Source organism: Pseudomonas sp. MAFF 730105 (assembly GCF_055380705.1).
On the sequence record NZ_AP018438.1, the window covers coordinates 2,086,461 to 2,543,966 of the forward strand.

Sequence of the window (457,506 nt, forward strand, 5' to 3'; positions counted from 1 at the left end):
TCGGCGCCGGTGATCTGTTCAGCCTGCTGGGCCGTTGGCTGCCCGCGCTGATGATCGCCTTGAACAACGGGTCGGCCCATGTCTCGCCGGTTTCCCGTCGTAAACCTGTCACCCGCACCGCTGATAAGGCTGATTGAATATGGAACTGAATCTCTGGACCCAGAGCCTCGTCGCGGCAATGACTGCGTTGTGGACCAAAGTGGCCAATTTCATCCCGAACCTCTTCGGTGCCCTGGTGGTGGTGCTGTTGGGGTTCGTCGTGGCCAAGCTGCTGGACACGCTGCTTTCCAAGCTGCTCGCCAAACTGGGTCTGGATCGCCTGATGGGCGGCACGGGCTTGACCAAGTTGCTGTCCCGTGGCGGCATCCAGGTACCGATCTCGACCCTGGTGGGCAAGATTGTCTATTGGTTCGTGCTGCTGATTTTTCTCGTCTCCGCGGCTGAGTCCCTGGGACTGCAGCGGGTTTCGGCAACCCTCGACATGCTTGCGCTGTACCTGCCCAAGGTGTTCGGGGCGGCCCTGGTGTTGCTGGTCGGCGTACTGCTGGCTCAATTGGCCAACGGGCTGGTGCGCGGCGCAGCCGAAGGCGTAGGTCTGGATTACGCCTCGGGCCTGGGGCGAATCGCCCAGGGCCTGGTGATCATCATCAGTATTTCTGTCGCGATCAGCCAGTTGGAGGTCAAGACCGACCTGCTCAACCATGTGATCGTGATCGTATTGATTACCGTTGGTCTGGCGATTGCGCTGGCAATGGGATTGGGAAGCCGGGAAATCGCCGGGCAGATTCTCGCGGGAATCTATGTGCGTGAGCTGTATGAAGTTGGGCAACAAGTGCGGATTGGCGAGGTTGAAGGGCAGATCGAGGAGATCGGCACGGTGAAGACCACATTGCTGACCGAGGAGGGCGAACTGGTGTCGCTCTCCAATCGGATCCTGCTGGAGCAGCATGTGAGTAGCCGCTAACCCGGCAAACTCTGCTAATGTATGCCGCCGCAAAACGCCTGCTACCGCAGGCTGCGGCGCACATTGACCTAGACCGTCGGCCCGACTTGTTTTGAACAAACCCCAATCGCTGTCCACGCGCTATGACCCCCGTGATCTCTCTGATGAGGAGTTGGTCGCGCGCGCACATACGGAGCTGTTCCACGTAACACGTGCTTACGAAGAGTTGATGCGCCGTTACCAGCGAACATTATTTAACGTTTGTGCACGTTATCTGGGGAACGATCGCGACGCTGACGATGTCTGTCAGGAGGTGATGTTGAAGGTGCTGTATGGCCTGAAGAACTTCGAGGGGAAATCGAAGTTCAAGACATGGCTATATAGCATCACCTACAACGAATGCATCACACAGTATCGCAAGGAACGGCGAAAGCGTCGCTTGATGGACGCTTTGAGCCTTGACCCTCTCGAGGAAGCGTCTGAAGAAAAGGCGCCCAAGCCCGAGGAAAAGGGTGGACTCGATCGCTGGCTGGTTTATGTGAACCCGATTGACCGTGAAATTCTGGTGCTACGATTTGTCGCAGAACTGGAATTCCAAGAGATCGCAGACATAATGCACATGGGTTTGAGCGCGACAAAAATGCGTTACAAGCGCGCTCTCGATAAGCTGCGTGAGAAATTTGCAGGCATTGCCGAAACTTAGTTCGGCGCAAATATCTCTTACGTGTAGGCAAGTTCTGATAGACTTGCCGCCGAGTTGTCCCCCGGTTTGCGGGACTGCTTCACAATCACCAGATGGGGATTTAACGGATGAAACTGAAAAACACCTTGGGCTTTGCCATTGGTTCTCTTATTGCCGCCACTTCGTTCGGCGCTCTGGCACAAGGCCAAGGCGCAGTTGAAATCGAAGGCTTCGCCAAGAAAGAGCAATTCGACAGCGCTCGTAACTTCAAGAACAACGGCAACCTGTTCGGCGGTTCGGTTGGTTACTTCCTGACCGACGACGTTGAACTGCGTCTGGGCTACGATGAAGTTCACAACGTTCGTTCCGACGACGGTCGTAACATCAAGGGCGCCAACACTGCACTGGACGCTCTGTACCACTTCAACAACCCAGGCGACATGCTGCGTCCGTACGTCTCGGCCGGTTTCTCCGACCAGAGCATCGGTCAGAACGGCTCGAGCGGTCGTAACCGTTCGACCTTCGCCAACGTTGGCGGCGGCGCCAAGCTGTACTTCACCGAGAACTTCTACGCTCGTGCCGGCGTTGAAGCTCAATACAACATCGACCAAGGCGACACCGAGTGGGCTCCAAGCGTCGGTATCGGTGTGAACTTCGGTGGCGGCTCCAAGCCTGCTGCTGCTCCAGTTCCAGCTCCAGCTGAAGTCTGCTCCGACAGCGACAACGATGGCGTGTGCGACAACGTCGACAAGTGCCCTGACACCCCAGCCAACGTAACCGTTGACGCTGATGGCTGCCCAGCGGCTGCTGAAACCGTACGTGTTGAGCTGGACGTGAAATTCGACTTCGACAAGTCGGTCGTCAAGCCAAACAGCTACGGCGACATCAAGAACCTGGCTGACTTCATGAAGCAGTACCCAGAAACCACCACCACTGTTGAAGGTCACACTGACTCCGTCGGTCCTGACGCTTACAACCAGAAACTGTCCGAGCGTCGTGCAAACGCCGTTAAGCAAGTTCTGACCAACCAGTACGGTGTTGAAGCGTCCCGCGTTCAGTCCGTTGGCTACGGCGAAACCCGCCCAGTTGCTGACAACGCCACTGAAGCTGGTCGTGCTGTTAACCGTCGCGTAGAAGCGCAGACTGAAACTAAAGCCAAGTAATTAGCTGATAGTTTGGGAAAAGCCCGGCTTATGCCGGGCTTTTCTTTGCCTGCGATTTACCCAATGCGAAGTACAGAACCTGTGGGAGCGAGCCAGCTTGCGATAGCGGTGGGTCAGCTTGCGGCAATGTCGAATGTACCGCCGCATCGCGAGCAGGCTCGCTCCCACAAAGGGGGCTGCGCCGCGCGATAGCTGTGTGGCGGACACAAGACCTGTGGGTGCGAGCCAGCTTGCGATAGCGGTGGGTCAGCTTGCGGCAATGTCGAATGTAACGCCGCATCGCGAGCAGGCTCGCTTCCACAAAGGGGGCTGCGCCGCGCGATAGCTGTGTGGCGGACACAAGACCTGTGGGAGCGAGCCAGCTTGCGATAGCGGTGGGTCGGCTTGCGACAATATTGAATGTACCGCCGCCTTCGCGAGCAAAGGGGTTACAGGGCTGAGGCCTGGCGCCATTCGGATGGAGATGTTGCCAGTTCCGCAGCACCGGCCACTGCACCGATAACCAGGATCGCCGGGCTCTTGAGTTGAAACGCACCTGCATCGGCCTCCATCGAGGCCAAGTCGCTGCGGCAGTCTCGCTGATGAGGCAGGGAGGCATTCTCGATCATGGCCACCGGGGTGTCCGCTGCCAGTCCACCGGCCAGCAGTTGCTCGCGGATCTCGCTCAGTTTCGCCACCCCCATGTACACCACCAAAGTCGTCCCGCTTTGTGCCAGGGCTTGCCAGTTCAGGCTGCTGCCGTCCTGGGTGTGGGCAGTGACCAGCGTCACGCCCCGGGCGATGCCGCGCAAGGTCAAGGGAATGTCGCACTGGGTCGCGCCTGCCAGCCCGGCCGTGATGCCATTGACCAGTTCCACTTCTATGCCATGCTCGCGCAGCCATTGCGCCTCTTCACCGCCCCGACCGAAGATGCACGGGTCGCCGCCCTTGAGGCGGACCACGCATTTGCCCTGGTGCGCATAGCGCAGCATCAGCCGATGGATGAAGGCCTGGGGCGTGGAGCGGCAGCCGCCGCGCTTGCCCACGGCGATGATGCGTGCACCGCAGCAATGTTCCAGCACTGCCTCATTGACCAGATCGTCGATCAGCACCACGTCGGCTTCGCGCAGGGCGCGTACGGCCTTGAGGGTCAGCAATTCAGGGTCGCCAGGACCCGCACCCACCAGCCAGACTTTTGCGTTCATAGTGTTTTCCTCACGAGAGAGCGGCCATCGGTCGTGCGGTGGCAACCAGCAGGCGCTTGATTTCCGGTACGCAGGAACCGCATTGCGTGCCACAGCCCAGTTCCTGTTTCAGCCCTTGCAAGTCCAACCCTCGTTCAATGCCGGCGCAGATCGCACGCTGGCTGACGTTCAAGCAGTTGCACAATGTTTTACCGCCAGCGGTCGCCGCGCCGACGTTGCCTGGTGGTGCGCTCAACGGTGCCAGCAGCCAGCGACGCAGTTGCTCATCGGCACGACCTTCCAGCCACAGGTTCTGCAGCCAATGACGGGCGAGGGTTTCGCCAGCCAGGCGGATGGCGGTGATGCGTCCGTTTTCGATCCGCACCCGTTTCCCGATGGCGCGGCGGGGATCGTCGTAAGCCAGTACCGGTCCGTCGATCAGCCCCAGTTGTTCGTCGATTGCTTGCAGCAGTGCGGGGTCAGGCGCTTCGGCGCTGGCGGCGCGAATCAGCAACGCGGGACGTTCACGGCCGGTCAAGCTCAGGCTGACGTAGGCAAACACCTCACACAGCGGACGCAATGTCTCCAGATGCTGTTGGACATCGCCTTCGATCAGGGCGAAAAGCTGCCAAGGCAGGCTCACCGGTTCCAGACGCACGCCGCTGTGTTTGAGTTCCGGTTGTTTCGACAAGGGGTCGAAAGCCGGTTGGGTCAGGGTATTGACTCCACCCTTGAGGAACCGATCGCCCCAGTGCATTGGCAGGAACGCCTGGCCGGGCCGCACGCTTTCGTCGCTGTCCACGGCCACGATCACCGCGCCACGACGACTCTTGAGGCTGACCAGATCGCCCGGTTGCAGGCGCTGGCGCTGCAGTTCGTCGGGGTGCAGGCTGAGTACGGCTTCATTCACATGACCGAACAACTGCGCGGCGGTGCCGGTGCGGCTCATGCCGTGCCACTGGTCCCGCAGTCGGCCGGTGTTGAGGGTCAACGGGTAGCGCGCGTCCCGTAGTTCCCTGGCGGCGCGATACGGTTCGGCGACAAACCGCGCCCGGCCGCTGTCGGTGGGGAAAATGCCATCCATGTACAGACGCGCCGTCCCGACCGTGGCGCCCTCAGGGAAGGGCCACTGCTGGGGGCCAAGTCGATCGATCAGCCCATGGCTGATACCGGACAGGTCGAGGTCGCGGCCTCGGGTCAATTGTTTGTATTCGTCGAACAGCTGGGCGGGTGTGTCAAAGGCGAACAGGCTGGGTTGGCCCGGCCGCAGACGTTTCTCCAGGCGTTGGGCAAAATCCACGGTAATGGCCCAGTCTGGTCGTGCTTCGCCCGGTGCGTCGATGGCCCGGCGAACGTGGGAAATTCGCCGTTCAGAGTTGGTCACCGAACCTTCCTTTTCGCCCCAACTGGCCGCTGGCAACAGCAGGTCGGCAAACCCGGCGGTTTCGGTGGTGCGGAAAGCCTCTTGCAGCACCACGAACGGGCAGGCCTGCAGGGCCTCCCGAACCGCCGTCTGGTCCGGCATCGATTGAGCCGGGTTGGTGCAGGCGATCCACAAGGCCTTGATCTTGCCGTTGCGCACCTGCTCGAACAACTCGATGGCGCTCAAGCCGGGATTGGCGGGCAGTTGCTCGACGCCCCAGTATTCGGCGACTTCGGCGCGATGCTCCGGGTTGGCGGCTTCGCGGTGGCCCGGTAACAGGTTCGACAAACTGCCGGTTTCCCGACCGCCCATAGCGTTGGGCTGGCCGGTCAACGAGAAAGGGCCTGCACCCGGACGGCCGATCTGCCCGGTGGCGAGGTGCAGGTTGATCAGGGCACTGTTCTTGGCGCTGCCGGCGGTGGACTGATTCAGGCCCATGCACCACAACGACAGGAAGCTGGGGGCCGTGCCGATGGCTTCGGCACACTGATGCAGTTGCTCGACGCTGATGCCGCATAGCTGGGCAACCATGGCGGGGGTGTAATCGCGCACCAGGCTCTTCAGGTCCGCCAGGCCTTCGGTATGGGCCTTGATGAAATCGCGATCGATCCAGTCTTCCCACAACAGCAGATGCAAAATCCCATGGAACAAGGCGACATCGGTCCCCGGCAGGATGGCCAGGTGCAGGTCCGCCAGATCGCAGGTGTCGGTGCGCCGCGGGTCGATGACAATGATCTTCATCTGCGGCCGGCGGGACTTGGCTTCTTCGAGGCGGCGAAACAGGATCGGGTGGGCGTAGGCCATGTTGCTGCCGACGATCATGACGCAGTCGCTCAGCTCCAGGTCTTCATAGTTGCAGGGCGGCGCGTCGGCGCCGAGGCTGCGCTTATAGCCCACCACCGCCGAGGACATGCACAGCCGGGAATTGCTGTCGATGTTGTTGGTGCCGACCAGGGCCCGGGCCAGCTTGTTGAAGGCGTAGTAATCCTCGGTCAGCAACTGGCCGGAGATGTAGAACGCGACACTGTCGGGGCCGTGCTCAGCGATGGTCTTGGCGAACACGCTGGCGGCGTGCTCCAGGGCACTATCCCAGTCGGTTCGGGCACGGGACAGGCCTTTGCCCAGGCGCAGCTCGGGGTACAGGGCTCGCGCGGCGAGATCACCGGTCAGGTGCAGGGTCGAGCCTTTGCTGCACAGTTTGCCGAAGTTGGCCGGATGGGCGGGATCGCCACTGACGCCGAGGATGCGCTCGTCGTTGTGTTCGATCAGTACGCCGCAACCGACCCCGCAATAACAGCAGGTCGAGGCAGTGGTCTGGCGGTTCATCAGCTTGCGTCCCTTAGCGCCAACAGCACCCGGCCATTCTCGACCCGTGCCGAATGATGATGGGCACAGCCCACGTCCGGCGCCTGGGCCTGGCCGGTCTCCAGGTCGATCTGCCAGTTGTGCAGCGGGCAGGCCACGCGCTTGCCATAGATCAAGCCCTGGGACAACGGCCCTCCCTTGTGCGGGCAGCGGTCATCGAGTGCGAACACTTCATCGTCGCTTGTACGAAAAATCGCAATGTCGCCCTTCGGGCCGTTGATGATGCGCGAGCCCAGGGCATTGATGTCTTCCAGCGCGCAGATATCCAGCCAGTTCATGCCGGCACCTCCAGATGCTTCACGGGGATGACTTCAAACTCTTTCTTCAGCTGGGGTTGTTCCAGGCGCTGTTTCCATGGGTCCTGTTCCAGCGACAGGGAAAACTTCAGGCGCTCATGAAGGGCCTTGCGCCGCGCCGGGTCTTCGAGCACGGCTTTCTTGATGTGCTCCATGCCGACCCGCTGCATGTAATGCACGGTACGTTCGAGGTAGAAGGCTTCTTCGCGGTACAACTGCAAGAAGGCACCGTTGTATTCGCGCACTTCCTCGGCGGTCTTGAGTTTGACGAAGAACTCGGCGACCTCGGTCTTGATCCCGCCATTGCCGCCGATGTACATCTCCCAGCCGGAATCGACACCGATGATGCCCACGTCCTTGATGCCAGCTTCCGAGCAGTTGCGAGGGCAACCGGAGACGGCCAGCTTCACCTTGTGCGGCGACCACATGTTGAACAGGTCATGTTCCAGTTCGATGCCCAGTTGGGTGGAGTTCTGCGTGCCAAAGCGACAGAACTCACTGCCCACGCAGGTCTTCACGGTGCGGATGGATTTGCCGTAGGCATGGCCGGATGGCATGTCGAGGTCTGCCCATACGCCGGGCAGATCCTGCTTCTTGATGCCCAGCAAGTCGATGCGCTGGCCACCGGTGACCTTGACCATGGGCACGCTGTATTTGTCGGCCACGTCGGCGATGCGTCGCAGCTCCGCGGGCGTGGTCACGCCGCCCCACATCCGTGGGACGACCGAGTAGGTGCCATCCTTCTGGATGTTGGCGTGGGCACGTTCGTTGATCAGTCGGGATTGCGGATCGTCGTGGGCTTCGCCTGGCCAGGTGGAAATCAGGTAGTAGTTCAATGCTGGACGGCAGGTGGCGCAGCCGTTCGGGGTGCGCCAGTTCAGGTAGTTCATGGTGCCGGCGATGGTCAGCAGGTGCTCGTCGCGAATCGCCTGGCGGATCTGGCCGTGGTTGAGGTCGCTGCATCCGCAGATGGCTTTTTCGCTTTTCGGTTTGACGTCGGCCGCGCCGCCAACCGTGTTGATGAGGATCTGCTCGACCAGACCGGCGCAGGAGCCACAGGAACTGGCGGCCTTGGTGTGTTTTTTCACGTCATCGACGCTGAACAGGCCATGCTCCTGGATCGCCTTGACGATGGTGCCCTTGCACACGCCGTTGCAGCCGCAGACTTCAGCGGAATCGGCCATGCTCATGGCTTTGTCCTGGCCCTGGTGGCCGACATCGCCCAGCGCGTTCTCACCAAACATCAAGTGATCGCGGATCTCGCCGATGGCGGCGTTCTCACGGATCTGGCGGAAATACCAGCCGCCATCTGCCGTATCGCCGTACAGGCAGGCGCCGACCAGCACGTCATCCTTGATCACCAGTTTCTTGTAGACGCCGCCGATGGGGTCGGAGAGGGTGATGGTCTCGGTGCCTTCGCCGCCCATGAAGTCGCCGGCGGAAAACAGGTCGATGCCGGTGACCTTGAGCTTGGTCGAGGTCACCGAGCCTTTATAGGTGGCAAAACCCAGTTGCGCGAGGTGATTGGCGCAGACCTTGGCCTGTTCGAACAACGGGGCCACCAGGCCGTAGGCGGTGCCGCGATGGTTGGCGCATTCACCGATGGCGTAGATGCGCGGGTCATAGGTCTGCATCGTGTCGTTGACCAGGATTCCGCGACTGCACGGGATACCGGCTTTTTCCGCCAATTCGACGTTGGGGCGGATGCCCGCCGCCATCACCACCAGGTCGGCGGGGATGATGTCACCGTTCTTGAACTGCACCGAGCCGACCCGGCCATTGCCGGCGTCGTGGAGGGCCTGGGTCTGCTCGTTGAGGCGGAATTTCAGGCCACGGTCTTCCAGGGCGGTTTGCAGCAGTTGGCCGCTGGTCTTGTCCAGCTGCCGCTCCAACAGCCACTCACCCAGGTGCACCACGGTCACGTCCATGCCCCGCAGTTTCAGGCCGTTGGCGGCCTCCAGGCCCAACAGGCCGCCGCCGATCACCACGGCGTGCTTGTGGGTCTTGGCGGTTTCGATCATTGCCTGGGTGTCGGCGATGTCGCGATAGCCGATGACGCCGTCGAGCGTGTGGCCGGGAATCGGCAGAATGAACGGCGTGGAGCCGGTGGCGATCAGCAGGCGATCGTACTCGGCCTCGGTGCCGTCTTCAGCGATGACCCGACGCTTGACCCGGTCGATCTCCACGACCTTGCGGTTGAGCAGCAGGTTGATGTGGTTGTCCTGATACCAGCTCAGGTCGTTGAGGACGATTTCCTCAAAGGTTTGCTCGCCGGCGAGCACGGGGGAGAGCAGGATGCGGTTGTAGTTGGTGTGAGGCTCGGCGCCGAACACCGTGATGTCGTACAGCTCGTTGCTCAGCTTGAGCAGTTCTTCAAGGGTTCGAACCCCGGCCATGCCATTGCCGATCATCACCAGTTTGAGTTTTTTCATCAGGGTTCTCCGCAAGCCCAGACCCGGTTTCGTCACGTCTCATCACGGCGATCGGACTGGCTCGGCAATTTTCACGAAAACAAAAAAAGGCGTCCCGCTAGTGTGCTAGCGAGGACGCCTTTGTCCTGGTCCCGTTCTCTCGGGAAGCACCGCCTTCATCGTTGGAGGCGTTGCTTTATGTCTGTTGAGAGGGGATATGCAGTGGTTGTGCCAAGTGGCTCCAAGGCCGGATTTATTGCGGGAAGCGTGGGGCGGGGGGGGTGGAAGGGGATTTATTGCACCGAATCAAAGCGTGTCGCCCGGTAATGGAGCGTGGCAGACGATAGCTTTGTAGTGGCAGGCAGGCCGCTATCGCGAGCAAGCTTTGCTCCCACAGCAGATCCTCTGTGGCAGCAGATCCCCAGTGGCAGCAGGTCCTCTGTGGGAGCAAAGCTTGCTCGCGATGGGCGCGACCGGATCTCAGCTATGAAACACCAGGAACAGCAACACAATATTCACCACCAACGACACCAGCGCCAACGTCCGCCAGACCTTCAGCGGTTCCCTTTCCAGCAGTGGCCGGGGCCTGACGCTCAAGCTGCGGCGCTCGCCCTGTTCCAGCAATAACAACCATTCCTCGGCGGTCTCAAAGCGCTCGTTCGGATCCGCTGCAACAGCGCGTTCCAGGCTTTGTCCCAGCCATTCAGGCAGGTCCGGCCGATAGCGGCTGGCGCTGACCGGCACGCCAAAGCGCGGTCGCTGGAAGGCCTCGACTTCGCCGTGGGGATAGTGTCCGGTCAGCAGGAAATACAGGGTCACACCGACGGCATACAAGTCCTGCTGCGCCGTCGGTGCGACACCGCCGAAGGCTTCCGGTGCGATATAGCTGGGGGTGCCCGGTAGCACGTTGGCCTGGTCTTCGGACAGGCCGGGGCAGTACGCCAGCCCGAAATCCAACAGCCGCAGTTCGCCGTCGTCCCCCAGATGCAGGTTTTCCGGCTTGATGTCACGGTGGTAGATCTGCCGTCGATGCAGCAGGCCCACCGCCCGCACCAACCGCTGCGCCAGGTCCAGCCATTGAGCCAATGGCAAGGCGCCGGCCTGGTGGAACAGCTCGGCCAGGGTCATGCCCGGATATTCGCGCATCACGTAATACAGATGCTGGCGCTGGGGAACGCCATGAACTTCCGGAAACTGCCTTCCGGCGACCCGCTTGAGAAACCATTCTTCCGACAGCAATGCCTGCCCGGCCCGGGTGTCGTCCCGTAGCTGCCCCGGCAAGGTTTTCAGTAGCCACGGTTGGCCTTGGCCGTCGTGTACCCGGTAGAGCAGCGATTGCTGGCTCTGGCCGAGCAGCCCTTCGACCTGCCAACCCTCGAACGCCTGGCCCGGTTTCAGCGCCGGGGGAAGGGGCCATTGCTGCAGTTGGATCAGCGCATCGCCGATGCTCGCTTCGCCCAGTGCATCGACCCGTATCAGCAAGGCGCTGGCGTTGTCCTGGCTGCCGGCCAGGTGCGCGGCGTTCACCAGTGTCTGGGCGGCGAGGTTCAGGTCCGGCTGGTCCCGAAGGATGCCGGCAATGGCCGTATCCCCCAAGACCGCCCAGACGCCATCGCTGAGCAACACGAAGGTCTCTTCAGTGCGCAGTTCGCCGTCGAGAAAATCCAGAATCAAATGTTGATCCAGCCCCAGGGCGCGCTTGAGCACATGTTGCATGCCCTGCTGCTCCCAGACGTGATCCTCGCTGACCCGTTGCAGATGATCTGCGTGCCAGCGGTAGACCCGGCAATCGCCCACGTGGGCGAGGGTGAAGCGCCGGCCCCGCAGTACCAGGGCACTGACGGTGGTGAGCAACGGCTGCCCGCCACCGTTGGCCTGCAACCAACGATTCTGTGCCAGCAACAACCGGTCCAGCGCCTGGGCCACGCCCCAGGTTTGCGGCGTGGAGTAATAGTCCAGGGCCAGTGCCTGCAAGGTCGAGCGGGCGGCCAGTCCGCCGTCGGCGCATTGACTCACGCCGTCGGCAATAGCGAACAGGTAGCCTTTGCTGGCGGCCAGGGCCGGGGCCGGGGTGACCAGGCGCAGGGCGTCCTGGTTTTCCTCCCGTGGGCCGATGGCAGTGGCTTCGGCAAAACTCAGTTGCAGGCTCATGGTCGCTGTTTATACCCGAGCCGCGGTGACGGCTGCGGAGCCCCAGGTGGTTCTCCAGCGACGCTTGACGCCGTGCAGGCCGAACCAGGCCAGGACGCCCAGGCTGGCGAACAACCACAACGCCAGTTGGTAGCTGCCGGTGCTCTGCTTGATCGCGCCCATGCCCGCCGCCAGGGCGAAGCCACCGATGCCGCCGGCCATGCCGATCAGTCCGGTCATCACGCCGATTTCGCGACGGAAACGTTGCGGTACCAGTTGGAACACGGCGCCGTTGCCTGCGCCGAGGCCGAGCATGGTGCAGACGAACAGCGCCAGTGCCGCGTAGGAGTTCGGCAGGTTGAAGCCCACCGCCGCGATGCAGATGGCCGCCACGGTGTACATGCCCAGCAAGGTGCGGATGCCGCCGAAGCGATCCGCCAGGGCACCGCCCAGCGGCCGCATCAGGCTACCGCCGAAGACGCAGGCCGCGGTGTAGTAGCCGGCGGTTACCGGGCTCAGGCCATATTGGTCGTTGAAATAGCCGGGCAGGGCGCTGGCCAGGCCGATGAAGCCGCCAAAGGTCACGCTGTAGAAGAACATGAACCACCAGCTGTCACGGTCACCCAGGGCCTTGAGGTAGTCAGCCATGGATTTGGCTTTCGGCCGCTCGGGAGCGTTCTTGGCCAGCCAGGCGAAGATGACCAGAGTCAGGACCAGCGGGATCAGTGCGAAACCGAACACGTTGCCCCAGCCGAAGGCGGCGGCCATCACCGGCGCGATGATCGCGGCCAGCACGGTGCCCGAGTTGCCGGCACCGGCGATGCCCATGGCCTTGCCCTGGTGTTGTGGTGGATACCACTGAGACGCCAATGGCAGGGCGACGGCAAACGAAGCGCCGGCCATGCCCAGGAACAGGCCCAGCAGCAGTGCCTGTTCGTAGCTGTGGATGCCCAGTTTCCAGGCGCAGAACAGCGCGCTGATCACGATCACCTGACCGACCATGCCGGCGGTCTTTGGCGAAATCCGGTCGGCCAGCAGGCCCATGAACAGCCGCAGCACGGCCCCGGCCAGAATCGGTGTCGCGACCATCAGGCCACGTTGCTGGGTAGTCAGATGCAAGTCGGTGGCAATTTGCACCGCCAGGGGGCCGAGCAGGTACCAGACCATGAAACTCAGGTCGAAATAAAGGAAGGCCGCGAACAGGGTCGGGGTGTGGCCGGATTTCCAGAAGCTTGAATTCATCGCGCACCTCAGCTGTAAAAGTCTCGAGAAATGAGTCAGTGCTTAGAGCAGTGCGCCGTCTGTGGTCGCACCACCGGCTCCGAAGAGCCAAAACAAAAAAACGCCGCAACCCGGATTGCCAGTGAGGCAAGAAGGGTGTGCGACGTCTTTGTCGTAGGTGGGGCAACCGCCGTTGGTTACCTGTGGGGATGCTTAAGCGAGATCTGTGCCAACAGCAGGTATCGAGGGGAGGTCATCGCGAGCAGGCTCGCTCCCACAGGTGGATTGGGCGGTACTCGGAATCCTTGTGGGAGCGAGCCTGCTCGCGATAGCGCCGGGCCAGGCGCCGCTGGGCCTCAGCCCAGCAACTCATTCATCGCAATGATCTGCTCGGCCACTTGAATCAGCTTCTGCTGGCGACTCATGGCCTGGCGGCGCATCAGGGTATAGGCCTGTTCTTCGTTGCATTCCTTCATCTTCATCAACATGCCCTTGGCCAGTTCGATGCGCTTGCGTTCGGCCAGTTGCTGGTCCCGGGCCTGGAGCTGGGCGCGCAGGGCCTGGTCGCTTTCAAAACGGGCCATGGCCACGTCGAGGATCGGTTGCAGGCGCGCGGCGTGGATGCCTTCGACGATGTAGGCGCTCACCCCCGACTTGATTGCCTGGCGCATCACACCCGGGTCGTGCTCATCGGTGAACATGACGATCGGTCGTGGCTGGTCGCGACTGACCAGCACCACTTGTTCCATGACATCCCGGCCGGGTGACTCGGTATCGATCAGGATTACATCCGGACGCACTGTTTCGACGCGTTCCGGCAGGTCGATGGTCAGCCCGGATTCGTCAATGACGTCGAACCCGGCCTCCACCAGGGCGGCCTTGAGACGGCCGACTTTCTTCGCGGTGTCGTTGATCAGCAGGATACGCAGCATGGTCGGGCTCCTGTCAGCGGCTGGCGAAAAGGGGAGCCGCATCGCTCAAGGCGTGCAGTTTGAAGCGGCGGGCATACCCGGCCGGATCCGAGCCGTCCCAGGTGGTGCCGTCGATCAACTGGCTGCTGCGCATGGCCTGGAAGGTGGATGAAATGCCCAGCGCCGTGCACGCCTGGCGATACAGCTCGAGTTGCTGGACCTCCTTGGCCACGGCCAGGTAGTCCGGGTCTTCCCGCAGCAGGCCCCAGCGACGGAACTGGGTCATGAACCACATGCCGTCGGACAGGTAGGGCACGTTCACCTCGCCGTTGCCATGAAAACGCATGGCGTGGGGATCCTGCCAGCTGTTGCCCAGGCCATCGGCGTAGATCCCCAGCAGACGGGGTTCGATGCAGTCCAGCGGGGCGTCGAGGTATTCGGGGCACTCAACAGTTGGGCGGTACTGCGACGGTTCTCGGTGCTCTGTTCGATGAAACGGCTGGCTTCGAGGATCGCCATCACCAGCGCGCGCGCCGTGTTGGGGTATTGCTCGACGAACGCGCGGGTACAGCCCAGGACTTTTTCCGGGTGATCGGGCCAGATGGTCTGGGTCGTCGCCAGGGTGAAGCCGAGGTTCTGTTTCACTGCGCTGGCGCACCAGGGCTCGCCGACACAGAGCCCGTCGATGCGCCCAGCCTGCAAGTGCGCAATCATTTGCGGCGGCGGAACCACCACGCTGTCGACATCCGACAAGGGATGGATGCCCTGGGCGGCGAGCCAGTAGTAGAGCCACATCGCGTGGGTGCCGGTGGGGAATGTCTGGGCGAAGGTCAGTTTCGAGCGAGTTTGGTGCACATGGCGCTCCAGTGCCTCAGGACTGGTCACGCCCATCGCCTGCAGGCCGTGGGAGAGGTTGATGCTCTGACCGTTCTGGTTCAGTCCCATCAGCACCGCCATGTCGGTCGGCGCGACACCGCCGATGCCCAGGTGCACGGCGTAGATCAGGCCGTACAGGCTATGGGCCGCGTCGATTTCACCGCTGACCAGCTTGTCCCGCAGATTGGCCCAGGAGCTCTGGCGCTTGAGGTTCAAGGTCAGGCCGTAGGGTTGGGCGAAGCCCTGAGTGGCGGCCACCACGACCGGGGCGCAGTCACTCAAGGCCATGAAGCCGAGATCGATCACGCTTTTTTCCGGAGCGTCGCTGCCATTGACCCAGGCCAGGGGAGTGGCTGGAACTTCATTCATCGGGCATCACCTTCCACGTAAAAAAGCGCCGTACCCGGACGAATGCCAGAGCATGGCCGGATGACGACGCCGTTGTCCTCTAAAAACAGTGTGGCACTCATCCCGTCGTTGGCATGAGCGCCGATGAGCGAAAAGGGTGCAAGGCATATGCCATCGACGCTGTTTTGCGCAGGCGCCTCGCTTGAGCCGCTGTTGCGCGGCTATAATCGCCGCCTCATTTCGTCGCCCGAGTCAAAGCCGCCCATGTACACCCTGGCCCGTGAACTGCTGTTCAAACTTTCCCCGGAAACCTCCCACGATCTGTCCCTGGACCTGATCGGCGCGGGCGGACGTTTGGGCCTCAATGGTCTGCTGTGCAAGGCGCCGGCGTCATTGCCGGTGAGTGTGATGGGCCTGCAGTTCCCCAACCCGGTCGGGCTGGCGGCGGGTCTGGACAAGAACGGCGCGGCCATCGACGGCTTCGCGCAATTGGGGTTCGGTTTCGTGGAAATCGGCACCGTCACGCCACGGCCACAACCGGGCAACCCCAAGCCACGGCTGTTTCGCCTGCCGCAGGCCGAGGCGATCATCAATCGCATGGGTTTCAACAACCTCGGCGTCGACCATCTGCTGGCCCGCGTGGCTGCCGCCAAGTACAAGGGCGTACTGGGCATCAACATCGGCAAGAACTTCGACACGCCGGTGGAGCGTGCCGTCGATGATTACCTGATCTGCCTGGACAAGGTCTATGCCCACGCCAGCTATGTGACCGTCAACGTCAGCTCCCCGAACACCCCGGGGCTGCGCAGCCTGCAGTTCGGTGATTCCCTCAAGCAACTGCTGGCCGACCTGGCCCAGCGTCGTGCCGAGCTGGCGGTGACCCATGGCCGGCATGTGCCGTTGGCGATCAAGATCGCGCCGGACATGACCGATGAAGAAACCGCCCAAGTGGCCCAGGCGCTGGTCGAGACCGGCATGGACGCGGTGATCGCCACCAACACGACGCTGGGCCGCGAAGGGGTCGAAGGGCTGGAATACGGTGACGAAGCGGGCGGGTTATCCGGTGCGCCGGTGCGTGACAAGAGCACGCACACCGTGAAAGTGCTGGCCGGGGAGTTGGCGGGACGCTTGCCGATCATCGCCGCGGGCGGGATCACCGAGGGACGGCATGCCGCCGAGAAGATCATCGCGGGTGCGAGCCTGGTGCAGATTTACTCCGGCTTCATCTACAAGGGGCCGGCGCTGATTCGCGAGTCGGTGGATGCGATTGCGGCGTTGGGCTGATTTCGCGGCTGTCAGATACTTCTGTGGCGAGGGGATTTATCTGTGGCGAGGGGATTTATCCCCGCTGGGCTGCGAAGCAGCCCCAAAATCGCACGACCGAAACACCTTCATCAATTCATACATCGAAGAGGGATGCTGCGCATCCCAGCGGGGATAAATCCCCTCGCCACAACAGTGTTCGCAACTAGTTTCCGATGGGCATTAAAAAGGGCTCCTCGAAGGAGCCCCTGGGCCGTAGCCCGCCGTCCGGATGGGACGCGCGTGGTTAAATCGGTGTGTGGATCGAAGTTGTCGAGTTCCTGAGTATTGAGCCCTGTGTCAGCCGACGGCGTGAAGTTCGTTGAGTCTGTGGATACCCGCAGTGCCGGTCATACCGTCCCAGTTGTCGCCGCGTCCTTCTCGCCAGCCATTGATCCAGGCTTGACGTACCGACGGTAGAGTAAAGGGGCAAAGCTCACGGGATTTACCACCAACACCATATTGGTAACCGCGTAAAAATGCTCTTTCCAACGGATCACGCTTAAGTCTTCTCATAGGGTATTGCCCTCACTTGTTGACTGTTACTTCGCGTCGGCCTCTGTTGAGGCCGGGGCAGAATCATTCTGCCGTTGGTGGCTCGTTGCCGGCGTGACGAGCCAAGGTGTTGGCGCCGTTGTGGCGTCAACCTGTGTTGAGTTCTAACCAAAGCGTCACATGGATGGAATGATCGTTTTGTCATAAGCACGTAACAATAAAGACGTTAGGGCGATAAGTAACAGGGTGTTCAGCGTCCGCTTTTGAGCAAGACCCCTGTATGATCGGCCCTGCGTTGAACGGCGCTGTCTTTTCTCGGATGAGAATGTCCCCCTGTTGCACTCGGGTACTATTCGACGAAAGGGGTGACTTTTCATCAATTTGTTACACCGAATTTTTTATCTGCCCCCGCATCTAAGCTCTTTTAACCTGAGCGGCGAGGGTGGGACGGCACACTTTCGTGCCACCGGGTGCTCTTGAGAAAAGCACCTGATTGAACCTGACCCGGCAACGCGTTGCCCCGGTCCACTTAGCCAAAGGCTCTGGAACTCCCCATGTCCGATCGTTTCGAACTCTTCCTCACCTGCCCCAAGGGCCTCGAAGGCCTGCTTCTCGAGGAAGCCATCGGGCTTGGCCTTGAAGAGGCGCGCGAGCACACCTCGGCCGTTCGCGGCGTGGCCGACATGGAGACGGCGTATCGCCTGTGCCTATGGTCACGGCTGGCCAACCGCGTGTTGCTGGTCCTCAAGCGTTTTTCGATGAAAGACGCCGAGGACCTGTACCACGGCGTGCTGGACGTCGACTGGCAGGACCACATGCTGGCCGATGGCACCCTGGCGGTCGAGTTCAGCGGTCACGGCTCGGGCATCGACAATACCCACTTCGGCGCCTTGAAGGTCAAGGACGCTATCGTCGACAAGCTGCGTACCCCCTCGGGTGAGCGGCCTTCCATCGACAAGCTCAACCCGGACCTGCGTATTCACCTGCGCCTGGACCGCGGTGAAGCGATCCTCTCCCTGGACCTGTCCGGTCACAGCCTGCACCAGCGTGGTTACCGCCTGCAGCAAGGTGCCGCGCCGCTGAAGGAGAACCTCGCCGCCGCCATCCTGATCCGTGCCGGCTGGCCGCGCATCGCCGCTGAAGGCGGCGCCCTGGCCGACCCGATGTGCGGCGTCGGTACCTTCCTGGTGGAGGCGGGCATGATTGCCACCGACATGGCGCCGAACCTGCGTCGTCAGCAGTGGGGGTTCACCGCGTGGCTGGGCCATGTGCCGGCGCTGTGGAAGAAACTCCACGAAGAAGCCACTGCCCGCGCCGCCGCCGGGCTGGCCAAGCCTGCGCTGTGGATTCGCGGTTATGAAGCCGATCCACGGCTGATCCAGCCAGGTCGCAACAACGTCGAGCGTGCCGGCCTGAGCGAGTGGATCAAGATCTATCAAGGCGAGGTCGCTACGTTCGAGCCGCGTCCGGACCAGAACCAGAAAGGCCTGGTCATCTGCAACCCGCCGTACGGCGAGCGCCTGGGCGATGAGGCCAGCCTGCTTTACCTCTACCAGAACCTCGGCGAGCGGCTGCGCCAGGCGTGCCTGAACTGGGAGGCGGCGGTGTTCACCGGCGCCCCGGACCTGGGCAAGCGCATGGGCATCCGCAGCCACAAGCAGTATTCCTTCTGGAACGGTGCCTTGCCGTGCAAGTTGCTGCTGATCAAGGTGCTGCCGGACCAGTTTGTCACCGGCGAGCGTCGCACTCCGGAACAGCGTCAGGCCGAGCGTGAGCAAGCCCGCCTTGACCAGGAAGAGCAGGGACAGGCGCTTGAGGTACCGCAAGAGCGCCAATACAACAAGAATGGCAACCCGATCAAGCCGACCCCCGCTCCCGCGCCTGTGGTCGAGCAGGCGCGCTTGAGCGAAGGCGGGCAGATGTTCGCCAATCGCCTGCAAAAGAACCTCAAGCAGTTGGGCAAATGGGTCAAGCGCGAAGGCGTGGACTGCTATCGGGTCTATGACGCCGACATGCCGGAATACTCCATGGCGATCGACCTTTATCACGACTGGGTGCACGTGCAGGAATATGCCGCGCCAAAATCCATCGATCCGGAAAAGGCTTCGGCACGGCTGTTCGATGCCTTGGCGGCCATTCCCCAGGCGCTGAATGTCGACAAGAGCCGCGTGGTGATCAAGCGTCGCGAGCGCCAGAGCGGCACCAAGCAGTACGAGCGCCAGAGTGCCCAGGGCAAGTTCACCGAGGTCAATGAAGGTGGCGTGAAGCTGCTGGTCAACCTGACCGACTACCTGGACACCGGGCTGTTCCTCGATCACCGGCCGATGCGCCTGCGGATCCAGAAGGAGGCGGCCGGCAAGCGCTTCCTCAACCTGTTCTGCTACACCGCGACCGCCAGCGTCCATGCTGCCAAGGGAGGAGCCCGGAGCACCACCAGCGTCGACCTGTCGAAAACTTATCTGGACTGGGCACGACGTAACCTGTCGCTCAATGGTTTTTCCGACAAGAACCGCCTGGAGCAGGGCGATGTGATGGCCTGGCTTGAAGCTAGCCGTGACGAATACGACCTGATCTTCATCGACCCGCCGACCTTCTCCAACTCCAAGCGCATGGAGGGCGTGTTCGATGTGCAGCGCGATCACGTCCAGTTGCTGGACTTGGCCATGGCTCGCCTGGCGCCGGGAGGCGTGCTGTATTTCTCCAACAATTTCCGCAAGTTCCAGCTCGAGGACAACCTCGGCGAGCGCTACGCAGTGGAGGAAATCACCGCAGCAACCATCGATCCGGACTTTGCCCGCAACAGCAAGATCCACCGTGCCTGGAAAATCATGGCTCGTTGAGATTTTTCGATTGGATCCACGAAGCCTTGTAAATCAAGGCTTCCAGCCGATTTTAGGGCTGGTCAAAGTGATGGCTAATAGCTATAACTAGGCTGTGGCCAGGGCTGTACCGACGCCTGCCCCTTTTTCGAGTTGTGTCCTATGGCATTGCATCCGGTGCGTCCCAGGATCCTGGGTTTTATCAGCGAAGATGTATCGGCCTGGCTGGTGGCTTCACTGGTCTTCCTGGCTGGCACGTTCCTGACCGGTTTGGTGAGCTGGGCGATGATGAGCCTGTTCAACCAGCAACTTCGCCAGCGCTTCGAGCTGCAAGCGGAGGAGCGCTTCAGCCGTATCGAGGAAAGACTCCAGGAGCAGGAGCAGCGCCTCGACAGCCTGAGGCGTTTCTTTGCCAATTCGGCGGCGGTTTCCGAGAAAGAATTCCACGGCTATGCCGAACCGTTGTTGCGGCGTACCCAGGCCTTCGCCTGGGCGCCACGAGTGTTTCGCGACGAGCGGCAGGCTTTCGAACAACGGGAACGGAATAAACGAATCAACCCTTTCATCATCCGTGAAGTGGACGATTCAGGCGGCTTGCGGCAGGCCGCAGAACGGGACGAGTACGCACCGATCCTCTATGTGCAATGCCAGGGGTCCCAGGAGTCAACGCTGGGTTTCGACCTGCTTTCCCATCCATTGCGCCGCGCCGTGCTCGAGCGGGCTCGTCAACAGAACAGCCTGGCGGTATCGCAGCCGCTGGACCTGGTAGGGACCGATCCGGCCTTTGTCCGTGGCGTGTTGCTGGTGGCGCCGGTCACCCGGGCCTCTTCTACGGAGCCTTTCGGTTACGTGGTGGCGGCCATCAGCATGCGCCAACTGGTGGGCGACGGCCTGCCGACGGCCGGTCATGACAATCTTTCGATGCGGGTCCTGGACTTGTCCGATGCCGACCAGGAGGAGGTGCTGTTCGATTCTCCCGGGCCGCCGGGGGACAGTGACCTGGCGGCGATCCGTGTGTTGCGCCTGGCGGATCACGACTACCGGGTAGAGTTGCGGCCCAGCCGCATCTTCCTGTCGACCAATCATTCCACGATGTCGAGCCTGGTGGTATTGGGCGGTTTACTCAGTTTCCTGCTCAGTGCCTTACTCTACGTCCTGGTCAGCCAGCGCCAACGGGCCCTGACACTGGTGGAACAACGTACCCAGGAGCTGCGCGCCCGGGAACAAGAGCTACGGGGTACCCACGGCCAGTTGCGCGGCGTGCTGGATGCCGCGACCCAGGTTGCGATCATCGCCACGGACCTGCGTGGCGTCATCACCACATTCAATGCTGGCGCCGAACAGATGCTGGGCTACCAAAGCTGCGAAGTCCTGCAGAGCATGACCCTCGAGAGTCTCCACGTGCCCCGGGAACTCCAGGCCCGGGCCGCAGAGCTTGGCGCCCGATTCGGCAAGCCGATTCCTACCTGCCACGCGATGCTGCTGGAGGGCGGCGAGGCGGGCGGCCAGCAGGCCCGGGAGTGGACCCTGGTAAGGCGTGACGGCAGTCACTTGACTGTGAACATGCTGGCCACGCCGGTGCTCGACGATCAGGGGCTCTGGGTCGGACACCTGGCGATCTGCATCGACATCACCGAGCGCAAGCGCGTCCACGAGGCCCTGGCGGCCCGGGACTTGCTGTTGAAGAAGCTCAGTGCCCACGTGCCGGGCGGCATCTATCAGTTCAAAATGGATTTCAACGGCCGCTTCAGTGTGATCTATGCCAGCGATGGCATTCGTGACATCTACGAACTGGAGCCGAATGTGCTGGTCCAGAACGCGGAGGTCGTCTTCTCCCGTATCCATCCGCTGGACAACGCGCGGGTCCGGGCGTCCATCCGTGCCTCGGCCGACACCCTGAGCCCATGGCGCGAAGAGTATCGGGTGCAACTGCCACAGCGTGGCCTGCGCTGGGTGCGGGGCGAGGCGACGCCCGAGCAACTGCCAGGCGGTGGCGTGTTATGGCACGGCTATATCTCCGATATTTCCGATCTCAAGCGGGTGGAAGAAGAGTTGCGAGCATTGTCCGTGACCGATGCCTTGACCGGTATTCGCAATCGGCGTTATTTCCAGGAGCGCCTGAACTCGGAAATGATCCGGGTCGAACGCGGCTCCGGGGATCTGTCGGTCATCATGCTCGACATCGATCACTTCAAGCGTATCAATGACCAGCATGGCCATGCGGTGGGTGACCGGGTGTTGCAAGCGGTTTGCCAGCGCGTTACCCAGCGTTTGCGGCGTACCGACGTCTTCTGTCGGCTGGGCGGTGAAGAGTTCGTGGTGCTGTGCCCTGACACCGATGGTGAAAGTGCCTATGCCTTGGCCATTGGGTTGTGGCAGGGGCTGCGGGGTACGGAGATCGAAGATGTGGGGATTGTCACCGCCAGCTTCGGCATCGCCAGCTGGCGCGCCGGGGAGGGCGCGGATGCCCTGCTGTTGCGGGCCGACTCGGGCGTGTACGCGGCCAAGCAGGCCGGTCGGGATCGGGTCGAGATGCAGGTGGGGTAAACGACCGGTGAACGAGTGGGAGCGAGCTTGCTCGCGATAGCGGGCGTGTCAGTTGACGGCTGTTTGGACTGATCCACCGTCATCGCGAGCAGGCTCGCTCCCACCCTGACCCCGGCGGACACAGACCCATGCACCCCATCAGGCCCCTGTGGGAGCGAGCCTGCTCGCGATAGCGTCAGCTCAGCCCCACGCATGCCAGTTGAATGGCGGCTATCGCGAGCAAGCTTGGATCAGAGCACCGACGCCGTCTGCGGCAGTTTCGGCTGGCGGTACAGGTCCAGCAGCACCTGGTCCAGCACCGATGAAGCGCCCCATGGCTTTGGATCGTTGAGGATCGCCACCACCGCCCAGGTGTTGCCGTTGATGTCACGGCTGAATCCGGCAATGGCGCGCACGGTGTTCAAGGTGCCGGTCTTGATGTGGGCTTCGCCGGCCATGGCCGTGGTCTTGAGGCGTTTGCGCATGGTGCCGTCGGTGCCGGCGATCGGCATCGAACTGATGTACTCGGCCGCATAGGGGCTGCGCCAGGCGGCTTGCAGCATCGCCGCCATTTCCCGGGCGCTGACCCGTTCGGCGCGGGACAGGCCGGAGCCGTTCTCCATCACCAGGTGCGGTGCGGTGATGCCTTTCTTGGCCAGCCATTGGCGCACGACCCGTTGCGCGGCCTTGGCGTCGTCACCGTCGGCTTCGTTGCGGAACTGCGCGCCGAGGCTCAGGAACAACTGCTGGGCCATGGTGTTGTTACTGTATTTGTTGATGTCGCGGATGATCTCCGCCAGGTCCGGGGAGAACGCCCGGGCCAGCACTTTGGCGTTGCTCGGGGTAGCGGCCAGACGGTCCTTGCCCTGGATGCTGCCGCCCAGTTCCTTCCAGATCGCCCGCACCGCGCCAGCGGTGTAGGTGGCATGGTCCAGCAGCGACAGGTAGGTCTGGGAGCTGCACCCATCGCCCAACTGCCCGCCGACGGTCACGGTCACGCTGCCGTCCGCCTGTGGCACCGGGTTGTAGCGCACACCGCCGGCGCATTGCTTGGAATTGACCGCCTTGACCTGGTTGTCGATATGGATGCTGGCAATCGGTGGCTCCACCGACACCAACACCCGGCCGCCATCATTGCGGGCAACGAAGCGCAGCGCCTTGAGGTTGACCAGCAGGGAGTCGGGCTTGACCAGGAAAGGCTTGTTCTCGTCGTTGCCGTCGTCGTTGAACTCCGGCAATTGCGGCTGGATGAAGAAACCGCGGTCCAGCACCAGGTCGCCGGTGATCTGCTGGACGCCGTTGGCCCGCAAGTCGCGCATCAGCAGCCAGAGTTTTTCCATGTTCAGCTTGGGGTCGCCGCCGCCCTTGAGGTACAGGTTGCCGTTGAGGATCCCGCCGCTAAGGGTGCCGTCGGTGTAGAACTCGGTCTTCCACTGGTGATTGGGGCCGAGCATTTCCAGGGCGGCGTAGGTGGTCACCAGTTTCATGGTGGAGGCCGGGTTGACCGAGACGTCAGCGTTGTAGATGGTCGGGGTGCCGGGGCCATTGAGTGGCACCATCACCAGGGACAACGCGTCGTCTTGCAACTTGCTGGTCTTGAGGGCCTTCTGCACATTGGGCGACAGGGCGGTGTTGATCGTAGCGGCGCTGGTGGAAACAGGGAGGGCCAGGGGAAGAAGAAGGCTGGCCAGAAGCAGTGGACGCAAAGATTTGATCATGTGTAATAAAACCCTACGGGCGAGGGGGAAAAAACGAGGACATGAAAATGAACGTCCTCAACGGTCAAGAAAGTGTCGGCATTATGCCCCAAGGCGCACCGGCATGGGCCGTGCCTGAGCCTCTGATGAGGCAATTTTTTACCGACGGTAGGTCGATACGCCCGATCAACCGGGCAATCGTTGCACCAAACTGGTAAAGTGCCGGCCGTTATTACTTATGAGGATTGTTCCAATGGCGACTAACCGTTCCCGGCGTCTGCGCAAAAAGCTGTGTGTGGATGAATTTCAGGAGCTGGGTTTCGAACTGAACCTGGATCTCAAAGAAGATCTGGACGATGAGGCGATTGACGCTTTCCTCGACGCTTTCCTGAAAGAAGCCATGGAAGCCAATGGCCTGGGCTATGTCGGCGGCGACGACTACGGTCTGGTTTGCCTGCAGAAACGCGGCTCGGTTTCCGAAGAACAACGTGCTGCCGTTGAAGCCTGGCTCAAGGGCCGCAGCGAACTGACCAACATGACGGTCAGCCCGCTGATCGACGTGTGGCACCCGGACATGCCGATCAACGCCAAGGCGTGATGTCCTGAACCGGCGGCCCGATAGGGCGCCGGTTTTTTTGTGCCTGGCGATTGGGTTTTTGGTTGATCTTCAGGCCGCTATCGCGAGCAGGCTCGCTCCCACAATTGGATCGCGTTTCCCTGTGGGAGCGAGCCTGCTCGCGAAGCCTTAGGCTTTACGCCAATTAAGAATCAGCAAGGTCAGCACCCCCGCCACAATCCCCCAGAACGCCGAACCGACGGAAAACAGTGTCAACCCCGACGCCGTGACCATGAAGGTGATCAGCGCCGCTTCCCGTTCCCTGGCTTCGCTCATGGCGATGCTCAAGCCATTGATGATCGATCCGAACAGCGCCAGTGCCGCGATGGACAGCACAAGTTCCTTGGGCAGCGCCGCGAACAACGCCGCCAGTGTGGCGCCGAACACCCCGGCGATCCCGTAGAAGATCCCGCACCAGACCGCTGCGGTGTAGCGCTTGTTATGGTCTTCGTGGGCATGGGGCCCGGTGCAGATGGCGGCGCTGATGGCCGCCAGGTTGATGCCATGGGAGCCGAACGGCGCCAGTAGCAGCGAGGCGATGCCGGTGCTGGTGATCAGGGGGGAGGCCGGTACGTGATAGCCGTCGGCCCGGAGCACGGCGATGCCGGGCATATTCTGGGAGGTCATCGCCACCACGAACAGCGGAATGCCGATGCTGATGGTGGCCGCCAGGGAAAAGTGCGGCGTGGTCCAGACCGGTGTCGCGACCTCAAGGGCAAAACCGCTGAAGTCCAGCAGACCCATCAGGCCTGACAGCGTGGTGCCGATCAACAGCGCCGCCAGCACCGCGTAGCGAGGCGACAGGCGCTTGACGATCAGGTAGGTGAAGAACATGCCCAGCACCAGGCCGGTGCGATGCTGGGCGGCGACGAAAATCTCGCTGCCGATCTTGAACAGGATGCCTGCCAGCAACGCTGCCGCCAGCGACGCCGGAATACGCTTGACCAGGCGTTCGAAGCTGCCGGTCAGGCCGCAGATCGTCACCAGTACCGCGCAGGTGATGTAGGCACCTATGGCTTCGCCATAGCTCACGCCACCCAGGCTGGTGATCAGCAACGCCGCGCCTGGCGTCGACCAGGCGATGGTGACCGGTGTTCGGTAACGCAACGACAGGCCGATGGAACATACCGCCATGCCAATGGAGATCGCCCAGATCCACGACGAAATCTGCCCGCTGGTCAGCCCCGCCGCCTGGCCGGCCTGGAACATCAGTACCAGGGAGCTGGTGTAGCCGGTCATCATGGCGATGAACCCGGCGACGATGGCTGAGGGCGAGGTGTCGGCGATTGGGCGAAGTGGCGCAGTCGTGACTTCGGTCATGGTGGGCGGGGTCCTTGGATAGATTATGTACCTGTGGGAGCAAGGCTTGCCCGCGATGACGGTGCCTGGGTTTCAAGGCTCGGCGCGTCAGCTTCATCGCGGGCAAGCCATGCTCCCACAGTTGTCATAGGTGTCACAGATTGAGGGTTTAAGCCTAAACTCAACCCAGTGGTCAATTGCAATACAGCCAAGCCCACAAACAGCCATACAGTCGTGTTGCCATCAGAGGTTGTGTACAATCGCCGTGTTTTTTACGCGATACTTGCCAGCGACCCGCTGCGCCGTATTACAGTCACGGTCAATTCGCCGCAGTTTTTCCGACCCGAGTGCCCATGAACGAACAGTTGCAGCCCCTCAAGAAACAACCGCGAGCAGGTAAAGCCGGCCGCAGCGGAACCCAGGACGATATCGTCTATGCGCATATCTTCGAGGCCATCCTCGAACAACGCCTGGCGCCCGGCACAAAGCTGAGTGAAGAGGCACTGGGGGAGATTTTCGGGGTCAGCCGCACCATCATCCGTCGTGCGCTGTCGCGCCTGGCCCATGAAGGCGTGGTGTTGCTGCGGCCTAACCGCGGCGCGGTCGTTGCCAGCCCGAGTGTCGAAGAGGCTCGCCAGGTGTTCATGGCCCGGCGCCTGGTGGAACGGGCGATCACCGAGCTGGCGGTGCAGCACGCTACCGCCGAGCAACTTGCCGAATTGCGGCAGATGGTCAGCGACGAACGGGACAGTTTTTCCCGTGGCGACCGTGGTGCCGGCATCCGCTTGTCAGGTGAGTTCCATCTCAAACTGGCCGAAGCGGCGAAAAATGCCCCGCTGATCAGCTTCCAGCGCAGCCTGGTGTCCCAGACTTCATTGATCATCGCCCAGTACGAAAGTGGCAACCGGTCCCACTGTTCCTACGATGAACACACCCAACTGATCGATGCCATCGAAGCCCGCGATGCCACCCTGGCGGTGGACCTGATGATGCATCACATGGATCACATCGACAGCAAGCTCAACCTCGACGAAGAGGGGGCTTCGGACGATCTGCACGCGGTGTTTTCGCACCTGTTGCAGAGCAAGAAGCCTGGACGGTCGACGGCCAAGCTCTGACCTCATCTCGTTCCCACGCTCTGCGTGGGAACGCAGCCTGGGACGCTCTGCGTCCCAAAAGCCGAACGCGGAGCGTCCGTTGAGGCATTCCCACGCAGAGCGTGGGAACGATCCCTACCGTTGATGCACCAACCGCCCCGCTGCATAGGTCTGCGCCACCGTTCGGTCATCCCCCAGCGTCATCAACACGAACAATGTCTCGGCAATGTCGCGGGCCTGCTTCAGGCGATAGCTCAACAGCGGCGTAGCGTTGTAGTCCAGCACCAGGAAGTCCGCATCGCTGCCCGGCTGCAAGGTGCCGATGCGGTCTTCCAGGCGCAAGGCCCGGGCGCCGCCGAGGGTGGCCAGGTACAGCGATTTGAACGGGCTCAGCCGCGCGCCCTGCAATTGCATCACCTTGTAGGCTTCGTTCAGGGTCTGCAGCAGCGAGAAACTGGTGCCGCCGCCGACATCCGTGCCCAACCCCACGTTGACCTTGTGCTTCTCGGCCATTGGCAGGTTGAACAGGCCGCTGCCCAGGAACAGGTTGGAGGTCGGACAGAATGCGATGGCCGAGCCGGTTTCGGCCAGGCGCGCACATTCGTCGTCGCACAGATGCACGCCGTGGGCGAACACCGAACGCTCGCCGAGCAACCGGTAGTGATCGTAGACATCCAGATAGCCCTTGCGCTCGGGAAACAGCGCCTTGACCCATTGCACTTCCTGCAGGTTTTCACTGATGTGGGTCTGCATGTACAGGTCCGGGTATTCCTCCAGCAACTGACCGGCCAGCGCCAACTGCTCTGGCGTGCTGGTGGGGGCGAAGCGCGGGGTCACGGCGTAGTGCAGGCGGCCCTTGCCGTGCCAGCGCTCGATCAGCGCCTTGCTCTCGGTGTAGCTGGATTCGGCGGTGTCGGTCAGGTAGTCCGGGGCGTTGCGGTCCATCATCACTTTACCGGCGATCATCCGCAGGTCGAGCTTCTCGGCCGCTTCAAAAAAGGCATTCACCGATTGTGGGTGCACACTGCCGAACACCAGGGCTGTGGTGGTGCCGTTGCGCAGCAGCTCCTTGATGAAGATGTCGGCCACGGCTTCGGCGTGGGCCGGGTCGGCGAACTGGCGTTCACAGGGGAAGGTGTAGGTGTTGAGCCAGTCCAGCAGTTGTTCGCCGTAGGCGCCCACCATGCCGGTCTGCGGCAGATGGATGTGGGTGTCGACGAAGCCGGGGGTGATCAACGCGTCCGGGTAATGGGCGATTTCGATGTCCGCCGCCAGGCTCGGCAGCAGGTCATGGGCGTGGCCAAGGGCGCTGATCTGGCCGTTTTCCACCACCAGCAGGCCATCCTCGAAATATTCATAAGAGGCTTCGAGGCCGACTTCGGCCGGGTCGGCGAGGCTGTGGAGCAGGGCGGCGCGGTAGGCTTTGCGTGTTGTAGGCATGAGGAATCTCAGGATTTGGCTTGGCTGCGACGCGAGGCCGGCAGCAGCTTGGCAATGGGTTCGGCGCGGGCAGTGTGCTGGCCGAAATTCGCGTTATAGGTGGCGATGATTTCACCGGCGATGGAGATGGCGATTTCCACAGGCAGCTTGCCTTTGACTTCGCCAATGCCCATCGGGCAACGCATGCGTTGCAAGGTGCCGCTGTCGAAACCGCGATCGCGCAGGCGGTGTTCGAACTTGACCCGCTTGGTCTTCGAGCCGATCAGGCCGAAGTAGGCGAAGTCGTTGCGCTTGAGGATCGCCGCGCTAAGCTCCAGATCGAGCTGATGGTTGTGGGTCATGACGATGCAGTAGCTGCCGGCGGGCAATTCATCGACCTCGTCCAGCGGCTCTTCGCTGACGATTTTCTGTACGCCATGGGGCAATTGTTCAGGGAACTCGGCTTCCCGCGAGTCGATCCAGCGCACCCGACAAGGCAGGCTCGCCAACAGCGGCACCAGGGCCCGGCCGACATGTCCGGCGCCGAACACGGCGATCTGCGCCTGCACCTGACCCATGGGTTCGAACAGCAGCACGGTGACGCCGCCGCAGCACTGGCCCAGGCTGGCGCCAAGGCTGAAACGCTCCAGATGCGTGCCCTGCTGGCCGTTGGCGAGCATTTGCCGGGCGATCTCCATGGCCTTGTATTCCAGGTGCCCGCCACCAATGGTGTCGAACGTCTGGCTGGCGCTGATGACCATCTTCGAACCGGCGTTGCGCGGGGTCGAGCCGAGTTCCTCGATGATCGTCACCAGCACGCAGGGTTCACCGCGGGTTTGCAGGTCGGCGAGGGCGCTGATCCAGTTGTACATGTTCACCTCGATTGATCGTTCCCACGCTCTGCGTGGGAAAGCATCTCTGGACGCTCTGCGTCCGCTTTCAAAGTTCTTTGTTGTCTGTTGCGGCCTCATCGCGAGCAGGCTCGCTCCCACAGGGATTTATGAACACTGACCCACTGTGGGAGCGAGCCTGCTCGCGATAGCCGCGCTGCGGTCTAGAGCGAAGCCATCTCGGTTTCAGGCGCTACCGCCTTCACCTTCAACCCGCGCATCTGCTCACAGCCCCACAGCACCCGCTCCGGTGTCGCCGGCGCGTCGATTTTCGGCTGGTGCCGGTAATCTCCCAGGCTCGCCACGGCGTCCTTGATCGCACACCACGCGGCGATGCCGAGCATGAACGGCGGCTCGCCCACGGCCTTGGAATGGAACACCGTGTCTTCGGGGTTCTTGCGGTTCTCTACCAGCCTGACCCGCAGGTCCAGCGGCATATCGGCTACGGCCGGGATCTTGTAGCTGGCCGGGCCGTTGGTCATCAGCTTGCCCTTGTCGTTCCACACCAGTTCTTCCATGGTCAGCCAGCCCATGCCCTGGATGAAGCCGCCCTCGACCTGGCCGGTGTCGATGGCCGGGTTCAACGAGGCGCCGACGTCGTGGAGGATGTCGGTGCGCAGCATCTTGTATTCACCGGTGAGGGTATCGACGATCACCTCGGCGCACGCTGCACCATAGGCGTAGTAGTAGAACGGCCGGCCACGGGCCTGGCTGCGGTCGTAGTAGATTTTCGGGGTCTTGTAGAACCCGGTGCTCGACAGCGAGACCTGGGCGAAATACGCCTGTTGCACCAGTGCCTCGAAGGTCAGGATGTGATCGCGGACCCGCACATGGCCGTTGTGGAATTCCACGTCTTCTTCACTGACCTTGTACTGTCGCGCGGCAAACTCCACCAGGCGCCGCTTGATGATTTCGGCGGCATTCTGCGCGGCTTTGCCGTTCAGGTCGGCGCCGCTGGAGGCCGCGGTGGGGGAGGTGTTCGGCACTTTGTCGGTGTTGGTCGCGGTGATCTGTACCCGGTCCATTTCCACCTGGAAAACTTCGGCCACGACCTGCGCGACCTTGGTGTTCAGGCCTTGGCCCATTTCGGTGCCGCCATGGTTCAGGTGGATGCTGCCGTCGGTGTAGATGTGGATCAAGGCACCCGCCTGGTTGAGGAAACTGGCGGTGAACGAGATGCCGAACTTGACCGGCGTCAGTGCCAGGCCCTTTTTCAGGATCGGGCTGCCTGCGTTGTAGCGACGGATCGCTTCGCGCCGCTCGGCGTACTGGCTGCTTTCTTCCAGCTCGGCGGTCATCTCCTCGAGCATGTTGTGCTCGACGGTCTGGTAGTAGTGAGTGACGTTGCGCTCGGTCTTGCCGTAATAGTTGGCCTTGCGCACCGCCAGCGGATCGAGCCCCAGGTGCCGGGCGATGGCGTCCATGACTTCTTCGATGGCCACCATCCCTTGCGGGCCGCCGAAGCCACGGTAAGCGGTGTTCGATGCGGTATTGGTCTTGCAGCGGTGGCCGTTGATGGTCGCATCGCCCAGGTAGTAGGCGTTGTCGGCATGGAACATCGCCCGGTCGACAATCGACGCCGACAGGTCCGGTGAGCAGCCGCAGTTGCCGGCCAGTTCCAGGGCGATCCCGTGCAGGCGCCCGCGGCTGTCGAAGCCCACGTCGTATTCGATGTAGAAAGGGTGACGCTTGCCGGTCATCAGCATGTCTTCGACCCGGGGCAGGCGCATCTTGGTCGGCTGGCCCGTGAGGTGCGCGATCACCGCGCACAGGCAGGCCGGACTGGCGGCCTGGGTTTCCTTGCCGCCAAAGCCACCGCCCATGCGGCGCATGTCCACCACGACCTTGTTCATCGACACGCCCAGCACTTCGGCCACCAGTTTCTGCACCTCGGTGGGGTTCTGGGTGGAACAGTAAACGAGCATGCCGCCGTCTTCGGTGGGCATCACCGATGAAATCTGGGTCTCCAGGTAAAAGTGCTCCTGGCCGCCGATGTGCAGCGAGCCCTGTATGCGATGTTCGGCACTCGCCAGTGCGGTGGCTGAATCGCCGCGTTGGTGGGTGTGGCTGTCGAGCACGAAATGCCGTTTGCGCAGGGCTTCGACCACGTCGAGCACCGGTTCCAGGTCTTCATATTCGATGATCGCGGCCATCGCCGCCTTGCGCGCGGTTTCCAGGTCCTTGGCGGCGACGGCCAGCACCGGTTGGCCAACGAACTGCACATCGTCAATCGCCAGCAGCGGGTCGCCGGGTAGCAACGGGCCGATGTCCTTGAGGCCGGGGATGTCGGCGTGGGTAATGGCGATGCGCACACCTTCAAAGGCGTAGCACGGCGTGGTGTCGACGCGCAGGATCCGGGCGTGGGCGCGGTCCGACAGGCGCGCGTAAACGTGCAGTTGGTTCGGGAATTCGAGACGGTCATCGATGTACTGCGCGTCACCGGTCACATGCTTGGCGGCGCTGTCGTGCTTGACGCTGCGACCGACGCCGGTACTCAGGTCGCGGGCAAACAGCTCGGCCAGTTCGGCTTGGGTCTTCTCTACGACGTGATGGTTAGACATAAGCGGTCACCCGAGTCTCGATGTGCGGCGTTTGCAGTTCGATGAAGTATTTGCGCAGCAGGTTGCGAGCGCTGAGCAGGCGGTATTCCTTGCTGGCGCGAAAGTCCGACAAAGGCGTGAAGTCTTCGGCCAGGGCGGCGCAGGCGCGTTCGAGGGTACTGTCGTTCCACGGCGCATCGATCAGCGCGGCTTCACAATGCTTGGCACGCTTGGGGATGGCGGCCATGCCACCGAAGGCCACGCGGGCATCGCGGACCACGCCGTTGTCGATGCGCAGATTGAACGCCGCGCAGACCGCGGAGATGTCATCGTCCAGGCGCTTGGACACCTTGTAGGCGCGGAACGCCTGCTCGGCGCTGGCCCGGGGCACGATGATCTTCTCGATGAATTCGCTTTCCTGGCGGGCGGTGACCCGGTATTCGATGAAGTAATCCTCCAACGCCAGGGTGCGACGGACCTGACCCTTGCACAACACAATCTGCGCGCCAAGGGCGATCAGCAACGGCGGCGAATCACCGATGGGCGAGGCGTTGCCGATGTTGCCGCCCAAGGTGCCCTGGTTGCGGATCTGCAGCGAGGCGAAGCGTTGCAGCAGCTCACCGAAGTCCGGGTATTCGGCTTTCAGGGCTTCGTAGCAATCGGACAGCGCGGCAGCGGCGCCGATTTCCAGGCGGTCGTCGAAACGCTCGATGCGTTTGAGCTCTGCGACGTTACCCACGTAGATCATTACCGGCAGGGTGCGGTGGAACTGGGTGACTTCCAGGGCCAGGTCGGTGCCGCCGGCCAGCAGGCGCGCCTGGGGATAGGCGTCGTAGAGATCGGCCAGGTCGGCCACCGTCAACGGCACCAGGCAGCGTTTGTCGCCACAGTTGAGCTCGCCGGTTTCCTTGGGCGCGATCGCTTCGAGACGGGCAATGGTCTCGGCCTCGCGGGCGTCGAACTGATCGGGTTGCTTGCCGCAGCAGGCCTGGTCGGCGGCAGCCAGGATCGGCCGGTAGCCGGTGCAGCGACACAGATTGCCGGCCAGCGCTTCATGGGCCTTATGGGGATCAGGTTGATCGCTGTTTTTTTGCAGGGCGAACAGCGACATGACGAAGCCCGGTGTGCAGAAGCCGCATTGCGAGCCGTGGCAATCGACCATCGCCTGTTGGACGCTGTGCAACTGGCCCTGGTGCTTGAGGTCTTCGACGCTGATCAGTTGCTTGCCGTGCAGGGACGAGACGAAGGTCAGGCATGCGTTGAGGCTGCGATAACGAATGCGCGAGCGGCCGCTTTCGTCTGTGTCCAATTCGCCCACCACGACGGTGCAGGCACCGCAGTCGCCGCTGGCACAACCTTCTTTGGTGCCGGATTTACCGACATGCTCGCGCAGATAGTTGAGCACGGTCAGGTTCGGGTCCAGGGTGTGCTCGCTACGGAGTTCCTGGTTGAGTAAAAACTGGATCACGGAAGGCCTCGCAGATTCATTATTGTTGTATCGACGTAGGCCGAATTTAGCAGGTCTGACTTTTCGGTCAACGTTTTTCTGACTTAAAGGTCAGGAAAATTCGGTTTGTCGATGAGCAACGTTCTATAGACACTGTAGAACCTTGTGGGAGCCGAGCTTGCTCGCGATGGCGGTGGCACATTCAACAGGGATGGAGGCTGGCATGCCGCCATCGCGAGCAAGCTCGGCTCCCACAGAACCTTTTTGCTTGAATCGTGCCAAAAACCCGGTACAGGCCCTGCGCCATGACGTATCGAGTGCGCTACACTGCGCCGCTTGTGCAGATCGAAGAGTTTGAAGGACAACCATGACGTTCAAGGCCCCGGACAGCCTCGCCGAGCAAATCGCCCATCATCTCGCCGAACGCATCATCCGCGGTGAAATGAAGCCAGGAGAGCGCATCCAGGAGCAAAAGGTCACGCTGGCGCTCAACGTCAGCCGCGGCTCGGTCCGCGAGGCCCTGCTGATCCTGGAGCGACGCCATCTGATTGCGATCCTGCCGCGCCGTGGTGCTCACGTTACCGAACTTACCGAACATAAGGTGCGTAGCCTCTGTACGCTGATGAGCGAGCTGTACATCCTGCTGGGCAACGCCGTTGCCCATGGTTGGCGGGATTCGGCCGACATGGCGCCGTTCCTGCAGATCCAGCAGCGCCTCAAGGAGGCCTTCGAGCGCCAGGACATCCGCATGTTCGTCGACGAGAGCTTCAGCGTGATGCGCGCGGCCTATCCATTTGCCAATAACCCGTACTTGCAGGAAACCGTCGAGAACCTGCAACCGGCCATGAGCCGCGCCTATTTCCTGGCCCTGGAACAGCGCAAGGCCGAAATGAGCGAATTCCTCGATCTGTTCCAGCGCCTGCTCGTCGCGGTGCTGGCCCGTGATCTGCCGCAGATTCGCATTGTGCTGATGGCTTACTGTCAGCGTAGTTGCGATCTGGTGGTTGCCGCCCTGACGAAGGCCTGAACGTGCGCCTCAAGTGCATCAAGCTGGCGGGGTTCAAGTCCTTCGTCGACCCGACCACGGTGAACTTCCCCAGCAACATGGCGGCGGTGGTGGGACCCAACGGTTGCGGCAAGTCGAACATCATCGACGCCGTGCGCTGGGTGATGGGCGAGAGTTCGGCCAAGAACCTGCGCGGCGAGTCGATGACCGACGTCATCTTCAACGGCTCCACCAGCCGCAAGCCGGTCAGCCAGGCGAGCATCGAGCTGGTGTTCGATAACTCCGACGGCACCTTGATCGGCGAATACGCGGCCTATGCGGAAATCTCCATCCGCCGCAAGGTGACCCGCGACAGCCAGAACAGCTACTTCCTCAACGGTGCCAAGTGCCGGCGTCGCGACATCACCGACATCTTTCTCGGCACCGGCCTGGGGCCGCGCAGCTACTCGATCATCGAGCAGGGCATGATCTCCAAGCTGATCGAGGCCAAGCCCGAAGATCTGCGCAACTTCATCGAAGAGGCTGCCGGTATCTCCAAGTACAAGGAGCGCCGGCGCGAGACGGAGAACCGAATCCGTCGCACCCACGAAAACCTGGCTCGCCTGACCGACCTGCGCGAAGAACTCGATCGTCAGCTCGAACGCCTGCACCGCCAGTCCGAGGCCGCGCGCAAATACCAGGAATACAAGGGCGAGGAGCGCCAGCTCAAGGCCCAGCTCTCGGCCCTGCGCTGGCAGGCGTTGAATGAACAGGTCGGCCAGCGCGAAGCGATCATTGGCAACCAGGAGGTCAGTTTCGAAGCGCTGGTGGCCGAACAGCGCAATGCCGATGCGGCCATCGAGCGCCTGCGTGATGGGCACCACGAACTGTCCGAGCGCTTCAACCTGGTGCAAGGGCGCTTCTATTCGGTCGGTGGCGACATCGCCAGGGTCGAGCAGAGCATCCAGCATGGCCAGCAACGGTTGCGCCAGTTACAGGACGACTTGAAAGAGGCCGAGCGCGCGCGCCTGGAGACCGAGTCTCACCTGGGGCACGACCGTACCTTGCTGCTGACCCTCGGTGAAGAACTGGACCGGCTCACGCCAGAGCAGGAGATCACCAGCGCCGCTGCCGAAGAAGCCGCCGCGGCTCTGGAAGAAGCCGAGTTGACCATGCATGGCTGGCAAGAGCAGTGGGACCGATTCAACCTGACTTCTGCCGAACCGCGGCGTCAGGCCGAGGTCCAGCAGTCGCGCATCCAGCAGTTGGAAACCAGCATGGAACGCCTGGCCGAGCGCCAGCGCCGCCTGGCCGAGGAGCGCGCCTTGCTCGCGGCGGACCCGGAAGACGCGGCGATCCTCGACCTGAGCGAGCAACTGGCTGCCAGCGAAGCCACCCTGGAAGATTTGCAGGCCAGCGAAGACGCCCAGGTCGAACGGCTCGAACAACTGCGCCAGGCCTTGCAACTGGCCCTTCAGAATCAGCAGCAGACCCAGGGCGAGCTGCAACGACTCAACGGTCGTCTGGCGTCGCTGGAAGCCTTGCAGCAAGCGGCGCTGGACCCGGGCACCGGCACCGCCGAATGGCTGCGCGACCAGCATCTGGCCGAGCGCCCGCGGCTGGCCGAAGGACTGAAGGTCGACGCCGGTTGGGAACTGGCGGTGGAAACCGTGCTGGGCGCCGATCTGCAAGCGGTGCTGGTGGACGATTTCGTGGGCTTCGACCTCTCGGGTTTCACCCAGGGCGACCTGCGCCTGCTCAGCCCGGCCGGTGACGGCGTGCGGATGCCGGGCAGCCTGCTGGACAAAGTCGAGGCCAAGGTCGATCTGTCGCCCTGGCTCGGGCAGGTCAGGCCGGTGGAAAACCTCGAACAGGCCCTGGCGCTGCGCGGGCAACTGGCGGCGGGCGAGAGCCTGATCAGTCGCGACGGCTATTGGGTCGGCCGGCATTTCCTGCGGGTGCGCCGGGCCAGCGAAGCCGAGAGCGGCATGCTCGCCCGGGGCCAGGAGATCCAGCGTCTGGGCGCCGAGCGCGATGAGCGCGAAGCCAGTGTCGAAGCCCTGGAAACCGAATTGCAGAATCTGCGGGCGCAGCAGCGTCAACAGGAAAACGGCCGCGAACACCTGCGCCGGCTGCTGCAGGATGAGGCGCGCCAGCAGGGCGAACTCAAAGCACAGCTGTCGGCCGGCAAGGCCAAGGCCGAGCAGTTGGCCTTGCGTCGTACTCGTCTGGAAGAAGAAATTGCCGAGCTGGGCGAGCAACGGGCGCTGGAGCACGAGCAGGTCGGCGAGGCGCGTCTGCAACTGCAGGAGGCCCTTGATGCCATGGCGCTGGACACCGAGCAGCGTGAGCTGTTGCTGGCCCAGCGCGACAGCTTGCGCGAACGCCTCGACCGGGTGCGCCAGGAAGCGCGTCAGCACAAGGATCATGCCCATCAGTTGGCGGTGCGCCTGGGCTCGCTCAAGGCGCAGTACGATTCCACGCGCCAGGCTCTCGAGCGTTTGGAAATGCAGTCCGAACGCCTGACCGAAAAACGCGAACAGTTGAGCCTGAACCTGGAAGAGGGCGAGGCGCCGCTGGAAGAGTTGCGCCTCAAACTCGAGGAGCTGCTCGACAAGCGGATGAGTGTCGATGAAGAGCTCAAGACCGCTCAGATCGCCCTGGAGGACGCCGACCGTGAGCTGCGCGATGCCGAGAAGCGCCGTAGCCAGGCCGAGCAGCAATCCCAGCTGATTCGCGGCCAGATGGAACAGCAACGCCTGGAATGGCAGGCCCTGACCGTACGCCGCAAGGCCTTGCAGGATCAACTGCTGGAGGACGGCTACGACCTCAACGGCGTGCTCGCGACCCTGGTGGCCGGGGCTAACGAGAAAGACGCCGAGGAGGAGCTGGAGCGCATTGCTGCGCGGATCCAGCGCCTGGGCGCGATCAACCTGGCGGCCATCGACGAATACGAACAGCAGTCCGAGCGCAAGCGCTACCTGGATGCCCAGGATGCTGACCTGGTGGAAGCGCTGGAAACCCTGGAAAACGTCATTCGCAAGATCGACAAGGAAACCCGCAACCGTTTCAAGGATACCTTTGATCAGATCAATGGCGGTTTGCAGGCGCTTTTCCCAAAAGTTTTCGGTGGTGGCAGCGCTTACTTGGAACTGACGGGCGAAGATCTACTCGATACAGGGGTGACGATCATGGCGCGTCCTCCCGGGAAGAAGAACAGCACCATTCATTTGCTCTCCGGTGGTGAAAAGGCGCTGACCGCGTTGGCCCTGGTATTTGCCATCTTCAAGTTGAATCCGGCGCCGTTCTGCATGCTCGACGAAGTCGATGCACCGCTGGACGACGCTAACGTGGGCCGTTATGCGCGCCTGGTAAAGGAAATGTCTGAAACGGTGCAGTTCATCTACATCACCCACAACAAGATCGCCATGGAAATGGCCGATCAACTGATGGGCGTGACGATGCACGAACCGGGCTGTTCGCGGCTGGTGGCGGTGGATGTCGAGGAGGCCATGGCGATGGTGGATGCCTAGCGGCGAGCGGCGAGCTTAAAGTGGCGAGCTGCAAGCGATGCAGCTCAGCTGTAGCTTGTAGCTGCTGTTATGTAGCTTCAAGCTGTTGGTCATGCTAGTTTAATGTCAATTTTTCGTGTGCGTGGGCAAAACGCCATTCAGAACATAGAGTTGGCGCCACGTTTTAAAGCGGTTTGCAAATAGCTAAGCCCCTTATTTTTCAGCATTTTTATAGAGGCACGGGATTACATGGAAATCGGTCTGCGCGAGTGGCTGATCGTCATCGGCATCATTGTCATTGCCGGTATTCTTTTCGACGGCTGGCGCCGCATGCGCGGTGGCAAGGGGAAACTCAAGTTCCGCCTTGATCGCAGCCTGTCGAACCTGCCGGACGAGGATGACAATGCCGAGCTGCTGGGCCCGCCCCGGGTGCTGGACACCCACAAGGAGCCGCAACTGGACGAGCATGACCTGCCGTCGATGAGCGCGCCGGTGCGCGAGCCCCGTGAATCGGGTTCCAAACGTGGCAAGCGCAACAACGAACCGTCCCAGGGTGACCTGAACCTCAACCTGGACCTGGATGGCGGCCCGAGCTTCAGCAGTCGCGACGACTTCCCGGAAGAGAGCAAGGCGTCGAGCAGCGACAAGGATCAGGCCCAGGCTGAAGAAGTCCTGGTGATCAGCGTGATCTGCCGCGATCCGGCCGGCTTCAAGGGCCCGGCGTTGTTGCAGAACATCCTGGAAAGCGGCCTGCGTTTCGGCGAGATGGACATTTTCCATCGTCACGAAAGCATGGCTGGCAACGGTGAGGTGCTGTTCTCCATGGCCAACGCCGTCAAGCCAGGGGTGTTCGATCTGGACGACATCGATCATTTCAGCACGCCGGCGGTGAGTTTCTTCCTCGGTCTGCCGGGCCCGCGTCATCCCAAACAGGCCTTTGACGTGATGGTGGCGGCGGCTCGCAAGTTGTCCCAGGAACTCAATGGCGAATTGAAGGATGACCAGCGCAGCGTGCTGACCGCCCAGACCATCGAGCACTACCGCCAGCGTATCGTCGAGTTTGAACGTCGGGCATTGACCCAGAAGCGCTGATCAGAGCGCCTCTGGTAGCCGCTTGTGGCAAACCGCTTTTGTGGCGAGGGGATTTATCCCCGCTGGGCTGCCAAGCAGCCCTCAAAATGTTGTGTTGCCACAGAGTTTGCGAGTGCTGTGCACTCGAGCGGGGATAAATCCCCTCGCCACAGGTTCTCTGCCGAGCGTTACTTGACTGATTGAAATGAGCAGCCTCGGCTGCTCTTTTGCTTTATGAGAGAACACCCATGAATGCCGTCGAAACCCGCATCCTAGAGCTGCGAACCGAACTGGATCAGCACAACTATCGCTATCACGTCCTCGATGAACCGACCATCCCGGACGCTGAGTACGACCGCCTGTTCCACGAGCTCAAGGCCCTGGAGGCGCAGCACCCGGAGCTGGTGACCAGCGACTCACCGACCCAACGGGTCGGCAGCGTGGCGTTGTCGGCGTTCAGCCAGGTCCGTCACGAAATCCCGATGCTCAGCCTGGGCAACGCCTTCGATGAAACCACCATGCGTGAGTTCGACCGCCGGGTGACTGAAGGCCTCGATCTGCCGATGGGTGATCTGCTGGGCGGCGGTGCGGCGGTGGAATACAGCTGCGAGCCGAAACTCGATGGCCTGGCGGTCAGTCTGTTGTACCAGGACGGCCTGTTGGTACGCGGTGCCACTCGCGGCGACGGCACCACAGGCGAAGACATCAGCGTCAACGTGCGCACCGTGCGCAACATCCCCCTCAAGCTGCACGGCAGCGGCTGGCCTCCCGTGCTGGAAGTGCGCGGCGAGGTGTACATGTCCAAGACCGGCTTCGAGCGTCTCAACGCCACGCAGTTGGAAACGGGTGGCAAGACCTTCGCCAACCCGCGCAACGCGGCGGCCGGCAGCCTGCGGCAACTGGACTCGAAGATCACCGCCAACCGTCCGCTGGAGTTCTGCTGCTACGGCATCGGCCAGGTGACGGCGGATATCGCCGATACCCACATCGGCAATCTCAAGCAGCTCAAAGCCTGGGGCATGCCTGTCAGCCGCGAGCTGAAACTGGCCCATGGCATCGACGAATGCCTGGATTACTACCGTGACATCGGCGAGCGGCGTAGCGCGTTGCCCTATGAGATCGATGGCGTGGTGTTCAAGGTCAACAGCATTGCTTCCCAACGTGAGCTCGGCTTCCGCGCTCGCGAGCCGCGCTGGGCCATCGCCCATAAATTCCCGGCCAGCGAAGAACTCACCGAGTTGCTCGACGTCGAGTTCCAGGTGGGCCGCACCGGGGCGGTGACGCCTGTTGCGCGGCTCAAGCCGGTCAAGGTGGCCGGCGTGACCGTGGCCAACGCCACGCTGCACAACATGGACGAAGTGGCGCGCCTGGGGTTGATGATCGGCGACACGGTGATCATCCGCCGCGCCGGGGACGTGATTCCGCAGGTGGTGCAAGTCGTCACCGAGCGTCGCCCGGAAAATGCCCGCCCGGTGGAAGTGCCCCAGCAGTGTCCGGTGTGCGGCTCCCACGTGGAGCGCACGCAACTGATCAAGCGCAGCAAGGGTCGCGAAACCATCAGCGAAGGCGCGGTGTATCGCTGCGTCGGGCGCCTGACCTGCGGAGCGCAGCTCAAGCAGGCGATCATTCATTTCGTCTCGCGCCGGGCCATGGACATCGAAGGGCTGGGGGAAAAGAGCATCGAACAACTGGTGGACGAGGGCCTGGTGGGATCGCCGGCCGATCTGTATGCCCTGACCTTCGAACAAGTGGTCGACCTGGAAGGCTTTGCCGAATTGTCGAGCCGGAAGTTGTTGGCGGCCATCGTCGACAGTAAGAAGCCCAGTCTGGCGCGCTTCATTTACGCCCTCGGCATCCCGGACGTCGGCGAGGAAACCGCCAAGGTCCTGGCACGTTCCCTGGGCTCGCTGGAACGCGTGCAAGCAGCGTTGCCCCAGGTGCTCACGTACCTGCCGGACGTGGGCCTGGAAGTGGCGCATGAGATCCACAGCTTCTTCGAGGACCCGCACAACCGTCAGGTGATCGCGGACCTGCTGCGTCATGGTCTCGATATCCAGGACCAGGGCGAGCTGAGCGCCGAATTCTCCGCCAGCACCACTCTGGGTGGCTTCCTCGACAAGCTTTACATCCCGTCGGTCGGACCGGGTGGTGCGCAGAAACTGGCAGACAAGTTCGGCTCCCTCGAGGCAGTGATGAACGCAGATTGGCTGGACATGCGCCAGGCCCTGCCGGAAAAGCAGGCCAACGCTGTGCGGGAGTTCTTTGCCATCACCGAAAACCGCCAGCAGGCCGAGGCCGCGGAACAGCAGTTGCGGGACTTCGGCATGCACTGGCGAAGCGAGAAGAAGGTGGTCGAAGGCTTGCCGGAGGCGGGTCACACCTGGGTACTGACCGGTTCGCTGGAATTGATGAGCCGAGACGTCGCCAAGGACAAGCTGGAGAGCCTTGGGGCCAAGGTCGCCGGTTCCGTGTCGGCGAAAACCCATTGCGTCGTGGCCGGCCCGGGCGCGGGCTCGAAACTGACCAAGGCCAATGAACTCGGGCTCAAGGTGCTGGATGAAGAGGCGTTCGTAGCGTTCCTTGGCAAGCACGGCATCACGGTCTAGCCCTTGTGGCGAGGGGATAAATCCCCTCGCCACAAGGGTGTGACACCAGGCTGAACGTCTGTGCCAGAAGACGATCTAGTGTTGCAGGCCCCAGGGAGAGATCGCCATGTACCGCTTCTTCGAACAACTGAGCTCACGCATCGCCGCGCCGTTCCTGGGCGACCGTTCGCGCAACAGCAAGGTCTGGCCGTGTCGCTGCGGCCAGTCGCTGTTTTTCCGCAACAGTCAGTGCCTGGCCTGCCTGGCAGCGTTGGGCTACCAGCCGGAGCAGAGTCGTCTTTCGTCACTGCAACCCGGTGATCTGCCCGACACCTGGACCCTGGATGCCGACCCACAGGCCGGTCTGTTCCGTCGCTGTGCCAACCTCGATACCGCGGCAGCGTGCAACTGGCTGCTGCCGGCCGGGGGGCGCGACACCTTGTGCATCGCCTGCCGGCTGAACCGCACCATCCCCGACCTGTCGATCCCGGAGAACCCTGAACGCTGGCGCAAGGTCGAGACGGCCAAGCGCAGGCTGGTGGCGCAACTGATCACCCTCGGTCTGCCGGTCGCGCCGAAAAGCGTCGATGAATCCACGGGCCTGGCCTTCGACTTCATCGGCGTCGACCCTGACGGCACGCCACCGACCACCGGCCATGCCAGCGGCTTGATCACGCTCGACATCAAGGAAGCGGACGACGCCCACCGTGAGGCCGTGCGCCAGCAGATGTGCGAACCGTATCGCACCTTGCTCGGGCACTTTCGTCACGAAGTGGGGCATTACTACTGGGATCTTCTGATTGCCAACAGCCACTGGCTCGAAGCATTCCGCGGATTGTTCGGCGATGAGCGGGCCAGTTATGCCGACGCGCTGGAGCGGCATTACCAGCAAGGAGCACCGTTGGACTGGCAAACCCGTTACGTCAGTGCCTACGCCACCATGCACCCCTGGGAGGATTGGGCCGAAACCTGGGCTCACTACCTGCACATGATGGACGCCGTGGACACGGCGCTGGGCTTTGGCATGAGCGCCCAGGACATGGACTTCGACTACCAACCGTTCCCACCCGACACCCTGTTCGATCCGGAGCACGCCGGAGGCACGGCGTTCCTGTCGTTCGTCAACGCCTGGATCGAACTGGCAGGCATGCTCAACGAACTGTCCCGCAGCATGGGCCAACCGGATTTCTACCCGTTCGTCGTGCCGGCAGCCGTCATCACCAAACTGCATTTCATCCATCTGGTGATCCAGGAGGAGGGCGGCCGGGCGGATGAGGTGCTGCTGTAGCGACGGGGTTTGCCAGGATGGCTGCGCACCCTCGATCTACTGTGGGAGCGAGCCTGCTCGCGATGGCGGCAGCTCATTCAGCCCTGATGCAAGCCGACCCACCGCTTTCGCGAGCAGGCTCGCTCCCACAGGGTTCCTCGGGATGGCTGCAAACGCATATCCACCCCCATGGCAAGTGCTTGAACATCTTCGCTTTTTTAATCCGGCGCGAACGGTTGTAACTTCCCGTCAGATAGGTACAATGGCGCGGCTCGCCGTCAGGCGGGCGTCGTTATGGTGACCCCATCGGTCCCCCCGCAACGATTACCCGTGAACCTGGTCAGATCCGGAAGGAAGCAGCCACAGCGGGAACATTGTGTGCCGGGGTGTGGCTGGTGGGGTTGCCTCCATAACGCCCCAGGCCTTCATTCGCAAGGTTTGTAAGATTTCCCCCTGCCTTTCTTGTTCTGATCGAATTCGGTTGATGCCTTCTGCTGTCTGCTCTATTACCGTTGATCGGCACTGTCATTTCTGACAGTAGAATTTCACGTTGTGCCTTTCTAGGGTTCGTGTAGACGGCCAGAGGGCAACGTGATGAACAACGACATGGTGTTGACGCAAAGCAGGGGGGCAATCGCCGTGAAGGTCGCGGCGGCGCTGGGATGGTTTGCATTGCTTCTCCAGCTTTACCTGATCCTGGCCTCACGTTGGCAGGCCGAGAAGAGCCTGTCAGGTGGCGTGGAGATCTTTTTCAGCTACTTCACGGTGCTGACCAATATCCTGGTGGCGATCGTGCTGACCTGCGCGGCGACGACAGGTGACTCGGCGCTGCGACGTTTCTTTCTCCGGCCCTCGACCCAAACGGGGGTGGCGGCTGCCATCGTGCTGGTCGGGCTGGCGTACAACCTGTTGTTACGCCAGACATGGAACCCTCAAGGCTGGCAGTGGGTGGCTGATGAGCTGCTGCACGACGTGATGCCTGTGCTGTTCATGATCTATTGGTGGTTCTGTGTGCCAAAGGGAACCCTGCACTGGAGCAATGTATGGGCGTGGCTGATCTATCCACTGGTCTATTTCATTTACGCCCTGATACGTGGCGAGATGATCGGCTCCTACCCCTATCCGTTCATCGAGGTGAACAACTTGGGTTATTCACAGGTGCTGGTTAATGCGATGTTGGTGTTGGTGGGGTTCGTGGTGATTTCACTGGTGCTGGTCGCGGTGGATCGGGCGAAGGGTGGGCGCTGATTGGCAGGTCATTTTTCTGGATGCCCATAAACCCAGTGTTCGTCACCGATCCCCTGTGGGAGCTGAGCTTGCTCGCGATGGCGGTGGGGCAGCTTGCATTGATGTTGCCTGAGATTCCGCTATCGCGAGCAAGCTTTGCTCCCACAGGTTGTGTGCATCAGGTCCGGGGAGCCGGGGAGCCATCACACCCGACTCAAGGTTTGGACAGCGCTTGATCCACCGCCGCGATCAGCTTGCCCAGGTCCTTCGGAGTGGCCTTGTGTATGACACCGAACAGATAGGCGCGCTGTTCGTCTTCATCGTTCATGTCGGCGAAAAAGGCTTTCAGTTGCACGTCCAACACGTTGGCGAGCAGGAACAGGGCTTCGATGCTGGGCATGTAGGTGCCGGTTTCGAAACGGCTGATGGTTTTGGGGTCAAAACCGGTTCTTTCGCCCAGTTCAGCCTGAGTCAGCCCCGCTACTTTGCGGTAGCGTCTGATGGCTGCACCCAAACTTGAAATTTGCATCGCTCAATTCCCATTTAGAATCAAGAACTTAACGATAGATTTTCGCATTAGGCAACCGCGTGATCCATCACCTTGCTTTGCAAAATGTGATGTGTTTCGTAGAATCAGCGTTTGGGACGGGCATTTGGTGACCTGCTTCAGATACCAAAAGATGCAAAAAGAAATGGGTCGCGGGTTCATGGTCGTGGCACAGGGCAGGCGTTCTGGGCTTTCGAGCGGCACCGACAAAGCCGTGCTCCCACTTCTCTCACGGTATTTGAGCCTAGTTGATTTTCGCCTGTCCGAAGGCGGTGCAACCGCGCGCGCCAAATGAGCCTGACTCATGGATGACTGCTTCGATGGATAAGAAGTACCGCAGAGCCGTTGACGCCGCCGCGATTTTTTCCGAGACCGATGCGAGCGGGCGTATCACCTACGTCAACGACCAGTTCTGTAACCTCTTTGGCTACCGGCGCGATGAACTGCTGGGGGCGAACCATCGCCTGCTCAATTCCGGTCACCACCCCGGGGAATTCTTCAGTGCCATGTGGCACACCATCTCGTTGGGGCAGGTCTGGAAGGGGGATATCTGTAATCGCGCCAAGGACGGTACCTTGCATTGGGTCGATACCACCCTGGTGCCGTTGACAGATGACGCGACAGGACAGGTCGAGCGCTACCTGGCGATTCGTTTCGACGTCAGCGACAAGCGCCGGCAACTGCACTCCCTGCAATGGCGAGTCGGGCACGATGTGCTGACCGGGCTGCCCAATCGCACCTATTTGTCTGACCTGCTGGACCAGGCCCTGGCGTTTTCCCAGGCGGAAAGCTTCCCCCTCGCGGTCTGTATGCTTGATCTCGATGGCTTCAAGGCGGTCAATGACGGTCACGGCCATGCCAGTGGCGACCAGCTGCTGGTCGAGGTCGCAAGGCGGCTGCGCAGCATCGTTCGAGGCGAAGATGTGGTTGCGCGGCTGGCGGGGGACGAGTTCGTGCTGGTGTTGCGTCATGTGCCTGGGATGGATGAGTTGCATGGGGCTTTGAACCGGGTGCTGGTTGCTGTTTCCACGCCCTATGCCATTGACGGTAAAAGCATCAAGGTCTTCGCAAGTATCGGCGTCACGCTGTTCCCCTGGGACAACGAAAACGCCGAGACGTTGCTGCGCCATGCCGACCAGGCGATGTACATGGCCAAGCAGAGCGGCCGCAATCGCTTCCATCTGTTCGATGTATCCCGGGACAAGGAAGTGCGGGCCACCTACCAGACCGTTGAGCGGGTTCGGCAGGCATTGGCCGCCCGTGAGCTGCGGCTGCATTTCCAGCCCAAGGTCAATATGCGCAGCGGCACCGTGGTCGGCCTTGAGGCGTTATTGCGTTGGAAACACCCGCAACGTGGCCTGGTGCCGCCTCGTGAGTTCCTGCCGCTGGCGGAGGAGACCGACCTGATTGTCGAGATCGGCGAGTGGGTCATGGAACAGGTCATGATTCAGTTGCAGGTGTGGCAGCAAGCGGGGCAGGGGTGGCCGGTCAGCATCAATGTCTCGGCACGGCATTTCCAGCGCGAAGACTTTGTCGAGCGGCTGCGGCAGATGCTGGAGCGACACCCGGACGTGGCGCCGCGCATGCTCGACCTGCAAATCGTCGAATCCGTCGCGGTGGAAAATCTCCAACATGTCAGCGCCTGCCTCCAGGCTTGCCAGGCCCTGGGGGTGGGTTTCTCCCTGGGCGGGTTCGGGACGGGCTACTGCTCCCTCAATGACCTCAAGCATTTGCGCATCCAGACCATCAAGATCGACAAGACCTTTATCCGCGACATTCTTGTGAATCGGGATGACCTGGCCTTGACCAAGGCCGTGATCGGTCTGGCCCAGGCGTTCGATCGCCAGGTCGTCGCCGAAGGGCTGGACAGTCTCGAGCATGGGCAATTGCTGCTGCGCCTGGGGTGTGAAGTCGCCCAGGGCTACTTCATCGCCCGACCCATGCCAGCCGAGCAGATACCGGGCTGGGTGGCGAGGTTTGTTCCGCCGTCGCAATGGCAGCAGCGTCCGGGCATTCAGGGAGAGCCGGCTTCAGGCTCGGATTGCGCATTGCGGCCGGTGTAAAGCTGGATGATCGCGTCGATCTCTCCGGAGGCTTTCATGTTCTGCAAGGTGCGCAGGATGCGTTGTGCCGGGATTTTCGGATCATTGCGCAGGTAGCAGCCCAACTGCTGTTCCTGCAAAACGGCCACCTCATGCAGTTGGTAGTCAGCGGTGTGCCGTTGGTTGAACCAGTCCAGCGCCCATTGGTTGCTCACGCCGTAGCGATAGCGCCCGGCAAGCAATTTTGTCAGCACTTGTTCCTGGCTCCGCGCGTCATCGCGCCTTAGATGACCGCTGTCGAACAGCGGCTGCAAGGTCGGATAGGTATAGCCGAGCACGGTACCAATCGGCTGCTGCCCCAGCGTCGCCGGCACCACTTGTCTGGGGGCGCTGGCTGTGCCGACGAGCAGGTCACGCTGGAAGAACAGCGGGACACTCCAGAGGAAACCTGCTCCTTCGTCCTTTACCCAGTTGGGGCTGACGTAGCAGCGCATGTCGACTTCGTCGTGTCGCATGGCCCCGTCGAGCCGGGCCCGGGACAGGACATGGAACTCGGCCGGCATGCCCACCTGGGTCGCCAGGCTGGTCATGACGTCTGGGAGTATTCCCTGGGTCGGGCGACCCTGTTCGATCTGCACCATGGGCATGGCCCAGCCGTCAGTCACGGCAAAGCGCAAGGGTAATTCGGCGGCGGAACATTCTGTCCCTAATAACAGCAAAGCCCCCATGGCCAAGCGCATAAGCTCTCCTGACGGTATGAAAACGTGTCGACAACCGAGTCCTTGATCCAAGCTTAGTCAGATTAGAACGGTGCACCGGATGCAATTTCGCCCCTGCTCCGCTAGCATTAGCCGCTTATGTTCCTTCGTTGCGATGGTTTTCGATGAGTTATCAGGTTCTTGCACGTAAATGGCGTCCGCGCTCGTTCCGCGAAATGGTCGGCCAGACCCATGTGCTCAAGGCTCTGATCAACGCCTTGGACAGCCAGCGGCTGCACCATGCCTACCTGTTCACCGGGACCCGCGGCGTGGGCAAGACGACGATCGCGCGAATCATCGCCAAGTGCTTGAATTGTGAAACCGGTATCACTTCGACACCTTGCGGTGAGTGTTCGGTCTGCCGGGAAATCGATGAAGGCCGTTTCGTCGACCTGATCGAGATCGACGCCGCCAGCCGTACCAAGGTCGAAGATACCCGCGAGCTGCTCGACAATGTGCAGTACGCCCCCAGCCGTGGGCGCTTCAAGGTCTACCTGATCGACGAAGTGCACATGCTCTCCAGCCATTCCTTCAATGCGCTGCTCAAAACGCTTGAAGAGCCGCCGCCCTACGTCAAGTTCATCCTGGCAACCACCGATCCGCAGAAGCTGCCGGCCACGATTTTGTCCCGCTGCCTGCAGTTCTCCCTGAAGAACATGACACCGGAGCGGGTCGTCGAGCACCTGACCCACGTGCTGGGTGTCGAGAATGTGCCGTTCGAAGACGATGCGCTGTGGCTGCTGGGTCGCGCCGCTGACGGTTCGATGCGTGACGCCATGAGCCTGACCGACCAGGCCATCGCCTTCGGGGAAGGCAAGGTCATGGCTGCCGATGTGCGGGCCATGCTCGGTACGCTCGATCACGGCCAGGTCTATGACGTGTTGCATGCCCTGATCGACGGCGACGCGAAGGCGTTGCTCGAAGCGGTGCGCCACCTGGCCGAACAGGGGCCGGACTGGAATGGCGTGCTGTCGGAAATCCTCAATGTATTGCACCGTGTCGCCATCGCCCAGGCCTTGCCTGACGGCGTCGACAACGGCCATGGCGACCGTGATCGCGTGCTGGCCCTGGCCCAGGCGTTGCCCGCCGAAGACGTGCAGTTCTATTACCAGATGGGCCTGATCGGTCGTCGCGACCTGCCCCTGGCGCCGGATCCGCGCGGTGGCTTCGAAATGGTGCTGCTGCGAATGCTGGCGTTCCGGCCTGCGGACACGGCGGATGCGCCGAGGCAGGCGCTAAAGCCAGTGGGGATCAGCCAGGCCACAGCTGATTCCGCCAAGCCAGTGGCTGCCGCGCCCGTTGTTGCGCCGGCAGCGGTTTCTGCCCCGGCGGCGGTAGCGCCCGTCGTGGAACCGGCTCCGGCGCCTGTCATCGAGCCTGAGCCGATTCCCGAGCCTGTCGCCGAAACCGTCATCGATCTGCCCTGGAATGATCCGGTCGAACCCGAGATCGTCCAGCAGCCTGTGGTGGAGCCTGTACTGGAAACCGTCGCCGAGCAGCCCGAGCTGCCGCCGATGCCCCTGCCGACGCCCGACAGCGTGGTGCCTGAAGCGCCTGAGTGGGTCGCCGCTCCGATGCCCGAGCCGACCGCCGCCGATGTCGATATGGCCACGCCGGGCATGGACCTGGACGACGAACCTCCGTTGGATGAGGATTACATCGAGCCGGACATGGACTCGGCCTACAGCTACCTGGACGACCTGGCCAGCGAGCACGCCGCCGAGCCGGCACCCGAGCCTGAGCCGGAACCCGCAGCGATGCCGGCCACCGGGTTGGCCCTGCAATGGCTGGAGCTGTTCCCGAAATTGCCGATCACCGGCATGACCGGTAGCATCGCCGCCAACTGCACGCTGATCGCGGTAGAGGGCGATCACTGGCTGCTGCACCTGGACCCGGCCCACAGCGCCCTGTTCAACGCGACCCAGCAGCGGCGTCTCAACGATGCACTGAACCAGTATCATCAGCGCACGCTGACGCTGAGCATCGAACTGATCAAGCCGGAGCAGGAAACCCCGGCCCAGGCCGCGTCCCGGCGCCGTGCCGACCGCCAGCGCGAGGCCGAGGAGTCGATCCACAGCGATCCGTTCATCCAGCAGATGATGCAACAGTTCGGCGCAGTAGTCCGTCACGATACTATCGAACCTGTCGAGGCCCCGGTCACCCAGGGCTCATAATTGAAGGCGCCGGGCCGAAAGGGCCGGGCGCGGTGTTTATCCAAGTACTTTCGAGGTGATTCCCATGATGAAAGGTGGCATGGCCGGCCTGATGAAGCAGGCGCAGCAGATGCAGGAAAAAATGGCCAAGATGCAGGAAGAGCTGGCCAACGCCGAAGTCACCGGCAAGTCCGGCGGCGACATGGTGACCGTGGTCATGACCGGTCGCCACGACATCAAGCGCGTCAGCATTGACCCGAGCGTGGTCGAAGGCCTGAGCGAAGATGACAAGGAAATGCTCGAAGCCCTGTTCGCCGCCGCCGTCAACGACGCCGTGCGCAAGATCGAAGCCAACAGCCAGGACAAGATGTCTGGCATGACCGCCGGCATGCAACTGCCGCCGGGCATGAAACTGCCGTTCTGATTCGCCATCCCGTTCGGGATGGGCTACACCCAATGCCAGGCATCGCGCCTGGCATTTTTGTTTCGGGTGCATGGCGGTGATGGCCGGAACCCTTGTGGGAGCAAAGCTTGCTCGCGATAAGCGCCGGGGCCCCCTGAAAGACCGCGTTGAATCCATCGCGGGCAAGCCTTGCTCCTACAGCGATAAACATCGAACGCCACCCCCCAGGCAATGGTCTGCTCCCTATACGTGCCCATTCAACGATCAAGGAGACGTTTCCATGTCACAAGCATCGACCTCCAACCAGCGCATCGTCCTCGCTTCCCGTCCCAAGGGCGCGCCCACCGCGGAGAATTTCCGGGTTGAGCAGGTAACCCTGCCAGAGCTGGCGGACGGGCAGATCCTGCTCGAGACACTGTTCCTGTCCCTGGATCCCTACATGCGCGGGCGCATGAGCGACGCGCCGTCCTACGCTGCGCCGGTGGAAATCGACGAAGTGATGACCGGCGGAGCTGTCAGCCGCGTAGTGCACTCGAAGCACCCGAAATTTCACGAGGGCGATCTGGTAGTGGGGGCAACGGGGTGGCAGAGCCACAGCATCAGCGATGGTCGCAACGTCATACCCATTCCATCCGGGTTGCCCAGTCCGTCGATGGCCTTGGGAGTGTTGGGCATGCCGGGCATGACCGCCTACATGGGACTGATGGACATCGGTCAACCCAAGGCCGGGGAAACCCTGGTGGTGGCCGCCGCCTCGGGCGCCGTGGGTTCTGTAGTCGGCCAAGTGGCGAAAATAAAGGGGCTTCGGGTCGTCGGGGTGGCTGGCGGCAGCGAGAAATGCCAGTACGTGGTCGACGAGTTGGGATTCGACGCTTGCATCGACCATAAGAGCGAGCACTTTGCCGAAGAGCTGGCCCGGGCGTGCGACAAAGGCATCGACATCTATTACGAAAACGTCGGCGGCAAAGTCTTCGACGCGGTGCTGCCGCTGCTCAACGCCAAGGCCCGCGTCCCGCTCTGTGGCCTGATCGCGTCCTACAACGATCAGCACGCCCCGAGCGGACCGGATCGGTTGCCGCAGTTGCAACGCACCTTGCTGACCAAACGGGTGCGCATGCAGGGATTTATCGTGTTTGACGACTACGGTGACCGTCAGCCGGAATTCATCAGCGCCATGGCGCCATGGGTGCGGGATGGCCGGGTCAAGTTCCGCGAAGACGTGGTCGATGGCCTGGAGAATGCGCCACAGGCGTTTATCGGGCTGCTGGAGGGACGCAACTTCGGCAAGCTGGTGGTGCGGGTGGCGCAGGATTGAGTATTTGACGCTGGTCAGAGGCGCGGGTATAAACCGCGTCTCGTTGTTATGTCGGACATTTCCTCGATGAGCTTCAGCCCTTTGATTCGCCAACTGATCGATGCCCTGCGAACCTTGCCGGGTGTGGGTCAGAAAACTGCCCAGCGCATGGCGTTGCAATTGCTTGAGCGTGATCGCAGCGGCGGTTCGCGCCTGGCCCAGGCCTTGAGCCAGGCCATGGAAGGGGTCGGGCATTGCCGTTTATGCCGGACCCTGACTGAAGACGACCTGTGCCCCCAATGCGCCGACTCGCGTCGGGACGACACGCTGCTGTGCGTCGTGGAAGGGCCCATGGACGTGTATGCGGTGGAGCAGACCGGTTTCCGTGGGCGGTACTTCGTGCTCAAGGGACATCTCTCGCCCCTCGATGGCCTGGGGCCGGAGGCCATCGGCATTCCCGAGTTGATGGCGCGGATCGAGGAGGCGGGGACTTTCACCGAAGTCATCCTCGCCACCAACCCGACGGTGGAAGGCGAAGCCACCGCCCACTACATCGCCCAGTTGCTGAGCAACAAAGGCCTGGTCGCCTCCCGCATCGCCCACGGCGTGCCGTTGGGGGGCGAGCTGGAGTTGGTCGATGGCGGGACGCTGGCGCACTCGTTTGCCGGGCGCAAACCGATTACGCTGTAACCACGATACAAATACCTGCGGGAAACCTGTGGGAGCGAGCCTGCTCGCGATAGCGGAGTATCAGTCAGTCAAGAGGCGACTGGCACTCTGCAATCGCGAGCAGGCTCGCTCCCACATTGGTCGGGGGTAGCTTTAGTATTCTGCGGTCGAACACAAACCCTGTGGGAGCGAGCCTGCTCGCGATGGCGGTAAGTCAGTTGGCGATAATGTGACTGATACACCGCTTTCGCGAGCAGGCTCGCTCCCACCGAACCGATGATGGTCGGGCGGTTATCGTTCGCTCAGGGAGAACTGCGTCAGGCAGAACGTTGGAATCCCCATGTCGATCAATCGCTGGGAGCCCAGCAATTCCGGCAGGTCGATGATCGCTGCCGCCTCGTGGACCTTGGCGCCCATACGGCGGATCAGGTTGGCGGCAGCGATCAGCGTGCCGCCGGTGGCGATCAGGTCATCGAACATCACCACCGAATCGCCTTCGCACAGGCTGTCGGCATGTACTTCCAGGAACGCTTCGCCGTATTCGGTCTGGTAACCCTCGGCCAGCACATCGGCCGGCAGCTTGCCTTGCTTGCGGAACAGCACCAATGGTTTGTTCAACTGGTAGGCGAGGATCGAACCGATCAGGAAGCCCCGGGCATCCATCGCGCCGATGTGGGTGAACTCGGCCTCGACGTAGCGGTGGGCAAAGCTGTCCATCACCAGCCGCAGGGCCGTGGGGGACTGGAACAGCGGGGTAATGTCGCGGAAGATCACGCCGGGTTTGGGGAAGTCGATTACGGGGCGGATCAGGGATTTGATGTCGAAGGAGTCGAAGACCATCGTCGAAATGTCCTGGCAGGGCTGCAAACGCGGCAGTATAGCGCGGCCAAGGGAATCCCTCAGCCGCGCGTGTTCATCAGCCTTCGATCGAGCCGCCGGCCAGGGCGCAGAGCTGGATCGGGTCGAGGATGTGAATTTCCTTGCCTTCGGCGGCGATCAACTCATTCTGCTGGAAACGGGTGAACACCCGGGAGACGGTCTCCACGGCCAGGCCCAGGTAATTGCCGATTTCATTGCGCGACATGCTCAGGCGGAACTGGTTGGCCGAGAAGCCACGGGCACGGAAGCGGGCGGAGAGGTTGACCAGGAAGGTCGCGATGCGCTCGTCGGCGGTCTTTTTCGAGAGCAGCAGCATCATCTGCTGATCGTCGCGGATCTCCCGGCTCATCACTCGCATCAACTGGCGGCGTAGCTGCGGCAGTTGCAGCGCGAGTTCGTCGAGGCGTTCGAAGGGAATCTCGCACACCGAGGTGGTTTCCAGCGCCTGGGCCGAGACCGGATGGCTCTCGGTGTCCATGCCGGACAGTCCCACCAGCTCGCTGGGCAGATGGAAACCGGTGAGCTGCTCTTCGCCGCTGTCGCTCAGGTTGAAGGTTTTCAACGCGCCCGAGCGCACGGCATAGACGGAATCGAAGGTGTCACCCTGGCGAAACAGGAATTCACCTTTTTTCAACGGTCGGCCCCGTTTGACGATTTCATCCAGCGCGTCCATGTCCTCCAGATTCAGCGACAATGGCAGGCAGAGAGGAGCCAGGCTGCAATCCTTGCAATGGGCCTGGCTGTGGGCGCGCAGTTTGACTGGCTCGGACATTTCTTCAATCCTTGTGGGAAAACACACATAGGCCGTAAGGGTAACCCAGCTCCGGGTCCTGGGCCAGTGTGGTTCCTCGTCAAATTGTCGCGCTCAGATGACGCGGGAGAAGCGCTGCCGGTTTTGCTGCTCCAGATAGCTGTCGAATACCATGCACACCGAGCGCACCAGCAGGCGCCCGGCAGGCAATACCTTGATGTGGGTATTATCCAGCTCGATCAACCCGTCCTCGGCCATGGCCTGCAACTGCGGCCACAACGCTGCGAAATAACCCTGGAAATCGATATTGAAGGTTTGCTCGATCTCGGCGAAGGCCAGGTCGAAATGACAGATCAATTGCTGGATCACCGCCCGCCGCAGCCGGTCGTCGGCATTGCACACCAGCCCGCGACTGGTTGCCAGTTGTCCGTCGGCGAGGATGCCCTGGTACTGGTTCAGGTCGCTGCTGTTCTGGCAGTACAGGTCGCCGATCTGGCTGATGGCTGACACGCCGAGGCCGATCAGGTCGCAGTGGCCATGGGTGGTATAGCCTTGGAAGTTGCGTTGCAGGGTGGCCTCTTCCTGGGCGATGGCCAGGTCGTCGTCGGGCAGGGCGAAGTGATCCATGCCAATGTAGCGGTAACCGGCGGCGGTCAGTTGTTCGATGGTGCCTTGCAACATCGCCAGTTTCTGTTCCGGATTCGGCAGGTCCTGGCTGTTGATGCGCCGCTGAGGCATGAAGCGTTCCGGCAGGTGAGCGTAGTTGAACACCGAAAGGCGATCTGGTTGCAGGTCGATGACTTCTGCAACGGTGCGGGCAAAGTTGTCCGGGGTCTGCTTGGGCAGGCCGTAGATCAGGTCGATGTTGATCGAGCGGAACTGCAAGGTCCGGGCGGCTTCGATCACCGCACGGGTTTCCTCCAGGCTTTGCAGGCGGTTGACGGCGCGTTGCACGGCCGGATCGAAGTCTTGCACGCCGATGCTGACCCGGTTGAAACCCAGTTCCCGCAACAGGCCCATGGTCGACCAGTCGGCTTCCCGGGGATCGATTTCGATGCCGTAGTCACCGGAGTCGTCATCCAGCAGGTTGAAATGCTTGCGCAGCTTGGCCATCAACTGGCGCAGCTCGTCGTGGCTGAGGAAGGTCGGAGTGCCGCCGCCCAGGTGCAACTGTTCCACGCGCTGTGCGGGATCCAGATGGCAGCCGATCAGCTGGATTTCCTGTTCCAGGCGTTGCAGGTAGGCGTGGGCGCGACCACGGTCCTTGGTGATGACCTTATTGCAGGCGCAGTAGTAGCAAATGTTTGCGCAGAACGGCACGTGTACGTACAGCGACAGTGGCCGCATGGCCTTGCGACTGTCGCGCAGGGCGTGGAGCAGGTCGAAGGTCCCCACCTGGCCGGCGAACTGCGCCGCAGTCGGGTACGAGGTGTAGCGAGGCCCCGCTACGTCGTAGCGGCGGATCAGATCAGAGTCCCAACGAATGGCGTCGAGCATGCGGGCGTTCCCCGGATAGGCTGGCATGAGCGCGAGTCTAGGAGGGTGGACGCTGGGGCGTGTTGATTTGCATCAACGGGGCAAAGGACAGGCAAGGCCCGCTGCAGTCCTCTGTGGGAGCGGGCTTGCTCGCGAAAGCGGTCTACCTATGTCGATAATGTTGGATGTACCGCCGCCTTCGCGAGCAAGCCCGCTCCCACAAAGGGGGGCAGGGAATCCCTGTCAGTGCCCCATGAGCCAATGCTGGTGCGGCCCCGGTAAGGTCCAGATGCCGAAAATGATCACCAGCAGGCCGCCGGCCGTGCGCACGCTGCGCTTGCGCAGCAGGGCGGTGACGCGTTCGGCGGCCAGGCCGGTGGCAAGCAGTACCGGCCAGGTGCCGAGGCCGAAAGCCAGCATCAGCAACGCGCTGTCCAGTGCGTTGCCCTGGCTGGCGGACCACAGCAGGGTGCTGTAGACCAGGCCGCAGGGCAACCAGCCCCACAGTGCGCCAAGCAGCAGCGCCCGGGGCAGGCTCGACACGGGTAGCAAGCGGTTGGCGACCGGCTGGATATGTCGCCACAAGCCCCGGCCAACGCCTTCGATGCGGGTCAGGCCGCTCCACCAGCCCGCCAGGTACAGGCCCATGGCGATCAGCAGCAACCCGGCCAGTATCCGCATGATCATCGCCGCCGGGCTGTTGGCGACCGCCCAGCCAGCCAGGCCGATCAACAGCCCGGCGGTGGCATAGCTCAGGATTCGCCCCAGGTTGTACGCCAGCAACAGCCGGAAGCGCCGGCTGCGTTGTTCCTTGGGGATCGCCAGGGTGAGGGCGCCCATCAGGCCGCCGCACATGCCCAGGCAATGGCCGCCGCCCAGCAGGCCGAGGATTACCGCTGAAACCAGTAATGGCGCCAGATCAAGCATGGGGCGGGGCCTTGTCGTCCGGCCGCTGGGCTTGGCCGTCGGCTTCGTCCACGGCGGCCTTGTGATTGGGGTCCTGATCATCGAACAGGATGCTGTGGGCCGGACCGTCGAGGTCGTCGTACTGGCCGCTGTCCACGGCCCAGAAGAAAATGTACACGGCGATGGCCACGATCAGCAGCGCGGCCGGGATCATCACGTAGAGAGCTGGCATTCTCGGAACTCCAGGCCCGCGCGGCTCAGGCCGGCAGCGGGCGGGTATCGGGCGCGGCGTCGAAAACCTGCAGCTTGGGCTGGCGAGTCAGCCTCAGCGCATTCAACACCACGGTCAACGAACTGATGGACATGCCGACCGCGGCCCACACCGGGGTAATCCAGCCGAGGGCGGCGAACGGCAACATGAGGCCATTGTACAGCGCCGCCCACACCAGATTCTCGATGATCACCCGACGGGTGCGCCGGGCCAGGTTGAAGGCGTGGATCAGGGCATCGAGACGGTTGGACAGCAACACCGCGTCGGCGCTGGTCTTGGCCAGGTCGGTGGCCGAGCCCATGGCCACACTGATGTCCGCTGCCGCCAGCACCGGCACATCGTTGACCCCATCGCCGAGCATCAGCACCTTGCGGCCTTGCTGGTGCAACTGCTGCAGCACCGCCAGTTTGTCGTCCGGGCGCAGTCCGCCCCGGGCCTCGTCGATGCCCAGTTCGGCGGCGACACTGGCAACCATTGGCGAACTGTCGCCCGACAGCAGGAGTGTTCGCCAGCCGCGCGCCTTGCAAGCCGCCAGCAAGGCCGGGGCGTCGGCGCGCAGGCGGTCGTCGAGGACGAACCAGGCCAAGGGCCCGCCGGTATCGCCCAACAGCAGCCATTGGCCGGGCTCGTCCGGCATCGGCGGTATTGCCGCGCAGCTCAATTCGCAGACAAAGCCGGGTTGGCCGATGCGCAGGCGCTGTTCGCCGACTTGGCCCTCCAGCCCCAGCCCGGGTGTGCTCTGTACCTGCTCGGCGGCCAGCGGCGCGCGGCCAAAAGCCCGTGCGATGGGGTGTTCGGAGCGGTTTTCCAAGGCGGCGGCCAGCGCCAGGCACTGGTCGCCGTCGAGGCCTGCCAAGGGGCGAATGGCGCGCAAGGCCAGGCGACCTTCGGTGAGGGTGCCGGTCTTGTCGAAAATCACCGTATCGATCTGGTTCAGGCCTTCCAGCACATGACCCCGGGTCAGCAGCAGACCGAGCTTGTGCAGGGTGCCGGTGGCGGCAGTGAGGGCGGTTGGCGTAGCAAGGGACAGCGCGCAAGGACAGGTGGCGACCAGCATCGACAGGACAATCCAGAAGGCGCGGGATGCATCCAACTGCCACCACAACAGGCCGATGGCGGCAACGGCGACCAGGGAGAGCAGCAGGAACCATTGGGCTGCCCGGTCGGCGACTTCCGCCAGTCGCGGCTTTTCGGCCTGGGCTCGCTCCAGCAGCCGCACGATGGCGGACAATCGGGTGTCTTGCCCCAATGCCTGCACCTCGACGGTCAAGGCGCCTTCGACGTTCAACGTGCCCGCGGTAACCGCATCGCCCACTTGGCGGGGTTGCGGCAGGTATTCACCGGTCAGCAGGGACTCGTCGATGCTGGATTGGCCGTCGAGGATCCTGCCGTCGGCCGGCAGGACCGACCCTGGATGCACCAGGACCCGGTCGCCGGTACGCAACTCGCTGAGCAGGATGCGTTCGCTCTGGCCGTCGCTTGCCAGGCGCAGGCATGAGGCCGGCAACAGATTGACCAGTTGCGCGGTGGCCGCAGCGGTGCGCTCCCTGGCCCGTCGCTCCAGGTAGCGGCCGGCCAGCAGGAACAGCGCGAACATGCCCACGGCATCGAAATACAGCTCGCCCACGCCGGTGACAGAGGTCCAGATTCCGGCGATGTAAGCACTGCCGATCGCCAGGGACACGGAAACGTCCATGGTCAGGTGGCGGGTGCGCAGGTCACGCATCGCGCCTTTGAAGAAGGGCGCGCAGCTATAGAACACGATAGGGGTGGTGAGAAACAGCGCGACCCAGCGCAGGATGGTGTGCATCTCCGGGCTCAGATCGATATTGAATTCCGGCCATGTCGCCATGGTTGCCATCATGGCCTGGAACCACAGCAGCCCGGCCACGCCGAGCTGGCGCAGGGCCAGGCGGTTTTGCGCGGCCAGTTGCTCGCTGGCCTGGTCGGCCTGGTACGGGTGGGCGACGTAGCCGATCTGGCGCAATTCGGCGAGCAGGGTGCTCAACGGCAGTTCAGCGTCGGCCCAACGTACCTGCAAGCGATGATTGGACAGGTTCAATCGCGCTTCCGCCACGCCCGGCAGGCCACGCAATTGTTTTTCGATCAACCAGCCACAGGCGGCGCAACTGATGCCTTCCATCAACAGGGTGGTTTCGGCCAGCTCGCCTTCGTGGCGCACGAACGATTGCTGCACGTCGGGGCGGTCGTACAACGCCAGTTCATCGGTCAATTGGACAGGCAGGGTTTCGGGGTTGGCCGATGCTTCGCTGCGATGCTGGTAATAACTCTCCAGGCCGCCAGCGACAATCGCCTCGGCCACCGCCTGGCAACCCGGGCAGCAGAACTCACGGGTTTCACCCAGGACAACGGCGATGAAGCGGCTGCCGGGAGGGGCGGGCAGGGCGCAGTGGTAGCAGGGCAGGGGCGTAGTCATTGCGTTTTCACAGACGTTGTCCAATGATCGTTCCCATGCTCTGCGTGGGAACGCATCCTGTGACGCTCCGCGTCACGCTTGCGGGGGGACGCGGAGCGTCCCGGGCTGTGTTCCCACGCGGAGCGTGGGAACAATCAGAACGACAGAAAAACGGCCTACTTCTTCAGGTCTTCAGCACCTTGCAGCGGCTCATCGCCCAGCAGGATGGCCTGGTCGTGGTTGACCTGTTCCTCTTCGAACAGTCGCCAGGTCTTGTCGTTCTCTATGCCCAGCAATTCGACAAAGCGCCGGCCTTCGATCTTGTCCGTTAACTGGCCGATGTACCGCCCCGGCTCGCTGTCGTTGCGGGTCAGGACGATCTTGCGGTCCTTCTCCGGCTGGGTCGGAGAAATCAGGCTCAGTTCCAGGGTCTGCGGCCGGCTGTTGCCGCTCAGGCGCAGGTTCACCTCGCCAGTGACATCATCCATCTGCACGTTGGCATGCAACTGCAGGGTCTGGGCCAGCAGTTCGCGCTCCAGCGAGCGGTTGATGCCCTTGCCGGCTTCGTAATAGTTGTCGTTGACCAGGTTGTCCGGATTCTTCACTGCAATGGTCACCATCGTCAGGCTCAAGGTCACCGAGCAGGTCAGGATCCCGATAATGATCCACGGCCAGAGGTGCTTGTACCAAGGGCTGGTGGCGGTTGCTGCAGGCATGTTCAGTTCTCTCAACGAATTTGTGGGCCGATGAACCGGCTCTTGGCTTCGACATGAACGCTGTCGTCATCGGCATCCTTGAGGATGAAGGTCACCTCGTTGGTGCTCGACGGCAGCTGGTCCGGTGCACTGGACAACTCCACTGGCTGGCTGAAGATATCGCCGGCCGCGACCTTGATTTCCCGTCGGCCTTGCAGCTTCAAGTCAGGCAGGCCGGTGGCTTCCAGCACATAGGTGTGATCGCGCTGGTCCTTGTTCATGATCTTCAGGCTGTAGACGTTCTCGATCCGGCCTTCGGCGTTTTCGCGGAACAGCACGCGGTCCTTGCTGACGTCGAAACCCACCAGCGAGCGCATGAAGAACGCCGTCACCAACAAGCTGATCATCGCCAGCAGCACCAGGGCATAGCCGATCAGGCGCGGGCGCAGTTTATGGGTTTTCTGCCCGGACAGGTTGTGTTCGGTGGTGTAGCTGATCAGGCCGCGCGGGTAATCCATCTTGTCCATGATGTTGTCGCAGGCATCGATGCAGGCGGCGCAGCCGATGCACTCGATCTGCAGGCCGTCGCGGATATCGATGCCGGTGGGGCAGACCTGGACGCACATGGTGCAATCGATGCAGTCCCCCAGGCCCAAGGCCTTGTAGTCGATGCCTTTCTTGCGAGGGCCACGGCCTTCGCCGCGACGTGGGTCATAGGACACGATCAGCGTGTCCTTGTCGAACATCACGCTCTGGAAGCGGGCGTAAGGGCACATGTAGATGCACACCTGCTCGCGCAGCCAGCCGGCGTTGCCATAGGTGGCGAGGGTGAAGAAACCGACCCAGAAATACGACCAGCCATCGGCCTCACCGGTAAAGAACTCGAACACCAGCTCGCGGATCGGCGTGAAGTAGCCGACGAAGGTCATGCCGGTGACGAAACCGATCAGCAGCCAGAGGCTGTGCTTGGCGAATTTGCGCAGGAATTTGTTGGCCCCCATGGGCGCCTTGTCCAGCTTGATGCGCTGGTTGCGGTCGCCTTCGGTGACTTTTTCGCACCACATGAAGATCCAGGTCCACACGCTCTGCGGGCAGGTATAGCCGCACCACACCCGACCGGCGTACACCGTAATGAAGAACAGGCCGAAGGCGGCGATGATCAGCAGTCCGGACAACAGGATGAAATCCTGGGGCCAGAAGGTCGCGCCAAAAATAAAGAATTTGCGTTCCGGCAGGTTCCACCAGACGGCCTGATGACCGCCCCAGTTCAACCAGACGGTACCGAAGTACAGGAGGAACAAAAAGGCTCCGCCGACCATCCGCAGGTTGCGGAACAGACCGGTGAAGGCTCGGGTGTAGATTTTTTCCCGAGAGGCATACAAGTCGACGCTCTTGTTGGCATCCTTGGCAGGCGGGGTAACGTCATGTACCGGAATCTGATTGCTCATCAAATGCATCCCACGGCAGTGGAAAAGTGCCGAGGCCAGTGCGTGCCGACCACGGTCAGAAAGGGTGCTGCAATGGCCCAATGATACGCCTGTCGCTCTAGCCCAAGGGTGCGACCTTTGGTCGCGTTGGGCGCAAGGGGCGAATGGTGTAGCGGATGTAACAAGTCATGACCCAGATCAATTGACTATAGACAGTCCATGGGCGTTGCTGGTCCCTTTGGTTTTGCCGCCAGCGGTGAATGCAGGCAACGCCTGAAGGCTGCACTAGGTGGCGGGGGAGCTAGTGGCTATACAGGATGTTGTAGAACGACGCTGAATCGTTATTGATCGAGGTCAGATCATGACCCGTAGGAATCTTTTCGAACAGCGCTTTGGTGACGGTCATACGACGCAGGATGATGGCCTCCAGCAATTTGCCGAACAGCACCTCATCATTGACGTATTTCTTCAGTTTCAGGATTTCACGAGGCCGGTTTTTCAGTATGTGGAAGGAGTAGTTCATCAGAATCATGTTCGAGACGAACAGGTTTTCCGTTGATTGGAGTGGATTGAGCGTATCGATCACAGCGTTGAGTACCCACCGCCTGTTCTGGGCATAGGTATTCAGAAAAAGGTCGGGGTACATGAGTTCGCTGTGGCGATCATTGAGCTTGAAGCGGTAAGTGTCTCCGTCAGCTTCGGTCAGTAATCGGATAACGGCTGTCTGATAGCTTTTCAAATGGCTCAGCAGCTCATGCTCTTTCCTGGCGTCCGCCTTGATTGCCTTGTAAACCAGATCGATGATCTCCAGAAAAGGCACAGGCCCCAAGGCATCGGTCGCCATCATCAACTGATAACCCTCGATGCTGAACCGACGATACACCTCGTCGTCGATGCTCAACTCGAAAAGCAGGAACCTGAACATGTGGTTTCTGAGTTGTGCATTGGAATCGATCGGGCTGTTCTTCAAGCTGATCAACTGGATCAAGTAGAAGAAAACAAAATAGTCTTTGTTGGTTCGTTGGCGGTTGTCGATCTCGAGCAGGTAGCCAAGGCGTGACAGGACCAGGAGCAGGGCATAGCAATCCGATTCCGTGAATCCGATTTTCGCCATGGATTTTTCGAAAGCGCTTGCTGAAAACAAGTCGTGCCAACGGCTCACGCTGAAGGCTGAGCCGTTGCTTCTCCTGGCCACGACTCGGAGTAATAAGGGCTCGTCTTCTTCATAGAAAATGGCGCCCAGCGCCTTGGGGTAAGGGCGGGCGTTCAGGAAGTTTTCAAGCTTATAGGAGAGGAGATTGAAGATGTCCATTTAGCCTTACCCGCATGTCTTCCACTTTCCATTCGGGCCTTTTTTCTCGACACGAAATGACGTGATGGTTTTATTGAATTTATCCAACAACCGGAAACCGATGCCTCTGGCTTTGGGTTCATTCGTTTTGGAAAGCACGCCATCTTTCAGACCCGTCTCCTTATAGTCAACGGTGGAGATATCTTTGTGGTTATTGAGCATGCTGACCCCTTCATTGTTGACGGTAGCGACGACTCGATACTTTTCATTGCCTGGGTTGAACCCTGGATTGCTGTCCTGGTTGACCCAAACCGCTTTCTCTCCCCGGATATTCGGGACCAAGCCCCCTTTACCGCCATTAGCTGCCTTCGAGGAAACTGTTTCGCTTTCGCCCATGTAGCGAATAATCTCGTTTTCTTTCAGCCCTAATGGGTCGATCCAGGTGAATGGATTCGGTGCGTAGCGATAGAGATTAAGGCTGCCGCTCAGGCCCAGAGGGTCGGGCGTGGTAAAGCGTCCGATATCGGGGTCGTAAAAGCGAAAGGTGTTGTAGTGCAGGCCAATTTCCCGATCCAGATATTGCCCTTGGAATCGAAGGTTCTGTTCTTCGACGTAATACGGCTCACGCACCTCCTCGAACGTATTGCCCCATACTTGATAGCGGGCATGCCACAGCGGATGGCCGTCACTTTCCGTCAAGGCGTGTGGCAGACCATTGGGGTCGTTGTGATAGTGGCGAATGCGTTGACTCTCTTCGATGCCGTCGACCCTGGCCAAGGGCTCATGACCGTTATCAGCGTAGAGGTACAGGCTGGTCAGGCCATTTTTTTGCTCTTTTAGTAATTGCAGGCCATCCCAGTCGAAGCGCGTGGAGGCGATGAGTTGACCTTTGCTGTCATGTTCAGTTTTCTCGATCCTTCGGCCCAAGGGGTCATAGCGCATCCTGACGACGCTTTCTCCCTCGACTTTCCGTGTTCGAACTTCAATCAGACGATGATCGGAGTCATAACTGAATCGCTGCAACCCGTGTCGTCGGCTGCGTTTTTCGATTGTTCGTCCGAAGCCGTCGTATCGATAACGCTTATCCTGATAAGTCAGCAATTGGTTGTGCACAACCCGTCCGGTTGCGCCGGAGGGGGCGTCGAGGAGATTGGCAGCCGCATCGAAGGCGAATGTTTCATTCTGTCCCTGGCGACTTCCCTGGCTCGCAATGATTCGCCCCGTCACGTCGTAGTGCAGCAGTTGACGTTGCTGGCCTTGTGGCAGTCGTTCGAGGCGGCCAACAAGATGATCGCTGGGATCGAACTCAAAATGCATCTGTTCGGCAGCCGTCATCGGCGAAGGAGGGCTGCCGAGACGGCGTTGGCGACTGCGTAGGCGCCCGCTACGGTCGTAGTCGCTACGCGTGTGGATCTGGCCTTGCGTGCGCATCACCTCACGATGCAGCCGGTCACGTTCAAAGTCGCTGATGACCTGGCCGTCAAGATTGATCTGATGCAGGTGGCCACTGCCGTAGTAAAGACGGTTGATCCAGCGACCGTCAGGGAGTCGGGTCTGGATGAGATTGCCGAGTTCGTCGTAATGATGCTTCAGAAGCCCTGCCGAACTCTGCTCTTCAATCAAATATCCCAACGCGTCATAAGCGAAGCCCAATCGCTGTTCATCGCCATCATTATTGACAGTGACGGCTTCGATCAATTGGTTCAGTGGGCTATAGCTGTACCGAGACTGTCCGTCAGGCGTGAGTCGGGTGATCAGTCGACCTACCGCATCGCGTTCCAGATGCTGGACGATGGGTTCTTCGAGGGGGTGATGATCATTTCGCGGCGCTGCAGCGGTCTCGACTCTTGTTACATTGTCGAGAGCGTCGTAGGTGTAACGCTTGACGCTGCCGTCGAGATTACGCTGTTCAACCAGCCGGTTCCCGGCATCCCAGGCAAACCGATAGCGTTCACCATTCTCATTGACCAGCGCCTGCAGTCGCCCATAGCTGTCGTAAGCAAACTGCACCTGCCGGCCCTGGGCGTCGGTGCGCTGGCGGACCTGGCCGCGGCGGTTGTGTTGGTAAAGAGTTGTGTGCCCGGCCGGGTCCGTATAGCCGGTCAACTGGCCGGCGACGTCACGCTGGTAAAGCTCGCTGCGGCCGTCCGGCAATTGGCTGCCGAGCAAGCGACCTTGGGCGTCGTAGCTGAACTGGGTGCGCTCGCCGAGGGCATCGGTGATGGTCTGCAGATAGCCGCGATGGTCGTAGCTGAACCGCGTCGGGTAACCCGAGCAGTCGACATGCTCCACCAGTTGTCCGAACGGGTTCCAGCGCAGCTTCTTGCTCTTGCCGGTGGCGTCGATGATTTCGATGACCTGGCCGTGGGCGTCGTAGCGGTAGCGGGTGACATGGCCCAGCGGATCGGTTTCGGCGATGCAGTTGCCGCGCTGATCGTAGCGGTACGTCCAGCTGTGGCCGGCGGCGTCGGTGTCCACCTGCGGCAGGGCCCAGTGTTCGAGCCAGAGGGTGGATTCGCTGCGACCCAGCGGGTCGGTTTCGCTGATCAGGTTGCCGGCTTCGTCGTAGCTGTAGGTGTAGTGCCCGCCCTGTGGGTCGGTGGCGGCCAGCATCTGGCGCTCGTCGTTCCACTCGAACGACCAGGTCTGGCCGAGCGTGTCGGTGAATTGGGTGATCTGGTGCTGGCTGTTCCAGTGGCGGGTGCTGACCCGCTGCAAGCTATCGCTGATGCGGGTGATGCCGGCCATGAGGTCATAGTCGAACTGGTAGGCATCGCCCTCGTCGGTCCAGTGTCGGACCACGCGCCATTCCTGGTCCTCGATCAAGGCCCAGTCGTAGAAGCACTGCAGGCCCGTGGGCAACTGGTGCTCCACCATGCGCCGGCCCGCGTCGTAGGCGAAGCGTCGTTGCACCTGGCCGGTGGCGTCGCGTACTTCGGTCAGGTTGCCCGTCGCGTCATAGCCGTAGCTGACCAGCACTTCACGTTGCTGGTCGGGGTACAGGCGTTCGATCTGGCTGACACGTTCACGTTCGTAAGCCAGCTCGACCTGTACCAGGTCGAAAGCGTCGCGCAGTCGTACCAGGCGCCCGGTTTCGTCGTAGTCGAGGTGGATGCGGTTGTCGTTGCGGTCGCCCAACTGGTTCAGGCGCAGCAAAGCCGCATTTCCTGGCGCCGGTTCGAACAGGCGATACAGGCCGTCCGCGCTTTCGATCAGCAATTGCCCGTTGGCATGGCGCCGCACGGCGAGGCCTTCGCCGGCGCTGAACACCGCACCGCCCAAGGGGATTGAGCCCATGTCGATGGGGCGGCCCTGTTCGTCGGTGTAGACCAGGGTCTCGCCGCCCTCGGGGTGAGGCCGGATCTCGACGCACACCTCGTAGGGCACGCTCCAGCCGACGCCGAACAGCCCTTCGCCGCGCTCGTCACGGCTGTTATAGAAGCGCTGCCAATCGATCGGCTGAATCCCCGGCAGTACGAAATCCAGCTCTTCATCGCCGCCCAGGACCTTGGCCCCGGTCGCCGCATGCACCGGGTTCGACGAGCCCATGGCCGCGTTGGCCGCCGCGCCCATGGCACTGCTGACCGCCATCGACGCCGCTGCGCCGGCCAGCATGCATGGCAGCTTGCTGAAGAACTTGCCCTTGCTGCCCTTGAGCATCAAGAGGGCCGTTACTGCCAGGCCCACGCCCGGCGTCTTGCCGCTGCGGATCTCGCGCACCACCACGGTGCCGCCGCCGATGGTCACGTCGGGGGAAATCAGCCCGGACGACACCACCTTGGCTTCGCAGGTACTGCGGTCGCCGCTGCGCACGGCGGGCTGGCCGTTGATGGTGACCTTGTCCGAGCCTTCGGCCAGGAACTGCGGCGGCATCGGCGGATGCTTCAGGCAGGTGATCATGTCCAGCGGCTTGGGCACGGCACCGGGGGCGGGTGTGGCGACGGTGGGCCGCCACATCTGCGAGAAGAAACTCTCGGCCATGTCCAGGTAGCTGGGCTCGGGCGCTTCCAGCTCGGTGCCGGCCGGTGCGACATGGGATTCGATGGCCCCGGCGGCGCGGGCGGCGGGAATGTTGTTGGTCAGGGTGTCGGTGGAACCGGTGAGGATGTTGGCCTGCACCGTGGGCGGAAAGAGGGCGTTGCCGATGCCCTCGCAAATATTGCTCAGGCCCTTGTCGGCGCCGGTCTTGCTCATGGCGAGGCCGACGACCGCGCCGACCACGGCGCCGAGCAGGAAGCAACCGAGGCCGCCGGTCGCGACCGTGATGCCGGTGGCCGCAACCACGGCAGCGGTGGCGACGGCCGTGATCGCGATGTTGGCCGCCACTTCCAGCACACCGCCGAGGATGTCGGCCATCATCGAGGTGTGATCCAGCGCATCGCCCAGGCGAGCGGCCCAGAGCGCGTCAGACATGCACGTTGCCCGTGCAGTGGGAGCCGCCGGCTTCTATCGGTTCAAGCGTTGTGATGCCTTCCATTGCATCTTCTCCTTGTCAGTCATGGCCCGCGTCTCCGTGCGCACCGGGCATTTGATCAGCTTCGGACGCATCAGGCAATCGGCCGGTTTTTCATCCCGGCCAGCCGCACCGCGTAGTCAGGCCATCCACGGGTTGAGCAACGTAACCCCGCTGGCCTCGAAGTCCGCTACGTTGCGGGTGACCACGGTCAGGCCATGGATCAGCGCCGTGGCAGCGATCAGCGCGTCGCATTCGTTGCTGCGATCAGGTACGTGCAGCCGGGCGCAGCGCAGCGCCACGGCGCGGTCCACCGCCAGGATCCTGCCGGCAAAGGCGGGCAGGACGTGGTTGTCCAGCCAGGCCCGCAGGCGGCTTCCCTGGCTCGGGTCCTTGCGTTCGAAGCGCAACACGCCGGTTTCCAGTTCCAATACGGTAATCGCCGAAACATACAGGCTGGGCGCGGCTACGCTGCGGGCCCAGGCCTGCACGTTTCTGTCGGCCTGGGGTTTGCGCAATTCCGAAATGACATTGGTATCGAGTAAATACATCAGGACAGGTCTACCGCTCGAGGAGTGATGACGGCGCGCTCGGTGTCGAAATCGATATCTGGCGCATCGGGCATGACCAGCAGCTCGACAATGCTGGCGCCGATGCCGGTCAGTTTCTGGTACTCCTCAATGCTTAGCAGCACATGAGCCGGCTTGCCACGGTCGGTGATGATGACGGGCCCTTCGCGGGTCGCTTTTTTGGCACCACTTGTGTCGTGGTTGAATTCGCGGCTGGACATGGTAGTGATGGACATGGGCATGCCCTCATTGAAGTTGATGTAGGCACGTTACTACCTTGACTGATTGGCGGCAAGAGAAACGGCTGCGCCCTATCGGACCGGCCATGAAAAAGGCCCCGTCAATGTGCATTGACGGGGCCTTTCGTGTATCAGGCGCAAGCCTTACTGGGCGTCAGCGGCCGGAGCCTTTTCGCCGTGGGACAGGCTGTAGACATAGGCGGCCAGCAGGTGGACCTTGTCGTTGCCTTGCAGGTCGGCCTGGGCAGGCATCTGGCCCTGGCGACCGTAGCGGATGGTCTGCTGCAGTTGAGCGAAGCTCGAACCGTAGATGAACGCGGCCGGGTGCGTCAGGTTGGGTGCGCCCATGGCGGGAGTACCCTGGCCTGCCGGACCGTGGCAGGCCACGCAGTTGGCAGCGAAGATTTTCTGGCCGTTGGCCGGATCGGCCTTGGCGCCTTCCGGCAGTTTGCGACCGTGCAGGCTGGTCACCAGGTACGACGCCACGTCGGCGACACCTTGCTCGCCGACCACGGCAGCCCAGCCCGGCATCACGGCATGACGACCGCCCATGATGGTGGTCTTGATGGTTTCCGGCTCACCGCCCCAGCGCCAGTCGGCGTCGGTCAGGTTAGGGAAGCCGTAGGCACCCTTGGCGTCGGAACCGTGGCAGACCGAGCAGTTGGAGGCGAACAGACGGCCACCCATCTTCAGGGCTTGCGGGTCCTTGGCAACTTCTTCGATCGGCATGGAGGCGAACTTGGCGAAGATCGGACCGAACTTGGCATCCGAGCGCGCCATTTCCTTTTCCCACTCATGCACGCCGGTCCAGCCGGTCTGGCCGTTGGCGAAGGCGGTCTGCTTTTCGGTATCCAGGTAGTTATAGCCTGGCAGCAGGCCTTTCCAGTTGCCCAGACCCGGGTAGAGCACCAGGTAGCCGAGGGCGAACACGATGGTGCCCACGAACAGCATGAACCACCATTTCGGCAGCGGGTTGTCGTATTCCTCGATCCCGTCGAAGGAATGGCCAACCGTCTCTTCGGTGGCCTCGCTGCGCTGGCCCTTGCGGGTCGACAGCAGCAGCCAGGTCAGGGAGAAGATCGTTCCCAGGCTGAGGACTGTGACGTACAGACTCCAGAACGTTGTCATTCTTTGTTACTCCTAGAAGCTTGCTCGACGTGCTTGATGGCTTCGGGATCATCCGCGAACGGCAGCAAGGTCGCGTCGTCAAACTCCGACTTGCGCTTGGGGCTGAACACCCACAGGGCCAGACCGATAAAAGCCACCATCACGACGACGGTGCCCAGGCCGCGAATCATCCCGATATCCATTAAGAATCACCGTTTGCTTTTGATGATGGTGCCCAGGCCTTGCAGATAGGCCACCAGCGCGTCCATTTCGGTCTTGCCCTTCACGGCATCCTTGGCGCCGGCGATGTCTTCGTCGGTGTAAGGCACGCCCAGGGTGCGCAGGACTTCCATTTTTTTCGCGGTGTCCTTGCCGTCGAGCTTGTTTTCCACGAGGAACGGGTAGGCCGGCATTTTCGACTCGGGTACCACGTTGCGCGGGTTGTACAAGTGCGCACGGTGCCAGTCATCGGAGTAACGACCGCCAACGCGGGCCAGGTCCGGACCGGTACGCTTGGAACCCCACAGGAATGGGTGGTCCCAGACGCTTTCGCCAGCGACCGAGTAGTGGCCGTAGCGTTCGGTCTCGGCGCGGAACGGACGGATCATCTGCGAGTGGCAGCCGACACAGCCGTTGGCGATGTAGATGTCGCGGCCTTCCAGTTCAAGGGCGGTACGCGGCTTCATGCCTTCGACCGGCTTGTTGGTCACGTCCTGGAAGAACAGCGGAACGATCTGGGTCAGGCCGCCGATACTCACGGCGATGACCATGAAGAAGGCCAGCAGGCCGATATTCTTCTCTACTGCTTCGTGCTTCATCAGTGAGCTCCAACTACGGCGATCTTGGCGGCGGCTTCAGCTTCAGCCGGGTCAGAAGCACGAACGGTGCGATACACGTTGTAGGCCATGAACAGCATGCCGCTGGCGAAGAACGCGCCGCCCAGGGCACGGACGATGTAGCCAGGGTGGCTGGCTTGCAGCGCTTCGACGAACGAGTAGGTCAGAGTGCCGTCGTCGTTGATCGCACGCCACATCAGGCCCTGGGTGATGCCGTTGACCCACATGGAAGCGATGTAGAGCACGGTACCGATGGTCGCGAGCCAGAAGTGCGCGTTGATCAGGGGAGTGCTGTGCATCTGCGCACGACCGAACAGTTTCGGGATCATGTGGTAGATGGCGCCGATGGAAATCATCGCTACCCAGCCGAGCGCGCCGGCGTGGACGTGGCCGATGGTCCAGTCGGTGTAGTGGCTCAGGGAGTTGACGGTCTTGATGGCCATCATCGGGCCTTCGAAGGTCGACATGCCGTAGAACGCCAGGGATACCACCAGGAAGCGCAGGATCGGGTCAGTGCGCAGTTTATGCCAGGCGCCCGAGAGGGTCATCATGCCGTTGATCATGCCGCCCCAGCTTGGCGCCAGCAGGATGATCGACATGGCCATGCCCAGGGACTGCGCCCAGTCCGGCAGCGCGGTGTAGTGCAGGTGGTGCGGACCGGCCCAGATGTACAGGGTGATCAGCGCCCAGAAGTGGACGATGGACAGGCGATAGGAGTAGATCGGACGCTCGGCCTGTTTCGGCACGAAGTAGTACATCATCCCCAGGAAGCCGGTGGTCAGGAAGAAGCCCACGGCGTTGTGGCCGTACCACCACTGGATCATCGCGTCGGTCGCGCCCGAGTAGGCCGAGTACGACTTGAACAGGCTGACCGGCAGCGACATGTGGTTGACGATGTGCAGCATCGCCGTCACGACGATGAAGGCACCGTAGAACCAGTTACCGACGTAGATGTGCTTGGTCTTGCGCTTGACGATGGTGCCGAAGAACACCAGGCCGTAGGTCACCCAGACGATGGCCAGCAGAATAGCCAGGGGCCATTCCAGTTCCGCGTATTCCTTGGTGGTGGTCAAACCCATGGGCAAGGTCACGATCGCGCCGACGATGACCGCTTGCCAACCCCAGAAGGTGAAGGCCGCGAGGCTGTCGGAGATCAGTCGCGTCTGGCAGGTTCGCTGCACGACGTAGTAGGAAGTGGCAAACAATGCACAACCACCGAAGGCGAAGATCACCAGGTTGGTGTGCAGCGGGCGCAGGCGTCCAAAGGTCGTCCATGGCAGATCGAAGTTCAACTCCGGCCAGACCAGTTGCGAGGCGATGAAGACACCGAGCCCCATGCCAAGGATCCCCCAGACCACCGTCATGATGGCGAACTGGCGGACTACCTTATAGTTATAAGCAGTCGGACTGATTGCTGTGCTCATTCTAAGGTTCCACGGTTTGGGTGTTTTATTAGGATAAAAATCGGCCGCAAGTATGGAGAAAGCGGGGGGTCATTGCAACGCGCCATGACCTGGGTCAATGCTTTCAAAAGCTGATTCTGCGGCCTTTCCATGTGCCGCGTAAGGACAAAATGGGCCCTCGACAAAGTGTCGCGCCGAAGGAAAGAGGCGAGGGGGTCAGGTCGGTTGTAACGGGGTGTGTTCAAAGCCGGCGTTCGGGTGACACCGGGCCATTGTCGTCACAGCCGGTATCTGCCTGTCTTTACGGCGTTTTTGTCGAACGATTGTCGAACACATCGGGTCGGGTCGACCTGAAACCGGCAGTCGCCAGTACACGCAGAGGCAAGCTTAGACCCGATTCCGAGGAACCGAAAGAAAGAGCTTGGGAGGGTGCGACAATGCGTCGCGCGCAGGCATGGAGTCGCCGCATCCGATGGATGCGGCTGTTCATGGGGGCAGGATTTATTCGCTTTTGCGTTCGGCTTGCAGGCGCTCGGCGCCGGCAGGGTGGGACAGGCTGTAGACGTAAGCCGCGAGCAGTTGCACCTTGTCATTGCCGAGCAGTTCGTTTTGCGCCGGCATCTGGCCCTGGCGGCCATGGCGAATGGTCTGTTGCAACTGCGCCAGGCTGGTGCCGTAGATGAAGCCCGCCGGTTGCGTCAGGTTCGGCGCGCCCATGGCTTCGGTGCCTTGGCCGTTGGCGCCGTGACAGGCGGTGCAGGTGGTGCTGAACGTCTGTTTGCCGGCTTCCAGGTCGGCGCCGCTGTCAGCTGGCAGCGACAGGCCGGCCAGGTCATGACGTACATACGCTGCTACGTTCTTGACCCCGGCATCCCCCAGTATTTCGCCCCAGGCCGGCATCGCCGCCATGCGCCCCCCATGATGGTGGTCTTGATGGTGTCGGCCGCGCCGCCCCAGCGCCAATTGTTGTCGGTCAGGTTGGGGAAGCCGAAGGCGCCCTTGGCGTCCGAGCCGTGGCAGACCGAGCAGTTGGAGGCGAACAGGCGGCCGCCCATTTTCAAGGCCTGCGGGTCCTTGGCGACTTCTTCCACGGGCATCGCGGCGAACTTGGCGAAGATCGGCCCGAACCTGGCGTCGGCCTTGGCCATTTCCTTTTCCCATTCATGGGCGCCGGTCCAGCCGTTTTCATAGCCAGGCAGGATGCCTTTCCAATTGCCCAGGCCCGGGTAAAGGATCAGGTAACCGACGGAAAACACCAGGGTGCCGGCGAACAACAGGAACCACCACTGCGGCAGCGGGTTGTCGTACTCCTCGATGCCATCGAAGCTGTGGCCCATGGTCTGGTCGACGCTGCCCTTGGTCTCGCCCTTGCGGGTACCGATCAACAGCCAGGTCAGGCCGATCAGGCTGCCGAGGGTCAGTACGCAGATCCACGTACTCCAGAAGGTGGTCATGGCCGGGTACTCCTTGTTGCAGGGTCTTGGGGATTGGCGATGTCGGCGGGTGGTTCGTCAGCGAACGGCAGCAGGCGCGCCTCGGCGAACTCCGGGCCGCGCTTGCTGCTGAAAGCCCACAGGAGCAGGCCGATGAAGGCCACGAACACCACGACCGTGCCCAGGCCGCGGATCATTCCAGTGCTCATTTCAAGAAACATGGGGCTCACCTCTTGCTCTTGATGGCAGTGCCGAGCACTTGCAGGTAGGCCACCAGTGCGTCCATTTCGGTCTTGCCCTTGAGCGAGGCCACACTGCCGGCGATGTCGTCATCGGTGTAGGGCACGCCGAGGGTGCGCATGGCGCGCAGCTTGGTTTCGGTGTGGCTGCTGTCCACCGCCTGGGTTACCAGCCACGGATAGGCCGGCATCTTCGACTCGGGCACGACGTTGCGCGGGTTGTACAAGTGCGCGCGGTGCCAGTCGTCGGAGTAGCGCGCGCCGACCCGGGCCAGGTCCGGCCCGGTGCGCTTGGAGCCCCACAGGAACGGATGGTCCCAGACGCTTTCGCCGGCTACCGAGTAGTGGCCGTAGCGCTCGGTCTCGGCGCGGAACGGGCGGATCATCTGGGAATGGCAGCCGACGCAACCTTCGCGGATGTAGATGTCGCGGCCTTCCAGTTGCAGGGCGGTGTAGGGCTTCATGCCATCCACCGGTTTGTTGGTTACGTCCTGGAAGAACAGCGGCACGATCTGGGTCAGGCCGCCGATGCTCACGGCCAGCACCATCAGCAGCATCAGCAGGCCGACGTTTTTCTCGATTGTTTCGTGTTTCATGGCGGACTCCTTCCTCAAGCCATCTGCGCGGCAGCGGCGGCTTCGGCAGGCTGGTAGGCCCGCACGGTGCGCCAGGTGTTGTAGGCCATCAGCAGCATGCCGCTGAGGAAGATCGCTCCGCCCACCAGCCGCACGATGAAGCCGGGGTGGCTGGCCGCCAGGGTTTCGACGAAGGAGTAGGTCAAGGTGCCGTCCTCGTTCACCGCGCGCCACATCAGGCCCTGGGCGATACCGTTGACCCACATCGAAGCGATGTAGAGCACGGTGCCGATGGTCGCGAGCCAGAAGTGCGCGTTGATCAGGCCGATGCTATGCATCTGTGGCCGGCCGAAGACTTTCGGGATCATGTGATACAGCGCGCCGATGGAAATCATCGCCACCCAGCCGAGTGCGCCGGCGTGGACGTGGCCGATGGTCCAGTCGGTGTAGTGGGAGAGGGCGTTGACGGTCTTGATCGCCATCATCGGGCCTTCGAAGGTCGACATGCCGTAGAACGCCAGGGACACCACCAGGAAGCGCAGGATCGGGTCGCTGCGCAACTTATGCCAGGCGCCCGAGAGGGTCATCATGCCGTTGATCATGCCGCCCCAGCTGGGTGCCAGCAGGATCAGCGACATCACCATGCCCAGGGACTGCGCCCAGTCCGGCAGCGCGGTGTAGTGCAGGTGGTGGGGGCCGGCCCAGATATACAAGGTGATCAGCGCCCAGAAATGCACGATGGACAAGCGATAGGAATACACCGGACGCTCGGCCTGTTTCGGCACGAAGTAGTACATCATCCCCAAAAAGCCTGCGGTGAGGAAAAAGCCTACGGCGTTGTGCCCGTACCACCATTGCACCATCGCGTCCGTGGCCCCGGCGTACACCGAGTAGGATTTGGTGAAGCTCACCGGCAGTTCCAGGTTGTTGACGATGTGCAGGATCGCCACGGTCAGGATGAAGCCGCCGAAGAACCAGTTGCCCACGTAGATGTGCTTGGTGGTGCGCTTGGCGACAGTGCCGAAGAACACAATGGCGTAGGCGACCCAGACGATGGTGATCAGGATGTCGATCGGCCATTCCAGCTCGGCGTACTCCTTGGAACTGGTGTAGCCCAGAGGCAGGCTGATGGCCGCCAGCAGGATCACCAGTTGCCAGCCCCAGAAGCAGAACGCAGCGATTTTCGGCGCAAACAGCTGGGTCTGGCAGGTGCGTTGTACCGAATAGAACGAGCTGGCGAACAGGGCGCAGCCACCGAACGCGAAGATCACCGCGTTGGTGTGCAACGGGCGCAGGCGACCGAAGCTGGTCCAGGGCAAATCGAAGTTGAGCTGCGGCCAGACCAATTGGGCGGCGAGAAAAACCCCGAGCCCCATGCCGACGATGCCCCACACCACCGTCATAATGGCGAATTGGCGGACCACCTTGTAGTTGTAGGCGGTACTGATAGAAGTGTTCATGGTTCCCCATCCACGGTTCAGCCGAAGAGCCCGCCTGCGCAAGGCAGCGCGGCATCTTCGCCTGGAGTTATAGGCAGACTGAAAGCGAGGCAAGCATGGACAAACAGCACAAGGCCAGTATTGACGGGGATCAATGGGCGCGGTGCGTGGCGCAACATGGCTGGCTGTGGACGGCCGCGCAATCGGGCGCCGGTGCCGGGGCGCCCACCTTGATTCTTGCCCACGGTGCCGGTGCGCCGATGGACAGCGGCTTCATGAACGAAATGGCCGCGCGCCTTGCTGCGCATGGGGTCAACGTGCTGCGTTTCGAATTTCCCTACATGGCCCAACGGCGCCTGGACGGTGGCAAGCGACCACCCAACCCGGCCCCCAGGTTGCTGGAATGCTGGCGTGAGGTGTACGCCACGGTGCGGCCTTATGTCGCTGGTCGGCTGGCCATCGGCGGCAAGTCCATGGGCGGGCGGATGGCCAGCCTGCTCGCCGACGAGCTGGGGGGTGACGCGTTGGTGTGCCTGGGCTATCCGTTTTATGCGGCGGGCAAGCCGGAGAAACCACGGGTCGAGCATTTGGCCGGGTTGAAGACCCGGACCTTGATCGTCCAGGGCGAGCGCGATGCATTGGGCAATCGTGAGACCGTGCGAGGGTATGTCTTATCACCTGTCATCGAGGTGATGTGGTTGGCGGCGGGGGATCATGATTTGAAGCCGCTGAAAGCTTCAGGGTTTAGTCATGAGCAGCATCTGGAGGCAGCGGCGCTGGGCGTGTCGGGATTTCTTTTTCAGGTGTGAGGTGATTGGGCGGGCCTCATCGCGAGCAGGCTCGCTCCCACAGGGAATTGCATTCCAAATGTGGGAGCGAGCCTGCTCGCGATGGGGCCAGGACAGGCAATAAAAAACCCGGAAGCTGTCGCTGTCCGGGTTTTTTATCGAGCAGGCATCGGTCAGCGGTTGAACCGCTCCACCAAGGAGTACTGGGTGTTGGCCGTACGGGTCAGTTCTTCGCTCAGTAACGCCGAGCTGTGAGCCTGTCCCGAGGTCTGGTCGGCCAGTTCCGATATGTTGCTGATGTTGCGGCTGATCTCCTCGGCCACCGAGCTCTGTTCCTCTGTGGCGGCAGCGATCTGGGTGGTCATGTCGGTGATGTTGGCCACCGCTTCGCTGATGCCCACCAGCGCTGCGTCCGCTTCCATCACCCGCGCCACGCCTTCTTCGGCCTGGCGATGGCCGGCGTCCATGGTCTGCACGGCATTGGTGGCGGTTTGCTGGAGCTTGGCGATCAGGGCGTGGATCTGCCCGGTGGATTCGCTGGTGCGTTGCGCCAGTTGCCGGACTTCATCGGCCACCACGGCAAAGCCGCGGCCCATCTCGCCGGCACGGGCCGCTTCGATGGCGGCGTTGAGCGCCAGCAGGTTGGTCTGGTCGGCGATGCCTTTGATCACGTCCACCACGCCGCCGATCTCGTCGCTGTCCTTGGCCAGTTGGGTCACGGTCTGGCCGGTTTCGCCCACCACCACGGACAGGCGTTCGATGGCCTCGCGGGTTTCCCCGGCGATGTCGCGTCCGCGACCGGTCAGGCGGTTGGCTTCCTGGGTGGCGTCGGCCGTGCGTTGCACGTGGCTGGCGACTTCCTGGGTGGTGGCGGCCATCTGGTTGACCGCCGTGGCCACCTGTTCGGTTTCCACGCGCTGGCGTTCCAGGCCGCTGGAGCTGTTGTGGGCCAGGGTGTTGGACTGTCGCGCCTGCTCGTTGAGGTGCTCGGCGGTGTCCTGCAGACGGGTCAGGCAGGTTTTCAGGCGAGCCTCCTGGCTGAGGATCGACATCTCCAGGCGTGCCTGGACGCCACGGCTGTCGGTGTACATCCGGGCGATCAGCGGGTCGGACGTAGTCTGCTCGGCCAGGCGCAGCAGGCGTTTGATCCCGCGTTGCTGCCATTGCAGGCCCATCAACCCCAGGGGTACCGACAGCAGGGCGGCCAGGGCAAAACCCCAGGAGGAATCTAGGAAGGCGCCCACGATGAAGCTCAACTGGCTGACCAGGATGAACGGCAGCCAGTCCTGGAGCAGGGGCACCCACTTATCGCTACGGGGGATTGCCGACTTGCCTTGGTTGATGCGCTGGTAGAGGGCTTCGGCTCGGGCGATCTGCTCGGCGCTGGGCTTGACCCGAACCGACTCGTAGCCGACCACCTGGTTGCCTTCGAACACCGGAGTGACGTAGGCGTTGACCCAGTAGTGATCGCCGCTCTTGCAGCGATTCTTGACGATGCCCATCCATGGCAAGCCTTGTTTCAGGGTATTCCACATATGGGCGAACACGGCCGACGGGACGTCGGGGTGGCGCACCAGGTTGTGAGGCGAACCAATCAGTTCTTCCTTGGAAAACCCGCTGATTTCAACGAACGCGTCGTTGCAGTAGGTGATCACGCCCTTGGCATTGGTGGTGGAGATCAATCGTTGCTGGGCCGGGAAGGTCCTTTCGCGTTGTGTGACGGGTTGGTTGTTACGCATCGTGTGCTAATCCGCAAGGCTTTGAAAGGTTGTCGGCAACGTCGGGTTTTTATTGAAGTTATTTTCCCCGTCGGTATCACGCCAGCATCGGGTAGGTAAACAAGGCGAAATGAAGCAGGTTGAGGCCGAAGTGGGTGGCAATTGCCGCGCCCAGGCCGCCGAAGCGATAGGCAAGGCCGTAGCCGATCCCCGCCAGGCCGGACAGCAGCACCCATTGCCAACCCGCGCCGGCGTGTACCAGGCCGAACAGCAGCGAGGCCAGGAGCAACGCCAGGTTGTCACCATGGGCCAGATGACTGAAGCGCCGGCTCAGGCTGCCTTGAATGTAGCCACGAAACAGCGCTTCCTCCACTACTGTCACCAGTAAAAGGTTGTTGGCGATCCAGAGCCATGCATGGTCCGGCCACTTCGGTGCCCAGTGGATCATCCCCAGCACGATCGCCCCACCCAGGGCCAATATCGCGCTCAGCGTCAGACCCAGGGCCGTGGCCAGGATCGATAGGCCAAACGGGCGCCGGCCGACGATCCATGGACACGCCAGCAACAGCCAGAAACCGATCAGCGGCTTGTCCTGATTCAAATACATGGCAAACGGTGCTGCGTCATCGGTCAGGCGATGGGCCGGGATCGCCCGTCCGTTGAAAAAGCCCGGCATCCAGTGCAGGGCCAGTGCCAGGGCCAGGACGAGGAAAAGAGCGTGACCGAGAAACCGGCCGACCGGTATCTGCCGCTGGCGGACTGCATAACCGGCCAGTAGCAACAGTGCGATTGAGATGGCGGCGGTCCAGGCCAGCTTTCCGTAGGCCAGGGCCAGGCAATAGCCAACGGACAGGAAGGCCAGGTAGGGCCAGGGCAGAGCAGGCATATAACATCCTTTTAAGGCTGTGAAGCTTTGGCGAAAATGGCCGGCGCGTCTACGACGTTGCCATGTCGCGCAAAGAGCACATATTTGTATCCATGCAGATTCATGCGTAGGCGTGGAAAATCAGCCAGCTGACTCAGATCCTTGAGTGCCGGCGGGGGAGAGTATAAGCGGAGCGATACAAAAAGCGGTGATTGATCTTGTGATTGATACTCTTCAGTCATGAACAGGGCTGTGGGAGCGGGCCTGCTCGCGAAAGCGCTGGTCCAGTCAATGCAGCAACAACAGACCGACTGCCTTCGCGAGCAAGCCCGCTCCCACAGGGATTACGCGTTAACCGGCAATCAATTGCCGCAGGACATAGTGCAGGATCCCGCCCGCCTTGAAATATTCCACTTCATTCAAGGTATCGATCCGACACAACACCTCGATCCGCTCCTGGCTACCGTCCTCGCGGGTGATGACCAGTGGCAGGTTCATCCGCGGCGTCAGTTCGACGTCGTTCAGGCCGAGGATATCCAGGGTTTCCTTGCCGGACAGGTTCAGGCTCTTGCGGTTCTGATCGAGCTTGAATTGCAACGGCAATACGCCCATGCCCACGAGGTTGGAGCGGTGGATGCGCTCGAAGCTTTCGGCGATCACCGCCTTGACCCCCAACAGGTTGGTACCCTTGGCCGCCCAGTCCCGACTGGAGCCGGTGCCGTATTCCTGTCCCGCGATCACCACCAGCGGCGTGCCCTTGGCCTGATACAACATGGCGGCGTCGTAGATCGGCATTCTTTCGCCGCTGGGAATGTAGATCGTGTTGCCGCCTTCCTCGCCGCCGAGCATTTCGTTGCGGATCCGGATATTGGCGAACGTGCCACGCATCATCACCTGATGATTACCGCGCCTTGAGCCATAGGAGTTGAAATCCCGGGGCTCCACGCCCTGTTCGCACAGGTATCGCCCGGCCGGACTGTCGGCCTTGATATTGCCGGCCGGGGAGATGTGGTCGGTGGTGACCGAATCACCGAGCAGGGCCAGTACCCGGGCGCCTTCGATGTTACGAATGGCCGGTGGAGGTCCGTCGATGCCGTCGAAGAAGGGCGGGTGCTGGATATAGGTCGAGTCCGCCTGCCAGACGTAAGTCGCCGCTTGCGGCACCTCGATGGCTTGCCATTGCTCGTCACCGGCGAACACGGCAGCGTATTCCTTGTGGAACATGCCAGTGTCTACCTGGGCCACGGCGTCGGCGACTTCCTTGCTGCTGGGCCAGATGTCCCGCAGGTACACCGGATGGCCGTCGCGGTCATTGCCCAGCGGTTCGCTGCTGATGTCGATACGCACCGTGCCGGCCAGGGCATAGGCCACCACCAGGGGCGGCGAGGCCAGCCAGTTGGTCTTGACCAGCGGATGCACGCGGCCCTCGAAGTTGCGGTTGCCCGACAGCACCGAGGCCACGGTCAGGTCGGCTTTCTGGATGGCTTTTTCGATCGGGTCCGGCAAGGGGCCGGAGTTACCGATACAGGTAGTGCAGCCGTAGCCCACCAGGGCAAAGCCCAGTTGATCCAGGTACTCGGTCAGGCCGGCGGCCTGGTAGTAATCGGTCACCACCTTGGAGCCCGGGGCCAGGGAGCTCTTGACCCAGGGCTTGCGGGTCAGGCCTTTTTCCACGGCTTTTTTCGCCAGCAGCCCGGCGGCCATCATCACACTGGGGTTGGAGGTGTTGGTGCAGGAGGTAATGGCCGCGATCACCACCGCACCGTTTTTCAGGCGATGCGTATGGCCTTCGAACTCGTACTCGGCCTCACCCACCTGATCGGCATTGCCCACCGCCACGCCACCGCCGCCTTCGCTTTCCAGGCGACCTTCTTCCTTGCTGGTGGGCTTGACCTGCAGCCCCAGGAAGTCGCTGAACGCCTGGCCGACATTGGGCAGTGAAACCCGGTCCTGTGGGCGTTTCGGCCCGGCCAGGCTGGCTTCGACGCTGCCCATGTCCAGCTCCAGGGTGTCGGTGAACACCGGTTCCTTGCCAGGCAAGCGCCACAAGCCCTGGGCTTTGCAATAGGCCTCTACCAGTTTCACCGTTTCCGCCGGGCGTCCAGACAGGCGCAGGTAATCCAGGGTGACGTCGTCCACCGGAAAGAAGCCGCACGTGGCGCCGTATTCCGGGGCCATGTTGGCAATGGTGGCGCGGTCGGCCAGGGGCAGGTCGGCGAGGCCATCGCCATAGAACTCGACGAATTTGCCCACTACGCCTTTCTTGCGCAGCATCTGTGTGACGGTGAGGACCAGATCGGTGGCAGTAATGCCCTCGCGCAGCTTGCCGGTGAGCTTGAAGCCGATGACCTCGGGAATCAGCATCGACACCGGCTGGCCCAGCATGGCCGCTTCCGCCTCGATCCCTCCGACGCCCCAGCCCAGCACACCCAGGCCATTGATCATGGTGGTGTGGGAGTCGGTGCCCACCAGCGTATCGGGGAAAGCATAAGTGCGGCCATCTTCCTCCTTGGTCCACACGGTGCGCCCCAGGTATTCGAGGTTGACCTGGTGGCAGATCCCGGTGCCCGGCGGCACCACGCTGAAATTGGCGAAGGCGCTCTGGCCCCAGCGCAGGAAGGCGTAGCGTTCGCCGTTGCGCTGCATCTCGATGTCGACGTTCTGCTCGAACGCCTGGCGGCTGGCGAACTTGTCCACCATCACCGAGTGGTCGATCACCAGGTCCACCGGCGACAGCGGGTTGATCCGCTGGGGATCGCCGCCGGCCTTTTCCACGGCGGCGCGCATGGCGGCCAGGTCGACCACGGCCGGGACACCGGTGAAGTCTTGCATCAGCACTCGTGCCGGGCGGTATTGGATCTCGCGGTCGGAACGACGTTCTTTCAGCCACCCGGCCAGCGCCTTGAGGTCGGTGCCGGTGACGGTTTTTTCATCTTCCCAGCGCAGCAGGTTTTCCAGCAGCACTTTCAGGGACATGGGCAGCTTGTCCAGATCACCGAGGCTGCGGGCGGCATCCGGCAGGCTGAAATAGTGGTAGACCTTGGCGTCGACCTGCAATGTTTTAAGGGTTTTCAGGCTATCGAGGGATGGCATTGAAATCACTCCTTTGAGTCCGCACGGTTACGGACTGACGGGACGGACAGAGCCTTTAACCTAGCCCTGTTTCGAGCGTATGACTAATCACTGGACTCTATGGGCAGGTTCGGGGTTCCGAAGTCCGCTATCATGCGCCGATTTTCGTGACAGGCTTTGCTACGGAGTTTCAATGAACACGCTTTTCATGCACTGCCGCCCGGGCTTCGAAGGCGAGGTCTGTTCCGAGATCGCCGAACACGCCGCCAGACTCAATGTGGCCGGTTATGCCAAGGCCAAGCCGGCCAGTGCCTGCGCTGAATTCGTTTGCACCGAAGAGGACGGTGCCGAGCGGTTGATGCGTGGCCAGCGTTTCGCCGGCCTGATTTTTCCGCGCCAATGGGCCCGTGGCACCTTCATTGACTTGCCGGAAACCGACCGTATCAGCGTCATCCTGTCCCACATGGCGCAGTTTCCGGTCTGCGGCAGTTTGTGGCTGGAGGTGGTCGACACCAACGATGGCAAGGAACTGTCGAATTTCTGCAAGAAATTCGAAGGCCCGCTGCGCAAGGCGCTGACCGGCGCCGGCAAATTGGTGGATGATCCGCACCAGCCGCGCCTGCTGCTGACGTTCAAAAGTGGCCGTGAAGTGTTCCTGGGGCTGGCGGAAGCGGACAACTCGGCGATGTGGCCAATGGGGATACCCCGCCTGAAGTTCCCTCGGGAAGCACCGAGCCGCTCGACCCTCAAGCTCGAAGAGGCCTGGCATCACTTCATTCCACGGGAAGAGTGGGACGAGCGCCTGCACAGTGACATGACCGGCGTCGACCTGGGGGCCGCGCCGGGTGGTTGGACCTGGCAACTGGTGAATCGGGGCATGCTGGTGACCGCCATCGACAACGGCCCGATGGCCGAAAGCCTGATGGACACCGGTCTGGTGCAACACCTGATGGCGGATGGTTTTACCTTCAAGCCCAGGCAGCCGGTGGATTGGATGGTCTGTGACATCGTCGAGAAGCCGGCGCGCAATGCGGCGATGCTGGAGGAGTGGATCGGCGAGGGCCATTGTCGCGAGGCAGTGGTCAACCTCAAGCTGCCGATGAAGCAGCGTTATGCCGAAGTGAAACGCCTGCTCGAACGCATTGCCGATGGCTTCAAGGCCCGGGGGATCAAGGTGGAGATCGGGTGCAAGCAGCTGTACCACGACCGTGAAGAGGTGACGTGCCATTTGCGCCGGCTGGACAGCAAGAAGCCTGTGGGAACCAAGCCTGGTGGGAGCAAAGCTTTCTCGCGATGAGTCAACGCGGTCTTTCAGAATCGCGGCGCCCGCATCGCGGGCAAGCCTTGCTCCCACAACCTTGCTCCCACAGAACCGAAATATGCGGGCTTTGTTCCAACCCGACATTGCGCGACAATGCCGGCCAGTTTCAGGAGTAGAACATGAGTGAAATGAACGATACGCCGGTCGACGGCACGCTGGATGCCACGGGCCTCAACTGCCCTGAGCCGGTGATGATGCTGCACCAGCACATCCGCGACCTGATGCCGGGCGGGCTGTTGAAGGTGATTGCCACCGACCCCTCGACCCGCCGCGACATCCCCAAGTTCTGTGTGTTTCTCGACCACGAACTGGTGGCCCAGGACGAAGTGGACGGTACGTACCGCTACTGGATCCGCAAGAAGCTCGCTTAGCCCATCGAACGGCTGATGCGGATCTGTTTGCGCGCGCTGCGGGCCAGACGGATCGACAGCATCAGCGCCGCGCAGCTCAGGCCCACGATCAGGCCTTGCCACAACCCGCTCGGGCCGTTGGCCGCGCCGAACCAGTTGGTCAGCCCCAAGGTGTAACCCACCGGTAAACCGATACCCCAATAGGCGAACAGGGTCAGGATCATCGTCACTCGTGTGTCCTGGTAGCCGCGCAACGCGCCCGCCGCGGTGACCTGGATCGCATCGGAAAACTGGAACAGCGCTGCGTATACGATCAACATCGAGGCGACGTCGATCACCACCGGGTCGGCGGTGTAGATCGCGGCGATGGGCCCGCGCAGGGCGAACATCAGGCTCGCCGACAGGCAGGCATACGCCAGGGCCGCGCCCATGCCCACGCCGGCGGCGAAACGCGCCTCGCGAGGCTGGCCCCGTCCCAGTGTCTGGCCGACCCGCACCGTTACGGCCATGGCCAGGGAGTAGGGAATCATGAACACCAGGGAACTGAAGTTCAGCGCGATCTGATGCCCGGCCACCACCGTGGCGCCGAGGCTGCCGATCAGCAGCGCGATCACTGCAAAAATGCTCGACTCGGCAAACACCGCGATGCCAATCGGCAGGCCGATGCCCAGCAGGCGTTGGATGACTGCCCAGCGCGGCCAATCGAAACGGCTGAATAAATGGCTCGACCGATAGGCCGGCGCCCAGCGTGTCCAGCCGGCCATGCCCAGGGCCATCACCCACATGACAATAGCGGTGGCCCAGCCGCACCCGACGCCGCCCATGGCCGGTACGCCCAGGTGCCCGTAGATGAAGATGTAGTTGAGCGGAATGTTCAGTGCCAACCCGCACAACCCCAACACCATCGCCGGCCGCGTGCGGCCCAGGCCGTCGCTGAAGCAGCGCAGTACATGGTACAGCGCCACGGCCGGCAGGCCGGTACCGATCCCTCGCAGGTATTCCATGCAAGGGCCGATCAGCTCCGGGTCCACCTTCATGATGTGCAGGATCGGCTCGGCACTGAACAGCGCCAGCGTTGCCATCAACCCGACCACCAGCGCCAGCCACAGGGCCTGGCGCACCAGTGGACCGATTTCGTCGAAGGTTCCGGCGCCGAAGCGTTGGGCGACTTTCGGCGTAGTCGCCAGCAGCGTGCCAGTCATCAATAGAAACACCGGCACCCAGATCGAGTTGCCCAATGCTACCGCCGCCAGGTCCCGTGGGCCGACACGACCGGCCATCACCGCATCGACGAAGCCCATGGCGGTGGTTGCCAGTTGCGCCACCATGATCGGCAGTGCCAGGGCCAGCAATGTCCTGACCTCCAGGCGAACCCGGGCCGGGCGGGAGAGAAGGGTGGGGGTGTCGATCACGGGATTCACAGGCGAAGCGTCCGAAAGATTAAGCGCAAGGCGGCGGATTCTACGCGTTGACGCCATGGTCAGGAAAAAAGCTGTGTTGGGGATTTGTAAGCGGTCCCTTGGGGGCGCAACCTGTGGGAGCAAGGCTTATCCCAATGTCGGCAAAAACCGTGGGAGCAAAGCTTGCTCGCGATAGCGGTAAGTCAGCCAGCAATAATGTCGGCCGGCCTGCCGCTATCGCGAGCAAGCTTTGCTCCCACGGCTTAACTGACCGACATTGGGATAGGCCTTGCTCCCCAGAGAGCTGCGACTGCCCGCTCACCGTCATTCACTTCCGGTAATGCGCAGACACACCGGAACGCCTACACTGCCCACCCCGCCAAAGGAGCTTTGCCATGCTGATCGTCGCCGACGAAAACATTCCCCTGCTCGATGCCTTTTTCAAGGGTTTCGGTGAGATCCGCCGGGTGCCGGGGCGCGGCATCGACCGGGAAATGGTCGCGCAGGCCGACGTGTTGCTGGTGCGCTCCGTCAGCCGGGTCAATCGTGACTTGTTGGAAGGCAGCAACGTGCGTTTCGTTGGCACTTGCACCATAGGCACCGATCACCTGGATCTGGATTACTTTGCCGAGGCCGGTATCCGCTGGGCCAGTGCGCCGGGCTGCAATGCCCGGGGCGTGGTGGACTACGTGCTGGGCAGCCTGATGACCCTGGCTGAAATCGAAGGCGCGGATCTGCGCCAGCGCACCTACGGCGTGGTCGGTGCAGGGCAGGTGGGCGGTCGCTTGATCGATGTGCTCAAGGGCCTGGGCTGGGACGTGAAGGTGTGCGATCCGCCGCGTCAGGCGGCCGAGGGCGGCGACTATGTGAGCCTGGAACAGATCATTGAGCAGTGCGATGCGATCAGTCTGCACACCCCCTGACGCGCGACGGCGAGCAACCGACCTGGCATCTGTTCGACGAGCGGCGCCTGAACAACCTCAAGCCTGGCACCTGGTTGATCAATGCGGCTCGCGGGCCGGTGATCGATAACACCGCGTTGCGCAATGTGCTGTTGGAACGCGAAGACCTGCAAGCGGTGCTGGATGTCTGGGAACAGGAGCCCACGGTGGATATGGACCTGGCCGACCTGTGCGTGATCGCTACGCCGCACATTGCCGGCTACAGCCTCGATGGCCGCCAGCGCGGCACGGCGCAGATCTATGAAGCGCTATGCGCGTTCCTGGAGACACCGGTTACAGTCAGTCTCGGTGATCTGCTGCCTCGGCCCTGGCTGGGCGGCATCACCCTGGACGCCGCCACCGACCCGGCCTGGGCGTTGGCCGCGCTTTGCCGTGGCGTATACGACCCGCGTCGTGACGATGCGGACTTCCGCCGTAGCCTGGTGGGAACCGTCAGCGAGCAGCGCAGTGCCTTCGACGCCCTGCGCAAACATTACCCGCCGCGCCGGGAGATCGACAGCTTGAAGGTGCGCATTGAAGGGCAATCAGCGGCGTTGCAGCAGATCGTGACCGCGCTGGGGGCCACTCCCCTCTAACCCTCGCCCCAGGGTGGTAGAGTCCATAGGCACAAAAAACCCGACATCAAGGTCGGGTTCAATCGAAGACGGGCTGTATCACTTTTGTTCGGCAGGCTTGACCAGTCGTTGTTCCAGTTCACTGCAGGCTTTCTGGATCATCTCTTCGGTGATCGGTACTTCGCGCCCTTGGGCGTCGATGAACGAGCAGCCCAGGGACTGGTCCGGTTGCGTGCGGATCACTTGAATCTTGTCGTCGCTGCTGTGTTGCAAGGACATGGCCTGTCTCCTCATCAGGTTTTAATGTCTACTGTACTGTCGTCAGGTGACTGAGAAATGACACTCCTTGTCGGTCATGACGACAGCTCTACTCAAACAGAAATACTTGTACGTTTCCAGTCAGACTTTAGACCGATACCATCTAGCGGGTAGTCGTCGCGTTCATATTTAACCTGACTCATTCTGATTCAATAAGGTTCCGCCGCGCTTCGGTGCCGTTGACCGGCCCTTTCCCTGTTGCATTATCGGACGTTACTGATGCTTTCCTCCCAACATCGCCGTGCCATCGGCCTGGCCAGTGGTTTTATCGCTCCTTACCGCAAGCAGGTCGTCGGCGCGTTGCTGGCGCTCATCGTCACGGCGGGCATTACCTTGTCCATGGGCCAGGGCATCCGGCTGCTGGTGGACCAGGGGTTCATGACCCGTTCTCCTCAGCTGCTGAACCAGTCCATCGGCTTGTTCATGGTGCTGGTGATAGGTCTGGCGATCGGAACCTTCTCCCGGTTCTACCTGGTGTCGTGGATTGGCGAGCGCGTGGTGGCCGACATCCGGCGACAGGTTTTCAATCATCTGGTGTACCTGCACCCGGGGTTCTATGAGAACAACCGCAGCTCGGAGATCCAGTCACGCCTGACCGCCGATACCACGTTGCTGCAATCGGTGATCGGTTCGTCCTTGTCACTGTTCCTGCGCAACGCCCTGATGGTGATCGGCGGCATCGTGCTGTTGTTCATCACCAACCCCAAGCTCACCAGCATCGTGGTGATTGCCCTGCCGCTGGTGTTGGCACCGATCCTGGTGTTCGGGCGTCGGGTGCGCAGCCTGTCCCGCCAGAGCCAGGACCGCATCGCCGATGTCGGCAGTTACGTTTCCGAAACCCTGGGTCAGATCAAGACCGTGCAGGCCTACAACCATCAGGTCCAGGATGAGCGACGTTTTGCTGTCACGGTGGAGCAGGCGTTCGACACCGCCCGCAAACGCATCGCCCAGCGGGCCTGGCTGATCACCCTGGTGATCGTGCTGGTGCTGGGGGCGGTGGGTGTGATGCTCTGGGTGGGTGGCATGGATGTGATCGCCGGGCGGATTTCCGGCGGTGAGCTGGCGGCGTTCGTGTTCTACAGTCTGATCGTCGGCGGCGCCTTCGGTACGCTGAGCGAGGTGATCGGCGAATTGCAACGGGCCGCCGGCGCGGCCGAGCGTATCGCCGAGCTGTTGCGTTCGCAGAACATTATCCAGCCACCGATCTCGGACCTGATGACGTTACCGGAGCGGGTCCGGGGCGATCTGCGCCTTGAAGGCGTGCGGTTCTCCTATCCGTCCCGACCGGAAAGCTATGCGGTCGACGGCCTGGACCTGACGGTCAATGCTGGCGAAACCCTTGCCCTCGTCGGGCCGTCGGGCGCGGGTAAATCGACGGTGTATGACTTGTTGTTACGTTTCTACGATCCGGCACAAGGCCGGATTTTCATCGATGGGGTACCGCTGACCCAACTCGATCCGCTGGACCTGCGCCGTCATTTCGCCCTGGTTTCGCAGAATCCGGCGCTGTTCTTCGGCACCGTGGAAGAAAACATCCGCTATGGCAATCCCGACGCGACTGCCGAGCAGGTGCGCGAGGCGGCCCGGATTGCCCATGCCCACGACTTCATCGACAAAATGCCCGATGGTTACCAGACCCACCTGGGCGACGGTGGCCTGGGGCTATCCGGCGGCCAGCGCCAACGCCTGGCCATCGCCCGGGCGCTGTTGGTGGACGCGCCGATCCTGTTGCTGGACGAAGCCACCAGCGCCCTCGATGCGCAAAGCGAACACCTGATCCAGCAAGCCCTGCCCAACCTGATGAAAAACCGCACCACCCTGGTCATCGCCCATCGCCTGGCCACGGTGAAGAACGCCGACCGGATCGCGGTGATGGACCAGGGCAGGGTGGTGGCGGTGGGCACGCATCAGGAGCTGGTGGCCAGCAATGAGCTGTACGCGCGGTTGGCGGCGTTGCAGTTCAATGTGGGGCATGCGGCGGTGGTCGACTGATCGCCCCCCCCTGTGGGAGCGAGCCTGCTCGCGATGACGGCGGCATATTCAACATTGATGCAAGCTGACCCGCCGCTATCGCGAGCAGGCTCGCTCCCACAGGGGATTGTGGGGATAAAGCTGACCAAAAAAATGCCCGTATCGTTTGATACGGGCATTTTTCTTTTCAGGCATGGCTTGCCGCTTGAGGCTCACTGATCGTCGAAATACCGCTCGTGCCAGTCCACCAGCGGTTGCGGCGAGTTGAGTTTCTGGCCGTAGATCACCGAGTACGACAAGACGTTCTGCACGTATTGGCGGGTTTCGTCGAAGGGGATGCTTTCGACCCAGACGTCGAAGCTCAGGTGGTCGGCACCGCGCAGCCACTGGCGTACGCGGCCGGGGCCGGCGTTGTAGGCGGCCGAGGCCAGGACGCGGTTGCCGTTGAACTGGCTGTGGACCTGGCTCAGGTACGCTGCGCCGAGCTCGATGTTCTTGTTCGGATCCAGCACCTGTTGGGGCGAAGCCAGGGGGATGCTGAATTTGCGCGCGGTTTCCTTGGCGGTGCCGGGCATCAATTGCATCAGGCCGGCGGCACCCACGCCGGAGCGCGCGTCATCCATGAAGGCGCTTTCCTGGCGGGTGATCGCGAACACCCAGCTCGAATGCAGGCCACGAGCCTTGGCTTCGCGCACCAGGGTATCGCGGTGCGCCATCGGGAAACGGATGTCCAGGTCGTCCCAGTACTTGGCCTGGCTGATGGTGCGGATGGCCGGGAAATACCATTTCAGGTCGTAGGCCAGCTTCGCCTGGGCGACCATTTCGTCCCGGCTGAAATGCCGGCTGACGTGATACCACTCGCGACGCCCATCTACGATCTGCCCGCGGGCGTGGAATTCCAGGGCCCGGCGAACGCCCGGTGTATTGCGCACTTTGTTGATCAATGCCTGGCTCAGCACCAGGGGCTTGTTGGCGAGCGAGTAGGGCGATTGGGAGCGGTCAGCGGCCAGGAAGCCATAGAAATCCCGCTCGCGAGCCAGATGTTTGTAGAGCGTCAAGGCTTCGGGGTTCTGCGGTTGAGCCAGTTCCAGGCTGCGGGCCTGCCAGTAGCGCCAGCGGTTGGTGCTGGCCAGCGACTCGGGCAGGCGACGGGTCAACTGATAGGCGTCGTCCCAGCGGCCCAGGCGCAGCAGCAGGCGCAGCCGCCATTCCGAAACGGTGTCGTCCCGCAGCTCGGGGTCATATTGGGTCATCATCTCAAGGGCGCGACTGTCGAAGCGCTTGGCCAGGGTCAGGCCGATCTCCCGGGCGATGGCGACTTTTTCGTCGCGGGAAAAATGCATGGTGCTGGCATAGCCGTCCAGCAATGCCATGGCTTTATCCGGATCCTGGCGGGCGAGACGGCGCAGGCCGAGGCTGACGATATCGGACATCGGTTCATCGGCCGGGACGAAGCGCGAGGGTTGATTGAGCAGTTCAGGTTTCTGCGCCACGTCTACCAGCAATTTGCCGCGAGGGGCGAGGGTGACCAGGCCGCTGACCAGGCTGTTGGCCAGTGGATAATTTCGGGCCTGGGCCGCCAGTTTTGCGCGCTCCCAGCGCTTCTGCTCGGTCAACTGGCCTTGGGAGGCCCACAGGCCGAACAGCGCGTCGCAGGCCTGTGGTTGGGATTTACCGGTGAGCCAGAGCTTTTCAGTGTTGGCGTAGCCCTCGGCCTTGAGACCGTGGCTGAGCTGGTACTGGGCATTGAGGCAGTCCAGTTCGGTGAAGTTGAGCTTGGGGTCGTAATATTTGACGAAGGTCGCCCAGTCGCCGCGTTCGGCCAGCCAGCGCAGCCAACGCAGTTTCATCCAGTTGGCCTGGGGCAGGTCGCCGTGTTCGGCGAGGAATTTCTCGATTTCGGCGTTGCTCGCGCTCTTGAGGCGAGCGGTCAGTTCGTCGTAGGCCAGGTACGGCTCCAGCGGATAATCGCGCAGGGCCTCGCTATAGCGGAAATAGGGGCCGGTATCACCCTTGGCCAAGGCTCGCTTGGCTTCATCGTAATACTGGCGCTGGGTGGAAATATCCACCGCTTGAGCGGTTTGAACGGCAGTGGCACACACGAAAAAACAAGACAGAACAGTAATAAGGCGACTGCGCATGAGACATCCGGGCAGAAAAAAACATGAAAAGCCCAAGGGGTAACCCAGGGTAACTGTCTGTAGCTTAGCCTTTTGCCAGCAGCCGGCGAAAGCTTTGCGGGGCCGTCGGCGCAAGTTCGCAACATTTGTTATGCAGAGTGCTTCAACGACGAAAATGGCGGACCCCTGAAGTCTCATCTCAGGTAGAATGCGCGCCCGGTTTTTGGAGAAGCTCATGACCCTGCTCAAATTCAGCGATGTGTCCCTTGCTTTCGGCGCGATGCCGTTGTTGGACAAGGTGTCCTGGCAGATCGCCCGTGGAGAGCGGGTGTGCATCATCGGCCGCAACGGTACCGGCAAGTCCAGCATGATGAAGCTGGTCAAGGGCGACCAGAAGCCCGATGACGGCTCGGTCTGGCGTGCCCCCGGTCTGAAGATCGGTGAGTTGCCCCAGGAACTGCCGCTGGCCGACGAGCGGACGGTATTCGATGTGGTTGCCGAAGGCCTGGACGGTGTCGGCGCGCTGTTGGCCGAATATCACCATCTGAGCCAGAACATCGTCACCGATGCCGACCTGGAAAAGCTGATGCATGTGCAGCACGACCTTGAAGCCCGCGATGGCTGGCGTCTGCAGCAACTGGTCGACAGCACCCTGAGCCGCCTGCAACTGCCGGCCGACAAGACCCTCGCCGAGTTGTCCGGCGGCTGGCGTCGCCGTGTCCTGCTGGCCCAGGCCCTGGTTTCCGAGCCGGACCTGCTGCTGCTCGACGAACCGACCAACCACCTGGACATCGGCGCCATTGCCTGGCTTGAAGAAGCCTTGAAGGATTTCCAGGGGGCGGTGCTGTTCATCACCCACGACCGTTCTTTCCTGCAGAACCTGGCGACCCGCATCCTTGAGCTGGACCGTGGCGGCCTGATCGACTGGAACGGCGACTACGCCAGTTTCCTGGTGCACAAGGAAGCGGTACTGGCGGCGGAAGAAACCGCCAACGCACTGTTCGACAAGCGCCTGGCCCAGGAAGAAGTCTGGATCCGCCAGGGCATCAAGGCCCGTCGTACCCGTAACGAAGGTCGTGTACGCGCCCTCAAGGCTCTGCGCGTCGAGCGCAGCGAGCGCCGCGAGCGTACCGGCAAGGCCAATATCCAGCTGGAAACGGCTGAGAAATCCGGCAAGCAGGTAATGGTGCTGGAAAACGTCAGCTTCGCCCATCCCGGCGGCCCATTCCTGGTCAAGGACTTCTCCATGGTCCTGCAGCGCGGCGACCGCATCGGCCTGCTGGGTGCCAATGGCACCGGCAAGACCACCTTGCTCAAGCTGATGCTCGGCGGCCTGGTTCCGAGCAGCGGCAAGGTGGAAGAGGGGACGAAGATCGACGTCGCCTACTTCGACCAGTTGCGTCACCAGCTGGACCTGGAAAAGACCGTGATCGACAACGTGGCCGAAGGCCGCGACTTCATCGAGATCGATGGCCAGAGCCGCCACGTACTGAGCTACCTCGGTGATTTCCTGTTCAGCCCCCAGCGTGCCCGGACCCCGGTCAAGGCGTTGTCCGGCGGCGAGCGCGCTCGTCTGCTGCTGGCGAAACTGTTCAGCAAGCCGGCCAACCTGCTGGTCCTCGACGAACCGACCAACGACCTGGACGTGGAAACCCTCGAATTGCTGGAAGAGGTGTTGCTGACCTTCAACGGCACCGTGCTGATGGTCAGCCACGACCGGGCATTCCTCGACAACGTGGTTACCAGCACCCTGGTATTCGAAGGCGAAGGTCGGGTTCGCGAATACGTCGGCGGGTATCAGGACTGGCTGCGCCAGGGCGGCTCGCCGCGCCTGCTGGGCGTGACCGAGAGCAAGTCCGGCAAGGCCGACTTGAATTCGGCGGTGGTCAAGGCCGAGCCTGCGCCGGTTGCCGCTGCGGCGGCCCCGGCTCCGGCCAAGAAAAAACTCAGCTACAAGCTGCAGCGCGAGCTGGAAGCGCTGCCGGGCGATATCGATGCCAAGGAAGCACAGATCGCCGCGGTACAGGCCGAGATGGCCGACGCCGGCTTCTACCAGCGGCCGGCCGCGGAAACCGCCAAGGTGATTGCGCATCTGGAGCAGTTGCAGGCTGAGTTGGATGCGTTGGTGGAGCGTTGGGCAGAGCTGGACGCCTGATTTGAAAGGCAGCCCTTTGTGGGAGCGAGCTTGTTCGCGATCGCGGTGTGTCAGCTAACAGGGATGTCGACTGTGCTGACGTCATCGCGAGCAGGCTCACCCCCTCAGGGCTTCATAGCTGTTATGCGCGCTTGACCAGGTGCACCGCCAGCACATCGCAAGGTGCGCCATGCAATACGTCGTTGGCGGTGGAGCCCAGCAGCAGCGCCAGCCCATGGCGACCGTGGCTGCCGACGACGATCAGGTCGCAACCCTGTTCCTTGGCCAGGTGATGGATCTCCTGGCGCGGCTGGCCGTAGGTCAGGTGGCTGTTTTCCCGTTTCAGGTCCGGATACTTCACGATCAGGCGGTCAAGGCGTTCCTTGGCCTGATCGAACTGCTGTTGTTGCAGTTGGGAAAGGTCCATGGGGACATCGCCGCCAAAGGCCATGGCCATCGGTTCGACGATATGCACCAGTGACAGCTTGGTTTCTCGGCCATCGCACAGGGCGCGAGCGCGTTTGATGACGGGATCGCATTCTTCAGTGAGGTCGACGGCGACCAGGATGTGTTCGTAGTACATGAAAAGCACTCCAGAGAATGGCGATACGGTTAAGTATGGCTGGTTTCAAGCGCATTGACGGCGATATGGGTCAATGGCTCATCAGAATTCGGGAGTACTGATATGACGGTCTGGATAGTGGTGTCAATCCTGTTGGTGGTATTGAGCCCCCTGGCATGGTTGCGGCCGTCCCGTGTACAGAGTGGTCGCATGGCCCTGCGCATGGAGGCCCGTCGCCTCGGCCTGGCCATGCAATTGGCGCCCCAGGAATGGCCGCACTGGCTCGATTCCCAGCCGCCAAACCCTTGCGCGCAGTACCATCGGCCCCGGCGCGGCAAGCAGCCCGCCTGTTGGAGTTACTGGCAAAGCGCGCCTGGCGTTTGGGTCAATCAGTGGCGGGAAATTTGCCAGGACGAGTCGTTGCTCGAGCATTTCAGGACATTGCCAGCCAACGTCTACAAGATCGAAGCCGACCCGCAAATGATCACCCTGTATTGGGGCGAGAAGGGCGAGGCTGCTGTTTTGCAGGATATTGCCGCAGTGCTCAAGGCCCTGGCTTGACCATAAAAAAGCCCGACAGTCTCGTCGGGCGGGTTGGCCAGGCAGGCCGTAAACCAATTCAATCCGGGTGTTCGTTCGTAACGTCCTCGCGCCAAGCGCTTTCATAACGTACCCGCCAGCATAGCCCTTTGTATTCGTTGCGTCTGGAATTAGGGCGACTTTTCTAATTATTGATCTTATGAATGTCCGCACATGCAGCGTCGTGTTGCGGATCTGCAGGGTAATGGAAATGACCGTCAAGTCGCGTCCGAGCCCTTGTTTAGGGCGATTGACAATTGTCGGAAATTCCGTGAAGGTGACGTACCCAAATCAAACGGGCGTATGAATTGAGCGTTTGTATTTTCCGAACGTTCCTACAGAACCCCGACTATCGCGTTGACGGGTGTGCCTGGCGGATTGGCGTAGCATCGACGGTAACGTCAATGCCGAACCAGTGGTCAGCGTTCAACGTGTACTGTTCAGCTTCCATATCGTGGAGATCAGTTGATGATTTACGAAGGTAAAGCCATCACGGTTAAGGCTCTTGAAAGTGGCATCGTCGAACTGAAGTTCGATCTCAAGGGTGAGTCCGTCAACAAGTTCAACCGTCTAACCCTGAACGAATTGCGTCAGGCCGTGGACGCTATCAAGGCAGACGCTTCGATCAAGGGTGTGATCGTCAGCAGTGGCAAGGACGTTTTCATCGTCGGTGCCGACATCACCGAATTCGTCGACAACTTCAAGCTGCCCGATGCCGAACTGATCGCTGGCAACCTCGAAGCCAACCGTATCTTCAGCGACTTCGAAGATCTCAACGTACCGACCGTCGCGGCCATCAATGGCATCGCCCTGGGTGGCGGCCTGGAAATGTGCCTGGCAGCGGACTATCGCGTCATGTCTTCCGGCGCCAAGATCGGCCTGCCGGAAGTCAAGCTGGGCATCTACCCGGGCTTCGGCGGTACCGTGCGTCTGCCGCGCCTGATCGGGGCCGACAACGCCATCGAATGGATTGCCGCTGGCAAGGAAAACCGTGCCGAAGACGCGCTGAAAGTCGGCGCCGTGGATGCGGTGGTCGAACCGGGCAAGCTCCAGCAAGCGGCCCTTGAATTGATCAAGCGCGCCGTCAGTGGCGAGTTCGACTACAAGGCCAAGCGTCAGCCGAAGCTTGAGAAACTCAAGCTCAACGCCATCGAACAGATGATGGCCTTCGAAACCGCCAAGGGTTTCGTGGCCGGCCAGGCAGGCCCGAACTACCCGGCGCCGGTCGAAGCGATCAAGACCATCCAGAAAGCCGCGAACTTCGGTCGCGACAAGGCCCTGGAAGTCGAAGCCGCCGGTTTCGTCAAACTGGCCAAGACTTCGGCGGCACAAAGCCTGATCGGTCTGTTCCTCAATGACCAGGAACTGAAGAAAAAGGCCAAGGCCTACGACGAAATCGCCCGTGACGTGAAGCAGGCCGCCGTGTTGGGCGCCGGCATCATGGGCGGCGGTATCGCCTATCAGTCGGCGTCCAAGGGCACGCCGATCCTGATGAAGGACATCAACGAACACGGCATCGAACAGGGCCTGGCCGAAGCCGCCAAGCTGCTGGTGGGGCGCGTCGATAAAGGCCGCATGACCGCAGCGAAGATGGCCGAAGTGCTCAACGGCATTCGTCCGACCCTGTCCTATGGCGATTTTGGCCATGTCGACCTGGTGGTCGAAGCGGTTGTCGAAAACCCGAAGGTCAAGCAAGCGGTATTGGCTGAAGTCGAAGACAAGGTCAAGGAGGACACGATCCTCGCGTCGAACACCTCGACCATTTCCATTTCGCTGTTGGCCAAGGCCCTCAAGCGTCCGGAAAACTTCGTCGGCATGCACTTCTTCAACCCGGTGCACATGATGCCGCTGGTGGAAGTGATCCGTGGCGAGAAGTCCAGTGAGCTGGCCATTGCCACCACCGTTGCCTACGCGAAGAAAATGGGCAAGAACCCTATCGTCGTCAACGACTGCCCGGGCTTCCTGGTCAACCGCGTGCTGTTCCCGTATTTCGGCGGTTTCGCCAAATTGGTCAGCGCTGGCGTGGACTTTGTGCGCATTGACAAGATCATGGAAAAATTCGGCTGGCCGATGGGCCCGGCGTACCTGATGGACGTGGTCGGTATCGACACTGGCCACCACGGTCGCGACGTCATGGCTGAAGGCTTCCCGGACCGCATGAAGGACGACCGTCGTTCGGCTGTCGACGTGCTCTACGAAGCCAAGCGCCTGGGTCAGAAGAACGGCAAGGGTTTCTACGCCTACGAGACCGACAAGCGCGGCAAGCAGAAGAAAGTGGCCGATCCGTCGGTGCTGGAAGTGCTCAAGCCGATCGTTTACGAGCAGCGCGAAGTCACCGACGAGGACATCATCAACTGGATGATGATCCCGCTGTGCCTCGAAACCGTGCGTTGCCTGGAAGACGGCATTGTCGAAACCGCCGCCGAAGCCGACATGGGTCTGGTCTACGGTATCGGTTTCCCTCCATTCCGTGGCGGTGCGCTGCGCTACATCGATTCGATCGGTGTGGCCGAGTTCGTTGCCCTGGCTGACCAGTACGCTGATCTGGGCGCGCTGTACCACCCCACCGCGAAGCTGCGTGAAATGGCCAAGAACGGCCAGAGCTTCTTCGGTTAAGCGCCCAACGACTAGAGCGAGAGAACATTTATGAGCTTGAATCCTAGAGACGTCGTGATTGTCGACTTCGGTCGTACGCCGATGGGCCGCTCCAAGGGCGGCATGCACCGTAACACTCGCGCCGAGGACATGTCGGCGCACCTGATCAGCAAACTGCTGGAACGCAACGTCAAGGTCGACCCGAACGAAGTCGAGGACGTGATCTGGGGCTGTGTTAACCAGACCCTGGAGCAGGGCTGGAACATCGCCCGCATGGCCTCGCTGATGACCCAGATCCCTCACACCGCGGCCGGTCAGACCGTCAGCCGCCTGTGCGGTTCGTCCATGAGCGCGCTGCACACCGCCGCCCAGGCGATCATGACCGGTAACGGCGATGTGTTCGTCGTCGGCGGTGTCGAGCACATGGGCCACGTGAGCATGATGCACGGTGTCGATCCGAACCCGCACATGTCGCTATACGCGGCAAAAGCCTCGGGCATGATGGGCCTGACCGCGGAAATGCTTGGCAAAATGCACGGCATCACCCGCGAACAGCAGGACGCCTTTGGCGTGCGCTCCCACCAGCTCGCCCACAAGGCGACCGTGGAAGGCAAGTTCAAGGATGAAATCATCCCGATGCAGGGTTACGACGAGAACGGTTTCCTGAAACTGTTCGACTACGACGAAACCATTCGTCCGGAAACCACCCTTGAAAGCCTGGCGGCCCTCAAGCCTGCCTTCAACCCTAAGGGCGGCACCGTGACAGCCGGTACCTCGTCGCAGATCACTGACGGCGCTTCGTGCATGATCGTGATGTCGGCTCAGCGTGCCCAGGACCTGGGCATCCAGCCGATGGCGGTGATCCGTTCGATGGCCGTGGCGGGTGTGGACCCGGCGATCATGGGCTATGGTCCAGTACCGGCCACGCAGAAAGCTTTGAAGCGTGCCGGCCTGAGCATGGCCGATATCGACTTCTTCGAGCTCAACGAAGCGTTCGCCGCACAGGCCCTGCCGGTGCTGAAAGATCTGAAAGTGCTCGACAAGATGAACGAGAAGGTTAACCTGCACGGCGGCGCGATCGCCCTGGGTCACCCGTTCGGTTGCTCCGGTGCACGTATCTCCGGCACGTTGCTGAACGTCATGAAACAGAACGGCGGCACTTTTGGCGTGTCCACCATGTGCATTGGCCTCGGCCAGGGCATCGCCACTGTCTTCGAACGCGTCTAAGCGTTGCGTTGATGGAAGCCGGGGCCAAGTGCCCCGGTTTTTGTTTTTCCGGGTTTAATAAAAAAATTTGTTTTTATTTTGAAAAGATTTCAGTGAGGGCCGAAGCATGCCGATACAACCTGGGCTCTACCAGCATTACAAAGGTCCGCAGTACCGCGTATTCAGCATCGCGCGGCATTCCGAGACCGAGGAAGAAGTGGTCTTCTATCAAGCCCTGTATGGCGATTACGGCTTTTGGGTGCGTCCCTTGAGCATGTTCGAAGAGTCCGTCGAGGTTGACGGCGAACAAGTGCCGCGCTTTGCTTTGGTGCAGGCCGAAGAGAGCATTTTTTCCAAGCCTTGAGGCCAATCCGCGGGCAACCCTGCGCTTGACCTCACCTTGCAGCCACTATATATAGCGGTGCCGCGTCAGGCGCCAACCGCCTTTCACTTTTTAGAATTCAGGAATTTTCTGATCCATGGGCAAATCGCTGGTCATTGTGGAATCCCCGGCTAAGGCCAAGACCATCAACAAGTATCTGGGCAACCAATACGTGGTGAAGTCGAGTATCGGCCATATCCGAGACCTGCCCACCAGCGGTTCGGCTAGCGCCAGCAAGGAGCCAGCCGCCAAGCGCGGCAAGGCGGCCGCTGGTGAGGCGCCGGCGCTGTCGCCAAAGGAAAAGGCGCGCAAGCAGCTGGTCTCACGCATGGGGGTCGATCCGGAACACGGCTGGAAAGCCAAGTACGAGATCCTCCCAGGCAAGGAAAAGGTCATCGAGGAGCTGCGCCGGCTCGCCAAGGATGCCGACACCATCTATCTCGCGACGGACTTGGACCGCGAAGGGGAAGCCATTGCCTGGCACCTGCGCGAAGCCATCGGTGGTGATGACAGCCGCTACAAGCGCGTGGTGTTCAACGAAATCACCAAGAAGGCCATCCAGGAAGCTTTCTCCGAACCGGGTGAGCTGGACATCGACCGGGTCAATGCTCAACAGGCGCGCCGTTTCCTCGACCGCGTGGTGGGCTACATGGTTTCGCCCTTGCTGTGGGCCAAGATCGCCCGTGGCCTGTCGGCCGGGCGGGTGCAGTCGGTGGCGGTGAAACTGGTGGTGGAGCGCGAGCGGGAGATCCGTGCGTTCATCCCTGAAGAATACTGGGAAGTCCACGCGGACCTTGGCACGGCCAAAGGCGCCAACGTGCGCTTCGAAGTGGCCCGGGAAAAGGGCGAAGCCTTCAAGCCGCTTAACGAAGCCCAGGCCATGGCCGCCCTGGAGAAGCTCAAGGCTTCCACCTACAGCATCGTCAAGCGTGAAGACAAGCCGACCAGCAGCAAGCCATCGGCACCGTTCATCACGTCCACGCTGCAGCAGGCCGCGAGCAACCGCCTGGGCTTCGGCGTGAAGAAAACCATGATGATGGCCCAGCGTCTGTATGAAGCCGGCTACATCACCTATATGCGTACCGACTCGACCAACCTCTCGGCCGATGCCGTGGCGATGGCGCGTACTTATATAGAAAGCGAGTTCGGCAAGAAGTACCTGCCGGACACGCCGAACGTCTACAGCAGCAAGGAAGGCGCACAAGAGGCTCACGAAGCGATTCGTCCTTCCGATGCCAACACCGAGCCAAGCAAGTTGTCGGGCATGGAGCGCGATGCCGAGCGTCTCTACGAGCTGATCTGGCGCCAGTTCCTGGCTTGCCAGATGCTGCCGGCGCAGTACCTGTCCACTACCGTCAGCGTCGGTGCTGGAGATTTCGAGCTGCGCGCCAAGGGCCGCATCCTGAAGTTCGACGGTTATACCCGTGTCATGCCGCAGATCACCAAGCCTGGGGACGACGACGTCTTGCCGGACATGGCCCAGGGTGACGTGATGAAGCTGATCAAGCTCGATCCGACCCAGCATTTCACCAAGCCGCCGGCCCGTTACTCGGAAGCCAGCCTGGTCAAGGAAATGGAAAAACGCGGTATCGGTCGTCCTTCGACCTATGCGGCGATCATTTCGACCATCCAGGATCGCGGCTACGTGGCGCTGCACAACCGTCGGTTCTATTCGGAAAAGATGGGCGACATCGTTACCGAGCGGTTGTCCGAAAGCTTCTCGAACCTGATGGACTACGGCTTCACCGCTGGCATGGAAGAGCATCTCGACGATGTGGCCCAGGGTGAGCGGGACTGGAAGAACGTCCTCGACGAGTTCTACGGCGACTTCAAGAAAAAACTCGAAGTGGCTGAAAGCCCTGACAGCGGCATGCGGGCCAACCAGCCGGTGATGACCGACATTCCGTGCCAGACCTGCGGTCGCCCGATGCAGATCCGTACGGCGTCCACCGGCGTCTTCCTGGGTTGCTCGGGCTACAGCCTGCCGCCCAAAGAGCGCTGCAAGGCGACGGTCAACCTGGTGCCGGGCGACGAAATCGCCGCGGACGACGAGGGCGAGTCCGAATCCCTGGTGTTGCGTGGCAAGCATCGCTGCCCGATCTGCAGCACGGCGATGGATGCCTACCTGCTGGACGAAAAGCGCAAGCTGCACATCTGCGGTAACAACCCGGATTGCGCGGGCTACGAGATCGAAGAGGGCACCTATCGCATCAAGGGCTACGAAGGACCAAGCCTGGAATGCGACAAGTGTGGTAGCGAGATGCAGCTCAAGACCGGCCGTTTCGGCAAGTTCTTCGGCTGCACCAACCCGACCTGCAAGAACACTCGCAAGCTGCTCAGGAGCGGTGACGCCGCGCCGCCGAAGATGGACCCGGTGAAGATGCCGGAGCTCAAGTGCGAGAAGGTCAATGACACCTACATCCTGCGTGATGGTGCGTCCGGTCTGTTCCTGGCGGCCAGTCAGTTCCCGAAAAACCGCGAGACCCGTGCACCCTTGGTGATGGAAATCGTGCCGCACAAGGACGAGATCGATCCGAAGTACCATTTCCTCTGCGAAGCACCGCAGAAGGATCCGGATGGCCGCCCGGCGGTGATTCGCTACAGCCGCAAGACCAAGGAGCAGTATGTGCAGACCGAAGTCGACGGCAAGCCTACGGGCTGGAAGGCCTACTACGACGGCGGTAAGTGGACGGTGGAAGACAAGCGCTGATTGATGGAGGCAAGGAGCCTCCCCAAATCATTCAGACAAAGAACTGTGGGAGCGAGCCTGCTCGCGATAGCGGTTGGTCAGTCATCAATGCTGATCGTGACACCGTTATCGCGAGCAGGCTCGCTCCCACAGGGCACCGCTTGATCCTTTGGCTCTATTTGGCTTGCAGTGGTCTTGGTTGATCCACGACACTGTCGCTCTTGCGTAAAGCTTTCATGTCGCTGGGAGAATGCCGTCATGGCCCACGAGCTCTATACCCGCACCAACCAGAAAATCTACTTCGCCGGCCTGTCGCTCGAAGCGCTCGCCAGGACCGAGGATGGACGTGCGATGAACTCCCCGGCGCTGCTCCAGGCCGGACGCGAGTCGGCCCTGTTTCACCTGTACGGTGCGTTACTGGGCTTGTGCCATGAAATAGCCGGTTTCTATCGACTGCCCCTGGCGAGCGCCCCGCGGGCCGAACTGCTGCTGACCCGGGAAGTGCTGCAGGATATTGCCATTCCGGAAATGGCTGAAATGATTGAACTGGCTCAAAACCCGGAAACCTGGCTGGCCAAGCTGCTGGCAGCCCATGCGGCGCTGTTCCAGCCGCCACGGGCTCCTCGCAAGCCCAAGGGTGACGTGACCCAGCCGTTGATCGTAGCGGTCAATCTGGATGAAGAAGAGCCGGAGCAAGAACTCAGCCGGGAAGAGCTGGAGAGCTGGCGTCAGAACCTCAAGAGCCTGGCGTTGCGCTTCCGTGAAGGGTTGAACGAGTGTTGAGTTTTATTTCAGCTCAAGACCCCCATTGATAACGCTTGGTCAAGATCCCGAGCGAAGCCTGGCCGATGACTATATAATCCTCGCCTTTCGTGGAGAACAGACTTTTATGCCAACGTCCTTTCTAGAAATTGTCGAACTTCCTGATGGCCGTATCGAGCTGCGCAGGGCTGAGGACGAGGGTTCCCTGGTGACTCTGAGTTTCTCCGAAGATGCCAAGGCATTCCTGCAAGGCCAACACGTCGAAGTCGCCAAGGCGATGCTGAGCGTGGGTGTCCAGATGGCAGGGCGCCTGGTTGAAGGCGAATTCAACAACAAGGAAGACGAGGGGCCGCGGGTTCTACACTGATCCCGTCTGTCGGTTTCTTGGAAGTAGTGTTGCCGCCCGGCTTCTCTGTCCTGGAGAAGCCCCTGTGTTTGTCTTAGCCCAGTCGAATGTTCAGACTCTGTGCGTCCCCGGTGCGAGCGGCGCTGATCAACTGTTGTCGAGCTGTTGAGCTCAACGGGTTGAGCCAGCTGACCACCGTATGGCTGCGACCCAGGCGCAAGGCTTCGCAAGTCAACTGTTGAGCGCTTTGGGTACCCCGCGGTTGCAGCAGCAGGATTCGCTCGCGATTAAGACCTGCGTCCCGCAACCAGGCCTGTGTGACACTGGCCGGAGGTGCGATCAGCGTCAACCAGCGGGCTTCCTGGTCCTGGCTTAATTCCCGCAGAATCGGTGCCAGCAGATTCAGGCAGTTCCCGGCTGCACCACGCAGTGACAGTTCACTGAAGGCCTCGGGCTCGACGCTCCACGGCGCCTCGATCACATCTTTCAGGACTGGAGCCAGCGGCTGGGCCATGAAGGCCTCGAACAACGGAAGTTGCGTGTGCTGTGGTGTGTGAGGGAACTGCATAAAGCCTCCTTTAGCGGCGGATGACGCCGACACTCAAGCCTTCGATGACCAGATCCTGTTCTTGCAGGTCCACCTCGATGGGTGCGAATTCAGGGTTCTCGGCAATCAGCCAGACCTTGCTGCCATCGCGTTTGAAGCGCTTGACGGTGACTTCGTCGCCGATACGCGCCACCACGATCTGGCCGTTGCGGGCTTCGCGAGTGGTGTGTACCGCCAGCAGATCGCCGTCGAAGATGCCGATGTCCTTCATGCTCATGCCATGTACGCGAAGAAGATAATCGGCCCGTGGATGGAAGAAGGCGGGGTTGATGTTGCAGGACTCCTCGACATGCTGCTGGGCGAGGATCGGAGCACCCGCCGCCACACGACCGATGATCGGCAAGGTGGTTTCGTCGGCCTTGGCTTCGAAGCCGGGAATACGAATGCCACGGGATGCGCCCGGTGTCATTTCAATCGCGCCCTTGCGGGCCAGTGCCTTGAGGTGTTCCTCAGCCGCGTTCGGCGACTTGAAACCCAGTTCCTGAGCGATTTCCGCGCGGGTCGGCGGATAGCCGTTGTCCTCGAGGCAGCGCTTGATGAAGGCCAGAATCTCTGCTTGGCGTGGCGTCAGCTTTAGCATATTGATCGCTCTGTCTTTTTATACAGTGACTGGGATTATATACAGTGAGCGCCGCTTGGCAATCCTCCTTTTTTCGCGGGCCGCTGGACGGTCGGTCGGGCGGTTGAGGCCACTTGGGCAACAGCCTGTAAAGGTGTGGTTAAATAGCTGACCGGGCGTTCGCAAAACGTCCCGTCAGGCTTGACAACCCCAAGGTCGAAACGTATGTTTCAAACAAGTGTTTGTCAGGCGGAGTAACCATGGCCCAGTCGGAAACCGTTGAACGCATTCTCGATGCTGCGGAACAGTTGTTCGCGGAGAAAGGTTTCGCTGAAACCTCGTTGCGCCTGATCACCAGCAAGGCCGGAGTCAACCTGGCGGCAGTGAACTACCACTTCGGTTCGAAGAAGGCGCTGATCCAGGCGGTGTTCTCGCGATTCCTCGGGCCTTTCTGCCTCAGCCTCGACCGTGAACTGGAGCGTCGCCAGGCCAAGCCCGACGTCAAGCCCACCCTGGAAGAGCTGCTGGAAATGCTGGTGGAGCAAGCGCTCGCCGTGCAGCCGCGCAGCGGTAACGATCTGTCCATCTTCATGCGCCTGTTGGGCCTGGCATTCAGCCAGAGCCAGGGCCATCTGCGGCGTTATCTGGAAGACATGTACGGCAAGGTATTCCGCCGCTATATGCTCCTGGTCAACGAGGCTGCGCCCCGGATCCCACCGATCGAGTTGTTCTGGCGCGTGCACTTCATGCTCGGCGCCGCCGCGTTCAGCATGTCTGGCATCAAGGCCCTGAGGGCGATCGCCGAAACCGACTTTGGCGTGAATACTTCCATCGAGCAGGTGATGCGCCTGATGGTGCCTTTCCTGGCGGCCGGCATGCGCGCCGAAAGTGGCGTCACCGACGACGCCATGGCAGCCGCCCAGTTGCGTCCGCGCAACAAATCCACGCCGGCCCTCGCCAAGGCGTGAACGGGTGGGCGCGGCTGCCCACATCCGCTAAGCTAGCCGCCCATGCCGACTCTCGTTTCGAATCCGTTTCAAATGTCATTGCACGACCGCGACCTGCCGGGCCTGGCGCCTGGCAACGCGGTCGTGCCTGTATTGCCATGCGGGTTCATCGTTACTAAGGAAATGCTATGACTGCTGGCCTGCAAGGCTCGTTGATGGTGGACGTCGCCGGTACCTGGCTGACGGCCGAAGATCGCCACTTGTTGCGTCAGCCGGAAGTGGGTGGGCTGATCATCTTTGCTCGCAATATCGAGCATCCACGTCAGGTTCGCGAACTGAGCGCGTCGATCCGCGCCGTTCGTCCTGACCTGCTGCTGGCGGTCGATCAGGAGGGCGGGCGCGTTCAGCGTCTGCGCCAGGGGTTTGTGCGGTTGCCGGCGATGCGGGCGATTGCCGACAATCCGAATGCCGAATACCTGGCCGAGCAGTGCGGCTGGATCATGGCGACCGAAGTGCTGGCGGTGGGTCTCGATCTGAGCTTTGCCCCGGTGCTGGACCTCGACTATCAGCGCAGCGCGGTGGTTGGCAGCCGTGCCTTTGAAGGCGATCCGGAGCGCGTCGCGCTGTTGGCGGGCGCATTCATTCGCGGCATGCGAGCGGCCGGCATGGCCGCCACGGGCAAGCATTTCCCTGGTCATGGCTGGGCCGAGGCCGACTCCCACGTGGCGATTCCCAACGATGAGCGCAGCCTCGAACAGATCCGCGCCAATGACCTGGTGCCCTTTGCCCGATTGAGCAAGCAACTGGCCGCAGTGATGCCGGCCCACGTGATTTATCCCCAGGTCGATGCCAACCCGGCAGGTTTTTCCCGGCGCTGGCTGCAGGACATCCTGCGTGGCGAACTGCAATTCGATGGCGTCATTTTCAGCGATGACCTGTCGATGGCTGGCGCCCATGTGGTCGGCGATGCCGCCAGTCGTATCGAGGCCGCGTTGTCGGCTGGTTGCGACATGGGCCTGGTGTGCAACGACCGCGCCGCCGCGGAGCTGGCCTTGAGCGCTGCCCAGCGCCTGAAGGTCAAGCCGTCGGCGCGGATCGCACGCATGCGTGGCCAGGCCTTCGCCACCACCGAATACCGCCAGGATCCACGCTGGCTGACGGCAATCGGCGCGCTGAAAGCCGCCCAATTGATTGATTAAGGACGTTTTGTCATGACCGTTTACGCAATTATCGGCGGCACTGGCCTGACCCAGCTCGAAGGCCTGACCATTCGCCGGTCCCTGGCGGTGGATACGCCTTATGGCGCACCGTCGGCCGATATCCAGATCGGCGACTACGCCGGACGTGAAGTGTTGTTCCTGGCTCGCCATGGCCATCCCCATCGGTTGCCGCCCCATCAGGTGAACTATCGCGCCAATCTCTGGGCGCTGAAGCAGGCTGGCGCCGAGGCGATCCTGGCGGTCAATGCCGTGGGCGGGATCCATGCAGCGATGGGCACCGGGCATTTTTGTGTGCCTCATCAGTTGATCGACTACACCAGCGGTCGCCAGCACACCTATTTCGCTGATGATCTGGAAGCGGTCACCCACATTGATTTCAGCTACCCCTACAGCGAGTCTCTGCGTCAGAAGTTGATCGCTGCCCTGGCCGCCGAAGGCTGTGGCTACAGCAGCCATGGTGTATACGCCTGCACCCAGGGGCCACGGCTGGAAACCGTGGCCGAAATCGCCCGCCTGGAACGTGACGGTTGCGACATCGTCGGCATGACCGGCATGCCGGAGGCAGCGCTGGCTCGCGAACTGGAGCTGGACTACGCCTGCCTGGCCCTGGTGGTGAATCCGGCAGCGGGCAAGTCCACGGCGGTGATCACCATGGCGGAGATCGAGCAGGCGCTGCATGACGGGATGGGGAAAGTGAAATCGACCCTGGCGCGTGTATTGATGTAACGCTATCGCGAGCAAGCCCGCTCCCACACTGGAATGCAGGTGTACTCGCTATGACTGCACGACACGAAACCTGTGGGAGCGAGCCTGCTCGCGATGGCGTCGCAACATCCAACATCGCAGGTAACTGAAACACCGCTATCGCGAGCAGGCTCGCTCCCACACTGGAATGCAGGTGTACTCGCTATGACTGCACGACACGAAACCTGTGGGAGCGAGCCTGCTCGCGATGGCGTCGCAACATCCAACATCGCAGGTAACTGAAACACCGCTATCGCGAGCAAGCTCGGCTCCCACAGGGATCAGGCCGCCATATACGGGCCTCAGCGCTTCTCCAGCTTATCCGGCAGGGGCGCGAACAACGCCTCGATATCGTCGCTCTGCAGCTTCCAGTCTCCGGCCACGCGTCCGTCGAGGACGCCGGCGGCGAGGTCGGATTTTTCTTTTTGCAGCAGCTGGATTTTTTCTTCCACGGTGCCCCGGGCAATCAGCTTGTAGACGAACACTGGCTTCTCCTGGCCGATGCGATAAGCCCGGTCGGTCGCCTGGTTTTCCGTTGCGGGGTTCCACCACGGATCGTAGTGGATCACCGTGTCGGCTTCGGTCAGGTTCAGGCCAACGCCACCCGCCTTGAGGCTGATCAGGAAAATCTGGCGCTTGCCGCTCTGGAATTCCTTGACGGGCGTGCGCCGGTCCCGGGTCTGGCCGGTCAGGATGGCGTAGTCCACGCCGCGTTTTTTCAGCTCATCTTCGATGAGCGCCAACATCGACGTGAACTGGGAAAACAGCAGCACCCGACGTCCCTCTTCAAACAGCTCGTCCAGCATTTCCATCAGGCTGTCGAGCTTGCCCGAGGTGCTGCCTCGGGCAGGTGGGGCATCGCTGATCAGTCGCAGGTCGCAACACACCTGGCGCAGCTTGAGCAGCGCTTCGAGAATGATGATCTGGCTGCGGGCAACGCCCTTGCGGGTGATTTCGTCGCGCACTTTCTTGTCCATGGCCAGGCGCATGGTTTCGTAGACGTCCCGCTGGGCATCGCTGAGTTCGACCCAGTGGACGATTTCGGTCTTGGGTGGCAATTCCGTCGCGACCTGTTCCTTGGTTCTGCGCAACAGGAAAGGTTTTACCCGGCCATTGAGGTGTTGCAGCCTGATGTCGCTGCCGCGCTTTTCGATGGGCACGCGGTAATCGCGGTTGAAACTCTTCACGTCCCCGAGCCACCCGGGCAGCAGGAAGTGAAACAGTGACCACAGCTCGCCCAGGTGATTTTCCAGGGGCGTACCGGACAGGCACAGTCGCTGCCGGGCATCGAGCTCCCGGGCGGCCTGGGCGGCTTTACTGGTGGGGTTCTTGATGTATTGGGCTTCATCGAGGATCAGCACATGCAGTGGCTGCGTCTTCAGGCGTTCGACATCCTTGGGCAGCAAGGCGTAGGTGGTGAGCACCAGGTCGTAATCGGCCAGCCGTTCGAAGTGCTTCTTGCGCCCGGCGCCATACAGGGCCAGCACCTTCAGTTGCGGCGTGAAGTGGGCGGCCTCGTCGAGCCAGTTGGGAATCAGGCTGGTGGGCATCACCACCATGCAGGGACGGTCGAGGCGGCCGGCGTTTTTTTCGCTGAGAATGTGCGCCAGGGTCTGTAAGGTCTTGCCCAGGCCCATGTCGTCCGCGAGGATGCCGCCGACTTCCAGTTGCCGCAGCGACTGCATCCAGCTCAAGCCTTCGAGTTGATAAGGCCGCAGCGTTGCGTTCAGGCCCTCCGGCACGGTGGCGGTGTAGTCCTTGATGTCCCGCAGGCGTTGGGCCAGGCCACGAATGTGCTCGCCGCCTTCCCAGCGCAGTGGCATGTCTTGCAGGGGATTGAGGCGCAAGGCATCCGCGCTGTTCAGGCGCAGCTTGGTGGTGCCGGGCTCGTGCAGGTAGAACTCGCCCAGAGTCGCCAGCACCGGTTTCAGCCGGCCGTAGGGCAGGGCCACTTGTTGCGGGCCGAACTCCGAGTTCGGACGGTTCGGCAAGTTGACCAGGATGAGTTCGTCGTCGCGGCGCCTCGCCAGACGTTCCGGGTTGAACAGTTCGATGTGCGAGCGCATCAGGTTCAACAGGATCGGCAGCAGGCTCAATCGCTCGCCATTGACGATGATCCCCAGTTCCAGATCGAACCAGTCCCGCTCCGGCGTTTCCTCGACGGTGGCGTACCAGTCGTCCACGGCGGTCAGGTCGAAGCCGAAATCTTCATCGATCTGCAGCTCCCAGCCCTGGCTGCGCAGTTTCGGCAGATCATTGAGCGTGAACGTCAGCCAGGCGCTGTCGTTGACCATCTCGTACAGTTCGCCGGCACTTTCCGGTAGGGCCTTGCTTTGCCGGGTCGCGATCTTGAAGCCGAGGATCCGTAGCTGCTCGCGGTAGGACTGCTCCACATCGGTGTGGCGTTTTATTCGCAGCGTTTGTGTTTCCTGGCGAATCAGCACGTCAGTATTGCGTTGGCCGCTGACGTACTCGTCCAGATAGCTGAACGACAGGGCCGCGCGGTGTTGGATGTAGCGCTGCATCTTGCCGTTACGCGGCTCGAAGGCGCTGAACTCTATGCTCGCCAGCCACAGGCGCGGCATGGGTTGGACGTTGTCCACCAGCACCTGCGGCGGGGCCTTGGGGCTGCGGTTGTCCAGTACTGCCTGGAGTTTCTCCAGCAGTTGGGCGTCTTTCTCGGCAGCCGGATAGGCCAGGGTTTCCTGGACTTGCAGCAACACCGCCGCGCAATGCTTGCAGTTGATGCGCACCGGGCAGGAACACGCGGCTTCGAGCAGAATCAATGTGCCTTTGGCTGACTCTTTAAGGCGAATGGTCTGACGATAAACATTGCCACCAGAGCCTTCGCAACTGGCGGTGATGGTGCTTTCTCCGGTCTCGACGATCCTGACGCGGTTTTCCAGTGCGTAACGGCGCCCACGCTCCAGGCTCTGTTCCTTGAATCGATTGACCCAGGAAGGTGCCAGGGGTTTGCTCAGGGGCGAGGGCATAGGCGCGCCGTTCAGTCCGGAATGACGTCAGGTGCCTGCCGTGGAGCGGGCGCGGTCAACGAGGTGATCTTGATCAGCAGGGCCAGGTGACCGTTGTCCAGGTAGTTGAGCTGGCCGTTCTTGGTATGGCTGTTCTGCTTCATGCGTTCGCTCGCGGTGACGAGGCCATTGGCATCGATTCGGTTGATCCAGAAGTCGGCATCCACGTCGGTGAAGCGTCCCAGTTTCAGCCCCAGGGTGCCTTCGATGGGGAACTGGCCGAACTGTTCGGTGCCGTCGCTGATGGCGATTTTGCTGCCCTGTTCGCCGATGTTCTGCTGCCAGGCCTTGTGCATCAATACGGTGTATTGGCCGCTGGCGTTGAGTTTCTCCACGATGCCCCTGAGCGCTGGGGTGCGCTGGCTGTCGGCGGGCAGGCGTTGCGCGCCGGCGTCCCAGTCTTCCGGGGCTGCACGGCTGATAATCACCGGTTCGGCATTCTGGCGCAGCAGAATCATTTCGACCTGATACAGGTCGTCGGCAAACGCCAGGGGAGCGACCAGGGTCAGCAGCAAGGTCAGTGAGCGAAACAGGCGCATGGGGCGTCCTTCAAGCAGTGGTCGGGGTGAGGCGCTCGAACAGCGCTTCTACGGTATTGAAACGTTCTTCCGGGCGCTCCATGGGCACCATGAACTTGAACATCGTGGCGCCTTCGAATTTGTAGCGCTTGGGCTGGCCCTGGATCAGCTTGATCAGTACCAGTGGATCGACCGGGGTCTGGGCTTCGAACTCGATCCGACCGCCATTGGGGCCGCCGTCGACTTTCTTGATGCCCAGTTGTTCGGCCTGGAGCTTGAGCAGCGTCGTTCGCACCAGGTTCTTGGTCGGTTCCGGCAGCAGGCCGAAGCGGTCGATCATCTCCACTTGCAGGTCCTTGAGTTCTTCCTCGTTGGTGGCCGAGGCAATGCGCTTGTAGAGAATCAGTCGCGCATGGACATCCGGCAGGTAATCCTCCGGGATCAGCGCCGGCACCCGCAGGTTGATTTCCGGCCCGCCACCCAGGGGCTGGTCGAGGTTCGGCTGTTCGCCCTTGCGGATCGACTTGACCGCCCGTTCCAGCATTTCCATGTACAGGGTGAAGCCGACGGCCTGGATCTGGCCGCTCTGGCCGTCCCCCAGCAGTTCGCCGGCACCGCGGATTTCCAGGTCGTTGGTGGCGAGCACGAAACCGGCTCCCAGGTCCTGGGTATTGGCGATGGCCTCCAGGCGTTTTTCCGCGTCGGGGGTGATCTGCTGGCGTGGCGGCGTCAGCAGGTAGGCATAGGCCTGGTGGTGACTGCGCCCGACCCGGCCGCGTAACTGGTGCAACTGGGCCAGGCCGAACTTGTCGGCCCGCTCGATGATGATGGTGTTGGCGCTCGGCACGTCGATACCGGTCTCGATGATGGTCGAGGCGATCAGCACGTTGAATCGCTTGTGGTAGAAGTCGCTCATCACCTGTTCGAGTTCGCGTTCGCGCATCTGCCCGTGACCGATGCCGATCCGTGCTTCCGGCACCAGCTCGGCCAGGTCGGCGGCGCACTTCTCGATGGTCTTCACGTCGTTGTGCAGGTAATAGACCTGGCCGCCGCGCAGCAGCTCACGCAGCAGCGCTTCCTTGACCGTGCTCTTGTTCTGCTCCATGACGAAGGTGCGCACCGACAGGCGGCGGGCCGGCGGCGTGGCGATGATCGACAGGTCGCGCATGCCCGACACTGCCATGTTCAGCGTGCGTGGAATCGGCGTAGCGGTCAGGGTCAGGATGTCGACCTCGCTGCGCAGGGCCTTGAGCTGCTCTTTCTGGCGTACACCGAAGCGGTGTTCTTCGTCGATGATCACCAGCCCGAGGTTCTTGATCTTCACGTCGTCCTGCAGCAGCTTGTGCGTGCCGATGACGATGTCGATCTTGCCCTCGGCCAGGTCGGCCACGGCGGCGTTCACTTCCTTGGCGGACTTGAAGCGGCTCATCACTTCCACAGTGACCGGCCAATCGGCGAAGCGGTCGCGGAAGCTGTTGTAGTGTTGTTGGGCGAGCAGGGTGGTCGGCACCAGGATGGCGACCTGCTTGCCGCTGTGCACGGCAATGAACGCGGCACGCATCGCCACTTCGGTCTTGCCGAAACCGACATCGCCGCACACCAGCCGGTCCATCGGCTTGGGCACGAGCATGTCGGCGCGCACGGCTTCGATGGTGGTTTGCTGGTCGACGGTTTCCTCGAACGGGAAACCGGCGCTGAAGGTTTCGTAGTCGGCTTTCGGGTCGGCGAAGGCATAACCCTCGCGCGCGGCGCGGCGGGCGTAGATGTCCAGCAGTTCGGCGGCCACGTCGCGCACCTGTTCGGCGGCCTTGCGCTTGGCCTTCTGCCAGGTTTCCGAGCCCAGGCGATGCAGCGGGGCCAGGGCGTCGTCGCTGCCGGTGTAGCGTGCGATCAGGTGCAGGTTCGCCACCGGCACGTAGAGCTTGGCGCCTTCGGCGTATTCCAGGGTGAGGAACTCGGCCGCCTGGTTGTCGATTTCCAGTGTCGCCAGGCCCAGGTAGCGACCCACGCCGTGGTCGATATGCACCACCGGCGCGCCTTCGCGCAGCTCGGTCAGGTTCTTGATGACCGCGTCGTTGGCGGCATCGGCACGCTTCTCACGGCGACGGCGTTGCATGACGCGCTGGCCGAACAGCGGGCTTTCGGCCACCAGCGCCACCGCCGGATCATCGAGTACCAGGCCTTCGTCCAGCGGCGCGATGGTGATTGCCAGTCGATCCTTGCTCGCGACGAAGTCCGGCCAGCTGTCGATCGTTTTCGGCCGCAATTTCAGGCGCTCGAGCAACTCCAACAGCACTTCGCGCCGCCCGGCGGATTCGGCGGTAAACAGCACGCGGCCAGGAAACTCGTCGAGAAAGCCGGCCAGCGCCGCCAATGGCTGCGTGGCCTTGGCTTCGATCGCCAGGTCTGGCAGGGCTTTGGCGGGGAAGCGTTCACGGCCGACGCCGGGCTCCACGTCCTGCTGGCTTGCCACCACGCGTGGCCAGGTCTTGAGACGAGCAAAGCAGTCTTCCACCGGCAGGAACAACTCCGCAGGCGGCAATAAAGGACGGGACGGGTCGACGCGACGTTCTTCGTAGCGATTGCGCACGTCGTTCCAGAAGTTTTCCGCTGCCTGTTCGATCCCTGGTAACGAGAACACCTGGGTGTCCTGGGGCAGGTAGTCAAACAGGGTGGAAGTCTCTTCGAAAAACAGCGGCAGGTAATACTCGATGCCGGCGGGGGTGATCCCGCTGCTCAGGTCCTGGAAGATCGGGCAGCGACGGAAATCCACGTCGAAGCGCTCGCGAAACCGCGCCTTGAAGCGGGTCACGGCGTCTTTCTGTAGCGGGAATTCCTTGGCGGGCAGCAGGCGGACCGACTGGACCTTGTCGATGGAACGCTGGTTTTCCGGATCGAAGGTACGCAGGGTCTCGATTTCGTCATCGAACAGGTCGATGCGATAAGGCAGCTTGCTGCCCATCGGAAACAGGTCGATCAAGGCGCCACGTACCGCGAACTCGCCGTGTTCGTACACGGTGTCGACGCAACGGTAGCCGCTGGCCTCCAGTCGGGTGCGCATCTGCTCCACATCCAGTTTCTGGCCGATATCCAGCACCAGGCTGCTGCCGAGCAGGAACCGGGTCGGGGCCAGGCGATGTAGGGCCGTGGTGATGGGCACTACCAAAACGCCATGACTGAGCTCCGGCAACCGATAAAGGCTGGCGATTCGCTGGGAAATGATGTCCTGGTGCGGCGAGAACAGGTCGTAGGGCAGGGTTTCCCAGTCCGGAAAATGCAGAACTGGCAGATCCGGGGCGAAGAAACCCAGCTCCTGCTCCAGCCGCTCGGCGCTCTGGCTGTCGGCGGTCAGCAGCAGGGTAAAGCGCTTTGCAGCGCTGGCGGCCTCGGCAATGGCCAGGCTCAGGGCGGCACCGGGCAGGTTGCCCCAGTGCTGTTTACCTGCCGTGGCAGGGAGAAGCGGAAGACGCAGAACGGGCACGGAAGGTTGAGCTCCAAGCGTTGCGACAAAGTCGACAATTGTAGCGGGGTAAAGGGGCGGCTGTCAGTCGCAGACTACCCGGGCAGAGGGGAAAACCACGGCGCGACAGGCGCGCATTGCTCCGGCGTGGACTCGGCGGCATAATGTAGCCCCTTTTTTCAGCCCCTACATGTGGAAGGTTCCCGTGACTCAGAAGCCCGACCAGTGTCTTGGTGAATGGATTGATCGTGAAGCACTCGCCGAAGCGATGATCCCTCTCATCGGTCAGCTCTACCGCAATAACAACGTGGTGAGCTCGATCTATGGCCGCAGCCTGATCAACCAGTCTGTCATCGCGATTCTCAAGGCGCACCGCTTTGCTCGCCACCGTTCCTCCGACGACAGCGAACTCTCCGTCCACGAAACATTCCCTCTGCTCAAGGCCATGAGCGAGCTCAAGCTCGGCGCGGCTTCGGTGGACCTGGGCAAGTTGGCGTTCAAATTCCGCAACGAAGGCAATGGCCGTAGCGCCGAGCAGTTCGTGCGTGAAGAGATGGCTGATGTGGTTGGCCAGCAGAACGTTTCGGCTCGCAAAGGCACTGACGTGGTCCTGTACGGCTTCGGTCGTATCGGCCGTCTGCTGGCGCGCATCCTGATCGAGAAAACCGGTGGTGGCGACGGCCTGCGCCTGCGGGCCATCGTGGTGCGCAAGGGCGCCGAGAACGACCTGACCAAGCGTGCCAGCCTGCTGCGCCGTGACTCGGTCCATGGTTCGTTCAACGGCACCATCACCATCGACGAAGAAAACAACACCATCACCGCCAACGGCAACCTGATCCAGGTGATCTACGCGAAGAACCCGACCGAGGTGGACTACACCCAGTACGGGATCAAGGATGCGCTGCTGGTGGACAACACCGGTGTATGGCGTGACGCCGACGGCCTGGGCCAGCACCTGGCCTGCCCGGGTGTCGACCGCGTTGTCCTGACCGCGCCTGGCAAGGGCAAGCTGAAGAACATCGTTCACGGCATCAACCACGGCGACATCACCGCGGACGACAAGATCGTTTCCGCCGCCTCTTGCACCACCAACGCCATCGTGCCGGTGCTCAAGGCAGTGAACGACAAGTTCGGCATCGTCAACGGTCACGTCGAGACAGTTCACTCGTACACCAACGACCAGAACCTGATCGACAACTTCCACAAAGGCGATCGTCGTGGCCGCAGTGCCGCGCTGAACATGGTCATCACCGAGACCGGCGCCGCCACCGCTGCCGCCAAGGCCCTGCCTGAGCTGGCCGGCAAACTGACCGGTAACGCGATCCGTGTGCCGACGCCTAACGTGTCGATGGCCATTCTCAACCTGAACCTTGAGAAAGCCGCCACCCGTGAAGAGATGAACGAGTACCTGCGCTACATGGCGCTGCACTCCGATCTGCATAAGCAGATCGACTTCGTCAATTCCCAGGAAGTGGTGTCCACCGACTTCGTGGGCTCGCGCCATGCCGGTGTCGTGGATGCTGAAGCAACCATCAGCCAAGACAACCGCGTTGTTCTGTACGTCTGGTACGACAACGAGTTTGGTTACAGCTGCCAGGTGGTTCGCGTGATGGAAGACATGGCCGGTGTGAACCCGCCAGCGTTCCCACGCTAAGCGCTAGCCGCCCATAAAAAACGCCCCGACTTGTCGGGGCGTTTTTTTGTCTGGGGGTTTTGTGTTGGCCTCACGGGCCTCATCGTCGGATCGCCGCCCGGAGCAAGCCCGCTCCCACAATTTGACCGCGTACACTCTGTGGGAGCGAGCCTGCTCGCGATAGCGGTTGATCAGGCGCCGCTAACGGCTGAAGCCTGCGCAGTCCGCAGTTGATGACGATTGCCCTTGAACAGCACCAGGGTAGCAATCAGTCCCAGCACCGCCGCACCGCTGAGCCATATCCCCGGCGCAGCCTTGTTGCCCAACACATGAATCAAATAAGTGCAGGCCGCCGGTGTGAATCCACCGAAGGTTGCGGTCGCCAGGCTGTAGGCCAGGGAGAACCCGGTGGTGCGCACTTCCACCGGCATGATTTCCGTCAAGGCCACCACCATGGCGCCGTTGTAGGATCCATACAGGAACGACAACCACAGCTCGACGATCAGCAAATGGCTGAAGCTGGGGTTCGCCACCAGCCAGGACAGCGCCGGATAGGCCGTCAGGATTGCCAGGATGGTCGCGGCGAGCAGCAGGGGTTTGCGTCCGACCTTGTCGGAAAATGCCCCCATCACCGGCAACCAGAAGAAATTCGACAGGCCGATGCACACGGTGACCAACAACGCGTCCAGGTCCGACAGGTTCAACTCGGATTTGCCGAAGGTCGGCGTATAGGCGGTGATCAGGTAGAACGACACCGTGGTCATCACCACCAGCGCCATGCCGGCCAAGACGATGCCAAAGTTCTGGCCGATGGAACGGATGATTTCCGACAGGGTGGGGCGGTGCTTTCTCGCCTGGAATTCAGGCGTTTCTTCCAGGGAGCGACGGATCACGAAAATCGCCGGTACGATCATGCAACCTACCAGGAAGGGTACACGCCAGCCCCATTCGCCCATTTCCTGCGGGCTCAGCCAATGATTGAGGCCAACCCCCAGGAGCCCGGCGAATACCACGGCAGCCTGTTGGCTGGCGGATTGCCAACTGACAAAGAAGCCCTTGCGCCCGGGTGTGGAGATTTCCGCCAGGTACACCGACACTCCACCGAGCTCGACCCCTGCGGAGAAACCTTGCAACAACCGACCCAGCAGCACCAGCAACGGTGCCACCACGCCCAGGGTGGCGTAGCCCGGTACGCAGGCGATCAGCAAGGTGCCGGCGGCCATCATCGCCAGGGTGATGATCAGGCCTTTGCGGCGACCATGGCGGTCGATGTAGGCACCGAGAAAGATCGCCCCCAGCGGGCGCATCAGGAACCCGGCGCCGAAGGTGGCCAGGGACAGCATCAGCGAGGCGAAAGCACTGTCGGTGGGGAAGAACGTCTTGGCAATGGCCGTGGCGTAGAAGCCATAGACCATGAAGTCGAACATCTCCAGGAAGTTGCCGCTGACAACGCGAAAAATCGCCTTGCCGTTGCTCGTGTTGGAAGGCATGTGTAGGTACTCACTCTGGTAAATCTTGTTGGAAACGCAGTACCTGTAGGAGCGAGCCTGTGGGAGCAAAGCTTGCTCGCGATGAACGAAGGCGCGGTCTTGCAGGTGGACCGAGTCGTTTGCGTCGCGAGCAAGCTTTGCTCCCACAGGTCTGCTCCCAGAGGTCTGGTCCCACAGGTTGTTGCATCTGGACTGGCGGACACTGAAGTCCATAATGGCCGTCGTGGTTTTGAGGGGGGATGAAGATTTGTTAACTGGACGATGGGCAACGCTTGTGATGCTGGTCGGCGTACTGTCCGGCTGCGGCAACGGCGATACCCTGGAGCGTTTCGACGGCCCGACCATGGGCAGTCATTATTCCATCCAGTACGTCAGGCATGCGGCCACACCAGGCCCGGCAGTGGTGCAGGCCGAGGTCGAGCAGATCCTTGCCGACGTGGATCGGCAGTTATCCACTTATCGCAGCGACTCGGACATCGAACGTTTCAATGCGCTGCCGGCCAACAGTTGCCAGGTCATGTCCGCCCCGGTGCTGGAATTGATTGGCTTGGGGGAGCAGTTATCCGCGCAAAGTGGCGGTGCTTTTGACCTGACGGTCGAACCGCTGCTGAACCTGTGGGGCTTCGGTCCCCAGTCCCGGGAAGAGAAGGTGCCGAGTGCCGAGGTCCAGGCCCAGGTGCGCCAGCGCGTCGGCCATGGTCACTTGCGTATCGAGGGCGACCGGCTGTGCAAGGATGCCCCGGTGGAAGTCGATTTCAACAGCATTGCCGCCGGCTATGCCGTCGACCGGATCGCCGCGAGGCTCCAGGCCCTGGGCATCGACAGCTACCTGGCCGAAGCCACCGGTGAACTCAAGGCGCTCGGGCGCAAACCTGACGGTTCGGCGTGGCGCGTCGCCTTGGAGGCGCCTCGGGATGACCAGCAAGTGGCCGAGCGTGTCATCGAGGTCAATGGCTACGGTGTTTCAACTTCCGGCGACTACCGCCGATACTTCGAGCAGGACGGCACGCGCTATTCCCACACCTTCGATGCGCGCACCGGTGCACCGGTCCTGCACGACCTGGCGTCAGTCACGGTGATTCATCCTTCGGCGTTGATGGCCGATGGACTGTCGACGCTGTTGCTGATTCTCGGGCCTGAGCAGGGTTGGGACTATGCCGAGAAACATGACATTGGGGTATTTTTCGTGCTGCGGGACAAAGATCGTTTTGTCACCCGTACCAACGATGCGTTTGAACGGATCAGCAGCGGAAAAACCCAATGATGACAGGCTGGTGAAAGCGTAGGTGTGGCGAAATAACGCAGCAAAACTAGCCTCTGACGCGACCAAGGGGTAATGTGCGCGGCGTTGACGCTTCGATAGACTGCGGCCGGGCGCGTGAACCGGCCCAAAATTGTTCCTTCATGCCGCAACCCGGCGTGATTTAGCCGTCGGCGCCATATCGGGTGCCACGGCCTGTTCTGAGGAGTACGCATGGCTGTCTACAACTACGACGTGGTGGTACTGGGTTCCGGCCCGGCGGAGAAGGTGCGGCAATGAACGCCGCCAAGGCAGGACGCAAGGTGGCGATGGTCGACAGTCGTCGCCAGGTCGGCGGCAACTGCACCCACTTGGGTACCATCCCGTCCAAGGCCTTGCGTCACTCGGTCCGGCAGATCATGCAGTTCAACACCAACCCGATGTTCCGGGCCATCGGCGAGCCGCGCTGGTTCTCCTTCCCCGACGTGCTCAAGAGTGCCGAGAAGGTGATCTCCAAGCAGGTGGCCTCGCGTACCGGCTACTACGCCCGCAACCGTGTCGACGTATTCTTCGGCACCGGCAGCTTTGCCGACGAGCAGACCGTGGAAGTGGTGTGCGGCAATGGCGTGGTGGAAAAGCTGGTGGCCAAGCACATCATCATCGCCACCGGCTCGCGTCCTTATCGTCCTGCCGACATCGATTTCAACCACGCGCGTATCTACGATAGCGACACCATCCTCAGCCTGGGACATACCCCGCGCAAGCTCATCGTCTACGGCGCCGGGGTGATCGGTTGCGAATACGCGTCAATCTTCAGCGGCCTGGGTGTGCTGGTGGAGCTGGTGGACAACCGTGGCCAGTTGCTGAGCTTCCTGGACTCGGAAATCTCCCAGGCCCTGAGCTATCACTTCAGCAACAACAACATTACGGTGCGCCATAACGAAGATTACGATCGCGTCGAAGGCGTGGATAACGGCGTGATCCTGCACCTCAAGTCCGGCAAGAAGATCAAGGCCGACGCCTTGCTCTGGTGCAACGGTCGCACCGGCAATACCGATGCCCTGGGCCTGGAGAACATCGGCGTGAAGGTCAACAGCCGTGGCCAGATCGAAGTCGACGAGAACTACCGCACCTGTGTGCCGAACATCTACGGTGCCGGTGACGTGATCGGCTGGCCGAGCCTGGCCAGTGCCGCCCACGACCAGGGTCGTTCGGCCGCCGGCAGCATCGTCGACAACGGCAGCTGGCGTTTCGTCAACGACGTGCCGACCGGTATCTACACCATTCCGGAAATCAGCTCGATCGGCAAGAACGAGCAGGAACTGACCCAGGCCAAGGTGCCTTATGAAGTGGGCAAGGCCTTCTTCAAGAGCATGGCGCGGGCGCAGATCGCCGGTGAGCCGCAAGGCATGTTGAAGATCCTGTTCCACCGCGAGACGTTGGAAGTGCTCGGCGTGCACTGCTTCGGTTACCAGGCTTCGGAGATCGTCCACATCGGCCAGGCGATCATGAACCAGCCAGGCGAGCTGAACACGCTGAAGTACTTCGTCAACACCACGTTCAACTACCCGACCATGGCCGAAGCCTATCGGGTAGCGGCCTATGACGGGCTCAACCGGCTTTTTTGAGCGGCTCCGGCCGGTGGCCTGAGCCGGCCGGGGAGACCGATTTCAGCCATTCTCGAGCGTGGCAGTGGCCAAACCGGGAAAGTCTGTAATCAGGCTGTCAGCGCCAAAGTCGGCGAGTCTGCGCATCAGCGCAGGCTCGTTGACGGTCCACACCGACACATGCAGCCCCTGGCGCTGCGCCTTGATCAGGCGCTCGGGCGTGCACAAGGTCCAGTTCAACGCCAGAATCTCACAACCGTAACTCTGGGCGACCTTCAGCGGGTCGAGCCAAGCGTACTCGGCCACCAGCCCGCGGGAGATGTCCGGCGTCAACTCCAGCGCGGCCTTGAGCACTTCCCGGGAACTGGAGGTGATGGTGACTTTGTCCAGCAGGCCGAAGCGCTGGGCCATCTCGCGGATCCCCAGCACCGTGGCTGCCGCCCGGGTGCGTGAAGCGCTCTTGACCTCCAGTTGCCAATGCTCGAAATCACACTTCTCGAACAGCTCTTCCAGGCGTGGGATCGGGCACGGTGTGATCCAGCCCGGGCCACCCTTGCGCGCATCGTAGGTCACCAGTTCGGCGGCGGAGTGCTCCACCACCTTGCCCCGGCGGTCGGTCGTGCGCTTGAGGGTCGGGTCGTGGATCACCATCAACTCGCCGTCCATGGACAGGTGCAGGTCGAGTTCGCAACGGCGTACACCGTGCTTGAGACATTCCTGAAAACCGGTCAGGGTGTTTTCCGGTGCTTCGCCCTTGGCGCCGCGGTGGCCATAAATGAGGGTCACGGTTCTTCCTTATTGATACCTGATTCGTTCTGTTCCCGCGCCAGGCGGCGTTCTTGCGCCTGTTTCTGCAGGATGTAGCGGGCCAGCAGCTGGCGCTGGGCGTCGGTCGGGCGTTCGAACTCGGTGCCTACGTCGTAGCCGTCGCCCTTGGGGTCGCAATGGGTGACCCGCGCCCGCAGCAACAGTCCCAGGGCCTGGGGCATGAGCACCAGTTTGATCGACAGGTGCGCGCCGATGGCAATGGCGGTGGGGTACTGGAAGTCGATGCCGCCTTCGGAAATGATCACCGGTTGCGGCTCGCCGATCTCGCCGAGCACAGTCAGGGCAATGACCTGACTGAGCAGGTCGATACGTTTGTTCATCACCTTGAGATAGGCGGCGATGCTGCGTTCGCGCTCGCTGATCTGGCGCAGCAGGTGCTGTGACTCGAACTCGCTCAGGTGCAGTTCGCTGAGCAGATTGAACAATGGAGAAGGATCCTGCAACACTTCCTGGCCAGCAGCTTCAGGAATGGAGAGGGGCCGAATTTCCAGTGCGATCGTGTCCTCGATACGGTAGTATTCGCGGCGATCTTCTTCATCTAATGTCGACATGGCGAACCCATGGTAGCGGCGGTGGTCTGAGTGTAAAGCTGGTTTGAGACCCCCGCCACAAGGACGTTCCTTTTCCCCCGAACAAGCCCCGACATGTTCAGACCTCTCTTCGTATTCATCGGCACGCGTTATACCCGTGCAAAACGTCGCAATCATTTCGTATCGTTCATTTCCCTGACATCCATCATCGGGCTGGCCCTTGGCGTGGTCGTGATGATCGTCGTGTTGTCGGTGATGAACGGCTTCGACCATGAAATGCGCACCCGCGTGCTGGGCATGGTGCCCCACGCCACCGTCGAATCCGGCGAAGCCATCAGCGACTGGCCGAGCCTGGCCGCCAAGGTCAGGCAGAACCCGCAGGTGCTGGCCGTTGCGCCGTTCACCCAGATGCAGGGGCTGCTGACCAACGACGGCAAGGTGTCCAAGGTGCTGCTCAACGGCATCGACCCCGGGCTCGAGCGGCAGGTGTCGATCATCGACAACTTCATGCAGCAGGGCCGGCTCGACGACCTGGCGCCGGGCAGTTTTGGCATCGTGATCGGCGACAAGGCCGCGACCAAGCTGGGCGTGGCCATTGGCGACAAGCTGACCTTCGTCGCGCCGGAAGTCACCGTGACCCCGGGCGGCGTGTTCCCGCGCATGAAGCGCTTTACCGTGGTCGGCATTTTCCATGTCGGCGCCGGGGAACTGGACGGTTACCTGGGCGTTACCAACCTCCAGGACCTGGCGCGCCTGCATCGCTGGAAACCGGACCAGGTCCAGGGGCTGCGGCTGAAGTTCGACGATTTGTTCCAGGCGCCGCGTGCCGCGTGGACCATCGCCCAGCAGCTCGGTGAAGATCGTTACTACGCCCGGGACTGGACCCGCACCCACGGCAACCTGTACCAGGCGATCCGCATGGAAAAAGCCATGATCGGCCTGCTGTTGCTGCTGATCGTCGCCGTCGCCGCGTTCAACATCATTTCCACCCTGGTGATGGTGGTGAACGACAAGAAGGGTGATATCGCCATTCTGCGGACCTTGGGCGCCACGCCGGGACAGATCATGCGCATCTTCATGGTCCAGGGCACCGTCATCGGCGTGATCGGTACGCTGGTCGGCGCCCTGGTCGGGATGTTCGCCGCGCTGAACGTCAGCGCCGCGATTGCCGCCCTGGAAGGCCTGATCGGGCACAAGTTTCTCAACGCCGACGTGTATTTCATCGACTACCTGCCATCGCAACTGCAGGCCGACGATGTGTTGATGGTCTGCGGCGCCGCGTTGATCCTGAGTTTCCTCGCCACCCTGTATCCAGCCTGGCGTGCCGCGCGCACCCAGCCTGCGGAGGCGTTACGTTATGAGTGAGTCGGGCATGAGTGAAAAAGCAATCTTGAGCTGCCGCAACCTGGGCAAATCCTACGAGGAAGGCCCGGAGTCGGTGGTGGTGTTGTCGGGCCTGCAACTGGAGCTGCATCCGGGTGAGCGCGTAGCAATTGTCGGTACCTCCGGGTCGGGCAAAAGTACCTTGCTCAACCTGCTGGGCGGTCTCGATACACCGAGCACCGGCAGTGTCTGGCTGGCGGGGGAAGAACTCTCGGCGCTGAACGAGAAGGGCCGTGGCCTGTTGCGTAACCGCTCCCTGGGCTTCGTCTACCAGTTCCACCATTTGCTGCCCGAGTTCACCGCCCTGGAAAATGTCTGCATGCCGCTGTTGATCGGCCGCACGGCGATTCCAGAGGCCCGCCAGCGCGCTACCGCGTTGCTGGAGCGGGTAGGGCTGGGCCATCGCCTGGAGCACAAACCGGCGGAACTGTCCGGTGGCGAGCGCCAGCGGGTGGCGATTGCCCGGGCCCTGGTCAACAAGCCAGGCCTGGTGATGCTCGACGAGCCGACCGGCAACCTCGACTCCCACACCGCCCAGGGCATCCAGGACCTGATGCTGGAACTCAGCACCTCGATGCGCACCGCGTTCCTGGTGGTGACCCACGACATGAACCTGGCCCGGCAGATGGACCGCGTCCTGCATTTGCAGGAAGGTTGCCTGACGCCCATCTGACCGCCCGCAACCCGGCGCTGGTGATACGCGCCGGGTCTTTAATTTTTCTACGGTGCTCCGCGAATGTTCAGACCGTTATCGATCTTCATCGGCACGCGCTATACCCGCGCAAAGCGCCGCAATCGCTTTGTTTCGTTCATCTCCATGACCTCGATGATCGGCCTCGCCCTGGGTGTGCTGGCGATGATCGTGGTGCTGTCGGTGATGAACGGCTTCCAGCGCGAAATGAGCTCGCGCATCCTCGGCATGGTGCCCCATGCCACCATCGTCGGGGTCAATCCGATCGATGACTGGCAGCCAGTGGCCGCCGCCGCGCTGAAAAATCCCGAGGTGACCGCCGCCGTGCCGTTCACCGAGATGGAAGGCATGCTGAGCTATAAGGGCTCGATGCAGCCGATCCAGATCAGCGGCGTCGATCCGGCCCAGGAAGGCAAGGTGTCCATTGTCGCCCAGCATATCGTCCAGGGTCGTCTCGATGCCTTGAAGCCGGGGGAATTTGGCGTGGTGATCGGTGAAATCAGCGCCCGGCGCTTCCGCCTGAACGTCGGCGACAAGCTGACCCTGATCGTGCCGGAAGTCAGCACCGCGCCGGGCGGTATCACGCCGCGGATGCAACGGCTGAACGTGGTCGGTGTGTTCAAGGTCGGCGCCGAGCTGGATGGCTCCATGGCCCTGATCCATCTGGCCGACGCCGCACAGATGCAGCATTGGCAGCCGAACCAGGTGCAGAGCGTGCGGCTGGCGGTGAAGGACCTCTACGCTGCGCCGAAGGTGTCCGGCGATATCGCTACGGGCCTGGGCTCGGACTACAAGGCCGACGACTGGACCCACACCCAGGGCAGCCTGTTCAGTGCCATGAAAATGGAGAAGACCATGATCGGCCTGCTGTTGCTGATGATTGTCGCGGTGGCGGCGTTCAACATCATCGCCACGCTGATCATGGTGGTGAACGACAAGGGCGCGGACATCGCGATCCTGCGCACCATCGGCGCCACGCCGCGGCAGATCATGGCGATCTTCATGGTCCAGGGCACGGTGATCGGTATCGTCGGCACGGTGATCGGCGGTGTGCTGGGGGTGATTGCGGCGCTGAACGTCAGTGAGTTGGTGGGTTGGCTGGAGCGGGTCACCGGCCAGCACATCTTCAGCTCCGACGTGTACTTCGTCAGCAACCTGCCGTCGGAGCTTCAGCGCGGCGACGTGGTGCTGATCTGTGCCGCAGGCTTCATCCTGAGCTTCCTGGCCACCGTCTATCCGGCGTGGCGCGCGGCGAAGATCGAACCGGCGCAGGCGTTGCGGTATTCGTAGGTCAGCGCGGCCCCCTGTGGCGAGGGGATTTATCCCCGCTGGGCTGCGAAGCAGCCCCAAAAGCTCTCATTCAATCTGGCAGATCGGGTTGGCAGGTTTAGGGCCGCTTCGCGCCCCAGCGGGGATAAATCCCCTCGCCACAGGGTTGGCGTTCGGCTCAACCTTATTTTGGCAACTCAATCACGAACCGCGTCCAGCCATCGGCTGATTCACAGTGAATCTCGCCGCCATGGGCGCGGATGATCGAGCGGGTGATCGCCAGGCCCAGGCCTGCATGTTCGCTGCTGCCCTCCCGGCGGGCCGGGTCGGCACGGTAGAAACGGTCGAACAGGCGCGGCAGCAAGTCCGCCGGGATGCCTTCGCCGCTGTTCTCCACGCTCACGCTCAACGCCTGGGCAGTCTCGATCATTCGTACCCGCACTTCACCGCCCATGGGGGTAAAACGCAGGGCATTGTCCAGCAGATTGGACAGGGCCCGGCGCAACATGCCGCGATCCCCCTCGAGGCGACCACTGCCCTCGCGGCTCAAGCGAACCTGGGCGTCTTCGGCCAGTGGCGCAAAAAACTCCAGCAGCACATCCACTTCCTGCGCCAGCTCCAGCGGTTCGCGGTGGGGTGCCAGCAGGCCATGGTCGGCCTTGGCCAGGTAGAGCATGTCGTTGACCAGTTGGGCCATCCATTGCAGCTCTTCGAGATTGCTGTGCAACGTCTCGCGGTAATCCTCCAGTGTGCGCTCGCGGGTGAGGGTGACCTGGGTGTGGGTCAGCAGGTTCGACAGCGGCGTGCGCAGTTCATGGGCGATGTCGGCGGAGAACGCCGAAAGCCGTTGAAAGGCGTCATCGAGGCGTCCGAGCATGGCGTTGATGCTGTGGGCCAATTCCGCCAGTTCGGCCGGCATGCGGTCTTCGGGCAGTCGGGCGTTGAGTGAGCGTGCCGAAACCCCGCCAGCGATGGCTCCCATGCGGCGAAGCGGCTGCAAACCGCGTTGGGCAACCCAGGCGCCGAGAAGGGCAGTTGCCAGGGCCGACAGGCCGACGGTCAGCCAGATCAGGCGCTGCATGCGTTGCAGGAAATGCTGGTGGTGGGTGATGTCCAGCAGCAGCGTCAGTTGCGGCGAGTCCGGACGATCGGGGTACAGCGCTGCGTTCAGGACTCGGTAATCGGTGTCGGCATCGCTGAGGGTGAATAGGCCAGGGGTTTCGGGCAGTTGGGCCGGAATCTGGATCGAACTGTCATACCAGCGCACGCCGTCGCTGCCTTTGATACGCAGGGCCAGGTCGGCCTGTCGGCTCAGTTCGTCTTCCAGGCGGCGCTGGGTCTGCTCGGCATCGAGATCCTGAAGGGCGCGGCGCAGGCCGATCAGCTTGCCCTCCAGCAACTGCTGGTCCAACTCGATGAAGTGCGCCTCGCTGGCGCGGCTGAACAGTATCCCGGCAAACAGGGACACCACGGCGGTGCAGGCGGCGAACAGCAATGCCAGTCGGCTACTCAACGACCACCGGCCCCTCACAGGCTGCGCTCTTCAAGCACGTATCCCATGCCCCGCACGGTGTGGATGAGTTTGCTGGGGAACTCATCATCGATCTTGAGTCGCAGCCGCCGGATCGCGACTTCGATGACATTGGTATCACTGTCGAAATTCATGTCCCAGACCTGGGAGGCGATCAAGGATTTGGGCAGTACCTCGCCCTGGCGGCGCAGGAGCATTTCCAGCAAGGCGAACTCTTTGGCGGTGAGGTCGATGCGTCGGCCGCTGCGTTCGACACGGCGACGGATCAGATCCAGGCGCAGGTCCGCCAGTTGCAGGCTGGTTTCCTGGGGCGTCGAACCGCCCCGGCGCAGCAGGCTGCGGACCCGTGCCAGCAACTCGGAAAAGGCGAAGGGTTTGACCAGGTAGTCGTCGGCCCCCAGTTCCAGGCCGTGTACCCGATCCTGTACCGCGTCCCGCGCGGTCAGGAACAGTACGGGGGTGTCCAGCCCGGCCCCGCGGACCGCTTGCAGAATCTGCCAGCCGTCGCAGCCGGGCAACATCACGTCGAGGATCAGCAGGGCGTAGTCACCGCTCAGGGCCAGCTGCTGGCCGCTGATGCCATCGGTCACCAGGTCGGCGTTGAACCCGGCCTCGCCCAGGCCCTGGCGCAGGTATTGGCCGGTTTTCGTTTGGTCTTCGACGATCAGCAGTTTCATAGGGCGGCTCAGGACAGGTTTCGGCGTGAGGTTATACCGCGGCAGGCACCGCTGCGGCGCAAGCTGACAAAGTTGTAATCAAGCTGTCAGTCGGCTGGCAGCCGCATGGGGATAGAGTTTGCGCACGTTGAATATTATCCGGTTGGAGTATGGACATGTTGATGGGAAAACGTTTGATCCTGGCCGCTTGTGCGCTGGCCTTCAGTGCGTCGTCGTGGGCCTCGCCGGGCCAGCATTTCGATTTCGGCCAGCCTGCGCCGGCGGCCAAGGCCAGCCGCACCATTGATGTGGTGATGGGAGACATGACCTTCGATCAGCGCACGCTCGACGTCAAAGCCGGCGAAACCGTGCGATTCGTGCTGATCAACAAGGGCCGGTTGCTGCACGAGTTCAATCTTGGCGACGCCGCGATGCACGCCGAGCATCAACAGGAAATGCTCAAGATGCAGCAGAGTGGGCAATTGATGCCGACGGGGATGGGGCATGGCTCGATGGACCATGGCTCGATGGGCCATGACATGGCCGGCATGAACCATGACGATCCCAACAGCGTGTTGGTGGAGCCGGGCAAGACCGCCGAGCTGACCTGGACGTTCAGCAAGGCCACGCGCCTGGAGTTCGCCTGCAATATTCCCGGTCATTACCAGGCGGGGATGAAGGGTGACTTGACCGTCAGACAGTAAGCACTCAAAGGCTTGGGCAAAGGCTGATAGAATCCGCTGATTCTTCAGTCAGGTTTCCGTCATGCATCCCGCAGCCGAACATTCGCCGCTGGGCAAATCCAGCGAATACATCGCCACGTACACGCCGTCACTGCTGTTCCCGATTCCGCGTACCGCAAAATGGGCGGAGCTGGGCCTGACGGCCGACACCCTGCCGTACAAGGGCGTGGATTTCTGGAACTGTTTCGAGCTGTCGTGGCTTTTACCGTCCGGCAAGCCGGTGGTGGCGATCGGTGAGTTCGCGATTCCGGCGGACTCACCGAACATCATTGAGTCCAAGTCGTTCAAGCTGTACCTCAACTCGCTGAATCAGACCCCGTTCGCCGATACCGCGAGCCTGGAAGCGACCCTGCGCCAGGACCTCTCGGCGGCGGCGGGGAAACCGGTGCAGGTGCGGGTTCGCAGCCTCAAGGACGTGGAGCGTGAAGGCGTCGTGGCGCTGCCCGGCGTTTGCATCGACGACCTGGATATCAGCGTCGATTCCTACGCGCACCCCCGTCCGGAGCTGCTGCGATGCGATGAGTCGCGCATCGTCGAAGAAAGTCTGCACAGCCACTTGCTCAAATCGAACTGCCCGGTAACCAGTCAGCCGGACTGGGGCAGCGTTGTCGTGGAGTACCGCGGCGCAGCGCTCGATCCTGCCAGCCTGCTGGCCTACATCGTCAGCTTCCGCCAGCATTCGGATTTCCATGAGCAATGTGTGGAGCGGATCTTTCTCGACTTGCAGCGCTTGCTCAAGCCGGAGAAATTGACGGTGTATGCGCGGTATGTCCGGCGTGGTGGGCTGGACATCAACCCCTATCGCAGCACTGAAAGCGTGCAACTGCCGAACCTGCGGCTGGTTCGTCAGTAACCACCTGGCAGAGGGGATCCCCTGTGGGAGCGAGCCTGCTCGCGATAGCGATGGATCAGACAGCATTGAGGTCGGATGTGCTGCCGTCTTCGCGAGCAGGCTCGTTCCCACAAAGATGGCATCTCAGGTTGCAGTATAAAAAAGCCCCGCCATCGATGGAGCGGGGCTTTCTTTGTCCGGTGTTTCAGATCCCCATGTTGCCCAGCGTCAGCATGATGTTGCGCAACGTCCCTGCAACGGCCGGGTGGCTGACTTCGAAGCGTTCCACGGCCAGGTTCACGCCATCCACCAGGTTGGTGTCCTGAAGGGTGTTCTCCAGCTGGATTTCGGCTTCGATCTGAGCCATCAGTTGTTGCAGGTTTTCGCGCTCAGGTTCGGACAGGGGCGGGTTCTGGTCCAATTGCTCGCGCAGGGCATTGAGTTGTTCTTGCAGTTCGAGGCGCGCCATTGGCATTAACTCCCATAATTGATAGGCACAGCCATGGACCGCGGCAGTGCGTCAAAAGTCCATGGCTTGCCCTAAGAGTAATCCACCCTCACGTTCCCTGCATGATCCCGGTCAGGGCTTCTCGCCCTTGAGCCGACGCTGGCCGATGTCTGCCAGGCAGGTATCCAGTTCGCCCAGATGATCGATGACCGAATGCACCCCCAGACTGAACAGCTCTACCGTGGCCTTGGCGCGCCTGATTTCCCGCTGCTGTTGGCTCAGGGCTTGCCATTCGCTGGGTGTCAGGCCACACAGCGAGCCGCAGGAGGCCAACCCGATGGTCCACAAGCCGGCGTTGAGCCCTGACTGCAGCAAACGGGGTTCGCCGCTGACCAATACGCATCCGTCCAATTGCTGGACGTTCAGCGCCATCAGTGCCTGCCAGCAGGCATGAGGGGCCGGCCACGGATTATTTGTTGCAGGAAGTTGCGGCGCTTTGATCCACGCCGGTAACGACGCTGCCAGGCCATGACTGACGGCTGGCGGCAGTTCATCGAGCCAGGCGCAGGGAATTTCTTGCAGTTGCAGGTGCCGCAGGCTTTCGAGGGCGCCGGGTGTCGGTTGCGCATGTTCGGCCGGCGTTGTCCCTGGTTGGCGAGTGCGTGCCCCGAAGTCCACCAGGCATCCGCTGAGGCCAAACAGTACGGCGGTGAGGCTGGGAGCGGGGAGGGGCAGGGCTTCGGCGCGGGGCATTGGGGTCATCCTTGAAATAAGCCGAGCCTAGCGTGCTTCAATGACAGTCCAGTGACAGAGAAATGAAAGGGTCGGGTCGTGGAAATGTCCTACGAGCAGCTTCTTTTCCATGCTGCCTATCGGCGCTTTCCACCTTATACTACCCACCATCTTACCGCCTGGGCTCGGCGCCCTTGCCTGAATGAACCAAGGAGTTTTCCCTATGCGCTGGAGCCATCGCCTAGCTCAGTTGTTTCTTTCCGCCAGTGTGTTGCTGGTGCCGTTCGCCGCTCAGGCCGCTACGGAAGAAGATCCATGGGAAAGCATCAACCGTCCTATCTTCACCTTCAACGACACCGTTGATACCTACGCGCTCAAGCCACTGGCCCAGGGTTATCAGTATGTGACGCCGCAGTTCCTTGAAGACGGCATCCATAACATGTTCCGTAACATCGGCGATGTGGGCAACCTGGCTAACGACCTGTTGCAGGCCAAGCCGGCCTCCGCCGGGGTCGACACGGCGCGGTTGATCTTCAACACCACGTTCGGCTTGCTGGGCTTCTTCGATGTCGGCACCAAGATGGGACTGCAACGTAGCGATGAAGATTTCGGCCAGACCCTCGGCTATTGGGGCGTGGGCAGCGGCCCCTACGTGATGCTGCCGTTGCTGGGGCCAAGCACGCTGCGCGATGCGCCGGCCAAGCTTGTCGATAACTACACCACGCCCTATCCCTACATCGACAATGTGTCGGTGCGTAACTCCATCTTCGGTCTGAACGTCGTCGATACCCGCGCCAGCCTGTTGTCGGCCGAGAAACTGGTGAGCGGCGACAAGTACGTGTTCATCCGTAATGCCTACCTGCAGAACCGCGAGTTCAAGGTCAAGGATGGCCAGGTCGAAGACGATTTCTGATTCGATCCAGAGACAAACGGAAGGCGGCCCTGGAGGCCGCCTTCCGCGCTTTTGCGCGTTGTCCGGCCGATTTGTCCTTCCATTGAGTTACGCTTCGCTCGGTTCTTATAACTCTCTGTACTTTGACAAATAAAGACGGCAAGCGGCTATTCGCATGAGCTTGAAACGCCCCGCGGATGGGAGTACCGTCTGCGCCTTAGAAGGGCACCTCTGATGTAATCGTGTGTAGGGCAAAGGCCTGAAGCCGGTACGACAGAGAGGCTAGAAAGCGAATCCAGTAGTGCGTGCAAGGCCAGATGGCCCAGCCGACTACGCCAACCTAATTCTGGCGCCGTTTGCCCACATGCCAAAAACCAGTGCCACGCTGCTGATAATCGATGATGACGAAGTGGTGCGAGCCAGTCTCGCAGCCTACTTGGAAGACAGTGGTTTCAGCGTCCTGCAGGCCAGCAACGGCCAACAGGGTCTTCAGGTATTCGAGCAAGACAAGCCCGACCTGGTCATCTGCGACCTGCGCATGCCGCAGATGGGCGGACTTGAGCTCATTCGCCAGGTCACCGGAATTTCGTCGCAGACACCGGTCATCGTGGTGTCGGGTGCCGGCGTGATGAATGACGCGGTCGAGGCATTGCGCCTGGGCGCGGCGGATTACCTGATCAAACCTCTCGAAGACCTGGCAGTGCTCGAGCACTCGGTGCGCCGGGCTCTGGACCGTTCGCGGCTGTTGGTAGAAAACCAGCGTTATCGGGAAAAGCTGGAAACCGCCAACCGTGAGCTGGAAGCCAGCCTCAACCTGTTGCAGGAAGACCAGAACGCCGGGCGCCAGGTGCAGATGAACATGTTGCCGGTCAGCCCCTGGGCCGTCGACGATTTCCGGTTTGCCCACCAGATCATCCCGTCGTTGTACCTGTCGGGGGATTTCGTGGACTATTTCCGGGTCGATGAGCGACGGGTGGCGTTCTACCTGGCGGATGTTTCCGGCCATGGTGCTTCGTCGGCTTTCGTCACGGTGCTGCTGAAGTTCATGACCACGCGGCTGCTGTTCGAGTCCAAGCGCAACGGCACGCTGCCAGAGTTCAAGCCGTCTGAGGTCCTGGGGCATATCAACCGGGGCCTGATCAGTTGTAAGCTGGGTAAGCACGTCACGATGGTCGGTGGAGTCATCGACGAGGAGACGGGCTTGCTGACCTATAGCATCGGCGGTCACCTGCCGTTGCCTGTGTTGTATACGCCAGACAGTGTTCGGTATCTGGAAGGGCGTGGTTTGCCGGTGGGCCTGTTCAATGAGGCAACCTACGAAGACCACGTGCTGGAATTGCCGCCGGTATTCAGCTTGACGCTGATGTCTGATGGCATTCTGGATCTTTTGACAGAGCCTACACTCAAAGAGAAAGAAGCGGCCTTGCCTGAACGGGTGAGCGCAGCGGGCGGCAGCCTGGAAGGCTTGCGCCAAGTGTTTGGATTAGCCACGCTAGGGGAGATGCCGGATGATATCGCCCTGTTAGTGTTGAGCAGGAACCTTTGATGAGTACTGGTAGAATCCAGTTCGCCGAGCAGGACGGCACATTTGTCCTGAAGTTTGTCGGTGAAGTGCGCCTGACGCTGTGTTCGGCGCTGGATGCGACTATTGAGCGGATCTTCACCGCGCTGAATTTCAGCGCCATCGTGATCGACCTGACCGAAACCCGCAGTATCGACAGCACCACCCTAGGCCTGCTGGCCAAACTGTCGATCCTGTCGCGGCAGAAGGTCGGTTTGCTGCCCACCGTCGTCACCACCCATAACGACATCACCCGTCTGCTGCAATCGATGGGTTTCGATCAGGTGTTCAACATCGTGAGCGACCCGGTGCCGTGCCCTGAGTGCCTGGATGACCTGCCTGACCAGGACCAGTCCGAGGAAGACGTGCGGATCAAGGTGCTCGAAGCCCACAAGATCCTCATGGGGCTGAACGAATCCAATCGTGAAGCGTTCCATGACCTGGTGAACGCGCTGGAACGTCCCTGATCCAGGGGGGCCATCGCGAGCAGGCTCGCCCCCACAGGGATTGGGCTGTACTCAGTTGATGAGGGTTACGCGAAACTTGTGGGAGCGAGCCTGCTCGCGATGACGTCTGTTCTGTCGTCCAATCCCTCAGTGCGAAGCCAAGCCATTCCAACATGAAAAGGGGGCGAACCCATCAAGGTTCGCCCCCTTTTGCATGCCTGTGAATCAGCTCAGAGCTTGGCTTGCAGCAACGCCTCGAGCTTCTCCTGGTCCCGGGCAAACTGACGGATACCTTCTGCCAGCTTTTCGGTAGCCATGGCGTCCTCGTTGGACAACCAGCGGAACTGCGCTTCATTGAGGCTCAAGCGCGCTTCACCGGCTTGGCCTGGCGCCAGCTTGCGCTCCAGCTTGCCTTCGTCGGCGGCCAGTTTTTCCAGCAGTTCCGGGCTGACGGTCAAGCGGTCGCAACCGGCCAGTTGTTCGATCTGGTTGAGGTTGCGGAAGCTGGCGCCCATGACCACGGTCTTGTAGTCATTGGCCTTGTAGTAGTTGTAGATGCGCGTCACCGACTGGACGCCTGGATCATCGGCACCGGTGTAGTCGTTGCCATTGGCTTTCTTGTACCAGTCGTAGATACGTCCCACGAACGGCGAAATCAGGAACACCCCGGCGTCGGCACAGGCCGCGGCCTGGGCGAAGGAGAACAGCAGGGTCAGGTTGCACTGGATGCCTTCACGCTCCAGTTGCTCGGCGGCGCGGATGCCTTCCCAGGTCGACGCGATCTTGATCAGCACGCGATCACGGCCAATGCCGGCCTTGTCGTACAGTTCGACCAGGCGATGGGCACGTTTCAGCATGGCATCGGTGTCGAACGACAGGCGCGCATCCACTTCGGTGGAAATGCGCCCTGGAATCACCTTCAGGATCTCTCCCCCGACCGCCACACCGAAGCGGTCGCTGGCCAGGCCCACATCACCCTTGCAGTCCGCCACGCAGGCGTTCAACAGCTCTGCATAGCCTTGCATCGCCGAGGCCTTCAGCAGCAGGGAAGGGTTGGTGGTGGCATCTACCGGTTTGACGCGGGCAATGGCTTCGAAGTCGCCAGTGTCGGCCACGACGGTGGTGAATTGCTTGAGTTGTTCCAGCTTGGAAGTCATGAGCGTGCTCTGTCCTATGGGTCTGTTGACATTACCCGAGGGCCGGCGGCCACTCAAGGGCGTGTGCGGGGATCAATGGCCCCGGTGGCAACAACCTGAAAACGGCTGTTTGAAAGGGCGGGGCAGGTACCGGTAGATACGATGCCAAAACCGCGTGCAGGTTCAACACGATCGCCTGATGGTCATGCATGTTGTGTGTTCAAGAACAGGCCCGCAATACTTGTTGGCAGTAGCGTCGTCGAGATCAGGATCAATCGCTGGCCCGCCCTTGTCATTGCCATATAGAGTTTGCGCGAATTCTGTTCCCGCTCCTGGGCAGAAAGCACGCCCTCTTGAGCCGTTTCTCTCATGAGCTTTTCCAGGCCCAGCAGCAACACGATACTGGCTTCAAGCCCTGTAGCGGTGTCCACTGTGGAAACACGCAGATTATCTGCGTCCACATGAACGGACTCCATGCTGTTCAGATCCCAGACTTTGCGCGAACCGAATCGATCGCTCAACGCCTTGAGCAGCAGCTTCTTATTGGTGTCCCGGCCATATAGCACAAGCATGTTCGATAGATTGATCTGCTGGGTTTGCAAGTAGCCGGCTATCTCGTTACAGGCCTGTATAACCGCATCCTGGGGTGTGTCCGATCGGATCAATAGCGGGGCGATGCCTTCGTCCATGCCATTGAAATCAGGCTGCAGATAATCGTCCGGGTCGGTTTGGGTAAATTCGGCCAAAACAAGACCGGCTGCCCGCAGTATGGCCTGAGTGGTTCGGTAGGAGTGATGAAGCTTCTTTGTTTTACCCGCCACATCCAGGCCGACACGTTTCCAACTGAGTCGGCTTTTCAAAAAGCCCTGGTTGGGGTCGGCACATAAAAACAGGCTGCCTTCGGAGTCGGCCAAGGTGCTTTTGACTAGTTGAAACCAGGTCGGCGCGAAGAATTGGGCTTCGTCTACCAGGATGTGTTGATACTTATCGAGCTTGTCGAGCTTCGTCAGACACAGATCCCGGGACAATGAACTCCATAAACGAGAGCCTTGCTTGCGCAGTGCATCAGTGACCTGCCCGTAGAGCGCCCATACCTGGCCCCGTTCTTCCTTGCGCAGGGCAAACCCTTGGCCGGCGCGTTCGGCGTCCAGATAGCCTTGCTCGTCGCTAATCAATGACTCATTGATGAAGTCGAACTCGTCCAGGAGTTGTTCATTCCCGGGCTTCAAGTCCGGAAAGGATTTCCGATAATGGCCAATTTGGCTGGTGACTTCTTTAGGGAATACCATCTCTGGTTGCAACTCAAAATGGTTCACCCATTGCTGTCGTATCCATGCCAGCGCGGTCACGATTGTCAGGTTGCGCGGCAAACCCTCCGGGCTGGCCTTTTTCAAGCGGTGCTTGAGGTCTTTAACCACCGGCACATTGTGGATTAGCATCAATATCTTTTGATCTGGAAATTTTTTCGCCAAGATCAACGCCCGGTTAGCGGCAATCAATGTCTTTCCGCTTCCGGCAACGCCATTGACCAGTCGCACTGAGAAATCATTCAAGGTTTGCGTTTGTTCCTCAGGCAACTCCAAGTCCAACTTACTGGCCCACTCTTGCTGTGTGTCCAGGAAATAACGTGTGGTCTTTGCTGAGTTATCTCGTGAGAAATGCCGGCGGGTCGTGCAGATTGCCGGTATTTCGGCTTCTGGAAAATAGTGCCCCATGAGCGTGTCGCTGGCTTCGCGGCTCAGCGAGCTGAATAACTTGGGCAATTGTTCGTGGCCAAGCTCGATAAAGGTGCTCTTGGACATGAGCCGCGGGCCGTCAGGCGTTGAGTAGTGCTGCCACAGGCGTTTGGTCTGTTCGGGCGTGCAGTTCCACATGATGATCAGTTTGCCGAGTCGCTGCCCGGCCGGCATCTTGTCGGGCTCAGTCGCTTCGAGGTGCGAAACCAGCTCTGTAAAGGTCTGTTGTTCGGTAGCGGTGAACAGTTGATCGGGGTCTAGTGTGTCAAAAGAGGTTTCACACAACACCGTAGCCAGCCATTGATGTTGTGCATGTTGGAGGAAGAAGTCAGGGGCCCAGGCTTCCCGAGCGAGGCACTGGCGTACAACATGGTTATCATCCAGTTTGCGCAACGTACGTTTAACGTGAACATAGGCGCCAGTGCTGCGCTGCCATTCAGGGATAAAGAGTGTCATAGGGGCAGTACCACTTTGCGGCATCGACTGATCAGACTCAAATACTCACCGGCCCATCGCTGCGTAACGTTGTTACTGCACTCAATCCCCTGGGCCAGCTCAGGCCCGATAATGATCAATTTGGTCATCGCCCGGGTGATGGAAACGTTCAGTCGCTCAGGCTGGAAGAAAAACTCTGCGACAGCACCAAGGAATGCCTCATCGCCGCTGGCCAATGACACGATGATAAGTTCGCGTTCCTGCCCCTGCATGCGTTCAACGGTATCTGCGACGATGGTTTGGGCGAGTTCGCGTCCAAAATGACGAGTCAATAACGTTCGAATCGCCCGGCCCTGAGCCCGGTAAGGTGTGACAATGCCGATATCTGCCGGGGCGACACCCATGGCATGGGCGACTTTGCAGAGTTCAAGTACATGCTGAGCGTCCCGAAAGTTTCGGGTTTTTGCCGTTCTGTCAGTCGTGGGAATAAATATGGCGCTTGCCTCTGGATCAAAGACGCGATCCATCGGGGACTCGACCTCAACGTAGTTGAAGCGTCGGTCTTTATTGGGGCCCGCCGCACGTAACTTGCCTTCGTAGTAATTATGGCTCGGCCATTCGGTCAACCATTGATTCATCCGGTAGGTTTCTTCAAGCATGACCGTGTGGTCGGCTGTTTGTGAGGTAAGACGGCCAAAGATCGACATCGATTCGCCAGAAAGGACCGACTGGGACAACAGCACCGGCGGCAGTTGTTTCTGGTCTCCAATGAAGATAAAGCGTCTACCTTTGCGCATGGCCATCAGCGCGAGGGGGAGGGTAATCTGACTGGCTTCGTCAAAGATCACCGTGTCGAATTTGAAATGTTCAAGCTGGCTGCAGGTGGCGAACGGAGTCGCGCCAATGACATAGCCGCTGCCGTCCGCAGGCAGGTTCTCCCAATCGGCGGGTGTTTTTGCCCAGTCAACGGTTTTGCTTACATCCTCAGGACGGCCACCAATCTTCACCGTTGGTATGTTGCGCTCGGCAATCTTTGCAAGGGCATTGTTGATAGCCATGTGCGTGTGAGAGGTGACAAATACCCGTTCCTGACGCTCGACCAGTAGCTGGGCAATAAGCGCGAGTGCACGGGTCTTGCCGGTCCCGGGTGGGCCTTGGATGCAAGCAATTTGCTCAGCGGCAAAGGCCATGGCGACAGCCCGGGCTTGATGTTCGTTACACTTGTTTTGGATGGCGAAACGTTCAGCGTAATCCAGGTCCGCGTCGTTGAACGTGATGGCTGGCGCATCGCCGAGCAGCGGGATAATCAGGTTGTCGGTATTGATTGAATCTGCAATATCTTCCAGGGTCTTTTCATAGCGGGGCGTCAGATCCAGCGCGTCCATATCCGCATAGGCAGGTCCGCCCTGGTAGTTGTCCCATACCGTATTAGCCAGTTTCTCGCTCAGCAGCCATCGCCCTTCTTCTTCGCGTTCAAAGGTCATCCTGGCGCACAACAGCCCGGTAGACGGATCGCCAAGGTGCAAACGCAGCATATCCCCTTCACGAAAGCGTGATTCGCTCTCATCAAGGTGCGCCCAAAGACAAGTAGCTTTGTCGGCTCTTTCTAGATGCGTGAAGCCCTGAGTCAAACCCTTTTCAAGCTTCTCATGCAAGGGGCGCTGCCAGGTTTGCAAAAGTTGCTGAAGGTTCGCATCGCGCTCGGCATAGATAAATTTAAAAAGCTTTTTAATAAGCGGATGCTGCCCTTGCATGGCGATATTCTTCCCTGAACGGTGATGGCACAACAGTGTTACATACTGTTGAAGCGAGGCGCGAGCGATATGGATCCAATATCCTCACGCGAGCCCGATCGCACGATTGAATGCAACTGCAGCTCAGCGAGTTTTCACCTGGGACGATGCTTGCCTCAGATGCGCGGATTAACGCCCCTCCAGCAACTGCCCCGCCTGGTCCAACAGCGCCAACGGATCCTTGGTCTTGTGAATGTCCACCGACAACAACTGCCGAAACCGTCGCGCTCCTGGAAAACCAGTGCCCAGGCCCAACACATGACGGGTGATATGGTGCATCGCCCCACCAGCGGCCAGGTGATTGGCAATATAGGGTCGCAGTTGTGCCAGCGCCTCGGCCCGGGTGATGACCGGCGCGGTATTGCCGAACAGCTGTTGATCGACCTCGGCCAGCAGATAGGGGTTATGGTACGCCTCGCGTCCCAGCATCACGCCGTCGAAGGTCTGCAGATGCTCATGGCACGCCTCAAGTGTCTTGATCCCGCCGTTGAGCACGATTTCCAGCTCCGGAAAATCCGCCTTCAACCGCGCCACCACGTCATACCGCAAGGGTGGGATGTCGCGGTTCTCCTTCGGTGACAGCCCCTCCAGGATCGCGATCCGCGCATGCACGGTAAAACTCGTGCAACCGGCCTCGCGCACCGTGCCAACGAACTCGCACAGCTGCTCATAGCTGTCCCGCCCGTTGATCCCGATCCGATGCTTGACCGTCACCGGGATCGACACCGCATCACGCATCGCCTTCACACAATCGGCCACCAACCCCGGATGCCCCATCAGGCACGCACCGATCATGTTGTTCTGCACCCGATCGCTTGGACAGCCAACATTGAGGTTGACCTCGTCGTAGTCATGCTCCTGGGCCATCTTCGCGCAGGCGGCCAGATCCGCCGGGACACTGCCGCCCAACTGGAGCGCCAGGGGATGTTCGGTTTCGTGATGACGCAGGAAACGCTCATGGTCGCCGTTGAGCAGGGCGCCGGTGGTGACCATTTCGGTGTAGAGGAGCGCGTTTTTGGAGAGGATGCGCAGGAAGTAGCGGCAGTGGGCGTCTGTCCAGTCCATCATCGGCGCCACGCTGAAGCGACGGGACGGCCCTTTCCGGGATGACTCAATGATTACGGGGGCTTCAGGTTTTTCTAAGTTCATTGATACTGATCTTTTATACAGCGGTTTTTACCCATTTTTCCTTGTTTTTGCATGTCGGTTGCTACATTGTAGCAACCGGTCTCAGCAATGTAGCAACTGGATATGGGCACGATCACATCACGCAAGCGCAAGGACAATTCGACGGCCTATACGGCGCAGATACGGATTAATCGGGACGGGAAGACAGTTTATCAGGAAAGCCAAACCTTCGACCGTAAGCAGGTCGCTCAAGCATGGATCAAGCGTCGGGAGACGGAGCTGGCCGCACCAGGCGCCATTGAGCGCGCAAACCGAAAGGGCGTAACGGTCAAAAAGATGATCGATCAGTACCTGGACGAGTACGAGAAGATTCGGCCATTGGGGAGGACGAAGCGTGCCACCCTGACGGCGATCAAGGAGACGTGGCTTGGAGAGGTCGATGATTCGGCATTGAACAGTCAGAAGCTGGTGGAGTTTGCGCAGTGGCGTATGAGCAAGGAAGGAGGTGGAGTCCAGGCGCAGACGGTAGGGAATGATCTATCGCATTTGGGGGCGGTGTTATCAGTGGCACGGCCGGCCTGGGGATACGAGGTCGACCCGCTTGCGATGTCTGACGCGCGTAGGGTGTTGCGTAAGCTCGGTATGGTGACAAAAAGTAAGGAACGAGACCGCAGACCCACCCTGGACGAGCTAAACCAGTTAATGGAGTACTTCTTTGAAAGGGATGCGAGAGGTAATAGTTCTATTCCAATGCCGAAGATCATCGCTTTTGCGCTGTTCTCGACGCGACGGCAGGAGGAGATTACGCGGATCTATTGGGACGATCTAGATGAGTCACGGCAAGCCGTCTTGGTTCGGGATATGAAGAACCCTGGTCAGAAGATTGGCAATGATGTGTGGTGCCATTTACCAGACGAGGCCTGGGCGATCCTGCAGACAATGCCCAAGGGGAAGAAGGAAATTTTCCCCTACAACGGTAGGTCAATCTCGGCTGCGTTCACTCGTGCCTGTCCGATTTTGGGAATTGAGGATCTTCATTTTCATGACCTGCGGCATGAGGGGGTGAGTCGGCTTTTTGAAATGGACTGGGATATTCCTAGGGTATCGAGTGTTTCAGGCCATAGAGATTGGAATTCTTTGCGCCGTTATACACACCTGCGTGGCCGTGGAGACAAATATCAGGGCTGGAAGTGGCTGGTACAGGTTTCCGGTTCTACATCCTGCTGATGTTCATTTCTTTTATCTGCATTAGCTAGACAGAAAACATTAACGATAGTAGCTTTATGATATCGCGGAGCGAATCGCTTCGGTCCGCGTAGAGGGAGTGGCAATCGCGTTTATGTGAGATTTTTTTCATTTAAACATACCCCGATCATAGCGAAGAAAAAAGGATTTCACATGACGCAAAAGGCTAAGGCGAATAGTGATACATCAGGTAAAATTGGCAATGCTGATGAGACTAATGTAGCAAAGGGAAAAACTTGCTTTGTAATCATGCCGATAGCCGATATGGATGGTTATGAGGCTGGACATTTTTTACGGGTTTATGATCATCTAATCAGTCCGGCGTGTCAGAAGGCTGGGTATGAAGTTCATCGTGCTGATATTGTTGCTGCGAGTAATTATATCATAATTGATATTCTTAGAAAAATACTCGAAAGTGATATGGTTATTTGTGACTTGAGTGGTAGAAATCCCAATGTTTTATATGAGCTTGGTGTGCGTCAAGCGTTCAATTTGCCCACTGTATTGATCAAAGATACTAAAACGCCTAAAATTTTCGACATACAAGGTCTAAGATATACTGAATATAATCATAATTTACGTATCGATGAAGTGCAAAAAGAAAGGGATCGTATTCAGAAATCGATTACTGAAACGGCTGATAACCCTCATGATGTTAATTCGATGATTCAACTGTTAGGAGTAAAGCCTGCACCTCTTCCTCATAAAATTGAACTTTCCAATGAGACGAGTGTTATTCTAGAATCTCTAAAGGATATATCTTCTCGTATATCAGGTTTGGAGTCTGTGCGACCGTCCTCGGTCCCCAGTAATAAGCCTCGACGAATCACTCCCACACGGTTGGCTACTTTTCATTTTAATGATGAAGCTTTCACTGAAGGAGAAGTGTTGTTCGTAAAAGGTGAAGACATTGGTACGCTTGTCTCGGTAACGGATAATGAAGTGTTGGTGAGGAATGGTCCAAACTCTATCAAGAAATATTTATTCTCTGATCCAGAAACGTCTTTGATTACGGGCGTCCCATTCTAAAAATTGTGATGGTTAGTGGCCGGATGGTTTAAATTCCGGCCACTAATCATTAAGCAACTCGCCCCATGAGCTGATTCTGTTCCTTTGCCGCTTTTTCCCGTTGACGATCAATGTAATCCGCCAAATCCCTCAGATGTATACCTAAAGCCGCTTTTTGGCTCTCTGCCCCTAGACGAACGATCGGTATATCGATTTCACCTCTTAGTCTTTTTTGCTTAAATTTTTCAACTGTCAAGTTCATGTAGTCTTTGCATACTCGCTCAAGCGAGATTACTGCTTGTCCTTCATATTGAGCCATGAGCAAGAAAAGCGTATTCATGCTGCCTCCAGAAATTCGGATTTCTTCTCGCCCATGTTTGCTTCAATTAAGGCTTTCATCGGCCATGGAGAAACTGAATTACCCACCATCAGTACCTGGTCTTTCTTGCTGAACTTTCGGCCGTCATGGCCAATGTCAATAACGTAGTTGTCCGGGAAACCTTGGGCGCGGTAAAGCTCCCGAGGCGTCAGCATGCGCATGCCAATGTCGACTATGACGTATGGCGTGCTCTTTATCACCACGGTAACCAAGGCCAGTCGATCCCGTGTGGTGATCGTGGCGGCCGGGTCGCGCAGGTCGTAGATGTTGTCGGTGCCGTAGTACCCCATCAGGAAAGCGGCAACGCGCAGAGCGCCTTCCTCCACGTCTGGTGCGAGTGTGTACTCGAGCAGCGCGTGATGTTCAGCTCCGGCACAGATTGTTGAGATCGGCTCATCCATCGCGCTGCCCACGCAGTTTTTACGTAGGGTTAGCAGATTGGCGGTCACCAGTTTTTGCTGGCTGCCTGTTGTGGTTATTGCTGCAAGTGGTTGGTCTGGGTGCCGCCCCAGCGTTTCATTGAAGCCGCCGTTGTGCTGTGCGATGTACGCCACGGCGAGCGCGAAGTGTCCGCCCTTGACCTGTGCGCAGATGGTCCCCAGCGGTGCATCAGCGGCCATGGTTCGCTGGGATGTTGCGTTGGCGTGCTCTGTGAAGAAAGGCGCGACTTGTGGTGTCACCAGGGCGAAGCCATGCGCGCCTGTGATGGTTTTGGTTGGATCTTGCACGGACTGGCGTCGAGCGATGTCATTGCCCGAGTGATTGACGCTTACGATGAACGGGTCGGCATGATCGACCACATAGCGGCGGGCACCTTTGCGAACGCGCTCCATGGTTTTGCTTGCCAATGGACGGCGTACACCAGCGGCACGGCCTTCTTCTTTCGTCAGAAAGATACTTGGGCAGGGGATCGACCAATCGATGATGCTGGCAGCGTTACGCCAAGCTTTTTGACCCTTCGCGGGTTCTTTGAAGTGGGTCGGCTCCGGCCAATACAGTGGCTTGCCATCGCATCGAGCGACCATGTAAAGGCGTTCGCGTGTGGTAGCGGCGCCAAAATCACAGGCTTTGAGTTTTCCATGTAGGAAGTCATAGCCCATGTTCTTGAGGATCTGCAGGAAGCGGCGCCAGGTCTTGCCCTTACGTTTCGGATCAGGCACCAGGTATTGATCCTGCACTGGAACGCGCTCACCTGGAGCGGCCACGCTGCCGTCGCGGCGAATCACCCGGCCGGTGGCTTTGCATCGCTTAGCAATCAGAGGGCCCCATTGAAGAATCTGCCAAACGTTTTCCATTGTGATGAGGTCGGGCTTGACCTGCCCGGCCCATTTGACTGTGACCCACGACAGAGAGCGGCTGGCACTGCTGCGTGGTTGGCCTCCGGCGGCAAGGCTGTGGTGGGTGCATTCGGGACTTGCGTGTAGATGGGCGACGGGGCGCCCTCGTGTCGCCTTTCGAGGGCACACTTCATAGACGTCCGAGATGTAATGCTCCGCGCCTGGGTGGTTGCGCTGGTGCATGCTGATGGCTTTGGGGTTGTGGTTGATCGCGATATCGACGGCTTTACCCGTAGCCATTTCCTGGCCCATGGTTGCTCCGCCACCACCGGCAAACAGGTCGACGCGGATCTTACCCGTAAGGTTGAGGCCGAATTGGGTGATGACGGCAGTGGTGATCGGCGTTTGGGGAAAGGCAGTCATACGCGGCCTCCTTGCTTATATCCCTCGACAGGCTGCGCGAGCGGGCGATTCTGAGCGATCAGCGTTGCTTCAGGGGACGCTGCCCCGCGCAGCTTTTCGTGGGGTATAAGTGCCTCGGCAGTGGCGCGCAGAGGATCAATAATGCCTGCTGCTGCGCAGCAGAGACTGTTTTTAACAGGCGCGTCGACCCTGCTAGCGTTGCGCAGCAAAGCGGCCTGGGATTGAGTGTTGTTCTGTACATGCTTCATGCCGCTTTCCTCCGATGTTCGATGGCGAGTTGGTCCATCAGGCGCTGGTGGTAGGTGAGCCGGGCTTCGGTGGGGGACCATGGCCGGATGCGTTCGGCTGCGGGTTCAACGCCGACAAGGCAATCCCAGGTGACCGGGTCGGGAGGCATAAGGTCGCGGCGTTCGGTGGCTAGGGCGATCAGGTCGGCTTGGCGCACGCTTGCGGGAAGATCGATCTCCATGCCAAAGCGCTCGCAAACGCGCCCCCATATGACGTCCTCGAAGCCACGGTAATAAGGCATCCACTCCTTGAGTGGCTGGGTCATGTCGCCCAGGTACGCCTCAGTGGCGTCGTGGAGGAGGGCGGCGAGCTTGTGCTCGGCCGGCACCAGATCCGCAACCAAGCAACTATGCTGTGCAACGCTGTAGTACTCGCGTGTGTGGCCGTTGAAGCGGCACAGGTGAGCCAGCGAGTGAGCAATATCCCGTGGGTCGATCATGCCGGCGTCCGGCTCGAACAGGTCAAAGCGTTTGCCGGTATGCGTGAGGATCCAGTTCATGCTGCCTCCTTGACCAAATCAGCGAGCAGTAGGGCGTTCTGGGTGTCCTTGTGCAACTTGTGCAGGGCGTCGTAGCCGACCAGCAGCGACAGTTGCCGGTCGAACTCTTTGCAGAATCGAGTCACTTCGCGCAGTTCGGCGGTAGCTTTGGCGTGTCGCTGGTGCAGCACGCCAGCGTCTTGAGGTGAGAGGCGTAGCATCGGGCTATGACGGCTCATGCTGCGTCCTCCACTTTGGCCTGATCCAGCAGAGCGGCCATGGCCAGTGCTTTCTCGCGCAGGTCGAGCGCCTGCTGTGCCTGTGCCTTCGAACTCATGGCGCGGAAGGTGTCAGAGGCCAGCCTCAGTTTTTCGGCGATCTGCATAAGCGTTTGGCGCTCTTGAGGACCGAAGGCTTGGCTTTCCCTCTGCCGCTTCGCATGGGCTGCGAGGTGCTTGTGATCGGCACGGATGAACTGGAGGGATGCCTCGAGTTCGCGGATGGTCTTGGCGTTGGAAGCTCGTTCGTCGCTCGTGCCCTCTTCGATACCTTCAACGCGGCCGTCAATAAGCCCTCCTCGGTAGCCGGTCCAGTAGATGAGGGCCGCGCCGATTATCAGGCCGATCAATGCGCAGATTTGAATTGCAGTCATGTGGTGTGCTCCTGGTGGGTGGCTGGTGGTGGCAGCCGTTACGGTTAGGCTTCTTCGGTTGCGTCGGCCTGGGCCTTCGCGTGGACTTCGTCGGCCTTGTAGGCCTGAATGTCGATCAGTGCCGCGACGTGGCGGATATGCGCGTACTTCGGTGCCTTGCGGCTGCTGTCCAGCGTGGTCACGGGCAGTTGAATGCGGCCGCTGGTGATTTCGGCAGCAAATGACTGCTCATTGAGGTTGCGGAAGTACTGCACGCGCAGCTTTTCGAGGGGGATAAGAACGTCGCCGAAGGTGCGATACAGCAGCTCGACGGTGGCCGTCTCCGGTGCTGGCATCAGGCGCAGCGGGTTTTGAGGCTGGCTAGTCATGAGGCTTTGAGCTCTCCATGCGTTTGTTTCGGGCCGGGTGATTCCAGGCATTCAGGCAATGGCGTTTGGTCAGCTCGCGCAGGTGCTCCGGCACCTCAAGGAGCGCGGCGTTGCGCTCCTTTCGGGTGCGTAGTGCTATGATCTGGCGGGCGTATTCCCTAGGCCACGTCACGGTTGTCTGCCGGAATGGCAGGAAGGTCGAGGCCCAGTTGCTCGGCTAGCCAGCGGATGCCGGCCTGTCGAACCCGCGTCGATTGGCTGTACTGCATGCCCGCCGTTTCGTGGTACCAGTTGCTGTCCTTGACGCGCAGATACTCACGATCCCGAACTGGGAACGCCGGCAGATTGCGGTCGGTGAGCAAGCCTTTCTCGCGCATGAGCTTAATGAGGGCAGGGCGGGTCAGGCCGAAGTACTTGGCGGTCTTTTCGAGATTGCGCTCCATATCCATCCTCCTAAGCGGCATACGCAGCAGGCGTCGCCTGCATAGCCAGGTGATTGATGGACTCGCACATCTGTTCGTAAAGCTCTTCGTCGAGGCCGTATATGGTGAAGCACTTGGTTCGAGGGCTTTTAACGCCGATGCTCATGACTACGGTGATGCCTTGGCGTGTACGGGTCCGGTGCACGGCGACTCGAATCGGTAGTTCAAAGCCCAGGTCCAAGTCGATGAAGCCTCCCTTGCAAACAAGTCTGAAGACTTGTTTTCGCTGCTGGGAGTTGAAGACGCCGTACTCTCGTTCTGCATGCCGGTGCGGGCGCGGTTCGCCATTTGAATCAAAAGGGCCGTTCACGATCTCCTCAATGAAGTCGGCCAACATCAAATGACTTTTCTTCGAATTGGGCAGTGTCAGCGTGTGACGCTCTGATCCAAGCTCAACGGTGAAGGTGCTGTCGGTATTGTTGCGTTCAATCTTCAATCGGAACGCCAGCACATCGCGCCGAGGTGCCGACCGTAAGGTGTGGTTGAAAGTCCCGCTCAGGTTCACCTGGGCACTGAGCAGAGTCAGCGTCCGGTTGTCGATTTTGTATTTGCTCATGCTGCCCGGCCTCCATCGTTTGGGTCGAAGGAGGTCGGTGCGGTACGCGATTGTGGTTTGGGTTTAGACGGGATGAAGGCGCAGCCGTGGCTGCGTGCCAAGCGCCTTATTTCGAAGATGCGGGATGGATCGGCAACGGCCGGATGGACGTGTAGGGATGCAGTGGTGTGCATGGTTTTGCCTCGCTCTGTGGTGGAAGAGTGAGGCAATAATTAACCTTTGAGGTTATCATGTCAACGTGAAAATACCTTCCAGATTGATTTTTGGATGTGGCCTTTTTTCCTTACACCCACGTCCTCCTGGATGTCCTTCCATGCCAGCTCTAGCACCTCATTAGCTTTTTGGTTGAGCTCATGAATGACTTGATTTATCTTTTCTGGACTATCTTTAACGGTGCTTATAGTTTCTTCCATGAGTCTGGTTAGTTCTTTAGAGTACTCTTTTGTAGAGTCCAACATTAACTCTATGGTTGCCTGAGATCGAAGGATTTCGCCGTAAAGTTCGTAATGTGTCTGCTCGCTATCTTGTCTATGTTTTCTTCTGATGTTGGCGTGAAATAAAAATACTTTTGATATGAATTGAGCGAGATTTGAGCGCAGGTCAGCCTGCCAAGTATGTCGAAAATTTGCTAAGCTAGATCTGATTTGATTTTTTTGGCTGTTGTAAGCAAACCATGCAATAGCTACTCCTACCGCGAAAGTTGCCAATACCGAAGGCCAGTCGGTGTCTGATTCGAGTTTTATAGTTAATCTTTGATTTTCAGCCAAACTAATAGTCTGGGCACTTGTGATCTTTTCGGGTTGCGGAAAATTGTTGTTTATTACAATTGATGTTTTCTGATCTTTGTTCGTTGCATCACCACTTTGAATCGGTGATGCGCACTCCTGAGGGGCTGTGCTTATTGGCTTGGGTTTGGCAGCCTTGAGCGGCCGTGCACATCCATCCATGGTTTCACCTTAAAGGAGGGCAATATAAAGAAATAGAAGGTTAAAGGTCCGATATCTTCCAGCGCGCTCTTCCGCAAATAATCCACTCTTCAGTCATTCGTATTATTCTTTCTGGCCAGTCAGGGTTAACTGCGTAGAGATATAATTCCCCGCCTTCTTGTTTTAGCTGCTTCAAAGTAGTCGCTTCGTCACTACTTCTCTTTGCGGCTACATAATGGCCGGGGAGTGCCTCTAGTGATGGATCAATTACTATCTTGTCTCCTTCAATAAACTTAGGCTCCATGCTTATGCCTTCAACTCGAAGGATAAAAGCACGAGGTCCTACTGGCCCTGGAGCATCAATCCACTCCTCGGCGTCTCTTGGATCGAAGCTCACGTATTGCTCGCACCAGACTCCCGCAGCTATCGAACCCATAACCGGTAGCTTACGTCCTGTGTGGCTTAGCACTGTTGCGTTATGAGATTCCCCCATCCCATACGGCATATCAAGATATCCATCATGAAGATGTAATGCTTTCTCTATTTCTCGAGCAATTTGGTCGCCAATACCCTTTGTAGGGTTCTTGCCTCCGAAGGCGCTAACCTGGGCGGGAGCCTTCCCCATAAGCTCAGCGATATCTGTCAACCGGAGCTTTTGCTCTGACATGACCCTGCGGAAATTCTGAAGACGAGTATCGGAAATTTTCATTCGTCGATTCTGGCCGGATTAACCTTGAAGGTGAATGTCCTATCAGGTATTGAAAAAAATAACCTCATGGGTTATTTTTTTGGTTCGGAGGTGACCCTATGACATTACGTGACTACATTGATGGACTCGATTCGAAGGGGCTTGAGGCCTACGCAGCTCGCTGTGGAATAGCCATCAGCTACCTTCGCCTTCACATCAAGTACGCGAGTAAGGATCCTAGCGTTTCGCTGATTAAGGCATTGTCCAAAGAAAGCGAAGGCTGTGTGTCGCTGGCTGAAGTTCTGGAGCATTTCGGTATCGTCGAGAATCCTCTTCGTACCAAAGCAGCGTGACTAGAAAAAAGGCGACCCAAAGGTCGCCCAGTTCCTCCCGGCACGCACCACCACAGCGCTGCCGGGTCGCGACGAAGAGGGGCGAGCACACCACATGCTAAACCGCCTCCCTTTACCGCGCTTTCCAAGGCTCGGAAGCCTTGGTGTTGCTGCCTTTTCCACCACAGATTGGGCAGCTGTTGCGCCAGAGGTGAGCAACGGATTGTTCGCCCCGGCACGGTGCCGGTGTTGATCCCAAAGATCTAGCCGGCGTTTGGGCCCTTTCAAGCCACGCGGCAAATGTATCACCACTGCATGTCGCGCGGCACTGGCAACTTTCAAGGATTAATGCCATGAGCCGAATCGCTCTGAGTTGCGTCGAACGAGCACAGCGGGAAATCCTGCCGCTCGATTTGGCGCTTTACCATGCTGCACGGGATTACCCAGGCGGCGCCGCTGCAATTGCCGCCACTACCGGCCGTAACCCCACCACGCTACAGCACAAGCTTTCACCCACGCACCCCAGCCACTCGGTGAATATCCAAGAGTTTGGCGAGATCCTCGAGCTGACAAAGGACAGGCGCATCTTGGACGCGGTGCATGCCCTGGTTGGCGATACGATCTGGCATGAACTATCGGAGGTGTACACCAGTGACATGCCGGAAACCCTGACCGTCGGGCTCGCTGAGTATTTCCGGCAGGTGGCAGATCTGGCCGACACCTGGGCCAAGAGCATCGGGGACGGGGTGGTCAGCGACCATGAACTGGCCGCGATACGCCTGCAGGTGTTTCGAGGTATCCAGGGGCTACTAGGACTGTTCAACCGCGCCACATACGTCAACCAGACAACGCGGGGTGACAGCCGTGGCTGATATCGCTGATTTTGCCAACGACCTGGTACAGGAACGCATCGATCAGGCACTTGCTGCTCGTAACGCATTCAAGCCGAAGTTGCCCGGACATTCCTTGTTGTTCTGTGACGGCTGCGGCAGCGCTATTCCTGAAGCGCGCCGTCTGGCTTTGCAGGGCTGCACTCATTGTGTGACGTGCCAGTCCTTCAATGAGTTGCGGGAGGCTCGGTATGCTCGATGACGTGCTGAATCAATTTGCTGACTTTGGTATGGAGCCAGCGCGGCCGCTGGTTTACGGCGAGCTGACTCGATGCAAGACCGCCCAGGACAAAGGCAAAGAGAAAAACGGCTGGTACGTTCTACATGAGCACCGCACCAAGAAGGGCGAAACCCTGATCTTCGGTGCGTTCGGCGACTGGCGTACAGGTGAAACGCAAAAGATCAAGGTAAAGCCCGGGCGGATGACGCCTGAAGAGCGTGAAGTCATGCGTGCTCGTCAGGAGGAGGCCAAGCGCAAGGCCGCCGAGAAGGCTGCCAACGCTGCCCGTCGAGCGGCTAACCGTGCTGCTGGTTTATTCAAGCGGATGCCCGAGAAAGGCCGTAGCGCTTACCTGGATCGAAAGCAGATCGTGGGCCTGGGCGTTCGTTATGCTCCGCGCTCCGGCGCGGTTTTGGTGCCCATGCAAAACGCTCGGGACCAGATCGTCGGGCTGCAAGTGATATTCCCCGAGAAGCAAGAGAAAACCGGCCGGGACAAGTCTTATTGGCCCTACGGTATGTCGAAGGAGGGGGCTTTTCTTCTGATCGGTCCGCACCCGGAGCCGGGTGAGTCGGTACTCGAATGTGAGGGGTACGCCACCGGCATTAGTCTGCATATGGCGACCTCTCTCACGGTTGCGGTGGCCTTTGATGCGGGCAATTTGCTGGCTGTCGCCAAGATCATGCGCGAGCGTTTTCCAGGGCGCCCGATCATCATCTGTCGTGACGATGACTGGAAGACCAAGCGCCCGAATGGCGATCCCTGGAACCCAGGTGAAGAGAAGGCCAATAACGCGGCTACGGTTGTGGGTGGTCAGGTTGTCGGCCCGATCTTTTCGAGTGAGCGGGAGGAGAAGTGGACCGACTTCAACGACCTTCATTGTGCCGAAGGTTTGGAGGCGGTGCGTCGGCAGGTGCTGGCGGTGGTCAAGCCTCCTGCAGCGGGTGGCTGGAAAGACCGGTTGGCCCGGACCGAAAACGGCATGTTGATCGCCCACATGCAAAACGTAGAGCTGATCCTGAGCAACGACGAGCGCTGGGCCGGTGTGATCGGCTTCAGTGCTTTCAGCTCCAAGATCGTTAAGTTGCGTGCTGCCCCGTATGGCGGTGGCGTCGGTGATTGGGCTGACATCGATGACATGCTGGTGATGAAGTGGCTCGCCCAGCAGTACAACTTGCGGGTCAAGGCCAGCAGCGTGATCGAGGCGGTCAGTGTGGTTGCACATGACAACGCCTTTCATCCTGTGCGCAACTACCTCAACGGCCTGGAGTGGGATCGGGTCCCACGGCTTGATACCTGGTTGACAGACATCATGGGCGTTGCCCCTTCGGATTACAGCTCCAAGGTCGGTAAGCGCTGGATGGTGTCTGCGGTCGGCCGGGTGATGCAGCCGGGCTGTAAGGCAGACTCGGTGATGATTCTCGAAGGCGCGCAGGGCGCTGGTAAATCCACGGCCATGTCGGTGTTGGGTGGTGACTGGTTTATGGATACCCCCTTCGCCCTGGGTGACAAGGATGGCTTCCAGGCCATACGTGGCAAATGGATCGTCGAGCTGGGAGAGTTGGACAGCTTCAACAAGGCTGAGTCCACCAAGGCGAAGCAGTTCTTCTCCGCCTCAACCGACACCTACCGGGAAAGCTATGGCCGCAGAACGATGGACGTGCCACGCCAGTGTGTTTTCGTGGGTACGACGAACCAGGACGAATACCTAAAGGACGCCACAGGCAACCGGCGTTATTGGCCGGTCGCTTGTACCAAAGTGGACCTGGAGCAACTGCGCGAGATCCGCGACCAACTGTGGGCCGAGGCGATGTTTTGCTATCAGTCCGGCGATATCTGGTGGGTCAATCGGGAGGAGGCGCCGTTGTTCGCCGAGGCCCAGGAAGAGCGCTTTGTGGTGGATGAGTGGGAAGGCCCCATCCTGGCTTGGCTCGAGGATTCCCAGCTTGGCGAGACGGCAACCGGCACCGACATTCTGCTGGGCGCTTTGAAGTTGGACTACGGACATTGGGGCAAACCTGAGCAGATGCGCGTTGGAGCGATCATGCATCGGTTGGGTTGGCGCAAGGTCCGGCTACCCGCGTTGCCTAAGAGCGGCATCCGGCCCTGGGGATACAAGAAGCCACAAGATTGGGGCAGGACATCGAACCTGAAAGTGCAGCCGGTCGAGGAGCCATGCTTCGATGATTAAAGAGATCGATGTACGTCTCCGCAAATGGGCCGAGGAGCTTCACAGCGACCTCCGTGCCGGTGGCCTCGCCGGCGGGAACATGGTTGCCATGATGATGGAGAGCAACGGGCAACTGATTCGAGGCCGACGGGCATTCCGTGCGCCCCTGGAGGGTTCGCTGGATATCGAGCTGATTGTGACCAAACATCTCGAACCTCTGCATGCGCAGATCGTTCGGGAGCATTACTGCAACCTCGACACGGACATGCGCTTGAAGTATGCCCACTGCGGTTGCGGACGTGACACCTATTACCAGCGTCTGCATGACGCGCACCTGTGCATCTATTGGCTGCTGATGGGGATCGCTGCTTGATCCTGTCTGCCTCCGAGGATGTCCTACCGGCTCGCCTTGTCCCACTGCTCTTTGATGCAGTTGGACTAGCGCGGGCCGCGTTGTTGTTGGCCTGTCCTACCGTCCAACCTTTCCGCACATCCCGCCCAAGTGTGAGCGTAGCGGGAGCGTATACGCGCCCATGGCGCGCATGCGTGCTCTTAGCTTTTTCTCTTTACGTGAGAGAAGAGAAAATAAGGTAGGACAGTGGGGCAGGCCCCGATTTTAGGCGCCTGTAGCTGTCCCACTTCGACCAAGGATAGTGGGACAGGCAGGACAGCGCCGCAGGCGCTGGAAGCCGAAATAAAGATATTCGCCGACATTGCCTAGGCGTTCACCAGACATTCACCGGGTGGCATTAAAACGGGGTTGCTGCCACCGGAATCGACCTGTAAAAAGTACTCATCTTCGATAGGTGCGACCGCATAAAGCGGCCGACACCACACACCAAACCCGGCCTCTGAGCCGGGTTTTTGCGTTTAAGGGGCGGGGCAATGACGAACGAGCAGCAAGCGCTGGCAGAGATGCCGATCTGGTTAGTGATTCTTTTGGCTCTGGTCGGCGGCGTGTCGGGGGAGATGTGGCGAGCCGACAAAGATGGGGCGCGGGGATGGGTGTTGTTGAGGCGCTTGGCGCTGCGGTCCGGGGCCTGCGTTGTCTGCGGGGTGTCAGCGATGATGCTGATGATTGCCGCCGGCATGTCACTCTGGACGGCAGGGAGCTTGGGGAGCATCACGGCGATGGCCGGTGCCGATGTAGCCATCGGGCTTTACGAACGCTGGGCCGCCAAGCGGCTCGGTGTAACAGAGGCACCGCCGACTGGCGGTGGGCAGGGGTGATTTTGGCGCCGGGGACCCTGGGAACATTCAGGGGACACGGGGTCGCAAACCCGCGGGAAAGCGTTAGCGGCAGGGTTGCCAGCTTACTGAAATTCAACCCGTTGAAATTGAAAGGTCTGCATTGAAAAGCCGTTGAAGGGAGGGCTCATGACAGAACCACAGTACCTGTCGAAGAGCGCCTTCGCGGCCCGGATCGGCAGGGCACCGAGTTACATCACCTGGTTGAAAAACAACAACCGGCTGGTGCTCAGTGCCGACGGCAAACAAGTCGATATTCAGGCCAGCGAAGCGTTGATTCGCGACACTGCCGACCCGAGCAAAGCCGCCGTCGCCGAGCGTCACCAGCAGGACCGGATCCAGCGTGACGTGTACGGCCAGCTTTCAACCTCGGTTGAGCCGACTTGCACGGCTGCGCCGCCGCCCGCGAACACCCCTGCGGGGCAGCTCCCTGACTTCCAGAAAGCCCGCGCTCTGCGCGAGCACAACTTGGCCCAGCTCGCGGAAATCGAGCTGCACAAAGCCAAGGGATCGCTAGTCGCATTACCCGCTGTGAAATTGGGTGCCTACAACGCTGGCCGCCTCCTGCGCGATCAGCTGTTCGGCATGCCGCCACAGCTGGCGCCGGAGCTGGCGGTGATGACCGACCCCTGGGAAATCGAAAAGCACCTGATATCGGCCTTGCGCCGCACGCTGGAGGACGCGGAGCGCCTGTCCTCGGCGGACCTTGAACACGCCCTGAACACGAGTTGAGCCTATGCCCACGGAAATTCCTGACGGTGCAGAGGTGTACCGCGAGGCGTATTTCCGTGGGCTGCGTCCCGACCCGGATGTCTGGATCGATGTATGGGCCGACGAATACATGCGCATCCCGCGTGATACCGGCGCCGCCGAGCCCGGCCAGTACCGCACGTCGCGCACGCCGTATGCCCGCGAACCCATGCGTTGCTTGTCACCGGCTCACCCCTGCAAGCGCGTGGTGACTATGGTCGCCTCGCAGTTGATGAAAACCCAGATCGCCTTGAACTGGATCGGCGGCCTGATCCACATGGCGCCGTCGAACATCCTGACGTTGCTGCCGAGCCTGGGCTTGGCGAAGCGGGTCTCCTCACGGATAGGCAAGACCATCAAGGCTACGCCTGTCCTGCGCGAACGAGTGGCCTCCAGCCGCTCGCGAGACTCACGCAACACCATGGACACCAAGGAGTTCGAAGGCGGTTCGCTGTACGTCACCACAGCCGGCTCTGCGGCCAACCTTTCGGAGCTGTCGGCGCGCTACGTTTACGGCGATGAAATCGACCGATGGGAAGTGGACATCGGCGAGGAGGGTGACCCCATCGAGCTGGCGGAAACGCGGGGCAGTACGTTCGGTCGCAATGCGAAGTTCTACTTCTCCAGCTCGCCAACCATCAAGGGTGCCTCGCGGATCTCCGACCTTTTCGAGGGCAGCGACCAGCGTCACTACTACGTGCCGTGCCCCACCTGCGGCCACATGCAAACCTTGGAATGGGAACGGTTGCACTACTCGCGGGACTTCAGCGTGGTGCACTACCAGTGCGCCGGCCCTGATTGTGACGTGCTGATCGAGGAGTACCACAAGGCCGAAATGCTCGCCAAAGGCGAATGGCGCGCCCATGCCGAGGGTGACGGCGAGACGGTGGGGTTTACCCTCAACGCCTTGTATTCACCGCTTGGCTGGATGGACTGGAAGTCCCTCGCCAAGCAGTTCGAGAAGGCCAAAAAAGCCCAGGCCAAGGGCGACCTTGAACCTATGCAGGTGTTCTACAACACCCGTTTGGCGAAGGTCTGGGACAGCGCCCAGGAGCAAACCAAGGCCGATACCCTGATGCACCGGGCACGCCTGGAAAATTTCACCCTCGGCTCGATGCCGGCCGGCGTGCTGATGATCACCGGCGCCGTTGACGTCCAGGCCAACCGCCTTGAGTTCATGGCGATGGGCTGGGGCGTCGGCATGGAGCGCTGGGTCATTGACTACCAGATCGTCTCGGGCGACCCGGCAGATGATCGCACCTGGGCAGCGCTGGATGAATTGCTCAAGGCCAAGTACCGACATCCGTGCGGTGTTGGCCTGGGCATTCTGGCAACGGCTGTCGACTCCGGCGGTCATCACACCGACGAGGTCTACCAGTTCTGCCGTGTGCGCCGCTGGCGAAACGTGTTCGCCATCAAGGGCGCGAGCAGGCCCGGCAAGCCGGTCATTGCCCAGCGGCCGTCGATGGTGGATGTGACCTGGAAAGGCCAGACCGAACGCAACGGTGCCGAGCTGTGGTTTGTCGGTACCGACACGGCGAAAGACTGGATCTACAACCGCTACCCATTCGAGTCCGGCCCGGGCGCGCTGCACTTTGCCAGCGACCTGCCGGACGACTTCTTCGCGCAGTGCGTAGCTGAACGTAAGGTCGCCCGTTACGTGCGGGGTCACAAGCGCATTGAATGGGTCAAGGGCAAGGCCGAGCGCAACGAAGCCCTCGACCTAATGGTGTACTGCCTTGCCATGGCGCATTACCTGGGCATCAACCGCTACAAGGAACATGACTGGGAGCGGGTCCGTCAGGCCCTCGCGCAGTCTGGGTTGTTCGATGACGCGCTGGGGATCAAGCCCGTGCAGGGTGAACGAGTCACTCAGCCGGTTCCGGCGGCCATGCCACAACCAGCACCACAACCTGTCGCTCAAGTGGCTCAACCACGACCCGCTGCACCACCCCCTCAACGCCGCAGCTCCACCAGCGGCTATCTGAAGAGACGCTGATATGTCCTTTACACAAAAGCACCTCGACGCGGTTGAGGCGGCCATCGCTCGCGGTGAGAAAGTCGTGCGCTACACCGACCGCACCGTGGAGTACCGCACCGTCGACGAGCTCATCAAGGCTCGCGATGAGATCCGCACCTCTCTGGTCAACTCGGCCGGGCCACGCTCCCGCGTAGTCCGGCTTTATCACGGAGGCAAAGGAGTCTGATGGCCCGACATTATCCGACGCTCAGCCGTAGCGGATTCTTGTTGCCGTCGAACATCAAGGCCAGTTACGAAGGCGCTGGGGAGGGTCGCCGATCCACTGGCTGGGATGCACCCGACAACGGAATCAACAGCATCAACACACCGGCACTGCGCAACTTACGCGGCCGGTCACGGGCGGCGGTGCGCAACGACCCGTATGCCTTCAACGTCATCGACAAACGCGTCAGCAACTTGATCGGCACGGGCATCACGCCCAGGCCGAACACCGAAGACAACTCGCTTCGTAAGCTGCTACAGCTGCTATGGGATGACTGGGTGGACGAGTCGGACGCCGATGAGCACACCGACTTCTACGGGCAGCAGGCGCTGGTCGCTCGCACCGTCGAGACTTCCGGCGAATGCTTTGTCCGCTTACGACCACGCCGTCCGGAGGAGGGGCTGGCGGTGCCACTTCAGGTGCAGATCCTCGCGCCGGAGTTCGTGCCCCACGACAAATTCGAGACCACACGCACCGGCAATGCCATTCGTGCTGGCATCGAGTTCAATGCGGAGGGCAAACGGGTGGCCTACTGGATGTACCTGTCGCACCCCCGCGAAGGCGTATCGCTGAATGCTGGTTACAACCAGTTGGTACGGGTGCCGGCATCGCAGGTACTGCACGTCTTCGAACCGGTAGAACCGGGGCAATTGCGCGGCGTACCGCGTCTGTCTCCTGTACTGAAACGCCTGCGTAGCCTGGATAACTATGACGACGCAGTGCTGTTCCGGCAGGAGGTTGCAAACCTGTTCGCCGGATTCATCAGTCGCCCGGCACCGGACTCTGGCCCGGTGCCTAGGGATCCTGTTACCGGTGAGCCGCTGAGCTTTGACCGTGACGGCTTTACGCCCATGGTCGCGCTGGAGCCCGGCACCATGCAGGAGCTGGGGCCCGGTGAAGAGGTTGAATTCTCCAAGCCGCCGGACGCAGGCAATAACTATCCCGACTTTATGCGCCAACAACTGATGGCTGCAGCGGCCGGTACTGGCACGCCATACGAGATCCTCACCGGTGACATGCGCGAAGTGAATGACCGGGCGTTGCGCGTCGTGTTGAACGAGTTCCGGCGCCGCCTGGAACAACTGCAATTCGGTGTCTATGTGCATCAGCTCTGCCGCCCGATCCGTGCCGCCTGGATGGACATGGCGTTCCTGTCCGGTGCTTTGGTGTTGGACGACTACGCCAAACGGCGCCGCGAATACCTGCGCACACGCTGGGTACCGCAAGGCTGGGCCTACATCCAGCCCGTCCAGGACGTGCAGGCTCGCCGGATGGAAGTACAAGCCGGCTTCGCTTCACGCAGCGAGATGGTCACCCGTACTGGTTATGACGCCGAAACCGTCGATGCGGAAAACGCAGCCGACAACGCCAGAGCCCAGGCGCTGGGCCTCAACTACAACACGCACGAAGCCGTCGAGGTTACTGACGACAAGGAGCAATCATGAGCAAACCAGCGCTTCCGCGCATTTACAATAGAGCCGGCGAGCGGGTGACAGTCCAGGACAAGACCTGGTACGCCATGCAGGAGAGCGGCGAAGCCGAGGAGCGGGTTATCGAAGTGTTCGTCTACGGCGAGATCGGCACTTGGGGCATCACCGCCAATCAGTTCGTGCAAGATCTGCGCGCCATGGATGACGGCGTCTCGCCGGTGATCGCTGCATTCAACAGCATCGGCGGCGATTTGTTCGATGGTCTGGCGATGCACAACGCGTTGTCCCGCCTGGGCGAGCGTTGCACCGGCCGTGTCGATGCCCTGGCAGCCAGCGCGGCCAGTGTCGCGGTCTGCGGTGCGCACCGCGTGGTCATCGCCTCCAACGCCATGCTGATGATTCACAACCCATGGACCTATGCGGCAGGGGACGCCGAAGATTTCCGCAAGGTGGCCGACGTCCTGGACCAAACCATGGAGGCCATCATCGCGGCTTACAAGGCCAAGGCGCCAGACATCGACGAAGCCGAGCTACGGCGTCTGGTGGCGGCTGAAACCTGGTTGACCGCCAACGAAGCGGTGGCCCTGGGGCTGGCCGATGAGGTGGGCGACGGGGTGAAGGTCAAGGCGTGCCTGGGGCAGGGCGCGGTGCTGCAGCGATACCAGCATGCCCCGGCTGAGTTGCTCGCCCAGCTTGATGAATCGCCTGAGTCGGATAACGAGCCTGATCCTTCCGATCCGCCAAATGAACCTCCGGTGGTGGACTCGGCCAAGCTGGCCCTGATCATCACCCAGCGTTGTACGGCGGATGGCATCAGCAACCTGATCGAGCCGCTGCTCAACTCTACCAAGCTTGAAAGCGAGACCATCGTCCTAGCGGGTTTGGCTCGCGCCAAAGCCGTAAACGATCTGTGCGTTGCCGCACGACTGCCTGAGTTCAGCGCCGAGTATGTCGCGGCCGGTTTGGATGCCGCCTCGGTGCGAGCGCGTCTGTTCGACAAACTGGTTGGCAGCGGCAAAGGCTTCGAGATCGACAACAGCCTACCGCTCAACGCAGACCCGGCCCCGAAGGTCCAGGCCAAACAACCCGACCCCACCTCTATCTGGGCAGCCCGTCAGGCGGCGCAGTCAGGTAGCGCTAATACCTCGAAAGGAGCAAGACCATGACCATCAAACTGGAACCGATGCATGCCGGTGAATTCCTTCTGTCCGAGGGGGCCGGGAACATCTCGCGTGAATCGATCAACGTCGCGGCAGGCCCAGCATTGAATCCAGGGCAAGTACTCGGGCTGATCACTGCCACTGGCGAGTTCGCCCCTTACGACCCTGCAGCCGAAGACGGCACGCAAACCGCCGTGGCGATTCTCTTCGGCCCGCTTGGCGAATCCGATGTGGTACGTCGAGCCCGTGCTGTGGTGCGTTTGGCGGAGGTGAGCGAAGTCCATCTGACCGGCCTGGATCCCGACGCGGAAAGGGCCCTCGCCGCGCATTTTTTGATCGTTCGTTAAAGTGGTTGAACTAGCATGAGAGAAACTCCTACTAAGGACGATTTCTATGCCAGACCACAACGAAGCCCTAGCCAGCGCCCTGGAGTTATTGCTGATCAATCAGAATGCAATTGGCGCTGCCGTTGAAGAACTTTCCAACTGGGTCGCTGATAGAGGTTCATTGGACGTTGCGGACAACATCACGACTGCCTTGGAAACACTGGACCTGAATGCCGAGGGAATTGGCAATGCAATTCGAGCCCTGCGTCAGGGATAGATCTACAAACAATCTTTTTTGAACCCGCTCCGGCGGGTTTTTCCATTTCTGGAGTGTACCCATGGCCGATATCGCCATTTTTGACGACGAAGCGTTTGCCGTACCGGCGCTCACCGCAGCAATCAACGAACAACCCTATTTGCCGGGCCGCATCAGCAGTCTCGGCCTGTTTCAAGAAGAGGGTGTTGCTACCCTGACAGTGCAAATCGAGAAGGATGGCGACACGCTGGCCCTGGTGCCTGCGGGTGAGCGCGGTACTTCGGGTCTAGTCGTCGGTGCTAGCAAACGCAAGATGATTCCTTTCAACACCGTGCACCTGCCGGAACGCTTCACCATCAAGGCCGACGAGATCCAGGGCATCCGGGCGTTCGGCACCCGCACCGAGTTGCAAGCAGTACAGGACGTGGTGAACACCCGGCTGGCAAAAGCGCGCCGGCAGCTGGACGCTACACACGAATTCCAGCGCATGGGCGCGCTCAACGGCTTGGTTCTGGATGCCGACGGTTCGACACCTCTGTTGGACCTGTACGCCGCCTTCGGAGTGTCCCGACAAAAACTGTCCATGGGGCTGAATGACCCGAGTACCGAACTGCGAGTCAAATGCGGTGAGGCATTGGACATGCAAGAGGACGCGCTGGGTAGCGTCACCAGTACCGGCTCCCGCGCCTTCTGCGGCAAGAATTTCTGGAACAAGCTGATCGTTCACAAGTCGGTCAAGGAAACCTACATCGCCACTCAGCAAGCGGCGGCATTGCGCGGTGACGCTCGGGAGAGTTTCGAGTTCGGCGGCATCGTCTGGGAGCGCTACCGTGGCAAGGTAGCCGGTGTGGCCTTCGTCCACGACGACAAGGCGCTGCTGGTCCCTGAAGGTGTGCCGGACCTGTACATCTCGGTGTTCGCTCCGGCTGACTACATGGAAACGGTCAATACCCAGGGCATTCCGTACTACAGCAAGCTGGAGCCGTTGCCGTTCAACAAGGGAGTGGCCGGCGAAGCGCAATCCAACCCGCTGCACCTGTGCACACGGCCCCGTGCGCAGATCCTGCTGGAACTCTGATCGTGAGCTTTCGCGAGCTGGTCGGTGACCTGGACAACACGGTATTCGATGTCCTCGGCGACCCGGTGTTGATCGAAGGCCGACCAGTCCTGGGCATGTTCTCCGCTCCCTGGTTGCAACCCAAACTCGGCCGGATCAACACCGGCCTTCGTGAGCCACACCTGGTCATCCGGGTGGCAGACGCCGAGGGGGTCAGTGAGCGGCAACAGGTCGTGGTCGACCTGCCGGTGCATGACGGCGGTGGTAATTACATTATCGTCAGGCCGGAGCCTGGAGGCGATGGTCTGGTTACGTTGGTGTTGAGGAAATCGCCATGAGCGTCGGCAGCTACTTCAAGCAATCAGCAAGTAGCGGGATGATTACGCTGCAGGCGGATCGATCAGATTTGAAGGCGTTCGCCGACTTCGCTGCGTTGGTCCCCAAAGCTGCCGTTGCAGCCCAGCGTCGAGCCATCAATAAAACCCTGCGATGGTTGCGCACCCACATTGCTCGTACAGTCAGCCGACAGGAGCGTATCGCGGTGTCTGCTGTACGGCAGCGCCTGCGAGCGTATCCGCTCTCCGGCAACGGGCAAGGCAAGTTGTGGTTCGGCATCAATGCGATTGAGGCCAGCCGGGCCGGGCGACCAAGGCAATCGCGGTCGGGTGTGTTGGTGGCTGGACGTCGGTATCAGGGGGCGTTTTTCAAAAAGGTCTACGGCGGTCGAGCAGATATCTGGATTCGCACGGCGAGCAAGCACTTTAAGGCCAGTGATTACCCCGACAGCGAATTGTCCAGCGGAACAGGGCCTAGTTCGGGCTGGATTGCTGAGAACGGCAGTCGTTACCCCCTGGCCAAAGCCAAGATTTCACTGGAGGACGTCCGGCCTCACTTCGAATCGTGGACCAATCGCGCTCATCAGCGCCTGCTTGAGATCCTGGAGCAGGAACTGAACTTCGAACTGCAGAAGTATCTGCGAGGATCTGCCCATGTCTGATTTCAGTCTTGAGCTTTTGTATGAGGCCGTTGAGGCTCATATCGCCCAAGCGATCCCAGGATTGGCCTGCGTGCGGACCATGCCCTACATGGCCGATCATATTGATTTGCCCGCTGCGGTGATTGAGCTGGCGGAGTTGGAGCCCGGCCAAGATCCCGGAACAGGGGAGACGGCGCTGGTTGCTCGCTTGGAGGTGCGCTTCATCGTCGGCGGTGAGGATGCCGAATGCCAGCAGAAAGCCGCATTCGCCGCCGCACAAATGGCTGTGCTGTTGCGTATTCAGACATGGGGCCTTGAGGTTGAGGCCGCCGAGTTTGTTCGGGCCGCCCAAGATTGGACTCGTCCCGAGTTGGACGGCTATGCGGTATGGGTCGTTGAATGGACGCAGACGATTCACCTCGGTAATCAGGAATGGCCATGGCCGAATCAGCCGCCGGGCACCTTGCTCTGGGGCTTCGGCACTGACACTGGACCTGGAAACGAGGGCAGCTATCTCCCTCCGGGAGGCATGGAATGACCTACGCGAGCGCACAACATGATCGCATGTTGGCCGGTTTGATCATCCCGTGCCGGGTGGTTGGAGTGGACTTGGTCGCCGGCATGGTTCGAGTGTCCGACGGTGGGGAATGGACCAGCGCCTGGGTGCGTTGGCATAGCCTCGCCGCCGGCAAGGCGCGGCACTGGCGCTCGCCCAGCCTGAATGAACAAGGCGCGCTTATCAGCCCGAGCGGCGATCCGGCTCAGGGCACTTTCGTACCTGGGCTTTATGGTAATGCCGGTGCTCAGCCAGATAACCGCGATCATGTGGAGGTATGGCGCTTCGATGATGGTGGCTCGCTGGTCTATGACTGGCAGGCCCGCTCCTACAGCATCACTGTGCCAAGCGGCACCGTGACCATCAAGGTCGGCGGCACCGAAGTGGCCGTCACGGACGGCGCAATCAACGCCTCGGCGGGTGACATCACGCTCGCCGGGAACGTGCTGATCAATGGTCCGTTACGCGTCACGGGCGACATCAACGGCGGTGGCAAAATCATCGACACCAGCGGCAACACGCCGAACCACAAACACTGATCTTGACGTTTATCCACAACCCGCCGCGTGCGGGTTTTTGCATTTCTGGAGCCTCCCATGAGCAAAGCACGAACGGAAACGGAGCGGCCGACTGCCGTAGCGGCACCTCCTGAACTCGCCCAAATCGAGTCGCCGGTCCGCATCGGGCCGGCGCGAGTGTTCCGCGACACCCGATACACCTCGCGCACGCTGATCATGCCCGACGGCCAGCCCGTGCCGGTGATCGCCGGTCAGGCTACGGCGTGCGGCGATGAGCAACATGCCTTCCTGAAGGCCCATCCGGACCTGCAACCGCTTACAGAGTAAACATCATGATCGGAATGGACCGTCGCACGGGGCAGCCGCTGTCAGGTACGGCGCATCTGCGGCAGTCCGTGGAGGACATTCTCAGTACGCCGGTCGACAGTCGTCGCATGCGGCCGGAGTACGGCAGCCATCTGCGCCGTTATGTCGACCTGCCGGTGAACGAAGGCTGGAAAAGCGCGGTGCAGGCTGAAGTCGCCCGCGCCCTGGGGCGTTGGGAGCCCCGTTTGAAGTTGGAGCGCGTGCGCGTCACTGCGGTGGTGGATGGCCAGATCACTCTGCAGCTGACGGGCTCTTATATTGGCGACGGCGTAGTGCTGGAGGTGAACGTATGAGCACTATCGACCTTTCGGCGCTACCGGCGCCGCAAGTGTTGGAAAGCCTGGATTTCGAGGAGCTGTATCAAGGAGAGCTGGCGACTTTCCGCGAATACATGGGTGACAACTGGACCGCTTTACTTGAGAGCGATCCAGTGACCAAGCTGCTGGAGCTGGGTGCCTATCGACGCATGCAGAACCGGGCCAGGGTCAACGACGCGGCCAAGGCGCTGTTCCTGGCTCATGCCACGGGCGCCGACTTGGAACAGTTGGCTGCCAATGTGAGCCTGCAGCGCTTGGTCATTCAGGCTGAGGATTCGACCGCTGTGCCGCCAGTGCCGACGGTGCTGGAGAGTTATGACGCATTGCGTGAACGTATCCAACTCAGGTACGAGGGGCTCACCACGGCCGGACCGCGAAACAGCTACATCCTCCATGCCCGCAACGCTTCCGGTCTGGTGGCGGATGCGACGGCCGAAAGCCCGGCCCCTGCTGAGGTGGTGGTGACCGTGCTGTCCCTTGCAGGTGATGGCACGGCTAATCCCGAATTGTTGGCCGAAGTTGGCGCTTACCTCAACGATGAGGATCGGCGACCTGTTGCTGATCGCTTGACTGTACAGGGCGCTGAGATCCTGCCGTATCGCATCAATGCAGTGGTGTACATGGCCGGCACGGGCCCGGAAAACGAGGCTGCGCTCGCCGAGTGCAATGCGCGTCTGCAAGCCTGGATTAACCCGCGCCGCCGGCTGGGTGTTGAGGTCGCCCGTTCTGCCGTTGATGCACAGCTCCACGTCAGCGGCGTTGCCCGTGTAGAGCTTACTGACTGGCAGGACATCCGACCCACCAAGGCACAAGCGGCCTGGTGCTCGGGCTTCACTGTCACGCGGGGTGGCTGATGCAAAACCTACTACCGCTCAACAGTACCCAGCTCGAACGGGCCATCGAAGCAGCTATCGACGAAACCACCGAGGTGCCGCTTAAAACCTTGTACAACCCGGACACCTGTCCGGCGCACCTGCTCTACCAACTAGCCTGGGCCTGGTCTGTGGATCGTTGGGACGAGGCATGGCCTGAGGAAGTTAAGCGTTCGGTTATCCGCTCTTCGTTCTATGTCCACGCCCATAAAGGCACCATCGGAGCGTTGCGTCGGGTAGTCGAGCCATTCGGTTATCTGATCGAAGTGGTGGAATGGTTTCAAACCCAGCCCGCTGGAGTTCCCGGAACATTTGCTTTGAAGATCGGTGTTTCTGATGGGGGGATCAGTGAAGAAACCTATCAGGAACTGACGTGGTTGATCGATGACGCTCGGCCGGTCAGTCGCCATATGACAGGGCTGGCGATCAGTCTCGAAACCAAGGGAATTCTGAACATAGGTGTTGCCGTGTACGAGGGCGACGAAATCGACGTCTACCCGCCAGTAATGCAAGACATTGAGGCTACGGGCCGTTTTGGCTTGGTGGGACGTGAACACACCATTGACACCCTGGATGTTTATTATGATTGATGGCAATTCGAAATTTTTTGCAATCCTCACGAATGTGGGTATGGCAAAACAGGCGAACGCCGACGCGCTCGGCATACCCTGGAAAATTACAGAAATGGGTGTTGGAGATGCCAACGGCACGGACCCGATTCCCAACCCATCCCAAACCAAGCTAATCAACGAATGGCGACGCCGCCCGTTGAATCAGCTCAAGATCGATCCAGTCAATCCGGCGGTCATCATCGCCGAGCAAGTCATCCCTGATAACGAGGGCGGTTACTGGATTCGGGAACTCGGGCTTTACGACTCGGATGGGGATCTGGTCGCTGTCGCAAACTGTGCTCCCAGCTTCAAACCACTTTTACCTCAAGGTTCGGGTCGCACGCAGGTTGTGCGGATGAACTTCATCGTCACCAGCAGCGACAGCGTCGTGCTCAAGATTGATCCTTCAGTTGTGTTGGCAACTCGGGCTTACGTTGACGCCGCCATCCTGGAGGTGTTGCCCCTCAACAAGCCTGTAGGTACCTACACCCGAGTCACAATCAATGAGCGGGGGATTGTTCAAAATGGCAGCAACCCAACCACTCTGAATGGTTACGGTATTACCGATGCGTTGAGCAAGTCAGGTGGGAGCATTACCGGCGACCTCCAGATCGGCGGGATACTCTCTGGAAACGGCAGCGGGCTTACTTCGCTGAGATGGACGGCACTGACCGGGGTACCAAACACGCTGAGCGGTTACGGCGTGGCTATGGCCAGTCAAGTCGAAGCGGAGGCCGGCGCTGATACCAACAAGCCAATGAGTCCTCTACGGGTGTTTCAAGCGATTGCTGCGAAGGTTGTCCAGGCAACCGAAAGCGTGCTCGGGCTCGCACGAGTCGCCACCCAAACGCTGGTGAATGCCGGAGTAGATGACGCCACGATTGTGACGCCTAAAAAGCTGCGTTTCGGTTTCTCCATGTTGCTTGATGCAAATGGATATATAGCGTTCCCCGTATGGCTGGGCGGTCTTATCGTGCAGTGGGGAACCCTAACAGGAGTACCGCAAGCGACGACTGGGATCGGCGACGTCGGGCCCGTTCGGGATGTGTCCTTTCCTTTGGCTTTTCCTAACGCAGCTTTTCGCGCCTACGCGAGCATGAATTTCACCACTATGACGACCACTGCGTCATTTGCCCCTGGGGCAGTCATCATTTCTAAGTCGGTGCTCCGATTGCAAAATAACTATACGGCCTCAGCAGGATGGATTTCCTGGTGGGCCATTGGATATTGAGGAGCAGTCATGACTATTTTTTACCATGCGGAAACCCGTAGCTTCTTCAACACTGCCACACATTCTGTGAAGAGCATCCCTTTGGATGTAGTGGAGATATCTTCAGCGATGCACGCATTGCTGCTCGCCGGTGAGGCAGCAGGAAAGGTCATTCAGTTGGACGAATTAGGTCTGCCGATTTTAGTCGAGCCAGCTGTGGACCCGGATGTTCCGGCCAGCGCCGAACGAGCATGGCGTGATGCAGAAATAAATGCCATCAAGTGGTTGCGTGAGCGTCATCGGGATGAGCTGGAGTTGTCCAGTGTAACGACACTCAGCACGGCTCAGTTCAGTGAGTTGCTCGCGTACATGCAGCAGCTTCGGGATTGGCCTGCTGCTGCTGATTTTCCTGATCCTCTTGCTCGTCCGACGCGCCCCGCGTGGATCGCCCAACAAACCCCTTAAACGCCCCGCACCGACGGGGCGTTTTCTTTTCCGCTTCACCACAAACAAGGCCTCGTACTGCGGGGCTTTTTCGTACCTGGAGATTCTATGAGCTTCTTTCATGGCGTGACCGTCACGAACGTCGACACCGGTGCTCGTGTCATTGCGTTGCCGTCGTCCTCGATCATCGGGCTGGTTGACACCTTTGTGCCGGCGCCTGCCTACAGCGCCCAACCGAATGACCTGGTCATGATCACCAACGAGCGCGAAGCGGTGGCCGCCTTCGGGCCTGACTCGGCAATGACCAAGGCTTGCCAGGCCATCTACACCCGAGCCAAGGCGGTGATCGTCGCTTGCGGAGTGGCCAAGCTGGAGGATCCTGCAGAACAGGCCTCGGCCATCATTGGTGGCGTGCTGGCCAACGGTAAGCGTACCGGCCTGCAGGCATTGCTGGATGGCAAGAGTCGTTTCAACGCTCAGCCGCGGCTGTTGGTAACCCCCAAGCACAGCTCGACACTGGCGGTTGGCACGGCCCTGGTAGCGCTGGCGGACAAGCTGCGCGGTCTGGCCATCCTGGATGGTCCGAACACCACCGATGAGGCGGTGATGGCTTACGCCGATAACTTCGGCGCCAAGCGTGCGTTTCTGGTCGATCCAGGTGTTCGGTATTGGGATACCACAGCGGACGCTACGGTCGATGCGCCGGGCTCTGCCTGGGTAGCTGGTTTGTTCGCTTGGACCGACAGTGAGTACGGCTTTTGGGCTTCGCCTTCGAACAAGGAGTTTGTCGGTATCACCGGCACCTCGCGCCCGATTGAGTTTTTGGATGGAGACGAAACCTGCCGGGCCAACCTGCTCAACAACGCCAACATCACTACGATTATCCGTGACGATGGCTTCCGCCTGTGGGGCAACCGCACCCTATCGAGCGATCCGAAATGGGCGTTCGTTACCCGTGTGCGCACTATGGACATCGTCATGGACGCGATTCTGTACGGCCACAAGTGGGCCGTGGATCGCTCCATCACCGCGACGTACATCAAGGACGTTACCGAGGGGCTGCAAGCGTTCATGCGTGACCTGAAAGCCCAAGGCGCGATCATCAACTTCGAGGTGTTTGCTGACCCTGAGCTGAACACAGCCAGTCAACTCGAACAGGGCAAGGTGTACTGGAACATTCGCTTTACCGACGTCCCGCCTGCAGAAAACCCCAACTTCCGCGTAGAGGTCACCAACCAATGGCTGACCGAAGTTCTCGACGCCGCCGCTTAAGGAGCGACCCCAATGGCAATGATTCCCGAAACCTTGGCGAACCTGAACTTGTTCGTCGATGGCGTCAGCTTCCAAGGCGATGTACCGAGCCTGACGCTACCCAAGCTCACGCTCAAGATGGAAGAGCATCGTGGCGGCGGTATGGACGCGCCGGTCGAGTTGGACATGGGCATGGAAAAACAGGAGGCGAACTTCACCACCACCGGCGTGCGGCGTGAGTCGTTGAAGTTCTTCGGCTTGACCGACGGGACCGCGTTCAACGGCACGTTCCGGGGGGCCTATAAAGGGCTCAAAGGCAAAGTCACGCCAGTCATCGTCACCCTCCGTGGCGCGTTGAAAGAGGTCGACATGGGCGACTGGAAAGCGGGCGACAAAGCTGAGATCAAACACGCCGTCAGCCTGACCTATTACAAGCTCGAAGTAGACGGCCGAACCGTCTACGAGATCGACCCCCTCGGCATGCGCCGAGTTATCAACGGTGTTGATCAACTCGCCGCCCAGCGTTCCGCCTTGGGCCTCTAATTCCTTTTGTCCGTCTGCCCAGTGCCTCGTCTGGGCGACGGCCTCCCGCCTATTCTCAAGGACATAACATTATGAGCGACACCAAAATCCCAAGCTGGATGACCCTGGCGGCTGACCGTGTGACTGTGAAGCTGAGCGTACCAAGTGAAGCCAACGGGGTGCTCGTCGATACGTTGAGTTTGCGAGCCCCCACAGTGCGTGACCTTCGCAAGGCCCGAGAGGCGTTCCCTTCCGATGAAGAAAAACAGGACGAGTATCTGTATACGTCGCTGGCTGAGATCGGAGTCAAGGATCTGGACGGTCTACTGGTGAAGGACCTCAATCGCTTGCAGGCCGGTTATTTTCGCCTGGTGCAAGATGATGAGCTTCAACCAGAAAGTGCAAAAACAGCTCGCTAAACGTCTGGCCGTCGAGCTGCATTTCTCCGCCGACGAAATCCTGGCTATGCCGTTCTCCGACATGGTCTGGTGGCTCACTGACTAAAATATGGGGTAGTTGATGGCAGGCAGGCTAGCTTTATCGCTGGTGATTGGCGGTGCCGTCAGTTCGACGGTGGGGTCTGCCTTTCGCACGGTTGAAGGACACATCAAAAAGCTGGAGGACAAAGGCAACAAGACCAAGGTGCTCAAGAGCACCATTGGCGAAACCATCCGCCTGCGTGATGAATGGAAGCGGGCGCACGAAACGGGCGCTGCCTCGGCGGACGGCCTGTTGCGCAAGCTCAACGGCAACCTCGATGCCCTGCGCAAGCAGGGTGTTCAGGTGGGCCGGTTGGGTCAGGAATACCAGCGGCTCGGCCGGGCAGCCAAGGCTGCCGATCTGCAGCTCAAAGGTCATCAGCAACTTGATGCAGGCAAGAAAGGACTCACGTCGAGCGTTGCTCAAGGTGTCGTCGCCGCAGCCTTTGCGACGATTCCCGCCAAGGTTAGCGCGGATTACCAAGCGATCATTCGGGATATCGCCATCAAGGCCGACGTGGCCAACAAGCCGCAAGAAACACAACTTAGTCAGACGGTGATTCAGACCCATCGCGATACTGGCATGGCCCGTAACGATGTGGCGGATCTGATAAACCAGTTGGTCGGTGCCGGCATGGACCTCAAACCAGCGATGGCCTACGCACCAATGGCGGCGAAGTTTTCGGTTGGCCAAGGCGCGTCGGGCGTCGACACGGCCAGCATGATCATGGCGCTGCAGCAGAACGCCAAAATCACCGATCCCAAGGTGATGCAACAGGCGCTGGAGGCTATCGCATTCCAGGGGCAGGCGGGTAGCTTCGAAGCCAGTGACATGGCCCGGTGGTTCCCGCAGCTGCTGGCCAGCATGGAGAAAAACGGCAGCACTGGCATGGAAGCGGTCAGCTCGTTGGGGGCCATGCTTCAAGTCCAGATGAAAACTGCAGGTGGCTCGGACGAGGCGGCCAACAACCTCAAGAACTGGATGGAGAAAATCGGTTCGGGAGATGTGGTCAAGGCTTACAAGGCAGCCGGCATCGATTATCAGGCCTCGCTGAATACCGGTATTCAAAAGGGCATGTCGACGCTGGAGTCCAGCTTTGCCCTGGCCATGAAATACATCCAGGCAACCGACCCGGCGAAAGCCGCGAAGATGGCAGAAGCCCAGGCCAAAATCAGTAAGGAGACGGATCCGGAGAAAGCCAAGGCCGCGCTCGATGCACTGGAGAAATCCCTGCGTACCGGTGATCTGTTCGCGGACATGCAGGTCAAAGCGGCGCTCACGGCCTACTCGCAAAACAGGGAGCTGTACGAGCAGCTGAAAAAGGATTCGCAATCCTCGGGCGAGATCTTGGACAAGAACCTGGCCGAGCGGCGCGAAACATCGAAACAGATGTGGGACGAGCTGGGTCAGGCGGTCAGCGACGGGATGCGTAGCATCGGTGACGCCATTCGCCCGGCGACGGATGCAGTCGCCCAGGGCCTGACTTCGATTGTTCGTGGGTTGACCAAGCTTTCGGATGGCGCGCAACCGGTGGTAATGGGCATTGCTGGCATCACCGCTGGGTTGATTGCACTCAAGAGCGCTGCCAGTGCCGTAAAAATTGGCAAGGGCTTATACAACATCAGTCGAGGCCGGGTGCTGGAGCGTGGTGCCGGTGCCCTCGGTGATGCTGTCGCCAAGGCACCGAGGACTGGTAACAAGACCGTGGACAAGGGCCTGGGTGTCCTCGGCAAGTTTTTAGGCGCCGGCACCGATTCAGCAGCGGCAATCAGCAATGAGCCGCAACGCGTGTTTGTCGTCAACGCCGATGCTATTGGCCGGGCGAGTTCCGGCCCAGGGGCAGATCCCGGCGGCGGCACTCGTAGACGTCAGCGTGGCCGCCGTGGTCGACGTACAGGAATCGGGACAATCTCCCGTCGCCGGCTACCTGTCCGGATGCCGAGTGTCCCAACCGTGTCAGCGCCTGTTGCTTCGGTCATGCCTAAGGTGGGGATGCTGTCGGCCGTGCCACTAGCCGCTGCGGCAGAGGCGGTGCCCAGTGGTTCGCTCGGTATGGCTGTTAAATCGTTGAGGAGTGTGACACGGGCCACCAAGCGTATTCCCGGTGGTTCGGTGCTCGATGCAGGGATCGGTGTCCTGGACACCGCGCTCAACGCCACCACCCAAGACGAAAAAGCCGAGGGCTATGGCGGTGCCGCCGGCGGCTTGGCGGGCGCTCTTGCCGGGGGGGCAGCGGGCGCCGCTATTGGTTCGGTGGTGCCAATCATCGGTACCGCCATCGGAGGCGCAATCGGTGCAGCGTTGGGAGGCCTGGGTGGCGAGAGCATCGGCAGCTTCTTGGGCAAGTCCTGGTTCGGCAGCGAGGAGAATGCGCCAGAGGTCAAACCTCCTGAAATTGCCAAGCCAGCAGAGCCGACTCCGCCCGTGCCACCGAAGGTTGAACAGGCCTTCAGCTTCGCGCCGAATGTCTCCATCACCGTTCAAGGGGATGTGAAAGATCCTGCGCAACTGGCTCGGGAGTTGGAACCGCACTTACGTCAGCTCATGGAGGCATTTTCCCGTGAAACGGTTGCCCGGCAGTCGTCGAGTCAACTGTTCGATGCCCCGCATGTTTAAGGAGGTGCCATGGCCTACATGGAGCAAATGCAATCGGCGCTGAAATCGCTGCTTGAGGCGGGGGAGTCTGGCCGTACCAGTCTCGACGGCATGTTGGGGCCCCTCAACGGTGCTATCGGCGACATGACGGGCGCAGCCTCGGAGCTAGAGGGTGTGCCCTTCATCGGGCCGGCTATCGGCGCAAAGGTTCAGCGGACCATGCGGGCAATCAACGCGGCTCAGTCTGCTGTGGGGCAGGTTGCCGCCAGGTACAACCAGGCTGTCAATGCGGCCAGTCAGATTCAGGAACGGCTGGGGTCGCTCCAGGAACAAGCAGGGAAGGCGGGTGCGGCCATCAATCGCATCGCCGGGCAGGTGAGCCCATCGCTGAACAACATCCTGCCCACAGGGGCTTTCGCGCCTCTGCTGACGCCTGCGGCTGAAGCCGTTAAGCCTTTCCCGCATCTGTTGATCATGCAACCGCTGGAGTCGAACGCCCGCCCGTACTACTTCAACCTGGACACGGCGGCTTTCGAGGAGCTGCGGCGGCAAACGTCGTTTCGCTGGGCTGGCCAGGAACGCCTGACACGCAGCATTGCCCAGCAGGCGGTCGGCCAGGGGGAGGACAAAATCAGCCTCAAGGGTACGATTTTTCCGGGCTTCAAGGGTGGGCTCAAGCAGTTGGATGCTTTGCGTTCTATTGGACGCCGCCTGCAGCCGGTGAATCTGACCACCGGCTACGGTGAAGTGCTGGGTACCTGGTGCCTGCTCAACATCGAGGAGGAACAAAGTCACCTGCTCGCCGGTGGCATTCCCCGCAAGCAATCCTTTTCACTGGAGTTTGTGAGCTATGGCAACGACCTGCAGAACGTCTGATGGGGATGTACTGGACACCGTTTGTTATCACTACTACGGGCATCTGAACGGTACGGTGGAGGCCGTGCTCGCGGCTAATCCAGGGCTGGCTGATGAGCCTCAACCGTTTCGTACTGGTTTGTTAATTGTCCTGCCCGATCTTCAGAGCCAAGCAGAAGCCGTAGTTTGGTTGTGGAGCTGAGAGGGTGGCATTATGATGCCAGCTCAGCCATGGATAAGGGAATCAGGATAATGACCAAAGCATTTGAGCTGTTGCGCAAATACGAGGAAGGTGAAAAAGCGCGTGACCAAGAATGGCAGCGAATTACCTCTAAAGTTAATGAAATAGTTTCTGGGTTCGATAAGTATCTTAACGATGGGCGTGAGTCCATTGCTGAAGTGAAGCTGGGTTTCAAAGATAATATCGGAATGAGAGAGATCGAGATTGAAGGCTTACGCTATGAGGCGGACGATGCGGTCCGTTTCGTGGTAATGGTGTCGCTATTCAAATCGCAAAAAGTAGTCGCTACAGAGTATTTGGGTTTGTCCTGCAAACGTTATAATGCCGGATTCGCTATAACGGTTGACGGATCGGAGGAGCCAATTATTGTTGGTGGTTATTTAGGGGACAATGGGAAGCTTTTCGATGCGATGTATGTTGCTTTAGAGGGAAAGTTTTTTGGGCCTCCATGCTAACGATGTACGAACTCGATAAAAAGTTGAAAGACCCCGCCAAGTGCGGGGTTTGTATTTTTGGAGTCTGAAGTATGAAGCCTGAGTTCCGAATCATTGCAGATGGCAAAAATATTTCTGCATTAATAAACGACCGATTGTTGAGTTTACGAACGTCGGACAAACCAGGGATGGAGTCCGATGAGTTTGAGTTACGTCTTGATGACCGTGATGGGGCTGTGGCTTTGCCTAGTCGAGGGGCTAGCGTAGAAATTTTTATGGGTTACAGCGGCCAAGCGTTATCCCGCATGGGTGGCTACATTGTCGATGAAGTAATCGTATCTGGGCCCCCTGATTCTATCGAGATTCGCGGCAAAGCAAGTGATATTCGTGGCAGTGGTAAGACTGTGCGCAGTGGGTCTTGGGAAGATGTGTCCCTGCAGCAGATCGTGCGGGACGTGGCGGCCCGAAATGGCTGGCAGCCGGTGTGTCCCGTGCAAACCAAAGTGCCCCGCATCGACCAGCTCAACGAGTCGGATTACAACTTCATCACTCGACTCGCGAAGCAATACGACTGCACGGCCAAGCTGGCCGACGGCAAGCTGTTGGTGATGCCCCGCCAGGGCAGTCAAACCGCGAGCGGCAAGAACCTGAGCCCCGTAGTCCTGGGGCGTAGCGATCTGAGCCGTTATCAATTCCGCTTCGGTGACCGTAACACACAGAAGGCGGTACGCACCAAACACCAGGACAAGAAAACGGGCGCCCTACAGGTGGTCGAGCTGGGGAATGACGAATTGCCCGACGGCCTCCCTGCGGTTCACACCGACCGGCATATCTACCCGAACAAATCTGCCGCCGAGCAGGCCGCCAAGGCGCGCTTGGCTGCGTTCAATCGCAGCACTGCAGGGGTGCGCCTGGAAATGGCCGGGCGAACCGATGTCTTCGCCGAACGGCTCATTGTGGTCCAGGGCATCAAGCCCGGCCTCGATGGAGAGTATCTGGCGGACGCAGTGGAGCAGATGTTTACCCCCGCTGGCTGGACCACCACCGTCGAGTGCAACGGCGGCAAGAAAGGAAAAGCCAAGGCCGCCGGGAAGAAAAAGAAGAAAGAAGCCAAACCGCTCAAGGTCGTTGAGCTTTAGCCGCAATCTCCCTGCCTTGATTGAACAACCGCAACCCGCCATCGAGCGGGTTTTTTTTGCCTGGAGAAAAGTTATGACTGTTTCCGAGAAGGACCGAGACATCCTGGCCCGCACCCTGTGGGGTGAGGCTCGCGGTGAAGGCCTGGCCGGCCAGATCGCCGTGGCCTGGACCATCCGCAACCGTGTGGAGGACGGCCGGGACAAGTCCTGGTGGGGCGAGGGATATGCCAGCGTGTGTCAGGCACCTTACCAGTTCAGTTGCTGGAACAAGAACGACCCGAACTATCCCTACTTGAGTGGCGCCAAGCCGATCCCGCCGAAGCAGTTCGCCCAGGCCCAGCGGGCGGCGGACTTGGTGATTTCCGGCACCGAGCCTGACCTGACCAAGGGCGCGACCCACTACTACGCCACGACCATGCCGAAGGCGCCGGCTTGGGCCGCCAAGGCTATCCAGACCCTGCGCCTGGGCAATCACCTTTTCTTCAAGGACGTGCCATGAATTCCGTGGGCGTGAAGGCCTGGGCAGTCGGCGTACTGGTGGCAGTGCTGCTGGCATTCGGTGCAGCGTGGAAGGTCCAGGACTGGCGTTACGGGAAGCAGTTGGCAGAGCAGGCCGGCCTGCACAAGGATGACCTCACCGCCATCAGCAACGCAGCCGCCACCCAGGCCCGAGCCGAGCAGGACAAACGTCTCGCGCTTGAGCAGCGACTGTCAGCCAGCGAACAAACCCACTACAAGGAATTGAGCGATGCTCAAACCAATCAGGCTCGCCTGCGCGATCGCCTTGCCACTTCTGATTTGCGGCTGTCAGTCCTCCTCGAGGATCCAGCCAGTTGCAGCCCAGTGCCTGCCACCGCCGGCGCCGGCGGCGTGGTTCATGGAGGAGCAAGAGCCCGACTTGACCCGGCGCATGCTCAACGAATTATCGGCATCACCGATGCCGGCGACCGGGGACTGGTAGCCCTGGCGGCTTGCCAGGCCTACGCCAAAGAAGTTTCAACACCGAAGTGAAAAGGAGCGACCGGGCCAGATGCGCCAACATCTGATCCGGTCGCCGTCCCTGCAGATGTCCCTGCAAGTCCAGCCAAGGCTCCTGCTCCGTGCACAAAGCGCGGCGAGCCTAGCACCTGTTTATCCATACAGTAAAGGTCTTGCTTTCAATGAGTTCACCCATCATCCCTTGGATGGGCGGCAAACGCCGCCTAGCCGACCGCCTCATTCCGCTTTTTCCGCCTCACGAATGCTATGTCGAAGTCTTTGCCGGCGGTGCCGCGCTTTACTTCATGCGACCTCAGGCCGCTCCGGTTGAAGTCCTGAATGACATCAACGGCGACCTGGTGACGCTCTATCGCGTCGTGCAGAACCACCTGGAAGAATTTGTGCGCCAGTTCAAGTGGGCGCTCAGCTCCCGCCAGGTGTTCGAGTGGCAGAAAATGACCCGCCCTGAAACCCTCACCGACATCCAACGCGCCGCCCGGTTCTTTTATCTGCAGCACCATGCCTTTGCCGGCAAGGTCACCGGACAGACTTTCGGAACCGCGACTACTGGCCCGGCCATCAATCTGCTGCGGATCGAGGAGAACCTCTCGGCCGCATGGCAGCGGCTGTCCGGTACCTATGTTGAAAACCTCCCTTGGCTTGATTGTGCTGAGCGCTACGACCGTGCTCACACGTTCCACTACATGGACCCGCCGTACTGGCAGACCGCTGGTTATGGCGTGGACTTCCCGTTCGAAAATTACGAGCGGATGGCTGACTTTATGCGTCGCTGCAAGGGCAAGGTAATGGTCAGCATCAACGACCACCCGGACATCCGTCGTGTGTTTGAAGGCTTTCACTTCGAGACGTTGGACATACGGTACAGCAACACGAACCAGCGTCAGGCCAAGGCTGAGGTCAGCGGTGAACTGGTGATCATGAACTGGGAGCCGGCAGCGTTGGGAGGGCTGTTCTAATGGTTATCGCGCTCGATCAGATCCGCTTGCTATGTGATTACGCTGGAGCGTTACTGTGGTCACACAAACGAAGGACCAAGACCATGGAAGCCGAAACCGCTGACAAATACTTGAACATCTTCCCCTCCGAGCTGCTGGCGGCGGTGGCACGCGGGGAGGTGGATCTGAATCACTGGGCCGGCGTGGTGTTGGCTGGGCGAGGGTTGGACCAGAACGCACGCTGGGTGGGATTCCCAGAGGCGGCCCGCCTTCTGGATCAACGTAGTCAGGCTTAAGTTTCTTCCGGACTCCAGGGGAGCAACAACTGTGCTCCCTGATTTTTGACGTTCCCCACCTCCTTGCCCACGGCATACCATTCGAAATCGGCTTCCGGCCGGGAACGATCTCTGGCAATTTCCTCTGCCTGCCCTGGGCTAAGATCCGGGTCAAGCCACTCCCGCGCTTGCTCAGGTGATAACACTAACGGCCTGCGATCATGGATATCTACCATGCCCTGGTCGCATGACGCGGTAATGATTACGAAACCGTCACCGTCCTGCTCGTCCAGACCTGGGCGGGCTTGTGCGAGCGCCCCGAAGAACATCGGTTTCTGACCCTTCAGCCGGATGAAATAGGGTTGTTTTTTCTTTGGATCATTTGGATCTTTAACCCACTCATACCAGCCCTCGCTGGGTACCAGTGCGCGCCCGGCCGGCCAAAGCTGTTTGAAAAACTTTCCCGTCGTAACGGTCTCGATCCTTGCATTAATCGGATCCGGACGTTTCCCCTTCGCCCAAAAGGGCGCCCAGCCCCACCTCACTGGCGTGATGTGAATGCGTGCCTCTGTGCTGTGCAGGATCTGTACACGGGTCGTCGGAGCCACGTTGTACCGGCTGATTGGCTGCGCGTCGTACCCGTCGAACAATGGCAGCTGAGGGCCAAGCTCCTCCATAAACACCGCCATCCCCTCGTACTGCACGAATCTCCCGCACATGAGCTGTCCCGCCTGTCAGATTTTTCCTATACAAAATTGACCGCCAACCTTGTACAAAGTTAACTGTATGTTCGTACAGTATTTGGGTGTCGTGCGTCATGAGCTTCTCAATTCTAGGTCCTGTTGTAGAGGGTGGCTTGAAGCTGCCCTTATGTTCGTTTCGAGTGCCTGCCGGGTTTCCGTCTCCGGCGGCTGATCACATCGAAGCGCACATCTCATTGGATGAGGTTCTGAATATTCGCGCCCCGCATGTCTACCTAGTCTCCATTGCTGGGGAGAGCATGCAGGGCGCAGGGATCTTTGAAGGGGACCTGGCCGTCGTGGATCGTGCGATGGAGCCTGCGCATGGTCACATCGTCGTGGCGCTGCTGAACAACGAACCCGTATGCAAACGTCTTTGCATACGTGGGAAGGAGGTGATTCTCCTGTCGGAGAACCCAAAGTACCCACCGAGGTACGTGCTCGAGGGCGACGAGCTGGTCATCTGGGGCGTCATCACCTGCAGTGTGCGCAGCCATGTCTAAGGTTCAGCCGGTTTTCGCCTTGATTGACTGCAACAGCTTCTACGCCAGTTGCGAGCGTGTGTTCCGTCCGGATCTGGCCCGCGTGCCCATCGTGGTGCTGAGCAACAACGACGGCTGTGTGATCGCCCGCAGTTACGACGCCAAGCCCTATGTGAAGATGGGCGAGCCGTATTTCCAGATCAAGCACAAGCTGCAGAAACACGGAATCGTCCCGTTCTCATCGAATTACGCGCTCTATGGGGACATGAGTGAGCGCGTGATGACTCTCATTGAATCGATGGTGCCCGCCGTCGAGGTCTACAGCATTGACGAAGCCTTCGCGGATCTGACCGGGATTAACGGTCGGGATGCCCTCGGCCGCAAGATCCGCAGCCACGTATTGCGCTGCACTGGCATTCCGGTCGGGGTAGGGATCGCTCACACCAAGACCCTGGCGAAGCTCGCGAACCACACGGCCAAGCGCCTGCAGGTGCAAACGGGAGGTGTGGTCGACATCTGCGACCCATTCAAGCGCGATTGGGTGCTGCGCAACACCGACGTGTCCGAGGTCTGGGGCGTCGGCCGCAAGATGAAACTGCACTTGGACGCCATGGGTATCAAGACCGCGATGGATCTGGCGAAGGCCGACCCTTGGACGCTACGCAAGAAATTCAGCGTGGTGATCGAGAAGACTGCCCGCGAGCTGGCTGGCACACCGTGCCTGGAGCTGGATGAGCCAGACCCGCCGAAGCAGGAGATCTGTTGTAGCCGGATGTTTGGTAAGCGGCTCACGGAATTGGCTCCCATCAAGGAGGCGGTAGCCACGTACATCATGCGGGCTTCGGAGAAACTCAGGGCGCAGCAGTCGCTATGCAAGAAGATCCGCGTCAGCATCCGCACGGGCATGTTCAACCCGGAGGAGGCGAAGTATGCCAACGGCGTGTTGGTTGACCTGCCGTACCCTACCGACGATGTGCGACTGCTCACCAAGGCAGCGGTGGACGCGCTCGACCGAGTATTCCGGCCGGGCTTCAAGTACAGCAAGGCCGAGGTGCTGCTGATGAGTCTCTGCCAGTTGGGTGAGTTTACGGATGATTTGTTTGCCACATCTCAGCCTGCTGACGCTACAAAGCTGATGGCAGTGTTGGATCAGGTCAATGGACGATGGGGCAGGGGCACGCTCCGCTCGGCGAGCGTGCCTGTAAATCCTGATTGGGGGATGCGGCGGGAAATGATGAGCCAAAGTTATACGACAAGATTGGACCAATTGTGGACAGTTAGCTGTGGATGATAGAGGAAGTTACCATTCATAAAAATACCCTAACTCGATGGTCCTGTTAAGGTTAACTAATAGGGGTATGGTTTTATTTTTATGTAGGGTTTGGTTTGAACACTACCATTGTCGCTTGAAAGAATCACACCATTTTTATGAGGTGCATAAGGCCAGTTGGGGTCGACGGTAACCCCGGCTCTTAATCGGATGTTGGCCTTTCGATCTAATGGACCGTTAAGAAAGGAGGAGACGTCTAGGACGCCATCTAGTTTGTAAACGGGGTTAAGGATAGGGTCTGAAAAGGAAAAAGCTAATGGGAATGTTTTGTATGCCGATATGCCGAACGGATCATACCCGCTACCGAAAACGGTATGGAAAAGATCTTTTAATAGAGCCTGTTGCTTAAACGGGTATAGCCACATCTGAAAGCGATATTGCTCTGGAAATGCTCGATCAAAGTTCATGACGTAGCGACGCAGTGCCCTGCTTAGCGGATGCCGCCACTGCGCTGTGTCACTCGCGGCCAAAAAGTGTCCTGCCACTGATCTTGAAACTTTGTTTAATTGGACATCTGTGGCCTGAATGTTTGGGGACATCAGAAAACGCACGTTACGAAGCTCGTTCGATATTTTTTTACATATATCTTCTAAGCCTGGATCTAAAAGAGAGCCCAGTAATCTGTTGTTGCAATCGCTGCATAGTGTTTTTTTGAATAATCCATTTTGGAAAAGTCGTGAATGTGGTTTTCCATTTTTGTTTTTAATGTTCCTAAGGATTTCGGTGACTTGTCGTTGTTGAGGGATAGAAATTGACTTGGGAAAAATATGATCCTCCGTCATCTCCTTGCGCTGAAGGCAGATGTTGCATCTTCTGATTGCTGCCAATTTCTTCACCCCGATATTAATGAATTAGTAATTAAGTATCGCGCTATATCCTAGGTCAGCCGCGCATAACTTTGTTCCAGTCGATTTCGTAACCAGCATCCTGAAGCTCCAAACTCAGAGCTTGCTTCCATCCATCATTATCCATGGATGTCCAAACAACTCCTGCAAAGTCGCTCGGAATTTCTAGCGTGCCTTTTTTGAGTGCGCATACCTTCTCGCGACCTAAATAGCCGATAAAATACCCAAGTTCAAGAAGGACATTTTGGCGGGCTCGCGGCTCGGGCTCGCCACCTTTCACACAGCCTTCATCATCTGGCGTAAGTAGGACTACTGCAAAACCCACGTCTCGATTTGCTTCGATCTTTTCAATTATCGTGCGACCACGGTTTGCCTGCTCATGTAGGATGATGGGTTGAAATCCAATCTTTTCTAAAAAGCGAGCCGCTGTTTCTCTTGGACCGTCATCATGCCCATGCACTATAAAAATTCGCTTGGAATTAGGCTTATTAGATGGTGGCTCTGTAGATTCAACGTTGGCTACACTCAATGCGGACGAATGTTGGATGTCCGCGAGATCCTCTTTGAGACTTCGTTGCGCTTGTGCTAGCAAGGCAATTGAGTTTTTTATGTTACGGTCTACCGGTGCGACGTAGTTTGGGTTTGAATCCCTAGCTATCATTAAAGGATAGTAAGTTAGTTTTGAGGCACTTTCGTAAGTAGTATAAGCTGTTGTGTTTTCGCCGAAACATCTAATTAGTGTATCTTTTATCGCTACTTCAAGTGCTTTTATCTCTGGCGTCATACCTGATCTTACAGAGCTTACATCAAACGCCTTTAGCTCGTTAATGCGGTCTTCAATACGAGATAAGGCACGCTCAATGTCTTGCCCGGTCAAAGTCAATTTTGGAGCGATAAGCGTTGGTGGGGGCGTTTTTCTAGCCATGAAACAAATTCCTTTAAGACGGGTAGCCTTGAACCTCGAAAGCCTGCCATAGGAACTTTGAGTCCATATGGAAGCATGAAGGTGTAAGCATAGTGCCTTGTGTGCTCCGTGGGAACAGTAAGCGCTACGCTTTGGCAAATGGGTAATGGGATAAGTACTCTTGACGCAAATAGGTAAAAATAACCTGCATCTGGCGATGTATGGCTTGGCCAGTTACGCCATTAGACGTTACCCAGGCTCGCAAGGAGCACAAGCAGGATTCGGCCGATATCGGACGATCGAATTAACGCTTGCACTGTTTCGGCCATTTTGGTAGTGACAGTGGTCGCGGTTGCTTGGGAAGGGACATCATCGACTCGCTGGAGCTGCCACTTTCTTGCGTATTTTAAGGTTGTTTTTAACTAAGAATCGTTATAATGATGTAACGAGAAGGCCTTAAATACGATGCGGCGATTATATTGCCATATCGACTAGCTGTTATCTGCGCAGTTGAGGAGCACATATTTGTTCGATTGACCTAACTAAGCCTTTGCTCGCAATTGAGTCATCGTACCAGGCCAACCACTCGTTGCTCACAAAACAACCGGTGCTCACTAAGGTAGTAATCTCGCACCATTCATTCTTTGCGGTGCATGGTTCTTCACCATCGAAATCTGCTCTAGTGAGACAGTATGGCACGGTGTCTGGATGCCAGGTTGACTTCTTGCTATCTCCAATTAAAGTCATATTTTCTGCCGTGGTTAGGCATTGCTTAGTGTAAATCCCGCTCTGATCCCAATGGGCTGTCGCACTGATTATTGAACCTTTAATCAGTGGCGTTAGGAACTTGGTAGGTTCAATCGGTTTCTTAATCGGCTTAGCGTCATATTCAGCCATTATGTATGTATAGCCTTGAAGATTATTTCTGAAATTGAAGGACACTTCAGGATAAAGGCTGCCAGTTTTTAAGGTTCTTTCACAGTCAAACGTAATAGTTTCGTCCCGTTCAAAATCAAACCCAACTTGAACCTCTTTCCCTGAATAATGCTTAGCTTTATATGAAGCAACGCAAGAGGCTGCATTATCTGGCGTGACTTTTATGCCTTGGAATCTGACTCTATTGCGGTTGTTGTTTTTCATTCGAACAGAGAAATCATTTTTGGAACCCAGTGTTAAATCCACATCGAGTTGGGAGTTTTTGGATGCAATACAACTGTCGAATGATTTTAACGCCGGTTCAAATACCGTCCTGTATACGCGAAAAGAAAAGCTCTGATCTCTGGCTTTGCTTTTATTCACATTGCACCATTCTTCGGAACTTGAATTAGAGCTTTGCGCACTACCTCCAGCTTTGAGTGGTACTGCCTTCACGATTGCATCAATGAAAAAGTCGGCGCTGTTACTCCTTTCCGACTGATCTTTACCGCAATTTCGCTCATAACGATAACTCTCTTGATCAACTTGATCGAGTTCCTCAAAGCTTTGGGTTGCGGCGTAGATTAAAGGTGCCCGGCAAATTTCATCGTCGGCTGCGAATGCCGAAGCGGGGGCTGTGAAAATTACAGTTAACGCGATAGGTAGAACAGAAAATTCCGCCATTTTTTGCCCCTATGGGTATAGCCCGCCACCCGAGTGGCTTCGCTACAAGGAGCATAGCTGCAACTCTACTTATTTCGAGGCGTCCGCTTTTAGGCGTCATAAGATTACACGTAACTGACCATGCGGCGGTAGCGCATGGCTTTGCGGCGCTTATGGGTTGGCTGGCGAACTTAGCCACCACTCCGAACTACGACGATCCTAAGCGGACGTAGACTCGATGTCCGCTTTTGGCCACTGCTGCCTGTCGCGAAGGGCTGCGACTGGCTGGAAACTCACGCTGAATAAGCATAGGAGACTACGCTCCGCAACAAAAAGCCCACTTGTTGCAGCCGATGCGGGGCTTTGGAATGGGGGGTATCTCGTACCAATTTCGGTACCAGTCATTGGGTTTTGGCGAGAATGTTCAGGTATCCCCACGTTCGAAAGCCCCGATTTCATTACCCCTAACGACCAAGCAGAACCCACCCTACATAGCGGTGTAATTTTCGCCCAGCGCTACACGGCTGAGATTCCTAAAGGTGCGATTGCTAAAAAATTGCTACAGAGAAGGGGAAGAAAACGGTGGCGGCCAAGACGTTCGGTAAGCGCAGCGAATAATCCATCCAATCCATCATCGGCGCAACGCTGAAGCGGCGGGACAAGGGCTGTGGGGGGGCTGGGTATAGAGGCATCGGGGATCTGGGCGGAAAGGCGGAAGGCCGCAGTTTATCAGGAAAGAGGTCGGCGAGGTTTGGATGGGAGCTGAGTGTCTAGGGCTTCCCTTGTTGGTGAGTCCGTGTAGGTATGAGGTCGAAGCTAAATAAAGCTGAGAATCGTCTGCCGGCCTCCCCACCTCACGGAGGTGGAGCAAAATTCAAGGTGCGGCAGGATTCTCGCCACCCAGCCCCCAATGCATTTGTGCGGAGGACTCGGGAAGGAACTGCCAATCGGTGGGTAAAGTTGTTCGCATGTTTTTTTGAAGCCACTCTTCGAGATCTTCTTTTTCTATCTGTTTAAGATCGAGCTTTAATTTTAATTGCTGGTATTCTGAGTAGAGCTCGAGAGGGAGGATGTGGGGCTTGAGATCATGAAGATTTGAAAAAGAGATCATTCCCTTCGGAGCTTTTACCCATAATGTATGGCCGCCATTGGTTTTTGCCTTGTGGTTGATGTCGATCTGCATGTTATCCCAGCTGAGTTTTTTTTCTATTCGCGTAAATGCTTCGGCAAAAAAAATTTCGGCGAAGCTTTTTCCTGTGAGGCGACTTCCGGCGTTACAGGATACGAGGACTATTTTAAGTGGGCGCATCAGGTCCAAACCACGCTTTATAAGGTGGTCAAGTAGCTCGGATGGTGTTTTTCCTGACAGGAGATTGTCACCTGAGGAGCTATGTCCAAGTACATAGAGTTTCTCTTCCGGTCCGAGGTTGGCCAACGGAGTCCCTTCGTCAGCAACCATTATCCCTCGGGAGGCCGTGCCAAGTTTGATGTTGAATTTTTTTCTTTCCAAGAACGAAACTTCTTTTTTTTGCATGGATTTAACTCCGATTTGAAGGGTTTCGTCTGCTGTATAGCTACCACCTCCATTAGGGACAGTGTTATCGGTAATCGGAATGATCATAGGTCCTCCATTTTTCAATTCGTTCCAGGCTGCTGACCAAACAATAGCGAGTGCATTGTATTATCGGGTTATCGAAAAGAGTGCGATGCTGACCGAATGCACTGACGCGATAGCGGTATTGAATCTGAACATAGTTCATGGTTTTAAAGCTGTCGACGCGGATGGGCGCGAATATGTGCTCGGATTACGTAAAAGACACATAGCGGTGTAATTCTTGCCCAGCGCCGCACGGTTGCAACACGCCAAGCTGCGGTTGCTAGATGTTTGCTACGGGAGTGACGAAGAGAGCGGCGCTAAGCAAGCAGAGTAGCGGGTTCGGTGATTAATCCACCCAATCCATCATGGAGCAACACTGAAGCGGCGGGGCAAGGGATGCGGGGGAGCGGGGTATGGAGGCGTCGGGGATCTGGACGGAAAGCCGCAGTTCTCACTCTCACGTCCACACGCACAAACTCTCCCGCCGGAGGAAGAAAGGCCTCCATCGCCGATGTCCTGCCAAAGACCGCGCCAGCCCATTTGTCGGCTGATTTGCAGCGCCAGACATCTCGGTCGATATCTCGGAATAACGGCAGCGCTATGCCGACCCTTTCCAAGAGAGACAAAACATGAATGTCAGGACCATGAACCTCGCCCCGAGGTCTGCCGCCTTCTTCTCGCTTATTGTTATGGTGGTCTTTGCCCTGGGCATCGTCGCCCTGTTGCAGATGGGTAAGCTGCGAGACTCGGAGCAGGATGTCGAAACCAACTGGATGGCGAGTATCCGTCAGACAGCCAAGATGCAGACTGGCATCTTGCGCCTGCGTCTTGAAAGCATCCGTATCACGGTGACCGTCGACGAACAACAGCGCCAAACCCGCATCGCTTCGTTGAGCGGCTACCGCAGCACGTTGCAGGAGGCCCTCAATCGTTACGAACCCTTGATTACCGGACCGACAGAGCGTGAGCTCTACCAGGCGGTGTCCACCGACGTGCAGCAGTATTTCAAGCTGTTGGACGAGCTGGAACCGTTGCTGCGAAGTGGTGACAACGCTGCTGCCATTACCCTGATCAATGCTCGCATCAGCCCGATGACCAATACCCTGCAGGACAAGATGACCAAGCTCTCGGACTTTAACGACGAGGGTGCCAAGCGTGCCGGCCTGGAGGCTGCCTCGACTTATAGCCATGGCGTAACGCTGGTGATTGGCCTACTGGTGATGACCGTGGTCCTTACCGTGGTGCTGGCTGCGGTGCTGACTCGAAGCATCACCACGCCCATCAACGATGCCCTGTCCGTGGCCGAGCGCATCGCCGGCAGCGACCTGTCCCGGGAGGTCTCGGTCAGTGGCCGCGATGAAGCCGGGCGTCTGCTGGCCGCCCTGGCGAAAATGCAGAGCAATCTGCGGGAAACCATTGCCCGCATCGCTGACTCCTCCACCCAACTGGCATCGGCCTCTGAAGAAATGACCGCAGTGACCGAAGACGCCAGCCGCGGATTGGTGCGGCAGAACGATGAGGTCAATCAGGCCGCCACCGCCGTGACCGAAATGAGCGCCGCGGTGGATGAGGTGGCACGCAATGCCGAAGCCGCCGCCCAATCTTCCCGCGAGTCCATGGAATTCACCCGCTCGGGGATCGAGAATGTGGCGCAGACCCTCAAAGCCATAGAAAGCCTGGCCGGCAACGTGGCCAGCACTGGAGATCAGGTCAAGGCCTTGTCCAGCAGGGCCCAGGACATCAGCAAGGTGGTCGAGGTGATTCGTGCGATTGCCGAGCAGACCAATCTGCTGGCGCTGAACGCGGCCATTGAGGCCGCCCGCGCCGGCGAGCAAGGTCGCGGCTTTGCCGTGGTGGCCGATGAAGTCCGGGCTCTGGCACACCGCACCCAGCAGTCGACCCAGGAAATCGAACAGATGATCAGCGCGATTCAGGCCGACTCGACCCAGGCAGTGGGCGCCATGAACGTCAGCGCTCAGATGGCCAGCAGCTCAATTTCGGTGGCGCAGAACGCCGACCAGTCGCTCAAGCAGATCGCCGAGACGATTACCCGTATCAATGAACGCAACCTGCTGATCGCCACCGCCTCCGAAGAGCAGGCGCAGGTGGCTCGCGAGGCCGACCAAAACCTGACCAGCATCCGCGAGCTGTCGATCCAGAGCGCGGCGGGCGCTACTCAGACCGCCGGCGCTTGCGGCGAGATGGCGAACCTGGCGATTGAACTGAATCGCCTGGTGGCGCGTTTCAAGGTCTGACACGTGCAGGCGAAGTGTCGTACCCGTTTCCGTATTCGATTATGGGCGCATTGTTATGCAGGTTGTGGTGTCCGCATTGAGTTCCACAAGACTCAATGCCCCATCGTGAAAGGAACAGCCGGTGTCGATGTAGACGACATTACCCAGGCAGGTGACGCTCGATACGGTTGAGTGCCCGACGTAAAGCCGGCTTATTCCCCTGATGGGGTCATTATTCTGCTGTTCGATTTTCCCCCGGGCATACAGCGCTGTTTTCAGGGCGCGGTGGCGGCTGTCTTCTCCAAAATGTCCGGACAAGGCGTCTTTGGCAGTCTGCCAGTCGCCATCGTCGTGTAGTAACGGAGCTTCGGCGTGCACGATGCCCATTTTTCTTCCGTCTACCAGGTCAACTTCAATGATCAGCGGAAGTCCCTGGAGGACATTGGACAGTTCATGCTGGGTCTTGGCTGCCAGCTCATAGAGCCAGGCCCCGCCGTTTCGGGTATGCCTGGCAATGTCGCCCTGTCCGGACACACAGTCGATGAGCATCTGTTCATGATTGCCTCGGACCGCGTGAAACCAGGGCTCCGTGAGCCAGTTCATCACGTCCAGGGAGTCCGGGCCGCGATCGATCAGGTCGCCAACCGAGAAAACACGATCCCGTTCTGCATTGAAATTGGCGTTAACCAAAAGCGACTTCAGAAGTTTGAAGTGTCCATGGACATCACCTACGACAAAGTCCCGGCCTTTTCCATTGGGGGAGAACGTTCTGATCGTGTTCATCGTCGGCATTTCATGTGGAGAGGGGAGAAGAGGAAGCAGCTTGCTCGCTCTTCTGGCCCGATAACATTATTTTTTCAATTGATAGTCCTGGCCCCACACCCGTACAGAACTGATGGGCTCGTTCTGCCCATCGAAGATGAACTTCTGCCGCACGGCGGCCTTGGGTGGAACAGTGACTTCATCCGGGTTTTCCATTGCCTTGAGGCTGTTGGCATAACCTGCCTGGTCGATAGCCAGCAAGACACCCGTCTGCCTGAGGTTGATCAGGCGCAGTTGCGTGTCGGTACTGTTCTTGAAACCGAGAGTGACTGTAAGGTTGTCATCACTGGGCTCCAGTTTCAGCACCTCGACGCCAATGCGCTCTTTCATTTGCTCGCCGGAGGAAATGATCGCTGCGCCATCGGTGCCCTGGGCCGATTCGCGGCCATCGAGTACACCTTCGCTCACACCACCCAACAGGTTCTTCCCAGCCGTGATGAACGATGAAACGGCGGCTTTGGTCGAGTCCTTGATGAGGCTGCCATCGGCCGGTTCAGCTTCGGCGAAGCACAAAGTGCTGGCCATGAGGCTGGAGACAAAGAAGAGGGAGCGTGACGGCAAGAGAGTCATACTGGAGTCCTTGAGAATGATCTGCAGCGTCGAGGCATGCAATGGCTGTCGAGTTTATCGCTGACCTACCCGCAAGATGAAATAAATCGATGCGGTTTCGAAGGGGGCAGGGGTTGAGCGAGTCGATGATAGTGCGATCAGTTCATGGGGCGGCATCAGCTGCACTGGCTTGAATCGCCTGACCAATGCACTTCTCGAACACCTGCACCATGGGGCCAAGAGTGCAGTTGTAAGCTGCAATGTTTGCAAAGATCCACTCTTCCTTTTCGATGCCCCACCAACTGATTTCAAACCCGGCATTCATGATGAGATGTTCGAAGAGAATGCGTTGGGCACGTCCATTGCCTTCGCGAAAGGGGTGGACGACGTTGATATCGGAATAGGCATCGGCCACGGCAACGATCAGGTCCGCCCGGGACAGTCCTTCGAACCAATGGGTGGCGGCCATGTTGCTGAAAATTTTCCCGGCTTCTTTTTCCATGAACTGCGGCTGGCAGAAGCGTGTGTCTTGCTTGGCCATCCCGACGGTGCGCAGTTCTCCGGCCCACTCGTACAAATCCGAGAAGAGTTGCCGGTGGATGTTCTGGAGGTAGGCCAGGTCGTAAGGGGGAGGGTTGAATTCGACGTGGTCCGCCGCGATGGCCGTGAGTTGTTGTTCGGCTTCGCTCAAGGTGGGTTCGTCGCGGATATCGAGTTTGTTGCGAAGGACAGTGGAGCCCGGGTAGCAATAGGCGTCTTCACCGACCCCATATTTGTCGGGCATCAGGTTCTGGTCTTGGTGAAGGTCTTCAAGACTTCTTCACGGGTCGGCATTTTGCATTCGCCATCGGAAAAGGTCACTTTGAAGCCTTCCAGGCGCAGGCTGGCCGCATAGTTGGACCGACGTGTCCTGGCCGCGTAGGCCTTCTTGGTTTCAAGGCTGATAGTGCCCATGGGGCTGGACCTCAAATCGCGTGGGTGAATGGATTATAACCCACCGATGACCAATGGCGCTTGCATCGCCCTGCTTCTCCAAATACTGTATGCATAACCAGTATCGAGAGCCCTCCCATGCAACTGATCGCCAAGCTCGGCATTCTCGCCGACGCTGCCAAGTATGACGCCTCCTGCGCCAGCAGTGGTGCACCCAAGCGCAGCTCTCGCGGTCGTGACGGGTTGGGAGCCACGGACGGCATGGGCATTTGCCATAGCTACACACCGGATGGGCGCTGCGTCTCGCTGCTCAAGGTGCTGCTGACCAATTTCTGCCTCTATGACTGCCAGTACTGTGTCAACCGCCGCTCCAGCAACGTGCCGAGGGCGCGCTTTACGCCGGAGGAGGTGGTGCGCCTGACGCTGGATTTCTATCGTCGCAATTGCATCAGCGGGCTGTTCCTGAGTTCCGGCATCATTCGGTCGGCCGACTACACCATGGAGCAACTGGTACGCGTGGCGCGTCTGTTGCGGGAGGTGCATCAGTTTCGTGGCTATATCCACCTCAAGACCATTCCCGATGCCGATCCGTTGCTGATCGAGGAGGCCGGGCGGCTGGCCGACCGCCTCAGCGTGAACATCGAATTACCCAGCGAGGCCAGTCTCAAGCGCCTGGCGCCGGAGAAGCAGCTGGTCACGATCCGCCAGGCCATGGGCACCATCCATCAGGGCCAGCAAGCAGTGGCCGGAGAAGTGCGCGCGCCTCGCTTTGCTCCGGCCGGGCAGAGCACCCAGGTGATCGTCGGGGCCGATGCCACGGACGATCATGCGATCCTGCAGAATGCCGAATCGCTCTACCAGGGGTATGGCCTGCGGCGGGTCTACTACTCGGCTTTCAGCCCGATTCCCGACAGCCCTGCCAGCGTGCCATTGGCGGCGCCGCCGTTGTTGCGCGAGCACAGGCTGTACCAGGCTGACTTCCTCATGCGCGGCTACGGCTACAAGGCGGGTGAAATCCTGGGGGGCGCCGGCAACCTGGACCTGGACATCGACCCCAAACTGGCCTGGGCGCTGGCGAACCGTGAAGTGTTCCCCCTCGACGTCAACCGTGCCGAACCCGCGTTGCTGGCGCGTATTCCGGGAATTGGCTTGCGCAGCGTGCAACGCCTGGTGGCGCTGCGTCGGGAACGACGGGTCCGCTACGACGATCTGGTGCAGTTGCGTTGCGTGCTGGAAAAGGCGCGACCGTTCATCGTCACCAGCGACTACCGGCCCGCCGAGGCTCAGATGCGCAGCGGCCTGCTGCGGGCGCGCTTGCGTGAGCCCCAAGGGCCCATGCAAATGGGGTTGTGGGGATGATTGCGCTGGATTGCCAGGATGATTTCCTGATATGGCGCGACCAGGCCCGCAAACTGCTCGGCCACGGCATCGACCCCGCTGAGGTGACCTGGACCCAAGGCCCCATGGCCGATTTGCTGGCCATGCCGACGCCGCTGCCGTCAGGCCCGGGTCCGTTTTCCACACGAGTGCCGGCGGCCTTGTTGACCCAGCTCGAGCAGGCCGGCCGTTACCAGGGCGAACAACGCTGGAGCCTGTTGTACGAAGTGCTCTGGCGTGTCGCCCATGGCGATCGCACGGCGATGCTCGCCGGTGATCGCCTGGGCAGCGAATTGCAGCGACGGATCAAACAAGTCAGCCGCGAGGCCCATCACCTCCATGCGTTTGTGCGCTTCATACCCTTGCCGCAGCCGCTTGCCGAGCAGTTGCAACTGGACCTCGTGGCCTTTCACGAGCCGGCCCATGACATCCTCGAAAGTGCGAGCGGCCATTTTGCCGAGCGGCTGGGCCGACAACGCTGGCTGATAGCGACGCCTCGCGATGGCATCCGGTTCGATGGTGAGGCCCTGGATTATCAGCGCCAATGTCCTGAGCAGTGGCAGCAATGGGCGCGTCACGCTGAAGACCCGGACGCAGAGTTATGGCGTACTTACTATCGACACACCTTCAACCCGGCGCGGGTCAATCCGCAGGCACTCAGACAGCACATGCCCGGGCGCTTCTGGCAGCACTTGCCCGAGGGAGAATTGATTCCCCGGCTGGTTGGGCTGGCGAGGCAGGGAAAGCAACGGGATGGGCAGGCGTTGGAGGTGGGGGAGAAGGTTGGGAAGCGGATCGTTGTGGGTGACTTCGCTCCTCTGCCAACTCAATTTCCCTCATCCTGATTTCCCTCCGTCGCAGCCCATAGTGCTGTGTTTGTGCAAATCCCGAACAGGTCCTGTGCCGTCCCCGCTGTGTTCAAGCACCAAACCTCTTTCTAGCATTCCTTCCCTCAACAACCAGGAAGGGAAATTCCCATGCAACGATTCACCCGCCGTTTCCTCGCCGCCTGTGCATTTTCCGGCATTGTCGCCAGCAGCGGCGCACTCGCGGAAAACCACCCAACCATCCGGGCCATGTCAGGCGCAACGCCGGCCGGCCAGTTGCCTGTTGGTAAAACCGCGTTACTGGTGATCGATTTTCAGAACGAATACTTCACCGGTAAGATGCCGATTCCTGATGGCGCGGCTGCGCTGGCCAATACCCGTAAGCTGATTGCCTTTGCCGATAACCACAAGATGCCGGTTTTCCATGTCCAACACGTCGCCCCCGCAGGTTCGGCGGTGTTCGCGAAGGATGGTGAAAGCGTGAAGTTTCATCCGGACATGCAACCCAGGGCCCAGGATGTGGTGTTGCAGAAAACCACCGTCAGCGTCTTCGGCAGTACCGACCTGGACAAGCGTCTGAAGCGCGCGGGTATCGAAAACCTGATCATTTCCGGCCTCATGACCCATGCGTGCGTGGCGGGTGCCGCTCGGGATGCGGCGCCTTTGGGCTACAACGTACTGGTCGCCTCCGACGCATCGGCGACTCGCGCGATTACCCGGGTCAACGGTGAGGCGATCGACAAGGACGCCTTGCACAAGGCCGCGCTGGCTGAAGTCGAGGATACCTTCGGTGATGTCATGACCACCGAGCAGATCATCAATTTACCGATACGCTGAGTCGATATGAATCAGATGCTCGCCATGGGCGTGTTCCGTTGCATTGTGGAGTCCCAGGGGTTTTCAGCCGCAGCGGAGCGGCTGGACACCACTCATTCCTCGGTGTCGCGACACTTGCAGCAATTGGAAAGCGCCTTGGGCGTGCGTCTGCTCAATCGCAATACCCGACGCATGAGCCTGACCGCGGCCGGCGAAAGGTACTACGCGGCTTGCGTGGATATCCTGGACCGCGTCGAGGCCGCCTCCCGCGCCGCGACCCTGGAGCAGGAGCGTCCCTCCGGACTGCTGCGAATCAGCGTGCCGCTGGTAACCGGTACGTTGGAACTGGCTCATTGGTTGCCGGCCTTCCAGCAACGCTATCCGGACATCCAGGTCGATTTGTCGTGCTCCGATCCCCTTGTCGACCTGGTGGCCGATGGGTTCGATGTGGCGTTGCGGATCTGCGGGCCGTTGGCCGACAGCAGCCTGGTCGCCCGTTTGCTCGGGGTGTCATCGCAAGTCTTGGTGGCGGCGCCGAGCTATGTAGCCAAGTACGGACTTCCTCTCAATGCCGTTGAGCTCAATCAGCACAGGCTGCTGACGTATGCGTCGGCTACCCAATGGTCATTGGTCAGCGAAGGAGGGGAGGCAATGACGTTGGATTGCAACAGCGCCTTTCATACGGACACCATCACCGCCTTGCACGCGTGTGCGTTGTCGGGCGGGGGAATCGCTGCATTTACCCTGGCGACGGTGCGGGACGATCTGCTGACGGGAAGGTTGGTGCGGATTCTGCCGGGGTACACACTTGGCACGCGGCACTACTATGCGCTGTATCCTCATGCCCGGAACTTGCCCCTCAAGGTCCGCGTGTTTGTTGATCACATGGCCCAGTACTACGAAGGAAAGCTCTGAGAGGGGGATGGGGATCCCCCCGAGAAGCGGGTTCAGCTTTTCATGGCCAGCTTGGCGGCTTGTTGTACCTGGGCGGCAGACAGGCTTCCATTCTTGCTCAGTTTTTCCAGGGAGGCGCTCGCTGTCATCAGGCTGGCGGTGAGTGTCGAGAGCGTGGCCTGCAACGCGCCGATTTTCGTCTGCTTGGTTTCCGGGGACATACTCTGGTCGGCCATGAGCGCCTGCATTTCTGACTGCTTTTCCTGGATTTTCTGCTTCAACTCCCGAATCATTTTCAGGATCTTCTGCACCTGGTCAGGCAATCCGCTTTCTTCAATGTCCTTGTTGGCATTGGCAGAGCGTCCGTTTGCGGCTTTTTGGAGGCCAACGCCTGACAGCGTCACTTTTACCCCTTCAACTTGCGTGCCCGTAGACGGTTTGGTTGCCGATGCCTCTGGTATTTCATTCGCTGATTTATCGGGCTCTACGCTGAACACGGAGGGTTGGCTGCTGTTGGAGATCGGTGCGCCGAAGGTAATCATGTTCAGTCCCTGGATGAGTTGGATGCTAGAACGCTATCGGCATGTGGTTTAGCGCCTTTAGATCTTTGGGACAGAGAATTGTTAAAGAGTGTATTCCTGGGAAAACGACGACCAGGCACGTCGATTCCCGCCTGTTGACAGGGGCGTTCTGTCTCTTCAAACAGCGTCTGGCAGCTATCGCAACGAAGCCCCCTCCAACGTCTTCCACAACTTGCGCATCGTCGGGTTCCGATTGGCGATCGCACAGTACGAGCGAATCTCCAACTGCGTGCTCCATTCGTCGCCCCCGGCCCTGACCAACAACCCTCGCTCCAATTCATCGGCCACCGCGCTCTGCGGCAACCAGGCCACGCCATAGCCTTCGACCGCCATGCGCATCAGCAGCATCGCCATGTCGGCCTCGTAGCAGCGCTCCAGTGCCGTCGGTGCGGGGCCGTTCTTGATGACGATGTCGGCGACGCGGCCCAGGAAGGTGGTGGCGGTATAGGCCAGGTAGGGCACCGGTTTGCCGGCGCGGCCTGGCAGGCGGAACAGCGGTTCGCCCTTGGCATTGGGGGCGCACAAGGGGATGAACGCGTCATGGCCCAGGGTCAGGCTGCCGAAGCGCTCGGCGTCCAGCAGGATGGGGGCGAGTGGGTGGTGATAGACCATCATCAAATCGCAGTTGCCTTCCTCGAGGGCAATGACGGCGTCGTGGATGTTGGCGGCGACGACCCGGGCGTTGAACTGTTCGTTGTGTTGCTGGAATTGGGAGAGCCATTTCGGCAGGAAGGTCATCGAGAGGCTGTGGGCCGCGGTGATCTGGATAGAGCGGCCCGGCATCCGCTCCACATCGCGTAACGTTGAGCGCAACCGCAGCAGGCCGGCCAATGCGTCCCGACTTTCCTCGCAAAAGGTGATGCCCGCCGCCGTTAGCTGGACGGGGTAGGTGCCGCGGTCTACCAGCTTGACCCCCACCCACTCCTCGAGCGAGCGGATACGGCGTGACAAGGCTGATTGTGTCACGCAACGGACTTCGGCGGCGCGTGAAAAGTTCTGCCATTCGGCGATCGCCAGAAGGTCATCCAGCCATTTGAGTTGCATACCCGATCTCCCCCTGCAGGTGAGCCAGTTTACGTCGCAATCGCCCGGCCCGGCGCGCCTGTTGCGTAACTATTCCAAAAGCGCATGAAGGTAGCTGGATTACTCATCATCTCGCCAGATCCGCTCCTTAGAATCGACCTTGCCAAGTAAAAAACTCCAAGAACTACTTGAGGACAGCACCGTGAAGAAAAATAAGCTCCCACGTCGAATTGCAATGGGCATTGCCCTGGGCGTGCTGGTGGGTTGGGCGTGTCACCATTTCGCAGGGAGCGAGCAAAGCGCCAAGGAGATCGCCGGTTACTTTTCGATGGTCACCGACATTTTCCTGCGGATGATCAAGATGATCATCGCCCCCTGGTGTTCGCGACGCTGGTCGGCGGTATCGCCAGCATGGGCAACTCCCGTTCCGTCGGGCGCATCGGTGCCCGAGCCATGGCCTGGTTCGTGACGGCGTCAATCGTTTCGCTGCTGATCGGGATGGGGCTGGTGAATCTGTTTCAGCCAGGCGCCGGGCTGAACCTGGACGTCGCGCAGCATGCGACCGCTGCGGTGTCGGTCAATACCGGTGATTTCAGCCTTAAGGCCTTCATCGGCCACGTGTTCCCCCGCAGCATCGCCGAAGCCATGGCGAACAACGAGATTCTGCAGATCGTGGTGTTTTCGCTGTTCTTTGGCTTCGCACTGGCTGGCGTCAAGCGGGCAGGCTACACCCGGATCACAGACGCTATCGAAGAGCTGGCGAAGGTGATGTTCAAGATCACCGACTACGTCATGGCTTTCGCGCCGATTGGCGTGTTTGCCGCCATCGCTTCGGCGATCACCACCCAGGGCCTCGGTTTGCTGGTCGACTATGGCAAGCTGATCGGCGAGTTCTACCTGGGCATCCTGATCCTCTGGACACTGTTGTTCGGTGCCGGCTACCTGTTCCTCGGACGCGCCGTGTTCCGGCTCGGCAAGCTCATCCGCGAGCCGATTCTCCTGGCCTTTTCCACCGCCAGCAGCGAGTCCGCCTACCCGAAAACCATCGAGGCGCTGGAGAAGTTCGGCGCGCCCAAGCGTGTCTCCAGCTTCGTATTGCCCCTGGGGTATTCGTTCAACCTGGACGGCTCGATGATGTACCAGGCCTTCGCCATCCTGTTCATCGCCCAGGCCTACAACATTGACCTCAGTTTCACTCAGCAGATGTTGATTCTCCTGACGCTCATGATCACCAGCAAAGGCATGGCCGGCGTGGCCCGCGCCTCGGTCGTCGTGGTCGCGGCCACACTGCCGATGTTCAATCTTCCCGAGGCGGGGTTGTTGCTGATCATCGGTATCGACCAGTTCCTGGACATGGCACGCACAGCCACCAACGTGGTGGGCAACAGCATCGCAACGGCGGTGGTCGCTCAATCCGAACCTCACGAGGAGGCGGTCGAGGATCGAGACACTGCCCCCGTCCGGTCTCGATCCGAGCCGGTTCCGGTTGTGTAGGGAGCAACCTCATGAAGGTGAAAGCGAAGTCGACCCAGCAAGCGCCTGCGGTTCGGAAGCTGGGCATCGTCGGCGGGCTTGGCTCACTGGCCGGTGGCGATCTGTTCTACAAGCTGGTCAAGTCCAGGGCGGTGCTTGAGGATCAGGGCCGCTACCATTTTCTGGTCGAGCAGCACCCGTTCAAGGACGTGCTGCTGCCCCTGGACACGAGTGCGAGCATGACGTCGCGCAAGTTCTATGTGTTCCAGGTGTGCAAGTCGTTCGAGGCCAATGGTTTCGACGCGGTGATGCTTCCATGCTTCGCCAGCCATACCTTCCGCGCGGAAATCCAGGACGAGCTGGGCATTGCGGTGCTGGACATGATGGCGGCCCTGGCCCGGCACGTCAGGCGCGCCGTCCGGCCGGGGGCAACGCTGGGTGTCATCGGCTCCGACTTCGTGCGTCACTGTGGATTGTTCGAACGGTACTTCTCGCAGGATTACCGGATCGTTTATCCCGATGCCGAGGCTCAGTCGGCTTTGATGGAGGCCATGTACGGTCTTGACGGCATCAAGGACGGTCACCTGGAGGGCGCGCCGCTGGAGGTGCTGCATCAGGCGTGCTTGTCGTTGCAGGCTCAGGGGGCGACGGTGATGCTTCCCGGCATGACCGAGCTTTCATTGGTCTGTGCCGAGTTGCAGCGAAGGGGTATGGCGGTGCTGGACATCAACTCGATCTACGCGGATTTCGCGACGCAGCAGCGGACGTCGCCAAGTCCACCAAGCTTCAAACTGGGCATCATGGGCGGTGTCGGGCCTGCCGCCACGGTGGATTTCATGGCCAAGGTGGTGGCTCATACGCCGGCGGACAGGGACCAGGACCACATCAGGATGGTGGTCGAACAGAACCCGCAGATACCGGATCGGACGGCCAACCTGCTGCGGGGTGAAACCGATCCGACCCTGGCGATGTATGCCACCTGCAAGCGCCTCGAAAGCGCGGGCGTCAACGCCATCGCGATTCCCTGCAACACCGCCCATGCCTTTGTCGAACGCATCCAGGCGAACCTGCGGGTGCCCATCGTGAATATGTTGAGCGAGACCGTGGAGTGGATCCTGCACCGATACGGGGCGGGCAAGATCATCGGGCTCCTGGCGACTTCCGGCACGGTACAGAGCCAGGTCTATCACCAGGCCGCACGCCGCGCCGGGCTGCAGATCCTGACGCCGGGGGTCGATTATCAGGCCATGGTCATGGACGCTATCTACGGGCCGCGGGGAATCAAGGCCGGTTTCACCGACGGGCTGTGCAGGGAACAGTTGCTGCTGGCGGCCGAGCACCTATGCGAACTGGGGGCAGGGGTGTTGATCCTTGGGTGTACGGAGCTGCCCCTGGTGCTCGAACACGGCGAGGCGTTTGAAATCAATGGGCACACGGTGGCGTTGGTGGACCCGACGATGATCCTGGCATTGAAGTGCATTGCCCTGGCGAAATGAGGTTGTCCTCTACAAGACTCAGCCTGTGGGTGTTTCACCTGAGCAAACACACAACATACTGTGGCGAGGGGATTTATCCCCGCTGGGTTGCGAAGCAGCCCTGAACCCTGGCACCTCGATGTACCAGACAGATTATGTTTGGCTGTCTTGGGGTTGCTTCGCAACCCAGCGGGGATAAATCCCCTCGCCACAGATGTTTTGCATCAATCCTTGTTCCGTAGCCCGGCAATATCTCGCTTGGGCGGCGCACCAAACAAGCGGCCATATTCGCGACTGAACTGGGACGGGCTTTCATAGCCCACCTTGAAGGCCGCGCTCGCCACATCCATGTGTTCGTTGAGCATCAGGCGTTTCGCTTCGTTCAGCCGCAGCCATTTCTGGTATTGCAGCGGGCTCATCGCGGTGAGTTGGCGGAAGTGATGGTGGAACGTGGGGCCGCTCATCTGCACACTCGCCGCAAGGTCTTCCACGCGGATCGGGTCGGTGTAGTTCAATTTCAGCCAGTCGATGGCCTTGGCGATCCGGTAGCCCTGGCTGTCCACGGAGGCGATCTGCCGCAGCCGGGCGGCCTGTTCGCTCATCAACAGACGATAATGGATTTCCCTCTGGATCAGTGGCGCGAGGATCGGAATCGCGTCGGGTTCATCCAGCAGACCCAGCAGGCGTATGAATGGCGCGAGCAGCTCGGGCGTCACCGCGCCGATGTTCGCGCCGACGCCGACGGGGCGATCCCGACCGGGTGCCAGGCTGCCCTGGGCGACCAGGTCGGCGACCAGGCGCAAGTCGAGCTTGAAGACCAGTCCCAGACAGGGTTGCTCCGGGCTGGCCTGGGTCACCTCGGAATCGGCGGGCAGGTCCAGCGAGGTGATAAGGAAGCGCGAGGCATCGTAGCCATAGGCCTCGCCGCCGAGCCACAGTTGCTTCGCACCCTGGGCCACGAGGACGATGCTCGGTTCGATCATGCAGATGGCAGGCGGCGCGGGGGTATCACGGCGAAACAGGCTGAGGCCGGCGATCGAGGTTGCATAGTCCCCCGTCCGCAGGGCCCGCGCGCCAATGTTGTCGGCGAGTGTCTCTTGCAACGATGTGCGCCGGGTCGTCATGGTGTGCTCAGGTTTCAGGTTGGGTTGATAGCTTTAGGCAGAACATTACCTCGCCAAGCGAAGCGCTGACTATATGTCGCGTGCAGGTTCACAGAATCGGGCAAGAATTGCAGAGAAATACTCTACCGGTCATCTAGAGATAACCGCTGAAATGGGCGTGTGCTGCGGTGCTGTTCCCGAGGCCCGAGCGGACCCGCTCTTGCGGCGCAGCAAAAGCGTTTACCTCAGCGACAGGATGCATACTCGATGACCGATACCTCTTTGCCGAAATCACACGGCCAACCCGCATGGAGTGCCGTGCTTGCCATGGCGCTCGCCGCGTTCGCGCTCGTAGCGTCGGAATTCATGCCGGTCAGCCTGCTGACGCCGGTAGCAGCGGATCTGCATGTCAGCGAGGGGCAGGCCGGCCAGGGCATTGCCGTGTCCGGCGCCTTCGCGCTGATCACCAGTCTGTTCATTGCCTCGATTGCGGCCAGGATCGACCGTAAATGGCTGCTGTCGGCCCTGACACTGCTGATGATCCTCTCCGGGACGGTGGTCGCGCTGGCGCCTGATTACCTGACGTTCATGGCGGGACGCGCCTTGATCGGGGTTGCAATCGGTGGCTTCTGGTCGCTGTCGGCGGCCACGGCCATGCGACTGGTACCGGACAATCATCTGCCGCGTGCCTTGGCCATCGTCAATGGCGGCAACGCCCTGGCGACGGTGGTGGCGGCGCCGTTGGGCAGTTTCCTGGGCGCGATCATCGGTTGGCGTGGCGCGTTCTTCTGCATCGTGCCCGTGGCTGCGATTGCCCTGGTCTGGCTGCTGTTGCGGATGCCGACAATGCGGGTCCGGCACTCGCAGACGAAACAGGGCAGCAGCAATGTCTTCAGGCTGATGACCCGGGCGCCGGTTGCATGGGGCATGTTGGCGGTCAGCACGTTTTTCATGGGGCAGTTCATGCTGTTCACTTACCTGCGTCCGTTCCTCGAAAGCGTGACCCAAGTGAGTGTCTCCCTGCTTTCGTTCATGTTGCTGGTCATCGGCGTGGCCGGTTTCCTGGGCACTTTCCTGATTGGCGCATTCCTGAAGAAGGGCTTGTATCGGACCCTGATCATAATCCCCTTGTTGATGGCGGCGATTGCCATTGCGCTGGTGGGGTTCGGCGCGTCCGCGGTTGCCACGACCGTCTTGTTGGGATTATGGGGACTGGTGGCGACTGCCGCGCCTGTCGGGTGGTGGACCTGGCTGGCGCGAATACTGCCGGACGATGCAGAGGCCGGAGGCGGGCTGATGGTGGCAATCGTCCAGCTCGCCATCGGGTCGGGCGCGACGGTCGGTGGTCTTCTGTTTGATCTGAACGGCTACCAGGCGACCTTCGAAACCAGTGCGGCGGTGCTGGGCGTTGCCGCCATCCTGACCATGCTGGCTGGCCGCGCTACGGCTCGGGAGTCGTTAGCGATGCCGAGCACCGCGGCATTCAGCGCGGTGGGTAGCTGAGCAAGTCAGCTGACCGTTGAGCGCTTGCGGTTGGTGGCCTATTGATATCTTGGTAAACTCGGCTCTCGCGATCCATCAGGCCGTCAGTTGTGTCTACCGAACGAATTCCCCAGTTGGAGCAAGCCCTTATGGCCGTTATCGCTGCCGCAGGGAAAATGGGTGTCTGCAGCGATGAGCTGTGTGCCCAGGCGGTGGGCGGATTGATGTCCGATCGCTACTGGAGCTGGGCGAATGCCCTCTATGTACAAGGCGCGGCCGATGAGATCGACAACGCCTTGAACAGGCTGGTGGCACGGCCGATGGCGCAAGTGACGTCGCCCGCCGCTGAAGTTGGCAGCGGCGTGACACTCCAGTCGGCCTTCCAGGCCAGCAATTAGACTGCGTGCGTTAACCCCAGACCTTCCTCCACCAGCGCAACCAATGCATCTTCGTCCAGTGCCAAGGGCTCGGACTGCGGTTGTCCGTTCGACTGGACATGCCACCGCGATTCACCATGCTCGCCGACGGTTCGCAGAAGACAGCGTGTCTGCCCCTTCAGGTGGATTTCAATACAGCCCTCTCCATGAGAGGAGAAGCGGGCAATCGGGTCGAGCTCGATGCGGTGATGGTTTCCTTCCATCGACAGTCGATCAATGGCGTAGTTGTACGTCGAACCGCTGGAATGGCTTTCGAACACGTGGGTGGGATTGCGCCGAATCGTCAGCCCGGCCTCGCAGACCGGCGCCAGCCAGGTTTCGATCTGGTGGTACAGCTCATAGACCTGGGCGGGCCAATGTTCAATCGCCAGGTCGGCGTTGTTATCCGTATCGGCACGGCTTTGCCGGGTTTGCCTCAGTTTGGCTGCCAGCTCGTCTGCCTTGCTCATGTTAATGCTCCCTGTCGTAGTGATGAGGTGAGCTTAGCTGATGGGGGCAGGGGTTCAGTTGCGTTGGGTCAGGGGAAGGCTTTCGAGTGTAGGGGCGAGCTTGCTCGCGAAGGCGTCAGGCCAGTCAATTCTGGGTGGGTTTATGCACCGCTATCGCGAGCAGGCTCGCTCCCACAGTTGTTTAGCGACGAGCACAATATCTCGGTTCAACACGACGCCCCTGTGGGAGCGAGCCTGCTCGCGAAGGCGCCGGGTCAGTCAATCCTGGGCTAGCTGATGCACCGCTATCGCGAGCAAGCCCGCTCCCACAGTTGTTTAGCGACGAGCACAATATCTCGGCTCAACACGACTCCTCCGTGGGAGCGAGCCTGCTCGCGAAGGCGCCGGTCAGTCAATCCTGGGCTAGCTGATGCACCGCTTTCGCGAGCAAGCCCGCTCCCACAGTTGTTTAGCGACGAGCACAATATCTCGGCTCAACACGACTCCTCCGTGGGAGCGAGCCTGCTCGCGAAGGCGCCGGTCAGTCAATCCTGGGCTAGCTGATGCACCGCTTTCGCGAGCAAGCCCGCTCCCACAGTTGTTTAGCGACGAGCACAATATCTCGGTTCAACACGACTCCCCTGTGGGAGCAAGCCTGCTCGCGAAGGCGCCGGGTCAGTCAATCCTGGGCTAGCTGATGCACCGCTATCGCGAGCAGGCTCGCTCCCACAGTTGTTTAGCGACGAGCACAATATCTCGGCTCAACACGACTCCTCTGTGGGAGCGAGCCTGCTCGCGATAGTGCCGGGTCAGTCAATCCTGGGCTAGCTGATGCACCGCTTTCGAGAGCAAGCCCGCTCCCACGGGGTTCCGGTTGAACCTGATCTCAGCTTGGTATTAGCGCCGTAGCTGATGTTTCGGCGTCGCCCGCGCCGGGATTTCGTGGTCGCTTTCCCCGGTAGCCTGCGCAGGCATGTGCGGCAGCGAAGCGACGTGGACGGTTCGCGCAGGAATCGCGAAGCGCACGCCGATTTTCGCGAATTCTTCCATCATGCCCAGGTTGATCGCCTGCTGGATGTCCATGTAGATGTTGTAGCTGGGGTCCAGCACGATATACACCGTTTCGAATTCCAGAGCGCTCTGGCCGATGCCGCGAAAGTGCGAGCGGTCGAAGCGGGTCTTTTCCTGTGCCTTGATGATGCGTTCGACAATGACTGGTACCTGCTTGAGCTGTTCCGTGGAGCAGTCGAGCGGCAGGGCGAATTCGAAAACGATGCGCCGCTCCTGGAGCCGTTTGTAGTTCTGGATGGTGGTGCTGATCATCTCCGCGTTGGCCATCACGATCTGTTCGCCACCCAGGCTGCGGATCCGCGTGGTCTTCAGGCCGACGTGTTCGACGGTCCCGGCCAGGGAACCGACGACGATGAAGTCGCCGACCTCGAAGGGTTTATCCACGGCAATGGACAGCGACGCAAACAGGTCGCCAAGGATGTTCTGCACCGCCAGCGCCACGGCGATGCCGCCGACGCCGAGGCTGGCGATAAACGCGGTGATGTTCACGCCAAGGTTGGAGAGCATCGCCAGCAGCACCATGGCCCAGAGAAATACCTTCGCGCCCCACAGGCTCAGGGTCGCCAGGGCACTTTTCTGGTGGATTTCGGTGTGGTTGTGACGGGCGAAATAGTGCAGCAGTACGAGGGCGATGGCTCGGTTGGCCCAGAGCCCCATCTGCAGGGCGGCCACCACGAACCAGAGACTGCTGACTCGGCTGAGCCAACGCTCCGGCAAGTCCAGTACGCCAATGCCGATCAGGATCGAAGCCAGCAACAACAGGGTATTACTGGTGCTGGAGAGCACTTCGACGGCGATGTGGCTGAGGTAGGCGTTGGGTTTTTGCGCCCGGGCCCGCACGTTCTTCAGGAGGAAGCCGATGCTCGCCCTGGCGACGATGAAGCTCACCGTCATCACGCCGAGAGCAAGCAGCCAGTTGGCGATGGAGATGCCCAGCAACTGGGTATCGGTAAAGATTTCAAGGGAGCTTGAGTCCATGGATCGGTCACCTGCGCCGTTGCTTTTCGGGTTCAGGCCCTATCTAGCGTGGGAGTCTGGACAGGACCACGAACTTCGTTAGGTGATGTGAGGTACAAGCCGTTCAATTTTATTAACTGCCTGTTGTTGCGAGCGTCAGTGGGCGCGGCGTAGTGTCCTGTGCGAGACCGATGAAAGAGTGACAGCCATGCGCATGACAGCACTGAGTAGCGGCGACCTGGAACCCCTGCGCGAAGCGCTCCTCCTGGCCGGTTTGCCTGCGGATGACCTCAGCCTGCCCGGCCGGCGGTTTTTCAGGTTCAGGCAGCAAGACAGTGATGTGGCGTTTGGCGGGATCGAGGGAACGGGAGGCGACCGCTTGTTGCGTTCGTTGGTCGTCCTCGAGGGCCGACGAGGGCAGGGCACTGGCGCGGCGGTGCTGGCCGCCCTTGAAGCCTTTGCAAAAAACGAAGGGGTAGAGCGGGTTCACTTGCTGACTGAAAGTGCCACCGATTTTTTTGCTGCCCATGGTTATCAGGTGCAGGAACGTTCGCTGGCGCCTGCGGCAATCAGCTCGACGGTCCAGTTCAAGAGTTTATGCCCGGCTTCGGCGACTTACCTGAGCAAGCGACTCACTTAACGCAGCAGGTGCACCGCCAGCCCGGCCAGCCCGCACGCCACCAGGACCTGGATCACGCCACGCTTGTAGCGAAACAATGCAATGGCCGCCAATAGGGCAATGATTGCCGATGGCCAGTCCAGCGCACCGGCAAAGCCGTTGGGCCAGAGCACGTGGTAGCCGAAGAAGCAGGCCAGGTTGAGGATCACGCCGACCACCGCGGCAGTAATCGCCGTCAGCGGTGCGGTGAACTTCAACGCGTTGTGGGTCGACTCGACCAACGGACCGCCGGCGAGGATGAACAGGAACGAGGGCAGGAAGGTGAACCAGGTCACCAGCGTGGCCGCAACGGCACCGGCGAGAAAGGCCTGTTCGGGGCCGAACACCTGCATCACATAGCCGCCGACGAAACCGACGAAGGCCACCACCATGATCAAGGGGCCTGGGGTGGTTTCGCCCAGGGCCAGGCCGTCGATCATCTGTGTCGGAGTCAGCCAGCCAAAGTGTGCGACAGCTCCCTGATACACGTAAGGCAACACTGCATAGGCGCCACCGAAAGTCAGCAGCGCGGCTTTGGTGAAAAACCAGGCCATCTGCGTGAAGGTGCCTTCCCAGCCGAATGTCAGAGTCAACAGGCCCATTGGCAAGACCCAAAGCAAGGCACCGATGATCGCCAGCCGGATGAGCCTGAAAGTGCTGAACCGGGCATGTTCCGGGGTCGGGGTGTCGTCGTCGATCAAGGCTGGCCCGAAGGACCGATGCCCGGGCGCCTGGCCGCCAAGGTTGAATTTTTCCGGCGCCCAGCGCCCACCGAAATAGCCGATGACGGCGGCCCCGAGCACGATCAGCGGGAAGGGGACGTTGAAGGCGAATATTGCAGCGAACGATGCGATGGCTATCGCCCACAACCCACTGTTGCGCAGTGCACGAGAGCCTATGCGGTGGGCGGCATGGACGACGATTGCTGTCACGGCGGGCTTGATGCCATAGAAAATCCCCGCCACCACCGGCACTTCACCGAAGGCGACGTACAGCCAGGACAAGGCGATGAGGATAAACAACGAAGGTAATACGAACAGCGCGCCGGCGATGACTCCGCCCCGGCCCCGATGCATCAGCCAGCCCAGATAGGTCGCCAACTGCTGGGCCTCGGGTCCAGGCAGCAACATGCAGTAGTTGAGGGCGTGCAGGAAACGCCGTTCGGAAATCCAGCGCCGACGCTCCACCAGCTCCTGATGCATGATCGCGATCTGTCCTGCCGGCCCGCCAAAACTGATGAAACCCAATTTGAGCCAGAACCAGAAAGCTTCGCGCAGGCTGACCGCCGAGGGGGCTTCGAGGGTTCGGGAGGGATTGTCCATGGTCGGCGGCATACTTGGCGGTGGAAGGCGAACTACGTTAGGGGGCGTCACGCAATTTGGATAGCCCCCGCCAGGGTTTCCCTGTAAAAAACACCTCCTTTCACCGCCTTGAAACATAACCCTTGAACAATCACCGACCGAGTCGACCTCACCGTTTACAGGACTGCCCAAGGAGCGGGTCAATGAAACAACGTTTTGCGATAGTCATGCTGCTCGCGCTCACAGTGGGCTTCATGGGGATGGGCGATGCCCGTGAATCACGCAGTGCCCGGGCGGAGTCCGTCGCGGGAGTGTTCGATTACTACGTGCTGTCGCTGTCCTGGTCTCCGACGTTCTGCCTGACGCACTCGAACGACGCTCAATGCTCCGGCAAGGGCTACGGTTTTGTCCTGCACGGTCTCTGGCCGCAATACGTCAAGGGCGGCTGGCCGCAGTCCTGTGAGCCGAGGGTGCCGCTGACGGTGGCCGAGCGGGAAAAGGGCCTGACGCTGTTTCCGACGCGCAAATTGCTGGAGCACGAGTGGTCCAAGCACGGCACGTGCACCGGTCTTGATGCCATGGGTTTCCTGGAGGCGTCCGACAAGGCGTTGGCGGAGGTGAAGGTGCCGTCGCAGTTGCAACCTCCCAGTTCGTCTTACTATTTTGAAGCCAAGGAGATTGCCCGGCTGTTCCGACAAAGCAATCCTGGCATTCCGGCTGATGGTATTGCAGTCATCTGCAGCGGGCCGCAATTGTCGGAAGTCCGGGTGTGCATGGACAAGGACCTGACGTTCGCCAGTTGCGGCAGGGGTGTCAAGACTCAGTGCCGAGACGGGGATGTCCGGGTACCGCCGGTGCGGTGAGGCAGTCTCTGTGCCCCATGGTGAAGGTCTTGTGGCGAGGGGATAAATCCCTCGCCACCGTTCAGCGCTGTGCTGGCTGGCATTAGATTTTTGGATCCATCTTCCCGTCCATCAGCTGCCTTGCACCGGCAAATTGCCGCCCTACAAGCGGTAGGCTAAGCTCTGCCTATTGGGGGCTTTGAGCGATTCGCTCATGTTTTGCCCTCCCGGGAATTCGTTTGCCTATCCTCATCCATGATCCGCTCAATCCCCCGGCGGTGCTCTCAAGCGCCTGCCGTTGCTCAAGGCAGCGGTAGCGTTTATCGCGGCGGTGTGCCTGTGCCTGTGCGGCTTGCTCTACCTGCAACTGGAACAGTCCCGGCGCCACGACCTCGAGGCAGCGAGTGTAGCTTCGGCCAACCTTACCCGGGCCATGGCCCAGCAGGCCCAGGATACGTTCCTGCAAGCTGACCTGGTGCTGGCCAGCCTGACCGATTGGATTCAGAACGATGGTTTCGGTCCGGCGCTGCAGCCACGCCTGCACAAGACCTTTGCCCGGCGCGTGCAGTCACTGGAGCAATTGCATGGCCTGTTTCTGTTCGACAAGAGCGGCCATTGGATCGTCACCTCCTTTGATGACTTGAAAAAAGGCGATGGGGTGGCGGATCGGGACTATTTCGTTTTCCATCAGCAGAATGCCTCGTTGATCGCCCATATCGGGCCGGCCATCCGCAGTCGGCAAAATGGCGATTGGATCATTCCCATTTCCCGGCGCGTGAATGATCAGGACGGCAATTTCCAGGGCGTGCTGCTGGCCGGTATCAAGATGTCGTACTTCGATAAGTTCTTCAAAAGCTTCAGCCTTGACGACAAAGACGAGATGGCCCTGGCCTTGTCCGACGGCACATTGCTGGCCCGCCGACCCTTTGACGAGGCGCAGATCGGCCGGGCCATGTCCCAGGAGAGTCTCTTCCGGCATGACCTGCAGGCCAAGGAGCCTGATACCGCGATGATCCGCTCCGTCGACGGTGTGGTCAGGCTTTATGATCACCAGCATTTGCAGGCCTATCCCCTGATCGTCACCGTTGCGATGTCCAAGCAGGCGATCCTCGCCGGCTGGTATGGCAAAGCCTTTCAGTCCAGCCTCATCGTGGCCCTGGTGGTCACGGGCATCTGTCTGTTCGGTTGGGTGTTTGTGCGCCAGGTGCGTAACAGCGAACGGATCGAGGCCGACCTGCGCAAGGCCCAGGAAGCACTGAGGCTGATTGCCACCCATGACAGCCTGACCGGGCTGGCGAATCGTCGGCTGTTCGGGCGGGCCCTGGACATCGAATTTGGCCGGGGCGCCCGCCAGCGCAGTCCCTTGAGTCTGATCCTGCTCGATATCGACTACTTCAAGCGCTACAACGATACCTACGGGCATGTGGCCGGGGACCATTGCCTGGCAGAAGTGGCGAAAGTGCTCAAGGGCTGCTGCCATCGCAAGGCCGACCTGGTGGTGCGCTATGGCGGTGAAGAGTTCGCGGTGCTGTTGCCCGATACCGACCTGCAGGGCGCCATGACGTTGGCTGAGCAGATCCGCCAGAGCCTTGTCGACAAGCACATCACCCATTCCGGTTCTCCCACCGGCTACCTGACGGTGAGCCTGGGTTGTCACGCCTTCGTGCCCAGCAGCCTGGACAGCATCGAGGTCTTTATCCAGAGGGCCGATGCGGCGCTTTACCAGGCCAAGCACAGCGGCCGCAATCGGGTGGCGGCGTGGTCTAACGAAAGTGGCCTCGATAGGCTGGAGCGTTCGGACCGTTGAGATCCATTGGAATCATCGGTGGTTGACGAGGGTCCATTGCTCAGGATCTCGCCGTTAGCCGATCGGACAGGAGCTGGTAAATGGAGACCGCTGCCGATATTCCTTCCAACGTCACGCGCCACACGCCGATTACCCGACGCCTGGTGGTCGCAGTCGCCGGGTTGTTTGTCCTGGGCGTCCTGGTGGCCGTTGCGGCATTGTTCAACATAGCCCGGGAACTGGATGCAGAAGACGTGCGCAAGACACACTTCTACATCGAGCGTGCCGTGGAAAACCGTATTATCGCCTCGAAGAACTACATCACCAGCTACACCTACTGGACCACTGCCTATGAGCACCTCAACGGTGAGGTGGATGTGCACTGGGCCTATGCGGAACAGAACATGGGCAAGACCCTGTTCACCAACGACGGATACGAGGGGGTGTTCGTCGTCGACCGTGAGCGCACTAAATATGCGGTGGTGCGGGGGCAGAATGTCCAGGCGGAGGCGGCAGCGTACATCGATGTGCCCTTGAAGGAGCTGGTGGATCAGCTCCAGGGGCAATCCGACCTGACCGTTCCTGCGATCCGCTACACCTTGTTCGAAGGCTGGCCGGCCATCGTCACCGCTTCGGTGATCCTGCCCAATGACGAGCGTCCCCGGGTCGATGCCAAGGGTACATCGGTCCTGTTGTTTGTCGACCAGTTGACTCCCGTCAAGCTGCGCGCGCTGGGCAAACGTTATGGCCTCACCAACCTGAACCTCAAGAAGGACGACGAACTTACGTCCGGCCAGCCGGCGGTGCCGCTGGACAGCACCGGCTACAGCCTGGTGTCACACCTCGAACAGCCGGGGCTGCAATTGCTCTGGTCACTGATGCCGCCATTGGGTGGGGCGCTGTTGATCCTGGCGCTGCTCACGGCCTATTTTTTCCGCTATGCGCTGCGTACGGCACGGCAGGTGGATGCCAGCTACGACAGCCTGGAGCGCTCGACCCAGGCCCTGGAGGCCAGCGAAGAACGCTTCCGCGCCGTGGCCGAGGCTGCCTCCGACTGGATCTGGGAAATCGACGCCCAACGGCACCTCACCTACTTGTCGGGACGCTTCAATACAGTCACCGGATTTTCTGCCCAGCAATGGTTGGGTCAGGACATCGAGCAACTGCTGTATTGCGACACCATCCCGATTGGCCTGTGGCTGGGCGACCTGACGGAAGAGCAGGGTGCGAGCAACCTGCGCTGTTCCTACCGCGATCATTCTGGGCAACTGCGCTTCTGCCGAGTTTCGGCGCGGCCTATATACGACAAGTCCGACGTGGTGGGTTACCGTGGCACCGCCAGCGATATCACCGACGAGGTGGCGGCCCACGCCCAGGTCCAGCATCTGTCGATGCACGATGCGCTGACCGGCCTGCCGAACCGCAACAAGCTGGCGCGGCACCTGGAAGAGGCGCTGGCCGCCAAAGAGCATTCCGCCCCGTTGACCTTGCTGATGGTGGACTTGGACAACTTCAAGCCGATCAACGATTCCCTGGGCCACCCGGCCGGCGATGCGGTACTGCTGGAAGTCGCCCAGCGCTTGCGCGACAGTACCCGTGAGCAGGATCTGGTGGCGCGGCTGGGCGGCGACGAGTTCGTCGTGGTGCTCAGCGGGATGGAGAACACCACTGAGATCGACCGATTCTGCGCACGGCTGATCGATAGCCTGCAGCAACCGATCCATTACGAAACCCATGCCCTGCACATCGGCGCCAGCATCGGTATTGCCGTGAGTCGTCGCCAGGGGTATGTGCCCGGCGAGTTGATTCGCTGTGCCGACATTGCCATGTACCAGGCCAAGTCCGAGGGCAAGAAGACCTGGTGTTATTTCGCCTCGCAGATGAACGACCAGATCCAGCATCGACGCCAGCTGGAAAGCGATCTGCGCCAGGCACTGAAGAACAACGAATTCATCTTGCACTTCCAGCCACGCTACAAAGTCGACGGCCGGGAGATCGTGGCCGTCGAGGCTTTGGTGCGTTGGCAGCATCCCACCCAGGGCCTGCTCGGTCCCGATGCTTTTATTCCGCTGGCCGAGCAGACCGATCTCATCGTTCCGCTTTCCCGCTGGGTGCTGCGCGAGGCCTGCGAAACCGCGCTGACGTGGCCGGGGAGCCTGATGGTTTCGGTCAATCTGTCGCCGGCGCAGTTCGAGCGCAGCGATGTGGTGGAGGACGTACGCCAGGTGTTGATCGAAACCCGTTTCCCCGCGAGTCGCCTGGAACTCGAAATCACCGAGAATGTGATGCTCAACGATGTGGACGGCGCCCTTCAGGTCATGAATGCCCTGAAAGAATTGGGCGTGCGTCTGAACATGGATGATTTCGGGACCGGCTACTCCTCACTGGGGTACTTGCGCACCTATCCTTTCGACGGCATCAAGATCGACAAGCGCTTCATCGCTTCCATGAGCAACAGCAGCAACGACCGCGCGGTCGTCCAGGCGATTATCAACCTGGGCAAGGCGATGGGCCTGACCGTCACGGCCGAGGGGGTGGAAACCCTGGCTCAGCTCGGCTCGCTGGGCTCGGACCAGTGCCACGAGGTACAGGGCTATTTCCTCAGTCGTCCGATCGATAAACAGGCCTTTTCGAACTTGCTGGAAAACCCCCGGCCGCTGACGAAAACCGGCTCCTGATACCCTGGCATCTTGGCACTTCGAGGTCCTGGCCCATGAAAAAACTGCGGATCGCGACTTTCAATATCAATGGCATTCGCGCCCGGCTGCCCAACCTGCTGGAATGGCTGGAGCGGGAGAAACCCGACATCGTTTGTCTTCAGGAACTCAAGGCGCTCGACAAGGATTTCCCGGCGGCCGAGCTGGAGTCGGTGGGGTATGGATCGATCTGGCACGGCCAGGCATCCTGGAACGGCGTCGCGATACTGGCCCGAGACGCGCAACCGCTGGAGAGTCGGCGCGGCTTGCCCGGCAATGAGGACGACAGCCACAGTCGCTATCTGGAGGCGGCGGTGCATGGCGTACTGGTCGGCTGCCTTTACCTGCCCAACGGCAACCCGCAGCCAGGGCCCAAGTTCGATTACAAACTGGCGTGGTTCGAACGGCTGATCGATTACGCCCAGGCCTTGCAGGCCAGTGATCACCCTGTGGTGCTGGCTGGCGATTACAACGTGGTGCCCACTGACATGGATATCTACAACCCGCGTTCCTGGCTCAAGGATGCCTTGTTGCAACCCGAAAGCCGCGAGTGCTATCAACGGTTGCTGGACCAGGGCTGGACGGATTCGCTGCGCCATTTGTACCCGGACGAGCGGATCTACACCTTCTGGGATTATTTCCGTCAGCACTGGCAGAAGAACTCCGGGCTGCGCATTGATCACCTGTTGCTCAATCCCGCGGCAAGCCCCTATCTGAGCGAGGCGGGCGTGGACGCCTGGGTCAGGAACCAGCCGCACCCCAGCGATCATGCCCCTACCTGGATCCGGCTGGCTTCACGCAAGCGGCGCTGAGCGCCCGACGCGTCTCGGTCGGTTGTTGTCTATGTAACGGGAATGCCTTATATCTGGCGCCAACCGCAGCGTGCTGCCTGTCAGCCCTGCACCGGACCAGGAGAAGGACACCCTAAAATGAACCAGCCCCGACTGAGCGATTCGCGTCGCTATCTGCAACGCTTGGGCTTCGACACCCCGCCAGCCCCGACGCTCGATACGTTGCGTCAGCTGCAAAACCGCCACACGGCCGAATTCCCCTTTGAAACCCTCTCGACGCTGTTGCACCAGGCGGTGCCTATCGATTTGGAATCGGTGGAGCGGAAAATTTTCGAGCAGGGGCGTGGTGGCTACTGCTACGAACTCAACCAGTTGTTCCTGGTGCTGTTGCAGGCATTGGGTTTCGACGCCCGCGGTATCACTGGCCGGGTGGTGATGAACGCGCCCGAAGGTGCCTGGACCGCCCGGACCCATCGCCTCAGCTTGGTGACAATAGACGGCGTGCGCTACATCACCGATGTCGGCTTCGGCGGCATGGTGCCCACCGGGCCGCTGCTGCTGGACAGTCGCGACATCCAGGCCACCCCACATGAGCCGTATCGCATCGAGGACCAGCCGGACGGCTACCTGCTGCGGGCCAACGTCGCGGGTGAATGGCGGCCGATGTACCTGTTCGACCTGCAACGCCAGGAAGACATCGACTACACACTGGGCAACTGGTACGTCTGCAACCATCCCGACTCGCCCTTCATGGGCCGGTTGATGGTGGCCCGCACCGGTGACGGTTTGCGCAAGACCCTCAACGGCAACAGTTATGCCGTGCACCGGATGGGGCAGGAGAGCGAGCGACGGGTGATCACCGATGCCGATGAACTGATCGATCTGTTGGAAAACGAATTCGGCCTGCGGGTGCCACCACGGGAATTGCTGCGGCCTGCGGTGGCTGAGCTTCTCGAGGGATAGGTGGCGCTCTCCGTTTTTGAGGGCGCAGGCAGAGCAAGCTCATGGATCACGCCGATTAGCTGATGGGAAAAGTGTATACAACTCTATGGACATTTGTCCTGAGTTTTGAATACAGTGTGCCCATAACAAAAACCAGGGAACCCCCGAACCATGAAAACGCCCCATGTTTCACTCCCTCGACCCGAGGACGAAAACCTCGGTGTCGGCGCGAATATGGCCTACGGCCTGCAGCATGTGTTGACCATGTACGGCGGCATCGTCGCCGTACCCTTGATCATCGGCCAGGCGGCCGGGCTGTCTTCGGCGGACATCGGCCTGTTGATTGCGGCGTCATTGTTTGCGGGGGGGCTGGCAACCTTGTTGCAAACCCTCGGCCTGCCGTTCTTCGGTTGCCAATTGCCCTTGGTGCAAGGCGTATCGTTTTCCGGCGTCGCGACCATGGTGGCGATTGTCGGGACCGGCGGGGAGGGCGGCTTCCAGGCCATCCTGGGGGCCGTGGTCGCCGCGTCCCTGATCGGTTTGCTGATCACCCCGGTGTTTTCGCGAATCACCCGTTTCTTTCCGCCGCTGGTCACCGGCATCGTCATCACGACCATTGGCCTGACCTTGATGCCGGTGGCGGCGCGTTGGGCCATGGGGGGCAACAGTCACGCCGCTGATTTCGGCAGCATGGCCAACATCGGCCTGGCCGCCGTCACGTTGGTGCTGGTGCTGCTGCTTAGCAAGATGGGCAGCGCGACGATTTCCCGGTTGTCGATTCTGCTGGCGATGGTGGTTGGTACGGTGATCGCCGTGTTTCTCGGCATGGCGGATTTCTCATCCGTCAGTGAAGGCCCGATGTTCGGCTTTCCCACGCCGTTCCACTTCGGCATGCCGACGTTCCACATCGCTGCGATCCTGTCGATGTGCATCGTGATCATGGTGACCCTGGTGGAAACCTCGGCCGACATCCTGGCAGTAGGCGAGATCATCGACACCAAGGTCGACTCAAGGCGCCTGGGCAACGGTCTGCGGGCTGACATGCTGTCGAGCATGATCGCGCCGATCTTCGGTTCCTTCACCCAGAGTGCCTTTGCCCAGAACGTCGGCCTGGTGGCGGTGACCGGGATCAAGAGCCGTTTCGTGGTGGCCACCGGTGGGGTGTTCCTGGTGGTGCTCGGGCTGTTGCCGTTCATGGGCCGGGTGATCGCTGCAGTGCCTACCTCGGTGCTGGGTGGCGCAGGCATCGTGCTGTTCGGTACCGTGGCCGCCAGCGGCATTCGCACCCTGTCGAAAGTGGATTACCGCAACAACGTCAACCTGATCATCGTCGCCACCTCCATCGGTTTCGGCATGATCCCCATCGCTGCGCCCAACTTCTACGACCATTTCCCGAGCTGGTTCGCGACGATCTTCCATTCGGGTATCAGTTCGTCGGCGATCATGGCGATAGTTCTGAACCTGGCGTTCAACCACTTCACTGCAGGCAACTCCGACCAGCAGTCAGTCTTCGCCGCCGGCACCGAGCGGGTGTTGCGTTACCAGGACCTGGCGGCGCTGCGTGAAGGCGATTACTTCAGCGACGGCAAGCTGCATGACTGCGATGGCAACGAGATTCCGGTGGTGGCAGAGCCTTCCCACTCCACGGCGGAGCATGGGTCGGTACGGCTGAAAAGCGGCGAGCATGTCTGACTTTGCCAACTGAGCATCAGCGGCAAATCCCCTGTGGGAGCGGGCTTGCTCGCGATAGCGGTGGATCAGCGACAACGTTGTCGACTGACATGCCCAATCGCGAGCAGGCTCGCTCCCACAGTTGATCGGGTGAATCCAGTACCAGATTCTGACCGCTACCCCTGTGGGAGCGGGCTTGCTCGCGATAGCGGTGGATCAGCGACAACGTTGTCGACTGACATGCCCAATCGCGAGCAGGCTCGCTCCCACAGTTGATCGGGTGAATCCAGTACCAGATTCTGACCGCTACCCCTGTGGGAGCGAGCCTGCTCGCGATAGCCGTGGATCAGTTCACCTCAATGTTGAGCTGTGCTGCCGACCAATAAAAAACAGCCTGTGATCGAGGATCACAGGCTGTTTTTGGTTCGGTTACCAGCGACCGTAATGGCCATGGGGCGGGCCGTAGTAGTAGCCCCGTGGTGGCCCGTAATACACCGGTGCCGGGCGATAGTAGACAGGCCGCTCGATGTACACCGGCTGTGGCTCGTAATAGACCGGTGGGGGTTGTTGTACATAAACCGGTTGCGGCTGGACGTAGACCGGTTGTTGCACGTACACCGGCCGGTCACGGTTGATGAGCGCCGAACCGACAATAGCCGAGCCGACGATTGCACCAAACACTGCGGGGCCCTCCCAACCACCGCGACCATGGGCGGATGCCTGGCCGGTGACCGCGAGTGCCCCCACGAGCAGGGCGATGACAGGGAGTTTACGATTCATGGTGGTTCCTCGTTTGGCCCCGTTTGTAACAGACCGATAAAAAGGTCACGGGGATACTTGCTCTGACAACGATTTTCTCAGGATTTTCAGCGCCGTTGGGTAAATATTGTGTAAGGTCGGTCCGGCGGTGACCCCGCTTGTCAGAAAGTGAATGCAAGGAACAAACATGCAAATCAATCCCAACAAAGACACCCAATTGTGCATGTCGCTGTCGGGGCGGCCCGGAAATTTCGGCCTGCGGTTTCATAATCACCTGTATGAGCAGTTGGGCCTGAACTTCTACTACAAGGCTTTCAGCAGCCGGGATTTGCCTGGTGCGATCGGTGGTATCCGCGCCTTGGGCATTCGCGGGTGCGGCGTGTCGATGCCGTTCAAGGAGGCTTGCATTGCCTTGGTCGATGAACTGGACGCCTCCGCCGCCGCGATCCAGTCCATCAACACCATCGTCAACACCGATGGTCATCTGAAGGCTTACAACACCGACTACATCGCCGTCGCCCAGTTGCTGCAAACCCATGCCGTGCCCAAGGACTCGTCCTTTGCCCTGCGCGGCAGTGGTGGGATGGCCAAGGCCGTGGCCAGCGCCCTGCGTGATGGCGGCTACCAGCAAGGGCTGATCGTCGCCCGCAACGAAACCGCCGGGCGGGCCCTGGCCGAGTCCCTGGGGTACGAATGGCAAGCCGAGCTGGGTGAGCGGCGGCCTCGGATGCTGATCAATGTCACGCCGATCGGCATGACCGGGGGACCGGAAGCCGATCAACTGGCGTTCGAGCCCGACGCCATCGCGGCGGCAGAGACCGTGTTCGACGTGGTGGCGATTCCATCGGAAACGCCGCTGATCGTGCGCGCCAGGGCCGAGGGCAAGCGGGTCATCACCGGGTTGGAGGTGGTTGCGATCCAGGCCCTGGAGCAGTTCGTGCTGTATACCGGCGTGCGGCCCAGCCTGGAACAGTTCGAGAAAGCCGTGGCGTTTGCCCGGTCCGCATAGGACCTATTCCAGCCGTGCGAGCCGTTCTTCCAGTGCCGCGATTCGCGCTTCGAGTTCTTCGATGCGCTCCTGCGACACACCGCTGCCGGCGCCGCGTTCCACCGGGTGCTGGCGGGCGGTAAGGATCGCTTCGATGTCCGCCGGGTCGCCCATGGCATGGACGTAGCGATCCTCTCGCTGCCCGGCCTGGCGTGGCACCAGCAGCGCCAGCCCACGGGCAATCAGGCGTTCAAGTTGATGCAGCACCTGGTCGGTGTCTTCGAAATCGTGCATGCGGCCACTGCGGGTCAACAGTTCGTTGACCGTTTGTGGGCCGCGCAGGAACAGCAGGCCCATCAGGATGACTTGGGCCGGTACCAGCTCCAGGGCCTTGTCGACCCGATGCTCCCAGCGGTCGGCGCGGCTGCCCATGACCAATTTGGTAAAGCCGCGGCCCTCCAGCGCCCGCAGGCTCTGGCCGACCTGGCCCGGGGTGAGGTTCATCACCGGTTCACGGCTGGTTTTCTGGTTGCAGGCCAGTACCAGGGCGTTGAGGGTCAATGGGTAGGTTTCCGGGTTGGTGGCCTGTTTTTCGACCAGTGCACCGAGGATGCGGATTTCCGTGCTGTTGAGCCGTGGTTCTTCGGCCTGGCCTTGTTCTTCGATGCTCATCGCGCGTCCCCTATGCTGTGAAGCCGCCTAGCCTAATCCTTGCGCAATAAAAGACAAGGTGTGCAACAAGCCGTGGCTATAATCGCATCCGTTTGATGTGCTCCTTCCTTTCACCTGCATGAGATCGCCATGACTATTTCTCTGTACGCCGCTTCCATCCCGGTTTTCAAGCAGATGCTCAACGCCATGAGTGACGTCCTGAACAAGGCCGAAGCCCACGCGACTGCAAAAAACATCGAGCCGAACGCTTTCCTGCAAGCCCGCCTGTACCCGGACATGTTCCCGCTGGTACGTCAGGTGCAGATTGCCGTGGATTTCGCCAAGGGTGTGTCCGCTCGCCTGGCCGAGATTGAAGTGCCAAAGTATGACGACAGCGAAACCACCTTCGCCGAGCTGCAAGCCCTGATCGCCAAGGTATTGGCCTTCATCGACGGCATCAGCCCCGCGCAGATCGATGGCAAGGAAAGCATCGAGATCATCACCCGCCCAGGCACGCCGAAGGAAAAACGCTTCACCGGTCAGAACTACCTGCTGACCTACGGCCTGCCGCAGTTCTTCTTCCACGTCACCACCACCTATGCGCTGCTGCGTCACAACGGTGTAGAAGTGGGCAAGCGCGACTACATGGGCGCGTTCTAAGCCTGCCGGCATGAAAAAGCCCGGGACGGTGTGAGCCGTTCCGGGCTTTTTTGTGGCTGTCTGTCATGTCCTCGGCGTAGATACTTCCGCTATCGCGAGCAGGCTCGCTCCCACATTGCGGTTGCCGCTGGCCCCTGTGGGAGCGAGCCTGCTCGCGATGACGGTGATGCATCCACCGCAACGGTTATGCCGTGCGAGCCAGTTTCTCTTCCTCACCCAGGCATGCCGCCGCAGTGAACAGCACATCGGTGGAAGAGTTCAGCGCTGTCTCCGCCGAGTCCTGCAGGACGCCGATAATGAACCCAACGGCCACCACCTGCATGGCGATTTCGCTCGGGATACCGAACAGGCTGCACGCCAGAGGGATCAGCAGCAGCGAGCCGCCAGCCACGCCGGACGCGCCGCAGGCGCAAATGGCTGCGACGACGCTCAACAGCACCGCTGTCGGAATGTCCACCGCGATCCCCAGGGTATGCACCGCGGCCAGGGTCAGTACGGTGATGGTGATAGCGGCACCGGCCATGTTGATGGTCGCACCCAGCGGGATCGATACCGAGTAAGTGTCCTCATGCAGGCCCAGGCGGTTGCTCAGCTCCAGGTTAACCGGAATGTTGGCCGCCGAGCTGCGGGTGAAGAACGCGGTGATGCCGCTTTCGCGCAGGCAGGTGAACACCAGCGGGTAGGGGTTGCGCCGCAGTTTCCAGAACACGATGAGCGGGTTGACCACCAGTGCGACGAACAGCATGCAGCCGATCAGCACGGTCAACAGGTGCAGGTAGCCGAGCAGGGCGCCGAAGCCGGAGGTGGCCAGGGTCGAGGCGACCAGCCCGAAAATCCCCAGCGGGGCGAAGCTGATCACCAGGCGCACGATCACGGTCACGCCGTTGGACAGGTCATCGAGCACGGTGCGAGTGGTTTCGCCAGCATGACGCAGTGCAATACCCAGGCCGATGGCCCAGGCCAGGATGCCGATGAAATTACCGCTGGTCAGTGCGCGGACCGGGTTGTCCACCACGCTGAGCAGCAGGCTCTGCAGCACTTCGCCAATGCCACCGGGAGCGGTGACGGCGACGTCCTGGGCGGACAGCACCAGGCTGGAGGGAAACAGGGTACTGGCAACGACCGCAACCACCGCCGCAGCGAAGGTGCCCAGCAGGTACAGGAACAGGATTGGCCGGATATGGGTTTCCTGGCCCTGCTTATGGTTGGCGATCGAAGCCATGACCAGCACGAACACCAGGATAGGGGCCACGGCCTTGAGGGCGGACACGAAGACCTTGCCGATGAATGCGGTGGATTTCGCCACGTCCGGCGCCAGCCAGGCCAGGGCGATACCAATGATCAGACCAATGACGATTTGCGTCACCAGGCCGGTGCGTTTGAAGCGTTGCAAAAGAGAAGGGGATAAAGCAGTCATAACGGCTATCCATGTGTTTTTTGTTGTGGGCGACGGTCGGCGTTCAGGGCAACAAGCGGGCAGACCACGTGAGCGGGACCGGGAAAAATGTTCAACGTTTGCGGGGCGCGGACTTTAGCACAGCCCGGTAAAGAATCTGACGGACCTGTGACGATCCGTCACTCAGGTGTTTAAGCACATTTGTCTGTCGCCCACATTCTGTTAGGCTTTGGTCCTCTCACCTCTCTCTTCTTCCAGCGGGCCTCAAGCCAACGCTGGTGTTGTCGTTTTGCCGGAGTTCTGCATGTTGTTACCCATTTTCCTGTTGTCGGCCGCCGGCTTCACCGTGCTGACCACGGAATTCATCATTGTCGGCCTGCTGCCATCCATCGCTCGCGACCTGCACGTCAGCATTCCCCAGGCCGGATTGCTGGTGACACTGTTCGCGTTTACGGTGGCGGCGTTCGGTCCATTCCTGACAGCCTGGTTTGCCCGTTTCGAGCGGCGCAGGCTGTTTATCAGCGTACTGCTGATGTTCGGCCTGGCCAACACATTGGCGGCCGTTGCCCCCGATATCTGGGTCATGGCCATTGCCCGGTTGATCCCGGCCCTCGGCCTGCCGGTGTTCTGGGCACTGGCCAGCGAAACGGCGGTGGACATCGTCGGGCCGCAGTACGCGGGGCGGGCCATTGCCCGGATCGGCTTCGGCATCGTCTGCGCCACGGTATTCGGGATCCCGGTGGGAACGCTGATATCCGATGCGTTCGGCTGGCGCAGTGCGTTCGCAATCCTGGCCGTCATCGCTTTCGCCAAGGCGTTATTGCTGTTCATCTACCTGCCGAAAACCAACCTGCACTTGCATCAGGTCAGCTTCCGCTCGCAGTTCAAGATCCTGCGCAGCCCGTTGATGCAAGGCCATGTACTGTTGTCGATCCTGGTGTTCAGCGGCATGTTCACCGCCTACACCTACCTGGCCGACATCCTCGAACGTCTCGCCGGGTTCGATGGCACGCTGGTGGGCTGGTGCCTGATGGGGTTCGGCGCCGTGGGGCTGGTGGGCAATTCCCTGGGTGGTCGAGCGGTGGACCGGCATCCGCTGATTGCGTCGATGGTGTTCTGCCTGTTCATGATCGGCGGCATGGTGGCGTTGGTGCCGAGCATTCACTCGACCCTGTGGCTGGCCGCGGCGATGGCGATCTGGGGCGTGACCCAGGCCGCTCTGTTCCTCGTCAGTCACGTGCGACTGATGAAGGCCGCCCCGGAGGCGCCAGCCTTCGCCGCGTCGCTGAACATCGCTGGCGCCAACCTGGGCATTGGCCTGGGGGCGATGGTCGGCGGGCGTGTCATCGATACGCTGGGCCTGGGCAGCGTCGGTTTTGCGGCGGCCGGTTTCATCCTGGTATCGATCCTGCTGGCGTTGCTGCTGATGACTTTCAAGCCCCGACCCGTCCACGCTTAGTGGAACAACTCGCGACGTGCGCCTTCGGCAATCGCGACGATGCCCGGGTGGCTGACCTTGCGTTCCACGGAGATGGCATAGAACGACTCGCTCACCGCGTCGGTCTGGCCGATCTCCTGCACGCCGTACTGGCGCTTCACTTCTTCGGCGATCACGCTCGGGCCGATGAAAATGCCGCTGCCTGACTGACCGAAGGCCTGCATCAACGCGCTGTCGTCGAACTCACCGACGATGCGCGGCTGGATCTGCTGCTCGGCGAACCAGCGTTGCAGGCGGCTGCGGACCACGGTTTCCGGGCCGGGAATCAGCAGGGGGGCGTCCTGCAGGCCTCGAGGAAAATCCTGCCCGTAGCGTTCGGCCAGTGCGGCGGTGGCGAAGAAGCTGATGCCGCATTCCCCCAGTTTCTGGCTGTAGCCCTTGATGTCCAGGTGACTGGGCATCGGACTGTCGGAAATCACCAGGTCCAGGCGCTGGATCGCCAGGTCCGCCAGCAGCCGTTCGAGTTTGTCCTCGCGGCAGGTGATGCGCAGCGGTTCGCTCAGCTCCATGGTCGGCGCCAGCAATCGATAGACGATGGACTTGGGCACCACGTCCGCCACCCCGACCCGGAACAGCGTCTGTTGTTCGTTGGGCTGGGCCCGGAGCATCAGCTCCAGTTCGCCTCCCAATTGGAACATGTGCTCGGCGTAGGGCAGCGTCTGGCGCCCGGCTTCCGTCAATTCCAACTGCCGTCCGACGCGGCGAAACAACTTGATGTTATACGTCTGCTCGAACAGGGAGATCTGTCCGCTGATGGTTTGTGGCGTCAGGTTCAGTTGCTCGCACGCCCGCACGATGCTGCCCGTCTTGGCCACCACCCAGAAGTAATGCAGTTGTCGATAGTTGAGCATGGGTTCACATGGTTTCGTAAAAACCGAAGTATAACCGCTGAAAATACGAATTTTCCTGAAGTATCGACGTCTCTAGAATGCCTGGCCATTGGTGAGCCATCTTCGGGCTCCATGTTTCCTCAGAGGCTTCTAACCATGACATACAAATCCCTGGGTCTTGCAGCCGTGCTGGCGATGTCTTCAATGGCGCTCGTGGGCTGCGAACAGGCTGAAAAAAATGCCGAACAATTGGCCCAGCAGCTGAAGGAACAAGCGGTCGATGCGGCCAAGAAAGCCATCGACGATACCCACAAGGCAGCCGAGCAGGCGCTGAACGACGCCACCGGCGGGTTGATCAGCCCCAAGAAGGAATCGGCGCAGGACGCTGACAAAGCCGAATCTTCTACCCAAGCCATTTAACCCCGTCACATCGAGCCAGGACTGACCCATGGACTATCTTTTACAACTCGCTGCCAGCCCCACTGCCTGGATCGCCCTGGCGACCCTGGTCGTCATGGAAATCGTGCTGGGCATCGATAACCTGATCTTCATTTCGATCCTGACCAACAAGCTGCCCGAACAGCATCGCGTCAAGGCGCGGCGAATTGGTATCGGCATGGCGCTGATCCTGCGCCTGGGCTTGTTGAGCACCATCGCGTTCATTGTGCAGTTGACGGAGCCGGTCATCGAAATCCTCGGCCAGGCGTTCTCCTGGAAGGACATGATCCTGATCGCCGGCGGTCTGTTCCTGCTGTGGAAGGCCACGACCGAGATCCACCACAGCATGGACCCCGCGCCAAACGATCCGAAGTCGGCCACGTCTGGCGTGACCCTCGGGTTTGCCGCCGCAATCGGTCAGATCCTGATGCTAGACCTGGTGTTTTCCATCGACAGCATCATCACGGCCGTGGGCATGACCGAACACTTGCCGATCATGATCATCGCGGTGGTGGTGTCGGTACTGGTGATGTTGCTGGCGGCCGAGCCCCTGGCCCGATTCATCAATAACAACCCGACGGTGGTCATGCTGGCGCTGGGCTTCCTGATCATGATCGGCATGACGCTGATCGCCGAAGGCTTCGGCGCCCATGTGCCCAAGGGCTACATCTACGCTGCCATGGCGTTCTCGGCTGCGATTGAGGTGTTGAACATGATGGCCCGTCGCGCCCGGCAAAAGGCATTGGGCAACGAAGCCTGATTGCAGGCATGCAGAAGCCGCCCGGGTCCGACCCGGGCGGTTTTTTTTGGCTTTATGAAAGTAGGCGTTCAGTGCGCGGCGGCGTGGCGTCGAGTGGGTTCCGTGGGTTTTTCCGTTTTCGATGAAGACGGATGATGGCGACGGGTGATCCGCAGCACGCCCCACAGCATGGCCGCCGCTACGCTCAACCAGCCGAATACCAGCATCAGAATTATCGTTGTCAGGCTCATGCGGCCTCCCTCAGCCCCGGTCCAGGGCAACGCACTTGGTTCAATGGACAGTCTAGTCGTTCAAGTGTTGCAGGCAGTCGTTCGCAGTCGTAGGCGACGGACAGGTTCGTTCTATCGCGGCGGCGAGACTGCTGTTTAAGGCTATACCCGAGCCAGTGGGCGCTTTATGATCGACGGCCCAAGCCTGACCCGTTCATCGGGTACCTGAACTAGAGACTCATCATGTTGCCGGTCATTCCCTCTTTTCGATCACTGGTATTCGCGACGGCCTGCCTTGCGGCCCTGGCGGGTTGCGCGGGCAGCGTGTCGCCTCAGATCCAGCGCCTGCCCGAACGGGTGGAGCTCAACAGCGTGCCGTTCTATCGCGGCGATATGTACCAGGGGGCGCCACAATCCCTGGCCGCCGTGTTGACCTCGCAGGGTACGGTGATTACCCCGGGGTTGCTGGAGAAGCCATTGCACCTGCCAGGTGGCGAAGCGGGCTTGCAGCAGAATATGCAAACCCTGGCGCGCGAGTATGGGTTGGTGGTGTATCCCCTCGACAATGAATTGTCCGCATTGTTGGAGCAGGTCGCAGCAGGCAACCCGGTGTTGCTGCGCTACACCGAGGGCACGGCATTCTGGTCCGGGCCTCGATACGGGATTCTCGCCGGCTATAACCGGCAGAAGCGCACGGTCTTGCTGCGTTCGGGCATGAACCGGAGGCTGTTGATGAGCTTCAACGGGTTCGAATCGGCCTTCAAGGACGCCGGCGGCTGGGCAGTACTGCTCCAGCGACCCACGCAGCTTCCGGCCAACGTCAACCCGCAGCGCTGGTTGAAAGCGGCGGACGAGCTGGCCGGAGCAGGGCAGGAGCAGGCCGCGGCGCGCGCCACCAAGGCCCTGGGTGCAGCGCATTGATGGCTTGCCCCGTTCGTCACCTGCCGGGCACGACCCGGCACGCCTGAAACTCTTATCGTCAGGGTCCGGACTGTCCGGGCCATGATTCAAGGAGGCAGGTATGGCACAGTCGAAAACGCCCACGGGGCCCCATTCTTCCAAGCATTCATCCGCGGATGATGAGCTGGGATTCGATCCGGATTCTCCGGATCTCGATGATCCGCAAGTCGATCCCATCGGACCGGCCAAGGCTCCTCGTGACGAGGAAGACAAGCACGGCGAACCTCGGGACAAGGCCTATGATCCGCTTGGTGACCTGAAGCATTGAGCGAAAAAAAGCCCGACGAGTCGGGCAGTGTTGCTCTCCAGGGTTTATGAGCCTGTGGCGAGGGGGATAAATCCCCTCGCCACAGATGACGCCGCGTTCGTCATTACTTGGAGGCTTCCACCACTCCGCTCTGGCGACTCTTGAGGTTCTTCGCCGCCTTGTACTGCATGGCCACCGCCGGCACGTTGGTGCTCTTGCCCGTTTCCACCCAGCTGCGAATCCGGCTGGCGTCGGCGAAATGGGTGTATTTGCCAAAGGCATCGAGGATAACCAGCGCCATCGGGCGATTGCCCATTTTCGTCACCAGTACCAGACAGTGACCGGCCTGGTTGGTGAAGCCGGTCTTGGTCAATTGGATATCCCAGTTGTCCTTGTGGATCAGGTGATCGGTATTGCGGAAGCCCAGGCTGTAGACCGGCTTGCGGAAGGTGACGGTCTTTTCCTTGGTAGTGCTCAATTCGCTCAGCAGGGGGTATTTGCGAGCAGCGATCAGCAGCTTGGTCAGGTCCCTGGCGGTGGAGACGTTATGGATCGACAGGCCTGTCGGCTCGACATAATGGGTGCTGGTCATACCCAGTGCCTTCGCCTTGGCGTTCATGGCGGCGATGAACGCTGCGTAACCGCCTGGGTAATGATGCGCGAGACTGGCGGCGGCGCGGTTTTCCGAGGACATCAGGGCAATCAGCAATACTTCGCGGCGCGACAGTTCGCTGTTGAGCTTGACCCGGGAAAACACCCCTTTCATTTCCGGGGTGTTGGTAATGGTGATGGAGATGTATTCGTTCAGGTCCTGCTTGGCATCCAGCACGATCAGCCCGGTCATCAATTTGGTCACCGACGCGATGGGGACCACCACATCCGGATTGCTGGAGTACACGACTTTATCCGACTGCAGATCCAGCAACATCGCGCTGCCCGAAGCGACTTGCAGTTTTGACGTGTCTCGAGGGGCTGCGATGGTTTCCTGCGCGTTGATGTTCTGCGTGATAAGCGCGCCTGAGAAAGCGATGAACAGGCTGAGGATCGAAAGACGGATTTTCACGCGAATAGACTCGATAGAGTTGAAGAGGCCGTTCAGCAACGGCTTTTGAAAAAAGCGCTGCATTTTATGAGTATGGGCGACAACGGCGCTACATGCCTGTACCGCTGGGCCTCGAGAATAAATAAAGTTTAATGAAGGGGGGCAAACCAATGTGGGAGCGAGCCTGCTCGCGAAGGCGGCGTATCAGCGATTTCATGGCTGACTGGCACACCGCTTTCGCGAGCAGGCTCGCTCCCACAGGGTTTTGCTTTGGCCGGGGAAACTCAGCTATGCAGCGTCTCGGCCGCGTACAGCGTGTTTTCCAGCAGGCAGGCTCGGGTCATCGGGCCCACGCCGCCAGGTACCGGTGTGATCCAGCTGGCGCGGGGCAGGGCGGTCTCGTAGACCACGTCACCCACCAGCTTGCCGTCTTCCTGGCGATTGATGCCGACGTCGATGACGATGGCGCCTTCCTTGATCCACTCGCCCTTGACCAGGCCCGGTTTGCCGGCGGCCACGACCACCAGGTCGGCGCGTCCGACATGGCCGGCCAGGTCCTTGGTGAAGCGGTGGGTCACGGTCACGGTGCAGCCGGCCAGCAGCAGTTCCATGGCCATCGGCCGGCCAACGATGTTGGATGCACCCACGACGACGGCATCGAGGCCATAAAGGTCCACGCCAGTGCTTTCCAGCAGCGTCATGATGCCTTTGGGGGTGCAGGGGCGCAGCAACGGGATGCGCTGTGCCAGGCGACCGACGTTATAAGGGTGGAAGCCGTCGACGTCTTTGTCCGGACGGATGCGCTCCAACAATCTGGAGGCGTCCAGGTGTTCAGGCAGGGGCAGCTGGAGCAGAACGCCGTCAATGTTAGGGTCATCGTTCAGGCGATCGATCAGATCGGCCAGCGCTTGCTGGGTGGTTTCGGAAGGCAGGTCGTAGGCCTGGGAAAGGAAGCCGACCTCTTCACAGTCTTTACGCTTGTGCGAGACATAAACCTGAGAGGCGGGATCGCTGCCGACCAGGATCACCGCAAGACCGGGCGTGCGCAGGCCTTGCTGGCGACGCTCGGTGACGCGTTGGGCGATCTGCTGGCGCAGGCTGGCGGCGATCGATTTGCCGTCGATAAGTTGTGCAGTCATTGCGCGTGGTTAACCATCGAGAGGGGAAAAAAAGAGAGCGCATTCTCGCATGCCGAGGCGTGAGGGCAAAGGCGCTTGGTCTGCAAATTCCCCTAACCCCTTTAATTAAATGAATTTTTTTTAAAAAAGAGTTGACGACCTATCAGGCCGTCTATAACATTCGTCGCACTTGTCGGGCACAGCCTAGCACTGGTTAAGAAGGTGGAGCAGAGTTGGATGTTTCAACTCGGCAAAACTGAAAGCACTTAGTTTGTAATCGTCAAAGAATACAGATTAAAAAGGCGCCCGTAGCTCAGCTGGATAGAGCATCCGCCTTCTAAGCGGATGGTCGCAGGTTCGAGTCCTGCCGGGTGCGCCATTAGGCAGCTTTGGCACAAGTAACGCAACAAGGCAATATGGTGGGCGTAGCTCAGTTGGTAGAGCACGGGATTGTGACTCCCGTTGTCGTGGGTTCGATCCCCATCGTCCACCCCATATTCTAGAAAGGCGCCAGATCTAACAATCTGGCGCCTTTGCTTTAAAAGCTTGATACGCGGATGTGGTGGAATTGGTAGACACACTGGATTTAGGTTCCAGCGCCGCAAGGTGTGAGAGTTCGAGTCTCTCCGTCCGCACCATACAAGTCGCTATTTGAATAGCAGAGAACGGCGCAGTACCTGAAGAGGGCTGCGCCGTTTTTGTTTTCGGCATTCAGATGATTTGTTGCCTGTCTTGTTTTGGGGCAGGTTTGGCGATGGGTTGTTGCGATTGTGTTTCGCGATGATGCGCGGTATGCCCGTCGGTCTCCTGGTGAAGATCGAGTGCCGGGGAGGTGCAGGTCACGCCTCTATATATAGAAGCGTCGGCGCAGAGCCCCCGCAATGGTCGGTTGTATTTGCAATCCGGGCGAGGCATGACCGTTTGCCTCGCTCCTAATGCCGGCGCCTGTTTTTCCGCCGTTTTCAGTAGGGTGACTTCTTGAGTTTGACCTACTAGAATGCATGCCCTTGATTCTGGGGTCGGAAAACGCCCGGCCAACGTCTGTGCAACGAGGAATATCCATGCAAGTTTCTGTTGAAAATACTACTGCTCTTGAGCGCCGCATGAGCATCACCGTGCCGGCTGAGCGCATCGAGACTCAGGTCAACAAGCGTCTGCAGCAGACTGCCCAAAAGGCCAAAATCCCAGGTTTCCGTCCAGGCAAGGTGCCAATGAGCGTGATCCGTCAGCGTTACGAAGCTGATGCGCGCCAGGAAGCCGTGGGCGACGTGATCCAGTCTTCGTTTTACGAAGCCGTGGTCGAGCAGAAGCTGAACCCGGCCGGCGCGCCATCCGTCGAGCCTAAAGTGCTGGAAAAAGGCAAGGACCTGGAATTCGTCGCCACTTTCGAAGTGTTCCCCGAGTTCACCGTTGCCGGTTTCGAGTCCATTGCCGTCGAGCGCCTGAGCGCTGACGTGTCGGATGCCGATCTGGACAAGATGCTGGACATCCTGCGCAAGCAGAACACCCGTTTCGAAGTGGCCGATCGCGCTGCCCAGAACGAAGATCAACTGAACATCGACTTCGTCGGCAAGGTTGACGGTGAAGTGTTCGCTGGCGGTTCCGCCAAGGCCACCCAGCTGGTGCTGGGCTCCGGTCGCATGATCCCAGGCTTCGAAGATGGCCTGGTCGGCGCGAAAGCCGGTGAAGAGCGCGTTCTGAACGTGACCTTCCCAGAGGACTACCAGAACCTGGACCTGGCTGGCAAAGCCGCCGAGTTCACCGTGACCGTAAACAGTGTTTCCGAGCCGAAGCTGCCTGAGCTGAACGAAGAGTTCTTCGCCCAGTTCGGTATCAAGGAAACCGGTCTGGAAGGTTTCCGCGCCGAAGTTCGCAAGAACATGGAGCGTGAGCTGCGTCAGGCCATCAAGTCCAAGGTCAAGAACCAGGTCATGGACGGTCTGCTGGCTTCCAACCCGATCGAAGTGCCGAAGGCGCTGCTGGACAACGAAGTGAACCGTCTGCGCGTGCAGGCTGTTCAGCAGTTCGGCGGCAACATCAAGCCTGATCAACTGCCGGCCGAGCTGTTCGAAGAGCAAGCCAAGCGTCGTGTCGTACTGGGCCTGATCGTTGCTGAAGTGGTCAAGCAATACGAACTCAAGCCTGACGAAGCCCGCGTTCGCGAGCTGATCCAGGAAATGGCTTCGGCTTATCAGGAGCCTGAGCAAGTCGTGTCCTGGTACTACAAGAATGACCAGCAACTGAACGAAGTCCGTTCGGTTGTGCTCGAAGAACAAGTTGTGGATACTGTTCTGCAGAAAGCTAGCGTGACCGATAAAGCGGTCTCTTACGAAGAAGCGGTCAAGCCGGTGGAAGCTCCACAAGCCGATTGATTGTTCTGCGGTAAGAAATACACACCATAAGCCAGCCTTCGCGCTGGCTTATGCGTATTCAAGACATAACTATTTGGGAGTGACTGCGAGACATGTCCCGCAATTCTTTTTATCAGCAGAGCTCTGACATCCAGGCCGCAGGCGGCCTGGTCCCGATGGTTATCGAGCAGTCCGCCCGCGGCGAACGTGCCTATGACATCTACTCGCGCTTGCTCAAGGAACGCGTCATCTTCCTGATCGGGCCCGTTGAAGACTACATGGCCAACCTGGTTGCGGCGCAACTGCTGTTCCTTGAAGCGGAAAACCCGGACAAGGATATCCATCTTTATATCAACTCACCCGGCGGTTCGGTGACTGCAGGCATGTCGATCTACGACACCATGCAATTCATCAAGCCAGACGTTTCCACCATCTGCATCGGCCAGGCCTGCAGCATGGGCGCTTTCCTGCTCGCCGGCGGCGCTGCGGGCAAGCGTCATTGCCTGCCTAACTCGCGCATGATGATTCACCAGCCATTGGGCGGTTTCCAGGGCCAGGCGTCGGACATCGACATCCATGCCAAGGAAATCCTCCACATTCGTTCGCGTTTGAACTCGCTGTTGGCTCATCACACCGGTCAAAGCCTCGAAACCATTGAGCGAGACACCGAGCGTGACAACTTCATGAGCGCCGAGCGTGCAGCCGAATATGGCCTGATCGACTCCGTGATCAACAAGCGTCAAATGCCTGCCTGAGCCACTCAAAATGCAGGTGGTTGGGATGACCGGCCGCCTGCGGGCTTGAAAAAGCCCGCAATTGCCTTCATCTTGTGTTGCAAGCCTATCGGATTTGGATCGATCGAATGACTGACACCCGCAACGGCGAGGACAACGGCAAACTGCTTTATTGCTCTTTCTGTGGCAAAAGCCAACATGAAGTACGCAAATTGATTGCCGGCCCCTCGGTCTTCATTTGCGACGAGTGCGTCGACCTGTGCAATGACATCATCCGCGAGGAGGTGCAGGAAGCCCAGGCCGAAAGCAGCGCGCATAAGTTGCCTTCGCCTAAAGAAATCAGCGGCATCCTTGACCAATATGTAATTGGTCAGGAGCGTGCGAAAAAGGTATTGGCCGTAGCGGTTTACAACCACTACAAGCGCCTCAACCAGCGTGACAAAAAGAATGACGAGGTCGAACTCGGCAAGAGCAACATCCTGCTGATCGGCCCGACAGGCTCGGGTAAGACCCTGCTTGCCGAAACCCTGGCCCGTTTGCTGAACGTTCCGTTCACCATCGCCGACGCAACCACCCTTACCGAGGCGGGTTACGTGGGGGAGGATGTCGAGAACATTATTCAGAAGTTGTTGCAGAAGTGCGACTACGATGTCGAAAAGGCCCAGATGGGCATTGTCTACATCGATGAAATCGACAAGATTTCCCGCAAGTCCGACAACCCGTCCATCACCCGGGACGTATCCGGTGAGGGCGTGCAGCAGGCCTTGCTCAAGTTGATCGAAGGTACGGTCGCTTCCGTTCCGCCCCAGGGTGGTCGCAAGCATCCGCAGCAGGAGTTCCTGCAGGTCGACACCCGTAACATCCTGTTCATCTGCGGTGGTGCGTTTTCCGGCCTGGAAAAGGTCATTCAGAACCGTTCCACTCGTGGCGGCATCGGTTTCAATGCCGAAGTGCGCAGCAAGGAGGAAGGTAAGAAGGTCGGTGAATCCCTGCGTGAAGTCGAGCCTGACGATCTGGTCAAGTTTGGTCTGATCCCGGAATTCGTCGGTCGTCTGCCGGTTCTGGCGACGCTTGACGAGCTGGATGAGGCTGCGTTGATGCAGATCCTGACCGAGCCGAAGAATGCTCTGACCAAGCAGTATGCCAAGCTGTTCGAAATGGAAGGTGTAGACCTGGAGTTCCGTTCCGACGCGCTGAAGTCGGTGGCCAAGCGTGCCCTGGAGCGTAAGACCGGTGCCCGTGGGTTGCGCTCGATTCTCGAAGGCGTATTGCTCGACACGATGTACGAAATCCCCTCGCAGTCCGAGGTGAGTAAAGTCGTGATCGACGAAAGTGTCATAGAAGGCAAGTCCAAGCCACTGTATATCTACGAAAACAGTGAGCCGGCTGCCAAGGCCGCACCGGACGCTTAAGCGTCCTGCTGCTGGAACAAAGGAGGGGCCTTCGGGCCCCTTTGCTTTTATGTGGCGAGGGGATTTATCCCCTCGCCACATAGCGTTGTGTATAACTTTTATTTCTTTTAACCGTCTGGCATTTGCCTTAGCGCTTGTTTTTTTTCAAGGCTGCCCCCATCTTGGTTTCAAGCTTACTTCCATCTGTTTCCGGCCTTGTGGCCGCCGTTGAGGCGAAATCATGAAGACAACCATCGAATTGCCTCTCTTGCCATTGCGCGATGTCGTGGTATATCCGCACATGGTTATCCCGCTGTTCGTGGGGCGCGAGAAGTCCATCGAAGCCCTCGAGGCCGCGATGACGGGTGACAAGCAGATTCTGCTGGTGGCTCAGAGAAATCCTGCTGACGATGACCCCGGTGAAGACGCGCTTTATCGCGTAGGTACCATTGCAACGGTTCTGCAATTGCTCAAGCTGCCCGACGGCACCGTCAAGGTCCTGGTCGAAGGCGAGCAGCGCGGGGCGGTCGAGCGTTTCAGCGAAGTGAACGGCCATTGCCGCGCCGAAGTGTCATTGATCGACGAAGCCGACGTACCCGAGCGTGAGTCGGAGGTGTTCGTCCGCAGCCTGTTGTCCCAGTTCGAACAATACGTGCAGTTGGGCAAGAAAGTGCCCGCTGAGGTGCTGTCGTCGCTGAACAGCATCGATGAGCCCGGCCGGCTGGTCGATACGATGGCTGCTCACATGGCGCTCAAGATCGAGCAGAAACAGGAAATCCTCGAGATCATCGATCTGTCCGCCCGTGTCGAACACGTGCTGGCATTGCTAGATGGCGAGATCGATCTGCTGCAGGTTGAAAAGCGCATTCGTGGTCGCGTCAAGAAACAAATGGAGCGTAGCCAGCGCGAGTACTACCTGAATGAGCAGATGAAGGCCATTCAGAAAGAGCTGGGCGATGGCGACGAAGGCCATAATGAAATCGAAGAGCTTAAAAAACGCATCGATGCCGCTGGTTTGCCCAAGGATGCTCTCGCCAAGGCCCAGGCCGAGCTGAACAAGCTCAAGCAGATGTCGCCGATGTCCGCTGAAGCCACCGTGGTGCGCTCCTACATCGACTGGCTGGTACAGGTGCCGTGGAAAGCCCAGAGCAAGGTGCGTCTGGACCTGGCCCGTGCCGAAGACATCCTCGACGCCGACCATTACGGCCTGGAGGAGGTCAAGGAACGCATCCTCGAATACCTCGCCGTACAAAAGCGCGTGAAGAAAATTCGTGGTCCTGTGCTGTGCCTGGTTGGTCCTCCCGGGGTCGGTAAAACCTCCCTGGCGGAGTCGATTGCCCATGCGACCAATCGCAAGTTCGTGCGAATGGCCCTTGGCGGCGTGCGCGACGAAGCGGAAATCCGTGGTCATCGCCGCACCTACATCGGTTCGATGCCAGGAAGATTGATTCAAAAGATGACAAAGGTCGGCGTGCGCAATCCGCTGTTCCTTCTGGACGAAATCGACAAGATGGGCAGCGATATGCGTGGCGATCCTGCTTCCGCATTGCTCGAAGTGCTCGATCCGGAGCAGAACCACAACTTCAACGACCATTATCTGGAAGTCGACTACGACTTGTCGGATGTGATGTTCCTGTGTACCTCCAACTCCATGAACATCCCGCCAGCGTTGCTGGACCGTATGGAGGTGATTCGTCTGCCGGGCTACACCGAGGACGAGAAGATCAACATCGCCGTCAAATACCTTTCGCCGAAGCAGATCCAGGCCAATGGTCTGAAAAAAGGCGAACTGGAATTCGATGAGGAAGCGATTCGCGACATCATCCGTTACTACACCCGCGAAGCTGGTGTGCGGGGCCTGGAGCGTCAGATTGCCAAGGTCTGCCGCAAGGCGGTCAAGGAACATGCGCTGGAGAAACGCTTTGCGGTCAAGGTCACTTCCGACCTGCTGGAGCACTTCCTGGGCGTACGCAAATTCCGCTACGGCCTGGCCGAGCAGCAGGATCAGATCGGTCAGGTGACCGGCCTGGCGTGGACTCAGGTGGGTGGCGAGTTGTTGACCATCGAAGCCGCCGTGGTACCGGGCAAAGGGCAACTGATCAAGACCGGTTCCCTGGGCGATGTGATGGTCGAGTCGATCACTGCGGCGCAGACGGTCGTTCGCAGCCGTGCCCGGAGCCTGGGCATTCCCCTGGACTTCCATGAGAAGCGCGACACGCATATCCACATGCCTGAGGGGGCGACGCCTAAAGACGGTCCTAGCGCCGGCGTAGGCATGTGCACGGCCCTGGTTTCGGCATTGACCGGCATTCCGGTCCGCGCCGACGTTGCCATGACCGGTGAAATCACCCTGCGTGGGCAGGTACTGGCGATTGGCGGGTTGAAGGAAAAACTGCTGGCGGCACACCGTGGCGGAATCAAGATCGTGATCATTCCAGAGGAGAATGTGCGCGATCTGAAAGAAATTCCTGACAATATCAAGCAGGATCTTCAGATCAAACCGGTTAAATGGATTGACGAAGTCCTGCAAATTGCGCTGCAATACGCGCCGGAGCCCTTGCCGGATGTGGCTCCGGAGATTGTCGCGAAAGATGAGAAGCGAGAGTCTGACTCTAAGGAAAGAATTAGCACGCATTAATACGCATTTGCCTGGGGGGCTTCCTTGACAGTTTTTTAGAGCCCTTGTTATAAAGCGGCTCTTAAGTGTCTGTAGGCCATTCAGCACTCGTTTTTGCTTTCACCAAAAAAACTTAGAATCATCTCAAATAGATATAAGGGGACTTAGAGTGAACAAGTCGGAACTGATTGATGCTGTCGCTGCATCCGCTGATATCCCGAAAGCTGCTGCTGGCCGCGCGCTGGACGCTGTAATCGAATCCATCACTGGTGCTCTCAAGGCTGGCGACTCCGTTGTTCTGGTTGGTTTCGGTACCTTCGCCGTTACCGATCGTCCAGCTCGTACCGGTCGCAACCCACAGACCGGTCAAGCACTGCAGATCGCTGCTGCCAAGAAGCCTGGCTTCAAGGCCGGTAAAGCACTGAAAGACGCCGTTAACTAAGTTTCATTGAGTTTATCCGGGTCGGGGTCATGCCTGGCTTGGCAGCGGAGCGGTAGTGGGATCGGTTTCAACCGATCTGTCGTACCAGGGCTCGCGGGTTCGAGCCCGGTCCGCTCCGCCAGTTACGAGAAGGCGCATCCTCGGATGCGCCTTTCTTCTATCCGGATTCTACCCACGCTCCACGGTTGCCTAATTTGAAGTTCAACCGTTTCTGGGGGACGCATGCTGCAGAATATCAGGGACAATTCACAAGGCTGGATTGCCAAGACCATCATCGGGGTCATCGTCGCATTGATGGCGTTGACCGGTTTCGATGCCATTTTCAAAGCCACCACCCACAGCAATGACGCGGCCAAGGTCAACGGCGAGAACATCAGCCAGAACGAGCTGAGTCAGGCGGTCGACATGCAACGCCGCCAGCTCATGCAACAGTTGGGCAAGGACTTCGACGCCTCCCTGCTGGATGAAAAGATGCTTCGCGATTCAGCGCTCAAGGGCCTGATCGATCGCAAGTTGCTGCTGCAAGGCGCCCACGATGCGAAGTTCGCTTTTTCCGAAGCCGCGCTGGACCAGGTGATCCTGCAGACGCCTGAGTTCCAGGTGGAGGGCAAGTTCAGCCCGGAACGTTTCGACCAGGTGATTCGCCAACTGGGTTACAGCCGCCTGCAATTCCGCCAGATGCTGGCCCAGGAAATGCTGATCGGCCAACTGCGCGCCGGCTTGGCCGGAAGCGGTTTCGTGACCGATGCCCAGGTGCTGGCGTTTGCCCGTCTGGAAAAACAGACCCGCGATTTCGCCACCCTGACCCTCAAGGCTGATCCTTCGGCAGTGAAGCTGACCGATGACGAGGTCAAGGCCTATTACGACAAGCACGCCAAGGAATTCATGACCCCCGATCAGGTGGTGATCGATTACCTGGAGCTGAAGAAAGCCGCTTTCTTCGATCAGGTCAGCGTCAAGGATGAGGACCTGCAAGCGGCGTATCAGAAAGAAATCGCCAACCTGTCCGAACAGCGTCGGGCCGCCCACATCCTGATCGAAGTGAACGACAAGGTCACCGAAGCCCAGGCCAAGGCGAAGATCGAGGAAATCCAGGCTCGCCTGGCCAAGGGCGAGTCGTTTGAAGCCCTGGCGAAGGAGTTCTCCCAGGATCCGGGGTCGGCCAACAATGGCGGTGACCTTGGTTATGCCGGTCCAGGTGTCTACGATCCTGCGTTCGAAAAGGCGCTGTATTCGCTGAGCAAGGATCAGGTTTCGGCACCGGTGCGCACCGATTTCGGTTTGCACCTGATCAAGCTGCTGGGTGTCGAAGCGCCTGAAGTGCCAACCTTCGCCAGCCTCAAGGACAAGTTGACCCGCGAGCTGAAAGCCCAGCAGGTGGAGCAGCGTTTCGTCGAGGCGACCAAGCAGCTGGAAGATGCTTCGTTCGAAGCTTCCGATCTGGCGCAGCCGGCCCAGGACCTGAAACTCACCGTTCACACGTCGGCGCCGTTCGGTCGCGAAGGTGGGGATGGGATCGCGGCGAATCGCGCTGTCGTCGCGGCCGCGTTCAGCCCGGAAGTGCTGGATGAAGGTGCCAACAGCACCGCCATCGAGCTGGATCCGGAAACCGTGGTGGTGCTGCGTGCCAAGGAACATCGCAAGCCCGAGCAACTGCCGCTGGAAAGCGTGGCTGCGGCCATCCGTACCCAGTTGGCCAAGGAGCACGCCATCGAGGCCGCCAAGACCCGGGCCGACGAGCTGATCGCCAGCCTGCGCGAAGGTAAGACGCCGCTGGCCAAGGCTGTCGACGGTCAAAGCTGGAAGGTCGTCGAGGCGGCGACTCGCAACCAGGAAGGTATCGAGCCTACGGTGCTGCAGGCATTGTTCCGCATGCCAAAACCCGAGTCCAAGGACAAGCCGACGTTTACCAGCGTGACCTTGCCCGACGGCAACCTGATGCTGGTGCAACTGCGTGGCGTGAATGAAGCCGCGGCACCGACCGACGCGGAGAAGGCCGAATATCGCCGCTATCTCGCGTCCCGTGTTGGCCAGCAGGACTTTGCGGCTTATCGCAAGCAGCTGGAAAGCGAGGCGGACATCAAGCGTTTCTGATGTCCTGATGGCTTGCCAAAAAAAGACCCCGGCCGAAAAACCGGGGTCTTTTTGTGTCTGCTTGTTGCTAAATGACAGGATGTTCATCGGCCCACTGGATTTACGTCTTTTTCCCGCAAACAACCCCCAGTAGACTTGTAACCCCTTTGAGACACGAATACCCACGCTGCCGGTGGGCGTTCTGTTGCACAATACGCCCCCGGACCGTTTTCCTCAGGATGTTCAATGTTCAGATCATTTCACATGCGCACCGTCGGACTGGCACTGATGCTGGTCGCCGCAGCCGGTTGCTCGTCGAAGAAAGCCGCTATTTATGAGCATGAAAACTTCGATGATTCCGGTACGTTCTCCCGCACTTATCCGGTGAGCGACACGGTGACCTGCGAAGCCGGGCGCCGGGCCTTGCTCAGCCAGGGCTACATCATTACCAGCAGCGACCCGAAACTGGTCAGCGGTCACAAGAGTTTTCAGCAGACCGGCGATACCCACATGGAGATCAGCTTCAACCTGGTCTGTGCCGAAGACGGTGGTGCCGGACATCGTGCGACCATGTTTGCCAACGCGTTGCAGGACCAGTATGCGCTGAAGAAAGTCAACAACTCCGCCAGCTTGGGCGTGGGTGTGTTGGGTTCGGTGTCGATGCCGATCGGCTCGTCGGATGATTCGATGGTCAAGGTGGCCAGCGAAACCGTATCGGCGACCAAGTTCTACGAGCGTTTCTTTACCCTGGTGGAGATGTTCCTGCCTGCCGAAGTGAAGAAGGGCGCACCGGCTGCCGAGAAGCCCAACACTGAGCTGGGCGTTCCGGAACCCAAGGCCGAACCGGCTGCGTTGACACCCGCTCCGACGCCAGCTGCGCCGGTAGCTGCCCCAGCCCCCGCCGAAGCGGCGCCGGCAGCATCGGAGCCCGTCGTACCGCCCGCGGAGCCTGCGCCGATTGCACCCAGCGAGCCCGCGCCATACGTAGGCCCGGAATCGACGCTGGAAGAGATCAAGCCACCGCCGCCCAGTGATTTGCCCCCGCCGACCGAGGCAATCCAGCCGCTGCCTTCATCCTGAGAATCCGTGGCAAGGATGTCATGCCTTGTCACACCTCCATAGGTTGATTTCCCATCGTTGTGCTACGTTTAAAACATGAAGCCTTTGCTTCATGTTTTGTTCATAAAGCAGCTTTATTCTGACACCAAGGCCATCAGGCGTCGGTTCAACGATATGGGAAGGATTCAAAATGGATGATTATCAGGAAGAGCTGCTGGAATATCAGGCCTACGAGCTGGATCCGTTGGAGCCCGCCGAGGATGCGACGGAGTTGTAACACCCGCTGCAGGTTATAGCGTCAAGCCGAGCCCTTTAAGCTCTATTGGCCTTTTGGCTGCGACGAAACTCTCCCGGTGTCTGGCCATTCCAGCGTTTGAAAGCGCGCTGGAATGCCTCGGCTGAAGCGAAGCCCAGCAAGTAGGCGATTTCTCCGAACGCCAGTTCGGTGTCTCGAATATAGGTCATGGCCAGGTCGCGGCGCGTATCATTGAGGATCGCGCGAAATTGCGTGCCTTCCTCTGCCAGTTTCCGGCGCAGTGTCCAGGTCGGCAGCTTCAGGCGCGCCGCCACTTCTTCCAGATCGGGTTCCCGGCCACCGTTGAGCAACGGCCCAAGCAGTTGAGTGATGCGTTCGCGCAGGCTGCGGGTGCGGGTGAGTTGTTCCAGTTCCCGTTCACACAGTTGAACCAAGTGCCGCCAAGTGCTCGGGCAATGCTGCGGGTTGCGTCGGGCAAGGTCATCCAGGCCCAGGCGCAGCTGGTTCTGGTCGGCACCGAACAGGATCGGGCAATCGCCGAGCGTACGGTAGGCTTCCAGGTAAGCCGGTGCCTCGAATTCGATCTCGATGCGCTCGGCCCGTAACGGGGTGCCGCCTACGCTGGACAACTGCTGGAGCCAGCCAGCAACGATCGAATCCACGACGAAACGGTTATAGGCGTTATAGGGGCTGATGGAATAGAACCGCAGCCAGGCGCCCCGGGCGTCCTCGTGAAAACTCGATTGGCCACGATAGTTGGAGCCATACAACGGCTCGAAGCGGATCAAGCAACGTGCCGCTTCGCGTACCGTCGGAGCCTGGGCCGCGGTGACGCCAGCGAGGCCGGCCTGGCTCAAGCGGCTGAGCTGACCCATGCGCAGGCCCAAGGCAGCATCCTGGGTCAGCTGGATCGCAGCGTAACCGAGGCGCATATAGCGTGGAATCGATAATCGGGCCCCGGGCTCGGCCAGGCGTGCGGTGTCGAGACCGTACTGTTCGAGCAGGGGCTGGGGATCCTGGCCATGGCTGGCTACCGCATCGGCCAGGCTATGGACGAAGCCCACGGACAAGTCGCCCAGGCGCATCGGCTTCATGCTCACAACCACAGGTTCAGCAGGCGGGCGCCACGGGCTTCGCCGTCGGGGAAATGCTGGCCGTTGTGGCTGATGAAACTCTGGCCGGCGCTGCCGTTGTCCCAGAACTGGCCGCGTAGAAACACGCTGACACCGCCCTTGGCCTGGCTGATGGGCAGTTGACTGGTCAGCGTCAGGCGGTGCCAGGCCTGGCCTTCGCTCATTTCACCGGGCTTGAGGCTCACCTCGCTCGGTGTGGACAGACCTTTATAGCCGTTCCAGGGTTTGTTCCAGGTGTCGCGCCCGCTGATGAAGGCGGGGACCGCGATCAGTTGTGCGCCCTGATCGTTGAGCTGTCGGTAGTAACGCGGATACCAACTGTCGCTGCCGATCAGCACGCCCAGGCGCCCGGCGGGGGTATCGACGACGCGGAGGGCGTCCTGGCGGTCGGCCTCCAGCACATCCCGTTGTTCGAACACCGGATGCTGTTGACGCTGGGGCTGCCCGAGCGGTCGACCGTCGCTGCCAAACACCAGGCTGCTGTTGTACAGCGCGCCGCGGCCGATCTTCAGTTCACCTTCGCTGACGCTGGGGTCGGGCAATACGATGGAGCCGGCCACCAGGGTTACGCCGAACTCCCGGGCCAGCCCGCCAAACATGGCCTGGTAGTCGCGGGCCATGGTGTCGGCTTTCATCCGCAGGTACGCATCGTCCAGGCGGTTGTCGCCTTGGGCACCGAACAATCCCCGGATGAACGCCAGCGGGTTGCTGATTGCCAGCCAGTTCATGGCTTCCTTCAAGGTGCCAGCCTGATACAGCTCGTCTTTTTCTCCGCTGATCATCAACCAGGTGCCGATGTGTTCGGGCAGGACCACGACGGTTTTGTCGCTGAGCAACCCCAGGTCGCGAGCGGTTTGCAGGTAGGCCGCCAGTTTGCGGCGCAAATGCCCGGGGTTCTGGTAGTCGGTGGGGAACAGCTCGGGCTGGATGCCCAGCAAGTTGCCTCGATCGGCGGGAACACCCTGGTCGACCGCCAGGTCGATGCGCAGGTCCGAGAGGTAGTGCCCTGTCGGGCGATCCGCCGTCCACAGTGCATAGCTCATCAGGGCGGCAATCAGGGCCAGTGAAAACAGCAGGTACAGAAGTTTACGCATGGAGAGCAGTCAGCGGCCGTGTGCAGTTCTTACGGGGCAGGGTACGGTAAAACCTGAAATTAGCAAAAGAGATGTCCCTGTGTGGGAGCGAGCCTGCTCGCGATGGCGGTGTGTCAGCCTGCATTGAGCTCGCTGGTCCGGCGCTATCGCGAGCAGGCTCGCTCCCACATTGGGCAATGGTCAGGCTTTCACATTCAGTGATTCTTGGCCTTTCTGATCCGCAGCATGATCACCAACATGATCAACAGCACCGGTGGTGCCATGCCGAGCAATGCTTCGCGCGCCGACAGATCCGCACCCAGCGTATGCAACCCGCTATAGACCAGTTTGAACAGGTTGATCAGGTAGTAGGTGATGGCAATGATCGACAACCCTTCCACCGCACGCTGGATCTTCACCTGTGCATCGGCCCGTGCATTGAGGCTGCGCAGAATCTCCGCGTTCTGGTCTTCCATTTCCACTTGTACCCGAGCCTGGAGCAGGTCACCCAGGTTGGCAACGCTCATGGCCAGTTGTTCCAGGCGTTGCTCGGTCGCCGCGCAGTAGCGCACCGTCGGCTTGAAACGTCGTTCGATAAACACGCCCAGTCTCTGGCAGTCGCCCAGATGGCTCTCACGCAACTCACCCAGGCGCTCGAACACCAGTTGGGCGTAGGCCCGGGTCGCGCTGAAACGGTGGCGATTTTTCACCGAACTGCCGACGATCTGGCGAGACAGTTGCGCGATGTCCTCCAGCAAGGCTTTGGCATGCACGCCGCTGGCGTTGGCGTTGCGTTCGGAGAGTGTCACCAGGCTGCGGTCGAACTCGTTCAACTGCGGGTCCAGCGTCTTGGCGATGCTGAGGGACAAGGAAGCCATCATGCGATAGGTTTCGATTTCGAGCAGGCGCCGGATCATGCGTCCCTGTCGATAGGCGTTGAGTCGCCGATTGATAAACAGGAAGCGGTTGGTGCCGTCCTCGGTGAGGCGAAAATCGCTCCAGACCACGGCGTCGCCACCCCCCACGCTCGAGCCGCAGGGATCCTTGAAACCGTAGCCGGACAGGTCGAGGCCGTCTTCCGAACGCACCACCACCTGGACCGAATTGATGATCTGTGGAGCGTGACCTTCGATACCTTGCGCCAGGCATTCTGGCAGCGTGGTCCACTGCAATTCGTGACTGGCGGCGGGCACCACCAGGGTCAGGGTGAAGAACTCGGCATGACGTTCCCACTTGAGCGGGTGGCCGTCGATCCGAGTGATGCCCTGGGCGGCTTGATCCACCACGCTGTCGGGACATAGCCGCTCGAGCAGGGCCGTGCATTGGGCGTTATCGCCCAGGAACGCCAGATGGAAGACATGGGCCGGTTCGTCGAAGTACAGCGACGGACGAGCGTGCAGTTCGTTGTGCAGGATCTTTCGCTGGGGATGCATGCTAGCGGCCTGTGTGGTTTGAATTGTTTTTCTGTTCAGCCGCGTGGGCCACTGAGCATAGGACTGGCCCATCCCACCGGGAGTCACCAGGGTTTGCTCCTCCATTGGTACTGGATCGCTGCACATTTAGATCAATAAGTTGTCAGTTTCGGTCATTGAGCGCGGTGGTCCCGGCTTTTAGGCTGTGGGGCATGACTGAGGGAGGCCGCAGAGCTTCCGCATTTTCCGTGATCGCCCGTTGTGGAGTTACCCAATGACCGCCCTTCATTACCCGCATCTGCTGGCCCCGTTGGACCTGGGTTTTACCACGTTGCGCAACCGTGCCCTGATGGGGTCGATGCACACGGGTCTTGAGGAAAAACCCGGTGGTTTCGAGCGCATGGCGGCGTATTTTGCCGAACGTGCCCGTGGTGGCGTGGGCCTGATGGTGACCGGCGGGATCGCGCCGAACGACGAGGGCGGCGTGTACTCCGGCGCCGCCAAGCTGACCACCGAGGAAGAAGCGCTCAAGCACCGGATCGTCACCCAGGCCGTTCACGAGGCCGGTGGCAAGATCTGCATGCAGATTCTCCACGCCGGACGCTACGCCTACAGCCCGAAGCAAGTGGCGCCGAGCGCGATCCAGGCGCCGATCAATCCGTTCAAGCCCAAGGAACTGGACGAGGAAGGGATCGAGAAACAGATCAGCGACTTCGTCACCTGCTCGATGCTGGCCCAACAGGCTGAATACGATGGCGTGGAGATCATGGGCTCGGAAGGTTATTTCATTAACCAGTTCCTGGCGGCCCACACCAACCACCGGACCGACCGCTGGGGCGGCAGCTACGAAAACCGCATGCGCCTGCCGGTGGAAATCGTACGTCGGGTACGCGAGGCGGTAGGGCCGAACTTCATCATCATTTTTCGCCTGTCGATGCTCGACCTGGTGGAAGGCGGCAGCACCTGGGAGGAAATCGTCCAGTTGGCCAAGGCCGTCGAACAGGCTGGCGCGACGATTATCAACACCGGTATCGGCTGGCATGAGGCACGCATTCCCACCATCGCCACCAAGGTTCCCCGGGCGGCATTCAGCAAGGTCACGGCCAAGCTGCGCGGTTCGGTGAGTATTCCGCTGATCACCACCAACCGCATCAATACGCCGGAAGTGGCCGAGCAGATCCTCGCTGAAGGTGATGCCGACATGGTCTCCATGGCACGGCCGTTCCTGGCGGATCCGGATTTCGTCAACAAGGCTGCCGCTGGCCGGGCGGATGAAATCAATACCTGCATCGGCTGCAACCAGGCGTGCCTCGACCACACCTTCGGCGGCAAACTCACCAGTTGCCTGGTGAACCCGCGGGCCTGCCATGAAACCGAGCTCAACTATCTGCCGGTCACCCAGGTGAAGAAAATTGCCGTAGTCGGTGCCGGGCCGGCGGGTTTGTCCGCGGCTACCGTGGCGGCCGAGCGCGGTCATCAGGTGACGCTGTTCGATTCGGCCAGCGAGATCGGCGGGCAGTTCAACGTTGCCAAGCGCGTGCCGGGCAAGGAAGAGTTCTTCGAGACCCTGCGTTACTTCAATCGCAAACTGCAGACCACCCATGTCGAGCTGTGCCTGAACACCCGCGTGGATGTGGAACAATTGGTGGCGGGCGGTTACGACGAGATCATCCTTGCCACGGGGATCGCGCCGCGGCTGCCGGCAATTCCCGGTGTGGAACATGCCAAGGTGCTCAGCTACCTGGACGTGCTGCTGCAGCGCAAGCCGGTGGGCCGCAGCGTGGCGGTGGTCGGGGCCGGGGGAATCGGTTTTGATGTGTCGGAGTTCCTGGTGCACCAGGGCGTCGCCACCAGCCAGGACCGCGAGGCGTTCTGGAAGGAATGGGGAATCGACACCCGGCTCCAGGCACGCGGCGGTGTGGCCGGGATCAAGGCCGAGCCCCATGCGCCGGCGCGGCAGGTGTTCCTGTTGCAGCGCAAGACCTCCAAGGTCGGCGACGGCCTGGGCAAGACCACCGGCTGGATTCACCGCACCGGGCTGAAGAACAAGCAGGTGCAGATGCTCAACGGTGTCGAGTACCTGAAGATCGACGACGAAGGTCTGCACATCCGTATCGGCGACAGCGGCGAGCCGCAGGTGCTGGCCGTGGACAACGTCGTGATCTGCGCCGGCCAGGATCCGCTGCGTGAACTGCAGGAAGGTCTGGAAGCGGCAGGGCAGAGCGTCCACCTCATCGGCGGAGCCGACGTAGCGGCGGAGCTGGACGCCAAGCGGGCCATCAACCAGGGTTCGCGGTTGGCGGCGCAGTTGTAAGGGGGCGCAGATCCCCTGTGGGAGCGAGCCTGCTCGCGATGACGGCGGCACATCGACATTTCTGTCGACTGGACCACCGCTATCGCGAGCAGGCTCGCTCCCACAGGGGGATGTGGTGAGGCTGAATCTGCGGTCATTCGCGACCGCCTGTTAGAATGCGGGCCTCTTCGCGTCGGGCCTGCTCGCAATGCTTCTTCCTGCCCTTGATTGGCACCCCAACCCTAAACTCGAACTCCTGCATCTGGATTGGCTCACCCGCGCCGGTGTCGAAGTGGCGGCGTTGCGCCTGGACCGGATCGATCCGCTGATCAGCGGCAACAAGTGGTTCAAGCTGGTTCACCATGTGCGCGCCGCACACGAGGCCGGCGCCGAGGGGATCATGAGCCTGGGCGGTGCCTATTCCAACCACCTGCACGCGCTGGCTGCCGCTGGCAAACGCTTTGGTTTTCCAACGGTCGGCCTGCTGCGTGGTCAGCCCCGGGAAACGCCGACGGTGCTCGATCTGCAAGCATTCGGCATGGATCTGCACTGGTTGGGGTACGGCGGTTATCGGGAGCGGCATGCCGCGGATTTCTGGGTACCCTGGCAGGCGCGTTACCCCCATCTGCACCCGGTGCCCGAGGGTGGCTCAGGCTTGGCGGGCGCGCAGGGCTGTGCGGCCTGGGTGAGCAGCGCCCGTGAGCAACTGGCGGCATTGGGGTGGACGGGCTATCACGGCTGGTGGCTGGCGTGCGGCACCGGAACATCGCTGGCGGGGCTGGTGTTGGCCGAAGCGGGCGCGCATCCGGTCCATGGTGTGCTCGCGGTGCCCGAGGACCACGGTGTGGCGCAGCAGGTCGAAAGCATCGTGCGCGAGGCGGGCATTGCCAATCCGCGTTATGAATTGCTCGACGGCAGTCGTGGCGGTTTCGCCCGGGTCGACGCGCCACTGAACGCTTTCATCGACGCCACTGGTGCAATCGAACTGGAGCCGCTCTACACCGGCAAGGCGCTGATGATGCTCAAGGTGCACGTCGAGGCTGGCCGGTTTACACAAGGAACGCGCTTGATCTTCGTCCACACCGGCGGCTTGCAAGGCCGCCGGGGGTTTGAGTAAGCGCCTTCAGCCGCGCTTCGGCATCATCCGCAGCAGTGTGTTGTCGCGCACGATGTAGTGGTGATAGAGCCCCGCCAGGGCGTGCAGGCCGATCAACCAGTAGCCGATGGTGCCGCCCAGTACGTGCCAGCCTTCCAGCCGTTTGGCGAAGTCCTTGTCCTGATCGATCAACAGCGGCAGATCGAAACCGTAGAACATCACTTGATGCCCTTCCGCGCTGGTGATCAGCCAGCCCAGCAGCGGCATGGCAATCATGAACAGGTACAGCGCCCAGTGCATCAGGCGCGCAAGGACGGTCTGCCAGACAGGTGAAGCCGGAAAGATGGCCGGTGCCTTGCCCACGCTGCGGGCGAACAGGCGCAGCCAGACCAGCAGGAACACCGTCAGGCCGAGCATGAAATGCGCTTCCTTGATCAAGGTTCGACCGCCGCTGCCCTTGGGGAAGATCCCGCGAAACTCAATGCAGGCATAAACCACAGCCAGCAGCACCAGCATCAACCAGTGCAAGGTCACCGTGACGGTACTGTAGCGGTTTTCGGAATTCTTCCAGGGCATGCGGGGTCTCTCCAGACATCAGGGTAAAGCGCCGTCTCGAGCGGCGTTGTGGTGTTACTTTAAGCCCGTTTCGCTGGGTTTGCATGAGTCAGATCAGGTTTTGTCCGTACGGCCCCGGTTTCCGGCCGCCGGGCCGCCCATCACGGTATTCGGTGCGACGTCAGGGCGTTGTGTCGGGAGGGTTCAGAAGCCAGTCGAACAGCAGCCTGACGTCGGTATTGCCCGGCGCCGGTTTTGACGGCGCCATGACGCGCCCGCCACCGCTATCGATACCGCCCGGGCACAGCACCGGCCGGTCGGGGTCGCCGTCGAGAAAACTGACCAGCACTTCACTGCCGGCCATCAGGCGCGGGCTGTCATGGCGGCTCAACCGCGACATGGGCAAGGGAATGCCTTCGTCATCCGGGCTCCACAAGCTGACACGGACCTGACCGCGCTCATCGGCTACCGCCGGCTGCCCGGCGGGGCCGAGCACGTGCGCCACGTGGTAGCCGGGAATGCTCGGCCTGGGGTGCTTGAGGGCGGGCCTGAACACGGTGGACCAGGGGATGGCCGAGAATTTGTTGCGATAGTCCCTGGCCGACGACACGGACGGCTGACTCGCTTCCAGGATCGAAAACTGGCGCCCGCGATGCTGGACCTCGATGACCAGCCATTGATCGTTGAACGTCGATACCGGGTGCTCGCCGATCTGCACGATATGGCCGCTGCGCAGGGCCGGTTGAGTGCTGTGGCCGTGGATTTCCCGTTGCCGGCAGCGCAGGCGCTCCAGGTTCCGGCGCCCGATCTGATAAGCATGAGCCAACGCGGGGTTGCTCCGCATCGCCTCGTGATCGGTGCCGTTGAACCCATGATTCGCTGCGCTGGTTTCGGCGGGTGTCATTGCCCGCTCGGCGAAGCGGGCGGGCAGGGCAGGCGTCGTCGGGTGGTGACGCTGATACAGCCGCTCGAGTGCCGGTTGTTCATCCGCTTGCGTACGCAGTGTCAGCTCGACCGCCGGTGTCGGGAAGCTCTTGGGATCTTCGGCAAACACCAGGACATGGCCGGATGGGGAGTGTTCGAAGTGGTAGTGAATGCCTTCTTGCTCACATAGCCGTTGCAGCAGCTCCAGGTCGCTTTCCTCGTACTGGATACAGAACGGACGGGATGGGTACTGGCCGTGGGGCAGTTCGAAACGGTAGCTGTGAGCGGGCAGCGCGTTGTCGCCCAGCAGCCGTTGCAGCACTTGTACGACGCTGAGCTGATGGAAAACCCGTCGCCTCGGGCCATGTTCCAGGCGCTGGAGATGGGGAACCAGCGTCAGGCGATAGCCGATACGGTGCGGTGCATGGGCGCTCAGGCTGACGCTGTGGACGATGCCATGTACACCGGATTCGCCGTCCAGGCGCAGGAACGCCGGTTGCCCCAGCAGCGTGTCGGGATTGATGGGCGGCGCGAGGCCGATCAGTTCGAGGTCGAAGCGGTACGGCTGGTTGAGGGCCTCTCTACCGCTGAACCGCAGCACTTGCAGGCGCAAGTCGCTTTGCGTGAGTGTCAGGCTGAAGGGGCTTTCCGTGTCGTTGCGCATCGCGGTGCTTACTTGAAGAGAAGAAGCCGCGAGGGTACGAAACCGCGGGGCGAAAGGGTGCTCCCGAATCGCTATTTCGGAAACGGCCTACAGCACGTTGTGAAAATGTCGATTCGTCGGGGCGCATTTTTTGGTCGATCAGCCGGTTTAGGCCGTATAAACTTGCGCCACAGCGCCGGCCGGCAGATGTCTTGGCGCGTCAGACAAGAGAGTGAGTGATGGGCGCACAGTGGAAGGTTAAACACAAAGAGGCGGCTGCCAACGCCAAGGGCAAGATCTTCGGCAAGCTGGTGAAGGAAATCACCATTGCCGCGCGCAACGGTGCCGATGTGGCGACCAATGCACACCTGCGGCTGGTGGTCGAGCAGGCGAAGAAGGCCTCGATGCCCCGCGAGACCCTGGAGCGTGCGATCAAGAAAGGCTCGGGCCAACTCGGCGAAACGGTGCAGTACCACCGTGTGACCTACGAAGGGTTTGCGCCACACCAGGTGCCGCTGATCGTGGAATGCGTGACCGACAACATCAATCGTACCGTGGCTGAAATCCGCGTCGCGTTCCGCAAGGGCCAGTTGGGCGCTTCGGGTTCGGTGGCCTGGGACTTCAACCATGTCGGCATGATCGAGGCCGCCCCGGACAGCCCTGACGCCGATCCGGAAATGGCCGCCATCGAGGCCGGTGCCCAGGATTTCGAACCGGGCGAAGAGGGTGCCACGCTGTTCATCACCGATGCCGCCGACCTCGATGCCGTGCAGAAAGCGCTGCCGGCCCAGGGCTTTACGGTGTTGTCCGCCAAGCTGGGCTACCAGCCGAAGAACCCGGTCAGCGGCCTGACCGACGAGCAGATGGCCGAGGTCGAAGCGTTCCTTGAAGGTCTCGACAACCACGATGACGTGCAGGATATGTTTGTCGGGTTGGCGGGTTAAAGGGATTCCCTGAAGGGCGAATGTCTTTGTGGCGAGGGGATAAATCCCCTCGCCACAAAGACAAGCTGCGTTCGATCAGCCGGTGGTCAAGCAGCCGGCCAATACCCGCTCGATCTCCTCGAACCCCGGCCGCGCCAGCACGTCTGGCTGGCAGCAACGTGCCTTCAACGCCTGTAGCGTTGCAAGCTGCACGTCATCGTTCCCCGGCTCGATCCGCGCCAGCAATTCACCGAGCAGAATCCCGAAGGCCCGCACTTCGATGCGTTGCAGTGCACGGGTCTGCGGGGTGTCTGCGGTGGCGTGGAAAGACGCCGCGCCAAAATCCCCCAGCAGGCATTCGCCCTGGTCGTTGTAAAGGATGTTGTGCCCGTACAAATCCCCGTGGGTGATGCCCTGGCAGTGCAGGTGTGCCGCCACCGAGGCGATGCCCCGGGCGATACGCAAGGCTGCGGTGGCGCTCAATCGCAACGTGTCGGCATACACATCGCGGGTGCAGGAGGCCAGGCTCGGCAGCCCGGCCAGGTTTCGATAGCTGGGCTCGATCAGCGTCATGACCAGCCCGGCCTGTTCTTCGGGATGTCCGGCGACCTGGCCCAACACTTCAATCAGGTTAGGGTGCCGGCCCGCGGTGATGCAGGCATGCATTTCATGCAGGGGAGAGCCGTCGCTGGTCATCTCGCCCTTGTACATCTTCACCGCGACGTTTCGCGCCGGTTGGCCGGCCGGTTGCCATAGCGCTTGATGGATCACCCCCGAGGCGCCTTCGCCCAACTGTTTTTGCAGGCTCAGTTGCGTCCAGTCGATGGGTGTCGTGCTGTGCAGCGCGGCGTCGTCGGCTTGGGTTTCCAGTGGGTTACCGGCGTAGGCGAGCCAACTGAGGCGGGGCAGTTCCAATAACCATTGCGGCAGATCGACCAATTGATTGGCGGCGATACGCAGCAGCTCAAGTCGGTGACACTGGGCCAGGCTGGCGGGCAATTGCTGCAAACGGTTACCGGCCAGCATCAGTTTTTGCAGGTGTGGGCGCTGTCCCAGTTCATCCGGCAATTGGCTGATGCGATTGTCCGTGAGGATCAGCCAGCGCAGCAGCGGCGGGAGGGCCGCGGCGGGTACACGTTCGATGCGGTTGGCCTTGAAACCGACCATGGTCAACGCAGCACAACGGCCCAGGCATTCGGGCAGCTCAGTGAAGCGATTGTCCGAGCAGAACAGTACCCGCAGTCGGGTCAGCCGATGCAAGTCGTCGGGCAGGCTCTCCAATTGGTTGCCGCTGAGATTGAGGATCTCCAGGGAGTCCGCCAGGTCGAAGATTTCCCGGGGAAACTGCGTCAGGCCGCAGGCCAGGTCCAACCGGGTAATGCCTGACAGTTGGCCGGCGCGGAGTTGGGCGAGGGTGGTCATGGGAGGGGGCACCATTGATCAAGAGAAGTCCGATGCCACCTAGTTTGTTACAAAACCCTTGTGGCGAGGGGATAAATCCCCCTCGCCACAAAAGCCAGTTCGGCTAGCGCTCGATACTGCGGCTCCAACGCGCGTTCCACGCCGGACGCTGTTCATTGACCTGGTCCCAGTCCACTGCAATCGCTGTTTCCAGGTATTGCTTCATGGCTTCCACCTGGCCGCGGGTCTTGTCGGTGGTGGGGGTGTTGGGGTTGGACGGGATCTGGTCGCCTTCTTCCAGGGCAATGGCCTGGGCTTCGGGCGCGAGCAGGAAGGCGGCGAGTTTTTGCGCCAGCTCGGGTTGGGTGTTGTGGGCGATGGCGCATTCGGCGACGTTGAGCACCACCGCGCCTTCCTTCGGCTGCGCGTATTCCACGGGCATGCCTTTGAGTTTCAGCGCAGTCACTTGGGTTGGCGTCAGCGGGAACAGCGCCGCTTCGTCGGTCTGCAGCATTTCGGAGATCTTCGCCGAGCTGGGAATGTATTCCAGCACGTTGCGTCCCACGGTGTTCGGCCAGGTCTTGAAGCCCGGTTCGACGTTGGTCTCGTTACCACCCTGGATCCGGTTGAACATCAGGAAACCGTGCAGACCGAAGGTGGACGAGGCCACGGACTGGAACACCAGTTTGTCCTTGAAGCGCGGGTCGGCCATGTCCATCCAGGAGGTCGGTGCGCTCCAACCTTTTTCCTTGAACAGGCGGGTGTTGTAGGCGAGCCCTGTCACACCCAGGCTGACGGCCACGGCTTGATCCTTGATACGGCCCTTGGCGGGGATTTGCGCCAGGGTCGGGCTGTCTTCGAGTTTGTCGCAGAGCCCCATGGAAATGGCGCGGTACATGATGCCGTCATCCAGGAACATGACGTGCATCTGTGGGTTGTCTTTGCTGGCCTGCACTTTCGCCAGGATGTCCGCCGAGGTCCCGGGCACGATCACCACTTTGACGTTGTTGGCTTTCTCGAAGGCCGGCAAGACCTTGTCGGCATAGAGCCGCTCCATGGTGCCGCCGTTCATGCCCAGGTAAAGCGTTGGCTCGGCGTGTGCCTGGCCGACAGCGAGCAGTGTGCTCAAGCAGGAAAAGCCCAGCAGTGCAGTGCGTTTGACGTTATTCATGGCGCGACCTTCCTCTATCAAGAAACGGAGATGGAGTGAAACCGGGTGATGGAAAACGCATCCAGCGGCGTTTTCGATTCGCCGCAACAGATGATTTCGGTGAGCGCCTGGCCCACCGCCGGGCCGATCTGGAAGCCCGCTCCGGCAAAGCCGAACGCATGCAACAGGCCGGGTTGGGTGCTGCTGTGCCCGATCACCGGCTGGCGATCGGGCAGGTAACCTTCGGTGCCACTCCAGGTGCGAATCGCCTGGGCGCCCTCAAGGAACGGGTAGAGCTCGACCGCCTGGCGCAAGATCTCGATCACGGCATTCTGGCCGGGCCGGGCGCGAGCGTCGTCCAGGGCAAACCCCTGGCCGCCGCCCAGTACGCAGTTGCCGCGCGCAACCTGGCGCGCGTAAATCCCGCCGCCTTCCACGCCAGTACTGGCATCCATCACCAAGGGCAAGGGCTCGGTGACCAGCATCGCCGGGTGTCCGGCATACATGGGCACGGTTTCGCCGAACTGTGTGGCGAAATGGCTGGCCCAGGCGCCGGCGCAGTTCAGCAGCCAGGGCGCGCGGAGCGTCAGGCCGGTTTCGGTTCGCACGGTAAAGCGCTGGCCGTCGTGCTCCACCAGGCTGACTGGACACTGTTCGTGAACCTGGGCGCCATGGCGGCGGGCGGCTTGGGCAAAGGCCGGGGACACCAGTCGTGGATTGGCGTGACCGTCGTCCGGGCAAAGCGAGGCGCCGACAGCCACCGCACCCACCCAGGGAAAGCGCGCGTGCAGCGCCTGGCGATCCAGCAGCTGCAAATCGAGGCCAAAGCCCTGACTGCTGGCGGCGTATTCTTGCAACGCACGCATGTCCTCGGCGCTGCGGGCCAGTTTCAGGTGGCCGCTGCGCTGGTATTCACCATCAATGCCGATCAACTGGGGCAACTGGCTCCAGATTTCGTGGGCCCGTTGCGACAGGGGCAGTTGAGACAAGGGCCGCCCCTGGCGTCGTACACCGCCATAGTTCACTCCGCTTGAGTGCGAGCCGCAGAAGTCCCGTTCCAGCAAAGCCACCCGACGCCCGGCCTTGCTCAGGAACAGCGCGGCCGACGAACCGACGATGCCACCGCCGATAATCACCACGTCGACTTCGATCATGGCTCGACCTCCAGGCCAAACGGTACGGGTTTGACTGGCGCCTGGGCCCGCAAGCGACCGATGCCGCAAATGGGCCGTCCACTTTCGCTGGCAATGATTTCCGCCGCCGCGACGGCGCACATTCTTCCCTGGCAACGCCCCATGCCGACGCGGCAATGGGCCTTGACCCGGTTGATTTCCCAATGGCCTTCGCCGATCACCCGACGGATGTCGCCGGCGCTGACTTCTTCGCAACGGCAAATCATCAGTTCGTCAGCCGCGTCGGCGGCCCAGCTTTGCGGGAAGGCAAAGGCACGTTCCAGGCCTTGGCGGAAATGGCCGATGCGTTCGAGTTCTTTTTCCAGCTGGGTGCAACGCTGCGGATCGACTCGATAACCGCTGTCCTCGAGCAAGGCCAGGGCGGCGCGTTCGCCGGCTTTTTCGGCGGCGTCGGCGCCCATGATTCCCGCGCCGTCCCCCGCGAGGTAGACACCGGCCACGCTGCTGCGGCCGGCGCTGTCGCGCTGGGGTAGCCAGGCGCGGTTGAGGGCATTCCAGGTGAATTCGCAGCCCAACAGGTCGGCCAGTTGGGTTTCGCTACGTAAGCCGTGGGCGAAGGCCACCGCGTCGCAGTCGAGGGTTTGCTCGCCTTTTGCATTGTGCCATTTCAACGACTGCACCCGGCGTTCACCGTCAATGCGCGACAGACTCGCGCCTTGATGAACGGCGATGCCATGGGCGGTCAGCCAGCCCCGGTAGTAGAGGCCCTTGGCGAGCGTGGCCGGTTGCGCCAGCAGGCCGGGCAGGGCGCGGGCCTGGGCGCCCAAGGGGGAGCTGTCGAGCACGGCGACCACATTGGCGCCGGCCTTGGCGTATTGATAGGCCACCAGATAAAGCAACGGGCCGCTGCCGGCGAACACCACGCGCTCACCGATGGCGCAGCCCTGGAATTTCAGGGCGATCTGCGCGGCGCCGAGGCTGTACACCCCCGGCAACGTCCAGCCCGGTACGGGCAGGATCCGGTCGGTGGCGCCGGTGGCGACGATCAGCTTCGAGTATTCCAGCCGGGCGGCGCGCCCCTCATGCAGGGTGTCGAGCAGGCCGGCTTCGGCGTTCCACACCAGGGTGTCGGGACGATAGTCGAGCTGGTCGCGCAACTCATCGATGGTCTGGTGGATCGAGCGGGCCTTGTGCGCTTCGAAGCCATACAGCTTGACAGGCGAGCGCCTGAAATTGGCCGGTTGCCGCCGATAGATCTGCCCGCCACCGCGCAAGGCTTCATCCAGCAGGACAGGGTACACGCCGTGGGCGACCAGGGTCTGGGCAGCACGGATTCCGGCGGGGCCGGCGCCGATGATGGCGATTGTTTTCATGATTGCCTCATCGACAAGATCGGGGGACATGTGGCGCTGTCGAAGGCGCTATCGCGAGCAGGCTCGCTCCCACAGTGGAGCGGTGCGGAACGCTGATTTTGTGACCGTCGCAGAACCCCTGTGGGAGCGAGCCTGCTCGCGATAGCGGTGGTCCACTCAGCAACGATGGTGGCAGGGGGATCGCTTTCGCGAGCAAGCCCGCTCCCACAGTGGAGCGGTGCGGAACGCCGATTTTGTGACCGCCGCAGAACACCTGTGGGAGCGAGCCTGCTCGCGATAGCGGTGGTCCATTCAGCAACGATGGTGGCGGGAAGATCGCTTTCGCGAGCAAGCCCGCTCCCACAGTGGAGCGGTGCGGAACGTCGATTTTGTGACCGTCGCAGAACCCCTGTGGGAGCGAGCTTGCTCGCGATAGCGGTGGTCCATTCAGCAACGATGGCGGCAGGAAGATCGCTTTCGCGAGCAAGCCCGCTCCCACAATGGATCGGTGCGGAACGCCGATTTTGTGACCGTCGCAGAACCCCTGTGGGAGCGAGCCTGCTCGCGATAGCGGTGGTCCATTCAGCAACGATGATGGCAGGGGGATCGCTTTCGCGAGCAAGCCCGCTCCCACAGGGAATAAATGAGCTGTTCATACCTGGCGTCCCGGTTCGCGGGTGATTTGCTGGCCGGCTTCGAGCAGGGTGGCGCAGGCGCGGACGCGGCGGCCGTCGCCGAGGCGGACCCAGCAGTCCTGGCAGGCGCCCATCAGGCAGAATCCCGCCCGGGGTTCGGCGCTGAAATCGCTGCCGCGCAGGTGTTCGCCGCAGGTCAGCACGGCGGTCAGCAGCGTATCGCCCAACAGACCGGTGGCCGGCTGGCCATCGAGGGTAAAGTCCAGGGCCGGGCGGTCGCCTTCGGCCAGTCGTTTCAGCAGCGCCATGGTGCCCTCATTGTTTGCCCACCAGAACCCGATCCAGGCCATAGACCCGGTCGAGCAGAATCATGGTCAGTGCGGTAAGAGCAATGACCAGCGCCGACACCGCCGCCATCATCGGGTCGATGGATTCGGTGGCGTACACATACATGCGCACCGGCAGGGTTTGCGTCGCCGGTGACGTGACAAAGATCGACAGCGTGACTTCATCGAAACTGTTGATGAACGCCAGCAACCAGCCCCCGGCCACCCCCGGCAGGATCATCGGCAAGGTGATCTGCCGGAACAGCGTGAAGCGCCCGGCACCCAGGGATTGCGCGGCCTGTTCGGCACTGCGATCCAGGCCGATGGCCGACGCCAGCACCAGGCGCAATACATAGGGCGTGATGACCAGCACGTGGGCGAAGATCAGCCAGGTGAAATTGCCATTGACCCCCATCAGCGCAAACAACCGCAGCAGCGCCACACCCAGCACCAGGTGCGGGATGATGATCGGCGACAGGAACAGGCCGTTGAAAAAATCCCGGCCGGGAAATTCGAGGCGGGTGATTGCCAGCGCTGCCGGTACCGCGATCAACGTCGCCAGCGAGGCCGCACAGAACGCCAGGGCCAGGCTGTTGTAGAACGCATCGACGAAATCCGCTCGCTCGAACACGGCGCGGAACCAGCGCAGGGAGAATTCCGTGGTCGGCAGGCTCAGGGTGTTTTCCGGGGTGAAGGCGACGAGACAGACCACCACCAGCGGCGCCAGCATGAACACCACGACCAAGGCGTGAAACAACAGGGCGAAAGGACCGTTCCTGGACATGATGAGTTACCCCAATGACTTCTTGTAGCGGCCTTCGATCATGCGGTTCCACGACAGCATGATCAGCAGGTTGAGCAGCAACAGTGCAACGGCGATGGCCGCGCCCATGGGCCAGTTGAGTTCCGACAGGTACTGGTCGTAGATCAGCGTGGCGACCATCTTCAAGCGGCGTCCGCCGAGCAGGCCGGGAATGGCGAAGGAGCTGGCGGCCAGGCCGAACACAATCAGGGTGCCGGACAGCACGCCGGGCATGATCTGCGGCAGCACCACCTTGCGGATCACCGTGAATTGGCTGGCCCCCAGGGACAACGCAGCCTGTTCCGCGGCCGGGTCGAGTTTCTGCAGTGAGGTCCAGACCGGAATGATCATGAACGGCAGCATCACGTGGACCAGGGCAATGACCACGGCGAATGGCGTATAGAGCAACTTCATCGGCGCGCCACCGAACGCTTGCAACGTCTGGTTGACCAACCCGTCGGCGCCCAACAGCAGGCTCCAGCCGAAGGCCCGGACCACCACCGAGATCAGCAACGGAGTGAGGATCAGGATCAGGAAAATCGAGCGCCATGGCGCGCCCATGCGGCTGAGCACATACGCTTCGGGCACGCCGATCAGCACGCACAACAGCGTGGTCAGGGCACTGATCCAGAAGGTGCGCCAAAAGATCTCGTAGAAGTACGAATCGCCCAGCAGGCTGATGTAGTGATCGAGGGTGTACGCGTGGCTGTCGATGCCCGACCCGTAGTCGAAAACGTTGAACGACAGCACCAGCGTCAGCCCCAGGGGAGTCACCAGTAACCCCAGGTACAGGGCCAGGGCCGGTGCGGACATCAGATAGCCTTGCCGGCCCCGGCGCATTGCGTCCAGCAGCTTCATGCCGGCACCTCATCGTCACTCAGCACCCGCAGCAGCGCCGGATCCCAGTCCAGGCCCACTGCCGTGCCTTCGCTCATCGGCGCAGCGCCGTCATTTCGGCGCAGCACGCAAAGCTCACCCAGGCTGGTCGAGACCCCATACAACCATTGGCTGCCGAGGAAGAAACGGCTGGCGATCGTGCCTTGCAGGCGGCCCGCGCCAGCGGCGCACAGGTCGATCTTTTCCGGGCGCAGGCTCAGGGTCAGTTCGCCCTGGCCTGGCTGACAGGCTTGAACGACGCCAGCGCTGTCACGTTCGCCGGGCAGCAGGTTGGCCTTGCCAACGAAGCCGGAGATGAAGGTGGTGCGCGGGTGTTCGTAAAGGGTGTAGGGCGTATCGATCTGGGTGATGCGCCCGGCTTGCATCACCACGACGCGGTCACTGATGGACAGCGCTTCGGACTGGTCGTGAGTGACCATCAATGTGGTGATGCCGACTTCCCGCTGGATGCGGCGGATTTCGAATTGCATCTCTTCGCGCAGGTTGGCGTCGAGGTTGGACAGCGGTTCGTCGAGCAACAGCACTGGCGGTTCGATCACCAGTGCCCGGGCCAGCGCCACGCGCTGACGCTGGCCCCCCGAGAGTTCCCGAGGGTAGCGCTCGGCATGCCGGTCCAGGCGCACCAGCTTCAGCACCCGGTCCACCCGTTGTTGGAGTTCGCTGCCCGGCACCTTGCGCATGCGCAGGCCGAAGGCGACGTTGTCCCGGACGGTCATGTGGGGGAACAGCGCATAACTCTGAAACACAACGCCCAGGCCCCGGCTGGCGGGTTTGGCGTGGGTGATGTCGCGGCCGTCCAGCAGGATGCGTCCGCTACTGACGTCGACGAAGCCTGCGATCATTTGCAAGGTGGTGGTCTTGCCGCAACCGGAAGGGCCGAGCAGCGAGACGAATTCGCCTTTTTCTACCGCGAGGTCGGTGGCAACCACGGCGTCGATGTCGCCGTAGCGTTTACTCAAGTTTTCAAGTTGCACGAAAGCCATGACTGCGCTCCACCTGAGATTGTTATGCGTCGCCGTGAGGCGTGCTTTTTTGTAAGGGCAGATACGAAGGGGTGATGCAGGACACTCGGTGCGTTGGCGCTCGACCTGGATCGGCTGCCGTTGTTGTTCGAATCGCCCCTGTATGGACGCAGAGTAGGACGAAGAATAGGATGGGCTCAATGGCCTATTTCACTGAGGCGATGACTATTTTCAGTTTCATTCGATCAGTGAATTGATGAGTAAAGAAATGAATGAATAATTCCACTGATCGGAATATTGAAAAAAGCGAAGTCGGGGTTGGCGCCGTCTCCAGGTTGTTCGCCGTGTTGCGCAGCCTGGGTGACACCGCCGAAGGCGGGGAGCGGGTAACGCAACTGGCCCAGCGCATCGGCCTGTCCCAGCCGACCACTCATCGCCTGCTGCGCAGCCTGATGGACGAGGGCATGGTCGAGCAGGATGGGCGCAGCAAACGCTACCGCCTGAGCCTGGATTTTTTTGCCCTGGCCGCCCGTGCCGGGAACACCGGCAACCTGCGTGAACTGGCGCGACCGGCCATGCTGCGGCTGTCGGCGTCCCTGGGGGATTCGTTGTTCCTGCTGGCGCGCAGCGGTTTCGATGCGATCTGTCTGGACCGCAGTGAAGGGCCATTCCCGATCCGCACCTTTACCGGTGATATCGGCGGTCGGGTGGCGTTGGGCGTGGGCCAGGGCAGCCTGGCGATTCTGGCGTTCCTGCCGGAGGAGGAGCGCGACACGGTGATTCACTACAACCTGCCGCGGCTCAAGGACTTTCATCTGTACGACGAAGTCTTCCTGCGCTCGGAAGTGGAGAGCGTGCGCAGCCTGGGCTACGCCGGACGCAACACCGGCGTGTTGCAGGGGATGGCGGGGGTGGCGGTGCCGATCCTGGATCGCGGCGGCCGTGCCGTGGCGGCCTTAAGTGTGGCGACCATCAGCGACCGCCTGGGACCGGATCGTCTGCCGACGGTGGTGGAAATGCTCAAGCGCGAGGCGGCGTTGATCGGCCCTCGGATCAACCCATTCGACCCGCTGCTGCGCCGGCCTTCGCAGGTGTTTGGGCAGGGGTGAAGTCCGGAGTCCTTTGTGGGAGCGAGCCTGCTCGCGATAGCGGTGGATCAGTCTGCAACCCTGTTGAATGCGCCGCCGCCATCGCGGGCAAGCCCGGCTCCCACAGGTACGGCGTCGGACCTTGATGCTGCGGCCATCCGCAGCTCCAGTGTGGGAGCGAGCCTGCTCGCGATAGCGGTGGATCAGTCTGCACCCCTGTTGAATGCGCCGCCGCCATCGCGGGCAAGCCCGGCTCCCACAGGTACGGCGTCGGACCTTGATGCTGCGGCCATCCACAGCTCCAGTGTGGGAGCGAGCCTGCTCGCGATAGCGGTGGATCAGTCTGCCCCCCTGTTGAATGCGCCGTCGCCATCGCGGGCAAGCCCGGCTCCCACAGATACGGCGATGCTGCGGCCATCCGCAGCTCCAGTGTGGGAGCGGGCTTGCTCGCGAAGACGACGGCTCAGTCAACATTGATGTCAGATGTCAGTCCGCCATCGCGAGCAGGCTCGCTCCCGCAGGGGATGGCGGCGGGGGCAGAAGTCCAGGGTCTGCTTGAGTTTTTGGGCCGCCGGCGTGTCACTGGGAATCACCACTGCATAGTTGTACCCCGGCCCGGACCAGTATTCGGCCTGCAACTCGCCGTCGCGCCGGCTGCCACGGGGCAGCAGGAAATTCCTCGGCCCTGGTGGGCGCACGTAGAAGCTGATCTTCTGACCGCTTTCGTCCTGGTAGACGATCATCGCCGCCGCGCCTTGCTCGGTGCTGAGCAAGCGGCCGCTGACCGGCTTGAAGCCCGCGCCGGAAAGATCCGGCAGGCGATTGGCGTCGCTGAAGTAACGGTCGAGCCAGTCTTGCATGCTGCTTTCGTCGCCGGTCTGGTAATCGGCCGGGAGGATGCCTTGCTGGGCGAACAGCCGATAGGCCTGCAAGGCGTCAGCCATGGGTTGGGCGGCGCTGAGTAGGGTCATTTGACGAGCCTGCCAGCCACCGAAGCCACCCACGCTGACGGCCAGCAACAGTATCGCGGCGCTGGCCAGGTGTCGGCGTGAGCGATGTCTGAGCCGTTGGCGAATCGACGTCGGGTCGAGAGCCGGATTGGCCGGTTGCTGCAAGGCTCCACTCAAGGCAGTGCGCAAGCGTAGCGCGTCCTGTTGCCAGGCCCGGACCCGAGCGGCGACGTCGGGGTGGCTGCCGAGGTAGGTGTCCATCAGGCGCTGGTCGGCCTCGCTCAATTGGCGATCGACGTAGGCGTGCAGGTCGCTGTCGCTGGGGGGCATGCTGATCATTTGAGTATCCGCAGGGTGGGGCGGGTGATTTCGCCTTCGCTGAGTTGGCGCAAGGCTTGGCGGGCGCGGGACAGGCGCGACATCACGGTGCCGGTCGGCACGCCGAGGATGTCGGCGACTTGCTGGTAGCTCAAGCCTTCCACCGACACCCACAGCAACAGCGCCCGCTGCTCGGTGGTGAGTTGGTCGAAGGCCTGGAGCGACGACTGGGCGATCACGCTGCGCTCGGCCGAGGGATGCGTATCGTCGCGGCCGGTGAAAAACTCCAGCATGCGGGCGTAGCGTCGGGAACGGCGGTGGGCATCGAGAAACTGCCGATACAGGATGGAAAACAGCCAGGCTCGCAGATCGCCGTCTGGACGCTTGTCGTTCCATTTTGACAAAGCCCGCTCCAGGCACGTCTGCACCAGGTCGTCGGCATTGCTGGGGTTGCGCGTCAGCGACACGGCAAACCGCCGTAGTCGGGGGATGAGCATGCGCAACTGGTCATCGATTTCGTTCATGGGCGTTTGGCGTCCGGTGAGCCGTCGCTGGTGAGACTGGAAAGACGATCCCCAAACGAGATTATTCCAGCGTAGGAAAAATAAATACGCGGTATGGGAATAAAACCATCGGGCCTTCGTCTGACGGGTCCTTTCCTCAAATGGCCTTGAGCCTTGGAGCTTCGTCATGGTTGATCCTTCCTCTTCACCTGACCCCGCATCGGATCGGCCGCCGTTGAGTGCCGCCAGCCTGACCCTGCGCCTGGGTGGTATTGCGGTGATTGTTGCCGCATTGGCCGGGGTGTTTGCCTACGTCAATGGCACCCTTGACCCACAGCGCCTGACACCCAAGGCACTGGTCAACGTGCTGGAAAAGAACAATGGGGTTCATCCGGGCTTCCGGCGCAATCACTCGAAGGGTGTCTGTGTCGCCGGTTATTTCGAAAGCAGCGGCGAGGCGCGAGCCTATTCCAGCGCCCAGGTGTTCATGGACGCCCGGACGCCGGTTGTTGGACGTTTCGCCTTGCCCAGCGGCAACCCTTATGCACCGGACGGCAGTGTACCGATCCGCAGCCTGGCGTTGCGTTTCACCCAGGCCAACGGCCAGCAATGGCGTACCGGCATGAACAGCATGCCGGTGTTCCCGGTGGGCACGCCTGAGGCGTTCTATCAGTTTCAACAGGCCCAGTCACCGGATCCCGCCACGGGGAAACCGAACCCGACGGCAGTGCCGGCGTTCTTTGCCGCTCACCCGGAAGCCGTGCCGTTCCTGCAGTGGATCAAGACTGCCAAGCCGTCGGCCAGCTATGCCACCGAAACCTACAACGGCATCAATGCGTTTTACCTGGTCAATCCGGCCGGGCAACGTCAGGCGGTGCGCTGGGGCGTGGTCCCGCTGACCGCCGACGCGGCGGATGCGCCACCCGCTCAGGGCGCTGACTACCTGGAGCAGGACCTGACCAAGCGTCTCGCCGCCGGGCCGTTGCGTTGGCGGTTGGACATCACCCTGGCCAATCCTGGCGATCCGGTGAATGACGCCAGCAAGCCCTGGCCCACGGATCGCAAGGTGCTCAATGCCGGCACGCTGGTGCTGGAGAGTACCCAGGCGCAGGACAACGGCGAGTGCCGTGACATCAACTATGACCCGCTGATCCTGCCCAGCGGTATCGAAGGTTCCGAAGACCCGCTGCTGGCCGCGCGTTCCGCCGCGTATGCCAGTTCCTATCTGCGGCGTACCAGCGAAGTGAGCCAGCTGCCCGCCACCCAGGAGTCCCGCCCATGAGCCCCCGTCACTTCGCACCCTTGGCCCGGTTGCTCCACTGGTTGATGGCGTTGATGATCATCGCCATGTTGTTCATTGGCGCGGGCATGGTGGCCTCGGTGTCCGAGCGTCATGAGTGGCTGCTCCGGTTGCACAAGCCTCTGGGCATCGCAATTCTGCTACTGGTGATCGTGCGCCTGGCGGTGCGCTTTACCACGCGCCCACCGGCATTACCGAGGGATCTGCCGGGCTGGCAGGTGCTGGCGGCGAAGGCCTCCCATGTCCTGTTGTACGCCTTGATGTTGATCTTGCCACTGTTGGGCTGGGGCATGATTTCTGCGGCGGGGGACCCGGTGATGCTCAGTAGCTCGCTGCAACTGCCCTCGATTCTGCCGGCGAATGCCCAGACGTTCGCATGGTTGCGCAAGGCCCACGGGTACTTGGCCTACCTGCTGTTCCTGACCGTGCTGGTGCATCTGGCGGCGGCGCTGTTTCACGGCTGGGTGCGGCGGGATGAGGTGTTGGACAGCATGTTGCGCGGTCGAGATAAAGCTTGAGTCTTGCCGGCCCCTGTAGGAGCTGCCGAGTGCAACGAGGCTGCGATCCTTCCCCTGGCAATTGAGTCCAGAGTGAAGATCAAGATCAAAAGATCGCAGGCTTCGCCAGCTCCTACAGCCCCTCACACAGGTTGATATCAGGTCGCTGGTTCAGCGCAGCTCATCAACCATATCCGCCACTGTGCTCAACACATCCTTGCCCAGTTGCATCGAGCGCTTGCCGGACCAGCCGGTGTGCGGGTTCGGGTGGTCGTCGTGGTCCTTGAACGGCATTTCCAGGGTCAGGGAGAGGCAGTCGTATTTCTGGCCGACCGCGTTGCAGGCCAAGGTCATGTTCGCCTGGCCCGGTTCGTCGCGGGTGTAGCCATGGGTGGTCTGGAAGTCCTTGGTCTGGTGCTTGAGGTGGCTGCGAAAGCGCTCTTCGAGCTTGGCAATGCGGGGCGTGTAGCCGGGGTTGCCTTCGCTGCCGGCGGTGAAGACGTGGGGGATGGTCTCGTCACCGTGGATGTCGAGGAACAGATCGACGCCATACTTTTCCATTTGCTGCTGTACGAAGAATACCTCGGGGCTGATTTCCGGGCTGGCGTCCTGCCAGGCACGGTTGAGGTCCTGGCCCATGGCGTTGGTGCGCAGATGCCCATGGAACGCACCGTCCGGGTTCATGTTCGGCACCAGATAGAGATCGGCCTTGGCCAGCAACCGGTTCAGTTGGGCGTCGTCCTGATCCTGCAGGCGTTCGATCACGCCCTCCATGAACCATTCGGCCATGTGCTCGCCGGGGTGCTGCTGGGCGATGATCCAGACCTTGCGCCGGCCTTCGGCACCGCTGCCTTTACGCAGCAACTGGATATCACGTCCCTCGACACTTTTACCGGTAGCCAGCAGATCGGCTCCGGCCTTGTGCTGTGCCTGCTCGATCAGCCAGTCATGACGGCCACGGCTGTAGGGCTCAAAGTAGGCAAACCAGGCGTGGGGCTGTTCGGCTTCCAGGTAAAAACGCAGGGAGTCGCCTTCGAACTGGGTGGGTACACGGAACCAGTTGACGTGATCGTAGGAAGCAACGGCCTGGTAACCCGGCCATCCTTTGCTGTAGGTCGATTGACTGGCGTTGAGCAGGCGGAAGGAATGTTCCTGGCCAACGTGCAGGCCACTGGCCTTGAAGTGGAACCACTGGAAGTGGGCGCTGCGGGTGTCGGGACGGATTTTCAGCAGAGATTGCAACGGGTTGCTGATGTCCACGACCTGGATATTGCCGCTGTCGAAATTGGCACTGATATCAAAAGACGATTTAGCCACGGTCACGATTCCTTTGAGAGGATTTCCATGACCGTTACTTTACACGCAAGGAAGGGTAGATCGGGACGATTTGCGTCATAAAACAGGGGGCGTCCTCCCTGGACGCAGAAGCAGCTTAGAGAGTCCGCACCTGATTCTCAAGTGCTGCCTGTCGATAGTTTTGGCCGGTCTGGCGGGGCTTTGAAAAATGGAAAATCATCACCGTCGTGGAATCAGTAACCCCGGTCAGGGACTTTATTCGCCTGCAGCCATAAGCCGGAAAATCGGCAAAAAAAGACCCGGCAAAGAGCCGGGTCAAAAACCGTGATTAGCCTGATGAGGAGATACTCCAGAAGTCCGACCTAAGGCCTTCTGGACTATCGACCGATCTCGCGATCAGTTGATGCAATAATAATCATTATCATTTGCAAGTCAAATGTTTTTATTGCGCACATTGGAAAATATTTCCTGACGCCGGTATCCGCGGCTCCGTTCTCGCTGACCCCCGCTGCTTATCGAGCCGGGTAGCCGTCCAGGGACCGGTCCAGCATGACCTTGGCCAGATCAATCATGTGCACCACCGAAAATGCCAGGTCACGGTTCGAACCTTGTAACCGGTTGGCGGACTCGTGGGCGGTGGCTGCCGCACAGCGCAGCAGATCGCACGCATGGACAAGAGCTTCTTCGCCCTTGATATTACGGTTCACGTCGAAGAAGCGGTGTTCCTGTTCATCCGAAACACCCGGTTTCAAGTAATAGTCCAGGGCCCGTTGGGCGGCCGGGCAATCCTGTAGCGAGGGGAACGGGGTGTGGAAAGGGATGTTGGGCTCGTCTTTATTGAAGGTATCCATGGTGTCGAGGTTCTCCGTAGTGGGCTGAAATCCTCAGTCCAGAATAGTACGCATCGTAATTGTGACGACAATTTAAATACTACAATATGTGTTTTGATGGTCGGAGTCATCCACGTATCGTGCCGCTCATGGATAAATGGATAGAGTTGGTCAAGGCCAAAATGAAGGAGCTGCGCGTCACGCAAGTGGTGCTCGCAGAGCGTCTGGGCATGTCACAAGGCGGTGTCGGCCATTGGCTGACCAAGCGCCGGCAACCCAGTGTCGAAGACATGAACCGGGTCCTGCAGGAATTGGGGATGGAGTTCCTCGAAGTGGCGATGGTGATCCGCGAGCCGGATACGTCTACCGAAGAGGGCATGACCCTGGCGCAGAAGTACAACCCGTACTTCCGCTACCCGGTGAGTGATTGGCACGACGTCGGCGAAGTTCGCGAGGTCGATCCTGAGCACTACAGCCAGGCGCGTTATGAGTTGACGGATTACCACGCCCAAGGCGATGCCTTCTGGCTGGTGGTGATGGGCGATGCGATGACCGCACCGACCGGGTTGAGCATTCCCGAGGGCATGTCGATCCTGGTGGACCCGGCCATCGAGGCGGTGCCCGGCAAGCTGGTGGTTGCCCAGTTGCCGGGCAGCAGCGACGCAACCTTCCGTAAATTGATCGAGGAGAGCGGGCAGCAGTACCTGGTCCCGCTCAACCCGACTTACCCGAAAAGCCTGTACACCGAGCAATGCCGCATCATCGGTGTGGTCGTACAGGCCACCATCAGGTTCTAATCGGATCGGCCCTTGGACGGGGCCGATACCTACTCCTCGAATGCCACCAGTGCGCTGCCCTCGCTGACCATTTCCCCTTCCTGGCAATACAGTGCCTTGATCACTCCGGCCTTGGGCGCACGAATGCTGTGTTCCATTTTCATCGCTTCCAGGACCACCAGTTGCGCGCCAGCCTCTACTGCCTGGCCGGGGCTCACCAGCACCCGCACGATGCTGCCATTCATGGGAGCGGTCAGGCCGCCCTCGTGGCTGTGGCTGGCTTCGGCGGCGGCCAGCGGGTCGCACAGCTCGACGCGACGCAGATCGCCTTGCCATTGCAGATACAGGCTGTCGCCCTGGCGGATGGCCCGGTGGCTTCGACGCAGGCCGTTGTGGCCGACCACCAGATGCTCGCCGCGGAGCTCGGCGATTATGCCCTGGACGTCCAGCGTCATCGCCCGATCCTGATCTTCACAGCTCAAATGCAACGTGGTTTCCCCTGGCAGTCCCAAACGCAGGCCGGTGATATCGGACCAGGGGGAAGCGGCGTCGTCGGGGCGTATCCGTGGTGTCAGACCCAAGGCGAAAGCCTGGGCGGCTGTGGACCAGAAGTCGTCATCCAGTTCACCAGGTGCTGGCAGTAACTGCGCCTGGTAGCGTGGGATAAAACCGGTGTCCAGCTCAGCTGCGGCGAAGGCCGGGTGGGCAATGATGCGACGCAGGAAGCCGATGTTGGTTTTCAAACCGCCGATGGCAAACTCGTCGAGCATGCTCAACAGCCGCAACCGCGCCTGTTCACGGTCCTCGCCCCAGGCAATCAGCTTGCCGAGCATCGGGTCGTAGAAGGGCGAGATCTCATCGCCTTCTTCGACGCCGCTGTCGACCCGTCGCCCCGGTCCTTCGGCCGATTCGCGATACAGCGCCAGGCGCCCGGTGGCCGGCAGGAAGTCGTTGGCCGGGTCTTCGGCATACAGCCGTACTTCGATGGCGTGGCCGGACAGTGGGACTTGTTCCTGGGTGATCGGCAGCGGCTCGCCCTGGGCAACGCGAATCTGCCAGGCCACCAGGTCAAGCCCGGTGATCGCTTCGGTGACCGGGTGCTCGACCTGCAACCGGGTGTTCATTTCCATGAAGAAAAACTCGCCCCGCGAATCCAGCAGGAACTCCACCGTGCCGGCGCCGACATAGCCAATCGCCTGGGCTGCGCGCACGGCAGCCTCGCCCATTGCCCGTCGCAGTTCCGGGGTCAGGCCTGGGGCTGGCGCTTCTTCCACGACTTTCTGGTGACGACGCTGAATCGAACAATCGCGCTCGTTGAGGTACAGGCAATGGCCATGCTGGTCGGCGAACACCTGAATCTCAACGTGACGTGGCTTGAGCAGGTATTTTTCCACCAGCATCCGCGAGTCGCCGAACGACGATTGCGCCTCGCGCTGCGCCGAGGCCAGGGCTTCGGCCAGTTGGCTGACGTCCTCGACAACTTTCATGCCCTTGCCGCCACCCCCGGCGGTGGCCTTGAGCAGCACCGGATAACCGATGCGCTCGGCGGCGGCGCGGAACGTCTCCAGATCCTGGGCTTCGCCATGGTAACCGGGCACGAGGGGCACGCCGGCGGTTTCCATCAAGGCCTTGGCCGCGGATTTGCTGCCCATGGCGTCAATGGCCGAGGCGGGCGGGCCGAGGAAAATCAGCCCGGCGTTTTCGATGGCCCGGGCGAACCCGGCATTCTCCGAAAGAAAACCGTAGCCAGGGTGGATAGCCTGGGCGCCACTGGCCTGGGCGGCAGCGATCAACTTGTCGATTTGCAGGTAGCTATCGGCCGCCTTGCTGCCGCCCAGGTCGACCCGGATGTCGGCTTCGCGGCTGTGGCGGGCGTCGCGGTCGGTGGCGCTGTGCACCGCAACCGTGGTCAGGCCCATGGCCTTGGCGGTACGCATTACGCGGCAGGCGATTTCACCGCGATTGGCCACCAGCACGGTGGTGAGGACTGGGGCGCTCATCGACGGGGCTCCTTATGTTTCGATGGGGCAGGTTTCGAAGGGGCAGGGGGCGACTCGGCCTGCCAGTTCGGCGGCCGCTTCTGCAGAAAGGCGCGCAGGCCTTCCTGCCCCTCCGGGCTGACGCGGATGCGGGCGATGGCATTCTCGGTGTAACGTCGCAATGCCGGGGTCAGGGCGCCGTTGCCGACTTCGCGCAGCAGTTCCTTGCTGGCGCGCATGGCCGCCGGGCTGTTGAGCAACAGGTTATCGATCCACTGCGCGACTTGATCATTCAGCGTCTCAGGCGGGTAACTTTCCGACAGCAAACCGATCTCTTTCGCACGTTGTCCGCCGAAACGTTCAGCGGTGAGGGCGTAACGCCGGGCTGCCCGTTCGCCAATGGCCTGCACCACGAACGGGCTGATCACCGCCGGCGCCAGGCCGATGCGCACTTCCGACAGGCAGAACTGTGCGTCATCGGCACCAATGGCCATGTCGCAGGCACTGATCAACCCCAGCGCGCCGCCAAAGGCCGCGCCTTGGACGACTGCCAGCGTCGGAATCTTCAACTTGGCGAGGTTGTACATCAGCTCCGCCAGTTCCCGGGCGTCGTCGAGGTTGGTGTGGTAGTCGAGCTCGGCCGACTGTTGCATCCAGGCCAGGTCGGCGCCGGCGCTGAAGTGCTTGCCACGTCCGCGGATCAGCAGGAAGCGCACGCTTTGATCGCTGCTGACCTGGTCCAGCGCGAGGATCAGCTCGCGGATCATTTCGGCGTTGAACGCATTGTTCTTCGACTCGCGGCTCAACCACAGAGTGGCAACGCCGCGGGGATCGGTCAGCAATTCGAGGGTGTTGAAGTGTTCCATGGGCATTCCCCGGTTACATCCGGAACACGCCGAAGCGGCTCGGTTCAATAGGTGCGTTCAGTGACGCGGACAAGGCCAGGCCCACGATGTCGCGGGTCTGGGCCGGGTCGATGACGCCGTCGTCCCACAGTCTCGCGCTGGAATAGTAGGGGTGACCCTGTTCTTCGTACTGATCGAGAATCGGTTGTTTGATCTCGGCTTCCTGGGCGGCGCTGAACGGATGACCGCTGCGTTCGGCCTGTTCGCGCTTGACTTGCACCAGCACACCGGCGGCCTGTTCGGCGCCCATCACGCCAATCCGCGCATTTGGCCACATCCACAGGAAACGTGGGTCGTAGGCTCGTCCGCACATACCGTAGTTACCTGCGCCGAAGCTGCCGCCAATGATGACCGTGAATTTCGGCACCCGGGCGCAGGCCACCGCGGTGACCAGTTTCGCACCATGCTTGGCGATGCCGCCGGCCTCGTATTTCTGCCCGACCATGAAGCCGGTGATGTTCTGCAGGAACAACAACGGGATGCCTCGCTGGCAGGCCAGTTCGATGAAGTGCGCACCCTTTTGCGCAGCTTCGGCGAACAGGATGCCGTTGTTCGCCAGGATCGCGACGGGGTAGCCGTGCAGATGGGCAAAGCCGCACACCAGTGTGGTGCCGAACAATGCCTTGAACTCATCGAACACCGAACCGTCCACCAGCCGCGCAATCACCTCCCGGACATCGAAAGGCTGCTTGGCATCGGCCGGTACCACACCATACAGCTCGTCGCTCGCATACAGTGGAGCGATCGGGGTGCGTGGCTGCACGTCGCCAAGCTTGCGCCAGTTGAGGTTGGCGACGCTGCGGCGGGCCAGGGCCAGGGCATGTTCGTCGTTGTCGGCGTAGTGGTCGGCCACGCCGGAAATCTTGCAATGCACATCGGCGCCGCCCAGGTCCTCGGCGCTGACCACCTCGCCGGTGGCGGCTTTGACCAACGGTGGGCCGGCCAGGAAGATGGTCGCCTGTTCACGGACCATGATCGCTTCATCGGCCATTGCCGGAACGTACGCCCCGCCGGCCGTGCACGAACCCATGACCACCGCCAGTTGCGGGATGCCTTGGGCGCTCATGTTGGCCTGGTTGAAGAAGATCCGGCCGAAGTGCTCCCGGTCCGGAAACACTTCGTCCTGGCGCGGCAGGTTGGCACCGCCGGAATCCACCAGATAAATGCAAGGCAAGCGATTCTGTTGAGCGATGGTCTGGGCGCGCAGGTGTTTCTTCACAGTCAGCGGATAATAGGAGCCTCCTTTGACCGTCGCGTCGTTGGCGACAATCATGCATTCGACGCCTTCCACGCGACCGATGCCGGCGATCACCCCCGCGGCAGGGACGTCTTCGCCGTAAACCTCGTAGGCCGCCAGCGGGCTGATTTCCAGGAAGGGCGAACCGGGGTCCAGCAACCGGTTGATGCGCTCCCGAGGCAACAACTTGCCCCGCGAGGTGTGCCGCTCCTGGGCCTTGGGTCCGCCGCCCTGCTGGACTTGCGCGAGCAGGGTGCGCAAGGCGCCGACCTGTTCGAGCATGGCGTCACGGTTGGCAATGAACTCCGGCGAACGTGGGTTGAGCTGGGTGTGCAGCGTGGCCATGGTCAGCTCCGTTAGCGGGTTTCGTTGAACAGTTCGCGACCGATCAGCATCCGACGGATTTCACTGGTGCCGGCACCAATTTCGTACAACTTGGCGTCACGTAGCAGACGCCCGGCCGGAAATTCGTTGATGTAACCATTGCCGCCCAGGATCTGGATGGCATCCAAGGCCATTTGCGTGGCGCGCTCGGCGGTGTAGAGGATCACCCCGGCGGCATCCTTGCGGGCGGTTTCGCCGCGCTCGCAGGCCTGGGCCACCGCATACAGATAGGCGCGGCTGGCGTTGAGCTGGGTGTACATGTCGGCCACCTTGCCCTGGATCAGTTGGAATTCGCCGATGCTCTGGCCGAACTGCTTGCGATCGTGGATGTAGGGCACGATCAGGTCCATGCACGCCTGCATGATCCCGGTGGGACCGCCGGACAACACCACCCGTTCGTAGTCCAGGCCACTCATCAGGACCCTGACGCCGCCGTTGAGCACACCGAGGATGTTCTCTTCCGGCACTTCGACGTCGTCGAAGAACAACTCGCAGGTGTTGGAGCCGCGCATGCCGAGCTTGTCGAACTTGTTGCTGCGGCTGAAGCCTTTCCAGTCACGCTCGACGATGAATGCGGTGATGCCGTGGGGGCCTTTTTCCAGGTCGGTCTTGGCGTAGATCACGTAGGTGTTGGCGTCGGGGCCATTGGTGATCCAGGTTTTGCTGCCGTTGAGCACGTAATGATCGCCGCGCTTGTCGGCCCGCAGTTTCATGGAAACCACGTCGGAGCCGGCGTTCGGCTCGCTCATGGCGAGGGCGCCGATGTGTTCGCCGCTGATCAGCTTCGGCAGGTATTTGGATTTCTGCTCGTGGTTGCCGTTGCGGTTGATCTGGTTGACGCAGAGGTTGGAATGGGCGCCGTAGGAGAGGGCGACCGAGGCCGAACCGCGGCTGATTTCCTCCATCGCCACCACGTGGGCCAGGTAGCCCAGGCCGGCGCCGCCGTATTCTTCCGGTACGGTGATACCCAACAGGCCCATGTCGCCGAACTTGCGCCACATGTCGGCGGGGAACAGGTTGTCGACATCGATCTGCGCCGCCCGAGGCGCCAGCTCGGCCTTGACGAAGGCCTGCACCTGGTCGCGCAACATGTCGATGGTTTCACCGAGGGCAAAATTCAGGGATGGGTAGCTCATGGGACACCTTTGGCTTTTTTATCGGGTGTGGAGAGGGACAAGAGTGCTCTCACCTTTACGTTAACGTAAGCCTGCAATAAATGACTGTCAATCACCTTTACGTTAACGTCAACTTGGTCCAGAGTAGATGCGGCTGACGGCGTGACCCTGTGGGAGCCGAGCTTGCTCGCGATGAACGATAACGCCATTTTCCGGCGTTGAACCGAGGCGCCTTCATCGCGAGCAAGCTTGGCTCCCACGGGCTTTGGTTTCACAGGTTCAAGCGTAGCAACCCACTAATAAAGACAAGAGGGGGCGTCATGGATCAACCCGGTTCGCATTCGCAGCTCAGCTACACCCGCGGCTCCCAGGCCAAGGCCTTGTTGACGCAGACCATCGGCCAGGCTTTTGACCAGACCGTGGCCCGTTACCCCGATAACGAGGCGTTGGTGGTTCGCCATCAAGCGCTGCGTTATACCTGGCGGCAACTGGCTGAAGCGGTCGATCTGCACGCCCGGGCCTTGCTGGCGTTGGGCCTGAAAACCGGTGATCGTCTCGGCGTGTGGGCCCCCAATTGCGCCCAGTGGTGCATCAGCCAGTTCGCCAGCGCGAAGATCGGCGTGATCCTGGTCAACATCAACCCGGCCTACCGTAGTTCCGAGCTGGAATACGTGCTCAAGCAGTCCGGGTGCCAGTGGTTGGTGTGCGCCGGGGCGTTCAAGACTTCGGACTATCACGCCATGCTGCAAACCCTCGTGCCGGAGCTGGCGGAACAGTCGATCGGCCAGCTGAACTGCGAACGCTTGCCGGACCTGCGGGGTGTGATCAGTCTCGATCCCCAGCCACCGTCAGGGTTTCTACCCTGGTCGCAACTGGCAGACCTGGGCACGGCGGTTTCGCCTGAAGAGCTGGCCGAGCGCGCGACCAGCCTGCATGTCGAGCAACCGGTGAACATCCAGTACACCTCAGGCACCACCGGATTTCCCAAGGGCGCGACCCTCAGCCACCGCAACATTCTCAACAACGGCTATATGGTGGGCGAAAGCCTGGAGCTCAGCGCCAATGACCGGTTGGTGATCCCGGTGCCGCTCTACCATTGCTTCGGCATGGTCATGGGAAATCTGGGCTGCCTGACCCACGGCAGTACCATGATCTACCCCAACGACGCCTTTGACCCCTTGCTGACCCTGAGCACCGTGGCCGAGGAAAAAGCCACTGCGCTATACGGTGTGCCGACCATGTTCATCGCCATGCTGGATCAACCGCAGCGACGTGGGTTCGACTTGTCCAGCCTGCGCACCGGGATCATGGCCGGCTCGACCTGCCCGATCGAAGTGATGCGGCGGGTGATCAACGACATGCACATGAGCGAGGTGCAGATTGCCTATGGCATGACGGAAACCAGCCCGGTGTCGTTGCAGACCGGTCCTTCAGACGAACTGGAGTTGCGCGTTACCACCGTCGGCCGCACTCAGCCGCAACTGGAAAGCAAAATTATCGACGAGGCCGGCGACATCGTCCCTCGTGGCACCATCGGCGAGCTGTGTACCCGTGGCTACAGCGTGATGCTCGGTTACTGGAACAACCCCAAGGGCACCGCCGAGGCCATCGACGGGGATGGCTGGATGCGCACCGGTGACCTGGCGACCATGGACGAGCAGGGTTACGTCCGCATTGTCGGACGTAACAAGGACATGATCATCCGGGGTGGCGAGAATATTTACCCGCGCGAGTTGGAAGAGTTCTTCTTCACTCATCCTGCGGTGGCCGATGTGCAGGTGATCGGCATCCCTTGTTCGCGCTACGGCGAAGAGATCGTGGCCTGGATCAAGTTCCATCCCGGGCACAGCGTGACCGAACAGGAGTTGCAGGCCTGGTGCAAGACGCGCATCGCCCACTTCAAGACGCCACGTTACTTCAAGTTCGTCGAGGAGTTTCCGATGACGGTGACCGGCAAGATCCAGAAATTCCGCATGCGTGAGATCAGCATCGAAGAACTGCGCGATCGATAAGACTCGCCACAACACCTGTGGGAGCGAGCCTGCTCGCGATAGCTGTCTGTCAGTTGATAGGGATGTCGATTGACACGGCCTCATCGCGAGCAGGCTCGCTCCCACAAAAAAAGTCAATCACCAGACAGCACAAAGGGGAGCCGAAGCTCCCCTTTAATTTTGTCGTCGCGTGCTCTTTTTTATTATTGAGGGGCGGCCTGTTGTTGTTTTTGGTAGCCGTGACCCTTTACCGCTGTTTTGGGCGATCCCCATCCGGGATCAAGAGCAAACGTATTTTTTTGAGCGCTGATCTGCTTTTTTCGCCTTGCGATCCAACCGATTCGGGTCCTACCTGAAGGTAGTCTTATTGTTCTCTGCCCGGTTGCGGGTTGCTCCTGAGAGCACCCTGAAAAGCCTATCTTCTCCAAAAAAATCTGTTAGCTGCGTCTCTGCCGTGTTGTTTTTGTTATGTCAGAGTCGTTTCGTCTTGTTTTTATTGGGTTTGTCGCTTTTTTTTTATTCTTGTTATGCCAGAGAGATAGCAGGTGTCGTGCCAACTTTTAAAATCCTTTATAAATCAATAGCTTGTGTTTTTTGGTCGAATAAAGTGACGGAATGGATCTGACAAATTGTTTCCGTGTTACTCGTTTCACAGCCGGTGCGGTAACACCTCATTGGGCATAGCGTGCCTTGGCGACGCGGGAACCGGTCGGGCGCCCGAGTACGTCACAGATCTGTCGACCCGCGGCGATCAGCGCATCCAGGTCGACGCCGGTTTCAATGCCCAGGCCATTGAGCAGGTACAGCACGTCTTCGGTGGCGACGTTACCGCTGGCTCCCTTGGCATAGGGGCAACCGCCGAGGCCGGCGATGGAGCTGTCGAACACGGCGATGCCTTCGAGCAGGCTGGCATACAGGTTCGCCAAGGCCTGGCCGTAGGTGTCATGGAAATGACCGGCGAGTTTGTCCCGGGGAACGTCCGCCGAAACCACTTCGAACAGCTTGCGCGTGGCGCCAGCGGTGCCTGTGCCGATGGTGTCGCCCAGGGACACCTCGTAACAGCCCATTGCATAGAGCTCGCGGGCGACCCAGGCCACTTGCTCGGGTTTGATGGCGCCTTCGTAAGGGCAGCCCAGCACGCAGGAAACGTAGCCGCGCACACTGACCCCGTTGCGCTTGGCGGCTTCCATGATCGGCGCGAAGCGCTCCAGGCTTTCCTTGATGGAACAGTTGATGTTGCGCTGGGAGAACGCTTCGGACGCGGCGGCGAATACCGCCACTTCCTTCACGCCGGCCGCCAGCGCGTCCTCAAACCCTCGCAGGTTCGGTGCCAGGGCGCCATAAGTGACGCCGGGTTTGCGCTGGATCTGCGCGAACACCTCGGCGGAACCGGCCATCTGTGGGACCCACTTGGGCGAGACAAAGCTGCCGACTTCGATGTAACCCAGGCCGGCGGCACTCAGTGCATCCACCAGGTGCACCTTGTCGGCGACGCTGATGGGTTGTGCTTCATTCTGCAGACCGTCGCGGGGGCCGACTTCGATCAAGCGTACAAAGGAGGGAAGGGACATGGGGATAGACCTTTAATGGGTTGCCAATATACCGGGGGCGACGGCGATCCAATGTGGGAGCGGGCCTGCTCGCGATAGCGGTATGTCAAACAACATTGATGTTGGCGGTTAAACCGCTATCGCGAGCAGGCTCGCTCCCACGATGGGTATGACAGCTATACAGCTTCCTGACCCTTGAGCGTCTGCTCCAGTGCCTGGATGCAGCGTTCTTCGGCGGTGTCGAGCTCAAGCTTCATCTGTTCGATGTCCAGCAGTTGCTGTTCGAGTTGCTCCCGGCGCTCGGTGATTTTCGCCAGCATACTGTGCAGTTGTTTCTGGTTACCGCTGGAGGGGTCGTAGAGTTCGATCAGCTCGCGGCACTCGGCCAGGGAAAAACCGATGCGCTTGCCCCGCAGGATCAATTTCAGGCTGACTTTGTCCCGCGGTGAGTAGATGCGCTCCTGACCCCGTCGCTCCGGGCTCAGCAGGCCTTGCTCTTCATAAAAACGGATGGCCCGGGTGGTGATGTCCAGTTCCCGGGCGAGGTCGGAGATGCTGTAGGTCTGACTGCTCATGGACGCGCTCGAAACGATAGGGGCTGGCGCTAAGCTAATGTCAGGTTGACGTTCACGTCAAGCAATGAAACCGGTGGGAGCGAGCCTGCTCGCGATGGCGGTGGATCGGCCAACCTCGTTGTTGATTGATCTGCCGCCATCGCGAGCAGGCTCGCTCCCACCATGGATCCCCTACGCGTTCTCAAGCTTTTTCTCATGGGCCGTCACCTGCTGGCACAACTCGATCATCTGCTCGCGCATCCAGCGGTTGGCCGGGTCCTGGTCGGTGCTTTCGTGCCAATAGAGATGGGTTTCCACCGGCGGTACATCGTTGACCGGCAGTTGGAAGGCATGCAGGTCATGGCGACGGGCAAACCGTTCGGGAACGGTCATGACCATGTCGGTCTGCTGCAATACCTGGGAGGCCATCAAGTAATGCTGTGAGCGCAGGGCGATCTTGCGCTGGATGCCCATCTTGCCCAGGGCCAGGTCGACATAGCCCAGCCCATTGCGGCGGCTGGAGATATGCACGTGGGTCTGGGCGAGATAGTCATCGAGGCTGATTTTTTCCTTGCCCGCCAAGGGATGGCCCTTGCGCATGGCACATACGTAACGGTCTTCCATCAGTTTGACGTGACGCACCTGCGGGTCGGTATTGAGCGGGGCGTCGACGGCGAAATCGAGCCGGCCGGCAGCCAGTTCCTTGGTGGTTTCGCGGCGCTTGGACAGGAAACTCTCGATGGCCACGGTCGGCGCCAGGCGCCGCAGGCGCTGGAACAGGGGTGGCAGGATCACGCCTTCGGTGAGGTCGGTCATGCTGATGCGGTAGGTCTTGACGGCCTGCAGCGGGTTGAAGATCCGGCTTTCCTGCACCGACACCCGCAGCAGCGACAGCGCATTGCGGACCGGGCCGATGATGTTCTGGGCCATGGGCGTGGGCACCATGCCCTGGGCGGTGCGCACGAACAGCGGGTCGTTGAAGGTTTCCCGCAAGCGCGCCAGGGCGTTGGACACGGCCGGCTGAGTGATACCGACGATCTGCCCGGCGCGGGTCAGGTTGGCTTCGGTGTAGATCGCATCGAAGACGATGAAGAGATTGAGGTCGACCTTGCTCAGATTCATGGCGCTGCACTCTTGTTTTTAGACGGTTTCTCGGGCGTGTCGTGAGGTGTCGGATGGCGATGGAATCAGTGAACCATATATCGGTGATGAATGTTAATACACGCCGAGAATAGGTTAGGTAAATTTTCGTAGCTGAACTAGCATCGATTTCATGATCTGAAATCAACCTCTGCCCAGAAGGTGCTGCCCATGGATTTTGCCTATTCCCCCAAGGTTCAGGAATTGCGTGAACGCGTCACGGCGTTCATGGATGCCTACGTCTACCCGGCCGAAGCGGTGTTCGAACGGCAAGTGGCCGAAGGTGATCGCTGGCAGCCCACTGCCATCATGGAAGAGCTCAAGGCCAAGGCCAAAGCCGAAGGCCTGTGGAATCTTTTCCTGCCCGAGTCCGAACTGGGGGCTGGCCTGACCAACCTTGAGTACGCACCGCTGGCAGAGATCATGGGCCGTTCGTTGTTGGGGCCGGAGCCGTTCAACTGCTCGGCGCCGGACACCGGCAACATGGAAGTACTGGTGCGTTACGCCAATGAAGAACAGAAGCAACGCTGGTTGGAACCGCTGCTGCGAGGCGAGATCCGCTCGGCCTTCGCCATGACCGAACCGGACGTGGCGTCTTCGGATGCCACCAACATGGCCGCCCGCGCCGAGCGCGAGGGTGACCAATGGGTGATCAACGGTAAGAAGTGGTGGACCTCGGGGGCCTGTGACCCGCGTTGCAAGATCCTGATCTTCATGGGGCTGAGCAATCCCGATGCGCCACGCCATGCCCAGCATTCGATGATCCTGGTGCCGGTGGACACTCCCGGGGTCAAGATCGTGCGGCCGCTGCCGGTATTCGGTTACGACGATGCGCCCCACGGTCACGCCGAAGTGTTGTTCGATAACGTGCGGGTGCCGTACGAAAACGTCTTGCTGGGTGAAGGACGCGGCTTTGAAATTGCTCAGGGTCGCCTCGGCCCGGGCCGTATCCATCACTGCATGCGCTCCATCGGCATGGCCGAGCGGGCGCTGGAGTTGATGTGCAAGCGCGCCGTCAGTCGCACCGCGTTCGGTAAACCGCTGGCGCGCCTGGGGGGCAACGTCGACAAGATCGCCGACTCGCGGATGGAAATCGACATGGCTCGTCTGCTGACCTTGAAAGCGGCCTACATGATGGACACTGTCGGCAACAAGGTCGCGAAAAGCGAAATCGCACAGATCAAGGTGGTTGCACCGAATGTGGCCCTGAAGGTCATCGACCGGGCGATCCAGATCCACGGCGGTGCCGGGGTGTCCAACGATTTCCCGCTGGCCTACATGTACGCCATGCAGCGCACCCTGCGCCTGGCCGACGGCCCGGACGAAGTGCACCGCGCCGCCATCGGCAAGTTTGAAATCGGCAAGTATGTGCCCAAGGAGATGTTGCGTAGCGAGCGCTGAGGGCTCGGCATTCACCACAAGCCCCTGTGGGAGCCGAGCTTGCTCGCGATGGCGGAGGGTCAGCCGACTGAAAGAGTGGCTGTGATACCGTCATCGCGAGCAAGCTCGGCTCCCACAGAGGATCTGTGGTGAACACACATTTCGCAGTTATTCCTTGACGCTCATGTACTCCTCGGCCCAACGGATGTATTCCTCGGGCTGGGTGTAGGTGTGGGTCAGCTCGGTGGCGCTGAGGTCAGAGGCCTGGGTGAAGATCTGCCGTTGTTCGCGCAGGCTGTCGTAGGTGGCCTTGATCGCGGCGAAGTAGGCGCCGTGACCGTCGATAGTCACCCGCACGCCCAGCTCGGCCAGGCGTTTGTCGTCGCGCAGCAGCGGATTGCCATAGGTGACGAGCATCAACGGCACCGTCAGATTTTCACTGATCTTCTCCAGGTGCTCGAAGTCCTGCACGCCCACCATGCAAATCCCGTCCGCGCCGGCACGTTCGTATTGCTGGGTACGGCTGATGATTTCCTGGACTGGCAGGATCCCGGCGTTGGTGCGGGCGATGATCGCCATTTCCGGATCGACCCGCGCTTCCAGCGCCGCGCGAATCTTGCCGACGCCTTCGGCCACGCCGATCAGGTCGGTGGATTTGCGGCCGAACTGGGCCGGCAGTAGGGTGTCTTCGATGGTGAGAGCCGCTACGCCGGCGCGTTCGAGTTCGATGATGGTGCGCATCACGTTCAGGGCGTTGCCATAGCCGTGGTCGGCATCGGCGATCACCGGCAGCTGGGCCACACGGCCGATGCGGGTGGCCTGTTCGGCAAACTCGCTGAGGGTGATCAACGCAAAGTCCGGTGCCCCCAATACTTGCAACGACGCAACCGAGCCCCCGAGGATCCCCACTTCAAAACCCAGGTCGGCGGCAATGCGCGCCGACATCGGGTCAAACACCGATGCGGTGTGATAGCAGGTCTGGGAAGCCAGGAGTTGGCGAAAGTTACGACGCAAATCTTGATGGGAAAGCCTGGACATATGAGTTCCACCAATGGAATGGAAGGGCTTGAGCAAAAATGTCAACGCCGAAAGAACCAAAGGCTATCACGTGGCAAGCGTAAAGATGATGACGAATGCGCATGGGCCATGTTTGCCGCGCATCGAAAAAAGGCCGCAGGCCTGGAAGGTCTGCGGCCCGCAGGGATCGATCCTCCGGAGGCTGATCAGTCCTGGGTCGGCACGCTCCAGATCTGCTTGATTTCATGGATGTTTCCAACGTTGAAGCGCGTTGGGAACCCCGGAATGGTGCATTGGATCTCGCTGGTGAGCTGCATGGCGGTATCGACCACATTGCCTGCGGCGCGCAACATGGGGGTTTCTTCCCAATTGTTCATTGGATTATTCACGGTTTCTTCCTTCTTTTGGTTATTGGGCAGCAAACGACTGCCGAGGGGGAGCAATGACAGCACCTGTGTAAACAGTGCTGTCTCTTGCGCAGCGATACCGGGGTAAAGCGGCGTGTAATGCTCATCAAAACACCAGGCTTCGTCAGCGCGGATCGAGTGTTCTGGATGAATAAGCAGACTCAATGATGCGGACATGGATTGGGGAGCGATCTGTTTATGGATTTCCTTCAAGGCCGGCATATATAAAACTTCGCCGGGCGACAGTTTGACACTGCGTTGTTTTCCCAGTCGGGGAATCTTGCCTGCTTGCAATGGCAGGTCGTCCAGTATTTCGCGGATGATTGTCGTGTAGCCATCGCCACTGTAGCCGACGACATACATTTCAAAGTCATGACTGTGGTTCAGGTCATAGATAAAGGTTTCATGTTCATCATGCAGGTTGACCGGCGACCAGAATCCGAGGCGTAGGGTGAATAGATCATTACTGTGCAGTACAAATGCATAGGCATTGTAGAGACTGTTGCGTGTACTGAACCCATCCTGCTGGATCGAAGCATAAAGATGCTCGCTTAATAAAGAACGGTTTGAAGCCAACTGACGCAGGTTGTCAATGATGCAGTCCTTGTCGCGCTGCAAATCATAGGTATTCAAGCGCGCGATAAATGTTTCCAGGTTCATGCCGCCTTCTCCAAGGGAGAAAGCAAATTGTCCAGGCGTGGGTTCTTGAGTTTTTTTAACAGCGGGACATAGTTCAATGCCTTGTGCGGGTCAGCCTGATAAAGCAGCTGGAAGGCTTTCCACGCCACGGCCGGGTGGTAATGATAAAGCAGTTCTTCGGCAACCTTCGCTCCTCCGGGGTCGCGGAGGGTTTCGAGCAATTCCAGGCTCACCAGGAACCGGGCGGCGCTTTCGTCGTGAGGCAACCAGGCTATTTTCTGCAGCGATAGGCGATCGAATACGCTGATGTCGGAACTTCTGTCCAGCAAGTTGATTCGACCTGTTAACTGGGCAGCGTTCCGTTCTGTTGGCGCGTAGTCGAATACTGTGCGACTGCCGTCAATGATGAGCGGGGTTTTCTGGTCAACGATAACGCTGTCTAGTCGTTGCAGTTGATGCTCATGGCGCGCATAAAGTTGCACAACGAACGGCTGCTCCAACGCAAATAGAATGCTTTGGCCGGGCACCGAATAGAGGGGCGAAAGAGCGCTGTTGGGCGTGGGTGTCCTGATGCTGATATTGCCGATGTCAGTGCAATGCAACAGCAGGGTTCCGGTATGCGGATTGGAGATGTTCATGAGGGTCGCACGCCGGGACTGTGCCTTGGCAAACGACGGTTGACTATTCAGGTGGCTAATCAGTTGGTTGACTTGCGCGGTCATGTCTAATGTTTTTATTTTTTTCGCTATGTGCTCGGGCGAAAAGTTTTTGGTAATTAGATCTTTAATCATGAGCGTTTTCGCAGCAGTGGGTCGATGCGAGAAAGTATGAGTTTTGTGTGGGGGGAGCGGCAACTAAGGAATTGTCGACAAGTATTACGAGTCAACTAATTCTCTTTGGTCTAGTTACCAGGAGCAGGGTGGCGAACCCTGCCGACCGGCCGTTATTGATCCAGGAGCTGCAGGTGACTCTTGTGTACTTTGCTACGCCGCCGCAGCCTGTCGCCCTTGCGCGAGCAGCGGCACGGCGCGCACCGTATCGCCTGGCTGCACCTGCAGGCGTTTGGCGGTGAGACGGTCGATTACCAGGCTGTGACCGTTCTGATGGGCCCTGGCGCTGGTGACGCGGCAGTTTTCCAGGCGCCGATTGTGGATCAGCCAGACGGGGGCTTGTTCGTCCGGCGAGCCGACGTCCAGGACCAGTGACTGGCTGTCGCGGATGCTGCGGATATTCGAGACCGACGCTTCGATCACCGGGCCGCCATCGAAAATGTCGATGTAACCCTTATGGCTGAAACCTTCAGCGCCGAGAATCTTCAAGGCCGGCTCGGTATTCGGGTGGGCCTTGCCGATCACGGCTTGGGCCTGTTGGGTGAGCAGGCAGGTGTACAGCGGCTGGCGCGGCATCAACTCGGCGATGAACGATTTATTGCCCATGCCGGATAACTGATCCGCGTAGCTGAAGTCTTTCTGGAAAAAGTGACGTCCCAGGCTGTCCCAGAACGGCGAGCAACCGTGCTCGTCGGCATGGCCGCGCAACTCGGCGATCAGTTTTTCACCGAACAACTGGGAGAACTCTGCAACGAACAACAGGCGTGCCAAGGACAGCAGCCGCCCGTTATGACCCTGGCGCTGGGCGGGATGCAGGAACAACGAGCAGATCTCCGATTGCCCGGTCATCTCGTTGTTGAGGAACAGGGTGGGGATCTGCCGCTGGATGCCCAGCTTCGGCGCCGAGCTGACCGTGACCCCGACCCGATAGTTGTACCACGGCTCACGCAGACCGACCGCGCCGGTCAGGGCGCTGATCCCGACCACTTGCCGGTCATCGTCCTCGAGTACGAACAGGTAGTCGGCGTCGGCCCGCTCGACTTGTCCGGCAAAGGTGCGCTGGGCCCAGCGTATGCGATGGGCCAGGCGTTCTTCATTGGCCGGCAGGCTGGTGAATCCCGGGCCTGCGCAGCGGGCGAGGTCCAGCAATGAAGGCAGGTCGGTGATGGCGACCGGACGGACAATCATCATGCAGCTCCTTCACTGTGTCGGCCTGGGACACGACGTTGCGTGATGTTCATAAGGCAACCACCCGGATTTGTTGCCCGTCGGTGATCTCCAGCGCGGCGAGCATCCCGGGTGTCAGGGCTATGCTGTCCTCGGTGCCGACATCCAGTTCAGCCACGATCGCCCGGTAGTTTCCAAGGTTGTCGTTGCTCACCAGGTAGCGACCCCGGGCATCAATCTGCGGGCTCTGCCGGGCCGAAGCCATACGACTTTCGGCGATGGAGCGGATATTCGCGATGCGGGCGTGCAGCGTCGGTCCACCGTCGAAGAGGTCCACGTAGCTGTTGGTTTCAAAACCCTCGCGCGCCAGGATGTCGAAGGCTTCCTGGCCGTCAGGGTGCACCTGGCCGATACAGGCTTGGGCCGCAGGCGGCAGCATGGGGACATAAATGGGGTACTGGGGCATCAGCTCGGCAAGGAAATTGCGGCTCTGCAGGCCGCACAAGCGTTCAGCTTCGGCGTAAGGCAAGTCGAAAAAATGCTGGCCGATGGCGTCCCAGAACGGCGATTGGCCGTCTTCGCTGCTGAAACCGACGAGTTGCGTGATGACCGAATCAGCGAAGCGTGGCGGGTGAGCGGCGATGAACAGCAGCCGGGCTCGGGACAGCAGCTCGGACTCCGGCGTGCGCACCCGTTCGGCGTCGATGTGGAAACCGCGCAGCAGCGTCTGGCCATTGAGGTCCTGGCACAGCGAGAGGGCCGGCACGCCGTGGCGGATGTTCAGCTCCCGGGAGGCGCTGGAAAATGGTCGGTTGCGCAGGCTGTAGAACGGTTCGTTGCACCCGGTGCTGGCGAGAATTTCCGAACAACCCACCAGGCGCCCGGACGCCAGGTCTTGCAGCACGAAAAAATAATTTTCCCCGCCCGGGCTCTGCACGTCGGTGTCGAAGGACGCACACGAATCGAGAATTTTTTCCCGCAGGCACTCGGTATCGTCTGGAAGCGAGGTGACCCCCACCAGGCTGTCACGGGCCAGCTGCTGCAGTTGTTGCAGATCGCTTAACTGAACTGGACGTAAGGCCAGCATGGATTGCACTCCTGTTCCAGGGGCCCGGTGACTGCACCGGGCTTGACGATCACTGTCGATGTCCACGCGTTGTAACGCTTACTACTACAGCCGTGGCTGGCCGATCCCTGCGACCAGCCCCGAATCTCAATGACCTGCCGGGTCGGGCAGGGCGGTGTGGCTGCCGAACTTGTTGAGCACGCACAGGTAGACCAGGCCCGCCGCAATCCAGACCAGGCCCAGCTTCTGTGCATCCACGCCCATGTTGTACATGATGGCCGCGACGATGCCGAAACCCACCAGCGGGCAGATCAGGTGACGGATCAGTTGGCCCGACCGTTGGCGGCGCCAGTAGTGGTTGATCACGGTGATGTGCAACAGCATGAAGCCGCTCAAGGCGCCGAAGTTGACCAGGGAGGTCAGGGTGTCAACGGCGTCGATGAACAGGTAGCAGATCAGCAGTGACAGCACGGCCACCAGATAGATGCTCATGTAGGGCGTGTTGTGTTTCGGATGGACCTTGGCCAGTACCTTGGGCAGCTTGCCGTCCCGAGCCATGCCGAACAGCAGGCGCGACACCGCGGCCTGGGAGGTGATCGCCACCGCCACGCCCCACGCCAGCGCCGTGGCGACGGCGGTCAGGGTGGCCAGCCAACTGCCGGCCGCCAGTTCGGCGATTTCATAGAAGGCGGTGTCGGCGGACTTGAAGCCCATGCCCGCCGCCAGGTCCGTGGCGATCCAGGTCTGGACCACGAAAATCGCGCCCATCACCAGCAAGGTCACCAGTGCTGCCTTGCCGATGCTGCGTCCCGGGTCACCTTTGATTTCTTCGGCCAGGGTGGAGATGGCGTCGAACCCGAGGAACGACAATACGGCGATCGACACGGCTTGCATCAGCAGGGCGAAGTTGAAGTGCTCGGGGCTGTACAGCGGCGCCAGGGTCATCTGGCCGTTACCGGCCCCACCGTGCAGGGCATTCCAGGCGTAGAACAGGAAAATCCCCAGCACCACCAATTGGGCCAGCAGGAAAATGATGTTCATCCGCGCGGTGAAGGTGATGCCCCGCAGGTTGACGAAGGTCGCACTCACCAGGAACGCGAGGATGAAACCGACCTTGGGAATGTCCGGATACAGGTGATTCAGCGCCATGGCGGCGTAGACATAGAGCAGCGGCGGGATCAGCAGGTAATCCAGCAGCATCAACCAACCGGCAATGAAGCCGACGTGTGGGTTGAGGCCTCTCTGGGCGTAGGAATAGACGGAACCGGCCACCGGGAAGGCCCGGGCCATGCTGCCGTAGCTCAGTGCGGTGAACAGCATCGCCACCATGCCGATGATGTACGCCAGCGGGACCATCCCCGGCGCCTCGGCGTTCACGTAGCCATACACACCAAACGGTGCGATGGGGATCATGAAGATCATCCCGTAGACCACCAGGTCCGTGAGCGACAGGCTGCGCTTCAATTCCTGTTTGTAGCCAAATGCCTCGATACTCACAAGCCGTTCTCCTTTTCAGCCAATCATTGATTTTGTTTTTTCTATCGTTTGTTGCTGCCCGTTACAGCAGCGGCGCCAGGTAGGCGCTCCAGGTGCGCACCGCCTCGGGACTGCGCAGCAGGTCGTTGCGCACTTCGATCAACACCGAGTCCAGGCCGCGACCATCGCCGTGGACCGGGACCGTCATGTCGCTCAACGGGTTGATCCGGTAGGGCTGGTTGCCTGCCACCCGCAGCGAATGCCGGCTCAGCCCATCGACAATGCGCTGGGCGTAGTCCGCGGCTTCGGCGAACAGCACGCCGGCTTCCAGTGCGCGAGGCTGGCCGTAGAACACGGGGGTGAAACTGTGGATGCCCACCACTCGCGTCGGTCGGTTGTCGGCCAGGCGCTGGTCGATCAGCGACCGCAACCGGTCATGGAACGGGTGGAACAGGCATTGCTGGCGATACTGCCGAGTGGCTTCGTCCAGGGACTGGTTGCCCGGGACCTGGTAGATCTCGCTCTGGGGCGGGACGCTGTCCGGCACGTGGAGCGGGCGATTCAGGTCGATCAGCAGGCGGGAATAGTTGGCCGCCAGCAAGGTTGCGCCGAGCGTCTCGGACAGACGTTCTGCCAGCGCCAGGGCACCGATGTCCCAGGCAATGTGTTCATTGGCCGCCGTCTCGTCCAGGCCCAGGTCATTCAATGCGGCGGGGATGAAGCGGCTGGCGTGTTCGCACACCAATATCAATGGGTGCTCGGCGTTCTCCCGGATCAGCCGGTAGGGCGGCTCGGTGTAAAGCCCCGACTCGGCGCACTCAATAGATTCGCGCATAGTGCTCACATCGCTCGGCAGGTGACAGCGCTTGGGTCAAGGCCAGTTCCTGAGCCTTCAAGGCGAAGTAGGTTTCGACCAGCGGGCCGGGCAGGGCATCCAACAACGCTCCGCTGTGACGCAGGCAATCCAGTGCCTGGGCCAGGGTGGTCGGCAGGGCGATAATGCCACGAGTCCGACGTTCTTCCTCAGTCAAGTCGTCGGGTATTTCATCGGTGACGGCATTGAGCACCAGCCGTTGCTCGATGCCCAGTCGTCCAGCGATCAGCAAGGCCGCCATCGCCAGGTGCGGTGACGCGGTGGCGTCCATGGCGCGGAATTCCAGGTTGTACTGGTTCGCCAGCGGCTTGCCCCCCAGGCTCACGGTCGGACAGATGCGCAGCGCCGCTTCGCGGTTGCGCTGTCCCAGGCAAGCGTAGGATGCGCTCCAATGATGGGGTTGCAGGCGCTCGTAGGAGACCGGCGTCGGCGCGGTCAGCGCGCACAGCGCCGGCAGATGCTGCAGCACACCGGCGGCCCAGTGTCGACCGAGGCTGGACAAGCCGTTGCTGCTCGCGCTGTCGTGGAGCACGGGATCGCCATCCAGGTCCTGCAGGCTCAGGTGCAGGTGTACGCCGTTGCACACGGCCTCTGCCGACGTCTTGGCCGCGAAGCTCGCCTCCAGGCCCATCTGCCGGGCGATCTCGCGGGTGATTTCCCGCACGTTCACCGCGCGATCGGCAGCGGCGACGCCCAGGGTCGGGCGACAGGTGATTTCATATTGATGCTTGCCGTATTCGGGCAGGAACATTTCCGGTTCGACGCCCCCGGCCCGCAGGGCACTGAGCAGCCACCCGGCGAATCCGGCGTGCTGGCGCTGGGCCTGGAGGCTGAAGGCCAGGCGGTCGGGTTGGGGCTGGGGGGATTTGAGATTGAACTCATGCTCGAACGCGGCGAAGACCTGCAAGCCCAACTGGGTGCGATAGCGTTCCACTTCGTCATGCAACAGCGTGCGTGGGCAAGCTCCCCAGGGCCGGCCGTCAGTCTCGCGCACGTCACAATGGATGAAATCCAGCGCCGGGGCCTGGGCGTCGGGACCGTTGCCGATGGTGACCCGGCTGGACAGGTCCGGCACCAGCCGCAGGTCGCCATACGCCCCCCAGGGATTGGTCGATGCAATGATGTCCTGGGGCGTCAGCGCGCTGTTGGCCGGTACCCAGCCACAACCGGCAGTGACGTAGTGAGGCAGTTCATCGCTGGGAAACGAGCGCCCTCGGGTCACGCCGATCAGGTCGGTGCTCACCAGCGTGGTGACGGGCAGCGGAGTGAGCGTTGCGGCTTCGAGACGGCTCATGGTTGCATCTCCTGCAAGCGACCGAGCACGGTGTCGGTGTCGCTGATCCAGCAATAACCCTTGATAGCGTTCAGGCAGGCCAGGTGACGCTGTTCGGTGTACGTGGCGCAGGCATCTTCCACCAGGGTGACCAGATAACCGCGGTCGGCGGCGTCGCGCACGGCCATGTCGACGCATTGGTCGGTGACGATGCCAGCGACGATCAGGTGTCGGACCTGCAGGTTGCGCAGCACGTAGTCGATATTGGTGGAGTTGAAGACCCCCGAAGAGGTCTTGGGCAGCACGATCTCGTTTTCCAGGGGCGCCAGCTCGGCGATGATCTGCGCCTGCGGGCTACCCTTGGGCAAGTGCATGTCCGACAGCTTGTGGTCCAGGGAGCGGTCGCGGCCATCGGCGGTGAGGCTTTCGATATGGGTGTGCAACACGTTCTGCCGGGCTGCACGCACTCCGTCGAGCAGCCGTTGCTGGTTGGGAATCACAGTCTGGCGGGCGCGGCGGATAAAATAGCCGGCCTCGGGTGTGTCCAGGTGCGCATCGAACTGCGGTTCCAGCCAGGCGCGTTGCATGTCGACCAGCAGCAATGCCGTGTGGTCGCGGGTGAACGGCAGATCCCGAGGGGAGCGGTGAGGGAGCGAGAACATCCTTATTTTTCCTCCAACAGGTGCGTGTTGAACTCGGTGCGCAAGGCATCGATACCGTCCAGGCGCTCGGCCAGGCCAGGGCATTGCAACGTCAGGCAGGCGACCAGCGCTTCGACCTGAGCCAGTGCCGGTACCAGGCTATCGAAGGCTGAGACTGACTCCACCGGCGCGCTGATAATCAGGTCGGCCAGTTCGCGCAATGGCGAGGCATAGATATCGCTGAACAGCACGACTCGGGCATGGCGTTCCTTGGCCGCGCTGGCAACACGAAGGGCCTGGGCCTGGTAGCGACGATAATCGAAAATCAGCACCACATCCTGGCGCTGCACATCGAACAGCCGATCCGGCAGTTGGGCGTTGTCTTCCAGGGCAAAACAGCCGGCCCGCAGCAGGCGCAGGTGATTCAACAGGTAATGGGCGAGGAAGCTGCTGAAGCGTCCGCCGAAGCAATGCACCTGGTGCCGGGTGTCGAGCAGCCACTGCACGAGAATGCGCACGTCTTCGGGCTGGGTCAGGACTTGGGTTTCCAGGATGCTGCGCTGGCTGGCCACCAGATACTGGCTCCAGGTGTCACCTTGTTGCAACTTGATCCGAGGCTGCAACATCGTGCGGGGAGAGCGCAGTCGGTGGTCCATGTCGACCAGCAACGCATCCTGGAACTCGGCATAGCCGCCGAATCCAAGTTTTTTGACCAGCCGCACGATGGTCGGGTCGCTGACGCCGGCATGTTCGGCCAGGCGCGACATCGGACCGAGGCCGTTGCGCGGGTAATGATCAAGCAGAGCACGTACGACCTTGCGTTCCGACGGCGTCAAGATCAAGCCGGGATCGGTAATAAGGTCCCTGAGAGGCGGCATCCGTGCTCCTTGCTGGATGGGGTGTTGAATATCTTTCATAACTCCTGAAAACAGTATTTATGTAGCGACTACTACATGTCCAGCGGTTTTTACGTTTCGTTTAAAATGCCCAAGAATGGTGCGAAAGTCCTGTAGGGCGGGGTCCAGGCTTGGATGGCGTGGTATGTCAGCCAATGCTTTTTTCCGTGTCAGACATAACGACTTTTTGTCTCGGATATTTGATTTCATATAAGGTGCCTACACGAAAATATCCCAGTATCCACCCCCGTTAGTGTGAGCGTCCCGCGTGCAAGCCACTCGTCTGACCTTGATCAGCCATGCCCGAACCGTCGCCCAGAAACAGGCGCGTTTCGCGCTGGACGAATCACTGGACGCAGACTGGCTCGCCAGGCGCCCGGAGGCTGGTCACGGGTATCGAAACGTCGGGCACGTCCTGTGCGGGCCTGAGCTGCGCACCCGCCAGACCGCGGCATTGTTTGGCGACGAATTCCGGGTGGTCCAGGCCCTGGCCGATTGTGATCTGGGACGGTGGCGCGGGTTATCCATCGAGGCGTTGCTCCAGGCCGAACCGGAACACCTGCAAGCCTGGCTCGATGATCCTCATGCGATTCCCCATGGCGGTGAGTCCATCGACCGGCTGTGCCGCCGTGTCGGGGACTGGTTGGCAAGCCTGGAAAATGAACCGGGGCACTTGCTGGCCATCACTCATCCGTTCGTGATCCGGGCGGCCCTGATGAACGTGTTGCAATGCTCTGCAGCCGCCTTCAACCGGATCGACGTCGAACCGTTGTCTTCCCTTGAGTTGCGTTTCAACGGGGTGTGGCGCTTGCGCACCCAGGAGTTGCGGGCATGAAGAAGCTTTCAGTCATCGGCATCGGCGCCGGTGATCCGGATTACCTGACGATGCAAGCGGTGAAGGCCCTGAATCGGGTGGATGTGGTTTTTCTCATGGACAAGGGCCCCGCCAAGCACACACTGCTGGACCTGCGGCGTGACATCTGCGCGCGCTACATCGTTGATCGTCCCTATCGTTTCGTTGAAGCCAGCAGTCCCGAACGCCACCGCGGCGATCCGGACTACACCGGCAGTGTCGAAGAGCTGAACCGTGCGAAGCAGGCGACCTTCGAAAGATGGATCAATGAAGAACTGTCCGACGGGCAGTGCGGCGGCTTCCTGGTATGGGGCGATCCGTCGTTGTACGACAGCACCGTCCGCATCCTGCAGACCCTTCTTGAGACGGGGCGCTGCATTTTCGAGTTCGAGGTGATTCCGGGTATCACCAGCGTCCAGGCCCTCGCGGCGCAACACAAAGTACCGTTGAGCAGCATTGGCGGCGCGTTGGAGATCACCACCGGGCGGCGGCTGGCGGCGGGCCAGGTGGGGGATGCGGCGAGTGTGGTGGTGATGCTCGACGCCGAGGATGCGTACCGCCAGGTGAGCGATCCCGATACGCATATTTATTGGGGCGCCTACCTGGGGACGCCGGATGAGCTGCTCATCGCCGGTCGGTTGGGGGATGTGGTCGATGACATCGAGCGTACCCGCAAGGCGGCGCGGTTGGCGAATGGGTGGATCATGGACACCTATTTACTGCGCAAGCGTTGATATCCGAATGGCGCCGCTGCATCAATTTTGTGGCGAGGGGATTTATCCCCTCGCCACAGATAAATCTCCTCTTCACAACGGTGCTCGCCAGTTTTGATCGCTGATCATCTGGCTTCACCCCGCCCAAACCGCTCCCGATACACCGACGGCGCCAGCCCCACCACGCTGCGGAACGCCACGCGAAAGCTTTCCACCGAGCGGTAGCCGCACAGCTGCGCGATGTTGTCGGTTTTGTCCTGGGTGCTTTCCAGCAGTTCGCGGGCGCGGGCCAGGCGCTCGTGCTGCAGCCAGGCCTTGGGCGACAGCCCGCAGGCCTGGGTAAAGCGGCGCAGGAACGTCCGTTCGCTCATGGCCGCCTGGCTGGCGAGTTCGCGCACGCCGAGGGGCTCATGCAGGTGTTCACGGGCCCACTGCATGACTCCGGACAGATCGCTACGCGGGGTGCGGCTGACCGGCGACGGAATGAACTGCGCCTGGCCGCCGGTGCGTTGCGTCGGCATCACCAGTCGGCGCGCCACGGTGTTGGCGACCTGGGCGCCGAAGTCTCGCGCCACCAGATGCAGACAGGCATCGATGCCGGCTGCACTGCCGGCCGAGGTGATGACCTGGCCCGAATCCACGTACAGCACGTCCGGATCTACCAGGATGGCCGGAAAGTTTTCGGCCAATTCATCGGTGTAGCGCCAGTGGGTCGTGGCCCCCAGACCGTCCAACAGCCCGGCGGCCGCCAACACGAATGCCCCGGAGCAGATCGACAGCAGGCGCGCACCTCGGGCATGGGCTTTGCGCAGTGTTTCCAGCAAGTCCTCGGACGGTGGCTCGCTGCGACTGCGCCAGCCGGGGATCACGATGGTCCGGGCCGTATCCAGCAGCTCCATGCCACCGTCGGCCAGCACCTGGAAGCCGCCCATGGCGCGCAACGGGCCGTCATCGACGGCGACGATCCGGTGTTCATACCAAGGGAAATCGAATTCGGGTCGGGCCAGTCCGAAAATCTCGACGGCAACGCCGAATTCGAATGTGCACAAGCCGTCATAGACGAGGACGGCGACCAGGCCGGGGGAGGGCTGCATTTGGCGGAAAATTCCCACTGAGTGTCTTGTGCGCCACTTTAGCGGTTAGCATAGGGCGGATAAAGTCTCCTTACGCCCCCATCCCCCTTGGAGTATCCACAATGCCCAGCCCGGTTAGCGAAGTGCCTGCTGCTCCGTCTGACATTGCCTTGCAGCATTTCAGCCGTCGTCTGATGTTCGAAACAGATTGTTCCGACGTTCATGCCAGCCAACAGGCCGGCGAGGTCGATTTTGTGCTGGTGGATGTCCGCGGGGCCCTGGCCTATGAGCGCGGTCATGTGCCAGGCGCGATCAATATCCCGACGCGTTCGCTCACCGCCCAGACGCTGGCCGCTTATCCAACAAACACGCTGTTCGTGGTTTATTGCGCGGGGCCGCACTGCAACGGCGCGAACAAGGCGGCGGTCCGCCTGGCGACCCTGGGCTATCCGGTCAAGGAAATGATCGGCGGTGTCATGGGCTGGCTCGACGAGGGTTTTCGCCTGACCGGCCTGGTGGAGCGCGTGGCGGACACGGCGGTCAGCTGCGACTGCTGAGTTTTTGCAGCGATCTGCTGTGGCAAGGGACTTGCTCCCTCGCCACAGCAGTTTGTCCTGTCAGGTTTTTCGCAAACTTCAAGGACATCGGACACACCTGGTTATTTTTATAACTATTTGTCGCCTCAACACAATCTCCCCTCTGAGTGCCCCTCTAGACTCCCGGCCACTTCGGTTTTTGCCAACCGAACGCTGCCTACGATCTGCTAATAAAAAACCTGCGCACTCAGGAGCAAAAATGAAGAAGCTAGCAATGTTCGGTGCCCTGGCACTGTCCGTATTGTCCTTGTCGGCCATGGCCGCTGACGCCCAGCCGCTGCGCCTCGGGATCGAAGCCGGTTACCCACCTTTCTCGATGAAGACCCCTGACGGCAAACTGGCCGGTTTCGATGTCGATATCGGTGATGCGTTGTGTGAGCAGATGAAGGTCAAGTGTGTCTGGGTCGAGCAGGAGTTCGATGGCCTGATCCCGGCGTTGAAGGTGAAGAAAATCGACGCGATCCTGTCGTCCATGACCATCACCGACGACCGCAAGAAAAACGTCGATTTCACCATCAAGTACTACCACACCCCGGCACGCTTCGTGATGAAGGAAGGTTCCGGGATCAAGGACCCATTGACCGAACTCAAGGGCAAGAAGGTCGGTGTGCTGCGGGCCAGTACCCATGATCGTTTCGCCACCGAAGTGCTGGTGCCGGCGGGCATCAACCTGGTGCGCTACGGCTCCCAGCAGGAAGCCAACCTGGACATGGTCGCCGGTCGTCTCGATGCCATGCTGGCCGATTCGGTCAACCTCGACGATGGCTTCCTGAAAACCGATGCGGGCAAAGGCTTCGCATTTGTTGGCCCAACCTACGACGATCCGAAGTACTTCGGCGGCGGTGCCGGCATTGCCGTGCGCAAGGGTGATCAGGCCCTGGCCGAGAAATTCAACGCCGCCATCACCGAAATCCGTGCCAACGGCACGTACAAGAAAGTGCAGGACAAGTACTTCGCCTTCGACATCTACGGGCATTGATCGTTGAAACCAAGGTGGCCCACCGTTGACGCGGTCGGCCACCTTTTTCATGGGCGATTGTTTTACCCTGCGCTATGAGCGCTTTCGTATCTGGAGATTTCATGCAACGCATCGACCATACCCTGCCATGGAGCCACCTCGGCACCGAACGTCGGCTCAGTGTGTTTCGTTATGGCCATGGCCCACGCAAGGTTTACATCCAGGCCAGCCTGCACGCCGATGAGTTGCCCGGCATGCGCACGGCTTGGGAGCTGAAGCAACGGCTCAACGCGCTTGAGGCCCAGGGTTTGCTCAAGGGCGTGATCGAGCTGGTGCCGGTGGCCAACCCCATCGGCCTGGATCAACATCTGCAAAGCGCCCACATGGGGCGTTTCGAGTTGGGCAGCGGCAAGAACTTCAACCGCTCCTTCGTGGAACTCAGCGCCCCGGTGGCGCAACGTGTCGGCGACCGATTGGGTGACGATCCGGCGGCCAATATCACCTTGATCCGCCAGACCATGCTCCAGGTCCTGGACGATTTGCCGGCACCCCCTTCGCAGCTCGAAGCCCTGCATCGTCTCCTGCTGCGCCATGCCTGCGATGCCGATATCACCCTCGACCTGCACTGCGATTTCGAGGCAGCCATTCATCTGTACGCCTTGCCGCAACAATGGCCGCAGTGGCGCTCCCTGGCTGCACGGTTGAAAGCCGGCGTGGCGTTGCTGTGCGAGGACTCCGGCGGCAGTTCGTTCGACGAATCCTGCTCCACCCCCTGGTTGCGCCTGGCCAGGGCTTTTCCCGAGGCGGCGATCCCGCCGGCCAACCTGGCGACCACCCTGGAACTGGGGAGCATGGGCGACACGCGGGTGCATCAGGCCCAGGCCAATTGCGAGGCCATCCTCGGGTTTCTCGCCGAGCAGGGTTTTATCGGCGGCGATTGGCCGTCGGTGCCAGCCCAATGCTGTGAAGGATTTCCTTTCGAGGGCACCGAGTACCTGTTCGCGCCGCACCATGGCGTGGTGAGTTTCCTGCGCGAGGCGGGTGAATGGGTGGAGCGGGGCGACCCCTTGTTCGAAGTGGTCGACCCGTTGGATGATCGGGTTACCACGGTACGGGCCGGCACCAGCGGCGTGCTGTTCGCCCTGGACCGTGGGCGTTATACCCAGCCCGGGATCTGGCAGGCGAAAGTGGCGGGACGTGAGCCGATACGCACCGGGAAATTGACCAACGACTGAAAAGTGCTGTCTACCTCACCGTACGGCCCTTGCCATGGGCTATCGAATGATGGAGGAAGATCAATGTTCAAAGCGTTCGCCCTGTTCCTGTTGTTGGTCTCGTCCGGGTTGCAGGCCCAGCCCTCGCTGCACACGGACTTGCCACTCAGTTATCTGGCCCAGGCCGACGAGCAGGCCAGGGACCGGCCGCTGGTGATATTCCTGCATGGTTCCGGCAGCAACGAACAGGATCTGTTCGAGCTCAGGGACGAGCTGCCCCAACACTACAACTACCTCTCGGTGCGGGCGCCGAAGACCATGGAGACAGGTCATTACCAGTGGTTTGCGAAGCGGGGCGAGGGCGCCTATGACGGCGACACCTCGGACTTGAAGGCCAGCGGCCAGATGCTGCTGGATTTCATCGAAAAGGCCCGGGCCAAATACCCGACGGACGCCAGCCAGGTCTATCTGGTGGGCTTTAGCCAGGGCGCGATGATGAGCTACGAAGTCGCCCTGCGACACCCCGAAGCCGTCGGTGGTATCGCGGCGATGGGCGGGCGGGTTCTGTCCGTGCTGCAAGCCGAGCTGACCCCCGACGAATCGCGGCGGTCGCTGGCGGTGTTCATCGGCCACGGCACGGCAGACCCGATCATCCCCTACCACGATGGCACCGAAGCCGACACGTTCCTGAAGACCTTGGCCCTGGAGCCGGAGTTTCATGCCTATCCGGGTGTCGGGCATACCATCAGTGCCTTGGAAGTGCAGGACCTGCGGGCCTGGTTGGAGCGGCTCAATCCCTAGCGGTTTCAGGTTGAATCTCTGTTGCATGGGCTGACGCTATCGCGAGCGGGCTCGCTCCCACATTTGCTCCCGGGCGTTCACACGATTTATGCCCACCGCAAAACCCTGTGGGAGCGGGCTCGCTCGCGAATGAAGCAACGCGGTCCCTCAGGCACTTCGCGCCCAGGCCATCACTTGCCGCTGGCGATCTGTTTCACCAACGCTTCATGACCGTTCTTGTCACTGGCCCGGGAGATGATCTGCACCACGGCCATGCGCGTGCCGGAGGCTCCCAGCAATGTGGTGTCGAGGGTCGGCCCGCCGCCCTGGGTGGCGCTGGTGTCGAGTTGACGCAGGCCCAGGCCACTGCCTTTGAGGGTCAGGCTTTTTTCGCTGAGGATCTTGGCATCCGGCAAGGCTTTGCTTCGCTGGGCGGCGAAGCCGGCCATAGTCGTGTCGAGAAACGCAGCATCGTCATCCTTCACCTTCGCACCATTGACGATGGTGTTTTCAGCCGTGATCACCACGGTTCTGCTGGTGGCATTGCTGTACATGGTCCCCGTCGCCCCTGCCGTGCCCTGGGCGGCATCGCCGGCAGGCAGGGCGGTCGCGGTGAAACCCTTGGGCAAGGTAAAGACAAATTTGCCACCCAGCATCGATACTTTCTGAGCCGGCAGATCGCCGGCGGCTTTAGCCGGGGCCGAATAGGCAGGCACGACAACCAGACTGGCAACGGCTGTCAGCAACAGTGCAGCAGTGTGTTTTCTCAGCAATGACATTGAAACTCTCGGCGTGGAGGGCGTGTTTGGAAACCGATCATCCCACGGGCATCGCGCCGGACTCCAGTGCTGCGAAGGCTTCCAGACGCGTCAGTCAGGCTCGACATCCAGCTGCAGGCTGTCATCGGCCAGGCGCTCGGCGCGCCGGACGATCCCACTGATCCGCCGCCCCTCGGCAGTGAACACCACGATCTGGGCTTTCTCCAGATCCTCCGGCAGCGGTGGCCGGATGTGCAGCGCGAACCATGGCGGCTCACCGTCATCGAGGCGTTTGACATCGAACTGACAGTCGACGCTTTTGGTTTCCCGACCGAACAGCGTGTCGAGGCCGTAATCCAGGTGGGTGCTGTCGGCAGCGGCGGGGGAAAGGGGCATCGGCAGTCTCCTGTTGAGCACGCGGTTGATGTTCAAGTGATTCTCGCGATGAACGAAAATTCCATCGCCAATGCCCCCGATCAGAATTGATAACCTACCCCAGCATAGTACCCCCAGCCATCGGAGCGGGCGCGGAAGTTGCCATCGCCGAAGTTCAGCTCACTGCCGTCTTCCCAGTTGCCGCCGTTGTGGAAGTAACGGCCCACCAGGGTGAAGCGCAGGTGGGTGAAGGAGTACAGCAATACGTTGGTGGCAACCGTGGCGTTGGCGGTGCGCGCCGGATTGTCCTTGTGCAGATCCGAACCGAAATCGAAGTTGGTGAAGCCGATGTAAGTCAGGGATGCACCGTTGCTGAACCGGCTGATCGGCACGATGTACTTGAGTTGGGCGCGGTAGCCATCCCAGGAATATTCATTACTGGCACCGTAGTTTTCCCATTGATACCGACCGTAGAAGTTGGCCGACAGGTTGACCCTGGAATGGGTGTCGATGTCGGTGCCCAGTCCGCTGTACAAGGTGTTACCGCGATTGGCGCTGTTGCTGCCGTGGTCGTAGATCCAGTCGAACGCCACATACCATTCCTTGAACGCCCCGATGGCCAGGCTGCGGCCTGCCAGGTAGTCGATGGAAATGCGCGGTTCGTGCTCCATGAACAGCGGCGAGCCGTGGTCCCATGCGCCTTTGTCGTGGCTGTTGCCGATGTCGAAAATTTTCGGAATGTCGACGTAGCCGTACAGTTCGAACGGCCCCTTGCGGCCGAAATATTCATACTCCAGGTAGACATCGTCGACCGGTTGCGGGCCGAAGCTGATGTCCTTGCTACCGATGATCGTCAGGTTCTGATTGTACCAATCCGACAGGTAGGCGCCTTTTTTTGGCGCAGTGGCTTCGGGGCTCAGGGCTTCGCCCTGGGCAGACGCCTCGGCGGGTGCGGCGTGGGTTGCAGTGCTGAGTAATCCGGTAACGGTGGTCAGTAGCAGGGAGGCGGCGAATACGCCGGGCACGGCGCGACGCCGGGAAATGAAATGCATGGAAAGTCCTTGTTCGTGCGGGCCGAAGCCCGTGTTCCTGGATGTAAGGAAAATGGCCCGATCAGAAGGCCTTGATGGGGCTCGCAAACGTTTGCACATCCCGTACCAGTTTTCCCTGACCATTGCGGCATGAGCACTGGAGCATCGACGTTGCTGCTAGAATCGCTCACCTTGACTGATAGGAGGTATGCCCATGAGCGAGCCCATTCGCCTGACCCAGTACAGCCACGGCGCCGGTTGCGGCTGCAAGATTTCGCCGCAAGTGCTGGAAGTGATCCTGGCCGGCAGCGGTGCGCAGAACCTCGATCCCAAGTTGTGGGTCGGCAACGCCTCCCGGGACGATGCCGCGGTGTACGCCATCGACGAAGAGCGCGGGGTGGTGTCGACCACTGACTTCTTCATGCCAATTGTCGATGATCCTTTCGATTTCGGCCGCATCGCCGCCACCAATGCCATCAGCGACATTTATGCCATGGGCGGTGATCCGCTGATGGCCATTGCGATTCTCGGCTGGCCAGTCAATGTGCTGGCCCCGGAAATCGCACGGGAAGTGATCCGTGGCGGGCGTTCAGTGTGCGACGAGGCTGGTATACCCTTGGCTGGCGGGCATTCGATCGATGCGCCTGAGCCGATTTTCGGCCTGGCTGTCACTGGACTGGTGCAAAAGCGCCACATGAAGCGCAATGACACCGCCACTGCCGGTTGCCGCCTCTACCTGACCAAACCCCTGGGCATTGGCATCCTTACCACGGCGGAGAAGAAGGGCAAATTGCGCGCCGCCGACGTTGGCCTGGCCCGGGATTGGATGTGCACCCTCAACAAGCCCGGCAGCCGCTTCGGCAAGCTCGATGGCGTGACGGCCATGACCGACGTCACCGGTTTCGGTCTGCTCGGGCATCTGGTGGAAATGGCCGATGGCAGTCAGTTGACCGCACGCATCCGCTACGATGCGGTGCCGCGCCTGCCGGGCGTCGAATACTACCTGGACCTGGGTTGCGTACCAGGCGGTACGCTACGTAACTACGACAGTTACGCCAGCAGGGTCGGCCGTGTCCAGGAGCTGCACAAGCGCGTACTGTGCGACCCGCAGACCAGCGGCGGCCTGTTGATCGCCGTGACGGCGCAAGGCGAAGGCGAGTTTCTTCAGGTGGCCGCGGAGCTGGGCTTTGCGCTGGAGCCGATTGGCGAGTTGGTCGAGCGACAGACCAACGCGGTCGAGGTGTCTTGATGAGCAACGACATTACCGATTACCGCGACATTTTCCTCAATGACCGGCCGATGATGGACACTCGCGCGCCTGTCGAGTTTCTCAAGGGGGCCTTTCCCGGCGTGGTCAATCTGCCGCTGATGACGGACATCGAGCGGCAGCGGGTCGGTACTTGCTACAAGCAACAGGGCCAGCAGGCGGCGATCGTCCTGGGGCATCAGCTGGTGTCCGGCGACACCAAGGCGCACCGCATCCAGGCCTGGAGCGACTTCGCCCGGGCCCATCCTGACGGAGTTCTGTATTGCTTTCGAGGCGGCCTGCGTTCGCAGATTGTCCAGCAATGGCTCAAGGACGAAGCCGGCATCGAATACCCCAGGGTTGGCGGCGGCTACAAGGCGATGCGTACGTTCCTGCTGGACACTGTCGAGCAGGCGGTCGCCCAGTGTGATTTCGTCTTGCTGGGCGGCATGACCGGCACCGGCAAGACCGAGATGCTGATCCAGCTGGGCAACGGACTGGACCTGGAAGGTCACGCCAATCACCGTGGTTCCAGCTTCGGCAAGCGGGCCACGGGGCAGCCTTCCAACATCGATTTCGAGAACCGCCTGGCCGTGGATGTGCTGAAGAAGCGCGCCGCCGGTATCGAGCATTTCGTGCTGGAAGATGAAAGCCGCATGGTCGGCAGCTGCGCGTTACCGTTGCCGTTGTACCAGCGCATGCAACAGGTCCCGATGGTCTGGCTTGAAGACAGTGTGGAACGACGGGTCGAGCGGATTCTGCGTGATTACGTCATCAACCTGAGCGCCGAATTTGTCGCCGTATATGGCGAGGAAGGGTTCTCGCTGTTTTCCGAACGGTTGCTGGCGAGTTTGAACAACATCCACAAGCGCCTGGGGGGCGACCGTCATCGGCGCCTGATGGCAATCATGGAAGCCGCCTTGGCCGAGCAGGCCGATAGCGGGGCTGTCGACTTGCATCGTGGCTGGATCGACGGGTTGCTGCGTGAATATTACGACCCGATGTACGTGTTCCAGCGGGAAAAGAAGGGGAGTCGGATCGAGTTTGCGGGGGAGCAGGCGGCTGTGCTCGAGTATCTGCGTGAGCGCGCCGCCCGGACAGGATGACCTCGGGACCTCGTGGGAACGGGTTGCCGCTATCGCGAGCAGGCTCGCTCCCACAGGGAATTTGCAATGGACGACACCTCTGCGATCACCTCAGGCCCATGTGGGAGCGAGCCTGCTCGCGATAGCGGTGGATCAGTAAATCTTGAAGCCTAAAGCAACACCGCTCCGATCAACCCGCAGACGATGCCGACCAACATGGTCAACAGCGCCACGGTCACCAGCACCCGGGCATCGAAATCCTTGCGCAGCATCAGCAGCGACGGCAGGCTGATGCTCGGCAGTGTCATCAGCAACGCCACGGCCGGTCCGGTGCCCATGCCCAGGGTCATCATCGTTTGAACGATAGGGATTTCCGCCGCGGTGGGAATCACGAACAGCGTGCCGACAACAGCCAGCGGTACCAGCCAGACCAGGCTGTCGGCCATGGCGCCATCGACATGGGGAAACAGCCAGACCCGTGCGGCGCCCAGGACCAGCACAGCCAGCACATAGACTGGAATGGTGCTCCAGAACAATTGCCACAAGGTCCGTCCCCAACGCGCCAGCAAAGGCTGCGCATCGACCGCGCTGGCCTCGGTCACGGCTTCGACGGCCGCCTCGGGTAACACGTCGGGCCGGGCGATGCGCTGGGCCACCATCGACACGCCGAACACCAGCACAATGCCCGCCACCAGTCGCAGCGCGGTGAAGCCCCAGCCCAGTACGAAGCCCATGAAGACCAGGGTCGCGGGATTGAGCACCGGGTTGCCGATCCAGAAGGCCAGCGCCGCGCCCACCGAGACATTCTGCCGACGCATGCCGGCCGCCACCGGCGCCGCGCAGCATGAGCACATCATGCCGGGCAGGGCGAACAGCCCGCCGCGCAGAGTCGAGGCAAAGCCGGCCTGGCCGAACAGGCGCAACAGCCAGTCACGGGGAATCAGTACCTGCAACAGGGAGCCCAGGATCACCGCCAGCACCGCCGCTTTCCAGATCGCCAGGAAATACACCTTGGCGTAGGTCAGCGCGGCCATCAGCGGCGTGGTCTGTGCATCGTTGAGGATCGAACCGCCGATGCTGTGGTTATCGGCGGCGACAAACGCCTTGAGGTAGTAGGGCGACCATTTGACGTAGTACAGGCCGACGCAAGCCACCAGCAGGAACAGGGCGGGTTTCCACCAGAACGACCAGCCCCGAACGGGAGCGGCAGAAGATAAAGACATGGAGAAGGTCCGGGCAGTAGGGATGTAGACGCATCATACCCTGTGGCGAGGACGCTTGCTGTGGCGAGGGCGCTTGCGCCGGGCTCCGTCCTGTAGAAGCTGTCGAGTGCAACGAGGCTGCGATCTCTCCACTGACAATTGAGCCTCAAGCGAAAGATCAAAATCAGAAGATCGCAGGCTTCGCCAGCTCCTACGATGCCTGCCGCTTACGTCGGACAGGTCTCCTGCCTGTTATCCAAGCCCTGCTTGTAGCTCTGGCTGGTGAGGCTGGCCTTGCCGTTGTGCCAGGTCAGGGTCAGTACGTACATCGAATCGAAATCCCCCGATTCCCAGTCTTGGGCAATGGTCTGCTTCTTGCCCACGGCCTCGCCAGCCACCTTGTTGATCAGTTCCGGCAGATAGCCGTGGGACCAGGCCGTGTAGATGGTGGCGTTGTGGTACTTGTCGTGCAGCAATTCGTCGGCCAGGGCGCTGGTGTCGTTGGCCGAGTACTCGATATTGACCGGCAAGCCGAGTTTGATCGCGCTGGGGCTGATGGTCATCAGCGGGCGAATATAGCTATAGGAGTTATCCCGCTCGCCTTCCTCAACGTTGCGGGTCGGGTTGGCCGCGAATACGTAGTCGGCCTTGCCGAACTTTTGTGGCAACAGGGTGGCCAGGTCGATGGCGCGATTGAGACCCTGGCAATTGAGTTGGCCCAGGCCGCCGGCGGGTTTTTCGGCGTGGCGCAGGAACACCAGGGTCTGGATGCCGTCGACTGGCTGGGCGCGACTGACGCTGGACTCCAGTGACAACACCAGACCGCAGATCACGAGCAGCGTCGGCAGGATCAGCCATGAACGGCGTTGGAGGTGTCGGGTGAACTTCAGTGGGTTGATCATCGGATTATGTTCTTCGGCTGTCTCGAGTCAGGCTTCGAGTCAGGCTGACAAACCCTGGCACCGCGAAGCCTTGGCTTCGGATGTTTTCCTTGTCGTTACGCCGCTTCGATTCCTCGGGGCATTGCTCTGAGTCTCCTGAAGCCCTTTGGTTCGATCCTGCCACGGCTCTCTTCCATGAGATGGCATGAACATTAACGACAGGATGTTGCGAAATTAATAACGGCCTGCGTGAATTCTGTGACTGTCAGGAGGGTGGCATTTCCTGATGCCATCCACCCGATCCTGAATTATGCTCCAGCATTTCCCTTCCGCCATGGAGCTCCCATGCCCAATCTGCCCCAATTTCCCATCACCCAGAAATGGCCCACCCAATACCCCGAGTGGCTCCAGCTCTACTCCCTGCCAACTCCTAACGGCGTGAAAGTCTCGATCATGCTGGAGGAGATCGGCCTGCCCTACGAACCCCACAAAGTGGACTTTGGCAGCAACGATCAGCTCTCCCCTGAATTCCTCTCACTCAACCCGAACAACAAGATCCCGGCGATTCTCGATCCCCATGGTCCGGGGGACCAGCCGTTGGCGTTGTTCGAGTCCGGGGCGATTCTGATTTACCTGGCGGACAAGAGCGGTCAACTGCTGGCCCAGGAATCGGCGGCGCGCTACGAGACGATTCAGTGGTTGATGTTCCAGATGGGCGGTATCGGGCCGATGTTCGGGCAGCTGGGTTTCTTCAATAAATTCGCTGGCAAGGACTATGAGGACAAGCGTCCTCGCGACCGTTATGTCGAGGAAAGCAGGCGTTTGCTCAAGGTACTCGATGGGCGCCTGGAAGGGCGCGACTGGATCATGGGTGAGCGCTATACCATTGCCGACATTGCCACGTTCCCATGGGTGCGCAACTTGATCGGGTTCTATGAGGCCGGCGATCTGGTGGGGATCCAGAACTTCCCCAACGTGACGCGGGTGCTGGAGCGCTTCCTGGCGCGGCCGGCCGTGGTCCGGGGTTTGAAGATTCCCGAGTGAGCAGAGCGGTGTGCGGCTCAAGGGCACTGACTTGTATCAACGGTTCGCTGAGCGTGTAAGCGGATTATTGCTCTGCCGGTAACACACTGTTTTCCAGGTGTCGTTTGTACCCGGGGTGGCCAAGGCATAAGCTTTGGCCCCCTGTGATTGCCCCCCATTTGCCCAGGAGTTCCATGTCCAGCCAGTTCCCCGAAGCACGTCCACGCCGCCTGCGTCGTAATGCCAGCCTGCGCAGTCTTTTCCAGGAAACCGAGTTCACGTTGAACGACCTGGTCCTGCCGATTTTCGTCGAAGAAGAAATCGATGACTTCGTGCCGATCAAGAGCATGCCAGGCGTGGTGCGCATTCCTGAGTCGAAACTGGCTGGCGAGATCGAGCGATATGCCCGTGCTGGCATCAAGTCGGTGATGACCTTTGGCGTGTCCCATCATCTGGACAGCGACGGCAGCGACACCTGGAACGAGCGTGGCCTGGTGTCGCGCATGGCCGCGATCTGCAAGGACGCTGTGCCGGAAATGATTGTGATGTCCGACACGTGTTTCTGTGAATACACCGATCATGGTCATTGCGGCGTGCTTCATGGGCATGAAGTGGACAACGACCTGACCCTGTTCAACCTGGGCCGGCAAGCCGTGGCAGCGGCCCGCGCCGGTGCCGATGTCATCGCTCCGTCCGCGGCGATGGATGGGCAGGTCCAGGCGATTCGCAAGGCGCTGGATGAAGCTGGCTTCAGCCAGACGGCAATCATGGCCTATTCCACTAAATTCGCCTCGGCGCTTTATGGCCCGTTCCGTGAGGCTGGCGGCAGCGCGTTGAAGGGCGACCGCAAGAGCTACCAGATGAACCCGATGAACCGTCGCGAAGCGTTGCGCGAATCCCTGCTCGATGAACAGGAAGGCGCCGATGCGCTGATGGTCAAGCCGGCCGGCGCCTACCTCGATATCATCCGTGACATTCGCCAGGCGTCGAACCTGCCGTTGTCGGCGTATCAGGTCAGTGGCGAATACGCGATGATTAAATTCGCCGCCCAGGCCGGCGCCATTGACGAAGCCCGAGTGGTGCGAGAAAGCCTTGGCGCGATCAAACGGGCGGGAGCGGATTTGATCTTCACCTACTTTGCGATGGACCTGGCACTGAGCGGCATCTGATCACACCGTTCCCCTGTGGGAGCGAGCTTGCTCGCGATAGCGGTGGGTCAGCGTGCATCGATGTTGTGTGTGCCACCGTCATCGCGAGCAGGCTCGCTCCCACAATGTTCCAGGGTGTTCACAGACATCGAATCTACCGCAGATCCCTTGTGGGAGCGGGCCTGCTCGCGATAGCGGTGGGTCAGTTTGCATCGATGTTGGTTGTGCCACCGTCATCGCGAGCAGGCTCGCTCCCACAATGTTTCAGGGTGTTCACCGAACTCGAATCCACCCCAGATCCCTTGTGGGAGCGAGCCTGCTCGCGATAGCGGTGGGTCAGTTTGCATTGATGTTGTGTGTGCCACCGTCTTCGCGGGCAAGCCGGGCTCCCACATGGGTTTTCCGGTGGTTACCGAGCCGGTTTTATCCGTGTGGCAAACGACGGAATATAGCCTGTCCCAGCTTTTGATCGTATGGTGCTCTGGAGTACAAACCTGATGGAGCCCTATGCCTTTCAATCGATGGTTGTTCATTCTCCCGGCGCTGCTGGTCCTGGCCGGTTGTGGCAGTCGTCAGGTCCAGGAGCCCGAGCGCCAGCCCGCCGAGGTCAAGGCGCAGATTGTGCGGTTGTTGCCGGCCAAGACAGCGGATCGCGAAGGCTGGGCCACGGATATCTATGTTGCGTTTACCGCGCAGCAGATCCCGCCTACGACGCAGAATATCTGTTCGGTACTGGCTGTCGCTGAGCAGGAATCGACATTCCAGGCCGACCCCACGGTGCCGGGACTGGGCAAGATTGCCCGGCAGGAAATCGATCGCCGTGCGGCGAAGTTGCATATTCCCGGGCTATTGGTCAGCGGCGCACTCCAGGTGCGTTCATCCAACGGCAAGAGTTACAGCGACCGGCTCGCCGCGGTGCGCAGCGAGAAGGAGCTGAGCGGCATTTTCGATGATTTCATTGGCATGGTGCCGTTGGGCAAAACGTTGTTCGACGGTTTCAACCCGGTGCACACCGGCGGGCCGATGCAGGTCAGTATCGCCTTCGCCCAGGCCAATGCCCGACATTATCCTTATACGGTGGAGGGGTCGATTCGCCAGGAAGTGTTCAGCCGGCGCGGTGGGATGTACTTCGGCATTGCGCATTTGCTGGGGTATCCGGTGAGCTACACCGAGCCGCTGTATCGCTTCGCCGATTTCAATGCCGGTTGGTACGCCAGCCGCAACGCGGCGTTCCAGCATGCCGTGAGTCGCGCCTCAGGCATTTCTCTCGCCCTCGACGGTGACCTGATCCAGCATGACTCCATCATGCCCGGCAGCACCGAGCTGGCGGTGCGCACGCTTGGGAAATCGTTGGGAATGCGTAACCCGACCATTCGCGATCAGTTGGAGCAGGGCGACAGCCTGGCATTCGAGGACAGTAAACTCTACAAGCGCGTCTTCGAACTGGCTGAAAAGGCCGAGGGTAAACCGTTACCTCGTGCGGTGTTGCCGGGGATCGTACTCAAGAGCCCGAAAATCACCCGCAAGCTGACCACTGCATGGTTTGCCAAGCGGGTGGACGAGCGCTATCAGCGGTGCATGGCGCGGTCGGCGGGACGCTAGGCTCTGTATGAAAGCCTTGATACTCAAAGCTTTTCACACAGAGCCTGGCGAACGGCGACCATGAAAAAAGCCCGGTGGATAAGACCGGGCTTTTGTCGGGCAGAGCAGGGCGGCAGGTCATGCGCGATTCTGAGTCAGGTGATCCGAACCACCTTCAGCAACGCGATTCTCGATCAAACGATCCGAACCACCTTCAGCAACGCGATTCTCGATCAAGCGATCCGAACCACCTTCAGCGACGCGATTCTCGATCAAGCGATCCGAACCACCTTCAGCGACGCGATTCTCGATCAAGCGATCCGAACCACCTTCAGCGACGCGATTCTCGATCAAACGATCCGAACCACCTTCAGCGACGCGATTCTCGATCAAACGATCCGAACCACCTTCAGCGACGCGATTCTCGATCAAGCGATCCGAACCACCTTCAGCGACGCGGTTCTCAATCAGTCGATCGGAACCACCTTCGGCAACGACCGGGTGGGAAGAAGCGGCGAATGCGTTGGCTGCCAGAACCGAGAAAGCGAGGCTGAGGATGATTTGGCGTTTCATGATGGTGTGCTCCGGGGGATGCAGTGGGTTTGTGTGGTGCCATTGTTGCGTCGGGCAGTAATCATGAGAACTTCATTGAAGTGATGGTGACCATCGATGGCAGTGATAACTGGTCGATGTGCAGGTCGTCCACGGCGTGGAACATCGGGCGTGCGAAGGGTTCTATCGACTGAACCTTCCCAGGAGGCAGGCTTATGTATCAGTTATTCGGCTACAGGCAATCCGGTTCGGCGGCCGTGGAGATTGCCCTGTGCCTATGTGGTGTGCCTTATCGCCGGGTCGATGCCTATTCGACCGAAGACAATGACGCGGCCAAGGCACTCGAGGCGTTGAATCCCCAGAAACAGGTGCCGACCTTGCAGTTGCCGGACGGTTCGGTGCTGACCGAAGCCGCCGCCATTCTGATCCACCTCGGGCTGACCTATCCGGAATCGAAGTTGCTGCCCGAGGACCCGGTCCAGCGTGCACAAGCCATACGGGGCCTGGTTTACATCGTCGCCAATTGCTACACGCCCATCGGTATCATCGATTTTCCGGAGCGCTGGCTGGCCGAGGCGGATGAGGCGACCCGGCAGCAATTGGTGTCGGGCACGAAGCATCGCTTGTATCGCAATTGGACGTTGTTTGCCGATCAGTTTCCGGCGCAACCGTTCTTCAGCGGTGCCGAGCCGGGAGCGCTGGATATTCTCGCAGCGGTGATTACCAAGTGGGCCGGAACGCGAGAGGCGATGCTCAGTGCACGACCGGAATTTCACGCAGTGCTGGAGCGCATCGACCAGCATCCGCGGGTGGCCCCGGTGCTGTCACTGCATTGGGCTGCGTAGGCGTGTCCGAAAGGTCATGGGCATGCCTTTCGAGTGGCCGCCTGGGCGATGAGGTCGACCAACTGCCGGACGTTATTCTGGTGGGCCAGCACCAGCTCGTCGAGGGTGCTTCCCGCAGGTGTCTGCAGGTGGTTGCGGCAGGTAAAGGCGTGAGCTTCGTCACTGAGGTTACGCAAGCGCCATTGCACGTCCATGCGGGCGTACTGGCCGGGGACCGAATCGAAACGTTGTACGTCTACCCGTAGTAACGCCTTCGGCGCGCCGGGATTGCTCAGTTGTTCCTCCAGGCTGCTGCGCAGCTCATCCGCCAGGCTGGCGCCCCACCATTCGGTCTCCAGGATCGCCAATCCACTGTTGCCCTGGCGAATGACCATCTGGGGGCGATCCACCTGAGGCGGGACGCTGACCTGCTCGATCCGGATGTCGACGCCGGAGGGTGGCTTGCCTGTCGGCTGGACCGGGCTCAAGGTGTGGTAATGGATCGGATCGCTGCGACAGGCGCCGAGCAGCAGCGCCACGGCGACGAGGGCGACTTTCAGCATCGGCGGCATGGCGCGTGCTCCTCTGATCATTCTTTCACCGGGAAGGTGAGCGGGGCATCCTTGGGACGACCGCGCAGCAGCGATTCGGGATGACGGCTCAAGTAGTCGGACAGTTCTCGCAGCGAGCGCGACATGCGACCGAGATCGTCGAGGGTCTGGGTCAACTGCTCGCGCTGAGGCGAGTCTTCGGCCAGCGTGGTGTTGGCCGACTGCAAGGTCTTGCTGACGTCTTGCAAGGTATTCTGCACGCTTGGCAGGGTCTTGCCGTTGAATTGCTTCAGGCCTTTGCGCAATTCCACGAGGTTGCCATCCAGGTTACTGGCGATGCTTTCCAGCGGCAGCTTGTTGATACGCTCGATCACCGACTGCAGTTGCTCCTGCAATTGCTGCAGGCTGCCAGGAATGGTCGGGATTCGGACGGGGCGGGCCGCGGGGTCGAAAGCGACTTTCTCGGCCTTGGGATAGAAGTCCAGGGAGATGTACAACTGCCCGGTCAGCAAGTTGCCGCTGCGGGCCTGGGCGCGCAGGCCACGTTCGACGAAGCTGCCGAGCAGGCGGGCCGAGGCGGCCTCGTCTTCTGGATCATGATTGAGCGCCTTGAGCAATTTCTCGTGGGCTTTGCCCAGGCGCTGGGGGTAGATCACCACGCCGACATTGACCGGGAAACTGCGTTGCTTCTCGTCGAAATCCAGGTTGATGGCCACGACCCTGCCGATTTCCACGCCGAGGAATTCCACCGGTGCATCGACCTTCAACCCCCGCAGCGCCTGATCGAAACGCAGGGCCAGGTATTGCGCCTTGCCACTGGGTGGCGCCAGGGCGCTTTGTTGGTCGGCGAACAGTTCGTAGTTCTTGTCTTCGGCTGCTGGCGTGTCGTCGGGATTGTAGTCCGGTGCCCTGAACGCGATGCCGCCGACCAGCAATGCCGAGAGCGATTCGGTCCTGACCGCGAAGCCATTGGCGCCGACGTTCAAGTCCACGCCGCTGACGTTCCAGAACCGGGTGTTCTCGGTGACATAAGCGTCGTTCGGTGCGTTGATGAAGACCTCGATATTGACGCCCTTGCCGTCCGCGTCCAGGGCGTAGGAGACCACTTGGCCCACCGGAATCTTGCGCAGATAAACCGGTGAGCCGATGTCCAGCGAACCGAGGTCGCGGGAGTGCAGGGTAAAGCGCTTGCCCGGTTCGCCGTAGGTGATCGGTGGCGGTGCCTCGAGGCCGGTGAACGACTTGGCGCGTACTTTCGAATGCCCGGCGTCGGCCCCGATGAAGTCCCCTGACAGCAACGTGTCGATCCCGGAAATGCCACCGGCGCCGATGCGCGGCCGGACCACCCAGAACACCGAGTCTTCGTGGGTGAACGTATCGGCGTTCTTGGCCAGCTTGACCGTGGCGGTGACGTTCTTCTGGTCATCGCTCAACTGCACGTCCGTGACCTGGCCGATCACCACGTTGCGGTATTTCACCGCGGTCTTGTTGGCGGTCAGGCCTTCGCCGGTCTTGAAGGTAATGGTGATGGTCGGGCCTTCCTGCAGCCAGTTGTGGACTACCAGCGACAGGCCCACCAGCACCGCGATGATCGGCACGATCCACACCAGCGACACCGACCAGCGACTGCTGGTGACGTGGGCGCGCCCCGGCGCGGGTTGTTGTCCGTCAGTGGCTTGCGATTTCATCCATGGCCTCCTCCGAGGGGGGTGGGGTGTCCCAGATCAGCCGTGGGTCGAAACTCATGGCCGACAGCATGGTGAACAGCACGACGAGGCCGAAGAACAGGATCCCCGGGCGCGGTTCGATATCGCTCAGTGCCTGGAACTTCACCAGCGCCGCCACCAGGGCCACCACCAGCACGTCGAGCATCGACCAATAGCCGATGACTTCCACCAGCCGGTACAGCTTGGCTCGCTGGAGCTGGGCCCAGTTGCTGCGTCGCTGCACGGTGACCAGCAGCAGCGTCAGGACCACGAACTTGATGCCGGGTACGGCGATGCTGGCGATGAAGATGATCAGGGCGATGTCCCAGGCACCGCTGCGCCAGAACTCGATCACGCCGCTGATGATCGTGCTGTCGGCGCCGTCCCCGAGCATCCGGGTGTTCATCACCGGCAGCAGGTTGGCCGGGATATAGAACACCAGCGCGGCCAGCATGTAGGCCCAGGTGCGGGTAAGGGCATCGGGTTTGCGCCGGTGCAGGAGGGCGTCGCAACGCGGGCAGGTCGTGGGCTCGTCGGTCATGTCGCAGGCCAGGCCGCAGCCATGGCACAGGCACAGGTCCAGATCACCGGCCAGTGGTGGGGTATCCAGCGGTTTGCCGTTCACAGGCTGCTCCACAGGTCGCGCACATCGCGCCCGGCAATACGGATCATCAGCAGGCTCAAGGCCGCCAGGGCGAACAGGCCGATACCCGGCAGTACGTCCAGCAACCCGGCGAGTTTGATCACCGCCACCAGCGCGCCCAGCAGGCAGACCTCCAGCATGCTCCATGGTCGCAGCGTTTCCAGGCTGCGCATGCACAGGTTGAACCCCGGCGCACGGCGGTTGGCGTAGGCATGCCCCAGCACCCAGAGCAGCAGGGCCAGTTGAAGGAGTGGAGCGATGATGATTGCCACCGCTGCCACCAGGGCGATGAAGGTAATCGGCCCCTGGCTCAAGGCCACGATGGAATCCCACAGCGTGGCGCTGTTGTTCAGGCCCTGGAAGCGGATGCTCATCACCGGGTAGACGTTGGCGAAGGCCCACAACACCGCCGCCGTCACGCTCAAGGCCAGGCGTTTTTCGATGGTCAGCCCGTTATAGCGCTGGATCACCGCGCCACATCGCACGCACGAGGCTTTCTGATGCGGGACGAGCTCCACCGGCTCGTACACCGCATCGCAATGTTCGCAAATGATCAGTCGCTCGGCGTCGGCCATCGGGGTGCTCGGGCAGGGGCAACCCCTTCAATATAGAAGTGGGTTGGGAATGAGCAACCTGGCGAGTCGATCATTCGCCGCGAATGTACTGCTCCAGTTGTTGGATCAGGTTCGCCTGTTCGGCAATGGCTTCCTTGACCAGGTCACCGATGGACAGCAGGCCGACGAGTTTGCCGTCGTCCACCACCGGCAAATGCCGCAAGTGCTTTTCGGTCATGATGCTCAGGCAGGTCTCGACGGTCTGGTGCGGATCGATGGTGATCACGGGGGATACCATGATGTCGCTGACTTTCGTGCCCACCGATGAGCGGCCGTGCAAGACCATCTTGCGCGCATAATCACGCTCGCTGATGATCCCCAGCACTTCATCGTTCTTCACCACCAACAAGGCGCCGACGTTTTTCTCGGCCATGCGCATCAAGGCCTGCAACACCATGTCGTCCGGTGAGATGGTGTGCACATGCTGGTTCTTCTCGTCCTTCATCCGGAGCAACTGCGCGACGGTTTTCATTGGGAGGGGCCTCGGGGGTGTTTTTGCAGGTGTTGTTAAAGAATCGTAGACCCGGCGGCGCAGGGCAAGCGGTAAAACGGCGGCCAGTCGTCCAAAAACGCCATCGGCGGTGAATTTATCATTGTGGCGAGGGGATAAATCCCCTCGCCACTCAGGTTCACTGTTTCCCTGAGAGATGGCGGGTAGAATCACCCCTTACCCAAGATTCGAGGTCACAGCGGTGGATTTACAGCAGGGCTTCGTCCTGACCCGGCATTGGCGCGACACCCCAGCGGGCACCGAAGTCGAATTCTGGCTGGCGACAGACGCCGGGCCACGGCGCGTGCGGCTGGCGATGCAGCCGTCGGTGGCGTTCGTGCCGCAGCTCCAGCGTGGCCAGGTCGAAGCCCTGCTGCAAGGGGAGAAGGACATTGAATTGCGCCCCCTCGACCTGCTGGATTTCGAGCATCGACCGGTGCTGGGCCTGTATTGCCGCCAACACGCCCAACTGATGCGCCTGGACACGACCTTGCGGCGGGCGGGCGTGGACGTGTTCGAGGCCGATATCCGGCCGCCGGAGCGCTACCTGATGGAGCGTTTCATCACCGCGCCGGTCTGGTTCAGCGGTACGCCGGGCGCCGACGGCCTGTTGCTGGATGCCCAGATGAAACCGGCCCCCGATTACCGTCCGGCGTTGCGCCTGGTGTCCCTGGACATCGAGACCACGGCCCAGGGTGAACTGTATTCCATTGCCCTGGAAGGCTGCGGCGAGCGCCAGGTGTACATGCTCGGCCCGCCCAATGGCGACGACAGCGATGTGGATTTCCAGCTCGAATACTGTGAATCCCGCACGCTGCTGCTGAAGAAACTCAACGACTGGTTCGCCCGTTTCGACCCCGACGCGATCATCGGCTGGAACCTGGTGCAGTTCGACCTGCGGGTGCTGCACGAGCATGCCCGGCGGCTGGCCGTGCCGTTGCGCCTGGGGCGAGGCGGGGAGGAGATGCAGTGGCGCGAGCACGGTGCGCGCAACAACCACTTCTTTGCCTCGGCGGCTGGACGACTGATCATCGATGGCATCGAGTCCCTGCGCTCGGCCACCTGGAGCTTCCCTTCGTTCAGCCTGGAAAACGTCGCCCAGACGTTGTTGGGGGAGGGCAAGGCCATCGGCACCCCTTATCAGCGCATGGACGAAATCAATCGCATGTTCGCCGAGGACAAGCCGGCCCTGGCCCGCTACAACCTCAAGGACTGCGAGCTGGTGACGCGGATCTTCGCCAAGACCGAGTTGCTCAAGTTCCTGCTGGAGCGGGCCAGCGTTACCGGCCTGCCGGCGGACCGCAGTGGCGGTTCGGTGGCGGCCTTCACGCACCTGTACATGCCGCTGATGCACCGCCAGGGGTTCGTGGCCCCGAATCTTGGCCAGCGCCCGCCCCAGGCCAGCCCGGGCGGCTTTGTCATGGACTCCCAGCCCGGGCTCTACGAGTCGGTCCTGGTGCTGGACTACAAGAGCCTGTATCCGTCGATCATCCGCACGTTTCTCATCGACCCGGTGGGTCTGATCGAAGGCCTGCGGCATCCGGACGATCGCGAGTCGGTGCCGGGCTTTCGCGGCGCACGGTTCTCGCGCACCCGCCATTGCCTGCCGTCCATCGTGGCACGCGTTGCCGAAGGCCGGGAAACCGCCAAGCGCGAACACAACGCGCCGCTGTCCCAGGCCCTGAAGATCATCATGAACGCCTTCTACGGCGTACTCGGTTCCAGCGGTTGCCGCTTCTTCGATCCAAGGCTGGCCTCATCCATTACCTTGCGCGGCCACCAGATCATGCAGCAGACCCGGCAGTTGATCGAAGCTCGGGGCCATGTGGTGATCTATGGCGATACGGACTCCACCTTCGTCTGGTTGCGCCGGGCCCATGGCCAGGAGGAGGCAGCCGGCATCGGTCGTGAGCTGGTGGCGTACGTCAACCAGTGGTGGCGCGAATACGTGCATGAGACGTTCGGGTTGCAGAGTGCGTTGGAGCTGCAGTTCGAAACCCACTTCAAGCGTTTCCTGATGCCGACGATTCGTGGCGCCGAGGAGGGCAGCAAGAAGCGCTACGCCGGGCTGGTGACCCGTGCCGACGGTAGCGATGAAATCGTCTACAAGGGGCTGGAGGCCGTGCGCACCGACTGGTCGCCGCTGGCCCGGCAATTCCAGCAGGAGTTGTACGAGCGGATCTTCCATCGCAAGCCTTACCAGGATTACGTGCGCGATTACGTCCAACAGACCCTGGCCGGGACGTTCGATGAGCGACTGGTCTACCGCAAGCGCCTGCGTCGACCGCTGGATGACTATGAGCGCAATGTCCCGCCCCACGTGCGAGCGGCGCGGATTGCCGACGAGTTCAACCAGCGCCAGGGTCGCCCGCGGCAATACCAGAATGGTGGCTGGATCAGCTACGTCATCACCGTCGCCGGCCCCGAGCCGCTGGAAACCCGCAGCGCCGCCATCGACTACGACCATTACGTGAGCAAGCAGCTGCAACCGGTGGCGGATGCGATCCTGCCGTTCGTGGGCGATGATTTCCTGACCTTGGTGGGCGGGCAGATGGGCTTGTTCTGAGGATGCTCGTCATACCCATGACGAAAGGGTGATGACGGCGACCGGCAGGGCAAGCGCGGCGAGCAGCGTCTGGCCCGCGATGATGCCGGCCATCAGTGGGGCGTCACCGCCCATCTGCCGGGCCATGATGTAGGACGACGATGCCGTCGGCAGGGACTGGAAAAGCAGGACGGCAATCGCCGCATCGCCCCGCAGGCCGATCATGCGGCAGGCGATCAAGGTCACGATCGGCATGATCACGAACTTGGTGATCGAGGACAGGCCGATCGGCTTCAACCAGCTGCGCGCCGTTTTCAGGTCCAGGGCCGCCCCGACACACAGCAGGCCGAGGGGCAACGACGCCTGGCCAAGCGCCTTGAATACCGCTTCCGGTCCTCGGGGTATGCCGATCCCTGTCCCTTGCAGGATGATGCCGGCCAGACACGCCATTATCAGTGGGTTCGTTACCAATTGCCTGGCGATGAGCTTGAGCGGCAATCGTCCCCCAGGACCGAAGCGGGCGAATACCAGCACGCAGAGAATATTGACCGTCGGCACGATCGCCGCGTTGGCCACGGCTGCCAAGGTAATACCGGATGCACCGAACAGTCCGGCGGCCGCAGATACCCCCACATAATTATTGAAGCGCACGCCGCCCTGGAAGACCGAGGTGAAGGCCGCATCATTACCCGCAAAAAGACCTCGCGACCCCACCAGCAAGACCGCCACCGTGACGGTCGACATCACCAGCGCCAGGATCATCCCGCCCACCGGGACATCACCGAGCTGGGCGGTCGCCAGGCCATGGAGAAACAGCGACGGCAGCAGCACGTAGTAGCCCAGCCGCTCGGCCTGGGGCCAGAAGCTGTCGGCCAGAAAGTTCGATTGCCTGAGCCAGGCACCCAATGCGATCAACAAGGCAATGGGGAAGAGGGCAAGCAGCAACGCCAGGGTCATCTCGCATTCACCAATCAGTTCAGAGGAATAACGGCGGCTGTGCAGCCTGCCTGGGATAATTCCCTCGGTCCCACAGGGTAAAGCAGATGAGGCGTTCCCTGCACACCCATAAAGTTTTTCTTGCCCTGCGCTAAAAGTAATCTGCTTTGTCCGGCAAGTGGCATCTGCACACACTCGAACTCAGGTTTTGATCACAGAGGCGAGAGAAAATGACCAAGAACACCTACAAGGCCATGCAGGTTACCCGGCCGGGCCTGCTGGAGCTGGTCGAACGGCAAATACCCGAACCGGGCACGGGTGATGTATTGATCGAAGTGCAGGCCTGCGGGGTCTGTGGGGCGGACGCCGGGGCTATCGAAGGGCTGGAGGGCGGTCTGCAATTGCCCCGCGTGCCCGGTCATGAAGTGGTGGGGCGGATCGTGGCCCTCGGCGCGGGCGTCCAAGGTGGTTGGCGGGTGGGCCAGCGGGTTGGCATCGGACGTTTGGGAGGGCATTGCAACGCTTGTGAGCAGTGCCGTCGCGGGCACTTCAACCTGTGCAGCAACCAGCCCATGGTGGGCAGCTCCCGGGATGGCGGCTACGCAGAGATGATGACCGCACGCGCCACCGGGCTGGTGGCGATCCCGGATCAGTTGGATGCCGTGGAAGCGGCGCCATTGCTGTGCGCGGGCATCGCCACGTTCAATGCCCTGCGCAAGTCTGGCGCCCAGGCGGGGGATCTGGTGGCGATCCAGGGCATCGGCGGCCTCGGTCACCTGGCCATCCAGTACGCGCGGCGGATGGGTTTCAAGGTCGTGGCCGTCGGGCGTGGCGCCGACATTGCGCAAGATGTCCTGGCGCTGGGCGCTCATCACTACCTCGATACCCATGTCGAGGACCCGGTCGCCCGGCTCAAGGAGATGGGTGGGGCCCAGGTGATCCTGACCACCATCACCGACAGCGCCGCGGTATCCTCGCTGATGCCTGCCCTTGCGCCACAGGGACGTTTGCTGGTGGTGGGCGTGGGGCAGCAGCCGCTGACGATCATGCCCGGTGCGCTGGTGGGCGGCGAACGCAGCGTCCAAGGTGCGATCACCGGCACTCCCTACGAATCCGAGAAAACCCTGGATTTCAGCGTCATGACCGACGTGCGCGCCATGATCGAAACCCGACCCCTGGAGAATGCCTGGGAGGTTTACCAGAAGGTGAAGTCAGGTGAGGTGAAATTTCGCATGGTGCTGACGATGGATTCGGGCGTCGTCTGAGCCTCAATGGGTGGGCGGTTGTTCCCGGGCAATGTCGAGGAAACCGACGTGATTTGCCCGGGCTTTCGTCGTTGCCTATTCCCCGCGCATATATGCCTGCGGACTGCTGCCCAATTCCTGGCGAAACGCGTAGATGAACGCGGAGGTGGAACCATAGCCCAGCTCCAGGGCCGTACGGGTCACGTCCAGGCCGTCGCCCAGCAGTTCGATGGCCCTGAACAGGCGTAGTCGTCTTCGCCAGGTCCGCAAGCTCATGCCTGTTTCACTGACGAAGTGCCGCGCCAGCGTCCGCTCGGACATGCCCAGTCTCCGAGCCCAGGTGTCCATTTCCGTCGGGTCTGCCGGGTCGGCATAAAGGGCTTCGCACAGCGTCGCCAATGCCTGGTTACGGGGCCAGGGCAGGGCGGTGGAAAGAGGTGTGGTGCGACGCAGTTGGTCGAGGATCAATTGCGTGATGCGGCGGGTGTAGCCCTCGGTGTCTTCTTCATCTTCCACCCGTGCCGCTTCGATGATCAGTGCCTTGAGCAGGGGCGACACGTCGAACAGTGTGGGACGGTCGCCAGGCAGCTCGGAGGGAATGCGATCGCTGATCCACAGGCTGCGAAACTCCGCACCGAACATCGAGCCGACCTGGTGACTGAGACCGGTTGGCAGCCAAGCGGCCTGTTCCGGCGAGATCATGAAGGAGCCGGCCTGTGTATTGACCGTCAACACGCCGGAAATCGCGTAGACCATCTGGTGCCAGTCATGAGCGTGCTCGGGGAAGCTATGGCGCGCAGGGATGGACTGGGCACGTACCTTCAAAGGCGCGGGGGGTGTGAGGCTATGGGGGGCTTCGAGGGTGCCCCACTTCATGATCGATCTCGGGCAGAAGGTCCTTGAGTGATGGACTGCGACACTGCCTGAACGCCCCGATCAGCCGCATCGACTGCCCCGGCGACATAGCCGGGAAACTGCGGCGACCATTCACTGGCGATACCGGCAAGGCATCCACTCCAGGGCCCTGAGGCTGCCATGGCTGAGGGCGCCGCGGCATGTTGGCTCGCACCCGTGAGATCAGCTGCGGTGGCGGTGAAGGGCTCCGCCGCCCAGTCTTTCAGGAACTCGGCTTTTGGAGTGCCCGCCTGAGGTCCAAACATCCGGACCAACTGAGCGCGGCAAAGTGATCGCAATTCACTTTCGGGCATGCTCTTGCGAAATGTTGCGGGCACGCCAATGAAGCCGAACAGCGCAGCGCTGCCTTGTGGGATCGAGGCATCGTGGATTTCCACCAAAGGGCCGACACCGCTTCGACCTTCTCCGGAAAGCCCTTGCTCACGCCAGAAAGGCGTATCGAAGAGGGCGAAATACTTGGCATGGGGGGCCATCCATGTAGCGGTCGCTGCCCAGCTTCGTGCGAGCTCCAGCGGCAGGGCCGGCGAAAACTCAACAGTGGCCTGCACCAGCCGCGGCGGCATGGCCAGGAGCACCTGCTCCACGCCCCACGTCGTGACCTGGCCTGAGGCGTCGGTGCTGCCCAGCTCAATGCCCTGTTCTGTGCGGCACATGCTGCGCACGGTGTGTCCGGTGAAGACTCGCGCCGGGTCCAGAGCGTCGAACAGGGCCTCGACAAGGGCGCCCATGCCACCCTCCAGACGCATCGAAGGCGGTGAATTCACGTAGCCGCGCATGCGCGCAGGCGCAGCGTCACGTGGGCGCTCGACCATCATGTCGCCGATCTCGTACTGCTCGTAACGACGCAGCTTCAGCGTCTGGATGAGACGATCCAGCTGCCGTTGGTAGCCAGGCCAGAACCACGAGGGGCCCAGGTCGAAGCGGTCCAGGGTGCCGGGTTGTTCCAGACCCGTGGCGAAGGTTGTGGGAGCGGAGACGATGCGTCCCCCGAGGACGTCCCGGGCTTCAAGCACCACATAGTCCGTGACGCCCTTTTGCTGCAGTGCATAGGCGGCGTACAGGCCACTCAAGCCGGCCCCGACGATCGCAATTCGAGCTGTTTGCATGCCTAAGCCTCCGTGGGCATATCGAGCAGATGCCCGGTCTTGAGGTACACCGTGGCACCTTGGTTGCCGGCAGTAATGTCCGGGTAGGCACCTGGTGGCAAGCGCATCCAGCTGCCGCGCTCGAAGGATTGCCCTGCGGTTTCGATCTGGCCCGAAAGCACCAGCACCTCAGCGCTGTCGATGCCTTGGGTGAAGAGGGGATCTTCGGGCCGCAGGCGTAGCAGGCAGACCTGTTCGTCCTTGGCCGAGAACAGCGGACAGATTTCCCGACTGTCCTGCTGTTGCCAGGCCAGGGGATCGTTTGTATCGATCCGCACCGGATCTTGCTCGTCAGGTTTCATCTGCCAGAGCTTGACGAAGATGATCGCACCTTCGCGGCTGAAAGGCTGATGGGCCGATCCTGGAGGGTTGCGTAGATAAGTGCCTGCGGGGTGGTGTTCGTCACCTTCGGAGAAGGTCCCAGACAGGACCAGGATCTCCTCGCCCCCAGGATGGGGATGTGGCGGAAAAATGGACTGTGGTGCATAGCGCACAATACTGGTCGCTCGGGCTTTTTCACCCCCGAGCCGATCCAGCATGACGCGTTCGACGCCACTCTGCGGCGAGGCGACCCATTGGTAGTCGCGGGACGCAACGGTGGCGGGAAGGGAAAAGTCTGCATTGACGAGCATGGGCGAATGTCCAGGAGCCGGCGAAAGGAGACCGGCGAGCCGGCCCCCTCGTCAGGGCTCAAGCGTTGGGGAGTTGGGCGTGCGCCTCGAGGACGCGTGCGGAATAAGTCAGGGCCGCACCTGCGTTCAAGGCGATGGCGACGCCCAGTGCTTCGGTGATCTCTGCCTTGGTCGCGCCCAGTTCGACGGCCTTCTTGGTGTGCACGGTGATGCAACCGTCGCAGCGGGTGGTGACGGCCACGGCCAATGCGATCAACTCATGGATCTTAGGCTCCAGGTGGCCGGTCTTGGCGGCCGCGCCGTCAATCGTGTTCAAGCCACGGAGAATATCGGGGCTTTGCGTCGCGAGATCGCCGACGCGTTCCAACAGTGCGGTGCGGTAAGTGTTCCAGTCATTCATCATGGGGATAGGTCCTTTCAGATTTGAGGTCGAGTGTCGCAATGACACCCGGCGCAAAAGCGTGCGTCGTGAATCAGTTGCGGCCGGCCATCACGCCGCCGTCCACGTCCCAGATGGCGCCGGTGACCCAGCTGGCTTTGTCGGACAGCAGGAAGGTCACGACTTCGGCGACGTCCTGCGGGGTGCCGACACGGCCGATCGGGTGGAAGCTGTTGAAGCCTTGCAGAGCGCTATGGACGTCGGCCTTGGGGATGAAGCCTTCGTAGATCGGGGTCTGTACAACGGCTGGCGAAACGGCGTTGACACGGATGTGTTTCGGCGCCAGCTCCATGGCCAGATGCTGGGTCAGCGAGTGCAGGCCGGCCTTGGCCATGGAATAGGCCGAGGAGGGCGTTGCGGCGATCGCCTGCTTGGCCCACATCGAACCGATGTTGACGATGGCGCCCGGACGTTCGTTGGCCACCAGGTTGGCGGCGACCTTCTGGGTGATGAAGAAGAAAGCCTTGTTCAGCTTCATGTACTGGTCGTAATCCGCACCTTCGTATTCCAGGAACGGTTTCGGGAAAAACACACCGGCCGCATTGACCAGCAGGTCGATGTTCCAGTGGTGTTCATCGATGGTTCGGGTCAGTTGGGCCAGGCCTTCTTCGCTGGTCAGGTCAGCGGTTAGCGCGACGACCTCGCCCAGGGCGGACAGCTCCTTGCGGGCTTCTTCGGTTTTCTGTGGGCGGTTGCCCACGATGACTGCACTGCCACCTTCGGCGAGTACCATCCGGGCCACTTCCAGGCCCATCCCACTGGTGCCACCGACGACCAGCAGCTTTTTACCCTTGAATTGATTGCTCATACCGCACCTCTCTGGACTTCATGGTTGGCAGTGATCGCCACGCGGCGCTGTTCTGCCTTGGAGCCCATTATTCGAGGCTTCCCTTCCAGGCGACAAACCACATAAAGTGTCCTTCCGAGAAAGAAAAAGTTTATCGACATGAAGATGCCCGTCCACCTCAATGCCTTGCGTGCCTTCGAGGCCAGTGCCCGTCATCAGAGCTTTTCGGCTGCTGCCGCCGAACTCAACGTCACCCCTGCCGCTGTCGGTCAGTTGGTGCGCTCCCTGGAGGATTGGCTGGGCACGCCGCTCTTTCACCGGGCGTCCAGCGGGCGGGTCAGGCTCGTGGCGACGGAGGCAGCCGAACATGCGTTACCTGATATTCGGGCCGGTTTCGACAGGCTCACGCTAGGCCTGGAAAGGCTCAAGGAAGAATCGAATGGCGGTGTGCTCACGGTCACGGTCAGCCCCGCGTTCGCCGCCAAATGGCTGCTGCCGCGCATCGAAAGTTTTCACGCCGCCTGGCCCGACATGGATGTGCGCCTGGACACGAATCTGCGGACCGTGGATTTCCTCGCCCAACGGATCGACATCGGTGTGCGGTACGGGCCGGGAAGCTGGCCTGGCCTGGTCGCGGAAAAATTGATGGATGAGGAGGTCTATCCCGTCTGTTCGCCCAAACTGCTGGAGGGTGCTGCGCGCCTGCAGGCGCCGGACGACCTTGCCCGGGAAACCCTCATTCATGACCTGTCCATGGACAGCCATATGGATTTCCCAACGTGGGCGGCGTGGGTCGAGAAATTGGGCCTTTCCGGTGTGGCGACCTCACGTGGGATGAAGATCAATAACTCGGCGGCAGTCTTGCAGGCGGCTATTGACGGGCAGGGAGTGGCCCTGGCTCGCAGTGTCATGGCTCGCGATGACCTGGCGGCGGGGCGACTGGTCAGGCTGTTCCCGCAGATAAGGTTCGAGTCGCCCCTGGCCTATTACGTGGTCTATCGACCAGGGTGTTCGAGCCTGCCCAGGTTGAAGGCTTTTCGCGATTGGTTGTTCGAGACCGCCGCCAAATAGCGGTCGAGCCAGCTCTCCGTTCAAGCATCCCGAGGCATTTTCATGGGGCCTGGGTTTTTATTCATGTTGGCGGCATGACTGGCTTCTGTTCTACATCACGTGGCGGCTCGTCGAAAGCCGGCCGGCCGTGTTTGACGTCTAATGTTCCTCATTCGTTTGAACCGGAACACTCAGGAGCCTTGCAGCCAATGGCCTGCCTCGACCGTTACAGCCTGCCCCTTTCGACCACGTCTGACGTCGCCGCCGAACATTATCGCAGTGGTGTGGACCTGCTGCTTTCCCTATGGCCCGGCGCAGCTGAAACCCTTGAGGCGGCCATCTCAGTCGATCCGGATTTCGCCCTGGCCCATGCCGCCCGTGCCCGCTTGCACGCGGTGCGCGCCGAAACCCGCGAAGCCAAGGCCAGGATCGCCAGGGCGATGGAGCTGGCGCAGGCCAATGGCACCGAGCGCGAGCGAAGCCATGTGCAGGTGCTCTGGTTCGCCATCGATGGCCAGCCGACCAAAGCCCTGGCCGGTGCCTTGCAGCACGCGGACCGCTGGCCCCTGGATACCGTGATCCTGTCCCTGCCGCTGGGTGCGTTCGGGCTGTTCGCATTCTCCGGCATGGCTGACCATGACCAGGCCCGGGTGGAGCTGTGCGAGCGGCATGCCCGTCACTTTCCGGAAAACGACTGGTGGTTTCTCACCTATCGCGGCTGGGCCCATGGCGAGAATGGTGAGGTCGCCCTCGGCCGTGAACTGACCCAGCGGGCGCTGGAACTGCGGCGCAATAACGTCAACGCGGTGCATGCTGTGGCGCATGTGCTCCATGAGTCCGGCGCCAACGACGAAACGGCCGGGATCATCCGGGACTGGTTGCCCGGCTACGACCGCAGCGGCATCCTGCACGGTCATATCGCCTGGCACGGCGCACTGGTGGCATTGGAGCGCGGCGATACCGAAACCGCACTCGGCCTCTATACCGAACAGGTGGCGCCCTCGGTGTCCGCCGGGGTACCGATCAATGTGGTCAGCGACAGCGCTTCGTTCCTGTGGCGTCTGCAGGTCTACGGACACGAGGTGCCGGCTGGCCTGTGGGACGAGGCGGCCCGCTATGCGTCCAACCACTTCCAGCAGCCCGGCTTTCCCTTCGCCGATTTCCACATGGCTATTCTTGCGGCCGTCACGGGCGACGAGCATGCCCTCGAACAGCGTGCCAACGTGCTGAGTGAGCAGGTCCGGCACGGCCACCTGCGGGCAGGGCCGGTGGCCCCGACCCTTTGTCACGCCGTGCAGGCGTTCGCCCAGGGACGCTATGCTGATTGTGCGAAGCTACTCGAGCCAGTGGGCCGGGATGTCGTGCGCATCGGTGGCAGTGGCGCCCAACGGGAAATCGTCCAGGACACGTTGCTGGTGGCGCTGATACGAGCCGGCGAGGTGAAGAAGGCCAGGGTTCTGCTAAACCGGCGCTTGCATCGCCGGCCATCGCCACGGGACAGCCGCTGGCTGGCCGGGCTTGCCGCAGCCTGAACGGTGCAATCCCTGTGGGAGCGAGCCTGAACTGGTCAAGTAATTCTGGACACCAGTTAAGGTTTCACGCCGCCAGTTTCTCCATAGCTACCGGCGACCGGTAATCGTTGTAGCTATGGAGCCTGACGTTGTTGTATCGCATCACATAGCGTTGCACATCCACGCGGGCTTCATGCTCCGAACTGTAGCCCGCTTCGGGCACCCACTCTGACTTCAGGCTGCCAAAGAAACGCTCCATCGGGGCATTGTCCCAGCACTCACCTTTGCGACTCATGCTTTGCAGAAGCCCTTGTTTGCGCACCTCATTCCTGAATTTGTGGCTGGTGTATTGGCAACCTTGATCAGAATGAAACAACACCTCTTTTGGGCGCCCTCGCAATTGAACCGCCATCCGCAACGCTTCGCAGGTCAGAGCGGCGTCGGAAATCATTGAAAATGACCATCCCACGATCCGACGAGCAAATAGATCCAAAACCGCTGCGAAATACATCCAGCGTCTGCCGACCTTGATGTACGTGACATCGCCGCACCACACTTGGTTGATCGCAGTGACATCAAACTTGCGTTTGAGCACATGCGGCGCCACCAGCGCTTCCACGCCGCAAGACTTGTACTTGTGCCGACGCCGCTGATGACTGGCAACACCGGCTTCGCGCATCAAACTGCGAGCCATATGGCGCCCAACGCGATGCCCCTTGGCTTGCAGCTCCTTGGAAAGAGTACGAGACCCTGCGGACGCTCTGGATTCCTTGTGATGTTCGATCAGCACGGCTTTCAGTTTCTCCCGCTCAGGCTTCACCTTGCCTTGGCGCTGACGCCAGGCGTAAAAGCTGCTGCGGTTGACTCCAAACGCCCGGCAGCAATTGTTAACGCCGTACTGCTCGTCCAGCTCGTTGATCAACGAGAATGATCTTTGGAGTCCAAAAGCAGGAGAGCACTGGCCTTTTTTAGGATTTCAATGTCCAGGTCTTTTTGCCTGAGCAGCGCTTTGAGCTGCTGGATCTCTCGCTGATCGGCGGTAATCGCCTTGGCCCCTTCCGGGGTCGACCCCAAGCGCTCTTTGCGAACCTGGTCGACCCAACGGCGCAAGGCAGTAGGGCCAATATCCAGACTGGCACAGACCTCAGGAACTGACTGGCCTTCGTCCAGCACCATGCTGGCAGCCTTGAGCTTGAACTCACTGGAATAAGATTTACGCATAGCCAAACACCTCAGATTTGGGCGCCATCATAGCGCCCGATTGAAGTGTCCAAAATCATTAGGCCAGTTCAGCCTGCTCGCGATGGCGGTCATTCAGTCGGTACAAATGTGACTGACAGAGCGCCATCGCGAGCAGGCTCGCTCCCACACTGGATCTTCAGTGGGCACACCCCCCGCGGCCGGCACCATTCCCCTGTGGGAGCGAGCCTGCTCGCGAAAGCGGTGGGTCAGCGTGAAGAGATGTTGAATGCGAAGCCGCCATCGCGAGCAGGCTCGCTCCCACAAGGGATGCAGTGTGAACCTTTAATTCATCCATTTTGCGGCCTGGTGACCTGAACATGAATCTCTCCGTAGCCATCACGTCTTCAGGTTTGCGTGGTCTGCTCATCCGTTCGATGGGGCCCGTGGCGACGATTGCCGTGGCCCAGCTGTTTGGCACCTCGCTGTGGTTCAGTGCCAACAGTACCGCTGAAGAACTGATGCGCGCCTGGAGCGCCACCTCCACCGACATCGGCTGGTTGACCAACGCTGTGCAACTGGGCTTCATTCTCGGCACGTTGAGCCTGTCGCTCAGCGGTGTTGCCGACCGCTTTCGCGCGAGCACCTTGTTCGTCTGCAGTGCCATCGCCGGCGCGCTGTTCAACCTCGGTTTTGCCTGGTTGGCGGAAGGGCTGCTGAGCGGTGGCATATTGCGTTTCGGTGTGGGAATCACGTTGGCCGGTATCTACCCCATGGGCATGAAGCTGATCGTGGGGTGGGCGCCGGAGCGCACCGGCCTGGCCCTGGCTCAACTGGTGGCAATGTTGACCCTGGGCACCGCGCTGCCCCACGCCTTGCGGATGGTGGGTGCGGATTGGCCGTGGCAGGCCATCATCACCGCTTCCTCGGTGCTGGCGCTCGCTGGTGCGGTCCTGATCGGCGTATTGGGCGAGGGGCCTCACGCCCGTGCCGGCTCCGTCCCTGGCGCCGTCAAGACCCAGCGAGCAGGAGCGATCCTCGGTGCCTTCAGGATCAGTCGCTTTCGGGCGGCGACCCTGGGCTACTTCGGCCACATGTGGGAGCTCTACGCGTTCTGGACGCTGGTGCCGTTGATCGTGAGCCGTACCGGGTTGGCGTCTTCCTTCCCTGCCTTGGGTGTGGCGGGCCTGTCGTTCTGCATCATGGCGGTGGGGGCGGTGGGGGCGATCCTCGGTGGCCTGTTGTCCCAACGCACAGGCAGCGCCAAGGTGGCGCTGGGAGCGTTGAGCCTGTCGGGGACCTGCGGACTGTTGTTTGTCCTTTGTGCGGGCTATTTGCCGGTGTGGGCCCTGTTGGCGTTGCTGGGGGTCTGGGGCGCATCGGTGGTGGCCGACTCGCCGCAGTTCTCCGCGCTTGCGGCCCAGGCCTGCCCGCGCGACGCGGTCGGCAGCGCCCTGGCCATCCAGAACAGCATCGGCTTTGCCATCACCGTTGTCTCGATTGCCGTCACCAGCTGGCTGTTCGAGCGCATCGGTATCGACGCGCTGTGGTTACTGATACCGGGTCCGGTACTGGGTGTCACCGGATTCATCCTTTCCTCCCGCCAGGCATGATGCTTCGGCCTGGCGGGGTGGTCGTCACACCATTGCCAATCGCTGCTTGCCCTGGGGCTGCGGAAAGATCAGGTCCAGGGCGGCCAGGTCCTGGGGCGCCAATTGCAGGTTCGCCGCTTCGGCGTTCAAGCGCACATGTTCCGGTTGTACGGCCTTGGGGATGGCGATGACCTTGTCCTGGCGCAACAGCCAGGCCAGTGCGATCTGCGCCGGCGTCGCGCCGTGGCGCTCGGCGATCTGCCCCAGGGTGTGGTCCTTGAGCAGACGCCCACCCTGGCCGACCGGACAATAGGCCATGAGCGGCATGGCGTGTTGCTGGCACCAGGGCAGCAGGTCGAATTCGATGCCTCGCTCCTGCAGGTTGTACAGCACCTGGTTGGTGGCACAGGCCGGCGAAGCCAGTTCTTCCAGGTCTTCCACATCAAAGTTCGATACACCCCAGCGGCCGATCTTGCCTTCTTCGCGCAGTCGTTCGAAGGCTTCGACAGTTTCTTCCAGCGGGTATTGGCCGCGCCAGTGCAGCAGGTACAGGTCGATGTAGTCGGTGTCGAGTCGCCGCAGGCTGCGTTCGCATGCCAGTGGGATGCCTTTGCGGCTGGCGTTGTGGGGGTAGACCTTGCTGACCAGGAACACTTGGTCCCGCAGGCCGGTGATCGCTTCGCCCACGACGGCCTCGGCACCGCCTTCGGCGTACATTTCCGCCGTGTCGATCAGGGTCATGCCCAGTTCGATGCCCAGACGCAGGGCGGCTACTTCTTTCTTGTGGGCGGACGGTTCCTCACCCATGTGCCAGGTGCCCTGACCGATCACGGGTACGGACACGCCGGCCAACTCCAGAGTCTTCATGCCTGTCTCCTATGTACTTGAACATCAGACGTGTGGCAGCAGGATAGACCAAGTGTTCAGCTCGATCGACGGGAGGCCTGCGCCGTTCCCTGTGGGAGCTAGCCTGCTCGCGATAGCGGTGGGGCAATCGGCATGGATGTCGACGGATACACCGTCATCGCGAGCGGGCTCGCTCCCACACTCCTGGCGGCTAATGTGGGAGCGATCAGAGGGTTATTTCGCGGAGAACTTCAACACCATGGTCTGGGTGTAGGTCTGGCCTGGATCAAGCCGGGTGGAGGGGAATGTCGGCTGGTTTGGCGAGTCGGGGAAATGCTGGGTCTCCAGGGTGAACGCGCCCCAGTGCGGATAGACCTTGCCATGCTTGCCCTTGATGGTGCCATCGAGGAAGTTGCTGGTGTAGAGCTGCACACCGGGTTCGGTGGTGTAGAGCTGCAAGCGGCGCCCCGACTGCGGATCGTAGACATCTGCGGCCGGTTTCTTCACGTCACCCTGGGTGTCCAGGACCCAGTTGAAATCGAAGCCACCTTGCTTAGGTTCGGCGAATTTGAGTTGTGGATGGTCGGCCTTGATGTGGGTACCGAAGGCGGTGGGTTTGGTGAAATCCATGGGGGTGCCGGCCACGGGCGCCAGTTCGCCAGTGGGAATGAGCTTGGCGGTCACAGGGGTGTAGTGAGTGGCGTACAGGGTGGCGACCTGTTTCAGGATATCGCCGTTACCGGCACCTGCGAGGTTGAAATAGCTGTGGTTGGTCAGGTTCAGCACCGTGGGTTTGTCGGTGGTGGCCTTGTAGTCGATGCGCAACTCGTTCTGTTCGGTGAGGCTGTAGGTGACATCGGTCTTCAATGCGCCCGGGAAGCCCATCTCACCGTCCGCCGACAGGTAGGTCAGGGTCACGCCCACCGAGTCCTTGCCGTTATGGGGCTCGGCTTTCCAGACGCGTTTGTCGAACCCTTGCGGTCCGCCGTGCAAGGAGTTGCCGTGGTCATTCTGGGGAACCTGGTAGCGCTTGCCGTCCAGTTCGAATGCACCGTCGGCCAGGCGATTACCGAAGCGGCCGATGGTCGCGCCGAAGTACACGTTGCCGTTCTTCTGGTAGCCCTGGACATCATCGAAACCGAGCACCACGTCGGCGGCCTTACCGTGTTTGTCCGGCACGATCAAGGACTGGAGAATCCCGCCGTAAGTGATGACCGTGGCCTCCATGCCGTGACTGTTGCGCAGCACATATTTTTCCACCGCGGTGCCGTCGTCGGTCTTGCCGAACGCAGTGCGTTCATTGGTCAGGCCGGCGGCCTGGGAGGCAGAGGTGGCGATCATCAGAGACACTCCGAGGGCCGTGAGCAGATGTCTGGATTCAAGCATGGTAGACCTTCCTTCCTGTGGTTTTGTTGTTGTTTTGAACGCGGGTCGAGTCGGTTACTTGGTCGGACAGCGGTGAAGGTTTTTCTGTTCAGTAGTCTATCTATTTAAGGGTTGAGAAGGGATTTATAGCCATAAATCGAAATTTATCAATTAAAAAGTAATACTAATTAAGCGAGGCGAGTCTTGCCCAGACGTCAGGTTCCACACGCAGCACTGCACTTTTGGGCTTTTTGCCGCTCTATCCATGGCCAGCAAGCGGCGACTCCCCACCGCTTCCCCATGTCCTGATCGAGATTCAATGACTGGTGTTTCCTACTGTCTGAAAGTGTTACGACGTTGCTGTCCAGCGCTGCTGGCAGGGGTGTTGATGCTGCTCAATAGTGGTTGCAGCCACCAACAGGGCCAGGACATGGTCACTCAGTTCAGCAATGCCCGTCCCCAGGAGTTCTTGCAGACCAGTGTCGATCGCATGGCCACGTTATCGATGCACGACAATCTGCAAAGCCTCTACCTCTTGATGAGCAAGCTTTACCTGCGCAATCCCCAGGAATTGCGCAAATCCGGCTTCCTCGACGCCCGCATCGCGGAAAAGCAGGTGCGCATGGCCATCGAGCAGCAGCAACCCCTGCCGACCTTGGGCGGCAAGAAGGACCTGGCGGCCCTGAGCTACGCCATGAGCCCGGAGTTTCTTGGCGATCGGGTCGGTGCCTTCATCTATGCCATCGGCAGCATGCTAGTGACGGCCCATGGCAACCGGCTCGAGTTCTACATGACCGACACCATCGACCCGCGTTTTGTCAGTAACGCGGCGCGCAACATCGAAAAAGCCACCTGGATACTCAGCCAGCGACAGGATAAGGACGGCAACCTGCTGCTGTTTTCCAACGAGATCTCGGAGGAGGGCAGCAACCTGAGTTTCGCTGTGGAGTTCGGGAAAATCGTCGCACGGCTGGACCTGCTGACGCAGATGCTGGATGAGCGTTACCGACGGATCGGGCTGAACTACGCTCAGAGCCTGCTGTTTCTCAACTTCTTGCCAGTTCAGTAGGTCTTGGAAGAAAAGGCATAAAGATAGATCACAACGTTATAGGGCGGTTATAAGAAAAATCGCTATGCTCGCGGCGAGATTTTCCACGCGGTTATGCTGAGACGGGTTTGATGGATTTCGGTAATGTCGGTTTAGTCGTAGCGGGCCTGGTGGTCGGCTTCATCGTCGGAATGACCGGCGTCGGCGGCGGTTCGCTGATGACTCCCATTCTGTTGTGGTTTGGTATCAACCCTGCGACTGCCGTGGGTACGGACCTGCTGTACGCGGCCATTACCAAATCCGGTGGCGTGCTGGTGCATGCCAGAAATCGCAATATCGATTGGGCAATCACCGGTTGGCTGACCCTGGGCAGTGTGCCGGCGGTCGGGCTGACGCTGTGGTTTCTCAGCAGCCTGCACAGTTCGCCGGATGCCATGAACGCCGTCATCAAGCAGGCCCTGGGCTTTGTGCTGTTTGCCACCGCCCTGGCAATCCTGTTCAAGAAGCGCCTGCTGCAATTCGCCCATGATCGCGCTGGCGGTCATTACAATCCCTCCGGCACGCGACTCAATGTGCTGACGGTCGTTACCGGCCTGGTGCTGGGCACAATGGTCGCGTTGACCTCCATTGGCGCTGGCGCCCTGGGCACCGTTGCCTTGTTCATTCTCTACCCGTTCCTGGTCACCAAGCGCCTGGTTGGCACCGAAATCGCCCACGCCGTACCGCTGACCCTCGTTGCCGGCCTGGGCCATGCGAGCATGGGCAACATGGACTGGCACATCCTCGGCTATTTGCTGGTTGGCTCGTTGCCGGGTATCTACCTGGGCAGTCACTTGTCGGGACGCATCTCCGACGAACTGCTGCGCCCGTGCCTGGCGGTGATGCTGGCGATGATCGGGTTCAAATTGGCGTTCTGATTGCTGTGGCCGCACACAGCTCTCAGGAATTCCACAAGACCCTGTGGGAGCGAGCCTGCTCGCGATGACGGTGTGTCAGTCGACATCAATGCTGATTGACCCACCGCTATCGCGAGCAGGCTCGCTCCCACAGTGGTTCGTATCTGCCTCTGCATCGACTGACTCCCTCCCGCACCACGGTTGCGCAATGACCCCGCTGACCTAAGCTTCATGGCAGGCTGGCGCAGCATTGGGCGACTCTCTCGCGGAACAATTGCCGCCCTGTGCAATCAGTACAGCGTGAATATCAAAAGGAGAGGCGCATGCTCATTCGGTCGTTGACCTTGGCAACCTTGCTGGCCATCGCCGGCCCCCTGTTCGCCGCTGATGGTGACTCGCCCCTGGTGGCGGAGGCGGGTAGATACCGCTCCCTGGTCGTCATTGCGCCTAGCACCGTGGATCCTGCGTGGGTCAGCTTGAAAAAAGCCCTGGATGAGCCGGCGGGCAAGCAGGGTTTTTCCGAGCGCAACATGGTGCTCTACACCGTGCTCAATACCATCGGGCAGCGCGACGGCAAGGATCTGGACCCTCAGAGCACCATGGCGCTGATCCGTTCACTCAAGTTGGGAGCCGGTGCCCAGACCAAGATCATTCTGGTGGGCAAGGATGGGGAAAAGAAGCTTGAGCATTCCGGGGCAATCGAACTGAAGGAACTCTTCGACACCGTCGACAAGCTGCCCGCGGCAGAAAAAGAAGCAACGCCGCCCGCGCCACCTCCCGCCCCTGAAGTTGCACCGGCCAAGGATGCGAAGGGCGCGAAACCCGGCAAGGCAGCCAAGCCTGCGGCTGCGCCGAAGCCGTTGGATGATTGACTTTCAAGGGGATGACTTCCCTGGCGGCAGTTGTGGGAGCAAGGCTTGCCCGCGATGAGGGCGATACGTTCTTCGGCGGAGTTGCGGTGCCTGTATCGCGAGCAAGCTTTGCTCCCACAATGTGTCCCTGCAACTACCTCTGCCTTATCGCTCTTCCAACGCCGTCAGGATCCGGTGCGCGGCCTTCACCCGTTCCTCGTTGGGGTAGTTCTTGTTCGCCAACATCACGATGCCGATGTTCTTGCCAGGCACGAAAGCCGCATAGGCGCCGAAGCCACCGGTGGATCCGGTCTTGTTGATCCAGGCGTTGTCCGGGGCAGGCTGGGGCGGATCGAGAGGTTCGACCTTGTTCGGCTTCATGGCAACGTCCGCCGAATTGCCAGCCAGCAGTTCGCTGACCGTCACCGGATAAGGGTAGAACTCCCAGCCCAGCCCTTGGGTCATGCCACCGACCTGATAGAACCCGGTATGGGTGGTGGCGATGGCTTGTTGCAGGTCGGGGGCCAGTTTTTTCGGGCGCAGGTTGACCTGGACGAAACGGATCAGGTCCGAGGCGCTGGTTTTCACGCCGTAGGCCTCGGAGTCCAATGCCCCGGGACCAACCCGGACTGGCTTGCCGTCCTTCGCGTAACCTTGGGCATACCGACTCGACTCTGACGCCGGCACCCGCAGGTAACTGTGCTTGAGACCCAGGCCCGGCATCAGCGTCTGTTCCATCGCCTCATCGAAGGGGCGGTCCAGGCTGCGGGCGGCCAGATAGCCGAACAGGCCGATGCTCGGGTTCGAATAGAGCCGTTGGGTACCGGCCGGGTAAAGCGGTTTCCAGGTCTTGTAGTAGCCAAACATCCGGTCGGGGTGGTCCGCGGTGTCGGGAAACTGCAACGGCAATCCACCGGCGGTATAGGTGGCGAGATTGAGCAGGCTGATGCGCTCCAGGGCGCCGCCGTGCAACTCGGGGGCATAGCGACCGGCCGGATCCGACAGCGACAGCTTGCCCTGGGCCTGGGCATAGGCACCGAGGGTCGCGGTGAAGGTCTTGCTGATCGAGCCTATTTCAAAGAGCGTCTGGTCGGTGACAGGCTGTTTTGTCTCCCTGGAGGCCACTCCGTAATTGAAATAACGAGGCTGGCCGTCCAGCGTGATCGCCACGGCCATGCCGGCGATGTCCTGTCGTTTCATCAAGGGTTCGATAACCGCATTGACGGTGTCTTCGAGGCGATCCTGGGCAAAGCCCGGCATCATTCCATACCCCAGCAAAAAGGTGCCTGCGAGTATCGATCGGGTTATTCGCATGTGGACCGTTCTCCATGAAATGGCGAGAGTTCAGCCGCTCTGCGGCCGGCAGCCTTGGCGGCTCAGTGCACTGTTGGGGTGCACGCTTTGGAGCGCACTCTAGGAAGTTTTCGGCCACCAGGCAACCCAAGGCCTTGCGCTTCAGGGCAGGTTCCGAGCGATCCGACGGGGGCTAAAGAGGGATCCTACAAAAAGCCTGGGTCGCACAGGTGGGTTACCCATTGGCAAACCACCACAAATCCATGGCCGCCGGGTAGACTTGTGCTCTTTCTAAAGGAGTTCACATGAGTTACTACCAGCCCGGCATTCTCGCCACCCCTGTTCCGCCTCAGGCTCGTCACTTGTTTTTCGCCCTGGAATCGGTCGAGGCGCTGCCGGCTGCGATCGACAGGTTGGTGCTGCAACTGGACGGTCGTGAGGTGATCGGTCTTGGCGAGTCGCTGGTCCAGGCGCTGGGCGCGCAGATCGAAGGCTTGCGGGCGTTTCCTGCCCTGGCGGGCGTGGGCGTGGACAATCCTTCGACCCAGCACGCATTGTGGTGCTGGCTGCACGGCGAAGACCGTGGCGAACTGCTGCACCGCAGCCGCGCCATCGAGGCGGCGCTGGCACCGGCGTTGCGCCTGGTGCAAATGAACGAAACCTTCCGCCACATGACCGGCCACGATCTGACGGGTTACGAAGACGGCACCGAGAACCCGCACGACGAAGCCGCCATCGCCGCGGCCCTGGCACAGGGCGCCGACGGGCTGCGAGGTGGCAGTTTCGCGGCGATCCAGCAGTGGCAGCACGATCTGGACGGCTTTGCGGCCCTGCAACCCCACGAGCGCGACAACATCATGGGCCGGCGGCTGAGCGACAACGAAGAGCTCGACGATGCGCCGGAATCGGCCCACGTCAAACGCACCGCCCAGGAAAGCTTCGCGCCAGAAGCCTTCGTCGTGCGCCGCTCCATGCCGTGGATCGAGGGGGATCGGGCCGGCCTGATGTTCCTCGCGTTCGGTTTCTCCCTCGACGCTTTCGAGGCGCAACTGCGGCGCATGAGCGGTCTTGAAGATGGCATCACCGATGGCTTGTACCGCATGAGTCGGCCGATTACCGGCGGCTACTACTGGTGCCCGCCGTTGCTGGACGGGCGCCTGGACCTGCGGGTCCTGGCCGAGGGTTGTGCAAAAGCGTGACGTGAACGCTATTCTTGGCCCCTGGCGTCTACCGTGAAACAGGGGAAGCAGCGTGGATAAAGTCATCGTGATCACTGGTGGTGGCCGTGGTATCGGCGCGGCCACGGCGTTATTGCTGCCGAGCTGGGGTATCGGATCTGCATCAACTACCAGTCCGATGAAAACGCCGCGCAGGACGTGCTGGCGCAGATCCGCGCCAAAGGCGCACAGGCCATTGCCGTGCGTGCCGACGTGAGCATCGAGGATGAGGTGGTCGGCCTGTTCGACCGGGTGGATGCAGAGCTGGGGCGCGTCACGGCGCTGGTGAACAACGCCGGCACGGTCGCTCACAAGTCCCGGCTCGATGAGATGTCCGAGTTCCGCATTCTCAAGATCCTGAAGACCAACGTGCTGGGGCCGATTCTCTGCGCCAAGCATGCGGTGCTGCGCATGTCGCCCCGGCATGGCGGGCAGGGTGGCAGTATCGTCAACGTGTCATCGGTGGCCGCCCGCCTGGGGTCGCCGAACGAATACGTCGACTATGCTGCCTCCAAGGGCGCGCTGGACACCTTCACCATCGGCCTGTCCAAGGAAGTGGCTGGCGAGGGTATCCGCGTCAATGCGGTTCGCCCGGGCTACATCTACACCGATTTCCATGCCCTCAGCGGCGACCCGGAGCGGGTCAGCAAGCTGGAATCGGCAATCCCCATGGCCCGGGGCGGTCGCCCGGACGAAGTGGCCGAAGCGATTATCTGGCTGTTGTCGGACAAGGCTTCGTATGCGACCGGGACGTTTGTGGATTTGGGTGGGGGGCGCTGAGTTTCGTCAGTACTGACCCCATCGCGAGCAGGCTCGCTCCCACAATGGATCTTCAGCGATCTTGTACTCAGGTTCACAGCAGATCGATGTGGGAGCGAGCGTGCTCGCGATGGGGCCGGTGCCGACAGCCCGACCTCAGAACGACCGGATAATCCGCCCCAACGTCTCCATGGCCTTTTCCGATGCGTCGGTCCAAGGGCTGCCGTAGTTCAAGCGAATACAGTTCCTGAACCTCCGGGTCGGTGAAAAGATCGGCCCCGGGGCGATGCTGATGCCCTGGATCAGGGCCATCTGGAACAGTTTCAGCGAGTCCATCTTTTCTGGCAGCTCCAGCCACAGGAAATACCCCCCGGCCGGGTGGCTGACGCGGGTCTGGGCCGGGAAGTAGCGGGCGATGGCGGCGAGCATGGCGCTTTGCTGTTCTTCGAGGGCGTAGCGCAATTTGCGCAGGTGACGGTCGTAGCCGCCGTGCTGCAGGTAGTCGGCAATGGCGGCCTGGGCCGGCATCGAGGCGCACAGTGACGTCATGAGTTTCAGGCGCTCGATTTTCTGCGCATAGCGGCCGGCGGCAACCCAGCCGATGCGGTAACCCGGTGCCAGGCTCTTGGCAAATGATCCACAGTGCATCACCAACCCTTCGGTGTCGAACGCCTTGGCCGGCTTCGGAGCCTGCTGGCCGTAATAGAGTTCGGCGTACACATCATCCTCGATCAGTGGCACCTGGTGGCGGCGCAACAACGCCACCAGCGCCTGCTTCCGCTCCTCGGGCATGGTCGCACCCATGGGGTTCTGGAAGCTGGTCATGCACCAGCATGCCTTGATCGGATGGCGTTCCAGGGTTTGTTCCAGTACATCCAGGTCGATGCCGTCGCGCGGATGCACGGGAATTTCCACGGCCTTGAGCTTTAGCCGTTCCAGCACCTGCAGGCTGGCATAGAAGGCCGGTGCTTCGATGGCCACCAGGTCGCCGGGCTCGGTCACGGCTTGCAGGCACAGGTTCAAGGCTTCCAGGGCGCCGTTGGTGACCAGCAGTTCCTCCATGGGCAGCATCAGACCGCCGACCATGTAGCGAAGGGCGATCTGTCGGCGCAACTGCGGGTTGCCCGGCGACATATCAGTGACCACCACCCGCGGGTCCATATCCCGCGTGGCGCTGGACAGTGAGCGGGACAGCCGTTGCAGCGGGAACAGCGTCGGGCTGGGGAATGCCGACCCGAAGGGCACGGTGCCCGGATCCTTCATTGAATTCAGCACCGAGAACACCAGTTCGCTGACGTCGACCTCGGTGGATTCGTGCACCTGGCTACTGATGACCGGCTCGGAAAATGGCCTTGGCGCGTGGTTGTTGACGAAGTAGCCGGACCGCGGCCGGGCCCGGATCAGACCGCGGCGTTCCAACAGGTAATACGCCTGGAACACCGTGGACGGGCTGACGCCGTAGGTCTGGCTGGCATAGCGCACCGACGGCACGCGCTGTCCCGGCCCCAGCATGCCGGAGCGAATCAGCTCCGCGATGTCGTCGGCGAATTTCTCGTAGCGTTTCATTTACGGGTCCAGTCATCCACGGTTCAGGTTGCGCATCAACTGTGGGAGCGAGCCTGCTCGCGATAGCGGAGTGTCAGGCACATCAAGGTTGACTGTGCTGGCCTCATCGCGAGCAGGCTTGCTCCCACAAAAAACAGCTCTGCATCTTAAGACGTCAGCGATTCATCGGCGCGACAAAACGGCTTTTGGCCACGCTATGGATGGCCGGTTCGTCGCTGTCGGCCACTTTGAAGGCAATTTCCTGTGAGCCGCTGCGGGGGCGTTCGCTGAGCATCGCCACCGACACCGGCACATCGACGATTTCCCCCGGCGCCAGACTCAGCCGGGTCTTGCCCTGCAGGACGAAGTCGTCGCCGTCCACCAGGGACAACTGATAGTCCTGGCGTTGCTGGGTCTTGTTGATGATCTTCAGGCTGTAGATGTTCTCGATCAGGCCCTGGCTGTTCTCGCGGAACAGGCCGCGGTCCTTGCTGACGTCCAGGGATACCATGGGCCGCTCCACCAACGCCACCACCAGGGCGCCGATCATCACCAGCAGCACGGCGGTATAACCGATCAGCCGCGGTCGCAGCAGGTGGGTCTTGCCACCCTGCAACTGACGTTCGGAGGTGTATTTGACCAGTCCACGGGCATAACCCATCTTGTCCATGATCGAATCGCAGGCGTCGATGCAGGCCGCGCAACCGATGCATTCCATTTGCAGGCCGTCGCGGATATCGATGCCGGTCGGGCAGACCTGCACGCACATCTGGCAGTCGATGCAATCCCCCAGGCCGAGATTGGCCGGGTTCGCGTCGCGCTTGCGTGGGCCACGGATCTCGCCGCGGGCGGCGTCGTAGGAAATGGTCAGGGTGTCCTTGTCGAACATCACGCTCTGGAACCGCGCATAGGGGCACATGTGCATGCACACTGCTTCACGCAACCAGCCGGCATTGAGGTAGGTGGCCCCGGTGAAGAACAGTACCCAGAACAGACTCACGCCGGCCATCTGCAAGGTCAGCAGCTCTTCGGCCAGTGGGCGGATCGGTGTGAAGTAACCGACGAAAGTCAGGCCGGTGAGCAGGCTGATGGCCAGCCACAACGTGTGCTTGGCCGAGCGGCGCAGGAGCTTGCCCAGGCTCCAGGGCGCGGCGTGCAGCTTGATCCGCTGGTTGCGATCGCCCTCGGTGATCTTCTCGCACCACATGAAAATCCAGGTCCAGGAGCTTTGCGGGCAGGTGTAGCCGCACCACACCCGGCCGGCGAACACGGTGATCGCAAACAGGCCGAAGGCGGCGATGATCAGCAGCGCCGACAGCAGGATGAAATCCTGGGGCCAGAAGGTGGCGCCGAAAATGTGGAATTTGCTTTCGGCCAGATCCCAGAGCACCGCCTGGCGTCCGCCCCAGTTCAACCACACCGTGCCGAAGAACAGCAGGAACAGCAGGCCCGCGCCACTCATGCGCAAGGTGCGGAACAAGCCGCTGAAGCTGCGGGTGTGGATCAGGTTATCGGTGGTCCTGGCCTTGATCTTCGTGGGCACAGGTTCGAAGGTCTGTATCAATTGGACGGGGATTCTATCGCTCATGGTCGGTCGCTCATCAGCCTTATCTGGCCCGCGCACTATGACCATCGAACTGTTTGCATAACAGACTCAGGTGGCTCGATAAAAACCGGATCAGATGGCCTGGAGGCCGCGGCCTGCGACAGGTTGAAGCACCCCGTATTTCTCCATGGTGAGGGGGGCATCTGTGGCGAGGGGATTTATCCCCGCTGGGTTGCGAAGCAACCCCAGAAAATTGCCCCCGATCTATCTGACATACCGATGCGATTCAATTGGGTTGCTTCGCAACCCAGCGGGGATAAATCCCCTCGCCACAAAGTACCCACTCGACGACCAAGCGGGGTCAGATCGCCGAGCCGCTATCGGTCGCCTTGAGGTGCTTGCGGTCATCGGTCGCGCCGGCCACGGTCAAGGCGTCGGCTTCGGCCTCGGTGATGTAGATACGCTGGCCATCGACCTCCACCACCGACATGGCCTTGTCCGCGTCGGTGATGATCGTCAGCTCGCTGGCGGAATAGTGTTTCGGGCCATTGGGGGTATCGAAACTACAGGTTTGGTGGTTGATATCAACGGTCATGGTGCTGCTCCTTCCTGATGTACTGAGCGTTAGGCGCCTCCCGCTTGCCAGGGTTCGTTGCGCCGGATCAGCGGTCGGGCGCACCTCTGGCGTCCGTTGCGGTCCATCGGTTATCGACTGCAAGAGGAGGGACGTATGCAAGCGTGGTGGCATCAGGTCTGGATGACCTTGCAATCGGAGTTCGCCGACATCGGCGATGCCCAGCAGATGACGCGGGTCACGGTGCGCCTGCTGATGGCCGCGCTGCTCGGCGGCATCCTGGGGTTCGAGCGTGAGCACAAGGGCAAGGCGGCCGGCGTGCGCACGCACATGCTCGTGGCGCTGGGCGCGGCGCTGTTCGTGCTGGTGCCGCAGATGTCCGGTTCCCAGGCCGACGCCATGAGCCGGGTGGTGCAGGGCGTGATCGCCGGCATCGGTTTCCTGGGGGCGGGCACGATCCTGAAGAACAACCAGGGGGATGAAAGTCACGTAAAAGGCCTGACCACCGCCGCCGGCCTGTGGATGACGGCGGCCATCGGTGTCGCCGCCGGGTTGGGCCGGGAAGCGACCGCAGTGCTGAGCACGCTGCTGGCGTTGGCGGTCTTCAGTGTGATGCCGGTGATCGTCCGGGCGCTGGAGAAGGATGACAAGCCGTGATCCGGTGTTAAGCCTCAATACAACACCTGTGGGAGCGAGCCTGCTCGCGAAGCGGTATGTCAGTCACAGATGGGGCACCTGGCATTCCGTCATCGCGAGCAAGCCCGCTCCCACAGGTTCTCCACTAAGCTTGTTCTTCACACCCGTTCCGGCGGCGCCTCGTTCGGTGGATCGCCCACCGGCTGCTGTGGAGCGAGTGGAGGGTCTTTCTCGGGAACAGGCTCCGGGTCGGGACCGGGAGGCGGCAGGGTGGGGTCGTCGATATTGGGATCGGGGGTTTCGGCCGGGATGGGAATATTCATCAGGACGGGTCTCCGTGACACACATGGCTTGAGTTGTGCTTACTGCTGTTGACCACCCTGGGCCGGGTTTTATCCCGGTCACCGCCAGGCAAATCCCGCTGAACTTTTCCCTGCCGGTCCGGTTCGGAGTTTAAGTGAGTTCTTTCAGGGACCAATTTTCAAAGACCAGTGGGCCTTCACCGCCATAACGTCCATGGGGCGTAAAAGGAGCGATGCTCGATGACTGCCGAACACCCGACCGACTTGGCGTACAACCCCAACTTACCGCTGTCTCACGCCTTGTTGTTGCCACGTATTGCGATTGAAAACACCATGCCGGTGATCGACGGCGGGCAGTTCGCCGCCAAGGCCGTAGCGGGGCAGGACGTCACGGTGACCAGCAAGGTCTTCACCGATGGCCATGACAAGCTGGCCGTGCGAATCCGCTGGCGTGCACTGGACGATGAGGTGTGGAACAGCGAGGTCATGACCGACCTGGGCAATAACGGCTGGCGGGGCCAGTTCAATGTGCCAGCCCAGGGCCGCTATGTATTTTGCATCGAGGCCTGGTTCGACCAGTACGCCAGCTTCTGCTACGAACTGGAGAAGAAATACGGCGCCGGCGTCCCCATCAGCCTGGAATTGCAGGAAGGGCGCAACCATGTGCTACAAGCCTCCGAGCGCAGCGATGGCGAGTTGAGCGAACAATTGGCCGCGTTGCACCACGAGCTTTCGGGGTTGTTGCCGGCCGAGCAAGTTGCTTTGTTCCTTGCACCGCAAAGTGCCGACCTGATGTCCCTGGCCGATCACCGGCCTTACCTGAGTATCAGTCCCGAATATCCACTGGATGTGGAGCGCGAACGGGCAGAGTTCGCCAGTTGGTATGAACTGTTTCCCCGCTCGATCACCGACGATCCTCGCCGCCATGGCACGTTCAACGATGTGCATTCGCGTCTGGCGATGATCCAGGACATGGGCTTTGACGTCCTCTACTTCCCACCGATTCATCCCATCGGGCGCAGTTTTCGCAAAGGGCCGAACAATTCCCTCACCGCCGGTCCCGACGACCCGGGCAGCCCGTATGCCATCGGCAGCGAAGAAGGTGGCCATGAGGCGATCCATCCGCAACTGGGCACCCGGGAAGACTTCCGGCGCCTGGTGGCGGCGGCGCAGGCCCATGGCCTGGAAATCGCCCTCGATTTCGCCATCCAGTGTTCCCAGGACCACCCCTGGCTTAAGCAGCATCCGGGCTGGTTCAGTTGGCGGCCGGACGGCACGATCAAATACGCGGAAAACCCGCCGAAGAAATACCAGGATATCGTCAACGTCGACTTCTACGCGGCGGATGCGATTCCCAGTCTCTGGACAGAGCTGCGGGACATTGTGGTGGGGTGGGTCAACGAAGGCGTGAAGATGTTCCGCGTCGACAATCCCCACACCAAACCCTTGCCGTTCTGGCAGTGGTTGATCGCCGATGTGCGGGCCCGACATCCCGAAGTGATCTTCCTCGCCGAAGCCTTTACCACACCGGCGATGATGGCCCGGCTGGGCAAGGTCGGTTATTCCCAGAGCTACACCTATTTCACCTGGCGCAATACCAAGGCCGAGTTGGCGACCTATTTCAGCGAGCTCAACCAGTCGCCGTGGCGCGAGTGTTATCGACCGAATTTCTTCGTCAATACCCCCGACATCAATCCGGCCTTTCTCCATGAGTCGGGGCGCGCGGGTTTTCTGATCCGTGCGGCACTGGCGACCATGGGCTCGGGCCTGTGGGGGATGTATTCGGGCTTCGAACTCTGCGAGTCGGCGCCGGTGCCGGGCAAGGAGGAATACCTCGATTCGGAGAAATACGAAATCCGGCCAAGGGACTTCACCGCACCGGGCAACATCATTGCCGAAATCGCCCAGCTCAACCGCATCCGCCGCCAGAACCCGGCGCTGCAAACGCACTTGGGCCTGAAAATCTACAACGCCTGGAACGACAACATTCTGTTTTTCGGCAAGCGCACGCCTGACGGCAGCAACTTTGTCCTGGTGGCGGTCAGCCTCGATCCGCACAACCCCCAGGAAGCCAATTTCGAGTTGCCATTGTGGGAAATGGGCTTGCCGGACGACGCCCAGACCCAGGGCGAGGACTTGATGAACGGGCACCGCTGGACCTGGTATGGCAAGTACCAGTTCATGCGCATCGACCCGGGATACCAGCCGTTCGGGATCTGGCGGATCAGCACGTCTTGAGAGGTTCTATGGCGAGCGCAATGGTGAAGCAACCTGTGGGAGCAAGGCTCGCCCGCGATGAAGCTGACGCGATCCTCCAGAAACCGAGGCGTCTGTATCGCGAGCAAGCTTTGCTCCCACAGACAGATCCTCTTGCCCTAAAGAACAGCGCAAGCCCGTCCCAGCGGCTTTATTGAATTCATCAGGAGTTGCACATGGCGAAGAAACCGCGGTCAGCCACGTTCATCAAGGACCCGCTCTGGTACAAGGATGCGGTGATCTATCAGGTACACGTCAAATCCTATTTTGATTCCAACAACGACGGTATCGGCGATTTCCCTGGCCTGATCGCCAAGCTCGACTACATCGCAGACCTGGGCGTCAACACCATCTGGCTGTTGCCGTTCTACCCATCGCCCCGGCGCGACGACGGTTATGACATTGCCGAATACCGTGGCGTCAGTCCCGACTACGGCACCATGGCCGATGCGCGGCGCTTCATCGCCGAAGCCCACAAGCGCAACCTGCGGGTCATCACCGAACTGGTCATCAACCACACCTCCGACCAGCACCCGTGGTTCCAGCGGGCACGCAAGGCCAAGCGCGGTTCCAAGGCGCGGGATTTCTACGTCTGGTCCGATGATGACCACAAGTACGACGGCACCCGGATCATTTTCCTCGACACCGAGAAGTCCAACTGGACCTGGGACCCGGTGGCCGGCCAGTACTTCTGGCACCGCTTCTATTCCCACCAGCCCGACCTCAACTTCGATAATCCGCAGGTCATCAAGGCCGTGCTGTCGGTGATGCGCTATTGGCTGGACATGGGCATCGACGGCCTGCGCCTGGACGCGATCCCTTACCTGATCGAACGCGATGGCACCAATAACGAAAACCTGCCCGAGACCCATGATGTCCTCAAGCTGATCCGCGCCGAGATCGACGCCAACTACCCCGACCGCATGCTGCTGGCCGAAGCCAATCAATGGCCGGAGGACACCCAACTGTACTTCGGCGATGTCGATGCCCAGGGCCTGAACGGTGACGAATGCCACATGGCGTTCCACTTCCCGCTGATGCCGCGCATGTACATGGCGCTGGCCCAGGAAGACCGCTTTCCAATCACCGACATCCTGCGACAGACGCCCGAGATCCCGGCGAATTGCCAATGGGCGATTTTCCTGCGCAACCATGATGAGTTGACCCTGGAAATGGTCACCGACAAGGAGCGCGATTACCTGTGGAACTACTACGCGTCCGACCGTCGGGCGCGCATCAACCTGGGCATCCGTCGACGCCTGGCGCCGCTGGTGGAGCGCGACCGTCGTCGGGTCGAATTGCTCAACAGCCTGCTGCTGTCGATGCCCGGCACGCCGACCTTGTACTACGGTGACGAAATCGGCATGGGCGACAACATCTACCTGGGTGACCGCGACGGTGTGCGCACGCCGATGCAGTGGTCCATCGACCGCAATGGCGGCTTCTCCCGGGCCGACCCGGCCAGCCTGGTGCTGCCACCGATCATGGACCCGCAGTACGGCTATCAGTCGGTCAACGTCGAAACCCAGGCGGGCGATCCGCATTCGCTGCTCAACTGGACCCGGCGGATGCTGGCGGTGCGCAAGCAGTCCAAGGCCTTCGGTCGTGGCACCCTGAAAATGCTGTCGCCGAGCAACCGGCGGATCCTGGCCTATACCCGTGAATACACCGGGCCGGATGGCAAGCATGAAATCATTCTCTGCGTGGCCAACGTGTCCCGCAGCGCCCAGGCCGCCGAGCTGGACCTGTCGACCTACGCGGGCATGGTTCCGGTTGAGATGCTGGGGGGCAATGCCTTCCCACCCATCGGCCAGCTGAATTTCCTGCTGACCCTGGCGCCTTATGGCTTCTATTGGTTCGCCCTGGCGGCGGAAAACCAGATGCCGAGTTGGCACGTTGAGCCGGCCCAGAGCCTGCCGGACTTCACCACCCTGGTCTTGAAAAAACGCCTGGAAGAATTGCTCGAAGCGCCATCACGCACCACCCTGGAGCAAACCATCCTGCCGAGCTGGCTGCAGAATCGGCGCTGGTTCGCTGGCAAGGACAGCGCCATCGAGAAGGTCGATATCGTCTATGGCGTGCGTTTCGGTGATCCGCAGCATCCGGTGCTGCTCAGCGAAATCGACGTCACCAGCGGCGGCCAGACGCTGCGTTACCAACTGCCTTTCGGTCTGCTGGCCGAAGATCAGGTCGGTGCGGCGCTGCCGCAACAACTGGCGCTGTCCCGGGTCCGCCGGGTGCGTCAGGTGGGGTTGATCACCGATGCGTTCAGCCTGGAAAGTTTCATTCGCGCCGTGCTGAGCAGCATGCAGGCGGCCACGGTGCTGCCGTACGCCGATGGCGAGTTGCGTTTCGAACCCACCGAGGGGCTGGCGGCGCTGAACCTGGGCGCCGAGCCGCAGGTGCGCTACCTGTCCGCGGAGCAGTCCAACAGTTCGGTGGTGGTGGGCAGCAGCCTGGTGCTCAAGCTGATCCGCAAGGTCGCTTCCGGCGTGCATCCCGAATTGGAAATGAGCGCCTACCTGACCGCCGCGGGCTTCAGCAATATTTCGCCGCTGCTGGGTTCGGTGATTCGCCGCGACAGCGAGGGCGAGGATGCGCTGCTGATGATCGCCCAAGGCTACCTGAGCAACCAGGGCGATGCCTGGGAATGGACCCAGAACAACCTCGAACGTGCGTTGCGTGATGAGCTGGCCGATGCGGTGTCCGAGCAGGAGCAGCATTACAACGCGTTGGGCGAACTGAAGGATTTCGCCGGCATGCTTGGCCAGCGCCTGGGTGAAATGCACCAGGTGCTGGCCCAGGCCACCGACAACCCGGACTTCACCCCGCAGAAAACCACCGCCAAGGACGCCCAGGCCATCGGCCGGGACGTGGCTGCCCAGGTGGAAAATGCCTTGCGTCTGCTCAAGCAGCACCAGAGCCAATTGAACCCGGCGGACCAAGCCATGGTCGCACGCTTGCTGGAGCAGAAAAAAGCCGTCCTGGCCCATGTCCAGGAATTGGCCGGCAAGGCCGCCGGTGGTTTGCGCATCCGGGTTCATGGCGATTTGCATCTGGGGCAGGTGCTGGTGATCAAGGGCGACGCCTACCTGATCGACTTCGAAGGCGAACCGGCTCGGCCGTTGCACGAACGCAGGGGCAAGCACAGCCCGTACAAGGATGTCAGCGGCGTGCTGCGCTCCTTCGATTACGCGGCGGCCATGGCGATTCACTTGCACACCGTCGACAGCACGGCCGACGCCGACGCGGCGCGCCAACGGGTTGCCGATCGCTATTTGACCGAGGCTCGCCAGGCATTTGTCCAGGCATATCGACTGGCGGCAGCTAGTCTTGCTCATGAGTGGAAGGATGCTGAAGGCGAAGACGCCGCGCTGGCGTTGTTCGGCCTGGAGAAGGCGGCCTATGAAGTGGCCTATGAAGCCGAGAATCGCCCCGCCTGGCTGCCCGTGCCGTTGCACGGTCTGTACGGGTTATTGAGTGGGCTTGAACCCTTTTCCGACTTGGGCGGACCGATTTAGTGGAGAGCATCATGAGTGTCTCGAACAAGGAACCACAGGGACAGGCCAAAGAGTCTTTGCTGCCGTCCCCCCGTGATATCGACGCGCTGGTGCGTGCCGAACATCACGATCCGTTTTCCATCCTGGGGCCCCATGGCGACGGTGACGGCGGCCAGTTCATCCGGGCGTACCTGCCCGGTGCGCTGAGCGTGCACGTGATCGCCCGCAACGGCGGCGAGGAGTTGGGTGAGCTGCAGCTGGGCGACACGCCGGGCCTGTTCGCCGGCCATTTCGACCATGCCCAGCCTTATCTGCTGCGCACCCGCTGGGCCGGTGGCGAGCAGGTGGCCGAAGACCCCTACAGCTTCGGGCCGTTGCTGGGGGAAATGGATCTCTACCTGTTTGCCGAAGGCAATCATCGCGATCTCAGCTCCTGCCTGGGGGCGCAACTGACCACTGTCGATGGCGTCGACGGTGTGCGGTTCGCCGTGTGGGCGCCGAATGCCCGACGGGTGTCGGTGGTCGGCGACTTCAATGCCTGGGACGGACGCCGCCATCCGATGCGCATCCGTTATCCGTCGGGCGTATGGGAGCTGTTTATCCCGCGCCTGGGGGCTGGAGAAGCCTACAAGTATGAAGTCCTCGGTGCCCACGGCATCCTGCCGCTTAAGGCCGACCCGGTGGCGCTGGCCAGCCAGATGCCTCCGGACACCGCGTCGAAAGTCGCCTCGCCGTTGAAGATCGAGTGGCAGGACGGCGAATGGATGCAGCACCGTCGCGAACGCCAGATCCCCAGTGCACCGTTGTCGATCTACGAATTGCACGCCGGTTCCTGGCAATGCGAAATCGACGAGGCCGGGGAGGTGGCCCGGCAGTACAACTGGCATGAGCTGGCCGAGCGGCTGATTCCCTACGTCAAGGAGCTGGGCTTCACCCACATCGAGCTGATGCCGATCATGGAGCACCCGTTCGGCGGCTCGTGGGGCTACCAGCCGCTGTCGCAGTTCGCGCCGACGGCACGCTTCGGCTCGCCGGATGATTTTGCCGCGTTCGTCAATGCCTGCCACCAGGCTGACATCGGCGTGATCCTCGACTGGGTGCCGGCGCATTTCCCCACCGACACCCACGGCCTGGCACAGTTCGACGGTACGGCGCTGTACGAGTACGGCAACCCGCTGGAAGGCTTCCACCAGGATTGGGATACCCTGATCTACAACCTGGGACGCACCGAGGTCCACGGCTTCATGCTGGCTTCGGCCCTGCACTGGTTGAAGCATTTCCACGTCGATGGCCTGCGAGTGGATGCCGTGGCGTCGATGTTGTATCGCGACTATTCGCGCAAGGCCGGGGAATGGGTGCCTAACCGCCACGGTGGGCGCGAGAACCTGGAGGCCATCGACTTTCTGCGCCACCTCAACGATGTGGTCGCCCTGGAAGCCCCGGGCGCGCTGGTCATTGCCGAAGAGTCCACCGCCTGGCCCGGTGTCAGCCAGAGCACGCAACAGGGCGGCCTGGGCTTCGCCTACAAATGGAACATGGGCTGGATGCACGATTCGCTGCACTACATCCAGCAGGATCCGGTGTATCGCGCCCATCATCACAACGAACTGAGTTTTGGCCTGGTGTACGCCTGGTCCGAGCGGTTCGTCCTGCCGATTTCCCACGACGAAGTGGTCCATGGCAAACGCTCGCTGATCGACAAGATGCCCGGCGACCGCTGGCAGAAATTCGCCAACCTGCGTGCCTACCTCAGTTTCATGTGGGGCCATCCGGGCAAGAAGCTGTTGTTCATGGGCTGCGAGTTCGGTCAGTGGCGCGAGTGGAACCATGACCAGCAACTGGACTGGTACCTGACGCAATACGCCGAACACCGTGGGGTGCAGAAGCTGGTGGGCGATCTGAACCGACTCTATCGCGAGGAGCCGGCGCTGCACGATCAGGATGACGCGCCTCAAGGGTTTCAGTGGTTGATCGGCGACGACGCAATGAACAGCGTCTACGCCTGGCTGCGCTGGAGCAAGGAGGGCCGGCCGGTGCTAGTGGTCGCCAATTTCACGCCGGTGCCTCGTGAGGCCTATCGCGTTGGCGTGCCTTTCGCCGGGCGTTGGGTGGAATTGCTCAACAGCGATGCCGACACCTATGCCGGCTCCAACTACGGCAACGGCGGCGGTGCGTCCACCGAACCAGTGCCCAGCCATGGCCAGGCCTTGTCCCTTGAACTCAACCTGCCGCCGTTGGCGGTGTTGATCCTGCGGCCGGAGGGGTAGCCTCCGGCATTATCCGTTAAGTTTGCCCTAGCCCAATGGGGGAGCGGGCTTGCTCGCGAAGGGGGCTGACAGTCAGCAAAGATGTCGACTGTCAGACCGCTTTCGCGAGCAAGCCCGCTCCCACAATGTGTAAGGCCTGGTATACAGATCTTCCCGGGGATCACAGGAAGATCAGCGCACGAGACACGGCTGCTTGTTGTTGAACGTCCAGCCTGGAATCAGGTACTGCATCGCCACCGCATCGTCCCGTGCCCCAAGTCCCATGCCTTTGTACAGCTCGTGGGCCTTGGCCAACTGATCCATGTCCAACTCGATTCCCAGCCCCGGCTTCTTCGGCACCTGCACGCAGCCACCCTGGATCTGCAAGGGTGCCTTGGTCAGCCGTTGGCCGTCCTGCCAGATCCAGTGAGTGTCGATGGCCGTGATGTCACCCGGCGCGGCGGCGGCCACGTGGGTGAACATTGCCAGGGAAATGTCGAAGTGATTGTTGGAGTGCGAGCCCCAGGTCAGCCCCCATTCATTGCACATCTGCGCCACTCGCACCGAACCCTGCATGGTCCAGAAATGCGGATCGGCCAAAGGGATGTCCACGGACTGCAAGGTGATGGCGTGGCCCATCTCGCGCCAATCGGTGGCGATCATGTTGGTGGCGGTCTTCAGGCCGGTGGCACGGCGAAACTCCGCCATGACCTCGCGGCCCGAGTAACCGTTCTCGGCACCGCAAGGGTCTTCGGCATAGGCCAGTACCCGGTGCTGGTCACGGCACAGGCGGACGGCTTCCTTGAGCGACCAGGCGCCGTTCGGGTCCAGGGTTATGCGGGCCTGGGGGAAGCGTTCGGCCAGGGCGGTGACCGCTTCGATCTCTTCGTCGCCCCTGAGCACGCCGCCCTTGAGTTTGAAGTCCTGGAAGCCGTAGCGCGTATGGGCCGCTTCGGCCAGGCGCACCACGGCGGCGGCGTCCAGGGCCTTCTCATGGCGTACTCGGAACCAGTCGTTGTCGGCATCCGGCTCGCTGCGGTAGGGCAGGTCGGTCTGCTGGCGATCACCGACGTAGAACAGATAACCCAGCATCTTCACTTCATCGCGCTGCTGGCCTTCGCCGAGCAGGGCGGCGACCGGTACGTCCAAGTGCTGGCCGAGCAGATCCAACAAGGCCGCTTCCAGGCCGGTGACCGCATGGATGGTGATACGCAGGTCGAAGGTCTGCAGGCCGCGGCCCCCGGCATCGCGGTCGGCGAACGCCTGGCGGACGCTGTTGAGGATCTTCTGGTAGGTGCCAATGGGGTTGCCGACCACCAGCGCCCGGGCGTCCTCGAGGGTTTGGCGAATGCGCTCGCCGCCGGGCACTTCGCCGACGCCGGTACGGCCGGCATTGTCCTTGAGAATGACGACGTTGCGGGTGAAGAACGGGCCATGGGCGCCGCTGAGGTTCAGCAACATACCGTCATGGCCGGCCACGGGTACGATCTGCATGCTGGTGATGATCGGGGCTTTGCTGGTTTCTTGGGAATTCATTGTTTTTATCCTTGAACGAAGCGAATGATCAGATGTGGCTGGCCACCGGATTGGCCGGTGTCGTGGCGGTTTTGGGCTTGGGCACATTGCGCGCGGCAAAGACGATGATTGCAGCGATGATGGACGTGCCCGCCAAGCCGTAGAGACCGCCCTGGATCGAACCGGTGTGCTCCTCCAGCAGGCCGAACGTCGTCGGGGCGACGAACCCGCCAAGGTTGCCCACCGAGTTGATCAGCGCAATGACCCCGGCAGCCACCCGTGCATCCAGGTACGCCTGGGGGATCGGCCAGAACAGCGAAGACGCCGACTTGAAGCCCAGGGCCGCGAAGCAGATGGCGACGAAGGCAAAGATCGGCCCGCCGACGGTCGACATGAACATCCCCGCCGCTGCAATCAGCAGCGCAGCCGCGACCCAGGCTTGCTGGAACTTCCATTTGGCCGACAGCGAGGCGAAGGCGTACATGCCGACAATCGACAGCAGCCAGGGAATCGAGTTGAACAGCCCGACCTGGAAGTCGCTGAGGTCGCCCATCTTCTTGATGATGCTCGGCAGCCAGAACGTGGCGGCGTAGATCGTCAGTTGAATGAAGAAGTAGATCAGGCAGAACAGGATGATCTGGCGATCCTTGAGCAACTGGCCGATGGACAACTTGACCGGGGTCGCCGCTTCGCGGGCCCGTTGTTCGTCATCGATGGTTTTCACCAGTGCGTCCTGTTCTTCACGGTCCAGCCACTTGGCATCGTGGGGCTTGGAGTCCAGCCAGAACCAGACGAAGAAGCACAGGCCGACAGAGAACATCCCTTCGATGAAATACATCCATTGCCAGCCGTGCATGCCCAGGCCGTTGATCTGCAGCAACAATCCGGACAATGGGCCGGAGATCAACGAAGCGATCGCCGAACCGCTGAGGAAGATGGCGATGGCTTTGCCGCGCTCGACGGCGGGGAGCCAGCGGGTGAAGTAATAGATCACTCCGGGAAAGAAACCGGCCTCGGCCACACCCAGCAAGAAACGCAGGATGTAGAAGTGGGTTTCGTTCTGGATGAAGGCCATGCCGGCTGCCACCAGGCCCCAGGTGAGCATGATGCGGGTCAGCCAGATGCGCGCGCCGATTCTTTGCAGCAGGATGTTGGAAGGGACTTCGAACAGTGCGTAGCCGATGAAGAACAGCCCGGCGCCGAAGCCGTAGGCTGCCGCACCGATGCCCAGGTCGTGCTCCATGTGGGCACGCACGAAGCCGATGTTCACACGGTCGATGTAGTTCACGATAAACATGATGACGAACAGCGGCAGGATATGGCGCTTGACCTTGGAAATGGCCGACGACAGCACTGGATCCGCGCCGGCATTTGCCTTGAGGCTGGATGTGTTCACTGGTTTTTCTCTCCCACTCATTGTTTTTATGCGGGCATCGAGCAGGTGTCGATGTTGATAGACATCATACAACTTGATTTTTTTCGATGACAAGTTGTTTTTCATGATGTTTGGAGAGGGTGATGGCGCTGCTTATGCCGTATTTATTGGTTTATAAGGAGCTTGAGAGCAATTTGTGCCGTGTGGGTGGTTGCATGAAGGAGGTCTTTCAACTGAATGGGTAGCCAAGGAAATCTTGATATTTGGTGTGTTGTCATACAAGTTTGCCCTTGCCATGGTGTACATGCTCCAGCCCGCCGGTGGTAGGATCAGTCAGCCTGTATTCGAGGAACCCCGGCGATGCAAGACACCGACGCGCCCCAGCGCAAACGTACCCACAATCTGGCCCATGATCTGGTGGCGAAGCTCAGCCAGAGCATCCTGCTGGGGCAATTGAAACCGGGACAGAAGCTGCCCTCCGAAGGCGCCATCGTGCTGGAGCATGGTGTCAGCCGCACGGTGGTGCGCGAGGCGATTTCCAAGTTGCAGGCTTCGGGCCTGGTGGAGACGCGCCATGGCATCGGCACCTTCGTGCTGGAGCAAACCGGCGAGCCGGGGCTGCGCCTCAATGTCGATACCGCGGCAGGGGTGCGGGGCATCCTGGAACTGCGCCTGGGCCTGGAAACCCAGGCGGCTGCCTTGGCGGCCCAACGCCGCAGCGAACAGCATTTGCAGCAGATGCGCCAGGCGCTGGATGACTACCAGCGGTTGCTCAGCAACAACGACAGCTGCGTCGAAGCCGACCGGCGTTTCCATCTGCTCATCGCCGAGGCCACGGACAACACCTGTTTTGTCGAAGTCATGCAGCACCTGGGCAGCGCAATGATCCCCAGGACTCGGGTGAACGTGGCCGAAAGGGGTCAGGTTGACCTGGGGAAACTGGCGCAGTTGGCCAACCTCGAACACGAGGCCATCTTCAACGCCATCCAACGCCAGGACCCGGACGCCGCCCGCGCTGCCATGTGGCTGCATCTGACCAACAGCCGTGACCGGTTTGGCGCAGGGGCCTGATCGGCCGCTATCGCGAGCAAGCTTTGCTCCCACCGGAAAGCCGCGTGGTCACGACAGTCCATTCACCACTGAACATCGTGGGAGCAAGGCTTGCCCGCGACAGCGCCAATGGATTCAACATCATCGTTGCTGACCCACCGCTATCGCGAGCAGGCTCGCTCCCACAATGGATCTTCCGTGGACACACATTCTGTGACCGGCGCAGATCCCCTGTGGGAGCGAGCCTGCTCGCGATGGCGCCATCACAGCCAACACCACCCCGACGGTCAGCAGGCAAAAAAACCGGCGCAACCGAGGTTGCGAGCAAGCTTTGCTCCCACCGGAAAGCTGCGTGGTCACGACAGTCCATTCACCACCGGACATCGTGGGAGCAAGGCTTGCCCGCGACAGCGCCATTAGATTCAACATCATCGTTGCTGACCCACCGCTATCGCGAGCAGGCTCGCTCCCACAATGGGTCTTCCGTGGACACACATTCTGTGACCGGCGCAGATCCCCTGTGGGAGCGAGCCTGCTCGCGATAGCGCCATCACAGCCAACATCACCCCGACAGTCAGCAGGCAAAAAAAACCGGCGCAACCGAGGTTGCGAGCAAGCTTTGCTCCCACCGGAAAGCTGCGTGGTCACGACAGTCCATTCACCACCGGACATCGTGGGAGCAAGGCTTGCCCGCGACAGCGCCATTAGATTCAACATCATCGTTGCTGACCCACCGCTATCGCGAGCAGGCTCGCTCCCACAATGGGTCTTCCGTGGACACACATTCTGTGACCGGCGCAGATCCCCTGTGGGAGCGAGCCTGCTCGCGACAGCGCCATCACAGCCAACATCACCCCGACAGTCAGCAGGCAAAAAAAACCGGCGCAACCGAGGTTGCGCCGGTGGTGGTGCCGGTGGCAGTGCGGATATTCGTGGGTCCGCTCAGCCACCGTTGAGCCCGTTGCCGGTTATGGCCGTTCCAGGGCCAGGGCCACGCCCTGGCCGCCGCCGATGCACAGCGTTGCCAGGCCTTTCTTGGCGTCGCGCTTGATCATCTCATGCAGCAACGACACCAGCACCCGGCAGCCCGAAGCACCGATCGGGTGGCCCAGGGCGATGGCGCCGCCATTGACGTTGACCTTGTCCATGTCCCACTTCAATTCCCTGGCCACGGCCAACGACTGGGCGGCAAAGGCTTCGTTGGCTTCGATCAGGTCCAGTTGCTCCAGGGACCAGCCGGCCTTGTCCAGGCAGCGGCGGGTGGCCGAAACCGGGCCGATGCCCATGATGGCCGGGTCGACGCCGGCGTTGGCGTAGGCACTGATTTTCGCCAGTACCGGCAAGCCCAGCGCCTTGGCTTTGTCGGCGCTCATCAGCAGCACCGCCGCCGCACCGTCATTGAGTGACGAAGCGTTGCCAGCGGTGACGCTGCCGTCCTTCTTGAAGGCGGGCTTGAGTTTGCCCAGGGATTCGGCGGTGGTGCCGGCCCGTGGTTGTTCGTCGGTGGCAAAGGTCAGCGGGTCGCCCTTGCGCTGGGGAATCTGGATCGGCGTGATCTCATCGGCGAACCGGCCACCCTCAATCGCGGCCACGGCTTTCTGCTGGGAGGCGGCGGCAAAGGCGTCCTGCTCCTCGCGACTGATGCCGTACTTGTCCACCAGGTTCTCGGCGGTGATGCCCATGTGGTAATCGTTGAAAGCATCCCACAAGCCATCGGTGATCATGCTGTCGATCATCTGCGCATGGCCCATGCGCAGGCCTGTGCGGGCAGCCGGCAGTACGTAGGGGGCCAGGCTCATGTTTTCCATGCCGCCGGCGATGATGACGTCGGCATCGCCACAGCGGATAGCCTGGGCACCGAGGTGTAACGCCTTGAGCCCCGAACCACAGACCTTGTTCAGGGTCATCGCGGGCACGGCATGGGGCAGCCCGGCCAGGATCGACGCCTGGCGCGCCGGGTTCTGCCCGGAGCCTGCGGTCAGCACCTGGCCAAGAATCACTTCATCGACCTGCTCGCCGGAAAGGCCGGTCTGTTCCAGCAGGCGACGGATCACCGCTGCACCGAGTTCCGGTGCGGCAATGGACGCCAGCGAACCCTGGAAGCTGCCGATGGCGGTACGGGTGGCGGCGACAATCACGACTTCTTGCATCGCATCTCTCCTCATTGGGCAGCGAACTGCATTTCAGGCACATGGTCCGGCACGATCAATTTGCCGGCGGTCTTGGCGACGATTTCCTCGACGCTGACGCCTGGGGCCCGTTCTTTCAGGATGAAGGCGCCATCCTGGATTTCCAGGTAGGCCAGGTCGGTCAGCACGCGCTTGATGCAACCGGCGCCAGTCAGCGGCAGGCTGCAACGGGGGAGCAGTTTCGATTCGCCGTCCTTCGACGCATGGGTCATGGTGACGATGATGTTCTCGGCACCGGCCACCAGGTCCATCGCCCCGCCCATGCCCTTGACCAGCTTGCCGGGGATCATCCACGAGGCGATGTTGCCTTCGACATCCACCTCGAACGCGCCGAGCACGGTCAGGTCGATGTGACCGCCGCGGATCATGGCGAACGATTCGGCCGAAGAAAAGATCGATGCGCCGATGCGCGCGGTAACGGTCTGCTTGCCGGCATTGATCATGTCGGCATCGACCTCGGCCTCGGTGGGGAACGCGCCCATGCCGAGCAAGCCGTTTTCCGATTGCAGCATGACTTCCATGCCTTCGGGGATGTAGTTGGCGACCAGGGTGGGAATGCCGATGCCCAGGTTCACGTAGTAGCCGTCCTGCATTTCGCGGGCGACGCGTTGAGCCATTTGTTCGCGGGAAAGTGCCATGTCGTTATTCCTTCTGTGGCTGGAGGCTGGGGATCACTTGCGTACGGTGCGCTGTTCGATGCGCTTCTCGAACGTGCCGCAGATGACCCGGTCGACGTAGATGCCAGGGGTATGGATCTGCGTCGGGTCCAGCTCGCCGGGTTCGACGATCTCTTCGACTTCGACCACGGTGATCTTGCCCGCCGTGGCGGCCAGTGGGTTGAAGTTCTGGGCGGTGTGGCGATAGACCACGTTGCCGAAGTGGTCGGCTTTCCAGCCTTTGACGATGGCGAAGTCGCCGGTGATGGACTCTTCCATCAAGTACTGACGACCATGGAACTCACGCACTTCCTTGCCTTCGGCCACCGGAGTACCGACGCCGGTGGCGGTAAAGAACGCGGGGATGCCTGCACCGCCGGCGCGCATTTTTTCCGCGAGGGTGCCTTGGGGGGTGAGTTGGACTTCGATCTCGCCGCTCAACAACTGCTGCTCGAAGAGGGCGTTCTCGCCCACGTAGGAGGCAATCACTTTGCGGATCTGCCGATCTTCCAGGAGCACGCCGAGGCCGAAGCCATCGACGCCGCAGTTGTTGGACACCACGGTGAGGTCGCGGATGCCCTTGCGCTTGATCTCGGCGATCAGGTTTTCCGGAATGCCGCACAGACCGAAGCCACCGGCGATGACGGTCATACCATCCTTCAAGCCCGCCAGCGCTTCTTCATAGGAGTTCACGCGTTTGTCGAAACCTGCCATAGACACCTCTTTTATTCTTGATGGGGTCGCAATGGAATGCAGTGTTACGCCAAGTCATATATTTGTTAAGTTGATTTTTAGATTGGATTGATTGATAAATCTCAACAATTGCCGCCACACATTCTTGCGGCTTGAAACTCACCGCTTGCCGCTGGGAGCGTAGCGACCATGACCCTCAAGCAGATCCGTGCCTTTCTGGCCGTGGCCCAAAGCCTGAGCTTCGCCGTGGCGTGTGAGCGACTGCATCTGTCCCAGTCGGCCCTGAGCCTGACCATCAAGGCCCTGGAAGAAGGCTTGGGCGGGCGCCTGTTCAGCCGCAACACCCGCAACGTGGCCCTGACGCCTGAGGGTGAATCCCTGTTGCCCCTGGCCCGGCGGCTGATTGCCGACTGGGACAACGCCGAGGATGAGATGCGCCAGCGCTTCACCTTGCAACGCGGACGGGTGACCCTGGCGGCCATGCCGTCGTTCGCCGGCAACCTGCTGCCACCGATCCTCAAGACCTTCCGCGTCCGCTATCCGAATGTCAACGTCACGGTCAACGATGTGATCAACGAACAGGTGCTGGAGATGGTGCGTGACCGTCACGTCGAACTGGGCGTTGCGTTCGAGCCGCTGCAGGGTTCATCCCTGGCGTTCACGCCGTTGTACCTGGATCGTTTCGTCGCGGTGGTACCGTTGGATTCGCCGTTGGCCCAACGCAGCGAAATCCAGTGGCAGACCTTGTTGGAACAGCCGTTCATCACCCTGCAACGGCCCTCCACCGTGCGGGTGATGCTGGAGGAGCATCTCCAGGCCCGGGGCATGAAGCTGCCAGTGGAGTTCGAGAGCCATCAGTTGGCGACGGTCGGACGCATGGTCGCCAGCGGCCTGGGGGTGAGCGCGGTGCCGGCGTTGTGCGTCGGGCAAATGCATGAACTCGGTGCCCGCTGCATCACCCTGGGCGATCCTGTGGCGGAGCGCGCCATTGGTGTGCTGACCAAACCGGGGCATGAACTCTCGGCGGCGGCGCAGGCGCTGTTCGATACCCTCAAGGATCAGGACCTGGGTGCTCGATTGGGGATGCATTGAGCCCGGACCTTCGGGCGTCAGCTTACATTGATGTCGCTGACAAATTGCCTTCGCGAGCAGGCTCGCTCCCACAGGGGACAGCGGTGACCTCCTGTGGGAGCGAGCCTGCTCGCGAAGGGGCAGAACATTCAACACAAATGCAAGCCGAACCGCCACCCGTGCCTTTCGTCGCCCTGCATCGCGCTTTCTTCAAACTTTCCCGCTGCCTGGAACATCCACTTTTATGTGCGGTATTTCAGAACCGTCGCGCTGCGGTGCAGTCTCGACCACGGAAAAGGAGAAGGAAATGGCAACGCCTAAAGAGAACCTGCTGGACTGGCTCAACGACGCCCATGCCATGGAGCAGCAAGCGGAAAAAATGCTCAAGGCCCAGGCCGAGCGGCTGAAGCACTACCCGGTGCTCAAGGCCCGCATCGAAGAGCATCTGCAGGAAACCCTCGGGCAACAGAAGCTGGTGGAGCAATGCATCCAGCGACTGGGCGGCAGCACATCGATGATCAAGGACATGGCCGGCAAGCTCATGGCTTTCGGTCAGGCGGTCGGTGGCATGACCATGAGCGATGAGGTGGTCAAGGGCGCGATGAGCGGCTACGTGTTCGAAAACCTGGAAATCGCTTCCTATACCGTGCTGATCGCGGCGGCGAAAGCGGCCGGCGACGTCGAGACCCAGCGGGCCTGCGAGCAGATCCTGCCACAAGAGATCGCCATGGCCGATTGGCTGCGCGACCACTTGCCGGAGATCACCCAGGCGTTCCTGGAACGCTCCGACAATCCCCATACCGAAGCCAAGCGCTGAACGTGAAGAGCGGCCGACCCAGGGCCGGCCGTTCGCCAACCGGCGCATAGAGGAGGTGTATGAATCAGACCAGCGGAGAGGTACGAGCCATCAATCGACTGAGCGCAATGGTGGGTGTGTACGTGGCGCAGGAGGAAGGCCACACCGTGCTTGAGTTGCGTTCGGCCAATGACATCGACGTCGGTGACGTCATGGAATGGAGCAGCGGCACGGCCCTTGGCATCCAGTCCTACCGCAACCTGACCAAAGGCTGGGACGCCGAGGTGTACGTGGTCAAGCACGGTATCGCGGCAGCCAATCTCGAGGTCCAGTTGCTGGTGGGCTCCTAGGAGAAAAAGCATGAGCGAATCGAAGATGAAATGCGGCTGCCCCGATTGCCAATGTGAGGTGGACCCACAGCGGATGTTCAACCATGACGGCGAGGCCTATTGCAGTCAGGCCTGCGCCGAGCAGCACCCCAATGGCGAACCCTGTCCGGCGCCCGACTGCCATTGCGAGCGCAGTGGCAAGGTCGGGGAGCGGGACGTGACCAATGAGCAACTGGACGATGCGCTGGAGGAAACCTTCCCGGCCAGTGATCCGATTTCTCCCTGATTAACGGCACGTCTATATCCGGGCAGTGGCGACAGGGTGCCCGGACGCCGCAAGCCGGACAGTGCGGCGGTGCAAGATAACGCCGGCAGCCCGCGAGTTTTGGCTTCCTGGAACGGCGCGAGGTATGGGTGACGAGACCGGTGCAGTGGGGTGCCGGCGCCATCCGGCCTTTGGCGGACGGCGTGGAAAGACACGCACTGTTCATTGGGCTTTTTGCCGGCCTGTTTCAGGTCCGTCGATAGCCTTTAATTATTTAAGTGAATTTATCGGCTGCCGCTTGTTCGATAGCATCGGATTGTGTGTTTTTAATGAACTCACAAGTGCTGACCGTTCGTCGCCGGTTGCCGAACTCTGTTCAAACCTTATCGGCCTCGTGTTCTCCGAATAATACGAGCCGACAGGTTCGCGGATAGTAACTAACGAGGTGAATGAAATGGCTAATACAGGCAATAAAAACCCTGGCAATTTCGCTAACGATCGTGAAAAGGCATCGGAAGCCGGGAAAAAAGGCGGGCAAGCGTCCGGGGGCAATTTTGCCAACGATCCTGCACGCGCTTCGGAGGCCGGCCGCAAAGGTGGCCAGGCGTCCGGCGGCAATTTCGCCAATGACCCTCAACGTGCCGCAGAGGCTGGGCGCAAGGGCGGGCAGGCGTCCGGTGGCAATTTTGCCAACGACCCTGAGCGTGCTTCGGAAGCTGGTCGCAAAGGCGGACAGGCATCGGGTGGCAATTTCGCCAACGACCGGGAAAAAGCTTCGGAAGCCGGCAAGAAGGGCGGTGAAAGTAGCCACGGCGGTGGGCGCAAGTCGTAACACGCCATGACAGGCAGGCCCCTTGGCGCTGACAGGGGGCTTGTACTGCCAAGCTATAAAAATACCCATTGGCTGCGTTATTCAATGATTTGAAGATTGGCGTGATCGAGTTTTCCGCCTGCTGTCGTTATTGAGTAAAAAGTAAATTTAATTTCCTTTATTTATTCAGATATTCGTCAGTCTGCCGTTTGTCGGTAGGCCCATAAGTTGTGCCCTGATCGAGGAGTTCAAACATGTTTCTACATAATAAGCGACTGCAGTACACCGTGCGTGTGGCAGAACCGAATCCAGGTCTTGCCAACCTGCTGCTGGAACAGTTCGGTGGGGCCCAGGGGGAGTTGGCGGCGGCCTCTCGTTATTTCACCCAGGCGCTCTCCGAGGATGATCCGGGTCGCAAGGATCTGCTCATGGACATCGCCACCGAGGAACTCAGCCATCTGGAGATCATCGGTTCGATCATCGTGATGCTGAACAAGGGCGCCAAGGGCAAGATGGCCGAAGGCGTGGAAAAGGAAGGGCAGCTGTACCGGGACATCAACGGTGCCGGCAACGATTCGCATATCACCAGCCTGCTGTACGGCGCCGGTTCGCCCCTGACCAACTCGGCGGGTGTGCCTTGGACCGCAGCCTACGTCGACACCATCGGCGAGCCGACCGCGGACATGCGCTCCAACATCGCGGCCGAGGCCCGGGCGAAAATTGTCTATGAACGGCTGATGAACGTCACCGACGATCCGGGTGTAAAAGAGGCATTGGGTTTCCTGATGACCCGGGAGATCGCACACCAGTTGTCATTTGAAAAAGCCCTGCATTCCATCCAGCCCAATTTTCCTCAAGGTAAATTGCCAGGCATGCCGGAGTTCACCAACGTGTACTTCAACATGTCCCAGGGCGAGCCGGCTGTTCGCGGCCCGTGGAACCAGGGTGACGACTGGGAGTTCGTCGAAAACCCCACGCCGGCGGTGGACGGCGGCGATGGCCTGGCCAGCGTACAGCTGAGTAAAAAAGACGAAGCCCTGCTGATGGACATGAAGGCGCGGACGATGTCCAACCCCGAGAGCGACCCCACCACAGGTGCCGACTTGGGTTCGGGAATGCAAGGTGACAAACTGTAGGTACAACGCGGCGAGGGGGCCTGGCTTCCTCGCTGAATCTTTCATAGGGCCTGGCTAAAGCCTGTAAGGATATTTGATGGACCAGCCGACTTCCCGGATCCGATCGCCCTGGCGCACCTGGCTGGATCCCCTGCACGACAACCTGCTGCTGGGCGCGAGCTTCTGGCTCGGGCTGGCGGTGGTCGCTGCGTTGTTGCTCTACAGCGGTTATAACGCATTGGTAGGCGCCGACCGTCACCACCTGGGCTATGCGGTGCTGGGCGGAACCTCCGGATTCGCCGCCACGGCCTTGGGCGCAATCATGGCCGTGGTGTTGCGGGATATCTCCTCTCGCACCCAGGACATCATGTTGGGCTTTGCCGCCGGCATGATGCTGGCCGCCAGTTCGTTTTCGCTGATATTGCCCGGCATCGAAGCCGCCCGAGTGATTTGCGGCAATCAGCTGCTCGCTGCGTTTGTCGTGGTGCTGGGCCTGGGGTTGGGCGTTGCGCTGATGATCGGCCTTGACCGGTTTATTCCCCACGAACACGAATTGAGCGGCCGGCGTGGGCCGCAAGCCGAACGCATCAATCGCGTCTGGCTGTTCGTGCTCGCGATTACCTTGCACAACTTGCCGGAGGGCATGGCCATCGGCGTCAGTTTTGCCGACGGTGACTTCAAGGTCGGCCTGCCCCTGACCACGGCGATTGCTATCCAGGACATTCCCGAAGGGCTCGCCATTGCCATGGCCCTGCGAGTCACCGGCATCAGTACCCTGCGGGCCGCGTTGATTGCGGTCGGCTCGGGGCTGATGGAGCCGTTGGGGGCGGTGATCGGCCTGGGCATGTCGTCGGGCGTGGCCGTGGCCTATCCCATCAGTCTGGGCCTGGCGGCCGGGGCGATGATTTTCGTGGTGTCCCACGAGGTGATTCCCGAAACCCACCGCAACGGCCATGAAACCCCGGCTACTCTGGGCTTGATGATGGGGTTCGCGGTAATGATGTTCCTCGACACGGCGCTGGGCTGAGGGTCAGCTTGCGTTATTGATGTCGACTGTACCGCCGCCATCGCGAGCAGGCTCGCCCCCACAGTGGTCCTGAGGTGTTCATGACAACAGCGTCCACCGCGAATCCCCTGTGGGAGCGAGCCTGCTCGCGATAGCGGTGGGTCAGCTTTGTTGTTTCCTGCCACCTATACTCAATGCCATGGATGACATGAATCCGGGGTGGCGCGATCGTGCTGCGTTCGCTGATGCTGGCCGTTTTGATCGCTCTGGCGGGGTGCGCCACACCCCCGCGCGGCCAGCAGGTGAGCGCGGTTGCCCAGGACACCTGGCGGCAGGTCGACCAGCAGCTCATCGCGGCTTCCAAAAGCGCTATCGGGCAGGCTGAAGTCTATGCCCGTGGGTCGATGGAGCATTGGCGGGTGCTGGTGTACGAACGGACCGAGGCTGAGTTCATCCCCTGGTTCAGCAGCTATTGGACCCAGGAATGGATGGCGGTGAAGGTCAGCTGGTACGCCGCCAGTGCCAAGGGCGAAGCGGATTCCGCCTCCAACCGCCTGGCACTCTACCTTCAAGAGCAGTATCGCGAGCGGGTGCTGGAACCGGTGGCCGTGGAGATCGATCCTGAAGCGATCAGGGCCGCCGCGACAAGTTATTACGTGCGCCTGCTCAATCAGCAGGCCCAGGTGATCGCACAGAGGCATCAAATCCCAGACGAGCTGATGAACCGGCGCCTGCACGGCATTACCGCGATCAACCTGGGACCACCGGCGGCGCGCAATGCTTCGTTGTATGAGATGGTCCACACCGAGCCGCTGAATACGCTGCCGGCCTACGCCGCGTTGATCGACCACGTCAACAAGGCCGCCGACACGGGGGCGGGTCCGTCGGATGCAGTGATTGCCACGGTGGCGCAACGCACCAGTGAAAAGATCGAAGCCCAATTTGCCACGCGAGGGGCGGCCAGTGCGGCCGCAGCCGTGGCCGGGAAGGCGGTAGGGGCACTGATTTCGGTGGGCGTGGCAGGTGTTCGCGCGGTCATCCACGAAGGCGAGCGGCCGGAAATGGAGGCGCAGATTCGCAAAAGCCTGAGCGCCGCGTTCGATGAAGCCTGGTTCAAGTCACTCAAGCATCCCCTCAGTGGTGTGCTGGCACCGGTGTACTACCTGGACGAAGAAATCGAAGGCAACCTGGTGGAGGCGGAGCTGGCGAATCAGGGGGTGGCGCTGCCCGACATCAAGCCGTGACGGGCGGGTTCATTCTGCACCAAGCGTGACGCGACAACCCTTGCGGTGACGGATCTGTTCGTCCGAAGGGCGTTCCCTGACGAATTCGAAGCGTGGCTCGCCTTCGCTGTAAATCACCAGCCAGCCCCATTCCAACTCGCTTTCATCCTGTCCTGGCCTGGGCGGCGAGGCCCACCAGGGTTCTTTCTGCATGATCTGGCGCATCGTATCCTCCTGCCGGTTGGTCTTTCACTATAGACCGCTCGATTGTGTGCTCTGTGGGAGCAAGGCTTGCCCGCGAGGCAGCGACTCGGTTCCAGGAGGAACCGCATGGACTTTATCGCGGGCAAGCCTCGCTCCCACAGCTACTCTCCTTCCCAGCGAAAGGTGAGCGGCTTGATACATGAGTGTGCTCTGATCCCGTCCACCAGCGTCTAGGGTCTGTATCCCCGCACTCGAACGGGGAATGAAATGACTGGACCCCCGCACATGCAAGCACTGTTGAACGAGATCCTCGATGCGGTCCGCCCCCTGATTGGTCAGGGCAAGGTGGCCAACTACATTCCGGCCCTGGGCAGCGTGCCTGGCAACCAGTTGGGCATTGCCGTGTATGGCAACGACGGCGAGATGTATTGCGCAGGTGATGCCGAAACGCCGTTTTCGGTACAGAGTATTTCCAAGGTGTTCAGCCTGGTGCAGGCTATCGAGCATTCCGGCGAAGCCATCTGGGAGCGCCTGGGCCATGAGCCGTCCGGCCAGCCGTTCAATTCCCTGGTGCAGCTGGAGTTCGAGCGCGGTCGCCCACGCAACCCATTCATCAACGCCGGCGCCCTGGTGATCTGCGATATCAACCAGTCGCGTTTCGCCGCCCCGGCGTTGTCGATGCGTGATTTTGTACGACGCCTGTCGGGCAATCCCCAGGTGATGGTGGATGGCAAGGTCGCTGAGTCGGAATACCAGCACCGCGCCCGGAACGCGGCGATGGCTTACTTGATGCAATCGTTCGGTAACTTCCATAACGACGTGGAAGCGGTGTTGCGCAGTTATTTCAGTCACTGTGCGCTGCGGATGAGCTGTATCGACCTGGCCCGAGCGTTCTGTTTCCTGGCCAACGACGGCTTCTGCAAGCACAGCGGCGAACAGATCCTGAGTGCCCGCCAGACCCAGCAGGTCAACTCCATCATGGCGACCAGCGGGCTGTACGACGAGGCGGGTAATTTTGCCTACCGTGTCGGTCTGCCTGGCAAGAGCGGCGTGGGCGGCGGGATTGTCGCCGTGGTACCGGGGCGCTTCACGGTGTGCGTCTGGTCGCCGGAGCTCAACGCCGCCGGAAATTCCCTGGCCGGCATGGCGGCGCTGGAATTGCTCAGCCAGCGAATCGGTTGGTCGGTGTTCTAGTGAGGCTCATTTGAGTACAGGCCACCAGGCCGCAAAGAAAAGGCCCGTTCCTCCACCAGGAACGGGCCTTTTTTTCAACTGCGATCAGCAGAAGCGGTCGATGACCTGCACTTGCGAAGTGTTTTGGACCGACTGCCAGGCCTGGGTCAGCGTTTGCAGCACGCGACCGATAAAGTCCTTGTCGGCCGCAGCCTTCTTGCCCACGTAACCTTGGCCGCGGCGGTACATCTTCAGCCGGGCGCACAGGTCTTGTTGGTGCTGTTCGAACTCGCCTTCGTGCGCGTAGGGCGACAGGCAATCCATGTGGACCTGGCCAGTCTTGCTGATCCACAGGATATGGCTGTCGAGTGTGTCCTTGTGTGCTGCGAACATGCGAGCCAGTTCATCAATAGATGGTTGATTGTTCAGATTCATGTGTAAGCCCCTTGACCATTTGGTTGATCTGTCTGGTGGTTCGCAAAGATTTCGCTTCTCGGTCAGTGCCTGCCTGCGACCGAAACCAGGCCGTCAGCGTTCGTCCGTCAGACTTCAACGGAGCCGTGCATCGGTTGTGTAGTGCTATCGAAGGGCTGCTACGCAAATGCGCTACAACGAAGAGAAACAGCGAAGAACCTTAAGGCAGTGTCAACTTTCGAGGGTCGACCACTCGCGTCATGAGGACCTTCACCGACGTTTCTCGTCCTTGTTACCGGACGGTCATGCCAGGTCAGCACCTTCAATCTGCCTTGTGGGCAGTCCCTTATCCAAAAAAACAGCTCGGCGGTCAGACGAGCTTGCTCAAACGGTTGCCTGTACTCCCGATCGGGGAGACGTCTGCATCATGCAAGGGCAAATCGGCGTCGTCAACGGTTTTGTAGTGATTATTTTTGTTCACTACATATTGTCGGACAAAATGGTTTGGGTATGAAAAATCTTGGAGCGCGCAGTGGGGGCAGGTCAGGTTTGGGATTATTTGTGGCGAGGGGATTTATCCCCGCTGGGCTGCGAAGCGGCCCCAAGTGAGTCGCCTCGATCTATCTGATATACGAGGTGTTGGTGTTTAGGGCCGCTTCGCGCCCCAGCGGGGATAAATCCCCTCGCCACAAGGTGCTTCAGGTTGTTTTGGTTTTTGGCCGGCTTGCGCTTTTTCTTCCAGGGCGCTGCGGCGCGGCTGGCCGGGCCGCTGATGGTCAGGCTCATGCCCTGGCAACGGGCAATGTGCTTGCTCATCCAGGCGGCTTGCCGGGTGACGAATTCCTCCAGGCTCATCTCACCGCTTTGCACCATGTCCAGCGCCTGTTCCCAGATGGCGGTGGTGCCGGGGTCGGCGATGGCGCGGGGGACGGCGTCGATCAGGCTGAAGGCCGCCGGGGTGGCGGACAAGGCTTTGCCGTTTTTCACCAGGTAGCCGCGATCGAGCAAGCCCTGGATGATCGAAGCCCGGGTCGCTTCGGTGCCGATGCCGGTGGTGTCCTTGAGCTTCTGCTTGAGCAGTGGATCTTCCACCAGTTTGGCGACGTTCTTCATCGCCTTGATCAGGTCGCCTTCGGTGAACGGCTTGGGAGGCTGGGTCCACAGGTCCTTGAGTGTCACTTCGTCCACGTCACAGTCGTGACCTTCGACCAGTGCTGGCAAGGTCTGTGGTTGCGCCGCTTCACGTCCCTTGGCGGGGGCCAAGGCTTCGGGCAAGGCGCGTTTCCAGCCGGGCTCGACGATCTGCTTGCCCACGGCCCGCAGCGCCTGGCCGGCGCAATCGAAGTCGGCCTGGGTCCGGTCGTACTCATGGTTGGGCAGGAACTGCGCCAGGTAGCGCGCGCGAATCAGCGTATAGACGGCCCGTTGCTTGCCAGCGAGCTTGTCGAGGTTCTTCGCCGCGGCGGTGGGAATGATGCCGTGGTGGGCGCTGACCTTGGCGTCGTTCCAGGCCCGGGATTTGCGTTGCGGTTGCAGGTGTTCACGCAGCGGCGCGAGGCCCGGGTCGGCCTGGGCGAGGGCGGCCAGGATGGCGGGGGCTTCGCTGTGCTGGCTCAAGGGCAGGTAGCCGCAATCGCTGCGGGGATAGGTAATGACTTTGTAGGTTTCATAGAGCGACTGGGCGATGTCCAGGGTTTCCTGGGCGCCGAGGCCGAGTTTCTTCGAGCAGACTTCCTGCAGGGTGCCCAGGTCGAATGGCAGCGGTGCCGCTTCACGCAGGCGTTCGGTGCGCACCTTGGTCACCAGGGCGGTATGGGCGTTGCTCATGGCCTGGGCGGCATCGCGGGCCAGGGCCTGGTTCAGGCAGCGCTCCTGGTCGTCGCAGGCGTCCGGGGCGGCGCGCCACTGGGCAGTGAAGGCCGTGCCATCGTGGCGCAGTTGCACATCGATGGCCCAATAGGCGACCGGCACGAAGTCGGCGATGCTGCGGTCGCGGTCCACCACCAGTCGCAGGGTCGGCGTCTGCACCCGACCCACCGGCAGCACGCCCTGGTAACCGGACTGACGTCCCAGCAACGTGAACAGGCGACTCATGTTCATGCCGATCAGCCAGTCGGCCCGGGAGCGACCCAGGGCCGAGTGATACAGGTTGAAGGTTTCGGCTCCCGGCTTGAGGGCGGCCAGGGCCTTGCGGATCGAGGCTTCGTCGAGGGCCGACAGCCACAGCCGCTGGATCGGCCCGCGATAGCGGCAGTGCTCCACCAGCTCCCGGGCGATCATTTCGCCTTCCCGGTCGGCGTCGGTGGCGATCACCAGTTCCTTGGCTTCCCCCAGCAGGCGCTTGACCGCCTTGTACTGGCTGGCGGTTTTTGGCTTGACGGTCATTTTCCATTGCGCCGGCACGATGGGCAGGTCCGCCAGTACCCAGCGCTTGTAGCGGGCATCGTAGGCATCGGGCGGGGCGGTTTCCAGCAGATGGCCGATGCACCAGGTCACCGTGACGTTCGCGCCCAACCAACAGCCGTCACCGCGCCGTGTGGCGCCAAGCACCGCAGCGATGTCCTTGGCCTGGGACGGTTTCTCACACAGGTACAACCGCATAACGCCCTTTTCCTGAGCAGGTTTCATGGGGCGATAGCATGGTCAGGGATCGGCCCGAGAGCAAGCTTTATCTGTATGGATATACAGACAAAGCGTTGCGCTGCGTTTGGAGCGTTTGGAGCGTTTGGGGCGTCTGGGGTGACGTTCGGCGGTCGGTCTGTACTTGGAATGAATTTCTCGCGAGTGCGTCGCTCATAACTTTCAGAGCGGCTGAAACCGCGTAAACCATTGGCGGGATCAAGGAGAGTCACTTTATGAATTCGATGCCGAAGGGCGACGGACAGGCCACCACGCGTCTGATTCTCGTTGTTGAGGATGACCCGACGATACTGGAATTCCTGTGCGAAATCCTGGAGGACGAAGGGTTTGTCGTGGAGCCTCGGGAAAGCGCCGATTCGGCGCTGACATTCCTCGAGCAGAGCGCGGATTTTGTCGACCTGTTGCTGACCGATATCACCATGCCAGGCACGTTGGACGGTGCGGACCTGGCAAACCTGACCGGAGATCGCTGGCCACAGATACCGTTGCTGATCATGTCCGGTTTCGAAACGCCGGAAAGCGCCGGGATCAAGCACCACGCTGCATTCATCGCCAAGCCCTGGGCGCTGGGGCAGATGCTGGACCTGGTGGAGAGCACGGTGAAGGATCACCAGCTCCATTGACGGATACAGATGAGTATCTGTGGGAGCCTGATGCCAGTCAGTTGAACCACGAACCTGTGGGAGCATAGTTTGCTTGCGATAGCGGTAGACCCGTCAACATTGTGGTTGGCCGACTTACCGCAATCGCGAGCAGGCTATGCTCCTACAAACAGGAGTGATGCTGCTGTTTCTCAGTTCTTTTCCAGATCCACGTTCTTGGTTTCGCGCAGGCAAAGCATGCCCACCATCAGGCTCACTCCGGTGATCACTACCGGGTACCACAGCCCGTAGAAAATATCCCCGGTGTAGACCACCAGGGCGAACGACACGGTGGGCAGGAAGCCACCGAACCAGCCGTTGCCGATATGGTAGGGCAGGGACATGGCGGTGTAGCGGATGCGGGTCGGAAACAGTTCGACCATCAACGCCGCCAGCGGGCCGTAGCACATCGCCGAAATGATGATCAGCGCCACGATCAAGGCGACGATCATCGGCCGGTTGATCTGCTGGGCGTCGGCTTTTTGCGGATAGCCCGCCAGGGTCACCGCGCCGCGCAGGGCGGCTTCGTCATACCCCTCGATCTTCACGTCACCGACGTTGACCTGCACCGTGCTGCCCGCCGGTGCCGCGACGCTGCTGTAGGGCAGGCCTTGCTTGACCAGGAACGTCTTGACCTTGTCGCAAGGGCTATCAAAACGCGCCTTGCCCACCGGGTCGAACTGGAAGGTGCAGGTGGCCGGGTCGGCGACCACGCTGATCGGTGCCTGGCGGCTTGCCAGGTCGATCGCCGGGTTGGCGTAGTGGGCCAGGGTCTTGAAGATCGGGAAGTACAACGCCGTCGCCAGCAGCAGGCCGATCATCAGTACCGGTTTGCGCCCGACTTTATCCGAGAGCCAGCCAAAGAAGACGAAGAACGGCGCGCCGATCACCACGCTGACGATCAGCAGGCTGTTGGCCAGGGCTGGGTCCATTTTCAGGAACTGGGTGAGGAAAAACAGCACATAGAACTGCGCGGCATAGAAGGTCACCGCTTGCCCGGCATTGATGCTGAACAGCGCGATCAGCACGACCTTGAGGTTTTCCCACTTGCCGAACGATTCACGGATCGGCGCCTTGCAGCACTTGCCTTCTTCTTTCATTTTCACGAAGGCCGGCGATTCGTGCAGGCTCATGCGGATCCAGGTGGAGATGCCCAACAGCAGGATCGACAGCAGGAACGGAATGCGCCAGCCCCAGACTTCGAACTGGTCCCCCGTGAAGTAGCGGCAGCCCAGTATCACCAGCAGCGAGAGCAGCAGTCCGAGGGTGGCCGTGGACTGGATCCAGCTGGTGTGGAAGCCGCGCTTGCCGATGGGCGCGTGTTCGGCGACGTAGGTCGCTGCGCCGCCATATTCACCGCCTAGGGCCAGGCCTTGGAGCATGCGCAGCGCGACCAGGATGATCGGCGCGGCGATGCCGATGCTGGCGTAGTTGGGTAGCAGGCCGACGCAGAACGTCGCCAGGCCCATGAGGATGATGGTCGCCAGGAACGTGTATTTGCGCCCGATCATGTCCCCCAGCCGCCCGAACACCAGCGCGCCGAACGGCCGTACGACGAAGCCGGCGGCGAACGCCATCAGGGCGAAGATGAAGGCCGTGGTGTCGTTGACACCGGCGAAGAACTGTTTGCTGATCACCGCGGCCAGGGCGCCGTAGAGAAAAAAGTCGTACCACTCGAACACCGTCCCCAGGGAGGAGGCGAAGATGACTTTCTGGATATCCCGACTGGCGCCGACGCTCCGCGTGGCTTCCAGGGGTTGAACATGCTCGGACATAGCGGTAACCCTCACAGTGATTGTTTTTGTTGTTCCACTGTCGATGCCGGTTTGGCATCTCCTGCTTTGACGCATTCCTTGAGTGACTGCTGTTCCCTGTGGGAGCGAGCCTGCTCGCGATGGCGGTGTGTCAGTCAACCTATTCGCTAACAGGCATACCGCTATCGCGAGCAGGCTCGCTCCCACAAGGGATTTGGTTGTTCTTCAGGCTGTAGCAGGCTCCTTTGCAACGACGTTGTTCGTCGCGTTCGGCTCAAGCATCATCCGCGCGGCCTTCTCTGCGATCATCAGCGTCGGCGAGCAGGTATTGCCCGAGGTGATGCGCGGCATGATCGAGGCATCGGCGATGCGCAGGCCCTTGATGCCATGGACCCGTAGTTGCGCATCCACCACCGCGTCAGCGTCCTGGCCCATGCGGCAGGTGCCCACCGGATGAAAAATCGTCGTGCCGATGCGGGCGGCGGCCCGATGCAGTTCTTCTTCGCTCTGCAGGCTGGGGCCCGGCAGGTATTCCTTTGGCTTGAAGGCTTGCAGGGCGGGCGCGGCCACAATGCGTCGGGTCAAGCGGATGGCGTCGGCGGCGACCCGCAGGTCTTCGGGATGGCTCAGGTAATTGGGCTGGATCAACGGCGCCTCGTGCGGGTCGGCCGAGCGAATGTCTACCCGGCCGCGGCTTTGCGGGCGCAGGTCGCAGACCGACGCGGTGAACGCCGGGAAGCTGTGCAGGGGCTCGCCGAAGCGTTCCAGGGACAATGGCTGCACGTGGTATTCGAGGTTGGCCGAGGTCTGCTCCGGTCCCGAGCGGGCAAACGCACCGAGCTGGCTGGGCGCCATGGACAGGGGGCCGCTGCGGTCATAAAGGTAGCGCAGGCCCATGCCCATCTTGCCCCACAGCGAGCCGGCGACCTGGTTCAGGGTCCGGGCATTTTCCAGCTGGTAGATGAGCCGCAGTTGCAGGTGGTCCTGCAGGTTGCCGCCCACCCCCGGCAGTTCATGCACCACGCCGATCCCCAAGCGCTGCAGCAGGTTGCGCGGGCCGATCCCGGAGCGCTGCAGGATTCCCGGCGAGCCGATGGCGCCGGCGCACAGGACGATCTCCTTGCGTGCCTTGAAGGTCATGCCTTTGCCTTGCCAGCGGGCGCTGACGGCGTGGGCCCGGTCATCGCGCAGCAGCACGCGGTCGACTTCGACTTCGGTGAGGACGGTGAGGTTGGCGCGCTGTCGAGCCGGTTTCAGGAAAGCCTTGGCCGCGTTCCAACGCACGCCGGCTTTCTGATTGACCTGGAAGTAGCCGCAGCCTTCATTGTCACCACCGTTGAAGTCGTCGACATTGGCAATGCCGCTCTGTTCGGCGGCGCTGCGGAAGGCGTCGAGGATCGGCCATGACAGGCGCTGGCGTTCGACCCGCCATTCGCCGCTGGCGCCATGCAGTTCGGAATCCCCGGCGAAGTGATTTTCGCTTTGCCGGAACAGCGGCAGCACGTCTTTCCAGGCCCAACCGGAGTTGCCATCGGCGGCCCAGCCGTCGTAGTCCGCGGCCTGGCCGCGCATGTAGATCATGCCGTTGATGGAGGAGCAGCCGCCCAGTACCTTGCCGCGCGGATAACTCAAGGCACGCCCTTGCAGACCGGGTTGTGCTTCGGTCTTGAAGCACCAATCGGTACGTGGATTGCCGATGCAGAACAGGTAGCCGACCGGGATGTGAATCCATGGATAATTGTCGCGTCCGCCGGCTTCGAGCAGCAGCACCCGATGTTGGGGATTGGCCGAAAGCCGATTGGCCAGCAGGCATCCGGCAGGACCGGCGCCCACGATCACGTAATCGTATTCATCGACGACAGGTTGCATCCGCGACCTCATTTTTTGTTTTTGTCTGACCCATCCTAGTTGTTAGTTTTCGTTAAAAGAATGTTAGTTTTTGCGCAACGGCTGTGCGTTTATAAACAGCGATGTGCAAGGAGCGTTCATGTTCGACTGGAATGACTTGCGGTATTTTCTCGAGCTGCAACGCAGCGGCCGCCTGCTGACCGCGGCGCGGCGGCTGAACACGACCCACGCCACCGTGGCCCGGCACATCGAAGCCATCGAGAAAAGCCTGGGGACCGCGCTGTTTGTCCAGCACGCCCAAGGCTATGAACTGACCCCGGCTGGCGAGACGCTGCTCAAGCACGCCGAGGCCATGGAGAACGTGGCGTTGCTGGCCCAGGAGGACATTACCCAGTCCAGCGCACCCCTGGGCAAGATTCGCCTGGGGGTGACCGAGGGGCTGGGCATCATGTTCCTGGCCAGTCGCATGGACGGCTTGTTCCAACGCTATCCGGGGCTGGAGGTGGAGCTGGTGGCGGTGCCGCGATTCGTCAGCATCCTCAACCGCGAGGCGGAGATCAGCATTCACCTCGAACGCCCGGCGGCCGACCTGCTGGTGACCCGCAAGCTCACCGACTACAGCCTGGCGCTGTACGCCAGCCAGGCTTACCTGGACCGCGCGCCACCGCTGCGCAGTCGCGAGGACCTGGCCCGTCACGCCTGGATCGGTTACGTCGATGACCTGCTGTTCAGCCAGGAACTGATGTTTCTCAACAGCTTTTGCCGCAACCCGCGAGTGGTGTTCCACAGCACCAGCGTCATCGCCCAGCAACAGGCCGCACGCTCGGGCCTCGGAATCGCCGTGCTGCCGTGCTACATGGCCAGCAACGACCCGGCGCTGGTGCCCTTGCTGCCCGACGAAACCCTGCGCCGCAGCTACTGGATCAGCACCCGTCGCGAACTGCACAAATCCGTGCGCCTGCGGGTGCTGTGGGATTACGTGGTGCAGCTGTGCGAGCGGGAGCAGGGGACATTGTTGCCCTGATCTGCATCAGGTGGACATGGCCCTGTGGCAAGGCATTCATCTGTGGCGAGGGGATTCATCCCCGCTGGGGTGCGCAGCGCCCCCAAAATTCATCTGCCGCTGCAGTATCAGGCCGAACACAGGGGCTGCTTCGCACCCCAGCGGGGATAAATCCCCTCGCCACAGGTCCTCATGGACAGATATCAGCCCTGGCCGCCCAAGCCCCCTTTTCTGGCCCCCAATGACCTCAAGCCGACACGCCGGCGTGCCTTAACGTGGGAACTGCCAGACCCACAACAAGAAAGGCGCACCCATGCGCCGCCGAGAGGGGCTTTATGTCGGCAACTTTTCCTTCTGTCCTGCTTCAAACCGCGACCCTCACGCTGCTTGGCGCGCTGCTCGCCGGATGCGGCGAAGAGGCCAAGCCGCCTTCGCCCGCGACCCTCAACGCCATGCCCGCCGATGCGGCGCTGGCCCAGGTCTACGACAGCAGTTGCAAGCTCTGCCATGCCAACCCCGGCGCCGGTGCGCCCCTGACCGGCGACGTCAGTGCCTGGGCGCCGCGGGTGGCCCAGGGCGCCGATACCCTGCTGGACCACGCGATCAACGGCTACAACGGCATGCCGCCGATGGGCATGTGCATGCACTGTTCCGAAGAGCAGTTCCTGGCGTTGATCGCCTTCATGTCCGGCCAACAATTCCAATAGCAGGGGCATGACGATGGACTACTCACGACGCCAATGGCTGCAGCGGGCCGGTGTGGTTGCCGCCTTCACGGCGATGGGCAGCCAGGGCGCCCTGGCCGACCTGATGCGCGCGCCACGATTGATCCCATGGCGCAACTGGTCCGGTGCACAGAGTTGCCTGCCGGCCGCGCGGCTGGCGCCCAAGGACCTCGATGAACTGGTGCAAGTGGTGATCCGCGCCGATGGGCGGATCCGTCCGGTGGGCTCCGGTCATTCCTTCAGTGCCCTGGTGCCCACCGATGGAACTCTGTTGTCCCTGAGTTTTTTCAGCGGCCTGCTGGAGCATGACGCAGCCAGTCTGCAAGCCGAGTTCGGCGGCGGTACACCGATGTCGCGCATGGGCCCGGCGCTCAAGGCCATCGGCCAGGCGTTGCCGAACATGGCCGACGTGGATTATCAGACTCTGGCCGGCGCCATCGCTACCTCGACCCATGGTACCGGCAAGGCCTTCGGCTCGTATGCCTCCCAGGTCGTCGGCCTGCAACTGGTGACGGCCAGCGGCGAGGTATTCGATTGCGATGCCAAGCGTCACCCCGAGGTGTTCAAGGCGGGACGTGTGTCGCTCGGAGCGCTGGGGTTGGTGACCCGTGTGCGCTTGCAGAACCGCGCTGCCTATCGGTTGCGCGAGCGCCAGTGGGTGGCGAAAACCGAAGAGTTGCTGGAAGAGGTGGACGCCAATACCCGGGATAACCAGCACTGGGAAATGCAGGTGGTTACCCACTCCGACTATGCGCTGTCGATCACCCTGAACGAAACCACCGATCCGGCCACGCCGCCCATCAGTCCCGAGGAGGAGGGCGGCAACGAGTTCGTCACCCTGATCGAGAAGCTCGACAAGTACGGCAGCGACTTTCCGGCGATCCGCCGATCGTTGCTCAACAGCCTGCGACTGATGGCCGACTTCGACGACCGGGTCGGTGATTCCCATGACATCTACGCCAATGCCCGCACTGTACGTTTCAATGAAATGGAGTATTCAGTACCGGCCGAGCATGGACCGGCGTGTCTGCGGGAGATCCTCGCGCTGATTCGCGATAAGGACCTGCGGACCTGGTTTCCCATCGAATACCGCTACGTGAAGGCCGACGACATCCCCTTGAGCATGTTCGAAGGACGGGACAGTTGTTCGATCTCCGTCCACCAGCATTACCAGATGGACCATCACAATTTCTTCGCCGCCATCGAGCCGATTTTCTGGAAATACCAGGGCCGACCGCACTGGGGGAAATTGCATTCCCTTAACGCCAGGGCGCTCCAGGCGCTGTACCCGCGCTGGAACGAATTCATTCAGGTGCGTCAGGCCCTGGATCCCGCTGGGAAGTTTCTAAATGGGCATCTTTCAACGATCCTGGGGGTGAGCTGATGGCTTTCAATCGTCGTGGTTTGCTGAAGGGAACGTTGGGCGCCGGGATATTGCTGGCCGGTGCCGGGGCCTGGCTGCGGCCGGATGACCGGGGCGGGCCGTACAGTGATTATTTCCGTCAGTTGAACCGCGAGCTCAAGGCCCATGGCCCCATGCGTCCGGTGATGCTGATCGACCTGGATCGCCTCGATCACAATATCGATGTGGTGAAGGCTTCGGTCCGGCGCGCGGGCAAGCAGTTGCGGCTGGTGGAGAAGTCTCTGCCTTCGCCTCAATTGCTGAAGTACATCGGCGAGCGGGCCGAGACCCGGCGGTTGATGTCGTTTCACCAGCCGTTTCTCAACCACGATGCGCTGCAGTTTCCCGATGCCGATATCTTGCTGGGCAAGCCGCTGCCGGTGCGTTCCGCCGAGCTGTTCTATCAGCTTCACAAAGGCCCGTTCGACCCGTCCCGCCAGTTGCAGTGGCTGCTGGATACGCCCGAGCGCGTCCAGCAATACCAGGCCCTGGCCCAAGGGCTGGGCACGCGCATGCGGGTCAATATCGAACTGGACGTCGGCCTGCACCGGGGCGGGGTGGCCGATGACGCGAGCCTGGACGCGATGCTCAAGCTGATTCGTGCCCATCCGGCGCAATTGGAGTTCGCCGGGTTCATGGGCTATGACCCATTCGTAGGCATGGGCGTGCCGGAACTGTTGGCGAGCCCTGAAGCGCTGTTGGCGCAGGTCATGGCGACCTATACCACGCGGGTGGATTTCCTCCGGTTGCGCTACCCCGACCTGTGGCACCCGGGCCTGACCCTCAATACCGCGGGCAGCCCCAGCTATCGCCTGCATGAACAGGAACGCCTCAGTAGCGAAGTGTCGGTGGGCACGGCCATGCTCAAACCCAGTCATTACGACCTGCCCTCCTTGAGCGAGCATGTGCCGGCGGCCTACATTGCGACCCCGGTGCTCAAGCGCACCGGCGCGGTGAACCTTCCGGCGCTGGACGACAAGTCGCGGATCTTTTCCTGGTGGGACGTGAACCAGCGCGAGACCTTCTTCCTCTACGGTGGCAACTGGATGGCCGATTTCGAATCCCCTCCCGGCCTGAAGAGCAACAGTCTCTATGGCCGCAGTTCCAACCAGGAAATGGCCAACGGCTCCGAGGCGGTGGGGCTGGCGGTGGAGGACCAGGTGTTCCTGAGGCCGACCCAGGTCGAGTCGGTGCTGCTGCAGTTCGGTGATCTGCTGGCGGTGCGGGGGGGGCGGATTGTCGAGACGTGGCCGGTCTATGGTTGATCCAGTGTGGCAGTGATCGTTCCCGCGCTCTGCGTGGGAATGCCTCAACGGACGCTCTGCGTTCGGCTCTTCGGGACGCGGAGCGTCCCTGGCTGTATTCCCACGCAGAGCGTGGGAACAATCAGAAGAGGCGCTTATAGCTCAAACGGAATACTCAGCTTCGCCCAGAGCATTTCGCCTTCGGGGCGGTTCTCCACGTCGAATTCCTTGGCCCAGCGAACCTCGGCGCTGGCGTACTTGAGGAAGGTCAGGTACAGCGCCGGGCCGATGGCGAAGACCTGGCCGCGCACGCCATCGTCCACATCCTGACCGGCGAATTGCACGGTGCGACCGAACTGTTTGTCGTCGGTGGTCTGCTTGAGGTAGTAGCCGTTGAGCCCCACCCTCAGGTTGTCGGTCAGCCGGTAGCTGGCGGAATAATCGAAATGAAAAATCTGCCCCGAGCGGTAGTCGGTGTCCTTGTTCTTCTGGTTGAAGCTGTAGGTGGTTTTCATCGACACCTCGGTGTTTTCCGTGGGCAGCCAGGTGAAGGAAAACAGCGGTTTGTAGGTGTAGAAATTATTGCTGGTGTTGGCCAGTCGATCGGAACTGTATTCGCCGGTGGGCACGGTGATTTCCACGGCCGCGGCCAGGGTCAGGTTCTTGCCCATGTCCCAGAGCACGATGGGGGAAATGGTGGTATCGCCCATGCCTTCGCGGGTGTCGCTCATGCCGAACAGCGCGACCTCCTGCTTGATCCAGGGCTGGGCGACATAGATCCCCAGTCGCCCACCGGCGAACCGCAGCGGACTCAGGTAATCGATGCGCGGGATCACGGCAGTGGACTCGATTTCGACCCCCGGCACCTTGCCGCCCAGCGAACTGATGTTGAATGTCCGGGCTTTGTAATGGTTGTAGTAGAGGTTGAACGCGACCATGTTGTCCGGAAGGCTGTCGACCTCCAGCGGCAACACGAAGAAGCCGTCTGTGCCGGGGCCGATGTTGTCGACTCCGTTTTCGGTGGCCAGGGCGGGCAGCGCGCAGCTGCAGGCCAGGCCCAGGGTCATTTGCAAGGCGAATGTCGTGCGGATCGGGTTCATGTGAGGCGCTCATTATTATTGTTGGAGGTACACCGAAGGTCCGAGCCATACAAATAAGCCGTTCGCAGCTGGCAGGGCAGGGTATTGGCGGCCATACAGGGGGGCTTGAGCGGCCAGATTTAGCGTCCCTCTTCCCATGTGGGCATGCTAACGTTTATGAAACAACCGGTTACAAAAACGCCACCTAACGTGCCCCGGAACCCGCCATGCAGATGAAAGTCATCGACCCCACCTATGAGCTGGCGCTGGTCTCGCCATTCCTGCTGCAGACTCTGGCTGAAGTCGTGGCGGACAAGGGTTTCGATGCCGCCAGCCTGTGTCGCGGCCTCGGGTTCGGCCTCGATGATTTGCAGGATCCCGCCCAGCGCATTTCCCATCGCCAGGCCGTGGTCATGATCCAACGGGCACTCAAGCTGTTGCCGGATCAGGGCCTGGGGTTGTGGGTCGGCGATCGCAATGTACTCGGCACCCTGGGCCTGCTGGGGCATGTGTTGTCACTGTGCGAAACCCTGCGCGATGCCTTCGCACTGGGGATTCGTTATCAGCACACCACCGGTGGCATCGCCGTGACCAGTGTCGAAGAGGCCGCCGACCGGATCATGGTCGACGCAACCTGCCGCCTGCCCTTCGCCGAGGTCCAGGTGTTTGCGGTAGAAGAGTTCTTCGCCAGCCTGATGGTGTATGGCCGGGCGCTGGCGGGCCCGGATTTCAAGCCCCAGGCCGTGGAGTTCATGCACGCGGCGCCGTCCTATGCCCCGGAGTACCAACGGATCCTCGGGCCGGAGGTGCGCTTCGGTTGCCGATACAATCGCATGCTGATCGATATCCGCTGGTTGGACGTGCGCTTGCCCAATCATCACCCGCTGGCCCTGCGTCAGGCATTGGCCTTGCTGGACCAGGAAGCGGCCGAGGTTCATCAGAAGATCGACCTGATCCAGGCGGTGGAGCGGGCGATTGCCCGGGACCTGACCCGGGGCAGCCACATCGAGAAAGTTGCCGGTGATCTGAATATGAGCAGCCGGACCCTGCGACGGCGCCTGACCGAGCACAACCTGACGTTCGAAGCCTTGCTCGAACAGGTGCGCCGTGGCCGGACGCTGAGCCTGCTGGCCAACCCCGAGCTGTCCATCGAGCGCATCACCGAAGAGGTTGGCTACAGCGACGTGCGCAGTTTCCGCCGGGCCTTCCGACGCTGGACCGGGATGAGCCCCAGTGCGTTTCGCAGCGAGGGGGCCGAGAGCTAGCCGCCAGATCATCAATATCAGCTGATCCACCGCTTTCGCGAGCAAGCCCGCTCCCACAGGGATGTGCATGGCTGTGAACTGACTGGTGGTGCTTGTCAGAAAAAACCGACAGGAGTACAAATGTACTCCATGACAACTCTTACCCCTCGCCGCACCGCCATCCTGACCTTCATCCGCGAACGCATCGCCGAGCAGGGTCAGCCTCCCAGCCTCGCTGAAATCAGCGAGGCGTTCGGTTTCGCCTCCCGCAGCGTGGCGCGCAAGCATGTGCTGGCGTTGACCGAAGCCGGTTTTATCGAAGTCAATCCGCACCAGGCCCGGGGCATCCGCTTGCTGAATCAGCCGCCGCGTCCCGAGCTGCTGGACGTGCCGGTGCTGGGGCGTGTGGCCGCCGGCCGGCCGATCGGCGCCGATGCCGAGGTCCACGATCGTCTGATGCTGGACCCGGCGATTTTCACCAGGGCGCCGGATTACCTGTTGCGGGTCCAGGGCGACTCGATGATCGGCGACGGCATCCTCGACGGTGACCTGGTGGGGGTCCAGCGCACGCCCCAGGCCGCGAACGGACAGATCGTGGTGGCGCGGCTCGATGGTGAAGTCACCATCAAGCGTTTCGAACAAATCGGCGAGCGGGTGCGCTTGCTGCCACGCAATCCGGCCTATCAGCCGATCATCGTCGAGGCCGACCAGGACCTGGCGATAGAAGGGGTGTTCTGTGGCCTGTTGAGGCAAGGCTGATGGGCGCGGTCGTAGCGCTGGACACGCTGTTCAATGGCGGCCAGGTCTGGAAAGGCCGGCCTGCGCCTCCGGCCGCCAGCCCGCAACCCACCGGCCATGCCGCGTTGGACGCGGCGTTGCCCAGTGGTGGCTGGCCGGAAGCGGCGCTGACGGAAATCCTTCTTGCCGCGCCGGGCCTGGGTGAGTTGCAACTGGTGTGGCCGACCCTGGCGCGACTGTCTGCGCAGGGGGAGCGGATCGTGCTGGTGGCACCGCCGTTCGTGCCCTATCCCCAGGCCTGGCAGAGCGCCGGGGTGGACCTGAGCCAACTGTCGGTGATCCGGGCCGATGAGCGCGATGCCCTGTGGGCCACTGAACAATGCCTGCGTTCGGGCAGTTGCGGGGCGGTTCTGTGCTGGCCTCGCCAGGCGGACGATCGTGCCTTGCGCCGCCTGCAAGTGGCCGCGGAAACCGGCCAGACCCTGGCATTCGCCTGGCGCCCGATCCAGGAAGCCATCAATCCGTCGCCGGCGGCCCTGCGCATTGCCATCGATGCCGGGCCCGGGCAGTTGCGGGTGCTTAAATGCCGCGGCGGGTTGGTCCGTTCGGCACCGATTGCCTTTGCTCACGCCACGCCAACAGGGCATTGAGGTTGCGATGCGCTGGGTCTGCATTCTCTTTCCGCAATTGGCGCTGGACGCCGCGCTGCGTCAGCGCCCCGATCCCGAGGAGCCCCTGGCGCTGTTGACCGGCCCGGCCCAGCGTCGGGTGCTGCAAGCGGTCAACGAGTCCGCCCGGGCCCTGGGCCTGCGTCCCGGCCAGACCATGACCGCCGCCCAGGCCCTGAGCAAAGGCTTTGCCACCGCCGAATACGACGCCGCGCAGATTGAGCACTGGCAACAGTTCCTGGCGGCCTGGGCTTACCGGTTCAGTTCCCAAGTCAGCGTGCATTACCCGCGCACGCTGCTGTTCGAGATCGAGTCGAGCCTGGGCCTGTTCGGGCCATGGCCGGTCTTCGAGACGCGGCTGCGGGCCGAACTGACGGAATTGGGCTTCCGTCATCGCATCGTCGCGGCCCCGAACCCGGTGGCGGCGCGGGTGCTCGCCAATGCTCATGACGCCCTGGTGGTACCGGATGCCGATAGCCTGCAACAACGCCTGGGGCAAATGCCGGTGGATCGGATCGGCCTACCCGCCGACGTCGCCACGGCGTTGTCGCGCATGGGGCTGCGCTGCCTGGAACAGGTCCAGGCCTTGCCCCGGCACACGCTGGCACGGCGCTTCGAAGCCCAGGTCCTCAAACACCTCGACGCATTGATCGGCAGTCGCACCCTGGCGCTGTCGTTCTACCTGCCGCCGGACCGTTTCGATGTGCGCATCGAACTCAACTACGACGTCCAGTCCCATCAGGCGCTGTTGTTCCCGTTACGCCGGCTGACCGGTGACCTGTCGGCCTTCCTGTGCGGCCGTGACAGTGGCGTGCAGCGTTTTGACCTGCACCTGGAACACGCCGGGTTGCCGGACACGATCATCAAGGTCGGCCTGCTCAGTGCCGAACGGGCCCCCTCGATGCTCTTCGAACTGGCCCGTGGCCGTTTGGAACAGGTGCAGGTCGAGGCGCCAGTGCGTGGCTTTCGCTTGTGCGCCGAGGACCTGCCGAGCTTCGTGCCCCAGCGCCTGGAGCTGTTCGATGAGCGTCCCCAGCAGTCCTTGCCTTGGGAGCAACTGCGGGAGCGGTTGCGCGCACGGTTGGGGGACGAGGCGGTGCAGGGCCTGGGGTTTCGCGACGACCATCGGCCTGAGTGCGCCTGGCAGATGACACCTCAACCCCGGCCTCAGGCAGGTACGGTGCGCAGTGGCGTGCAGCGTCCCGGCTGGCTGCTGGACGAACCCCAGGCGTTGCCGGAAGGCCAGGCGCGCGTTCTCATGGGCCCGGAACGCATCGAGACCGGCTGGTGGGACGGCGCCGACGTGCGTCGCGATTACTACCTGGTCGAAACCCGTGGGGGGCAACGGGGCTGGGCCTATCGACCGGTGGGCGAGGGCGGTCCGTTGTGGTTGCAGGGTTGGTTCGCATGAACGTCGACTACGCCGAGCTGCATTGCCTGTCGAATTTCAGTTTCCAGCGTGGCGCTTCCAGTGCATTGGAACTGTGTCGCCGGGCCAGCCAGCAAGGCTATCGGGCCCTGGCGATCACCGACGAGTGCACGTTGGCCGGTATCGTTCGGGCCTGGCAAGCGGCCAAGGAATTGAGCCTGCCGTTGATCGTCGGCAGCGAGATCCGGATCGAGAACGGTCCGAAGCTGGTGCTGCTGGTGGAAAATCTCGAAGGCTATCAAGCTCTGTGCCGTTTGATCACCCGCGCCCGCCGACGCAGCGAGAAGGGCCGTTATCGCATCGTGCGGGAAGACTTCGACGATCCCTGGCCGGGGTTGTTGGCACTGTGGGTACCCGATGGCAACGACGTCGAGGAGCAGGGCCGCTGGCTTCAGTCGGTCTTCGCCGGGCGCCTGTGGCTGTCGGTCCAGTTGCATTGCGGACAGGACGACCGGCGTCGCCTGGCCGACTTGCTGGCACTGGCGGACCGCCTGGCACTGCCTGCCGTCGCCACCGGCGATGTACACATGCATGTGCGCGGCCGCCGCGCCTTGCAGGACACCATGACCGCCATCCGGCATCACGTCACGGTGGCCGAAGCCGGCCAGCGCCTGCATCCCAACGGTGAGCGCCATCTGCGCAGCCGTAAGGATCTGGCCGATCTCTATCCCCGCCGGTTGCTCGATGAAACCCTGGCGATCGCCCGGCGTTGCACCTTCGATCTGGATCAGTTGCGCTATGAATACCCTCGGGAGTTGGTGCCCGAGGGGCATGATCCGACATCGTGGTTGCGGGAACTGACCGAACGGGGCCTGCGCGAGCGCTGGAAGAACGGTGTGGAGGATCGGATTCGGCGACAGATAGACACCGAGTTGGAGCTGATTGCCGAGCTGGGCTACGACAGCTATTTCCTCACTGTGCAGGACATCGTCAGCTTTGCCCGCCAGCGCAACATCCTTTGCCAGGGGCGTGGGTCGGCGGCCAACTCGGCGGTGTGTTATGCCCTGGGCATTACCGAAATCGACCCGAGCCGAACCAACTTGTTGTTCGAGCGGTTCCTGTCCCGAGAGCGCAACGAGCCGCCGGACATCGACGTGGATTTTGAACATGAGCGCCGCGAAGAGGTGTTGCAATACGTCTTCCAGCGCTACGGTCGCCATCGCGCGGCGCTGACGGCGGTGGTCAGCAGTTACCATGGCGCCGGGGCGGTGCGGGACGTCGCCAAGGCCCTGGGCTTGCCGCCGGATCAGGTCAACGCATTGGCCGACTGTTGCGGTCGCTGGAGCGACGAGGCGCCCCCCGTGGAGCGTCTGCGCGAGGGTGGTTTCGACCCGGACAGTCCGATCTTGCGCCGGGTGCTGGGCCTGACCCAGCAACTGATCGGCTTTCCCCGGCATCTGTCCCAGCACCCCGGCGGCTTCGTGATTTCCCAGCAGCCCCTGGACACCCTGGTGCCGGTGGAAAACGCCGCCATGGCCGAGCGCACCATCATCCAGTGGGACAAGGACGACCTGGATGCGGTCGGGCTGCTCAAGGTGGATATCCTCGCCCTGGGCATGCTCAGCGCGATCCGCCGATGTTTCGACCTGATCGCGCACTACCGCGGGCAGCGATACACCTTGGCCGGTTTGCCCCGTGAAGATGCCGCCACCTTCGAGATGATCAGCCGTGCGGACACCATCGGGGTGTTCCAGATTGAATCACGGGCGCAGATGGCGATGTTGCCCCGGCTCAGGCCCAAGGATTTCTACGACCTGGTGATCGAAGTGGCGATCGTGCGGCCGGGGCCGATCCAGGGCGGCATGGTGCATCCGTACCTGAAGCGGCGAAATGGCGAGGAGGAAGTCACCTATCCTTCGGAAAAATTGAAGACAGTGCTCGGGCGTACCCTGGGGATTCCATTGTTCCAGGAGCAGGTCATGCAGATCGCCATCGTGGCGGCCGACTATACCCCCGGCGAAGCGGACCAGTTGCGCCGTTCCATGGCCGCCTGGAAACGTCACGGCGGGCTTGAACCGCATCGCGAGCGCCTGGCAGAGGGGATGGAGCGCAACGGCTACACCCCCGAATTCGCCGCGCAGATCTTCGAGCAGATCAAGGGCTTCGGCAACTACGGTTTCCCGGAGTCCCACGCCGCCAGTTTCGCCTTGCTGACCTACGCCAGCAGTTGGCTCAAATGCCACGAGCCGGCAGCCTTCGCCTGCGCCCTGATCAACAGCTGGCCGATGGGGTTCTACAGTCCGGACCAGATTCTGCAGGATGCCCGTCGGCATCAATTGCAGATCCGTCCGGTGGACGTGCGCGCCAGTGATTGGGATTGCAGTCTCGAACCCCAGGAAGGTCGGCAACCGGCGATTCGCATGGGCTTGCGCCTGATCAAGGGTTTTCGTGAAGACGATGCCCGGCGTATCGAAGAGGCCCGTCGGCAGCGGGCGTTCAGTGACGTGGCCGACCTGGGCGAGCGTGCGCAACTCGATGCCCGGGCCCAGGCGCAATTGGCCGACGCCGGTGCCTTGCGTGGCCTGGTGGGTGATCGCCATCGTGCGCGTTGGGAAGTGGCTGGCGTGCAAAAGCAATTGGGTCTGTTTGCCGGTTTGCCCAGTCAGGAAGAACCGCCGGTGCACCTGCCCAAGCCTTCGCTGGGGGAGGACCTGTTCGCCGACTACGCCACCCTCGGCACAACACTGGGCCCGCATCCGCTGGCCTTGCTGCGCCCAGAACTGCGCGCCCGACGCTGTCGCAGCTCCCGGGAGTTGCAGGAGGTGGAGCATGGCCGCAACGTCAGCGTCGCCGGCCTGGTCACCGGTCGCCAGCGCCCCGGCACGGCCAGTGGGGTGACCTTCGTCACCCTGGAAGATGAATTCGGCAACCTCAATGTGGTGGTCTGGCGCGACCTGGCGGAGCGCCAACGCAAAGTCCTGGTGGGCTCCCAATTGCTGCGGGTCGACGGGCGCTGGGAAAGCGTCGGCGAAGTCCGCCACCTGATCGCTGGGCGCCTGAGCGACCTGACCGGGTTGCTGGCGGGCATCAACGTGCGCAGTCGCGATTTTCGCTGAGCCCTTGTCATCAGGCCACAGGCGCCTTTGGCTCGCGGGCATGAAACCAAATGCCAACCTCGCGCTCGAAGGTCTGAGCACAAGGGGCTCGCGATTGTCGATTCCCAGCAGCCATTCGAGGTTCAGAGTCGCCCATGCAGTTCTTATCCCAGCCTCACGGATGTCCCGGGTGGGACGGTGAAATGGCCCGGCGTATCCGGGCATATGATTGGCGCCAGACTGAACTGGGCCCTATCGAACATTGGTCTGCCAGCCTGCGCAGCGCTGTTCAAATATTGTTGGCTTCGCCGTTGCCGATGGTCATGTTATGGGGCCGCCAGGGCTTCATGATCTACAACGATGCCTACGCCGAGTTCGCCGGCGGGCGCCATCCCTATCTGCTGGGATGCGCGGTGGAGCTGGGTTGGCCGGAAGTGGCCGAGTTCAATCGTCACGTGCTGGACGTATGCCTGGCCGGGGGCACGTTGTCCTATCGCAGCAAGGAACTGGTCCTGTTGCGTGATGGCAAGCCCGAAGATGTGTGGATGGACCTTTTCTACAGCCCGGTACCCGACGATGACCAGGCACCGGCCGGCGTGCTGGCGATTGTCGTGGAAACCACCGAGCTGGTCCTGTCCGAGCGGGCTCGCCAGGCAGCGGAGCGCAGCTATCGCGCCGTCAATGAACGCATCCAGCTGGCCCTTTCGGCCGGGCCGCTGCTGGGCTCTTTTGTCTGGGATGTCCAGGCCGACACGCTGTCCGGGGACGAGCGTTTCGCCCGCACGTTCGACTACCCGCCAGACACGCCGCTGGAGGCGTTGCCCATCGAGATTGCCCGCCAGCGTATTCATCCCGATGACCTTGACGAGGTCAATCAGCGCATTGACCTGACCTTGCGCACCGGTTCGACCTTCAATGCCGAATACCGGGTGCGACGCCCCGAGGGCGATGACCTGTGGGTGCAGGCCAGCGGTCGATGCGAGTTCGATGCGTTGGGCAAGCCCCTGCGTTTCCCCGGTGTGCTGATTGACATCAACGAACGCAAGATCGCCGAAGCGTCGTTGCTCAGGTTTACCCGTGACCTGGAGCAGCGGGTCGCCGATGAGGTCCAGGCGCGGCTGGCGGCCGAAGAGCAGTTGCGCCAGTCGCAGAAGCTCGAGGCCATTGGCGGACTCACCGGCGGCGTCGCCCATGACTTCAACAACCTGCTGCAAGTCATCGCCGGCAACCTGCACCTGCTGGCACGTCACGAGCCGGACAATGCCAATGTGCAACGCAGGATCAGTGCTTCCATCGAGGCGGTGGAGCGGGGTGCCAAGCTGTCATCGCAACTGCTGGCCTTCGCCCGTCGCCAGCCGCTGTCACCGGCGGTCTACAACCCCCGGCGCATCTACGACGACCTGGAGGAATTGCTGCAACGGGCCTTGGGCGAGACCATCCGGATCGATGTGACCCTGCCCGACGAGCCCTGGTGCATCCATGTGGATCGCAACCAGTTGGAAAATGCCCTGCTGAATCTGGCGATCAATGCCCGCGATGCCATGGGCGGCGATGGCACCATCCAGATACTGGGCGAGAACATCGTGCTCGACGAAGCGTCTTGTGCCGGCAAAGGCATCCCGGCGGGCGAGTATGTGCGGTTGTCGGTCATCGACAGTGGCACAGGCATGCCGCCCGATATTCTCAAACAGGTATTCGAGCCGTTCTTCACCACCAAGACCGATGGCCAGGGCACCGGGTTGGGCCTGAGCATGGTGTTCGGGTTCGTCAAGCAGAGCGGCGGGCATATCGAGATCGCCAGCGACATGGGCAAGGGCACGCGGGCGCAGATGTACTTTCCTCGCAGCTATCAGCCTGAAGCCGGTGAACAGATCCACGACTACACGCCGCAACCCGGCAGGCATGAGACGATCCTGGTGGTGGAGGACAACGATGCGGTGCGCAGTGCATCGGTGGAGTTGCTCGAGCAGTCCGGCTATCGAACCCTCACCGCCGCCAATGCCGACGCGGCCATGAAGCTGTTGCTCGAAGGCGTCAAGGTGGACCTGATTTTCACCGACGTGGTCATGCCCGGCCTGATCAAGAGTTCCGACCTGGCGGCCTGGGCCAAGGTGCAGACGCCGCCGGTGCCGGTACTGTTCACGTCAGGTCACACACGGGACATCATTTCCCGCAACCATCAACTGAGTCCCGATACCCATCTGCTGAGCAAGCCCTATGGGCCGGACGCGTTGACCCGTATGGTCCGGTCGGTGCTTGGCGGCTGATCGCACCACCGCAAACAAATGGAACCGAAGCCGTTGCGTTCCCTTCGAATGATCAAGGCCGGTCATCAACCGGCCTCTGTCATGAAGAGGTGCCCATGAGCGACGATCGTGCAAACACGGCGCAACAAGGTCAGACGCAGAACCCGTCACCCCGCAACGACCCGGCCATCGATCCCCAACTGCCCGATGCCAAGCCGGTCAGCCCGGCTGGATCGGACCAGGCCCAGAGCGCTGCCGAGGAGGTCGATCAGAAAAGACATCACCAGGAAAACGACAACACCTTCAGCCCGGGTTTCAAGCCCGATCCTGACCGGCCGAAGTCCGGCGATGACACTGACGCCGATATCGACACCGACGGCGGTTGACCGATCTGCGCAAAAAAGGCTCGTCCTCCTGGGAGGACGAGCCTTTGAGTACAGTCAGGAAGAGATTACTTGCTGGGGTGCGCGGCCTGGAGTTTCTTGGCCAGTTCCAGGTGGTGCTGCAGATCCGGCAGCATCTTCTGGGCGAACGCCTTGAGCTCGGTGTTGCCGGGCTTCTTGTCGTCCGTCACGGTCTCGGCTTCTTTCTTGAACAAGGTGATGGTTTCTTCGTGGGCCTTGACCTGATTGTTGGCATAGGCGGCATCGAAGGATTCGTCGCGCATGTCAAGAATCTTGGCCTTCGCTTTCTTCACCAGGGTGGTTTCGTCCGGCACTTCGATGTCGTGCTTTTTCGCCAGGGTCATCAACTCCTGGTTGGCCTTGGTGTGGTCGGCGATCATCTTGTTGGCGAACTCCTTGACGTCCGCCGATGCGCTTTTTTCCAATGCCAGTTTGCTGGTTTCGATTTCCGCAATGCCGCCGGCCGCCGCGTTGTCGACGAAGTCGTTGGAACTCGCGGCCCATGCCATGCCCATGCTGGTACTCAGGGCAACTGCCAGACCGAGTTGACGCAGGGTAAATCCGTCCATAGGTATTCTCCAAACAGGTTGTACAAGTGATCTTGATGTCACTGTTCAATGGAGAGCGACGTGTGGACAAAGGTTTGATCGCAAAGCGATACGGTACGACGAACGGTCACCGCTGGTCGGATTGGCGGTCGACAGAACCCGGTCGGCAAGGCCATCCTGATGGTTGAGGCGTCCCTCAAAGGCGCCTGTCATTGACCGTCAGAAGGAGGTGTTCCATGCCGGTGTCCCATGATCTGTGCCAGGATCTCAAGTGCGAAAAAGACCACATCCAGCAAAAGCGCAGCGAGAATCCAAGACTCGACTCGCTGCTTCAAAAATACTCCCAGCTTGATGCCGAGGTGGTAGACGCCGAGAAACCGACGTCCGCCGCACTGTCCGACGTTGCCCTGGAGACGCTCAAGAAGAAACGATTGCAGGTCAAGGACGAGATCATGGAGCACTTGCGCAAGTAACCTGATGGCGCGGGGGCTGTTTCCGTGGTGGGATTCAGCGAAACGTCGCACCGCTCCGCGGACTGCAAAGCGGCCCCCGCTCTTTAACCCAATGCATCAACTCAGCGGATCCCAGCGCTGGGACCAATCGCTGCCGCTCTTGACGACTGTACGCAGCACATCGAACGCCTGTTGCAACGCTGCCGAATCCCGGTCCCGGGAATAGACCAGGTAAGTCGGATAATTGAATTCCGGTGCCTTGGGCACTCGTTCCAGGATGCCGCTGTCCAGGTAGCTCTGCACGACCCGCGTGCGGAAGTAGCCGCTGCCGCCGTTTTCCAGGATGTATTGCAAGGCCAGGGGGCCGAGGTTGAAGGTGACGGCAGCCTTGGCCTTGTCCGGCAGGGCGGTGTCGTGCTGATGACGGAAATCGATGCCCCAGTCGATGTACACGTAGGGCTCCGGGCAACTGGCCAGCCGCACCAGGATCAGTTTTTCTTCCAGCAGCTGTTCAACCTGCAGTCTCGGCCAGTATTCGGGTTGATACACCAGCGCGGCATCCAGCAGGCCCAGTTCCAGCTGTTGCAGCAGTTTCTCGCCGTCGCGGATGTCCATGCGCAAGGCATGGCCGGGAATCGCCTGGCGCAGTTCACGGGCCCAACTGAGCATCAAGGGATTGCACAGGCTGACCTCGCCGCCGATGTGCAGGACATTGCGATAGCCCTCGGGCAGGGGCAGGTCCCGACGAGCCGCTTCCCAGGTCTGCACGAGCTGATTGGCGTAGACGACGAAGGCTTCACCGTCGGTGGTCAGTCGCGCACCGGCTCGGTTGCGCACGAACAGCGCGCAACCGAGCTGGCTTTCCAGTTTCTGTACCCGAGCTGTAATCGCCGTCTGGGTGACATGCAGCTTGTCGGCCGCTGCGGCGAGACTGCCGTGGCGGACAATTTCCAGGAAGGTGCGGGCGAGATCGATGTCCATGGTCGGGCCGATGCGGGGGGAGCGGGCATTGTAAGAGCTGGCACGCCTCCCCGATACCGACAATCACTGGACGGCTTCGGTCTCCGTCATCCGCGCCCATGGCGCAACCAGGCGTTCCGGCGTGCGACAGGCCTTGCGTTTGAACACGAAGTTGCGGCACTTTTCGGCGAAACCGTGGCGATTCTCCACCATGTCGCGCTGCATGTGCTGCAGCTCGCCATCTCGACACGCCTGGATCGCCGACAGGCTTCGTTCGGCCTTGCGGGCCCGGATGGCTTCGTAGGCGGGGTCGTGCCAGGCCCCGTTGGCCCGTTGTAGTAACCACAGGCCAAACTCGTCGGGGCAGCGTGGACCGATCTCCTGGACCATCCCATAGCGCAACGCCTGGCGGGCACTGATGGGCAGGCAGTCGTGGGTCAGTGTCCAGGCCCGGTCCGGCCCGACTGCGCGAGGCAGGCTGTAGGTCCAGTATTCGGAGCCGTACAGGCCCATGGTTGCGTAGTGGGGATTGAGCACGATGTCACTGCGAGCCAGCACGACATCGGCGGCCAGGGCCAGCATCACACCGCCCGCACCGGCATTGCCCGTCAGGCCGCTGACCACCAACTGCCGGGCGCTCAACAACTCAAGACAGACATCGTCGATGGCCTGGATGTTGGCCCAGGCCTCCAGACCCGGTTGGGCGGCGGCCTGGATCACGTTCAGATGCACACCGTTGGAAAAACTGCCACGCCCGCCGCGGATCAACAGCACCCGAGTATCCCTGGACTTGGCCCAGCGCAGCGCGTCCACCAGGCGCCGGCATTGCTCGGTGCTCATCGCGCCGTTATAGAACTCGAACGTCAGTTCGCCCACCTCGCCGCATTCCCGGTAGCGAATGGGTTGATAAGCCTCGTCGCTGAACGGCTCTCGGGCCAACGAACTGTCGAGCACCGGGACGCCATCGAGTTGCCCCGACAGGACATGACGCGCCGGCCGCTTGAAGGTCTGTTCGCCGGGTTGCGGTTTGGGGCGCAGGGCGCCAATCCAGAGGCTCGCGTCACCGGTTGCCACCAGCACCGCATCGTCACGCACGGCTAGCAGTGTGCCAGGCAGGCCGCGGCGGCCATCCAGGTGAGCGTCATACAGGTAGAACTGGCCGCCGACCAGGCTCGCCAGCACGCCTGGCTGGCCATCGGCGGCGTCGATGCAGCGCTTGATAAACACGGCGCTGTCGTGCCAGCTGAATGTACGGTCGTCCTGGGTCATGTTCGGTCGCAGGCGCCCGACCACGTCATGGCGGCTGTAATCCAGCGGCACCGGGACGAAACCGCCGGCAAACTTTTCCACGACTTCGCGGATGCAGCGGATGGCCGCATCGCTGACCGGGCCGTTATACAACTCTGATTTGCGCAGACCTTCGGGCAAGTTGAACTCGCAGCTGGCCCAGATCGGCCCGGCGTCCATTTCCTCCACTGCTTGCAACGCCGTGACGCCCCAGCGTTCGGGTTGCCCCATGATGGTCCAGTCCAGCGCGCTGGCACCGCGATCACCGACGATGCCCGGGTGGATGATCACCACCGGCCGGCGGGGATTACGCCACAGTTGTTCGGGGACCCGGTCCTTGAGAAAGGGGCAGATCACCAGGTCGGCCCCGCTGTGTTCGATTTGTCGGCACACCGAATCCGGATCGGTGAACAGCACCACGCTGGGACGATGACCGGCCTCGCGCAGGTCCAGCCATGCACGTTGGGTCAGGCCGTTGAACGCGGTCGATAGCAAAATGATTTTCAATGTGGGCATGAAATTCCCTTCCTTGAGATAAACGAGTGCCAGCTCCCGATGAGCCGTCCTTGGCATCTGATGGAGGCGCTAAGTTAGCGGTTGAAAGGCGAGGGGCAACTGACCGGGATCAAGGTTGCGTGTGCTGGGCGAAATCGGGGGAGGCAGAAACGCGAATCCCGCCACGGGGGCGGGATTCGTTACAGCCGAGGGCACCCTGGGAGGGTGCGCAGGCTCAGGCCGGGAACAGCTCGGAGAGCTTCATCGACAGCATCATGTCGCCTTCGACACGCAGTTTGCCGCCCATGAACGCTTGCATGCCGTCGGTTTCACCGCTGACGATGCCCTTGAGGGTGTCGCTGTCCATCACCAGCGTGCAGTTGGCGTCGGCATTCTCGCCTTCCTGCAATTCACAGGTACCGTCCTTGACGATCAGGGCGTACTGCTTGTCTTCGTCGGTGATGTTGAAACCGAATACCAGGTCCAGGCCGGCAGCGGCAGCTGGGTTGAATTTTTCTTTCATCTTTTGTACGGCGTCGACTACGGAGGTCATGGTTTCGATCCTTATCGGGTTGATACAGCAAGGGTCTACGATTAATTCGGCCTCAACGGTAGGTGATGAGGTCCGGGGTCTTCAGCAGTTGCAGATGAGCATGGCTGTTGAAGGAAGCCAGGGCCACGTCGCGCCCCCTGAATTTCAGGTGGTTGAGCGAGGTGTTGACGATTTGCCAGTTCAGTTCGAAGGCCTGTCGGGCCGGTATCCGGGTGATCAGGTGGAGCAGGGCGGTAATTGTGCCGCCGGACGTGAACACGGCGATCTTGTGGCTGTTGTCGGCCTGTTCCAGGATGCGCTGCAGGCCGGCCTGGACCCGCTCGACGAAATCCAGCCAGCTCTCCAGCCCGGGCGGGTCGTACTGGCCGCTGAGCCAGCGCTCGACCACCAGCGCGAAGATGCGCTGGAATTCGGCGCGGTTCTGCGCCGCATTGCGCAAGATGTACAGGGCCTCGGGTTCCTGGGGCAGCATGTCCGGCAGCAGGGCTCGGATCACGGCGTCGGCATCGAATTCGTTGAACGCGGAGTCGGTTTCCATCTCGGGAACCGGCAGCCCGGCGGCGGACATCTGGCCCAGGGCGCCGGTGGCGGTATCCTGCTGCCGACGCAGGTCGCCCGAGAGGCAACGATCGAACACGACACCCAGCTCCGCCAGGTGGTTACCCAGCACCTGTGCCTGGCGTACGCCATTGGGTGAAAGGACATCGTAGTCGTCCGCACCAAAGGAGGCCTGGCCATGTCGAATCAGATAGATACTGCCCACGTCCGCGTCATCCCGGTACGTTGAAGGTTTGGCGAGGTTATGAGGATGACGGTGAGCTGTCAATGAAAAAACATACGCTTGTTTGAAATGTCCGTTACAGCCTTGTCCTGCCTGGTCCGGGCTTAAGGTAACCACAGGTTTCCCGGCTGGTAGCGACGCAGGCGCATGGGTATGCTGGGAGCGTTTAATGTCCGCCCTCGAGCGGCGAGTCGAGAATCAATTAGGAGTGATCGTGGAGTTCTTTATCGAATACGCCGGCTTTCTGGCCAAGACCGTGACGCTGGTCATCGCCATCCTGGTGGTGCTGGCCAGTTTTGCTGCCCTGCGCAGCAAGGGGCGGCGCAAGTCGGCCGGCCAGTTGCAGGTGAGCAAACTCAACGATTTCTACAAGGGGCTTCGCGAGCGCCTGGAACAGACACTGCTGGACAAGGATCAGCTCAAGGCCCTGCGCAAGCGCGAAGGCAAGGCTGAGAAAGCGCAGAAGAAACAGAAGGAAAAACCGACGGCCAAGCCCCGGGTGTTCGTGCTGGACTTCGACGGCGACATCAAGGCGTCGGCCACCGAGAGCCTGCGGCATGAAATCACCGCGCTGTTGACCCTGGCAACGCCCAAGGACGAAGTGGTGCTGCGCCTGGAAAGCGGTGGCGGCATGGTGCACAGCTATGGACTGGCCTCGTCGCAACTGGTGCGGATCCGTCAGGCCGGCGTACCGCTGACCGTGTGCATCGACAAAGTCGCGGCCAGTGGCGGGTACATGATGGCCTGCATCGGCGAGAAGATCATCAGCGCACCTTTCGCCATCCTCGGCTCCATCGGCGTCGTGGCCCAGTTGCCGAACGTCAACCGCCTGCTGAAGAAGCATGACATCGACTTCGAAGTCCTGACCGCCGGCGAGTACAAGCGCACGCTGACGGTGTTCGGCGAAAATACCGAGAAAGGCCGGGAGAAATTCCAGCAGGACCTGGACATCACCCACGACTTGTTCAAGAGCTTCGTGTCCAACTACCGCCCGCAACTGGCCATTGATGAAGTGGCGACCGGCGAGGTCTGGCTGGGTGTCGCCGCACTCGGCAAGCATCTGGTGGACGAGTTGAAGACCAGCGACGAATACCTGGCCGAGCGCGCCAAGAGCGCCGAGCTGTACCACCTGCACTATGCCGAACGCAAAAGCCTGCAGGAGCGCGTCGGCATGGCTGCCAGCGGCTCAGTGGACCGTGTGCTGTTGAGCTGGTGGAGCCGGTTGACCCAGCAGCGGTTCTGGTAACTCTGCTCTCAATCCCTGTGGGAGCGAGCCTGCTCGCGATAGCAGTCTGTCAGTCACTGCAGCATCGACTGAATCACCGCCATCGCGAGCAGGCTCGCTCCCACAGGGGCTTTGGTGGTTGCCGGAAAATGAAAAAGCCCTGAACCGGAATATCCGGATCAGGGCTTTTTCATTACGGCGGATTCAGCGGCGACGAAACAGCGGCAGCGGTTCGTCAGTGGCGGCCTGGTAGGTCACCGAGAAGTCCTTGAGGCTTTCGAGGGCTTCGTAGGGGTCCTTGTCGGCGCGCAGGGCGAACGCGTCGAAACCGCAGCGGCGCATGTAGAACAGCTGGTCGCGCAGCACATCGCCAATGGCCCGCAGTTCGCCCTTGAAGCCGTAGCGATCACGCAGCAGGCGGGCGTTGGAGTAGCTGCGGCCGTCGGTGAAGGCCGGGAAGTTCAGGGCGATGACCTGGAGCTGATTGGCGTCGTCGCCGATCTCTTCCGCTTCTTCGTCGGCATCCAGCCACACGCCCAGGCCGCCATCGCGGGCTTTGAGGGCGCGAGAATGATCACGCCACAGGGCCAGGGGGACGATCAGGTCGTCGCAGTTGGAAATACCATCGAGGGTCGCGTCCTTCGGCAGCAGGTGCCAGGTCTCGTCGATGACCTCGTTGTTCTTAATGATTCGCTGCATAGACGCGTTCCTTGAAGAGGTCGATGCCGATACGTTGGTAAGTGTCGATGAAACGCTCGTCTTCGGTACGTTGTTCGATGTACACGTCGATCAGCTTCTCGATCACGTCTGGCATATCGTCCTGGGCAAACGAAGGCCCGAGGATCTTGCCCAGGCTGGCGTCGCGGCTGCCGCTGCCACCCAGGGAGACCTGGTAGAACTCTTCGCCTTTCTTGTCCACGCCCAGGATGCCGATGTGGCCGACGTGGTGGTGACCGCAGGCGTTCATGCAACCGGAAATGTTCAGGTCCAGTTCGCCGATGTCGAACAGGTAGTCCAGATCGTCGAAACGGCGCTGGATCGATTCGGCGATCGGGATCGACTTGGCGTTGGCCAGGGAGCAGAAATCGCCGCCCGGGCAGCAGATCATGTCGGTCAGCAGGCCAATGTTCGGTGTGGCGAAACCCTGCTCGCGCAACTCGCCCCACAGGGTGAACAACTGGCTCTGTTCGACGTCGGCCAGGATGATGTTCTGCTCGTGGGACGTGCGCAGCTGACCGAAGCTGTAGCGGTCGGCCAGATCGGCCACGGCGTCCAGCTGCTTGTCGGTGATGTCGCCCGGCGCAACACCGGTCGGCTTCAGGGACAAGGTGACCGCGATGTAGCCAGGCTTCTTGTGGGTCAGGGTGTTGCGGCTGCGCCAACGGGCGAAGCCCGGATGTTCCTTGTCGAGTGCTGCGAAGTCCTGGTTGTCCAAGGCCTTGTATTGCGGGTCGACGAAGTGTTTGGCCACGCGGTGGACTTCAGCTTCGGTCAGGGTGGTCTGGCCGCCACGCAGGTGAACCATTTCGGCTTCGACCTTCTCGGCGAACACTTCAGGTGTCAGGGCCTTGACCAGGATCTTGATCCGCGCCTTGTACTTGTTGTCGCGACGGCCATAGCGGTTGTACACCCGCAGGATGGCGTCGAGGTAGCTCAGCAGGTCCTGCCAGGGCAGGAACTCATTGATGAATGCACCCACCACCGGCGTGCGACCGAGGCCACCGCCCACCAGCACGCGGAAGCCCAGCTCGCCCGCAGCGTTGTAGACCGCCTCCAGGCCGATGTCGTGGACTTCGATGGCGGCGCGGTCCGAGGTCGAGCCGTTGATGGCGATCTTGAACTTGCGCGGCAGGTAGGCGAATTCCGGGTGGAACGTGGTCCACTGACGGACGATCTCGCACCATGGACGTGGGTCGATCAACTCATCGGCCGCGACACCGGCGAACTGGTCGGTGGTGACGTTGCGCAGGCAGTTGCCGCTGGTCTGGATCGCGTGCATTTGCACGGTGGCCAGCTCAGCCAGGATCTCGGGGACATCTTCCAGGGCCGGCCAGTTGTACTGGACGTTCTGCCGCGTACTGATGTGGGCGTAGCCCTTGTCGTAGTCGCGGGCAATCTGGGCCAGCTTGCGCACCTGGCGTGCGGTCAGTTGGCCGTAAGGCACCGCCACCCGCAGCATCGGGGCGAAACGCTGGATGTACAGGCCGTTCTGCAGGCGCAGAGGGCGGAATTCTTCTTCGCTCAGCTCGCCTGCCAGATAGCGTCGGGTCTGATCACGGAACTGCTTGACGCGGTCCTCGATGATCCGCTGATCGTACTCGTCATATACGTACATATAAGTCTCGGTCTCAGGCTTGGGCCGATCAGAAACAGCTGCGTATTGGCTCGCTGGAATCGGGTTCTGCCTCGGCAATTCTGCGCGCACGGCCGCGCACTCCTAAAGGAGCCGGTGCACGATACCTGTTTTGAGTTATGCGCAAAAGTGATGTTTGAGTATATGTAAAGAACCAAATGACCTAATGGGGTCTATCGGCATGGAACCCACATTTGTCGTATGGGCAATCATCGTCTTAACTGTGGTCGAGTCCCTATGCAATCACCTAAAAAACCGACAAGAGGCGATGCAATGAGCAATCCGACCAAAGCAAGGAAAAGCGACAGCACTGTTGATGCCTGGGCCATTCTGTTCCTGATAATCCTGGTGGTAGGCACGGCGGTGTTCTGGGTCAGTCATCAGTAATCGGTCGTCCAACGCAATAAAAACCTGTGGGAGCAAAGCCTGTGGGAGCAAAGCTTGCTCGCGATGATCGATGACGCGGTCTCGACCGTGTCGTTTGCGTCGCGAGCAAGCTTTGCTCCCACAGGCTCGCTCCCACAGGGATTGATGTGCAGGAAGATCGTTCTATAGCCCCGCCAGATGCACCACCAGCTTGACGATGCCAAACAGCGTCAGGGCGAAGATCACCGTGAACGCGATCCCCAGGATCACGAAGTGACTCGGTTTGCCGTGGGTGAAGTCACGGGCGCGGTTCTTGCCGCTCTGCACGCCAAAGGCGGCGGCCAGTACGCTGTGCATCATCTGCAGCAGGGTTGGCGGCTTGTTGTCGACTGGATCGTCCATAAATCCCTCGTCTGCCATGGGTATGGGACAAGCATAGACAACCCGTGAAAAAAAGGATCACGGCCGTTGCCGACCGTGATCCTTCACTCAGTTGTCGTAGCCCAGGTTCGGCGCCAGCCAGCGCTCGGTCACGCTCAGCTCCTGGCCCTTGCGACCGGTGTAGCTCTGGACCTGGTCCTTGTCGATCTTGCCCACGGCGAAGTATTGCGCCTGGGGATGAGCGAAGTACCAGCCACTGACCGCCGCCGCCGGGAACATGGCGTAGTGCTCGGTGAGGAACACGCCGCTGCGGCCGGCCTTCAGTTCGCTGGCCTCGGGATCAAGCAGGCGGAACAGGGTGGCTTTCTCGGTGTGATCCGGGCATGCAGGGTAACCGGGGGCAGGGCGGATGCCGGTGTACTGCTCCTTGATCAGCGCCTCGTTGTCCAGGCTTTCGTCTTTGGCATAACCCCAATGTTCCTTGCGCACCTGCTGGTGCAGCCACTCGGCGCAGGCTTCGGCCAGGCGGTCGGCCAGGGCCTTGACCATGATCGAGTTGTAGTCGTCGCCAGCTTCCTGGTAGGCCTTCGCCACTTCTTCGGCACCGATGCCTGCGGTGGTGATGAAGCCGCCGACGTAGTCGGTCACGCCGCTGTCCTTCGGCGCAACGAAGTCGGCCAGGGAGAAGTTCGGCTTGCCGTCGGTCTTGATGATCTGCTGGCGCAGGTGATGCAGGCGGGCCAGTGGCTTGCCGTCGTCGCCGTAGACTTCCAGGTCGTCGTCATGCACCTGGTTGGCCGGCCAGAAACCGAACACTGCGCGGGCACTGATGAGTTTCTCATCGATCAGCTTGCGCAGCATGGCCTGGGCGTCAGCGTACAGGGCGGTGGCGGCTTCGCCGACCACTTCATCGGTGAGGATGCGCGGGAACTTGCCGGCCAGGTCCCAGGAAATGAAGAACGGCGTCCAGTCGATGTATTCGGCCAGGACGTTCAAGTCGATGTCGTCCAGCACCCGGGCACCGGTGAACGTCGGCTTGACCGGCTGGTAGCTGCTCCAGTCGAACTGCGGCTTCTTGGCGACAGCGGCGGGGTAGCTCAGGCGTTCGGTACGGGCGCTGCGGTTGGCGGTGCGCTCGCGAACCTCGATGTAGTCCTGACGGGTTTTTTCGACGAACGCCGGTTTCAGTTCCTTGGACAGCAATTGGGTTGCCACCCCGACGGCGCGGGAGGCGTCGGTGACATAGATCACCGCGTCATTGCTGTACTTGGGCTCGATCTTCACCGCCGTGTGGGCCTTGGACGTCGTCGCGCCACCGATCATCAGCGGCAGATGGAAATCCTGGCGCTGCATCTCGCGAGCCACGTGCACCATCTCATCCAGGGACGGGGTGATCAGGCCGGACAGGCCGATGATGTCGCATTTCTCCTCCTTGGCCACCTGCAGGATTTTTTCCGCTGGCACCATCACGCCCAGGTCGACGATGTCATAACCGTTGCAACCGAGCACCACGCCGACGATGTTCTTGCCGATGTCATGGACGTCGCCCTTGACCGTCGCCATCAGGATCTTGCCCTTGGCTTCCGGCTTGTCGCCTTTTTCCGCCTCGATGAACGGAATCAGGTGGGCCACGGCCTGCTTCATCACGCGGGCGGACTTGACCACCTGGGGCAGGAACATCTTGCCGGCGCCGAACAGGTCGCCAACGATGTTCATGCCGGCCATCAACGGACCTTCGATGACTTCGATAGGGCGCGTGAACGACAGGCGCGATTCCTCGGTGTCCTCGACGATGTGGGTGGTGATGCCCTTGACCAGTGCATGCTCCAGGCGCTTGTTGACGTCCCAGTTGCGCCACTCCTCGGTTTCCGCTTCCTTGGTGCTGCCGTCGCCCTTGTATTTGTCGGCAATGGCGAGCAGGGCGTCGGTGCCTTCCGGGGTGCGGTTGAGGATCACGTCTTCCACGGCGTCGCGCAGTTCCACCGGGATCTGGTCGTAGATCTCCAGCTGGCCGGCGTTGACGATACCCATGGTCAGGCCCGCGCGGATCGCATACAGCAGGAATACCGAGTGGATCGCCTCGCGCACCGGGTTGTTGCCCCGGAACGAGAACGACACGTTGGACACCCCGCCGGAGGTCAGCGCGTAGGGCAGCTCGTCGCGGACATAGGCACAGGCGTTGATGAAGTCCACGGCATAGTTGTTGTGTTCTTCGATACCGGTGGCGACAGCGAAGATGTTCGGGTCGAAGATGATGTCTTCCGGTGGGAAGCCCACTTCATTGACCAGGATGTCGTAGGAGCGCTTGCAGATTTCCTTCTTGCGCGCCTCGGTGTCGGCCTGGCCGGCTTCGTCGAACGCCATCACCACCACGGCGGCGCCGTAGCGCTTGCACAATTTGGCGTGATGGATGAATTGCTCGACGCCTTCTTTCATGCTGATGGAGTTGACGATGCCCTTGCCCTGGATGCACTTGAGGCCGGCTTCGATCACTTCCCATTTCGACGAGTCGATCATGATCGGCACGCGGGAGATGTCCGGTTCGCCGGCAATCAGATTGAGGAAGGTCACCATGGCCTTCTTCGAATCGAGCATGCCCTCGTCCATGTTGATGTCGATCACCTGGGCGCCGGCCTCGACCTGCTGCAGGGCCACCTCCAGGGCTTCGGTGTAGTTGTCTTCGCGGATCAGCCGGGCGAACTTGGCGGAACCGGTGATGTTGGTCCGCTCGCCGACGTTGACGAACAGCGAGCTTCGATCGATGGTGAACGGTTCCAGGCCCGACAGGCGGCAAGCCCGGGGAATTTCCGGAATCGGTCGTGGCGCATAACCGGCCACTGCCTTGGCGATGGCTTCGATGTGCGCCGGCGTGGTGCCGCAGCAGCCGCCGACGATGTTCAGGAAGCCGCTCTGGGCGAACTCTTCGATGACCTTGGCGGTTTGCGCCGGCAGTTCGTCGTATTCACCGAATTCGTTGGGCAGGCCGGCGTTCGGGTGCGCCGAGACATGGGTGCTGGCCTTGTTCGACAGCTCTTCCAGGTACGGGCGCAGTTCGCTGGCGCCCAGGGCGCAGTTCAGGCCGACGGAGATTGGCTTGGCGTGGGCCACGGAGTTCCAGAAGGCTTCGGTGGTCTGGCCGGAAAGAGTGCGGCCGGAGGCGTCGGTGATGGTGCCGGAAATCATGATCGGCAGTTCGACGCCCAGTTCTTCGTAGACCCCTTGCACGGCGAAGATCGCCGCCTTGGCGTTCAGGGTGTCGAAGATGGTTTCGATCAGGATCAGGTCGGCGCCGCCCTCGATCAGACCCTTGGTGGCCTCGGTGTAGTTCTCCACCAGTTCGTCGAAGGTCACGTTGCGGTAGCCGGGGTTGTTCACGTCTGGCGACAGCGAGCAGGTGCGGCTGGTCGGGCCAAGCACGCCGGCGACGAAGCGTGGTTTGTCCGGGGTCTCGAGGGTCTTGGCGTCGGCGACCTTGCGGGCCAGGCGCGCACCTTCCAGGTTCAGCTCATAGGCCAGGCCCTGCATGCCGTAGTCGGCCTGGGACACCTGGGTGGCGTTGAAGGTGTTGGTTTCGAGGATGTCGGCGCCGGCATCCAGGTAGGCTTTCTCGATGGAGCCGATCACGTCGGGACGGGTCAGCACCAGCAAATCGTTGTTGCCCTTGACGTCGCTCGGCCAGTCGGCGAAGCGCTTGCCGCGATAGTCCTGCTCCTCCAGCTTGTAGCTCTGGATCATCGTGCCCATGCCGCCGTCGAGGATCAGGATGCGTTCCTTGAGGGCTTGCTGAAGAAGATAAAGGCGAGCGCTGCGATCAGACATAGGACTACCTGGAAAAAAGACCATTACGAAGCCAGGAATCATAGCAAACCTGTGCCGGATTTGATCATGGGTGGCTTTTGCATGAATTTTGCTCATGTTTGCAACCGGCTGCTGGCCCGGTAGAATCGCTGCTCTATCTCTTAGGGACCGAGACATGCCGTACCGCGTCTTATTCGGCAGTCTGTTGCTGCTGTTGTCTTTTGCCGCAGCCGCCAAGGATCCCGTGCCAGCGTTGTCCTACACCCGCGACATCCAGCCGATCTTCACCGAGAAGTGCGTGGCCTGCCACGCTTGTTACGACTCCGCTTGCCAGTTGAACCTGGGCAGCGGCGAAGGTGCGGCCCGGGGCGCGAGCAAAATGTCGGTGTATGACGGCGAGCGCCGCGAGGCCGCCGTCCCGACCCGCTTGTTCTATGACGCCTCCGGCCCGCAGGCCTGGCAGCGCAAGGGCTTTTATTCGGTGCTCGATGCCCAGGGCAGCCAGGCTGCGTTGATGGCGCAGATGCTGGCGCTGGGGCACGGCGCGCCGCTGCAGCCCAACGCCAAGCTGCCGGAAGAGATCGTGCTGGGGCTCGGGCGTGAAAACAGCTGCGCGATGCCGGGGCAATTCGATGGGTACGCCGCCGCGCACCCCAGGGAGGGTATGCCCATGGCGGTCACCGGCCTGACCGAGCAGCAATACCAGACCTTGCAGCGCTGGCTGGCCGCCGGCGCGCCCATCGACCAGCAAGCTCTGGCCCCAAGTTCCGCTGAAGCCTTGCAGGTGGTGCAATGGGAAAACCTGCTTAACGCCCCCGGCGCCCGGGAGAGCCTGGTGGCCCGCTGGTTGTTCGAGCACTGGTTCCTGGCGCACATCTATTTCAAGGACGGCGAGCCAGGGCATTTCTTCCAGTGGGTGCGTTCGCGCACGCCCAGTGGCCAGCCGATCGACCTGATCAACACCCGTCGCCCGAACGACGACCCCGGCACCCGCGTCTATTACCGGCTCTGGGCGGTACAAGGGGTGATCGTGCACAAGACCCACATCACCTACGGGCTGAGTGCGGCCAAGATGGCGCGGATCAAGAGCCTGTTTTACAAGGGCAACTGGCAGGTCACGGCGTTGCCCGGCTACGGCCCGGAGCGCCGCTCCAACCCGTTCTCCACCTTTGAAGCGATCCCGGCCCAAGCCCGCTATCAGTTCATGCTCGATAACGCCGAATATTTCGTGCGCACCTTTATCCGCGGCCCGGTGTGCCGGGGCCAGATCGCCACGGATGTGATCCGCGACAATTTCTGGGCGCTGTTCCAGGCCCCTGAGCACGACCTGTACATCACCGATCCGAACTATCGCGGCCAGGCCACGCCATTGCTGGCGATGCCGGGGCAGAACGACGATGTGGGCAGCGTCGTCAGCCTGTGGCTCGACTACCGGGACAAGCGCAACGCCTACGAGGCCCTGCGCCGGGACAATTACGCCGAGTTGCCGGCACCGAGCTGGTCGACGCTGTGGGCCGGTAACGACAATGCCTTGCTGAGTATTTTCCGGCACTTCGACAGTGCCTCGGTCACCAAGGGCCTGATCGGCGAAGTACCGCAGACGATGTGGCTGTTCGACTTCCCGTTGTTGGAGCGCACCTATTACCAACTGGCGGTGAATTTCGATGTGTTCGGCAACGTCTCCCATCAGGCCCAGACGCGGCTGTACTTCGACCTGATTCGCAATGGCGCGGAACAGAACTTCCTGCGCCTGATGCCGGCCGACTCCCGTGAAGACTATCTCGACGACTGGTATCAGTCCGGCGGCAAATTCAAGATGTGGCTGGATTACGAGAGCATCGACAATGACAAGCCGACCGCTCTCAAGCTGGACGAACGCGACCCCAAGGGCGATTTCGCCCGGCAATTGCTGGTCCGCTATGGCGAGCTGAATGCGCGGCCCGATCCGATCAATCGCTGCGACGGCGCCTATTGCTCGCGCCCGAACATCGATCCGGCCTTGCAGAACGCTGAGCAGGCCCTCAGTCGCCTGGTGTCCGCGCCCGGCGGCGGGGCTTCGGGTCATCGACCAGTTGCCGGAAGCGACGATGCTGCGCATCGAAACTTCCAACGGTCATCGCGAGATCTACAGCCTGCTGCGCAACCGCGCCATAGTAATGTGGCGTTCCTGCTGGGCGAGGAGCGGCGCTATCAGCCGGGGCTGGACACCTTGACGGTTTATCCGGGCGTGCTCAGCAGCTACCCGAACTTCATGTTCAATATCCCGGCCGGACAAGTCCCGGCGTTCGTCGACGCCATGGAAAACGCCCAGGATGAGCAAGCTTTCGAGCGGATTGTCGAGCGTTGGGGGATTCGTCGCAGTCACCCGCAGTTCTGGCACTACTTCCATGACCTGAGCCGTTACATCGAGGAAACCGAGCCCCTGGAGGCCGGCGTGCTGGACATGAATCGCTACCAGAACCTCTGACCGGCATGTCCCGGCGGCGAAACCCGTGCCGCCGGCTACTTTCCTGACAAAAATACTGGGACTTTGTCCGGCGCCTGATTTGGCGTAAACTGCCGGCAAGCCTGCGAGGAGTTTCCATGACCGCCATTACGATTACCGATGCCGCCCACGATTACCTGCCGACCTGCTGTCCAAGCAGAACACGCCGGGTATCGGGATCCGCATCTTCATCACCCAGCCCGGCACCCAGTACGCAGAGACGTGCATTGCCTACTGCAAGCCGGGGGAAGAAAAGCCCGAAGACACCGCGTTGGGGCTCAAGAGCTTCACCGCCTACATCGATTCGTTCAGCGAAGCGTTCCTGGACGATGCGGTCGTCGATTACGCCACCGACCGGATGGGCGGCCAACTGACCATCAAGGCGCCGAATGCCAAAGTGCCGATGGTCAACGCCGACAGCCCGATCAACGAGCGCATCAACTATTACCTGCAAACCGAAATCAACCCGGGGCTGGCCAGCCACGGCGGCCAGGTGTCGCTGATCGACGTGGTGGAAGACGGCATCGCCGTGCTCCAGTTCGGCGGCGGCTGCCAGGGCTGTGGTCAGGCTGACGTGACCCTGAAGGAAGGTATCGAGCGCACGCTGCTCGAGCGTATCCCGGAACTCAAGGGCGTGCGCGACGTGACCGACCATACGCAGAAAGAAAACGCTTACTACTGATCGTTGCAGCCTGGACTACCGCAATCGCGAGCAGGGCTCGCTCCCACAAGGATTGGGCTGAACGCTGAATTTGCGATCACCCAGAACTCTGTGGGAGCGAGCCCTGCTCGCGATTGCGGCGGTACATTCAACATCATTTCTGCCTGATCCACCGCTATCGCGAGCAGGCTCGCTCCCACAGACAATGGATATTGAGCGGTCAGGGTCTGTAGAGATGTGCATGCCCGGCGCGGTAGAGCGATGATTCGCTGAACACGTCGTTGCCCAGCACCCGTCCCACCAGAATCAGCGCCGTGCGGCGAAAGCCCTTGGCCTGCACTTTTGCGGCAATGTCGGCCAGCGTCCCCATCACCCAATCCTGATCCGGCCAGGTCGCCCGGTGAATCACGGCAATCGGGCAATCCGCGCCGTAGTGGGGCAGCAGCTCACCGACGATTTTTCCCAGATGATTGACCCCCAGGTGGATCGCCATGGTCGTTCCGTGTTGCGCCAGGCTACCCAACTCTTCTCCGGCGGGCATCGCGGTCTTGTCCGCGTAGCGGGTGAGGATCACGCTCTGGGCGATATCCGGCAAGGTCAGTTCGGCGCCCAGCAGGGCGGCGCAGGCTGAGGTCGCGGTCACGCCTGGAATGATTTCAAAGGGGATGTCCAGTTCCCGCAGGCAACGAATCTGCTCGCCGATGGCGCCGTACAGGCTCGGGTCGCCGGAATGCACCCTGGCGACGTCCTGGCCGTTGCGATGGGCTGCCTCCATCAGCGCGATGATCTGTTCCAGATGCAGTTCGGCGCTGTTGATCACCTGTTCGGCGCAATGGCCCTCGAGCACGGCGGCGGGCACCAGGGAGCCGGCATAAATGATCACCGCGCAGCTGCGCACGAGTCGCTGGCCCTTGACGGTGATCAATTCCGGATCGCCGGGGCCGGCGCCAATGAAGTAGACGGTCATGACCGGTTCCTGAAAAAAGAAGGGCGAGCGATGCCTGAATGAAGATCGCTCATGATCCATGGAGGGCGATTATCGGGTTTTACGACGCGACCGCCAATGCCAGTGTGGCCTGGGCGCACTTTTGGCGAGGAATACGCAAGGTGGCAGCGGTCTGCCCCAGTTGTTCGGCAAGGGCCAGTGCCGCGCTTTCGGCAACGCCGTAGCAACCCGTGCGCTCGAAAGCGATCTGCGAGCGGTGGCTGAGGCGTTCCCGATAGCCCGATAACTGGCCAGCATTGAAGAAGGTCAGCGGCAGGGCCAGTTGCCCCGCCAATGCCAGCAGGCCTGGTTCGTCACGCTTGAGATCGATACTGGCCAGGGCCCTCACCGCTTCAAGCGCGATGCCGTGGGTCAGCAATGCCTCATCCAGTAATGCGCGCAACACGCTGGCCGGGCAACCGCGCTGGCAGCCCAGGCCGACCACCAGCACCTGCCCGCTATTCATGCCTCGTGGTGAGCTTGACCGTCACGGCGGAACAGCCAGGCGCTGATCAGGCCGAGGGCCAGCCAGAACGCGACGTTGGTCAATTGCGAGGCGATCTTGAATTGGCTTTCAAGGGCTTCGGGCGCCAGCATCGAGTGGACCTCCGGCTGCGGTGCGCCGATGACATGGGGCACCAGCAAAGTCGCCACGCCCAGCAGTTTGAGCAGCCAATGCCTGCCGAACGCGATCAGGGCGATGCCCACGGCCGTGGACGCCGCGGTGCCGATCCACCACATTTGCCGTTGAGCCAGGTCGGCCGCGGCAGTGCCGGGCAGTTCCGGCGGCAGGCCAAGGGTTGGCGCGAGGACGAAGGTGGCATAACCGGCCAGGCCCCAGAGCAGGCCTTGGGAGGTGCGGGTAGGTGTACGCAAGGTGTACAGGCCCGCCAGCATCAGGGCGAAACCCACGGCGACCACCAGGTTGCCACCGGTGGTGGACAGCACGCGCTGCCAGCCATCTTCGGGTTCCCAGGCTCCGGCATCATGGTTGTGAGCGGCGCCGTCGGCATGCTGATGGGCCTCGACAGGGGCTTCGGCCGCAGGGGCTTTTTCATAGGTCTCGGCCTGCAGGATCAGCGGCGAAACCCATAGGCTTTGCAGGAGGGTCAGCAGCAGGGCGGCCAGCAAACCACTGAACCCAGCGGTTTGCGCGATACGCTTGATCATGTCGGCAGGTCTCAATGGCACGGGAAGGCGGCGCTGTGGCGGGTGTCGTGGGCCGCGTTGTGCACCGCCTCGATGTGGGAGAAACCGGCGAAATAGACCAGGCCAGCCCCCAGGATCGAGGCGAGGATTGCCGCGCTCAGGCGCTGGCTCAGGGTCGTGGTGCTGCTGGCGGTGCGGGCGGTGGTGCTGATGGTCGACATGGCGCTTCCCTCTGTTCTTGTCTTGGCCAGTGGGTAGATCGAGCGCAATGAAACCCCGGGCCAAAGCCCGTCAGGATTCGAACAGCGCCCGCCCACCGCGGGTTTGTTGATATTTGAGTTGCGGGCCGGTCTCCGGGCTCACGAGGGGCAGGGCCTTGGCCTTGCCTGCAAGCGTCACCTTCCCATGCCATGGGGCACAGTGGATCTGACGCTTCGCTCGCTTACCGTTGCGGGGGCAGCACCGGACTGACGTGGCCTTGAAGTAAAGCACACGATTCACCGGTTTCCCGTTTCACCCTGTGAAGGGCACCCGTAACAAATGGTCTGTGTAGCCACACAGACCATGCACAGGAGAGCATGGGTGGGGGTGGGGCGTCAATGAAACCGAGTCGTGGCCATCGCGAGCCTGCTCGCTCCCACAGGGAAATGCGCTTCCAATGTGGGAGCGAGCCTGCTCGCGATGGGTCCCGCTCATGCACCCGCGAACTTATCCGCAGACATTGACCCGCCCGCACACCCTGCGTAGCCTTGCGCCTTCGAGGTTCTTCGGTTTGCGCCGAAGCTAAGACGGGAACGCGGTCCAAGCCGCGGCTGCCCCCGCAACTGTGAACGGTGACGTTCCTGCCAGGCCACTGTGCATGCAGCACGGGAAGGCGCAGGAATTGCCAGGGCTTTCTATGAAAAGCCAGGATCGGCCCGCCGTCAGCCAGGAGACCTGCCTCGAGACAGATTCTCACTACAACCGGGCGGGGTGATCCGGTGACGAAATCTTCCGCGCACGCCTGTGCCTGCGGTTGTCGTCCCGTTTGCCCGCCACCTTGCCAAAGGGCATCCGATGAAAACACTGGCCAAACTTCCCGTCACTATCGTTACCGGTTTCCTCGGCTCGGGTAAGACCACGCTGCTGCGACACATGCTCGACAACGCCCAGGGCCGGCGTATCGCGGTCATCGTCAACGAGTTCGGCGAGCTGGGCATCGACGGTGAGATCCTCAAGCAGTGCTCCATCGGTTGCACCGAAGAAGAAGAAGAAGCCAGCGGCCGAGTCTATGAACTGGCCAACGGTTGCTTGTGCTGCACCGTGCAGGAGGAGTTCTTCCCGGTGATGCGTGAGCTGGTGGCCCGGCGCGGCGACCTCGACCATATCCTCATCGAAACGTCCGGCCTGGCCTTGCCCAAGCCGTTGGTCCAGGCCTTCCAGTGGCCGGAAATCCGCAGTGCCTGCACCGTCGATGCGGTGATCACCGTGGTCGACAGCCCGGCCGTGGCCGCTGGCACCTTCGCCGCCTTCCCTGATCAGGTCGATGCCCAGCGCAAGCTCGATCCGAACCTGGACCACGAGTCGCCGCTGCATGAACTGTTCGCCGATCAGTTGGCGAGCGCCGACCTGGTGATCCTCAACAAGGCCGACCTGATCAGCCCGGAAGACCTGGCGAAAGTCCGTCTTGAAGTGGCCGAAGAACTGCCACCGGCGGTCAAGGTCATCGAAGCCAGCAACGGTCGCCTGCCGCTGGAAGTGCTGATCGGCCTGGGTGCCGGTTCCGAAGAGCACATCGATAGCCGCCATAGTCATCACGATCACCACCATGACGGCGACGAGGATGATCACGATCATGACGCCTTCGACTCCATTTCCATCGAACTGCCCCAGGCTGACGAAAGCTTGCTCCTGGACGCGCTGACCCAGTTGGTGGTCCAGCACGGCGTGCTGCGGGTCAAGGGGTTCGCGGCGATCCCGAACAAGCCGATGCGCTTGCTGATCCAAGGCGTCGGCACGCGTTTCGACAAGCATTTCGACCGCCAGTGGGGCACCGACGAAGCCCGGGTGACGCGTCTGGTATTGATCGGCCAGGCGCTGGATGCCGGGCGGCTTGAAGCGCAGTTGCGCGCCGCCCTCAGCGTCTAAGCCATGCACCTGCTCAGGACCCAGCCCGGCGGCTTCGTCTCGGATGACAACATCGCCGACCTGGGGCAAACCCCCGCCGAGCTGGTGATCCTGTGCAGCGGCGACTCCAGCCTGGCGCTGCTGGCCGAAGCGGCGCGCCAGTTGCCGGACGACTACCCGCAGTTTCGCCTCGCCAACCCGATGCAGGTGCAGAACCACGCCTCGGTGGACCTTTACGTCGAGGACGTGCTGCGTCACGCCAAGGTCATCCTGTTGTCGCTGCACGGCGGTATCGGCTACTGGCGCTACGGCATCGAGCGCTTGATGGAACTGGCTGGACGCGGGGTGACGTTGATCCTGGTGCCGGGGGACGACCGTCCGGACCCGGAACTCAGCGACTTGAGCAACGTGCCCGCTGCCGACCGCGACCGGCTCTGGCAGTTTTTGCGCCAGGGTGGGCTGGGCAATGCCCTGGACCTGTTTCACAACCTCGGTAGTCAATGGTTCGGGCGCGATTACGTTTGGGCTGAACCGCAGACCCTGCCGCGCACGGCCATCTACCATCCGCAGAAAACCGGTGCCAGCCTCGACGACTGGCAAGCTGACTGGCAGGCCGATCAACCCGTGGCGGCGGTGCTGTTCTATCGTTCCCATCTGCAAGCGGCGAACACGGCGTTCATCGATGTGTTCTGCCAGCGGTTGCAAGTGGCCGGGCTCAATCCGTTACCGATAGCGGTGGCGAGCCTCAAGGAGCCTGGTTGCCTGGCGCAGGTCGAAGACTGGCTGGACGAGGTGGCGGCCGGGGTGATCCTCAACACCACCGGGTTCGCCCAGTCGAGTCCGGAGACGCCGTACTTGCGGCCGTTTCGTCGCAACATTCCGGTGATCCAGGCGATCTGCGCCCAGGACAATGAACCCGGTTGGCGGGCCAGCGAGCAGGGCCTCGGCCCGCGGGACCTGGCGATGCACATTGCCTTGCCGGAACTGGACGGGCGGATCATCAGCCGCCCCATCAGCTTCAAGGACATGGCCTGGCGCAGCGAGCGCAGTCAGAGCGATGTGGTCTGCTACCGGGCCGTGCCCGAGCGCATGGATTTCGTTGCGCAACTGGCCCGGCGCTGGACCGAACTGGCGCGCCTGCCCAATGGGCAGAAGCGCGTGGCGTTGATCCTCGCCAACTACCCGACCCGGGACGGACGCATCGGCAACGGCGTCGGCCTGGATACCCCGGCGGCGGCGTTGAACATCCTGCGGGGCATGCAGGACGAGGGCTATCCGCTGCCCGCCGAACTGCCTGCCAGTGGCACCGCGCTGATCCAGCAGTTGCTGGGCGGGGTCAGCAACGACCTGGACAGTCTCGACCTGCGGCCGTGTCATCAGAGCCTGGCGCTGGAGGCTTACCAGGCCATGTTCGACACGCTGCCCGAGGCCAATCGCCAGGCGGTGCTGGAGCGCTGGGGTGCGCCCGAGATGGACCCGATGTTCCGCGCCGGTCGCCTGATGATCGCCGGCCTGCGCCTGGGCCTGACGTTTGTCGGCATCCAACCGGCCCGGGGGTATCAGGTCGATCCGAGTGCGGTCTACCACGACCCGGACCTGGTGCCGCCCCATGGCTACCTGGCGTTCTATTTCTGGTTGCGCCACACCTATGGTGCCCATGGCGTGATTCACGTCGGCAAGCACGGCAACCTCGAATGGCTGCCGGGCAAAGGCGTCGGGTTGTCGGAAAGCTGCTGGCCGGACGCGCTGCTGGGACCGCTGCCGAATATCTATCCGTTCATTGTCAATGACCCAGGCGAGGGGGCCCAGGCCAAGCGGCGTACCCAGGCAGTGATCATCGATCATCTGATGCCGCCGCTGACCCGCGCCGAAACCTACGGACCGCTGCGTAACCTCGAGTTGCTGGCCGACGAATATTACGAAGCGCAATTGCTCGACCCGCGCCGTGCCCGGGAACTGCAGCGGGACATCCTGAACCTGGTGCGCGAAACCCATATCGATCGCGAGCTGCAATTGGACGCCGACGCGGACGCGGCGATCTGGCTGCCGCGCCTGGACACCTACCTGTGCGATCTGAAGGAGTCACAGATCCGTGATGGCCTGCATATCTTTGGCGAGTCGCCCAGCGGACGGTTGCGTATCGACACCTTGCTGGCGTTGCTGCGCATTCCCCGGGGCGATGGCAAAGGCGCGCAGTCGAGCCTGTTGCGGGCACTGTCGAAGGCGTTCGGGCTGGGCTTCGATCCGTTGGATTGCGCCTTGGCCGACCCGTGGGCTGGCGACTGTCCCGAGGCGTTGCGGCAGGTCAGCGATGAGCCCTGGCGCACTGCCGGCGATACCCGCGAGCGCCTGGAGCTGTTTGCGGCAAGCTTGATCGAGCAGGCCTTGGAAGGCAGGGTCGAGCAATTGGAAGCGCCGGGTTGGCAGGACGTGAGCAGCATCATCGAGAGCCTGCGGTCCGTCGTGGCCCCGCGCCTGGATGCCTGTGGCCCGGCGGAAATGCGCGGCCTGCTCGATGCCTTGAGCGGACGCTTCGTGCCGGCGGGCCCCAGCGGTGCGCCGAGTCGTGGGCGCCTGGACGTGTTGCCCACCGGACGCAACTTCTTCTCGGTGGATGTACGCAACCTGCCCACCACCACGGCGTGGCGCATCGGTTTCCAGTCGGCGAATCTGATTCTGGAGCGGCACTTGCAGGATCACGGCGATCACCTGCGCCAGCTCGGCCTGTCGGTGTGGGGCACCGCCACCATGCGCACCGGCGGCGATGACATCGCCCAGGCCATGGCGCTGATGGGGGTACGCCCGGTGTGGGCTACGGGCAGCCAACGGGTGGATGATTTCGAGATCCTGCCGCTGAGCCTGCTGGATCGGCCCCGGGTCGATGTGACGCTGCGGGTATCGGGGTTCTTCCGGGACGCCTTTGCCAACCTGATCCGGCTGTTCGATGCGGCGGTGCAGGCCGTTGCCGCCCTCGATGAGCCGGAAGACATGAACCCCTTGGCGGCCAAGGTGCGGAGCGAGCGGGAGGCCTTGTTGGCGTCGGGCCTCGAGCCGGACGCGGCTGCCCGGCAGGCTGGCTGGCGGATCTTCGGCGCCAAGCCCGGTGCTTATGGCGCGGGGGTGCAGGGCGCCATCGACGGTCGTCTGTGGCAGCGCCGCGAGGACTTGGCCGAGGTGTACCTGAACTGGGGCGGCTACGCCTACGGCGGCGCAGATGAAGGCACCGCTGCGCGGGATCAGTTTTCCCGGCGCTTGAGCCAGGTGCAGGCGGTGTTGCAGAACCAGGACAACCGCGAGCATGACCTGCTCGATTCCAACGATTACTACCAGTTCCAGGGCGGCATGCTGGCGGCGGTGGAAACCCTCGGTGGAACCACCGCGGCCAGTTACCACGGCGATCACAGCCAACCGGACTTGCCCCGGATCCGCACTCTCAAGGAAGAGCTCAACCGGGTCATCCGTTCCCGGGCGGCCAATCCGAAGTGGATCGACGGGGTCAAGCGTCACGGTTACAAGGGCGCGTTCGAACTGGCGGCGACGGTGGACAACCTGTTCGCTTTCGACGCCACGACGCAACTGATCGACGATCACCAGTACGCCTTGCTGGCCGATGCCTACCTGCTCGACCCGGACACCCGGGACTTCGTCCGCCAACACAACCCCGATGCCTTGCGGGACATGACCGAGCGCATGCTTGAGGCGCAGCAGCGGGGAATGTGGCAGGCGCCGGGGGCGTATCGCGAGGCGCTGGAGAATCTGTTGCTCGATATTGAAGAAGATGGTTGATTGCCTAATCAGCTGGCCATGCGCAGAACCTGTGGCGAGGTCGTCTGTAGGAGCAAGGCTTGCCCGCGATACAGGCGGTGCGATCCTTCAGAAATCGAGGCGTCTTGTCGCGAGCAAGCTTTGCTCCCACAGTGCGGGGATAAATCCCCTTGGCACAGAGCTGTGTTCACACTGAACTTACCGACCACTCCCGAGAACTCACGATGACCGACACCCCCATTTCCCGCTCTCCGCCGTGGTCGGCGCCGATGACCTGAAACTGGCGCTGTGCCTGGCCGCCATCGATCCGAAAATCGGCGGCGTGTTGATCGAAGGCCCCCGGGGCATGGCCAAGTCGACCCTGGCCAGGGGCCTGGCGGACCTGCTGGCCAGCGGGCAGTTCGTCACCTTGCCCCTGGGCACCACCGAGGAGCGCCTGGTGGGCACCCTCGATCTGGACGCCGCCCTGGGGCAAGGGCGTGCGCAGTTCTCTCCCGGTGTGCTGGCCAAGGCCGACGGAGGCGTGTTGTACGTCGATGAAGTGAACCTGTTGCCCGATCACCTGGTGGACTTGCTGCTGGACGTCGCCGCCAGTGGTACCAACCTGATCGAGCGCGACGGCATCTCCCATCGGCATTCGGCGCGGTTCGTGCTGATCGGCACCATGAACCCGGAAGAAGGCGAGTTGCGCCCGCAACTGCTCGACCGGTTTGGCCTGAACGTAGCCCTCGACGGTCACACCGCACCGGCCGAGCGTGGACAGATCATTCGGCGACGGCTGGATTTCGACAGTGATCCCGTGGCGTTTTGCGCGCAATGGGCAGCGGCCCAGGGCCAACTGCGCGAGCGTTGCCAGAACGCTCGCGAGCGCTTGTCACAGATTCCTCTGGACGATCAGGCCTTGGCGCAGATCACCGAGCGCTGCTTTGCCGCCGGCGTCGATGGCTTGCGCGCGGACCTGGTCTGGTTGCGAGCCGCACGGGCCCATGCGGCCTGGCGCGGGGCGCCGGTTATCGCCGCCGAAGACATCGATGCGGTCGCCGAGTTTGCCTTGCGCCACCGTCGGCGTGGGCACTCAGCCCCGGCACCTTCACCGTCCCAGGCACCCTCGGCTGGCGACCGAGCCGCCGAGCCGAGCGAAGGCCAGGGCCAGTGGGGCGATCTGCCGGCCCAGGCGCTACCGACCGGCGCCCGGCGTGACGTGCCGAGCTGGCCAAAAAAGCCCTAGGCATTCGCCCCCGTTCGGCCGCGGGGGCGAATGCCAGACCCCGGGCCGGGCTGTTGCAGCAGGGGCGTCAAGGCCGTAGCAAAGCGGCGGCCAGCGGCATGGTGAATTGGCCGGGCACCTTGTTGAACGGTCGTCCGCGTTTGCGTGAGGACCTGCGTTGGCAGGCACGTCATCGCTCGCCCCATGAGCTCTGGCTGGTGATCGTCGATGCGTCGGCCTCGACCCGTCGTCATCGGGCCTTGAGCGATGGCAAGGGCCTGCTGGCGCAGCTGTTCGACGACGCCTACCGGCAACGTGCCCGGTTGGCGCTGCTGACGGCCAGCGGCAGTGTCCCGAACTGGCAAGTGCAGGGACTCAAGGCCTCGGTCGGGTTGCGCGACTGGCTCGACGGGCTGGGCGCCGGTGGCGGTACGCCGTTGCTGGCGGCGCTGCAGGAGGCCGGTCATTGGTTGGTCGCCCGGCGCAAACGCTACCCGGCGGAGCAGCAGAGGGTGTTGCTGATGACGGATGGGCGAGTGAAGGAGGGCTTGCCGCTGCCGCCGCTCGATTGCCCCTGCCTGTTGGTCGACATCGAGCGAGGCCCGATCCGCCTGGGTCGGGCCCGGCAGTTGGCGGAGCAGTTGGGGGCGGAGTATCGGCATATTGATGATGGGGTATCTGACTGATATCCGTTGGTTGGATGGGCCCCATCGCGAGCAGGCTCGCTCCCACATGGATGTGCTGTGAATGCATGATTGATCTACGCCACAACTCCCTGTGGGAGCGAGCCTGCTCGCGATAGCATCACCTCGGTCCCCGATCTACCCCAGTCGAATCCCTGATCTATGCTGAGGCAACTTCACAGGAGTGAACCATGCGCATACTCGTCACCAACCCCCAGGACGACTTCCGGGTCAAGGCCTATGCCGGCACCAATGGCGTGCTGCTCGCCATGGACCTGGCCGAACCGCGGCGCAAGGGCCTGCTGGGGTTTGCCATCGAGAAGCAGCAGGGCGACAAACCCTGGCTGTTCCTGTTCAACAGCCTGACGTTCCCCGACAAGGCTCACACCTTCCCCCAGTTCCACGCCACCCCCAGCGACAAGGCGCCTTTGCAGAAATTTCGCTGGGCCGATTACGCCGTCAATCCCGGTGTGACCATCCGCTACCGGGTGCATCTGGCCTACGGCAGTCCCGATGCGCCGCAATTGGGAGAGTCCCTGGAGGTCACGGTCACCAGCCATAACGGCCAACCGGCCAACCAGCGAGTGATCTTCAATCGTGCCGTGGCCGCCAGCCAGGCGTTCCAGCGCAAGTTTCCCGAGCTGGATGCGTTGATCAGTGCCAACCGGAACCTGTCCATCGACGATTGGCCCGATGCGCCGCGGCGCTGGCTGGAGAACGGCCTGCTGGGACGCCTGACCGGCTTCATCGACCGGGCATTGGATGCCACCTGGGCCCTGGATGTTGCCATCTACGAGTACGAACTGCCGGTGATCGTCGATGCGGTGAATGCCGCTTTCACCCGCGGCGCGCAGGTACGGGTGCTGTACCATGCCGAGCCGGGCGACGACACCACGCTGCGCAACGAGGCCAGCCTGGAAAAATTACCGGTGGCCAACAAGCATGGGCGGGTGACCAAGAATATTTTCCACGACAAGTTCATCGTACTGAGCAAGGTTGATGGCGACGGTTCATTGCATCCCGAGGCTGTGCTATGTGGCAGCACCAACTTCACCGCCAACGGCGTCTATCGTCAGGCCAACGTCGTTCACGTGCTGGACGACCTACGGGTAAGTGACAGCTACCGCCAGGTGTTCGAGCAGATTTGGGCCGCGCCACAGGACGTCGATGCCACTCGCCAATGGCTGAACCGCAACAACCCCATGAACCCGGACGAACCGCTGTTCGTCGGCTTCTCGCCACGGACCGGAGAGGGCGACCTGGACCGCTTCGTCGACATCATCAAGGCCGCTCGCAAGGACCTGTTGTTCGTCACCGCCTTCGTCCTGCCCGACCGGATCCTCGACGCTTTGCTCGGCCAGCCCAACGACGACGTCCTGCGCTACGGCCTGCAAAACACCACCAGCCGCATCACCGGGTTCCATGCCGACCGCACCGCCGAATTCGCCGCCACCGCGCTGCTCAATACCGGGCTGGAAGGCTGGCTCAAGGAAAACATGAAAGGCCAGAAAGGCAACCTGCTGGTGCACACCAAAGCCATCGTTACCGACTTCACCAGCGATACGCCGACCATCATCAGTGGCAGCCATAACCTCAGTGACGCCGCCAGCGGCGATAACGATGAGAACTACCTGATCATCCAGGGTGACACCGACCTGGCCGACCGCTACGGGTTGGAGCTGCTGCGTTTCTACGAGCATTACCGCTTTCGTTATTTCGCCAGGAAGCTCGCGCTCAAACAGGTCAAGCCGCTGGCGGTGGATGACAGCTGGAGCGATGACTATTACCGCGACGGGGATCTGCGGATGTTGTCGAGGGTGAGGTTTTGCGGGCGCTAGCGGCAGCGGCAATTATTGCTACAAGCGCAAGTAGTCCCGGCACCGCCGACCCTTGTGGGAGCGAGCCTGCTCGCGAAGACGGCTTCACATTCAGCATCAATTCCAACTGACCCACCGCTATCGCGAGCAGGCTCGCTCCCACAGAGGGCATGCGGCACCGGTTTGGGGCCTTGCTACCCGTGCGTCGTAGCCAACGGTAGCAGTCTCGGGATCACGTCCCAAGTCGTCCACGCGCGGCCGATTTCTCCATCTCCCTGATTCCATTCACTTTCCATTTTCCTCGCCCATGGGTCTCAAGCCTGTGGCACACTTTCTGCTGTCTATTCCGTTGTTACATACTATGTTCCGGTATAGCGGAATAAACCCATCCTGGAGTGCTTGCCATGCATCGCCGACCTTCCTTGTTTAAAGCGTGTGTTTTTCTCTTCGCGGCCACGACGGCTGCCATGGGTGTCGCTCAGGCGGCCGACAGCAAGCTGGACAGCGTGCTGCAACGGGGGAAATTGATCGTGGGCACGGGCAGCACCAACGCGCCGTGGCACTTCCAGGGAGCGGATGGCAAGTTGCAAGGGTTTGATATCGACATCGCACGGATGGTCGCCAAGGGGCTGTTCAACGATCCGACGAAAGTCGAGTTCGTGGTGCAGTCTTCCGATGCACGGATTCCCAACCTGCTGACCGACAAGGTGGACATGAGCTGCCAGTTCATCACCGTGACCGCCAGCCGTGCCCAGCAAGTGGCCTTTACCTTGCCGTACTACCGCGAAGGCGTGGGCCTGTTGTTGCCGGCCAACAGCAAGTACAAGGAAATCGACGACCTCAAGGCCGCTGGCGACGGCGTCACCGTCGCGGTGTTGCAGAACGTCTACGCCGAAGAGTTGGTGCACCAGGCGCTGCCCAAGGCCAAGGTCGACCAGTACGACAGCGTCGACCTGATGTACCAGGCGGTGAACTCCGGTCGTGCCGACGCGGCAGCCACCGATCAGTCCTCGGTCAAGTACCTGATGGTGCAGAACCCTGGCCGCTATCGCAGCCCGGCGTATGCCTGGAGTCCGCAAACCTATGCCTGCGCGGTCAAGCGCGGCGACCAGGATTGGCTGAACTTCGTCAACACCACCTTGCATGAAGCCATGACCGGCGTCGAATTCCCCACCTATGCCGCGTCGTTCAAGCAGTGGTTTGGCGTCGACCTGCCGTCGCCGGCCATCGGTTTCCCCGTTGAGTTCAAATGACCCCGTGAGCCCGGGGCGCCCTGTGCGGACGCCCCGTCGAAGGTACTGCCGACCATGAATTATCAGTTGAACTTTGCCGCCGTCTGGCGCGATTTCGACACCTTGCTGGCGGGGCTGGGCCTGGGGCTTGGCCTGGCGCTGGTGTCGATCGCCATCGGTTGCGTGATCGGCCTGGCCATGGCATTCGCGCTGCTCAGCAAGCACCGTGTCCTGCGCGTGCTGGCGTCGGTGTATGTCACGGTGATCCGCAATACGCCGATCCTGGTGCTGATCCTGTTGATCTACTTCGCCTTGCCGAGCCTTGGCATTCGCCTGGACAAGCTGCCGTCGTTCGTCATTACCCTGTCGTTGTACGCCGGGGCCTACCTGACCGAAGTGTTCCGCGGTGGGTTGATGAGCATCCACAAGGGCCAGCGGGAAGCGGGCCTGGCGATTGGCCTGGGCGAGTGGCAAGTAAAAGCCTATGTCACCGTGCCGGTGATGCTGCGTAACGTGTTGCCGGCCTTGTCGAACAACTTCATTTCGCTGTTCAAGGACACCTCCCTGGCGGCGGCGATTGCCGTGCCGGAGCTGACCTATTACGCCCGCAAGATCAACGTGGAGAGCTACCGGGTGATCGAAACCTGGCTAGTGACCACGGCCCTGTATGTCGCGGCCTGTTATCTCATTGCCATGCTGCTGCGGTATTTCGAGCAGCGTCTGGCGATCCGCCGTTAGGAGCATCCCATGTACGAATCCCCCAGTTGGTTGCATGAGCTATGGGTTGCCCGGGATACGCTGTGGGCCGGGTTCCTGACCAGCGTGCAATGTTCGGTGCTGGCGATTTTGCTAGGCACCTTGATTGGCCTGGTTGCCGGGCTGGTGCTGACCTACGGCCGCACCTGGATGCGCGCGCCGTTTCGCTTCTATGTCGACCTGATTCGCGGCACGCCGGTGTTCGTGCTGGTGCTGGCCTGCTTCTACATGGCCCCGGCGCTGGGCTGGCAGATCGGCGCGTTCCAGGCCGGTGTCCTGGGCCTGACGCTGTTCTGTGGTTCCCACGTGGCCGAGATCGTGCGCGGTGCCTTGCAAGCGTTGCCCCGTGGGCAGATGGAAGCCAGCCAGGCCATCGGCCTGACGTTCTTCCAGGCCCTGGGTTATGTGCTGCTGCCCCAGGCATTGCGACAGATCCTGCCGACCTGGGTCAATTCCTCCACCGAGATCGTCAAGGCCTCGACCCTGCTGTCGGTGATCGGCGTCGCCGAACTGCTGCTCAGCACCCAGCAGATCATCGCCCGGACCTTCATGACCCTGGAGTTCTACCTGTTCGCCGGGTTTCTCTTTTTCATCATCAATTACGCCATCGAATTACTCGGGCGGCACATTGAAAAGCGGGTGGCCTTGCCATGACTGACGTTTCGACCCCCTCCAACGCCCAGCCGCTGCTCGACATTCGCGGCCTGCGCAAACAATACGGCCCGCTGGAAGTGCTCAAGGGCGTCGACCTGAGCATGCAGCGCGGCAACGTCGTCACGCTGATCGGCTCCAGCGGTTCGGGCAAGACCACACTGCTGCGCTGCGTGAACATGCTGGAAGAATTCCAGGGCGGGCGGATCATGCTCGACGGTGAGTCCATCGGCTATGACGAAGTCGACGGCAAGCGTGTGCGCCATCCCGAAAAAGTCATCGCCCGGCACCGCGCGATGACCGGCATGGCGTTTCAGCAATTCAACCTGTTTCCCCATCTGAGCGCGTTGCAGAACGTCACCCTGGGCCTGCTCAAGGTGAAAAAACTGCCCAAGGACGAAGCGGTGGCCCTGGCCGAGAAGTGGCTGGAGCGGGTCGGCCTGCTGGAACGCCGCAACCATTTTCCCGGTCAGTTGTCCGGTGGCCAGCAGCAGCGGGTGGCGATTGCCCGGGCGATTGCCATGAACCCCAGTCTGATGCTGTTCGACGAAGTCACCTCGGCCCTCGACCCGGAGCTGGTGGGCGAAGTACTGAACGTGATCAAGGGCCTGGCAGAGGACGGCATGACCATGCTGCTGGTGACCCACGAAATGCGTTTTGCCTTCGAGGTCTCCGACAAGATCGTCTTCATGAACCAGGGCCGAATCGAAGAGCAGGGTCCGCCGAAGGAACTGTTCGAACGGCCGCAGTCACCGCGTCTGGCGGAATTTCTCAAGAACACTCGTTTTTAATCCATTGAACAAGGAGATCCACCCATGAGCATCAAGCGCTACGGTACCGGCAGCACCGCGGGCGGCGGTCAGCCACGACCCTTTGCCCGCGCCGTCGAGGCCGATGGCTGGCTGCACGTGTCCGGACAGGTGCCTGCGGTAAACGGCGAGATCATCGCCGGTGGGATCGTCGAGCAGACTCATCAGACCATGAAGAACGTGATCGCCATCCTCGAAGAGGCCGGTTACGAACTCAAGGATGTGGTGCGCTGTGGTGTGTGGCTGGATGACCCACGGGACTTCTGGAGTTTCAACAAGGTGTTCGGCGAATACTTCAGCCCCGAACATGCGCCGGCTCGGGCCTGTGTGCAGGCGAGCATGATGGTGGATTGCAAGGTCGAGATCGATTGCGTGGCCTACAAGAAAAAGTGAGGCCATCGCGGGCAAGCCTTGCTCCCACAAGATCAAGCTGTGCCTGTGGGAGCAAGGCTTGCCCGCGATAGCGATCTACCAGACGCCACCGCTGTCTGGTTACACTCGCGGCCAACTGAATGGGAACCCAAGACATGACCGAAGACACCATCAAACGCCGGGCCCGGGGATTGGATCGGGCGTTCGATATCCTCGATTTCCTCAAGGAGATCGGCCAGCCGCTACGCCCGAACGACATAGCCAGCGGCATCGGCAGCCCCAAGTCCACGGTCTACGAGCTGGTGGCGTCGCTGCTGGAGCGGCGCATCCTCGAGCCGGTGGGCAAGGATGGCCACGTCTACCTGGGCCGCCAGTTGTATTTTCTCGGGCAGGCGCACTTGCGGCATTTCGATTTGAGCCGCGAGGCCGATCATGCCTTGCAGGAGATCGTCAGCCAGACCCGGGAAACCGCGCAGATGTGCCTGCTCAACGGACGCAAGTACACGGTGGCGCTGATGAAGGAGGGCGAGCGGCATTTCCGCATTTCATCGGACATCGGTGAAAACGCGCCCATTCCCTGGACCGCCTCCGGCCGCCTGCTGCTGGCGCATCTGAGCGACCAGCAGATCGTCGACCTGATCGACCCCGACGACTTCATCCTGCCGGACGGCGAGCGTCTGCCGGTGGAGCAGTTTCTCAAGGAGATCCGCCAGGCCGGCCTCGACGGATTCTTCTCCTTCGACAGCGTCGCCGACACCTTCACCCACTGCTTCGCCGCACCGGTCAAAGACCCCGATGGCGTGGCCATTGCGACCCTGTGCATCGTCGCCCCCCGGGCCGACGCCAAGAACAATTACGCCGACTACCGCCGGGTGCTGATCGACAGCGCCAACAACCTGGCCCGGCGCATCAATGAATAGACAATAGCGGTCACCCACGACCGCGAGAGGAGTTCGACCATGTCTTCTGCCATTCAGGACGCAGCCGTAGAGAAGGGCGCCGCCACCGTCGGTGCCTACCTGTTGCGCGACGTCAACCTGCCGGCGCTGGTGCTGCATCGCGACGCGTTGGAACACAACATTCGCTGGATGCAACAGTTCGTCAGCAACAGCGGTGCCGAGCTGGCGCCCCATGGCAAGACCAGCATGACCCCGGCGCTGTTCCGCCGGCAGCTCGATGCGGGCGCCTGGGGCCTGACTCTGGCCACTGCCGTGCAAACCCGTGCCGCGTACGCCCACGGTGTGCGGCGGGTGCTGATGGCCAACCAGTTGGTGGGCAAGCCGAACATGGCGCTGATCGCCGATCTGCTGGCCGACCCGACGTTCGACTTCCACTGCATGGTCGATCATCCGGACAACGTTGCCGACCTGGGCGAGTACTTCGCATCCCGCGGTGCGCGGCTGAATGTGATGATCGAGTACGGCGTAGTCGGTGGTCGCTGCGGTTGCCGGAGCGAGGCCGAAGTGTTGGCCCTGGCGGAGGCGATCCGGGCGCAACCGGCGCTGGCCCTGACCGGTATCGAAGGCTACGAAGGGGTGATCCATGGTGACCACGCCGTCAGCGGCATCCGTGCATTCGCGGCGTCCCTGGTGGGGTTGGCGGTGCAGTTGCAGGACAGCGGCGCGTTTGCCCTCGATAAACCGATCATCACGGCCTCGGGGTCGGCCTGGTATGACTTGATCGCCGAATCCTTCGAGGCCCGCAACGCCCACGGGCGTTTCCTCAGCGTACTGCGTCCCGGCAGTTACGTGGCCCACGACCATGGCATCTACAAGGAGGCCCAGTGCTGCGTACTGGAACGGCGCAGCGACCTGCACGAAGGTCTGCAGCCGGCACTGGAGGTCTGGGCTCATGTGCAATCACTGCCGGAGCCGGGCTTCGCGGTCATTGCCCTGGGCAAGCGCGACGTGGCCTACGACGCAGGGCTGCCGGTGCCGCTCAAGCGCTACAAGCCCGGATCTGACGTGATAGCCGGCGACGATGTGAGTGGCTGCAAAGTGACGGCGGTGATGGACCAGCATGCGTTCATGACGGTGGCGCCGGGGGTTGAATTGCGGATCGGCGACATCATTGCGTTCGGCACTTCCCATCCGTGCCTGACCTTCGACAAGTGGCGGGTGGGATGCCTGGTGGATGAGCAGTTGCGGGTGGTCGAAAGCATGGAGACTTGTTTCTAGGCTTGAGACCGAGTCGCGGCCATCGCGAGCAGGCTCGCTCCCACAGGGGGAATGCGTTTCAAATGTGGGAGCGAGCCTGCTCGCGATGGCGGTCTGCCAGACACCACCGAATCATCAGGATTATCCATGAGCAACCCGAAACCCCGCATCGCCCTGATCGGCGAGTGCATGATCGAACTGCAACAACGCGCCGACGGTAGCCTGCAGCAGAGCTTCGGCGGCGACACCCTGAACACGGCGGTGTACCTGTCTCGCGCCTTGGGCGACAGGGCTGCGGTGGATTACGTCACGGCCCTGGGCGATGACAGTTTCAGTGATGCCATGTGCCAGAGCTGGGCCGAGGAGAACATCGGTCTGGAACGGGTCCAGCGCTTGCCCGGCCGCTTGCCCGGATTGTATTGCATCCAGACCGATGCGGCCGGTGAGCGCCGGTTCTTGTACTGGCGTAACGAAGCGGCGGTGCGCGATTGCTTCACCACGCCGGCCGCCACGCCGATCCTGGCGGCGTTGCCGGATTACGATGTGCTGTATTTCAGTGGCATCACCCTGGCGGTGCTGGGTGAGCAGGGGCGCGGCAAGCTTATCGAAACCCTGATCGAGGCGCGTCGACGAGGCGCCCAGGTGGTGTTCGACAATAACTATCGGCCAAGACTCTGGGCCTCGGTCGATGCCGCCCGCGCAGCCTATCGCAGTGTATTGCCTTATGTGGAACTGGCCCTGCTGACCGTGGACGACGAGCAGGCGTTGTTCGGTCATGCCGACAGCGAAGCGGTGTTCGCCGCCTACGAACAGCTTGGCACCCCGGAAGTGGTGCTCAAGCGCGGTGCCGAGGCTTGTCTGATCCGGTGCGATGGCCAGTCGTATGAAGTGCCGGGCCAGCGGGTTGAACGGGTGGTGGACACCACGGCGGCGGGGGATTCGTTTAGCGCCGCGTACCTGGCGCGCCGTTTGATGGGCGGGAATCCGGTGGAGGCCGCCGAGGCCGGGCATCTGTTGGCGAGTCGGGTGATCCAGGTGCCGGGGGCGTTGATTCCCCGGTCATGAACCCGAAACAAGCTCTTATGTGGGAGCGAGCCTGCTCGCGATGGCAGTGTGTCAGTCGCCATCAATATGAACTGATCCACCGCTTCGCGAGCAGGCTCGCTCCCACATGTGATCTGCGTTGGGCTCGACATCAATCCCGATAAAACACCTGCACCAGGTGATACCCGAATTTGCTCTTGATCGGCCCATGCACCACCCGCAGGGGCTTCTTGAAGATCACCGCATCGATCACGCCGACCATCTGCCCCGGCCGCACTTCACCCAGGTCGCCGCCGCGTTTGCCGGAGGGGCAGGTGGAGTATTTCTTTGCCAGCACATCGAACGCTTCGCCCTTGGCAATGCGTTGCTTGAGCTGTTCGGCTTCTTCGGCGGTTTTCACCAGGATATGGCGAGCTTGGGCTTTCATCGCAGCGGTGACCTGAACAAAAGGGGGCGATTATGCCTCAACTCAGGACACATGGTTGATCATCGTCCGAATCTTGCTCGCCAGCAGGTCGAGGGTGAAAGGCTTGGCGACCATGTCCATGCCCTGTTCCAGGAAGCCCTGGCGTTCGGCGGCTTTCTGCGCATAACCGGTCATGAACAGCACCTTCAGATCGGGCCGATGTTGGCGGGCGATTTCCGCCAGTTGCCGGCCATTCATGCCGGGCAGGCCGACGTCGGTGACCAGCAGGTCGATGCGCTGGTCTGACTCCAGCAGCGGGAGGGCGGTCTTGGCGTCTTCGGCTTCAAGGGCGGTGTACCCCAGCGTCTGCAACAGATCGAGCACCAGCATCCGCACCGCCGGCTCGTCTTCCACCAGCAAGACGGTTTCTCCTTCGATCGCGGCCGGAGCCTCTACGGTCGCGGCCTGTGTCGGTTGTTCGACGGGGGCCACCCGCAGCCGCGGCAGGTACAACTGCACCCGTGTGCCCTGGCCCGGTACGCTGTCCAGGTGCAGCAGTCCACCCGACTGTTGGGCAAACCCGTAGATCATCGACAAGCCCAGGCCGGTGCCCTGGCCGATGGGCTTGGTGGTGAAGAACGGGTCGAAGGCCTTTGCCAGCACGGACGGGGTCATGCCGCTGCCATTGTCGCTGACGGCAATCATCACGTAATCCCCGGCCTTGACCGGTTCCAGGGTGCTGATATCGCTGCCGTCGAGGTAGATATTGGCGGTCTCGACGGTCAGTTCGCCGCCGTCGGGCATGGCGTCCCGCGCGTTGATCACCAGGTTGAGCAGGGCGTTTTCCAGTTGGCTGGCATCGGTGCTGACGGGCCACAGCTCGTCGGCCAGTTGCAGTCGCAGCGCGATGTGATCACCGGTGGTGCGACTCAGCAGGTCTTCCAGGGACAGGACCAGGCTGTTGGCGTCCAACGGTTTGCGGTCCAGGGACTGGCGCCGGGAAAAGGCCAACAGTCGATGAGTCAGGGCCGCGGCGCGATTGGCCGATGACACCGCCGCTTCGGTAAAGCGTCCGATCTCGTCGACGCGGCCGTTGGCGATGTAGCGCTGCATCAGGTCCAGGCTGCCGAGAATGCCGGTGAGCATGTTGTTGAAGTCATGGGCGATGCCTCCGGTGAGCTGGCCCACGGCTTCCATCTTCTGGGCATGGCGCAGCGCTTCCTCGGCGCGCTCGCGTTCGAACATCTCGTTTTGCAAGCGGTGGTTGGCTTCGGCCAGTTGCTGGGTTCGGGCGATCACCCGTTCTTCCAGGGTTTCGTTGAGGTTGCGCAGGGCTTCCTCGGTTTTCTTGCGCTCGGTTTCGTCGATCACAAAGATATAAAAACCGTTCACGGCGCCGTCCGCGCCATGGCGGGGCAGGTAATTGGTCAGCGCATGCCGCGGCCGGCCATCGCGGTGGTCCGACTGGACGGCGAAGCTGCACGGTTTGCCAGCCAGGGCCGCGGCAATCTGTTCGGCGCGAGCTGCATAGCCTTCCTCGCCGATCACTTCGCGAATGGTCTTGCCATAGAGTTCCTGCGGGGTCAGGCCGAACCAGTCCAGATAGGCGCTGTTGTTCAGACGGAAACGTTCTTCTCGGTCCACGTAGCTGATGAGGATCGGCATGGCGTTGATGATCAATTGCAGCTCGGTCTGGCTCTGGCGCAGGGCCTGTTCGGTGCGCTTGCGCTCGGTCAGGTCCAGGGCCGCGCCCAGAAAGCGCTTGGGCCGACCGTGGCGATCCTTGTAGCAGCGACCGCGCACGAACACCCAGCGCAGTTCGCCGTCGGCCTGCAGCAGGCGGTACTCCTCGGCATATTCGGTGCCGTGGGTGATGCAATGCTTGATGCTGCGAGCGACCATCGCCCGGTCCTCGGGGTGCACCCCTTCGAGGTAGGCGCTGATGGGCAACTGCCGGGACAGCTTCGGATCGACACCGTGCAACAGGGCGAAATGTGCATCGGCGATGAAGCGGTCTTCGCTGATGTCCCAGTCCCAGGTGCCCAGCGTATCGGCGGCCGCCAGGGCCAGTTGCAGGCGCTCCTCGCTTTCATGCTGGGCCTTGAGGCTGGCCTCGGAACGACGTTCGAACTCCAGGGCCAGGCGCCGCCGCTCGCTGGTCTCGATGGCCGTGACCAGGATGCCGGCCACGGCGCCACTTTCGTCACGCACGGGGCTGTAGGTCAAATCCAGCCAGAGATCGCAGAGGCGGCCGGCGAAAGGCAGGCGCCACTGCTGGTCGCGGCTGGTGTGGGTGCGGCCTTGAAACACGTTGTGATAAATCGCTGCATTCGTGCTTTTGAGTTCAGGCCACGCCAGGTGGGTCGGCTGGCCGAACGCCTGGGGATGTTTGTCGCCGGCCAGTCGGGAGAAGGCGTCGTTGTAGAAATGGATCAGTTGCGGCCCCCACAGCAAGGCCATCGGCATCGGCGAGTGCAGCACGATGTCCACGGCGGTGCGCAGGCTCTGGGGCCAGGTTTCGGCAGGGCCCAGCTGGCTGGAGCTCCAGTCCAGTCGCTCGATCAGGCGCTGTGTGCCGCTGCTGGCGGGTGTTGCGTTCATCACGGAATCCCTGGGTGTCGTGTCACGTCGACTATCCTCTGAAGGAGGTAAGCGCGGGTTGGTCTGCAGAGGTACGTGTTCGGGTCAGCTTGTTTCATTGAAGTCTCGCGGAAGTTTCAGTCCATGGAAATCGATCCCTTGTTACGCATCCTGGCCAGCCAGGAAGGCTCCGATCTTTACCTGTCCACCGGGGCACCGCCCTGTGCAAAATTCGAGGGTGTGCTCAAGCCCCTGGGCAACCAGGCGTTCAAGGTCGGTGATATCGCCGGGCTCGCCGAGTCTCTGATGGACGCCGAACAGCGCCTTGAGTTCGATCGGGAATTGGAAATGAACCTGGCCATTTCCCTGTCCGGTGTCGGGCGATTCCGGGTCAATATCTTCAAGCAGCGCAACGACGTGTCCATGGTGATTCGTAACGTCAAGCTGGACATTCCGCGCTTCGAGGACCTGAAGCTGCCCAAGGTGCTGCTGGACACCATCATGCATAAGCAGGGATTGATGCTGTTCGTCGGCGCGACGGGGTCAGGCAAGTCCACCTCCCTGGCGGCGTTGATCGATTATCGCAATCGCAACAGCAGCGGCCACATCATCACCATCGAGGACCCGGTGGAGTATATCCACCGGCACAAGAAGTCGATCATCAACCAGCGCGAGGTCGGTGTCGACACCCGCAGTTTCCATGCCGCCCTCAAGAACACCTTGCGCCAGGCACCGGATGTGGTGCTGATCGGCGAGATTCGCGACCGTGAAACCATGGAACACGCCCTGGCCTTTGCCGACACCGGGCATCTAGTGATTTCCACCTTGCATGCCCACAACGCCAATCAGGCCTTGGACCGGGTGATCAACTTCTTCCCGGAAGAACGCCGGCCGCAGTTGTTGAGCGACCTGGGCAACAACCTCCTGGCATTCGTTTCCCAGCGCCTGGTGCGCACTCGTACCGGCCAGCGCCGGGCCGCGGTGGAGGTCATGCTCGGCTCGCCCACGGTGGCCGACCTGATCCGGCGCAACGAGCTGGGCGAACTCAAGGGCATCATGGAAAAGTCGGAAGAACTGGGCATGCAGACCTTTGACCAGGCCCTGTTCAGCCTCGTGGTCGAAGGGGTGCTCGATGAGGAAGAAGCGCTGAAGAACGCCGATTCGGCGAACAACCTGCGCTTGCGGTTGAAACTGCATGCCGAATCGGGCGCCGCGCCTGCGGCCGATCCGGCGGCGGGGGAGTGGGGGTTGATGGATTGATGGGGTTTTGCACATTCCCTGTGGCGAGGGGATTTATCCCCGCTGGGCTGCGCAGCAGCCCCAATGCAATCAACACAATCTATCTGATGTACCGAGGTGTCTGGATTTAGGGCTGCTTCGCAGCCCAGCGGGGCGGTGCGACGTTTCGCTAAATCCCCTCGCCACAGAAAGCGGTTTTGTGTAGTGCCTAGGTGGCCAGCTCCGGCCGATCCCGAAACTGCTCCAGCGCCTCCGGGTTGGCCAGGGCGTCGGTATTTTTCACCGCTTCGCCGTGCACCACATTGCGTACCGCCAGCTCCACCACCTTGCCACTGATGGTCCGCGGAATGTCGCTGACCGCCAGGATCTTCGCCGGTACATGACGCGGCGTGGTGTTGGCCCGGATGACCTGGCGAATCCGCTGCTCCAGGGTGTCATCGAGGACTACGCCCTCTTGCAGGCGCACGAACAGCACCACCCGCACATCACCCTGCCATTGCTGGCCGATGGCGACACTGTCCAGCACCTGTTCGACCTTTTCCACCTGCCGATAGATTTCCGCCGTGCCGATGCGCACGCCACCGGGGTTGAGCACCGCGTCAGAGCGGCCATGGATCAGGAAACCGCCATGGGGCAGCTCCTCGGCGTAATCGCCTTGGGCCCACACGCCGGGAAACTGGCTGAAGTAGGAGGCGCGCAGTTTTTCCTGCTGGGGGTCGTTCCACAGACCAATGGGCATCGCCGGGAAATGCCGAGTGCACACCAGTTCACCTTTCTCGCCGATGACGGCCTGCCCGGCCTCGTTCCAGACCTCTACCGCCATGCCCAGGCTCTTGCCCTGCATTTCGCCGCGCCGCACTGCCGACAGCGGGTTGCCGTTGACGAAGCAGGACACGATGTCGGTGCCACCGGACATCGAGGCGAGGCAGACGTCGGGCTTGAAGTCGCGGTAGACGTAGTCGTAGCTGTGGGGCGCCAGCGCCGAGCCGGTGGACAGCAAGGTCCTGAGGCTGCCCAGGTCGTGGGTCTGCCGAGGCTTCAAACCCTGGCTCTCCAGGGCGGCCAGGAACTTGGGGCTGGTGCCGAACACGCTGATGCGCTGTTGGTCGATCAGGTCCAGCAAGCGCTCGGGGCCGGGGTGGAACGGTGAACCGTCGTAGAGCACCACCGCGCTGCCGACGGCGAGGGCGGACACCAGCCAGTTCCACATCATCCAGCCGCAAGTGGTGTAGTAGAACAGCCGATCCTCGGGGCCGAGGTCGACGTGCAGGCCATGTTCCTTGACGTGTTGCAGCAGTACGCCGCCGGTGCCATGGACGATGCACTTCGGTACGCCGGTGGTGCCGCTGGAGTACAGGATGTACAGCGGATGATCGAACGGCACGGCGACGAATTGCGGCTCGCCACCGGCTTGGTAGAACCCGTCCCACAGTGCGACGCTGGCCGGGGTCGTGAAGTCTTCGGCGCTGGCATCCGGCTGGGCATAGGGCAGCACGATCAGCTGCTGCAGCGACGGCAGCCGTTCGAGGATCTCGTTGACCTTGGGCCGTTGGTCGATGACCTTGCCGGCGTAGCGGTAACCGGCGCAGGTGATGAGCACCTTGGGTTCGATCTGGCCGAAGCGGTCGATCACTCCCTGGGTGCCGAAATCCGGCGACGAACAGGACCAGATCGCCCCCAGGCTGGTGGTGGCGAGCATGCCCACCAGGGTTTGCCAGGTGTTGGGCATGCACGCGGCGACGCGGTCGCCTTGGGTCACACCGGCCGCTTGCAGGCTTTTCTGCAGGCCGGCGACGTGGGCGGCGAGTTCGGCCCAGGTCAGGTGTTCCTGGCCGCCATTTTCGTCGATGGCCACCACTGCCGTTGCTGTATCGCGACGGCGCAGCAAATGCTCGGCAAAGTTCAGCGTCGCCCCGGGGAACCAGCGGGCGCTGGGCATTTGCGCACCTTCCACCAGTACCTCGCTGGGCGCCTGGTGAAAGCGAATCTCGAAGAAATCGACGATGGCCTGCCAGAAGGCTTCGCGCTGGTCGATGCTCCAGGCGTGAAGGGCGGGATAGCCACTGAGTTGCAGGTGATGCCGTTCGTTGACGAACCGGCGAAAGGCGCTCATGCGCGACCGCGCGATGCGTTCAGGGCTGGGTTGCCAGAGGGTGTCGGACATGGCGTATCTCTTATTCTTTATGTACACGCAAACTATAGAGCGAGCCGGAGCTTCCGGGATCAACTTCCTGTGGGAGCAAGGCTTGCCCGCGATGAGGTCGATACGGTTCACCTTGGAATCGAGATACCTTCATCGCGGGCAAGCCTTGCTCCCACAGGGTTCACACAGGTTACTGGGCCAACCACCCACCATCGATATTCCATGCCGCGCCACGCACCTGGCTACCGGCTTCGCTGCAGAGGAACAGCACCAGTTCCCCCAGTTGCGGCGGGGTGACGAACTCCAGGGACGGCTGTTTCTCGGCCAGCAGGTCATGCTGGGCCTGTTGCGGGTCGACGCCGCTGGCGATGCGGTCGTCGATCTGCTTCTGCACCAGCGGGGTCAGCACCCAGCCGGGGCAGATGGCGTTGCAGGTGACGTTGCTGGTGGCGGTTTCCAGGCCGACCACTTTGGTCAGGCCGATCACCCCGTGCTTGGCCGCGACATAGGCGGCCTTGCCCACCGAGCCGACCTGGCCGTGTACCGAGGCGATATTGACGATCCGCCCCCAGCCCTTGCTGCGCATGCCTGGCAGGCTCAGGCGGGTGGCATGGAACACCGAGGACAGGTTGATGGCGATGATCGAGTCCCAGCGCTCCACCGGGAAATCCTCGACAGCGGCCACATGCTGGATGCCGGCGTTGTTCACCAGAATGTCGACGCCGCCGAACTCGCGCTCGGCGTAAGCGAGCATATCGGCGATCTGGGCCGGATCACTGACATCGGCCGGGTGATGGCCCACCTTGCCACCGAACTGCTGCACTTCGGCGATCACCGCCGATGCATCGCCAAAGCCGTTGAGGATCAAGTCGGCGCCGGCCTTGGCCAGGCTCAGGGCAATGCCCAGGCCGATGCCGCTGGTAGAACCGGTGACCAGGGCGGTTTTGCCGGAAAGAGTTGTCGTCATAAGAACCTCATACAATGCCAGTGGCGTAAAACACACCGATCACCACGAAAACCGCGAGGGTCTTGATCAGCGTAATGCAGAAAATGTCTTTGTAGGCTTCACGGTGAGTGAGCCCGGTGACCGCCAACAGGGTGATCACCGCGCCGTTGTGAGGCAGGGTGTCCATGCCGCCGCTGGCCATGGCCGCTACCCGGTGCAGCACTTCCAGGGGAATATTGGCGGCGTGGGCGGCGTTGATGAAGGTTTCGGACATCGCCGCCAGGGCGATGCTCATGCCGCCCGACGCGGAACCGGTGATGCCCGCCAGCAGCGTCACGGTCACGGCTTCGTTGACCAGTGGATTGGGGATGCTCTTGAGCCAGTCGGCCAACACCAGGAAGCCCGGCAGCGAGGCGATGACCGCGCCGAAGCCGTATTCCGAGGCGGTATTCATCGCCGCGAGCAGCGCACCGCCCACCGCACTTTTACTGCCTTCGGCCAGCTTGCTGCGAATGGCCCGGAAGCCGAACAGCAGGACCATGATGATGCCCACCAGCAGCGCGGCCTGCACTGCCCAGATCGCGGTGAGCTTGGCGACGTCGCTGGTCACCGGTGCCGCCATGCCCGGCAGCGCCAGGCTGTGGGTCTTGCCGTACCACTGGGGGATCCACTGGGTGAACAGCAGGTTCATGATGCCGACCGCCAGCAGTGGCGAAACGGCGATCCACGGGTTGGGCAGCTTGATGTCTTCGGCCGTTTCCGGCTCGTTGCGCAGTTCGGTGCCGTAGCCTTCGCCCACGCGCTGGGCCTTGTTGCGTTGGCGTTGCAGGAACAGCATGCCGATGCTGAACACGAACAGCGTGCCGATCACACCCAGCCACGGCGCGGCCCAGGCGGTGGTGTTGAAGAAGGTGCTGGGGATGATGTTCTGGATCTGCGGCGTGCCGGGCAGGGCGTCCATGGTGAAAGAGAACGCGCCGAGAGCGATGGTGGCCGGGATCAGGCGCTTGGGAATATTGCTCTGGCGGAACATCTCGGCGGCGAACGGGTACACCGCGAACACCACGACGAACAGCGACACGCCGCCATAGGTCAGCAGGGCGCAGACCAGCACGATCACCAGCATCGCCTGGCGCGTGCCCAGCAGGCGAATCGCCGCGGCCACGATGGAGCGGGAGAAGCCCGACAACTCGATCAGCTTGCCGAACACCGCGCCGAGCAGGAACACCGGGAAATACAGTTTGATGAACCCGACCATTTTCTCCATGAACACCCCGGTGAAGGCAGGGGCGACGGCGGAGGGGTCGGTGAGCAGGACGGCGCCGAGGGCGGCGATGGGGGCAAAGAGGATGACGCTGTAGCCACGGTAGGCGGCAACCATCAGCAGCGCGAGGGCTGCCAAGGCAATGATCACACTCATGGTGTGTCTCCTGGATTGTTATTTTTGTGGTGAAGCGGTGGGAGGAGCTTTAGCGAGTTTTGTGCCAGGTTGGTAACTTGTTGAAATATATAAGGTTTGTTGTTTGGCTTGAGGAGATAGGGGGAGTGCTGTCTCTTTTTGGAGATTTTTTGATTCGGATGGCCTCATCGCGAGCAGGCTCGCTCCCACAGGGGAATGCAATCATCCTGTGGGAGCGAGCCTGCTCGCGATGAGCGCAAAGCGCTCCAAGATGTATGTCTACAAAAAGAGAATTAATTTCTCTTTATTGAGACTCGGCAATCCCCAACGCCACCATCTTCTTGTACAACGTCGAGCGCCCCAGCCCGAGCCGCTCAGCCGCCTCGATCACCTTGCCGCCGCATTGCGCGAGGGTGGTTTCGATCAATTGCCGGTCGAATCGCGCCCGGGCCTGGCTGAAGGTTTCCTGGGGCAGCAGTTCCAGGCTTGGGCTGGCCGGGCGGGTCACTGGCGTGAACGTGCCGATGGCCGCGCGGATGTCGACGGCGGTGAGTTGCAGGTTATCGCTGAGCAACGCGGCCCGCTCCAGCACGTTGCGCAACTCGCGGATGTTGCCCGGCCAGGCGTGCTGCCCCAGCAGGTCGAGGGCGTCGGGGTTCAGTTCGTGCTGGCTGCGCAGGTCTTCGAGGATTGCTTCGCTCAGGGCCGGCAGGTCATCCAGGCGCTCGCGCAGGGGTGGAACCTGGATCGGCAGCACATTGAGGCGGTAATACAGGTCGGCGCGGAACTCGCCGCGCTTGATCGCCGCTTCCAGGTCCGTTGACGTGGCAGCGATCACGCGGACATCGCTTTGCAGCACCTCGTTGGAGCCCACCGGTTCATATTCCTTTTCCTGCAGCACGCGCAGCAGTTTGCTTTGCAGTGGCAAGGGCATGTCGCCGATCTCATCGAGGAACAACGTGCCGCCCTGAGCGATCTGCAGCTTGCCGGCGCGGCCCTTGCGGTCAGCCCCGGTGAACGCTCCGGGGGCCGTGCCGAAGAACTCGGCTTCCAGCAGCGATTCCGGAATCGCCGCGCTGTTGATGCTGACGAATGCCTTGTGCGCCCGTGGCGAGGCGCTGTGGATCGCTTGGGCCAGCAGCTCCTTGCCGGTGCCGGTTTCGCCGAGCAGCAACACCGGGGAATCGGTGCTGGCGCTACGCCGGGCGCGGCGCTTGACCTCCAGGCCGGCGCTGCTGGTGCCGATGAAATGGGCGAAGTTGTACTTGGTTTGCCGCGCCCGCAGCAGCGAACGGGTCGAGGCCAGTTCTTCCTGCATGCTCTGGTAGCGCTTGAGCATCGGCGACAGGCTATGCAGTTCACCGAACAAGGCAAAACCGATGGCGCCGATAACCGCGCCGGCGCTGTCATGGATCGGCAGGCGCATGACCACCAGCGGCTCCTTGGGCATCTCCTGCATGTCCAGCAGGATCGGCCGCCCGGTCCGCACCACTTCCCGGAGCAAGCTGCCGGGGATCACGCTCTCGCAGGCACGACCGATGGCCTCCTGCGCCGAGTTCAGGCCGAAGCGCCGGGCGTAGCGCTCGTTCATCCAGACGATGTTGGCGTCACGGTCGACAATCACCGTGCCTTCGCTGGACTGTTCGATGATCTCGAACAAGGAGCGAATCGCCAGGGTGCGTACGCGCTGGTAGTCCTTGAGGTTTTCGGTGGGGCGCATCGGGCATTCCCAGAAAGAGGTGAGGGTGTGGCGGCCTCTGATGAGTCTGTTGCCAGCGGCATTATGCCGTAGATCCACTGATCAAGACGCGGCTGACGTGTTGCGCCTCGGTCGAGCGTCCTGAAGTCGTGGTTTCAATGAGGCGAAAATTATACAGTTGCTTTTGTTTTGTACATTTTTGGATGCCCCCCATGAACCCATTCAATCCTCGCAAACTCACGCTTTCGAAATGGACTGCCTGTGCACCGGTCAATCGAGAGAAGCATTTCCTGGTCATCAAGCTGCTCTGCGACGAGGTCGGCGTACCTCTGCAAGTCGAGTTGCAAGCGGTGCTCAGCGGGCGCACGGAACTGCTGGACTGGCGCGAGTTGCGAGATGACAAGCGGTGGCGCATTGGCTGGAAATGAAAAAAACGGGCGGCCGGTGGTACGCCGCTGGTCATATAAAACTTGTACATAAATAAAAATCTGTACAATTATTTTTGAGATCATGGCTTAATGGCATCTCTCCAGCGAAAGGCCCCCTGAGTCTTCAGGCGGCTCGATCCACGCATCCAACGTTCCGGAGTGGGGCCCATGTTCATTCGTACACGCAAGCATCAGCAGGCCTTGCATGAAGTCCAGGCCAGGGAGGCTTATCTTGAGGCGCAGCGCGATGCCTTGCATGCCTCCATGGCCGTGCTTGAGCTCGCGGCGACAGGTGAAGTGCTGAGCGCCAGTCCCCTGTTCCTACGAATGGTTGGATACTCGCTCGACGAGATTCTGGGCAAGCATCACCAGACATTTTGCGCCCCGGCGTACGCCCACAGTCCACAGTACGCGACGTTGTGGCGGCGCTTGCTGCAGGGTGAAAGTGTCAGCGACCGGTTTTTGCTGCTGGCCCGCGACGGACAAGGGGCCTGGGTGGAAGCGGACCATGTTCCGGTGCGCCAGGCGGGCGCGGGCGTACAGCGCATCCTTTGCGTTGTTCGCGATGTGACCGATGAGGTGCTTCGTTCCCAGGCCGAGTCCAGCTTCACGCAGGCGATTGACCGTTCGATGGCGGTCATCGAATTTGACCTGAAAGGGCACGTAGTAAATGCCAACGCGAACTTCCTGAGGGTGATGGGCTATGGCCTGGAAGAAGTGCGCGGCCAGCATCACCGTATCTTCTGCACGCCCGGCGAAGCGCAGAGCGAAGCCTATCGCGGCTTCTGGGCCGGACTGAACCGGGGCGAGTACAGGGCAGGATTGTTCCAGCGGGTCGACAAGCGCGGCGCGACCGTCTGGCTGCAGGCCACCTACAACCCGCTCTATGATGCCCAGGGCCATGTATATGGGGTGGTCAAGTTCGCCACCGATTGCACCGCTGAGATCGAACAACGCCAGAGCGAATCGAAGGCGGCGCAGTTGGCCTTCGAGACGTCCCAGCAGACCGATGAGCATACCCGGCTTGGCACCGCCGTCGTGCAAAAGACCGTGACCGTCGTGCAAAGCATCGCTGATGAACTCCAGGCTGTGGCGACGGGCATAGAGGCCCTGAGCGCACAGTCCGAGGAAATCGGCAGTATCGTCGATGCCATCCGGGGCATCGCTGAGCAGACCAACCTGCTGGCCCTTAATGCGGCCATCGAAGCTGCTCGCGCTGGAGAGCAGGGGCGCGGCTTCGCGGTCGTGGCCGATGAGGTGCGCAACTTGGCCCGACGTACGAGCCAGGCCACCGTCGCCATCACCGAGGTGGTCGGCAAGAACCGCGAACTCGCCAGGCAAGCGGTCACCAGCATGCAGTCGAGCACCCTCAAGGCTGAACAGGGGGTCACACTGGTGAATGAAGCAGGGGCGGTGATCCAGGATATCCACCGGGGCGCGCAACAGGTTGTGACGGTAATGGGCAATTTCGCCAACACCCTGGACCAGCGACGGGGCGCCTGATTCGCTGGAGAAGACTGGCCCGCGAGTTATGCGGGATGTGCCGCCGCCAGCAGCTCTCGGGTATAGGGGTGGCGTGGCGACTCGAACAGCTCATGGCTCGCCCCTTGCTCGACCACTTTACCGTCCTTGATCACGATCATGTCGTGGGCCAGGGCGCGCACCACCGCCAGGTCATGGCTGATGAACAGGTAGGTCAGGCCGTGCTTTTCCTGGAGCTGGCGGAGCAGGGCGACCACTTGTTTCTGCACGGTGCGATCCAGCGCCGACGTGGGCTCGTCCAGCAGGATCAGGGCCGGTTTCAGCACCAGGGCCCGGGCAATGGCGATGCGCTGGCGTTGGCCGCCGGAAAATTCGTGGGGGTAGCGATGGCGACTCTGCGGGTCGAGACCGACTTCCTTGAGGGCCTGGGTCACCCGGGCTTCACACTCCTGGGCGCTGGACGGACTGTGGACCTCAAGGCCTTCACTGATGATCTGCTGCACCGACATCCGTGGGCTGAGGCTGCCGAACGGGTCCTGGAACACCACCTGCATCTGCTTGCGCCACGGCCGCAATGCTTTCTGTGACAGCGCGTCGAGGGCTTCACCCTGGAAGCGAATGCTGCCTTCGGATTCGATCAGCCGCAGGATCGCCTGGCCGAGTGTGGACTTGCCGGAGCCGGATTCGCCGACGATGCCCAGGGTCTTGCCGCGCTGGATGTTCAGGCTGATGCCGTCGACGGCGCGCAGGTATTCCTTGCGCCGGAACAACCCACCGCCCAGGGCGAAACTGACCCGCAGGTCCTGGACCTGCAGCACGTCTTCGCGCTCGTCCCGGGGCAGGGCTTCACCCTCCGGTTCGGCGTGCAGCAGTTCACAGCTGTAGGGGTGCTTCGGCGCGCTGAACAGGGTTTCGCAGGGCGCCTGCTCGACGATTTCCCCGGCCTTCATCACGCACACCCGCTGGGCGATGCTGCGCACCAGGTTCAGGTCGTGGCTGATCAGCAACAGGGACATGCCCAGCCGTTGCTGGAGGGATTTGAGCAACAACAGGATCTTGCGTTGTACGGTGACGTCCAGCGCGGTGGTCGGTTCGTCGGCGATCAACAGCTCTGGTTCGCAGGCCAGGGCCATGGCAATCATCACCCGTTGACGCTGGCCGCCGGAGAGCTGATGCGGGTAGGCCTTGAGCCGTTCGACGGGCTTCTGGATGCCGACCAGGGCCAGCAGCTCCAGGATGCGCTGACGTGCCGCTTTGCCGCCCAGGCCCTTGTGCAGCATCAGGGTTTCACCGATCTGCTTTTCGACGCTGTGCAGCGGGTTCAGGGAGGTCATCGGTTCCTGGAAGATCATCGCGATGCGATTGCCGCGCAGCTCTCGCAGGGTCTTGGCCTGGGCGCCGACCAGTTCCTGGCCGCGATAGCGAATGCTGCCGGTGGTACGGCTCTCGGTTGGTGGCAGCAGTTGCAGGATCGAATGGGCCGTCACCGATTTGCCGGAGCCCGATTCGCCCACCAGGGCCAGGCACTCGCCGGGACGGATGTCCAGGCACAGGTTGCGCACGACGGCGTGGTCGTTGAAGGCCACGCTCAAGTCGCGGATTTCGATCAGGTTGTCACGCACGTCCGGATCAGGACCTGGGATCGAATGCATCACGCAATGCCTCGCCAATGAACACCAACAGGGAAAGAATCAGGGCCAGGGTGAAGAATGCCGTCAGCCCCAGCCAGGGTGCTTGCAGGTTCTGTTTGCCCTGGGCAATCAGCTCGCCCAGGGACGCGCTGCCGGCCGGCATGCCGAAGCCGAGGAAGTCCAGGGCGGTGAGGGTGGAGATCGCCCCGGTGAGGATGAACGGCAGATAACTCAGGGTCGCGTTCATCGCGTTGGGCAGGATGTGCCGCACGATCACCTTGCGGTCGGTCAGGCCCAGGGCCCTGGCGGCCTTGACGTATTCGAGGTTGCGCCCGCGCAGGAACTCGGCGCGGACCACGTCCACCAGGGCCAGCCAGGAGAACAACGCCATGATCCCCAGCAGCCACCAGAAATTCGGTTCGACGAAACCGGAGAGGATGATCAGCAGATAGAGCACCGGCAGCCCCGACCAGACTTCCAGCAGGCGTTGCCCCAACAGGTCCACCCAGCCGCCGTAATAACCCTGCAACGCGCCGGCGGCGATACCGATCAGCGCGCTGATGGTCGTCAGCGCCAGGGCGAACAGGATCGACACCCGGGCACCGAAGATCACCCGGGCCAGCACGTCCCGGGACTGGTCGTCGGTGCCCAGCCAGTTCACCGAGGTAGGCGGGCTCGGGGCCGGTTGATTGAGGTCGTAGTTGGGGGTGTCGTCGCTGAACGGGATCGGCGGGAACAGCAGCCAGCCGCCGTCCTTGTGGATCAGGTTCTGCACGTAGCTGCTGCGGTAGTCGGCCTGGAACGGTAGCTGGCCGCCAAATTCCTGTTCGGTGTAGCGCTTGAACACCGGGAAATACAGCGAGTCCTGATAGCTCACCACCAGCGGCTTGTCATTGGCGATCAGCTCGCCGCCCAGGGTCAGGATGAACAGGCCGATGAACAACCACAGCGACCACCAGCCGCGGCGGTTCTTCTTGAAACGCTCGAAACGTCGTCGGCCCAAGGGCGAGAATCTGAACATCAGGCGTTCCTCGCGGCGAAGTCGATGCGCGGGTCCACCAGGGTGTAGCAAAGGTCGCCGATGAGTTTGATCAGCAGGCCGAACAGCGTGAAGATGAACAGCGAGCCGAACACCACCGGATAGTCCCGGGACACGGCTGCCTCGTAGCTCATGCGGCCCAGGCCATCGAGGGAAAAGATCACCTCGATCAGCAGCGATCCGGCGAAGAACACGCTGATGAACGCCTGGGGAATTCCCGACACCACCAACAGCATGGCGTTGCGGAACACGTGCCCGTATAGCACCCGACGTTCGCTCATGCCCTTGGCCCGCGCCGTGACCACGTATTGGCGGGTGATTTCATTGAGGAACGAGTTCTTCGTCAGGATGGTCAGGGTGGCGAAACCGCCGATCACCAGCGACGTGACGGGCAGCACCAGGTGCCAGAAGTAATCGGTGATCTTGCCCAGGGTCGACAGCGATTCGAAGTTATCCGATACCAGCCCGCGCACCGGAAACCAGTTCAGCGACGTCCCGCCCGCGAACACCACGATCAGGAACATTGCGAAAAGGAACGCCGGCATGGCGTAGCCGATGATGATCGCCGTGCTGCTCCAGACATCGAAGGCCGAGCCATGATGCACCGCCTTGCGGATGCCCAGCGGGATCGACACCAGGTAGGTGATCAGCGTGGCCCACAGCCCCAGGGAAATGGTCACCGGCATCTTTTCCAGGATCAGGTCAGTGACCGTGGCGCCCCGGAAGAAACTCTTGCCGAAGTCCAGGCGGGCGTAGCTGCTGAGCATCAGCCACAGGCGTTCATGGGCCGGCTTGTCGAAGCCGTATTGTTTCTCGATGTCCTTGATCAGTTGCGGGTCCAGGCCGCGGCTGGCCCGGGAGCTGCCGGTCATGGCATTGCCCGAGCTGCCGACGGTGGCGCCGCCGATGCCTTGCAGGTGGGCGATGGCCTGTTCCACCGGGCCACCCGGTGCCGCCTGGACGATGACGAAATTCACCAGCAGGATGATCACCAGGGTCGGGATGATCAGCAACAGGCGACGCGCGATATAGGCCCACATCAGTGACGCCCTCCGGAGGTGCCACGCCTGATTCGTTCGGCGGTCATCTGTTCATTGGTCAAGGGCGTGGTGCTGACTTCCCACCAGCTCTCGATGGCTTCGTCATTGGCGGCCTGCACCTTCGGCATGCCGAAGCGGTTCCACCACACGGTCGAACTGCCCGGTGGGTAGTAGTTGGGAATCCAGTAGTAGTTCCATTGCAGCACCCGGTCCAGGGCGTGGGCATGACGGAGCATGTCGTCCTGGGTGGTGGCCTTGACCAGCCCATCGATCAGGGTATCGACGGCGGGATTCTGCAGGGCCATGTAGTTGTTGGCGCCCGGGTCGTTGGCCGCCGCCGAACCGAAGTAATTGTAGAGCTCGGTGCCGGGCGAGGTGCTGACCGGGTAGCCGGTGACGATCATGTCGTAGTCACGGCTCATCAGGCGGTTGACGTATTGGGACGGGTCGATGCGACGGATGCTCATGTCGATGCCGATCTGCGCCAGGGTGCGTTTGTAGGGCAGCAGCAGGCGGTCCATGCCGTTCTGGCTGTTGAGGAAGGTGAAGCTCAGCGGCTCGCCCTCGGCATTGACCAGGCGATCGCCGTCGGGTTTCCAGCCGGCCTGTTCCAGCAGCGCCAGGGCTTGCAATTGCTTGTCGCGAATCACGCCGCTGCCGTCGGTCTTCGGGGCCTGGAATACCTGGGTGAAGACCTCGTCGGGGACTTTTCCGCGCAACGGTTCAAGGATCGCCAGCTCGCTCGCATCGGGCAATTGTCGGGCGGCCAGGTCGGTGTTGGAGAAGAAGCTCTGCTGGCGCACGTAGAGGTTGCGCATCATCTGCCGGTTGCTCCATTCGAAATCCCAGAGCATCGCCAGGGCCTGGCGTACGCGACGATCCTGGAACTGCGGCTTTTGCAGGTTGAACACGAAGCCCTGGGCCGTTTGCGGGGCTTCGGTGGCCAGGTGGGCTTTTTGCAGGCGCCCGTCGCGCAGTGCCGGGCTGTCGTAGCCAATGGAAAAGCCCGTGGCGGAGAATTCGCGGTTGTAGTCGTAGGCGCCACCGCGCAGCACCTGGCGCGCCACGTCGGTGTCGCCGAAATACTCGATGCTGAAATGATCGAAGTTGTAAAGCCCGCGGCTGACCGGCAGGTCCTTGCCCCACCAGTCGGCATTGCGTTCGAAGGTGATGCTGCGCCCAGAGTCAACCTTGCCGACCCGGTACGGCCCGCTGCCCAGCGGCGCTTCATAGCCACCTCCGCTGGCAAAGTCGCGAGTTTTCCACCAATGCTCGGGAAACACCGGCAGGGTGGCGATGTCCAGGGGCAAGGTGCGGTTTTCGTTGTTCTTGAAATCGAAGCGAACGGTGCGCTCGCCTTCGACTTCGACGCCTTTGACGGCCGCGAACTGGGTGCGATAGCGCAGGCTGCCCTGGGTCATCAGCAGCTCGAAGCTGTAGCGCACGTCTTCGGCGGTGATGGGCTTGCCGTCGGCGAAGCGGGCCTTGGGGTTCAGGTAAAAGCGCAGGGACAGGCCGTCGTCCGCGCGTTCCATGCTTTGGGCAACCAGGCCGTAGACTGTGTAGGGCTCATCCAGGGAGCGTTGGGCCAGGGGTGAATACAGCATGCCGTCGATCTGGCTGACCCCGATGCCTTTGTCGATGTAGGGCAGCACGTGGTCGAACTGGCCGATCTCGATGGCCGAACGGCGCAGGGTGCCACCTTTGGGGGCCTGGGGATTGGCATAGGCGAAATGGCTGAAGCCTTCGGGGTATTTGGCCGGTTCGCCATAGACGGTCAGGGCATGTTGCGGTGCGGCAGACACGCCGGCGGCGCCTGTCAGCAGGAGCGCGGCAGTCAAGAACAGTGAGGAAAACGCCAGTCGCATTGTCAGCCTTAAAGCCGGGTGATCGATGACCACGATTTGTACGCGAGCGGCGCGTTGATCGCCAGCCCGGTGGTCAAGGAGTGGTGGCGAGGAGCTAAGGTGGCGGGGGAGCAAGCCCCCTCGCCACCGTCACCCTCAGTCCTGGCGGCTGGTCACTTCCAGCAGGTGATAACCGAACTGGGTCTTGACCGGGCCCTGCACCACGTTGATCGGCGCGCTGAACACGACGGTGTCGAACTCCTTGACCATCTGGCCTGGGCCGAACGAACCCAGGTCGCCGCCCTGACGGCTGGACGGGCATGACGAGTTGGCCTTCGCGACTTCAGCGAAATCGGCACCGGCTTCGATCTGGGCCTTGAGTTCGTTGCACTTGTCTTCGCTGGAAACCAGGATGTGGCGGGCAGTGGCTTTGGCCATGGGACATTCCTTTCAATGGATTTAAAGGGTGTGAGCCTACCGGAATCGTTGAAGGGTTGTTGTCAAAAATGCGTCAGAACCTTGAACCCGCCGATCACAGGCCCGCTTTGCGCAGGCGTTCGGCGTGCCGCACGTAGAGTTCCAGCGGGGTTGTCCCCTTGTGCGCGCACCCGGACGGTTGATCGATGGCCTGCATATGATCCATCGGATAGTCGGAGCGGATGACCTTGCCCAGGTGCGAGCTGAAGCGACCCACCAGGCCGTCGTTCTGCCCGGCTTCGGTGATGAAGTATTCGGAAAAGGCCCGGCAGAATACCTGAAAGGGGTGCGTTGTCCGCAGGGCATCGCCGGGTGTGTCCTGCAGCGTGCCGCTCCAGGAGTAGTAGCGCACGCCGTTGACCAGCTCCGGCCCCTTGCTTCCCCAGCTCCTGGGCAAGCCTTGCGGGTATTTGTCGTTGAACGCGCCTACGCCTTCGGTGGTCAGGGCCGCCAGTGCGGCGATGGCGTTGTGGGGGAGGTGTGCCTGGCCGCTCAGCAATGAAATGAAGTCGACGAACAACGTGGCGACTCTACCGGCGACATGCTCCGGCAGGCGCCCGGGCGTGAGGGCCTTGCGCAGGAAGTCGGCCAGTTCGGAGCCGTGGTTGGGGCCGCTGACCGACGTCACCGAGGCGACCTTCGTGGGTGCCAGTGCGGCGGCGTAACGGGACGCCAATGCACCTTGGCCATGCCCGATCAGGTTCACCCGGGTGGCCCCGGTACCGCTCAGGACCCGATCAATCTGGGCCAGTAACTCTTCACCGCGAGCCTCGTTGGTGTAGGTGGCCGACAGGTAGGGAATGAATACCCGGGCGCCGGCGGTGCGCAGTGCCTGCTTGATGCCTTGGAACAGTTCGGAGCCAGCGACCCTGTCAAACCCGAACAAACCATGTACCAACAGGATAGGAAATTGAGTGGTTGCATTCCGTTGCATGTTCGTACCTTTTTCGAAGAGGTTCATGTTGAATTTGCGACACCACTGTAATGCAGGCTTCTGCGCCGAGGTGTAGGAAGAAACCGCTATGGCCGACCGAAAACGGACTAGAGAAGGCAGGAGGAATCAGAAAAGTGGCCGAATGATGTGTTTGGTTTCGGGATGCGTCTGATAGACCCTGTTGCATGCAGCTACAGTCTCAAGTGCAAGGGACCACCCGCGCTGTCGTCTTGTCTGACTGCGGGTTTGCGAGGAGCAGGTTCTAATGGCTCTATCGGGCGCCGTTAAAGGGAGATGGCGTCCTCATCCAAGGACTGGAATCCATACATGACCACTGACCCATTTGGCCGGCGAGCCCGGCTTAGCGCTCGGACGAAATTCCGGGCCCCCATCCTGGCGGCGGCAAAAGGCGGGGTGATCAACCCGGCCTGGAGCAAGGTCGCTATCACCCTCAAACCCTATCCGTTGATGACGTGCGGCGATGAGGTCCTGCTGTTCTGGTACGGGCTCAATTCGGACGGCGAGCCGTACCGGCATGAAATACGCAGGTCCATCACGGAGCGACAGGTCGACCGGGACGTCACGTTCGTCGTGCGCGAACCCCACATTGCCGAACTGGACGGCGGCTCGCTGGAGATCTTTTATCAAGTCACCGGTAAACGACTTCCGGCGCCCATGCATTCGGAGGCCCTGCAACTGGTGATCGGTGACGTAGCGCCGCAACTGTTGCCGGCCATTGCCACCGATGCGGTGGGCGGCAGTCTCGATCCGAAGCGTGTCCCCGAGGGCACCTGCGTGACCATTCGGCCCTATTCAAGAATGGCTGTCGGGGACCGGCTGATCCTGATCGGCAGCAGGGACTCCAGGGCACTCTGGCGTGACGTGCTGGACATCGAAGCCCATGCCGTCGGTCGCGAGGTCTCGTTCTGGATAGATCATGCGCTGATCGCCCCGCATCTGGGGCATCACCTGGACCTTTCCTACGTCGTCAGGCGCGGGCATTCCGTGCGCCGTGCCGAGTCCTTGTCGCTGCATATCGGCCCCCTGGTCCGCCCGCCGCTGAAGGCGCCTCGGATCCTGGGGCTGAAGGAAGAAGGACTGGATGTCGATGAACAGGAGAAAGGGGTGAGCGTGATCATCGAGACCGCCGGCTTCGAGATTGGCGAGTTGGTCTGGCTGCAATGCGATGGCAGCTACGCCTATGTCGAGGAGCGTGAAATCGTCCCGGCCAACGTCGGTCAGCCGATGACCTTCGTGGTCCCGGCGGACTATTGGCAGAGTCAACGAGGCAGATCGGTGCGCGTTCGCTATCAGGTCGAGCGCCTGGACGATGTGAGCCAGCCTTTCGCCGGGGTCGAGGTGCATGTGCGCTCCAGGAGCGCCCTCCCGAAGGAGGGCACGCACGAAGCTCAGTTGGCCGATAGCAACTGACGATGGGCCTGGCGCAGCAGTTGCTCGGTGGATGCCCAGCCCAGGCACCCGTCGGTCACCGATACGCCGTAGCGCATTGACGGGCTGATGGGCTGGCAGCCTTCGAACAGGTGGCTCTCGATCATCATGCCGATCAACGCGCGGTTCCCTTGCAGCCGCTGCGCCAGCACGTCATTGAATACCTCTGGCTGGCGCGAGGGATCCTTGCCGCTGTTGGCGTGACTGCAATCCACCATGATCCGGGCCGGTATTTTCAGACGGCTCAGGTCGCTGTGTATCTGCGCGACGCTCTGGCGGTCGTAGTTCGGGCCGCGGTGTCCACCCCGCAGCACCAGGTGAGTGTCGGGGTTGCCCTGGGTCTGGATGATTGCAGGATGCCCCTGGCTGTCGACGCCGAAATGCCGGTGGGGATGGGCGGCGGAGCGCATGGCGTCGCAGGCGATCCCAACGCCGCCGTCGGTGCCGTTCTTGAAGCCGACCGGCATGCCCAGGCCGCTGGCCATTTCCCGGTGGATCTGCGATTCGGTAGTGCGCGCGCCGATGGCGACCCAGCTTAGCAGGTCGTCGAAGTAGTTGGCGGCCATGGGTTGCAGCAGTTCGGTGGCGACGGGCAGGCCGAGCTGGAGCATTTCACGCATCAGTTCCCGGGACAGGGTCAGGCCGGCGGCCATGTCATCGCTGCCATCCAGGTCGGGATCGTAGGCCAGGCCTTTCCAACCCACGGTCGTGCGGGGCTTTTCCACGTAGGCGCGCATCACCAGCAGCATGCTGTCACTCACTTCGTGGGCCAGGCGAACCAGGTTGGCGGCATATTCGAGGGCGGATTTCGGATCGTGGAGGGAGCAGGGGCCCACGATGACCAGCAGGCGAGCGTCCTCACCGTCGAGGATTGCGCGGATGGCCTGGCGATGGGCGTCGACTTGTTGGCTCAACGCGTGGCTGAGCGGCAATTGGTGCTTGAGCTGCAACGAGCTGGGCAGACGCAGGGTCAGGGCTTCATTGGCAGGGGTGAGCGTGGACAGCGGCAAAGCGGAGACGGACGAATTCATGATCTGGCTTCCTGGGCGGGCAGCGGGTTCTTCCCGCGCCGGCCCTAGTGGGGTGTTCGACAGTTGGCCGTACTGGCCTCAAGTGTTTGCATGCCACCGATAGGTGACCGATCGGAGGCGGCAGGCTGTCCCGAGCGGAGGCTGGTAAATCGCCAGGCGCAAAAGTCGTAACGGTAATAAGTGGCGTAGTTCATGGCTCGATCCTCAAAGTTGTTGGTGTTGCAAACGTACAGGGCTGAAAAAACAAAACCCCCGGTCGGGAGGCCGACCGGGGGTTTATGAACTCTGGAAGGCGACCCGTTTAAAGTGGGCGCCGGTTGGGTATCAGGCGCGCCAGTGGCTAAACCAATACCCAAAATAAAAGTTGGCCGGAGCAGCAACACCGTTCGCCCGGACAGCCGCAACCGAGCGCGGAGCGCTGACGGGTTGAAGCGGTGAGAGGGCGTTGAACATGGTCTGTCTCCGATGAATGGTTCTGAGCTTACTCGACCCCGGGGCGCCGGTTCAATAAGAATGTTCTATAGCTCTGATGCACTGTTTGTAATGGGTTGAGTCTGACGGACTTTATGACACACTTTCTGTAGACCCACATCCATGATTGAAATATGACTCCTTCAACTTTCGCCGCTGCCCAGTCGATTTCCATCGCTGGGGATGTCCGTGCCAATCTCATCCGCCACCAGCGTTTCATGCGGGTTGCCGCTGAACAGAGCGTTCAGCTATTGGTATTCCCCGAGCTGTCTTTGACGGGGTATGAGCGGGACCTGGCGGCGGAGCTGGCTATTCTGCCCGACGACAGCATGTTGCAGCCGCTGCGTGAGCTGGCGCGAGAGTTGGGTCTGACCACAGTGGTCGGTATGCCCATTCGTCTGGCAACAAGCGCGCCGGTTCTGATCGGTGCTTTGGTATTCGGTGCTGATGGATCCCTCGGGGTCTACAGCAAGCAACATCTGCACCCCGGAGAAGAAAGTGTCTTCTCTCCGGGGCATGGCGGTTCGATGCTGGAAATAGGGAGCGACCACATCGCGTTAGCGGTATGCGCGGACTTTTCCCATGCTTCCCACGCCGCCTCGGCAGCGGGGCGAGGCGCTACGCTCTATGCGGCAGGGGTGCTGATCAGTGAGGGTGGCTACGTAGCGGATACGACATTGTTGCAAGGTTATGCCAGGCAACACGCCATGGCGATTCTGATGGCCAATCATGGTGGCGTTACGGGAGGCTGGGTGTCGGCTGGTAATAGCGCGGTCTGGAGGCCCGACGGCTCGCTGATTGCTATGGCGCCGGGTAGGGGCGATGTGTTGGTCATCGCTCGTCACGACGTCACTGGTTGGGCCGGACAGGTCTTACCGTTGACAGCACTTTGACGAGGTACCCATGAGTTTCCAGTGGCGTGCGGCCACGACCGCAGATATCGATTTCGCCCGGCAACTGACCTGCACCAATATGCTGCCGTATTACCTGCGCCATGATTTGCTCTGGCAGGACGAGGCGTTCGACCTGGCGTGGATCATTCGTCAGAACTGGGTCATCTGTGGCGGGGAGCAGGTACTGGGTTTTGTCAGCCTCAGTCGGGATGCCCGGGCGTTGTACATCCGGGAGTTACAGATCGATCAGGCGTTCCGCGGGCAGGGCGCCGGTACCTGGGCGATCGGACAGGCATGGGGCATGGTCGCGTCGGAGCGGCGGCCGGCGTTGCGTCTGACGGTGTTCAAGGACAACCCGGCCAGGAAGCTCTACGAGCGCATGGGGTTATACGTCGCGGGCGAGGATGAATGTTTCCTGAGGATGCAGCGAGACGCCGATGCCTGAGGCCTTGGATAGCGCATCCGGGAAGATTCGCTGTAACTTTTTAATGCCTCTTGGCGCTAGGTCTGTCGGAAGCTTTTTGCTAAGGTGTGAGGCAGTCCATATAAGACCAAATGGTGAGGTGTCTGCTTGATTAGGGTGTTAGTGGTCGATGACCATGATCTCGTTCGTACGGGCATTACACGAATGCTGGCTGACATCGACGGTCTGCAGGTGGTTGGTCAGGCCGAATCCGGGGAAGAATCCCTGATCAAGGCACGTGAATTGAAACCCGACGTGGTACTCATGGACGTGAAGATGCCTGGCATCGGCGGTCTTGAGGCCACGCGCAAACTGCTGCGCAGTCACCCGGATATCAAGGTGGTCGCGGTGACCGTCTGTGAGGAAGACCCGTTCCCGACCCGGTTGTTGCAGGCGGGGGCGGCGGGTTACCTCACCAAGGGTGCCGGTTTGAACGAAATGGTCCAGGCCATCCGCCTGGTGTTCGCCGGGCAGCGCTACATCAGCCCGCAGATCGCCCAGCAGTTGGCGATCAAATCATTCCAGCCGACCAACGAATCGCCCTTCGACGCGTTGTCGGAGCGGGAAATCCAGATTGCCCTGATGATCGTCGGTTGCCAGAAAGTCCAGATCATCTCCGATAAACTGTGCCTGTCTCCGAAAACCGTCAACACCTACCGTTACCGTATCTTCGAGAAGCTTTCGATCAGCAGTGATGTCGAGTTGACACTGCTGGCAGTGCGTCACGGCATGGTCGATGCCAGCGCCTGATAATGACCGAACCGTTTGATCCCAGTGCTTTCCTGTCCACATGCAGTGGCCGCCCCGGCGTGTACCGCATGTTCGACGGGGACGCGCGCCTGCTGTACGTGGGCAAGGCCAAGAATCTCAAGAAGCGCCTGGCCAGCTACTTTCGCAAGACCGGCCTGGCCCCCAAGACCGCCGCGTTGGTGGGGCGCATCGCGCAGATCGAAACCACCATCACCGCCAACGAAACCGAAGCGCTGCTGCTTGAACAGACGCTGATCAAGGAATGGCGGCCGCCGTACAACATCCTGCTGCGGGACGATAAATCCTACCCCTACGTGTTCCTGTCCGACGGGGCGTTCCCGCGCCTGAGCATCCACCGTGGCGCGAAAAAGGCCAAGGGCCGCTATTTCGGTCCTTACCCCAGCGCCGGTGCGATCCGTGAAAGCCTGAGCCTGTTGCAGAAGACTTTCTTCGTGCGCCAGTGCGAAGACAGCTATTACAAGAACCGCACCCGGCCCTGCCTGCAATACCAGATCAAGCGCTGCAAGGCGCCTTGCGTGGGCTTTGTCGAGCCTGAGGTCTATGCCGAGGACGTGCGCCACTCGGTGATGTTCCTGGAAGGTCGCAGCAATGCGCTGACCGATGAGTTGTCGAGCGCGATGGAAGAGGCGGCGATCAACCTCGAATTTGAAAAAGCCGCCGAGTTGCGGGACCAGATCGGTCTGCTGCGCCGCGTGCAGGACCAGCAGAGCATGGAAGGCGGCAGTGGCGATGTCGATGTGATCGCGGCCTTCATCAACCCGGGCGGCGCCTGCGTGCATCTGATCAGCGTGCGGGGCGGCCGCGTGCTCGGCAGCAAGAACTTCTTCCCCCAGGTGGGTATCGAGGAAGACGTGGCCGAGGTCATGTCGGCGTTTCTCGGCCAGTACTACGTCAGCAGTCCGGAACGCGACCTGCCGAGCGAATTGATCGTCAACGTGGTCCACGAGGACTTTCCGACCCTGATTGAAGCCATCCATACGCTTCGCGGTCGCGAGCTGACCATCAGCCACCGCGTGCGCGGCACCCGGGCGCGCTGGCAACAACTGGCGGTCACCAATGCCGAGCAGGCCCTGGGTGCGCGCTTGGCTAACCGCCAGCATGTCGCGGCGCGGTTCGATGCCTTGGCCGACGTCCTCAATCTGGACGAGCCACCGCAGCGGCTGGAGTGCTACGACATCAGCCATTCCAGCGGCGAGGCTACCGTGGCGTCCTGCGTGGTGTTCGGCCCGGAAGGTCCGATCAAGTCCGATTACCGCCGCTATAACATCGAGGGTGTGACCGCCGGCGATGACTACGCGGCGATGCACCAGGCCCTGATGCGACGCTTCGGCAAGCTGAAGGACGGGGAGGGCAAACTCCCGGACATCCTGCTGGTGGACGGCGGTAAAGGCCAACTGTCCATGGCTCGCGATGTACTGAACGAGCTGATGGTTCCCGACCTGATCCTGCTCGGTGTGGCCAAGGGGGCTACGCGCAAGGCCGGTTTCGAAACCCTGTACCTGAACGATGCGGCCCATGAATTCACCCTGAAAGGGGACTCTCCGGCGTTGCACCTGATCCAGCAGATTCGCGACGAAGCCCACCGCTTCGCCATTACCGGCCACCGTGCCCGCCGTGGCAAGACTCGCCGCACCTCCACCCTGGAAGGCGTGGCAGGGGTCGGCCCGACCCGGCGACGGGACCTGTTGAAACATTTCGGTGGATTGCAGGAGCTGTCTCGTGCCAGCATCGAAGAGATCGCCAAAGCCCCTGGTATCAGTAAAAAGCTCGCAGAGTCGATTTATGCAAACCTGCATAGCGAGTAGAATGCCCGTCAACCTCGCAGCCAGTTGTGCCGATGAATATCCCAAATCTGCTTACCGTTCTACGCGTCCTGCTCATTCCGATCTTCATACTGTTGTTCTATTTGCCGTACCACTGGAGCTACATGGCCTCCGCTTCGGTCTTCGCCATCGCCGCCGCAACGGACTGGCTGGACGGTTACCTGGCCCGCCGTCTGGAGCAGAGCACACCGTTCGGCGCGTTCCTCGATCCGGTGGCCGACAAGCTGATGGTCGCCGTGGCCCTGGTGCTGCTGGTGCAGGAACACGGCAACCTCTGGCTGACCTTGCCGGCGGCAGTGATCATCGGTCGTGAGATCGTCGTCTCGGCACTCCGCGAGTGGATGGCCGAGCTGGGCGCCCGCGCCCAGGTCGCCGTGTCGAACCTCGGCAAATGGAAAACCGCCGCGCAGATGCTCGCCCTGGTCATCCTGCTGGCCAACCCCTCGGACTTCAGCTTCTGGGTGCTGCTGGGCTACGCACTGCTGCTGATTTCCGCCGGCCTGACACTGTGGTCGATGGTCCAGTACCTGCGCGCCGCCTGGCCGCATCTGCGGACGGATGTAGAGAAGAAATAAAACTTTTTTGAATCAAGGGGTTGACGGCGTAATCTGAATCTATAGAATGCGCCACACCAAGACGCGGGAATAGCTCAGTTGGTAGAGCACGACCTTGCCAAGGTCGGGGTCGCGAGTTCGAGTCTCGTTTCCCGCTCCAAATATTGCGCTACAGAGTTCCACTGAACTCTGTAAGTGATTGAAATCAGGGCCTTTAGGCCCTTTTTTCGTTCCAGCGGGAACCACTGAAATCCAGCACTATCCGGTGCGTTTAAGTCCAGAATTGAGTCCAGGATTCTGACGAGCGCTGAATCGGTTTAATGCTGGAGCAGATTGTGTAGCGAGATGAGCATCTGGCCCTGACTCTGTTCAGGAGCTCGCGATGGCACTCTCAGAAATGACAGTTCGGCATGCCCGAATCACCGGTAATGACTACACCCTCGGCGACAGTGATGGTCTCACGCTCAATGTGACGGCCAGAGGCGGAAAAGTCTGGCTCTTCCGTTATTACTGGGCGGGCAAGCAGAAGCGCATGTCCCTCGGTAGTTACCCCCAAATTGGGCTTAAAGAAGCCCGTACCCGTCGTGATGAAGCCCGTACCTTGGTTGCCCAGGGCATCAACCCCTATGAACATCGCAAACAACAGCGACTTGCTGTTCATGCTGCGAAGGAGCACACCTTCGAGGCCGTGTTCAATCAGTGGGTGGGCTTCCGCAGGCTGAGCCTGAAGGAAGGGCGTCAAAGCACGCTCTCGCAGATCTTGAGAATCTTCAATAAAGACGTCCTGCCCCTACTGGGTGGGCGGTCCATCTACGATATCAACCGTCACGATCTGCTGGATTTACTGAGCAGGATCGAACAGCGCAAGGCCTTAACGACAGCCGAGAAATGTCGGACCTGGTTCAACCAATTGTTCCGATATGCGTTGGTGAAGATCGAGGGGCTGGAACACAACCCAGCTTCGGACCTAGATGTGGTCGCACTTCCCAAACCTCCGGTTACGCACAATCCATTTCTCCGGATGGACGAGCTCCCGGCATTGATGGCTGCTCTTCGAAACTACGGCGGCGCCAACCAAACTCGGCTTGGCCTTCGGTTGTTGCTGCTGACCGGTGTCCGCACGGGCGAGCTGCGGTTGGCGACGCCCGACCAGTTCGATCTGGAGACGCGCTTGTGGGTCATACCGGCGGAAGTGGTAAAGCAGCTCCAGCTAGCGATGCGGAAGCCAGGTAAGCAGATCCAAAACGTACCGCCCTACATCGTGCCGCTGTCGGTGCAGGCGCTCGAGATCGTGCGTCACTTGCTGGATCAGGTTGTTCCCGCGCAGCGCTACTTGTTTGCGCATCGAAGCGACCTGAGCAAGCGCATCAGCGAGAACACGCTGAATGGCGCGTTGCGTCGGATGGGGTACGCCGATCAACTCACCGGTCATGGCATGAGGGCGACGATCTCGACGGCGTTGAACGAGATCGGGTATCCGAAGGTTTGGGTGGATGCTCAGCTTTCTCATGCTGATCCGGACAAGGTGAGCGCGGCCTACAATCACGCGGAATACGTTGAACAGCGCCGGACCATGATGCAGGACTGGGCGAATCGTCTGGACCTTTGGGGGCAGGGCCAGCTGAAAGCGGCAAGCTCTCCGCTTACCATCCGATTGGAGGGGGCTGCTTCGCTGCCGTCACTTGAAAACGTGAGCGCAAATTCCATTCAGTTCAACGGCAACTTTCCAGTGGCAACGGTCTCGGTGCCCAAGGCTTCGGTTAACGACGAGCCGGCTCTTGTCGTGTCGCATCAGTCGCCTGTCGTACCTCTTTCGGTGTCGACTGAAAAACCGCAAAAATCCCACGTGTCTGACATCCAGCGCGAACGTGCCGAGATGCTGGCCACCTATGAGGCTTCGAGTAATTTGCCGCTGCTGGTCTTCGCCAAATTGGCAGGCAAATCCCGAGATCAGATCAATCGCGACATCAAGGCTCGCCGTCTGCTGTCGCTGAGCCTGGGGAATCGCGGTCAGCGCATTCCCGATTGGCAGCTTGATCCGCTGCGGCACAAGTTGGTACTTGCTGCATTAGCGCGGTTTCCGGATGTCGATGCGTGGAGGCTTTATGGCGCCCTTTGTAAGCCTCATGAGCGAATAAAAGGTCGCGCGCCAATCGATGTGCTTACTACAGAGAATTTCGATGTGACCGCACAGATCGTTTGCAGTGCGCTGGGTTCAAGCTGAGGTGCTGTGTTTGGGCTGTGATAACGGATGTCGCTGCTTGCTTGGGTCCATCTAGCTCGGGCTGCCGTAGATGCGTGAATTTCACGCGTTGCCTGAGGTGCGGCGAAAATGTTCGGCAAGAGACTTCTATTGCGCAGGAAGACACCCTTTGGCAATATCTCGCTCCCGCCCGCTCTTGTCAGCTCTCCATCCCTCTCATTTGGGGGCTGCGTCTTGGGGATGGCGGGTAACCACCCGGCCTCGTGCCGGGTTTTTTTCGTTCAGCCTGCCGAGCGAATGTGATCCTCAATCCGCAATCCTGATTTCACTGGGGCCAGGTTTCCGTTTTTAACTCGATTGGAAGTCCCTTCCGGGGGCTCCTCTCCACCGCAACACGTGATGCGCGGGTAATCGCCCATCAACTGGTGGCCGGGCACGATTTTTTACGGTACTTTGTGCTGGCATGAGGCCATATTTGCAGCAGGACGCACCTCCACGGCTAGGGCCAATATCTCCTTGCCGGTACCGTTCCTGCGCATTCATTTCGTGACAGGAACGACCATGTCAGGCGGCGAAACCGAAAAAATTGCGAGGCTCGCGGAGCTCGTTTCCAGCGACATCTTCAACTTCTTCCGCTGGAAGAAAGAGGGGCCTGCCAACCTCAACTTCGCCTGTGTGAAGAAGGAAACACACGCGCCCTTGAAGAAGTCTGAGCACACCCACCCGACTGACGTGGTGTTCAAGTACGCAGATCCTTATCTGAACAAAGCCATCTACCTTCATACCGATTTGAAAAGCTACGCGGTTGGCTCCATCACGCTGGACTCGATCAAGAAGGCCCTCAAGTCCCTGGGCAAGACCATCGACTGTGCCCGTGCTTCGCTGGAATGGCAGACTCGCTACCATTTGGCCAAGCGTGAGAAGTATGAAATTCGTGGGATGCTATTCGTCTATAACCACGATGACGAATACGACAAGAATTTCTACGATCACTTCAAGGATTACAAAGGTGAGAATCTGCATATCAAAGATTCTCAGCAGGTTCATATCGTCGAACCTTCATTAATCAATTACCTGAAGACGCTGCAGCTCGATGTAAACACCCTCAGAGCAGAAGGGACATTCCCGAAGGAAAATTACACCTTCTATTACCCTGACCTCGTCTTGCACAAGGCTAGTGGTGAGTACTGGGATCGTGCGGCAACCGCAGAGCTCATCGCTTCGCCGTATATGATCATCCACCACAAAGAGGTGATGTCGTACTGCGAGAAAGCCAAAGACGTGACTGAAACGTATAGCGAAGGCTATCTGATCTATTATCGCCGCGATGGTAGCACCGAGATCGAGTTCAGGTACCTATTTGACGCGCTATCCAGGTTCCAGATCCTCAACGCCAACAAGGACTTGAAAATCCGAATCAGAGTTGCCAATCGCCACCATCACAGCAGCATCCTCAGCAACTTCAATGCTGCCATCAACAGCTATGTGACCGAGTGGGGCGAAGACGAAAACCGCAAACGGAAACTGCAGGCGATCGAACTGGAAATCGTGAATCACGCGATTCCGAACTATAAGCCCGAAGCGATCGGATGGGAGCGAGACTGACATGAGAATGGGTAGTTTGTACTTTGCATCCGACAAAGCGATCTACGATGCGCTAACGCAGCGAAGCCTGACGAGCGCTGAGCTCAGAAAAGTCTTCCTCTCCAGAGGGATCGTGATCTCCAACGAGTCGGACAAAAAATTCCTAGCCAATCGCTTCAGTGCCCTATTCCATGACTACTACGATTATCGGAATCTGTCGCTCTTGGTGGGTGGCCGTGACAGTCGTGAGAAAACCACCAACGTGGTCGTCACGACAGCGGTTACTAAAGACCAACTGACCGACGCTCTCACCTCCGTCAAGGAATGGCTGGTGGATGACCAGCACGAGCAGGCTGAGGTGGCCGTCCACGGTGATCAGCTCAAGCTCACCGTCAAATACCAGAAGCTCGATCTGAGTCAGGCAGAGTTCCGTCAGGTGGTTGAGAAGACGGCGGAGGTGATCCTCGAGAAGCAGGGCAGTGGCTGGAAGATCACTGGCCCCATGAACGACAAGTTCAAGGACATCACAGATCAGTTGTATTCCCAAATCGAGATCGTCACTGATCAGGACGTGGCGACCCGAACCATTTCCTTGGAGGCGGTCCCTGATGCGGGCATCAGGACGAACTTTCTTCGCAGCTTGATCCGCAATCTCAAGGACATGGAGGTGGTCGATGTGGTCGACGTCTCCACGTTCAACCCTAAAGACCAAGAAGATGATGATCTGGATCTTAGTGACGATGCGCTGGTGATCGAGGATTCGATTGAGGTTGAGTCAAAAGATGAGGGGGAGGAAGTGGGGGATGGCGACCCTGAAGCCGAACTGGCCAGGCCGCAGCCAGAAGCCAGGATTCACAAGATCATCCGCATCGACAAGGCGTCCCTGAAAGGTAAGGGAGTCCTGGAGTCGAAGCAGTTGCTTGAGCTTGAAGGCCACGGCTTCTATATGTGGAAGATTCGATGGAAAGCTCGTGAGAAGCTCGTTGGATCTGAGCTAGTCCTGTTTGAGGCTCAGTTTGGTAACCAGACCAAGTACTGCGATTTCTCCTACATCGTCAAAGGTGTCTATAACTACAACAACGGGAAATACGCTAAAAACCTGGTACGTGCCGAGCCGGTGTTCGAGCAGAAGCTTAAGATCCGCCTGGAGGAGGCGGCGCAGAACACCCTGAATGACATCGAAAGGAGTCTGACGACATGAAGTCAAAGCGGCTGAAACTCTGGGTTCTGACCGCTCGCATTGACTTTCAGACCCTTGTGCATGGACTTCGACAACAGCCGTTCAACGACCAGAATCGCGTTGGTGTCGAGGCTATCGAGATCCTGGATGGCAAGGCAACCTTTCGGTACCACGAGCAGCGGGAGATCACCCAGTCGTTCACGAACCCTCTGGGCGAAACCGTCGAATCGAGTTACTCGACGCTCATCAGCTTCGACATGGTTTTCGAAATGCTTGGGCCGGATCGGTATTCGATCTGCATGGGTTCGCCACCGAAGGATTTGAAGCCGTTCGTGGAGCTCATGCGAGCGGCAGCCGGGACGAACTTCGCACTGGAGATCGTGAAGCCGGACATCTCTTCGATTTATCAGCAACTCAAGGATGACAAGCGCTTCACAAGAGTTATGGCCAAGCGGATCGTTTCTGGAGCGGTGACATTCGACATCGAAAGCAGCTACCGGGTCGATATTGCATCGACGGGGAACGCGATGTCGAAGCTGTTGGAGATCACGGGTGGCCGCGCGGCACCGATCGACAAGATCAAAATCGTCTACACGTACGACTCAAGGCCTGTTCAGATTGAACTCTCGCGCTCAGGTTCGATTGCAGTGTCGTGGGATGATGAGGAGCACCTGCACCTGCTGACAGGCCTCTTGATCCGGTAAATGAGCAGAGACAACGAGAGGTGCAGCGGGATGTGCCAAGCCTGTCTCGGCTGTCTCGGCGCTTGGGGCGTTCAAAAAACTCAGCTCCACCCATCAGACCTTTGACTGCCAGTAACCGGAAAGGGGACGACTTTATATTCTCTAATTGTCCCTTTTGGCCGACAGCAGACGCTAGGCGGTTAGCCATGGTGAATCCGATATGGATGCCAGCCCGTGGCTGTATCTTCGCAACGCCACTCAGAGTGGATAGCAGCCCATTCGAGTTTTCCAAGCTCTTTCGGCGAACAGTGGAGACGCAAAACAATTTTCTAAGGAGTTTTTATGCCTATCCCCTCCGCAGTTTGGAACACCATCGAATCCGACATGCGTGCCGTCACAGTCCTGACTCATAGCGGCTGTGACACGCACGCGCTGGCTCTGGTGTTCAGTTCAATTGATAAAATGGCTTGGCTTACCAGCGCAAATATCGACCACACCCGTAGTGACTTCATACGTTGGGTCGACGATTACCTTCTATCAGCAGGCTCAATCTCTCTTGACGCAATTGACCTTTACGCAGCGAGATGCGGACTTCTCCATACTGGCTCCTCAGAGTCAAAACTGTTTCGCGACGGAAAAGCGAAGCAAATCTTTTATTCCGTCGGACCTCGTAGGCCACAGGGAGAGATAATGGCCGAGGTCCACGCGAAGCTACCAAAATTAGGTCTCACACCAGACGACGTGGTCATAGTTCAGTGCATCGAGCTGTTGGAGCAGTGGGTGACAGCTATGGAGCGATTCACCGACGCCGTAAAGGCAGACACTTCCCTTGAGATCCACACAAAAGAACGGGCTGAACGTCAATTGGCCGTTTTTCCAGTAGCTTGAGGCCACCAACGGCCTGTCCGCAGTCTCCAGATTTCCCTCACAACCGAATCGCTCAGCGCAAGCCCGCTTCGGGTCGTTTGCTGCCCATCTCGACAGGCGGAAATCGGCCAGAAGCGGACCCGAGCCCCGCTCCACGACAACTAGGTCGATTCAGTAAATGCGCTGGGCCGAAAGCTAAAGCTGAGGCTGTCACTCGTCAAACAAAGCCCAGCCATGGCGTGAGCACTACATAACCGGTAAAGCCGCGATTAACTTCCCGTTTCCTGTTGTGACGACCGGTGGGTGGCACTTCACCTCGTATTGAAATCGAGATGGGGGCGAGGTGTCACTCACGGGGATTTATTTTTCCGATAGAACGGCGTTCTTTGGTGATGCGGAGATCTCGGATGCCACCGAATTGTTGGCAAAGCGTGGATTGCACGCTGACGAAAAAACGGTCTGGATGGCTGATCACTTCAGGGCTGCAGCGGATCTAGTCGCCAAGTGAGCTCTCAGCGACTCAGAGCATTGCAGTGTGAAGATAGAGGACTGGTTTCCTTCTGGCGAGGATCGGCAGCGCTTCCTTGATCTCCTGGCGGCAGGCACGGCCGAGCTTCGGGATATGAGCAAGAGCGATAAGGTTTCAGCCTGGTTGAGCATTCATGAGATCAACCGCCGGCGTAAGATCAAGGCTATCTGCTAGCATGCTGCTATCCAAGATCGCAGGGAACGGTACATGGCAGTCACAGATCTATTTTCAAAGCGTCAGAAGCGGCTACGCGGTGGTGGCCCAGACGTCTATGTATACGACAAGCTCCCAACGCCTCTCCGCATTCAGATGCTTTATATGCTCAACGAGCTCATCGGCGACGAACACGAGTTCTACAAGACTTTAAGTACATGCAATCAAATTGTCCATTATGTCGTTAAGACTCTCCGTCTCGAATACGGAAAGCATCACATCGCGACTGACCCTGAAAACGATGATTATCATGAGCTGATTCTGTTTCTTCGAAAAGAGGAAGATATTGAAAGAGTCATGGATGCCATAGAGCTGATCATTAATCAGACACGTGAATACCCTGATTATGATGAACAGTGCCGTGACTTTATCAATGATCTCAATATAAGATTTCGAGAGCACGGTGTTGGTTATGAACTCATCAATGGCGAGATTATCCGAATCGACTCAAGGTTTCATCATGCGGTTGTAGTTAAGCCTGCGATCCAATTCTTGAAGCAACCGGGATTCGAGGGCGCTCAGCAAGAGTTCATCCTTGCTTATGAGCATTACAGGCATGGGCGGCATAAAGAGGCCTTGAACGAAGCCCTGAAGACCGTCGAGAGCACTATGAGGGCTATCTGCAGCGCCCGTGGCTGGGCTTACAAGTCGTCGGATAACGCCAAGCGTCTAATAGTAATATTACAGAGTGAGCGGTTATTTCCTGCGTATTATCAGAGTCACCTTTCCGCCCTTGTGAGTCTGATGGAGGGGGTTGTCTCGCTAAGAAACAATGAAAGTGCCCACGGTCAGGGCCCGGAAATTAGGCACGTGAGGGATGATGTTGTGGCTTATGCGCTACACATGACTGCATCAGTTGTTGTAATGCTCGCAGGATTACACGCAGATAAACCCTGACCAAATGGCACCCTTAAGGTTTCCAGGATTGTAACAGGTATTGAAGTGTTGAAGTTGTTCAAGGAAGAGCATGTAGTCGAAGGGTGATCAGTTATAAGGTTAGGGGCCATCTGGCCCCTTTTTATATCTTGAAATCCATGTTCGGCTGAATACAAAACTGCCAGAGTGGAAGCTTGTCGCCTTTGTATTCATCAGGAATATGCACTGAAAACACCTCAGGGTTAACCTTGGCATCGAGGGCATATATCTTACTTTCGTATACGGTATGCTCATTGTAAGCGCTAGTGACCATTGAGCTCAGTGAACCTAGCATTGCAAATCCCTGGTCTTCTTCCCATGGTACGTCAGGGTAAAAATCATACCGTATAGACCTAACTCTTTGTCCATCCATCTCAGCCGAAGGATCGTCGGTAGTCCAATCGCCGAATCTAATGAGATAAAACGCAATATGCTTTTCATTTTCCGTCAAAATCTCATTGTCATGGCAGTACAGCTTGACATCACCTATTGTTATTGAGGCTTGTCCGTCTTCGTTGACTCCTGACTTTTCTTCGGGCTTTGCAATGAACTCGATGCTCAAATTCGGCTTAGTGCCGATCATTCTATCCCCCAGCGATATCATTTCGCTCTTGGCGTAGCCTTCAATGAAGTTGGTCGTATATTTATTCCGATGTTCAGTCATTGACTCTTTGGATAAGAGCACCCACTTTCTGATTCTGGAGAAGTAAATCGCAAATTTTACAGTTGTACCTTGTAGCTTTGCATAATTCTCCAGCCGTACTACGTAGTCCTTCCGAAACTCATAGTCTTCTTTGGGATCGCCATGATGGCAGTTCTTCACCTCTACAAGAAATCTTGTTCCGTCATTCAAGGTAATAGAGTAATCGGGCGCCTGAACATTCATTCCTGCGGCGAATATTGCACCACTGTCTTCCTGCTTCACCATTGCGCACTTGCCTAAAGCTCCGGCAATATGAGCAAATAAAGCTTCGACCCGCTTACCGTTCAGCAGGTTTTGGTTTTTAAGAGATGATTTGAGAGACTTCCCAACTTTATCTAGGAAGTCTTCGATATCCTCTTCTGCTTCGATTCTGTAATTATTATCCCTGCTTACGGCGGTAAATAGTTCAATCGGGTCGAATTTTAATGGATCTCTTGGCATGCGTTTCAAGAATTATTCCTTGTCAAAAATCCTGCGTTGAGCGTCGCGTGGGGATCAAGGCAGGAGCTGAGGATGCGTTGCCAGTGTTAGCAGCACTTCCTCCATGCCGAACGGAACGAGCAACATTATGAAGAAGTAGAGCTGAGTCCTATGAGGTACCAGACCCAGATCGGCAGAGCTCAACAATAGCAAAGAGCCCCGACACTTGGCTTGGCGATAATGGCTTTCTGATTTCAGTCCGGCTACGCTCATTCGTATCAGGGAGGAGGCGCGATGAGCCAGTACCTTTTGAGTTTTGCCAGGCAGAATCTTGAAGGACGCAGTGACGCTTACCTCGTGCTGCTCTGGTGCATGTACCAGGCGAACCAAGGCAAGGGCCGCTATTCCGACCACATCAAAACGCACATCACAGCGGCAGCTGACCAGTTGCTGGGGCGCAACTATCAGCGCATCGCCGCACGCTTCAAAAAGGTGCTCGACAGCAAGCCGGAACTGGATCGAATACCGCCGTCTGGACTTGGCACGTTGGATTACCTTCGCGTGAAAAACTTTCGAGGCTTCGGAGAATTTGGCCCTGACGACACAGGCACCTTCATTCGCTTTAGCAAGCTGAAGAACATTTTCTACGCACCCAATGGCGGCGGTAAATCATCGTTGTGCGAGGCGTTGGAAATCGGCACCACTGGCGATATCAAAGAAGCGGCCAGGCGCAAGACTAAGGTCAATCAGTACATCGCCCGGGGAGAGGTGAAGGCCAAGCTCATGCTGATGGGAACAGACAAGTTACCAGTCAAGCGAAGCATCAGCTGGTCGGGCTGCTTCATTGATCGGAACCGTCTTCAAGAATTTTCGTTGCTGGGCTCCAAGGATACTGGCAGTGCCGAGAGTGATGTCTTGGCCACCTTGTTTGGTTTGGAAGAACTCCAGGAAGTCATTTCTCGGTTCGTCCGACCTGAAAGCTTCTCGCTAAAAGCCTTCTTGCGCGCTGATCAAGCCGAGGCACTGGACACCTTGGAACGTTCTCGGGTCAGCCTGGGCCAGCTGCGGCGTAATCGCAGGGCAGACCTTCATGCATCGATTTCCGAGAGTTGTAGGCTGCTGGGGCTGACGGCCGACCAAGACTTCGATGTGCGCCGAAAGGTCTTGCGGCTGCGCGACACGGTTGAAATACATATTCGTGGCGCTGAGCGCCTGCGAGCCGCCAAGGCCCCGTTCGCTATACCGCTAAAGCAGGTCAGGCGTATCTGTACCATCGCCCAGCGCTTGCTCCACCGCAGAGCCGATATCGAGAAGGTGTTTCTGCAGAGGGCCAGCGAGGTCAATTATCGCGCCGTATATGAGGCATTGTCGGCCATCGAACAGTTGCAGGTCGGGGAAACTTGTCCCGCATGCCTGACGCCCCTCGACCAGGTGGTGATGAACCCGTTCGAGAGGGCGCGAGAGCAGATCAAGGCGTTGGGTGCACTGGAGTCCCTCAAGCAATCCAGGCAGAGAAATAACGCCCGGATCGCGCTCTGGGCTTCACGAGTCGCGACCGGAATCGGCGCGGTGAAAGGCAATGAGCACGCCGATGTTCCCTGCCCACTGAACATGGACGAATTGGAGGCGGAGCTTGCAAAGTTCCATGCCGCTACCGACCGCTCGGAAGTGGCGCCGTCCGTTCTCGACTCGTTTCTGAAGCTCTGCGCGCGGAGTGCAGATCAGATCGAGGACTACTTGCGCGCCTGTGAGCGCAAGCTTCGGGAGGTTGGCCAGGCAGACGCCCAGGCAGCCCGCCTCGAAGAACGAGTGACGCAGCTGAAAGAAATTGACGAATTGCTGAAGCTGCAGTTCGACCGAAAAAAACTGGCGATAAGCGAGTTCAAGATCGCCAACGACCAGATGAAAGACCTGATAAAGCGAAAAGCGGCATTGCTCAACGATGCGGTCGACAATAGCCACTTCAACCAGTTGCTCAAGGATCTGGAAGCTGAGTACCGAACGCTGTACCGCGACTTGCTGGATTACAAGCTTGAGCTGGAGAAAGCGCGAATAACAGGGATCGAAGCCAAGGCTGCCGAGTACTACCGCGCGATCAACAACCACGACGATGACCATGAGCAGATTGCGTCGTTGACCTTCGACCGCCAGGCGGATAGCTATCGGATCAAGATCACCAGCGTGGACGGATCATTCCTTGATGCGTTTGCGGTGCTCAGCGAAGGACATCTGCGAGCGCTGGGTTTGTCCATCCTCTTGGCGATGGCTGAGAAGAACAATTTCCCGCTCATCGTATTCGATGACGTCGTCAATGCGATCGACACCGATCACCGATCGAACATCATCGACCTGTTCTTCAGCGATGCTTACCTGCGCCGGATCCAAATGGTCGTCACCACCCATGACCGTCTTTTCTGGGAGCGTTTCTGTATTATTGCCCAGCGTCATGCTCAGCAGGTTCAGTACACCAGTAATGTTCTCAGTTATACGAACAAAGGCATTCTAGTCATTGATCACGTGGGCAGTTTCCAGGAGAAAATTCTTGCCGCGCTTTCGGTATTCGATGTGCGTCAAGCGCTGCTCTATTGTCGTATCTGGTTCGAATCCATGGTGCTTGAGTTCTGTATAGAAAATGAAGTCAAAGTGACCGCGCACTTTAATAAATCACAGCTCAAGAAGAGCATGTACCTGCAGGTCAGCCTGGAACACACCTTTTCGCTGGTGGAACCGTTCATTGACTATGACCTGTCATACTTCAATTTCATCAAGAATGACCTGGTCAACTGGGGTGGGCAGAACCAGGAGCACCACGCCTTCGACGAGGGCAGCCTGAACTTCGTGCACTCAAAGACTAGCAGTGAGGTCGTTAAAATCTACGACGCCATCCGCTATTTGGAGTGCCAGCTATTTACAGCTAAGAAGAGAGAATCAGGCGTCAAATGTCTTGCCGACCTGAACGATGATATCGCGTGGAGGCAGCGCAAGCTTGCCAAACTCGCCAAGGCGCCAGAAGAGGTGCAGAAGGAGCACCAGGCGGCGTTGAAAGCTCTGGAAAAGCGCGCGGTCGAGCTCGACCAGGAGCTTCAGTTCATTGAACAGTGTCTCGCCAGCGTCGCTCAGCGCGAGCAAGCTAAAGAGCTGCCATGACCTCTGTTCCGCTTGGAGCAGATCTGACTGCTTTGGGCTCATATTCGGCGAGGACTCAACGGGCGCTTAGGGTCTATTTTAGTCGATTACGACAGGCAGTTATTGGCCGATTGTAGCCTGTTGCGAAGGGCTGCGTTCGTCTCAGGGGTGCTGTTGACGAAAAGACGGCGAGCGTCTCGGGATGAATAACAGAGGGGTAAAGCTGCGCGTGTGCATTTCAGAATAAACTTGAGTTTCGATTCCTACCAACGGGGCCGTTAAAAGTTAGTCTCTTTCGATTTTAAGAAACGGATTGTCGAGTGGTATAACTTCAAAAAATTGCTGGGAATCCTCAATCAAGTAGCCCTTCAAAGTTGTTTTCTTTCTAGGGCCCTGCACTTGGCATGTCCAGATATTCAGGCCATTGTCCCGCTTTCTGTGAATCTTCAACTTCTCGAACTGCTTTTGCACCCAACGCCATTCCTCCATCTCCTGATCTGAACTCTGCGAAACGCCTGGAAATTCCTGCGCGTAGCGTTGGAAGAGACCAGGCGTGACCAAAAATACGCTGCCATCCACTGTGTGGATTTTGGCCTTGCTGTCATTGATGATCAGCTTGTGGCTCAGAATGCCTTCCTTGACCCAATTCAGGAATGCCTGGCCTGGGTTATCCGATGGAGGCGTTGAGGTTTCGAGAGTACTTTCTGCCGGCGCATTGCTGGTCTCAGTGTCTATCAATTCGAACATGTCCAGCAGCGTGCCGAGGTAATCGGCATCCGCTAGTGCCAAGGGATCCGGCTGCGGTTGGCTTTGACCTGATCCTGCACTGTCTGTTTCGGGTGCTGGTATTGGTACCTGAGCGTCAGTTGAGTGGTCATGGGCCGCAATGCTCACCGTTCCACTGAAAGCCTCGGGCCGGTCTTCGTTCCCCCAAATCAGTGCCGGTTGAAGGCGCAGAAAGGTGAAACTCTGCTGCCAGTTTCCTTGTGCCACAAGCGCGGTCCAGATGGCTTTGCCTTCCGGCGTGGACTCAACCAATCCATGTGACTGCAGCTCGTCAAACACCGCGAGGTTGGACGAGGGAATGCCTTCAATCGATTGCGACAGCAGGTAGGCTCGCAGCTTGTCTGTGACAACCTTGCTGACTAGCCATAGTGAGTCGTGCGTCAGCCATCCTGCGGCACCTGGCTGGTTGAGTTTCAGTTCGTGCTGAACCAGATGGCGCAGTCCGCTGATCAAGTGATGTTGCAGTGAATGAATGGGTGCTTGCAGCGCCTTGCTTGGGTTAGCACCGATGTTCTGCGCAGTGGAAAAGCGGTCGGCCTGCATCACCAATTCACCGAGCACGCCAGCACGTTCGTACTGGCCGGCCAGGACATACAGCAGGCTGGCCCACATCGTAGGAAACCCACTGAGCCAATCGAGGATCGAGCAGTCGAGAATCTGGTTGTAGAGCAAGCCTGCGGCCGCACCATGCAGGTGGTAGTCGCGACCCTTGATATAACGAAAACGGTAAGGCTGATCCAGGGAACCCTGCCAAGGATGCCAGACACGGCCATCCTGGCGTTCGACCAGCAGGTCCACGGCAATCTTGCCGATGTCATGGAGCAACGCGCCATAGGCGATGCCAGCGGACCAAGCCTCGGTCTGGGCTGCCTGGTCTTCGGGCGCGGCGCCGGTCGGCAGCAGATATGACTGACGCAATTTCAAACTACAAGCGACCAGCTCCAATCCATGATCGAGCATGCCGCCAAGATAAGCATGGTGGTGCGTCTCGCTGGCTGGAAGCTGCTGGACTATCTCGGCGTAGCGATGAATCGGATTTAAATAGAGCTGGCTGAATTGCGGATGGGAGAGGGCGGTGTACTGCCAAATGCGATCAAGCAACTGGCGGCGATGCTCGGCTGCTAACAAGCTCTCGGACGATTCGATGGGCAGGTACCCATCGGCGACGTTTACGGTGGGTGGCGGAGGAGGCTTTTGCCTTTTTTGCCGAAACAGACTGAGCATCATGGCCCTCCCGGGAATTGGCAGAGTCAGTGGCCTTTTAGCCTTTTCGGATAGGGCTCTTACCCTTGACTCCCCATTCCCTTCCAACCCTTACCGGTCCTTTTGACGCGTTTCCCTTTGTGCTGCAATCGGAATATCGATTTGTCCTGGTGCCGTTTTGTTGGATGCGCATGCTGGTACGAAAAAGGAAAGTGTCGGTACACTGCGGTGCGAATTTTTTCGGGTCTTGCCATGAACCTCACTGACGCCACGCTCATACTGCTGCTCGCGGCACGTATCCATGGAACAGACGAAGCCGTCAGGGCCTCGGCGAAGAGCGTGGTCAAGAAGCTACCGCGCAGCAAGCGTGATCTGATCTACAAGGTGATCGACAGCCGAAGTCCACTCGAGCTGGTGGATTACCTGGCGGAGAATCTGGAAACGTAACGGCGTGCTGCTGTTACGGGATTACCTCATATTCTTTGCGTCAGAGTTCCGCGGTGTAGGGATTTTTCTGGGCATAGAAAAAGGGTCCAACTCGTGTTGGACCCTATGAAGCGTTTGCAGTGGTGAGGTGACGATCAAGCTCCATCGTTCATGCATCGCGAGTCATCCATTCCCGACTGCTTCTGTTGCTGTTCCAGGTTGAGGACATACTCCGACGCGCATCGGGCCTGGCCACTGGCGCGGAAGATGGCGCGGTTGTCAGCCTTGAGCAGGCCGAGCCAGGAGTCGATATAGCCCTCGTGCCGAAGCTCTCCCCGTATACCGGCGTAGGCACATAAAAAAGCGGCGCCCATTTCTGCGATCAACTCTTCAAAGGCATAGCCTGGCGAGCCAAATGGACACGGAGAAACCACGCCTTCTCGCTGCAATCGAGAGTGGTGTCCGGTCCAGTGCGTCAGCTCGTGAAGTGCAGTGGCGTAGTATCCACCTTGATCGTGGAATTGCGATTTTGTTGGCAGTTGGATGAGATCCCTGATCGGGTAGTAAAAGGCTTCGTCGGCAAATCGATGAATGATATTTGCGCCCGAATTTCGCAACAAACTTTCTGCAGCAGCGTTGGGGAAGAAGGGATCGCTCGGTTCCGTCTCGAGCACGGTTTCGTTGAGCGCTTCGAGCCCCTCCGTTTGCTCGATGTTGAACAGAAAATGTGTCCTGAGAATGCCAAAGTGAGCGACCTTGGGCTGGCCGTTTTTATCGAGTACGGGTTGGCCTGACTCGGTCTGTTCCTCGCGCTCCATCGGCTTGTAGAGCACTGCCAGAGTGCTGTGCTCACCCTTACGAATGTGCCCGCAGGCTTTTTTGGCTTGATTGAAGGTCAACCAGCGATCTTGAGTGAACCCCTGCAACCTGGCCTCGGCCCAGAGTAACGGTAAATTGATGCCCGAATAGGGACGCTGGGTGATGGCGTTGATGGGATAGGGCTGGTGATGAGTGATGTCAGTTGAGTCATTTGAGGACCAAGGTTTGATCCAGGGCGCTACGCCTTGGTCTAACGCGGTAACGATCTTGTCTGTCACGTCTTGGTAGATATTGCGCATGGCATTTCCCTCGAAAAACCGGAGGAGCGCCTTGCCCGTCGGGGAAGGTTCCCCGGTGGGTGTTGATTGGATTGGTGCAAGACTGCGTACAGTCTGAGTTGGAACAGTGGCCGGGTATGGCCGTTTGTGTTTAGCGTTGCTGCTCTTCGGCAAGCGCTATCACTAAGGCGTTAGGTTGGTCTGATGCCTGAAGTAGGCTGAGGCTGAGTCGCAGCAATGGTTCATGTTCTGCATCACTCACTGAGCCGAACTTGGCTATCTCGAACACCACGTAGGGTGCGTTTGGATCGGCCAGGTGAGCTTTGAAGGCTGCGCGTACCACGTTGCTCAGCCTATCGAGCTGCAGCTTTTCAGGATGACTTGAACCATCGAGCAATACTGCGTGTTGCCACGCGTCTGGAGTGAACACAATGGGCAAGCGCAGAGTGTTCAGTGCTTCGCTTGTGAGTGAGTTGGACATGGTGTGTCTCCGTTGATAGCGCGAAGAAACCTGTCCCATTGGGAAGGAATTTCCCCGCAGTGGGTTGAAGAAAAGCAAGAGGGTTTGGGACGAGCCGAGCTCGAAAGACGCTCGGGAGAGCAGTAGGCGTTCATCACCGTGAAGCGTGACCGTGCGAGCCACCGAACGCTAATCGCACTTGGGGGGAACCATCACCGGAGTGACGTAGCTTTGAAGGCTCTGGCTACCTGGGAAGGTGCTGTCGATAACAGCGATCCGTACCCTCTATGTAGCTGGATGATATGGATGGGTCAACGGCGATAGAGGCGCTGGTGCACGAGCTGCGTCTTCTATCTTCCAGTGAAGAGTTTTTCGACCGAGCAAGCTGATAAACGGTTAAGCATGGGCGGTTTTCAGTAGTAGTCTGTAATCTCGATTTCCACAGGAACATGCTCAGAAGAGGGCGCAACCATGCCGGCTCAGCAGCCACTTCAGATCTCCCGCGCACACCGCCGGGCATATGCATGCGGTATGTCGGTAAAACGTGTTTATCGCAGGTTGAAAGGATTTGAATCTCGTGTGGCTAAACGTGCGGTGGCGACAGGTATGCCTGCGGGTGGGCTATTGGTTCGAGGGAGCTTTCTGGTTACGAAGCTGGCACTCATCCTTGGGTTGCTCTTTATCGGTTTCTGGTTGGTAGCTTCTGTCGTAACGATGATTGCTGTGATTGGTCTCCTGTTGTCCAAGGCTGCCATTGATGGGGATCTTAAAGAGGCGGAAACAGGCCCAGACTATCTCGGTGCCGACCTCTACATCGGTGACTTCGACGACAACGGGCACTACATCGGCGATAGCAAGTCATCTAACTGAGCGCTTAGCAGCCCCGATTATTTGATCCGTACCTTTGCTTGCTGAATCACTTGCGGCTTTGCTGCCATTGGCCAACATGCCTTGAATCCCATTTCCTACTGCATATCCCGTCCAGCTCATGGCTCCAAGGAACAGCATCGGCAGTACGATGAACATCGCCCCCATCACATACTCAATCACCTGTGCCGTGACGGTTCCATCCATAAATCCGGATGTGGGCAGCGACAACAGCACCTGATTGGACGCCGACACCTGGTTGTACAAGGTATCGAGCATGCTGGAGTCGACCCAACGGGCCAACTCCCACCAGAAGGTCAGCATATGCAGCGTGAATAGTGCGAACGTCACCGTCATGACGGTCTTCAATTGGTAGGTACTGACCAACAAAATCAGCGGTAGGCTGATGATGATGCCCATGATCAGGAAAGCCTGCACCATCGGCAGAGCGGCGCGTAGCGCGTTCATCGCCGGGAAGTTGCTGAAGGAGCCGAGGGCCAGCCCAGTGTTGGTGGCCAGGTTATTAAGCCCCTGATTGATCGACCCGCCGCGGGCACTGGAGCCATAGTCCTGGTACACCTGTCCGGGCGACATGGACATCGATTGCTGGCGCGGGCTGACCAGCTCACGCAGGGTGGCATCCTCAATCTCGTTGCTCGAACGACCAGTCAGCCAACCTTTCAGTTGAGTCAGCAGCGAAGGATCGACCTGCTGGATCAAGCGCTCGCGCAACCCAACACTGCTATCACTCCACCACTGCTTGCAAGTGGGGTAGCCCGCGCCATTCTCCAGCCGTGGCAAGGAAGTATCGCGGGTCTCATCGTAGGGCCAACTGACTCGTGGTGTCCGTGAGCGATCGGTGTCGTAGTAGCCCGGAGCGTCGAGAAAATAGCTTGAGCCGATCCAAGACACATCATGACTTTGCGCCTTGTCCAGCTGTGGACGATTGGTGAAGAGCCGAGAGCGGGAATAGCCGTAGCAGTCACGAGTGAAGTCGGCGACTTCCTGCAGCAGGACCTGACTGTCGATGCGCGAGCTGTCGATCTCCATGCGCATCTGTCGGATATCCGGTGCACAGGGGATGGAGGCGGTGGCCGCCGCGGTCACGCCTTTGCTTAAGGCGTGGACTAGAAACCACCAGATTGGCACATTGGCAGAGCGTTCGCCGATGGTGTTGAAAGTGATTCCCCAAGCGGTTTCCGCTGGCTTGGCCACACTGACACCGCATCGTTGGCTCGCTGCATCATCGAACGCCATTGAGGCGAGGTTTAGCGGAAAGACCGGCGCGCAGCCGAACAATACGACGATGTAGGCCAGCCAAAGCCGGTTCTCGATTCGAGGTACCGAGAGCAATCCTTTGTTGCCTTCATCCGCGCCTTGCTGACGGGCCGACAACCACTCTTGCAAGATGACCGCGCCGAAGGGTGCGGCGAACAGTCCAGTATCGAACAGGACGTTCCAGATACCGTTGTTGATGATCCATGCCAGCAGGGAGAGGTAAAACTCCAGGTAGCTGTTGGTGCTCATGAGCATGGTCGTGACCTCACAATCGGGTGAGTTCGACGCAGGTAAAGAGCACGAGCCCTAATACCCCGATGCGTTTCACTCGCAGTCGATCCTGTGGCCGATGTTGATAACGCCGCAGCAGATGCCACCAGAGCGCAAAAACGGTGCCGTAGAGCAGGGCGCGCCACCACCGCAGATAGGGCCGCACCGATTCGAATGTTTGCTGCCAGGCCTCGAAACTACGCAGCGCAGTGCGGCCGGTCCAGGCAACCAATGCGGCGATTAGGATCATCACTGCGGCAATCCCCAGACTCGAAAGCAAAGTTAGTAGCAGTGAGCGTTTCATGGCTCACTTGCGCCTGGCGTTAGCATCGTTGAGTCGGCGAGGTTCAGGGTCGCCTTGCTCGACGGTACGCGAAGCATCGGCGCCTCCGGCATGCCGATCGAGCACCAGGCTGGCGGTGTTGGTGGCCAGCATCTGCCGAACCTGCAGTTCGGTCTGCAGCAGGCGGATTTCACGTTCCAGAGTGTCGATGTTTTTCGTCAAGGCCGTTTGGGCTGGCTCGGCGGAAGCGATGTTTGGTTCGTGGCTGCCTGCCAACAGAGTGCGTAATAGCAGGAGCGCTTTGTCGAGCACGCTGGATAGGGCCGTCTCACTGGCCAGGCGCCGTGCCAGAAGTTCCTGATCAGGATCGTCGCGCAGGGCTTCGATCACACCACGGGTCACCGGCAGCATCGGGCTGGAGGCTTTGCTCAGATTGTCAGGGGTAGGCGGCAGAGAACCGGACAGCAATCCTTGCAGGGTCTTGAGATGTTCACCGTAGGCCTCCTGGATCAGCGGCGTCAGTCCGCTGCCAGCGGTAGCCCGCAGAGTCTCGCAGGTGTCGCAGGTCGCGACTTCGGTCTCGCCCAACACTTGAACAGCCCATTCGGATTCCTCTTGGGGTGAAGTCCATGCCTGGCAAATAGCGCCGCCCAGGCAATCACTGCTGCTGATCGAGGCGCTGTCATCCACCGACCGGTTATGCAGCAGGTTGTAGCCCGCGCGCACCACATCGGAGGTTGCCCGGATGGGTGTTTGTCCACTACCTCCAGCCTTCTGCCCTCCGACCCATGACACCCCATTATTGCCGTTACGGGCCTCGGTGTTTTTCACCGCGGCCACCGCATCACCGCCGGTTTGTTCGAGGTTGCCCTGCATCTCCTGGTTCTTGGCCAATGCGCCCCAGCCGGCTTGACCGACCTTGTCCGCCATCTTCTCAGCCATGGCCTGGCAGGTCAGTTTGGAGCGGTCGAAGTC

At 60.8% G+C, this 457,506-nt stretch carries 397 protein-coding genes, 4 tRNA genes, 1 other RNA gene, 11 pseudogenes and 2 riboswitches (2 of these 415 running past the window's edge); of the genes and pseudogenes, 215 read left to right on the plus strand and 198 right to left on the minus strand.

What is annotated here, in order from left to right:
• The 4 genes from PCOSP_RS09370 to PCOSP_RS09385 all read left to right on the plus strand — a co-directional run.
• Window positions 1-137 carry the 3' portion of a hypothetical protein gene (locus tag PCOSP_RS09370; RefSeq protein ID WP_014337331.1) on the plus strand. The gene continues 109 nt to the left of window position 1, outside the view, so only the last 137 of its 246 coding nucleotides appear in the window; its start codon lies beyond the left edge, outside the window; the stop codon is at window positions 135-137.
• A gap of 2 nt (window positions 138-139) precedes the next feature.
• Window positions 140-964, plus strand: a complete 825-nt coding sequence (locus PCOSP_RS09375; protein WP_139646931.1) for a mechanosensitive ion channel family protein — start codon at window positions 140-142, stop codon at window positions 962-964.
• Between the two features lie 91 nt (window positions 965-1,055).
• A complete protein-coding gene (gene sigX / locus PCOSP_RS09380) occupies window positions 1,056-1,646 on the plus strand; it encodes an RNA polymerase sigma factor SigX (protein WP_025212681.1) in 591 nt (196 codons plus the stop codon).
• A gap of 107 nt (window positions 1,647-1,753) precedes the next feature.
• Window positions 1,754-2,788: an OmpA family protein gene (locus tag PCOSP_RS09385; protein ID WP_139646929.1), complete on the plus strand. Its 1,035-nt coding sequence runs from the start codon at window positions 1,754-1,756 to the stop codon at window positions 2,786-2,788.
• Window positions 2,789-3,216: 428 nt separating this feature from the next.
• Here the strand turns inward: PCOSP_RS09385 and cobA are convergent, their stop codons facing one another.
• The 8 genes and pseudogenes from cobA to PCOSP_RS09425 form a co-directional block, all read right to left on the minus strand.
• Window positions 3,217-3,972, minus strand: coding sequence for a uroporphyrinogen-III C-methyltransferase (gene cobA, locus PCOSP_RS09390; RefSeq protein ID WP_464710910.1), 756 nt, complete (start codon window positions 3,970-3,972; stop codon window positions 3,217-3,219).
• Window positions 3,973-3,982: 10 nt separating this feature from the next.
• Window positions 3,983-6,700, minus strand: a complete 2,718-nt coding sequence (locus tag PCOSP_RS09395) for a nitrate reductase (RefSeq protein WP_464710911.1) — start codon at window positions 6,698-6,700, stop codon at window positions 3,983-3,985.
• The gene (gene nirD / locus PCOSP_RS09400; RefSeq protein WP_024776753.1) at window positions 6,700-7,017 is read right to left on the minus strand and encodes a nitrite reductase small subunit NirD; all 318 of its coding nucleotides are present in this window, start codon (window positions 7,015-7,017) and stop codon (window positions 6,700-6,702) included. The genes PCOSP_RS09395 and nirD overlap by 1 nt, the downstream gene beginning before the upstream one ends.
• Window positions 7,014-9,467: a nitrite reductase large subunit NirB gene (gene nirB / locus PCOSP_RS09405; protein WP_139648914.1), complete on the minus strand. Its 2,454-nt coding sequence runs from the start codon at window positions 9,465-9,467 to the stop codon at window positions 7,014-7,016. The genes nirD and nirB overlap by 4 nt, the downstream gene beginning before the upstream one ends.
• Before the next feature lie 459 nt (window positions 9,468-9,926).
• Window positions 9,927-11,597: a bifunctional protein-serine/threonine kinase/phosphatase gene (locus PCOSP_RS09410; protein WP_175362940.1), complete on the minus strand. Its 1,671-nt coding sequence runs from the start codon at window positions 11,595-11,597 to the stop codon at window positions 9,927-9,929.
• Between the two features lie 9 nt (window positions 11,598-11,606).
• On the minus strand, window positions 11,607-12,818 hold the full coding sequence (locus PCOSP_RS09415; protein WP_139648910.1) for a nitrate/nitrite transporter: 1,212 nt from the start codon (window positions 12,816-12,818) through the stop codon (window positions 11,607-11,609).
• Window positions 12,819-13,153: 335 nt separating this feature from the next.
• On the minus strand, window positions 13,154-13,729 hold the full coding sequence (locus PCOSP_RS09420; protein ID WP_139648908.1) for an ANTAR domain-containing response regulator: 576 nt from the start codon (window positions 13,727-13,729) through the stop codon (window positions 13,154-13,156).
• A gap of 13 nt (window positions 13,730-13,742) precedes the next feature.
• Window positions 13,743-14,953 (minus strand): annotated as a pseudogene (locus tag PCOSP_RS09425) (CmpA/NrtA family ABC transporter substrate-binding protein).
• A gap of 243 nt (window positions 14,954-15,196) precedes the next feature.
• On the opposite strand from PCOSP_RS09425, the gene PCOSP_RS09430 reads away from it, so the two are divergent.
• The gene (locus tag PCOSP_RS09430) at window positions 15,197-16,216 is read left to right on the plus strand and encodes a quinone-dependent dihydroorotate dehydrogenase (RefSeq protein ID WP_139648905.1); all 1,020 of its coding nucleotides are present in this window, start codon (window positions 15,197-15,199) and stop codon (window positions 16,214-16,216) included.
• A gap of 318 nt (window positions 16,217-16,534) precedes the next feature.
• Here the strand turns inward: PCOSP_RS09430 and rmf are convergent, their stop codons facing one another.
• Complete coding sequence (gene rmf / locus PCOSP_RS09435) at window positions 16,535-16,750, minus strand: ribosome modulation factor (RefSeq protein ID WP_003223300.1); 216 nt, start codon at window positions 16,748-16,750, stop codon at window positions 16,535-16,537.
• Between the two features lie 533 nt (window positions 16,751-17,283).
• On the opposite strand from rmf, the gene rlmKL reads away from it, so the two are divergent.
• A complete protein-coding gene (rlmKL, locus tag PCOSP_RS09440) occupies window positions 17,284-19,569 on the plus strand; it encodes a bifunctional 23S rRNA (guanine(2069)-N(7))-methyltransferase RlmK/23S rRNA (guanine(2445)-N(2))-methyltransferase RlmL (RefSeq protein WP_139648903.1) in 2,286 nt (761 codons plus the stop codon).
• A gap of 141 nt (window positions 19,570-19,710) precedes the next feature.
• Window positions 19,711-22,095 (plus strand): sensor domain-containing diguanylate cyclase, encoded by a 2,385-nt coding sequence (locus PCOSP_RS09445; RefSeq protein ID WP_139648901.1) that lies wholly within the window; start codon window positions 19,711-19,713, stop codon window positions 22,093-22,095.
• Window positions 22,096-22,325: 230 nt separating this feature from the next.
• Here the strand turns inward: PCOSP_RS09445 and dacB are convergent, their stop codons facing one another.
• Entirely contained in the window at window positions 22,326-23,792 is a 1,467-nt protein-coding gene (gene dacB / locus PCOSP_RS09450) for a D-alanyl-D-alanine carboxypeptidase/D-alanyl-D-alanine endopeptidase (protein ID WP_139648899.1), read from the minus strand.
• A 232-nt stretch (window positions 23,793-24,024) separates the two neighbouring features.
• On the opposite strand from dacB, the gene PCOSP_RS09455 reads away from it, so the two are divergent.
• On the plus strand, window positions 24,025-24,369 hold the full coding sequence (locus PCOSP_RS09455; RefSeq protein WP_024776763.1) for a YggL family protein: 345 nt from the start codon (window positions 24,025-24,027) through the stop codon (window positions 24,367-24,369).
• Window positions 24,370-24,516: 147 nt separating this feature from the next.
• Here PCOSP_RS09455 and PCOSP_RS09460 read toward each other — a convergent pair whose 3' ends face one another.
• Window positions 24,517-25,707 (minus strand): benzoate/H(+) symporter BenE family transporter, encoded by a 1,191-nt coding sequence (locus tag PCOSP_RS09460; RefSeq protein WP_139648897.1) that lies wholly within the window; start codon window positions 25,705-25,707, stop codon window positions 24,517-24,519.
• Window positions 25,708-26,039: 332 nt separating this feature from the next.
• On the opposite strand from PCOSP_RS09460, the gene PCOSP_RS09465 reads away from it, so the two are divergent.
• The gene (locus PCOSP_RS09465) at window positions 26,040-26,804 is read left to right on the plus strand and encodes a GntR family transcriptional regulator (RefSeq protein ID WP_041021647.1); all 765 of its coding nucleotides are present in this window, start codon (window positions 26,040-26,042) and stop codon (window positions 26,802-26,804) included.
• A 114-nt stretch (window positions 26,805-26,918) separates the two neighbouring features.
• On the opposite strand, the gene guaD is transcribed toward PCOSP_RS09465, so the two are convergent.
• The 4 genes from guaD to xdhA all read right to left on the minus strand — a co-directional run bounded on the left by guaD (window position 26,919) and on the right by xdhA (window position 33,100).
• On the minus strand, window positions 26,919-28,223 hold the full coding sequence (gene guaD, locus PCOSP_RS09470) for a guanine deaminase (protein ID WP_464710915.1): 1,305 nt from the start codon (window positions 28,221-28,223) through the stop codon (window positions 26,919-26,921).
• Between the two features lie 8 nt (window positions 28,224-28,231).
• Complete coding sequence (gene xdhC, locus PCOSP_RS09475; protein ID WP_464710917.1) at window positions 28,232-29,074, minus strand: xanthine dehydrogenase accessory protein XdhC; 843 nt, start codon at window positions 29,072-29,074, stop codon at window positions 28,232-28,234.
• A 182-nt stretch (window positions 29,075-29,256) separates the two neighbouring features.
• Window positions 29,257-31,653: a xanthine dehydrogenase molybdopterin binding subunit gene (xdhB, locus tag PCOSP_RS09480; protein WP_464710919.1), complete on the minus strand. Its 2,397-nt coding sequence runs from the start codon at window positions 31,651-31,653 to the stop codon at window positions 29,257-29,259.
• On the minus strand, window positions 31,646-33,100 hold the full coding sequence (gene xdhA, locus PCOSP_RS09485; RefSeq protein WP_139648889.1) for a xanthine dehydrogenase small subunit: 1,455 nt from the start codon (window positions 33,098-33,100) through the stop codon (window positions 31,646-31,648). The genes xdhB and xdhA overlap by 8 nt, the downstream gene beginning before the upstream one ends.
• A 346-nt stretch (window positions 33,101-33,446) precedes the next feature.
• On the opposite strand from xdhA, the gene PCOSP_RS09490 reads away from it, so the two are divergent.
• The 7 genes from PCOSP_RS09490 (at window position 33,447) to PCOSP_RS09520 (ending at window position 43,747) form a co-directional block, all read left to right on the plus strand.
• The gene (locus PCOSP_RS09490) at window positions 33,447-34,106 is read left to right on the plus strand and encodes a GntR family transcriptional regulator (protein WP_175362932.1); all 660 of its coding nucleotides are present in this window, start codon (window positions 33,447-33,449) and stop codon (window positions 34,104-34,106) included.
• 2 nt (window positions 34,107-34,108) lie between these two features.
• Complete coding sequence (gene smc, locus PCOSP_RS09495; RefSeq protein WP_464710920.1) at window positions 34,109-37,597, plus strand: chromosome segregation protein SMC; 3,489 nt, start codon at window positions 34,109-34,111, stop codon at window positions 37,595-37,597.
• A 228-nt stretch (window positions 37,598-37,825) separates the two neighbouring features.
• Window positions 37,826-38,668, plus strand: a complete 843-nt coding sequence (zipA, locus tag PCOSP_RS09500; protein WP_139648885.1) for a cell division protein ZipA — start codon at window positions 37,826-37,828, stop codon at window positions 38,666-38,668.
• A 227-nt stretch (window positions 38,669-38,895) separates the two neighbouring features.
• On the plus strand, window positions 38,896-41,253 hold the full coding sequence (gene ligA, locus PCOSP_RS09505) for an NAD-dependent DNA ligase LigA (RefSeq protein WP_464710922.1): 2,358 nt from the start codon (window positions 38,896-38,898) through the stop codon (window positions 41,251-41,253).
• 106 nt (window positions 41,254-41,359) lie between these two features.
• The gene (locus PCOSP_RS09510) at window positions 41,360-42,520 is read left to right on the plus strand and encodes a zinc-binding metallopeptidase family protein (protein WP_139648881.1); all 1,161 of its coding nucleotides are present in this window, start codon (window positions 41,360-41,362) and stop codon (window positions 42,518-42,520) included.
• Between the two features lie 283 nt (window positions 42,521-42,803).
• Window positions 42,804-42,900: signal recognition particle sRNA small type (ffs, locus tag PCOSP_RS09515), an RNA gene on the plus strand.
• Between the two features lie 193 nt (window positions 42,901-43,093).
• Window positions 43,094-43,747 (plus strand): Pr6Pr family membrane protein, encoded by a 654-nt coding sequence (locus tag PCOSP_RS09520; RefSeq protein WP_464710924.1) that lies wholly within the window; start codon window positions 43,094-43,096, stop codon window positions 43,745-43,747.
• Window positions 43,748-43,940: 193 nt separating this feature from the next.
• Here PCOSP_RS09520 and PCOSP_RS09525 read toward each other — a convergent pair whose 3' ends face one another.
• Window positions 43,941-44,255, minus strand: a complete 315-nt coding sequence (locus tag PCOSP_RS09525; RefSeq protein ID WP_139648875.1) for a helix-turn-helix domain-containing protein — start codon at window positions 44,253-44,255, stop codon at window positions 43,941-43,943.
• Between the two features lie 338 nt (window positions 44,256-44,593).
• Here PCOSP_RS09525 and PCOSP_RS09530 point away from each other — a divergent pair, with 338 nt between their 5' ends.
• Window positions 44,594-46,336: a putative bifunctional diguanylate cyclase/phosphodiesterase gene (locus PCOSP_RS09530; RefSeq protein WP_464710925.1), complete on the plus strand. Its 1,743-nt coding sequence runs from the start codon at window positions 44,594-44,596 to the stop codon at window positions 46,334-46,336.
• Here the strand turns inward: PCOSP_RS09530 and PCOSP_RS09535 are convergent.
• Window positions 46,288-47,055 carry a substrate-binding periplasmic protein gene (locus tag PCOSP_RS09535; RefSeq protein WP_464710926.1) on the minus strand — a complete coding sequence of 256 codons (768 nt, stop codon included), beginning with the start codon at window positions 47,053-47,055 and terminating at the stop codon, window positions 46,288-46,290. The genes PCOSP_RS09530 and PCOSP_RS09535 overlap by 49 nt on opposite strands.
• A gap of 143 nt (window positions 47,056-47,198) precedes the next feature.
• On the opposite strand from PCOSP_RS09535, the gene dnaX reads away from it, so the two are divergent.
• The 4 genes from dnaX to recR all read left to right on the plus strand — a co-directional run bounded on the left by dnaX (window position 47,199) and on the right by recR (window position 51,613).
• Window positions 47,199-49,247, plus strand: coding sequence for a DNA polymerase III subunit gamma/tau (gene dnaX / locus PCOSP_RS09540; RefSeq protein ID WP_175385720.1), 2,049 nt, complete (start codon window positions 47,199-47,201; stop codon window positions 49,245-49,247).
• A 64-nt stretch (window positions 49,248-49,311) separates the two neighbouring features.
• The gene (locus PCOSP_RS09545; protein WP_003183512.1) at window positions 49,312-49,650 is read left to right on the plus strand and encodes a YbaB/EbfC family nucleoid-associated protein; all 339 of its coding nucleotides are present in this window, start codon (window positions 49,312-49,314) and stop codon (window positions 49,648-49,650) included.
• Between the two features lie 259 nt (window positions 49,651-49,909).
• Window positions 49,910-50,944, plus strand: coding sequence for an NADP-dependent oxidoreductase (locus tag PCOSP_RS09550; RefSeq protein ID WP_175385719.1), 1,035 nt, complete (start codon window positions 49,910-49,912; stop codon window positions 50,942-50,944).
• A 66-nt stretch (window positions 50,945-51,010) separates the two neighbouring features.
• Window positions 51,011-51,613 carry a recombination mediator RecR gene (gene recR, locus PCOSP_RS09555; RefSeq protein WP_041020490.1) on the plus strand — a complete coding sequence of 201 codons (603 nt, stop codon included), beginning with the start codon at window positions 51,011-51,013 and terminating at the stop codon, window positions 51,611-51,613.
• A 270-nt stretch (window positions 51,614-51,883) separates the two neighbouring features.
• On the opposite strand, the gene PCOSP_RS09560 is transcribed toward recR, so the two are convergent.
• The 20 genes and pseudogenes from PCOSP_RS09560 to ccoN (PCOSP_RS09655) all read right to left on the minus strand — a co-directional run bounded on the left by PCOSP_RS09560 (window position 51,884) and on the right by ccoN (PCOSP_RS09655) (window position 74,018).
• Entirely contained in the window at window positions 51,884-52,432 is a 549-nt protein-coding gene (locus PCOSP_RS09560; protein WP_175362923.1) for an adenine phosphoribosyltransferase, read from the minus strand.
• A 76-nt stretch (window positions 52,433-52,508) separates the two neighbouring features.
• Entirely contained in the window at window positions 52,509-53,243 is a 735-nt protein-coding gene (fnr, locus tag PCOSP_RS09565; RefSeq protein WP_139648864.1) for a fumarate/nitrate reduction transcriptional regulator Fnr, read from the minus strand.
• Window positions 53,244-53,336: 93 nt separating this feature from the next.
• A complete protein-coding gene (gene hemN, locus PCOSP_RS09570) occupies window positions 53,337-54,719 on the minus strand; it encodes an oxygen-independent coproporphyrinogen III oxidase (RefSeq protein ID WP_139648862.1) in 1,383 nt (460 codons plus the stop codon).
• 222 nt (window positions 54,720-54,941) lie between these two features.
• Window positions 54,942-55,625 carry a sulfite exporter TauE/SafE family protein gene (locus PCOSP_RS09575; protein WP_175362921.1) on the minus strand — a complete coding sequence of 228 codons (684 nt, stop codon included), beginning with the start codon at window positions 55,623-55,625 and terminating at the stop codon, window positions 54,942-54,944.
• Window positions 55,618-55,836, minus strand: a complete 219-nt coding sequence (gene ccoS, locus PCOSP_RS09580) for a cbb3-type cytochrome oxidase assembly protein CcoS (RefSeq protein WP_139648858.1) — start codon at window positions 55,834-55,836, stop codon at window positions 55,618-55,620. The genes PCOSP_RS09575 and ccoS overlap by 8 nt, the downstream gene beginning before the upstream one ends.
• A gap of 25 nt (window positions 55,837-55,861) precedes the next feature.
• On the minus strand, window positions 55,862-58,312 hold the full coding sequence (locus PCOSP_RS09585; protein WP_464710928.1) for a heavy metal translocating P-type ATPase: 2,451 nt from the start codon (window positions 58,310-58,312) through the stop codon (window positions 55,862-55,864).
• Window positions 58,313-58,467: 155 nt separating this feature from the next.
• A complete protein-coding gene (locus PCOSP_RS09590; RefSeq protein WP_464710929.1) occupies window positions 58,468-59,007 on the minus strand; it encodes a FixH family protein in 540 nt (179 codons plus the stop codon).
• Window positions 59,008-59,018: 11 nt separating this feature from the next.
• Window positions 59,019-60,434, minus strand: coding sequence for a cytochrome c oxidase accessory protein CcoG (gene ccoG, locus PCOSP_RS09595; protein ID WP_139648852.1), 1,416 nt, complete (start codon window positions 60,432-60,434; stop codon window positions 59,019-59,021).
• Window positions 60,435-60,714: 280 nt separating this feature from the next.
• Window positions 60,715-61,725 (minus strand): hypothetical protein, encoded by a 1,011-nt coding sequence (locus PCOSP_RS09600; RefSeq protein WP_464710930.1) that lies wholly within the window; start codon window positions 61,723-61,725, stop codon window positions 60,715-60,717.
• 6 nt (window positions 61,726-61,731) lie between these two features.
• Complete coding sequence (locus PCOSP_RS09605) at window positions 61,732-66,117, minus strand: RHS repeat-associated core domain-containing protein (protein ID WP_464710931.1); 4,386 nt, start codon at window positions 66,115-66,117, stop codon at window positions 61,732-61,734.
• A gap of 180 nt (window positions 66,118-66,297) precedes the next feature.
• On the minus strand, window positions 66,298-66,708 hold the full coding sequence (locus PCOSP_RS09610) for a type II toxin-antitoxin system VapC family toxin (RefSeq protein WP_139648846.1): 411 nt from the start codon (window positions 66,706-66,708) through the stop codon (window positions 66,298-66,300).
• Window positions 66,708-66,962, minus strand: a complete 255-nt coding sequence (locus tag PCOSP_RS09615; protein ID WP_024777889.1) for a type II toxin-antitoxin system Phd/YefM family antitoxin — start codon at window positions 66,960-66,962, stop codon at window positions 66,708-66,710. The genes PCOSP_RS09610 and PCOSP_RS09615 overlap by 1 nt, the downstream gene beginning before the upstream one ends.
• Window positions 66,963-67,109: 147 nt before the next feature.
• Window positions 67,110-68,093 (minus strand): cytochrome-c oxidase, cbb3-type subunit III, encoded by a 984-nt coding sequence (ccoP, locus tag PCOSP_RS09620; RefSeq protein ID WP_139648844.1) that lies wholly within the window; start codon window positions 68,091-68,093, stop codon window positions 67,110-67,112.
• Complete coding sequence (locus PCOSP_RS09625; RefSeq protein ID WP_003183474.1) at window positions 68,090-68,275, minus strand: CcoQ/FixQ family Cbb3-type cytochrome c oxidase assembly chaperone; 186 nt, start codon at window positions 68,273-68,275, stop codon at window positions 68,090-68,092. The genes ccoP (PCOSP_RS09620) and PCOSP_RS09625 overlap by 4 nt, the downstream gene beginning before the upstream one ends.
• A gap of 6 nt (window positions 68,276-68,281) precedes the next feature.
• Window positions 68,282-68,890, minus strand: a complete 609-nt coding sequence (ccoO, locus tag PCOSP_RS09630; protein WP_003199605.1) for a cytochrome-c oxidase, cbb3-type subunit II — start codon at window positions 68,888-68,890, stop codon at window positions 68,282-68,284.
• Window positions 68,890-70,332, minus strand: a complete 1,443-nt coding sequence (gene ccoN, locus PCOSP_RS09635; protein ID WP_047703838.1) for a cytochrome-c oxidase, cbb3-type subunit I — start codon at window positions 70,330-70,332, stop codon at window positions 68,890-68,892. The genes ccoO (PCOSP_RS09630) and ccoN (PCOSP_RS09635) overlap by 1 nt, the downstream gene beginning before the upstream one ends.
• A gap of 480 nt (window positions 70,333-70,812) precedes the next feature.
• Window positions 70,813-71,765: pseudogene (gene ccoP / locus PCOSP_RS09640) on the minus strand (cytochrome-c oxidase, cbb3-type subunit III).
• A complete protein-coding gene (locus PCOSP_RS09645; RefSeq protein WP_139648840.1) occupies window positions 71,762-71,965 on the minus strand; it encodes a cbb3-type cytochrome oxidase subunit 3 in 204 nt (67 codons plus the stop codon). The pseudogene ccoP (PCOSP_RS09640) and the gene PCOSP_RS09645 overlap by 4 nt, the downstream one beginning before the upstream one ends.
• A gap of 5 nt (window positions 71,966-71,970) precedes the next feature.
• Window positions 71,971-72,579 carry a cytochrome-c oxidase, cbb3-type subunit II gene (gene ccoO, locus PCOSP_RS09650; protein WP_024777895.1) on the minus strand — a complete coding sequence of 203 codons (609 nt, stop codon included), beginning with the start codon at window positions 72,577-72,579 and terminating at the stop codon, window positions 71,971-71,973.
• A gap of 14 nt (window positions 72,580-72,593) precedes the next feature.
• Window positions 72,594-74,018 (minus strand): cytochrome-c oxidase, cbb3-type subunit I, encoded by a 1,425-nt coding sequence (ccoN, locus tag PCOSP_RS09655; RefSeq protein WP_175364233.1) that lies wholly within the window; start codon window positions 74,016-74,018, stop codon window positions 72,594-72,596.
• Window positions 74,019-74,113: 95 nt separating this feature from the next.
• Between ccoN (PCOSP_RS09655) and PCOSP_RS09660 the strand changes: the two genes are divergently transcribed.
• Window positions 74,114-74,806, plus strand: coding sequence for an alpha/beta family hydrolase (locus PCOSP_RS09660; protein ID WP_464710936.1), 693 nt, complete (start codon window positions 74,114-74,116; stop codon window positions 74,804-74,806).
• A gap of 152 nt (window positions 74,807-74,958) precedes the next feature.
• Here the strand turns inward: PCOSP_RS09660 and PCOSP_RS09665 are convergent, their stop codons facing one another.
• From PCOSP_RS09665 to acnA, 3 genes are all read right to left on the minus strand, one after another.
• Window positions 74,959-76,524, minus strand: a complete 1,566-nt coding sequence (locus tag PCOSP_RS09665; protein WP_139648834.1) for a methyl-accepting chemotaxis protein — start codon at window positions 76,522-76,524, stop codon at window positions 74,959-74,961.
• 76 nt (window positions 76,525-76,600) lie between these two features.
• Complete coding sequence (locus PCOSP_RS09670; protein ID WP_464710939.1) at window positions 76,601-77,389, minus strand: lysostaphin resistance A-like protein; 789 nt, start codon at window positions 77,387-77,389, stop codon at window positions 76,601-76,603.
• Window positions 77,390-77,719: 330 nt separating this feature from the next.
• Window positions 77,720-80,461, minus strand: coding sequence for an aconitate hydratase AcnA (gene acnA / locus PCOSP_RS09675; protein ID WP_464710941.1), 2,742 nt, complete (start codon window positions 80,459-80,461; stop codon window positions 77,720-77,722).
• A gap of 172 nt (window positions 80,462-80,633) precedes the next feature.
• Here acnA and rlmM point away from each other — a divergent pair, with 172 nt between their 5' ends.
• Window positions 80,634-81,737 (plus strand): 23S rRNA (cytidine(2498)-2'-O)-methyltransferase RlmM, encoded by a 1,104-nt coding sequence (gene rlmM, locus PCOSP_RS09680; protein WP_139648828.1) that lies wholly within the window; start codon window positions 80,634-80,636, stop codon window positions 81,735-81,737.
• 143 nt (window positions 81,738-81,880) lie between these two features.
• On the plus strand, window positions 81,881-82,132 hold the full coding sequence (gene tusA, locus PCOSP_RS09685; protein WP_047227197.1) for a sulfurtransferase TusA: 252 nt from the start codon (window positions 81,881-81,883) through the stop codon (window positions 82,130-82,132).
• Here tusA and PCOSP_RS09690 read toward each other — a convergent pair.
• A complete protein-coding gene (locus PCOSP_RS09690) occupies window positions 82,129-83,532 on the minus strand; it encodes an MATE family efflux transporter (RefSeq protein WP_139648826.1) in 1,404 nt (467 codons plus the stop codon). The genes tusA and PCOSP_RS09690 overlap by 4 nt on opposite strands.
• A gap of 374 nt (window positions 83,533-83,906) precedes the next feature.
• Here PCOSP_RS09690 and pdxB point away from each other — a divergent pair.
• Window positions 83,907-85,048 (plus strand): annotated as a pseudogene (gene pdxB / locus PCOSP_RS09695) (4-phosphoerythronate dehydrogenase PdxB).
• Between the two features lie 78 nt (window positions 85,049-85,126).
• On the opposite strand, the gene PCOSP_RS09700 reads toward pdxB, so the two are convergent.
• Window positions 85,127-85,306: a PA1571 family protein gene (locus tag PCOSP_RS09700; protein ID WP_041023262.1), complete on the minus strand. Its 180-nt coding sequence runs from the start codon at window positions 85,304-85,306 to the stop codon at window positions 85,127-85,129.
• 258 nt (window positions 85,307-85,564) lie between these two features.
• Here PCOSP_RS09700 and PCOSP_RS09705 point away from each other — a divergent pair, with 258 nt between their 5' ends.
• Complete coding sequence (locus PCOSP_RS09705; protein WP_464710943.1) at window positions 85,565-87,337, plus strand: ABC transporter transmembrane domain-containing protein; 1,773 nt, start codon at window positions 85,565-85,567, stop codon at window positions 87,335-87,337.
• A gap of 191 nt (window positions 87,338-87,528) precedes the next feature.
• Here the strand turns inward: PCOSP_RS09705 and PCOSP_RS09710 are convergent, their stop codons facing one another.
• Complete coding sequence (locus tag PCOSP_RS09710; protein ID WP_175363611.1) at window positions 87,529-89,457, minus strand: transglycosylase SLT domain-containing protein; 1,929 nt, start codon at window positions 89,455-89,457, stop codon at window positions 87,529-87,531.
• A gap of 214 nt (window positions 89,458-89,671) precedes the next feature.
• On the opposite strand from PCOSP_RS09710, the gene PCOSP_RS09715 reads away from it, so the two are divergent.
• Complete coding sequence (locus tag PCOSP_RS09715; RefSeq protein WP_139648818.1) at window positions 89,672-91,591, plus strand: ATP-binding cassette domain-containing protein; 1,920 nt, start codon at window positions 89,672-89,674, stop codon at window positions 91,589-91,591.
• Between the two features lie 121 nt (window positions 91,592-91,712).
• Here the strand turns inward: PCOSP_RS09715 and PCOSP_RS09720 are convergent, their stop codons facing one another.
• Complete coding sequence (locus PCOSP_RS09720) at window positions 91,713-92,153, minus strand: universal stress protein (RefSeq protein ID WP_024777909.1); 441 nt, start codon at window positions 92,151-92,153, stop codon at window positions 91,713-91,715.
• 102 nt (window positions 92,154-92,255) lie between these two features.
• Between PCOSP_RS09720 and PCOSP_RS09725 the strand changes: the two genes are divergently transcribed.
• The 7 genes from PCOSP_RS09725 to PCOSP_RS09755 all read left to right on the plus strand — a co-directional run bounded on the left by PCOSP_RS09725 (window position 92,256) and on the right by PCOSP_RS09755 (window position 100,712).
• A complete protein-coding gene (locus PCOSP_RS09725) occupies window positions 92,256-92,693 on the plus strand; it encodes a hypothetical protein (protein ID WP_464710945.1) in 438 nt (145 codons plus the stop codon).
• A 486-nt stretch (window positions 92,694-93,179) separates the two neighbouring features.
• Window positions 93,180-95,327 (plus strand): fatty acid oxidation complex subunit alpha FadB, encoded by a 2,148-nt coding sequence (fadB, locus tag PCOSP_RS09730; protein WP_464710946.1) that lies wholly within the window; start codon window positions 93,180-93,182, stop codon window positions 95,325-95,327.
• Between the two features lie 30 nt (window positions 95,328-95,357).
• Window positions 95,358-96,533, plus strand: a complete 1,176-nt coding sequence (fadA, locus tag PCOSP_RS09735; RefSeq protein ID WP_139648812.1) for an acetyl-CoA C-acyltransferase FadA — start codon at window positions 95,358-95,360, stop codon at window positions 96,531-96,533.
• 106 nt (window positions 96,534-96,639) lie between these two features.
• Window positions 96,640-96,876 carry a DUF1653 domain-containing protein gene (locus tag PCOSP_RS09740; protein WP_003199644.1) on the plus strand — a complete coding sequence of 79 codons (237 nt, stop codon included), beginning with the start codon at window positions 96,640-96,642 and terminating at the stop codon, window positions 96,874-96,876.
• A 115-nt stretch (window positions 96,877-96,991) separates the two neighbouring features.
• Window positions 96,992-99,604 carry a type I DNA topoisomerase gene (gene topA, locus PCOSP_RS09745; RefSeq protein WP_139648811.1) on the plus strand — a complete coding sequence of 871 codons (2,613 nt, stop codon included), beginning with the start codon at window positions 96,992-96,994 and terminating at the stop codon, window positions 99,602-99,604.
• 237 nt (window positions 99,605-99,841) lie between these two features.
• A complete protein-coding gene (locus PCOSP_RS09750; RefSeq protein ID WP_139648809.1) occupies window positions 99,842-100,366 on the plus strand; it encodes a DUF6586 family protein in 525 nt (174 codons plus the stop codon).
• 106 nt (window positions 100,367-100,472) lie between these two features.
• Complete coding sequence (locus PCOSP_RS09755) at window positions 100,473-100,712, plus strand: hypothetical protein (protein WP_041022021.1); 240 nt, start codon at window positions 100,473-100,475, stop codon at window positions 100,710-100,712.
• 73 nt (window positions 100,713-100,785) lie between these two features.
• On the opposite strand, the gene sulA is transcribed toward PCOSP_RS09755, so the two are convergent.
• On the minus strand, window positions 100,786-101,259 hold the full coding sequence (sulA, locus tag PCOSP_RS09760; RefSeq protein ID WP_139648807.1) for an SOS-induced cell division inhibitor SulA: 474 nt from the start codon (window positions 101,257-101,259) through the stop codon (window positions 100,786-100,788).
• A 10-nt stretch (window positions 101,260-101,269) separates the two neighbouring features.
• Complete coding sequence (lexA, locus tag PCOSP_RS09765; protein WP_024777918.1) at window positions 101,270-101,878, minus strand: transcriptional repressor LexA; 609 nt, start codon at window positions 101,876-101,878, stop codon at window positions 101,270-101,272.
• A 239-nt stretch (window positions 101,879-102,117) separates the two neighbouring features.
• Here lexA (PCOSP_RS09765) and PCOSP_RS09770 point away from each other — a divergent pair, with 239 nt between their 5' ends.
• The 3 genes from PCOSP_RS09770 (at window position 102,118) to PCOSP_RS09780 (ending at window position 104,750) form a co-directional block, all read left to right on the plus strand.
• Window positions 102,118-102,825, plus strand: coding sequence for a TetR/AcrR family transcriptional regulator (locus PCOSP_RS09770; RefSeq protein ID WP_041022016.1), 708 nt, complete (start codon window positions 102,118-102,120; stop codon window positions 102,823-102,825).
• Between the two features lie 179 nt (window positions 102,826-103,004).
• Window positions 103,005-104,003, plus strand: coding sequence for a beta-N-acetylhexosaminidase (gene nagZ / locus PCOSP_RS09775; protein ID WP_173668667.1), 999 nt, complete (start codon window positions 103,005-103,007; stop codon window positions 104,001-104,003).
• Window positions 104,004-104,015: 12 nt separating this feature from the next.
• A complete protein-coding gene (locus PCOSP_RS09780) occupies window positions 104,016-104,750 on the plus strand; it encodes an S-methyl-5'-thioinosine phosphorylase (protein ID WP_139648804.1) in 735 nt (244 codons plus the stop codon).
• Window positions 104,751-105,070: 320 nt separating this feature from the next.
• On the opposite strand, the gene PCOSP_RS09785 is transcribed toward PCOSP_RS09780, so the two are convergent.
• The 3 genes from PCOSP_RS09785 to mfd are packed head-to-tail and all read right to left on the minus strand — an operon-like array spanning window position 105,071 to window position 111,799.
• Window positions 105,071-107,761 (minus strand): DEAD/DEAH box helicase, encoded by a 2,691-nt coding sequence (locus tag PCOSP_RS09785; RefSeq protein WP_139648801.1) that lies wholly within the window; start codon window positions 107,759-107,761, stop codon window positions 105,071-105,073.
• An 11-nt stretch (window positions 107,762-107,772) separates the two neighbouring features.
• Window positions 107,773-108,339 carry a CsiV family protein gene (locus tag PCOSP_RS09790; RefSeq protein ID WP_139648798.1) on the minus strand — a complete coding sequence of 189 codons (567 nt, stop codon included), beginning with the start codon at window positions 108,337-108,339 and terminating at the stop codon, window positions 107,773-107,775.
• Window positions 108,340-108,349: 10 nt separating this feature from the next.
• Entirely contained in the window at window positions 108,350-111,799 is a 3,450-nt protein-coding gene (mfd, locus tag PCOSP_RS09795; protein WP_464710950.1) for a transcription-repair coupling factor, read from the minus strand.
• Between the two features lie 169 nt (window positions 111,800-111,968).
• Between mfd and PCOSP_RS09800 the strand changes: the two genes are divergently transcribed.
• Window positions 111,969-113,432 carry a glyceraldehyde-3-phosphate dehydrogenase gene (locus PCOSP_RS09800; protein WP_041020650.1) on the plus strand — a complete coding sequence of 488 codons (1,464 nt, stop codon included), beginning with the start codon at window positions 111,969-111,971 and terminating at the stop codon, window positions 113,430-113,432.
• A 170-nt stretch (window positions 113,433-113,602) separates the two neighbouring features.
• On the opposite strand, the gene tcuC is transcribed toward PCOSP_RS09800, so the two are convergent.
• On the minus strand, window positions 113,603-114,901 hold the full coding sequence (gene tcuC / locus PCOSP_RS09805) for an MFS transporter (RefSeq protein ID WP_139648795.1): 1,299 nt from the start codon (window positions 114,899-114,901) through the stop codon (window positions 113,603-113,605).
• Between the two features lie 277 nt (window positions 114,902-115,178).
• Here tcuC and PCOSP_RS09810 point away from each other — a divergent pair, with 277 nt between their 5' ends.
• Together PCOSP_RS09810 and sthA are read left to right on the plus strand one after the other, a co-directional pair.
• Window positions 115,179-116,165, plus strand: a complete 987-nt coding sequence (locus tag PCOSP_RS09810) for an FAD:protein FMN transferase (protein ID WP_464710952.1) — start codon at window positions 115,179-115,181, stop codon at window positions 116,163-116,165.
• A gap of 210 nt (window positions 116,166-116,375) precedes the next feature.
• Window positions 116,376-117,769 (plus strand): annotated as a pseudogene (gene sthA / locus PCOSP_RS09815) (Si-specific NAD(P)(+) transhydrogenase).
• Between the two features lie 42 nt (window positions 117,770-117,811).
• On the opposite strand, the gene PCOSP_RS09820 reads toward sthA, so the two are convergent.
• Window positions 117,812-118,534 carry a glycerophosphodiester phosphodiesterase gene (locus PCOSP_RS09820; protein ID WP_139648791.1) on the minus strand — a complete coding sequence of 241 codons (723 nt, stop codon included), beginning with the start codon at window positions 118,532-118,534 and terminating at the stop codon, window positions 117,812-117,814.
• Window positions 118,531-119,127 (minus strand): PilZ domain-containing protein, encoded by a 597-nt coding sequence (locus PCOSP_RS09825; RefSeq protein ID WP_139648789.1) that lies wholly within the window; start codon window positions 119,125-119,127, stop codon window positions 118,531-118,533. The genes PCOSP_RS09820 and PCOSP_RS09825 overlap by 4 nt, the downstream gene beginning before the upstream one ends.
• A gap of 93 nt (window positions 119,128-119,220) precedes the next feature.
• Here PCOSP_RS09825 and PCOSP_RS09830 point away from each other — a divergent pair, with 93 nt between their 5' ends.
• The 3 genes from PCOSP_RS09830 to PCOSP_RS09840 all read left to right on the plus strand — a co-directional run bounded on the left by PCOSP_RS09830 (window position 119,221) and on the right by PCOSP_RS09840 (window position 122,470).
• Window positions 119,221-120,471, plus strand: a complete 1,251-nt coding sequence (locus tag PCOSP_RS09830) for a lipoprotein-releasing ABC transporter permease subunit (RefSeq protein WP_464710954.1) — start codon at window positions 119,221-119,223, stop codon at window positions 120,469-120,471.
• A gap of 7 nt (window positions 120,472-120,478) precedes the next feature.
• A complete protein-coding gene (gene lolD, locus PCOSP_RS09835; protein ID WP_175363615.1) occupies window positions 120,479-121,162 on the plus strand; it encodes a lipoprotein-releasing ABC transporter ATP-binding protein LolD in 684 nt (227 codons plus the stop codon).
• Between the two features lie 63 nt (window positions 121,163-121,225).
• Window positions 121,226-122,470: a lipoprotein-releasing ABC transporter permease subunit gene (locus PCOSP_RS09840; protein ID WP_464710955.1), complete on the plus strand. Its 1,245-nt coding sequence runs from the start codon at window positions 121,226-121,228 to the stop codon at window positions 122,468-122,470.
• A 163-nt stretch (window positions 122,471-122,633) separates the two neighbouring features.
• Here PCOSP_RS09840 and PCOSP_RS09845 read toward each other — a convergent pair whose 3' ends face one another.
• A complete protein-coding gene (locus tag PCOSP_RS09845; RefSeq protein WP_139648783.1) occupies window positions 122,634-123,980 on the minus strand; it encodes a heavy metal sensor histidine kinase in 1,347 nt (448 codons plus the stop codon).
• Window positions 123,977-124,657: a heavy metal response regulator transcription factor gene (locus PCOSP_RS09850; protein ID WP_464710957.1), complete on the minus strand. Its 681-nt coding sequence runs from the start codon at window positions 124,655-124,657 to the stop codon at window positions 123,977-123,979. Before PCOSP_RS09850 ends, PCOSP_RS09845 begins: the two co-directional genes overlap by 4 nt.
• Before the next feature lie 155 nt (window positions 124,658-124,812).
• Here PCOSP_RS09850 and copI point away from each other — a divergent pair, with 155 nt between their 5' ends.
• Complete coding sequence (copI, locus tag PCOSP_RS09855) at window positions 124,813-125,340, plus strand: copper-resistant cuproprotein CopI (protein WP_464710959.1); 528 nt, start codon at window positions 124,813-124,815, stop codon at window positions 125,338-125,340.
• Between the two features lie 61 nt (window positions 125,341-125,401).
• The gene (gene queF / locus PCOSP_RS09860) at window positions 125,402-126,232 is read left to right on the plus strand and encodes an NADPH-dependent 7-cyano-7-deazaguanine reductase QueF (RefSeq protein WP_139648777.1); all 831 of its coding nucleotides are present in this window, start codon (window positions 125,402-125,404) and stop codon (window positions 126,230-126,232) included.
• A gap of 184 nt (window positions 126,233-126,416) precedes the next feature.
• Here queF and PCOSP_RS09865 read toward each other — a convergent pair whose 3' ends face one another.
• Both PCOSP_RS09865 and PCOSP_RS09870 read right to left on the minus strand, forming a co-directional pair.
• Entirely contained in the window at window positions 126,417-126,680 is a 264-nt protein-coding gene (locus PCOSP_RS09865; RefSeq protein ID WP_041021911.1) for a DUF4404 family protein, read from the minus strand.
• Window positions 126,681-126,791: 111 nt separating this feature from the next.
• Window positions 126,792-127,412 carry an HAD family phosphatase gene (locus PCOSP_RS09870; protein ID WP_139648775.1) on the minus strand — a complete coding sequence of 207 codons (621 nt, stop codon included), beginning with the start codon at window positions 127,410-127,412 and terminating at the stop codon, window positions 126,792-126,794.
• Window positions 127,413-127,614: 202 nt separating this feature from the next.
• Between PCOSP_RS09870 and PCOSP_RS09875 the strand changes: the two genes are divergently transcribed.
• The 3 genes from PCOSP_RS09875 to rssC all read left to right on the plus strand — a co-directional run bounded on the left by PCOSP_RS09875 (window position 127,615) and on the right by rssC (window position 130,311).
• Complete coding sequence (locus PCOSP_RS09875) at window positions 127,615-128,304, plus strand: MlaA family lipoprotein (protein WP_139648773.1); 690 nt, start codon at window positions 127,615-127,617, stop codon at window positions 128,302-128,304.
• Window positions 128,305-128,647: 343 nt separating this feature from the next.
• Complete coding sequence (gene rssB, locus PCOSP_RS09880; protein ID WP_139648771.1) at window positions 128,648-129,829, plus strand: two-component system response regulator RssB; 1,182 nt, start codon at window positions 128,648-128,650, stop codon at window positions 129,827-129,829.
• Window positions 129,829-130,311, plus strand: coding sequence for an anti-sigma factor antagonist RssC (rssC, locus tag PCOSP_RS09885; RefSeq protein WP_139648769.1), 483 nt, complete (start codon window positions 129,829-129,831; stop codon window positions 130,309-130,311). The genes rssB and rssC overlap by 1 nt, the downstream gene beginning before the upstream one ends.
• 209 nt (window positions 130,312-130,520) lie before the next feature.
• On the opposite strand, the gene tal is transcribed toward rssC, so the two are convergent.
• The 4 genes from tal to dusA all read right to left on the minus strand — a co-directional run bounded on the left by tal (window position 130,521) and on the right by dusA (window position 136,539).
• Window positions 130,521-131,447 (minus strand): transaldolase, encoded by a 927-nt coding sequence (tal, locus tag PCOSP_RS09890; RefSeq protein ID WP_139648767.1) that lies wholly within the window; start codon window positions 131,445-131,447, stop codon window positions 130,521-130,523.
• A gap of 182 nt (window positions 131,448-131,629) precedes the next feature.
• Window positions 131,630-133,618, minus strand: a complete 1,989-nt coding sequence (locus PCOSP_RS09895; protein ID WP_041021917.1) for a UvrD-helicase domain-containing protein — start codon at window positions 133,616-133,618, stop codon at window positions 131,630-131,632.
• Window positions 133,615-135,351 carry a DEAD/DEAH box helicase gene (locus tag PCOSP_RS09900; protein WP_464710961.1) on the minus strand — a complete coding sequence of 579 codons (1,737 nt, stop codon included), beginning with the start codon at window positions 135,349-135,351 and terminating at the stop codon, window positions 133,615-133,617. The genes PCOSP_RS09895 and PCOSP_RS09900 overlap by 4 nt, the downstream gene beginning before the upstream one ends.
• A 168-nt stretch (window positions 135,352-135,519) precedes the next feature.
• Window positions 135,520-136,539, minus strand: coding sequence for a tRNA dihydrouridine(20/20a) synthase DusA (dusA, locus tag PCOSP_RS09905; RefSeq protein ID WP_464710963.1), 1,020 nt, complete (start codon window positions 136,537-136,539; stop codon window positions 135,520-135,522).
• A gap of 102 nt (window positions 136,540-136,641) precedes the next feature.
• On the opposite strand from dusA, the gene PCOSP_RS09910 reads away from it, so the two are divergent.
• Together PCOSP_RS09910 and PCOSP_RS09915 are read left to right on the plus strand one after the other, a co-directional pair.
• Window positions 136,642-137,745, plus strand: a complete 1,104-nt coding sequence (locus PCOSP_RS09910) for a site-specific integrase (RefSeq protein WP_464710964.1) — start codon at window positions 136,642-136,644, stop codon at window positions 137,743-137,745.
• Between the two features lie 171 nt (window positions 137,746-137,916).
• Window positions 137,917-138,792, plus strand: coding sequence for a hypothetical protein (locus PCOSP_RS09915; RefSeq protein ID WP_464710966.1), 876 nt, complete (start codon window positions 137,917-137,919; stop codon window positions 138,790-138,792).
• Window positions 138,793-138,841: 49 nt separating this feature from the next.
• On the opposite strand, the gene PCOSP_RS09920 is transcribed toward PCOSP_RS09915, so the two are convergent.
• The 11 genes from PCOSP_RS09920 to PCOSP_RS09970 all read right to left on the minus strand — a co-directional run bounded on the left by PCOSP_RS09920 (window position 138,842) and on the right by PCOSP_RS09970 (window position 145,309).
• On the minus strand, window positions 138,842-139,111 hold the full coding sequence (locus tag PCOSP_RS09920; protein WP_464710967.1) for a pyocin activator PrtN family protein: 270 nt from the start codon (window positions 139,109-139,111) through the stop codon (window positions 138,842-138,844).
• Entirely contained in the window at window positions 139,108-140,850 is a 1,743-nt protein-coding gene (locus PCOSP_RS09925) for a DNA cytosine methyltransferase (RefSeq protein WP_464710968.1), read from the minus strand. The genes PCOSP_RS09920 and PCOSP_RS09925 overlap by 4 nt, the downstream gene beginning before the upstream one ends.
• Window positions 140,847-141,098: a hypothetical protein gene (locus PCOSP_RS09930; protein ID WP_464710969.1), complete on the minus strand. Its 252-nt coding sequence runs from the start codon at window positions 141,096-141,098 to the stop codon at window positions 140,847-140,849. The genes PCOSP_RS09925 and PCOSP_RS09930 overlap by 4 nt, the downstream gene beginning before the upstream one ends.
• Window positions 141,095-141,637, minus strand: a complete 543-nt coding sequence (locus PCOSP_RS09935; RefSeq protein ID WP_464710971.1) for a phosphohydrolase — start codon at window positions 141,635-141,637, stop codon at window positions 141,095-141,097. The genes PCOSP_RS09930 and PCOSP_RS09935 overlap by 4 nt, the downstream gene beginning before the upstream one ends.
• Complete coding sequence (locus tag PCOSP_RS09940; protein WP_464710973.1) at window positions 141,634-141,855, minus strand: hypothetical protein; 222 nt, start codon at window positions 141,853-141,855, stop codon at window positions 141,634-141,636. Before PCOSP_RS09940 ends, PCOSP_RS09935 begins: the two co-directional genes overlap by 4 nt.
• The gene (locus PCOSP_RS09945) at window positions 141,852-142,268 is read right to left on the minus strand and encodes a hypothetical protein (RefSeq protein WP_464710975.1); all 417 of its coding nucleotides are present in this window, start codon (window positions 142,266-142,268) and stop codon (window positions 141,852-141,854) included. Before PCOSP_RS09945 ends, PCOSP_RS09940 begins: the two co-directional genes overlap by 4 nt.
• A gap of 44 nt (window positions 142,269-142,312) precedes the next feature.
• Entirely contained in the window at window positions 142,313-142,636 is a 324-nt protein-coding gene (locus tag PCOSP_RS09950; protein ID WP_310365498.1) for a pyocin activator PrtN family protein, read from the minus strand.
• A 158-nt stretch (window positions 142,637-142,794) separates the two neighbouring features.
• On the minus strand, window positions 142,795-143,079 hold the full coding sequence (locus PCOSP_RS09955; RefSeq protein ID WP_432780240.1) for a phage antirepressor KilAC domain-containing protein: 285 nt from the start codon (window positions 143,077-143,079) through the stop codon (window positions 142,795-142,797).
• Window positions 143,080-143,089: 10 nt separating this feature from the next.
• Entirely contained in the window at window positions 143,090-143,674 is a 585-nt protein-coding gene (locus PCOSP_RS09960; protein WP_464710978.1) for a hypothetical protein, read from the minus strand.
• A gap of 233 nt (window positions 143,675-143,907) precedes the next feature.
• Window positions 143,908-144,621, minus strand: a complete 714-nt coding sequence (locus PCOSP_RS09965; protein ID WP_464710979.1) for a hypothetical protein — start codon at window positions 144,619-144,621, stop codon at window positions 143,908-143,910.
• A 40-nt stretch (window positions 144,622-144,661) separates the two neighbouring features.
• Window positions 144,662-145,309, minus strand: coding sequence for a LexA family protein (locus PCOSP_RS09970; protein ID WP_464710981.1), 648 nt, complete (start codon window positions 145,307-145,309; stop codon window positions 144,662-144,664).
• Between the two features lie 98 nt (window positions 145,310-145,407).
• Between PCOSP_RS09970 and PCOSP_RS09975 the strand changes: the two genes are divergently transcribed.
• The 36 genes from PCOSP_RS09975 to PCOSP_RS10150 all read left to right on the plus strand — a co-directional run bounded on the left by PCOSP_RS09975 (window position 145,408) and on the right by PCOSP_RS10150 (window position 172,987).
• Window positions 145,408-145,641, plus strand: coding sequence for a hypothetical protein (locus tag PCOSP_RS09975; protein WP_464710983.1), 234 nt, complete (start codon window positions 145,408-145,410; stop codon window positions 145,639-145,641).
• A gap of 332 nt (window positions 145,642-145,973) precedes the next feature.
• Window positions 145,974-146,492 (plus strand): phage regulatory CII family protein, encoded by a 519-nt coding sequence (locus PCOSP_RS09980; protein ID WP_464710985.1) that lies wholly within the window; start codon window positions 145,974-145,976, stop codon window positions 146,490-146,492.
• Window positions 146,485-146,712, plus strand: a complete 228-nt coding sequence (locus PCOSP_RS09985; protein ID WP_464710987.1) for a TraR/DksA family transcriptional regulator — start codon at window positions 146,485-146,487, stop codon at window positions 146,710-146,712. Before PCOSP_RS09980 ends, PCOSP_RS09985 begins: the two co-directional genes overlap by 8 nt.
• A complete protein-coding gene (locus PCOSP_RS09990) occupies window positions 146,702-148,921 on the plus strand; it encodes a VapE domain-containing protein (protein ID WP_464710989.1) in 2,220 nt (739 codons plus the stop codon). The genes PCOSP_RS09985 and PCOSP_RS09990 overlap by 11 nt, the downstream gene beginning before the upstream one ends.
• Window positions 148,914-149,273 (plus strand): PA0613 family protein, encoded by a 360-nt coding sequence (locus PCOSP_RS09995; RefSeq protein WP_464710991.1) that lies wholly within the window; start codon window positions 148,914-148,916, stop codon window positions 149,271-149,273. Before PCOSP_RS09990 ends, PCOSP_RS09995 begins: the two co-directional genes overlap by 8 nt.
• A gap of 512 nt (window positions 149,274-149,785) precedes the next feature.
• A complete protein-coding gene (locus PCOSP_RS10000) occupies window positions 149,786-150,130 on the plus strand; it encodes a phage holin family protein (protein WP_265086502.1) in 345 nt (114 codons plus the stop codon).
• A 147-nt stretch (window positions 150,131-150,277) separates the two neighbouring features.
• Window positions 150,278-150,880, plus strand: a complete 603-nt coding sequence (locus PCOSP_RS10005; protein WP_464710993.1) for a terminase small subunit — start codon at window positions 150,278-150,280, stop codon at window positions 150,878-150,880.
• A gap of 4 nt (window positions 150,881-150,884) precedes the next feature.
• A complete protein-coding gene (locus tag PCOSP_RS10010; RefSeq protein WP_464710995.1) occupies window positions 150,885-152,897 on the plus strand; it encodes a phage terminase large subunit family protein in 2,013 nt (670 codons plus the stop codon).
• 1 nt (window position 152,898) lies between these two features.
• Window positions 152,899-153,105, plus strand: coding sequence for a phage head-tail joining protein (locus PCOSP_RS10015; protein ID WP_014339651.1), 207 nt, complete (start codon window positions 152,899-152,901; stop codon window positions 153,103-153,105).
• A complete protein-coding gene (locus PCOSP_RS10020) occupies window positions 153,105-154,586 on the plus strand; it encodes a phage portal protein (protein WP_464710996.1) in 1,482 nt (493 codons plus the stop codon). The genes PCOSP_RS10015 and PCOSP_RS10020 overlap by 1 nt, the downstream gene beginning before the upstream one ends.
• Window positions 154,583-155,737, plus strand: coding sequence for a head maturation protease, ClpP-related (locus PCOSP_RS10025; RefSeq protein ID WP_464710998.1), 1,155 nt, complete (start codon window positions 154,583-154,585; stop codon window positions 155,735-155,737). Before PCOSP_RS10020 ends, PCOSP_RS10025 begins: the two co-directional genes overlap by 4 nt.
• Window positions 155,734-156,078, plus strand: a complete 345-nt coding sequence (locus PCOSP_RS10030; RefSeq protein ID WP_464711000.1) for a head decoration protein — start codon at window positions 155,734-155,736, stop codon at window positions 156,076-156,078. Before PCOSP_RS10025 ends, PCOSP_RS10030 begins: the two co-directional genes overlap by 4 nt.
• A 46-nt stretch (window positions 156,079-156,124) precedes the next feature.
• The gene (locus tag PCOSP_RS10035) at window positions 156,125-156,334 is read left to right on the plus strand and encodes a hypothetical protein (protein WP_464711002.1); all 210 of its coding nucleotides are present in this window, start codon (window positions 156,125-156,127) and stop codon (window positions 156,332-156,334) included.
• A gap of 61 nt (window positions 156,335-156,395) precedes the next feature.
• The gene (locus tag PCOSP_RS10040) at window positions 156,396-157,391 is read left to right on the plus strand and encodes a major capsid protein (protein ID WP_460052716.1); all 996 of its coding nucleotides are present in this window, start codon (window positions 156,396-156,398) and stop codon (window positions 157,389-157,391) included.
• A 2-nt stretch (window positions 157,392-157,393) separates the two neighbouring features.
• A complete protein-coding gene (locus PCOSP_RS10045) occupies window positions 157,394-157,708 on the plus strand; it encodes a head-tail joining protein (RefSeq protein WP_232775334.1) in 315 nt (104 codons plus the stop codon).
• Window positions 157,705-158,367, plus strand: a complete 663-nt coding sequence (locus PCOSP_RS10050; RefSeq protein ID WP_464711005.1) for a hypothetical protein — start codon at window positions 157,705-157,707, stop codon at window positions 158,365-158,367. Before PCOSP_RS10045 ends, PCOSP_RS10050 begins: the two co-directional genes overlap by 4 nt.
• Entirely contained in the window at window positions 158,360-158,884 is a 525-nt protein-coding gene (locus PCOSP_RS10055) for a hypothetical protein (protein WP_464711007.1), read from the plus strand. Before PCOSP_RS10050 ends, PCOSP_RS10055 begins: the two co-directional genes overlap by 8 nt.
• Complete coding sequence (locus PCOSP_RS10060; RefSeq protein ID WP_464711009.1) at window positions 158,881-159,441, plus strand: phage baseplate assembly protein V; 561 nt, start codon at window positions 158,881-158,883, stop codon at window positions 159,439-159,441. The genes PCOSP_RS10055 and PCOSP_RS10060 overlap by 4 nt, the downstream gene beginning before the upstream one ends.
• Before the next feature lie 57 nt (window positions 159,442-159,498).
• On the plus strand, window positions 159,499-159,747 hold the full coding sequence (locus tag PCOSP_RS10065) for a hypothetical protein (protein WP_464711010.1): 249 nt from the start codon (window positions 159,499-159,501) through the stop codon (window positions 159,745-159,747).
• Between the two features lie 5 nt (window positions 159,748-159,752).
• The gene (locus tag PCOSP_RS10070; protein WP_464711011.1) at window positions 159,753-160,079 is read left to right on the plus strand and encodes a GPW/gp25 family protein; all 327 of its coding nucleotides are present in this window, start codon (window positions 159,753-159,755) and stop codon (window positions 160,077-160,079) included.
• The gene (locus PCOSP_RS10075) at window positions 160,076-160,957 is read left to right on the plus strand and encodes a baseplate assembly protein (RefSeq protein ID WP_464711012.1); all 882 of its coding nucleotides are present in this window, start codon (window positions 160,076-160,078) and stop codon (window positions 160,955-160,957) included. The genes PCOSP_RS10070 and PCOSP_RS10075 overlap by 4 nt, the downstream gene beginning before the upstream one ends.
• Window positions 160,957-161,565, plus strand: a complete 609-nt coding sequence (locus tag PCOSP_RS10080; RefSeq protein WP_464711013.1) for a phage tail protein I — start codon at window positions 160,957-160,959, stop codon at window positions 161,563-161,565. The genes PCOSP_RS10075 and PCOSP_RS10080 overlap by 1 nt, the downstream gene beginning before the upstream one ends.
• A complete protein-coding gene (locus PCOSP_RS10085) occupies window positions 161,558-162,817 on the plus strand; it encodes a phage tail protein (protein ID WP_464711014.1) in 1,260 nt (419 codons plus the stop codon). The genes PCOSP_RS10080 and PCOSP_RS10085 overlap by 8 nt, the downstream gene beginning before the upstream one ends.
• A gap of 9 nt (window positions 162,818-162,826) precedes the next feature.
• Window positions 162,827-163,261, plus strand: a complete 435-nt coding sequence (locus PCOSP_RS10090) for a phage tail assembly chaperone (RefSeq protein ID WP_464711015.1) — start codon at window positions 162,827-162,829, stop codon at window positions 163,259-163,261.
• 87 nt (window positions 163,262-163,348) lie between these two features.
• A complete protein-coding gene (locus tag PCOSP_RS10095; protein ID WP_464711016.1) occupies window positions 163,349-164,512 on the plus strand; it encodes a phage tail sheath subtilisin-like domain-containing protein in 1,164 nt (387 codons plus the stop codon).
• Window positions 164,513-164,524: 12 nt separating this feature from the next.
• The gene (locus tag PCOSP_RS10100; protein WP_464711017.1) at window positions 164,525-165,034 is read left to right on the plus strand and encodes a phage major tail tube protein; all 510 of its coding nucleotides are present in this window, start codon (window positions 164,525-164,527) and stop codon (window positions 165,032-165,034) included.
• Between the two features lie 71 nt (window positions 165,035-165,105).
• On the plus strand, window positions 165,106-165,432 hold the full coding sequence (locus PCOSP_RS10105; protein WP_464711019.1) for a phage tail assembly protein: 327 nt from the start codon (window positions 165,106-165,108) through the stop codon (window positions 165,430-165,432).
• Window positions 165,433-165,532: 100 nt separating this feature from the next.
• The gene (locus PCOSP_RS10110) at window positions 165,533-168,109 is read left to right on the plus strand and encodes a phage tail tape measure protein (protein WP_464711020.1); all 2,577 of its coding nucleotides are present in this window, start codon (window positions 165,533-165,535) and stop codon (window positions 168,107-168,109) included.
• A gap of 9 nt (window positions 168,110-168,118) precedes the next feature.
• Window positions 168,119-168,964: a phage tail protein gene (locus tag PCOSP_RS10115; protein ID WP_464711021.1), complete on the plus strand. Its 846-nt coding sequence runs from the start codon at window positions 168,119-168,121 to the stop codon at window positions 168,962-168,964.
• The gene (locus PCOSP_RS10120; RefSeq protein ID WP_464711023.1) at window positions 168,939-169,145 is read left to right on the plus strand and encodes a tail protein X; all 207 of its coding nucleotides are present in this window, start codon (window positions 168,939-168,941) and stop codon (window positions 169,143-169,145) included. Before PCOSP_RS10115 ends, PCOSP_RS10120 begins: the two co-directional genes overlap by 26 nt.
• A gap of 50 nt (window positions 169,146-169,195) precedes the next feature.
• Window positions 169,196-169,639 carry a hypothetical protein gene (locus PCOSP_RS10125; RefSeq protein ID WP_464711024.1) on the plus strand — a complete coding sequence of 148 codons (444 nt, stop codon included), beginning with the start codon at window positions 169,196-169,198 and terminating at the stop codon, window positions 169,637-169,639.
• 71 nt (window positions 169,640-169,710) lie between these two features.
• On the plus strand, window positions 169,711-170,757 hold the full coding sequence (locus PCOSP_RS10130) for a phage late control D family protein (protein ID WP_464711025.1): 1,047 nt from the start codon (window positions 169,711-169,713) through the stop codon (window positions 170,755-170,757).
• Window positions 170,758-170,830: 73 nt separating this feature from the next.
• Window positions 170,831-171,256 (plus strand): cell wall hydrolase, encoded by a 426-nt coding sequence (locus tag PCOSP_RS10135; RefSeq protein WP_464711027.1) that lies wholly within the window; start codon window positions 170,831-170,833, stop codon window positions 171,254-171,256.
• Window positions 171,253-171,768 carry a lysis system i-spanin subunit Rz gene (locus tag PCOSP_RS10140; RefSeq protein ID WP_464711029.1) on the plus strand — a complete coding sequence of 172 codons (516 nt, stop codon included), beginning with the start codon at window positions 171,253-171,255 and terminating at the stop codon, window positions 171,766-171,768. The genes PCOSP_RS10135 and PCOSP_RS10140 overlap by 4 nt, the downstream gene beginning before the upstream one ends.
• 149 nt (window positions 171,769-171,917) lie before the next feature.
• Window positions 171,918-172,712 (plus strand): DNA adenine methylase, encoded by a 795-nt coding sequence (locus tag PCOSP_RS10145; RefSeq protein WP_464711031.1) that lies wholly within the window; start codon window positions 171,918-171,920, stop codon window positions 172,710-172,712.
• An 83-nt stretch (window positions 172,713-172,795) separates the two neighbouring features.
• Window positions 172,796-172,987, plus strand: coding sequence for a hypothetical protein (locus PCOSP_RS10150; protein WP_265068938.1), 192 nt, complete (start codon window positions 172,796-172,798; stop codon window positions 172,985-172,987).
• On the opposite strand, the gene PCOSP_RS10155 is transcribed toward PCOSP_RS10150, so the two are convergent.
• Window positions 172,984-173,685, minus strand: coding sequence for an SOS response-associated peptidase family protein (locus PCOSP_RS10155; protein WP_464711033.1), 702 nt, complete (start codon window positions 173,683-173,685; stop codon window positions 172,984-172,986). The two genes, PCOSP_RS10150 and PCOSP_RS10155, sit on opposite strands and share 4 nt — an antisense overlap.
• 98 nt (window positions 173,686-173,783) lie before the next feature.
• Between PCOSP_RS10155 and PCOSP_RS10160 the strand changes: the two genes are divergently transcribed.
• Both PCOSP_RS10160 and umuC read left to right on the plus strand, forming a co-directional pair.
• On the plus strand, window positions 173,784-174,209 hold the full coding sequence (locus PCOSP_RS10160) for a LexA family protein (protein ID WP_464711035.1): 426 nt from the start codon (window positions 173,784-173,786) through the stop codon (window positions 174,207-174,209).
• Entirely contained in the window at window positions 174,202-175,479 is a 1,278-nt protein-coding gene (gene umuC / locus PCOSP_RS10165; RefSeq protein WP_464711036.1) for a translesion error-prone DNA polymerase V subunit UmuC, read from the plus strand. Before PCOSP_RS10160 ends, umuC begins: the two co-directional genes overlap by 8 nt.
• 56 nt (window positions 175,480-175,535) lie before the next feature.
• On the opposite strand, the gene PCOSP_RS10170 is transcribed toward umuC, so the two are convergent.
• The 4 genes from PCOSP_RS10170 to PCOSP_RS10185 form a co-directional block, all read right to left on the minus strand.
• Entirely contained in the window at window positions 175,536-176,354 is an 819-nt protein-coding gene (locus tag PCOSP_RS10170; RefSeq protein ID WP_464711037.1) for a hypothetical protein, read from the minus strand.
• 46 nt (window positions 176,355-176,400) lie between these two features.
• Entirely contained in the window at window positions 176,401-177,288 is an 888-nt protein-coding gene (locus PCOSP_RS10175; RefSeq protein ID WP_464711039.1) for a TIR domain-containing protein, read from the minus strand.
• A 477-nt stretch (window positions 177,289-177,765) separates the two neighbouring features.
• On the minus strand, window positions 177,766-178,866 hold the full coding sequence (locus tag PCOSP_RS10180) for a hypothetical protein (RefSeq protein ID WP_464711040.1): 1,101 nt from the start codon (window positions 178,864-178,866) through the stop codon (window positions 177,766-177,768).
• Between the two features lie 853 nt (window positions 178,867-179,719).
• Window positions 179,720-180,466, minus strand: coding sequence for a hypothetical protein (locus PCOSP_RS10185; RefSeq protein ID WP_464711041.1), 747 nt, complete (start codon window positions 180,464-180,466; stop codon window positions 179,720-179,722).
• A 605-nt stretch (window positions 180,467-181,071) separates the two neighbouring features.
• On the opposite strand from PCOSP_RS10185, the gene PCOSP_RS10190 reads away from it, so the two are divergent.
• Window positions 181,072-182,697, plus strand: a complete 1,626-nt coding sequence (locus PCOSP_RS10190; protein ID WP_464711043.1) for a methyl-accepting chemotaxis protein — start codon at window positions 181,072-181,074, stop codon at window positions 182,695-182,697.
• Window positions 182,698-182,736: 39 nt separating this feature from the next.
• On the opposite strand, the gene PCOSP_RS10195 is transcribed toward PCOSP_RS10190, so the two are convergent.
• The 4 genes from PCOSP_RS10195 to PCOSP_RS10210 all read right to left on the minus strand — a co-directional run bounded on the left by PCOSP_RS10195 (window position 182,737) and on the right by PCOSP_RS10210 (window position 185,001).
• Window positions 182,737-183,459: a metallophosphoesterase gene (locus PCOSP_RS10195; protein WP_139648759.1), complete on the minus strand. Its 723-nt coding sequence runs from the start codon at window positions 183,457-183,459 to the stop codon at window positions 182,737-182,739.
• A gap of 66 nt (window positions 183,460-183,525) precedes the next feature.
• Window positions 183,526-184,068, minus strand: coding sequence for a hypothetical protein (locus PCOSP_RS10200; protein ID WP_139648757.1), 543 nt, complete (start codon window positions 184,066-184,068; stop codon window positions 183,526-183,528).
• Between the two features lie 142 nt (window positions 184,069-184,210).
• On the minus strand, window positions 184,211-184,831 hold the full coding sequence (locus PCOSP_RS10205; protein ID WP_464711045.1) for a putative adenosine monophosphate-protein transferase Fic: 621 nt from the start codon (window positions 184,829-184,831) through the stop codon (window positions 184,211-184,213).
• Window positions 184,831-185,001: a YhfG family protein gene (locus PCOSP_RS10210; protein WP_122319437.1), complete on the minus strand. Its 171-nt coding sequence runs from the start codon at window positions 184,999-185,001 to the stop codon at window positions 184,831-184,833. The genes PCOSP_RS10205 and PCOSP_RS10210 overlap by 1 nt, the downstream gene beginning before the upstream one ends.
• Window positions 185,002-185,118: 117 nt before the next feature.
• On the opposite strand from PCOSP_RS10210, the gene PCOSP_RS10215 reads away from it, so the two are divergent.
• The 4 genes from PCOSP_RS10215 (at window position 185,119) to PCOSP_RS10230 (ending at window position 188,915) form a co-directional block, all read left to right on the plus strand.
• Window positions 185,119-186,339, plus strand: coding sequence for a putative DNA modification/repair radical SAM protein (locus PCOSP_RS10215; RefSeq protein ID WP_055128224.1), 1,221 nt, complete (start codon window positions 185,119-185,121; stop codon window positions 186,337-186,339).
• Window positions 186,330-187,202 (plus strand): TIGR03915 family putative DNA repair protein, encoded by an 873-nt coding sequence (locus PCOSP_RS10220; protein WP_139648749.1) that lies wholly within the window; start codon window positions 186,330-186,332, stop codon window positions 187,200-187,202. The genes PCOSP_RS10215 and PCOSP_RS10220 overlap by 10 nt, the downstream gene beginning before the upstream one ends.
• A 132-nt stretch (window positions 187,203-187,334) precedes the next feature.
• Window positions 187,335-188,021, plus strand: a complete 687-nt coding sequence (locus tag PCOSP_RS10225) for a cysteine hydrolase family protein (RefSeq protein WP_139648747.1) — start codon at window positions 187,335-187,337, stop codon at window positions 188,019-188,021.
• A 6-nt stretch (window positions 188,022-188,027) separates the two neighbouring features.
• On the plus strand, window positions 188,028-188,915 hold the full coding sequence (locus PCOSP_RS10230; RefSeq protein WP_464711048.1) for a LysR family transcriptional regulator: 888 nt from the start codon (window positions 188,028-188,030) through the stop codon (window positions 188,913-188,915).
• A 32-nt stretch (window positions 188,916-188,947) separates the two neighbouring features.
• On the opposite strand, the gene PCOSP_RS10235 is transcribed toward PCOSP_RS10230, so the two are convergent.
• Together PCOSP_RS10235 and PCOSP_RS10240 are read right to left on the minus strand one after the other, a co-directional pair.
• Window positions 188,948-189,436, minus strand: a complete 489-nt coding sequence (locus PCOSP_RS10235) for a hypothetical protein (RefSeq protein ID WP_257225704.1) — start codon at window positions 189,434-189,436, stop codon at window positions 188,948-188,950.
• A 174-nt stretch (window positions 189,437-189,610) separates the two neighbouring features.
• Complete coding sequence (locus PCOSP_RS10240) at window positions 189,611-190,519, minus strand: LysR substrate-binding domain-containing protein (RefSeq protein ID WP_464711050.1); 909 nt, start codon at window positions 190,517-190,519, stop codon at window positions 189,611-189,613.
• 181 nt (window positions 190,520-190,700) lie between these two features.
• On the opposite strand from PCOSP_RS10240, the pseudogene PCOSP_RS10245 reads away from it, so the two are divergent.
• Window positions 190,701-191,992 (plus strand): annotated as a pseudogene (locus tag PCOSP_RS10245) (dicarboxylate/amino acid:cation symporter).
• Between the two features lie 11 nt (window positions 191,993-192,003).
• Window positions 192,004-193,467, plus strand: coding sequence for a cysteate racemase (cuyB, locus tag PCOSP_RS10250; protein WP_464711052.1), 1,464 nt, complete (start codon window positions 192,004-192,006; stop codon window positions 193,465-193,467).
• A gap of 203 nt (window positions 193,468-193,670) precedes the next feature.
• On the opposite strand, the gene PCOSP_RS10255 is transcribed toward cuyB, so the two are convergent.
• Window positions 193,671-194,570 carry an AraC family transcriptional regulator gene (locus PCOSP_RS10255; protein WP_464711053.1) on the minus strand — a complete coding sequence of 300 codons (900 nt, stop codon included), beginning with the start codon at window positions 194,568-194,570 and terminating at the stop codon, window positions 193,671-193,673.
• A gap of 246 nt (window positions 194,571-194,816) precedes the next feature.
• Between PCOSP_RS10255 and PCOSP_RS10260 the strand changes: the two genes are divergently transcribed.
• Together PCOSP_RS10260 and PCOSP_RS10265 are read left to right on the plus strand one after the other, a co-directional pair.
• Window positions 194,817-196,052: an MFS transporter gene (locus PCOSP_RS10260; protein ID WP_464711054.1), complete on the plus strand. Its 1,236-nt coding sequence runs from the start codon at window positions 194,817-194,819 to the stop codon at window positions 196,050-196,052.
• Between the two features lie 128 nt (window positions 196,053-196,180).
• The gene (locus tag PCOSP_RS10265) at window positions 196,181-196,429 is read left to right on the plus strand and encodes a hypothetical protein (protein WP_464711055.1); all 249 of its coding nucleotides are present in this window, start codon (window positions 196,181-196,183) and stop codon (window positions 196,427-196,429) included.
• Here the strand turns inward: PCOSP_RS10265 and PCOSP_RS10270 are convergent.
• Together PCOSP_RS10270 and PCOSP_RS10275 are read right to left on the minus strand one after the other, a co-directional pair.
• Complete coding sequence (locus PCOSP_RS10270; protein WP_139648734.1) at window positions 196,426-196,917, minus strand: hypothetical protein; 492 nt, start codon at window positions 196,915-196,917, stop codon at window positions 196,426-196,428. The genes PCOSP_RS10265 and PCOSP_RS10270 overlap by 4 nt on opposite strands.
• A gap of 876 nt (window positions 196,918-197,793) precedes the next feature.
• A complete protein-coding gene (locus PCOSP_RS10275) occupies window positions 197,794-198,945 on the minus strand; it encodes a mechanosensitive ion channel family protein (RefSeq protein ID WP_464711057.1) in 1,152 nt (383 codons plus the stop codon).
• Between the two features lie 187 nt (window positions 198,946-199,132).
• Between PCOSP_RS10275 and arsN2 the strand changes: the two genes are divergently transcribed.
• On the plus strand, window positions 199,133-199,564 hold the full coding sequence (gene arsN2 / locus PCOSP_RS10280; protein WP_139641671.1) for an arsenic resistance N-acetyltransferase ArsN2: 432 nt from the start codon (window positions 199,133-199,135) through the stop codon (window positions 199,562-199,564).
• On the opposite strand, the gene chrA is transcribed toward arsN2, so the two are convergent.
• The gene (gene chrA, locus PCOSP_RS10285; protein ID WP_464711059.1) at window positions 199,561-200,904 is read right to left on the minus strand and encodes a chromate efflux transporter; all 1,344 of its coding nucleotides are present in this window, start codon (window positions 200,902-200,904) and stop codon (window positions 199,561-199,563) included. The genes arsN2 and chrA overlap by 4 nt on opposite strands.
• A 182-nt stretch (window positions 200,905-201,086) precedes the next feature.
• On the opposite strand from chrA, the gene PCOSP_RS10290 reads away from it, so the two are divergent.
• From PCOSP_RS10290 to PCOSP_RS10315, 6 genes and pseudogenes are all read left to right on the plus strand, one after another.
• Window positions 201,087-201,746 carry a ribonuclease T2 family protein gene (locus tag PCOSP_RS10290; protein ID WP_464711060.1) on the plus strand — a complete coding sequence of 220 codons (660 nt, stop codon included), beginning with the start codon at window positions 201,087-201,089 and terminating at the stop codon, window positions 201,744-201,746.
• 218 nt (window positions 201,747-201,964) lie between these two features.
• Window positions 201,965-203,532, plus strand: a pseudogene (locus PCOSP_RS10295) (sensor domain-containing diguanylate cyclase).
• A gap of 80 nt (window positions 203,533-203,612) precedes the next feature.
• Window positions 203,613-206,189, plus strand: coding sequence for a bifunctional diguanylate cyclase/phosphodiesterase (locus PCOSP_RS10300; protein ID WP_139641678.1), 2,577 nt, complete (start codon window positions 203,613-203,615; stop codon window positions 206,187-206,189).
• Window positions 206,190-206,224: 35 nt separating this feature from the next.
• Window positions 206,225-207,019, plus strand: a complete 795-nt coding sequence (gene xth, locus PCOSP_RS10305; protein ID WP_139641680.1) for an exodeoxyribonuclease III — start codon at window positions 206,225-206,227, stop codon at window positions 207,017-207,019.
• Between the two features lie 117 nt (window positions 207,020-207,136).
• Window positions 207,137-207,961: an arylamine N-acetyltransferase family protein gene (locus PCOSP_RS10310; protein ID WP_464711063.1), complete on the plus strand. Its 825-nt coding sequence runs from the start codon at window positions 207,137-207,139 to the stop codon at window positions 207,959-207,961.
• Window positions 207,962-208,111: 150 nt separating this feature from the next.
• A complete protein-coding gene (locus tag PCOSP_RS10315; RefSeq protein WP_175361242.1) occupies window positions 208,112-209,632 on the plus strand; it encodes a nucleobase:cation symporter-2 family protein in 1,521 nt (506 codons plus the stop codon).
• Between the two features lie 408 nt (window positions 209,633-210,040).
• Here PCOSP_RS10315 and PCOSP_RS10320 read toward each other — a convergent pair whose 3' ends face one another.
• A complete protein-coding gene (locus tag PCOSP_RS10320) occupies window positions 210,041-210,391 on the minus strand; it encodes a hypothetical protein (protein WP_041021191.1) in 351 nt (116 codons plus the stop codon).
• A 166-nt stretch (window positions 210,392-210,557) separates the two neighbouring features.
• Between PCOSP_RS10320 and PCOSP_RS10325 the strand changes: the two genes are divergently transcribed.
• The gene (locus tag PCOSP_RS10325) at window positions 210,558-211,379 is read left to right on the plus strand and encodes a shikimate 5-dehydrogenase (RefSeq protein WP_175361243.1); all 822 of its coding nucleotides are present in this window, start codon (window positions 210,558-210,560) and stop codon (window positions 211,377-211,379) included.
• A gap of 3 nt (window positions 211,380-211,382) precedes the next feature.
• On the opposite strand, the gene PCOSP_RS10330 is transcribed toward PCOSP_RS10325, so the two are convergent.
• Window positions 211,383-212,030 carry a YceH family protein gene (locus PCOSP_RS10330; protein WP_175385292.1) on the minus strand — a complete coding sequence of 216 codons (648 nt, stop codon included), beginning with the start codon at window positions 212,028-212,030 and terminating at the stop codon, window positions 211,383-211,385.
• A 129-nt stretch (window positions 212,031-212,159) separates the two neighbouring features.
• Between PCOSP_RS10330 and PCOSP_RS10335 the strand changes: the two genes are divergently transcribed.
• Window positions 212,160-212,669, plus strand: a complete 510-nt coding sequence (locus PCOSP_RS10335) for a DUF1993 domain-containing protein (RefSeq protein WP_139641690.1) — start codon at window positions 212,160-212,162, stop codon at window positions 212,667-212,669.
• A 184-nt stretch (window positions 212,670-212,853) separates the two neighbouring features.
• On the opposite strand, the gene sstT is transcribed toward PCOSP_RS10335, so the two are convergent.
• Window positions 212,854-214,086, minus strand: coding sequence for a serine/threonine transporter SstT (gene sstT, locus PCOSP_RS10340; RefSeq protein ID WP_139641692.1), 1,233 nt, complete (start codon window positions 214,084-214,086; stop codon window positions 212,854-212,856).
• Between the two features lie 283 nt (window positions 214,087-214,369).
• Between sstT and PCOSP_RS10345 the strand changes: the two genes are divergently transcribed.
• Window positions 214,370-215,524, plus strand: a complete 1,155-nt coding sequence (locus tag PCOSP_RS10345; protein WP_175361245.1) for an MFS transporter — start codon at window positions 214,370-214,372, stop codon at window positions 215,522-215,524.
• Here PCOSP_RS10345 and nhaR read toward each other — a convergent pair.
• Window positions 215,521-216,414 carry a transcriptional activator NhaR gene (gene nhaR, locus PCOSP_RS10350; protein WP_041021197.1) on the minus strand — a complete coding sequence of 298 codons (894 nt, stop codon included), beginning with the start codon at window positions 216,412-216,414 and terminating at the stop codon, window positions 215,521-215,523. The two genes, PCOSP_RS10345 and nhaR, sit on opposite strands and share 4 nt — an antisense overlap.
• Window positions 216,415-216,549: 135 nt before the next feature.
• On the opposite strand from nhaR, the gene PCOSP_RS10355 reads away from it, so the two are divergent.
• Both PCOSP_RS10355 and PCOSP_RS10360 read left to right on the plus strand, forming a co-directional pair.
• On the plus strand, window positions 216,550-216,813 hold the full coding sequence (locus PCOSP_RS10355) for a hypothetical protein (protein ID WP_464711066.1): 264 nt from the start codon (window positions 216,550-216,552) through the stop codon (window positions 216,811-216,813).
• 28 nt (window positions 216,814-216,841) lie between these two features.
• Entirely contained in the window at window positions 216,842-217,591 is a 750-nt protein-coding gene (locus PCOSP_RS10360; protein WP_175385293.1) for a TerC family protein, read from the plus strand.
• Between the two features lie 68 nt (window positions 217,592-217,659).
• Here the strand turns inward: PCOSP_RS10360 and PCOSP_RS10365 are convergent, their stop codons facing one another.
• On the minus strand, window positions 217,660-217,821 hold the full coding sequence (locus PCOSP_RS10365) for a hypothetical protein (RefSeq protein WP_175361247.1): 162 nt from the start codon (window positions 217,819-217,821) through the stop codon (window positions 217,660-217,662).
• Window positions 217,822-218,043: 222 nt separating this feature from the next.
• Between PCOSP_RS10365 and PCOSP_RS10370 the strand changes: the two genes are divergently transcribed.
• Complete coding sequence (locus tag PCOSP_RS10370) at window positions 218,044-218,721, plus strand: peptidase C39 family protein (RefSeq protein WP_464711068.1); 678 nt, start codon at window positions 218,044-218,046, stop codon at window positions 218,719-218,721.
• A gap of 100 nt (window positions 218,722-218,821) precedes the next feature.
• Window positions 218,822-219,028 carry a DUF6021 family protein gene (locus PCOSP_RS10375; protein ID WP_464711070.1) on the plus strand — a complete coding sequence of 69 codons (207 nt, stop codon included), beginning with the start codon at window positions 218,822-218,824 and terminating at the stop codon, window positions 219,026-219,028.
• A gap of 103 nt (window positions 219,029-219,131) precedes the next feature.
• Here PCOSP_RS10375 and pbpG read toward each other — a convergent pair whose 3' ends face one another.
• Together pbpG and folD are read right to left on the minus strand one after the other, a co-directional pair.
• The gene (gene pbpG, locus PCOSP_RS10380) at window positions 219,132-220,070 is read right to left on the minus strand and encodes a D-alanyl-D-alanine endopeptidase (RefSeq protein ID WP_464711071.1); all 939 of its coding nucleotides are present in this window, start codon (window positions 220,068-220,070) and stop codon (window positions 219,132-219,134) included.
• A 263-nt stretch (window positions 220,071-220,333) separates the two neighbouring features.
• On the minus strand, window positions 220,334-221,188 hold the full coding sequence (gene folD / locus PCOSP_RS10385) for a bifunctional methylenetetrahydrofolate dehydrogenase/methenyltetrahydrofolate cyclohydrolase FolD (protein WP_139641702.1): 855 nt from the start codon (window positions 221,186-221,188) through the stop codon (window positions 220,334-220,336).
• A gap of 281 nt (window positions 221,189-221,469) precedes the next feature.
• Between folD and PCOSP_RS10390 the strand changes: the two genes are divergently transcribed.
• The 10 genes from PCOSP_RS10390 (at window position 221,470) to PCOSP_RS10435 (ending at window position 231,855) form a co-directional block, all read left to right on the plus strand.
• Window positions 221,470-221,546, plus strand: a tRNA-Arg gene (locus PCOSP_RS10390).
• A gap of 40 nt (window positions 221,547-221,586) precedes the next feature.
• Window positions 221,587-221,662, plus strand: a tRNA-His gene (locus PCOSP_RS10395).
• Window positions 221,663-221,720: 58 nt separating this feature from the next.
• Window positions 221,721-221,805, plus strand: a tRNA-Leu gene (locus PCOSP_RS10400).
• 423 nt (window positions 221,806-222,228) lie between these two features.
• The gene (gene tig, locus PCOSP_RS10405) at window positions 222,229-223,539 is read left to right on the plus strand and encodes a trigger factor (RefSeq protein WP_175361248.1); all 1,311 of its coding nucleotides are present in this window, start codon (window positions 222,229-222,231) and stop codon (window positions 223,537-223,539) included.
• A gap of 92 nt (window positions 223,540-223,631) precedes the next feature.
• Window positions 223,632-224,273 (plus strand): ATP-dependent Clp endopeptidase proteolytic subunit ClpP, encoded by a 642-nt coding sequence (gene clpP, locus PCOSP_RS10410; RefSeq protein ID WP_003183177.1) that lies wholly within the window; start codon window positions 223,632-223,634, stop codon window positions 224,271-224,273.
• A gap of 107 nt (window positions 224,274-224,380) precedes the next feature.
• Window positions 224,381-225,664 (plus strand): ATP-dependent Clp protease ATP-binding subunit ClpX, encoded by a 1,284-nt coding sequence (gene clpX / locus PCOSP_RS10415; protein WP_024778305.1) that lies wholly within the window; start codon window positions 224,381-224,383, stop codon window positions 225,662-225,664.
• A gap of 220 nt (window positions 225,665-225,884) precedes the next feature.
• Window positions 225,885-228,281 carry an endopeptidase La gene (gene lon, locus PCOSP_RS10420; RefSeq protein WP_139641705.1) on the plus strand — a complete coding sequence of 799 codons (2,397 nt, stop codon included), beginning with the start codon at window positions 225,885-225,887 and terminating at the stop codon, window positions 228,279-228,281.
• Between the two features lie 148 nt (window positions 228,282-228,429).
• On the plus strand, window positions 228,430-228,702 hold the full coding sequence (locus PCOSP_RS10425; protein ID WP_047703756.1) for an HU family DNA-binding protein: 273 nt from the start codon (window positions 228,430-228,432) through the stop codon (window positions 228,700-228,702).
• A gap of 222 nt (window positions 228,703-228,924) precedes the next feature.
• Window positions 228,925-230,796: a SurA N-terminal domain-containing protein gene (locus PCOSP_RS10430; RefSeq protein WP_175385295.1), complete on the plus strand. Its 1,872-nt coding sequence runs from the start codon at window positions 228,925-228,927 to the stop codon at window positions 230,794-230,796.
• Between the two features lie 225 nt (window positions 230,797-231,021).
• On the plus strand, window positions 231,022-231,855 hold the full coding sequence (locus PCOSP_RS10435) for a DUF2242 domain-containing protein (protein WP_175385296.1): 834 nt from the start codon (window positions 231,022-231,024) through the stop codon (window positions 231,853-231,855).
• A 291-nt stretch (window positions 231,856-232,146) separates the two neighbouring features.
• On the opposite strand, the gene PCOSP_RS10440 is transcribed toward PCOSP_RS10435, so the two are convergent.
• The 3 genes from PCOSP_RS10440 to PCOSP_RS10450 all read right to left on the minus strand — a co-directional run bounded on the left by PCOSP_RS10440 (window position 232,147) and on the right by PCOSP_RS10450 (window position 235,729).
• A complete protein-coding gene (locus PCOSP_RS10440) occupies window positions 232,147-233,175 on the minus strand; it encodes an AraC family transcriptional regulator (protein ID WP_217505288.1) in 1,029 nt (342 codons plus the stop codon).
• Window positions 233,176-233,186: 11 nt separating this feature from the next.
• Window positions 233,187-234,317: a carbon-nitrogen hydrolase family protein gene (locus tag PCOSP_RS10445; protein ID WP_139641713.1), complete on the minus strand. Its 1,131-nt coding sequence runs from the start codon at window positions 234,315-234,317 to the stop codon at window positions 233,187-233,189.
• Between the two features lie 194 nt (window positions 234,318-234,511).
• Window positions 234,512-235,729, minus strand: a complete 1,218-nt coding sequence (locus PCOSP_RS10450; protein ID WP_464711075.1) for a DUF3422 domain-containing protein — start codon at window positions 235,727-235,729, stop codon at window positions 234,512-234,514.
• Between the two features lie 253 nt (window positions 235,730-235,982).
• Here PCOSP_RS10450 and PCOSP_RS10455 point away from each other — a divergent pair, with 253 nt between their 5' ends.
• Together PCOSP_RS10455 and PCOSP_RS10460 are read left to right on the plus strand one after the other, a co-directional pair.
• On the plus strand, window positions 235,983-238,022 hold the full coding sequence (locus PCOSP_RS10455) for an oxidoreductase (RefSeq protein WP_175385298.1): 2,040 nt from the start codon (window positions 235,983-235,985) through the stop codon (window positions 238,020-238,022).
• A 187-nt stretch (window positions 238,023-238,209) separates the two neighbouring features.
• A complete protein-coding gene (locus PCOSP_RS10460) occupies window positions 238,210-239,118 on the plus strand; it encodes a 1-aminocyclopropane-1-carboxylate deaminase/D-cysteine desulfhydrase (RefSeq protein WP_464711077.1) in 909 nt (302 codons plus the stop codon).
• A 6-nt stretch (window positions 239,119-239,124) separates the two neighbouring features.
• Here PCOSP_RS10460 and PCOSP_RS10465 read toward each other — a convergent pair whose 3' ends face one another.
• Complete coding sequence (locus PCOSP_RS10465) at window positions 239,125-239,673, minus strand: cytochrome b (RefSeq protein ID WP_139641721.1); 549 nt, start codon at window positions 239,671-239,673, stop codon at window positions 239,125-239,127.
• Between the two features lie 160 nt (window positions 239,674-239,833).
• On the minus strand, window positions 239,834-241,240 hold the full coding sequence (locus PCOSP_RS10470; protein ID WP_464711078.1) for a type VI secretion system Vgr family protein: 1,407 nt from the start codon (window positions 241,238-241,240) through the stop codon (window positions 239,834-239,836).
• A gap of 218 nt (window positions 241,241-241,458) precedes the next feature.
• Between PCOSP_RS10470 and PCOSP_RS10475 the strand changes: the two genes are divergently transcribed.
• Window positions 241,459-242,163, plus strand: coding sequence for a YebC/PmpR family DNA-binding transcriptional regulator (locus PCOSP_RS10475; protein WP_047703746.1), 705 nt, complete (start codon window positions 241,459-241,461; stop codon window positions 242,161-242,163).
• Between the two features lie 75 nt (window positions 242,164-242,238).
• Here PCOSP_RS10475 and PCOSP_RS10480 read toward each other — a convergent pair whose 3' ends face one another.
• The 8 genes from PCOSP_RS10480 to PCOSP_RS10515 all read right to left on the minus strand — a co-directional run bounded on the left by PCOSP_RS10480 (window position 242,239) and on the right by PCOSP_RS10515 (window position 250,821).
• On the minus strand, window positions 242,239-243,564 hold the full coding sequence (locus PCOSP_RS10480) for a leucine-rich repeat-containing protein kinase family protein (protein WP_464711081.1): 1,326 nt from the start codon (window positions 243,562-243,564) through the stop codon (window positions 242,239-242,241).
• A gap of 103 nt (window positions 243,565-243,667) precedes the next feature.
• A complete protein-coding gene (locus PCOSP_RS10485) occupies window positions 243,668-244,714 on the minus strand; it encodes an ABC transporter substrate-binding protein (protein ID WP_464711083.1) in 1,047 nt (348 codons plus the stop codon).
• A 17-nt stretch (window positions 244,715-244,731) separates the two neighbouring features.
• A complete protein-coding gene (locus PCOSP_RS10490) occupies window positions 244,732-245,847 on the minus strand; it encodes an NAD(P)/FAD-dependent oxidoreductase (RefSeq protein WP_175361253.1) in 1,116 nt (371 codons plus the stop codon).
• Window positions 245,844-247,199: an FAD/NAD(P)-dependent oxidoreductase gene (locus PCOSP_RS10495; RefSeq protein WP_464711085.1), complete on the minus strand. Its 1,356-nt coding sequence runs from the start codon at window positions 247,197-247,199 to the stop codon at window positions 245,844-245,846. Before PCOSP_RS10495 ends, PCOSP_RS10490 begins: the two co-directional genes overlap by 4 nt.
• A gap of 631 nt (window positions 247,200-247,830) precedes the next feature.
• Window positions 247,831-248,121: a (2Fe-2S)-binding protein gene (locus PCOSP_RS10500; protein WP_024778322.1), complete on the minus strand. Its 291-nt coding sequence runs from the start codon at window positions 248,119-248,121 to the stop codon at window positions 247,831-247,833.
• Window positions 248,122-248,128: 7 nt separating this feature from the next.
• The gene (locus PCOSP_RS10505) at window positions 248,129-248,923 is read right to left on the minus strand and encodes an ABC transporter permease (protein WP_024778323.1); all 795 of its coding nucleotides are present in this window, start codon (window positions 248,921-248,923) and stop codon (window positions 248,129-248,131) included.
• Between the two features lie 6 nt (window positions 248,924-248,929).
• A complete protein-coding gene (locus PCOSP_RS10510) occupies window positions 248,930-249,799 on the minus strand; it encodes an ABC transporter permease (RefSeq protein ID WP_464711088.1) in 870 nt (289 codons plus the stop codon).
• Complete coding sequence (locus tag PCOSP_RS10515; RefSeq protein WP_464711090.1) at window positions 249,796-250,821, minus strand: ABC transporter ATP-binding protein; 1,026 nt, start codon at window positions 250,819-250,821, stop codon at window positions 249,796-249,798. Before PCOSP_RS10515 ends, PCOSP_RS10510 begins: the two co-directional genes overlap by 4 nt.
• 251 nt (window positions 250,822-251,072) lie before the next feature.
• Between PCOSP_RS10515 and PCOSP_RS10520 the strand changes: the two genes are divergently transcribed.
• Window positions 251,073-251,909 (plus strand): IclR family transcriptional regulator, encoded by an 837-nt coding sequence (locus tag PCOSP_RS10520; protein ID WP_139641739.1) that lies wholly within the window; start codon window positions 251,073-251,075, stop codon window positions 251,907-251,909.
• A 518-nt stretch (window positions 251,910-252,427) separates the two neighbouring features.
• Here PCOSP_RS10520 and PCOSP_RS10525 read toward each other — a convergent pair.
• Both PCOSP_RS10525 and PCOSP_RS10530 read right to left on the minus strand, forming a co-directional pair.
• Window positions 252,428-253,177, minus strand: a pseudogene (locus PCOSP_RS10525) (anti-sigma factor family protein); the annotation flags it as partial.
• Entirely contained in the window at window positions 253,174-253,680 is a 507-nt protein-coding gene (locus tag PCOSP_RS10530; RefSeq protein ID WP_139641743.1) for a sigma-70 family RNA polymerase sigma factor, read from the minus strand. The pseudogene PCOSP_RS10525 and the gene PCOSP_RS10530, both read right to left, overlap by 4 nt.
• Window positions 253,681-253,846: 166 nt before the next feature.
• On the opposite strand from PCOSP_RS10530, the gene PCOSP_RS10535 reads away from it, so the two are divergent.
• A complete protein-coding gene (locus PCOSP_RS10535; protein WP_139641745.1) occupies window positions 253,847-254,941 on the plus strand; it encodes a catalase family peroxidase in 1,095 nt (364 codons plus the stop codon).
• Window positions 254,938-255,477, plus strand: a complete 540-nt coding sequence (locus tag PCOSP_RS10540) for a cytochrome b (RefSeq protein ID WP_175361259.1) — start codon at window positions 254,938-254,940, stop codon at window positions 255,475-255,477. Before PCOSP_RS10535 ends, PCOSP_RS10540 begins: the two co-directional genes overlap by 4 nt.
• A gap of 150 nt (window positions 255,478-255,627) precedes the next feature.
• On the opposite strand, the gene PCOSP_RS10545 is transcribed toward PCOSP_RS10540, so the two are convergent.
• Both PCOSP_RS10545 and PCOSP_RS10550 read right to left on the minus strand, forming a co-directional pair.
• Complete coding sequence (locus PCOSP_RS10545) at window positions 255,628-256,779, minus strand: M14 family metallopeptidase (RefSeq protein ID WP_175361260.1); 1,152 nt, start codon at window positions 256,777-256,779, stop codon at window positions 255,628-255,630.
• Between the two features lie 485 nt (window positions 256,780-257,264).
• Entirely contained in the window at window positions 257,265-257,603 is a 339-nt protein-coding gene (locus PCOSP_RS10550) for a DUF6124 family protein (RefSeq protein WP_175385308.1), read from the minus strand.
• Window positions 257,604-257,731: 128 nt separating this feature from the next.
• Here PCOSP_RS10550 and PCOSP_RS10555 point away from each other — a divergent pair, with 128 nt between their 5' ends.
• Window positions 257,732-258,379, plus strand: a complete 648-nt coding sequence (locus tag PCOSP_RS10555) for a LexA family protein (protein ID WP_139641753.1) — start codon at window positions 257,732-257,734, stop codon at window positions 258,377-258,379.
• A 29-nt stretch (window positions 258,380-258,408) separates the two neighbouring features.
• On the opposite strand, the gene PCOSP_RS10560 is transcribed toward PCOSP_RS10555, so the two are convergent.
• From PCOSP_RS10560 to PCOSP_RS10575, 4 genes are read right to left on the minus strand one after another with little or no spacing between them, the layout of a single operon-like run.
• Window positions 258,409-260,358 carry an acetyl/propionyl/methylcrotonyl-CoA carboxylase subunit alpha gene (locus tag PCOSP_RS10560; RefSeq protein ID WP_464711093.1) on the minus strand — a complete coding sequence of 650 codons (1,950 nt, stop codon included), beginning with the start codon at window positions 260,356-260,358 and terminating at the stop codon, window positions 258,409-258,411.
• The gene (locus PCOSP_RS10565) at window positions 260,355-261,203 is read right to left on the minus strand and encodes a gamma-carboxygeranoyl-CoA hydratase (protein WP_175361263.1); all 849 of its coding nucleotides are present in this window, start codon (window positions 261,201-261,203) and stop codon (window positions 260,355-260,357) included. Before PCOSP_RS10565 ends, PCOSP_RS10560 begins: the two co-directional genes overlap by 4 nt.
• A gap of 13 nt (window positions 261,204-261,216) precedes the next feature.
• Window positions 261,217-262,824 carry a carboxyl transferase domain-containing protein gene (locus tag PCOSP_RS10570; protein ID WP_175385310.1) on the minus strand — a complete coding sequence of 536 codons (1,608 nt, stop codon included), beginning with the start codon at window positions 262,822-262,824 and terminating at the stop codon, window positions 261,217-261,219.
• 11 nt (window positions 262,825-262,835) lie between these two features.
• Window positions 262,836-263,999 carry an isovaleryl-CoA dehydrogenase gene (locus tag PCOSP_RS10575; RefSeq protein WP_024780883.1) on the minus strand — a complete coding sequence of 388 codons (1,164 nt, stop codon included), beginning with the start codon at window positions 263,997-263,999 and terminating at the stop codon, window positions 262,836-262,838.
• 299 nt (window positions 264,000-264,298) lie between these two features.
• On the opposite strand from PCOSP_RS10575, the gene PCOSP_RS10580 reads away from it, so the two are divergent.
• Window positions 264,299-265,990 carry an AMP-binding protein gene (locus tag PCOSP_RS10580; protein WP_139641763.1) on the plus strand — a complete coding sequence of 564 codons (1,692 nt, stop codon included), beginning with the start codon at window positions 264,299-264,301 and terminating at the stop codon, window positions 265,988-265,990.
• 650 nt (window positions 265,991-266,640) lie between these two features.
• Here PCOSP_RS10580 and PCOSP_RS10585 read toward each other — a convergent pair.
• From PCOSP_RS10585 to PCOSP_RS10595, 3 genes are all read right to left on the minus strand, one after another.
• Window positions 266,641-267,540: a hydroxymethylglutaryl-CoA lyase gene (locus PCOSP_RS10585; RefSeq protein ID WP_464711095.1), complete on the minus strand. Its 900-nt coding sequence runs from the start codon at window positions 267,538-267,540 to the stop codon at window positions 266,641-266,643.
• 155 nt (window positions 267,541-267,695) lie between these two features.
• Window positions 267,696-268,094 (minus strand): MerR family transcriptional regulator, encoded by a 399-nt coding sequence (locus tag PCOSP_RS10590; RefSeq protein WP_024779786.1) that lies wholly within the window; start codon window positions 268,092-268,094, stop codon window positions 267,696-267,698.
• A 171-nt stretch (window positions 268,095-268,265) separates the two neighbouring features.
• A complete protein-coding gene (locus tag PCOSP_RS10595) occupies window positions 268,266-269,195 on the minus strand; it encodes a LysR family transcriptional regulator (protein WP_139641767.1) in 930 nt (309 codons plus the stop codon).
• 189 nt (window positions 269,196-269,384) lie between these two features.
• Here PCOSP_RS10595 and PCOSP_RS10600 point away from each other — a divergent pair, with 189 nt between their 5' ends.
• The gene (locus tag PCOSP_RS10600; protein WP_139641769.1) at window positions 269,385-270,614 is read left to right on the plus strand and encodes an acyl-CoA dehydrogenase; all 1,230 of its coding nucleotides are present in this window, start codon (window positions 269,385-269,387) and stop codon (window positions 270,612-270,614) included.
• A 147-nt stretch (window positions 270,615-270,761) separates the two neighbouring features.
• On the opposite strand, the gene PCOSP_RS10605 is transcribed toward PCOSP_RS10600, so the two are convergent.
• The 10 genes and pseudogenes from PCOSP_RS10605 to PCOSP_RS10650 all read right to left on the minus strand — a co-directional run bounded on the left by PCOSP_RS10605 (window position 270,762) and on the right by PCOSP_RS10650 (window position 280,861).
• Window positions 270,762-271,631, minus strand: a complete 870-nt coding sequence (locus PCOSP_RS10605; protein WP_041022419.1) for an isocitrate lyase/PEP mutase family protein — start codon at window positions 271,629-271,631, stop codon at window positions 270,762-270,764.
• A 416-nt stretch (window positions 271,632-272,047) separates the two neighbouring features.
• A pseudogene (locus PCOSP_RS10610) lies at window positions 272,048-272,677 on the minus strand (transposase); the annotation flags it as partial.
• Complete coding sequence (locus tag PCOSP_RS10615) at window positions 272,674-273,447, minus strand: hypothetical protein (RefSeq protein ID WP_464711098.1); 774 nt, start codon at window positions 273,445-273,447, stop codon at window positions 272,674-272,676. The gene PCOSP_RS10615 and the pseudogene PCOSP_RS10610, both read right to left, overlap by 4 nt.
• Before the next feature lie 192 nt (window positions 273,448-273,639).
• Entirely contained in the window at window positions 273,640-274,674 is a 1,035-nt protein-coding gene (astA, locus tag PCOSP_RS10620) for an arginine N-succinyltransferase (RefSeq protein WP_464711907.1), read from the minus strand.
• 49 nt (window positions 274,675-274,723) lie between these two features.
• The gene (locus PCOSP_RS10625) at window positions 274,724-275,740 is read right to left on the minus strand and encodes an arginine N-succinyltransferase (protein ID WP_464711100.1); all 1,017 of its coding nucleotides are present in this window, start codon (window positions 275,738-275,740) and stop codon (window positions 274,724-274,726) included.
• A gap of 126 nt (window positions 275,741-275,866) precedes the next feature.
• Window positions 275,867-277,216 carry an APC family permease gene (locus tag PCOSP_RS10630; protein WP_139641777.1) on the minus strand — a complete coding sequence of 450 codons (1,350 nt, stop codon included), beginning with the start codon at window positions 277,214-277,216 and terminating at the stop codon, window positions 275,867-275,869.
• 61 nt (window positions 277,217-277,277) lie between these two features.
• Window positions 277,278-278,030, minus strand: coding sequence for an N-formylglutamate amidohydrolase (locus PCOSP_RS10635; protein ID WP_139641779.1), 753 nt, complete (start codon window positions 278,028-278,030; stop codon window positions 277,278-277,280).
• Window positions 278,014-279,363, minus strand: a complete 1,350-nt coding sequence (locus tag PCOSP_RS10640) for a glutamine synthetase family protein (protein ID WP_464711101.1) — start codon at window positions 279,361-279,363, stop codon at window positions 278,014-278,016. The genes PCOSP_RS10635 and PCOSP_RS10640 overlap by 17 nt, the downstream gene beginning before the upstream one ends.
• A complete protein-coding gene (locus PCOSP_RS10645) occupies window positions 279,360-280,004 on the minus strand; it encodes a cysteine hydrolase family protein (protein ID WP_139641783.1) in 645 nt (214 codons plus the stop codon). The genes PCOSP_RS10640 and PCOSP_RS10645 overlap by 4 nt, the downstream gene beginning before the upstream one ends.
• A 2-nt stretch (window positions 280,005-280,006) precedes the next feature.
• Entirely contained in the window at window positions 280,007-280,861 is an 855-nt protein-coding gene (locus PCOSP_RS10650) for a MurR/RpiR family transcriptional regulator (protein WP_139641785.1), read from the minus strand.
• A gap of 286 nt (window positions 280,862-281,147) precedes the next feature.
• On the opposite strand from PCOSP_RS10650, the gene PCOSP_RS10655 reads away from it, so the two are divergent.
• Both PCOSP_RS10655 and cobF read left to right on the plus strand, forming a co-directional pair.
• Window positions 281,148-281,714, plus strand: a complete 567-nt coding sequence (locus PCOSP_RS10655; protein ID WP_464711102.1) for a histidine phosphatase family protein — start codon at window positions 281,148-281,150, stop codon at window positions 281,712-281,714.
• Window positions 281,711-282,466 (plus strand): precorrin-6A synthase (deacetylating), encoded by a 756-nt coding sequence (cobF, locus tag PCOSP_RS10660; protein ID WP_139641789.1) that lies wholly within the window; start codon window positions 281,711-281,713, stop codon window positions 282,464-282,466. Before PCOSP_RS10655 ends, cobF begins: the two co-directional genes overlap by 4 nt.
• 104 nt (window positions 282,467-282,570) lie before the next feature.
• Here cobF and ftrA read toward each other — a convergent pair whose 3' ends face one another.
• Window positions 282,571-283,539 carry a transcriptional regulator FtrA gene (ftrA, locus tag PCOSP_RS10665; RefSeq protein WP_175361276.1) on the minus strand — a complete coding sequence of 323 codons (969 nt, stop codon included), beginning with the start codon at window positions 283,537-283,539 and terminating at the stop codon, window positions 282,571-282,573.
• A 101-nt stretch (window positions 283,540-283,640) separates the two neighbouring features.
• On the opposite strand from ftrA, the gene PCOSP_RS10670 reads away from it, so the two are divergent.
• From PCOSP_RS10670 to PCOSP_RS10685, 4 genes are all read left to right on the plus strand, one after another.
• The gene (locus PCOSP_RS10670) at window positions 283,641-284,075 is read left to right on the plus strand and encodes a rhodanese-like domain-containing protein (RefSeq protein WP_139641792.1); all 435 of its coding nucleotides are present in this window, start codon (window positions 283,641-283,643) and stop codon (window positions 284,073-284,075) included.
• A 238-nt stretch (window positions 284,076-284,313) separates the two neighbouring features.
• A complete protein-coding gene (locus PCOSP_RS10675; protein ID WP_139641794.1) occupies window positions 284,314-285,093 on the plus strand; it encodes an ABC transporter substrate-binding protein in 780 nt (259 codons plus the stop codon).
• A 101-nt stretch (window positions 285,094-285,194) separates the two neighbouring features.
• A complete protein-coding gene (locus tag PCOSP_RS10680; RefSeq protein WP_175361278.1) occupies window positions 285,195-286,307 on the plus strand; it encodes a M14 family metallopeptidase in 1,113 nt (370 codons plus the stop codon).
• A 63-nt stretch (window positions 286,308-286,370) separates the two neighbouring features.
• Window positions 286,371-287,087 (plus strand): alpha/beta hydrolase, encoded by a 717-nt coding sequence (locus tag PCOSP_RS10685; protein ID WP_175361279.1) that lies wholly within the window; start codon window positions 286,371-286,373, stop codon window positions 287,085-287,087.
• Window positions 287,088-287,257: 170 nt separating this feature from the next.
• On the opposite strand, the gene PCOSP_RS10690 is transcribed toward PCOSP_RS10685, so the two are convergent.
• From PCOSP_RS10690 to PCOSP_RS10700, 3 genes are all read right to left on the minus strand, one after another.
• Window positions 287,258-287,845, minus strand: a complete 588-nt coding sequence (locus PCOSP_RS10690) for a DcrB/PsbP domain-containing protein (RefSeq protein ID WP_464711105.1) — start codon at window positions 287,843-287,845, stop codon at window positions 287,258-287,260.
• Between the two features lie 90 nt (window positions 287,846-287,935).
• Window positions 287,936-288,220 (minus strand): hypothetical protein, encoded by a 285-nt coding sequence (locus PCOSP_RS10695; RefSeq protein ID WP_139641804.1) that lies wholly within the window; start codon window positions 288,218-288,220, stop codon window positions 287,936-287,938.
• An 80-nt stretch (window positions 288,221-288,300) separates the two neighbouring features.
• Window positions 288,301-289,251, minus strand: coding sequence for a nucleoside-specific channel-forming protein Tsx (locus PCOSP_RS10700; protein ID WP_464711107.1), 951 nt, complete (start codon window positions 289,249-289,251; stop codon window positions 288,301-288,303).
• 193 nt (window positions 289,252-289,444) lie between these two features.
• Between PCOSP_RS10700 and selD the strand changes: the two genes are divergently transcribed.
• Window positions 289,445-290,479 (plus strand): selenide, water dikinase SelD, encoded by a 1,035-nt coding sequence (gene selD, locus PCOSP_RS10705; RefSeq protein ID WP_139641808.1) that lies wholly within the window; start codon window positions 289,445-289,447, stop codon window positions 290,477-290,479.
• On the plus strand, window positions 290,479-291,582 hold the full coding sequence (mnmH, locus tag PCOSP_RS10710; RefSeq protein ID WP_139641810.1) for a tRNA 2-selenouridine(34) synthase MnmH: 1,104 nt from the start codon (window positions 290,479-290,481) through the stop codon (window positions 291,580-291,582). Before selD ends, mnmH begins: the two co-directional genes overlap by 1 nt.
• A 149-nt stretch (window positions 291,583-291,731) precedes the next feature.
• Here the strand turns inward: mnmH and PCOSP_RS10715 are convergent, their stop codons facing one another.
• Both PCOSP_RS10715 and PCOSP_RS10720 read right to left on the minus strand, forming a co-directional pair.
• Window positions 291,732-292,784, minus strand: a complete 1,053-nt coding sequence (locus tag PCOSP_RS10715) for a permease (RefSeq protein WP_464711109.1) — start codon at window positions 292,782-292,784, stop codon at window positions 291,732-291,734.
• Between the two features lie 206 nt (window positions 292,785-292,990).
• Window positions 292,991-293,665 carry a histidine phosphatase family protein gene (locus tag PCOSP_RS10720; protein ID WP_175385318.1) on the minus strand — a complete coding sequence of 225 codons (675 nt, stop codon included), beginning with the start codon at window positions 293,663-293,665 and terminating at the stop codon, window positions 292,991-292,993.
• Window positions 293,666-293,989: 324 nt separating this feature from the next.
• On the opposite strand from PCOSP_RS10720, the gene PCOSP_RS10725 reads away from it, so the two are divergent.
• From PCOSP_RS10725 to PCOSP_RS10735, 3 genes are all read left to right on the plus strand, one after another.
• Entirely contained in the window at window positions 293,990-294,688 is a 699-nt protein-coding gene (locus PCOSP_RS10725; protein ID WP_464711111.1) for a glutathione binding-like protein, read from the plus strand.
• A gap of 173 nt (window positions 294,689-294,861) precedes the next feature.
• On the plus strand, window positions 294,862-295,836 hold the full coding sequence (gene hemB, locus PCOSP_RS10730) for a porphobilinogen synthase (protein WP_175385319.1): 975 nt from the start codon (window positions 294,862-294,864) through the stop codon (window positions 295,834-295,836).
• Window positions 295,837-296,322: 486 nt separating this feature from the next.
• Entirely contained in the window at window positions 296,323-297,417 is a 1,095-nt protein-coding gene (locus tag PCOSP_RS10735; protein ID WP_175361287.1) for a DUF1615 domain-containing protein, read from the plus strand.
• A gap of 117 nt (window positions 297,418-297,534) precedes the next feature.
• Here the strand turns inward: PCOSP_RS10735 and PCOSP_RS10740 are convergent, their stop codons facing one another.
• The gene (locus PCOSP_RS10740; protein ID WP_139641819.1) at window positions 297,535-297,969 is read right to left on the minus strand and encodes a phage infection protein; all 435 of its coding nucleotides are present in this window, start codon (window positions 297,967-297,969) and stop codon (window positions 297,535-297,537) included.
• A gap of 194 nt (window positions 297,970-298,163) precedes the next feature.
• Here PCOSP_RS10740 and PCOSP_RS10745 point away from each other — a divergent pair, with 194 nt between their 5' ends.
• Complete coding sequence (locus PCOSP_RS10745; protein WP_464711113.1) at window positions 298,164-298,793, plus strand: glutathione S-transferase family protein; 630 nt, start codon at window positions 298,164-298,166, stop codon at window positions 298,791-298,793.
• A gap of 14 nt (window positions 298,794-298,807) precedes the next feature.
• On the opposite strand, the gene PCOSP_RS10750 is transcribed toward PCOSP_RS10745, so the two are convergent.
• From PCOSP_RS10750 to PCOSP_RS10770, 5 genes are all read right to left on the minus strand, one after another.
• Window positions 298,808-299,344 (minus strand): PqiC family protein, encoded by a 537-nt coding sequence (locus PCOSP_RS10750; RefSeq protein WP_175385320.1) that lies wholly within the window; start codon window positions 299,342-299,344, stop codon window positions 298,808-298,810.
• Window positions 299,345-299,361: 17 nt separating this feature from the next.
• Window positions 299,362-301,011, minus strand: a complete 1,650-nt coding sequence (locus PCOSP_RS10755; RefSeq protein ID WP_139641824.1) for a PqiB family protein — start codon at window positions 301,009-301,011, stop codon at window positions 299,362-299,364.
• Window positions 300,992-301,639 (minus strand): paraquat-inducible protein A, encoded by a 648-nt coding sequence (locus PCOSP_RS10760; protein WP_464711909.1) that lies wholly within the window; start codon window positions 301,637-301,639, stop codon window positions 300,992-300,994. Before PCOSP_RS10760 ends, PCOSP_RS10755 begins: the two co-directional genes overlap by 20 nt.
• Window positions 301,640-301,650: 11 nt before the next feature.
• The gene (locus tag PCOSP_RS10765; protein ID WP_139641826.1) at window positions 301,651-302,247 is read right to left on the minus strand and encodes a paraquat-inducible protein A; all 597 of its coding nucleotides are present in this window, start codon (window positions 302,245-302,247) and stop codon (window positions 301,651-301,653) included.
• A 70-nt stretch (window positions 302,248-302,317) separates the two neighbouring features.
• A complete protein-coding gene (locus PCOSP_RS10770; RefSeq protein WP_041020645.1) occupies window positions 302,318-302,758 on the minus strand; it encodes a CBS domain-containing protein in 441 nt (146 codons plus the stop codon).
• A 220-nt stretch (window positions 302,759-302,978) separates the two neighbouring features.
• Between PCOSP_RS10770 and PCOSP_RS10775 the strand changes: the two genes are divergently transcribed.
• Window positions 302,979-305,342 (plus strand): DNA polymerase II, encoded by a 2,364-nt coding sequence (locus tag PCOSP_RS10775; RefSeq protein WP_464711115.1) that lies wholly within the window; start codon window positions 302,979-302,981, stop codon window positions 305,340-305,342.
• Between the two features lie 9 nt (window positions 305,343-305,351).
• Here PCOSP_RS10775 and PCOSP_RS10780 read toward each other — a convergent pair whose 3' ends face one another.
• On the minus strand, window positions 305,352-306,278 hold the full coding sequence (locus PCOSP_RS10780; protein ID WP_139641830.1) for an AEC family transporter: 927 nt from the start codon (window positions 306,276-306,278) through the stop codon (window positions 305,352-305,354).
• A 209-nt stretch (window positions 306,279-306,487) separates the two neighbouring features.
• Between PCOSP_RS10780 and PCOSP_RS10785 the strand changes: the two genes are divergently transcribed.
• On the plus strand, window positions 306,488-307,522 hold the full coding sequence (locus tag PCOSP_RS10785; protein WP_464711117.1) for an alcohol dehydrogenase: 1,035 nt from the start codon (window positions 306,488-306,490) through the stop codon (window positions 307,520-307,522).
• A gap of 75 nt (window positions 307,523-307,597) precedes the next feature.
• Here PCOSP_RS10785 and PCOSP_RS10790 read toward each other — a convergent pair whose 3' ends face one another.
• From PCOSP_RS10790 to PCOSP_RS10810, 5 genes are all read right to left on the minus strand, one after another.
• Window positions 307,598-308,377 (minus strand): AraC family transcriptional regulator, encoded by a 780-nt coding sequence (locus PCOSP_RS10790; RefSeq protein ID WP_464711118.1) that lies wholly within the window; start codon window positions 308,375-308,377, stop codon window positions 307,598-307,600.
• Window positions 308,374-309,522 carry a flavin monoamine oxidase family protein gene (locus tag PCOSP_RS10795; protein WP_464711120.1) on the minus strand — a complete coding sequence of 383 codons (1,149 nt, stop codon included), beginning with the start codon at window positions 309,520-309,522 and terminating at the stop codon, window positions 308,374-308,376. The genes PCOSP_RS10790 and PCOSP_RS10795 overlap by 4 nt, the downstream gene beginning before the upstream one ends.
• A gap of 2 nt (window positions 309,523-309,524) precedes the next feature.
• On the minus strand, window positions 309,525-310,193 hold the full coding sequence (locus PCOSP_RS10800) for a cupin domain-containing protein (RefSeq protein WP_464711122.1): 669 nt from the start codon (window positions 310,191-310,193) through the stop codon (window positions 309,525-309,527).
• 58 nt (window positions 310,194-310,251) lie between these two features.
• The gene (locus tag PCOSP_RS10805; protein ID WP_217505292.1) at window positions 310,252-310,593 is read right to left on the minus strand and encodes a carboxymuconolactone decarboxylase family protein; all 342 of its coding nucleotides are present in this window, start codon (window positions 310,591-310,593) and stop codon (window positions 310,252-310,254) included.
• A 73-nt stretch (window positions 310,594-310,666) separates the two neighbouring features.
• Complete coding sequence (locus PCOSP_RS10810) at window positions 310,667-311,440, minus strand: SDR family NAD(P)-dependent oxidoreductase (RefSeq protein ID WP_041023110.1); 774 nt, start codon at window positions 311,438-311,440, stop codon at window positions 310,667-310,669.
• Between the two features lie 138 nt (window positions 311,441-311,578).
• On the opposite strand from PCOSP_RS10810, the gene gcvA reads away from it, so the two are divergent.
• Together gcvA and PCOSP_RS10820 are read left to right on the plus strand one after the other, a co-directional pair.
• Complete coding sequence (gcvA, locus tag PCOSP_RS10815) at window positions 311,579-312,490, plus strand: transcriptional regulator GcvA (protein WP_139641843.1); 912 nt, start codon at window positions 311,579-311,581, stop codon at window positions 312,488-312,490.
• 188 nt (window positions 312,491-312,678) lie between these two features.
• Window positions 312,679-314,001 carry a tetratricopeptide repeat protein gene (locus tag PCOSP_RS10820; protein WP_464711124.1) on the plus strand — a complete coding sequence of 441 codons (1,323 nt, stop codon included), beginning with the start codon at window positions 312,679-312,681 and terminating at the stop codon, window positions 313,999-314,001.
• Between the two features lie 64 nt (window positions 314,002-314,065).
• On the opposite strand, the gene PCOSP_RS10825 is transcribed toward PCOSP_RS10820, so the two are convergent.
• Window positions 314,066-314,902, minus strand: coding sequence for an IS3 family transposase (locus PCOSP_RS10825; protein ID WP_254705043.1), 837 nt, complete (start codon window positions 314,900-314,902; stop codon window positions 314,066-314,068).
• Window positions 314,899-315,201 (minus strand): IS3 family transposase, encoded by a 303-nt coding sequence (locus tag PCOSP_RS10830; RefSeq protein WP_047230570.1) that lies wholly within the window; start codon window positions 315,199-315,201, stop codon window positions 314,899-314,901. Before PCOSP_RS10830 ends, PCOSP_RS10825 begins: the two co-directional genes overlap by 4 nt.
• Window positions 315,202-315,539: 338 nt before the next feature.
• Here PCOSP_RS10830 and PCOSP_RS10835 point away from each other — a divergent pair, with 338 nt between their 5' ends.
• Window positions 315,540-316,772, plus strand: coding sequence for an MFS transporter (locus PCOSP_RS10835; protein WP_464711126.1), 1,233 nt, complete (start codon window positions 315,540-315,542; stop codon window positions 316,770-316,772).
• Window positions 316,773-316,796: 24 nt separating this feature from the next.
• On the opposite strand, the gene PCOSP_RS10840 is transcribed toward PCOSP_RS10835, so the two are convergent.
• The gene (locus PCOSP_RS10840) at window positions 316,797-317,618 is read right to left on the minus strand and encodes an aldo/keto reductase (RefSeq protein ID WP_175385327.1); all 822 of its coding nucleotides are present in this window, start codon (window positions 317,616-317,618) and stop codon (window positions 316,797-316,799) included.
• A 213-nt stretch (window positions 317,619-317,831) separates the two neighbouring features.
• Window positions 317,832-318,983, minus strand: a complete 1,152-nt coding sequence (locus PCOSP_RS10845; RefSeq protein ID WP_139641853.1) for an aldose epimerase family protein — start codon at window positions 318,981-318,983, stop codon at window positions 317,832-317,834.
• 367 nt (window positions 318,984-319,350) lie between these two features.
• On the opposite strand from PCOSP_RS10845, the gene PCOSP_RS10850 reads away from it, so the two are divergent.
• The 3 genes from PCOSP_RS10850 (at window position 319,351) to PCOSP_RS10860 (ending at window position 321,778) form a co-directional block, all read left to right on the plus strand.
• Entirely contained in the window at window positions 319,351-320,031 is a 681-nt protein-coding gene (locus PCOSP_RS10850) for a hypothetical protein (protein WP_241801798.1), read from the plus strand.
• A gap of 110 nt (window positions 320,032-320,141) precedes the next feature.
• A complete protein-coding gene (locus tag PCOSP_RS10855) occupies window positions 320,142-320,927 on the plus strand; it encodes a sulfite exporter TauE/SafE family protein (protein ID WP_139641857.1) in 786 nt (261 codons plus the stop codon).
• Window positions 320,928-321,229: 302 nt separating this feature from the next.
• A complete protein-coding gene (locus PCOSP_RS10860; RefSeq protein ID WP_139641858.1) occupies window positions 321,230-321,778 on the plus strand; it encodes a DUF4174 domain-containing protein in 549 nt (182 codons plus the stop codon).
• A gap of 144 nt (window positions 321,779-321,922) precedes the next feature.
• On the opposite strand, the gene ampC is transcribed toward PCOSP_RS10860, so the two are convergent.
• The gene (ampC, locus tag PCOSP_RS10865) at window positions 321,923-323,071 is read right to left on the minus strand and encodes a class C beta-lactamase (protein WP_464711128.1); all 1,149 of its coding nucleotides are present in this window, start codon (window positions 323,069-323,071) and stop codon (window positions 321,923-321,925) included.
• Window positions 323,072-323,355: 284 nt separating this feature from the next.
• On the opposite strand from ampC, the gene PCOSP_RS10870 reads away from it, so the two are divergent.
• Window positions 323,356-324,249 carry a Dyp-type peroxidase gene (locus PCOSP_RS10870; protein WP_139641862.1) on the plus strand — a complete coding sequence of 298 codons (894 nt, stop codon included), beginning with the start codon at window positions 323,356-323,358 and terminating at the stop codon, window positions 324,247-324,249.
• Window positions 324,250-324,301: 52 nt separating this feature from the next.
• Window positions 324,302-325,047: pseudogene (locus tag PCOSP_RS10875) on the plus strand (SDR family oxidoreductase).
• Window positions 325,048-325,182: 135 nt separating this feature from the next.
• Here the strand turns inward: PCOSP_RS10875 and mapR are convergent.
• The 3 genes from mapR to PCOSP_RS10890 form a co-directional block, all read right to left on the minus strand.
• Window positions 325,183-326,592 (minus strand): GntR family transcriptional regulator MpaR, encoded by a 1,410-nt coding sequence (mapR, locus tag PCOSP_RS10880; RefSeq protein ID WP_464711129.1) that lies wholly within the window; start codon window positions 326,590-326,592, stop codon window positions 325,183-325,185.
• 154 nt (window positions 326,593-326,746) lie between these two features.
• A complete protein-coding gene (gene ccoG, locus PCOSP_RS10885) occupies window positions 326,747-328,159 on the minus strand; it encodes a cytochrome c oxidase accessory protein CcoG (RefSeq protein ID WP_175361301.1) in 1,413 nt (470 codons plus the stop codon).
• Window positions 328,160-328,478: 319 nt separating this feature from the next.
• Window positions 328,479-328,712, minus strand: coding sequence for a DUF3203 family protein (locus tag PCOSP_RS10890; protein WP_464711131.1), 234 nt, complete (start codon window positions 328,710-328,712; stop codon window positions 328,479-328,481).
• A 135-nt stretch (window positions 328,713-328,847) separates the two neighbouring features.
• On the opposite strand from PCOSP_RS10890, the gene PCOSP_RS10895 reads away from it, so the two are divergent.
• A complete protein-coding gene (locus tag PCOSP_RS10895) occupies window positions 328,848-329,348 on the plus strand; it encodes an MgtC/SapB family protein (protein WP_139641873.1) in 501 nt (166 codons plus the stop codon).
• 137 nt (window positions 329,349-329,485) lie between these two features.
• On the opposite strand, the gene PCOSP_RS10900 is transcribed toward PCOSP_RS10895, so the two are convergent.
• Window positions 329,486-329,650: a hypothetical protein gene (locus PCOSP_RS10900; protein ID WP_175361304.1), complete on the minus strand. Its 165-nt coding sequence runs from the start codon at window positions 329,648-329,650 to the stop codon at window positions 329,486-329,488.
• Window positions 329,651-329,869: 219 nt separating this feature from the next.
• Here PCOSP_RS10900 and PCOSP_RS10905 point away from each other — a divergent pair, with 219 nt between their 5' ends.
• The 3 genes from PCOSP_RS10905 to glgB all read left to right on the plus strand — a co-directional run bounded on the left by PCOSP_RS10905 (window position 329,870) and on the right by glgB (window position 337,652).
• The gene (locus tag PCOSP_RS10905; protein ID WP_464711133.1) at window positions 329,870-331,867 is read left to right on the plus strand and encodes an alpha-1,4-glucan--maltose-1-phosphate maltosyltransferase; all 1,998 of its coding nucleotides are present in this window, start codon (window positions 329,870-329,872) and stop codon (window positions 331,865-331,867) included.
• A 194-nt stretch (window positions 331,868-332,061) separates the two neighbouring features.
• The gene (gene treS, locus PCOSP_RS10910) at window positions 332,062-335,406 is read left to right on the plus strand and encodes a maltose alpha-D-glucosyltransferase (RefSeq protein ID WP_464711135.1); all 3,345 of its coding nucleotides are present in this window, start codon (window positions 332,062-332,064) and stop codon (window positions 335,404-335,406) included.
• Window positions 335,407-335,417: 11 nt separating this feature from the next.
• A complete protein-coding gene (glgB, locus tag PCOSP_RS10915; RefSeq protein WP_139641878.1) occupies window positions 335,418-337,652 on the plus strand; it encodes a 1,4-alpha-glucan branching protein GlgB in 2,235 nt (744 codons plus the stop codon).
• A gap of 171 nt (window positions 337,653-337,823) precedes the next feature.
• Here the strand turns inward: glgB and gudD are convergent, their stop codons facing one another.
• The gene (gene gudD / locus PCOSP_RS10920; RefSeq protein WP_139641880.1) at window positions 337,824-339,167 is read right to left on the minus strand and encodes a glucarate dehydratase; all 1,344 of its coding nucleotides are present in this window, start codon (window positions 339,165-339,167) and stop codon (window positions 337,824-337,826) included.
• 28 nt (window positions 339,168-339,195) lie between these two features.
• On the minus strand, window positions 339,196-340,563 hold the full coding sequence (locus tag PCOSP_RS10925) for an MFS transporter (protein ID WP_464711138.1): 1,368 nt from the start codon (window positions 340,561-340,563) through the stop codon (window positions 339,196-339,198).
• A gap of 318 nt (window positions 340,564-340,881) precedes the next feature.
• On the opposite strand from PCOSP_RS10925, the gene PCOSP_RS10930 reads away from it, so the two are divergent.
• Window positions 340,882-341,592 (plus strand): FadR/GntR family transcriptional regulator, encoded by a 711-nt coding sequence (locus tag PCOSP_RS10930; RefSeq protein ID WP_139641884.1) that lies wholly within the window; start codon window positions 340,882-340,884, stop codon window positions 341,590-341,592.
• A gap of 947 nt (window positions 341,593-342,539) precedes the next feature.
• Here PCOSP_RS10930 and PCOSP_RS10935 read toward each other — a convergent pair.
• The 3 genes from PCOSP_RS10935 to PCOSP_RS10945 are packed head-to-tail and all read right to left on the minus strand — an operon-like array spanning window position 342,540 to window position 345,130.
• Window positions 342,540-343,721 carry an acetyl-CoA C-acetyltransferase gene (locus PCOSP_RS10935; protein WP_139641886.1) on the minus strand — a complete coding sequence of 394 codons (1,182 nt, stop codon included), beginning with the start codon at window positions 343,719-343,721 and terminating at the stop codon, window positions 342,540-342,542.
• Window positions 343,722-343,732: 11 nt separating this feature from the next.
• Window positions 343,733-344,398, minus strand: a complete 666-nt coding sequence (locus tag PCOSP_RS10940) for a CoA transferase subunit B (RefSeq protein ID WP_003180355.1) — start codon at window positions 344,396-344,398, stop codon at window positions 343,733-343,735.
• Window positions 344,399-344,431: 33 nt separating this feature from the next.
• On the minus strand, window positions 344,432-345,130 hold the full coding sequence (locus PCOSP_RS10945; protein ID WP_464711141.1) for a CoA transferase subunit A: 699 nt from the start codon (window positions 345,128-345,130) through the stop codon (window positions 344,432-344,434).
• Window positions 345,131-345,298: 168 nt separating this feature from the next.
• On the opposite strand from PCOSP_RS10945, the gene PCOSP_RS10950 reads away from it, so the two are divergent.
• From PCOSP_RS10950 to PCOSP_RS10990, 9 genes are all read left to right on the plus strand, one after another.
• Window positions 345,299-346,201 (plus strand): LysR substrate-binding domain-containing protein, encoded by a 903-nt coding sequence (locus PCOSP_RS10950; protein WP_464711142.1) that lies wholly within the window; start codon window positions 345,299-345,301, stop codon window positions 346,199-346,201.
• A gap of 286 nt (window positions 346,202-346,487) precedes the next feature.
• The gene (locus tag PCOSP_RS10955; protein ID WP_464711144.1) at window positions 346,488-346,997 is read left to right on the plus strand and encodes a ferritin-like domain-containing protein; all 510 of its coding nucleotides are present in this window, start codon (window positions 346,488-346,490) and stop codon (window positions 346,995-346,997) included.
• Between the two features lie 59 nt (window positions 346,998-347,056).
• On the plus strand, window positions 347,057-347,326 hold the full coding sequence (locus PCOSP_RS10960; RefSeq protein ID WP_464711145.1) for a hypothetical protein: 270 nt from the start codon (window positions 347,057-347,059) through the stop codon (window positions 347,324-347,326).
• 10 nt (window positions 347,327-347,336) lie between these two features.
• Window positions 347,337-347,591, plus strand: coding sequence for a metallothionein (locus PCOSP_RS10965; protein WP_241802170.1), 255 nt, complete (start codon window positions 347,337-347,339; stop codon window positions 347,589-347,591).
• Window positions 347,592-347,715: 124 nt separating this feature from the next.
• Window positions 347,716-347,979 (plus strand): hypothetical protein, encoded by a 264-nt coding sequence (locus tag PCOSP_RS10970; protein WP_139641892.1) that lies wholly within the window; start codon window positions 347,716-347,718, stop codon window positions 347,977-347,979.
• A gap of 45 nt (window positions 347,980-348,024) precedes the next feature.
• Window positions 348,025-348,402: a con-10 family general stress protein gene (locus PCOSP_RS10975; RefSeq protein ID WP_139642501.1), complete on the plus strand. Its 378-nt coding sequence runs from the start codon at window positions 348,025-348,027 to the stop codon at window positions 348,400-348,402.
• A gap of 233 nt (window positions 348,403-348,635) precedes the next feature.
• The gene (locus tag PCOSP_RS10980; RefSeq protein ID WP_139641895.1) at window positions 348,636-349,517 is read left to right on the plus strand and encodes a manganese catalase family protein; all 882 of its coding nucleotides are present in this window, start codon (window positions 348,636-348,638) and stop codon (window positions 349,515-349,517) included.
• Between the two features lie 76 nt (window positions 349,518-349,593).
• Complete coding sequence (locus PCOSP_RS10985; protein ID WP_139641897.1) at window positions 349,594-350,523, plus strand: ZIP family metal transporter; 930 nt, start codon at window positions 349,594-349,596, stop codon at window positions 350,521-350,523.
• A 209-nt stretch (window positions 350,524-350,732) separates the two neighbouring features.
• Window positions 350,733-351,746 (plus strand): hypothetical protein, encoded by a 1,014-nt coding sequence (locus PCOSP_RS10990; RefSeq protein WP_464711147.1) that lies wholly within the window; start codon window positions 350,733-350,735, stop codon window positions 351,744-351,746.
• A gap of 9 nt (window positions 351,747-351,755) precedes the next feature.
• Here the strand turns inward: PCOSP_RS10990 and PCOSP_RS10995 are convergent, their stop codons facing one another.
• Window positions 351,756-351,950: a hypothetical protein gene (locus tag PCOSP_RS10995; RefSeq protein ID WP_041023650.1), complete on the minus strand. Its 195-nt coding sequence runs from the start codon at window positions 351,948-351,950 to the stop codon at window positions 351,756-351,758.
• A gap of 264 nt (window positions 351,951-352,214) precedes the next feature.
• On the opposite strand from PCOSP_RS10995, the gene glsB reads away from it, so the two are divergent.
• Window positions 352,215-353,123 carry a glutaminase B gene (glsB, locus tag PCOSP_RS11000; RefSeq protein WP_041023651.1) on the plus strand — a complete coding sequence of 303 codons (909 nt, stop codon included), beginning with the start codon at window positions 352,215-352,217 and terminating at the stop codon, window positions 353,121-353,123.
• An 84-nt stretch (window positions 353,124-353,207) separates the two neighbouring features.
• Here the strand turns inward: glsB and PCOSP_RS11005 are convergent, their stop codons facing one another.
• Together PCOSP_RS11005 and PCOSP_RS11010 are read right to left on the minus strand one after the other, a co-directional pair.
• Window positions 353,208-353,537 carry a hypothetical protein gene (locus PCOSP_RS11005; protein ID WP_139641901.1) on the minus strand — a complete coding sequence of 110 codons (330 nt, stop codon included), beginning with the start codon at window positions 353,535-353,537 and terminating at the stop codon, window positions 353,208-353,210.
• Between the two features lie 687 nt (window positions 353,538-354,224).
• Window positions 354,225-356,117 (minus strand): annotated as a pseudogene (locus PCOSP_RS11010) (DNA topoisomerase III); the annotation flags it as partial.
• A gap of 254 nt (window positions 356,118-356,371) precedes the next feature.
• Between PCOSP_RS11010 and PCOSP_RS11015 the strand changes: the two are divergent.
• On the plus strand, window positions 356,372-356,779 hold the full coding sequence (locus tag PCOSP_RS11015) for a response regulator (protein ID WP_024781367.1): 408 nt from the start codon (window positions 356,372-356,374) through the stop codon (window positions 356,777-356,779).
• Between the two features lie 170 nt (window positions 356,780-356,949).
• On the opposite strand, the gene PCOSP_RS11020 is transcribed toward PCOSP_RS11015, so the two are convergent.
• Together PCOSP_RS11020 and PCOSP_RS11025 are read right to left on the minus strand one after the other, a co-directional pair.
• The gene (locus PCOSP_RS11020; protein ID WP_139641907.1) at window positions 356,950-358,572 is read right to left on the minus strand and encodes an MFS transporter; all 1,623 of its coding nucleotides are present in this window, start codon (window positions 358,570-358,572) and stop codon (window positions 356,950-356,952) included.
• A 204-nt stretch (window positions 358,573-358,776) separates the two neighbouring features.
• Window positions 358,777-360,420, minus strand: coding sequence for a GMC family oxidoreductase (locus PCOSP_RS11025; RefSeq protein WP_139641909.1), 1,644 nt, complete (start codon window positions 360,418-360,420; stop codon window positions 358,777-358,779).
• Window positions 360,421-360,538: 118 nt separating this feature from the next.
• On the opposite strand from PCOSP_RS11025, the gene PCOSP_RS11030 reads away from it, so the two are divergent.
• The 4 genes from PCOSP_RS11030 (at window position 360,539) to PCOSP_RS11045 (ending at window position 364,794) form a co-directional block, all read left to right on the plus strand.
• A complete protein-coding gene (locus PCOSP_RS11030) occupies window positions 360,539-361,423 on the plus strand; it encodes a LysR family transcriptional regulator (RefSeq protein ID WP_139641911.1) in 885 nt (294 codons plus the stop codon).
• A 314-nt stretch (window positions 361,424-361,737) separates the two neighbouring features.
• Window positions 361,738-362,109, plus strand: coding sequence for a c-type cytochrome (locus tag PCOSP_RS11035; RefSeq protein WP_175385995.1), 372 nt, complete (start codon window positions 361,738-361,740; stop codon window positions 362,107-362,109).
• A 73-nt stretch (window positions 362,110-362,182) separates the two neighbouring features.
• Window positions 362,183-363,511 (plus strand): D-arabinono-1,4-lactone oxidase, encoded by a 1,329-nt coding sequence (locus tag PCOSP_RS11040; RefSeq protein WP_464711911.1) that lies wholly within the window; start codon window positions 362,183-362,185, stop codon window positions 363,509-363,511.
• A gap of 74 nt (window positions 363,512-363,585) precedes the next feature.
• Window positions 363,586-364,794, plus strand: a complete 1,209-nt coding sequence (locus tag PCOSP_RS11045) for a DSD1 family PLP-dependent enzyme (RefSeq protein WP_175361556.1) — start codon at window positions 363,586-363,588, stop codon at window positions 364,792-364,794.
• A gap of 134 nt (window positions 364,795-364,928) precedes the next feature.
• On the opposite strand, the gene PCOSP_RS11050 is transcribed toward PCOSP_RS11045, so the two are convergent.
• The gene (locus PCOSP_RS11050; protein WP_139641919.1) at window positions 364,929-365,873 is read right to left on the minus strand and encodes a SphA family protein; all 945 of its coding nucleotides are present in this window, start codon (window positions 365,871-365,873) and stop codon (window positions 364,929-364,931) included.
• Between the two features lie 206 nt (window positions 365,874-366,079).
• Between PCOSP_RS11050 and PCOSP_RS11055 the strand changes: the two genes are divergently transcribed.
• The 7 genes from PCOSP_RS11055 to PCOSP_RS11085 all read left to right on the plus strand — a co-directional run bounded on the left by PCOSP_RS11055 (window position 366,080) and on the right by PCOSP_RS11085 (window position 375,598).
• Entirely contained in the window at window positions 366,080-367,117 is a 1,038-nt protein-coding gene (locus PCOSP_RS11055; protein ID WP_139641920.1) for an AraC family transcriptional regulator, read from the plus strand.
• A gap of 120 nt (window positions 367,118-367,237) precedes the next feature.
• The gene (gene lexA, locus PCOSP_RS11060; protein WP_139641922.1) at window positions 367,238-367,855 is read left to right on the plus strand and encodes a transcriptional repressor LexA; all 618 of its coding nucleotides are present in this window, start codon (window positions 367,238-367,240) and stop codon (window positions 367,853-367,855) included.
• Window positions 367,855-368,484, plus strand: coding sequence for a translesion DNA synthesis-associated protein ImuA (imuA, locus tag PCOSP_RS11065; RefSeq protein WP_464711150.1), 630 nt, complete (start codon window positions 367,855-367,857; stop codon window positions 368,482-368,484). Before lexA (PCOSP_RS11060) ends, imuA begins: the two co-directional genes overlap by 1 nt.
• 7 nt (window positions 368,485-368,491) lie before the next feature.
• Window positions 368,492-369,913, plus strand: coding sequence for a Y-family DNA polymerase (locus tag PCOSP_RS11070; RefSeq protein ID WP_464711152.1), 1,422 nt, complete (start codon window positions 368,492-368,494; stop codon window positions 369,911-369,913).
• Window positions 369,889-372,987, plus strand: coding sequence for an error-prone DNA polymerase (locus tag PCOSP_RS11075; protein ID WP_464711154.1), 3,099 nt, complete (start codon window positions 369,889-369,891; stop codon window positions 372,985-372,987). Before PCOSP_RS11070 ends, PCOSP_RS11075 begins: the two co-directional genes overlap by 25 nt.
• Before the next feature lie 134 nt (window positions 372,988-373,121).
• On the plus strand, window positions 373,122-375,233 hold the full coding sequence (locus PCOSP_RS11080; RefSeq protein WP_139641931.1) for an ATP-binding protein: 2,112 nt from the start codon (window positions 373,122-373,124) through the stop codon (window positions 375,231-375,233).
• Between the two features lie 95 nt (window positions 375,234-375,328).
• Window positions 375,329-375,598 carry a hypothetical protein gene (locus PCOSP_RS11085; RefSeq protein ID WP_464711156.1) on the plus strand — a complete coding sequence of 90 codons (270 nt, stop codon included), beginning with the start codon at window positions 375,329-375,331 and terminating at the stop codon, window positions 375,596-375,598.
• 65 nt (window positions 375,599-375,663) lie between these two features.
• On the opposite strand, the gene PCOSP_RS11090 is transcribed toward PCOSP_RS11085, so the two are convergent.
• Window positions 375,664-376,185 (minus strand): DUF4142 domain-containing protein, encoded by a 522-nt coding sequence (locus PCOSP_RS11090; RefSeq protein WP_139641935.1) that lies wholly within the window; start codon window positions 376,183-376,185, stop codon window positions 375,664-375,666.
• A gap of 215 nt (window positions 376,186-376,400) precedes the next feature.
• On the opposite strand from PCOSP_RS11090, the gene PCOSP_RS11095 reads away from it, so the two are divergent.
• Entirely contained in the window at window positions 376,401-376,637 is a 237-nt protein-coding gene (locus PCOSP_RS11095; RefSeq protein WP_024781383.1) for a YdcH family protein, read from the plus strand.
• 96 nt (window positions 376,638-376,733) lie between these two features.
• On the opposite strand, the gene PCOSP_RS11100 is transcribed toward PCOSP_RS11095, so the two are convergent.
• The 4 genes from PCOSP_RS11100 to PCOSP_RS11115 form a co-directional block, all read right to left on the minus strand.
• Complete coding sequence (locus PCOSP_RS11100; RefSeq protein ID WP_464711157.1) at window positions 376,734-377,597, minus strand: LysR family transcriptional regulator; 864 nt, start codon at window positions 377,595-377,597, stop codon at window positions 376,734-376,736.
• A gap of 63 nt (window positions 377,598-377,660) precedes the next feature.
• A complete protein-coding gene (locus tag PCOSP_RS11105) occupies window positions 377,661-379,379 on the minus strand; it encodes a hydrogenase maturation protein (protein ID WP_464711158.1) in 1,719 nt (572 codons plus the stop codon).
• A 214-nt stretch (window positions 379,380-379,593) separates the two neighbouring features.
• The gene (locus tag PCOSP_RS11110; protein ID WP_265067143.1) at window positions 379,594-379,911 is read right to left on the minus strand and encodes an SCP2 sterol-binding domain-containing protein; all 318 of its coding nucleotides are present in this window, start codon (window positions 379,909-379,911) and stop codon (window positions 379,594-379,596) included.
• Window positions 379,912-379,963: 52 nt separating this feature from the next.
• On the minus strand, window positions 379,964-380,674 hold the full coding sequence (locus tag PCOSP_RS11115; protein ID WP_464711160.1) for a histidine phosphatase family protein: 711 nt from the start codon (window positions 380,672-380,674) through the stop codon (window positions 379,964-379,966).
• 232 nt (window positions 380,675-380,906) lie between these two features.
• Between PCOSP_RS11115 and sohB the strand changes: the two genes are divergently transcribed.
• The gene (sohB, locus tag PCOSP_RS11120) at window positions 380,907-381,938 is read left to right on the plus strand and encodes a protease SohB (RefSeq protein ID WP_139642504.1); all 1,032 of its coding nucleotides are present in this window, start codon (window positions 380,907-380,909) and stop codon (window positions 381,936-381,938) included.
• Between the two features lie 183 nt (window positions 381,939-382,121).
• Here the strand turns inward: sohB and PCOSP_RS11125 are convergent, their stop codons facing one another.
• From PCOSP_RS11125 to metH, 4 genes are all read right to left on the minus strand, one after another.
• Window positions 382,122-382,616 (minus strand): DUF934 domain-containing protein, encoded by a 495-nt coding sequence (locus tag PCOSP_RS11125; RefSeq protein WP_139641944.1) that lies wholly within the window; start codon window positions 382,614-382,616, stop codon window positions 382,122-382,124.
• On the minus strand, window positions 382,600-384,252 hold the full coding sequence (locus tag PCOSP_RS11130) for a nitrite/sulfite reductase (RefSeq protein WP_139641946.1): 1,653 nt from the start codon (window positions 384,250-384,252) through the stop codon (window positions 382,600-382,602). The genes PCOSP_RS11125 and PCOSP_RS11130 overlap by 17 nt, the downstream gene beginning before the upstream one ends.
• Window positions 384,253-384,819: 567 nt before the next feature.
• Window positions 384,820-385,038, minus strand: a complete 219-nt coding sequence (locus tag PCOSP_RS11135; RefSeq protein WP_024781254.1) for a DUF2970 domain-containing protein — start codon at window positions 385,036-385,038, stop codon at window positions 384,820-384,822.
• 87 nt (window positions 385,039-385,125) lie between these two features.
• On the minus strand, window positions 385,126-388,836 hold the full coding sequence (gene metH / locus PCOSP_RS11140) for a methionine synthase (protein ID WP_464711162.1): 3,711 nt from the start codon (window positions 388,834-388,836) through the stop codon (window positions 385,126-385,128).
• Between the two features lie 154 nt (window positions 388,837-388,990).
• Between metH and PCOSP_RS11145 the strand changes: the two genes are divergently transcribed.
• Entirely contained in the window at window positions 388,991-391,282 is a 2,292-nt protein-coding gene (locus PCOSP_RS11145) for a fatty acid cis/trans isomerase (protein ID WP_464711163.1), read from the plus strand.
• A 116-nt stretch (window positions 391,283-391,398) separates the two neighbouring features.
• Window positions 391,399-391,982, plus strand: a pseudogene (gene nfuA / locus PCOSP_RS11150) (Fe-S biogenesis protein NfuA).
• Between the two features lie 199 nt (window positions 391,983-392,181).
• Here nfuA and cobM read toward each other — a convergent pair.
• From cobM to PCOSP_RS11170, 4 genes are all read right to left on the minus strand, one after another.
• A complete protein-coding gene (cobM, locus tag PCOSP_RS11155) occupies window positions 392,182-392,928 on the minus strand; it encodes a precorrin-4 C(11)-methyltransferase (protein ID WP_175361319.1) in 747 nt (248 codons plus the stop codon).
• 79 nt (window positions 392,929-393,007) lie between these two features.
• Window positions 393,008-393,412, minus strand: a complete 405-nt coding sequence (locus PCOSP_RS11160) for a cobalamin biosynthesis protein (protein WP_464711165.1) — start codon at window positions 393,410-393,412, stop codon at window positions 393,008-393,010.
• Complete coding sequence (locus PCOSP_RS11165) at window positions 393,409-394,116, minus strand: CbtA family protein (protein ID WP_139641956.1); 708 nt, start codon at window positions 394,114-394,116, stop codon at window positions 393,409-393,411. Before PCOSP_RS11165 ends, PCOSP_RS11160 begins: the two co-directional genes overlap by 4 nt.
• An 11-nt stretch (window positions 394,117-394,127) precedes the next feature.
• Complete coding sequence (locus tag PCOSP_RS11170) at window positions 394,128-394,316, minus strand: CbtB domain-containing protein (RefSeq protein ID WP_041022746.1); 189 nt, start codon at window positions 394,314-394,316, stop codon at window positions 394,128-394,130.
• A gap of 106 nt (window positions 394,317-394,422) precedes the next feature.
• Window positions 394,423-394,645: riboswitch (cobalamin riboswitch) on the minus strand.
• 193 nt (window positions 394,646-394,838) lie between these two features.
• A riboswitch (cobalamin riboswitch) is annotated at window positions 394,839-395,053 on the plus strand.
• 98 nt (window positions 395,054-395,151) lie between these two features.
• On the opposite strand from PCOSP_RS11170, the gene cobW reads away from it, so the two are divergent.
• From cobW to PCOSP_RS11235, 13 genes are all read left to right on the plus strand, one after another.
• The gene (gene cobW / locus PCOSP_RS11175; protein ID WP_464711167.1) at window positions 395,152-396,222 is read left to right on the plus strand and encodes a cobalamin biosynthesis protein CobW; all 1,071 of its coding nucleotides are present in this window, start codon (window positions 395,152-395,154) and stop codon (window positions 396,220-396,222) included.
• A gap of 3 nt (window positions 396,223-396,225) precedes the next feature.
• Window positions 396,226-399,987: a cobaltochelatase subunit CobN gene (gene cobN, locus PCOSP_RS11180; RefSeq protein ID WP_464711169.1), complete on the plus strand. Its 3,762-nt coding sequence runs from the start codon at window positions 396,226-396,228 to the stop codon at window positions 399,985-399,987.
• A gap of 235 nt (window positions 399,988-400,222) precedes the next feature.
• Window positions 400,223-401,194, plus strand: a complete 972-nt coding sequence (locus PCOSP_RS11185; protein ID WP_464711171.1) for an ATP-binding protein — start codon at window positions 400,223-400,225, stop codon at window positions 401,192-401,194.
• A gap of 101 nt (window positions 401,195-401,295) precedes the next feature.
• Complete coding sequence (locus tag PCOSP_RS11190; protein ID WP_368372907.1) at window positions 401,296-401,859, plus strand: vWA domain-containing protein; 564 nt, start codon at window positions 401,296-401,298, stop codon at window positions 401,857-401,859.
• Window positions 401,860-402,047: 188 nt separating this feature from the next.
• The gene (locus tag PCOSP_RS11195) at window positions 402,048-403,694 is read left to right on the plus strand and encodes a phospholipase D-like domain-containing protein (protein WP_464711173.1); all 1,647 of its coding nucleotides are present in this window, start codon (window positions 402,048-402,050) and stop codon (window positions 403,692-403,694) included.
• A 383-nt stretch (window positions 403,695-404,077) separates the two neighbouring features.
• On the plus strand, window positions 404,078-404,926 hold the full coding sequence (locus PCOSP_RS11200) for a transporter substrate-binding domain-containing protein (protein WP_024781241.1): 849 nt from the start codon (window positions 404,078-404,080) through the stop codon (window positions 404,924-404,926).
• A 54-nt stretch (window positions 404,927-404,980) separates the two neighbouring features.
• A complete protein-coding gene (locus PCOSP_RS11205; RefSeq protein WP_041024414.1) occupies window positions 404,981-405,643 on the plus strand; it encodes an amino acid ABC transporter permease in 663 nt (220 codons plus the stop codon).
• Window positions 405,644-405,652: 9 nt separating this feature from the next.
• Window positions 405,653-406,315 carry an amino acid ABC transporter permease gene (locus tag PCOSP_RS11210; RefSeq protein ID WP_144925750.1) on the plus strand — a complete coding sequence of 221 codons (663 nt, stop codon included), beginning with the start codon at window positions 405,653-405,655 and terminating at the stop codon, window positions 406,313-406,315.
• Window positions 406,312-407,103 carry an amino acid ABC transporter ATP-binding protein gene (locus PCOSP_RS11215; RefSeq protein WP_047703615.1) on the plus strand — a complete coding sequence of 264 codons (792 nt, stop codon included), beginning with the start codon at window positions 406,312-406,314 and terminating at the stop codon, window positions 407,101-407,103. The genes PCOSP_RS11210 and PCOSP_RS11215 overlap by 4 nt, the downstream gene beginning before the upstream one ends.
• Before the next feature lie 24 nt (window positions 407,104-407,127).
• Window positions 407,128-407,514 carry a RidA family protein gene (locus PCOSP_RS11220; RefSeq protein ID WP_024781238.1) on the plus strand — a complete coding sequence of 129 codons (387 nt, stop codon included), beginning with the start codon at window positions 407,128-407,130 and terminating at the stop codon, window positions 407,512-407,514.
• A gap of 134 nt (window positions 407,515-407,648) precedes the next feature.
• A complete protein-coding gene (locus PCOSP_RS11225) occupies window positions 407,649-408,413 on the plus strand; it encodes an IclR family transcriptional regulator (protein ID WP_139641972.1) in 765 nt (254 codons plus the stop codon).
• Window positions 408,414-408,452: 39 nt separating this feature from the next.
• A complete protein-coding gene (locus PCOSP_RS11230; RefSeq protein WP_464711175.1) occupies window positions 408,453-409,670 on the plus strand; it encodes an amino acid deaminase in 1,218 nt (405 codons plus the stop codon).
• A gap of 126 nt (window positions 409,671-409,796) precedes the next feature.
• Window positions 409,797-410,714: a sugar kinase gene (locus PCOSP_RS11235; protein WP_464711177.1), complete on the plus strand. Its 918-nt coding sequence runs from the start codon at window positions 409,797-409,799 to the stop codon at window positions 410,712-410,714.
• A gap of 130 nt (window positions 410,715-410,844) precedes the next feature.
• Here the strand turns inward: PCOSP_RS11235 and PCOSP_RS11240 are convergent, their stop codons facing one another.
• A complete protein-coding gene (locus PCOSP_RS11240) occupies window positions 410,845-411,120 on the minus strand; it encodes a peptidylprolyl isomerase (RefSeq protein WP_003182808.1) in 276 nt (91 codons plus the stop codon).
• 42 nt (window positions 411,121-411,162) lie between these two features.
• Window positions 411,163-413,700 (minus strand): PAS domain-containing protein, encoded by a 2,538-nt coding sequence (locus PCOSP_RS11245; protein ID WP_464711179.1) that lies wholly within the window; start codon window positions 413,698-413,700, stop codon window positions 411,163-411,165.
• 123 nt (window positions 413,701-413,823) lie between these two features.
• On the opposite strand from PCOSP_RS11245, the gene PCOSP_RS11250 reads away from it, so the two are divergent.
• Complete coding sequence (locus PCOSP_RS11250) at window positions 413,824-414,939, plus strand: PilT/PilU family type 4a pilus ATPase (RefSeq protein ID WP_464711181.1); 1,116 nt, start codon at window positions 413,824-413,826, stop codon at window positions 414,937-414,939.
• Window positions 414,940-415,126: 187 nt separating this feature from the next.
• Here the strand turns inward: PCOSP_RS11250 and PCOSP_RS11255 are convergent, their stop codons facing one another.
• The 4 genes from PCOSP_RS11255 to PCOSP_RS11270 all read right to left on the minus strand — a co-directional run bounded on the left by PCOSP_RS11255 (window position 415,127) and on the right by PCOSP_RS11270 (window position 421,126).
• Complete coding sequence (locus PCOSP_RS11255) at window positions 415,127-417,082, minus strand: acetoacetate--CoA ligase (RefSeq protein WP_464711183.1); 1,956 nt, start codon at window positions 417,080-417,082, stop codon at window positions 415,127-415,129.
• 169 nt (window positions 417,083-417,251) lie between these two features.
• Window positions 417,252-418,028 (minus strand): 3-hydroxybutyrate dehydrogenase, encoded by a 777-nt coding sequence (locus PCOSP_RS11260; RefSeq protein WP_464711185.1) that lies wholly within the window; start codon window positions 418,026-418,028, stop codon window positions 417,252-417,254.
• 7 nt (window positions 418,029-418,035) lie between these two features.
• Complete coding sequence (locus PCOSP_RS11265) at window positions 418,036-419,427, minus strand: GntP family permease (protein WP_139641985.1); 1,392 nt, start codon at window positions 419,425-419,427, stop codon at window positions 418,036-418,038.
• Window positions 419,428-419,710: 283 nt separating this feature from the next.
• Window positions 419,711-421,126 (minus strand): sigma-54 interaction domain-containing protein, encoded by a 1,416-nt coding sequence (locus tag PCOSP_RS11270; RefSeq protein ID WP_139641987.1) that lies wholly within the window; start codon window positions 421,124-421,126, stop codon window positions 419,711-419,713.
• Between the two features lie 191 nt (window positions 421,127-421,317).
• On the opposite strand from PCOSP_RS11270, the gene PCOSP_RS11275 reads away from it, so the two are divergent.
• Complete coding sequence (locus tag PCOSP_RS11275) at window positions 421,318-421,533, plus strand: TIGR02450 family Trp-rich protein (protein WP_139641990.1); 216 nt, start codon at window positions 421,318-421,320, stop codon at window positions 421,531-421,533.
• Window positions 421,534-421,701: 168 nt separating this feature from the next.
• Window positions 421,702-423,036, plus strand: a complete 1,335-nt coding sequence (locus PCOSP_RS11280) for a methyl-accepting chemotaxis protein (RefSeq protein ID WP_464711187.1) — start codon at window positions 421,702-421,704, stop codon at window positions 423,034-423,036.
• Between the two features lie 26 nt (window positions 423,037-423,062).
• Here PCOSP_RS11280 and PCOSP_RS11285 read toward each other — a convergent pair whose 3' ends face one another.
• The 6 genes from PCOSP_RS11285 to PCOSP_RS11310 all read right to left on the minus strand — a co-directional run bounded on the left by PCOSP_RS11285 (window position 423,063) and on the right by PCOSP_RS11310 (window position 429,983).
• Window positions 423,063-424,637 carry an ABC transporter ATP-binding protein gene (locus tag PCOSP_RS11285; RefSeq protein WP_464711913.1) on the minus strand — a complete coding sequence of 525 codons (1,575 nt, stop codon included), beginning with the start codon at window positions 424,635-424,637 and terminating at the stop codon, window positions 423,063-423,065.
• A 7-nt stretch (window positions 424,638-424,644) separates the two neighbouring features.
• On the minus strand, window positions 424,645-425,667 hold the full coding sequence (locus PCOSP_RS11290) for an ABC transporter permease (RefSeq protein WP_464711189.1): 1,023 nt from the start codon (window positions 425,665-425,667) through the stop codon (window positions 424,645-424,647).
• Window positions 425,667-426,725 (minus strand): microcin C ABC transporter permease YejB, encoded by a 1,059-nt coding sequence (locus PCOSP_RS11295; protein ID WP_139641996.1) that lies wholly within the window; start codon window positions 426,723-426,725, stop codon window positions 425,667-425,669. Before PCOSP_RS11295 ends, PCOSP_RS11290 begins: the two co-directional genes overlap by 1 nt.
• Entirely contained in the window at window positions 426,725-428,593 is a 1,869-nt protein-coding gene (locus PCOSP_RS11300) for an extracellular solute-binding protein (RefSeq protein WP_464711191.1), read from the minus strand. Before PCOSP_RS11300 ends, PCOSP_RS11295 begins: the two co-directional genes overlap by 1 nt.
• A gap of 135 nt (window positions 428,594-428,728) precedes the next feature.
• Window positions 428,729-429,010 (minus strand): peptidylprolyl isomerase, encoded by a 282-nt coding sequence (locus PCOSP_RS11305; RefSeq protein WP_016774509.1) that lies wholly within the window; start codon window positions 429,008-429,010, stop codon window positions 428,729-428,731.
• Window positions 429,011-429,104: 94 nt separating this feature from the next.
• Window positions 429,105-429,983, minus strand: coding sequence for an esterase/lipase family protein (locus PCOSP_RS11310; protein WP_464711193.1), 879 nt, complete (start codon window positions 429,981-429,983; stop codon window positions 429,105-429,107).
• A gap of 327 nt (window positions 429,984-430,310) precedes the next feature.
• On the opposite strand from PCOSP_RS11310, the gene PCOSP_RS11315 reads away from it, so the two are divergent.
• Window positions 430,311-431,414, plus strand: a complete 1,104-nt coding sequence (locus tag PCOSP_RS11315; RefSeq protein ID WP_464711195.1) for a hypothetical protein — start codon at window positions 430,311-430,313, stop codon at window positions 431,412-431,414.
• Here the strand turns inward: PCOSP_RS11315 and PCOSP_RS11320 are convergent.
• Window positions 431,393-432,463 (minus strand): 3-deoxy-7-phosphoheptulonate synthase, encoded by a 1,071-nt coding sequence (locus tag PCOSP_RS11320; RefSeq protein ID WP_464711197.1) that lies wholly within the window; start codon window positions 432,461-432,463, stop codon window positions 431,393-431,395. The two genes, PCOSP_RS11315 and PCOSP_RS11320, sit on opposite strands and share 22 nt — an antisense overlap.
• A gap of 605 nt (window positions 432,464-433,068) precedes the next feature.
• Between PCOSP_RS11320 and PCOSP_RS11325 the strand changes: the two genes are divergently transcribed.
• The 12 genes from PCOSP_RS11325 to PCOSP_RS11380 all read left to right on the plus strand — a co-directional run bounded on the left by PCOSP_RS11325 (window position 433,069) and on the right by PCOSP_RS11380 (window position 445,594).
• Entirely contained in the window at window positions 433,069-433,827 is a 759-nt protein-coding gene (locus tag PCOSP_RS11325) for a carbon-nitrogen hydrolase family protein (protein ID WP_139642004.1), read from the plus strand.
• 10 nt (window positions 433,828-433,837) lie between these two features.
• Window positions 433,838-434,272, plus strand: coding sequence for a GNAT family N-acetyltransferase (locus tag PCOSP_RS11330; RefSeq protein WP_139642006.1), 435 nt, complete (start codon window positions 433,838-433,840; stop codon window positions 434,270-434,272).
• A 126-nt stretch (window positions 434,273-434,398) separates the two neighbouring features.
• Window positions 434,399-435,040 carry a response regulator transcription factor GacA gene (gene gacA, locus PCOSP_RS11335; protein ID WP_024781217.1) on the plus strand — a complete coding sequence of 214 codons (642 nt, stop codon included), beginning with the start codon at window positions 434,399-434,401 and terminating at the stop codon, window positions 435,038-435,040.
• Window positions 435,041-435,042: 2 nt separating this feature from the next.
• Entirely contained in the window at window positions 435,043-436,866 is a 1,824-nt protein-coding gene (uvrC, locus tag PCOSP_RS11340; RefSeq protein WP_464711199.1) for an excinuclease ABC subunit UvrC, read from the plus strand.
• A 32-nt stretch (window positions 436,867-436,898) separates the two neighbouring features.
• Window positions 436,899-437,459: a CDP-diacylglycerol--glycerol-3-phosphate 3-phosphatidyltransferase gene (gene pgsA, locus PCOSP_RS11345; RefSeq protein WP_139642010.1), complete on the plus strand. Its 561-nt coding sequence runs from the start codon at window positions 436,899-436,901 to the stop codon at window positions 437,457-437,459.
• Between the two features lie 63 nt (window positions 437,460-437,522).
• Window positions 437,523-437,598, plus strand: a tRNA-Gly gene (locus PCOSP_RS11350).
• A gap of 222 nt (window positions 437,599-437,820) precedes the next feature.
• A complete protein-coding gene (locus tag PCOSP_RS11355; protein WP_464711201.1) occupies window positions 437,821-439,662 on the plus strand; it encodes a tyrosine-type recombinase/integrase in 1,842 nt (613 codons plus the stop codon).
• Between the two features lie 495 nt (window positions 439,663-440,157).
• A complete protein-coding gene (locus PCOSP_RS11360; RefSeq protein ID WP_274091002.1) occupies window positions 440,158-441,246 on the plus strand; it encodes a PD-(D/E)XK nuclease domain-containing protein in 1,089 nt (362 codons plus the stop codon).
• Between the two features lie 7 nt (window positions 441,247-441,253).
• Window positions 441,254-442,426: a hypothetical protein gene (locus PCOSP_RS11365; protein ID WP_464711203.1), complete on the plus strand. Its 1,173-nt coding sequence runs from the start codon at window positions 441,254-441,256 to the stop codon at window positions 442,424-442,426.
• On the plus strand, window positions 442,423-443,109 hold the full coding sequence (locus PCOSP_RS11370) for a hypothetical protein (protein WP_305444023.1): 687 nt from the start codon (window positions 442,423-442,425) through the stop codon (window positions 443,107-443,109). Before PCOSP_RS11365 ends, PCOSP_RS11370 begins: the two co-directional genes overlap by 4 nt.
• Window positions 443,110-443,430: 321 nt before the next feature.
• The gene (locus tag PCOSP_RS11375) at window positions 443,431-443,976 is read left to right on the plus strand and encodes a hypothetical protein (RefSeq protein ID WP_464711205.1); all 546 of its coding nucleotides are present in this window, start codon (window positions 443,431-443,433) and stop codon (window positions 443,974-443,976) included.
• 715 nt (window positions 443,977-444,691) lie between these two features.
• Entirely contained in the window at window positions 444,692-445,594 is a 903-nt protein-coding gene (locus PCOSP_RS11380) for an STM4504/CBY_0614 family protein (protein ID WP_464711207.1), read from the plus strand.
• A 121-nt stretch (window positions 445,595-445,715) separates the two neighbouring features.
• Here the strand turns inward: PCOSP_RS11380 and PCOSP_RS11385 are convergent, their stop codons facing one another.
• Entirely contained in the window at window positions 445,716-446,765 is a 1,050-nt protein-coding gene (locus PCOSP_RS11385) for a hypothetical protein (protein WP_464711209.1), read from the minus strand.
• 264 nt (window positions 446,766-447,029) lie between these two features.
• On the opposite strand from PCOSP_RS11385, the gene PCOSP_RS11390 reads away from it, so the two are divergent.
• The gene (locus tag PCOSP_RS11390; protein ID WP_464711211.1) at window positions 447,030-449,882 is read left to right on the plus strand and encodes an AAA family ATPase; all 2,853 of its coding nucleotides are present in this window, start codon (window positions 447,030-447,032) and stop codon (window positions 449,880-449,882) included.
• 264 nt (window positions 449,883-450,146) lie between these two features.
• Here PCOSP_RS11390 and mobH read toward each other — a convergent pair whose 3' ends face one another.
• On the minus strand, window positions 450,147-451,871 hold the full coding sequence (mobH, locus tag PCOSP_RS11395) for a MobH family relaxase (protein WP_464711915.1): 1,725 nt from the start codon (window positions 451,869-451,871) through the stop codon (window positions 450,147-450,149).
• 231 nt (window positions 451,872-452,102) lie between these two features.
• Between mobH and PCOSP_RS11400 the strand changes: the two genes are divergently transcribed.
• Window positions 452,103-452,297, plus strand: a complete 195-nt coding sequence (locus PCOSP_RS11400; RefSeq protein ID WP_464711213.1) for a DUF7740 domain-containing protein — start codon at window positions 452,103-452,105, stop codon at window positions 452,295-452,297.
• Window positions 452,298-452,431: 134 nt separating this feature from the next.
• Here PCOSP_RS11400 and PCOSP_RS11405 read toward each other — a convergent pair whose 3' ends face one another.
• Both PCOSP_RS11405 and PCOSP_RS11410 read right to left on the minus strand, forming a co-directional pair.
• Window positions 452,432-453,394 (minus strand): ArdC family protein, encoded by a 963-nt coding sequence (locus tag PCOSP_RS11405; RefSeq protein WP_464711215.1) that lies wholly within the window; start codon window positions 453,392-453,394, stop codon window positions 452,432-452,434.
• 130 nt (window positions 453,395-453,524) lie between these two features.
• Entirely contained in the window at window positions 453,525-453,854 is a 330-nt protein-coding gene (locus tag PCOSP_RS11410) for a hypothetical protein (RefSeq protein ID WP_464711217.1), read from the minus strand.
• 450 nt (window positions 453,855-454,304) lie between these two features.
• On the opposite strand from PCOSP_RS11410, the gene PCOSP_RS11415 reads away from it, so the two are divergent.
• Window positions 454,305-454,703, plus strand: coding sequence for a DUF3742 family protein (locus PCOSP_RS11415; RefSeq protein ID WP_464711219.1), 399 nt, complete (start codon window positions 454,305-454,307; stop codon window positions 454,701-454,703).
• On the opposite strand, the gene PCOSP_RS11420 is transcribed toward PCOSP_RS11415, so the two are convergent.
• The 3 genes in view from PCOSP_RS11420 to PCOSP_RS11430 are tightly spaced (at most 10 nt apart) and all read right to left on the minus strand, a layout consistent with a single transcriptional unit that may run on beyond the window.
• Complete coding sequence (locus PCOSP_RS11420; RefSeq protein ID WP_464711221.1) at window positions 454,692-456,233, minus strand: conjugal transfer protein TraG N-terminal domain-containing protein; 1,542 nt, start codon at window positions 456,231-456,233, stop codon at window positions 454,692-454,694. The genes PCOSP_RS11415 and PCOSP_RS11420 overlap by 12 nt on opposite strands.
• A gap of 10 nt (window positions 456,234-456,243) precedes the next feature.
• Window positions 456,244-456,552: a hypothetical protein gene (locus PCOSP_RS11425; RefSeq protein ID WP_464711223.1), complete on the minus strand. Its 309-nt coding sequence runs from the start codon at window positions 456,550-456,552 to the stop codon at window positions 456,244-456,246.
• A 3-nt stretch (window positions 456,553-456,555) separates the two neighbouring features.
• A protein-coding gene (locus PCOSP_RS11430; RefSeq protein WP_464711225.1) for an integrating conjugative element protein crosses the window boundary here: on the minus strand, window positions 456,556-457,506 show its 3' portion. 432 nt of this gene lie beyond the right edge of the window; 951 of the gene's 1,383 nt are visible here — the last part of the coding sequence; the start codon falls outside the window, past its right edge; its stop codon occupies window positions 456,556-456,558.

Excerpts from the sequence above, each read along its gene's own strand:
- PCOSP_RS09375 (WP_139646931.1), top strand. The coding sequence starts at position 140 with ATGGAACTGAATCTCTGGACCCAGAGCCTCGTCGCGGCAATGACTGCG.
- PCOSP_RS09385 (WP_139646929.1), top strand. The coding sequence starts at position 1,754 with ATGAAACTGAAAAACACCTTGGGCTTTGCCATTGGTTCTCTTATTGCC.
- cobA (WP_464710910.1), bottom strand. The coding sequence starts at position 3,972 with ATGAACGCAAAAGTCTGGCTGGTGGGTGCGGGTCCTGGCGACCCTGAA.
- PCOSP_RS09395 (WP_464710911.1), bottom strand. The coding sequence starts at position 6,700 with ATGAACCGCCAGACCACTGCCTCGACCTGCTGTTATTGCGGGGTCGGT.
- nirD (WP_024776753.1), bottom strand. The coding sequence starts at position 7,017 with ATGAACTGGCTGGATATCTGCGCGCTGGAAGACATCAATGCCCTGGGC.
- nirB (WP_139648914.1), bottom strand. The coding sequence starts at position 9,467 with ATGAAAAAACTCAAACTGGTGATGATCGGCAATGGCATGGCCGGGGTT.
- PCOSP_RS09410 (WP_175362940.1), bottom strand. The coding sequence starts at position 11,597 with ATGAGCCTGCAACTGAGTTTTGCCGAAGCCACTGCCATCGGCCCACGG.
- PCOSP_RS09415 (WP_139648910.1), bottom strand. The coding sequence starts at position 12,818 with ATGAATTCAAGCTTCTGGAAATCCGGCCACACCCCGACCCTGTTCGCG.
- PCOSP_RS09420 (WP_139648908.1), bottom strand. The coding sequence starts at position 13,729 with ATGCTGCGTATCCTGCTGATCAACGACACCGCGAAGAAAGTCGGCCGT.
- PCOSP_RS09430 (WP_139648905.1), top strand. The coding sequence starts at position 15,197 with ATGTACACCCTGGCCCGTGAACTGCTGTTCAAACTTTCCCCGGAAACC.
- rmf (WP_003223300.1), bottom strand. The coding sequence starts at position 16,750 with ATGAGAAGACTTAAGCGTGATCCGTTGGAAAGAGCATTTTTACGCGGT.
- rlmKL (WP_139648903.1), top strand. The coding sequence starts at position 17,284 with ATGTCCGATCGTTTCGAACTCTTCCTCACCTGCCCCAAGGGCCTCGAA.
- PCOSP_RS09445 (WP_139648901.1), top strand. The coding sequence starts at position 19,711 with ATGGCATTGCATCCGGTGCGTCCCAGGATCCTGGGTTTTATCAGCGAA.
- dacB (WP_139648899.1), bottom strand. The coding sequence starts at position 23,792 with ATGATCAAATCTTTGCGTCCACTGCTTCTGGCCAGCCTTCTTCTTCCC.
- PCOSP_RS09455 (WP_024776763.1), top strand. The coding sequence starts at position 24,025 with ATGGCGACTAACCGTTCCCGGCGTCTGCGCAAAAAGCTGTGTGTGGAT.
- PCOSP_RS09460 (WP_139648897.1), bottom strand. The coding sequence starts at position 25,707 with ATGACCGAAGTCACGACTGCGCCACTTCGCCCAATCGCCGACACCTCG.
- PCOSP_RS09465 (WP_041021647.1), top strand. The coding sequence starts at position 26,040 with ATGAACGAACAGTTGCAGCCCCTCAAGAAACAACCGCGAGCAGGTAAA.
- guaD (WP_464710915.1), bottom strand. The coding sequence starts at position 28,223 with ATGCCTACAACACGCAAAGCCTACCGCGCCGCCCTGCTCCACAGCCTC.
- xdhC (WP_464710917.1), bottom strand. The coding sequence starts at position 29,074 with ATGTACAACTGGATCAGCGCCCTCGCCGACCTGCAAACCCGCGGTGAA.
- xdhB (WP_464710919.1), bottom strand. The coding sequence starts at position 31,653 with ATGTCTAACCATCACGTCGTAGAGAAGACCCAAGCCGAACTGGCCGAG.
- PCOSP_RS09490 (WP_175362932.1), top strand. The coding sequence starts at position 33,447 with ATGACGTTCAAGGCCCCGGACAGCCTCGCCGAGCAAATCGCCCATCAT.
- zipA (WP_139648885.1), top strand. The coding sequence starts at position 37,826 with ATGGAAATCGGTCTGCGCGAGTGGCTGATCGTCATCGGCATCATTGTC.
- ligA (WP_464710922.1), top strand. The coding sequence starts at position 38,896 with ATGAATGCCGTCGAAACCCGCATCCTAGAGCTGCGAACCGAACTGGAT.
- PCOSP_RS09510 (WP_139648881.1), top strand. The coding sequence starts at position 41,360 with ATGTACCGCTTCTTCGAACAACTGAGCTCACGCATCGCCGCGCCGTTC.
- PCOSP_RS09520 (WP_464710924.1), top strand. The coding sequence starts at position 43,094 with ATGAACAACGACATGGTGTTGACGCAAAGCAGGGGGGCAATCGCCGTG.
- PCOSP_RS09525 (WP_139648875.1), bottom strand. The coding sequence starts at position 44,255 with ATGCAAATTTCAAGTTTGGGTGCAGCCATCAGACGCTACCGCAAAGTA.
- PCOSP_RS09530 (WP_464710925.1), top strand. The coding sequence starts at position 44,594 with ATGGATAAGAAGTACCGCAGAGCCGTTGACGCCGCCGCGATTTTTTCC.
- PCOSP_RS09535 (WP_464710926.1), bottom strand. The coding sequence starts at position 47,055 with ATGCGCTTGGCCATGGGGGCTTTGCTGTTATTAGGGACAGAATGTTCC.
- dnaX (WP_175385720.1), top strand. The coding sequence starts at position 47,199 with ATGAGTTATCAGGTTCTTGCACGTAAATGGCGTCCGCGCTCGTTCCGC.
- PCOSP_RS09545 (WP_003183512.1), top strand. The coding sequence starts at position 49,312 with ATGATGAAAGGTGGCATGGCCGGCCTGATGAAGCAGGCGCAGCAGATG.
- PCOSP_RS09550 (WP_175385719.1), top strand. The coding sequence starts at position 49,910 with ATGTCACAAGCATCGACCTCCAACCAGCGCATCGTCCTCGCTTCCCGT.
- recR (WP_041020490.1), top strand. The coding sequence starts at position 51,011 with ATGAGCTTCAGCCCTTTGATTCGCCAACTGATCGATGCCCTGCGAACC.
- PCOSP_RS09560 (WP_175362923.1), bottom strand. The coding sequence starts at position 52,432 with ATGGTCTTCGACTCCTTCGACATCAAATCCCTGATCCGCCCCGTAATC.
- fnr (WP_139648864.1), bottom strand. The coding sequence starts at position 53,243 with ATGTCCGAGCCAGTCAAACTGCGCGCCCACAGCCAGGCCCATTGCAAG.
- hemN (WP_139648862.1), bottom strand. The coding sequence starts at position 54,719 with ATGCTCGACGCCATTCGTTGGGACTCTGATCTGATCCGCCGCTACGAC.
- PCOSP_RS09575 (WP_175362921.1), bottom strand. The coding sequence starts at position 55,625 with ATGCTTGATCTGGCGCCATTACTGGTTTCAGCGGTAATCCTCGGCCTG.
- ccoS (WP_139648858.1), bottom strand. The coding sequence starts at position 55,836 with ATGCCAGCTCTCTACGTGATGATCCCGGCCGCGCTGCTGATCGTGGCC.
- PCOSP_RS09585 (WP_464710928.1), bottom strand. The coding sequence starts at position 58,312 with ATGACTACGCCCCTGCCCTGCTACCACTGCGCCCTGCCCGCCCCTCCC.
- PCOSP_RS09590 (WP_464710929.1), bottom strand. The coding sequence starts at position 59,007 with ATGCCTGCAGCAACCGCCACCAGCCCTTGGTACAAGCACCTCTGGCCG.
- ccoG (WP_139648852.1), bottom strand. The coding sequence starts at position 60,434 with ATGAGCAATCAGATTCCGGTACATGACGTTACCCCGCCTGCCAAGGAT.
- PCOSP_RS09600 (WP_464710930.1), bottom strand. The coding sequence starts at position 61,725 with ATGGACATCTTCAATCTCCTCTCCTATAAGCTTGAAAACTTCCTGAAC.
- PCOSP_RS09605 (WP_464710931.1), bottom strand. The coding sequence starts at position 66,117 with ATGTCTGACGCGCTCTGGGCCGCTCGCCTGGGCGATGCGCTGGATCAC.
- PCOSP_RS09610 (WP_139648846.1), bottom strand. The coding sequence starts at position 66,708 with ATGTATTTACTCGATACCAATGTCATTTCGGAATTGCGCAAACCCCAG.
- PCOSP_RS09615 (WP_024777889.1), bottom strand. The coding sequence starts at position 66,962 with ATGTCCATCACTACCATGTCCAGCCGCGAATTCAACCACGACACAAGT.
- ccoP (WP_139648844.1), bottom strand. The coding sequence starts at position 68,093 with ATGACAACGTTCTGGAGTCTGTACGTCACAGTCCTCAGCCTGGGAACG.
- PCOSP_RS09625 (WP_003183474.1), bottom strand. The coding sequence starts at position 68,275 with ATGGATATCGGGATGATTCGCGGCCTGGGCACCGTCGTCGTGATGGTG.
- ccoO (WP_003199605.1), bottom strand. The coding sequence starts at position 68,890 with ATGAAGCACGAAGCAGTAGAGAAGAATATCGGCCTGCTGGCCTTCTTC.
- ccoN (WP_047703838.1), bottom strand. The coding sequence starts at position 70,332 with ATGAGCACAGCAATCAGTCCGACTGCTTATAACTATAAGGTAGTCCGC.
- PCOSP_RS09645 (WP_139648840.1), bottom strand. The coding sequence starts at position 71,965 with ATGTTTCTTGAAATGAGCACTGGAATGATCCGCGGCCTGGGCACGGTC.
- ccoO (WP_024777895.1), bottom strand. The coding sequence starts at position 72,579 with ATGAAACACGAAACAATCGAGAAAAACGTCGGCCTGCTGATGCTGCTG.
- ccoN (WP_175364233.1), bottom strand. The coding sequence starts at position 74,018 with ATGAACACTTCTATCAGTACCGCCTACAACTACAAGGTGGTCCGCCAA.
- PCOSP_RS09660 (WP_464710936.1), top strand. The coding sequence starts at position 74,114 with ATGGACAAACAGCACAAGGCCAGTATTGACGGGGATCAATGGGCGCGG.
- PCOSP_RS09665 (WP_139648834.1), bottom strand. The coding sequence starts at position 76,524 with ATGCGTAACAACCAACCCGTCACACAACGCGAAAGGACCTTCCCGGCC.
- PCOSP_RS09670 (WP_464710939.1), bottom strand. The coding sequence starts at position 77,389 with ATGCCTGCTCTGCCCTGGCCCTACCTGGCCTTCCTGTCCGTTGGCTAT.
- acnA (WP_464710941.1), bottom strand. The coding sequence starts at position 80,461 with ATGCCATCCCTCGATAGCCTGAAAACCCTTAAAACATTGCAGGTCGAC.
- rlmM (WP_139648828.1), top strand. The coding sequence starts at position 80,634 with ATGAACACGCTTTTCATGCACTGCCGCCCGGGCTTCGAAGGCGAGGTC.
- tusA (WP_047227197.1), top strand. The coding sequence starts at position 81,881 with ATGAGTGAAATGAACGATACGCCGGTCGACGGCACGCTGGATGCCACG.
- PCOSP_RS09700 (WP_041023262.1), bottom strand. The coding sequence starts at position 85,306 with ATGTCCTTGCAACACAGCAGCGACGACAAGATTCAAGTGATCCGCACG.
- PCOSP_RS09705 (WP_464710943.1), top strand. The coding sequence starts at position 85,565 with ATGCTTTCCTCCCAACATCGCCGTGCCATCGGCCTGGCCAGTGGTTTT.
- PCOSP_RS09710 (WP_175363611.1), bottom strand. The coding sequence starts at position 89,457 with ATGCGCAGTCGCCTTATTACTGTTCTGTCTTGTTTTTTCGTGTGTGCC.
- PCOSP_RS09715 (WP_139648818.1), top strand. The coding sequence starts at position 89,672 with ATGACCCTGCTCAAATTCAGCGATGTGTCCCTTGCTTTCGGCGCGATG.
- PCOSP_RS09720 (WP_024777909.1), bottom strand. The coding sequence starts at position 92,153 with ATGTACTACGAACACATCCTGGTCGCCGTCGACCTCACTGAAGAATGC.
- PCOSP_RS09725 (WP_464710945.1), top strand. The coding sequence starts at position 92,256 with ATGACGGTCTGGATAGTGGTGTCAATCCTGTTGGTGGTATTGAGCCCC.
- fadB (WP_464710946.1), top strand. The coding sequence starts at position 93,180 with ATGATTTACGAAGGTAAAGCCATCACGGTTAAGGCTCTTGAAAGTGGC.
- fadA (WP_139648812.1), top strand. The coding sequence starts at position 95,358 with ATGAGCTTGAATCCTAGAGACGTCGTGATTGTCGACTTCGGTCGTACG.
- PCOSP_RS09740 (WP_003199644.1), top strand. The coding sequence starts at position 96,640 with ATGCCGATACAACCTGGGCTCTACCAGCATTACAAAGGTCCGCAGTAC.
- topA (WP_139648811.1), top strand. The coding sequence starts at position 96,992 with ATGGGCAAATCGCTGGTCATTGTGGAATCCCCGGCTAAGGCCAAGACC.
- PCOSP_RS09750 (WP_139648809.1), top strand. The coding sequence starts at position 99,842 with ATGGCCCACGAGCTCTATACCCGCACCAACCAGAAAATCTACTTCGCC.
- PCOSP_RS09755 (WP_041022021.1), top strand. The coding sequence starts at position 100,473 with ATGCCAACGTCCTTTCTAGAAATTGTCGAACTTCCTGATGGCCGTATC.
- sulA (WP_139648807.1), bottom strand. The coding sequence starts at position 101,259 with ATGCAGTTCCCTCACACACCACAGCACACGCAACTTCCGTTGTTCGAG.
- lexA (WP_024777918.1), bottom strand. The coding sequence starts at position 101,878 with ATGCTAAAGCTGACGCCACGCCAAGCAGAGATTCTGGCCTTCATCAAG.
- PCOSP_RS09770 (WP_041022016.1), top strand. The coding sequence starts at position 102,118 with ATGGCCCAGTCGGAAACCGTTGAACGCATTCTCGATGCTGCGGAACAG.
- PCOSP_RS09780 (WP_139648804.1), top strand. The coding sequence starts at position 104,016 with ATGACCGTTTACGCAATTATCGGCGGCACTGGCCTGACCCAGCTCGAA.
- PCOSP_RS09785 (WP_139648801.1), bottom strand. The coding sequence starts at position 107,761 with ATGCCCTCGCCCCTGAGCAAACCCCTGGCACCTTCCTGGGTCAATCGA.
- PCOSP_RS09790 (WP_139648798.1), bottom strand. The coding sequence starts at position 108,339 with ATGCGCCTGTTTCGCTCACTGACCTTGCTGCTGACCCTGGTCGCTCCC.
- PCOSP_RS09800 (WP_041020650.1), top strand. The coding sequence starts at position 111,969 with ATGTGGAAGGTTCCCGTGACTCAGAAGCCCGACCAGTGTCTTGGTGAA.
- tcuC (WP_139648795.1), bottom strand. The coding sequence starts at position 114,901 with ATGCCTTCCAACACGAGCAACGGCAAGGCGATTTTTCGCGTTGTCAGC.
- PCOSP_RS09810 (WP_464710952.1), top strand. The coding sequence starts at position 115,179 with ATGCTGGTCGGCGTACTGTCCGGCTGCGGCAACGGCGATACCCTGGAG.
- PCOSP_RS09825 (WP_139648789.1), bottom strand. The coding sequence starts at position 119,127 with ATGTCGACATTAGATGAAGAAGATCGCCGCGAATACTACCGTATCGAG.
- PCOSP_RS09830 (WP_464710954.1), top strand. The coding sequence starts at position 119,221 with ATGTTCAGACCTCTCTTCGTATTCATCGGCACGCGTTATACCCGTGCA.
- lolD (WP_175363615.1), top strand. The coding sequence starts at position 120,479 with ATGAGTGAAAAAGCAATCTTGAGCTGCCGCAACCTGGGCAAATCCTAC.
- PCOSP_RS09840 (WP_464710955.1), top strand. The coding sequence starts at position 121,226 with ATGTTCAGACCGTTATCGATCTTCATCGGCACGCGCTATACCCGCGCA.
- PCOSP_RS09850 (WP_464710957.1), bottom strand. The coding sequence starts at position 124,657 with ATGAAACTGCTGATCGTCGAAGACCAAACGAAAACCGGCCAATACCTG.
- copI (WP_464710959.1), top strand. The coding sequence starts at position 124,813 with ATGTTGATGGGAAAACGTTTGATCCTGGCCGCTTGTGCGCTGGCCTTC.
- queF (WP_139648777.1), top strand. The coding sequence starts at position 125,402 with ATGCATCCCGCAGCCGAACATTCGCCGCTGGGCAAATCCAGCGAATAC.
- PCOSP_RS09865 (WP_041021911.1), bottom strand. The coding sequence starts at position 126,680 with ATGGCGCGCCTCGAACTGCAAGAACAACTCAATGCCCTGCGCGAGCAA.
- PCOSP_RS09870 (WP_139648775.1), bottom strand. The coding sequence starts at position 127,412 with ATGCCCCGCGCCGAAGCCCTGCCCCTCCCCGCTCCCAGCCTCACCGCC.
- PCOSP_RS09875 (WP_139648773.1), top strand. The coding sequence starts at position 127,615 with ATGCGCTGGAGCCATCGCCTAGCTCAGTTGTTTCTTTCCGCCAGTGTG.
- rssB (WP_139648771.1), top strand. The coding sequence starts at position 128,648 with ATGCCAAAAACCAGTGCCACGCTGCTGATAATCGATGATGACGAAGTG.
- rssC (WP_139648769.1), top strand. The coding sequence starts at position 129,829 with ATGAGTACTGGTAGAATCCAGTTCGCCGAGCAGGACGGCACATTTGTC.
- tal (WP_139648767.1), bottom strand. The coding sequence starts at position 131,447 with ATGACTTCCAAGCTGGAACAACTCAAGCAATTCACCACCGTCGTGGCC.
- PCOSP_RS09895 (WP_041021917.1), bottom strand. The coding sequence starts at position 133,618 with ATGACACTCTTTATCCCTGAATGGCAGCGCAGCACTGGCGCCTATGTT.
- PCOSP_RS09900 (WP_464710961.1), bottom strand. The coding sequence starts at position 135,351 with ATGCAAGGGCAGCATCCGCTTATTAAAAAGCTTTTTAAATTTATCTAT.
- dusA (WP_464710963.1), bottom strand. The coding sequence starts at position 136,539 with ATGAACTTAGAAAAACCTGAAGCCCCCGTAATCATTGAGTCATCCCGG.
- PCOSP_RS09910 (WP_464710964.1), top strand. The coding sequence starts at position 136,642 with ATGGGCACGATCACATCACGCAAGCGCAAGGACAATTCGACGGCCTAT.
- PCOSP_RS09915 (WP_464710966.1), top strand. The coding sequence starts at position 137,917 with ATGACGCAAAAGGCTAAGGCGAATAGTGATACATCAGGTAAAATTGGC.
- PCOSP_RS09920 (WP_464710967.1), bottom strand. The coding sequence starts at position 139,111 with ATGAATACGCTTTTCTTGCTCATGGCTCAATATGAAGGACAAGCAGTA.
- PCOSP_RS09925 (WP_464710968.1), bottom strand. The coding sequence starts at position 140,850 with ATGACTGCCTTTCCCCAAACGCCGATCACCACTGCCGTCATCACCCAA.
- PCOSP_RS09930 (WP_464710969.1), bottom strand. The coding sequence starts at position 141,098 with ATGAAGCATGTACAGAACAACACTCAATCCCAGGCCGCTTTGCTGCGC.
- PCOSP_RS09935 (WP_464710971.1), bottom strand. The coding sequence starts at position 141,637 with ATGAACTGGATCCTCACGCATACCGGCAAACGCTTTGACCTGTTCGAG.
- PCOSP_RS09940 (WP_464710973.1), bottom strand. The coding sequence starts at position 141,855 with ATGAGCCGTCATAGCCCGATGCTACGCCTCTCACCTCAAGACGCTGGC.
- PCOSP_RS09945 (WP_464710975.1), bottom strand. The coding sequence starts at position 142,268 with ATGACTGCAATTCAAATCTGCGCATTGATCGGCCTGATAATCGGCGCG.
- PCOSP_RS09950 (WP_310365498.1), bottom strand. The coding sequence starts at position 142,636 with ATGACTAGCCAGCCTCAAAACCCGCTGCGCCTGATGCCAGCACCGGAG.
- PCOSP_RS09955 (WP_432780240.1), bottom strand. The coding sequence starts at position 143,079 with ATGGAGCGCAATCTCGAAAAGACCGCCAAGTACTTCGGCCTGACCCGC.
- PCOSP_RS09960 (WP_464710978.1), bottom strand. The coding sequence starts at position 143,674 with ATGAGCAAATACAAAATCGACAACCGGACGCTGACTCTGCTCAGTGCC.
- PCOSP_RS09965 (WP_464710979.1), bottom strand. The coding sequence starts at position 144,621 with ATGGATGGATGTGCACGGCCGCTCAAGGCTGCCAAACCCAAGCCAATA.
- PCOSP_RS09970 (WP_464710981.1), bottom strand. The coding sequence starts at position 145,309 with ATGAAAATTTCCGATACTCGTCTTCAGAATTTCCGCAGGGTCATGTCA.
- PCOSP_RS09975 (WP_464710983.1), top strand. The coding sequence starts at position 145,408 with ATGACATTACGTGACTACATTGATGGACTCGATTCGAAGGGGCTTGAG.
- PCOSP_RS09980 (WP_464710985.1), top strand. The coding sequence starts at position 145,974 with ATGAGCCGAATCGCTCTGAGTTGCGTCGAACGAGCACAGCGGGAAATC.
- PCOSP_RS09990 (WP_464710989.1), top strand. The coding sequence starts at position 146,702 with ATGCTCGATGACGTGCTGAATCAATTTGCTGACTTTGGTATGGAGCCA.
- PCOSP_RS09995 (WP_464710991.1), top strand. The coding sequence starts at position 148,914 with ATGATTAAAGAGATCGATGTACGTCTCCGCAAATGGGCCGAGGAGCTT.
- PCOSP_RS10000 (WP_265086502.1), top strand. The coding sequence starts at position 149,786 with ATGACGAACGAGCAGCAAGCGCTGGCAGAGATGCCGATCTGGTTAGTG.
- PCOSP_RS10005 (WP_464710993.1), top strand. The coding sequence starts at position 150,278 with ATGACAGAACCACAGTACCTGTCGAAGAGCGCCTTCGCGGCCCGGATC.
- PCOSP_RS10010 (WP_464710995.1), top strand. The coding sequence starts at position 150,885 with ATGCCCACGGAAATTCCTGACGGTGCAGAGGTGTACCGCGAGGCGTAT.
- PCOSP_RS10015 (WP_014339651.1), top strand. The coding sequence starts at position 152,899 with ATGTCCTTTACACAAAAGCACCTCGACGCGGTTGAGGCGGCCATCGCT.
- PCOSP_RS10020 (WP_464710996.1), top strand. The coding sequence starts at position 153,105 with ATGGCCCGACATTATCCGACGCTCAGCCGTAGCGGATTCTTGTTGCCG.
- PCOSP_RS10025 (WP_464710998.1), top strand. The coding sequence starts at position 154,583 with ATGAGCAAACCAGCGCTTCCGCGCATTTACAATAGAGCCGGCGAGCGG.
- PCOSP_RS10030 (WP_464711000.1), top strand. The coding sequence starts at position 155,734 with ATGACCATCAAACTGGAACCGATGCATGCCGGTGAATTCCTTCTGTCC.
- PCOSP_RS10035 (WP_464711002.1), top strand. The coding sequence starts at position 156,125 with ATGCCAGACCACAACGAAGCCCTAGCCAGCGCCCTGGAGTTATTGCTG.
- PCOSP_RS10040 (WP_460052716.1), top strand. The coding sequence starts at position 156,396 with ATGGCCGATATCGCCATTTTTGACGACGAAGCGTTTGCCGTACCGGCG.
- PCOSP_RS10050 (WP_464711005.1), top strand. The coding sequence starts at position 157,705 with ATGAGCGTCGGCAGCTACTTCAAGCAATCAGCAAGTAGCGGGATGATT.
- PCOSP_RS10055 (WP_464711007.1), top strand. The coding sequence starts at position 158,360 with ATGTCTGATTTCAGTCTTGAGCTTTTGTATGAGGCCGTTGAGGCTCAT.
- PCOSP_RS10060 (WP_464711009.1), top strand. The coding sequence starts at position 158,881 with ATGACCTACGCGAGCGCACAACATGATCGCATGTTGGCCGGTTTGATC.
- PCOSP_RS10065 (WP_464711010.1), top strand. The coding sequence starts at position 159,499 with ATGAGCAAAGCACGAACGGAAACGGAGCGGCCGACTGCCGTAGCGGCA.
- PCOSP_RS10070 (WP_464711011.1), top strand. The coding sequence starts at position 159,753 with ATGATCGGAATGGACCGTCGCACGGGGCAGCCGCTGTCAGGTACGGCG.
- PCOSP_RS10075 (WP_464711012.1), top strand. The coding sequence starts at position 160,076 with ATGAGCACTATCGACCTTTCGGCGCTACCGGCGCCGCAAGTGTTGGAA.
- PCOSP_RS10080 (WP_464711013.1), top strand. The coding sequence starts at position 160,957 with ATGCAAAACCTACTACCGCTCAACAGTACCCAGCTCGAACGGGCCATC.
- PCOSP_RS10085 (WP_464711014.1), top strand. The coding sequence starts at position 161,558 with ATGATTGATGGCAATTCGAAATTTTTTGCAATCCTCACGAATGTGGGT.
- PCOSP_RS10090 (WP_464711015.1), top strand. The coding sequence starts at position 162,827 with ATGACTATTTTTTACCATGCGGAAACCCGTAGCTTCTTCAACACTGCC.
- PCOSP_RS10095 (WP_464711016.1), top strand. The coding sequence starts at position 163,349 with ATGAGCTTCTTTCATGGCGTGACCGTCACGAACGTCGACACCGGTGCT.
- PCOSP_RS10100 (WP_464711017.1), top strand. The coding sequence starts at position 164,525 with ATGGCAATGATTCCCGAAACCTTGGCGAACCTGAACTTGTTCGTCGAT.
- PCOSP_RS10105 (WP_464711019.1), top strand. The coding sequence starts at position 165,106 with ATGAGCGACACCAAAATCCCAAGCTGGATGACCCTGGCGGCTGACCGT.
- PCOSP_RS10110 (WP_464711020.1), top strand. The coding sequence starts at position 165,533 with ATGGCAGGCAGGCTAGCTTTATCGCTGGTGATTGGCGGTGCCGTCAGT.
- PCOSP_RS10115 (WP_464711021.1), top strand. The coding sequence starts at position 168,119 with ATGGCCTACATGGAGCAAATGCAATCGGCGCTGAAATCGCTGCTTGAG.
- PCOSP_RS10120 (WP_464711023.1), top strand. The coding sequence starts at position 168,939 with ATGGCAACGACCTGCAGAACGTCTGATGGGGATGTACTGGACACCGTT.
- PCOSP_RS10125 (WP_464711024.1), top strand. The coding sequence starts at position 169,196 with ATGACCAAAGCATTTGAGCTGTTGCGCAAATACGAGGAAGGTGAAAAA.
- PCOSP_RS10130 (WP_464711025.1), top strand. The coding sequence starts at position 169,711 with ATGAAGCCTGAGTTCCGAATCATTGCAGATGGCAAAAATATTTCTGCA.
- PCOSP_RS10135 (WP_464711027.1), top strand. The coding sequence starts at position 170,831 with ATGACTGTTTCCGAGAAGGACCGAGACATCCTGGCCCGCACCCTGTGG.
- PCOSP_RS10140 (WP_464711029.1), top strand. The coding sequence starts at position 171,253 with ATGAATTCCGTGGGCGTGAAGGCCTGGGCAGTCGGCGTACTGGTGGCA.
- PCOSP_RS10145 (WP_464711031.1), top strand. The coding sequence starts at position 171,918 with ATGAGTTCACCCATCATCCCTTGGATGGGCGGCAAACGCCGCCTAGCC.
- PCOSP_RS10150 (WP_265068938.1), top strand. The coding sequence starts at position 172,796 with ATGGAAGCCGAAACCGCTGACAAATACTTGAACATCTTCCCCTCCGAG.
- PCOSP_RS10155 (WP_464711033.1), bottom strand. The coding sequence starts at position 173,685 with ATGTGCGGGAGATTCGTGCAGTACGAGGGGATGGCGGTGTTTATGGAG.
- PCOSP_RS10160 (WP_464711035.1), top strand. The coding sequence starts at position 173,784 with ATGAGCTTCTCAATTCTAGGTCCTGTTGTAGAGGGTGGCTTGAAGCTG.
- umuC (WP_464711036.1), top strand. The coding sequence starts at position 174,202 with ATGTCTAAGGTTCAGCCGGTTTTCGCCTTGATTGACTGCAACAGCTTC.
- PCOSP_RS10175 (WP_464711039.1), bottom strand. The coding sequence starts at position 177,288 with ATGGCTAGAAAAACGCCCCCACCAACGCTTATCGCTCCAAAATTGACT.
- PCOSP_RS10180 (WP_464711040.1), bottom strand. The coding sequence starts at position 178,866 with ATGGCGGAATTTTCTGTTCTACCTATCGCGTTAACTGTAATTTTCACA.
- PCOSP_RS10185 (WP_464711041.1), bottom strand. The coding sequence starts at position 180,466 with ATGATCATTCCGATTACCGATAACACTGTCCCTAATGGAGGTGGTAGC.
- PCOSP_RS10190 (WP_464711043.1), top strand. The coding sequence starts at position 181,072 with ATGAATGTCAGGACCATGAACCTCGCCCCGAGGTCTGCCGCCTTCTTC.
- PCOSP_RS10195 (WP_139648759.1), bottom strand. The coding sequence starts at position 183,459 with ATGAACACGATCAGAACGTTCTCCCCCAATGGAAAAGGCCGGGACTTT.
- PCOSP_RS10200 (WP_139648757.1), bottom strand. The coding sequence starts at position 184,068 with ATGACTCTCTTGCCGTCACGCTCCCTCTTCTTTGTCTCCAGCCTCATG.
- PCOSP_RS10205 (WP_464711045.1), bottom strand. The coding sequence starts at position 184,831 with ATGCCCGACAAATATGGGGTCGGTGAAGACGCCTATTGCTACCCGGGC.
- PCOSP_RS10210 (WP_122319437.1), bottom strand. The coding sequence starts at position 185,001 with ATGGGCACTATCAGCCTTGAAACCAAGAAGGCCTACGCGGCCAGGACA.
- PCOSP_RS10215 (WP_055128224.1), top strand. The coding sequence starts at position 185,119 with ATGCAACTGATCGCCAAGCTCGGCATTCTCGCCGACGCTGCCAAGTAT.
- PCOSP_RS10225 (WP_139648747.1), top strand. The coding sequence starts at position 187,335 with ATGCAACGATTCACCCGCCGTTTCCTCGCCGCCTGTGCATTTTCCGGC.
- PCOSP_RS10230 (WP_464711048.1), top strand. The coding sequence starts at position 188,028 with ATGAATCAGATGCTCGCCATGGGCGTGTTCCGTTGCATTGTGGAGTCC.
- PCOSP_RS10235 (WP_257225704.1), bottom strand. The coding sequence starts at position 189,436 with ATGATTACCTTCGGCGCACCGATCTCCAACAGCAGCCAACCCTCCGTG.
- PCOSP_RS10240 (WP_464711050.1), bottom strand. The coding sequence starts at position 190,519 with ATGCAACTCAAATGGCTGGATGACCTTCTGGCGATCGCCGAATGGCAG.
- cuyB (WP_464711052.1), top strand. The coding sequence starts at position 192,004 with ATGAAGGTGAAAGCGAAGTCGACCCAGCAAGCGCCTGCGGTTCGGAAG.
- PCOSP_RS10255 (WP_464711053.1), bottom strand. The coding sequence starts at position 194,570 with ATGACGACCCGGCGCACATCGTTGCAAGAGACACTCGCCGACAACATT.
- PCOSP_RS10260 (WP_464711054.1), top strand. The coding sequence starts at position 194,817 with ATGACCGATACCTCTTTGCCGAAATCACACGGCCAACCCGCATGGAGT.
- PCOSP_RS10265 (WP_464711055.1), top strand. The coding sequence starts at position 196,181 with ATGGCCGTTATCGCTGCCGCAGGGAAAATGGGTGTCTGCAGCGATGAG.
- PCOSP_RS10270 (WP_139648734.1), bottom strand. The coding sequence starts at position 196,917 with ATGAGCAAGGCAGACGAGCTGGCAGCCAAACTGAGGCAAACCCGGCAA.
- PCOSP_RS10275 (WP_464711057.1), bottom strand. The coding sequence starts at position 198,945 with ATGGACTCAAGCTCCCTTGAAATCTTTACCGATACCCAGTTGCTGGGC.
- arsN2 (WP_139641671.1), top strand. The coding sequence starts at position 199,133 with ATGCGCATGACAGCACTGAGTAGCGGCGACCTGGAACCCCTGCGCGAA.
- chrA (WP_464711059.1), bottom strand. The coding sequence starts at position 200,904 with ATGGACAATCCCTCCCGAACCCTCGAAGCCCCCTCGGCGGTCAGCCTG.
- PCOSP_RS10290 (WP_464711060.1), top strand. The coding sequence starts at position 201,087 with ATGAAACAACGTTTTGCGATAGTCATGCTGCTCGCGCTCACAGTGGGC.
- PCOSP_RS10300 (WP_139641678.1), top strand. The coding sequence starts at position 203,613 with ATGGAGACCGCTGCCGATATTCCTTCCAACGTCACGCGCCACACGCCG.
- xth (WP_139641680.1), top strand. The coding sequence starts at position 206,225 with ATGAAAAAACTGCGGATCGCGACTTTCAATATCAATGGCATTCGCGCC.
- PCOSP_RS10310 (WP_464711063.1), top strand. The coding sequence starts at position 207,137 with ATGAACCAGCCCCGACTGAGCGATTCGCGTCGCTATCTGCAACGCTTG.
- PCOSP_RS10315 (WP_175361242.1), top strand. The coding sequence starts at position 208,112 with ATGAAAACGCCCCATGTTTCACTCCCTCGACCCGAGGACGAAAACCTC.
- PCOSP_RS10320 (WP_041021191.1), bottom strand. The coding sequence starts at position 210,391 with ATGAATCGTAAACTCCCTGTCATCGCCCTGCTCGTGGGGGCACTCGCG.
- PCOSP_RS10325 (WP_175361243.1), top strand. The coding sequence starts at position 210,558 with ATGCAAATCAATCCCAACAAAGACACCCAATTGTGCATGTCGCTGTCG.
- PCOSP_RS10330 (WP_175385292.1), bottom strand. The coding sequence starts at position 212,030 with ATGAGCATCGAAGAACAAGGCCAGGCCGAAGAACCACGGCTCAACAGC.
- PCOSP_RS10335 (WP_139641690.1), top strand. The coding sequence starts at position 212,160 with ATGACTATTTCTCTGTACGCCGCTTCCATCCCGGTTTTCAAGCAGATG.
- sstT (WP_139641692.1), bottom strand. The coding sequence starts at position 214,086 with ATGACTGCTTTATCCCCTTCTCTTTTGCAACGCTTCAAACGCACCGGC.
- PCOSP_RS10345 (WP_175361245.1), top strand. The coding sequence starts at position 214,370 with ATGTTGTTACCCATTTTCCTGTTGTCGGCCGCCGGCTTCACCGTGCTG.
- nhaR (WP_041021197.1), bottom strand. The coding sequence starts at position 216,414 with ATGCTCAACTATCGACAACTGCATTACTTCTGGGTGGTGGCCAAGACG.
- PCOSP_RS10355 (WP_464711066.1), top strand. The coding sequence starts at position 216,550 with ATGACATACAAATCCCTGGGTCTTGCAGCCGTGCTGGCGATGTCTTCA.
- PCOSP_RS10360 (WP_175385293.1), top strand. The coding sequence starts at position 216,842 with ATGGACTATCTTTTACAACTCGCTGCCAGCCCCACTGCCTGGATCGCC.
- PCOSP_RS10365 (WP_175361247.1), bottom strand. The coding sequence starts at position 217,821 with ATGAGCCTGACAACGATAATTCTGATGCTGGTATTCGGCTGGTTGAGC.
- PCOSP_RS10370 (WP_464711068.1), top strand. The coding sequence starts at position 218,044 with ATGTTGCCGGTCATTCCCTCTTTTCGATCACTGGTATTCGCGACGGCC.
- PCOSP_RS10375 (WP_464711070.1), top strand. The coding sequence starts at position 218,822 with ATGGCACAGTCGAAAACGCCCACGGGGCCCCATTCTTCCAAGCATTCA.
- folD (WP_139641702.1), bottom strand. The coding sequence starts at position 221,188 with ATGACTGCACAACTTATCGACGGCAAATCGATCGCCGCCAGCCTGCGC.
- tig (WP_175361248.1), top strand. The coding sequence starts at position 222,229 with ATGCAAGTTTCTGTTGAAAATACTACTGCTCTTGAGCGCCGCATGAGC.
- clpP (WP_003183177.1), top strand. The coding sequence starts at position 223,632 with ATGTCCCGCAATTCTTTTTATCAGCAGAGCTCTGACATCCAGGCCGCA.
- clpX (WP_024778305.1), top strand. The coding sequence starts at position 224,381 with ATGACTGACACCCGCAACGGCGAGGACAACGGCAAACTGCTTTATTGC.
- lon (WP_139641705.1), top strand. The coding sequence starts at position 225,885 with ATGAAGACAACCATCGAATTGCCTCTCTTGCCATTGCGCGATGTCGTG.
- PCOSP_RS10430 (WP_175385295.1), top strand. The coding sequence starts at position 228,925 with ATGCTGCAGAATATCAGGGACAATTCACAAGGCTGGATTGCCAAGACC.
- PCOSP_RS10435 (WP_175385296.1), top strand. The coding sequence starts at position 231,022 with ATGTTCAGATCATTTCACATGCGCACCGTCGGACTGGCACTGATGCTG.
- PCOSP_RS10440 (WP_217505288.1), bottom strand. The coding sequence starts at position 233,175 with ATGCGCCTGGGCGACTTGTCCGTGGGCTTCGTCCATAGCCTGGCCGAT.
- PCOSP_RS10445 (WP_139641713.1), bottom strand. The coding sequence starts at position 234,317 with ATGCGTAAACTTCTGTACCTGCTGTTTTCACTGGCCCTGATTGCCGCC.
- PCOSP_RS10450 (WP_464711075.1), bottom strand. The coding sequence starts at position 235,729 with ATGCATCCCCAGCGAAAGATCCTGCACAACGAACTGCACGCTCGTCCG.
- PCOSP_RS10455 (WP_175385298.1), top strand. The coding sequence starts at position 235,983 with ATGACCGCCCTTCATTACCCGCATCTGCTGGCCCCGTTGGACCTGGGT.
- PCOSP_RS10460 (WP_464711077.1), top strand. The coding sequence starts at position 238,210 with ATGCTTCTTCCTGCCCTTGATTGGCACCCCAACCCTAAACTCGAACTC.
- PCOSP_RS10465 (WP_139641721.1), bottom strand. The coding sequence starts at position 239,673 with ATGCCCTGGAAGAATTCCGAAAACCGCTACAGTACCGTCACGGTGACC.
- PCOSP_RS10470 (WP_464711078.1), bottom strand. The coding sequence starts at position 241,240 with ATGCGCAACGACACGGAAAGCCCCTTCAGCCTGACACTCACGCAAAGC.
- PCOSP_RS10475 (WP_047703746.1), top strand. The coding sequence starts at position 241,459 with ATGGGCGCACAGTGGAAGGTTAAACACAAAGAGGCGGCTGCCAACGCC.
- PCOSP_RS10480 (WP_464711081.1), bottom strand. The coding sequence starts at position 243,564 with ATGACCACCCTCGCCCAACTCCGCGCCGGCCAACTGTCAGGCATTACC.
- PCOSP_RS10485 (WP_464711083.1), bottom strand. The coding sequence starts at position 244,714 with ATGAATAACGTCAAACGCACTGCACTGCTGGGCTTTTCCTGCTTGAGC.
- PCOSP_RS10490 (WP_175361253.1), bottom strand. The coding sequence starts at position 245,847 with ATGATCGAAGTCGACGTGGTGATTATCGGCGGTGGCATCGTCGGTTCG.
- PCOSP_RS10495 (WP_464711085.1), bottom strand. The coding sequence starts at position 247,199 with ATGAAAACAATCGCCATCATCGGCGCCGGCCCCGCCGGAATCCGTGCT.
- PCOSP_RS10500 (WP_024778322.1), bottom strand. The coding sequence starts at position 248,121 with ATGGCGCTGCTGAAACGACTGGCCGAAGGCGACCGCCCGGCCCTGGAC.
- PCOSP_RS10505 (WP_024778323.1), bottom strand. The coding sequence starts at position 248,923 with ATGTCCAGGAACGGTCCTTTCGCCCTGTTGTTTCACGCCTTGGTCGTG.
- PCOSP_RS10510 (WP_464711088.1), bottom strand. The coding sequence starts at position 249,799 with ATGAAGCTGCTGGACGCAATGCGCCGGGGCCGGCAAGGCTATCTGATG.
- PCOSP_RS10515 (WP_464711090.1), bottom strand. The coding sequence starts at position 250,821 with ATGGCTTTCGTGCAACTTGAAAACTTGAGTAAACGCTACGGCGACATC.
- PCOSP_RS10520 (WP_139641739.1), top strand. The coding sequence starts at position 251,073 with ATGAATAATTCCACTGATCGGAATATTGAAAAAAGCGAAGTCGGGGTT.
- PCOSP_RS10530 (WP_139641743.1), bottom strand. The coding sequence starts at position 253,680 with ATGAACGAAATCGATGACCAGTTGCGCATGCTCATCCCCCGACTACGG.
- PCOSP_RS10535 (WP_139641745.1), top strand. The coding sequence starts at position 253,847 with ATGGTTGATCCTTCCTCTTCACCTGACCCCGCATCGGATCGGCCGCCG.
- PCOSP_RS10540 (WP_175361259.1), top strand. The coding sequence starts at position 254,938 with ATGAGCCCCCGTCACTTCGCACCCTTGGCCCGGTTGCTCCACTGGTTG.
- PCOSP_RS10550 (WP_175385308.1), bottom strand. The coding sequence starts at position 257,603 with ATGGATACCTTCAATAAAGACGAGCCCAACATCCCTTTCCACACCCCG.
- PCOSP_RS10555 (WP_139641753.1), top strand. The coding sequence starts at position 257,732 with ATGGATAAATGGATAGAGTTGGTCAAGGCCAAAATGAAGGAGCTGCGC.
- PCOSP_RS10560 (WP_464711093.1), bottom strand. The coding sequence starts at position 260,358 with ATGAGCGCCCCAGTCCTCACCACCGTGCTGGTGGCCAATCGCGGTGAA.
- PCOSP_RS10565 (WP_175361263.1), bottom strand. The coding sequence starts at position 261,203 with ATGGAACACTTCAACACCCTCGAATTGCTGACCGATCCCCGCGGCGTT.
- PCOSP_RS10570 (WP_175385310.1), bottom strand. The coding sequence starts at position 262,824 with ATGGCCACGCTGCACACCCAGCTCAACCCACGTTCGCCGGAGTTCATT.
- PCOSP_RS10575 (WP_024780883.1), bottom strand. The coding sequence starts at position 263,999 with ATGAGCTACCCATCCCTGAATTTTGCCCTCGGTGAAACCATCGACATG.
- PCOSP_RS10580 (WP_139641763.1), top strand. The coding sequence starts at position 264,299 with ATGGATCAACCCGGTTCGCATTCGCAGCTCAGCTACACCCGCGGCTCC.
- PCOSP_RS10585 (WP_464711095.1), bottom strand. The coding sequence starts at position 267,540 with ATGTCCCTTCCCTCCTTTGTACGCTTGATCGAAGTCGGCCCCCGCGAC.
- PCOSP_RS10590 (WP_024779786.1), bottom strand. The coding sequence starts at position 268,094 with ATGAGCAGTCAGACCTACAGCATCTCCGACCTCGCCCGGGAACTGGAC.
- PCOSP_RS10595 (WP_139641767.1), bottom strand. The coding sequence starts at position 269,195 with ATGAATCTGAGCAAGGTCGACCTCAATCTCTTCATCGTCTTCGATGCG.
- PCOSP_RS10600 (WP_139641769.1), top strand. The coding sequence starts at position 269,385 with ATGGATTTTGCCTATTCCCCCAAGGTTCAGGAATTGCGTGAACGCGTC.
- PCOSP_RS10605 (WP_041022419.1), bottom strand. The coding sequence starts at position 271,631 with ATGTCCAGGCTTTCCCATCAAGATTTGCGTCGTAACTTTCGCCAACTC.
- PCOSP_RS10615 (WP_464711098.1), bottom strand. The coding sequence starts at position 273,447 with ATGATTAAAGATCTAATTACCAAAAACTTTTCGCCCGAGCACATAGCG.
- astA (WP_464711907.1), bottom strand. The coding sequence starts at position 274,674 with ATGATTGTCCGTCCGGTCGCCATCACCGACCTGCCTTCATTGCTGGAC.
- PCOSP_RS10625 (WP_464711100.1), bottom strand. The coding sequence starts at position 275,740 with ATGCTGGCCTTACGTCCAGTTCAGTTAAGCGATCTGCAACAACTGCAG.
- PCOSP_RS10635 (WP_139641779.1), bottom strand. The coding sequence starts at position 278,030 with ATGCGCGAATCTATTGAGTGCGCCGAGTCGGGGCTTTACACCGAGCCG.
- PCOSP_RS10640 (WP_464711101.1), bottom strand. The coding sequence starts at position 279,363 with ATGAGCCGTCTCGAAGCCGCAACGCTCACTCCGCTGCCCGTCACCACG.
- PCOSP_RS10645 (WP_139641783.1), bottom strand. The coding sequence starts at position 280,004 with ATGTTCTCGCTCCCTCACCGCTCCCCTCGGGATCTGCCGTTCACCCGC.
- PCOSP_RS10650 (WP_139641785.1), bottom strand. The coding sequence starts at position 280,861 with ATGCCGCCTCTCAGGGACCTTATTACCGATCCCGGCTTGATCTTGACG.
- cobF (WP_139641789.1), top strand. The coding sequence starts at position 281,711 with ATGAAGAAGCTTTCAGTCATCGGCATCGGCGCCGGTGATCCGGATTAC.
- ftrA (WP_175361276.1), bottom strand. The coding sequence starts at position 283,539 with ATGCAGCCCTCCCCCGGCCTGGTCGCCGTCCTCGTCTATGACGGCTTG.
- PCOSP_RS10670 (WP_139641792.1), top strand. The coding sequence starts at position 283,641 with ATGCCCAGCCCGGTTAGCGAAGTGCCTGCTGCTCCGTCTGACATTGCC.
- PCOSP_RS10675 (WP_139641794.1), top strand. The coding sequence starts at position 284,314 with ATGAAGAAGCTAGCAATGTTCGGTGCCCTGGCACTGTCCGTATTGTCC.
- PCOSP_RS10680 (WP_175361278.1), top strand. The coding sequence starts at position 285,195 with ATGCAACGCATCGACCATACCCTGCCATGGAGCCACCTCGGCACCGAA.
- PCOSP_RS10685 (WP_175361279.1), top strand. The coding sequence starts at position 286,371 with ATGTTCAAAGCGTTCGCCCTGTTCCTGTTGTTGGTCTCGTCCGGGTTG.
- PCOSP_RS10690 (WP_464711105.1), bottom strand. The coding sequence starts at position 287,845 with ATGTCATTGCTGAGAAAACACACTGCTGCACTGTTGCTGACAGCCGTT.
- PCOSP_RS10695 (WP_139641804.1), bottom strand. The coding sequence starts at position 288,220 with ATGCCCCTTTCCCCCGCCGCTGCCGACAGCACCCACCTGGATTACGGC.
- PCOSP_RS10700 (WP_464711107.1), bottom strand. The coding sequence starts at position 289,251 with ATGCATTTCATTTCCCGGCGTCGCGCCGTGCCCGGCGTATTCGCCGCC.
- selD (WP_139641808.1), top strand. The coding sequence starts at position 289,445 with ATGAGCGAGCCCATTCGCCTGACCCAGTACAGCCACGGCGCCGGTTGC.
- mnmH (WP_139641810.1), top strand. The coding sequence starts at position 290,479 with ATGAGCAACGACATTACCGATTACCGCGACATTTTCCTCAATGACCGG.
- PCOSP_RS10715 (WP_464711109.1), bottom strand. The coding sequence starts at position 292,784 with ATGTCTTTATCTTCTGCCGCTCCCGTTCGGGGCTGGTCGTTCTGGTGG.
- PCOSP_RS10720 (WP_175385318.1), bottom strand. The coding sequence starts at position 293,665 with ATGATCAACCCACTGAAGTTCACCCGACACCTCCAACGCCGTTCATGG.
- PCOSP_RS10725 (WP_464711111.1), top strand. The coding sequence starts at position 293,990 with ATGCCCAATCTGCCCCAATTTCCCATCACCCAGAAATGGCCCACCCAA.
- hemB (WP_175385319.1), top strand. The coding sequence starts at position 294,862 with ATGTCCAGCCAGTTCCCCGAAGCACGTCCACGCCGCCTGCGTCGTAAT.
- PCOSP_RS10735 (WP_175361287.1), top strand. The coding sequence starts at position 296,323 with ATGCCTTTCAATCGATGGTTGTTCATTCTCCCGGCGCTGCTGGTCCTG.
- PCOSP_RS10740 (WP_139641819.1), bottom strand. The coding sequence starts at position 297,969 with ATGAAACGCCAAATCATCCTCAGCCTCGCTTTCTCGGTTCTGGCAGCC.
- PCOSP_RS10745 (WP_464711113.1), top strand. The coding sequence starts at position 298,164 with ATGTATCAGTTATTCGGCTACAGGCAATCCGGTTCGGCGGCCGTGGAG.
- PCOSP_RS10750 (WP_175385320.1), bottom strand. The coding sequence starts at position 299,344 with ATGCCGCCGATGCTGAAAGTCGCCCTCGTCGCCGTGGCGCTGCTGCTC.
- PCOSP_RS10755 (WP_139641824.1), bottom strand. The coding sequence starts at position 301,011 with ATGAAATCGCAAGCCACTGACGGACAACAACCCGCGCCGGGGCGCGCC.
- PCOSP_RS10765 (WP_139641826.1), bottom strand. The coding sequence starts at position 302,247 with ATGGCCGACGCCGAGCGACTGATCATTTGCGAACATTGCGATGCGGTG.
- PCOSP_RS10770 (WP_041020645.1), bottom strand. The coding sequence starts at position 302,758 with ATGAAAACCGTCGCGCAGTTGCTCCGGATGAAGGACGAGAAGAACCAG.
- PCOSP_RS10780 (WP_139641830.1), bottom strand. The coding sequence starts at position 306,278 with ATGACCCTGGCGTTGCTGCTTGCCCTCTTCCCCATTGCCTTGTTGATC.
- PCOSP_RS10785 (WP_464711117.1), top strand. The coding sequence starts at position 306,488 with ATGACCAAGAACACCTACAAGGCCATGCAGGTTACCCGGCCGGGCCTG.
- PCOSP_RS10790 (WP_464711118.1), bottom strand. The coding sequence starts at position 308,377 with ATGAAGTGGGGCACCCTCGAAGCCCCCCATAGCCTCACACCCCCCGCG.
- PCOSP_RS10795 (WP_464711120.1), bottom strand. The coding sequence starts at position 309,522 with ATGCAAACAGCTCGAATTGCGATCGTCGGGGCCGGCTTGAGTGGCCTG.
- PCOSP_RS10800 (WP_464711122.1), bottom strand. The coding sequence starts at position 310,193 with ATGCTCGTCAATGCAGACTTTTCCCTTCCCGCCACCGTTGCGTCCCGC.
- PCOSP_RS10805 (WP_217505292.1), bottom strand. The coding sequence starts at position 310,593 with ATGAATGACTGGAACACTTACCGCACCGCACTGTTGGAACGCGTCGGC.
- PCOSP_RS10810 (WP_041023110.1), bottom strand. The coding sequence starts at position 311,440 with ATGAGCAATCAATTCAAGGGTAAAAAGCTGCTGGTCGTCGGTGGCACC.
- gcvA (WP_139641843.1), top strand. The coding sequence starts at position 311,579 with ATGAAGATGCCCGTCCACCTCAATGCCTTGCGTGCCTTCGAGGCCAGT.
- PCOSP_RS10820 (WP_464711124.1), top strand. The coding sequence starts at position 312,679 with ATGGCCTGCCTCGACCGTTACAGCCTGCCCCTTTCGACCACGTCTGAC.
- PCOSP_RS10830 (WP_047230570.1), bottom strand. The coding sequence starts at position 315,201 with ATGCGTAAATCTTATTCCAGTGAGTTCAAGCTCAAGGCTGCCAGCATG.
- PCOSP_RS10835 (WP_464711126.1), top strand. The coding sequence starts at position 315,540 with ATGAATCTCTCCGTAGCCATCACGTCTTCAGGTTTGCGTGGTCTGCTC.
- PCOSP_RS10840 (WP_175385327.1), bottom strand. The coding sequence starts at position 317,618 with ATGAAGACTCTGGAGTTGGCCGGCGTGTCCGTACCCGTGATCGGTCAG.
- PCOSP_RS10845 (WP_139641853.1), bottom strand. The coding sequence starts at position 318,983 with ATGCTTGAATCCAGACATCTGCTCACGGCCCTCGGAGTGTCTCTGATG.
- PCOSP_RS10850 (WP_241801798.1), top strand. The coding sequence starts at position 319,351 with ATGCTGCTCAATAGTGGTTGCAGCCACCAACAGGGCCAGGACATGGTC.
- PCOSP_RS10855 (WP_139641857.1), top strand. The coding sequence starts at position 320,142 with ATGGATTTCGGTAATGTCGGTTTAGTCGTAGCGGGCCTGGTGGTCGGC.
- PCOSP_RS10860 (WP_139641858.1), top strand. The coding sequence starts at position 321,230 with ATGCTCATTCGGTCGTTGACCTTGGCAACCTTGCTGGCCATCGCCGGC.
- ampC (WP_464711128.1), bottom strand. The coding sequence starts at position 323,071 with ATGCGAATAACCCGATCGATACTCGCAGGCACCTTTTTGCTGGGGTAT.
- PCOSP_RS10870 (WP_139641862.1), top strand. The coding sequence starts at position 323,356 with ATGAGTTACTACCAGCCCGGCATTCTCGCCACCCCTGTTCCGCCTCAG.
- mapR (WP_464711129.1), bottom strand. The coding sequence starts at position 326,592 with ATGAAACGCTACGAGAAATTCGCCGACGACATCGCGGAGCTGATTCGC.
- ccoG (WP_175361301.1), bottom strand. The coding sequence starts at position 328,159 with ATGAGCGATAGAATCCCCGTCCAATTGATACAGACCTTCGAACCTGTG.
- PCOSP_RS10890 (WP_464711131.1), bottom strand. The coding sequence starts at position 328,712 with ATGACCGTTGATATCAACCACCAAACCTGTAGTTTCGATACCCCCAAT.
- PCOSP_RS10895 (WP_139641873.1), top strand. The coding sequence starts at position 328,848 with ATGCAAGCGTGGTGGCATCAGGTCTGGATGACCTTGCAATCGGAGTTC.
- PCOSP_RS10900 (WP_175361304.1), bottom strand. The coding sequence starts at position 329,650 with ATGAATATTCCCATCCCGGCCGAAACCCCCGATCCCAATATCGACGAC.
- PCOSP_RS10905 (WP_464711133.1), top strand. The coding sequence starts at position 329,870 with ATGACTGCCGAACACCCGACCGACTTGGCGTACAACCCCAACTTACCG.
- treS (WP_464711135.1), top strand. The coding sequence starts at position 332,062 with ATGGCGAAGAAACCGCGGTCAGCCACGTTCATCAAGGACCCGCTCTGG.
- glgB (WP_139641878.1), top strand. The coding sequence starts at position 335,418 with ATGAGTGTCTCGAACAAGGAACCACAGGGACAGGCCAAAGAGTCTTTG.
- gudD (WP_139641880.1), bottom strand. The coding sequence starts at position 339,167 with ATGAATTCCCAAGAAACCAGCAAAGCCCCGATCATCACCAGCATGCAG.
- PCOSP_RS10925 (WP_464711138.1), bottom strand. The coding sequence starts at position 340,563 with ATGAGTGGGAGAGAAAAACCAGTGAACACATCCAGCCTCAAGGCAAAT.
- PCOSP_RS10930 (WP_139641884.1), top strand. The coding sequence starts at position 340,882 with ATGCAAGACACCGACGCGCCCCAGCGCAAACGTACCCACAATCTGGCC.
- PCOSP_RS10935 (WP_139641886.1), bottom strand. The coding sequence starts at position 343,721 with ATGCAAGAAGTCGTGATTGTCGCCGCCACCCGTACCGCCATCGGCAGC.
- PCOSP_RS10940 (WP_003180355.1), bottom strand. The coding sequence starts at position 344,398 with ATGGCACTTTCCCGCGAACAAATGGCTCAACGCGTCGCCCGCGAAATG.
- PCOSP_RS10945 (WP_464711141.1), bottom strand. The coding sequence starts at position 345,130 with ATGGCAGGTTTCGACAAACGCGTGAACTCCTATGAAGAAGCGCTGGCG.
- PCOSP_RS10950 (WP_464711142.1), top strand. The coding sequence starts at position 345,299 with ATGACCCTCAAGCAGATCCGTGCCTTTCTGGCCGTGGCCCAAAGCCTG.
- PCOSP_RS10955 (WP_464711144.1), top strand. The coding sequence starts at position 346,488 with ATGGCAACGCCTAAAGAGAACCTGCTGGACTGGCTCAACGACGCCCAT.
- PCOSP_RS10960 (WP_464711145.1), top strand. The coding sequence starts at position 347,057 with ATGAATCAGACCAGCGGAGAGGTACGAGCCATCAATCGACTGAGCGCA.
- PCOSP_RS10965 (WP_241802170.1), top strand. The coding sequence starts at position 347,337 with ATGAGCGAATCGAAGATGAAATGCGGCTGCCCCGATTGCCAATGTGAG.
- PCOSP_RS10970 (WP_139641892.1), top strand. The coding sequence starts at position 347,716 with ATGGGTGACGAGACCGGTGCAGTGGGGTGCCGGCGCCATCCGGCCTTT.
- PCOSP_RS10975 (WP_139642501.1), top strand. The coding sequence starts at position 348,025 with ATGGCTAATACAGGCAATAAAAACCCTGGCAATTTCGCTAACGATCGT.
- PCOSP_RS10980 (WP_139641895.1), top strand. The coding sequence starts at position 348,636 with ATGTTTCTACATAATAAGCGACTGCAGTACACCGTGCGTGTGGCAGAA.
- PCOSP_RS10985 (WP_139641897.1), top strand. The coding sequence starts at position 349,594 with ATGGACCAGCCGACTTCCCGGATCCGATCGCCCTGGCGCACCTGGCTG.
- PCOSP_RS10995 (WP_041023650.1), bottom strand. The coding sequence starts at position 351,950 with ATGCGCCAGATCATGCAGAAAGAACCCTGGTGGGCCTCGCCGCCCAGG.
- glsB (WP_041023651.1), top strand. The coding sequence starts at position 352,215 with ATGCAAGCACTGTTGAACGAGATCCTCGATGCGGTCCGCCCCCTGATT.
- PCOSP_RS11005 (WP_139641901.1), bottom strand. The coding sequence starts at position 353,537 with ATGAATCTGAACAATCAACCATCTATTGATGAACTGGCTCGCATGTTC.
- PCOSP_RS11015 (WP_024781367.1), top strand. The coding sequence starts at position 356,372 with ATGAATTCGATGCCGAAGGGCGACGGACAGGCCACCACGCGTCTGATT.
- PCOSP_RS11020 (WP_139641907.1), bottom strand. The coding sequence starts at position 358,572 with ATGTCCGAGCATGTTCAACCCCTGGAAGCCACGCGGAGCGTCGGCGCC.
- PCOSP_RS11025 (WP_139641909.1), bottom strand. The coding sequence starts at position 360,420 with ATGCAACCTGTCGTCGATGAATACGATTACGTGATCGTGGGCGCCGGT.
- PCOSP_RS11030 (WP_139641911.1), top strand. The coding sequence starts at position 360,539 with ATGTTCGACTGGAATGACTTGCGGTATTTTCTCGAGCTGCAACGCAGC.
- PCOSP_RS11035 (WP_175385995.1), top strand. The coding sequence starts at position 361,738 with ATGTCGGCAACTTTTCCTTCTGTCCTGCTTCAAACCGCGACCCTCACG.
- PCOSP_RS11040 (WP_464711911.1), top strand. The coding sequence starts at position 362,183 with ATGGGCAGCCAGGGCGCCCTGGCCGACCTGATGCGCGCGCCACGATTG.
- PCOSP_RS11050 (WP_139641919.1), bottom strand. The coding sequence starts at position 365,873 with ATGAACCCGATCCGCACGACATTCGCCTTGCAAATGACCCTGGGCCTG.
- PCOSP_RS11055 (WP_139641920.1), top strand. The coding sequence starts at position 366,080 with ATGCAGATGAAAGTCATCGACCCCACCTATGAGCTGGCGCTGGTCTCG.
- lexA (WP_139641922.1), top strand. The coding sequence starts at position 367,238 with ATGTACTCCATGACAACTCTTACCCCTCGCCGCACCGCCATCCTGACC.
- imuA (WP_464711150.1), top strand. The coding sequence starts at position 367,855 with ATGGGCGCGGTCGTAGCGCTGGACACGCTGTTCAATGGCGGCCAGGTC.
- PCOSP_RS11070 (WP_464711152.1), top strand. The coding sequence starts at position 368,492 with ATGCGCTGGGTCTGCATTCTCTTTCCGCAATTGGCGCTGGACGCCGCG.
- PCOSP_RS11080 (WP_139641931.1), top strand. The coding sequence starts at position 373,122 with ATGCAGTTCTTATCCCAGCCTCACGGATGTCCCGGGTGGGACGGTGAA.
- PCOSP_RS11085 (WP_464711156.1), top strand. The coding sequence starts at position 375,329 with ATGAGCGACGATCGTGCAAACACGGCGCAACAAGGTCAGACGCAGAAC.
- PCOSP_RS11090 (WP_139641935.1), bottom strand. The coding sequence starts at position 376,185 with ATGGACGGATTTACCCTGCGTCAACTCGGTCTGGCAGTTGCCCTGAGT.
- PCOSP_RS11095 (WP_024781383.1), top strand. The coding sequence starts at position 376,401 with ATGCCGGTGTCCCATGATCTGTGCCAGGATCTCAAGTGCGAAAAAGAC.
- PCOSP_RS11100 (WP_464711157.1), bottom strand. The coding sequence starts at position 377,597 with ATGGACATCGATCTCGCCCGCACCTTCCTGGAAATTGTCCGCCACGGC.
- PCOSP_RS11105 (WP_464711158.1), bottom strand. The coding sequence starts at position 379,379 with ATGCCCACATTGAAAATCATTTTGCTATCGACCGCGTTCAACGGCCTG.
- PCOSP_RS11110 (WP_265067143.1), bottom strand. The coding sequence starts at position 379,911 with ATGACCTCCGTAGTCGACGCCGTACAAAAGATGAAAGAAAAATTCAAC.
- PCOSP_RS11125 (WP_139641944.1), bottom strand. The coding sequence starts at position 382,616 with ATGCAGCGAATCATTAAGAACAACGAGGTCATCGACGAGACCTGGCAC.
- PCOSP_RS11130 (WP_139641946.1), bottom strand. The coding sequence starts at position 384,252 with ATGTACGTATATGACGAGTACGATCAGCGGATCATCGAGGACCGCGTC.
- PCOSP_RS11135 (WP_024781254.1), bottom strand. The coding sequence starts at position 385,038 with ATGGACGATCCAGTCGACAACAAGCCGCCAACCCTGCTGCAGATGATG.
- metH (WP_464711162.1), bottom strand. The coding sequence starts at position 388,836 with ATGTCTGATCGCAGCGCTCGCCTTTATCTTCTTCAGCAAGCCCTCAAG.
- PCOSP_RS11145 (WP_464711163.1), top strand. The coding sequence starts at position 388,991 with ATGCCGTACCGCGTCTTATTCGGCAGTCTGTTGCTGCTGTTGTCTTTT.
- cobM (WP_175361319.1), bottom strand. The coding sequence starts at position 392,928 with ATGACCGTCTACTTCATTGGCGCCGGCCCCGGCGATCCGGAATTGATC.
- PCOSP_RS11160 (WP_464711165.1), bottom strand. The coding sequence starts at position 393,412 with ATGAATAGCGGGCAGGTGCTGGTGGTCGGCCTGGGCTGCCAGCGCGGT.
- PCOSP_RS11165 (WP_139641956.1), bottom strand. The coding sequence starts at position 394,116 with ATGATCAAGCGTATCGCGCAAACCGCTGGGTTCAGTGGTTTGCTGGCC.
- PCOSP_RS11170 (WP_041022746.1), bottom strand. The coding sequence starts at position 394,316 with ATGTCGACCATCAGCACCACCGCCCGCACCGCCAGCAGCACCACGACC.
- cobW (WP_464711167.1), top strand. The coding sequence starts at position 395,152 with ATGAAAACACTGGCCAAACTTCCCGTCACTATCGTTACCGGTTTCCTC.
- cobN (WP_464711169.1), top strand. The coding sequence starts at position 396,226 with ATGCACCTGCTCAGGACCCAGCCCGGCGGCTTCGTCTCGGATGACAAC.
- PCOSP_RS11195 (WP_464711173.1), top strand. The coding sequence starts at position 402,048 with ATGCGCATACTCGTCACCAACCCCCAGGACGACTTCCGGGTCAAGGCC.
- PCOSP_RS11200 (WP_024781241.1), top strand. The coding sequence starts at position 404,078 with ATGCATCGCCGACCTTCCTTGTTTAAAGCGTGTGTTTTTCTCTTCGCG.
- PCOSP_RS11205 (WP_041024414.1), top strand. The coding sequence starts at position 404,981 with ATGAATTATCAGTTGAACTTTGCCGCCGTCTGGCGCGATTTCGACACC.
- PCOSP_RS11210 (WP_144925750.1), top strand. The coding sequence starts at position 405,653 with ATGTACGAATCCCCCAGTTGGTTGCATGAGCTATGGGTTGCCCGGGAT.
- PCOSP_RS11215 (WP_047703615.1), top strand. The coding sequence starts at position 406,312 with ATGACTGACGTTTCGACCCCCTCCAACGCCCAGCCGCTGCTCGACATT.
- PCOSP_RS11220 (WP_024781238.1), top strand. The coding sequence starts at position 407,128 with ATGAGCATCAAGCGCTACGGTACCGGCAGCACCGCGGGCGGCGGTCAG.
- PCOSP_RS11225 (WP_139641972.1), top strand. The coding sequence starts at position 407,649 with ATGACCGAAGACACCATCAAACGCCGGGCCCGGGGATTGGATCGGGCG.
- PCOSP_RS11230 (WP_464711175.1), top strand. The coding sequence starts at position 408,453 with ATGTCTTCTGCCATTCAGGACGCAGCCGTAGAGAAGGGCGCCGCCACC.
- PCOSP_RS11235 (WP_464711177.1), top strand. The coding sequence starts at position 409,797 with ATGAGCAACCCGAAACCCCGCATCGCCCTGATCGGCGAGTGCATGATC.
- PCOSP_RS11240 (WP_003182808.1), bottom strand. The coding sequence starts at position 411,120 with ATGAAAGCCCAAGCTCGCCATATCCTGGTGAAAACCGCCGAAGAAGCC.
- PCOSP_RS11245 (WP_464711179.1), bottom strand. The coding sequence starts at position 413,700 with ATGAACGCAACACCCGCCAGCAGCGGCACACAGCGCCTGATCGAGCGA.
- PCOSP_RS11250 (WP_464711181.1), top strand. The coding sequence starts at position 413,824 with ATGGAAATCGATCCCTTGTTACGCATCCTGGCCAGCCAGGAAGGCTCC.
- PCOSP_RS11255 (WP_464711183.1), bottom strand. The coding sequence starts at position 417,082 with ATGTCCGACACCCTCTGGCAACCCAGCCCTGAACGCATCGCGCGGTCG.
- PCOSP_RS11260 (WP_464711185.1), bottom strand. The coding sequence starts at position 418,028 with ATGACGACAACTCTTTCCGGCAAAACCGCCCTGGTCACCGGTTCTACC.
- PCOSP_RS11265 (WP_139641985.1), bottom strand. The coding sequence starts at position 419,427 with ATGAGTGTGATCATTGCCTTGGCAGCCCTCGCGCTGCTGATGGTTGCC.
- PCOSP_RS11270 (WP_139641987.1), bottom strand. The coding sequence starts at position 421,126 with ATGCGCCCCACCGAAAACCTCAAGGACTACCAGCGCGTACGCACCCTG.
- PCOSP_RS11275 (WP_139641990.1), top strand. The coding sequence starts at position 421,318 with ATGAACCCATTCAATCCTCGCAAACTCACGCTTTCGAAATGGACTGCC.
- PCOSP_RS11280 (WP_464711187.1), top strand. The coding sequence starts at position 421,702 with ATGTTCATTCGTACACGCAAGCATCAGCAGGCCTTGCATGAAGTCCAG.
- PCOSP_RS11290 (WP_464711189.1), bottom strand. The coding sequence starts at position 425,667 with ATGTTCAGATTCTCGCCCTTGGGCCGACGACGTTTCGAGCGTTTCAAG.
- PCOSP_RS11295 (WP_139641996.1), bottom strand. The coding sequence starts at position 426,725 with ATGTGGGCCTATATCGCGCGTCGCCTGTTGCTGATCATCCCGACCCTG.
- PCOSP_RS11300 (WP_464711191.1), bottom strand. The coding sequence starts at position 428,593 with ATGCGACTGGCGTTTTCCTCACTGTTCTTGACTGCCGCGCTCCTGCTG.
- PCOSP_RS11305 (WP_016774509.1), bottom strand. The coding sequence starts at position 429,010 with ATGGCCAAAGCCACTGCCCGCCACATCCTGGTTTCCAGCGAAGACAAG.
- PCOSP_RS11310 (WP_464711193.1), bottom strand. The coding sequence starts at position 429,983 with ATGCAACGGAATGCAACCACTCAATTTCCTATCCTGTTGGTACATGGT.
- PCOSP_RS11315 (WP_464711195.1), top strand. The coding sequence starts at position 430,311 with ATGACCACTGACCCATTTGGCCGGCGAGCCCGGCTTAGCGCTCGGACG.
- PCOSP_RS11320 (WP_464711197.1), bottom strand. The coding sequence starts at position 432,463 with ATGAATTCGTCCGTCTCCGCTTTGCCGCTGTCCACGCTCACCCCTGCC.
- PCOSP_RS11325 (WP_139642004.1), top strand. The coding sequence starts at position 433,069 with ATGACTCCTTCAACTTTCGCCGCTGCCCAGTCGATTTCCATCGCTGGG.
- PCOSP_RS11330 (WP_139642006.1), top strand. The coding sequence starts at position 433,838 with ATGAGTTTCCAGTGGCGTGCGGCCACGACCGCAGATATCGATTTCGCC.
- uvrC (WP_464711199.1), top strand. The coding sequence starts at position 435,043 with ATGACCGAACCGTTTGATCCCAGTGCTTTCCTGTCCACATGCAGTGGC.
- pgsA (WP_139642010.1), top strand. The coding sequence starts at position 436,899 with ATGAATATCCCAAATCTGCTTACCGTTCTACGCGTCCTGCTCATTCCG.
- PCOSP_RS11355 (WP_464711201.1), top strand. The coding sequence starts at position 437,821 with ATGGCACTCTCAGAAATGACAGTTCGGCATGCCCGAATCACCGGTAAT.
- PCOSP_RS11365 (WP_464711203.1), top strand. The coding sequence starts at position 441,254 with ATGGGTAGTTTGTACTTTGCATCCGACAAAGCGATCTACGATGCGCTA.
- PCOSP_RS11370 (WP_305444023.1), top strand. The coding sequence starts at position 442,423 with ATGAAGTCAAAGCGGCTGAAACTCTGGGTTCTGACCGCTCGCATTGAC.
- PCOSP_RS11375 (WP_464711205.1), top strand. The coding sequence starts at position 443,431 with ATGCCTATCCCCTCCGCAGTTTGGAACACCATCGAATCCGACATGCGT.
- PCOSP_RS11380 (WP_464711207.1), top strand. The coding sequence starts at position 444,692 with ATGGCAGTCACAGATCTATTTTCAAAGCGTCAGAAGCGGCTACGCGGT.
- PCOSP_RS11390 (WP_464711211.1), top strand. The coding sequence starts at position 447,030 with ATGAGCCAGTACCTTTTGAGTTTTGCCAGGCAGAATCTTGAAGGACGC.
- mobH (WP_464711915.1), bottom strand. The coding sequence starts at position 451,871 with ATGCTCAGTCTGTTTCGGCAAAAAAGGCAAAAGCCTCCTCCGCCACCC.
- PCOSP_RS11400 (WP_464711213.1), top strand. The coding sequence starts at position 452,103 with ATGAACCTCACTGACGCCACGCTCATACTGCTGCTCGCGGCACGTATC.
- PCOSP_RS11405 (WP_464711215.1), bottom strand. The coding sequence starts at position 453,394 with ATGCGCAATATCTACCAAGACGTGACAGACAAGATCGTTACCGCGTTA.
- PCOSP_RS11410 (WP_464711217.1), bottom strand. The coding sequence starts at position 453,854 with ATGTCCAACTCACTCACAAGCGAAGCACTGAACACTCTGCGCTTGCCC.
- PCOSP_RS11415 (WP_464711219.1), top strand. The coding sequence starts at position 454,305 with ATGCCGGCTCAGCAGCCACTTCAGATCTCCCGCGCACACCGCCGGGCA.
- PCOSP_RS11420 (WP_464711221.1), bottom strand. The coding sequence starts at position 456,233 with ATGCTCATGAGCACCAACAGCTACCTGGAGTTTTACCTCTCCCTGCTG.
- PCOSP_RS11425 (WP_464711223.1), bottom strand. The coding sequence starts at position 456,552 with ATGAAACGCTCACTGCTACTAACTTTGCTTTCGAGTCTGGGGATTGCC.